The sequence below is a fragment of the Peribacillus sp. FSL K6-1552 genome (assembly GCF_038005205.1).
In the GTDB taxonomy this organism is placed as follows: domain Bacteria; phylum Bacillota; class Bacilli; order Bacillales; family DSM-1321; genus Peribacillus; species Peribacillus butanolivorans.
In genome coordinates this window covers 1,095,757-1,557,129 of sequence record NZ_JBBOST010000001.1, presented here as the reverse complement: position 1 = coordinate 1,557,129, position 461,373 = coordinate 1,095,757, and the positions used below count along the sequence as shown (strand labels likewise).

443 protein-coding genes, 1 tRNA gene, 10 pseudogenes and 8 riboswitches (1 of these 462 only partly in view) are annotated in these 461,373 nt (G+C 38.2%); of the genes and pseudogenes, 157 read left to right on the top strand and 297 right to left on the bottom strand.

The features are described from left to right. Positions 1 to 54: 54 nt before the first annotated feature. Both NST21_RS07505 and NST21_RS07500 read right to left on the bottom strand, forming a co-directional pair. Positions 55 to 1,308 carry an ATP-binding protein gene (locus NST21_RS07505; protein ID WP_340888550.1) on the bottom strand — a complete coding sequence of 418 codons (1,254 nt, stop codon included), beginning with the start codon at positions 1,306 to 1,308 and terminating at the stop codon, positions 55 to 57. 271 nt (positions 1,309 to 1,579) lie between these two features. Continuing rightward, positions 1,580 to 2,932 carry a TrkH family potassium uptake protein gene (locus NST21_RS07500; RefSeq protein ID WP_340888549.1) on the bottom strand — a complete coding sequence of 451 codons (1,353 nt, stop codon included), beginning with the start codon at positions 2,930 to 2,932 and terminating at the stop codon, positions 1,580 to 1,582. 233 nt (positions 2,933 to 3,165) lie between these two features. Here NST21_RS07500 and NST21_RS07495 point away from each other — a divergent pair, with 233 nt between their 5' ends. Beyond that, positions 3,166 to 3,357, top strand: coding sequence for an alpha/beta-type small acid-soluble spore protein (locus tag NST21_RS07495; protein ID WP_034314196.1), 192 nt, complete (start codon positions 3,166 to 3,168; stop codon positions 3,355 to 3,357). A gap of 42 nt (positions 3,358 to 3,399) precedes the next feature. Here NST21_RS07495 and NST21_RS07490 read toward each other — a convergent pair whose 3' ends face one another. From NST21_RS07490 to NST21_RS07470, 5 genes are all read right to left on the bottom strand, one after another. After that, a complete protein-coding gene (locus NST21_RS07490; RefSeq protein ID WP_340888548.1) occupies positions 3,400 to 4,830 on the bottom strand; it encodes an anti-sigma factor domain-containing protein in 1,431 nt (476 codons plus the stop codon). Next, complete coding sequence (sigI, locus tag NST21_RS07485) at positions 4,827 to 5,570, bottom strand: RNA polymerase sigma factor SigI (RefSeq protein WP_340888546.1); 744 nt, start codon at positions 5,568 to 5,570, stop codon at positions 4,827 to 4,829. The genes NST21_RS07490 and sigI overlap by 4 nt, the downstream gene beginning before the upstream one ends. A gap of 362 nt (positions 5,571 to 5,932) precedes the next feature. After that, positions 5,933 to 6,703 carry a TerC family protein gene (locus NST21_RS07480; protein WP_340888543.1) on the bottom strand — a complete coding sequence of 257 codons (771 nt, stop codon included), beginning with the start codon at positions 6,701 to 6,703 and terminating at the stop codon, positions 5,933 to 5,935. Positions 6,704 to 6,978: 275 nt separating this feature from the next. Then, a complete protein-coding gene (locus NST21_RS07475; protein ID WP_340888541.1) occupies positions 6,979 to 8,538 on the bottom strand; it encodes an aldehyde dehydrogenase family protein in 1,560 nt (519 codons plus the stop codon). 16 nt (positions 8,539 to 8,554) lie between these two features. Beyond that, positions 8,555 to 9,655 carry an SDR family oxidoreductase gene (locus NST21_RS07470; RefSeq protein ID WP_340888539.1) on the bottom strand — a complete coding sequence of 367 codons (1,101 nt, stop codon included), beginning with the start codon at positions 9,653 to 9,655 and terminating at the stop codon, positions 8,555 to 8,557. Positions 9,656 to 9,973: 318 nt separating this feature from the next. Here NST21_RS07470 and NST21_RS07465 point away from each other — a divergent pair, with 318 nt between their 5' ends. Next, positions 9,974 to 11,167: an FtsW/RodA/SpoVE family cell cycle protein gene (locus NST21_RS07465; protein WP_340888538.1), complete on the top strand. Its 1,194-nt coding sequence runs from the start codon at positions 9,974 to 9,976 to the stop codon at positions 11,165 to 11,167. A 164-nt stretch (positions 11,168 to 11,331) separates the two neighbouring features. Here NST21_RS07465 and nhaC read toward each other — a convergent pair whose 3' ends face one another. Beyond that, a complete protein-coding gene (gene nhaC, locus NST21_RS07460) occupies positions 11,332 to 12,732 on the bottom strand; it encodes a Na+/H+ antiporter NhaC (protein WP_340888535.1) in 1,401 nt (466 codons plus the stop codon). 380 nt (positions 12,733 to 13,112) lie between these two features. Then, a complete protein-coding gene (locus NST21_RS07455) occupies positions 13,113 to 14,687 on the bottom strand; it encodes a peptide chain release factor 3 (protein ID WP_053345100.1) in 1,575 nt (524 codons plus the stop codon). Between the two features lie 968 nt (positions 14,688 to 15,655). On the opposite strand from NST21_RS07455, the gene NST21_RS07450 reads away from it, so the two are divergent. Further along, positions 15,656 to 15,859, top strand: a complete 204-nt coding sequence (locus NST21_RS07450; RefSeq protein ID WP_056530714.1) for a cold-shock protein — start codon at positions 15,656 to 15,658, stop codon at positions 15,857 to 15,859. Between the two features lie 57 nt (positions 15,860 to 15,916). Here the strand turns inward: NST21_RS07450 and NST21_RS07445 are convergent, their stop codons facing one another. Genes NST21_RS07445 through NST21_RS07430 form a run of 4 tightly spaced genes read right to left on the bottom strand, consistent with a single transcriptional unit; the run spans position 15,917 to position 19,691 of the window. Then, positions 15,917 to 16,453: an RNA polymerase sigma factor gene (locus NST21_RS07445; protein WP_340888534.1), complete on the bottom strand. Its 537-nt coding sequence runs from the start codon at positions 16,451 to 16,453 to the stop codon at positions 15,917 to 15,919. Between the two features lie 19 nt (positions 16,454 to 16,472). Further along, positions 16,473 to 18,437, bottom strand: coding sequence for a DUF6449 domain-containing protein (locus NST21_RS07440; RefSeq protein WP_340888533.1), 1,965 nt, complete (start codon positions 18,435 to 18,437; stop codon positions 16,473 to 16,475). Then, positions 18,412 to 19,311: an ABC transporter ATP-binding protein gene (locus tag NST21_RS07435; RefSeq protein ID WP_053345096.1), complete on the bottom strand. Its 900-nt coding sequence runs from the start codon at positions 19,309 to 19,311 to the stop codon at positions 18,412 to 18,414. The genes NST21_RS07440 and NST21_RS07435 overlap by 26 nt, the downstream gene beginning before the upstream one ends. Then, positions 19,308 to 19,691, bottom strand: coding sequence for a GntR family transcriptional regulator (locus NST21_RS07430; RefSeq protein ID WP_053345095.1), 384 nt, complete (start codon positions 19,689 to 19,691; stop codon positions 19,308 to 19,310). The genes NST21_RS07435 and NST21_RS07430 overlap by 4 nt, the downstream gene beginning before the upstream one ends. A gap of 198 nt (positions 19,692 to 19,889) precedes the next feature. On the opposite strand from NST21_RS07430, the gene NST21_RS07425 reads away from it, so the two are divergent. After that, positions 19,890 to 20,306: an organic hydroperoxide resistance protein gene (locus NST21_RS07425; RefSeq protein WP_340888532.1), complete on the top strand. Its 417-nt coding sequence runs from the start codon at positions 19,890 to 19,892 to the stop codon at positions 20,304 to 20,306. A gap of 54 nt (positions 20,307 to 20,360) precedes the next feature. Here NST21_RS07425 and NST21_RS07420 read toward each other — a convergent pair whose 3' ends face one another. Further along, entirely contained in the window at positions 20,361 to 21,677 is a 1,317-nt protein-coding gene (locus NST21_RS07420) for an MFS transporter (RefSeq protein ID WP_340888530.1), read from the bottom strand. Between the two features lie 243 nt (positions 21,678 to 21,920). Here NST21_RS07420 and NST21_RS07415 point away from each other — a divergent pair, with 243 nt between their 5' ends. Then, entirely contained in the window at positions 21,921 to 22,739 is an 819-nt protein-coding gene (locus NST21_RS07415) for a glycerophosphodiester phosphodiesterase (RefSeq protein ID WP_053345093.1), read from the top strand. A gap of 55 nt (positions 22,740 to 22,794) precedes the next feature. Here the strand turns inward: NST21_RS07415 and NST21_RS07410 are convergent, their stop codons facing one another. After that, positions 22,795 to 23,436 carry a transporter gene (locus NST21_RS07410; RefSeq protein ID WP_340888529.1) on the bottom strand — a complete coding sequence of 214 codons (642 nt, stop codon included), beginning with the start codon at positions 23,434 to 23,436 and terminating at the stop codon, positions 22,795 to 22,797. Between the two features lie 314 nt (positions 23,437 to 23,750). On the opposite strand from NST21_RS07410, the gene NST21_RS07405 reads away from it, so the two are divergent. From NST21_RS07405 to NST21_RS07395, 3 genes are all read left to right on the top strand, one after another. Beyond that, a complete protein-coding gene (locus NST21_RS07405) occupies positions 23,751 to 24,038 on the top strand; it encodes a hypothetical protein (protein ID WP_056530725.1) in 288 nt (95 codons plus the stop codon). A gap of 28 nt (positions 24,039 to 24,066) precedes the next feature. Next, positions 24,067 to 24,852, top strand: a complete 786-nt coding sequence (gene yidC, locus NST21_RS07400) for a membrane protein insertase YidC (protein WP_056530728.1) — start codon at positions 24,067 to 24,069, stop codon at positions 24,850 to 24,852. Positions 24,853 to 25,316: 464 nt separating this feature from the next. Beyond that, a complete protein-coding gene (locus NST21_RS07395; protein WP_340888527.1) occupies positions 25,317 to 29,645 on the top strand; it encodes a S8 family serine peptidase in 4,329 nt (1,442 codons plus the stop codon). A gap of 216 nt (positions 29,646 to 29,861) precedes the next feature. Here the strand turns inward: NST21_RS07395 and cphA are convergent, their stop codons facing one another. Both cphA and NST21_RS07385 read right to left on the bottom strand, forming a co-directional pair. Continuing rightward, positions 29,862 to 32,483: a cyanophycin synthetase gene (gene cphA, locus NST21_RS07390; RefSeq protein WP_340888525.1), complete on the bottom strand. Its 2,622-nt coding sequence runs from the start codon at positions 32,481 to 32,483 to the stop codon at positions 29,862 to 29,864. Further along, complete coding sequence (locus tag NST21_RS07385; RefSeq protein WP_340888524.1) at positions 32,480 to 33,292, bottom strand: cyanophycinase; 813 nt, start codon at positions 33,290 to 33,292, stop codon at positions 32,480 to 32,482. The genes cphA and NST21_RS07385 overlap by 4 nt, the downstream gene beginning before the upstream one ends. A 183-nt stretch (positions 33,293 to 33,475) precedes the next feature. On the opposite strand from NST21_RS07385, the gene NST21_RS07380 reads away from it, so the two are divergent. Further along, positions 33,476 to 33,898, top strand: coding sequence for a pyridoxamine 5'-phosphate oxidase family protein (locus NST21_RS07380; protein ID WP_056530738.1), 423 nt, complete (start codon positions 33,476 to 33,478; stop codon positions 33,896 to 33,898). 207 nt (positions 33,899 to 34,105) lie between these two features. On the opposite strand, the gene NST21_RS07375 is transcribed toward NST21_RS07380, so the two are convergent. The 8 genes from NST21_RS07375 to NST21_RS07340 all read right to left on the bottom strand — a co-directional run bounded on the left by NST21_RS07375 (position 34,106) and on the right by NST21_RS07340 (position 41,326). Next, the gene (locus NST21_RS07375) at positions 34,106 to 35,152 is read right to left on the bottom strand and encodes a M42 family metallopeptidase (protein WP_340888523.1); all 1,047 of its coding nucleotides are present in this window, start codon (positions 35,150 to 35,152) and stop codon (positions 34,106 to 34,108) included. A gap of 91 nt (positions 35,153 to 35,243) precedes the next feature. Beyond that, a complete protein-coding gene (locus NST21_RS07370) occupies positions 35,244 to 35,381 on the bottom strand; it encodes a hypothetical protein (RefSeq protein WP_340888521.1) in 138 nt (45 codons plus the stop codon). 26 nt (positions 35,382 to 35,407) lie between these two features. Further along, positions 35,408 to 35,560 (bottom strand): hypothetical protein, encoded by a 153-nt coding sequence (locus NST21_RS07365; protein ID WP_340888519.1) that lies wholly within the window; start codon positions 35,558 to 35,560, stop codon positions 35,408 to 35,410. 146 nt (positions 35,561 to 35,706) lie between these two features. Next, positions 35,707 to 37,476 carry an oligopeptide ABC transporter substrate-binding protein gene (gene opp4A, locus NST21_RS07360; RefSeq protein ID WP_340888518.1) on the bottom strand — a complete coding sequence of 590 codons (1,770 nt, stop codon included), beginning with the start codon at positions 37,474 to 37,476 and terminating at the stop codon, positions 35,707 to 35,709. Positions 37,477 to 37,494: 18 nt separating this feature from the next. Continuing rightward, the gene (locus NST21_RS07355; RefSeq protein ID WP_053348000.1) at positions 37,495 to 38,394 is read right to left on the bottom strand and encodes an ABC transporter permease; all 900 of its coding nucleotides are present in this window, start codon (positions 38,392 to 38,394) and stop codon (positions 37,495 to 37,497) included. Between the two features lie 21 nt (positions 38,395 to 38,415). Further along, the gene (gene opp4B / locus NST21_RS07350; protein ID WP_056530747.1) at positions 38,416 to 39,381 is read right to left on the bottom strand and encodes an oligopeptide ABC transporter permease; all 966 of its coding nucleotides are present in this window, start codon (positions 39,379 to 39,381) and stop codon (positions 38,416 to 38,418) included. Between the two features lie 15 nt (positions 39,382 to 39,396). Continuing rightward, complete coding sequence (locus NST21_RS07345; protein WP_056530750.1) at positions 39,397 to 40,323, bottom strand: ABC transporter ATP-binding protein; 927 nt, start codon at positions 40,321 to 40,323, stop codon at positions 39,397 to 39,399. After that, positions 40,301 to 41,326, bottom strand: coding sequence for an ABC transporter ATP-binding protein (locus NST21_RS07340; protein ID WP_056530752.1), 1,026 nt, complete (start codon positions 41,324 to 41,326; stop codon positions 40,301 to 40,303). Before NST21_RS07340 ends, NST21_RS07345 begins: the two co-directional genes overlap by 23 nt. Positions 41,327 to 41,831: 505 nt before the next feature. Here NST21_RS07340 and NST21_RS07335 point away from each other — a divergent pair. Beyond that, entirely contained in the window at positions 41,832 to 42,467 is a 636-nt protein-coding gene (locus NST21_RS07335) for a Bax inhibitor-1/YccA family protein (RefSeq protein WP_053345082.1), read from the top strand. A 28-nt stretch (positions 42,468 to 42,495) separates the two neighbouring features. Here the strand turns inward: NST21_RS07335 and NST21_RS07330 are convergent, their stop codons facing one another. The 3 genes from NST21_RS07330 to NST21_RS07320 form a co-directional block, all read right to left on the bottom strand. Continuing rightward, positions 42,496 to 43,038, bottom strand: coding sequence for an acyl-CoA thioesterase (locus NST21_RS07330; protein ID WP_053345081.1), 543 nt, complete (start codon positions 43,036 to 43,038; stop codon positions 42,496 to 42,498). A gap of 127 nt (positions 43,039 to 43,165) precedes the next feature. After that, positions 43,166 to 43,714: a M15 family metallopeptidase gene (locus NST21_RS07325; RefSeq protein ID WP_377372246.1), complete on the bottom strand. Its 549-nt coding sequence runs from the start codon at positions 43,712 to 43,714 to the stop codon at positions 43,166 to 43,168. 74 nt (positions 43,715 to 43,788) lie between these two features. Then, positions 43,789 to 44,271, bottom strand: coding sequence for a DinB family protein (locus tag NST21_RS07320; protein ID WP_057216601.1), 483 nt, complete (start codon positions 44,269 to 44,271; stop codon positions 43,789 to 43,791). 213 nt (positions 44,272 to 44,484) lie between these two features. Here NST21_RS07320 and NST21_RS07315 point away from each other — a divergent pair, with 213 nt between their 5' ends. Further along, on the top strand, positions 44,485 to 46,299 hold the full coding sequence (locus tag NST21_RS07315) for an ABC transporter ATP-binding protein (RefSeq protein ID WP_340888513.1): 1,815 nt from the start codon (positions 44,485 to 44,487) through the stop codon (positions 46,297 to 46,299). 93 nt (positions 46,300 to 46,392) lie between these two features. Here NST21_RS07315 and NST21_RS07310 read toward each other — a convergent pair whose 3' ends face one another. Further along, complete coding sequence (locus NST21_RS07310; RefSeq protein ID WP_340888512.1) at positions 46,393 to 47,094, bottom strand: DUF459 domain-containing protein; 702 nt, start codon at positions 47,092 to 47,094, stop codon at positions 46,393 to 46,395. A gap of 234 nt (positions 47,095 to 47,328) precedes the next feature. Here NST21_RS07310 and NST21_RS07305 point away from each other — a divergent pair, with 234 nt between their 5' ends. Further along, positions 47,329 to 47,835: a GNAT family N-acetyltransferase gene (locus tag NST21_RS07305; protein WP_176527623.1), complete on the top strand. Its 507-nt coding sequence runs from the start codon at positions 47,329 to 47,331 to the stop codon at positions 47,833 to 47,835. A gap of 89 nt (positions 47,836 to 47,924) precedes the next feature. Here the strand turns inward: NST21_RS07305 and NST21_RS07300 are convergent, their stop codons facing one another. Both NST21_RS07300 and NST21_RS07295 read right to left on the bottom strand, forming a co-directional pair. Next, on the bottom strand, positions 47,925 to 48,116 hold the full coding sequence (locus NST21_RS07300) for an aspartyl-phosphate phosphatase Spo0E family protein (protein ID WP_056530770.1): 192 nt from the start codon (positions 48,114 to 48,116) through the stop codon (positions 47,925 to 47,927). Positions 48,117 to 48,390: 274 nt separating this feature from the next. Next, entirely contained in the window at positions 48,391 to 48,579 is a 189-nt protein-coding gene (locus tag NST21_RS07295; RefSeq protein WP_053345075.1) for a Fur-regulated basic protein FbpA, read from the bottom strand. 173 nt (positions 48,580 to 48,752) lie between these two features. Then, a riboswitch (SAM riboswitch) is annotated at positions 48,753 to 48,857 on the bottom strand. Positions 48,858 to 49,015: 158 nt separating this feature from the next. Continuing rightward, positions 49,016 to 49,119: riboswitch (TPP riboswitch) on the top strand. Between the two features lie 77 nt (positions 49,120 to 49,196). Then, positions 49,197 to 49,286, top strand: a riboswitch (TPP riboswitch). Between the two features lie 118 nt (positions 49,287 to 49,404). Between NST21_RS07295 and tenA the strand changes: the two genes are divergently transcribed. From tenA to thiE, 5 genes are read left to right on the top strand one after another with little or no spacing between them, the layout of a single operon-like run. Beyond that, positions 49,405 to 50,094, top strand: coding sequence for a thiaminase II (gene tenA / locus NST21_RS07290; protein WP_201181714.1), 690 nt, complete (start codon positions 49,405 to 49,407; stop codon positions 50,092 to 50,094). Between the two features lie 15 nt (positions 50,095 to 50,109). Further along, positions 50,110 to 50,631, top strand: coding sequence for an energy coupling factor transporter S component ThiW (gene thiW / locus NST21_RS07285; RefSeq protein ID WP_053347998.1), 522 nt, complete (start codon positions 50,110 to 50,112; stop codon positions 50,629 to 50,631). After that, positions 50,600 to 51,406 carry a bifunctional hydroxymethylpyrimidine kinase/phosphomethylpyrimidine kinase gene (thiD, locus tag NST21_RS07280; protein WP_340888509.1) on the top strand — a complete coding sequence of 269 codons (807 nt, stop codon included), beginning with the start codon at positions 50,600 to 50,602 and terminating at the stop codon, positions 51,404 to 51,406. Before thiW ends, thiD begins: the two co-directional genes overlap by 32 nt. Beyond that, positions 51,403 to 52,218, top strand: a complete 816-nt coding sequence (gene thiM / locus NST21_RS07275) for a hydroxyethylthiazole kinase (protein ID WP_252431571.1) — start codon at positions 51,403 to 51,405, stop codon at positions 52,216 to 52,218. Before thiD ends, thiM begins: the two co-directional genes overlap by 4 nt. Continuing rightward, positions 52,199 to 52,831 carry a thiamine phosphate synthase gene (gene thiE, locus NST21_RS07270; protein ID WP_057216612.1) on the top strand — a complete coding sequence of 211 codons (633 nt, stop codon included), beginning with the start codon at positions 52,199 to 52,201 and terminating at the stop codon, positions 52,829 to 52,831. Before thiM ends, thiE begins: the two co-directional genes overlap by 20 nt. 40 nt (positions 52,832 to 52,871) lie before the next feature. On the opposite strand, the gene NST21_RS07265 is transcribed toward thiE, so the two are convergent. Continuing rightward, the gene (locus NST21_RS07265; protein ID WP_340888505.1) at positions 52,872 to 54,077 is read right to left on the bottom strand and encodes an MFS transporter; all 1,206 of its coding nucleotides are present in this window, start codon (positions 54,075 to 54,077) and stop codon (positions 52,872 to 52,874) included. 298 nt (positions 54,078 to 54,375) lie between these two features. On the opposite strand from NST21_RS07265, the gene NST21_RS07260 reads away from it, so the two are divergent. Next, positions 54,376 to 55,863, top strand: a complete 1,488-nt coding sequence (locus tag NST21_RS07260) for an aldehyde dehydrogenase family protein (RefSeq protein WP_057216618.1) — start codon at positions 54,376 to 54,378, stop codon at positions 55,861 to 55,863. A gap of 157 nt (positions 55,864 to 56,020) precedes the next feature. Here the strand turns inward: NST21_RS07260 and NST21_RS28735 are convergent. Then, positions 56,021 to 56,126, bottom strand: a pseudogene (locus NST21_RS28735) (pyridine nucleotide-disulfide oxidoreductase); the annotation flags it as partial. A gap of 183 nt (positions 56,127 to 56,309) precedes the next feature. On the opposite strand from NST21_RS28735, the gene NST21_RS07255 reads away from it, so the two are divergent. Continuing rightward, a complete protein-coding gene (locus NST21_RS07255; protein ID WP_340888504.1) occupies positions 56,310 to 57,542 on the top strand; it encodes an aminopeptidase in 1,233 nt (410 codons plus the stop codon). A 296-nt stretch (positions 57,543 to 57,838) separates the two neighbouring features. On the opposite strand, the gene NST21_RS07250 is transcribed toward NST21_RS07255, so the two are convergent. Next, entirely contained in the window at positions 57,839 to 58,090 is a 252-nt protein-coding gene (locus tag NST21_RS07250; protein ID WP_328114073.1) for a hypothetical protein, read from the bottom strand. A gap of 587 nt (positions 58,091 to 58,677) precedes the next feature. On the opposite strand from NST21_RS07250, the gene NST21_RS07245 reads away from it, so the two are divergent. Next, positions 58,678 to 58,845 carry a hypothetical protein gene (locus NST21_RS07245; RefSeq protein WP_162878786.1) on the top strand — a complete coding sequence of 56 codons (168 nt, stop codon included), beginning with the start codon at positions 58,678 to 58,680 and terminating at the stop codon, positions 58,843 to 58,845. Between the two features lie 135 nt (positions 58,846 to 58,980). Here the strand turns inward: NST21_RS07245 and cspC are convergent, their stop codons facing one another. Then, complete coding sequence (gene cspC / locus NST21_RS07240) at positions 58,981 to 59,181, bottom strand: cold shock protein CspC (protein WP_010331195.1); 201 nt, start codon at positions 59,179 to 59,181, stop codon at positions 58,981 to 58,983. Positions 59,182 to 59,644: 463 nt separating this feature from the next. On the opposite strand from cspC, the gene NST21_RS07235 reads away from it, so the two are divergent. After that, entirely contained in the window at positions 59,645 to 59,809 is a 165-nt protein-coding gene (locus NST21_RS07235) for a hypothetical protein (protein ID WP_340888503.1), read from the top strand. Between the two features lie 60 nt (positions 59,810 to 59,869). On the opposite strand, the gene NST21_RS07230 is transcribed toward NST21_RS07235, so the two are convergent. The 3 genes from NST21_RS07230 to NST21_RS07220 all read right to left on the bottom strand — a co-directional run bounded on the left by NST21_RS07230 (position 59,870) and on the right by NST21_RS07220 (position 61,812). After that, positions 59,870 to 60,448, bottom strand: coding sequence for a YdcF family protein (locus NST21_RS07230; RefSeq protein ID WP_242485310.1), 579 nt, complete (start codon positions 60,446 to 60,448; stop codon positions 59,870 to 59,872). A gap of 210 nt (positions 60,449 to 60,658) precedes the next feature. Further along, positions 60,659 to 61,444 carry a serine hydrolase gene (locus NST21_RS07225; RefSeq protein WP_056530792.1) on the bottom strand — a complete coding sequence of 262 codons (786 nt, stop codon included), beginning with the start codon at positions 61,442 to 61,444 and terminating at the stop codon, positions 60,659 to 60,661. 200 nt (positions 61,445 to 61,644) lie between these two features. Then, on the bottom strand, positions 61,645 to 61,812 hold the full coding sequence (locus NST21_RS07220) for a YezD family protein (protein WP_082612767.1): 168 nt from the start codon (positions 61,810 to 61,812) through the stop codon (positions 61,645 to 61,647). A 556-nt stretch (positions 61,813 to 62,368) separates the two neighbouring features. Here NST21_RS07220 and NST21_RS07215 point away from each other — a divergent pair. Then, a complete protein-coding gene (locus NST21_RS07215) occupies positions 62,369 to 63,757 on the top strand; it encodes an amino acid permease (RefSeq protein ID WP_340888501.1) in 1,389 nt (462 codons plus the stop codon). Positions 63,758 to 63,798: 41 nt separating this feature from the next. Here the strand turns inward: NST21_RS07215 and NST21_RS07210 are convergent, their stop codons facing one another. From NST21_RS07210 to NST21_RS07180, 7 genes are all read right to left on the bottom strand, one after another. After that, on the bottom strand, positions 63,799 to 64,770 hold the full coding sequence (locus NST21_RS07210) for an aldose 1-epimerase (protein ID WP_340888499.1): 972 nt from the start codon (positions 64,768 to 64,770) through the stop codon (positions 63,799 to 63,801). Between the two features lie 162 nt (positions 64,771 to 64,932). Beyond that, a complete protein-coding gene (locus NST21_RS07205) occupies positions 64,933 to 65,232 on the bottom strand; it encodes a YxcD family protein (RefSeq protein WP_340888496.1) in 300 nt (99 codons plus the stop codon). Next, positions 65,220 to 65,666 (bottom strand): hypothetical protein, encoded by a 447-nt coding sequence (locus NST21_RS07200; RefSeq protein WP_201183396.1) that lies wholly within the window; start codon positions 65,664 to 65,666, stop codon positions 65,220 to 65,222. Before NST21_RS07200 ends, NST21_RS07205 begins: the two co-directional genes overlap by 13 nt. A gap of 216 nt (positions 65,667 to 65,882) precedes the next feature. After that, positions 65,883 to 67,235, bottom strand: a complete 1,353-nt coding sequence (locus NST21_RS07195) for a C40 family peptidase (protein WP_340888494.1) — start codon at positions 67,233 to 67,235, stop codon at positions 65,883 to 65,885. 580 nt (positions 67,236 to 67,815) lie between these two features. Then, the gene (locus NST21_RS07190; protein ID WP_340888492.1) at positions 67,816 to 70,983 is read right to left on the bottom strand and encodes a bifunctional cytochrome P450/NADPH--P450 reductase; all 3,168 of its coding nucleotides are present in this window, start codon (positions 70,981 to 70,983) and stop codon (positions 67,816 to 67,818) included. Positions 70,984 to 71,061: 78 nt separating this feature from the next. Further along, positions 71,062 to 71,637, bottom strand: a complete 576-nt coding sequence (locus NST21_RS07185) for a TetR/AcrR family transcriptional regulator (RefSeq protein ID WP_057216637.1) — start codon at positions 71,635 to 71,637, stop codon at positions 71,062 to 71,064. Positions 71,638 to 72,125: 488 nt separating this feature from the next. Beyond that, positions 72,126 to 72,779, bottom strand: coding sequence for an HAD family hydrolase (locus NST21_RS07180; RefSeq protein WP_340888489.1), 654 nt, complete (start codon positions 72,777 to 72,779; stop codon positions 72,126 to 72,128). 678 nt (positions 72,780 to 73,457) lie between these two features. Between NST21_RS07180 and NST21_RS07175 the strand changes: the two genes are divergently transcribed. After that, positions 73,458 to 74,522 carry a M14 family zinc carboxypeptidase gene (locus NST21_RS07175; RefSeq protein ID WP_340888487.1) on the top strand — a complete coding sequence of 355 codons (1,065 nt, stop codon included), beginning with the start codon at positions 73,458 to 73,460 and terminating at the stop codon, positions 74,520 to 74,522. Between the two features lie 637 nt (positions 74,523 to 75,159). Here the strand turns inward: NST21_RS07175 and NST21_RS07170 are convergent. The 15 genes from NST21_RS07170 to NST21_RS07100 form a co-directional block, all read right to left on the bottom strand. Further along, on the bottom strand, positions 75,160 to 75,600 hold the full coding sequence (locus NST21_RS07170; RefSeq protein ID WP_340888484.1) for a hypothetical protein: 441 nt from the start codon (positions 75,598 to 75,600) through the stop codon (positions 75,160 to 75,162). 212 nt (positions 75,601 to 75,812) lie between these two features. After that, positions 75,813 to 77,171 (bottom strand): magnesium transporter, encoded by a 1,359-nt coding sequence (gene mgtE, locus NST21_RS07165; RefSeq protein WP_056530868.1) that lies wholly within the window; start codon positions 77,169 to 77,171, stop codon positions 75,813 to 75,815. Between the two features lie 285 nt (positions 77,172 to 77,456). After that, positions 77,457 to 77,622: riboswitch (M-box (ykoK) riboswitch) on the bottom strand. Positions 77,623 to 77,693: 71 nt separating this feature from the next. Further along, complete coding sequence (locus tag NST21_RS07160) at positions 77,694 to 78,758, bottom strand: sulfate/molybdate ABC transporter ATP-binding protein (protein WP_340888482.1); 1,065 nt, start codon at positions 78,756 to 78,758, stop codon at positions 77,694 to 77,696. A gap of 11 nt (positions 78,759 to 78,769) precedes the next feature. Further along, positions 78,770 to 79,636, bottom strand: coding sequence for a sulfate ABC transporter permease subunit CysW (cysW, locus tag NST21_RS07155; protein ID WP_377372447.1), 867 nt, complete (start codon positions 79,634 to 79,636; stop codon positions 78,770 to 78,772). A 29-nt stretch (positions 79,637 to 79,665) separates the two neighbouring features. Beyond that, complete coding sequence (gene cysT, locus NST21_RS07150) at positions 79,666 to 80,502, bottom strand: sulfate ABC transporter permease subunit CysT (RefSeq protein WP_053345054.1); 837 nt, start codon at positions 80,500 to 80,502, stop codon at positions 79,666 to 79,668. A 71-nt stretch (positions 80,503 to 80,573) separates the two neighbouring features. Then, complete coding sequence (locus tag NST21_RS07145; protein WP_082527752.1) at positions 80,574 to 81,605, bottom strand: sulfate ABC transporter substrate-binding protein; 1,032 nt, start codon at positions 81,603 to 81,605, stop codon at positions 80,574 to 80,576. Positions 81,606 to 81,908: 303 nt separating this feature from the next. Continuing rightward, positions 81,909 to 82,562: a nicotinate (nicotinamide) nucleotide adenylyltransferase gene (gene nadD, locus NST21_RS07140; protein ID WP_340888480.1), complete on the bottom strand. Its 654-nt coding sequence runs from the start codon at positions 82,560 to 82,562 to the stop codon at positions 81,909 to 81,911. A 17-nt stretch (positions 82,563 to 82,579) separates the two neighbouring features. Next, positions 82,580 to 83,206, bottom strand: coding sequence for an arylformamidase (gene kynB / locus NST21_RS07135; protein ID WP_340888478.1), 627 nt, complete (start codon positions 83,204 to 83,206; stop codon positions 82,580 to 82,582). A gap of 22 nt (positions 83,207 to 83,228) precedes the next feature. Beyond that, positions 83,229 to 84,074, bottom strand: a complete 846-nt coding sequence (gene kynA, locus NST21_RS07130) for a tryptophan 2,3-dioxygenase (RefSeq protein ID WP_340888476.1) — start codon at positions 84,072 to 84,074, stop codon at positions 83,229 to 83,231. Positions 84,075 to 84,087: 13 nt separating this feature from the next. Continuing rightward, positions 84,088 to 85,437: an amino acid permease gene (locus tag NST21_RS07125; RefSeq protein ID WP_056530831.1), complete on the bottom strand. Its 1,350-nt coding sequence runs from the start codon at positions 85,435 to 85,437 to the stop codon at positions 84,088 to 84,090. Positions 85,438 to 85,451: 14 nt separating this feature from the next. Further along, on the bottom strand, positions 85,452 to 86,738 hold the full coding sequence (gene kynU, locus NST21_RS07120; protein WP_340888474.1) for a kynureninase: 1,287 nt from the start codon (positions 86,736 to 86,738) through the stop codon (positions 85,452 to 85,454). Between the two features lie 32 nt (positions 86,739 to 86,770). After that, on the bottom strand, positions 86,771 to 88,285 hold the full coding sequence (locus NST21_RS07115; RefSeq protein ID WP_340888472.1) for a carboxylesterase/lipase family protein: 1,515 nt from the start codon (positions 88,283 to 88,285) through the stop codon (positions 86,771 to 86,773). A 514-nt stretch (positions 88,286 to 88,799) separates the two neighbouring features. Continuing rightward, positions 88,800 to 89,921: an NADH-dependent flavin oxidoreductase gene (locus NST21_RS07110; protein WP_340888470.1), complete on the bottom strand. Its 1,122-nt coding sequence runs from the start codon at positions 89,919 to 89,921 to the stop codon at positions 88,800 to 88,802. A 19-nt stretch (positions 89,922 to 89,940) separates the two neighbouring features. Next, positions 89,941 to 90,249 carry a heme biosynthesis protein HemY gene (locus tag NST21_RS07105; protein ID WP_053345048.1) on the bottom strand — a complete coding sequence of 103 codons (309 nt, stop codon included), beginning with the start codon at positions 90,247 to 90,249 and terminating at the stop codon, positions 89,941 to 89,943. 113 nt (positions 90,250 to 90,362) lie between these two features. After that, the gene (locus NST21_RS07100) at positions 90,363 to 91,346 is read right to left on the bottom strand and encodes a Gfo/Idh/MocA family protein (protein ID WP_340888469.1); all 984 of its coding nucleotides are present in this window, start codon (positions 91,344 to 91,346) and stop codon (positions 90,363 to 90,365) included. A 205-nt stretch (positions 91,347 to 91,551) separates the two neighbouring features. Here NST21_RS07100 and NST21_RS07095 point away from each other — a divergent pair, with 205 nt between their 5' ends. Then, positions 91,552 to 92,337, top strand: coding sequence for an SDR family oxidoreductase (locus tag NST21_RS07095; protein WP_340892471.1), 786 nt, complete (start codon positions 91,552 to 91,554; stop codon positions 92,335 to 92,337). 93 nt (positions 92,338 to 92,430) lie between these two features. Here the strand turns inward: NST21_RS07095 and NST21_RS07090 are convergent, their stop codons facing one another. Together NST21_RS07090 and tnpB are read right to left on the bottom strand one after the other, a co-directional pair. Then, positions 92,431 to 93,663 carry a multidrug effflux MFS transporter gene (locus NST21_RS07090; RefSeq protein WP_340888467.1) on the bottom strand — a complete coding sequence of 411 codons (1,233 nt, stop codon included), beginning with the start codon at positions 93,661 to 93,663 and terminating at the stop codon, positions 92,431 to 92,433. Between the two features lie 233 nt (positions 93,664 to 93,896). Further along, positions 93,897 to 95,102 carry an IS200/IS605 family element RNA-guided endonuclease TnpB gene (gene tnpB, locus NST21_RS07085; RefSeq protein ID WP_340888466.1) on the bottom strand — a complete coding sequence of 402 codons (1,206 nt, stop codon included), beginning with the start codon at positions 95,100 to 95,102 and terminating at the stop codon, positions 93,897 to 93,899. A gap of 162 nt (positions 95,103 to 95,264) precedes the next feature. Between tnpB and NST21_RS07080 the strand changes: the two genes are divergently transcribed. Continuing rightward, entirely contained in the window at positions 95,265 to 95,450 is a 186-nt protein-coding gene (locus NST21_RS07080; RefSeq protein ID WP_340888465.1) for a hypothetical protein, read from the top strand. Between the two features lie 79 nt (positions 95,451 to 95,529). On the opposite strand, the gene NST21_RS07075 is transcribed toward NST21_RS07080, so the two are convergent. Continuing rightward, complete coding sequence (locus NST21_RS07075; RefSeq protein ID WP_340888464.1) at positions 95,530 to 96,495, bottom strand: 2-hydroxyacid dehydrogenase; 966 nt, start codon at positions 96,493 to 96,495, stop codon at positions 95,530 to 95,532. Positions 96,496 to 96,843: 348 nt separating this feature from the next. On the opposite strand from NST21_RS07075, the gene NST21_RS07070 reads away from it, so the two are divergent. Further along, complete coding sequence (locus NST21_RS07070) at positions 96,844 to 97,809, top strand: MBL fold metallo-hydrolase (protein WP_053345042.1); 966 nt, start codon at positions 96,844 to 96,846, stop codon at positions 97,807 to 97,809. A 57-nt stretch (positions 97,810 to 97,866) separates the two neighbouring features. Here NST21_RS07070 and NST21_RS07065 read toward each other — a convergent pair whose 3' ends face one another. Together NST21_RS07065 and NST21_RS07060 are read right to left on the bottom strand one after the other, a co-directional pair. After that, on the bottom strand, positions 97,867 to 98,820 hold the full coding sequence (locus tag NST21_RS07065) for a TRM11 family SAM-dependent methyltransferase (RefSeq protein ID WP_340888463.1): 954 nt from the start codon (positions 98,818 to 98,820) through the stop codon (positions 97,867 to 97,869). A 232-nt stretch (positions 98,821 to 99,052) separates the two neighbouring features. Beyond that, the gene (locus NST21_RS07060) at positions 99,053 to 100,144 is read right to left on the bottom strand and encodes a CotH kinase family protein (protein WP_056528284.1); all 1,092 of its coding nucleotides are present in this window, start codon (positions 100,142 to 100,144) and stop codon (positions 99,053 to 99,055) included. Positions 100,145 to 100,273: 129 nt separating this feature from the next. Between NST21_RS07060 and NST21_RS28730 the strand changes: the two are divergent. Beyond that, a pseudogene (locus tag NST21_RS28730) lies at positions 100,274 to 100,372 on the top strand (CotG/ExsB N-terminal domain-containing protein); the annotation flags it as partial. Between the two features lie 63 nt (positions 100,373 to 100,435). Here NST21_RS28730 and NST21_RS07055 read toward each other — a convergent pair. The 9 genes from NST21_RS07055 to rhaB all read right to left on the bottom strand — a co-directional run bounded on the left by NST21_RS07055 (position 100,436) and on the right by rhaB (position 108,756). Next, positions 100,436 to 100,597 (bottom strand): hypothetical protein, encoded by a 162-nt coding sequence (locus tag NST21_RS07055; RefSeq protein WP_162878784.1) that lies wholly within the window; start codon positions 100,595 to 100,597, stop codon positions 100,436 to 100,438. 42 nt (positions 100,598 to 100,639) lie between these two features. Then, complete coding sequence (locus NST21_RS07050) at positions 100,640 to 100,837, bottom strand: hypothetical protein (protein ID WP_340888462.1); 198 nt, start codon at positions 100,835 to 100,837, stop codon at positions 100,640 to 100,642. 390 nt (positions 100,838 to 101,227) lie between these two features. Further along, entirely contained in the window at positions 101,228 to 101,539 is a 312-nt protein-coding gene (locus NST21_RS07045) for a DUF3870 domain-containing protein (protein WP_340888461.1), read from the bottom strand. Positions 101,540 to 101,562: 23 nt separating this feature from the next. Beyond that, entirely contained in the window at positions 101,563 to 102,768 is a 1,206-nt protein-coding gene (locus NST21_RS07040) for an acyl-CoA dehydrogenase family protein (RefSeq protein WP_340892470.1), read from the bottom strand. Between the two features lie 14 nt (positions 102,769 to 102,782). After that, entirely contained in the window at positions 102,783 to 103,970 is a 1,188-nt protein-coding gene (locus tag NST21_RS07035) for a CaiB/BaiF CoA transferase family protein (protein WP_056528278.1), read from the bottom strand. Positions 103,971 to 104,337: 367 nt separating this feature from the next. Then, the gene (locus NST21_RS07030; RefSeq protein ID WP_445670484.1) at positions 104,338 to 105,618 is read right to left on the bottom strand and encodes an MFS transporter; all 1,281 of its coding nucleotides are present in this window, start codon (positions 105,616 to 105,618) and stop codon (positions 104,338 to 104,340) included. Positions 105,619 to 105,700: 82 nt separating this feature from the next. Further along, on the bottom strand, positions 105,701 to 106,015 hold the full coding sequence (gene rhaM, locus NST21_RS07025) for an L-rhamnose mutarotase (protein ID WP_340888459.1): 315 nt from the start codon (positions 106,013 to 106,015) through the stop codon (positions 105,701 to 105,703). 40 nt (positions 106,016 to 106,055) lie between these two features. After that, a complete protein-coding gene (rhaA, locus tag NST21_RS07020; protein ID WP_340888458.1) occupies positions 106,056 to 107,315 on the bottom strand; it encodes an L-rhamnose isomerase in 1,260 nt (419 codons plus the stop codon). Then, complete coding sequence (rhaB, locus tag NST21_RS07015) at positions 107,299 to 108,756, bottom strand: rhamnulokinase (RefSeq protein WP_340888456.1); 1,458 nt, start codon at positions 108,754 to 108,756, stop codon at positions 107,299 to 107,301. Before rhaB ends, rhaA begins: the two co-directional genes overlap by 17 nt. Before the next feature lie 465 nt (positions 108,757 to 109,221). On the opposite strand from rhaB, the gene NST21_RS07010 reads away from it, so the two are divergent. Next, complete coding sequence (locus tag NST21_RS07010) at positions 109,222 to 111,291, top strand: bifunctional aldolase/short-chain dehydrogenase (RefSeq protein WP_340888455.1); 2,070 nt, start codon at positions 109,222 to 109,224, stop codon at positions 111,289 to 111,291. A 219-nt stretch (positions 111,292 to 111,510) separates the two neighbouring features. On the opposite strand, the gene NST21_RS07005 is transcribed toward NST21_RS07010, so the two are convergent. Further along, a complete protein-coding gene (locus tag NST21_RS07005) occupies positions 111,511 to 112,278 on the bottom strand; it encodes a DeoR/GlpR family DNA-binding transcription regulator (RefSeq protein ID WP_340888454.1) in 768 nt (255 codons plus the stop codon). A 390-nt stretch (positions 112,279 to 112,668) separates the two neighbouring features. Here NST21_RS07005 and NST21_RS07000 point away from each other — a divergent pair, with 390 nt between their 5' ends. Then, positions 112,669 to 113,610 (top strand): DHH family phosphoesterase, encoded by a 942-nt coding sequence (locus NST21_RS07000; RefSeq protein ID WP_340888453.1) that lies wholly within the window; start codon positions 112,669 to 112,671, stop codon positions 113,608 to 113,610. Positions 113,611 to 113,985: 375 nt separating this feature from the next. On the opposite strand, the gene NST21_RS06995 is transcribed toward NST21_RS07000, so the two are convergent. From NST21_RS06995 to NST21_RS06970, 6 genes are all read right to left on the bottom strand, one after another. Beyond that, positions 113,986 to 114,999: an aliphatic sulfonate ABC transporter substrate-binding protein gene (locus NST21_RS06995; protein ID WP_340888452.1), complete on the bottom strand. Its 1,014-nt coding sequence runs from the start codon at positions 114,997 to 114,999 to the stop codon at positions 113,986 to 113,988. Between the two features lie 35 nt (positions 115,000 to 115,034). Further along, positions 115,035 to 115,793: an ABC transporter permease gene (locus NST21_RS06990; RefSeq protein ID WP_053345034.1), complete on the bottom strand. Its 759-nt coding sequence runs from the start codon at positions 115,791 to 115,793 to the stop codon at positions 115,035 to 115,037. Further along, positions 115,726 to 116,568, bottom strand: a complete 843-nt coding sequence (locus NST21_RS06985; RefSeq protein WP_053345033.1) for an ABC transporter ATP-binding protein — start codon at positions 116,566 to 116,568, stop codon at positions 115,726 to 115,728. Before NST21_RS06985 ends, NST21_RS06990 begins: the two co-directional genes overlap by 68 nt. Positions 116,569 to 116,961: 393 nt before the next feature. Continuing rightward, complete coding sequence (locus NST21_RS06980; RefSeq protein ID WP_340888451.1) at positions 116,962 to 119,064, bottom strand: YhgE/Pip domain-containing protein; 2,103 nt, start codon at positions 119,062 to 119,064, stop codon at positions 116,962 to 116,964. A gap of 423 nt (positions 119,065 to 119,487) precedes the next feature. Continuing rightward, positions 119,488 to 120,012: a type 1 glutamine amidotransferase domain-containing protein gene (locus NST21_RS06975; protein WP_201221643.1), complete on the bottom strand. Its 525-nt coding sequence runs from the start codon at positions 120,010 to 120,012 to the stop codon at positions 119,488 to 119,490. A 422-nt stretch (positions 120,013 to 120,434) separates the two neighbouring features. Then, positions 120,435 to 120,506: transfer RNA gene (locus NST21_RS06970), tRNA-Val, on the bottom strand. A gap of 207 nt (positions 120,507 to 120,713) precedes the next feature. Here NST21_RS06970 and NST21_RS06965 point away from each other — a divergent pair. After that, entirely contained in the window at positions 120,714 to 120,935 is a 222-nt protein-coding gene (locus NST21_RS06965; RefSeq protein ID WP_053345030.1) for a hypothetical protein, read from the top strand. 26 nt (positions 120,936 to 120,961) lie between these two features. Here the strand turns inward: NST21_RS06965 and NST21_RS06960 are convergent, their stop codons facing one another. After that, entirely contained in the window at positions 120,962 to 121,519 is a 558-nt protein-coding gene (locus NST21_RS06960) for a phosphatidylglycerophosphatase A family protein (protein WP_201181790.1), read from the bottom strand. Between the two features lie 188 nt (positions 121,520 to 121,707). Here NST21_RS06960 and NST21_RS06955 point away from each other — a divergent pair, with 188 nt between their 5' ends. The 5 genes from NST21_RS06955 to NST21_RS06935 all read left to right on the top strand — a co-directional run bounded on the left by NST21_RS06955 (position 121,708) and on the right by NST21_RS06935 (position 124,614). Beyond that, a complete protein-coding gene (locus NST21_RS06955) occupies positions 121,708 to 122,430 on the top strand; it encodes an alpha/beta hydrolase (protein ID WP_057217814.1) in 723 nt (240 codons plus the stop codon). 91 nt (positions 122,431 to 122,521) lie between these two features. Next, positions 122,522 to 123,037 carry a YjcG family protein gene (locus NST21_RS06950; protein WP_056528262.1) on the top strand — a complete coding sequence of 172 codons (516 nt, stop codon included), beginning with the start codon at positions 122,522 to 122,524 and terminating at the stop codon, positions 123,035 to 123,037. 4 nt (positions 123,038 to 123,041) lie between these two features. Further along, positions 123,042 to 123,467: a GNAT family N-acetyltransferase gene (locus NST21_RS06945; protein ID WP_340888448.1), complete on the top strand. Its 426-nt coding sequence runs from the start codon at positions 123,042 to 123,044 to the stop codon at positions 123,465 to 123,467. 161 nt (positions 123,468 to 123,628) lie between these two features. Further along, complete coding sequence (locus tag NST21_RS06940) at positions 123,629 to 123,892, top strand: hypothetical protein (protein WP_056528256.1); 264 nt, start codon at positions 123,629 to 123,631, stop codon at positions 123,890 to 123,892. 236 nt (positions 123,893 to 124,128) lie between these two features. Then, positions 124,129 to 124,614: a spore coat protein gene (locus NST21_RS06935; protein WP_056528253.1), complete on the top strand. Its 486-nt coding sequence runs from the start codon at positions 124,129 to 124,131 to the stop codon at positions 124,612 to 124,614. Positions 124,615 to 124,778: 164 nt separating this feature from the next. On the opposite strand, the gene NST21_RS06930 is transcribed toward NST21_RS06935, so the two are convergent. Beyond that, positions 124,779 to 124,964 carry a hypothetical protein gene (locus NST21_RS06930; protein ID WP_340888447.1) on the bottom strand — a complete coding sequence of 62 codons (186 nt, stop codon included), beginning with the start codon at positions 124,962 to 124,964 and terminating at the stop codon, positions 124,779 to 124,781. Positions 124,965 to 125,115: 151 nt separating this feature from the next. Between NST21_RS06930 and NST21_RS06925 the strand changes: the two genes are divergently transcribed. Further along, positions 125,116 to 127,389 (top strand): ATP-dependent helicase, encoded by a 2,274-nt coding sequence (locus NST21_RS06925; RefSeq protein ID WP_340888446.1) that lies wholly within the window; start codon positions 125,116 to 125,118, stop codon positions 127,387 to 127,389. A 67-nt stretch (positions 127,390 to 127,456) separates the two neighbouring features. On the opposite strand, the gene NST21_RS06920 is transcribed toward NST21_RS06925, so the two are convergent. The 9 genes from NST21_RS06920 to NST21_RS06880 all read right to left on the bottom strand — a co-directional run bounded on the left by NST21_RS06920 (position 127,457) and on the right by NST21_RS06880 (position 132,056). Continuing rightward, positions 127,457 to 127,711: a stage VI sporulation protein F gene (locus NST21_RS06920; protein WP_053345022.1), complete on the bottom strand. Its 255-nt coding sequence runs from the start codon at positions 127,709 to 127,711 to the stop codon at positions 127,457 to 127,459. 118 nt (positions 127,712 to 127,829) lie between these two features. After that, a complete protein-coding gene (locus NST21_RS06915; RefSeq protein WP_201221655.1) occupies positions 127,830 to 127,982 on the bottom strand; it encodes a YjcZ family sporulation protein in 153 nt (50 codons plus the stop codon). Between the two features lie 104 nt (positions 127,983 to 128,086). Continuing rightward, on the bottom strand, positions 128,087 to 128,443 hold the full coding sequence (spoVAE, locus tag NST21_RS06910; protein WP_053345021.1) for a stage V sporulation protein AE: 357 nt from the start codon (positions 128,441 to 128,443) through the stop codon (positions 128,087 to 128,089). A gap of 16 nt (positions 128,444 to 128,459) precedes the next feature. Beyond that, complete coding sequence (gene spoVAD / locus NST21_RS06905; protein ID WP_340888444.1) at positions 128,460 to 129,485, bottom strand: stage V sporulation protein AD; 1,026 nt, start codon at positions 129,483 to 129,485, stop codon at positions 128,460 to 128,462. Between the two features lie 3 nt (positions 129,486 to 129,488). Next, positions 129,489 to 129,959 (bottom strand): stage V sporulation protein AC, encoded by a 471-nt coding sequence (spoVAC, locus tag NST21_RS06900; RefSeq protein WP_340888442.1) that lies wholly within the window; start codon positions 129,957 to 129,959, stop codon positions 129,489 to 129,491. A gap of 18 nt (positions 129,960 to 129,977) precedes the next feature. After that, positions 129,978 to 130,475 carry a YhcN/YlaJ family sporulation lipoprotein gene (locus tag NST21_RS06895; RefSeq protein ID WP_340888441.1) on the bottom strand — a complete coding sequence of 166 codons (498 nt, stop codon included), beginning with the start codon at positions 130,473 to 130,475 and terminating at the stop codon, positions 129,978 to 129,980. Between the two features lie 293 nt (positions 130,476 to 130,768). After that, positions 130,769 to 131,134: a DUF1360 domain-containing protein gene (locus NST21_RS06890; protein WP_053345017.1), complete on the bottom strand. Its 366-nt coding sequence runs from the start codon at positions 131,132 to 131,134 to the stop codon at positions 130,769 to 130,771. Positions 131,135 to 131,148: 14 nt separating this feature from the next. Then, positions 131,149 to 131,730, bottom strand: coding sequence for a hypothetical protein (locus tag NST21_RS06885; RefSeq protein WP_340888440.1), 582 nt, complete (start codon positions 131,728 to 131,730; stop codon positions 131,149 to 131,151). Between the two features lie 11 nt (positions 131,731 to 131,741). Then, positions 131,742 to 132,056 carry a hypothetical protein gene (locus NST21_RS06880; RefSeq protein WP_053345015.1) on the bottom strand — a complete coding sequence of 105 codons (315 nt, stop codon included), beginning with the start codon at positions 132,054 to 132,056 and terminating at the stop codon, positions 131,742 to 131,744. A gap of 231 nt (positions 132,057 to 132,287) precedes the next feature. Between NST21_RS06880 and NST21_RS06875 the strand changes: the two genes are divergently transcribed. Genes NST21_RS06875 through NST21_RS06865 form a run of 3 tightly spaced genes read left to right on the top strand, consistent with a single transcriptional unit; the run spans position 132,288 to position 136,079 of the window. Next, positions 132,288 to 133,421, top strand: a complete 1,134-nt coding sequence (locus tag NST21_RS06875; protein ID WP_340888439.1) for a GerAB/ArcD/ProY family transporter — start codon at positions 132,288 to 132,290, stop codon at positions 133,419 to 133,421. Further along, entirely contained in the window at positions 133,381 to 134,904 is a 1,524-nt protein-coding gene (locus tag NST21_RS06870; protein WP_340888437.1) for a spore germination protein, read from the top strand. The genes NST21_RS06875 and NST21_RS06870 overlap by 41 nt, the downstream gene beginning before the upstream one ends. Then, positions 134,901 to 136,079 carry a Ger(x)C family spore germination protein gene (locus tag NST21_RS06865; protein WP_057217798.1) on the top strand — a complete coding sequence of 393 codons (1,179 nt, stop codon included), beginning with the start codon at positions 134,901 to 134,903 and terminating at the stop codon, positions 136,077 to 136,079. The genes NST21_RS06870 and NST21_RS06865 overlap by 4 nt, the downstream gene beginning before the upstream one ends. Positions 136,080 to 136,107: 28 nt before the next feature. On the opposite strand, the gene fabI is transcribed toward NST21_RS06865, so the two are convergent. Together fabI and mgtE (NST21_RS06855) are read right to left on the bottom strand one after the other, a co-directional pair. Next, on the bottom strand, positions 136,108 to 136,881 hold the full coding sequence (fabI, locus tag NST21_RS06860) for an enoyl-ACP reductase FabI (RefSeq protein ID WP_056528230.1): 774 nt from the start codon (positions 136,879 to 136,881) through the stop codon (positions 136,108 to 136,110). Between the two features lie 148 nt (positions 136,882 to 137,029). Then, positions 137,030 to 138,403: a magnesium transporter gene (gene mgtE / locus NST21_RS06855; RefSeq protein WP_340888435.1), complete on the bottom strand. Its 1,374-nt coding sequence runs from the start codon at positions 138,401 to 138,403 to the stop codon at positions 137,030 to 137,032. Positions 138,404 to 138,517: 114 nt separating this feature from the next. Here mgtE (NST21_RS06855) and prpE point away from each other — a divergent pair, with 114 nt between their 5' ends. After that, positions 138,518 to 139,261, top strand: coding sequence for a bis(5'-nucleosyl)-tetraphosphatase PrpE (prpE, locus tag NST21_RS06850; protein WP_340888433.1), 744 nt, complete (start codon positions 138,518 to 138,520; stop codon positions 139,259 to 139,261). 108 nt (positions 139,262 to 139,369) lie between these two features. Here the strand turns inward: prpE and NST21_RS06845 are convergent, their stop codons facing one another. The 3 genes from NST21_RS06845 to NST21_RS06835 are packed head-to-tail and all read right to left on the bottom strand — an operon-like array spanning position 139,370 to position 141,753. Beyond that, positions 139,370 to 140,269 (bottom strand): RluA family pseudouridine synthase, encoded by a 900-nt coding sequence (locus NST21_RS06845; RefSeq protein WP_053345009.1) that lies wholly within the window; start codon positions 140,267 to 140,269, stop codon positions 139,370 to 139,372. A 17-nt stretch (positions 140,270 to 140,286) separates the two neighbouring features. Then, entirely contained in the window at positions 140,287 to 141,081 is a 795-nt protein-coding gene (locus tag NST21_RS06840) for an NAD kinase (protein ID WP_053345008.1), read from the bottom strand. Between the two features lie 51 nt (positions 141,082 to 141,132). Beyond that, a complete protein-coding gene (locus NST21_RS06835; protein WP_340888431.1) occupies positions 141,133 to 141,753 on the bottom strand; it encodes a GTP pyrophosphokinase in 621 nt (206 codons plus the stop codon). A 325-nt stretch (positions 141,754 to 142,078) separates the two neighbouring features. On the opposite strand from NST21_RS06835, the gene NST21_RS06830 reads away from it, so the two are divergent. The 4 genes from NST21_RS06830 to NST21_RS06815 all read left to right on the top strand — a co-directional run bounded on the left by NST21_RS06830 (position 142,079) and on the right by NST21_RS06815 (position 144,876). After that, positions 142,079 to 142,657 (top strand): CYTH domain-containing protein, encoded by a 579-nt coding sequence (locus NST21_RS06830; protein WP_340888429.1) that lies wholly within the window; start codon positions 142,079 to 142,081, stop codon positions 142,655 to 142,657. Between the two features lie 24 nt (positions 142,658 to 142,681). Next, the gene (locus NST21_RS06825) at positions 142,682 to 143,341 is read left to right on the top strand and encodes a lytic transglycosylase domain-containing protein (RefSeq protein WP_445670483.1); all 660 of its coding nucleotides are present in this window, start codon (positions 142,682 to 142,684) and stop codon (positions 143,339 to 143,341) included. A gap of 234 nt (positions 143,342 to 143,575) precedes the next feature. Continuing rightward, complete coding sequence (locus NST21_RS06820) at positions 143,576 to 143,980, top strand: globin domain-containing protein (protein ID WP_053345004.1); 405 nt, start codon at positions 143,576 to 143,578, stop codon at positions 143,978 to 143,980. Then, a complete protein-coding gene (locus NST21_RS06815) occupies positions 143,977 to 144,876 on the top strand; it encodes a ClpXP adapter SpxH family protein (RefSeq protein ID WP_082527662.1) in 900 nt (299 codons plus the stop codon). The genes NST21_RS06820 and NST21_RS06815 overlap by 4 nt, the downstream gene beginning before the upstream one ends. A gap of 1,017 nt (positions 144,877 to 145,893) precedes the next feature. Here NST21_RS06815 and pepF read toward each other — a convergent pair. The 6 genes from pepF to NST21_RS06785 all read right to left on the bottom strand — a co-directional run bounded on the left by pepF (position 145,894) and on the right by NST21_RS06785 (position 153,765). Beyond that, the gene (gene pepF, locus NST21_RS06810) at positions 145,894 to 147,711 is read right to left on the bottom strand and encodes an oligoendopeptidase F (protein ID WP_056528213.1); all 1,818 of its coding nucleotides are present in this window, start codon (positions 147,709 to 147,711) and stop codon (positions 145,894 to 145,896) included. Between the two features lie 192 nt (positions 147,712 to 147,903). Continuing rightward, positions 147,904 to 149,112, bottom strand: a complete 1,209-nt coding sequence (locus NST21_RS06805) for a competence protein CoiA (RefSeq protein WP_340888426.1) — start codon at positions 149,110 to 149,112, stop codon at positions 147,904 to 147,906. Positions 149,113 to 149,214: 102 nt separating this feature from the next. Beyond that, the gene (cls, locus tag NST21_RS06800; RefSeq protein ID WP_340888425.1) at positions 149,215 to 150,726 is read right to left on the bottom strand and encodes a cardiolipin synthase; all 1,512 of its coding nucleotides are present in this window, start codon (positions 150,724 to 150,726) and stop codon (positions 149,215 to 149,217) included. Positions 150,727 to 150,848: 122 nt separating this feature from the next. Continuing rightward, entirely contained in the window at positions 150,849 to 151,517 is a 669-nt protein-coding gene (gene mecA / locus NST21_RS06795) for an adaptor protein MecA (RefSeq protein ID WP_053345000.1), read from the bottom strand. Positions 151,518 to 151,997: 480 nt separating this feature from the next. Next, entirely contained in the window at positions 151,998 to 152,393 is a 396-nt protein-coding gene (spxA, locus tag NST21_RS06790) for a transcriptional regulator SpxA (RefSeq protein WP_034314502.1), read from the bottom strand. A gap of 784 nt (positions 152,394 to 153,177) precedes the next feature. Continuing rightward, positions 153,178 to 153,765: a GNAT family N-acetyltransferase gene (locus tag NST21_RS06785; protein ID WP_340888424.1), complete on the bottom strand. Its 588-nt coding sequence runs from the start codon at positions 153,763 to 153,765 to the stop codon at positions 153,178 to 153,180. 96 nt (positions 153,766 to 153,861) lie between these two features. Here NST21_RS06785 and NST21_RS06780 point away from each other — a divergent pair, with 96 nt between their 5' ends. Further along, positions 153,862 to 154,050: a hypothetical protein gene (locus tag NST21_RS06780; RefSeq protein ID WP_053344998.1), complete on the top strand. Its 189-nt coding sequence runs from the start codon at positions 153,862 to 153,864 to the stop codon at positions 154,048 to 154,050. Between the two features lie 52 nt (positions 154,051 to 154,102). Here the strand turns inward: NST21_RS06780 and NST21_RS06775 are convergent, their stop codons facing one another. Then, the gene (locus NST21_RS06775) at positions 154,103 to 155,242 is read right to left on the bottom strand and encodes a putative glycoside hydrolase (protein ID WP_340892468.1); all 1,140 of its coding nucleotides are present in this window, start codon (positions 155,240 to 155,242) and stop codon (positions 154,103 to 154,105) included. Between the two features lie 645 nt (positions 155,243 to 155,887). Here NST21_RS06775 and trpS point away from each other — a divergent pair. After that, positions 155,888 to 156,874: a tryptophan--tRNA ligase gene (trpS, locus tag NST21_RS06770; RefSeq protein ID WP_340888422.1), complete on the top strand. Its 987-nt coding sequence runs from the start codon at positions 155,888 to 155,890 to the stop codon at positions 156,872 to 156,874. A gap of 56 nt (positions 156,875 to 156,930) precedes the next feature. Here the strand turns inward: trpS and NST21_RS06765 are convergent, their stop codons facing one another. From NST21_RS06765 to NST21_RS06750, 4 genes are all read right to left on the bottom strand, one after another. Further along, positions 156,931 to 157,686, bottom strand: a complete 756-nt coding sequence (locus NST21_RS06765) for a YjbA family protein (protein WP_340892467.1) — start codon at positions 157,684 to 157,686, stop codon at positions 156,931 to 156,933. Between the two features lie 108 nt (positions 157,687 to 157,794). After that, a complete protein-coding gene (locus NST21_RS06760) occupies positions 157,795 to 158,565 on the bottom strand; it encodes a DUF2268 domain-containing protein (RefSeq protein WP_340888420.1) in 771 nt (256 codons plus the stop codon). A 183-nt stretch (positions 158,566 to 158,748) separates the two neighbouring features. Then, positions 158,749 to 159,987: a beta-ketoacyl-ACP synthase II gene (gene fabF, locus NST21_RS06755; RefSeq protein WP_252433810.1), complete on the bottom strand. Its 1,239-nt coding sequence runs from the start codon at positions 159,985 to 159,987 to the stop codon at positions 158,749 to 158,751. A gap of 54 nt (positions 159,988 to 160,041) precedes the next feature. Further along, positions 160,042 to 160,977: a beta-ketoacyl-ACP synthase III gene (locus NST21_RS06750; RefSeq protein ID WP_098174868.1), complete on the bottom strand. Its 936-nt coding sequence runs from the start codon at positions 160,975 to 160,977 to the stop codon at positions 160,042 to 160,044. A 196-nt stretch (positions 160,978 to 161,173) separates the two neighbouring features. On the opposite strand from NST21_RS06750, the gene NST21_RS06745 reads away from it, so the two are divergent. Continuing rightward, positions 161,174 to 161,395, top strand: coding sequence for a hypothetical protein (locus NST21_RS06745; RefSeq protein ID WP_053344992.1), 222 nt, complete (start codon positions 161,174 to 161,176; stop codon positions 161,393 to 161,395). 47 nt (positions 161,396 to 161,442) lie between these two features. Here NST21_RS06745 and NST21_RS06740 read toward each other — a convergent pair whose 3' ends face one another. The 3 genes from NST21_RS06740 to NST21_RS06730 form a co-directional block, all read right to left on the bottom strand. Next, the gene (locus tag NST21_RS06740; protein WP_053344991.1) at positions 161,443 to 161,625 is read right to left on the bottom strand and encodes a ComZ family protein; all 183 of its coding nucleotides are present in this window, start codon (positions 161,623 to 161,625) and stop codon (positions 161,443 to 161,445) included. A gap of 344 nt (positions 161,626 to 161,969) precedes the next feature. Beyond that, positions 161,970 to 162,800: a hypothetical protein gene (locus tag NST21_RS06735; protein WP_340888413.1), complete on the bottom strand. Its 831-nt coding sequence runs from the start codon at positions 162,798 to 162,800 to the stop codon at positions 161,970 to 161,972. A 102-nt stretch (positions 162,801 to 162,902) separates the two neighbouring features. Continuing rightward, entirely contained in the window at positions 162,903 to 163,631 is a 729-nt protein-coding gene (locus NST21_RS06730; protein WP_340888411.1) for a hydrolase, read from the bottom strand. 316 nt (positions 163,632 to 163,947) lie between these two features. Between NST21_RS06730 and NST21_RS06725 the strand changes: the two genes are divergently transcribed. Then, positions 163,948 to 164,139 carry a YjzD family protein gene (locus tag NST21_RS06725; protein ID WP_053344988.1) on the top strand — a complete coding sequence of 64 codons (192 nt, stop codon included), beginning with the start codon at positions 163,948 to 163,950 and terminating at the stop codon, positions 164,137 to 164,139. Between the two features lie 81 nt (positions 164,140 to 164,220). Here NST21_RS06725 and clpB read toward each other — a convergent pair whose 3' ends face one another. The 5 genes from clpB to NST21_RS06700 all read right to left on the bottom strand — a co-directional run bounded on the left by clpB (position 164,221) and on the right by NST21_RS06700 (position 170,968). Continuing rightward, positions 164,221 to 166,809, bottom strand: coding sequence for an ATP-dependent chaperone ClpB (clpB, locus tag NST21_RS06720; RefSeq protein WP_340888409.1), 2,589 nt, complete (start codon positions 166,807 to 166,809; stop codon positions 164,221 to 164,223). Positions 166,810 to 167,052: 243 nt separating this feature from the next. Beyond that, positions 167,053 to 168,252 (bottom strand): FAD-dependent monooxygenase, encoded by a 1,200-nt coding sequence (locus tag NST21_RS06715; RefSeq protein WP_340888407.1) that lies wholly within the window; start codon positions 168,250 to 168,252, stop codon positions 167,053 to 167,055. A 130-nt stretch (positions 168,253 to 168,382) separates the two neighbouring features. Continuing rightward, positions 168,383 to 169,495, bottom strand: coding sequence for a cupin domain-containing protein (locus tag NST21_RS06710; RefSeq protein ID WP_340888406.1), 1,113 nt, complete (start codon positions 169,493 to 169,495; stop codon positions 168,383 to 168,385). A gap of 31 nt (positions 169,496 to 169,526) precedes the next feature. Next, the gene (locus NST21_RS06705; RefSeq protein WP_340888403.1) at positions 169,527 to 170,018 is read right to left on the bottom strand and encodes a DinB family protein; all 492 of its coding nucleotides are present in this window, start codon (positions 170,016 to 170,018) and stop codon (positions 169,527 to 169,529) included. A 2-nt stretch (positions 170,019 to 170,020) separates the two neighbouring features. Next, complete coding sequence (locus NST21_RS06700; RefSeq protein WP_056528173.1) at positions 170,021 to 170,968, bottom strand: fumarylacetoacetate hydrolase family protein; 948 nt, start codon at positions 170,966 to 170,968, stop codon at positions 170,021 to 170,023. Positions 170,969 to 171,423: 455 nt separating this feature from the next. On the opposite strand from NST21_RS06700, the gene NST21_RS06695 reads away from it, so the two are divergent. Then, positions 171,424 to 172,182, top strand: a complete 759-nt coding sequence (locus tag NST21_RS06695; protein ID WP_340888400.1) for an IclR family transcriptional regulator — start codon at positions 171,424 to 171,426, stop codon at positions 172,180 to 172,182. Between the two features lie 69 nt (positions 172,183 to 172,251). On the opposite strand, the gene NST21_RS06690 is transcribed toward NST21_RS06695, so the two are convergent. The 8 genes from NST21_RS06690 to argC all read right to left on the bottom strand — a co-directional run bounded on the left by NST21_RS06690 (position 172,252) and on the right by argC (position 182,038). Next, positions 172,252 to 172,431, bottom strand: a complete 180-nt coding sequence (locus NST21_RS06690) for a YjzC family protein (RefSeq protein ID WP_053344981.1) — start codon at positions 172,429 to 172,431, stop codon at positions 172,252 to 172,254. Positions 172,432 to 172,583: 152 nt separating this feature from the next. Beyond that, positions 172,584 to 173,543 carry an ornithine carbamoyltransferase gene (gene argF / locus NST21_RS06685; protein WP_056528167.1) on the bottom strand — a complete coding sequence of 320 codons (960 nt, stop codon included), beginning with the start codon at positions 173,541 to 173,543 and terminating at the stop codon, positions 172,584 to 172,586. After that, positions 173,540 to 176,659 carry a carbamoyl phosphate synthase large subunit gene (locus NST21_RS06680; RefSeq protein WP_340888399.1) on the bottom strand — a complete coding sequence of 1,040 codons (3,120 nt, stop codon included), beginning with the start codon at positions 176,657 to 176,659 and terminating at the stop codon, positions 173,540 to 173,542. Before NST21_RS06680 ends, argF begins: the two co-directional genes overlap by 4 nt. Next, positions 176,652 to 177,734 carry a carbamoyl phosphate synthase small subunit gene (locus tag NST21_RS06675; RefSeq protein ID WP_056528161.1) on the bottom strand — a complete coding sequence of 361 codons (1,083 nt, stop codon included), beginning with the start codon at positions 177,732 to 177,734 and terminating at the stop codon, positions 176,652 to 176,654. Before NST21_RS06675 ends, NST21_RS06680 begins: the two co-directional genes overlap by 8 nt. Positions 177,735 to 177,815: 81 nt before the next feature. Continuing rightward, complete coding sequence (locus tag NST21_RS06670) at positions 177,816 to 178,967, bottom strand: acetylornithine transaminase (protein ID WP_340888398.1); 1,152 nt, start codon at positions 178,965 to 178,967, stop codon at positions 177,816 to 177,818. Beyond that, positions 178,967 to 179,737, bottom strand: coding sequence for an acetylglutamate kinase (gene argB / locus NST21_RS06665; protein ID WP_201221671.1), 771 nt, complete (start codon positions 179,735 to 179,737; stop codon positions 178,967 to 178,969). Before argB ends, NST21_RS06670 begins: the two co-directional genes overlap by 1 nt. Before the next feature lie 15 nt (positions 179,738 to 179,752). Next, positions 179,753 to 180,985 (bottom strand): bifunctional ornithine acetyltransferase/N-acetylglutamate synthase, encoded by a 1,233-nt coding sequence (gene argJ, locus NST21_RS06660; protein WP_340888397.1) that lies wholly within the window; start codon positions 180,983 to 180,985, stop codon positions 179,753 to 179,755. A gap of 18 nt (positions 180,986 to 181,003) precedes the next feature. Beyond that, positions 181,004 to 182,038, bottom strand: coding sequence for an N-acetyl-gamma-glutamyl-phosphate reductase (gene argC, locus NST21_RS06655; protein WP_340888395.1), 1,035 nt, complete (start codon positions 182,036 to 182,038; stop codon positions 181,004 to 181,006). A gap of 236 nt (positions 182,039 to 182,274) precedes the next feature. Here argC and NST21_RS06650 point away from each other — a divergent pair, with 236 nt between their 5' ends. Continuing rightward, on the top strand, positions 182,275 to 182,964 hold the full coding sequence (locus tag NST21_RS06650) for a Crp/Fnr family transcriptional regulator (protein ID WP_377372185.1): 690 nt from the start codon (positions 182,275 to 182,277) through the stop codon (positions 182,962 to 182,964). 374 nt (positions 182,965 to 183,338) lie between these two features. On the opposite strand, the gene moaA is transcribed toward NST21_RS06650, so the two are convergent. The 3 genes from moaA to NST21_RS06635 form a co-directional block, all read right to left on the bottom strand. Next, positions 183,339 to 184,352 carry a GTP 3',8-cyclase MoaA gene (gene moaA / locus NST21_RS06645; RefSeq protein WP_340888394.1) on the bottom strand — a complete coding sequence of 338 codons (1,014 nt, stop codon included), beginning with the start codon at positions 184,350 to 184,352 and terminating at the stop codon, positions 183,339 to 183,341. Positions 184,353 to 184,460: 108 nt separating this feature from the next. Next, complete coding sequence (locus NST21_RS06640; protein WP_053344973.1) at positions 184,461 to 184,769, bottom strand: metal-sulfur cluster assembly factor; 309 nt, start codon at positions 184,767 to 184,769, stop codon at positions 184,461 to 184,463. A 133-nt stretch (positions 184,770 to 184,902) separates the two neighbouring features. Continuing rightward, positions 184,903 to 185,691, bottom strand: coding sequence for a prolyl oligopeptidase family serine peptidase (locus NST21_RS06635; protein WP_340888393.1), 789 nt, complete (start codon positions 185,689 to 185,691; stop codon positions 184,903 to 184,905). Between the two features lie 217 nt (positions 185,692 to 185,908). On the opposite strand from NST21_RS06635, the gene NST21_RS06630 reads away from it, so the two are divergent. From NST21_RS06630 to NST21_RS06620, 3 genes are all read left to right on the top strand, one after another. Next, positions 185,909 to 186,760, top strand: a complete 852-nt coding sequence (locus NST21_RS06630; RefSeq protein ID WP_340888392.1) for a Cof-type HAD-IIB family hydrolase — start codon at positions 185,909 to 185,911, stop codon at positions 186,758 to 186,760. Between the two features lie 103 nt (positions 186,761 to 186,863). Beyond that, positions 186,864 to 187,007, top strand: coding sequence for a hypothetical protein (locus NST21_RS06625; RefSeq protein WP_340888391.1), 144 nt, complete (start codon positions 186,864 to 186,866; stop codon positions 187,005 to 187,007). Further along, the gene (locus NST21_RS06620; protein ID WP_340888389.1) at positions 187,007 to 187,267 is read left to right on the top strand and encodes a DUF3813 domain-containing protein; all 261 of its coding nucleotides are present in this window, start codon (positions 187,007 to 187,009) and stop codon (positions 187,265 to 187,267) included. The genes NST21_RS06625 and NST21_RS06620 overlap by 1 nt, the downstream gene beginning before the upstream one ends. Before the next feature lie 40 nt (positions 187,268 to 187,307). Here NST21_RS06620 and NST21_RS06615 read toward each other — a convergent pair whose 3' ends face one another. Together NST21_RS06615 and NST21_RS06610 are read right to left on the bottom strand one after the other, a co-directional pair. Then, entirely contained in the window at positions 187,308 to 187,559 is a 252-nt protein-coding gene (locus tag NST21_RS06615) for a general stress protein (RefSeq protein ID WP_340888388.1), read from the bottom strand. A 139-nt stretch (positions 187,560 to 187,698) separates the two neighbouring features. Further along, a complete protein-coding gene (locus tag NST21_RS06610; RefSeq protein ID WP_340888387.1) occupies positions 187,699 to 188,541 on the bottom strand; it encodes a YitT family protein in 843 nt (280 codons plus the stop codon). Between the two features lie 153 nt (positions 188,542 to 188,694). Between NST21_RS06610 and NST21_RS06605 the strand changes: the two genes are divergently transcribed. The 5 genes from NST21_RS06605 (at position 188,695) to NST21_RS06585 (ending at position 192,492) form a co-directional block, all read left to right on the top strand. Further along, positions 188,695 to 189,561 carry a DegV family protein gene (locus NST21_RS06605; RefSeq protein ID WP_340888386.1) on the top strand — a complete coding sequence of 289 codons (867 nt, stop codon included), beginning with the start codon at positions 188,695 to 188,697 and terminating at the stop codon, positions 189,559 to 189,561. A gap of 68 nt (positions 189,562 to 189,629) precedes the next feature. Next, positions 189,630 to 189,761: a DUF3941 domain-containing protein gene (locus NST21_RS06600; protein WP_340888384.1), complete on the top strand. Its 132-nt coding sequence runs from the start codon at positions 189,630 to 189,632 to the stop codon at positions 189,759 to 189,761. A 124-nt stretch (positions 189,762 to 189,885) separates the two neighbouring features. Beyond that, the gene (locus NST21_RS06595) at positions 189,886 to 190,377 is read left to right on the top strand and encodes a YajQ family cyclic di-GMP-binding protein (RefSeq protein ID WP_053344966.1); all 492 of its coding nucleotides are present in this window, start codon (positions 189,886 to 189,888) and stop codon (positions 190,375 to 190,377) included. A 331-nt stretch (positions 190,378 to 190,708) separates the two neighbouring features. Next, positions 190,709 to 191,584, top strand: a complete 876-nt coding sequence (locus tag NST21_RS06590) for an SDR family oxidoreductase (protein ID WP_340888382.1) — start codon at positions 190,709 to 190,711, stop codon at positions 191,582 to 191,584. A gap of 119 nt (positions 191,585 to 191,703) precedes the next feature. Then, positions 191,704 to 192,492, top strand: a complete 789-nt coding sequence (locus tag NST21_RS06585; RefSeq protein WP_340888380.1) for an MBL fold metallo-hydrolase — start codon at positions 191,704 to 191,706, stop codon at positions 192,490 to 192,492. 36 nt (positions 192,493 to 192,528) lie between these two features. Here the strand turns inward: NST21_RS06585 and NST21_RS06580 are convergent, their stop codons facing one another. The 4 genes from NST21_RS06580 to NST21_RS06565 form a co-directional block, all read right to left on the bottom strand. After that, complete coding sequence (locus NST21_RS06580; protein ID WP_340888379.1) at positions 192,529 to 193,572, bottom strand: LacI family DNA-binding transcriptional regulator; 1,044 nt, start codon at positions 193,570 to 193,572, stop codon at positions 192,529 to 192,531. Between the two features lie 341 nt (positions 193,573 to 193,913). Beyond that, positions 193,914 to 195,563 carry a glycoside hydrolase family 13 protein gene (locus NST21_RS06575; RefSeq protein ID WP_056528133.1) on the bottom strand — a complete coding sequence of 550 codons (1,650 nt, stop codon included), beginning with the start codon at positions 195,561 to 195,563 and terminating at the stop codon, positions 193,914 to 193,916. A 79-nt stretch (positions 195,564 to 195,642) separates the two neighbouring features. After that, a complete protein-coding gene (locus NST21_RS06570; protein WP_340888377.1) occupies positions 195,643 to 197,178 on the bottom strand; it encodes an alpha-amylase family glycosyl hydrolase in 1,536 nt (511 codons plus the stop codon). Positions 197,179 to 197,327: 149 nt separating this feature from the next. Continuing rightward, positions 197,328 to 198,572: an extracellular solute-binding protein gene (locus NST21_RS06565; RefSeq protein ID WP_340888375.1), complete on the bottom strand. Its 1,245-nt coding sequence runs from the start codon at positions 198,570 to 198,572 to the stop codon at positions 197,328 to 197,330. Between the two features lie 396 nt (positions 198,573 to 198,968). On the opposite strand from NST21_RS06565, the gene NST21_RS06560 reads away from it, so the two are divergent. After that, positions 198,969 to 200,720: a glycoside hydrolase family 13 protein gene (locus NST21_RS06560; protein ID WP_340888372.1), complete on the top strand. Its 1,752-nt coding sequence runs from the start codon at positions 198,969 to 198,971 to the stop codon at positions 200,718 to 200,720. 44 nt (positions 200,721 to 200,764) lie between these two features. Here the strand turns inward: NST21_RS06560 and asnB are convergent, their stop codons facing one another. Next, positions 200,765 to 202,612, bottom strand: coding sequence for an asparagine synthase (glutamine-hydrolyzing) (asnB, locus tag NST21_RS06555; protein WP_340888371.1), 1,848 nt, complete (start codon positions 202,610 to 202,612; stop codon positions 200,765 to 200,767). A 296-nt stretch (positions 202,613 to 202,908) separates the two neighbouring features. Here asnB and NST21_RS06550 point away from each other — a divergent pair, with 296 nt between their 5' ends. Beyond that, on the top strand, positions 202,909 to 203,475 hold the full coding sequence (locus tag NST21_RS06550; RefSeq protein ID WP_056528121.1) for a DUF2777 domain-containing protein: 567 nt from the start codon (positions 202,909 to 202,911) through the stop codon (positions 203,473 to 203,475). A 74-nt stretch (positions 203,476 to 203,549) separates the two neighbouring features. Here the strand turns inward: NST21_RS06550 and NST21_RS06545 are convergent, their stop codons facing one another. The 4 genes from NST21_RS06545 to NST21_RS06530 all read right to left on the bottom strand — a co-directional run bounded on the left by NST21_RS06545 (position 203,550) and on the right by NST21_RS06530 (position 208,770). Further along, entirely contained in the window at positions 203,550 to 203,894 is a 345-nt protein-coding gene (locus NST21_RS06545) for a YisL family protein (RefSeq protein WP_340888369.1), read from the bottom strand. 106 nt (positions 203,895 to 204,000) lie between these two features. Then, on the bottom strand, positions 204,001 to 205,227 hold the full coding sequence (locus tag NST21_RS06540; RefSeq protein WP_340888368.1) for a DUF418 domain-containing protein: 1,227 nt from the start codon (positions 205,225 to 205,227) through the stop codon (positions 204,001 to 204,003). A 72-nt stretch (positions 205,228 to 205,299) separates the two neighbouring features. Next, a complete protein-coding gene (locus tag NST21_RS06535) occupies positions 205,300 to 206,574 on the bottom strand; it encodes an MFS transporter (RefSeq protein WP_340888366.1) in 1,275 nt (424 codons plus the stop codon). A gap of 603 nt (positions 206,575 to 207,177) precedes the next feature. Further along, positions 207,178 to 208,770 (bottom strand): long-chain-fatty-acid--CoA ligase, encoded by a 1,593-nt coding sequence (locus tag NST21_RS06530; RefSeq protein ID WP_340888363.1) that lies wholly within the window; start codon positions 208,768 to 208,770, stop codon positions 207,178 to 207,180. 226 nt (positions 208,771 to 208,996) lie between these two features. Here NST21_RS06530 and NST21_RS06525 point away from each other — a divergent pair, with 226 nt between their 5' ends. From NST21_RS06525 to NST21_RS06500, 6 genes are all read left to right on the top strand, one after another. Continuing rightward, complete coding sequence (locus NST21_RS06525; RefSeq protein WP_053344954.1) at positions 208,997 to 209,218, top strand: spore germination protein; 222 nt, start codon at positions 208,997 to 208,999, stop codon at positions 209,216 to 209,218. Positions 209,219 to 209,245: 27 nt separating this feature from the next. After that, positions 209,246 to 209,443, top strand: a complete 198-nt coding sequence (locus tag NST21_RS06520; protein WP_056528113.1) for a spore germination protein GerPB — start codon at positions 209,246 to 209,248, stop codon at positions 209,441 to 209,443. An 83-nt stretch (positions 209,444 to 209,526) separates the two neighbouring features. Further along, positions 209,527 to 210,138, top strand: a complete 612-nt coding sequence (gene gerPC, locus NST21_RS06515) for a spore germination protein GerPC (protein ID WP_056528110.1) — start codon at positions 209,527 to 209,529, stop codon at positions 210,136 to 210,138. Continuing rightward, positions 210,128 to 210,307 carry a hypothetical protein gene (locus tag NST21_RS06510; RefSeq protein ID WP_056528107.1) on the top strand — a complete coding sequence of 60 codons (180 nt, stop codon included), beginning with the start codon at positions 210,128 to 210,130 and terminating at the stop codon, positions 210,305 to 210,307. Before gerPC ends, NST21_RS06510 begins: the two co-directional genes overlap by 11 nt. A gap of 5 nt (positions 210,308 to 210,312) precedes the next feature. Further along, complete coding sequence (locus NST21_RS06505) at positions 210,313 to 210,720, top strand: spore germination protein GerPE (RefSeq protein ID WP_056528105.1); 408 nt, start codon at positions 210,313 to 210,315, stop codon at positions 210,718 to 210,720. Positions 210,721 to 210,741: 21 nt separating this feature from the next. After that, positions 210,742 to 210,960, top strand: coding sequence for a spore germination protein (locus NST21_RS06500; RefSeq protein WP_053344949.1), 219 nt, complete (start codon positions 210,742 to 210,744; stop codon positions 210,958 to 210,960). Between the two features lie 44 nt (positions 210,961 to 211,004). On the opposite strand, the gene trpB is transcribed toward NST21_RS06500, so the two are convergent. The 5 genes from trpB to NST21_RS06475 all read right to left on the bottom strand — a co-directional run bounded on the left by trpB (position 211,005) and on the right by NST21_RS06475 (position 221,045). Continuing rightward, positions 211,005 to 212,165: a tryptophan synthase subunit beta gene (trpB, locus tag NST21_RS06495; protein WP_340888360.1), complete on the bottom strand. Its 1,161-nt coding sequence runs from the start codon at positions 212,163 to 212,165 to the stop codon at positions 211,005 to 211,007. A 256-nt stretch (positions 212,166 to 212,421) separates the two neighbouring features. Then, the gene (gene addA / locus NST21_RS06490; protein ID WP_340888357.1) at positions 212,422 to 216,150 is read right to left on the bottom strand and encodes a helicase-exonuclease AddAB subunit AddA; all 3,729 of its coding nucleotides are present in this window, start codon (positions 216,148 to 216,150) and stop codon (positions 212,422 to 212,424) included. Then, positions 216,147 to 219,638, bottom strand: coding sequence for a helicase-exonuclease AddAB subunit AddB (gene addB, locus NST21_RS06485; protein ID WP_340888356.1), 3,492 nt, complete (start codon positions 219,636 to 219,638; stop codon positions 216,147 to 216,149). The genes addA and addB overlap by 4 nt, the downstream gene beginning before the upstream one ends. A 190-nt stretch (positions 219,639 to 219,828) precedes the next feature. Then, positions 219,829 to 220,392, bottom strand: a complete 564-nt coding sequence (gene lepB / locus NST21_RS06480; protein WP_340888353.1) for a signal peptidase I — start codon at positions 220,390 to 220,392, stop codon at positions 219,829 to 219,831. A gap of 38 nt (positions 220,393 to 220,430) precedes the next feature. Next, positions 220,431 to 221,045 carry a TVP38/TMEM64 family protein gene (locus NST21_RS06475; RefSeq protein WP_328114160.1) on the bottom strand — a complete coding sequence of 205 codons (615 nt, stop codon included), beginning with the start codon at positions 221,043 to 221,045 and terminating at the stop codon, positions 220,431 to 220,433. A 292-nt stretch (positions 221,046 to 221,337) separates the two neighbouring features. Between NST21_RS06475 and NST21_RS06470 the strand changes: the two genes are divergently transcribed. Continuing rightward, positions 221,338 to 221,712 carry a hypothetical protein gene (locus NST21_RS06470; RefSeq protein WP_340888350.1) on the top strand — a complete coding sequence of 125 codons (375 nt, stop codon included), beginning with the start codon at positions 221,338 to 221,340 and terminating at the stop codon, positions 221,710 to 221,712. Positions 221,713 to 222,587: 875 nt separating this feature from the next. On the opposite strand, the gene NST21_RS28725 is transcribed toward NST21_RS06470, so the two are convergent. From NST21_RS28725 to NST21_RS06450, 5 genes are all read right to left on the bottom strand, one after another. Beyond that, positions 222,588 to 222,692, bottom strand: coding sequence for a hypothetical protein (locus tag NST21_RS28725; protein ID WP_445670482.1), 105 nt, complete (start codon positions 222,690 to 222,692; stop codon positions 222,588 to 222,590). A gap of 349 nt (positions 222,693 to 223,041) precedes the next feature. Beyond that, a complete protein-coding gene (locus NST21_RS06465; protein WP_056528086.1) occupies positions 223,042 to 223,359 on the bottom strand; it encodes a DMT family transporter in 318 nt (105 codons plus the stop codon). Next, a complete protein-coding gene (locus tag NST21_RS06460) occupies positions 223,359 to 223,694 on the bottom strand; it encodes a DMT family transporter (protein ID WP_056528084.1) in 336 nt (111 codons plus the stop codon). Before NST21_RS06460 ends, NST21_RS06465 begins: the two co-directional genes overlap by 1 nt. A gap of 79 nt (positions 223,695 to 223,773) precedes the next feature. Beyond that, complete coding sequence (locus NST21_RS06455; RefSeq protein ID WP_056528081.1) at positions 223,774 to 224,358, bottom strand: TetR family transcriptional regulator; 585 nt, start codon at positions 224,356 to 224,358, stop codon at positions 223,774 to 223,776. Between the two features lie 393 nt (positions 224,359 to 224,751). Beyond that, positions 224,752 to 225,315 (bottom strand): competence protein ComK, encoded by a 564-nt coding sequence (locus tag NST21_RS06450; RefSeq protein WP_340888347.1) that lies wholly within the window; start codon positions 225,313 to 225,315, stop codon positions 224,752 to 224,754. Positions 225,316 to 225,677: 362 nt separating this feature from the next. Here NST21_RS06450 and NST21_RS06445 point away from each other — a divergent pair, with 362 nt between their 5' ends. Continuing rightward, positions 225,678 to 225,914, top strand: a complete 237-nt coding sequence (locus NST21_RS06445; RefSeq protein WP_056528078.1) for an IDEAL domain-containing protein — start codon at positions 225,678 to 225,680, stop codon at positions 225,912 to 225,914. A 72-nt stretch (positions 225,915 to 225,986) separates the two neighbouring features. Here the strand turns inward: NST21_RS06445 and NST21_RS06440 are convergent, their stop codons facing one another. Together NST21_RS06440 and NST21_RS06435 are read right to left on the bottom strand one after the other, a co-directional pair. After that, the gene (locus NST21_RS06440) at positions 225,987 to 226,796 is read right to left on the bottom strand and encodes a YitT family protein (protein WP_053344938.1); all 810 of its coding nucleotides are present in this window, start codon (positions 226,794 to 226,796) and stop codon (positions 225,987 to 225,989) included. Positions 226,797 to 226,950: 154 nt separating this feature from the next. Beyond that, complete coding sequence (locus tag NST21_RS06435) at positions 226,951 to 228,216, bottom strand: M48 family metallopeptidase (RefSeq protein ID WP_056528075.1); 1,266 nt, start codon at positions 228,214 to 228,216, stop codon at positions 226,951 to 226,953. Positions 228,217 to 228,421: 205 nt separating this feature from the next. Between NST21_RS06435 and NST21_RS06430 the strand changes: the two genes are divergently transcribed. Further along, complete coding sequence (locus NST21_RS06430; protein ID WP_340888344.1) at positions 228,422 to 229,009, top strand: SCO family protein; 588 nt, start codon at positions 228,422 to 228,424, stop codon at positions 229,007 to 229,009. 93 nt (positions 229,010 to 229,102) lie between these two features. Here the strand turns inward: NST21_RS06430 and NST21_RS06425 are convergent, their stop codons facing one another. The 4 genes from NST21_RS06425 to NST21_RS06410 form a co-directional block, all read right to left on the bottom strand. Then, the gene (locus NST21_RS06425; protein WP_053344935.1) at positions 229,103 to 229,630 is read right to left on the bottom strand and encodes an HD domain-containing protein; all 528 of its coding nucleotides are present in this window, start codon (positions 229,628 to 229,630) and stop codon (positions 229,103 to 229,105) included. Positions 229,631 to 229,806: 176 nt separating this feature from the next. Beyond that, on the bottom strand, positions 229,807 to 231,351 hold the full coding sequence (locus NST21_RS06420; protein WP_340888341.1) for a fatty acid--CoA ligase family protein: 1,545 nt from the start codon (positions 231,349 to 231,351) through the stop codon (positions 229,807 to 229,809). 179 nt (positions 231,352 to 231,530) lie between these two features. Next, on the bottom strand, positions 231,531 to 232,520 hold the full coding sequence (locus NST21_RS06415; protein ID WP_340888340.1) for a lipoate--protein ligase: 990 nt from the start codon (positions 232,518 to 232,520) through the stop codon (positions 231,531 to 231,533). A 45-nt stretch (positions 232,521 to 232,565) separates the two neighbouring features. Beyond that, positions 232,566 to 233,300: an MBL fold metallo-hydrolase gene (locus NST21_RS06410; RefSeq protein WP_056528064.1), complete on the bottom strand. Its 735-nt coding sequence runs from the start codon at positions 233,298 to 233,300 to the stop codon at positions 232,566 to 232,568. A 173-nt stretch (positions 233,301 to 233,473) separates the two neighbouring features. Here NST21_RS06410 and yhfH point away from each other — a divergent pair, with 173 nt between their 5' ends. Then, the gene (gene yhfH, locus NST21_RS06405) at positions 233,474 to 233,602 is read left to right on the top strand and encodes a protein YhfH (protein WP_082527657.1); all 129 of its coding nucleotides are present in this window, start codon (positions 233,474 to 233,476) and stop codon (positions 233,600 to 233,602) included. A gap of 181 nt (positions 233,603 to 233,783) precedes the next feature. Here yhfH and NST21_RS06400 read toward each other — a convergent pair whose 3' ends face one another. The 3 genes from NST21_RS06400 to hemE form a co-directional block, all read right to left on the bottom strand. Next, a complete protein-coding gene (locus NST21_RS06400; protein WP_056528061.1) occupies positions 233,784 to 234,359 on the bottom strand; it encodes a TetR/AcrR family transcriptional regulator in 576 nt (191 codons plus the stop codon). A 375-nt stretch (positions 234,360 to 234,734) separates the two neighbouring features. Continuing rightward, positions 234,735 to 235,670: a ferrochelatase gene (gene hemH, locus NST21_RS06395; protein WP_340888335.1), complete on the bottom strand. Its 936-nt coding sequence runs from the start codon at positions 235,668 to 235,670 to the stop codon at positions 234,735 to 234,737. Positions 235,671 to 235,749: 79 nt separating this feature from the next. Next, positions 235,750 to 236,793: a uroporphyrinogen decarboxylase gene (hemE, locus tag NST21_RS06390; protein WP_053344929.1), complete on the bottom strand. Its 1,044-nt coding sequence runs from the start codon at positions 236,791 to 236,793 to the stop codon at positions 235,750 to 235,752. Between the two features lie 294 nt (positions 236,794 to 237,087). Between hemE and NST21_RS06385 the strand changes: the two genes are divergently transcribed. Beyond that, on the top strand, positions 237,088 to 237,603 hold the full coding sequence (locus NST21_RS06385) for an antibiotic biosynthesis monooxygenase family protein (RefSeq protein ID WP_056528055.1): 516 nt from the start codon (positions 237,088 to 237,090) through the stop codon (positions 237,601 to 237,603). Between the two features lie 234 nt (positions 237,604 to 237,837). On the opposite strand, the gene NST21_RS06380 is transcribed toward NST21_RS06385, so the two are convergent. Next, positions 237,838 to 238,461, bottom strand: a complete 624-nt coding sequence (locus tag NST21_RS06380; protein ID WP_340888332.1) for a phosphatase PAP2 family protein — start codon at positions 238,459 to 238,461, stop codon at positions 237,838 to 237,840. A 93-nt stretch (positions 238,462 to 238,554) separates the two neighbouring features. Here NST21_RS06380 and NST21_RS06375 point away from each other — a divergent pair, with 93 nt between their 5' ends. Further along, positions 238,555 to 239,736, top strand: a complete 1,182-nt coding sequence (locus tag NST21_RS06375) for a M20 family metallopeptidase (protein ID WP_340888330.1) — start codon at positions 238,555 to 238,557, stop codon at positions 239,734 to 239,736. 22 nt (positions 239,737 to 239,758) lie between these two features. Here the strand turns inward: NST21_RS06375 and NST21_RS06370 are convergent, their stop codons facing one another. The 3 genes from NST21_RS06370 to NST21_RS06360 all read right to left on the bottom strand — a co-directional run bounded on the left by NST21_RS06370 (position 239,759) and on the right by NST21_RS06360 (position 242,692). After that, entirely contained in the window at positions 239,759 to 240,463 is a 705-nt protein-coding gene (locus NST21_RS06370) for an EcsC family protein (RefSeq protein WP_056528712.1), read from the bottom strand. Between the two features lie 284 nt (positions 240,464 to 240,747). Then, positions 240,748 to 241,956: an ABC transporter permease gene (locus NST21_RS06365; RefSeq protein ID WP_252432068.1), complete on the bottom strand. Its 1,209-nt coding sequence runs from the start codon at positions 241,954 to 241,956 to the stop codon at positions 240,748 to 240,750. Next, complete coding sequence (locus NST21_RS06360; RefSeq protein WP_053344923.1) at positions 241,949 to 242,692, bottom strand: ABC transporter ATP-binding protein; 744 nt, start codon at positions 242,690 to 242,692, stop codon at positions 241,949 to 241,951. Before NST21_RS06360 ends, NST21_RS06365 begins: the two co-directional genes overlap by 8 nt. Positions 242,693 to 243,349: 657 nt before the next feature. Here NST21_RS06360 and NST21_RS06355 point away from each other — a divergent pair. The 5 genes from NST21_RS06355 (at position 243,350) to NST21_RS06335 (ending at position 247,570) form a co-directional block, all read left to right on the top strand. Further along, positions 243,350 to 243,772, top strand: coding sequence for an HIT family protein (locus NST21_RS06355; RefSeq protein WP_053344922.1), 423 nt, complete (start codon positions 243,350 to 243,352; stop codon positions 243,770 to 243,772). Positions 243,773 to 244,067: 295 nt separating this feature from the next. After that, positions 244,068 to 245,171 carry a 3-phosphoserine/phosphohydroxythreonine transaminase gene (gene serC / locus NST21_RS06350; RefSeq protein ID WP_340888329.1) on the top strand — a complete coding sequence of 368 codons (1,104 nt, stop codon included), beginning with the start codon at positions 244,068 to 244,070 and terminating at the stop codon, positions 245,169 to 245,171. A 130-nt stretch (positions 245,172 to 245,301) separates the two neighbouring features. Then, a complete protein-coding gene (locus NST21_RS06345; RefSeq protein ID WP_340452800.1) occupies positions 245,302 to 245,820 on the top strand; it encodes a tryptophan transporter in 519 nt (172 codons plus the stop codon). A 619-nt stretch (positions 245,821 to 246,439) separates the two neighbouring features. Then, positions 246,440 to 246,802 carry a YtxH domain-containing protein gene (locus NST21_RS06340; RefSeq protein ID WP_056528037.1) on the top strand — a complete coding sequence of 121 codons (363 nt, stop codon included), beginning with the start codon at positions 246,440 to 246,442 and terminating at the stop codon, positions 246,800 to 246,802. Positions 246,803 to 246,991: 189 nt separating this feature from the next. Beyond that, positions 246,992 to 247,570 carry an HTH-type transcriptional regulator Hpr gene (locus NST21_RS06335; protein ID WP_053344917.1) on the top strand — a complete coding sequence of 193 codons (579 nt, stop codon included), beginning with the start codon at positions 246,992 to 246,994 and terminating at the stop codon, positions 247,568 to 247,570. 7 nt (positions 247,571 to 247,577) lie between these two features. On the opposite strand, the gene NST21_RS06330 is transcribed toward NST21_RS06335, so the two are convergent. After that, on the bottom strand, positions 247,578 to 247,904 hold the full coding sequence (locus NST21_RS06330) for a DUF1878 family protein (protein ID WP_252432067.1): 327 nt from the start codon (positions 247,902 to 247,904) through the stop codon (positions 247,578 to 247,580). Positions 247,905 to 248,090: 186 nt separating this feature from the next. Between NST21_RS06330 and NST21_RS28720 the strand changes: the two genes are divergently transcribed. After that, positions 248,091 to 248,675: a DUF3267 domain-containing protein gene (locus tag NST21_RS28720; RefSeq protein WP_082527656.1), complete on the top strand. Its 585-nt coding sequence runs from the start codon at positions 248,091 to 248,093 to the stop codon at positions 248,673 to 248,675. A gap of 111 nt (positions 248,676 to 248,786) precedes the next feature. Further along, the gene (locus tag NST21_RS06325; RefSeq protein WP_034314696.1) at positions 248,787 to 248,969 is read left to right on the top strand and encodes a hypothetical protein; all 183 of its coding nucleotides are present in this window, start codon (positions 248,787 to 248,789) and stop codon (positions 248,967 to 248,969) included. Positions 248,970 to 249,081: 112 nt separating this feature from the next. On the opposite strand, the gene NST21_RS06320 is transcribed toward NST21_RS06325, so the two are convergent. Together NST21_RS06320 and NST21_RS06315 are read right to left on the bottom strand one after the other, a co-directional pair. Further along, positions 249,082 to 249,165, bottom strand: a complete 84-nt coding sequence (locus NST21_RS06320) for a YjcZ family sporulation protein (RefSeq protein WP_034314699.1) — start codon at positions 249,163 to 249,165, stop codon at positions 249,082 to 249,084. Positions 249,166 to 249,351: 186 nt separating this feature from the next. Then, positions 249,352 to 249,435 (bottom strand): YjcZ family sporulation protein, encoded by an 84-nt coding sequence (locus NST21_RS06315; RefSeq protein WP_082527655.1) that lies wholly within the window; start codon positions 249,433 to 249,435, stop codon positions 249,352 to 249,354. 200 nt (positions 249,436 to 249,635) lie between these two features. Between NST21_RS06315 and NST21_RS06310 the strand changes: the two genes are divergently transcribed. After that, positions 249,636 to 250,502 (top strand): peptidylprolyl isomerase, encoded by an 867-nt coding sequence (locus NST21_RS06310; protein ID WP_201221719.1) that lies wholly within the window; start codon positions 249,636 to 249,638, stop codon positions 250,500 to 250,502. Between the two features lie 52 nt (positions 250,503 to 250,554). Here NST21_RS06310 and NST21_RS06305 read toward each other — a convergent pair whose 3' ends face one another. The 8 genes from NST21_RS06305 to cysK form a co-directional block, all read right to left on the bottom strand. Then, positions 250,555 to 250,737 (bottom strand): sporulation YhaL family protein, encoded by a 183-nt coding sequence (locus NST21_RS06305; protein ID WP_053344914.1) that lies wholly within the window; start codon positions 250,735 to 250,737, stop codon positions 250,555 to 250,557. A gap of 101 nt (positions 250,738 to 250,838) precedes the next feature. After that, complete coding sequence (yhaM, locus tag NST21_RS06300) at positions 250,839 to 251,777, bottom strand: 3'-5' exoribonuclease YhaM (RefSeq protein ID WP_053344913.1); 939 nt, start codon at positions 251,775 to 251,777, stop codon at positions 250,839 to 250,841. 177 nt (positions 251,778 to 251,954) lie between these two features. Beyond that, positions 251,955 to 252,653, bottom strand: coding sequence for a (2Fe-2S)-binding protein (locus NST21_RS06295; protein WP_340888324.1), 699 nt, complete (start codon positions 252,651 to 252,653; stop codon positions 251,955 to 251,957). Continuing rightward, positions 252,646 to 253,470 carry an ABC transporter ATP-binding protein gene (locus tag NST21_RS06290; protein ID WP_056528024.1) on the bottom strand — a complete coding sequence of 275 codons (825 nt, stop codon included), beginning with the start codon at positions 253,468 to 253,470 and terminating at the stop codon, positions 252,646 to 252,648. The genes NST21_RS06295 and NST21_RS06290 overlap by 8 nt, the downstream gene beginning before the upstream one ends. Positions 253,471 to 253,781: 311 nt before the next feature. Then, the gene (locus NST21_RS06285) at positions 253,782 to 254,189 is read right to left on the bottom strand and encodes a hypothetical protein (RefSeq protein WP_340888322.1); all 408 of its coding nucleotides are present in this window, start codon (positions 254,187 to 254,189) and stop codon (positions 253,782 to 253,784) included. 41 nt (positions 254,190 to 254,230) lie between these two features. Then, positions 254,231 to 257,257, bottom strand: coding sequence for an ATP-binding protein (locus tag NST21_RS06280; protein WP_340888321.1), 3,027 nt, complete (start codon positions 257,255 to 257,257; stop codon positions 254,231 to 254,233). 16 nt (positions 257,258 to 257,273) lie between these two features. After that, a complete protein-coding gene (locus NST21_RS06275) occupies positions 257,274 to 258,491 on the bottom strand; it encodes a metallophosphoesterase family protein (protein ID WP_340888319.1) in 1,218 nt (405 codons plus the stop codon). Between the two features lie 186 nt (positions 258,492 to 258,677). After that, on the bottom strand, positions 258,678 to 259,601 hold the full coding sequence (gene cysK, locus NST21_RS06270; RefSeq protein WP_340888318.1) for a cysteine synthase A: 924 nt from the start codon (positions 259,599 to 259,601) through the stop codon (positions 258,678 to 258,680). Between the two features lie 448 nt (positions 259,602 to 260,049). Between cysK and NST21_RS06265 the strand changes: the two genes are divergently transcribed. Continuing rightward, the gene (locus tag NST21_RS06265) at positions 260,050 to 260,238 is read left to right on the top strand and encodes a YhzD family protein (protein ID WP_056528009.1); all 189 of its coding nucleotides are present in this window, start codon (positions 260,050 to 260,052) and stop codon (positions 260,236 to 260,238) included. Positions 260,239 to 260,343: 105 nt separating this feature from the next. Here NST21_RS06265 and NST21_RS06260 read toward each other — a convergent pair whose 3' ends face one another. The 10 genes from NST21_RS06260 to NST21_RS06215 all read right to left on the bottom strand — a co-directional run bounded on the left by NST21_RS06260 (position 260,344) and on the right by NST21_RS06215 (position 272,290). Further along, positions 260,344 to 261,141, bottom strand: a complete 798-nt coding sequence (locus tag NST21_RS06260) for an enoyl-CoA hydratase (protein WP_201181981.1) — start codon at positions 261,139 to 261,141, stop codon at positions 260,344 to 260,346. A 92-nt stretch (positions 261,142 to 261,233) separates the two neighbouring features. Further along, complete coding sequence (locus NST21_RS06255; RefSeq protein WP_340888315.1) at positions 261,234 to 262,850, bottom strand: long-chain fatty acid--CoA ligase; 1,617 nt, start codon at positions 262,848 to 262,850, stop codon at positions 261,234 to 261,236. A gap of 454 nt (positions 262,851 to 263,304) precedes the next feature. Beyond that, entirely contained in the window at positions 263,305 to 264,144 is an 840-nt protein-coding gene (locus NST21_RS06250) for a sugar phosphate isomerase/epimerase family protein (protein WP_340888313.1), read from the bottom strand. 261 nt (positions 264,145 to 264,405) lie between these two features. Continuing rightward, on the bottom strand, positions 264,406 to 265,428 hold the full coding sequence (iolG, locus tag NST21_RS06245) for an inositol 2-dehydrogenase (protein WP_057219540.1): 1,023 nt from the start codon (positions 265,426 to 265,428) through the stop codon (positions 264,406 to 264,408). 74 nt (positions 265,429 to 265,502) lie between these two features. Then, positions 265,503 to 266,522: a LacI family DNA-binding transcriptional regulator gene (locus NST21_RS06240; RefSeq protein WP_056527995.1), complete on the bottom strand. Its 1,020-nt coding sequence runs from the start codon at positions 266,520 to 266,522 to the stop codon at positions 265,503 to 265,505. A gap of 76 nt (positions 266,523 to 266,598) precedes the next feature. Then, entirely contained in the window at positions 266,599 to 267,558 is a 960-nt protein-coding gene (locus NST21_RS06235; protein ID WP_340888312.1) for a sugar ABC transporter substrate-binding protein, read from the bottom strand. A gap of 50 nt (positions 267,559 to 267,608) precedes the next feature. Then, positions 267,609 to 268,607 (bottom strand): ABC transporter permease, encoded by a 999-nt coding sequence (locus NST21_RS06230; RefSeq protein ID WP_056527988.1) that lies wholly within the window; start codon positions 268,605 to 268,607, stop codon positions 267,609 to 267,611. A 4-nt stretch (positions 268,608 to 268,611) separates the two neighbouring features. Next, a complete protein-coding gene (locus NST21_RS06225; RefSeq protein WP_056527985.1) occupies positions 268,612 to 270,120 on the bottom strand; it encodes a sugar ABC transporter ATP-binding protein in 1,509 nt (502 codons plus the stop codon). Positions 270,121 to 270,280: 160 nt separating this feature from the next. Then, a complete protein-coding gene (gene iolG / locus NST21_RS06220) occupies positions 270,281 to 271,282 on the bottom strand; it encodes an inositol 2-dehydrogenase (protein ID WP_340888310.1) in 1,002 nt (333 codons plus the stop codon). A 15-nt stretch (positions 271,283 to 271,297) separates the two neighbouring features. Beyond that, the gene (locus NST21_RS06215) at positions 271,298 to 272,290 is read right to left on the bottom strand and encodes a Gfo/Idh/MocA family protein (RefSeq protein ID WP_340888309.1); all 993 of its coding nucleotides are present in this window, start codon (positions 272,288 to 272,290) and stop codon (positions 271,298 to 271,300) included. A gap of 388 nt (positions 272,291 to 272,678) precedes the next feature. Between NST21_RS06215 and NST21_RS06210 the strand changes: the two genes are divergently transcribed. Further along, positions 272,679 to 273,557: a dimethylarginine dimethylaminohydrolase family protein gene (locus tag NST21_RS06210; protein WP_340888307.1), complete on the top strand. Its 879-nt coding sequence runs from the start codon at positions 272,679 to 272,681 to the stop codon at positions 273,555 to 273,557. Positions 273,558 to 273,619: 62 nt separating this feature from the next. Here NST21_RS06210 and NST21_RS06205 read toward each other — a convergent pair whose 3' ends face one another. From NST21_RS06205 to NST21_RS06195, 3 genes and pseudogenes are all read right to left on the bottom strand, one after another. Further along, positions 273,620 to 274,123, bottom strand: a complete 504-nt coding sequence (locus NST21_RS06205) for a DUF1648 domain-containing protein (RefSeq protein WP_340888305.1) — start codon at positions 274,121 to 274,123, stop codon at positions 273,620 to 273,622. A 49-nt stretch (positions 274,124 to 274,172) separates the two neighbouring features. Beyond that, positions 274,173 to 274,568 carry a hypothetical protein gene (locus NST21_RS06200; RefSeq protein WP_056527973.1) on the bottom strand — a complete coding sequence of 132 codons (396 nt, stop codon included), beginning with the start codon at positions 274,566 to 274,568 and terminating at the stop codon, positions 274,173 to 274,175. 196 nt (positions 274,569 to 274,764) lie between these two features. Then, positions 274,765 to 275,253, bottom strand: a pseudogene (locus NST21_RS06195) (urease accessory protein UreH); the annotation flags it as partial. A gap of 245 nt (positions 275,254 to 275,498) precedes the next feature. Here NST21_RS06195 and NST21_RS06190 point away from each other — a divergent pair. The 4 genes and pseudogenes from NST21_RS06190 to vanY form a co-directional block, all read left to right on the top strand. Beyond that, positions 275,499 to 275,755, top strand: a pseudogene (locus tag NST21_RS06190) (MerR family transcriptional regulator); the annotation flags it as partial. Positions 275,756 to 275,768: 13 nt separating this feature from the next. After that, entirely contained in the window at positions 275,769 to 276,464 is a 696-nt protein-coding gene (gene vanR / locus NST21_RS06185) for a vancomycin resistance response regulator transcription factor, VanR-F/VanR-M family (protein ID WP_340888304.1), read from the top strand. Beyond that, a complete protein-coding gene (locus NST21_RS06180) occupies positions 276,457 to 277,569 on the top strand; it encodes a sensor histidine kinase (RefSeq protein ID WP_340888303.1) in 1,113 nt (370 codons plus the stop codon). Before vanR ends, NST21_RS06180 begins: the two co-directional genes overlap by 8 nt. A 103-nt stretch (positions 277,570 to 277,672) precedes the next feature. Continuing rightward, positions 277,673 to 278,551, top strand: a complete 879-nt coding sequence (gene vanY, locus NST21_RS06175) for a VanY-A/VanY-F/VanY-M family D-Ala-D-Ala carboxypeptidase (protein WP_340888301.1) — start codon at positions 277,673 to 277,675, stop codon at positions 278,549 to 278,551. Between the two features lie 429 nt (positions 278,552 to 278,980). On the opposite strand, the gene NST21_RS06170 is transcribed toward vanY, so the two are convergent. Genes NST21_RS06170 through NST21_RS06155 form a run of 4 tightly spaced genes read right to left on the bottom strand, consistent with a single transcriptional unit; the run spans position 278,981 to position 281,641 of the window. Beyond that, the gene (locus NST21_RS06170) at positions 278,981 to 279,286 is read right to left on the bottom strand and encodes a hypothetical protein (RefSeq protein WP_340888300.1); all 306 of its coding nucleotides are present in this window, start codon (positions 279,284 to 279,286) and stop codon (positions 278,981 to 278,983) included. A 9-nt stretch (positions 279,287 to 279,295) separates the two neighbouring features. Continuing rightward, positions 279,296 to 281,005: an urease subunit alpha gene (gene ureC, locus NST21_RS06165; RefSeq protein ID WP_340888299.1), complete on the bottom strand. Its 1,710-nt coding sequence runs from the start codon at positions 281,003 to 281,005 to the stop codon at positions 279,296 to 279,298. Then, complete coding sequence (locus NST21_RS06160; protein ID WP_057219534.1) at positions 281,002 to 281,325, bottom strand: urease subunit beta; 324 nt, start codon at positions 281,323 to 281,325, stop codon at positions 281,002 to 281,004. The genes ureC and NST21_RS06160 overlap by 4 nt, the downstream gene beginning before the upstream one ends. 13 nt (positions 281,326 to 281,338) lie before the next feature. Then, a complete protein-coding gene (locus NST21_RS06155; RefSeq protein WP_201182009.1) occupies positions 281,339 to 281,641 on the bottom strand; it encodes an urease subunit gamma in 303 nt (100 codons plus the stop codon). 294 nt (positions 281,642 to 281,935) lie between these two features. On the opposite strand from NST21_RS06155, the gene NST21_RS06150 reads away from it, so the two are divergent. Both NST21_RS06150 and NST21_RS06145 read left to right on the top strand, forming a co-directional pair. Next, positions 281,936 to 282,385, top strand: a complete 450-nt coding sequence (locus NST21_RS06150) for a DinB family protein (protein WP_340888296.1) — start codon at positions 281,936 to 281,938, stop codon at positions 282,383 to 282,385. Between the two features lie 171 nt (positions 282,386 to 282,556). Beyond that, the gene (locus tag NST21_RS06145) at positions 282,557 to 283,018 is read left to right on the top strand and encodes a DinB family protein (RefSeq protein ID WP_340888294.1); all 462 of its coding nucleotides are present in this window, start codon (positions 282,557 to 282,559) and stop codon (positions 283,016 to 283,018) included. An 80-nt stretch (positions 283,019 to 283,098) separates the two neighbouring features. On the opposite strand, the gene NST21_RS06140 is transcribed toward NST21_RS06145, so the two are convergent. The 4 genes from NST21_RS06140 to NST21_RS06125 form a co-directional block, all read right to left on the bottom strand. Continuing rightward, complete coding sequence (locus NST21_RS06140) at positions 283,099 to 283,347, bottom strand: transcriptional regulator SplA domain-containing protein (RefSeq protein WP_053344899.1); 249 nt, start codon at positions 283,345 to 283,347, stop codon at positions 283,099 to 283,101. Positions 283,348 to 283,474: 127 nt separating this feature from the next. Beyond that, complete coding sequence (locus tag NST21_RS06135; protein ID WP_053347983.1) at positions 283,475 to 284,341, bottom strand: Cof-type HAD-IIB family hydrolase; 867 nt, start codon at positions 284,339 to 284,341, stop codon at positions 283,475 to 283,477. A 158-nt stretch (positions 284,342 to 284,499) separates the two neighbouring features. Beyond that, positions 284,500 to 284,853 carry a YlbF family regulator gene (locus NST21_RS06130; RefSeq protein ID WP_340888291.1) on the bottom strand — a complete coding sequence of 118 codons (354 nt, stop codon included), beginning with the start codon at positions 284,851 to 284,853 and terminating at the stop codon, positions 284,500 to 284,502. 73 nt (positions 284,854 to 284,926) lie between these two features. After that, positions 284,927 to 286,066, bottom strand: a complete 1,140-nt coding sequence (locus NST21_RS06125; protein WP_340888289.1) for a DUF445 domain-containing protein — start codon at positions 286,064 to 286,066, stop codon at positions 284,927 to 284,929. Between the two features lie 137 nt (positions 286,067 to 286,203). Between NST21_RS06125 and NST21_RS06120 the strand changes: the two genes are divergently transcribed. The 6 genes from NST21_RS06120 (at position 286,204) to NST21_RS06095 (ending at position 291,767) form a co-directional block, all read left to right on the top strand. Continuing rightward, on the top strand, positions 286,204 to 287,565 hold the full coding sequence (locus NST21_RS06120) for a YheC/YheD family endospore coat-associated protein (RefSeq protein ID WP_340888288.1): 1,362 nt from the start codon (positions 286,204 to 286,206) through the stop codon (positions 287,563 to 287,565). Between the two features lie 16 nt (positions 287,566 to 287,581). Beyond that, the gene (locus NST21_RS06115; RefSeq protein ID WP_340888287.1) at positions 287,582 to 288,652 is read left to right on the top strand and encodes a YheC/YheD family endospore coat-associated protein; all 1,071 of its coding nucleotides are present in this window, start codon (positions 287,582 to 287,584) and stop codon (positions 288,650 to 288,652) included. A gap of 3 nt (positions 288,653 to 288,655) precedes the next feature. Beyond that, positions 288,656 to 290,023 carry a YheC/YheD family endospore coat-associated protein gene (locus tag NST21_RS06110; protein WP_056527940.1) on the top strand — a complete coding sequence of 456 codons (1,368 nt, stop codon included), beginning with the start codon at positions 288,656 to 288,658 and terminating at the stop codon, positions 290,021 to 290,023. Next, positions 290,020 to 291,216, top strand: coding sequence for a YheC/YheD family endospore coat-associated protein (locus tag NST21_RS06105; protein WP_340888284.1), 1,197 nt, complete (start codon positions 290,020 to 290,022; stop codon positions 291,214 to 291,216). The genes NST21_RS06110 and NST21_RS06105 overlap by 4 nt, the downstream gene beginning before the upstream one ends. A 61-nt stretch (positions 291,217 to 291,277) precedes the next feature. Further along, positions 291,278 to 291,481 carry a YheE family protein gene (locus NST21_RS06100; protein WP_340888283.1) on the top strand — a complete coding sequence of 68 codons (204 nt, stop codon included), beginning with the start codon at positions 291,278 to 291,280 and terminating at the stop codon, positions 291,479 to 291,481. A gap of 97 nt (positions 291,482 to 291,578) precedes the next feature. Beyond that, the gene (locus tag NST21_RS06095) at positions 291,579 to 291,767 is read left to right on the top strand and encodes a hypothetical protein (RefSeq protein WP_340888281.1); all 189 of its coding nucleotides are present in this window, start codon (positions 291,579 to 291,581) and stop codon (positions 291,765 to 291,767) included. A gap of 294 nt (positions 291,768 to 292,061) precedes the next feature. On the opposite strand, the gene NST21_RS06090 is transcribed toward NST21_RS06095, so the two are convergent. The 8 genes from NST21_RS06090 to NST21_RS06055 all read right to left on the bottom strand — a co-directional run bounded on the left by NST21_RS06090 (position 292,062) and on the right by NST21_RS06055 (position 300,792). Continuing rightward, the gene (locus NST21_RS06090) at positions 292,062 to 293,546 is read right to left on the bottom strand and encodes a hypothetical protein (RefSeq protein WP_340888280.1); all 1,485 of its coding nucleotides are present in this window, start codon (positions 293,544 to 293,546) and stop codon (positions 292,062 to 292,064) included. Between the two features lie 90 nt (positions 293,547 to 293,636). Continuing rightward, a complete protein-coding gene (locus tag NST21_RS06085) occupies positions 293,637 to 294,557 on the bottom strand; it encodes an FTR1 family iron permease (protein WP_340888279.1) in 921 nt (306 codons plus the stop codon). Positions 294,558 to 294,612: 55 nt separating this feature from the next. After that, positions 294,613 to 295,368: a hypothetical protein gene (locus NST21_RS06080; protein ID WP_340888276.1), complete on the bottom strand. Its 756-nt coding sequence runs from the start codon at positions 295,366 to 295,368 to the stop codon at positions 294,613 to 294,615. Between the two features lie 46 nt (positions 295,369 to 295,414). Then, complete coding sequence (locus NST21_RS06075) at positions 295,415 to 296,215, bottom strand: glycosyltransferase family 2 protein (protein WP_340888275.1); 801 nt, start codon at positions 296,213 to 296,215, stop codon at positions 295,415 to 295,417. A 2-nt stretch (positions 296,216 to 296,217) separates the two neighbouring features. Next, positions 296,218 to 297,678: an alkaline phosphatase family protein gene (locus NST21_RS06070; protein ID WP_340888273.1), complete on the bottom strand. Its 1,461-nt coding sequence runs from the start codon at positions 297,676 to 297,678 to the stop codon at positions 296,218 to 296,220. Next, positions 297,675 to 298,604, bottom strand: a complete 930-nt coding sequence (locus NST21_RS06065) for a lysylphosphatidylglycerol synthase transmembrane domain-containing protein (RefSeq protein WP_340888271.1) — start codon at positions 298,602 to 298,604, stop codon at positions 297,675 to 297,677. The genes NST21_RS06070 and NST21_RS06065 overlap by 4 nt, the downstream gene beginning before the upstream one ends. Next, on the bottom strand, positions 298,588 to 299,535 hold the full coding sequence (locus NST21_RS06060; RefSeq protein ID WP_340888270.1) for an NAD-dependent epimerase/dehydratase family protein: 948 nt from the start codon (positions 299,533 to 299,535) through the stop codon (positions 298,588 to 298,590). Before NST21_RS06060 ends, NST21_RS06065 begins: the two co-directional genes overlap by 17 nt. A 105-nt stretch (positions 299,536 to 299,640) precedes the next feature. Further along, the gene (locus NST21_RS06055) at positions 299,641 to 300,792 is read right to left on the bottom strand and encodes a hypothetical protein (RefSeq protein WP_340892466.1); all 1,152 of its coding nucleotides are present in this window, start codon (positions 300,790 to 300,792) and stop codon (positions 299,641 to 299,643) included. 269 nt (positions 300,793 to 301,061) lie between these two features. On the opposite strand from NST21_RS06055, the gene NST21_RS06050 reads away from it, so the two are divergent. Both NST21_RS06050 and NST21_RS06045 read left to right on the top strand, forming a co-directional pair. Then, entirely contained in the window at positions 301,062 to 301,307 is a 246-nt protein-coding gene (locus tag NST21_RS06050; protein ID WP_340888269.1) for a hypothetical protein, read from the top strand. Further along, complete coding sequence (locus NST21_RS06045; RefSeq protein ID WP_340888268.1) at positions 301,291 to 302,208, top strand: UDP-glucose dehydrogenase family protein; 918 nt, start codon at positions 301,291 to 301,293, stop codon at positions 302,206 to 302,208. The genes NST21_RS06050 and NST21_RS06045 overlap by 17 nt, the downstream gene beginning before the upstream one ends. 518 nt (positions 302,209 to 302,726) lie before the next feature. On the opposite strand, the gene NST21_RS06040 is transcribed toward NST21_RS06045, so the two are convergent. Then, the gene (locus tag NST21_RS06040; protein WP_340888266.1) at positions 302,727 to 303,551 is read right to left on the bottom strand and encodes an MBL fold metallo-hydrolase; all 825 of its coding nucleotides are present in this window, start codon (positions 303,549 to 303,551) and stop codon (positions 302,727 to 302,729) included. Between the two features lie 673 nt (positions 303,552 to 304,224). Continuing rightward, a riboswitch (SAM riboswitch) is annotated at positions 304,225 to 304,331 on the top strand. A gap of 65 nt (positions 304,332 to 304,396) precedes the next feature. On the opposite strand from NST21_RS06040, the gene NST21_RS06035 reads away from it, so the two are divergent. From NST21_RS06035 to NST21_RS06025, 3 genes are read left to right on the top strand one after another with little or no spacing between them, the layout of a single operon-like run. Continuing rightward, positions 304,397 to 305,413 (top strand): methionine ABC transporter ATP-binding protein, encoded by a 1,017-nt coding sequence (locus NST21_RS06035; RefSeq protein WP_340888265.1) that lies wholly within the window; start codon positions 304,397 to 304,399, stop codon positions 305,411 to 305,413. Continuing rightward, on the top strand, positions 305,400 to 306,068 hold the full coding sequence (locus NST21_RS06030) for a methionine ABC transporter permease (RefSeq protein ID WP_053344881.1): 669 nt from the start codon (positions 305,400 to 305,402) through the stop codon (positions 306,066 to 306,068). Before NST21_RS06035 ends, NST21_RS06030 begins: the two co-directional genes overlap by 14 nt. Before the next feature lie 53 nt (positions 306,069 to 306,121). Beyond that, positions 306,122 to 306,943 (top strand): MetQ/NlpA family ABC transporter substrate-binding protein, encoded by an 822-nt coding sequence (locus NST21_RS06025; protein WP_340888264.1) that lies wholly within the window; start codon positions 306,122 to 306,124, stop codon positions 306,941 to 306,943. A 246-nt stretch (positions 306,944 to 307,189) separates the two neighbouring features. Here the strand turns inward: NST21_RS06025 and NST21_RS06020 are convergent, their stop codons facing one another. Next, positions 307,190 to 307,435: a DUF1450 domain-containing protein gene (locus NST21_RS06020; protein WP_057219520.1), complete on the bottom strand. Its 246-nt coding sequence runs from the start codon at positions 307,433 to 307,435 to the stop codon at positions 307,190 to 307,192. Between the two features lie 240 nt (positions 307,436 to 307,675). On the opposite strand from NST21_RS06020, the gene hppD reads away from it, so the two are divergent. Genes hppD through NST21_RS06000 form a run of 4 tightly spaced genes read left to right on the top strand, consistent with a single transcriptional unit; the run spans position 307,676 to position 312,291 of the window. Further along, positions 307,676 to 308,797 carry a 4-hydroxyphenylpyruvate dioxygenase gene (gene hppD / locus NST21_RS06015; protein ID WP_056527897.1) on the top strand — a complete coding sequence of 374 codons (1,122 nt, stop codon included), beginning with the start codon at positions 307,676 to 307,678 and terminating at the stop codon, positions 308,795 to 308,797. A gap of 59 nt (positions 308,798 to 308,856) precedes the next feature. Further along, entirely contained in the window at positions 308,857 to 309,801 is a 945-nt protein-coding gene (locus tag NST21_RS06010) for a hypothetical protein (RefSeq protein WP_340888263.1), read from the top strand. Further along, entirely contained in the window at positions 309,798 to 311,090 is a 1,293-nt protein-coding gene (fahA, locus tag NST21_RS06005) for a fumarylacetoacetase (protein WP_340888261.1), read from the top strand. Before NST21_RS06010 ends, fahA begins: the two co-directional genes overlap by 4 nt. 43 nt (positions 311,091 to 311,133) lie before the next feature. Then, complete coding sequence (locus NST21_RS06000; protein ID WP_053344876.1) at positions 311,134 to 312,291, top strand: homogentisate 1,2-dioxygenase; 1,158 nt, start codon at positions 311,134 to 311,136, stop codon at positions 312,289 to 312,291. A 203-nt stretch (positions 312,292 to 312,494) separates the two neighbouring features. Here NST21_RS06000 and NST21_RS05995 read toward each other — a convergent pair whose 3' ends face one another. Then, positions 312,495 to 312,758: a penicillin acylase family protein gene (locus NST21_RS05995; protein WP_082612991.1), complete on the bottom strand. Its 264-nt coding sequence runs from the start codon at positions 312,756 to 312,758 to the stop codon at positions 312,495 to 312,497. A 179-nt stretch (positions 312,759 to 312,937) separates the two neighbouring features. On the opposite strand from NST21_RS05995, the gene NST21_RS05990 reads away from it, so the two are divergent. After that, positions 312,938 to 313,825: a PucR family transcriptional regulator gene (locus NST21_RS05990; RefSeq protein ID WP_340888260.1), complete on the top strand. Its 888-nt coding sequence runs from the start codon at positions 312,938 to 312,940 to the stop codon at positions 313,823 to 313,825. Between the two features lie 131 nt (positions 313,826 to 313,956). Continuing rightward, positions 313,957 to 315,102: an ABC transporter ATP-binding protein gene (locus tag NST21_RS05985; protein ID WP_190270173.1), complete on the top strand. Its 1,146-nt coding sequence runs from the start codon at positions 313,957 to 313,959 to the stop codon at positions 315,100 to 315,102. A gap of 91 nt (positions 315,103 to 315,193) precedes the next feature. Here the strand turns inward: NST21_RS05985 and NST21_RS05980 are convergent, their stop codons facing one another. Together NST21_RS05980 and fumC are read right to left on the bottom strand one after the other, a co-directional pair. Continuing rightward, the gene (locus NST21_RS05980) at positions 315,194 to 315,436 is read right to left on the bottom strand and encodes a hypothetical protein (protein ID WP_053344871.1); all 243 of its coding nucleotides are present in this window, start codon (positions 315,434 to 315,436) and stop codon (positions 315,194 to 315,196) included. Positions 315,437 to 315,545: 109 nt separating this feature from the next. Continuing rightward, complete coding sequence (gene fumC / locus NST21_RS05975; protein ID WP_053344870.1) at positions 315,546 to 316,928, bottom strand: class II fumarate hydratase; 1,383 nt, start codon at positions 316,926 to 316,928, stop codon at positions 315,546 to 315,548. A gap of 365 nt (positions 316,929 to 317,293) precedes the next feature. Continuing rightward, positions 317,294 to 317,407, top strand: a riboswitch (SAM riboswitch). Between the two features lie 84 nt (positions 317,408 to 317,491). On the opposite strand from fumC, the gene NST21_RS05970 reads away from it, so the two are divergent. After that, positions 317,492 to 318,604 carry a methionine biosynthesis PLP-dependent protein gene (locus tag NST21_RS05970; RefSeq protein WP_053344869.1) on the top strand — a complete coding sequence of 371 codons (1,113 nt, stop codon included), beginning with the start codon at positions 317,492 to 317,494 and terminating at the stop codon, positions 318,602 to 318,604. Beyond that, positions 318,601 to 319,782 carry a cystathionine beta-lyase gene (gene metC, locus NST21_RS05965; protein WP_340888257.1) on the top strand — a complete coding sequence of 394 codons (1,182 nt, stop codon included), beginning with the start codon at positions 318,601 to 318,603 and terminating at the stop codon, positions 319,780 to 319,782. Before NST21_RS05970 ends, metC begins: the two co-directional genes overlap by 4 nt. A gap of 171 nt (positions 319,783 to 319,953) precedes the next feature. Here metC and NST21_RS05960 read toward each other — a convergent pair whose 3' ends face one another. The 3 genes from NST21_RS05960 to NST21_RS05950 form a co-directional block, all read right to left on the bottom strand. Further along, complete coding sequence (locus NST21_RS05960) at positions 319,954 to 320,202, bottom strand: type B 50S ribosomal protein L31 (RefSeq protein WP_053344867.1); 249 nt, start codon at positions 320,200 to 320,202, stop codon at positions 319,954 to 319,956. Positions 320,203 to 320,347: 145 nt separating this feature from the next. Next, complete coding sequence (locus NST21_RS05955) at positions 320,348 to 322,366, bottom strand: ABC transporter ATP-binding protein (RefSeq protein ID WP_340888255.1); 2,019 nt, start codon at positions 322,364 to 322,366, stop codon at positions 320,348 to 320,350. Further along, positions 322,363 to 324,114 (bottom strand): ABC transporter ATP-binding protein, encoded by a 1,752-nt coding sequence (locus NST21_RS05950; RefSeq protein WP_340888252.1) that lies wholly within the window; start codon positions 324,112 to 324,114, stop codon positions 322,363 to 322,365. The genes NST21_RS05955 and NST21_RS05950 overlap by 4 nt, the downstream gene beginning before the upstream one ends. 791 nt (positions 324,115 to 324,905) lie before the next feature. Here NST21_RS05950 and NST21_RS05945 point away from each other — a divergent pair. From NST21_RS05945 to NST21_RS05935, 3 genes are all read left to right on the top strand, one after another. Then, complete coding sequence (locus tag NST21_RS05945; RefSeq protein ID WP_340888251.1) at positions 324,906 to 326,024, top strand: DUF2515 family protein; 1,119 nt, start codon at positions 324,906 to 324,908, stop codon at positions 326,022 to 326,024. 75 nt (positions 326,025 to 326,099) lie between these two features. Further along, complete coding sequence (locus tag NST21_RS05940) at positions 326,100 to 326,453, top strand: hypothetical protein (protein WP_340888250.1); 354 nt, start codon at positions 326,100 to 326,102, stop codon at positions 326,451 to 326,453. Positions 326,454 to 327,086: 633 nt separating this feature from the next. Then, the gene (locus NST21_RS05935; RefSeq protein ID WP_340888249.1) at positions 327,087 to 329,201 is read left to right on the top strand and encodes a peptidoglycan D,D-transpeptidase FtsI family protein; all 2,115 of its coding nucleotides are present in this window, start codon (positions 327,087 to 327,089) and stop codon (positions 329,199 to 329,201) included. Positions 329,202 to 329,287: 86 nt separating this feature from the next. Here the strand turns inward: NST21_RS05935 and NST21_RS05930 are convergent, their stop codons facing one another. Further along, positions 329,288 to 329,755: a CBS domain-containing protein gene (locus NST21_RS05930; protein WP_340888247.1), complete on the bottom strand. Its 468-nt coding sequence runs from the start codon at positions 329,753 to 329,755 to the stop codon at positions 329,288 to 329,290. 68 nt (positions 329,756 to 329,823) lie between these two features. Continuing rightward, positions 329,824 to 331,314 (bottom strand): glycerol kinase GlpK, encoded by a 1,491-nt coding sequence (gene glpK, locus NST21_RS05925; RefSeq protein ID WP_340888245.1) that lies wholly within the window; start codon positions 331,312 to 331,314, stop codon positions 329,824 to 329,826. Between the two features lie 188 nt (positions 331,315 to 331,502). Here glpK and NST21_RS05920 point away from each other — a divergent pair, with 188 nt between their 5' ends. After that, positions 331,503 to 332,294: a TIGR00266 family protein gene (locus tag NST21_RS05920; RefSeq protein WP_053344859.1), complete on the top strand. Its 792-nt coding sequence runs from the start codon at positions 331,503 to 331,505 to the stop codon at positions 332,292 to 332,294. Between the two features lie 293 nt (positions 332,295 to 332,587). Here NST21_RS05920 and NST21_RS05915 read toward each other — a convergent pair whose 3' ends face one another. Further along, positions 332,588 to 333,337: a glucose 1-dehydrogenase gene (locus NST21_RS05915; RefSeq protein ID WP_053344857.1), complete on the bottom strand. Its 750-nt coding sequence runs from the start codon at positions 333,335 to 333,337 to the stop codon at positions 332,588 to 332,590. Between the two features lie 257 nt (positions 333,338 to 333,594). Between NST21_RS05915 and NST21_RS05910 the strand changes: the two genes are divergently transcribed. Both NST21_RS05910 and NST21_RS05905 read left to right on the top strand, forming a co-directional pair. Next, positions 333,595 to 333,897 (top strand): phasin family protein, encoded by a 303-nt coding sequence (locus NST21_RS05910; protein ID WP_053344856.1) that lies wholly within the window; start codon positions 333,595 to 333,597, stop codon positions 333,895 to 333,897. 15 nt (positions 333,898 to 333,912) lie between these two features. After that, the gene (locus NST21_RS05905; RefSeq protein WP_053344855.1) at positions 333,913 to 335,583 is read left to right on the top strand and encodes an ABC1 kinase family protein; all 1,671 of its coding nucleotides are present in this window, start codon (positions 333,913 to 333,915) and stop codon (positions 335,581 to 335,583) included. A 58-nt stretch (positions 335,584 to 335,641) separates the two neighbouring features. Here the strand turns inward: NST21_RS05905 and NST21_RS05900 are convergent, their stop codons facing one another. From NST21_RS05900 to NST21_RS05890, 3 genes and pseudogenes are all read right to left on the bottom strand, one after another. Continuing rightward, on the bottom strand, positions 335,642 to 336,574 hold the full coding sequence (locus tag NST21_RS05900; protein ID WP_340888240.1) for a catalase family peroxidase: 933 nt from the start codon (positions 336,572 to 336,574) through the stop codon (positions 335,642 to 335,644). Between the two features lie 311 nt (positions 336,575 to 336,885). Beyond that, positions 336,886 to 337,038, bottom strand: a pseudogene (locus tag NST21_RS05895) (DUF4279 domain-containing protein); the annotation flags it as partial. A 168-nt stretch (positions 337,039 to 337,206) separates the two neighbouring features. Continuing rightward, positions 337,207 to 337,569 carry a hypothetical protein gene (locus NST21_RS05890; RefSeq protein WP_340888237.1) on the bottom strand — a complete coding sequence of 121 codons (363 nt, stop codon included), beginning with the start codon at positions 337,567 to 337,569 and terminating at the stop codon, positions 337,207 to 337,209. Between the two features lie 966 nt (positions 337,570 to 338,535). On the opposite strand from NST21_RS05890, the pseudogene NST21_RS28715 reads away from it, so the two are divergent. Next, positions 338,536 to 338,616 (top strand): annotated as a pseudogene (locus NST21_RS28715) (YjcZ family sporulation protein); the annotation flags it as partial. Positions 338,617 to 338,826: 210 nt separating this feature from the next. On the opposite strand, the gene NST21_RS05880 reads toward NST21_RS28715, so the two are convergent. The 7 genes from NST21_RS05880 to NST21_RS05850 all read right to left on the bottom strand — a co-directional run bounded on the left by NST21_RS05880 (position 338,827) and on the right by NST21_RS05850 (position 344,791). Continuing rightward, positions 338,827 to 339,444, bottom strand: coding sequence for a DUF3885 domain-containing protein (locus tag NST21_RS05880; RefSeq protein WP_340892463.1), 618 nt, complete (start codon positions 339,442 to 339,444; stop codon positions 338,827 to 338,829). Between the two features lie 191 nt (positions 339,445 to 339,635). Next, a complete protein-coding gene (locus tag NST21_RS05875; protein WP_340888233.1) occupies positions 339,636 to 340,328 on the bottom strand; it encodes an aspartate/glutamate racemase family protein in 693 nt (230 codons plus the stop codon). A gap of 172 nt (positions 340,329 to 340,500) precedes the next feature. Next, complete coding sequence (locus NST21_RS05870) at positions 340,501 to 341,055, bottom strand: GNAT family N-acetyltransferase (protein ID WP_340888232.1); 555 nt, start codon at positions 341,053 to 341,055, stop codon at positions 340,501 to 340,503. A 991-nt stretch (positions 341,056 to 342,046) separates the two neighbouring features. Then, positions 342,047 to 342,592, bottom strand: a complete 546-nt coding sequence (locus tag NST21_RS05865; protein ID WP_340888231.1) for a GNAT family N-acetyltransferase — start codon at positions 342,590 to 342,592, stop codon at positions 342,047 to 342,049. Positions 342,593 to 342,775: 183 nt separating this feature from the next. Further along, entirely contained in the window at positions 342,776 to 343,081 is a 306-nt protein-coding gene (locus NST21_RS05860) for an NIPSNAP family protein (protein WP_057277240.1), read from the bottom strand. A gap of 138 nt (positions 343,082 to 343,219) precedes the next feature. Further along, on the bottom strand, positions 343,220 to 343,777 hold the full coding sequence (locus tag NST21_RS05855) for a cysteine hydrolase family protein (protein WP_201182092.1): 558 nt from the start codon (positions 343,775 to 343,777) through the stop codon (positions 343,220 to 343,222). Between the two features lie 222 nt (positions 343,778 to 343,999). Beyond that, positions 344,000 to 344,791, bottom strand: a complete 792-nt coding sequence (locus NST21_RS05850) for a phosphotransferase (RefSeq protein ID WP_340888230.1) — start codon at positions 344,789 to 344,791, stop codon at positions 344,000 to 344,002. Between the two features lie 416 nt (positions 344,792 to 345,207). Here NST21_RS05850 and NST21_RS05845 point away from each other — a divergent pair, with 416 nt between their 5' ends. Further along, positions 345,208 to 345,627 (top strand): hypothetical protein, encoded by a 420-nt coding sequence (locus NST21_RS05845; RefSeq protein WP_340888228.1) that lies wholly within the window; start codon positions 345,208 to 345,210, stop codon positions 345,625 to 345,627. Between the two features lie 20 nt (positions 345,628 to 345,647). Next, positions 345,648 to 345,839, top strand: a complete 192-nt coding sequence (locus NST21_RS28710) for an ATP-dependent DNA ligase (RefSeq protein ID WP_445670480.1) — start codon at positions 345,648 to 345,650, stop codon at positions 345,837 to 345,839. 250 nt (positions 345,840 to 346,089) lie between these two features. Here the strand turns inward: NST21_RS28710 and NST21_RS05840 are convergent. Next, positions 346,090 to 346,545 (bottom strand): annotated as a pseudogene (locus tag NST21_RS05840) (SRPBCC family protein). Between the two features lie 353 nt (positions 346,546 to 346,898). On the opposite strand from NST21_RS05840, the gene NST21_RS05835 reads away from it, so the two are divergent. Beyond that, positions 346,899 to 347,429: a GNAT family N-acetyltransferase gene (locus NST21_RS05835; RefSeq protein WP_340888226.1), complete on the top strand. Its 531-nt coding sequence runs from the start codon at positions 346,899 to 346,901 to the stop codon at positions 347,427 to 347,429. A gap of 172 nt (positions 347,430 to 347,601) precedes the next feature. Here the strand turns inward: NST21_RS05835 and NST21_RS05830 are convergent, their stop codons facing one another. Continuing rightward, positions 347,602 to 348,051: a GNAT family N-acetyltransferase gene (locus tag NST21_RS05830; protein WP_340888223.1), complete on the bottom strand. Its 450-nt coding sequence runs from the start codon at positions 348,049 to 348,051 to the stop codon at positions 347,602 to 347,604. A gap of 378 nt (positions 348,052 to 348,429) precedes the next feature. On the opposite strand from NST21_RS05830, the gene NST21_RS05825 reads away from it, so the two are divergent. Next, positions 348,430 to 349,377 (top strand): IS110 family transposase, encoded by a 948-nt coding sequence (locus NST21_RS05825; RefSeq protein WP_340888221.1) that lies wholly within the window; start codon positions 348,430 to 348,432, stop codon positions 349,375 to 349,377. 5 nt (positions 349,378 to 349,382) lie between these two features. Continuing rightward, entirely contained in the window at positions 349,383 to 349,661 is a 279-nt protein-coding gene (locus NST21_RS05820) for a hypothetical protein (RefSeq protein ID WP_340888220.1), read from the top strand. 213 nt (positions 349,662 to 349,874) lie between these two features. Here NST21_RS05820 and NST21_RS05815 read toward each other — a convergent pair whose 3' ends face one another. Next, on the bottom strand, positions 349,875 to 350,726 hold the full coding sequence (locus tag NST21_RS05815) for a leucine-rich repeat domain-containing protein (RefSeq protein WP_340888219.1): 852 nt from the start codon (positions 350,724 to 350,726) through the stop codon (positions 349,875 to 349,877). Positions 350,727 to 351,033: 307 nt separating this feature from the next. Here NST21_RS05815 and NST21_RS05810 point away from each other — a divergent pair, with 307 nt between their 5' ends. Further along, on the top strand, positions 351,034 to 351,489 hold the full coding sequence (locus NST21_RS05810) for a YfmQ family protein (protein ID WP_340888218.1): 456 nt from the start codon (positions 351,034 to 351,036) through the stop codon (positions 351,487 to 351,489). A 945-nt stretch (positions 351,490 to 352,434) separates the two neighbouring features. Here the strand turns inward: NST21_RS05810 and NST21_RS05805 are convergent. Continuing rightward, a pseudogene (locus tag NST21_RS05805) lies at positions 352,435 to 353,439 on the bottom strand (helix-turn-helix domain-containing protein); the annotation flags it as partial. Here NST21_RS05805 and NST21_RS05800 point away from each other — a divergent pair. Together NST21_RS05800 and NST21_RS05795 are read left to right on the top strand one after the other, a co-directional pair. Continuing rightward, positions 353,433 to 354,125, top strand: a pseudogene (locus tag NST21_RS05800) (class I SAM-dependent methyltransferase); the annotation flags it as partial. The pseudogenes NST21_RS05805 and NST21_RS05800 overlap by 7 nt on opposite strands. A 270-nt stretch (positions 354,126 to 354,395) precedes the next feature. Next, the gene (locus tag NST21_RS05795; RefSeq protein ID WP_162878778.1) at positions 354,396 to 354,554 is read left to right on the top strand and encodes a hypothetical protein; all 159 of its coding nucleotides are present in this window, start codon (positions 354,396 to 354,398) and stop codon (positions 354,552 to 354,554) included. 333 nt (positions 354,555 to 354,887) lie between these two features. Here NST21_RS05795 and NST21_RS05790 read toward each other — a convergent pair whose 3' ends face one another. The 3 genes from NST21_RS05790 to NST21_RS05780 form a co-directional block, all read right to left on the bottom strand. Further along, entirely contained in the window at positions 354,888 to 355,649 is a 762-nt protein-coding gene (locus NST21_RS05790; RefSeq protein ID WP_340888216.1) for a carbon-nitrogen hydrolase family protein, read from the bottom strand. A 176-nt stretch (positions 355,650 to 355,825) separates the two neighbouring features. Further along, a complete protein-coding gene (gene ltrA / locus NST21_RS05785) occupies positions 355,826 to 357,088 on the bottom strand; it encodes a group II intron reverse transcriptase/maturase (protein WP_053344638.1) in 1,263 nt (420 codons plus the stop codon). A gap of 787 nt (positions 357,089 to 357,875) precedes the next feature. Continuing rightward, on the bottom strand, positions 357,876 to 358,301 hold the full coding sequence (locus NST21_RS05780; protein WP_340888214.1) for an Lrp/AsnC family transcriptional regulator: 426 nt from the start codon (positions 358,299 to 358,301) through the stop codon (positions 357,876 to 357,878). 118 nt (positions 358,302 to 358,419) lie between these two features. On the opposite strand from NST21_RS05780, the gene NST21_RS05775 reads away from it, so the two are divergent. Further along, on the top strand, positions 358,420 to 358,818 hold the full coding sequence (locus NST21_RS05775; protein WP_340888213.1) for a carboxymuconolactone decarboxylase family protein: 399 nt from the start codon (positions 358,420 to 358,422) through the stop codon (positions 358,816 to 358,818). 186 nt (positions 358,819 to 359,004) lie between these two features. Here NST21_RS05775 and NST21_RS05770 read toward each other — a convergent pair whose 3' ends face one another. Then, entirely contained in the window at positions 359,005 to 359,472 is a 468-nt protein-coding gene (locus tag NST21_RS05770) for an Lrp/AsnC family transcriptional regulator (RefSeq protein ID WP_053344840.1), read from the bottom strand. Positions 359,473 to 359,644: 172 nt separating this feature from the next. Here NST21_RS05770 and hisC point away from each other — a divergent pair, with 172 nt between their 5' ends. Then, positions 359,645 to 360,757 carry a histidinol-phosphate transaminase gene (gene hisC, locus NST21_RS05765; RefSeq protein ID WP_340888211.1) on the top strand — a complete coding sequence of 371 codons (1,113 nt, stop codon included), beginning with the start codon at positions 359,645 to 359,647 and terminating at the stop codon, positions 360,755 to 360,757. 100 nt (positions 360,758 to 360,857) lie between these two features. Here the strand turns inward: hisC and NST21_RS05760 are convergent, their stop codons facing one another. The 7 genes from NST21_RS05760 to iadA all read right to left on the bottom strand — a co-directional run bounded on the left by NST21_RS05760 (position 360,858) and on the right by iadA (position 371,381). Then, on the bottom strand, positions 360,858 to 362,231 hold the full coding sequence (locus tag NST21_RS05760; protein ID WP_056520447.1) for an amino acid permease: 1,374 nt from the start codon (positions 362,229 to 362,231) through the stop codon (positions 360,858 to 360,860). 398 nt (positions 362,232 to 362,629) lie between these two features. Next, entirely contained in the window at positions 362,630 to 364,054 is a 1,425-nt protein-coding gene (gene lpdA / locus NST21_RS05755; protein WP_340888209.1) for a dihydrolipoyl dehydrogenase, read from the bottom strand. After that, the gene (locus NST21_RS05750) at positions 364,055 to 365,332 is read right to left on the bottom strand and encodes a dihydrolipoamide acetyltransferase family protein (RefSeq protein WP_056520444.1); all 1,278 of its coding nucleotides are present in this window, start codon (positions 365,330 to 365,332) and stop codon (positions 364,055 to 364,057) included. It lies immediately after the preceding gene. A 30-nt stretch (positions 365,333 to 365,362) separates the two neighbouring features. Further along, positions 365,363 to 366,346, bottom strand: a complete 984-nt coding sequence (locus NST21_RS05745; RefSeq protein WP_056520441.1) for an alpha-ketoacid dehydrogenase subunit beta — start codon at positions 366,344 to 366,346, stop codon at positions 365,363 to 365,365. Next, positions 366,346 to 367,458, bottom strand: a complete 1,113-nt coding sequence (pdhA, locus tag NST21_RS05740; protein WP_340888206.1) for a pyruvate dehydrogenase (acetyl-transferring) E1 component subunit alpha — start codon at positions 367,456 to 367,458, stop codon at positions 366,346 to 366,348. Before pdhA ends, NST21_RS05745 begins: the two co-directional genes overlap by 1 nt. A gap of 443 nt (positions 367,459 to 367,901) precedes the next feature. Next, complete coding sequence (gene ltrA / locus NST21_RS05735) at positions 367,902 to 369,164, bottom strand: group II intron reverse transcriptase/maturase (RefSeq protein WP_053344638.1); 1,263 nt, start codon at positions 369,162 to 369,164, stop codon at positions 367,902 to 367,904. A 1,041-nt stretch (positions 369,165 to 370,205) separates the two neighbouring features. Next, positions 370,206 to 371,381, bottom strand: coding sequence for a beta-aspartyl-peptidase (iadA, locus tag NST21_RS05730; protein WP_340888205.1), 1,176 nt, complete (start codon positions 371,379 to 371,381; stop codon positions 370,206 to 370,208). Positions 371,382 to 371,573: 192 nt separating this feature from the next. Here iadA and NST21_RS05725 point away from each other — a divergent pair, with 192 nt between their 5' ends. Continuing rightward, entirely contained in the window at positions 371,574 to 371,882 is a 309-nt protein-coding gene (locus tag NST21_RS05725) for a hypothetical protein (RefSeq protein WP_056520436.1), read from the top strand. Positions 371,883 to 372,078: 196 nt separating this feature from the next. On the opposite strand, the gene NST21_RS05720 is transcribed toward NST21_RS05725, so the two are convergent. After that, positions 372,079 to 374,055: a transglycosylase domain-containing protein gene (locus NST21_RS05720; RefSeq protein WP_340888201.1), complete on the bottom strand. Its 1,977-nt coding sequence runs from the start codon at positions 374,053 to 374,055 to the stop codon at positions 372,079 to 372,081. A gap of 352 nt (positions 374,056 to 374,407) precedes the next feature. On the opposite strand from NST21_RS05720, the gene NST21_RS05715 reads away from it, so the two are divergent. The 4 genes from NST21_RS05715 to NST21_RS05700 all read left to right on the top strand — a co-directional run bounded on the left by NST21_RS05715 (position 374,408) and on the right by NST21_RS05700 (position 379,281). Then, on the top strand, positions 374,408 to 374,932 hold the full coding sequence (locus NST21_RS05715) for a universal stress protein (protein ID WP_340888200.1): 525 nt from the start codon (positions 374,408 to 374,410) through the stop codon (positions 374,930 to 374,932). Between the two features lie 499 nt (positions 374,933 to 375,431). Next, the gene (locus tag NST21_RS05710) at positions 375,432 to 376,310 is read left to right on the top strand and encodes a cation diffusion facilitator family transporter (RefSeq protein WP_340888197.1); all 879 of its coding nucleotides are present in this window, start codon (positions 375,432 to 375,434) and stop codon (positions 376,308 to 376,310) included. A 245-nt stretch (positions 376,311 to 376,555) separates the two neighbouring features. Further along, positions 376,556 to 377,665 (top strand): histidine kinase N-terminal domain-containing protein, encoded by a 1,110-nt coding sequence (locus NST21_RS05705; protein WP_340888195.1) that lies wholly within the window; start codon positions 376,556 to 376,558, stop codon positions 377,663 to 377,665. A gap of 284 nt (positions 377,666 to 377,949) precedes the next feature. After that, positions 377,950 to 379,281: a hemolysin family protein gene (locus tag NST21_RS05700; RefSeq protein WP_340888193.1), complete on the top strand. Its 1,332-nt coding sequence runs from the start codon at positions 377,950 to 377,952 to the stop codon at positions 379,279 to 379,281. A 55-nt stretch (positions 379,282 to 379,336) separates the two neighbouring features. Here NST21_RS05700 and NST21_RS05695 read toward each other — a convergent pair whose 3' ends face one another. From NST21_RS05695 to NST21_RS05680, 4 genes are all read right to left on the bottom strand, one after another. Continuing rightward, positions 379,337 to 379,966 (bottom strand): DedA family protein, encoded by a 630-nt coding sequence (locus NST21_RS05695; RefSeq protein ID WP_340892462.1) that lies wholly within the window; start codon positions 379,964 to 379,966, stop codon positions 379,337 to 379,339. Positions 379,967 to 380,138: 172 nt separating this feature from the next. Further along, on the bottom strand, positions 380,139 to 380,303 hold the full coding sequence (locus NST21_RS05690; RefSeq protein ID WP_157443799.1) for an Lmo0850 family protein: 165 nt from the start codon (positions 380,301 to 380,303) through the stop codon (positions 380,139 to 380,141). A 114-nt stretch (positions 380,304 to 380,417) separates the two neighbouring features. Then, a complete protein-coding gene (locus NST21_RS05685; RefSeq protein ID WP_340888191.1) occupies positions 380,418 to 381,131 on the bottom strand; it encodes a FixH family protein in 714 nt (237 codons plus the stop codon). A 92-nt stretch (positions 381,132 to 381,223) separates the two neighbouring features. Beyond that, positions 381,224 to 381,796: a YitT family protein gene (locus NST21_RS05680; RefSeq protein ID WP_340888190.1), complete on the bottom strand. Its 573-nt coding sequence runs from the start codon at positions 381,794 to 381,796 to the stop codon at positions 381,224 to 381,226. 619 nt (positions 381,797 to 382,415) lie between these two features. On the opposite strand from NST21_RS05680, the gene NST21_RS05675 reads away from it, so the two are divergent. Next, a complete protein-coding gene (locus tag NST21_RS05675) occupies positions 382,416 to 383,768 on the top strand; it encodes a hemolysin family protein (RefSeq protein WP_340888188.1) in 1,353 nt (450 codons plus the stop codon). A 363-nt stretch (positions 383,769 to 384,131) separates the two neighbouring features. On the opposite strand, the gene ytvI is transcribed toward NST21_RS05675, so the two are convergent. Beyond that, positions 384,132 to 385,175 (bottom strand): sporulation integral membrane protein YtvI, encoded by a 1,044-nt coding sequence (ytvI, locus tag NST21_RS05670; RefSeq protein ID WP_223305357.1) that lies wholly within the window; start codon positions 385,173 to 385,175, stop codon positions 384,132 to 384,134. A 129-nt stretch (positions 385,176 to 385,304) separates the two neighbouring features. On the opposite strand from ytvI, the gene NST21_RS05665 reads away from it, so the two are divergent. Then, entirely contained in the window at positions 385,305 to 385,508 is a 204-nt protein-coding gene (locus NST21_RS05665; protein WP_053344821.1) for a hypothetical protein, read from the top strand. A gap of 454 nt (positions 385,509 to 385,962) precedes the next feature. Further along, positions 385,963 to 386,382, top strand: a complete 420-nt coding sequence (locus NST21_RS05660; RefSeq protein ID WP_056520421.1) for a MarR family winged helix-turn-helix transcriptional regulator — start codon at positions 385,963 to 385,965, stop codon at positions 386,380 to 386,382. A gap of 74 nt (positions 386,383 to 386,456) precedes the next feature. Here the strand turns inward: NST21_RS05660 and pdxR are convergent, their stop codons facing one another. Beyond that, positions 386,457 to 387,848, bottom strand: a complete 1,392-nt coding sequence (gene pdxR / locus NST21_RS05655) for a MocR-like pyridoxine biosynthesis transcription factor PdxR (protein ID WP_340888185.1) — start codon at positions 387,846 to 387,848, stop codon at positions 386,457 to 386,459. Positions 387,849 to 387,953: 105 nt separating this feature from the next. Here pdxR and NST21_RS05650 point away from each other — a divergent pair, with 105 nt between their 5' ends. Then, a complete protein-coding gene (locus NST21_RS05650) occupies positions 387,954 to 388,532 on the top strand; it encodes a GNAT family N-acetyltransferase (RefSeq protein ID WP_201221828.1) in 579 nt (192 codons plus the stop codon). Positions 388,533 to 388,583: 51 nt separating this feature from the next. Here NST21_RS05650 and NST21_RS05645 read toward each other — a convergent pair whose 3' ends face one another. The 3 genes from NST21_RS05645 to NST21_RS05635 all read right to left on the bottom strand — a co-directional run bounded on the left by NST21_RS05645 (position 388,584) and on the right by NST21_RS05635 (position 390,377). Further along, entirely contained in the window at positions 388,584 to 388,736 is a 153-nt protein-coding gene (locus tag NST21_RS05645; protein ID WP_162258201.1) for a hypothetical protein, read from the bottom strand. Positions 388,737 to 388,899: 163 nt separating this feature from the next. Next, positions 388,900 to 389,352: a GNAT family N-acetyltransferase gene (locus tag NST21_RS05640; protein WP_053344817.1), complete on the bottom strand. Its 453-nt coding sequence runs from the start codon at positions 389,350 to 389,352 to the stop codon at positions 388,900 to 388,902. Beyond that, a complete protein-coding gene (locus NST21_RS05635; RefSeq protein ID WP_340888182.1) occupies positions 389,352 to 390,377 on the bottom strand; it encodes a nitronate monooxygenase in 1,026 nt (341 codons plus the stop codon). Before NST21_RS05635 ends, NST21_RS05640 begins: the two co-directional genes overlap by 1 nt. A gap of 141 nt (positions 390,378 to 390,518) precedes the next feature. Between NST21_RS05635 and trhO the strand changes: the two genes are divergently transcribed. Further along, positions 390,519 to 391,484 (top strand): oxygen-dependent tRNA uridine(34) hydroxylase TrhO, encoded by a 966-nt coding sequence (gene trhO, locus NST21_RS05630; protein ID WP_340888181.1) that lies wholly within the window; start codon positions 390,519 to 390,521, stop codon positions 391,482 to 391,484. A gap of 1,078 nt (positions 391,485 to 392,562) precedes the next feature. Here the strand turns inward: trhO and NST21_RS05625 are convergent. After that, entirely contained in the window at positions 392,563 to 393,195 is a 633-nt protein-coding gene (locus NST21_RS05625) for a superoxide dismutase family protein (RefSeq protein WP_340888180.1), read from the bottom strand. Between the two features lie 169 nt (positions 393,196 to 393,364). Continuing rightward, the gene (locus tag NST21_RS05620) at positions 393,365 to 394,669 is read right to left on the bottom strand and encodes a CitMHS family transporter (RefSeq protein WP_053344807.1); all 1,305 of its coding nucleotides are present in this window, start codon (positions 394,667 to 394,669) and stop codon (positions 393,365 to 393,367) included. 269 nt (positions 394,670 to 394,938) lie between these two features. On the opposite strand from NST21_RS05620, the gene NST21_RS05615 reads away from it, so the two are divergent. The 3 genes from NST21_RS05615 (at position 394,939) to NST21_RS05605 (ending at position 397,660) form a co-directional block, all read left to right on the top strand. After that, positions 394,939 to 396,150: an MFS transporter gene (locus NST21_RS05615; RefSeq protein WP_340888179.1), complete on the top strand. Its 1,212-nt coding sequence runs from the start codon at positions 394,939 to 394,941 to the stop codon at positions 396,148 to 396,150. A gap of 269 nt (positions 396,151 to 396,419) precedes the next feature. Further along, the gene (locus NST21_RS05610) at positions 396,420 to 396,965 is read left to right on the top strand and encodes a dihydrofolate reductase family protein (RefSeq protein WP_053344805.1); all 546 of its coding nucleotides are present in this window, start codon (positions 396,420 to 396,422) and stop codon (positions 396,963 to 396,965) included. A 197-nt stretch (positions 396,966 to 397,162) separates the two neighbouring features. Beyond that, positions 397,163 to 397,660, top strand: a complete 498-nt coding sequence (locus NST21_RS05605; RefSeq protein ID WP_340888177.1) for a DinB family protein — start codon at positions 397,163 to 397,165, stop codon at positions 397,658 to 397,660. Positions 397,661 to 398,054: 394 nt separating this feature from the next. Here the strand turns inward: NST21_RS05605 and NST21_RS05600 are convergent, their stop codons facing one another. The 9 genes from NST21_RS05600 to NST21_RS05560 form a co-directional block, all read right to left on the bottom strand. Continuing rightward, positions 398,055 to 398,918: a tetratricopeptide repeat protein gene (locus NST21_RS05600; protein ID WP_340888175.1), complete on the bottom strand. Its 864-nt coding sequence runs from the start codon at positions 398,916 to 398,918 to the stop codon at positions 398,055 to 398,057. A gap of 408 nt (positions 398,919 to 399,326) precedes the next feature. Next, positions 399,327 to 400,631, bottom strand: coding sequence for an MFS transporter (locus tag NST21_RS05595; RefSeq protein ID WP_340888173.1), 1,305 nt, complete (start codon positions 400,629 to 400,631; stop codon positions 399,327 to 399,329). A gap of 19 nt (positions 400,632 to 400,650) precedes the next feature. Next, positions 400,651 to 401,088 (bottom strand): acyl-CoA thioesterase, encoded by a 438-nt coding sequence (locus NST21_RS05590; protein ID WP_340888172.1) that lies wholly within the window; start codon positions 401,086 to 401,088, stop codon positions 400,651 to 400,653. A 19-nt stretch (positions 401,089 to 401,107) separates the two neighbouring features. After that, positions 401,108 to 402,697, bottom strand: coding sequence for a class I adenylate-forming enzyme family protein (locus tag NST21_RS05585; protein ID WP_340888170.1), 1,590 nt, complete (start codon positions 402,695 to 402,697; stop codon positions 401,108 to 401,110). A 34-nt stretch (positions 402,698 to 402,731) separates the two neighbouring features. Beyond that, entirely contained in the window at positions 402,732 to 403,913 is a 1,182-nt protein-coding gene (locus NST21_RS05580; protein WP_340888168.1) for an acetyl-CoA C-acetyltransferase, read from the bottom strand. 47 nt (positions 403,914 to 403,960) lie between these two features. Further along, on the bottom strand, positions 403,961 to 404,734 hold the full coding sequence (locus tag NST21_RS05575) for an enoyl-CoA hydratase/isomerase family protein (protein WP_379159096.1): 774 nt from the start codon (positions 404,732 to 404,734) through the stop codon (positions 403,961 to 403,963). 13 nt (positions 404,735 to 404,747) lie between these two features. Further along, complete coding sequence (locus NST21_RS05570) at positions 404,748 to 405,608, bottom strand: 3-hydroxyacyl-CoA dehydrogenase family protein (protein ID WP_340888167.1); 861 nt, start codon at positions 405,606 to 405,608, stop codon at positions 404,748 to 404,750. Positions 405,609 to 405,629: 21 nt separating this feature from the next. Continuing rightward, complete coding sequence (locus NST21_RS05565) at positions 405,630 to 406,766, bottom strand: acyl-CoA dehydrogenase family protein (RefSeq protein WP_340888166.1); 1,137 nt, start codon at positions 406,764 to 406,766, stop codon at positions 405,630 to 405,632. Between the two features lie 493 nt (positions 406,767 to 407,259). Then, positions 407,260 to 407,350: riboswitch (cyclic di-GMP riboswitch) on the top strand. A 605-nt stretch (positions 407,351 to 407,955) separates the two neighbouring features. Beyond that, positions 407,956 to 410,169 (bottom strand): helix-turn-helix domain-containing protein, encoded by a 2,214-nt coding sequence (locus NST21_RS05560; RefSeq protein WP_340888164.1) that lies wholly within the window; start codon positions 410,167 to 410,169, stop codon positions 407,956 to 407,958. Between the two features lie 388 nt (positions 410,170 to 410,557). Here NST21_RS05560 and NST21_RS05555 point away from each other — a divergent pair, with 388 nt between their 5' ends. Beyond that, a complete protein-coding gene (locus tag NST21_RS05555) occupies positions 410,558 to 412,015 on the top strand; it encodes a SulP family inorganic anion transporter (protein ID WP_340888163.1) in 1,458 nt (485 codons plus the stop codon). A gap of 82 nt (positions 412,016 to 412,097) precedes the next feature. After that, positions 412,098 to 412,244 (top strand): hypothetical protein, encoded by a 147-nt coding sequence (locus NST21_RS05550; protein ID WP_157444088.1) that lies wholly within the window; start codon positions 412,098 to 412,100, stop codon positions 412,242 to 412,244. Between the two features lie 130 nt (positions 412,245 to 412,374). On the opposite strand, the gene NST21_RS05545 is transcribed toward NST21_RS05550, so the two are convergent. Beyond that, positions 412,375 to 413,304, bottom strand: a complete 930-nt coding sequence (locus tag NST21_RS05545) for a manganese-dependent inorganic pyrophosphatase (protein ID WP_201182190.1) — start codon at positions 413,302 to 413,304, stop codon at positions 412,375 to 412,377. A 293-nt stretch (positions 413,305 to 413,597) separates the two neighbouring features. Next, a riboswitch (cobalamin riboswitch) is annotated at positions 413,598 to 413,778 on the top strand. A 137-nt stretch (positions 413,779 to 413,915) separates the two neighbouring features. On the opposite strand from NST21_RS05545, the gene NST21_RS05540 reads away from it, so the two are divergent. The 4 genes from NST21_RS05540 to NST21_RS05525 all read left to right on the top strand — a co-directional run bounded on the left by NST21_RS05540 (position 413,916) and on the right by NST21_RS05525 (position 418,022). Next, positions 413,916 to 416,213: a ribonucleoside-diphosphate reductase subunit alpha gene (locus tag NST21_RS05540; RefSeq protein ID WP_340888161.1), complete on the top strand. Its 2,298-nt coding sequence runs from the start codon at positions 413,916 to 413,918 to the stop codon at positions 416,211 to 416,213. A 39-nt stretch (positions 416,214 to 416,252) separates the two neighbouring features. Beyond that, positions 416,253 to 417,305 (top strand): ribonucleotide-diphosphate reductase subunit beta, encoded by a 1,053-nt coding sequence (locus NST21_RS05535; protein WP_340888160.1) that lies wholly within the window; start codon positions 416,253 to 416,255, stop codon positions 417,303 to 417,305. Beyond that, positions 417,295 to 417,714, top strand: a complete 420-nt coding sequence (locus tag NST21_RS05530; RefSeq protein WP_201221862.1) for a flavodoxin domain-containing protein — start codon at positions 417,295 to 417,297, stop codon at positions 417,712 to 417,714. Before NST21_RS05535 ends, NST21_RS05530 begins: the two co-directional genes overlap by 11 nt. A 140-nt stretch (positions 417,715 to 417,854) precedes the next feature. After that, positions 417,855 to 418,022 (top strand): hypothetical protein, encoded by a 168-nt coding sequence (locus NST21_RS05525; protein WP_340888159.1) that lies wholly within the window; start codon positions 417,855 to 417,857, stop codon positions 418,020 to 418,022. A 68-nt stretch (positions 418,023 to 418,090) separates the two neighbouring features. Here NST21_RS05525 and NST21_RS05520 read toward each other — a convergent pair whose 3' ends face one another. Then, positions 418,091 to 418,288 (bottom strand): cold-shock protein, encoded by a 198-nt coding sequence (locus tag NST21_RS05520; RefSeq protein ID WP_028393295.1) that lies wholly within the window; start codon positions 418,286 to 418,288, stop codon positions 418,091 to 418,093. A gap of 198 nt (positions 418,289 to 418,486) precedes the next feature. Beyond that, complete coding sequence (locus tag NST21_RS05515) at positions 418,487 to 418,984, bottom strand: hypothetical protein (RefSeq protein ID WP_340888158.1); 498 nt, start codon at positions 418,982 to 418,984, stop codon at positions 418,487 to 418,489. A 114-nt stretch (positions 418,985 to 419,098) separates the two neighbouring features. Between NST21_RS05515 and NST21_RS05510 the strand changes: the two genes are divergently transcribed. Then, positions 419,099 to 419,584 (top strand): GNAT family N-acetyltransferase, encoded by a 486-nt coding sequence (locus NST21_RS05510; RefSeq protein WP_340888157.1) that lies wholly within the window; start codon positions 419,099 to 419,101, stop codon positions 419,582 to 419,584. Here the strand turns inward: NST21_RS05510 and modB are convergent. Together modB and NST21_RS05500 are read right to left on the bottom strand one after the other, a co-directional pair. Further along, positions 419,546 to 420,199 carry a molybdate ABC transporter permease subunit gene (gene modB / locus NST21_RS05505; RefSeq protein WP_053344788.1) on the bottom strand — a complete coding sequence of 218 codons (654 nt, stop codon included), beginning with the start codon at positions 420,197 to 420,199 and terminating at the stop codon, positions 419,546 to 419,548. The two genes, NST21_RS05510 and modB, sit on opposite strands and share 39 nt — an antisense overlap. Further along, entirely contained in the window at positions 420,196 to 420,570 is a 375-nt protein-coding gene (locus NST21_RS05500) for a hypothetical protein (RefSeq protein WP_340888156.1), read from the bottom strand. Before NST21_RS05500 ends, modB begins: the two co-directional genes overlap by 4 nt. A 150-nt stretch (positions 420,571 to 420,720) precedes the next feature. On the opposite strand from NST21_RS05500, the gene spx (NST21_RS05495) reads away from it, so the two are divergent. Next, positions 420,721 to 421,140 (top strand): transcriptional regulator Spx, encoded by a 420-nt coding sequence (gene spx / locus NST21_RS05495; RefSeq protein WP_053344786.1) that lies wholly within the window; start codon positions 420,721 to 420,723, stop codon positions 421,138 to 421,140. Positions 421,141 to 421,176: 36 nt separating this feature from the next. Here the strand turns inward: spx (NST21_RS05495) and NST21_RS05490 are convergent, their stop codons facing one another. Further along, positions 421,177 to 421,410: an ATP-binding protein gene (locus NST21_RS05490; RefSeq protein WP_340888154.1), complete on the bottom strand. Its 234-nt coding sequence runs from the start codon at positions 421,408 to 421,410 to the stop codon at positions 421,177 to 421,179. A 94-nt stretch (positions 421,411 to 421,504) separates the two neighbouring features. On the opposite strand from NST21_RS05490, the gene spx (NST21_RS05485) reads away from it, so the two are divergent. Further along, complete coding sequence (spx, locus tag NST21_RS05485) at positions 421,505 to 421,924, top strand: transcriptional regulator Spx (protein ID WP_053344784.1); 420 nt, start codon at positions 421,505 to 421,507, stop codon at positions 421,922 to 421,924. Between the two features lie 37 nt (positions 421,925 to 421,961). On the opposite strand, the gene NST21_RS05480 is transcribed toward spx (NST21_RS05485), so the two are convergent. The 5 genes from NST21_RS05480 to NST21_RS05460 form a co-directional block, all read right to left on the bottom strand. After that, on the bottom strand, positions 421,962 to 423,389 hold the full coding sequence (locus tag NST21_RS05480) for a HAMP domain-containing sensor histidine kinase (RefSeq protein WP_340892461.1): 1,428 nt from the start codon (positions 423,387 to 423,389) through the stop codon (positions 421,962 to 421,964). After that, entirely contained in the window at positions 423,379 to 424,068 is a 690-nt protein-coding gene (locus tag NST21_RS05475; RefSeq protein ID WP_340888152.1) for a response regulator transcription factor, read from the bottom strand. The genes NST21_RS05480 and NST21_RS05475 overlap by 11 nt, the downstream gene beginning before the upstream one ends. Positions 424,069 to 424,365: 297 nt before the next feature. Beyond that, positions 424,366 to 425,289, bottom strand: coding sequence for a cation diffusion facilitator family transporter (locus NST21_RS05470; protein ID WP_340888151.1), 924 nt, complete (start codon positions 425,287 to 425,289; stop codon positions 424,366 to 424,368). Between the two features lie 217 nt (positions 425,290 to 425,506). Continuing rightward, a complete protein-coding gene (locus tag NST21_RS05465) occupies positions 425,507 to 425,641 on the bottom strand; it encodes a hypothetical protein (RefSeq protein WP_340888150.1) in 135 nt (44 codons plus the stop codon). Between the two features lie 100 nt (positions 425,642 to 425,741). Then, on the bottom strand, positions 425,742 to 426,485 hold the full coding sequence (locus tag NST21_RS05460) for a metallophosphoesterase family protein (protein WP_056531147.1): 744 nt from the start codon (positions 426,483 to 426,485) through the stop codon (positions 425,742 to 425,744). Between the two features lie 217 nt (positions 426,486 to 426,702). Here NST21_RS05460 and NST21_RS05455 point away from each other — a divergent pair, with 217 nt between their 5' ends. Next, positions 426,703 to 426,828: a YjcZ family sporulation protein gene (locus tag NST21_RS05455; RefSeq protein ID WP_082527772.1), complete on the top strand. Its 126-nt coding sequence runs from the start codon at positions 426,703 to 426,705 to the stop codon at positions 426,826 to 426,828. 252 nt (positions 426,829 to 427,080) lie between these two features. On the opposite strand, the gene NST21_RS05450 is transcribed toward NST21_RS05455, so the two are convergent. After that, positions 427,081 to 428,049, bottom strand: coding sequence for an NAD(P)H-dependent flavin oxidoreductase (locus NST21_RS05450; RefSeq protein ID WP_340888146.1), 969 nt, complete (start codon positions 428,047 to 428,049; stop codon positions 427,081 to 427,083). A 79-nt stretch (positions 428,050 to 428,128) separates the two neighbouring features. Here NST21_RS05450 and NST21_RS05445 point away from each other — a divergent pair, with 79 nt between their 5' ends. Next, positions 428,129 to 428,641, top strand: a complete 513-nt coding sequence (locus tag NST21_RS05445; protein WP_053344780.1) for a gamma carbonic anhydrase family protein — start codon at positions 428,129 to 428,131, stop codon at positions 428,639 to 428,641. A 105-nt stretch (positions 428,642 to 428,746) separates the two neighbouring features. On the opposite strand, the gene paaX is transcribed toward NST21_RS05445, so the two are convergent. The 15 genes from paaX to paaK form a co-directional block, all read right to left on the bottom strand. Further along, the gene (paaX, locus tag NST21_RS05440) at positions 428,747 to 429,646 is read right to left on the bottom strand and encodes a phenylacetic acid degradation operon negative regulatory protein PaaX (protein ID WP_056531144.1); all 900 of its coding nucleotides are present in this window, start codon (positions 429,644 to 429,646) and stop codon (positions 428,747 to 428,749) included. 70 nt (positions 429,647 to 429,716) lie between these two features. After that, a complete protein-coding gene (locus NST21_RS05435) occupies positions 429,717 to 430,493 on the bottom strand; it encodes an enoyl-CoA hydratase-related protein (protein WP_340888144.1) in 777 nt (258 codons plus the stop codon). Positions 430,494 to 430,557: 64 nt separating this feature from the next. Continuing rightward, positions 430,558 to 431,766, bottom strand: a complete 1,209-nt coding sequence (locus NST21_RS05430) for an acetyl-CoA C-acyltransferase (protein WP_057219465.1) — start codon at positions 431,764 to 431,766, stop codon at positions 430,558 to 430,560. Further along, a complete protein-coding gene (locus NST21_RS05425) occupies positions 431,763 to 432,635 on the bottom strand; it encodes a 3-hydroxyacyl-CoA dehydrogenase (RefSeq protein ID WP_340888143.1) in 873 nt (290 codons plus the stop codon). The genes NST21_RS05430 and NST21_RS05425 overlap by 4 nt, the downstream gene beginning before the upstream one ends. Before the next feature lie 115 nt (positions 432,636 to 432,750). Further along, a complete protein-coding gene (locus NST21_RS05420; protein WP_057219464.1) occupies positions 432,751 to 434,271 on the bottom strand; it encodes an aldehyde dehydrogenase family protein in 1,521 nt (506 codons plus the stop codon). A 21-nt stretch (positions 434,272 to 434,292) separates the two neighbouring features. Continuing rightward, positions 434,293 to 435,066, bottom strand: coding sequence for an enoyl-CoA hydratase-related protein (locus NST21_RS05415; protein WP_056531129.1), 774 nt, complete (start codon positions 435,064 to 435,066; stop codon positions 434,293 to 434,295). A 10-nt stretch (positions 435,067 to 435,076) separates the two neighbouring features. Then, the gene (locus tag NST21_RS05410; protein WP_098176530.1) at positions 435,077 to 435,853 is read right to left on the bottom strand and encodes an enoyl-CoA hydratase/isomerase family protein; all 777 of its coding nucleotides are present in this window, start codon (positions 435,851 to 435,853) and stop codon (positions 435,077 to 435,079) included. After that, positions 435,850 to 436,155: an EthD family reductase gene (locus NST21_RS05405; RefSeq protein WP_053344772.1), complete on the bottom strand. Its 306-nt coding sequence runs from the start codon at positions 436,153 to 436,155 to the stop codon at positions 435,850 to 435,852. Before NST21_RS05405 ends, NST21_RS05410 begins: the two co-directional genes overlap by 4 nt. A 16-nt stretch (positions 436,156 to 436,171) precedes the next feature. Continuing rightward, positions 436,172 to 436,669, bottom strand: a complete 498-nt coding sequence (paaD, locus tag NST21_RS05400) for a 1,2-phenylacetyl-CoA epoxidase subunit PaaD (RefSeq protein ID WP_053344771.1) — start codon at positions 436,667 to 436,669, stop codon at positions 436,172 to 436,174. 26 nt (positions 436,670 to 436,695) lie between these two features. After that, entirely contained in the window at positions 436,696 to 437,499 is an 804-nt protein-coding gene (gene paaC / locus NST21_RS05395) for a 1,2-phenylacetyl-CoA epoxidase subunit PaaC (protein WP_340888137.1), read from the bottom strand. Further along, positions 437,489 to 437,848 (bottom strand): 1,2-phenylacetyl-CoA epoxidase subunit PaaB, encoded by a 360-nt coding sequence (gene paaB / locus NST21_RS05390; RefSeq protein WP_053344769.1) that lies wholly within the window; start codon positions 437,846 to 437,848, stop codon positions 437,489 to 437,491. The genes paaC and paaB overlap by 11 nt, the downstream gene beginning before the upstream one ends. A gap of 18 nt (positions 437,849 to 437,866) precedes the next feature. Beyond that, the gene (paaA, locus tag NST21_RS05385) at positions 437,867 to 438,823 is read right to left on the bottom strand and encodes a 1,2-phenylacetyl-CoA epoxidase subunit PaaA (protein WP_053344768.1); all 957 of its coding nucleotides are present in this window, start codon (positions 438,821 to 438,823) and stop codon (positions 437,867 to 437,869) included. A 139-nt stretch (positions 438,824 to 438,962) separates the two neighbouring features. Continuing rightward, positions 438,963 to 439,202 (bottom strand): ferredoxin, encoded by a 240-nt coding sequence (locus tag NST21_RS05380; RefSeq protein WP_053344767.1) that lies wholly within the window; start codon positions 439,200 to 439,202, stop codon positions 438,963 to 438,965. 19 nt (positions 439,203 to 439,221) lie between these two features. Further along, entirely contained in the window at positions 439,222 to 440,238 is a 1,017-nt protein-coding gene (locus NST21_RS05375) for an NAD(P)/FAD-dependent oxidoreductase (protein WP_340888136.1), read from the bottom strand. Positions 440,239 to 440,261: 23 nt separating this feature from the next. Further along, entirely contained in the window at positions 440,262 to 441,590 is a 1,329-nt protein-coding gene (gene paaK / locus NST21_RS05370; protein WP_340888134.1) for a phenylacetate--CoA ligase PaaK, read from the bottom strand. Positions 441,591 to 441,871: 281 nt separating this feature from the next. Here paaK and NST21_RS05365 point away from each other — a divergent pair, with 281 nt between their 5' ends. The 3 genes from NST21_RS05365 to NST21_RS05355 are packed head-to-tail and all read left to right on the top strand — an operon-like array spanning position 441,872 to position 444,238. After that, complete coding sequence (locus tag NST21_RS05365) at positions 441,872 to 442,225, top strand: DUF485 domain-containing protein (protein WP_056531113.1); 354 nt, start codon at positions 441,872 to 441,874, stop codon at positions 442,223 to 442,225. Continuing rightward, positions 442,222 to 443,772, top strand: a complete 1,551-nt coding sequence (locus NST21_RS05360) for a solute symporter family protein (RefSeq protein WP_340888132.1) — start codon at positions 442,222 to 442,224, stop codon at positions 443,770 to 443,772. The genes NST21_RS05365 and NST21_RS05360 overlap by 4 nt, the downstream gene beginning before the upstream one ends. A 16-nt stretch (positions 443,773 to 443,788) precedes the next feature. Then, positions 443,789 to 444,238, top strand: a complete 450-nt coding sequence (locus tag NST21_RS05355) for a PaaI family thioesterase (protein ID WP_098176536.1) — start codon at positions 443,789 to 443,791, stop codon at positions 444,236 to 444,238. 168 nt (positions 444,239 to 444,406) lie between these two features. Here the strand turns inward: NST21_RS05355 and NST21_RS05350 are convergent. From NST21_RS05350 to NST21_RS05340, 3 genes and pseudogenes are all read right to left on the bottom strand, one after another. Then, positions 444,407 to 445,781 (bottom strand): annotated as a pseudogene (locus tag NST21_RS05350) (allantoinase). A gap of 27 nt (positions 445,782 to 445,808) precedes the next feature. Continuing rightward, on the bottom strand, positions 445,809 to 447,071 hold the full coding sequence (locus NST21_RS05345; RefSeq protein ID WP_340888131.1) for a pyridoxal-phosphate-dependent aminotransferase family protein: 1,263 nt from the start codon (positions 447,069 to 447,071) through the stop codon (positions 445,809 to 445,811). A 15-nt stretch (positions 447,072 to 447,086) separates the two neighbouring features. Then, the gene (locus NST21_RS05340; RefSeq protein ID WP_340888130.1) at positions 447,087 to 447,473 is read right to left on the bottom strand and encodes a M20/M25/M40 family metallo-hydrolase; all 387 of its coding nucleotides are present in this window, start codon (positions 447,471 to 447,473) and stop codon (positions 447,087 to 447,089) included. A gap of 411 nt (positions 447,474 to 447,884) precedes the next feature. Here NST21_RS05340 and NST21_RS05335 point away from each other — a divergent pair, with 411 nt between their 5' ends. Together NST21_RS05335 and NST21_RS05330 are read left to right on the top strand one after the other, a co-directional pair. After that, a complete protein-coding gene (locus NST21_RS05335; protein ID WP_057219454.1) occupies positions 447,885 to 448,472 on the top strand; it encodes a chromate transporter in 588 nt (195 codons plus the stop codon). Then, a complete protein-coding gene (locus tag NST21_RS05330; RefSeq protein ID WP_053344758.1) occupies positions 448,472 to 449,026 on the top strand; it encodes a chromate transporter in 555 nt (184 codons plus the stop codon). The genes NST21_RS05335 and NST21_RS05330 overlap by 1 nt, the downstream gene beginning before the upstream one ends. 36 nt (positions 449,027 to 449,062) lie before the next feature. Here the strand turns inward: NST21_RS05330 and NST21_RS05325 are convergent, their stop codons facing one another. Both NST21_RS05325 and NST21_RS05320 read right to left on the bottom strand, forming a co-directional pair. Beyond that, positions 449,063 to 449,539 carry an Lrp/AsnC family transcriptional regulator gene (locus tag NST21_RS05325; RefSeq protein WP_053344757.1) on the bottom strand — a complete coding sequence of 159 codons (477 nt, stop codon included), beginning with the start codon at positions 449,537 to 449,539 and terminating at the stop codon, positions 449,063 to 449,065. 142 nt (positions 449,540 to 449,681) lie between these two features. After that, positions 449,682 to 449,765: an ArsB/NhaD family transporter gene (locus NST21_RS05320; RefSeq protein WP_340892460.1), complete on the bottom strand. Its 84-nt coding sequence runs from the start codon at positions 449,763 to 449,765 to the stop codon at positions 449,682 to 449,684. A 681-nt stretch (positions 449,766 to 450,446) separates the two neighbouring features. On the opposite strand from NST21_RS05320, the gene NST21_RS05315 reads away from it, so the two are divergent. From NST21_RS05315 to NST21_RS05305, 3 genes are read left to right on the top strand one after another with little or no spacing between them, the layout of a single operon-like run. Then, positions 450,447 to 451,838, top strand: coding sequence for a HAMP domain-containing sensor histidine kinase (locus NST21_RS05315; protein WP_340888129.1), 1,392 nt, complete (start codon positions 450,447 to 450,449; stop codon positions 451,836 to 451,838). After that, complete coding sequence (locus NST21_RS05310; RefSeq protein ID WP_340888127.1) at positions 451,816 to 452,493, top strand: response regulator transcription factor; 678 nt, start codon at positions 451,816 to 451,818, stop codon at positions 452,491 to 452,493. The genes NST21_RS05315 and NST21_RS05310 overlap by 23 nt, the downstream gene beginning before the upstream one ends. Before the next feature lie 5 nt (positions 452,494 to 452,498). Next, positions 452,499 to 453,050, top strand: coding sequence for a TVP38/TMEM64 family protein (locus tag NST21_RS05305; protein ID WP_340892459.1), 552 nt, complete (start codon positions 452,499 to 452,501; stop codon positions 453,048 to 453,050). 366 nt (positions 453,051 to 453,416) lie between these two features. Here the strand turns inward: NST21_RS05305 and NST21_RS05300 are convergent, their stop codons facing one another. The 3 genes from NST21_RS05300 to NST21_RS05290 all read right to left on the bottom strand — a co-directional run bounded on the left by NST21_RS05300 (position 453,417) and on the right by NST21_RS05290 (position 457,654). After that, entirely contained in the window at positions 453,417 to 454,622 is a 1,206-nt protein-coding gene (locus NST21_RS05300) for a metallophosphoesterase family protein (RefSeq protein WP_053344754.1), read from the bottom strand. 709 nt (positions 454,623 to 455,331) lie between these two features. Then, positions 455,332 to 456,342 carry an HD domain-containing phosphohydrolase gene (locus tag NST21_RS05295; protein ID WP_340888125.1) on the bottom strand — a complete coding sequence of 337 codons (1,011 nt, stop codon included), beginning with the start codon at positions 456,340 to 456,342 and terminating at the stop codon, positions 455,332 to 455,334. A gap of 19 nt (positions 456,343 to 456,361) precedes the next feature. Next, positions 456,362 to 457,654 carry a globin-coupled sensor protein gene (locus NST21_RS05290; protein WP_340888123.1) on the bottom strand — a complete coding sequence of 431 codons (1,293 nt, stop codon included), beginning with the start codon at positions 457,652 to 457,654 and terminating at the stop codon, positions 456,362 to 456,364. 532 nt (positions 457,655 to 458,186) lie between these two features. Between NST21_RS05290 and NST21_RS05285 the strand changes: the two genes are divergently transcribed. Then, positions 458,187 to 458,942, top strand: a complete 756-nt coding sequence (locus NST21_RS05285; protein WP_340888121.1) for a SurA N-terminal domain-containing protein — start codon at positions 458,187 to 458,189, stop codon at positions 458,940 to 458,942. A gap of 56 nt (positions 458,943 to 458,998) precedes the next feature. Here NST21_RS05285 and NST21_RS05280 read toward each other — a convergent pair. The 4 genes from NST21_RS05280 to NST21_RS05270 all read right to left on the bottom strand — a co-directional run. Further along, positions 458,999 to 460,347, bottom strand: a protein-coding gene (locus NST21_RS05280; protein WP_340888119.1) for an IS3 family transposase whose coding sequence is annotated in 2 segments (ribosomal slippage) — positions 458,999 to 459,903 and positions 459,903 to 460,347 — 1,350 coding nt in all. Because the reading frame shifts where the segments join, the coding sequence is not laid out codon by codon here. A 157-nt stretch (positions 460,348 to 460,504) separates the two neighbouring features. Next, positions 460,505 to 460,552 carry a hypothetical protein gene (locus tag NST21_RS28705; RefSeq protein ID WP_445670588.1) on the bottom strand — a complete coding sequence of 16 codons (48 nt, stop codon included), beginning with the start codon at positions 460,550 to 460,552 and terminating at the stop codon, positions 460,505 to 460,507. 118 nt (positions 460,553 to 460,670) lie between these two features. After that, a complete protein-coding gene (arsC, locus tag NST21_RS05275; protein WP_201182277.1) occupies positions 460,671 to 461,090 on the bottom strand; it encodes an arsenate reductase (thioredoxin) in 420 nt (139 codons plus the stop codon). Positions 461,091 to 461,123: 33 nt separating this feature from the next. Further along, positions 461,124 to 461,373 carry the 3' end of an arsenic transporter gene (locus NST21_RS05270; RefSeq protein WP_340888118.1) on the bottom strand. It continues 1,049 nt past the right edge of the window, so only the last 250 of its 1,299 coding nucleotides appear in the window; the start codon falls outside the window, past its right edge; it ends in the stop codon at positions 461,124 to 461,126.

Sequence of the window (461,373 nt, the reverse complement as noted above, 5' to 3'; positions counted from 1 at the left end):
CTTTCTTTTTACAGTATACAACTATTTTTCCTTTTTTTTCAATAATTAAATAAATTAATTTCCTGCTAATCCACTTCCTTGCTTCAGAACATCCATATCTCTTGGTTCAACCATCGGGAAGACACAAACGATTTTCGTACCTTTTTTTAGTTCGCTAGTAATGAATACTTTACCACCATGTTTCTCAATGATTTTAAAACATACTGAAAGTCCTAATCCTGTTCCCGTTGATTTCGTAGTGAAGAAGGGTTCACCAACTTTTTGAAGAGAGTTTTCTGGAATCCCCTCCCCCTCATCCAAAATGCTTATATAAACTTCATTGTCTTTTTCATATATATTCACAAAAATATTTCCGCCATCTGTCATCGATTCAATGGAGTTTTTTATAAGGTTTATAAGTACTTGTTTGATTTGATTTTCATCACAATAAATATAAATCGACTGTTCATGATAATTTTTATGAATTTGAATATTATTAAGTACGGCATTGGTTTCCAACAAAGTAATCACATGATTGCAGGTTTTTTTTAAATCTTTCTTAAGAAACTCCTCTTCACTTGGCTTTGAAAGCAGCAATAGTTCATTTAGGACTTGCTCGATTCGATTAATTTCCGAAAAAATAATGTCATAGTATTCCTGTTTATCGGCACCCCCGTCTCTGATCAGTTTTACAAAACCTAAAATCGCTGTCATGGGATTTCTAACTTCATGAGCAATCCCTGCAGCAAGTTGGGCAGCCGTAGATAATTTACTGGAAGTAATCGCTAAATTTTCATTCAGACTTACAAGCTTTTCCTCTGCATGCTTCCGTTCATTAATTTCTGATAATATTCCTGCCGTTCCGATGAATTTCCCTGCCTCGTCATGAATTAATTTGACAAATGCTTCGACCCAGGTCGTCTCCTTTTTCGAATTATTCAATTTAATATCCACACGAAAATATTTTTTTCCTTGATGAAAGGATTCTGCAAACGTTTTCAATACTTCTTGATACGAAGTATTATCCATACTTTTAGAAAAGTGAAGCCCGAGAGTTTCGTTAACAGTAGCACCACTCATCAATTTCCAGGCAGGATTTAAATATAGCCATTTTCCTTTCTCATCTGTTTGGAATATAACTTCATTGAAGCTATTGACCAATTCTTTCGAGTACTTAGAGAAAATTCGATAACGCCCTTCACTATCCTTCAATAACTCAATCATTTTTCGGTTTTTATCATAGGTAGCGCCTAATAACCAAGCTATAGATACAATTGCGACTATATATATTCCTGCAAAGGTGGAAACTTTATGTACTTCAATATACATCCATCCTATAAATGGCAATATTAATATAAAAAATAGTACAGGAACAAAAATCCTTCCAACGTATTTCTTTATTTCCTCCACCTCCTTACCAAAATAATAAAAAAAATATTCGATTAAATTCCAGCAAGTTAGGATTTGAATTTAGCATACACCTTACATTAAAATGGTAATTAATTATCTTATAGGTACATTTCAACATAATTACTTCGATTCCTGCAAACAACTCAAAAAACCTTTCCACAATGGAAAGGTCTCTGATATAGCTAAAACATTATCCAATAATGACGCGTTCTTTTGGATAATGGTAATTCTCCGTAACTTCTTTATGACCAATGATATAGAGAAGGGACGTAATTCCGACCCGGCCAATAAACATGATAATCATAATTACAATTTTACCGATATTACTGAGTTCGGGAGTGATACCCATTGAAAGACCCACAGAACCGAAAGCCGAACATACTTCAAAAATGATTTGCATCAAAGTAAAATTCTCAGTGATTGCTAAAATGAATACTGCCATAATGCATAATAGGGACCCCATGATCATAACTGCTGTCGCCTTACGAATATCATCAGGATGAATCTCGCGTTTGAATACTTTAATAGATCGCCTTCCCCTCATAAAATTCCATAAAAAGAGAATCATTATAGCCAGGGTGGTTGTCCGGATACCTCCTCCCACTGAACTAGGAGATGCCCCAATAAACATCAAGATGCTCATCAATAAAAGGGTGGGTTCCGAGAAATCGCTCACATTCATCGTTGTTAGGCCACCGCTTCTCGTATTCGATGACATAAATAGAGAGTAGAAAAATGATTCATGCCAGCTCTTATCTTTAAAAAAACCGTTCATCTCCAGCAGGAAGATAAGGATAGTTCCCCCAATTATAAGGTACAAGAAAGTGACTGATGTCAGTTTTGTAAACAAAGAAAAATGAAACTTATAAGTTCGTGCACTATTGGATAAAAATTCTTTCAACTCAATTAAAACCGGAAATCCAATAGCTCCAAGGGTAAGAAGGATAATCGTGATAAACTGTACAAAATAATCGCCTTTAAATGGAATCATTGAAGTACCGGTAATATCAAAACCAGCATTCGTGGTGGCACTTACGGCTAAAAATAAGCCATTTAAAAAGGCTTCTTTCCAGTTTGGATAATAATTCAGAAAATAAATGCCTAAAACAAGAGCTCCAATCATTTCAATTACGACAAATATCTGAATGATTTGAATCAATAATTTAACAAGCCCCGAAAGATTCGATTGGTTTTGATCGGTCATGATCAATTGTCTTTCCTTCAAGCCGATTTTCTTACCCAAAATCAACCAGAAAAAGGTTCCAAGTGTCATTATGCCAATACCGCCAAATTGGAGAACAAACATTAGAATGAAATAGCCTACCTCATTAAACACCTCGGGCAGACTAACAACTGTTAGGCCTGTCACACTAACTGCACTTACGGCTGTGAATAAAGCATCCATGAAACCCCATTCTACACCTGGCCTTATAGCAATGGGCAGACTCAACAGTACGGTAGAGATACTGACAGCTAAAAAGTAATAACCGACGATAAGCTGTGCTGGTGTTAACTTTGCTAATAGTTTTTTGATAGCAAACATACAGAGTTTTCCTTTCTTACTCCTTTATAATTATGTGAATCACATAACCATTAAAAATCTAGTGTACCCTTTTTTCATTCTTTTTTCCATTACCTTTTGAAACTGTCTTACTTGCAACAATAAGGCAGGTTTACCAATAAGTTTGATGCTGCTTACATAAGTAAAACTCCTTTTTCTACTTATACTATTATTACAGCGGCAAAAGCCGTTGAAAACGTAAAGGGGAGATTCAAATGGCTAACAGCAGTAACAACCTTCTTGTTCCTGGAATCGAACAAGCACTTGAACAAATTAAATATGAAATAGCATCAGAATTTGGTGTACAATTAGGTTCCGATACATCCGCACGTGCCAATGGTTCAGTTGGTGGAGAAATTACAAAACGTCTTGTTCAGCAAGCTCAATCTCAACTTAAAGGTCAATAAATCCTATTACAATTGAATATCAATGGCTAAGAGTCCAGCTTTTTAAGCTGGACTCTTTTTAATATTCCGTTCATTACCGTTTTCTTTATTATTCATTTCCCTCTTATTCCGTTCTGTCTTATTTCCCTTTTTAGTTTCTTGCTTTATACGATGGTCTTTACTTTTTTCACTTTCTTTTGCCTTTTCTTTGACTGATGGGTGTCTTCGCTTATCAATTCTCTTTTCAGTCTTTTCATTTGATTTCACCCACTTCCTCTCTTTCGATTGCTTGTCTTTTGAATGGTTGCTATGGTCTCTATTTGATTTTTCGTTCGGTTTTTTGTTTTTTTCTTGAAAGGTATTTTTCTCTTTGTTTTTTTCTTGAAAGGTATTTTTCTCTTTGTTTTTTTCTTGAAAGGTATTTTTCTCTTTGTTTTTTTCTTGAAAGGTATTTTTCTCTTTGTTTTTTTCTTGGTAGGTATTTTTCTCTTTGTTTTTTCCGTTATATGGTCTATATTGTCCATTTTTTTCTTTTTTATCTGATGTTTCCTTCTTTTGCTTATATTGTTTTTGCATTTCCCTTTTTTCGGTTAGTTCGTCTTTGATTACTGTTTTTTCCTTTTTCTTACTTGGATTGTTTGCTTTTTCCTTTTTCTCATTTGGAATGTTCACTTTTTCCTTTTTCTCATTTGGGTTGTTCACTTTTTCATTTTCTTGATTCGATTTGTTTTTATTGCTCTGCGATTCTCTCTTCTCTTCCAAGGTTTCAGTATTACCCTCGACATTTTTATCCGTTGCGGGTTCCCTTGTGTTCACTTTAACTTTCTCTTTATCCTCATTCAATTTCTTTTCAATATATTTTCCGGTAGATATGCCTTGTTTCCTAGCCTGCTTCCGATCAGTTTTCGTTGCTTTAATAACTTTCATCTTTGTTTGTGAAACATTTTCCTCTGAAATTTTTTTAATCTCTTCTTTTAAATTCTTATCCAGTTTTTTATCTTTATCCAATAACGTTGTAGAAACAACTATTTGTTTATTTCCTTTCAAATAACCGAGTTGCTTTGTTGTTTCAACAATTCGGTTTGTGACCGTCTTAATTTCTTTACCTTTCCAGTTCTTCAGCTGATCAATAACAAGCTTACCATCTTCGTTTAAGCCGGTAAGTTTGAGAACTTCTAAATGATCATTCAGCTCAAGTTCAATGCTGGGATTCACATCAATTGTCATATATGCAGAGACATGCTCAGAAGAATAAGATGGCAGAATAGCAAAGAGAATCAGAAGGGCAGATGCTATACTAAGCACCGCCTTTTTTTTGAAAGATAAATGAAAGCTAGAAAAAGATAAAGTTACTTTTGATTTAACAGGTGAAAAAGTGATTTCTTCGCCCACTTCATACGTTCTTTCCTGCCTTTTGGTTTTTAGAAACTCGCCTTCGGGGGTTAATAGGGTTACAAAACGCTTATTTATTGAAAGAATAACTCCTTTTTTCATCCATTAATAACCCCTTTTATATAATCATTCAAATACAAAAAATCCCCGTTTATTATTATTGCAACAGCAATGATATACTTTCGATTCCGTTCGATTGTTTTTCTGCTTACATCTACCTTTCCCTCAAGCTGTTTTACTGGCAGCCGCTTTTTTGTAAACAGGATTTCTTTCAAGTCGTCATCGTCCATTAACAATTTAGCAATCATTACCGCTCCCTTCCTTGCATCTTCATGTTTTGGAGAGTTTTCAACGAGATCATCAAACGACAGACCAAAATCCTGTAGATGGCTTATATAAAGTTGAATTTCTTCTTTTCTTTTTTCTGATTCCTTTTGTTTTTCGTATTCCTGTATGGAATTTTCATTATCCAGATATATTTGGCTTTGATCATTTTCATCGTTTTGAGAAAAATCCAGAATAATTTCTTTGCTTCTTGACTGGCTTCTTAAGTAATCAATAACCCTTCGCTTAACAAGGGTTTCGGCAAATGCCAACAAAGAACGGCCTTTTTCCGGGGAATATTTATCTATCGCCTCATTAAAAGCAATCAATCCAATACTGAATTCATCATCTGATTCGTATATGTAGCGTCTGCATACTGACGAGACGGCTTTAGCTATAAAAGGCTTGAATGATTCTATAATATCGTTACGAAGGTTTATATCACCTTGTTGAATTTTCAAAACGGTTTCTTCTAAAGAACGCTTTTTTTTGATTGCTGTAAACAACAAACCAAGCATTTGCTCACCTCGCTCCTGTTGAACGGTAAAAACGATCAACATATTTATCTTAAGCGGAGGGAGTCTAAAAGACAGTACCAAAAGAACTATTTTTCAATGATATCGAAATCACAAAATATATCCACATGAAAAAATACTTAGTTTTTTATCGTTTATTACAGTGTAATTACAGAAAAATAACTTTTTTCTGATTATCTCACAAATCAATGGGGCAATTGTCATTTTTTTTACCCAAATTTAATATTCACTTCTTTTAACATATCGTTCGTAAAAGCGTCTGAATTTTTGTGGGTCACTCCCAAAAACCATATAATGGATTTAAAAATAAAAAAACCAGGCGCGACTTGCACGCCTGATTTTTTTTATGCTTCTTGTATTTGTTTTTCTTTTTCTTTTTTGCTTGAAATGATCCATGCACTTATGACAATACCGATTAATACAACCCAGAAAATCGATTTCCAAAGGGTTGATTCCGGGAAATGGTGATCGATGACAGCTAACGAAGGGTGTGCAAGTGTGTATACGGCTAACTTTACCCCAACCCAACCTACAATTAAAAATGCTCCAGTTTCAAGTGAAGGACGCTGATGAAGCAATTTCACAAATCCATTAGCTGCAAATCGCATAATAATCAACCCGATCATTCCACCTAGGAACATAACAGCGAATTGCCCCCCGTCAATTCCGCCAACTTTCATCCAACCTGTTGCAGGAAGTGTAACGGCCAGTGCAACAGCAGCCAACATGGAATCAATCGCAAAAGCAATATCAGCAGCCTCTACCTTTACCACTGTCATCCAGAAGCCAGATTGTTTCTTAGGTTTAGTGACTTCCTTCTCACCTTTCCTAGCGTATTTTTTGTAAATATGCTGAAAAGCAATGAAAAGTAAGTAAATGGCACCGATTGCTTGAACTTGCCACACGTCGACAAGAAAGGAAATAAGGAATAAACTTGCAAAGCGGAAAACAAAAGCTCCCATCAGACCGTAAAACAAGGCTTTTCGTTGTTGTTCTTTTGGTAAATGTTTAACCATGACAGCCATAACGACTGCATTATCTGCAGCGAGTATTCCTTCTAATCCAACCAAGATAAGAAGGACCCAGCCATATTCCAATAATATTGATGCTTCCATGCATTCAACCTCCAATAGTTTGTATTTCCCTCGCTATCGGCATTGGCAAAATAAAAAGACCTCTGCCGTATAGGCAAAGGTCTTGCTGAACATGAAATCATGTCAACAAAGCCGATGAATGTCTCCACTCACGTAATGACGACTTTGTTTTAGGGCGAACCCTAACGCTACTCCCCTTTGTAAAAGGAAAATCAGTTATTAAGTATATTAATAGTATACGTGCTAATGGTGAAAATTACAATCTTTTTTTCTTTAACATAATAATTCTAGAGTTTCTATTTTCGTTTTTCCTTTGATATCTTAATTAATTGTAAATATTCTTTGCCAAATTTAATCCAGTTGGTTTTTTCAGAAAAGTAGTGTTGGAACAGTGATAAAAACTTCGTATACTTCCTTTCATATGGATACCATTGTATTTCCGAATTCTTTTTTCCATTATCGATCATGATAGCTTTTTCATGACAGAAAATCCGCATTCCTTGTTCGCCATGATATCGGCCAATACCACTTTGCTTTGTACCACCAAAGGGTAAGTGATGATTAGCAACAGTAATCAGCACATCATTGATCGTTACAGCTCCTGTCACTAACTGGGATGCTATCCGATTTGCTTTTACCGTATCCATCGTCCAAACGCTCGAATTAAGTCCGTACTCAGTATCATTTGCAAGCCGGACCACTTCTTCCTCCGTATCGAATGGTACAACTGGCAGAACTGGACCGAACGTTTCTTCTTTCATAATTTTCATTGAATGATTGACATTGGACAAAATCGTCGGCGGAATAAAATAGGTCTGACCCGTTTTCCAATCATTCGGTGAGGTTCCAGATTCAAGTATGGCACCCTTATTAAGCGCATCCTCTAGGTGTCCAGCAACAATATCAATCTGAGCCGGGAAGGTCATTGAACCGATATCATCCGTTAATCGTGTCCCCTGTTTTAAAGAATTCGCCTTTTCTTTAAGCAAAGACAGAAATTCCTTATAAACGGGACGTTCCACATATATTCGTTCAACACTCATACACACCTGCCCGCTATTTGTAAAAGCCCCCCAAAGCGCTCCATTAACAGCCCGTTCCAAGTTCGCATCACGTAGTACAATCATCGGATCCTTTCCACCAAGCTCCAAAGTACTAGGAATCAGCTGTTTTGCTGCAACTTCACCGATCATTTTTCCTGTCCTGACAGATCCAGTGAAAAAAATATAATCCGGTTTCTGCTCAGTTAAAGACGCACCTAATTCTTTCCCTCCATGAGCAAACTGAACGGTCCCCTCTGGAAAACCTGCTTCATGAAATAGATTATCTATGCACATTCCCACTAAAGGTGTCACCTCTGAAGGTTTGGCAATAACGGTATTCCCACCGGCAAGAGCATTCAGGATCGGTACCATTGCTAGTTGAAGAGGATAATTCCAAGGTGAAATGACAAGAACAGTTCCACGGGGCATATAATCAATATAAGATTTTTTCCCAATTAGCATTAATGGTGTGGAAACCTTCTGTCTAGAAAGAGCTTTCACTGCATGTTTTTCAATATGCTTAATTGCATCAATAGTTGGCATGATATCCGCGACAAGCGCTTCAATTTTAACTTTGCCTGTATCCTTTGAAATAACCTCAGCTATTTCATCCATTTTTTTAACCATCAGTAAACGAAGGCATTTTAAATATTGCAGACGCTCTTTGATAGGAAGTTTTGACCAGGTCTGAAACGCTTGTCTTGATTTCATATATAAATGAGGTATAGACTCCAGTGGCGTTTCATCAAGTTCGGCAATCTTCTCACCTGTTGCCGGAGAGAACACTTCCCACTTGGTATGTAATTCTTCCATAACTTCTCCCCTTGTTTTACCTTATTTTAATCTGATACTCTTTATCATTTTTATTCCTTAAATAAAAATCAACCATAGCCGGAACACCTTTCCTAAAATTAGGGCAATCGATTCCAGAACCAGCTAAGTCTTTTTGGGCTTCCGTGCTATCAAACCGCCCCTTCCAAGTAAAATAATCCAAGGCTTCTTTTTCAACTCCTAAATACGCCCGTACCTGACGAATTGATAAAAACGCCTGACTCAATACCATTGGTACATAACCTTTTGGTTTTTTCTTATATAATTCTCTAACAAATAGTTCATAAACTTCAGTAACCGTACATGGATTAGGATCGGTTAAATGATACGTTTTTCCAGCACTTTCTTTATATAATGCCAGATATGCAGTTGCCTGTATAATATAATCAATTGGAACCAGGTTCACGACTGTTTCCTTCTCTGAAGATATATATGGAAACAAAGGGAGAAAGCTTAACCTATCAAGGAAATTAAGGATAAAATAGGGTCCATCAAATTTAATAGTTTGCCCTGTTTGAGAATGCCCCTTTACGATACCAGGTCGAATGATTGTAATAGGAACCTCTTTTTTAAGCTCCTCGACCAGTAATTCGGCGTCAAATTTAGTCCGTTCATAATGGTTCTTAAAGCTTTTTGGAAAGACCAATTCATGCTCGTACAGATTTCCTTCCCGGTTACCCGCAACATAAGCGGTGCTAAAATAGGTATATCGCTTAAGTTTAGTTAACCCTTTAACCCATTCATTTACATGTTTCGTACCCACGACATTAACTAGCTGAGCAATTTTTTCAGGGACGGCTAAATCGTATATCGCTGCAAGATGAAAAACATGGGTAATTTCTTGTTGAAGATTATGAATTAAATCAAATGGAATATCTAGATTTTTTTTCGTTATATCGCCTATCACCATTTCAAATACTACTTTTGCTCCATCTAGTTCATTTTCTATAGATTTGATTTCTGCTTCTGCTTTTACCTTTTGTTCAGGCAAAACAAGCAGGTAGATTTTATTTAAAGCTTCATCACGCCTTAATAGCTCCATGATCAGCTGATTACTGATGAAACCCGGAAATCCTGTGAATAAATAAACATGCTCCATAGATTATTCCCCCTCAGTTTACCTACCTTGATTGTAAGTTACTTTACATATTATTACTATTCAAATGGAATATAATAGAAAAAATTACTTCCATTTTGAAGGAGTATTTGCATTTTCTATCGAAGGTACCTAGTAGGATTCTTCTTTAAAGAGTAATCTAGTAGATTGTCTATAAATTTATCAGATTAGGGGTTTAATAATAAGATTTAGAGGGTAAATTCATATATTGAATAAAAATTATTATCTATCTAGTCGATTTTCCGTTACTATATAAGAAGGCGATTTTTTCGCGCATACATATTTGAGGTGAGCGCACAAGTGAAAAGAATAATTAAAGCATACGACTTCCCTATTTTTATCGCTGTCGTATTACTCTGTCTATTTGGTTTAGTCATGATTTATAGTGCGAGCATGATTACTGCAGTTGCTCGATACCACCAGTCCATGGATTTCTTCTTTGAGAAACAAAAAATGGCCTTTATCATCTCATTCTTAGCAATGATTGTGACGATGATTCTTCCTTATAAGATGTACAAAAACAAAAACTTTTTAATGTTAATGATGTTTGGAATGGCCGGTATCCTTTCGCTGCTCTTCATCTTCGGTCATACTGCAGGAAATGCCACAAGCTGGTTTAAATTGGGTTCAAAATCTATTCAGCCCGCAGAATTTTCAAAGCTAGTCATGATTATTTACCTGGCAGCCATTTACGGAAAAAGACAGGATCGAATCAATAGTATTGATAAAGCTGTTATTCCTCCGATTTTCTTTCTCGTATTTATTTGTTTTTTAATCGGGATACAACCGGACTATGGAACGGCAGCCGTCATTTTCCTAATTTCAAGTACCATGATCATTTCCTCTGGCATGTCTTTTAAAAGTATCTTCAAACTCTCTTTAATAACACTAGTGTTCGTAGCTATTTTTGCTTTAGGAGTTCTTGTGACAGGTAATTTCTCATCCGTTTTATCTGAAAATAAAGTGTCTCGTTTTACCGGCTTTGCAGACCCTTTTGGTACAGCAGGAGGAGACGGATATCAGCTCGTGAATTCATTGTTTGCAATAGGTTCAGGCGGCGTTACAGGTGTCGGACTCGGGGACAGTGTACAAAAATACGGGTACCTGCCTGAATCACATACAGATTTTATCATGGCCATAATTGCGGAAGAGCTCGGAATATTCGGAGTAGCTTTCGTTCTTTTGACACTCGGTTTTATCGTCTTGAGAGGTTTTGTGCTCTCTGCCAAATGCAAAGATCCATTCGGAAGCCTGCTATTAATCGGCATATCATCCATGATTGGCATTCAAGTAGGCATCAACGTTGGCGGAGTGACTGGGCTCATTCCAATTACCGGGATTACCCTTCCATTTATCAGCTATGGAGGTTCTTCCTTACTACTGCTTATGATTTCAATGGGAATCTTCCAAAATGTCGTAATGCGAATGAATATACTTGAACAGAAAGAAAAGATTACTACCATCCCAAAAGAAGAGATAGCCTCTTCAAAATAAAACTCTAGTTTTTTATCCCCTGGCATTCTGTTTATCAGTATGTTGGGGGTTTTTAATTTACAGCAATTTAAGTAAATATAGAATACTGCTATGTCTGTGATTAATATAACCTGGAATCAAATTCAACTAAAAAAACAGGCGGTCGAAATCGACCGCCTGTTCTTTTACTTATAGTGTATCCCGATTTTCGTAAAGCCAGCAATTAAACTAAGTAAAGGACAAAGCAGACAGAAGAATGCAAATGGAGCATAATCCAAGGTTGAAACACCCAATACCTGTGTCAAGAATACACCGCAGACACCCCAAGGAACCAGAGGATTCACAACTGTTCCCGCATCTTCAAGTACCCTCCCAAGCGTTTTTGGATGCAAGCCTAAATCTTCATATTTCTGCTGAAAGGCTTTCCCAGGCAGTATAACTGACAAATATTGTTCCCCCACTAGGAAATTCACACTGATTCCTGCAAATACGGTAGCTGAAATCACTTTCGCTACACTCGTCAATGAATCCTGGACCGCATTTAAAATAGAAGGGATGACTCCTAATTCAAACAATAGTCCGCCCATCGCTAATGCCAACAACACCATCGAAACGGAGAACATCATACTTTCAATGCCGCCCCGCGATAGGATTGAGTCAAGTTGATCCATTCCACTCTTAAGTACAAAGCCGCCGTATAAAATATCTGCTAGTTTCGCAACCGTCAAATTTGGCGTTTGTAAGAATGCTATGACAGCCGCCGAAATAATTCCTGCTGACAATGTCGGAATCGCCGACACCTTTTTCAAAGCCATGACTAGAACGATGACAAACGGCATCAAACTCCATATGCTAATGTTCGTTTCCATTTCCAAGGCTTTGGTCATTGCTTCAATCTCCTCAACACGAGCCAGTTTGACATTCGGTGAAAGGAAATAAAAGATAATAAGTGATATTAAAAAACCTGGAATCGTTGTCCAAAGCATATTATTAATATGTTCAAATAATGGTACTCCAACCGTTCCCGAAGCAAGGTTGGTAGAGTCGGATAATGGAGACATTTTATCCCCAAGAAATGCACCGGAAATGATTGCACCGGCTGTAATCGCCAACGATAAATCCATCGCAGCCGCCATACCGATGAAAGCAACGCCGATTGTGGCTGATGTTGTAAGTGAACTCCCGATACAGAGCCCAATTAGCGAACACACCAGAAATGTGACCGCATAGAAATATTCACCAGAAATCCAGTCAAACCCATAGTACATGATGGTAGGGATCGTCCCGCTTGCCATCCAGATCGAAATTAGCATTCCAATGAAAAAGAATATATAGATAGCTCCCATACCAGAAACTGCACCTTTGACGATAGCCGCCTCCATAATCGAAAATGGCAACTTCTTGATCTTTCCATAAACAAATAGAAATAGGATAGCAGCTATTATTGGAATATGGGGGGCAAGTCCATAATGTATGATACCAGTTGCAATGATTAAGAAAAGAATTGCCAAAACCCCAATTGCTTCAGGTAAGGAGAGTTTTAGCTTTGCATCTTCAAGACGCATGATGTATTTCCCCGCTTTCATGTTGTATATTCTCTGAGGTAAGGATGGACCTTTTAATTCCTCACAATTGCTGAAACGCTTTTAAGTACTAAAGCACTAGATAAATATAAATGAGTTTCTTAAGATTGTCAAAGGAATAATAATCTTTTTTAGTAGATTTTGATTCTTAATAAATTCGACATTTCCTTTTTCCACAAAACGAAACCCATACTTCGATTAGTACAGGTTCATAAATGTCCTAAGATAACAAGGGAAATTACCCCACATTCCCAACGAATGATTACAACGACTGACAGAATCAGCTTCCAAGTTCACCTCCATCAACCATTTCCATTCATTTAGATGTGTTAAAAATGCTCCAGATAATAAAAAAAGCCCGCGTATAAACACGGGCTTCTCCATTATTTCAAATCCATTGGATTATATAATTCCACGTCAGGATTTTTATCCTGGAACCAACGAAGTGCAAACTCATTTTCAAACAGGAATGCGTATTTTTCAAAACGGTCTTTAACAAGTATGCTTCTTGAGCTGTGAAGGTTTTCATCAAGCTTTTCGTCTTCGGCCCAGCGAGTGATTTTACTACCCATACGCTCCATCATGACCTCAACATTGTACTCATTTCTCATCCGATGCTCAAATACTTCAAATTGAAGCTGACCAACCGCACCAAGCAGATATTCTTCCATCCGAACTGTTTTGAAGAGCTGAATGGCCCCTTCTTGTACTAGTTGGTTAATTCCTTTATGGAAATGCTTCTGTTTCATAACGTTTTTAGCTGTTACCCGCATGAATAGTTCTGGGGTAAACTGAGGTAACCGTTCAAACTGAAACATATCTTTACTTGTCGTTATAGTATCACCAATTTGGTAGTTCCCAGTATCATACAAACCAATAATATCTCCGCTTACTGCTTCATTTACCGTGTTCCGATCATCAGCCATGAATTGAGTTGAAGAAGAAAGATTAATTGGTTTACCTGTTCTGCTCAAGTTTACACTCATTCCACGCTCAAATTTACCAGAACAGATACGAAGAAAAGCAATCCGATCACGGTGTTTTGGGTTCATATTCGCTTGAATCTTGAAAATGAAACCAGAAAAATCATTGCTGACAGGACTCATTTCACCTGAAGTTGTCATACGGGCTTGAGGAGCAGGTGCAAACTGCAGATAAGCATCCAAAAACGTCTGAACCCCAAATGTTGTTAAAGCACTTCCGAAAAATACAGGGCTAAGTTTACCATTCGCAATGTTTTCTTCAGAGAATTGGTTCCCCGCTTCCGTCAACAGCATAATTTCTTCTAAAGTTTGCTCATACAACTGTGAATCTTTAAGTTCATGATCCACCTCGAGTTCACCCTCGTCATTCAATGGAAGGAAGCGCTCATCGCCTTCTGTTTTGAACTGTTCGATCCGATTATTAAACCTGTCGTAAATGCCGACAAAATCTTTTCCCATCCCAATTGGCCAGTTCATTGGGTATGTTTCAATGCCCAGTACTTCTTCAAGTTCAGCAAGCAATTCGAGCGGCATTTTCCCTTGGCGGTCCATTTTGTTGATAAATGTGAAAATCGGAATTCCTCTCATCCGGCACACTTTGAATAATTTAACCGTCTGATCCTCGATCCCTTTTGCCGAATCGATAATCATCACGGCGCTGTCAACAGCCATCAATGTACGATATGTGTCTTCACTGAAATCTTGGTGACCTGGTGTATCGAGGATATTCACACGGAAATCATCATAATCAAACTGCATGACTGAAGATGTAACGGAAATTCCCCGTTGCTTTTCAATCTCCATCCAATCACTCGTTGCATATTTCCCTGTTTTTCTAGCTTTAACTGTCCCGGCATCACGAATGGCGCCACCAAACAGCAATAATTTTTCTGTCAAAGTTGTTTTCCCGGCATCCGGGTGGGAGATAATTGCGAAGGTCCGTCGGGATTGAACCTCGTCTTTTAATGTAGTCATAAAATGTTCCTTTCATTATTGGAGTCATCACTAAATATATTTATAGGAAGGCTAATTAGATTTTTCACATTGGAATGTCAACCTTTCTTTGTATGTAAACCAACATACACAATATATGTATGAAAAAATATATCATAAGGCTTAAGCCTTGGCTACTCAGCATTCATTTCAATCAACCTTACTATTTTAACACGATATGAAGGAAAGATGTAGAGGTGAATGAATCACCTTAAGCGGATTTGATGTTATAGCAAAACAAAAGACGCTATATCAGCGCCTCTTATCCAAGTTCATATGGTTATCGTTCATTTACTCATAGTTTAACCAACTTATCTTACTGTCTTCATTGCTTTTTGATTACGTTTGTTTTTCCAACGTTTCTTTACTTGTCTGAATACTATAGGAGCAGCAAAAACGACAGCTCTTTTTAGTAATTTCTTCATTATTGATCATTCCTTTCTTTCTTATCCTATACCCGAATATCTTTATAAAAAACTTTGATTCCAAGAGTTATTTTTCTATTTTCAGCTTAAGTAAATCAATACTAGCTTTTGCTTACACCATTTTGACGTGAATTTTTTCACGCCAGGACTAAGGAAAGCTTAGATTCATATCATTTTCAAGCACCCCATAGTTCAATATAATCCTCCTCATCATTAGGATTGGACCTCTCCCTCATAAAACAACCATAATATTAATTTCCCCAAATGAATATGTATAAATTACATCCTCTTGTTTTATCCTTTATAAAGGTGGGTATATACTAAAAAACTGGAAATTGTTCCAGAAGGTTCCGATATAGAACACCTCAGCCAAATACTTCCGGTAAAGATTCACATATTATCAAGCATCTTCGTATGATATTTCAACTTAAATGAGGGTATTTGATAATGTGTGAAATTGATTTTTTCCTGTAAGGAAAAACAGTCACCATTAATATTTTTAAAATTATTAGGAGGATTCATCGAATGACAGTAACAGGTAAAGTAAAATGGTTTAACAGTGACAAAGGGTTTGGATTTATCGAAGTACCAAACGAAGATGATGTATTCGTACATTTTTCCGCTATTCAGGGCGATGGTTTCAAGACTCTTGATGAAGGTCAAGAAGTACAATTTGAAATTGAAGAAGGAAATCGCGGACCTCAAGCTAAGAACGTCATTAAACTATAAAGAATAGAAACCATATGCAAAAGGATGCCGCCCAACCTGGACGGCATCCTTTCCTTTTTAAGCAACTGCCTGCATTTGTAATGCGTACTTCAACTGTTTTCTAGCCCGAAATAGATTAACTTTGACAGTTGCTTGATTTATCTCAAGTATAGCGGCAATTTCACGTTCTTTTAATCCTTCATTTACCTTCAACAGCAATATCTCCCTTTGTTTTTGAGTCAATTTACATAAGAGATTGGAGACATCTTCTTTTAATGTCCAAATATCAATACCGTTCTCCTCTACCACTTGTCTGCATGCCTGGCTCTCTACCCAATCCACCATCTCCTGCTGAATTAATTGGCATCCCCTTTTTTGCTTACGGGAAAAATCAATTGCTGTTCTCGTAGCGATGCATGCTAGCCATGCTCCTATCTTCTCCCTATTGTTGATCGTATGAAGTTTATTATAGGCTTTTATATAGGTTTCTTGGGTAATATCCTCTGCCAGAAAAGGACATTTAATAATCGCTAAGGCTATATAATAAATCCGCTTATAAAAGGATTGATAAACAAAAGTGAAATCTTCCGTTTGGCAATAACGCTTTTCTTTCACACTCGTTCCTCCTCGCCTCTCATTCGTTAAAGTGCTCCAAAATAAAGCCGGGAACATGATCACCAGAAAAGCTCTTGATATCAATATTTCTGCTATCTTTATAATAAAAGGCAGCTAAATAATCTCCCCCCCAATCGATTTGAGCGTTATCAATTGCCGACTCGATTTCCGAGGTCTGATCAAACTTTAAGCGATTTGACTGCTTTTCAATTCGCTGTACAAGTTCACTTTCAGAAATCGAATTAAAAATTTGTGGATCAGTCTTTGCTACAAGAATATAAGAGATTTCATCAGCCGTTAACCTGGCCTCTTTTGCTTGCCCAGTTTGTTCCATCCAATTCGAAAACTGAGTATAAGAAGAATCCCAATTCAAATAAATAATATTGTTATTCTTCAAAAGAATGTCAATCGACGCATAATCTCCAATAGAATTTGTCATTTGAGCCAGCGACTGATTTTTCAGGTCTTCCGATAATGCCTGTACCGCTTCTTTAAGCTCCTGACTGTCCGTAATGTTTACAGATTTGTCCAATTCTCCGCTCGCAGTTATATTGATTTTAGAAACATCCTCAGTTGACACATTTAATAACTCATTAACGGTTTTTTTATATTCACTAGACTCATAAATTTTCGCCAGTAGTGGCAGGTATGAATCGTAGTTTTGCAAATGATACTCTCTTGCTATTCGTTTTCCATTCTTAAGTTCATACATAAGAAATACAGAGTGATTTATATTTAAATCACCAATGGAAGCCTTTTTACCTTTTTCGATAATTTGCTGATGCAATAACCTCAGCGCTTCTATATTTTCTTTTTCTTTCAAATAAGTGAACTTACCATTTGAAGAGTCATCTTCATAATAGAGTAGGGGATTGTTTCCAATATAAATTTGGTTAATCATCTTTATATCAGGAACCTTTGACTCATAATGAACAGGATCTAATTTTAGGATGACAGCAAGCAAAATAATAACCACCGCAAATGATACAAATCCTTTCAAATTGACACGGATTCGCCATGTCTTTTGCAGGACGATTTCACCTAGATAATATCCAATCAATGATCCGACAATATAGCCGAAAAATATCCATCCTAGTTTCCCTGTAGTTTCGCTAAAATAAAATCCTGTAAACAACATTATGCTTATCGTCAATCCGAACTTAAATAGCGGTTTTATCATAGGAAAAACAAATGCCTGTGAGACATGCTCCAACTTTCTCCGCTCATAGAGAAACAGCGAAATCAGTAGAAAAAGCAAGATTAATAGTCCATAGATTAATATATTAACCGAGAAAAATTCCATTTTTTCCATCTCGGTTGCAGCTAATAATGGAGAAATGCTATTGATATTGGCACTTAAATAATAATCTGCAGAAAATCCCGCTAGCAAAAACTTCACATTAGCAACAAACAAAACAAATAAGCCAACCGGCAAAGCAAGCAAGATATAAGTTAGTAGGCCTTGCAAGGCAGATAATCCCGTAACCATTCCTACTAAAACAGCCACAGAAAAGATCATTGCTTCCATGAAAAATGTAATTCCCATCCAGGACCAAATATCTGCAAGGGTATACAGCCTCTCTACATCTATTGCCGAGTGGAACAATATCAATATTAAGCCTGTAAGTAAAATAGGCAGTATAATAAAGCCAATTCCCGTTCCAATCATATGAAAATAAATGCTGCGTCTAGTAATCGGTAAACTATGTATAAAGTCCGAAGCTTGTTTTATCTGCAAAAACCGAAATAGGAAGATGGCAAGCAACACTGGGATAACTATGACTAAGACGAATTGTATCATCTGCTGACTGGAAAAAAGATTTTCGAATTTTACAAATTCACTATTTTCATTTAAAACAATCGTCAAAATTTCCAAAGGCAACGCAAAGATGAGGCCGATAAAATAAAGGAAACCTATCCAGCCGGAACATCTGAAAATATAGATAATCAGTTCTCTATTAAACAAGGTTATTCTGGATGACATAACCTATATCCCCCATTTCATAAATGAATATTTCCTCTAAAGTAAGGGGTAGCATATCGAATATTTCTGGTTGAAACTGATTAAAGTGGGATTCAATCTCGGATTTCTTACCCTTAACAATGCAAACAATCACGCTGCCTCGCCTCTCCTTATTAAGAACTTGAACTCCGCGATAAATCCCGTAAGGAATCTTATTTTTGAAGGCAATCTGTACTTTATGTACATCCGCTTTTAAATCGTCCAAATCTTTTTGGATAATAAGTTCCCCTTTGTGTAATATTCCCACATGATCGGCTAAATCTTCAATTTCCCGGAGGTTGTGGGACGAAATCAAAATTGTCATTTTCCGTTCAGATACATCCTGAATCAACAACTGTTTCACGTTTTTGCGCATAACCGGATCCAGCCCATCAAAGGGTTCATCAAGAATGAGAACTTCCGGCATGGTTGAGAGAGCCAACCAAAAAGCAACCTGTCTCTGCATCCCCTTTGACAATTTATGTATTTTATTTTGAAAGGGAATGGGAAACACTTCCTGTAATTGATAGAAACGTTCTTGATTCCAGTCACTATAAATATGACTATAAAAGCCTGCCATTTGCATAATAGTATAGTTAGCCAAGAAATAAGGTGTGTCAGGAAGGAAGAAACAACGATTTTTCACTTCTCGGTTTTCAAAGACATGGGATTGATCAATAAGTACCTCGCCGCAATCCTGAATTAAATTGCCCGAAAGCATTTTTAAAAGGGTCGTTTTTCCGGCACCATTAGATCCTAACAACCCAAAAATTGAGCCTTCATGAATAACCAAGGTTACATCCTTGATTGCTTCTTTGCCTTCATATAATTTACTCACCTGTTTTATTTCAATCATGACTCTCCCCCCTTGGCTAAAGCACTAATTTCTTTAACTAACTTGTAGATTTCATTTTTATCAATTCCAATATACAGTGCTTCAGCAAGAACCTTTGTAAGTTCGGATTTTATCTTCTCTTCTTTTAAGGAATTCTTCAAAGTTTTAGGAGGTGCCACAAAGTTTCCTTTACCCGGCAATGTATAAATATATCCGTCCAATTCAAGCTGTTTGTAAGCTTTTTGAATCGTATTAGGATTGATGGTCAATTTCTGTGCCAATATTCTAACAGAAGGAAGTTGATTATGTTCCTGCAAAACTTCATTAATCATAAGTTCCTTTATCTTATCCATCAATTGCTCATAAATAGGTTTTCTACTTTGCACATCCAACTCGAACATCATCAACCCCCCCTCTCTGCACTTAGTGTATTACTCTTCCTAATACAGTTCATTATAAAACATTTTCTTCCAATTTAAAACCATTTTTTTGAAGTATTACATAGTTCATATTCTTATCCTACCTCTCATTCTTTTGTTTAATAAGCCTTGTATTAGGGAACTAAAGAATTTAAGAATATAAAAAAGGAGTTGTTTTCATTGAAACCATTATATTCAGCAGTCGTTACTGTACACGGTGGTCGTGAAGGACATGTGAAATCAGAGGATGGTATTCTTGATTTTGATGTAAGATCACCGAAGGAATTAGGTGGATCCGGTGAGAAAGCAACCAACCCGGAACAGTTATTCGCCGCCGGATATGCTGCCTGTTTTGACAGTGCATTGAATCTTGTCCTGCAGAAAGCAAAAAAGAAAGTTGATACTTCTGTGACCGCAAATGTCACAATTGGGAAAGATGAAGAAGACGGTGGTTTCAAATTGGCTGTAAGGCTGGATATCTCCATCCCTGATCTTAGTCGGGAAGAAGCAGAAGACTTTGCAAAAAAAGCTCACATGACCTGTCCCTATTCAAAATCAATTCGTGGGAATCTCGACGTGACATTGAATTTGGTATAAAAATTCATTTTTTTTAAAAAGAATGGGCCCAGCCTTTGCTGAGCTCATTCTTTTTTATTTAACTCCTTCTAAATTCTTCATTTTCAATAGGAAGCATAGCCCGATTACTGTCATGATAATCAGTGAGCCTAATGCCATCCGGCTAGCCAATGTGCCGAGGTCATGGAAAATTAACGTAATTGTTCCATACATAAGGGGACCTATTATTGAAGAAACTTTTCCTGAGAATGCAAAGAGTCCAAAAAACTGCCCCCTTTTCTCCACTGGTGTCAATTCAATAATGAATGTCCGGGATGTTACCCACATCGACCCGAGTGCAATGCCAAACATGCTCCCGGCAATCCAGAACCAAAGAGGAGTTTGGGCAAAGACCGCCACAAATAAGGCGACTAGGAGCAGAATACCCACATATGTAACTGCAAGCCGTGGGCCCTTTGCCTGAGTTATATACCCAAATAGAAACGAACCAATAATACTGGATACCGTTGAGACCAGATAAAGTAAAATGAATCCACCTGAAGAAAATCCAACAACGGTCTTCGCGTAAACGGCCATCATGCCAATTGTTGTCGCAATTGCATCATTTAAGAAAAAATACGCAATCATAAATGTAAATACTAATTGATAAGATCTCATCTCTTTAAATGTTGCTATAATTTCCTTATAACCTGAAAAAAAAGGTTGTTTTACCTTTTGCTGTTTTGGCGTTTCTTTTAGAAAAAAGAATAATGGAAGGGAAAAAATCAGAAATAAGATAGAGGTGGGGATAAAGGCTTCATGTGAACTCCCTTTACTAATAAATGGATAGATGGACAGACCGACAAGCGTTCCAATGTAGCCTACAGCGACACCAAACCCTGATATTAGCGGCAATTGCTGCTTAGTGCCTAGATCGCTCATCATCGTATCATAGAAAACAAGACTTGAATGATAGAAAAACTTTGCTACCACAAATAAAATAATGACAATCACTAAGGAAATTGGGATACCAAGAAGATTTCCTTTCAACGATAGACCACCAAAAATCCCCATTAAAAAAGTCGCTGCAACTGAAACCAATGTGAAAATTATGATATATTTCTTCATCTTTCCTGTTCGGTCAATCATTACACCAAATAGTGGAGAAAACAGAACAAGAAATAAACTGGCAATCGCATTCGCATAGGAAATGAAGGTACTAGCAATCTGATCAAGAACAGCATTTTCTCCGATTTGTTCCTGAAGAAAGAAGGGAAAGAAAATTGTATTAATATTAGAAGAAAAAATCGTGTTGGCAAAATCGTAAAAGGCCCAAGAGAGAATTGGAAGAGAAAAAAATAAACTTAGATTCCCCTTCCATTTTTTAGAATTCGGTTTCAATTGCAGTTGCATCTGCCTTCCCCCTTATCATAGACTTAATTTATAAGTATTCCATACATACCTATAAAATCCTTTTAAGATAAAAAAACAATAATTAGCTGCATAATGAAAGCTAAATCCAATTCATGATTTCTTACCACTTAAAATACATGATTAAAAGAGGTTATCAGTATACAGAGGTCTTTTATTTTATTTATCATAGGGGTAAAGGATTGCAAAAAGTTTTGATTACTGTTGGCAAAGGGAGTGTGCAAGGTGATAGCATTTTTTCTTATCTTGGTAACTATACTGGTCCTGTTGGTGCTCTACTTTAAAAAAACGAAAAGTAACTTCCCAGACAACTTCACTATGCAGCATTCCCCCCTCAAGATTGGACATCGCGGGGCATCTGGATATTGCCCTGAGAATACGATGGCATCCTATTATAAAGCGATTGAATTGGGCGCTGATTTCCTAGAAGTCGATATTCATCTTAGTAAAGATGGTATCCTAGTGGTTCATCATGATTCTACACTCGATCGAACGACAAACGGAAAAGGAAACCTTCGAGATTACACAGTAGCTGAATTAAAGGAATTGGATGCTGGAAGCTGGTTTCATGCTCGTTTTAAGGACGAAAGAGTTCCTTTACTTAGCGAGATATTTGAAAATTTCCGGTCTGAGGTTGGAATATTAATAGAAATAAAGCATCCATCTCTTTACCCTGGAATTGAAAAGAAACTTGCAGAAGAATTAAGCAAAAGAGAGGATTATACATCAGATAAAAAAAGAATTCTGGTTCATTCGTTTGATATGGAATCCATGAAAAGGTTTCATCAATTAATGCCAGACATTCCAGTCGGGGTATTGATAAAGCGGCGTATTTCTGATCAAAAATTGAAAGAGATAGCAGAGTTTGCTTCGTTTTTAAATCCAAAACAAACCATTTTGAGTACCAAGCTGCAAATGCGAATCCAAGAGCAAGGGATGAAAGTATTTACATGGACCGTCAACAATAAAAAACAAATTCATATGTTAAAGAAGATGAAATTGGATGGAATCATATCCGATTTCCCAGATTATTTTATAGATTAAACCTCATAGGTATTAGTTTACAAAAAAACCAATCCACTTTTGTGGATTGGTTTTTTTAATAACATTGAAAAGAGCGTATTTCACTCGCGTCCGTTCCATAATAGGCCCAACGTTGCTGACTTGGTCTCCATCGATATCCAGCCACAGAATTATAGCCAACATAGGTAGGGTAAAACCAAAATGAGCGGCCATTTATTAACCATACATACGTATTTTGGTATAAGCATCCTTTCATTGAACCAGCGTCAATGGCCTTAATCATTCCACCAGGAAACTGCGGAATAAATAGCGGCGGCGCTTTGTGAGGAGGTCCTCCTCCTTGTGGTGGTCGCGGCGGTTGACCTCCTCCCCCTTGTGGTGGCCGCGGCGGCGGTTGACCTCCTCCCCCTTGTGGTGGTCGCGGCGGCGGTTGACCTCCTCCCCCTTGTGGTGGCCGCGGCGGCGGTTGACCTCCTCCCCCTTGTGGTGGCCGCGGCGGCGGTTGACCTCCTCCCCCTTGTGGTGGCCGCGGCGGCGGTTGACCTCCTCCTTGCGGTGGTCCTGGTGGCAGCTGTCTTTCTCCTAAAACCTGATTTCCCAAATGATATGGGTCCGACAAGAAACCATTGTCAATATATGGGGTATATTCATTTGGATAAAGGTTATTTTCAATACCGTTATAGTCGTTTTGTTGATTAGATGGTTCGTATGATTTCATACCTTTTCACCTCATATTTGAACTTCATTTATCCATATGTAGACGAATGACCATGTGTGCTTTATTTACCTCTCTTAATGCAGCTTTCTAATGATGTATTAATGACCAGAATTATATATCAGAAAAAATTACCTGTTTATTTTTTGAAAAAATCCCTATATTTTTAGCTTTATTGGCCTAGAATTTGTTATAGTGTTACTAGTGATTTATATTTTGAAAAATTATATAGTCACTATTAGGCTCTAAAGCGTTTCTCTTGTTAGCCGAGAACCAATCTTACAATTTTTTTATCTTAGAAAAAACGAGGGATTCCTATGTGGGAATTATTGTTAGAATTTGATTATCAAACCGTTCGCCATGCGGTATGGGCAGGATACTTGTTTACCTTTGTCTTTCCACTGGCAGCGTTTTACTTCTTAAATAAAAAGCAGTCACTCTTAAACGATAAATATCAAGCTTCTGTTCATTCAGGTCATGGTGTATCCCCTGTTTATACAGGTAGCATTTATGACTGGCGTGGAGCACAGCGCTTTTTCACTTATATTCGTCAAAAGGACTCGCCTGATGATTCAGATGAGCCAAGCCTCCTTTCCATTGTTTAATTAAAAACAATTCGAGGAGGAAATTATTTTGAAAAAGAAAAATATTTTACTTATTTCAGCTCTATTTTTATCAACCATCCTGTTGACAGGATGTTCGGCAGCTACAAGCGGCCCATTTCATACTGCATTGGTTAACCCAATGACAAAGATGCTTGAATTCAATGCTAATTTATTTAACGGGAACTATGGTCTAAGCATCATTATGATGACATTTTTCATACGTCTCGTTTTGCTTCCATTGACTGCCAAGCAATATAAAACACAGCTCAGTATGAAAACCAAAATGAATGGGCTAAAACCAGAAATGACAGCAATACAACAGAAAATTAAAGAAACAAAGGATCCAGCAAAACAAAAGGCTCTGCAGCAGGAAATGATGCAGCTTTATCAAAAACATGGTGTCAATCCTTTAAATATGGGCTGTCTTCCACTTTTGATTCAAATGCCAATCTTAATGGGCTTTTATTATGCGATTCAAGGTTCTCATGAAATTGCGACACATAGCTTCCTGTGGTTCAGCCTTGGCCAACCGAATATCGCCATGGCAATCATCGCCGGCGTCATCTATTATTTCCAATCGGTCATTTCAATGAGACAAATGCCAGAGGAACAGCAGAAACAAATGAAAATGATGAGCCTGCTCTCACCAGCAATGATTTTATTCATTTCTTTCTCTGCGCCTGCTGCATTACCTCTTTATTGGTCAATAGGTGGATTATTTATGATTGTTCAGTCTATTGTACTTCAGCGTGTATATAAGAAAGATCAACCCGCTGTCACTGTCGTAAAAGAAACGATTATGAAAAAAAGCTAATCCAAATTGGATTAGCTTTTTTTTCGTTTATTTAACCATAATAAATACAAAAATTGTAGGTTCATTCTCTCTTGCAAAAAAAATATAAGACATGATAAACATGTCAATAAATTTCTGCAGCATGTATTTTTAATTCTTTATTACCATTTTTAATAATCTAATTCAAAGAAAGTTCTTTTGACACTCGTATAAAAGCATATTTTTTCTATAATTTACCATTATATTTATTACGAAGAAAGGTATAATTCCTTATTTTTCCAAAATATACATTCCTACAATATGTTCATTTTCGATAATTCGAGTTTCACATCCTAAAATATGACAATTTTCCCGTTTACCTGTTCGTTATCATTAAAGGAGCATCAGTGTTCTACATACTGGCCATCTAGAAAGAATGGAGGTGCATTGTACCTGTAGACTGGTCGAAGTTTTTGTTCTTTGAAAATAGAATAGGGGGAAAACAATTGCAAAAAAAACGAAGAACGAAATGGTTAGCGTTAATATTCGCTATCATGCTTATTGGATCGCTGGTAATTCCAACAAACTCTATCGCAGCAACTTCAAACAAAATCCATACCTCCGCTAAAGATGAATTAACGGGGAAGAATCAAAAGAAAGTCGCCTCAAAAGTACTTACTCAGTTTAAAAAAAATGATCAGGTAACGTTTCTCGTTAAATTCAAAGAGCAAGTAGACACCAAAGACGTATCCTCAAAGGCTGCCAAAACAGCAAAATCACAAAAGTTATCTGCGAATAATTCAAAGTTACTTAAACGATCAAGTGTAGTATCTGAGCTTCGTGCTACAGCTCTTCAAACACAAGCGAATATTAAAAACTACTTAGATAAGCAAGAAAAAGCTGGTAAGGCGAAAGATTTTCAATCCTTTTATATTGTTAATGCGATTGCTGTGACAGCTACAAAGGATGTTATGGAGCAAATCGCTGCTTTTCCTGAAGTAGAAAAAATTATGCCAAATGAGACTAGGCAGCTAATTCAACCGGCAAGTAAGACTGCAGCTGCAAAGACCCTTAAAGGCTCAGAAGCGAGCCAAACAAAAGCCGATACCTCTTCAATTGAGTGGAATATTGAAAAAATCGGTGCTCCTGCTGTATGGAATATGGGCATTGATGGAGCAGGAACGGTTATTGCTTCTATCGATACAGGTGTCCAATGGAACCACCCGGCCTTGAAAACAAAGTACCGCGGGTATAACCCTGCCAATCCAGATGTTCCAAATAATGAATATAACTGGTTTGATGCTGTAAGCGGACAAGCTTCACCATATGATGATTTAGATCATGGAACTCACACAATTGGTACGATGGTGGGCTCTGAACCAAATGGTGCAAATCAAATCGGAGTTGCTCCAGGTGCCACATTCATTTCAGTTAAAGCTTTTTCTAACGATGGCGGTTCAGACATTGATTTATTAGAAGCAGGAGAATGGGTTATCGCTCCAAAAGATGCTGCTGGTAATCCTCATCCTGAGAAAGCACCAGATGTTGTCAATAACTCTTGGGGCGGCGGAGCTGGACTCGACGAGTGGTATCGCCCAATGGTACAAGCATGGAAAGCTGCCGAGATATTTCCTGAATTCTCTGCTGGAAATACTACATTGTCTAATCCCGGCGGTGCTGGTTCAGTAGCAAATCCAGCAAACTATCCAGAGGCCTTTGCCACTGGCGCAACAGATCTTAACAACCAAGTTGGCAGTTTCTCTTTACGTGGTCCATCTCCATATGGAGAAATTAAACCTGACATCTCCGCACCAGGCGTTAACATTCGTTCTGCCGTTCCTGGCGGTGCATATGAAGGCGGCTGGAATGGCACTTCAATGGCCGGTCCTCACATTTCAGCGGTTGCCGCTCTATTACGACAAGCAAATGCCAGCTTAACTGTTGACCAGCTTGAGGAAATCTTACTTACAACTGCCACTCCTTTGACAGACAATAATTATCCGACAAGTCCCAACCATGCTTACGGCTATGGCCTTGTTAATGCATTTGATGCAGTTTCCTCTGTTGTAAGCGGACTTGGGAAAATTGAGGGTAAAGTTACCAAAGCTGGAGATGACTCAGAAGCAGCTGTCATTTCCCATAAGGCACCAAAAAATTCGTATAAAAAAATGGATATAACACTTCAAGCTGAAGTGTCAGATAATGTAAGTGTCACTACCGTTAAACTTAGCTACCAAAAAGCCGACGGAACTTGGGTTGAAGTCAAGGCTGAGAGAACGAGCGGTGACTATAAATCAGGAACGTATGAAGCCACGATTCCAGGGTCAGAGCTGACTGAAGATTCAGTCGCTTACAAATGGACCGCAACTGACTTCGGAGGCTCAGTAACAGCTACTGACTCTTATACCGTTGAGCTATTGCCAGGAATCAGTGTGGGTTATACAGAGGACTTTGAACAAGATCCTATTGGATGGACCTCTTCCGGCACAAACAATAACTGGGAATGGGGTATTCCGACAAGTGGACCTGGCTCTGCAGCATCAGGTCAAAAGGTTTATGCTACAAACCTGGCTGGAAACTATGCTAATAGTGCCAATATGAGCCTATCCATGCCTCCAGTCGATGTTCCTGAAGGCACAAGTTATTTACAATTTAAACATTGGTTCGAACTTGAAAAAAATTATGATTTCGGACATGTATTTATCTCTACAAACGGAACAAACTGGGTACAAGCGGCTCGTTTTAATGATAAGTCAAATAGTTGGATCGATGGTGAAGTTAACTTAAGCCAATATGCTGGAGAAAGAATCTATATTGCCTTTAATGTCACATCTGATGGATCAGTCCAAAAACCTGGCTGGTATATTGATGATGTTAAATTGGCTGATACTTCCCTGCAGCCTGCTGCAAAAGCTAAAACAGGACTAGGCGTTATCAAGTCTGACTCTTCTGTTTCAGCTAAGCCCAAAGTTGACCCTGATAAAATTAAGCCAATTGCAGATAAAGTGAAAAAAGCACCTGAAAAAGACCAGCCTGCCCCAGTACTTCTTCCATTACAGGCACAGGTCAGTGTTTTAGAAACTGGAAGATCTGTTTATACAAACCCACAAGATGGATCTTACCAACTTACACATGCATCAGGTTCATACACATTGCAAGCAGAAACATACGGTTATCGATCACAAACAGAAACAGTCAACGTCGAACAAGATGCAACATCAACTGCTAACTTTACGCTTCAAGAAATTCCAAAAGGAACAATCAACGGTACAATCACCAACAAAATTACTGGCGAACCAGTCTCTGGTGCTACAGTATACTTTCTTGAGGATGCCGCTATTCAGCCAGTGACTACAAATTCGGACGGTGAATACACTCTATCCGCTTATGAAGGAAAATATACTTTGAAAGTCATGGCTCCTTCTTATTACGGCAGTGAAGCATCCGTAACGATTTCGGACGGTAACAGCTCCAGGAAAGATATTGAACTGAAACCGTTCATCGGGTACCCAGATGAGATTAAGTATGACGACGGAACAGCAGAAAACGCCCGCGCCTTTAATACGGCAGGCAATAGCTGGGCTGTGAAAATGTCGTTAGCTTCGGAAAATAAAACGGCAAATGTAACCGGCGCCCTTTTACGTTTCTGGGATACCACATGGCCTGCTCCAGGCGGGACTGAATTCCAAGTTTCAGTGTATGATGCATCGGGAACAGATGGGTCGCCAGGCAAAAAAATCGCAGGTCCTTTTAATGAGACTGCGTTGCGCGACGGTCAATGGACACATGTTGATTTGAGCGAACATGGAATCATGGTTGAAGGTGATTTCTTTATTGTTTATACCCAAACAAAGGCCAATCCGAATTCACCAGGATTAGCTACTGATGAAGATGGACCAAATGCAGGACGAAGCTGGCAGGGAGTCAGCGATTCATGGTCGCAATCCCCAACTGAGGAAGGAAATTATATGATTCGTGCAACTGTCGACTACGAAGTAAAGGAACCTGTAATTACCTCTCCAAAAGACGGTGCTTATTCAAATCAAAAAGAAGTAACGGTTGAAGGTACATCTGCACCTACAACAAAAGTAGATATTTTTAACAAAGGGGAGAAAGTAGCAAGTACGGATTCTACTGATAAAGGAACCTTCGCTGTTCCGGTCACATTAAGCAACGGTGAAAATACTTTGACAGCAAAAGCTCGGACAAGCCAAGGTTCAACTGAGGCCTCTTTGCCTGTAAAAGTTATATTGGATACCGCTAATCCGGAACTAGCAATTACTTCACCTACAGATGGCAGCAAAGTAAATCGTGAAACAGTTACTGTTAAGGGAACAGTTTCGGATGATAATCTTAATTCGGTTAAAGTAAACGGACAGAAGGCCGATGTGAAAGATAACACCTTCTCCTATCGCCTTCTACTGGATAAAGGAATCAATAAAATTAAGGTAGTTGCTCAAGATAAGGCAGGCAATAAAATCACTAAATCTGTCTCCATCGATGTAAAATATACCGCTCCAGAAATTTCCGATTTAGTGCCAAATGAGGATAAAATCTTAAAAAGCGGTGAATCGGTCAAAATCGAATTCGACAGTGAACCTGGCTTGGCAGCAAATTTCTCCATTTTGATGCCTCTGACAAATGCAGGAGGCATTGCGAATGCAACTGAATTACCAATGAAAGAAACATCTTCAGGACATTATGTCGGCTACTATACCGCCACAACGAATGTAAAGGCACCTGGTGCTGTTGTGGAAGTAAAAGCAGCAGATAGCTATGGTAATATTACAACACAAAGAGCGGCAGGTAAGCTTTGGATTAACGCTAAAAAGTAAAATGCAAAAGCCATGCTTTCTATGCCTAACGGCCGGAAGCATGGCTTTTTTAATACAAATGGGGCCTATATTAGTGCAATTTTCTTTGACACTATAAAATGCCTCACATCCTCCCTGCTTTGAAAAGAACATTTATCTAATTCCATAGATAGTAAAAAGGGAAGTTTATATAATTAAAAAGTAAATTCCCCTCAAGATTGAGCGGAATTTACTTTTTTATTTCTTCGGCAATAGATTTTTTGAAACTGTTTCGAAAAACTGATCTACATAGTCGAAATCCGTGTAAAAGAATAATAAAAGATCACCCGGTTGTGATACTTCCCACGCTTTTACGAATGCGTCTAATTCATTAGGTACGATATATGTCTTGTCTTTATGTAATCCTTCTTCTATCGCAGCTTCCCGAAGCAGCTTGGCTACCTCCAACGGTACTCTTCCCCGTAAATCATCGTCTTCTTTAATGATGAACAGATCTGAATGTTTTGCTACGACCTCTGACAATCTGATGAGTTCTTCGTCAATACGGTCTCCTGGTCCTGCCAAAACAGTGATAATGCGATTTCTGTTATAGGCACTAACCGTATCGAAAATGGCCTGCAACCCTGCTACGTTATGGGCGTAATCGATAATAACGGTTCGTTCTTTTAGTTTTTTTAAATTGAAACGTCCTTTAGACAATTTTTTATCAGGCATAAACGCAATAGCCTTCTTTCGTAATTCTTCCATTGAAATACCTTGCGTATGTGCCGCGGCTAACGCTTGAAGTAAATTAGCGATATTATGTCGCGCCATGCCAGAAATCGTTATTGGGATTTGAGTGCAATCCATAAATTGATGTATCACACCATCTGATGAATAACTGATTATACCTTGTTCATCAACAAACCAAACCTTACGTCCTTCATTTATCGCGGCTTTCACCAATGGCTGAGTGGCATATGTAGAGGTGTATATAACCTCTCCATCAGTATACTCTGCCATAGCAGCTACATTCGGATCATCGGCATTCAAAACACAATAACCCGTTTTTTGAACGACCTCAGCTACTAGCCTCTTTAATTTAACGAGATCGTCTAGTGTTTCAATTCCGTCACTGCCAAGGTGATCTTCACTCACATTTGTAATAATACCAACATCACATTGACGAAAAGCTAGACCTTCACGAAGAATTCCTCCTCGTGCTGTTTCTAAAACAGCTACATCGACTTCAGGATGGGCCAATATGGTTCTTGCACTAATAGGGCCACTGCAGTCACCTTGTACCAATACCTCTTCGCCGATATACACTCCATCTGAATTCGTCATTCCAACCTTTGTCTTCACATCTGAAAGAAAATAATGAACCAATCGGGTTGTTGTTGTCTTTCCATTTGTCCCAGTTACTGCAATAATCGGGATTGCGGCCTCTTCTCGAGTTGGGAATAAATAATCTACGATGGCTTTGCCAACATCCCTTTTTTTTCCTTCACTTGGATAATGATGCATTCGAATCCCTGGTGCAGCATTCACTTCAATTATTGCCGTTTTTAAATGATTGAAAGGATTTGATATATCCTGACAGATTAAATCTATTCCCGCAATATCCAATCCGATAGCCTTGGCAGCAGCTATCGCCATATTCCTAATAGTTGGATGAACCTGGTCCGTTACATCAATAGCCTTTCCACCAGTTGAAAGGTTCGCATTACCGACAACTTGGACCAACTCACCTTGTTTCGGAATAGTATCAAGGTTCCGGTTCGATTTCTCCAAGTAACATGTTACCGTATGTGTAAGTGGAATTTTTGACATCGGCTTTTCATGTCCGTCTCCCCGCAACGAATTGAGGTTTTCCTTTTCTATCAATCTGCGTAACGTCTCTTTTCCATTCCCAATAACATAGGGAGGAAGCCGCAAACTTGTAGCTGTTAGCTCTCCGTTGACTATCAGTAACCGATAATCATGTCCTTCAAAATGACGTTCCACAATGTATTTTTCCACATGAGAATCCAAACAATGGATGACATTAAACAACTCATCCTTATTTTTAATATGGGTTATGACACCCTGGCCCTGTCTGCCGTTATACGGTTTTATAACAAGCGGGAAACCAAGCCTGTCGGCTGAGTCAAATATATCTTCAATTGAGTAGGCGATTTCTCCTTCTGGTACTGGGAGACTGCAACCTTTTAAAATAGCCTTGGTCAATGATTTATCACAGGAATTCTCAACGGCGATATTTGAAGTTTGGCTTGAAATTGTCGCCTGGACATACTTCTGCCTTGAACCAGTTCCTAAGCGCAATAAACTCTCTTCGCCTATTCGTTCGACAGGGATTTTTTTTGAGTGAGCCGCCTGATAAATGGCTTCGGTACTAGGACCAAGTTTATTTTTATAATATAACTGTTCAATTTGGTTCACATATAATTGTACATTGATATGTTTTTCATCATTCAGGATAGCTTCTACGATTTCTTTTGCAGCTAAAAATGCTTGAAGACCTGACTTAGGCTCCTGATAGTCATAGGTAACATAATAAAGCCCTTGTTTTTTCATCATAATCGTTTTTCCACGAATGGCATTGATTCCAGCCATATTTTGGAGTTCAATCGTCATATGCTCCAAAATATGGCCCATCCAAGTACCCCGTTTCAGCCTCTCAGCGAATCCGCCTTGATATCCTTGTGAACAAGTATGGCTGCCAAGGTTAGGGAGAGTCTTTAACAACTTTTCATTAAACCCAGGAATAGCATCAGATGGCTTTTTTTCCAGTTCCTCTATATCTAATTCTATACAGATCGTTGGTGTATAAGAAAAATAATTTGGCCCTTTTAAAAAACGGACTCGATTGATTATCATGATTGGATCCCCTTTTTCATCAACAATTTTCTTGTATGCAAGTCAAAACGATAGCCTCTTGTAAGTGTATGAAGCTGAAACCCTGAGAGGGTCAACTCTTCACTGCCATTTTCAGAAGACGTGATATTGATATAATCACTTTTGCTTCCATCAAGCACTAAAACCTGATGTTGACCAAATACTTCAAATTGTCCATCTTTCACTAATATTGCTGTATTTTCATCAATACCTATACCAATAATTTCTTTATTTTCTGCTATCGCACTTAAAAGTCGATCAAAGCGACCACGCTGCGAAAAATGTTGATCAATAAGCAGGCCGTCTAGAAAGCCGAACCCTTTTCCAATCTCCACTTTTAATTTATCATCATTCAGCATCGTGTCAGCTGCGACAATCATTTGCTTACCCATAATTGAAGCACCCGCACTTGTCCCAGCTAGAACCATTCCATTATGCCAGGCCTTTGAAAGAGTATTGTGAAATTTTGACTGCCCAATAAGCTCGGATAATCGGCTTTGGTTTCCTCCGGTTATAAAGATAGCTGAAAAAGAGGCCAGTTGTTCACAAATGGCCTGTTCCTCTGCATCCTTTCTTGAATTCAACTTGATAACTTCAACCTTGCTCACGCCTAAATCTCTAAAAATCCTGATATACTCTTTACTCACTTCTTCAGGAATTTCACTCGCTGTAGGCAGGATGCCAATTCCACCTTCAGAGCGTATTGCAAGCTCGACAAATTTATTTAATACTTCACCTTCAAGGCACTTATCCTCAGCCCCACCGATGATAAGTAATTCACCACAATTCATTGCTCATACTCACCTTTACATATGGATTAAAATCATGAAGTTTTTCTAAACAGAACACATAATGAATAGTATGGCCTTTTGTCATAGTCTTCATTCATAAATTTAGCAAACTGTAGAATTTTGTTTAACTTAATGACATTAGAGGAAAAGTAATAGAGAAAATAATAAAAGGAGTGTGTAAAAATGAGCCAAAACCAATTAAAAGAACAAGTATTGAATATCATCGGCGATCATAAAATAGGTGTTCTATCATCAGTAGAAGATAACAAACCACATTCACGTTATATGACATTTTTCAACGACGAATTAACTTTTTATACACCAACAAGTGCATCCACAGAAAAAATAGATGAAATTGAAAAGAATCCTAATGTTCATATCCTAATCGGCTATGAAGATAAAGGATTCGGCGATTCTTACGTGGAAATCTCAGGGACCTCGAAAATAAACGACTCACAGGAACTAAAGAAAAAATTATGGGATACGTCATTTAAAAATTGGTTTGACGGACCAGAAGATCCAAACTATCTATTCCTTCAAATTAAGCCTGAAAGCATCCGTTTGATGAATAACAATGGTGAACCTCCACAAGAATTACAATTATAAAAATTGTCGGGACGTAAGGTAATTATAATTTACGACTAAATCTCATGTACTTACGAGTAAATGATCAAAACTCACGAGTAAATTGGCAAAACTCACGAGTAAATGATTTAAAATCACGAGTAAAATTTGGATTATCGCTAAAATAAAAGGATGCTTCTGCCTAAAAAGCCCACACTCGATATGTAATGAGTGTGGGCTTTTTTTCAATCATACTAGTTCTGATTGTATATAATGCAAGATTAGATTTGCAGTATGCTTTAATGAAGAGATATGTGTTCTTTCAAAGGCGTGAGATGCGTCAATCCCCGGACCGATCAAGCCATGAACCAAATCGTATCCTGCTCGGATTGCTGCGGAAGCATCCGATCCATAATACGGATAAATATCGACGCGATAGTCAATAGCGTTTGCTTTGGCAAGGGCGGCAAGGTGCTGACGCAATTTATAGTGATAAGGACCGGAAGAGTCTTTGGCGCAAATGGAAACGCTGTATTCATCCGTCGTTTGGCCATCACCGATCGCTCCCATATCAACGGCTAGATATTCAACTGTTTTCTCTGGGATATTAGAATTCCCGCCATAGCCTATTTCTTCATTGTTAGAAATCAAGAAATGAGTGGTATATGCCAATTTAATCTTCCCTGCAGAAATCAGGTCAATGATATGAAGAAGAATGCCAACGCTTGCCTTATCATCCAAGTGCCTTGATTTCAAAAAGCCAGTCTCTGTGAATTCTACCCTTGGTTCAAATGATACAAAGTCTCCCACAGAGATGCCAATTGCCTCTGTTTCCGCTTTTGATTTCACAACTGCGTCAATACGGACTTCAATGGTCTCCTCATTACGTTTGGCATCACCGGCATTTTTATACACATGCACAGACGTTTGATTGATTAGAATCGTCCCTGTGACAAAAGCTCCGTCAGCCGTATGAATTTTGCAGTATTCCCCTTCCACTGAATTCCAGCGGAAACCACCGATCATCGACAATTTCAGACGGCCATTCGGCTTAATTTCCTTGACCATAGCTCCCAGTGTGTCGACATGTGCTGTCAGCAAACGATGTCTGGTATCATCTTCACCTTTTAAAGTAGCTAGCAATGCTCCTTTATTCGTGATTTGATAGGGTACCTGCTTGCTCTCCATGAATTTAGCAGCATACTTAATTGCTTGATCGGTATAACCAGATGGGCTTGGTATTGATACTAACTCTTTTATGTAAGTAACGATCTCCTTTTCTTTGATAACACTCATGCATATCTCTCCTTTCCTCTTTGTTTATTATATCTTTTTGTGCCAACTTTTAACATACAAAGGACCGCCCAGAGACGGTCCTTTGATTGATTTAACTCAATTGGGCCAGAATAGGCAAGATTGCCATAACCAATGTAGTAATACCATATATCGCAAAATTTTCCATGTTCATTTTCCTTTTCCACTTATCACGCCATACTTTATATCTGCTCATATCTTCGTTACTCATAAAGAAACCTCCTCCATGATGAAAGTTCAACTAACTTCAACTGTCTTTGCTTGTTGGACATTTCCTTCATATATTCCAAGAAGGCAATTCTCTTTTCTTTCGTCTGGATAAGCTACAATGTCTGTAATGATTTCCTCTTCAAGCGGTTTCAATAAGCGACCAACCGATTCAGTAAACAATATTTCAACTCTCTCTTTGTTTCATTAGGATTTCTCACTTCCATCAATATCACCCTTCCAATTACTTACTATTATGTATATAACCTTAATCCACATCCTGAAACGCAAAAAATCGGCCGCCTTTAAAGGGCAGCCGATTGAATTCATTATTTTGCTTCTTCAGTGACACCAACATTGAACCATTTATATTGGCGCTCCGCAAGGTAATCATAACCAGAGACGCGCTTATTTACTCCAGTCGTAGTATAACGGAATAATGTTGGAATAATTGGAACTTCTTCATGAATCAGTTCTTGCCACTCATTGTAGGTATCAATACGATATTGATCATCAAACGCTTCCTCTGAGATTCCTTTCGCAAGAAGCTCATCATTTTTGTCGTTCACCCAGCGAGTATAGTTAAATGCTGCGGATTTTGACCAAAGACCAGATGGATCTGGATCGGAAGCAACACCCCATGCCGCTTGATAGATATCAACTTCTTCATTATCTTTTTTCAACAGATCATAGAATGAATTGAACTCATGCAGACGTCCATCTAGCATTTGAACGTCTAGTCCTACTTCCTGCCATTGTTGAATGTAATAATTAGTAAGCGGTTCAGCAATATCTCCGCCGCTCATGGAAGCGAAGTTGATTTTGAACTCTTTTCCATCTGGGTCTTCACGAAGTCCATCTTTATTTGTATCAACATATCCGGCTTCGTCCAAAAGTTTTTTTGCTTTTTCAGGATCATATTCATATGGTTTAACATCTTTATTATTATACTTGAAGTTTGGTGTGATTACTGAGTTGGCAGGGAAACGAAGCCCTTTATACATCTTTTCGCCGACTTCTTCATTATTGATGGCATAAGCCATTGCCTGGCGAAGACGTTTGTCTTCAAATTTTGGGTTGTCCATAACATTTTCTGCTTTTTTCTCGTCATAATGACCGAACTTGAAACCAATATAAGTATAAGCTAAATCGACTTTTCCTAATATTTCAACGTTGTCCAATGCTTTTGCCTGGTCAAATTGATCAGCAGAAATACTAGCTACATCGATATCCCCATTTTCCAGTGACTTAACAGCAACGGACGGATTCACAACTTTTAAAGTAACGCTGTCCAACTTAGGCGCTCCACGGTGGTACCCTTCAAACGCTTCGAATTCAACTGCTTCACCTTGAACAATTTTCTTCACTTTAAATGGTCCATAACCAATCGGATTTTTCCGGATTTTATCAGAAGATTCCAACTTCGCAATTGGAACATCACTTAAGTATTCTTTATGAAGCGGATATGTCCATAATCCAGTTGTTACCGATGGATTTGCTTTCTTAAAAGTAAAGGTGATTTTCTTACCATCTACTTTAATACCCGAAATACTATCTGCTTTTCCTGCATGATACTCTTCCATACCTTCAATTAAAGCCATTTGTTCATCATAGCGTACACCTTTGTAATCCTTGCTTCCCAAGACAAGGTATGCATACTCTAAATCAGCCCCAGTCACAGGCTTCCCATCTTGCCAATTAACATTGTCCTTAATTGTAAGTGTTACCGTTTTATTATCGTCTGAAATTTCATAAGAAGCAGCACCGTCATTTGTGAAAACATAGTTTTCGTCTGTATCCAGTAAATCTTCATCAAAGAATGTGATAACTTGGTTATCCGGATCTCCTTGATAGAAAACTTTGTTTAATATCCCTTCAAACGGGGTATCTGATACCAATCCGTAAGTCAGATGGCCGCCTTCAATCGGCTCTCCCTGATTTGTTGTTTTTGTCGGGAATAATGATGTATCAACTTGTTCGACAGCTTTCCCCTTTTTTTCTTTTGTTGACGATTTTTCCGTATCATTTGAACATGCGGCAAGCAGTAGAGACGATATAGCTAATGCACTTAATACCTTGCTATAACTTTTGATCTTCATGACATACACTCCCCTTTTTTATCCTCTTCTTTGTCTTGCATCTGCGGCGCGTTTTAACGCTTGACCAACAAAATTTATACTCAGCATCAACACTAAAATCATGAGCGATGCGGGTACCCATATCCACCATTTGTTTTCCAAAACATCTGGATTTCGAGCATAACTTATGAGCGTACCTAGACTTGGTGTGCTCTCTGGAAGACCGAATCCTAAGAAAGTCAAACTGGATTCTAGGCCAATATTACCTGCAAGATTCAAAATAAAATTAACAATAATCAGTGAACTGACATTAGGCAGAAGCTGAAAAAGGATGATTTTCCAATGTGGTGTACCAAGTGTTTGTGAGGCGTGAATATAGTCCAACTCACGCTCTGACAAAGCCTTTGAACGGATCAGCCGTGCCTTTCCTGTCCATAAAAACATCGTCATGATTAATATGAAAACATACACATTGAATACTGGTACAATCGTGACTACAACAACGATGAACATCAATTGAGGTAGGGCAATCACAAAATCGATAACACGCATAATCACATTGTCGGTGGCCCCGCCAAAATATCCAGCAAGAAGCCCTAAAGATAAACCAATGATAGCCGTGAATAAGGTAATGAACAAACTGATGGTAAATGAATTTCTCGTACCAATGATCAACTGACCAAATACATCTCGTCCACCATAATCGGTTCCGAGCCAGTAGTCTGAAGATGGTTCCATATAAATGGAGAGGAAATCGACCTTAGCAATTTCCTTGGCATCCATAAAGAACGACGCGCCGTAAACGAAAACCAATATAGCTACTAATATAATCAATGAGCCCATAGCAAGTTTATCCTTTTTAATTTCCTGCCATATGATTTTCATACCTGATGGGCTCACATCTTTCGTTTGAATGATTTTTCCGGATTCTACTTTCATTTCCATACGCTCACCCCGCTCCTATTCTATCCGTATGCGCGGATCGACCGCACTAAGTATGATGTCCGAAAGAAGAGTGCCAAGCAGAGTGGCAAATCCCGTCATCATGACGATGGCCGTCACTACACTGAAATCCCGTAAACTGACGGAACTAAGGAAAAGCTGTCCAAGTCCCGGATAACTAAAAATAGTCTCTATTATGACAGCGCCGCCGATCAACCCAGTAATTTCATAGCCTAAGAATGCTGCAATTGGTAAAAAGGAATTTCTTAGGATATGCCGTGAATATACGTTGGATTCAGGTACACCTTTTGAACGCGCAGTCCTTACGAAATCCTTTATTTTATTATCAATTATTTCATTTCGTAAATATTGAATTGTACTTGTTGTAGCTATTAAGGCCGTACTTAAAGCCGGTAAAATCAGGTGATTGATCTTACTTACAACATATGCGAATGTACCTTCATCCACTTTGGAATCGACACTGCCTCCAGACGGGAACCAATCCAGGGCAAATCCGAAAACAAATAACATAATTAACGCAAAGATAAATATCGGTGTGCCAAATCCTATATAACTATAACCCGTAACGGTCTTATCCACCCAGGTATCATTATATCTGCCGCTAAGTATACCTAATGGAATGGCAAGCATATATGTAAAGATAAGTGTTACCAACGCAAGGAAAACCGTGTTCCAAAGCCTGTCTTCTATAACATCCATAACCGGCGTTTTATGTGTATAGGAAATACCAAAGTCCCCTTGTACAGCATTAGATGCCCACCTTATATATTGTTGATACCAAGGATCATTCAAGCCCAATTCTTCTCTGATTCTTTCAAGCTCAGCAGGATTAGCCCTAGGATTGATTTCTTGACCAGACAAGGCATCTCCCGGCATTGCTTTTGCCATCATGAAAACGATAATGCTCAATAAAAAGAGCTGTGGGATCATAACTAAAAAACGCCTGAGGATAAACTTCCACATATCCTTTCCACCTCCTTATTGTAATGCGACTCTATGTGTTGATGAGATTGGCTTCAAGTCGTAAGCACGTCCATTTTCATCGAAAAATTTTGAATAAGACGACTCATACTCTGCTGATAATTTTTTTCTAAGCTGTACTTTTTCCTCACGAACTTCCGGCTCTAAATCCGGAATGGCAGCAATCAGACGCTTTGTGTAAATATGTTGGGGATTTTCATAGATTTCATCGCTATTGCCTTCCTCTACTAATCTACCGCGATACATAACGCCCATCCGATCACACATATGCCGGATTACACCGAGGTCATGACCGACAAATAAATAAGTTAAATTGAACTCCTGTTGGAGATCCTGAAGAAAATTCAACACCTGCGCCTGAACCGATACATCGAGGGCTGATACCGGTTCATCAGCAATAATCAGTTTGGGTTTTAATGTCAATGATCTAGCAATTCCAATCCGCTGGCGCTGCCCCCCTGAAAATTCATGAGGATACTTGTGAATCGATTCCGGACTGAGTCCGACTTTGTCCAAGAAGTCCTGAACGATTTTCTTTTCCTCTGCAGGTGATAACCGTTCAAAGTTCCTCAGCGGTTCGGCAATAATGTCCAGCACCCTCTTCTTGGGATTTAATGATGAATATGGGTCTTGGAAAATCATTTGGATATCTTTTCTGAATGGTTTAATCTCTTTTCTACTTAAAGCTGCTAAATCCCTGCCTTCAAACAGGATTTGTCCGGATGTCACATTATTCAGCTTGACAACTGCCTTACCTGTCGTTGACTTGCCGCTTCCTGATTCTCCTACCAAACCATATGTTTCCCCTTGCTGCAGCTCAAAGGACACACCATCAACGGCTTTTACATGATCAACTACTCTTCGGAAAAAACCGCCTCTTATTGGAAAATGCACTTTTAAATTATCTACTTTGAGTAATGTCATGAGTCGATGCATCTCCTTCAGCTTGAAAATAAAATTCTTTATAGCAGGTGCACCGTACAAAGTGATCCTGACCTACCTCGTGAAGATGAGGTGACTCTTCATGAGCTTGTTTAGGAATCCATGGAATACGATCTTGGAACCGACATCCCTTCCTGTCCATTTTTGCTATCGATGGAACAATTCCCTCAATAACGTGCAAACGGTTTTTTTCATTGGTAGCCGAAGGGATTGAATTTAATAGCGACCTAGTATATGGATGAAGTGGATTGTTAAATATCTCTTTAACACTTCCCGTCTCTACTACTTGCCCAGCATACATGACAACAATCCGATCAGCTACCTCTGCTACAACGCTCAGATCATGGGTAATTAATATAATCCCCATTTTGGTTTTACTTTGAATATCTTTCAACAAATCAAGTATTTGCGCTTGAATGGTAACATCTAATGCTGTCGTTGGTTCATCAGCAATAACTAGTGCAGGATTGCAAGCAATGGCAATCGATATCATTGCTCTTTGACGCATTCCGCCTGATAGTTCATGCGGATATTGCTTGTACGTCCGTTCAGGATAAGGGATACCCACTTGTGTTAAGAGTTCGATTGTCCTGTTCTTTTTTTCATCCCTAGAAAGTTCAGTATGATAGTCAAGATTTTCCTCAATCTGTTTTCCGATTGTCATCAGCGGGTTCAATGCTGTCAAAGGTTCCTGAAATATCATCCCTAATTCCTTTCCGCGGACTTTATTCATTTGTGTATCATTCAGTGTAAGTAAATTTTGACCTTTATAATGTATTGTACCTTCTGACTTCGTTCTCTGTTTATTATGTAATTGCATGATAGAAAGGGCCAGTGCGCTCTTTCCACATCCTGATTCTCCAACCACCGCTACAATTTCATTTTCATTTACAGTAAACGAAACATCATCCACCGCTGCATGATATTTGCTCTGAATTCGAAATGAGGTAGTAAGGTTTTCAATTTGCAATATAGCTTTCTTCATCCCTGCTCCCCCTAAACTATTTTTTCGGGAAAATAATAAATCTTCTGATAATTATTTAAAATTTTAATCAATTTTTAACATTTATTCAATAGTTTTGTAGAAAATAATCACATTTTTTTCATATTTTATAACTTTAGGAATATTTTTCTGCAATATAAAATAATTTCCTTCATAACTTTTACACAGTAAAGTTATGAAGTCCTATTAATAGCATAGAATAAAACATTTTAATTTTCTTATTTTGAAATAATGATTAAATATTCCACTAAAAATATTAAATCACTTAATTTCACCTAGGGAAAAAGTACTTATTTTGTTCTAGTTTGAAAATTTTAATATTTCAGAAAAATTAGCTTAATTGTAAGAATATCATAAAATTGGTAATACTCTTATGTATATTTCATATCTCTTTAAAAAACACCTTAAATATTATTTTTAAATGCACTGAAACCTTTTTAAAACTCTTACGTAGAAACCGGTAGACAATAAATAATGAGGTGATTGAATGTATTCACAAACTGTAAACACATATATGCCATCTGTTATGCGTACCTTTGCTCTTTCTCTCGCAATCTCTGTATTAGGGATGGCTGTTGGAACTCTAGTTCCACCATCCTTATTTCTTCCCTTAGCGATTCTGGAAATTGCTATGCTAATTGGCGCTTTTATCATGCGGAAGAAAAAATCTATTGGCTACACATTCCTGTATAGTTTTACGTTAATTTCTGGGATTACCACCTATCCGATTATTGCACACTATCTTGCCACTGCAGGGGCGAATGTTGTGATGTTAGCCGGGGTGACGACAACAGTTGTATTTGGGGGACTAGCTATATATGCTACCACAACCAAGAGGGACCTTTCTTTCTTAAGAGGAATGTTGTTTGCCGCCTTGCTAGCTTTAGTAGCCATTAGTATTTTTAACCTTTTCTCACCTTTAAGTTCTACAGCAATGCTAATCTTTTCATTTATTGGGATTCTTGTATTCAGTGGATATATTTTATATGATTTTAATCGAATGAAGCATTACGGGGTTACAGCAGAGGAAGTACCACTTATGGCCTTAAATCTGTATCTTGATTTCATTAACCTTTTTATTAACATCCTACGTTTCTTTGGTATTTTATCTAGCGAAGATTAAAAAAACGGGCATTATCTGCCCGGTTTTTTTATTTATATAGTCCAGGCTCTGATTTTTCAGTCCACGGCTGTTTTACACCAAAGGTACTGGCAATGAACTGAGTATCTTCTCTTCTTTTTTTCCTTACTTGGGCCCGCTGTTTCGCTGATTCGTTTAAATTCATCTCCATTTCAGTCTCTGGAACCAAACGCGGAACCGGTATTGGCTTACCATCTTCATTGATGGCAACAAAGGTCAAAAAGGAAATAACACATAAGTTCCGGTCTCCCGTAACTAAATCTTCCGCAATAACTTTTACGATGATTTCCATAGATGTTCTGCCCGTATAAGTCACGAAACTTTCTAGACATACTGCATTTCCTTCATGAATAGGGTGCAGGAAATCGACAGAATCAGTTGATGCCGTAACGACGTGACTTCTCGCATGACGCATCGCAGAAATAGCCGCAACATCATCAATGTAAGCCATCAATTTGCCTCCAAACATCGTACCAATATTATTTGTATCCGGCGGGAGAACAAGGCTCGTTTTTATGACCAAAGAGTCCCGGCAATGTTTTACTTCTTCCATGGTGACTGCACTCCTTTATGTCTAATTTCTCACTAGTTAACTTTATCGAATTCTTCACTGTAAAGCAACACACATGCTTATTTTCCTGCTTTTAGTTGGAATTATTCGACAAAAAATAATTCTACGTTTAATCACTTTTACTGTTCTGTAGGCTCTTTACCTGTTGTAACTCTCGTAAGCTCAAGCCAAAGGTCATTTGTAGATGAGGATAGTCTTTAAAACCTGACCAATCTCCTCCCCATTCAAATCCTAAATCTTTCGCGATAGAGACGACTTCCATCCAATCCGATTTCCCATTATCGTTGCCGTCATATTCCATATTCCAAATAGCCTCCCCTTGTTTGTTAAGGAGCGCAAAATCTATCGCCAATCCAAAATTATGAAGCGACTCCCCTCCTTTTGCATTAGTTACAATGCTTCCAGACTTTAAACGTCCTTTTTCATAGAGGTCATTTTGCTCTTCTAAAGTACGGAATCCAGCCGTTATGATTACCGCGATACCTTTTTCATTAGCCTGTTGAATGAGCTTTTCTTTTTTTTCAGCGACTATCGGATGCAACTCGTCAGTCAGTTTAATTTTATCTAGATCGGGGGGGAGCAAATGCTTAAGCATGAACCCTAACAGTAACCCGAAAAAGCCTATTATCAGACATGCCTTTACCCAGTTAACCTTCACTGAACAATCCTTCCTTTACGAATAACTGTCTGAATGAGAAAAACTCAACCAAAAGCGGATGAGTTTTTCTTCTATTATAACTTTGACTTCAATTCTTCTATTTGCAGTAAATGTCGTTTTTCATGCAAACCCACAAACGGAATCCATTGCTTCAAGCTTAATTCTTTAAACAATGGATGAGGGAATGACTTTTGTTCAAGATCCTTTTCATTTGCGCTGTCAACAACTTGTATAAATGCCTGGCGGGATTCGGACAATTTATTCTTAACCTCGTCCAAAGTTTGAAATGCTTCTGATGGAATGACAAATGGCGGGGCCGAGACCTTCACTTCACGATTTAGAGTATACTCTATCGGTTTATCTTCTGCAGGGATACTCTCATCGCTTTTCAACTTGTCGGCAATTCTCTTTGTTATCATTCGCTCCATTAAATATAGATGATTCAATACCTGGATAATGCTCCAGCGGCCTTCTTCTGGATGGGCATTCAGCTGTTCATCCGATAAATTGTTAACCGCTTCTAAAAGTTCTTTCCTAATTTTTTTGTTATCTTCCATTTTAGCATCTCCTCCCGAAAGCTTAGTTAAACTCCATCAATTATTCCATGTTCTGTATAAAGGTGTAAAATAAAAACACTTTTAGATAGGAAGAAAACCGATTTAAAGTTGTCTATTTTTAGAAAAGCTCTATGATAGTCATAAAGGTACTATTCACCTAATACAAATGACTTTCAAAATTCATCAAAGATAGTCAAAATAGGAGTGATCGTTATGAGCGGAGGACATATCCCATTCAGCCACAAAGGACGTAGCGTCATTAATGCAAAGCCTTCCAAAGGAAGCATTTGGACGATGCTCAGGCAAATGTTTAATCGTGTCCCATCTAAATGGAAATTTTCTTCCTTGATTTTATGTATAATGTTGTTCATTTCTTTGCTTGAGTTCTCCATCCCACAGTTGACTCAGTATACGATTGATAAAATCATTCCCGAAAAAAAATATGACTCCTTGATTTGGGTAGGCACAGGAATTCTTGGAGCTGCTATTTTATTAGCTTTACTAAACTACTTTAACAGCTATATCGTTTCCAAAGTCGGTCAAAAAGCGATTATGGATTTACGGAATAGCATGTATGAACATATTCAAAGGCTGGATATGAAATTCTTTGATAAAAACCGAACGGGTGACTTAATGTCACGGCTAACTAATGATGTCAATTTACTACAACAACTCATCTCTTCAAGCATGCTCCAAGTCGTAACAGACACGGTAACTTTTGTTGCAGTCGCAGTCTATATGCTTTTCATTAATTGGAAACTGACCATTGTCCTTCTTTTTACATTCCCGTTCATGTTCTATATCACAAGGGTATTTGGAAAACGTATTCGAATGTCGTTTAGGTCTGTTCAAAGTTCTGCAGGAGATGTTAGCAACCAGTTACAGGATTCTATCTCAGGAATGCGACTCATTCAATCTTTTACCAATGAAGAATTTGAATCGAAACGTTTCGCAGAACGTAATCATGAAAACATGATAGCTAACATTAAATCGGTTCGCTTGCGCTCCATGTTTGGTCCGGTTATCGATTTATTGAACAATATTGGTCTTGTTGCTGTTATTGTGTTTGGGGCTTGGCAAGTGATGGAAGGTGCATTTACAGTGGGATTAATAGTAGCTTTCCTCGCCTATTTGAGATTACTGCAGAGTCCTGTTCGCAATTTCAGCCGAGTAATCAGCATTGTCCAGCAGTCAGCTGCAGCTTTTGAGCGTATTACAGAAATTATGGAAACACAACCTGAAATCAGAGACAAAGGAAATGCAATTGAGCTTCCTTCAATAAAAAAACAAATTGAATTTCAATCAGTTGATTTTGCTTATGATGAAAGTGTTCCGGTTCTTAGCAATCTAAACCTAACGATGAAAGCTGGTCAAATAACAGCTCTCGTCGGCTCTTCTGGTGCAGGGAAATCGACAATTACAAACCTATTAATCCGATTTTATGATCCACAACAAGGAACAATCAAAATGGACGGTCTTGATATCCGTGATGTGTCGCTGAAATCTATACGTAGCCAAATGGGGATTGTTTCTCAGGATATCATTTTATTCAATGGTTCAATCCGTGATAACATCGTTTATGGAAAACTTGATGCAACAGATGATGAAATCACTGAATCGGCTAAAGCAGCCAATGCTCATGACTTTATCAGGGCCTTTCCGAATGGTTATGATTCTCAAATTGGAGAGCGAGGCGTCAAACTTTCAGGAGGACAAAAGCAGCGAATCGCCATTGCTAGGGCACTTTTGAAGAATCCACAAATCATCATTCTCGATGAAGCGACAGCAGCATTAGATACGGAATCCGAGCATTTAATCCAGGAAGCATTGTCACGTTTATTAGTAAATCGGACTTCAATTGTCATTGCGCATAGATTATCAACCGTTCAAAATGCTGACCAAATAATCGTTCTTGAAAAAGGCAGTGTCCATGAAAAAGGAACGCATGAACAGTTATTGACAAGTAACGGCAGATATAGGCAGCTTCATGACTTGCAATTCCCTCAATTGAAGGCGGCTATTACATAACAACTGCACAACCGCCTTCAATGAAACAGGGTCCGATTTATATATAATAAACCATGTGTACAGAAGTATTGCTTCTGTGCACTTTTATTGAATTTATTTGAAATCATAGCTCTCTAAAATCCGATTGGTAATGAGCTGATACCCTTTTTCATTTGGATGAATTTTATCACTGAAATACTCTTTTTTCTTTTTATTTTCAAATAAATCATTTGTAGGGATAAATATCATTCTTTTATCCTCGTTTACTACCTCGTTTACTGATTGGTTATAATCATGAACGTGCTTTTCAAGTCGTTGATCATCTTTTTTTGGATTATACAGCCCAACTACAAGTATATCCGCTTTTTTGTTTTTCTTTAATAGTGTAGAAAGAATCTTATTTAGATGGTCGATATACTCTCGTTTACCATCATTTATTTTTTGATCACTTATTTTTTTCAAGTTACCTCCATTACTGTTAATCAAGTCGTTTGTTCCAATATAAACAATAAACGTGTCGGCTTTGTCTAATTTCGTGTTAATTTGATTATCTTCAAGCTGATCAATGACACCATCTGTTTCCTGGCCTTTAATACCGTAATTCCAAAAACGGACTTTTTTTTCAGAATCAGGGTTATTCAATTCATCCTCCAGACCTTCTACATAACCTTCCCCATCCTTATCACCTTTTCCATAGGTTAACGAATCTCCAAAAGCCATCACATCTTGCTCATCTTCCGACTCTGAAGCCTGAAACTTATATGCAGCAAAACAAATAACTAGTACAATTACAAATAAACCTACTATTTTTTTCATTTGTTTCTCCTTATGTAATGTATTTACTATGAAGTATTTTATCTTGTAATTACCCCAAAAATGAACATACTTAACATGCAAAAAAATGAATTGTCAGATAAACTGTAAAAAGTGTATGATACAATAAATGCATTCAATGGAACGGGTTTTCGTCAACCTCCTTTTATTCATAAATAGGGTGGGAATCCCCTGTTTCTGGAGATTGTATACATAATAAGGATAGGAGTTAAAATGATGGATCAGTATATAGAGTTTAGGGATGCAGAACTAACAGATTTACCAAGAGTAGTCGAAATATATAATTCGACTATTGCTTCAAGGATGGTTACTGCAGATACAGAACCTGTTTCAGTGCAATCGAGGCTTAAATGGTTTGAGGAACATCATTCAGAAAAACGACCGCTTTATATTATTACATTCGAAGGAAAAACTGCTGGATGGATGAGTTTTCAATCTTTCTATGGTAGGCCAGCCTATGATTCCACTGCCGAGATCAGCATATATATTGATGATTATTTCCGGGGAAAAGGAATTGGACAAATTTCGATTCAAAAGGCAATTGAAGTGAGTCCAAAATTAGGAGTTAAGACACTACTTGGTTTTATATTTGCTCACAATACACCGAGCATAAGACTGTTTTCTAAATTCGGTTTTGAAGAATGGGCGCATTTACCTCAAGTTGCCGAGCTAGATGGTATTGAACGAGATTTAGTAATCCTTGGTAAGCGTGTTAATATTTGAATTTCATTACTTAAAAGCTATTGCCTTCATTCAGCAGTAGCCTTTTTTAGTTTAAATGAAGGAATCTATTTTAAAGTCACTGACGAAATTTAAAAGTCACTATAAAATTTCTTAAGCAAAAAATATTCTGATTTTCTTTTATTTGTTATAGCATTTAACAGCGAATCCAATTCTTGACTTGCTTGAACAGTTAGAAGGCTTGTAAAACCATAATCAGCTGCCAATTTAATCATTTCCCGTCTCTTTTCTTCTATTCTTTCTACGGTTATCTGTGGGGGCATCTATAGTCACTTCCTATTTATTCAATTTTCTTACACCTTTTATGATAAGGAAATAAGTAGTTAAAATCAACCATATATGGAAATTAAAATGTGTTATTCCACAAAATAAATGTGACAAAAAGCCTATTCTACTCCCTGTTTGTGTCTTTTTTGTGACATTTTATATTCTAGACAAATATAAAAAAGCATTCACTCATGTACACTGCGAATGCTTTAATAATATTCATCAGATTAAATAATATTTTAAGATAGTAAAGTATTTTAAGAACTCTTACTATGTCATCCACTCTGAAGGAGACTCGATATTAGGTCTATTTATAACAATCTTATATTCATCTTCAAGCACTTTTAAAGGAACATCATAAAGATGTCTTTCATCAGAGGTTTTATAAACTCCATTCGCTAATAACTCTTCAATCAGCAATGCCTTCCTCTGTTCAATTCTCTTAAATAATTCTGCCATGTAAATGGCTCCTTTCCTTGTCTTCATCAGCCCGCTTTCATATGAGCTAAATTGTAGTAACAGGTTTCATTTTCACCAAATTATATCTTTTCTATTATGTTACTAAACGTTATTTCACAAAAATAAAAGCCTCTTCTAATTCAAGAAGAGGCTTACAGTTGTCCGTTCGGCTCTTCTTATCTTCCAAGCGTATGCTTGTTGGATGTAGCACAGTTCCCAAAATGGGTCTGCTGCCGAGGTTTCTTTGGGCCAAGTCCCTCCACCTCTCTGGATAAGAATTCAATATATAAATGATGTAGACATGATTTTATCCCAATATTCTTCAAAAGTCAATCACATGGTTCTCCCTTTTTTTGATAGGTATTCTCTATAGACCCCATTCAAATTGGGTTGCAATTTCCTGGCTTTCTGATATGATGTCAGTAATTACATACATTCACACCACTAGGGGAGTCTTTTTAAGACTGAGATGGAATTTGTTCCGGACCCTTTGAACCTGAACCGGATCATACCGGCGGAGGGAAGTGGATGATATCGTCTTAAACACAGGACTTTATCCATCTGCCCCGCTCCGTTTTTCAGGAGCGGTTTTTTTTTTAGATGGAAAAAGTGAATAATTAGACTGCTAGGGGAGCACTTTTGCTGAGAATCAAACCCTTTGCACCTGATCTGGTCATACCAGCGGAGGGAAGCAGGCTGTAAGAAGGAATTTGCTTCTTCCTCGGTAACAGCCGCTTTCTTTCAGAGAGCGGTTTTTTTGTTGATCAGATAGTGTATGCACACTTTACAATTTTAGTAAATTTTAAATTTCAAGGAGGATGTACCATGGAGAATACAAAATTAGAAACCTTCAGTGATAGACTTCATGAACGGGCAAAAGGAATCTGGAAAAGGAACCATACACATCCCTTTGTTCAGGCGATTGGAGATGGGACGCTTTCAGAAAAGAAATTTGCCTATTACCTAAAGCAGGACTATATCTATCTTATGGATTATTCCAAACTCTTTGCGTTAGGAGTCATCAAAGCTCATAATCTCGAAACCATGGCTAAGTTTGCAAGTATTTTGAATGAAACCCTTCAAGTAGAAATGGATATCCATCGACATTATGCTTTGGAATTCGGAATCAGCTCAATCGAATTGGAAAATACAGAACCTACTCCAACCACTCTAGCTTATACGGGTTACATGCTAAATGCAGCCCAAAATGGGACTTTGGCCGACCTGATCGCCTGCCTCCTTCCATGCGCTTGGGATTATTATGAGATCGGTTTGCTATTAAAAGAACAAAATGGTGAAGCATTAGAAAACAATCGCTATGCTGATTGGATTAAATCATATTCGTCTCCTGAATTCGGTGAAGCACACAAATGGCTGATTGCTTTGTTGGAAGAGTTAACAGAAGGCATGCCTGAAAAGGAACTTCTTAGATTAGAGAAGCATTTTTTGGTGACTTCCCGTTATGAATATTTATTCTGGGATATGGTTCAAAATGAGCAGGATTGGCCACTGTAGGATGTTGGCATGATGATGAATCCAATCAAGAAAATGACGTTGACTGCCATGATCACGGCCATTACTACCATAACTAGTTCATTCATTTTCATCCCGGCCGGATTTGCAAAAATCTTTCCGATTCAGCATCTGGCAAATGTCATGACAGCCGTTTTATTGGGACCTGCTTATGCGGTAACACAAGCTTTTTTAGTTTCTATCATTAGAAACATGTCTGGTACAGGTTCAATTTTCGCCTTTCCGGGCAGCATGATCGGTGCACTATTGGCTGCCGTCCTTTATCGAAAAACACAAAGCTTGAAATTCGCTTGTTTAGGGGAAGTGATAGGGACCGGCATTCTTGGATCCCTAGCTTGTTATCCACTTGCTGTCCTCCTATTGGGAGAAAAAGCAGCTATTTTTGGTTTTTTACCAGCTTTTATGCTTAGTTCATTCGCAGGTGCCATTTTAGCTTTCATATTACTGAAAATACTTTTAAAAAATAATTATATGAAGGGGTTTTTTTATGAAAACAGCGTTAACCATCGCAGGCTCTGACTCAGGGGGCGGTGCTGGAATACAAGCCGATTTAAAAACATTTTCTGCACATGGGGTTTTTGGAATGTCTGTCATTACAGCTGTAACGGCACAAAATACAATGGAGGTACGTTCAGTACAAGCTATAGATACAGGTATCATCACGGATCAAATTGCAGCTATTTTTGAAGATATACACGTCGATGCAGTAAAAATAGGTATGCTTGGATCAAAAGAAATAGTTGAAACAGTCGCCGCGTCTCTAAATACCTTCTTACCCGCAATCGTTATCCTTGATCCTGTCATGATTTCCAAAAGCGGCCATCATTTGCTCGATGAAGAAGCTGTCTCTGCTTTAAAAACAGAATTGCTGCCGCTTGCAACACTTGTAACTCCGAATGTACCCGAAGCCGAAGTCCTTACTGGCTTGTCGATTCGAACGAAGCAAGATTTTTACGAGGCTTGTATATCAATTAAAGAGCTTGGCGCAAAAGCGGTTTTACTTAAAGGAGGCCATTCAGCAGGGAATCCAAATGATCTTTTTTATGACGGAACTGACTTTTTCTGGATTAAAGGAGAACGCATTCATACAAAAAACACCCATGGGACAGGCTGTACTCTGTCATCCGCCATTACATCCAATCTGGCAAACGGACTTCCTTTAAGACAGTCCATTGAACAAGCCAAGACATATATTTCTGAAGCCATACGAAATAGCTTTTCACTCGGTAAGGGGCACGGACCCGTCCATCATTTTTATTCATTTTCAAAAGAAGAAAGGAGTGATTTAATATGAATGTTTCCGTTTCAGACTTATTCTTTCAGGTAAGAGAAAGTAAACCGCTCGTTCACCAAATCACTAACTTTGTTACGGTCAATGACTGTGCCAATGCCACTCTTGCCATCGGTGGTTCACCTGTTATGACATCTAGCCCAAGAGAAGTCGAGGATATGGTCAAATTGGCTGATGCTCTGGTCCTGAACTTCGGTACGATTGATGATAAAGCCTTGGAAGCAATGGAGATTGCCGGTAAGACGGCAAATTCCCTGAATATCCCAGTTATTTTGGACCCAGTGGGAGTTGGTGCCACTTCCTATCGTACAGAACAAGTGGCAGAGCTCCTGAAGAAAGTTACCTTCCAAATCATCCGCGGAAATGCGAGTGAAATCCATCGGTTAATGGGTGGGGATATCGTTACACGTGGAGTGGATTCAGGTGAACTTGCGATTAGCAATGCAGAACTGGCAGCACGTGCGGCTAATAAATTGAATAGTGTCGTCGTAGTGAGTGGCGCCAAAGATGCTGTTAGCGATGGTAAAAATACGTCCATTATCGATAATGGGAATCCTCTATTAACGAGTGTTACAGGTACTGGCTGCATGGCTACTGCTCTTATCGGAACTTTTTCCGGAGTCACAGACAATTTCTATGCTGCGGCAGTTGCCGGGATCTCAACGATGAGCATTTCCGGGGAACTTGCTGCTGCAAAACTTCAGAAAGATGAAGGAACTGGAACGTTTCGTGTGCGATTAATCGATGCGATATCAAGAATAGATAAGGAAATTTGGATAAATGAGGTGAAATTATATGAAGAAGTCTCAAATTGATTTAAGCCTATATTTAGTGACAGAAGAGTCCATAGCAATAGAAGATTTGACCAAAATCATAGCAGAGGCGGTTTCTGGAGGAGTCTCGATCGTACAACTTAGAGAGAAAAACAATTCCTCCCTCTCCTTTTATAAAAAAGCTTCTGCATTAAAACAGTTACTACACGAACTTTCTATTCCGCTGATCATTAATGACCGGGTTGATATAGCACTTGCTGTTGGAGCAGACGGAGTTCATATCGGACAGGATGACCTTCCACTTCCAGTCATCAAACAACTAGTGCCTGACAATATGATTATCGGTGTATCAGTCTCAACTCTAGAAGAAGCTATCGAAGCCGAACAAAATGGAGCGGACTATATCGGTATTGGTTCTATTTTCCCTACGAAAACAAAGCAAGACGCAACCTTAATGGCAAACGGAGAACTTGAGAAAATTTGCCGCAGTATATCGATTCCTGCAGTAGCTATCGGAGGTATTACCGCCGAAAACATCTCATCTCTTTCAGAAAGTGGAGTATCTGGTACAGCGGTAGTTTCCGCAATCATGAATGCAAATAGTCCACAGAGTGCCGCTGAATTCCTTTTAAGCATAATAAAAGACTTTAAGTAATAAAAAAGAGGGGGACTAAATTTAGTCCCTCTCTTTTATGTTATGTCAAAACAGTATTCTTTGTCTCTTTTCCAAAAGCTACGACAACTGCCCCCACTAAAATAGCAATTGTAAATATAGTGAAAATTGTTGAAATTGGTGTACCTGCAGCAACTAAATAACCGACAAGCAATGGTCCCAAAACACCGCCAATTCGACCAATTCCAGCAGCTAAACCAGTACCTGTACCTCGAACTGCCGTTGGATACTGTTCTGGAGTATACGCATAGAGCGCACCCCATGCACCTAAATTGAAGAATGATAGGAACATCCCGGATACGATTAAGAGTGCTAACTCTTCTGCTGAACCAAAGAAAAATGCACTGACAGCCGTTCCAATTAAGTATGTGATCAAAACGAATTTACGTCCTATCTTCTCAATCAACCATGCAGCTGAAAAGTATCCTGGAAGCTGAGCTAGCGTCATAATCAAGACATATTCAAAGCTTTGAATCATACTGAAGCCTTTTAAGACCATGACACTTGGCAGCCATAAAAACATTCCATAATAAGAGAAGACCACGCAAAACCATAGAATCCACAACACGAGGGTCTGACGTGAATATTCCTTTTTCCAAACGCTTTTCATATTATTGAGTACGGATGGCCTCTGCTTCTTTTCCAGTTCCGTATACTTAGGTGAATCTGGTAGTTTCAAACGCAGATAAAGCGCGTATAAAGCTGGAACAGCACTTAATAATAATGCAACGCGCCAGCCATAAACCGGAATGATGAAAAAAGAAATAAGTGCTGCCAATATCCATCCAACAGCCCAAAAACTTTCAAGAAGCACGACAACTTGTCCCCTTTTACTCGCTTCAACACTTTCAGAGACAAGTGTCGAGGCAACCGGAAGTTCTCCTCCGAGCCCCATTCCAATCAAAAATCGCAAAATCAAGAACAAACTAAGTGTACTGACTGCTGCAGACAAACCGCTAGCAATAGAAAATAATAATAATGTAATAATAAAGACGTTCTTTCGTCCAACCCTATCTGCCATTGCTCCAAAAAAAACAGCCCCCACAGCCATACCAATAGAGTTAATACTGCCAATCCACCCAACCTGTTCACTGGTTAAGTTCCATTCCTGTTTCAACGCAACAATAATGAAAGAAAGCATACCCACATCAAGTGCATCAAACATCCATCCGAGACCCGCTACACCAAGTAATTTACGTTGCGATATAATTCTCGCATTATTTCCCATATGAATCCTCCTGAAAAACTTTAGAACTTCTATTTATTTTATCCCTTCTTAATTTTAACTATTAAATATCATTTTCGCCATAGTATTTACAGATGTCATGACAAAAAACACATATTTCTTTGTGAAATTAAGAAGAAACACTTTTAACTAGTTGTTTATTGAGATAATTATTATGTCGAATAATAATGATTGAATATTCTATTTTTTTCATTTATGATAAAAATTGGCATAAATCAAAGCGTTATCAATAAGTCAGCATGTTTTGCCCAATTAAACCATTATATTCAGGAGGGTAATTATGACAAATCTAACGTTAGAGGTAAGTGGAAAGTTGCAAAAATTTTTAACAGGACCTAAAAAGCTTTTTATTAATGGTCAATTTGTAGAAAGTGTTTCAAAGAAAACCTTCTCCACTCCAAATCCTGCCACAGGACAAAAACTTGCCGATGTATTTGAAGCAGATAAAGAAGATATTGACTTAGCCGTTAAAGCAGCACGCAAAGCATTCGATGAAGGTCCTTGGTCAAAGATGAGCGCAGCTGCCCGCAGTAGGCTAATGTATAAACTAGCAGATTTAATGGAAGAAAATAAAACAGAGCTTGCGCAGTTAGAAACCTTGGATAATGGGAAACCCATCAGTGAAACAACCAATGCTGATATTCCATTAGCCATTGAACATATGAGATATTTTGCCGGCTGGTCGACTAAGATTGTTGGACAGACTATTCCGGTAAGCGGAAATTACTTTAACTACACAAAACACGAAGCTGTAGGTGTGGTAGGTCAAATCATCCCTTGGAACTTCCCACTCCTAATGGCGATGTGGAAACTCGGTGCAGCACTTGCTACAGGTTGTACAGTTATTCTAAAACCTGCTGAGCAAACTCCATTATCGGCCCTTTATTTGGCTGAACTAATCGCTGAGGCTGGTTTCCCGGATGGCGTCGTCAATATCGTTCCTGGTTTTGGTGAAACAGCTGGACAAGCTCTTGTCGATCATCCACAGGTCAATAAAATTGCATTTACCGGTTCTACTGAAGTTGGAAAACTAATCATGCGCTCTGCCTCCTATTCATTGAAACGTGTTACGTTGGAGCTTGGAGGAAAATCACCAAACATTATCCTTCCAGATGCAGATTTCTCGAAAGCTATTCCTGGTGCTTTGAATGGTGTTATGTTTAACCAAGGCCAGGTATGTTGTGCCGGATCTCGGGTTTATATTCAAAAGAAACACTATGATAATGTTGTTGCCGATATGGCTAGCCATGCTAAAAATATTAAACAAGGGGTAGGCTTAGATCCGAATACACAAATTGGACCGCTTGTTTCTCAGGAACAGCAAAACCGCGTTCTTGGCTATATTGAAAAAGGGAAAAATGAAGGTGCAGAAGTCCTTGTCGGTGGAAGTAAACCGGGTGAAGAAGGCTATTTTGTTTCTCCTACTATATTCGCTGGTGTAGAAGAGGAAATGACAATTGCCAAAGAAGAGATTTTCGGTCCGGTTATTGCAGCAATGCCTTATGAGGATTTAGACGATGTTATTAACCGTGCCAATGCCAGTGAATATGGATTAGCTGCCGGTTTATGGACAAGTGATTTAGCCAATGCCCATTATGTGGCAGGAAAACTTCGTGCAGGTACCGTTTGGGTGAACTGCTATAACGCATTTGATGCAGCTTCCCCATTCGGTGGTTACAAACAATCCGGAATCGGACGTGAAATGGGATCCTATGCACTTGATAACTATACTGAAGTAAAAAGCGTTTGGGTCAATCTAAGTAAGTAATTTTTTATGTGATTTTAAAGAGAGGGTCTCAAAGGGGACCCTCTTTCTTATAGTTCACACATTTTTATTTTTATTTGGATAATCACTTTAGAGTCTTTACCTATTTACAATAATAGTTATAAAAAGGAGGCATTTTTTCCTATGTATGAAATTGCTATTAATTTTTCAGTATATCATGGTCCACATAACGTTCTCCTATGATTTCACTGAGGAGATTAATGGCCAACTTTAGCTCCATCACCAGCTGTAATTAATATTCTTATGAAGCTGAGTCCAACCCACTGGGGTTTGAATTCAGCTTCTTCCTAATTAAGATATACTCCTCCTTTATTGAGTTACAATATATTCCGCACTGTTTTTTCTATACAATGGAGTAAAAAGTTTCTTTTTTAATAAACAATCAGTACAATTATAAATGTAGAAAATGGAAAAGGAGTTTATAAATGATGAGTGAATTTCAAACAAATTTAGAAAAATATGCAGAACTTGCTGTTAAAGTTGGCGTCAATATTCAACAAGGACAAACTCTTGTGGTGAACACTACTTTAGAGGGCGCTGATCTTGTCCGCATTATTGTAAAAAAAGCTTATGAAAGCGGCGCGCGTAATGTCATTGTTAATTGGAATGACGATATCGTCGGACGCACCAAATACGAGTTGGCACCGGATGAGGTGTTCAACGAGTATCCAGAGTGGCGTGCAAAAGAGACGATTGAACTTGCAGAAAACGGTGCTGCTTATCTATCCGTCATCTCCTCGAGCCCAGACTTATTAAAAAGTGTAAAACCTGAAAGGATTGCAAACTTCCAAAAGGCATCTGGTACTGCACTGAAAAAGTGGCGTCAATATATGCAATCCGATAAAGTAAGCTGGTCGATAGTCGCGGTGCCTTCAAAGGCTTGGGCTGATAAGGTGTTCCCTGAAGAAGCAGAAGAAAAACGCATTGATAAACTGTGGGAAGCCATTTTCAAAGCTGTTCGTGTTGATGTGAAGGACCCTGTAGAGGCATGGAAAAAGCACGACGATACGCTTCATGAAAAAGTTAATTATTTAAATGAAAAACATTACCAAAAATTGCATTACACGGCTCCTGGAACAGATTTAACAATTGAGTTACCTGACAATCATCTTTGGGTCGGAGCAGGAAGCATTAACGAAAAGGGGCATGAGTTCATGGCTAACATGCCAACTGAAGAAGTGTTCACGGTTCCATTAAAAACGGGTGTAAACGGTACGGTTTCGAGTACCAAACCGCTTAGTTACGGAGGAAACATCATTGATAACTTCTCTGTGACCTTTAAGGATGGCCGCATCATTGAAGTAAAAGCTGAAGAAGGCGAAGAAATTCTAAAGCAATTAGTTGAAACCGATGAAGGCTCCCACTATCTAGGAGAGGTAGCACTTGTTCCTTTCAACTCTCCAATTTCTCAATCAAATGTGTTATTTTTCAATACTTTATTTGATGAAAATGCGTCTAACCATTTAGCGATTGGAAGCTCTTATGCTTTCTGTATTGAAGGCGGAAAAACCATGAGTTCAGAAGAGCTTGCAGAAAATGGACTTAACGAAAGCCTTGCCCATGTAGATTTCATGATTGGTTCTGATAAAATGAACATTGAAGGAATCAAACAGGACGGCACAAGCGAACCTGTCTTCCGTAATGGGGATTGGGCGTTTTAAGAAGAGCATTGATATAGAAGGGTTTTGAACGTCAAAAACCTTGAGTGGTCACATTTCTTTACGAAACAAATTATCAAGTTCATCAGCCACGTGTTTCTGCATACTAGGAAGCACGTGGCTATACTTGTCTAACGTAATTTGAATAGTCACTAAGATAATGTTCCGCGTCCTTCTTAGAATTCCTGTATTAGTAAAATGGATAAACCCCACCAATCTTAATGACTGGTGGGGTTTATGTATATATAAAAAGACAAAGTATTTTTAATCCAAAAATACTTTGTCCCCAAATTAATATCCTAGCGAATACGGATGAACACGGCAACTCCGGTTAGCCCAGAGTCAAGGTTCAATACTTGTACAAATCCATTTCCAAGTAAACAAAGTACAGCAGCAATGTAAGAATCACCAGGATTTAAAGTGTTAGCGCAAGGAGCAGCACTTCCAATCACTGTAGCTTGTACAATTGTTTGCTGAGCTAAAGGTATTAACGTAGCTCTTTCCCAAAGAATCGTAACTACATCCACAGAACGAGGACAAGAAATAAACATATAATTCACCTCTTTTCGTTGTTAATATATTTAATGCAATTTCAGACAGCTTGGTTCATTCTTTTGTCATGCTATAAAAAAAAAGGCAGATTTATTATCTAATTATTCAAGAAAAATTCCAGCAACTTATTCAAAAGGAAACGAGCGAAAAATTGGAAATCCAAGATCGCCTTGAAACTGCCAAGTTGTTGAAACGAAAGCTCAAATTATCACGCATACCGCTGAAACTGAATTACGAATGAAGTTTGGGAGTACGACCTTTGTCACAATTTGCCGATTTCGGGGATAGCATTCATTTAAGAAGAACGGGAAGTTTAAGTATTGAGGTTTTTTGTAAGTGAACGATAGAATGGTTGACCATAAAGATTATCTCTCCTTTTCTGGTCACATTTGGTTACAATTATCTTTTTTCAAATCTATAAGCTCCGTTCTAACAGTAATCCCACGCTTTTAAGCATGTTTATTAGCTTTAACCAGAATTTCATTTTTTTGTCAATACACATGAATCACATAATATCCCATGGAATATCTTAGACACATTTTTTATTGTGAAATATGTTATACTATTAGTAAAGAGGGTGCATATATTGAAAAGCAATAAGTATAATAGCGGTGAAACAGTAACTATTCAAGATACTGATGAATTAGTAACAATTAATAAATGGGCATATGTAAAAAACATGAAAAGATATTCTTATACTGTCAAAGAACATCCAACTACTTTTTTCTTTGAAGAAGAATTAAAAAAGGCGTAAGATTTTGATTTTACAATACGCACACAAAGAAAAACCCTACCATATTAGTGGGGTTTTTCTTTGTCTTTTTCCCACAATAAAGAACAGACTCCCATCGAGGAGTCTGTTCATATAGGTTACAATTTAATTTTAAAATTAAGCTTTTTGAACGTTAGCTGCTTGAGCTCCACGAGCACCTTGCTCAACGTCGAAAGTTACTTTTTGACCTTCGTCTAAAGATTTGAAGCCTTCGCTTTGGATAGCTGAGAAATGTACGAATACGTCGTCTCCATTTTCACGCTCGATAAATCCAAAACCTTTTTCTGCATTAAACCATTTAACTGTACCTTGTTCCATTTTTGTTGCCTCCTAGTGCTTAACACACAATGTATTACTATTTTTGATCGTTTGGTTAAGACAATAACTAGTATGCTCTCCCACAATCAAAAACAATTCTTTATTAGAGTAACATGAAATGATAAAGATAGCAAATTATCTGGTGATATTTTAAATTCGCAAGAGTTATTTCAATTTCATTCTATTTCTGCTTGTGACATATTTCCCTATACTTTCCTTTCACATTCTAGGAGCTCATTCATATTTCATTATGAAATTTTCAAGTAAAGCCCTATTATCGCATTTTTTCATTCCCTTCCAATTATATGGTTCAGATAAGGATGAACGGGCCATATCAGTGTATAGGAAACAGTACTATTTACATTCAATAAGAGCAAATAACTAGGAGGTCCATCAATGAAATATGCGGTTTTGACAGTAGGTACTCGTAACATATAGTGGTTATAAAGGACTTGGATTTTATTTGAAGGAAATCGATGACCAAATTGGTTTTGTTGATAATATAAATATAGAAGAAGTTGATGCTGATGAAAGAGTCAAGATTTCATATACTAGGCATTCCCTGTACAAGACACTTGAGCAAAACTATCAAGAGAAAGAATTTTGGGAAGTGCCTGATGTTGAATAACCTACAATTAAGAAGCCCCCCACCGTACAGGGGAGGGATTTCGATTTGAATTTATAATAGTTAAATTCCAAAAAGCTCTGTCAAATAGTATTTGGTAATAGCCAGATATTCACGAATATAAGATTTGACCAGGACAACTTTTGGTGTCTTTGCTGGTATCCCGGTCATGTCCAAGCCTACGCTTTTGGCCATTTCCACCGCACGATAGATGTGGAAATCATTAGTAACAATCAATCCTGTAGCTGTTGGATTCGGAATAAGATCTTTTGAGTAAGCAATATTTTCAATGGTTGTTGTTGATTTGTCTTCCATAATGATCCTTGCCTCTTCAATTCCCTGATTGATTAACTCTTGCTGCATTGCCTGAGCTTCTGAAATATCTTCGCCAGGACCTTTGCCGCCCGATACAATGGCTATCGTATTTTTATTTGCTTTTAAATAATCAGCAGCCTTATCAATCCGGTATTGTAAAGATAATGATGGAACTGTTCCTTTAACCCTGGCCCCAAGTACAATAAGGTAACTGGCATCTTCAGGAATTGGCTGATGACTGCTCTCTTGAATTTTCATATGTAAAACCCCAAAATACACTAGTAAAGCAACAACACCAATTACAACAAATTTTACCGCCTTTTTCAAAACTACTTCCCCGTTTCATTTTCTATCCATTATATAACATGTTTTACCATAACTCACCACATAACTCTAACCAAATGCTATAGACGCACAATAGCGGGAAATCAACGTGACTTCCCGCGTTATTGCACTTAGAATGCCTTAAGGACTAAGCTTACTCAGTCCGATTCTTTCGCAAAGACCACAAACATTCTAATACTAATAAAGGTTATTCTATTCAGCCATTATGTCATCATAAATCAATTTACCAATTTTACTGATGACTTGACGGCTTTCATCCTCTGATTTCATATCTTCGGTAAGGACGACAGCATAAACGGTTTGAAATTCTGAACGAATGATCGCACAATCATGGGCAACGCCCCGAATTGCCCCCGTTTTACTTGCGACCTTTACCCCTTTCCCCATTAGTGATGGGAGTTTATCTCTTAATTGCTGATTGTCAAAAGCTCGTAAGATTTTTTCCTGGCTTTCTTTCGTTAAAAAGTCGCCTGTATGTATGGCTTTTAGGCAGGTAATCGTATCTTCAGCCGAGATTGTATTATCCCGCCCTTCCTTTAATGCTTTGAAATCCTGCATTCTGCGCCCGAGGATAGTATTTTTCAGACCAAGTTCTTTGATGCATTGATTAATTTCATCATGACCTAGCAAAGTCATCATCATATTCGTGGATGTATTATCAGATACAGTTATCATCAAAGTCAATAAATCCTCAACGGTTAAAAATACTTTATTCGATAAGACGTGCAGGACGCCCGATCCTCCAGTCACTTCATTAGGCGGAATGGTCACCGGCTGATTTAAGTAGATTTTCTTTTCTTCACTTTGACGATAACCTTCGATTATCATTGGTATTTTGATCAAACTCGCTGATTGGAAGGATTCATCATCGTGATAGCTGATAGTATCTCCATCGGCATTTTCAATTTTATAAGCAATTCTTCCATCAAATGTTTCAACTAATGCTAAGATTTCGTGCTCTATAGTTTGTAAAGTCATCGATTCTCTTTCCCCCTTAAGATTTCAACTAATTAACTATTAAAAACTCTCCTTACTTATTCTATCATGCAAAAAGCAGTACAATCTTCTACAAATTCTATATTGATTAAATTTTCATTATAGAACAAATAAAAGGTTTTCACTTCCAAAAAACAAAAGGAGCCTTCGTATTGAAAGCTCCGTTGTGGTCTGGAATTAATTCATCTGGCTTTTGCAGGTCGTCCCTTTGCTAAGGGGAATCGTTTCTTTTCAGTGGTATCCACCTGTGTGATTTCCCCATCATGAACAGTTATAATAACCGATCCATATTGTAGATCTTCCAAGCTGGAAATGATATGTCTGATTTTTAACTCCTCTTTTTTTTCCATATTATCCTCCTCTTAATAATGGTAATTAAGCACCATTCATACCTAATAATAAAAAGAGATTGTACGAAAAATTCACACGTACTCTTCCCACCTCTAAAACTTGCTTTAGGAAATTAGTTCACCTTCTGTTTTCTCTTCCTTTTATCTCTCTGGATAAGCAATAATCAGTTCATATTGAACTCCATATTCTCCTCCCTTCAAATATTAAGAAAATAAAAGGCACCCAACATCTAACAGGATAGATGGAAGGGTGCCTTTAGTTGACTAATCGGCAATTTTTATGAGTCCAATAGTTTACTTAAAAAATCAATCATACAAAACTTAACAATTCCCATTTGTACCGTTAAATTACATTATTCTTACCAACTAACTTGGTATTACCACTATAATCCAATAACCACTCTTTGTCAATTACCATTTAAATTTTCTGATTAATCTGCGTATTACATTTTACCTAATTAGCACTTTACCAAACTAAACGATTCGAGATATACTATTTTAGTATAAGTTGTCGGTATATAAATTCAAACTGTATTTAAGAAAGGTTCGATTATAAATGGAAAATAAAAAATGGGGTTTATTGATTTTGACCACATTCGTAATTGGAAATATGGTCGGCGGTGGAATCTTCATGCTCCCTGCTCAATTGGCACAGGTTTCAAGTCCATTAGGTGCTACTTTGGCATGGATGGTTACTGGACTAGGAGTATTTTTAATAGCACTCGTATTTGGTAACTTAGCTGTACGGAAACCGGAGCTGAAAGCCGGTCCCCAAAGTTATGCTCAGTCATTATTTAGGTCTCCTACAAAAGGAAGGCTATCAGGATACAGTATGGCCTGGGGTTATTGGGCTGCAAACTGGGCTGCAACAGCCTCTGTCATCATTTCATTTGCTGGTTACTTATCGACGTTTTTCCCTGTCATGCATAGTACGAAAGTGATTTATACAACAGGTTCTTTCAATCTCGAACTCGGTAAAGCACTAACATTTGCAGTATGTACCATTGCTCTTTGGGGGATTCAGGCAATTTTAGTAAGAAGTTTTAACAGTGCAGGAAAACTAAACCTTTTTGCAACAGTTACAAAAGTGCTTGGATTCTTGTTTTTCATTATTGTTACGATTTTCATCTTTGATTCTTCTAATCTTGGAAACGGTGCAGAATTTTACGATACAGCTGGGACATCCATCTCCTTAGGTGCTCAAGTTAATGCTGCAGCGATATCAACATTATGGGCCTTCATCGGTATTGAAGCAGCTGTGATGCTCTCAAATCGCGCTAAGTCACAAAATGATGTAAAAAAAGCAACGATTCTTGGTTTGCTTATCGCTGTTGTCATTTATATTGGTATTACCTTATTGACAATGGGCGCTATTTCACAAGACGATTTAAAAGTTTCACAAAAGCCACTTGTTGATGCTTTACAAGCTGTGGTTGGTTCAAACGGTACGTATCTTATGGCCGCTCTTGCTGTCATTTCCTTGTTAGGCTCAACAATCGGCTGGATTGTCGTTGCATCTGAAGTTCCTTACCAGGCAGCGAAATTAGATTTATTCCCGACTTATTTTGCGAAAGCGAATAAAAACGGAACACCGGTTCGTTCCATGACAATTACAAATATCATGACACAAATATTCTTATTCTCCACTATCTCTGGAACGATTTTAGAAGCTTATAAATTCTCTATGATTGTCGCTACACTTGCATACCTGATTCCTTATCTCGTATCAACCTTATATCAATTGAAATTAGTCGTAACTGGGGAAACATACGATTTCATGAAAGGTTCAAGAAGTCGCGATGGTATTATCACTATCCTGGCATTAGTTTACTCCGTCTGGGTCATTAAAACAGGTACTGCTGACATGGATACGTTCAAACTAGGCATTGCCTTATATGTACTTGGAATCGTGCTATACCCACTCTGGATGAGAAAGAAAGCATAAACCTAAAACGCCTTGGCATTCAAATATGCCAAGGCGTTTCTTTATATCTGCTTCAAACTTAGTTTCGTCCTCAGCCGAACCCTTTCTCCTGGTCCTAATTCCCTCAATCCTGTTAATTCTGCTGACAAATCTAGATTAGGAGCATTCGTTACCCATGTATATGGTTCAGGACATACGAACCCCTTCTGATTGAATAATACCCAAAACTTAAAATGGTCATCACCATGATAGCAGACTTGTAGACCTGCTTCTTGATCGGTGAGTACGCACTCGTTTTCCAGATCCTCATCATAGCCAAATATATCATCAAACTGTCGCCCCTCAATGCTGAACCCATTTTGAATTTCCATCGTATTTGGCGTTGCTTGAATTTTTCCAGTTGGTAATGACCTGTCATTCAACTCCCATTGTTTATTTACAGGCAGTGAAATCCTGCAATCCATCAACTTACTGCTTGGTACAAATGGAAAATTGAATATCGTATGATAACCCACTCCCCACGGAAAGGGCTCCTGGCCATTGTTGATGATTTCTAGTTGTACATCCAATGCATTATCGTTTAAAGAAAAAGTCATATTTATTGTAAAATCATGTGGAAAATATCTTTTTAGAAAAGGAAAATCACTACTTAAAAACTCGGTTGTTATTACGATTTTTTCTCCGTTTACTTCTCTTTTAATAACTTGCCATGGCTTATCATACAATAAACCATGAATATGATTTGATTTTTCTATTTCATTAATCGGAAATTTATACGTGATCTGCTTATATGTAAATTGGCCACCCTCAATCCGATTAGGAGGAAACAAGATTGGCATGCCATATAATATTGGAACTTCTCTATAGTCTTCTAACGTTTTCGGTGTTCGCAGCAACTCAATATCATTCTGTTTGAACTTAAACGAGAGAAGATTACTTCCTAAGACTGGTACAAGTATTGCTTCTAATGTTTCATTGCCAAACTTTATTGCCTTTTCATTTAAAAAAATGATATCTTCTATATAACCTGTCACTTACTCTCCTCCTTTACCATGAGTATATATTCATCCTACTTGCCTCAACCACTTTTTGCAACAAATGGAAATTAAACACAGTGAAAATAACATAACAAAAAAACTATCAATATAGTATTTAAACAACAAAAAGGATGCTCCCTTTAGGAACATCCTTTTTGTTTATCTATTACTTTCACTTACTAAGGCAACTATACCCTCTTCATCATCCAAAACAAGTTCAATACCTGAATATGGATCTATGTTCAAATATTCATCCAACCATAGGCGAAGAGCCTCAATCAAATTGATGGTAATTAACACTTGTTTCCGGCCGTCAACATACGTTTCAGCGGAAAAACCGTAATCATCATCAAACATCAACTCTACTTCTACCTCATTAGGTTGTACCTGCTTTTTACGAGCAATGTAAACACAAACTGCATTAATGACATCTTGTTCAGAAATTCTTAGCCTCTCCATGGGTTTGGATCCTCTTTTTTCTTCTTATCTTTGAAATATGTGAAAATTTTACGGATTACAACCACTAATGCAACAACCGCTAACACGTTAATTAACAGCCCAAGTATAGAACCTAGCGCTCCCATATTGGCGAATAGACTACCAAATAGAAGACCTGCTAGTCCTCCTAGCATTATCCCTTTCATTAAGCCGCCTTTAGAAAACGAGCTTCCGCTTTTTGTATCTGTTTTTGCTTTGTTCGTTGTCGCATCAGATTTTTTCGTTTCTTTATTTTGGAAGTTCGATTTATTACTATTAGTGTTGCTGTTAAAACTTCTTTTTCCAGACTTATAGCCCCTTGCATCTACTGATTCCGAGTGATCTTTGAATACGTAGGTGCCAACTGGCGAGAATGCTAATGTAATCGTGAGTAGAGCTGCCATAAATTTTTTCATCATGATTTTTTTCCTCCGTTTTTAATAGTATGGAATGTTGTTTCATTAAATATCTTCTCAGATTTACTGAAAGTCCACATCACCTATCTTTATTTTATCTTATAGTATTTACGTTGATAATCAAAATAAGTTTCACTTTTTTCTATATTTCTTCAAAAAAAAAAATTCCCAAAAAAAATAAGCAGGGTGTGCTCTCCCCTGCTTATTGATGAACTATTAATTTACACGAACTACACGGCCATTGAATTTTTCTGCCCAATATCCGCTTCCCATATTAGCTATAGCAACACCTGTTGAACTTTGAGAACCGATAAACTTGTTGCCACCAACATAAATACCAACATGTCCATCCGTTTTATAGGTATTGAAAAATACTAAATCTCCGGGTTGCATTTGGCTTTTAGATACTTGACGTCCTGCACTTGTCAATGCTCCCGTACTGGCTGGAAGATTCACACCAGCTTGTTTATATGCCCATGCAACAAATGCTGAACAATCGAATCGCCCGTTAGCAATGTCGGATGCTGTTCTTCCGCCACCAAATACATACGTTGAGTTACCGATATATTTATAGCCTGCTGTAATTGCAGAACCTGTATTTGCACTGCTTGGCTTGCTTGATGTTTCAGGTTTACTAGCTGTAGGTTTTTCAGTAGAACTGTTTTTAGATGAATTTGAAGATGATTCACCTTTAGACGAACTTGATGCCGACGCTTCGCCTTTTGACGAACTTGATGATTCTTTACTAGAAGAATTTGAAGAATTCACTTCTTCCGCAGCACGGTTAAGATCAGCTTTTTCAGATGATTTACGTTCTTCTTCTTTTTTGATATTTTCACGAATTGATGCTATTTGTGCTTCTAAACCTGCATCTTTATTCTCTAAAGACTGTTTAAGGGCTTCTGTTTCTGATTCTTTCTTTTCAATCTTTGCCTTCATATTAACAGTCTCTGCTTTTTGATCTTCAATTTGAGATTGCATGCCTTTAAGTTCTACTTCCATATCCTTTAGGCTTTGCAATTTTTTCTCTACAGTCGCTTGTTTTTTTTCTAAGTCAGCTTTATCCGCTTCCTGCTGACTAAGAATCTCTCGGTCAGCTTCCACAATAGTCGCAACCGCTCCAACACGATTAACAAATTCACCAAAGTTTTTAGAACCTAAAACAACTTCTAGGTAATCAACGTCTCCACCGCTCTCTTGGAATGAAAGGGCGCGCTCTTTCAAGACTTCCTCGCGTTTTGCGATTCTTTCTTCCAAAGCTTTAATTTCTTTCTTTAATGAAGCTATATCTTTTTCCGTGTCTGTAATTTCTTGTTTAGTATCTTTAATTTTTTTGTCATTTTCTTTCATTGCTGTTTCAATCTGAGCAATTTGGGAATTCATTTTCGATTGTTCTTTTTTCAATTCCTGAATAACTTGTTCTGCCTCTGAAATATCAGATTGTATTCCTGTGCGTTCTGATTGAATATCCGATATAGATTCAGCTTTTACTGACGGTATGGCAAAAGCGCTTCCTAATCCGAGCATAATAGTCGTGTTTAATATAATTAGTTTTTTCTTCAAACTCATTTCCCCTGCTTTCCTCCCTGTGCATTTCAATTGACCTACTTCTTTCCTCTATGAAAATAGTAGCCAAAATAAATTACTAGGAACTCTTCTCTATTTTTTTACTCATTATGTAATCTTCTAAGGTTGTAACAATATAATAATAAATTCTGAAACTCTACTAAGTATTTCACCTAATTCGTAGTATAACATCAGATTTTGTCAAATAAGTAATAATAATATTACAATTACATTTCATTTTTAACATCAAACGTAAAATTTCGACTTTTTCACGATATAAACCGACCATATATTTACAAGTTCCTTCCTATCACTTTCTATCTAGCGTTTAGCACCAAAGAACTATATTCTGATAGTAAGATAAAAAGCTGCTATTTCCAAAATAAGTTCAGTCTTGTTATGGAAAATATCCGCTTAACTTTAATAGAAAGCAATAAAGCAAGGAACCTTCAACATTTGACTTATATTAATTTATAGCTTTGTTATATCAAGCTATTGATTTTCACAATTTATTAGAAAGCCTGCAGCAGAGCGAATATTAAAAAAGGCAGCGAATCCCCCCGGGATCGCTGCTCTCCTCCATTTATGCTCCTGCCCAAACATCCTTTGCATATCGACCATTCGCCTCTAATGATTGCAGCCATTCTGTGGCTTCTTCTTTAGATGATTGATACAAATGCATATAGCTTTCGATTAACGTTTGTTCAACATCCGGTGCCATTTTGCTTCCGTCTCCGCAGATGTATAAGTGTCCGCCTTCTTTTAATAAAGAAAGAATGTCTTGAGCGTTTTCTGCTAACCGATGCTGGACATACATTTTTTCTTGACCAGGACATCTTGAGAAAGCGGTGTGCAGTGTTATAAGACAATCTTGTTCAGCTTGCACGAGTTCTTCTTGATATAGGAAATCGTGTTCGGGATTGCGGCATCCAAAGTAAAGATGGGCAGCCCCTAGTTTTTCACCTTTTTCTGTTAGGGCGCGGCGAGCCTGAATAAATCCTCTGAACGGTGCAATTCCTGTTCCAGGGCCAATCATAATGATAGGTTTCCCTGTTTGCTCCGGAAGCTGGAAGTTGGATTGCGGTGTATTGATAAAGCAGGCTACCTTGTCTCCTTCCGAACGTTCTGCTAAATAATTTGATGCAATTCCTTTGAATTCTCCGTTGCCACTCCAGGCATCTCCACGGACGACACTGACAGTGATGCTTGCTTTTCCTTCCTTGTGAAGTGGAGAACTTGAAATAGAGTAGTATCTTGCCTTTAAAGGAGGCAGTAAAGCTAGAAATCCTTCAAATGGTATTTCACATGCAAGGTACTTTTCTGTCAGGTCAAGCATAGTAATGCGTTTGTTCAGAATTTCTTGTTTATAGGTACTGTCCTCTAGAAGCTTTTCAAGCTCTTTTACATGGGGAGGACATACCGTGTGAGTAGCAAGCGTCCTAATTTGAGAACGGGTAGCAGGTTCTTGTAACTCCACATAGTTAGATAGTAACTCCTGTAATTTTACAGGTTTCTCTGTAGGAAGATGGGCAGCTTTTCCCGAATCTCCAGTCAGTTTGACATAGTCTTGGCCGTTAAAATTGAATCGACTGAGCACTCGCTCAACGAGTTCCGATGGATTTTGAGGAAGAACCCCGACATGGTCGCCTTCTTGATAATGAATACCCTCTGGAAGAGTTAACTCTATATGCCGTGTACTTCTTCCGCTATCCTCATGTTGTAATTCGACACTCCTGTTCACAACAGCTGTAAAAGCATGATGAGTGCGGGCGAGCGGTGTGTCGCTCACATCACTTACAAAATTCATCATAATCGAGCTGTTTTTTCTATCATTTATATTTAGTTCAATGTTCAAGGTTTGGGCAAGCTTCGGCCAAAGGGCTTCTGTCCATTTCTCGTAATCCCCTTCAAAATCATCGCTTGCATCTCCATAACCTGTTTCTGACAGACGATTAGCTCCTTTTTGTTCCAGTTGTTCATCAATGAAGGTTGGAATACGTTGGTACGTATTGGCCCAATTGCGGTCTCCGCATCCAAAGATAGCATAGTGAACACCGTCCAATGTTCCATCCTGACTTTCCTTCAGCCATGAAACAAAGTCATTTGCATTGTCTGGTGGATTTCCATTATAAGATGCTGAGACAATGAGAACAGCTCCTTCTTGAGGGAGATGATTGGTGTAATCATTTAAAGGAGCAACCTCGGTATAGAAACCTTGTTGACTCCCTATTTCAGCGAGATCACGAGCAATTCCTTCTGCGGTTCCCATGTTTGATCCAAACAGAACGAGTAATGGCGTGCCATGTGCAGATTCAATAGAAGCTTCCGTTGCTTCTAAATCCGCAAACACTGGTTCTGGAGAAGCAACGATAAATGACATCGCCGGCTTCCTAGGTGAAACGCGCATGGTTAATCCATCTGGTTTAAGAGTCAAAGTTTCTTTAACATCCAATTGATAATCTTTATGATCTATCAGGTCAAAGTGTTGTAAAACCATTCCAAGAACCAGAGTTGCTTCATGAAGAGCAAACTGCTGTCCGATACAGGCACGCTGTCCGTTTCCAAACGGTTTATAAGCATGGTATGGAATTGAGACCGGATCCTCAAAACGTTCTGGAATAAAGGATTCTACGTCATCTCCCCAAACGGATGGATCACGGTGAAGCTCTGGAATAAGAAGAGTGAACACCTCATCTTTCTTCACATTGTATTTTCCGATTAATGTGGTGTCTTCTTTCGCATAAACAGAAAACGCCGGAGCAGTTGGCCACAGACGAAGCGCTTCATTTAACACCATACGAACATATTTCAATTTCTTCACTTGTTTATAATCAGGAACCTCGTCACCCAGTACTTCATCGACTTCCTGCTGTGCTTTTTTTAACTTTTCCGGGTTATTCATAAGAAAATAGATGGCGAAAGAAAGGAGACCGCTCGTCGTTTCATGTCCAGCGATTAAAAAGGTAATGATTTGATAACGAATATTTTCATCATCCAGTGCTGCACCAGTTTCAGGATCAACCCCTTTTAACATATGGGAAAGAAGGTCATCTTCTCCCTGATCACCATTTAGTTTTCGTACTGCAATCAATTCATCTACAAGAGTGAACATGTATTGAATGTCTTCTCTGAATTGTTTTTTAGACTTAATCATCAGTTTATCTTGAACACCGAGTCGCTGCGTTTGACTCATCGCTTCATCTAATGCACGCACCATACTGTCGACAAAGGGATGGGAGGTCTCTCGATAAAAACTGTTAAAGCGGTAATTAAATCCGCAGAGTCCAATTGTATCTAAGGTCAAGCGTGTCATATCTTCAGGAACATCAATCTCATCAGCGGGATTTAAGCGAGCCCATTTTTGGATGAGTTGGGTAGCAAGATCCACCATTTTTGCATGATAGCCCTTCATTGCCTGCTGGCTAAAGCTAGGCAGCAGAATGTTATGAGCCTTTTTCCAATTTGTCTCCGATGTTTCACTTGTGAAAAGGCCATCACCACCAAATGCTCTCACTTTTTGCAGGGCAGGACCAACTTTTTTATCAAATCTTGTTTCATCACAAATTTCTTTAGCAAGGGCAGCACTGGATACAAAGGTACTAATGCGACCCGGAAATTGAAACTGAAAAACCGGTCCAAGTTCCCTTGCCAGCTTCATGTATGACTGAAGTGGCTTATCCTTATCAATAACAGGCAGGCTTCCGAGGGGTCCATAAGTTTTTGGCTGTGGAAATTGAGTTGTATTTGTCATTTTTTAGCACCTCTTTAAATAAATTAGCTAACGGAATGAACGTTCATTCCGCTAAGTGGATGAAAAATCAAATTTTTCTCAAACGTGTAATCGTACAGCATCCCAAATGCTTTCTTCTACATCTGCTAAAAGTTTTGCTTCAGGTTCTAACTCCCCAATACGGACAAGTCGTTGAAGCTCAAGAAATGCTCCGTAAATAATGGCAATCAAAGCTGCAGAAGGAAGCTCCTTAATTTCTTTTTTTGCTTTTCCTGAATCAAAGAAACTTTTTAATATATTCAGTAGCCCTTGAAAGCTAGAATGACTTTCTTCATTTAAAAAATGGGCACTACTATGTGTTTTAATAAAATAAAGCGCTTGACTGTGCTCGGTTGTAAAGTGAATCATTGATATAAAAATATGGTGGAACTGATTTCGAATCGATTCATCATAAGGAAATCCATTCTCAAGTGTTTCAGTAAAAATATTCAAGTACTCTTGAAAAATCTTGTTTCCGAGCACTTCCTTATTCTCAAAGTAACGATAGATGGTACCAGCTCCAACTCCTGCCGATGTAGCAATCATTGGAATCGTCGTCGCATCATATCCCCGCTCAGCAAATAGTACCAAAGCGCTGGATACTATGCTGTCTCGTTTATTTACTGCAGTTTGCATAATAATTCAGCCTTTCATTAATTAAATGCGGAATGAATGTTCATTCCTGTTAATTATATACCCCATAAAATTCCATCTCAACCACTCATTGGACCTATAATTTGTGAAGGTTTTGTTAACCGATGGGGGACAAAAGGCTGAGTAGTCGTCATTTGAGAGAAGGAGTTAAATAGATAATATCGTTAAAGATGGCATTTTTCTTTGTCTGCAAGGGGTTAGAGTGGGTATTTTAATAATTTTGAGGTTTAAGATAGTGTAAATAAGTTTTTTAAGTATCGTTAGGAGACCTGGAAAAGAGCGCTATCCTTTTTCAGTAATAACGCCCGATTGAGGAATATTGAAAAATGCGAAAGATCTGTAAAAATGGCTTCTCAGTTATTTTACTAAAGCCACTCGTTTAATAGTGTTCCATTCTAATTGTACTGATTTATTATGAAAACCTCACCATAATCATATTAACAATAGGGCGAAGTAATTTTCCGAACACCTTATTGCTCAATAAGTTTTATAACATCTGTCAAGCTCTTTTCTACCATAGATTGAAGACGTAAAGAATGATTTTCAAAAGCTAAAGCTTCTGTAACGGGATTTGGTACGATTACACACTTTAATCCAGCATTTAGAGCCGATTGAAGTCCATTTAACGAATCTTCAAATGCTACGGCTTCTGTGGAATGAATGTTTAAAACTTCGATTGCCTTTAAATACAAATCAGGCGCTGGTTTTACTTTATCAACATCATCCCCTGTGATAATAACTTCAAAATAGTTTAACAGTCCGAGTTCACCCAAATAATGAGTGACCCACTCTTTTGTGGAACTTGAAGCAAGTGCAATTTTATATCCGAAATTTTCTGCTTCTTCTAAATAATCCTTTACACCTTCACGTGCCTGGGATGTTTTCATCTTTACTTTATGTAAGCTTTTTGCTCTGGCTTCAATTTCTTCAATATTACAACTTTCCCCCAGTTTTTCTTGGAAGAACTTATAAAGTTCAGTATTATCTGTTCCGATACATTTAACAAAATGTTCGAGAGGCAAATCAGATTTATAAAAAACCATAGTTTCTTTATAAGCCTCATACCAAGCCGTCTCCGTGTCTAAAATTAAACCATCAAAGTCGAAAATAACAGCTTTAATCATAATAATTTTCTCCTTTTTACTTATTAGAAGGTAACACTTTTTCCTGAAATACACATTGATTGAATAGCACAAGTTTCATAGTGATTACTATCCTTAAATAAACGTACATTAATGAATGCCCTTGTTCAACTAAATTGTTCCATTTTTGAATAACTTAGAACTTCGATTCACCGTCTAATAATTTCTTCTCTTATTCAAAAATATGGCCCATTTGTTGAATAAAGATCAAACAGCAATCTCCAACAAATCTTGCTCTGTTAGTTCATTAGGTCATCATATGGCAGGCAGCCTTGGATCTCAACTAACGCGCTCGTTAGTTGAGTAAGCTATACATATTATTAATATCCCAATTATTATTAAGCCCAAAATCAATACTTCTATTGATACGAGAATTACATCGCCTAAGTGGCCAAGAATGGGTATAAAAATCAGGTATTCGTTCAAAATGCATAAGCTACAACATATGGAAATGATATACATTAAAACGGGGCAAACCTATGAAACTCTGAAGTTTACATAGACCAGTATCAAAAGTTGCCCACTAGAGTAATGATCCGACTAATGAAAAATTCCCGTAAACATAGTTATTTTTCACCATTAACACCAAGCGTTATAAATACTAGAATGTTAATATATAGTATTTTTGGTAATTACCAAACATTAATGGGAGGTATTTTGATGAATTTAAAGAAGAAAGTTCTATCAGTTTCATTATCTAGTTTATTAACTTTAAGCGCAGTAACAGCTGTTGCGCTACCAGTCGGTGCGGTTGGAAATGGTCCCAGTGCTGGAAATGGTCAAGTAACAACTTCAATTCTACATACTTATGACAGCTTGGTAAGTTACCTTAAAACCCAGGATGCTAAACAAGAAGCATTGAAACTTGAAGTAATCGGGGAAACGGTAAAAGGACGAGATATTTACCTAGCAAAGTACATATCTAATCCTAAAAACCCTACTATCCTATTTTTAACCCAACAGCATGGAAACGAACAGCTAACAACTGAAGGTACACTCGAATTTATTAAACATCTAGGCACGAATAAGACTAAAGGTTTGCTAGAAAATGTAAATATTCTAATCATTCCTATGTTAAATGCAGATGGGGCTATGGGTGATGTTAATTTCTCCCTTGATGACTATTTAGCAAAGGGTGATCGACATCTAACTCGTGCAAACGCAAACGGTGTCGACTTAAACCGTGAGCATGATAAAAAAACTAGTGAAATGCAAGTGGAAGTAAAGGCATTACATGAAAATGTTTTTGCAAAATACGATATTGATTACATGATTGATTTACATCATCAAGGGACGCTAAGCGAAACAGAAGGTGAACTTGTTTCAGGTTCGATGCTATATCCAACAAATGCTAACGTAAAACCTGAAGTGTTAGAAGCTTCTAAAAAACTAGGTGCTGTTGTATATAACGCAATTGAACCTACTGGTTGGGGGCATATTGGTAAATATAATGGAGGATCAGGAGAAAATATAGGTCGAAACGGTGCAGCTGTTCGTTATGATATTGCAACGCTTCTCTTTGAAATGCGAGGTATGTCTGACCACAATATCGAGTCAGTTGCACTTGGACAAAAAAGCAACGGGTATCTAATAAAGCAAACAGTTACCACTTTGGATGCTGCTGTTAGAGCTCTTGCCGATAATTCAATTGAAACTGTTGATGAAAGCTTTTGGGACACTCTTCCAACACAAACAAATCGTTCTGGGGAAGAAGCAGACGAATAAAATTATCGACACATCCTATTTTTTCTAATGGGATGTGTTTTTTGGTTTTATCGGCCTTTTGTCTGTCTCCAAAGAATCGTATGACTCAGAGCATGGACATTGCCAACGTTTGAACAAAGAGTTTTTCTAATAATGGTGAAGTTCTCATTTTTTAAACATGTCCACCTTTTCTTCTCACTTTTTGCAGTAAATTTAATTTTATCTATAAAAATTAGTATTCTTAATAACGATCCTATTAAGTCTTTTTAACCAGACATATACCCCCTTCCCGTACCTTATACTCGTCAAATAAGGTCGAAAATATACTCAATCCACTATAACTTTCATTAAACTCGTTTTATAACTTCTCCCCATTGAATAGCCTTTGCTTCCTTGATCAAATGCTCATTTTTTGACGAGTTCTACTATTTTGTTCACTTTTTCTATAAAAGCTTATAGTTCATTAATATCTGTAATGACCTTTGAAGTTGACTCGGAAGATACCCCGTTCTCATCAAACACCCTGCACTAATAAAGTTGTATATTCACCTTTATTATTTTTCTATATTGCCCCGATAGTTAGAAAAAGCTGCCTTAAAGACAGCTCCGAATCTTCCGCTAAAACTCACGTTACTCTAACAAGAAATTATATAGTTCATCATTCTGTTTTTTCCAAAACCAGATATTCTTTAGTTTTACATGTTGATATATCGTTTTCATTAGCGAACTTAATTAAATCTATTAAGACTTTATCTGGGGCAAAACCAAAAATTCGAATGTTTAGCCCCTTGTTCACTTGTATAATAACACCTTTGGTTGCCCAACCGACACGTTTAAATTTCATCTGGACAATTTGTTTAGGATAAACTACTTTTTTATAAATAGGCATTGTCAAAAATAATATTTGATACGATAAACGATTCTTGTCTATTCTAAATTTAAATTGAATAAAGATTGCTACAAGAATAAAAATAAATAATAGAAATTGAAAGTAAAATATTAATCCTATAGAGAAATTATACGTAATAATTGGCGGCAGAACTATTGTTGCCAGTAACAATCCCAAATGCACTCTTTGAGTTCTTGCAATATAGGTCATTCTAAATTCCCTTCTTCCATTTTTATTTTACCGCAATAATCCAATTTCTTCTTAAAGTTTTCTACCCCAATTGTTGCATAAAAAAAGATTGCCTCAGCAACCTCTCTAATTGAAGTAAAACAACCGTTAACTTAACAAGCCTTGATAAATGAGTTTAGTTAAGATTTATTTTTAAAGAATACCACGAAGAACAGAATTTAATCGTGGTTTTACTACATCAATTTTGAAATAAACATTGTTGCAATGCCAAAGTAGATAAGTAACGATAGTATATCATTTAGTGTTGTAATTAATGGACCAGAGGCCACTGCTGGATCGATGTTGAATTTATATAATATTAGAGGAATAATGGTCCCAGCTAAAGTACCAATAATTAGGGTCATAACTAATGAACTTCCAACCACTAACCCTAGAACAGGATTTCCTTGCCAAACAAAAGCTATAATGGAAATTAATATTCCACAGGTAATGCCTATTATCAATCCAACTTTAAGTTCTCGGATAATAAGTCTAAAAACAACTCCTTTATCCGTATCAGTAGTAATTAGACCTCTTACAACAACCGCTAATGATTGAGTACCTGTATTTCCAGTCATCCCTGCTATCATCGGCATAAAGAAGGCAAGTGCAACAACTTTAGACAATGTTTCTTCAAAACCACTAATAATAGTTCCTGACACTAATCCGATAAATAAAAGTAAAATAAGCCAGGGAAGTCGGCGATACGCAGCCACGTGTGCCTTCGTGTCAAAATCAATAGCTTTACCAGATGCCGAAAGTTTTTCAATATCTTCGTTTGCTTCCTTAATGACAACGTCAATAATATCATCAACGGTTACAATTCCTAATAACTCATTATTATTATCTACAACAGGAATTGATAAAAAATCATAACGCTCAATAACATGTGCTACCTCTTCTTGGTCTTCATAAGCGAATACGGAGATAACTCTGCTGTACATAATATCTTGAATTTTTTCATTCTCATCATTTATTATTAAATCTCGATATGAGACTACACCTACTAATTTTTTATCGTTATCAATTACATACAGATAGTTAATTGTTCCCGAGAACTCCGCAAATATTTTAAGCTTTTCAACTGATTCACGAACCGTATAGTGTTGAGGGATCCACACAAAACGGTTTGTCATTATTCGTCCTGCCGTTTCAGGGGGATAATTCATGATATTTTGAACGATTTTAGATTCTTCTTGTTTCATACCTGAAAGAAGTTCTTCAATTTTATCCGGAGAGAGGTTCTCTAACAATGAAGCTAAATCATCATTATCCATTAGATCCATTACTTGACCTGATTTTTCAATTCCTAATTTAGTAAGAATTTTTAATTGATGTACTTTTTCAAGTTCCTGTATTAGTTCCGCGATTTGTTCTGGAGTAAGAAACAATAAGAAACGTGTATGATGTTTTTCTGGAAGCCCCTCAAAAATCCGAGCAATATCATAAGGTTGGAGTTCTTCTAATATTGCTTGAAATTCTTTCTTTTTTCCTTCTTTTAATGCTTTTATGATTTGAAGAGTTATTTGGTCTTCAGTCATGTCTTTTATCATCTTCGCCACTCCTTTTTTGAGGAGCAAAAAATATTTCCCCTTAACGATATATTAAAAGTAAGAAAAATATTTTATAATTCCCCTTCCTTAATCTTTGTATTTATTTGATATTTATTATGCTTCGAGTATAAGGTCGTGAATAGTTATCCACTATCCTCACCTCCCAGAAAAAAATAAAAACACCTCCATTACAAATGGAGGTGTTCACACGGTACATTTACGTACATTTCTGAATGACAAATACACATACGTACATTGTCTGAATGACAAATACATAGCAGAAATCCTGTTCCTCCATTCGTAGAGCTTTAGCACTGTGTGGCATAGGACAACGCCAGCTACATTAAAAACCACCTTATGTCGATGGTTTCTGTTGACCCATTGGCGTCTTTCGACATTTTTGGGCAGTAGCATATCTCCTACACAGGAGCCTCACCTAACGAGGATATTTAGTTTACCAATCCACTCTAAAAGAGTTTCTTTTAGAAGTCAATGTTTTTTGGTTAACTTATCGACTTCCTGTTAGATTCCAGCCATATAGTCAACAAAGACCTTCAATTCTTTGGGACGGACAAACACTATTTCTCCTTTTTTTAATTCAAGATTATTATATTGTTCTTTAGTAAGTTCGATTTCAAGCGGTTCATTTATATCCTGACGAATCACTTCAATACGGACAATAGGTCCAATTGTATGAATATGGTCAATAACAGATGAAATCGAATCCGTTTCTAATGATTCTCTTTCTATGATAAAGTTATGAGCTCTTACATAACCAGTACTCTCTCCATCCTCACTGTCTGGAACATGTATTTCCACATTTCCTGTTGCCAATTTCCCTTGATGAACCTTGCCCTTGAAAAGATTGACACTGCCGAGAAAATCGTAAACAAATGGATTTTTGGGTTGATCATATACTTCTTCCGGAGTTCCAATCTGTTCAATTTTCCCTTCATTCATGATTACAACTCGATCAGCAACATCCATCGCTTCTTCCTGATCATGTGTCACAAAGACACTCGTAACATTGAATTCATCATGAAGTCTTCTTAGCCAACGCCTAAGTTCCTTACGCACTTTAGCATCCAGTGCCCCGAATGGTTCATCAAGCAAAAGAATATTCGGCTCTACAGCAAGAGCCCTTGCCAATGCCACACGCTGACGCTGGCCGCCTGATAATTGAGAAGGATAACGGTCCTTATATCCTTCCAACTTAACTAGCTGAAGCAATTCTGTAACTTTTTGTTCAATCGCTGTTTTACTAGGTCTTATTTTTCTTGGACGAACCTTTAAACCGTAGGCAACATTATCAAAAATGGTCATGTTGCGAAAAAGAGCATAATGCTGAAAGACAAAACCCACATTCCGATCTTTCACATGCTTATTGGTGTAATTCTCTTCATTAAATAAGATATTTCCGTTCTCTGCCTGTTCAAGTCCAGCAATGATACGTAGCAACGATGTTTTTCCCGAACCAGAGGGGCCAAGTAGCGCAACAAGCTCCCCGCTTTTTATTTCCAGATTGATATTTTGGAGGGCTTGATAAGACCCATAATATTTTGTAACATTTTCGATGACGATACTCATTACTTTCCCTCCTAACTTACTTTTGATGATTTAAAGTCTGTTTTCCATTCTATGAAACTTTTAATAACCAACGTTATGATTGCAAAAATGGACATCAGTGATGCCACGGCAAAGGCCGCTGAAAATTGATATTCATTGTATAAGATTTCAATATGAAGTGGCATCGTGTTCGTCATCCCGCGTATATGGCCTGATACGACCGATACTGCCCCAAATTCTCCAATTGTCCTCGCATTACATAAAATGACTCCATATAAAAGGCCCCATTTAATATTAGGAAGCGTTACATACCAAAACGTCTTGAATCCTCCTGCTCCTAGTGTGAGCGATGCCTCTTCTTCAGACGTTCCCTGGCTTTGCATTAGCGGAATTAATTCACGTGCAATGAATGGGAAGGTAATGAAAATAGAGGCGATGACAATCCCTGGTATCGAAAAGATCACTTTAATATCATAGTTTTGCAACAATGGACCAAGGGCCCCATGTAAGCCAAATAAAAGTACAAAAATCAATCCAGCAATGACTGGTGAAACCGAAAAGGGTAGATCAATCAAAGTTATTAAAAAGTTTTTTCCTTTAAATTCATATTTTGTAATCGTCCATGCCGCCACTACCCCAAATATAGCATTAAGGGGTAACGTGATTAGGACAACGATTAATGTTAATTTAATGGCAGACATAGAATCTGGATGGGCTATGGCCGCAAAATAAGCATCAGCCCCCTTTTCAAAGGCTTTTACAAAGATTGCGATTAATGGAACAACTAAAAATAAAGTAAGAAATAGTAACACAATGGAAATAAGAATCCACTGTATAGATTTAGGCTCTTTCGTTGCGTTTCTCGTTAAAATGACTGGTTTGTTCGTCTCTGCAGCCACTGAATTGTGATTTGCCAACATGTCCCCTCCTATTTCCCGGTATATCTTTTGCTAGTCCACCATTGTAAGATATTGATGGTGAACAAAATTAGAAATGTAATAATAAGCATGACGGTGGCCACAGCGGTTGCACCCTGATAATCATACTGTTCGAGTTTTGTCATGATGATAAGCGGTGAAATCTCTGTTTTAAAAGGCATATTTCCTGCAATGAACACAACGGATCCATACTCTCCAAGCGCCCTCGCAAAAGAAAGTGCAAAACCCGTCAAAATCGCTGGTATCAATTCAGGAAAGATAATTTTAATAAACGTCTGCATTCGATTCGCCCCTAGCGAAGCAGATGCTTCTTCCATTCCTTTTTCTATATTTTCAAGCACCGGTTGGACCATGCGGACAACGAATGGCAGACCGATAAATATCAGGGCAATGATAATCCCGATGGGAGTGAAGGCAATTTTAAAGCTGAAAAATTGGCCAATCCATCCATTCGGTGAGTACAAAGTGGTCAATGTAATCCCCGCCACAGCAGTCGGCAGGGCAAATGGCAAATCAACTAGACCATCGATGATTCGTTTGCCAGGAAATTCATAACGAGTCAGCACCCAGGCAATTAAAACGCCAAAAACTGCGTTCACAAAGGCCGCAGTTAAAGCTGTCAGAAAGCTTAGTTTATAGGAAGCAACGACCCTCGGTTCGGTAATAGTCGCCCAAAAATCCTGAAACCCCATTGTAAATGTGTTTAAAAAAACCATGGATAATGGAATCAAAACGATGATGGATAGATACAGCAATGTAAACCCCATCGTTAGTCCAAAACCAGGTATGGTTCTTTTTTTCTTTTGTTTAACTTCCGCTATATTCATCGATTCGCCCCAGCTCTTTCTGATTGATTAGTGAAGGAGAAAATGTGAATTTACATCTTCTCCTCCAACGCTTATTGTGGTTGATAAATTTCGTCAAATGTACCACCATCATTGAAATGTGTTTCCTGGGCTTTTTTCCACCCGCCGAACTTTTCATCAACAGTCACCATATCAATATTTGCAAACTGGTCCTTGTATTTAGCAAGAACCTTCTCATCCCTCGGACGATAGAAGTTCTTTGCTGCAATTTCTTGACCGGCATCTGTATAAAGGTATTCCAGATAGGCCTCAGCGACTTCCTTCGTTCCTTTTTTCTCAACCACTTTATCAACAATAGCTACTGGAGGTTCAGCTAAAATACTAATCGACGGATTCACGATTTCATATTTATCATCACCGAATTCTTCTAGTGTTAAATAAGCTTCATTCTCCCAAGCAATTAGTACGTCACCAATTTCCCTTTCCACAAACGTGGTCGTTGCACCTCGTGCTCCTGAATCCAAAACTTCAACATTTTGATAAAGCTTTTTCATAAAATCCTTCACTTTGGTTTCATCATTATTAAAACTCTTTTCTGCATAAGCCCATGCAGCCAGGTAATTCCACCTTGCTCCACCACTTGTCTTTGGATTTGGCGTAATTACGGAAACATCCTTTTTGATTAAATCATTCCAATCTTTTATACCTTTCGGATTATCTTTTTTTACTAAAAACACGATAGTTGATGTGTACGGTGTCGAGTTTTCAGGTAAACGTTTTTGCCAATCTTCTGCTAATAAGTTACTAGCTTCATAAATGGCATCAATATCATAAGCCAATGCAAGTGTCACGACATCCGCTTCCAACCCATCAATAACCGCTCTACCTTGTTTACCAGAACCGCCATGAGATTGCTGAATCGTTACATCCTGACCTGACTCTTCTTTCCAATGTTTCACAAACGCATCATTAAATTCTTGATACAGTTCACGCGTCGGATCATATGACACATTCAAAAGCTCCACAGACTTAGAGTTCCCTTCTCCTTCTGTTTTTTCTGAATTACATCCTGCTAGTACTCCAAAGGCTAAAATCAAACTTGAAAATACCATCAACTTTTTCATAAACTTCCCCCGTTTTTCACTTTTTCCAACAAAAAAGACATACTATTTCCTTCAATTAATATATAAGGAGATAGTATGCCTTCAGTTTTCTGATCAGCAAATATTCTGTTTTTATGTATCACTACCATAAAACAAAGTATACCAAGTTGTCAACTATGTTTTTTCTTTTTATCTTTTCCGCGACGATTATTGAGATTAAAATAATATAGTCTGTATTAATGGAATTATATAACCAATGCAAAAGGACTCAATCTCATGAGATTGAGCTCTTTTGCATTCTTTGTTCTCGCTTATACTAAAAACTCAAGATTTTGATTCTTTCTGATACAACTTATTGTCCACAATATACTGATAACATTGACCAGGTAGTAAATATCTCGGTTCTCCACCCATCGCGAACTCATCTCTTATATATGTCGAACTGATTTCCATGGAGAGACCTTTATCGATAAGGTGAAATTTATTGCCATCATCATAATTTCTCAGCAACGGACTTTTGGAAATGATTTTTAGCATATCTATTCCATCCCGGGCCATGACGATAAATTTATGATTGGCAATCAACTTTTCCCTGAATTTCCAGCGTAAGTGTACCGGTAATTCCTGATTGTCAATATCTTCAAGAAGATCGGCACCCATAATGAAATAAACATCATCCTTCGGGTACTGTTGTTTAAAGTATTCCATCGTATACCAAGTATACTGTTTACTCGTCCCAGCCCGTTCATTAATTTCATAATCACTAACTTCGAACACCGGGTTGTCCTCGATAGCTAGCCCAAGCATATCCCAGCGATGTTCATTACTCGTTTTCATCTGTTTATCAATCCGATTATCGGCGCAAGGTAAAAAAATAACTTTGTCCAACTTAGCACGATGTGCAATGGTAGATGCTGTCCATAAATGGACATTCGTAACTGGATCGAAGGAAGATCCGTAAACTCCAATTTTGCCCATCTCTTATTCCCCCTCGTTTAACCCTTCCTTTTCAGCACAGCCCTGACCGGACTGCCGTCTCCATCTTCTAACGCAAGCGGCAGTGCTGCCAAATCATACATTCCCGGCTCCACGCTTTCTAGGACTAGACCTTCCAAGATATGAATACCACAACCTGACAGAGCATGGTGGGCAGGCAATTCTTTGCTATCGAGATAGTCAACGGAAGGCAAATCAAGTCCAAGCAACTTCACTCCTTTATCAGCAAGATAAGGTGCTAATTCAGGATCAATTGTAGGAATCCATTCAGGGAAACGGCTGAGGTCCTTCCACTGTCCTGTTGCCAGTAATAACCGTTCGATGCCTGTAAAGTCGATACCTGTAAAAGCCTCAACTCCAATACTTTTAGCAGCATCTATCTTTACTAAAAGTGCTGGGCCAATATATAAATCCAAATCGAGCTCAATGATTTTTTTTCCGTTTTCATCAAAATGGAAAGGAGCATCAATATGTGTTCCTAAATGTGTACTCATCCGAATTTCCCCAACATTGACTGATGATCCCTTTGCTATTGAAGAATTCAGACGATATGAATACGGTGTATCTCCTGGCCAATATGGCGTATTTTCGTTCAGTCGCTGAGAAATATCTCTCCATAGATTCATCTATTTTCCCCTCCAGTCTTGCTTACAGCTTAGTTCGCAGTGTCCAGAGTTCAGGGAAAAATGGCTGGTCGACCACTTTCTTTAGGTAGCTCACTCCCGACGAACCACCTGTGCCCATTCTTTGGCCGATGATTCTTTCTACCGTACTCATATGATGGAATCTCCAAAATTGTTGCTGACTACCAATATCAAGAAGCTTTTCGGCCAGCTCATATAAGTCCCAATATTTATGAACATCGCGGTAGACCGTCAGCCAGGCACTCTCCACACTGGCATTTATTCGATATGTTTCAGACCAATCCCTTTTCAAAACGGATTCATCAACCGGAAGACCTCTTGCAGCCAAGGCCCCAATCGCAGCATCATAAATACTAGGTTTATTTAAATTAACCATCATCGTTTCATAAAGTTCAGGCTGATGTCGAAAAACGGTCAATATTTGCGTATTCTTTTGGCCCATTGCAAATTCAATCAACCGGTTTTGAAATGATTGAAAGCCAGAAGAGTTTCCGAGTTTCTCACGGAATTCCATATAATCCGATGGCGTCAAGGTCGAGAGAACATTCCACGATTGAATAAGTTGTTGTTGTATCCTTGAAACTCTAGATAGCATCTTAAAGGAAGGCTCCAAACGTCCTGCCTTGATATTGTCTGTTGCTGCTGTTAATTCATGAAGAATCAGTTTCATCCATAATTCACTTGTTTGATGAATGATAATAAACAACATCTCATCATGATGACCGGAAAGCAGGTGCTGACTCGATAGAATTTGATTTAAATGTAGATAGTCCCCATAGGACATATCCTTTTCAAAATCAGTAACCATTCCTTCTTCTAAACGATTCTTATCAGTCGGTCCCTTATCCATACTCTCTCTCCCTTTACGTTCTTTTTATTTTCATCATTAACAAATAAGCGATGCAAAGAAAGATCAGCCAAGGAACACCGAACTGGAGAACGATTTTAAATGGACCAGTGAACCAAGTCGATACCGTCAAAGCAAACAGCAGAAATGCACCTAGTATCGTTAAATATGGAAAGCCATACATTTTCACCGGCAACTTCCGCCCTCCAGATTTTTCCCAATTTCTTCTGAAATACAAATGTGAGATAAACACCATAAACCAGGTGAAAATAGCTCCGAACATCGAAATCCCCATCATGAACGCATATGAAGTATCCGGAAGCAGAACTTTTACACCAGCAGCCAGAAAAATGCCCAGTGTAGAGATGAGTAGGGCACGTAATGGAACACCTTTTCGGCTCACCTTTTGAAATAATGCAGGAGCCTGCTTTTGCTCGGATAATGAAAATATCATTCTTGTGGAAGCATATAACTGGCTATTCATCGCAGATAGAGCTGCTGTTAGCACAATAAAATTCATTATTCCTGATGCTCCTGGAATATTCAAAATTTCCATTACCTTTACAAATGGGCTTTTATCGATTCCAGCAGATTGCCATGGTACAATCATCAACATAAGACCGATTGTCAGTACATAAAAAGTAGCAAGTCTGAAAACAGTTGCCTTTAAAGCTTTGGGCACGGCAATATCGGGGTCTTTTGCTTCTCCCGCTGTCACTGCAATTAATTCCGTCCCTAAAAAGCTGAAGAGAGAAATAAATATTGCAACCCAAAGCCCCCAAAACCCGAATGGCATAAACCCTCCGTCATTGACATAATTCTCTACCCCAATACCACTTGAGGGTTCGGCGCCAATCACCACGTATGCTCCAAGTAAAATAAAAATAACAATAGCGCTAATTTTAATCATTGAAAATACATATTCAAAATTTCCGAATGTATTGACACTCGTTGCATTTACATAGATAAGCAGTGCAGCAAAAAGAAAAATCCACACACTTCCAGCTACATCAGGGAACCAATATTTCATGTACACGGCGATTGCACTCACTTCGACTCCAATAGCAAGGACATTCGCTATCCAATATGAATATCGCACAACAAAGCCTGCAAATGGACTGATATATTTTTCAGCAATCGTTCCAAATGATCCTGATGTTGGATAGGCTACAGTCATTTCTGCCAAACAGCCCATCAACAGGAGGACAATGAATGCACCTGCTGCATAGCTGATTAATACACTTGGGCCTGCGGTCGAAATCGCAAGGCCGCTGCCCAAAAATAAACCGGTACCAATTGCACAACCCATGGCAATCATTGTGATTTGATTTGACGATAACTTACGATGCAACTTATTTTTCTCCATACGGTTCTCCCATCCTAGGCAATGATTCCCCGTTTATTTTCATAGTTTTCATATAACCTTCCGTCCATGATTTTTTTAAGGACCTGTACCGTTTCAAAGACTTCCTGAAAAGAGGTATAAAGAGCAACAGGTGCTAGTCGGATCATATTAGGTTCACGATAATCGGGTATGATAGCCTCTTTTTTCAATGCTTTACATATTCTTGCCGCTTCCTTATGTTCAAGGATGATATGACCGCCCCTTTTTGATTCATCCCTTGGACTACCAATTTTAAATCCGTAATCAGTAAGTTCCGAGTCGATTAAATCCATTAGATATTTCGTCAGCCTCAAAGATTTTGACCGAACCTGCTCTATTCCCACTTCTGCAAACATTTCAAGTGAGCCTAAAAGAGGGGCCATGCTTAATATATGGGGAGTTCCAATCTGAAAAGCACCGGCAGAATTTGCCTGAGTAAAGGAATGTTCCATATCGAACTGCTTATCCTTCCTCGATCCAAACCAACCTGCCAATCCCGGCTTCCTGTCAAAATGCTTACGGTTCACATACAACCCAGCTACACAACCTGGCCCACCATTCAAATGCTTATAATTACACCAAAATGCAAAATCCACTTCCCATTTGTCAAACCAATGCGGAACAGCACCTATAGAATGACAGCCATCGAACCCAATCATGATCCCACGTGCATGGGCTTCCTTGGTTAACCTTTCAATATCAAGGATCTGACCGCTCCGATACAAGACCGTCGGCAGTACAATCAAGGCTATTTCCTCGTTCATCGCTGCAATGATGTCATCTTCCTTAAGGAATTTCCCATCACGGCTTTTCACCTGAACTAAATGTGCCGCAGGATCAAGTCCATGTAATAGGAGCTGGCTTTGAAGCGCATAAATATCACTGGGAAACGTTAGCTCATCCGCCATGATTTTGTTCCTACCAGCTTTCGGTTCAAAAAAAGTTGCCGCAAGCTGATGTAAATTAGCTGTCGTTGACCCGCTCATTATCACTTCATCCCCTGCAGCCCCTACCAATTGGGCACTCAACTCTCCCAATCTCTCAGAAAAGTAAAACCAAGGTTCAGTGCCCTCCGTCCACCCATTTATCCCAAACCTTTTCCAGTCTTCCAATGACCTCATTAAGCTTTTTTCCGCCCGCTTCGATAAAAGTCCCAATGAGTTCCCATCCAAATAAATCATTCCGGGATTCAAATAGAATTCCTCTCTGTATGAAACTAAGGCATCTTGCTGATCCAAAGTTCTCGAATACTCTTTCGTAGACATAAAATTTTTTATATCCATTTTGTCCGCCCTTTCTTCCTATCCACTATATTTCACTTGTAAATCCCTACTCCCTCCCAGGCCAACCTTATCATTCTGTTAGGATCTTTTTCAATATAATCCTTTTTATCAAAAATCATAGTGTAGTGGTTGTTTTCATCATATTTGGGCCAGATTTCCCCTTCTTCGGGATTTGGGTTTCCATATTTCGCAAAGTTAACCCAATGACCTTGAATCCTTTGGGAAACCTTAAGCGCTGCTGTCTTGGATCCATAAGAAGTAATCCGTTTGCCCAATGCCGAGTCGAATGTCTGGAAGGCAAATAGAATTTCCATTCCATGGGTCGCCCCTAATTTGCTTAAACGCAGTGCCGGCGTTTTATAATCAAAACGATACATCCACGTTTTTTCAAAACGACTGTACGCCTCCGCATACCAAACGGAAGGAATATGGAAAGTCGCATCACGGCCAATGCCAAGCGCCGCTTCCTTTTTAGGGAAGTTCATATAAGCATTCGTAATTCGCTCTTTCGCCTCTGGATCAGTATTTTCGAACATTTTATGAATCATCTCTTCATTAGTTGGGATTAAAGGGGGATCCATTTGTTCAAATAATGTCGCTTCGTCTCTATTTGTTCCTATAAGCAAGGGTATCCCCTTGGCTTTTCCGGACCGAATCGAATCTAGTGGATAATCAGGCAGGAAGTCACCATCAACGACAGGTCCAAAAGATAGGGAACCAGGCATAGCTTGTGAGTTTTCCTGTAAGAGTTGGTAAGAGGCGGCGACAATTTCTTGAACTGGAAGTGTTTTTAATCGATGGATTTCATTCTTGCCAATTCCCAAGATATCCAGGAATTTTTCACTGAATTGTCGTGCATATGCTTTTCCGTAAACAGATGTTGGAGCAGAACTTTCTGCAATAGCCTGTTTAAAAAGACCTCTCGCTGAAGGTACAGTAAGTAAGGTCGTTACGGCATTTCCTCCAGCTGATTCGCCAAATATCGTAACATTCTCAGGGTCGCCGCCAAAGGCTTCAATATTCTCTTTCACCCATTTCAAAGATGCCACTTGATCACGTAAGCCTAAGTTGGTTTCAAATGTTTCTCCATCATCTGTTAACTCAGTAAAATCCAAATATCCAAGTGCACCTAACCTATAGTTGATGCTTACCACGACTACGTCTCCATTCTTAGCCAACAAATGTCCATTGTACATATCAATAGATCCAGCTCCCGTTATATATGCCCCACCAGGAATCCATACCATGACCGGGCGCTTCTTATCATCAGCTCTTGGTGACCAAATATTCAGAAACAAGCAATCCTCATCCATTTTTTCATTGCCAGCCATTCCTGTTCTTACAGCCCGATCCATCGGCTGTGGCGGAACGGCACCAAAATCCACTGCATCCAAGACACCGCTCCATTTTTCAACTGGCTCCGGCGAGCGGAAACGCAAAGCATCAATTGGCGCTTTCGCATACCTGACTCCACGCCAAACGCATACATCGTTTTCCATAGTACCTTGAAGATGTCCTTTTGCCGTCGTTACGATTGATCCAATCATACACTCTCACCTCTTCTTATAGTTATAGTTACTTAAGTTCTTCTTTTTCCATTCCCTTATATCCTTCATCTTTATCGAAAAAAGATTTATAAGGCTATTTCAACCAAAAATAATTCAAATAAATGTTCTACTCATAGTCAACTTCATATTCCGGTGTTCCAATCATCCTTAAGGATTAGAAACGCAATTGTGTGGACATTCCCATTAGTGGGTATACGACCACGAATATTACTCCAGCCAAAATTATTAGTGGACAACCACTGTTCATGGATAAGACTTTTAACCAAATATTATAAACAAGTTAAATCAGTTATCCACTTATATAACGATAGATGAAAATGGACAAATCTATTCAAAATGGTGATGCCCCTGATGTGAAATTTATTAAATCAAAACAAAAAAAGACCAATTCAGGTCTTTTTTGTTGACATGCATAAGTTGCCCATACAAAAACCCGCCCTCGATAAAGAGAGGACGGATTTAAGGTATTATATATTTCTAATGCTTTTTACACTTACTCTACTACCGGAAGCCAACCTTTTATATTAATCAACTTCTCCCAAAGTGGATCTGGAATGACAAGTTCATCCTGATCTTTCTTGGAAAGAGTCGTACGTATTTCAATTTCTTTTCCTGCCCTGATTTTTTCAATCCAATGCGGTTCCATAAGCAGTTCTCGACCGAGGGCGATAAATGGCACGCCTGTTTCCATAGCTTCTGCTACTTCCTCCGGTGTGTGCAGGGAGCCTACACCGACTATCGGGATACGATTACCAACCTTTTCATGAATTTTAACGATTCGGGATTTTGTCCTATCACTCTCACGGAATGAACCATTCCAGAAATGACCTACCGATATATGTAGATAATCTAAGTTTTGATTAGCTAGTCTATCGACGAACTGGAGCGTGTCATCCAAAGTGATTCCAGGATTGCTGCCCTCTTCAGGAGAAATGCGGTAGCCGATAATAAATGGCTTTTTCGCATGCTCAGCCACTGTTTTTTCCACTTCGTTTACAAGGGTAAGCGGCAAAATCAATCGTTTCCCTAGAGTTCCTCCCCATTTATCTGTACGACGGTTCGAGTGTGGCGAAAAGAATTGTTGAAGCAAATACGTATTGGCCCCATGAATTTCTACGCCATCAAATCCTGCTTCGATGGCTCTTCTAGTTGCTTCTCCAAATGCCATAATAACGTCCTGAATTTCGTTTTCCGACATTTCCCGTGGTACCGGTGCATCTTGTTTGGAAGCAATCGCACTCGCGGAAACAGGTTGGTTATCAGGTACTAATTCGGGTGGACTTTGCCGTCCACCATGATATATTTGTAAAATTGCTTTTGACCCTTTAGCTTGAATCGTCTCAGCCAATTTTCTCAAAGAAGGGATAAATAAATCGTCATCTACACTAAATTGACCTGGAAACCCTTTTCCGCCAGCTATTACATAAGCACAAGCCGTTATCACCGCACCAACACCTGCCGAGCGTTCCGCATAATAAGCCAGTTCATCTTCGGTTATAAAGCCATGATCATCCGAAGAATAAGTTGTCATCGGAGCCATCATGATACGGTTTTTCACTTCTACCCCTGAAGAAAATTTATATGGTTGAAAGATCTTTTCGTATTTTTGATTCATGACATTCTCCCCTTTTTTCTTAATGGTGGTGATGCCCGTGAGGTTCTTTCGAAGGATTAGTAATTTCAAAACCTTCTTCCGGAACGTAAAAATATTTAATCCATACCCCATCCAGAAATTCCTCACGTGAATCAAGCAAAATATCTATATCTTTATCTGTTTTGACAATTTCGTCATGTTCTGTCGGAGTATCAAGTTTCATCTCATAGTGAGCATGATCACCATGCATATGCGTGATATATACTCGAATCATTTTGCCTTCGGCTTCTTCACTGCTCAACATATTTTGTAAAACTTTTGCTGCATTACGGTTAATTTTGCATTTCATATCCATTCCTCCAACATAAATATTATCTATGTACTAAAATTCTACCCAATTAAAGGATATCTGTAACATCCATTTATACTCTTCTTCCAAGACCGTGTCTATTTAAATGCTTATCAACGGTCAGCAGGAAAAACGATGCCAATTTGCTTTCTTGCTTCATCCATGATTTCTATAGTCAATAGTGAATTCGCGAATGAATTTTTATCCGATTCTATTTTACCCTGATGAATCAATTCAACAAACTCTTTAACTTCATAATACATGGAAGGCATGTCCTGCTTAACCGAAATACTTTCCCTAGAACCATCCCGATAATGGATATCCACTGCTTCGGGTCCAGAAATCTTATTAATGAGAATGCTGCCATGTTCGCCTTGTATTTCGGATGGCTGGTTGGATTCCGTAATTTTCGAATACATTACGACCGCTTCCATTTCGTCATAGGAAAGTAATATGGTTCCCTGTCCATCTGCCCCTGATTCAAGCAATGTTCCTGTTGCCTGAATCTTATTTGGTTTACCGAACAGTACAACAAGTGGGTATATGACGTAAATCCCTAAATCCATTAATGCGCCGCTTGAAAATTCCGGATTGAACGCATTCAAAACTGTGCCTTTTTTATACGCGTCATAGCGTGATGAATATTGACAATAGCTTCCTGAAAATCGCCGTATGGCACCTATTTTACTAATATTTTTCTCGATACTTTCAAAGTTAGGCATTACTGTTGATTTCATTGCTTCCATTAATAGCACTTCATTTTTTTGGGCAGCGTCAATCATCTTCTTAACTTCCGCTGCATTCGAAGCTAATGGTTTTTCACATAACACATGCTTTTTATTATCTAAAAATAACACTGCCTGCCTGCTGTGATGAGAGTTAGGACTTGCAATATATACAGCATCAATCTCATCGCTTTCGGCCATTTCCTCTAAATTTGTAAATATTGTATGAACTCCATATTTTCCGGCAAATCCCTTAGCCTTCTCTTCTGTACGTGAATAAACAGCGGTTAAAGAAAACTCCTCCACAAGCTTTGCTGCCTCTAAAAATCGCTCAGTGATCCAGTTTGTTCCTATTACTCCTAAACGTATCAACATCATATCCCCTTTCAAGCTAACTTATTATGTCCTCAATATACAGACAATTCACTAAAAAAAAAAGTAAAATGACGTCCAACGACTGTTTAAATTGGATTTTTCAGGTAATTTTCCTTTATAATCTTTCTATATTACTACTGCCATGATGTTTCTACATACTACCTATTCGGGAAAGCAAACTAAAAAGGAGCGTGTGAAGTTTATGACAGATTTAATGAAAAATAAAGTCGCAATAATTACGGGTGGCGGATCAGGAATTGGCCGTGGCGCTGCACTAAAGCTAGCTGAAAACGGTGCAAATATTGTCTTTTTTGATCGGACAGTTGAAAATGCCGAAAAGGTGAAGGATGAAGTAGAATCCCTTGGTAGAGAGGCTTTAATCGTCAAAACCGATGTTTCTAAAGCCGATCAAGTTGAAAAGGCATACCAGGTAGCCTTCGACCATTTCGGGAAAATTGATTTCGTATTCGCCAACGCAGGCATCAACGGTGTGATAGCCCCAATCGAAGACATAAAGCCAGAAGACTGGGATCAAACACATACCATCAACCTAAAGGGCACCTTCCTCACTGTCAAATACGCCATTCCATTTATGAAGGAAACAGGTGGCAGCATCGTCATCAACAGCTCCATCAATGGAAACCGATTTTTCAAGAATTTTGGTTTTTCCGCCTACAGTTCATCAAAAGCTGGTCAAGTCGCTTTCGGTAAAATGGCGGCACTCGAATTGGCAAAATATAAAATCCGAGTCAACATCATTTGTCCCGGCTCCATCGATACCAACATTCACGACAACACTTTCCCTGAAGATGAAAACTTAAAAAAAATCAGAATCCCAATTGAATACCCGCAAGGTTCACAGCCCCTTGCAAATAAAGCCGGCACTACCGAGCAAGCAGGGGACCTTGTCTTGTTCCTAGCTTCAGATATGTCCTCCCATGTAACAGGGACGGAAGTTTATATTGACGGAGCAGAATCACTGTTATAAGTATAGAAAAAAGCAGTCCTGATTTTTATCAGGAGTACTTTCTCAACATGGTAAAAAGCTGAAACCCTATAAAAGGGCTTCAGCTTTTTACTTTTATGCTAATCGCTTTAATCCACGGCGGGCAAGAACTAGATAAGCCAACATGGCGATGACATGACAACTTACCATCACAATACCCATCGGAAGGGGTGAATCACCTGAACCTAGACCCACTAGGGGAGCCATTAGTGACCCTAATATAAAAGGGAGCAATCCAATTAAGGCCGAGGCACTGCCTGCTGTTTTTTTCTGATTATGCATCGATAAAGAAAAACTTGTTGTACCAACAATTCCAACGCTAGAAACGGAGAAGAATAAAGCTATCAAGATTCCTGCTAACCCAATTTCGAGAAGGATAGATGAAAGAAGAAGGATCCCTCCAAATAATGCAAGACATAATCCTAATTGAAGGAGTTTTTCCTCTTTTACCTTACCTGCCAGCCTTCCGGTCACTTGAGAAGCAATAATGATCCCAATTCCGTTTGTTGCAAAAATCAGACTGAATGTTTGGGGAGAAACACCAAAGATATTTTGGAGAACAAAAGGCGAACCGGAAATATAAGCAAACATAGCGGCACTTACGAATCCTTGTGAAAAAGCATAGCCCATAAACACACGGTCTTTTAATAAATTTCCAAAAGTTCGGAGTGTATCGGTTACCCCTCCCGCACTTCTATGATTAGGAGATAATGTTTCCTTTACACCAAAAAATGCGGCAGCAACCATTAGCACACTTAATGCACAAATGACTATGAAAACTCCCCGCCAAGATGTGAACTGTAACAGCTGACCTCCAAAAACTGGAGCCAAAATCGGCGCAGCTCCATTTACCAGCATTAACATGGAGAAGAATTTGGTCAAATCCGTTCCTGAAAAAAGGTCACGAACAATGGCCCTGGAAATGACAATTCCTCCTGCTCCTGCGATACCTTGGATAAAACGTAATAATAAAAGCAATTCAATGGTTGGAGCAAAAGCACATAACAGAGATGAAACGCAATAAATGGATAGTGAAATGATTAACGGTACCCGTCTTCCTTTTGCATCACTTAGTGGTCCTAGATAAATCTGCCCTAACGCCAATCCTAATAAACAGGCAGTCAAACTCAGCTGGGCTAAAGACGTACTGCTTTTTAGATCTTCAGCAAGCGTAGGCAGACCTGGTAAATACATATCAAGTGACAATGGTCCAATCGCTGCAAAGGAGCCAAGCATAAGAGCCATCAACAGCCTTTTGGATTTAGTCATTTCGTTGCCTGATGAAATTGTTTCCTTCAATTCAATCATTACTACCCCTATCCCTTTTAACAAGTTGTTTTTTCAAAAAAATACGTGATCTTCTTTATTTTACAAAATATCCAGTTAATTTACGATAAGTATGCTTTCCTTAAGTTAAAGATAATCCGAGTAATTCTATTTAGGACTCTTTTAAAATGTTGAACTACCCACCACTTATCGACCTTACGGTCTGATTGAAGTGGGGGATTCCTAAGAACATTAGCCTATCGGCCAATTTTTAATTAGGCTACTCCCGTAGTTCCTACGGTTAGAAGCCTTATGGCTTCATTCATTAGATTGAGTCCTGCGTTAATATCTCGATCGTGGTGAGTAGAACAAAAAGGACAATCCCATTCACGAAGATTCAGATGTTTAACGTCTTTATTTTGGTAACCGCAGCTAGAACACAATTGGCTAGAAGCAAACGTTTTAGATACGGTCACGATTTGTTTACCATACCATTTTGCTTTGTATTCCAACATTTTTTTGAATTGGTACCAAGATACTTCACAAATAGCTTTAGCTAGTTTGTGATTTTTCATCATATTCGACATTTGCAAGTCTTCCATTCCAATAACATCGTGGTTTTTGATGATTTCGGTGGAAACTTTATGTAAGTAATCCATTCGGGCATTTGAAATTTTTTCGTGTAGGATAGCCACTTTTCGTTTTTGTTTTTGATAGTTTTTAGCTTCAGCCAATGGTTTATTTTGATTCAAGGCTATTTCTTGTCGCCTTGAAAGAATCCGTTGTGCTTTGGCCAATTTCTTTTCGACCGTCCGGAAGAATTTTGGATTTTGATAGACCGTACCATCTGAAAGAATAGCAAAGTTCTTCAAACCAACATCTACACCGCACGAACGATTATTTTTAGGAAGTACTTGTACATTGGTTTCCGCTAAAACGGAAATGAAATATTTACCCGAAGGGTTCCGCCTGATTGTGGCATTGATGATTCGCCCTTCGACTTCGCGGCTTTTAGCAAAACGAACTAGACCGAGTTTTGGCAATTTGATTTTGTTTCCAATCATTCCGATATTTCCATTCGTATGTTTAGTCGTGTAGGACTGGATAGGATTCTTTTTCGATTTGAAGCGTGGTGACTTGTTTTGCTTTTTATAATATCGACTATAGGAATCTGCTAAATTTTCCACCGATTTCTGTAAGGCAATACTGTCTACTTCTTTCAGGAAAGAATACTCTTTCTTTAAAGCTGGAAGTTCTTTGATTGTTGCGTATTTATTCAGAAAAGAACCTTTCCATTCATTAGAGGGTAATTGGCCGTTCTGCTTCATTTCTTCACAAATATACCAGTAGGCATCTTTCTCCTTTTGTTTGCCTAAAAAGAAGTTAAAGACAAAACGGGAGCAGCCGATCGTTTTATTGATTAGAACTAGTTGTTCTTTAGTTGGATAGATTCGAAATTTATAAGCTTTGTTTACGACCATTGGTTTCACCCCCTTATAGTTATTATTAACTATCGAACATATGTTTGTGAAAAAATAACTTTGGCTTATGCCAACCGCCATTCATTTCCCCCTTACGCTCTCGCCCTTCACACGCTTGAAGAGGGAGTCTTCTGGCTGGAAATGATAAAGTGGGGATTCAAATTGTTTTGCACGATATTAACCTGTACACAGCAGTCTATCAATATTAAGGTGTATGACGAGAAGTCATCTAAAGTTTATGAGAAAGAAGGAGAACTAGCCTTATCCACCACAAATAATGAATTAAAAATCACACGTGATTTTAGTAGAGAGATAGAAATTGACGGTTTAGAAACAGGAGGACTTTAATAAAAAAGGCATTATGGTTGATATTTCACTCTCAAAAAAGGACCCCATTTTTTTGGAGTCCTTTTTTCACATGTCATTTTCATAATACTACTAAATTACAAGGAGTATCACCTGCTAAGCCATCCATCAAGTTTTGTGCAGCAAGGCTTGCCATTTTCAATCTTGTCGCAATGCTGGCACTCCCGATATGCGGTAACGTAACCACATTTGGTAATGTTAGCAGCGGATGATCCAATGAAACTGGTTCTTCTTCAAATACATCTAATCCTGCCGCCCAAATTACTCGGTTTTTCAACGCCTGATATAATGCCTTTTCATCAACAATCCCACCTCTTGCCGTATTTATGAGTACAGCCGTCTCTTTCATTAAATCCAGCTGTTCTGCGCCAATCATATAAGTGGTTTCCGGAGTAAGCGGCAACATGACACAGACAAAATCCGAAACTTGGAGCAATTTTTCAAGGGGCTGATATTCAATTCCTAATTCTTTTTCCTGTTCATATTTACGGCTTCGATTAAAATAAACTAGATCCATATCAAAGCCCTTAGCTCTTTTAGCCAGTGCCTCACCAATCCTCCCTAACCCGATGATTCCCATCGTTGCACCGTGTACATCCTGCCCGGTCAGCTGCATAGGTGACCACGTTTCCCATTGTCCACTCTTTAAATAATCTTCTGCTTCTATCAGCCTTCTTGCCGTTGCAAGCAGCAAGCCAAAGGTTAAATCGGCTGTTGTTTCCGTTAAAACCCCCGGCGTGTTCGTGACCATGATGCCTCTTTTTATTGCACTATGTATATCAATATTGTTATAACCAACCGCCATATTGGCAATGATTTTTAGATTAACCGCCTTTTCAATCAGCGCCTCATCTATTTGTTCCGTCAACAAACAAAGCAGCCCATCAATTTCTTCTATTTCTTTTTCAAGCACATCTCTAGGAACCGGTATATCCTCTTGTTCCCACATCGTGACATGATAATTCCCTCTCAGCCTATTAACTATTTGTTCTGGCAATTTCCTTGTAATATAGATCTTAGGTTTCAAACTAGTCCCTCCTATACACTTTCTATTTTCTATAGAACGCTATCTCTCAACATACATTACATCTTCAGTTTTAGTTATAAAAAATACATGAATATGAAACCTCAACAGCCAAAATTAATTATAAGAATATTGGCTCAATTATCGGGATGCTTATTCAATTTTAAAATAAACAAGATAAATAAACCATCCATTACCAGTTATTTTCTCTATTAAAATCTTTTTCATTTGGAAGCTTCCGCTTGACAGTTTCATTTCATTCATCTCATCATAGATTAATAACCCTTTATAGCTCAATATTAGTAATATCACTATTTAGTTAATCTCAATTTGGGAGGATAGGCGACGTTCATGAAAACTAATACATTACTTGAAATTTATCCAATTATAGCTCCAAGTGCTTTATCATTGAAAAGCATAAACTTTTACTTAGTAAAACAGGATGAATCTTTAACATTAGTAGATGCTGGTATGAATGACGATGTTTGCTGGAATGCATTACAGAATACATTAAAGGAAAATGGTTTTACCATTAAGGATATTACAGAAATTTTGTTAACCCATCACCATGGAGACCATGTAGGTTTGGTTAACCGGATTACTGCACTCCACCCGATTCCTGTTTATGCCCATTCTAAATCCGTTCCTCGTTTAAAACGGGATCCTGACTTCTTAAGTATGAGAATTGAATTTTATAAACAGCTTTACCTTCAAATGGGCTGTGGTGAACTAGGTGATAAACAAGTCGCCTATTTATTCAATGCCGTTGATAATAATAAAGATCAAAGACTGAATTGTGACATCATTGAAATCACGGAAAAAAAATGGCTGAACTTTGAAGTAATCGAATTTCCCGGACATGCCCCAGATCAAATAGCCTTCCTTGACCAAAAAGAGAAACGGCTGCTTGCTGGTGATTTATTGATTGAACATATTTCAAGTAACGCCTTGGTTGAACCTGATGAAAACGGCAATAGAATGCTGACGCTTGTGGATCATATCGATTCATTAAAGCGGTGTTTATCATTACAGATTAATCTCATTTTACCAGGACATGGTAATATCATAGAACACCCCGGTTCTTTAATTGAAAAAAGACTCAACAGTATTGAGTCAAAATCACAAAAAATCTTGGCTTTAATAGAATCCGGAATTTCGACAGGTAATGAACTGGCGAAAACGTTTTACAAAGAAAAATATGTAAAAGAGTTCCCGCTTGTCATGTCAGAAATTATTGGTCATTTAGATTACTTAGAATATCAGGAAAAGATCAACAAGGAAATTATCAAAAATGTGGTTCATTATTACGTTAAGTAAAAATCAAAAAGGCTGAAATCCACAAAGATTTCAGCCTTTTTATCTTCCCAATTAAGCTTATACACATAAAACAATCTGTCTTGAAAAAATGCCTTTCTTGGCCACACATCGATCTGCAATTTCAAACCCGACTTCTTCAATCATGTGATCCATCGTATCAATGGTTACGACAACCACCTTGTCAGCAAAGCGTCTGGCATGTTTAAGGATTGAGAGTTGATCTTCCGGAGTCGCATGTGTATATAGATTGTAAGGCATATCAATAATCGCTACATCATAGTTTTTCGTAACATCTGAGATTGGCCCGGTTGTTACATCACCTTCGAGTCCGAAATAAGCAATATTCTCTCTCGATCCATCTGTCACAAGAGGATTGATATCGCGACCATCAATATCTATCCCCATTGATAGGGCTTCCACTAACACTGTCCCAATGCCGCAGCAAGGATCAATGGCTTTCACTCCATCTGGATGTGGAACCGCAATGTTAGCAATGGCTCTGGCTACTCTTGTGCTAAGTGCTGTTGAATACTCACGAGGCTTTTTCATATGATGTAACCAAACAGCTTCCGGTTTAACATATTTCCCGAAATACCAACGACCACCAAGTGGCACAATACCAAAGACCTGATCAGGGTTACGTACATCGGCATTTCCCTGAATGTGCCAGCCAATTTCCCGTTCAATTTCACGTTGTCCATCATAATCTATTTTTGCTTCTTTATCCAAATCATTAATTTTAACAAATAACACTTTAAATGTTGAATGTGGTAAGTGAATATTTTTTACCTGCTCAACAATTTCGGATATGCTTTCCCCTTCGTACATCACCTCGACCCGTCCTTTTATAAACGGACTTCTGCTCGGTTCAATTTCAATATTACTTTTCAAAATATTAACTGATGTTTCTAAACCGAAGAACGAGCGCATCTCCATATTACATAAAGAGCGTTCATCTGGGCTGCACGTAAAGGTATATATATATGCCGGCAAACGGCTATGATTATTCAATGTATTCCCATCCTTCATAATACTTTAGATTATATCTTTCTATCAAACATAGCTTTAAAAGATTAGAAATGCAAATAGAATCATGACGAAAAACAGCAGGAACGCTGTTCTTTCAGCGTACCTGCTGTTTTTAATAAAATTTAACCATTTACCTTCCTCCATCTAAAGCTAGAAAATATACGCAATATCTTACAACTTCGATTGGAAAAACAAGTGAATGTTAAACAAGTAATTAATCTAATGTATGCAATTGACTATTTATATAATTTGCCCGTGACTCTATGAAATTGAGGATGAAATCAGGTTCTTTATCGAAAATTTCAATATTATCCCTAATATATGGATCTTTCGGAACATACGGTCTGATTTGGTTATACATATCCTGAATAATAGGTTCCATATATCTTACGTTAAACTGATTGTTCATAATCTCTTTTAAAAGACGTTGATATATTCGACGAAATGTATCTATATCCAGAATTCTTGCAGTCAATGTATTAAAGCCTTTAATACCAACATAGTCCTCCTCCATCACCTTTCCATTTACATCTCTCCCCCATGTCGCATCATAATCCCACGGGATGATTTCAAATAGTCCAGTGTCTCCATTTCGGTACAAAGCATAATTGTGAACAAATCCATCAAAGTTTTGTGTGAAAATGACACCAGCCAGCCAGCGCAGATACTTTTCCACATCTACATATTTTACAATTTCCTTTTCAAAATCCACTCTTGGAATTGTATTAATATTGATAATTAATTCTTGTAAATATAATTCATCCTGAGCTGTCCCACATTTTTTTTGATAGCCCAATTCTAAAGATTGTTTAATTCCTTTGTCTAAATCACTCATTAACGAGAAATTAGCATCTCCATCAACTGCATAAAAAATAGATCCTTTAGGCAAGTTTCCATTCTTCAAATAATGTTCATCTACTGATTCTAATTCTAGGTATATCCCCTCGTCCTTCCCATTCAAATTCAGGAAAACAAATTGCGATCTTGGTGATAAAGTTCCTATATCTGCAAAAAAATCTAATGATAATTTATTTCTTAGTAATGATTTATCCTTATATTCAGCGTTTAAATGCACTTCTTTGGCATTTCGATAAGTATTTGGCTTGTAAAAGATTACATTATAGGACTTCTTCCGAAAATCTCGGATATGGGAGCCACGGTAAACGATATCAATATCGAGTTTTTTTCTGTTTATTGTTAACTTTGCACATACCGGATCATTGCACCAAATGTCTCTACGAAGTTCCATTAAATTTACAGGTGGAATAAAAAGCTGATATATAGGTATTTCCTTGTCAGCATTCATATAACCCTTCCCTTTCATTTTCATTTTAATTTATGAAAAAAAGCGAAGGATGCCACAAAAATAACTAATTTTTTTTAAAAGGTTTTGCGATAATCAATAGCACATTACGTACAAGCAACATAGTTTATTATGGAAAAGGAGGATAAATATATGTCAAATATTTTTCGTGATATACAAAATGCGGTGGATAGGGCTAATTCTTTTGGGTTAAGCGACTTCATGTATCAGGACCCTCGTTCAAGAGCCCGTTCTACGAGGAAAAAGAATAGAAAAAGGCGGAGTACTCGTCGTTCACCACGGCGCACCAGCAGAAATCGGGCCACATGTAGCATTCAACGGCGCACCAGCAGAAATCGGGCCACGTGTAGCATTCAACGACGTACCAGCAGGAACCGCTCTACTTGTAGCACTCAACGACGCACCAGCAGGAACCGTTCTACTTGCAGGTCTCATCGTCGCTCATGCTGGAGAAGGAGATGTACTTGCAATACTCAACTACGCTCTTGCTGGAGAAGGAGATCTACCTGCAGGACTGAACGACGTACTAGCAGAAATCGGTGTACCAGCAGAAATCGACGTACTAGCAGAAATCAGTGTACCAGCAGAAATCGGCGTACTAGCAGAAATCGGCGTACCAGCAGAAATCGGCGTACCAGCAGAAATCGGCGTTCTTCCAACAATCGGCGATGCCATAGAAGGCCTTCCATTTGCTTCCGAAATAATTGTAGATGGAACTTTTAAATGCATGAATATTTTGAGGAGAAATCTTTAGAAGAGGCAACTTCAGAACGTTGAAAATATTTTTAAAGAGGTGATACTTTTTTATCACCTCTATTGTTGATGGATTATGAAAAAAAATTACTAGCTTTTTTTAAACTACTAAAGAATCTTTCAAATCTCATGAACGATCACCCAATGTAGAAATCAGAATTACTACCATACGCATTAACGGCAATTCAACACATGCCCAATTAGGGGGCATGGACCACCTTCATTATTTTTGTACAATGAAAGTGCGTACCTTACAATGCAGTCAAAAAAGGATCCTACCGGCTTTAAGACCGGCACGATCCATTTTAATTCTTATTTAACGGAGACCAATTCGAACTGTGCAAATACATCCTTCAGCCCTGCTTGAATCGCTTGACCTGCCTTACCACGATAATACATTTGCACACGATCAATCAATTCTTCGATACCATCTTTAAGACAATAACCGCGAAGTAGTTGACGAATGTATTCCCTGCCATGTTCTGTAGCAAGGGTACAAGATGCATCAACAATAACACCATATTTAAAGTCCAATTCTACAGTGATTGTGATGGAATCATATACATTCCTCGCTGCCATACCTTGTGGAAGTTTTGCATGTCCTGCAATAAAATATGTGTTCATCATCTGATCTCCTCTGTCTGTAATTAATGTACGGAAACTTGCTCGAAGGGCCATGCAGGCAATTGCTTACGTAGTTCTTTATCTTGTCTGTAGCCTAGAGCGTATTCCCCCTGCATTACAGTATGAATTTCACGCGTTCCTTCGTAAATGACCGGAGCTTTTGAATTTCGTAGGAAACGTTCCACCGGATATTCATCCGAGTAGCCATAGGCACCATGGATTTGAACCGCATCATTCGCTGCTTCGTTCGCTGCATTACATGAAACCCACTTAGCAAGTGATGTTTCCTTGGTATTACGTTGGCCTTGGTTTTTTAATGTTCCAGCTTTAAAGACCAGCAATCTGGAAATCTCTAGATTCGCGCTCATCTTAGCAATCATCTGTTGAACAAGCTGATGCCTACCAATCTCTTTTCCAAATGTACTGCGCTCATGGCAATACTTTAAGCTTGCTTCTAGACTTGCCTCGATTAACCCTACAGCACCTGCAGCTACTGTAAAACGACCGCTGTCCAATGCTGACATGGAAATTTTAAAGCCCTCTCCCTCTTTACCAAGTCTATTCGCAATTGGAACCTTTACATCCGTTAAAAAGACTTCGCCTGTATTTCCTGCGCGAATTCCTAATTTTCCTTTAATGGCTTTGGATTCCACTCCCTCAAAAGTACGTTCTACAATAAAAGCAGTAATCCCTTTGGAGCCGAGATCATGATCCGTCTTAGCAAAAATGAGGAAATGATCCGCATAATCGCAGAGAGAAATCCAAGTTTTTGATCCATTCAAAATGTAATAATCCCCATCACGTTTAGCCGTTGATTTCATTGCTGCTACGTCAGACCCTGCATTCGGTTCAGTCAGTCCGAAAGCGCCAATCTTAGTTCCTTTTGCTTGCGGTACTAAATATTTTTGTTTTTGTTCTTCAGTTCCCCATTGCAATAAAGTCATGCTATTCAACCCTGTATGTACTGAAACTGCAGTGCGGTAAGCCGTATCACCACGCTCTAACTCTTCACAAACGATAGCGAGGGTATTATAATCCATTCCGACTCCACCATACTCTTCAGGGATACAAACACCCATCAGCTGCAATTCTGCCAGTCTCTTTAGAATATGAGGTTGAAACTGTCCTTGTCGATCCCACTCTTGAATGTATGGGATAATTTCCTTATCCACAAATTTCCTTACCACTTTTTTCACACTTTGCTGCTCTTCTGTTAATTCGAAATTCATCATCTTAATTCCTCCTAAATAATTTTATTTTGTTTAAATTTGATTATTTCGTCTGGTTTATACCCAATTCCAGCCAAAATCGAATCAGTATGCTCTCCATACAGCGGTGGATGCTTTCTCATCGTGACAGGTGTTTTCGAAAGTTTTAAGGGGGATCCTGTTACTCTCAGATTTTCAACAGTAGGATGCTCCATATTCACCAACATGTCTCTCGCTTTTATTTGGGGATCCTCTAACATCTCTGCGATAGTATTAATTGGGCCATTTGGAATCCCCGCGTCATCAAGCAGCATTTTCCACTCTTTTTTTGTCTTTCTTTTTAACAAATCTTCAACTATCGGTATTAATTCTTCCTTGTTAAGCAAACGATTTTCATTACGCTTAAACTGTTCCTGCTCAGCTAAATCCGGTCTTTCTAAAACATATGTGAATCGCCTGAACTGCTCATCATTTCCTACAGCCACGACTAACTCTCCATCGCTTGCATGAAAAGTTTGATAAGGCACAATATTCGGATGTTGATTTCCCATTCGCTCAGGAGTTATTCCATTGAATAAATAATTACTGGCAACATTTACTAACGAAGAAACCTGACAATCCATTAACGAAATATCAATTTCCTGTCCTTCCCCCGTTTTTTCCCTATGATATAAAGCTGATAAAATGCCTATACATGTATATAAACCAGTCAATATGTCAGCAATAGCAACGCCGACTTTCATGGGACTCCCATCCGTTTCTCCCGTGATGCTCATCAAACCACTCATCGCTTGAATGATATAATCATAGCCAGGTAAATCTTTATAAGGGCCGGTTAAACCAAATCCTGTGATCGAGGCCATAATCAATTGGGGGTTGAATTCCTTTAATTCCTCATAACCTATCCCCATTTTTTCCAAGGTACCTGTCTTAAAGTTTTGAACCACTATATCCCCCGAAGACACCAGCTTACGGAAAATCTCTTTCCCTTTTTCAGACTTTAAATTCAAAGTCATACTTTGCTTATTTCGATTGGCGCATAAATAGTAAGCGCTTTCTCCTTGGGCAAACGGTGGACCCCAGCCTCTCGTTTCGTCACCTGATTCATGATGCTCAATTTTAATTACATCCGCTCCCAAATCTCCAAGAATCATTGAACAAAACGGCCCCGCCAAAACACGGGATACATCGATAATCCGGACTCCATCCAAAGCTCCATTCATTTTATCACCCCTTTCTAACTGTCGGGATACACAAAAAGAGCCAGCAAAACCAACAATGTTATTACATTGAACGTTTCACTGACTCTTATCCATGGCTTGTCTTCCGGCAAAGGAAGATCGAGTGAACAAAGTCAATTTTATAAATTCTAAGTTTAAACCAAGCCGGCTTTGCAGCAAGGTAACTTGCCGTCATCGGTTTGGTAAATTAAGTATAAAACTATTAATTGAATTTTGCAATAATTTTGTTTATTTGTCTAGCAATCATAATTAACTTCTCATAGTTTAGCAGCTCCCGAAGTCATGGAAAATATTAATGTTTTTCCTTAAATATCAAGAGTAGACGCTTTACCACCCTCTTACATTATGATTATGCTCCATAACGTTCTTTTTGGATTTCTTCAAGAGACTTCCCTCGAGTTTCCGGTGACATAGTAAGACCAATGACTAAATGGATGATAAGGAACGCAATCATAATTAATCCCGCAATCTTGAATCCTAATGTCGTGATTAATAAGGCAATAACTAGAGAGAACAGTCCTACACCAATACGTGCAACGGAAAACATGAGACCTTGAGCCTTTGCACGATACTTTGTGTGGAACAGCTCACTTGACCATAAGGCATAAAATGATTGTGCACCAAAGCCTGCTGCAGTTCCCCATAGCAAGACAAACAACAACAGTTCTGTCCATCCCATTCCTCCAAAGGTTAATATGAGCCAGGCTACGATTCCCATTACAGCACCAATTCCAAAGAGAGCCTTCCTGTTTACTTTATCTCCCAATTTAATAAATACAAAATAAGTAGAGACAACAGTCAATAACCATAGTGTTCCTTGTAATAAGTTAGCTTGTGTAGAAGTTAGACCACCTACTGTTTCATATATATAAGGCATAAAGTACCCCATTACTCCAGCTACCAAATTCCAGAACCCATATATCCCGATTAAAAGGAATAAGGCTTTGCGGTTTTCTTTCACACTAAGTAATTCTTTAAGAGAAACGTCTGTAAGCTTGCCTTTCTTTTTAAGTTTGTTCTGTTTTTCTTTTTCTTCTTCCCAGATAGTCGATTCATTAATTTGTTGTTGCAATATCCATGTGACTAAAGCAATTACAAATAATTGAGCGAAAATTAATCGACTGCCTAATAACCCTAGTGGTGCCAAAGCAACAGATAGGAATAACGTGATAGCAGGCCCAATAGACCAAGCTAATTGGCCCCAGCCTACCCTTGCCGCCCTTTCTCCCTCTGGAGCTTCCTCAGCTATGTATGTCCAAGCTGCCGGAATCGCGGCACCGACAGCAATACCCGTCACTACATATCCTATAAGTAACATCGGGAAGTTAAACGAGAAAACAATCAGTAATACACCTAGCATATAGGCAATCAAATCATATTTATAGATGAATTTCCGTCCATATTTATCAACTAGGAAACCACCTAACAAGGCACCAACCGCAGCACCAAAACCATTCGCACTAAGTGCGCCCAAAAGTCCAAGTTTAAAATCATCGAGATCTAAATACTCCATCCAGAGTGTAAGCCCACCAGCACCCGCTACAATAGAACCGGCCTCTAAATAGTTAGACATCGCAACGGTAATGGTAGATTTTAAGCTTCCTTTTTTGCCTTTTTCGATATTAGCCATTGCATCCCCTACCCCTTTCATGTTAAACAAACCTTATGATTCCATATACAGAAACAGTTTGGACATGGAGATCAAGCTACCCTTACTTCAAGTGAAAAACTTCATTTAACTCTATGGATACTGGACTATTATTTGGATTAGTCTCCATTAAAAGTTCCATATAATCCCACCACTTTTTATTAATCGCCGTTTCAGGCATCTTACTCCATTTTTCTTCATCTTCTATTTCTAAATAAGCAAATAACTTCCCCGTTTCCTTTTCAAGAAAGATAGAATAATTGTGAGCTCCATGTGCCTTTAGCTCCGCTTCCATTTCAGGCCATAGTTTGTCATGGCGTTTTTTATATTCTTCATATTGATCTTTATAAACCGTCATGATGCTAGCTTTTCTAATCATGTAGATCCTCCCCGATATTTTTTATAAAGTGAAGTAAGAGCTATACTCTTTCTACTAAAACCTTTTTCTCATATTCTTTTACGTCTGCCAGCCATTCTTCACGTACAGGAACATTTTGAGTTGCACAATAGTAATCCCAAATCGCCCCGAATGGATACATTTTGAACTCTTCCATTAATGCTAGACGTGTTGTAAAATCACCTTCTAATTCTGCTACTTTTAATTTTTCAGTAGGAATTAGGTATGCACGCAGTAATGCTTTAATCATGTTACGTGTACCGATGACCCACGCTGCAACACGGTTAATACTTGCATCAAAGAAATCCAGACCAATATGCGTTTTTTCAGTCAAGTTATGAGTGACTAATTCACGAGCTATTTCAAGCAGCTCATCATCCAGTGTCACAACATGGTCACTGTCCCATCTAACTGGACGGCTAACATGTAAAAGCATTCCTTCACTGAATAACGAAAGCGAAGATAACTTATTTGAAACCGTTTCTGTCGGATGGAAGTGTCCTGAGTCCAAGCAAATCAATTTATTTCGTGTTAAGCCATATCCCATATAAAATTCGTGAGATCCTACAACATAGCTTTCAGATCCAATACCAAACAATTTACTCTCTACGGCATCCAAATTGTATTGAGGATCAATTTCTTCCTTAAAAATTTCATCCAATGATTCTTCTAATCGTTTTCTAGGTGTTAAGCGGTCAACTGGAATATCTTTAAATCCATCTGGAATCCAATAATTTGTTACACATGGCTGTCCGGTTTCCTTTCCGAAGTATTCACCAACTTTTCTAGAGCGCTTACAATGTTCAATCCAGAAATCGCGTATTTCCTTGTCTGGATGGCTTAATGTAAAACCATCATCTGATTTTGGATGTGAAAAGCAGGTCGGGTTGAAATCCAGTCCTAATCCTTTTACTTTTGCCCATTCGACCCATTTTGTGTAATGACGTGGCTCAATTTCATCCAAATCGACTTTTTCTTCTGTGTCTGCATAGATGGCATGTAAATTCAGCTTATGTTTTCCAGGAATCAGCGAATAGGCTTTTTCTAAATCCAGTCTAAGCTCTTCCGGGGTTCTTGCTGCACCCGGATAGTTACCTGTTACGGAAATCCCTCCAGTCAGAACTTGGTCTTTATTCATAAAACCGTTTACATCATCACCTTGCCAGCAATGCATGGAGATTTTTATTTTCTTTAACTGTTCTAATACTTCATCTGTGTCGATTCCATGACTTGCATATAATTCCTTTGCTGCCTCGTAATCTCTTTTAATTTGTTTGTGCATAAGTAATTACCTCCTTAAATTTGTTAATAATTGTGATTGGGTCAGCTTCGCTCGGGACATATTTTTTAACTTCAAAAGAGTCTATTAATAATTGTCGACCCTCTTTTAAATTATTAATTTCTTTGTTCGCAATCATTTGGATCAGCAAATTCCCTATTGCAGTTGCTTCTATCGGGCCTGCAAACACCACTCTTCCACTAATGTCCGCTGTTAACTGATTTAGCAAATCATTATAGGCCCCACCACCGACTACATGTAAGCGGTTGATAGGTTCTCCTGTTATTTCTTCTAAATCTTCTAATGCAATGGCATAAATGATGGCTAAATTGTTAAATACACAACTGGCCAATTCTCCAGCTGTAACAGGAACATGCTGATTCGTTTCCCGACAATATTCTTGAATTTCTTCAATCATATTTGACGGATTCAGAAAACGATCATCGTTAAAATTAATAAACTGCTTGAATTTTTCTTCTTTTAAAGCTTCTTCTACAAATTTTGCAAAATTGTAATCCTGCGGAAGATGCCTCCTTACTTCCTGAATGACCCATAATCCCATTATGTTTTTCAATAATCTTGTTGTTTGGAAAGCTCCCCATTCATTCGTGTAATTATTGTTAAATGCTTTTTCATTTGTAAACGGAACAGAACTCTCGACTCCTAACAATGACCACGTACCACTGCTTAAAAATGCCCAACCTTTATCATGGCCCGGTGTCCCTACTACTGCAGATGCTGTATCATGGGTTGCCACCGTGACGATTTGACAACCTGGTAGATTATAAAATGGGAAATTCCCCTTATTCAATTCACCCAAAACAGTACCAGGTTCTACTAATTCGGGGAATTTTTCCTTTGTAAGAGAAACAAGATCAAGAAGCTGTACATCCAAGTCCCTTGTTTCTAGGTTCAACATTTGAGTCGTCGAAAGATTAGTTACATCACTCACAGCATTGCCAGTTAAGCAGTAACCTAAATAATCAGGTATCATCAATATCTTGTTTGTTCTATGTAACATGTCTTTATTTTCTTCATAAAATTGATAAAGGGTATTAAATGCTAAAAACTGAATACCGGTTTTTTTATAAATAATTTCTTTAGAAATTGATCTAGTGACCTTCTCCAAGGTATTTTCAGTCCGACTATCACGATAAGATATTGGCTTTTGCAAATATTCACCTTTATCATCTACTAACACATAATCAACTGCCCAAGTGTCTATTCCTACCGTGCACGTCTCATAACCTAGCAGCTTCACTTTCTCTAATCCTTTTAATACTTCATTTAATAGATGGTCAATATCCCAAACCAATCTATTTTCGTTTTCTGTGAATCCGTTTGCAAAACGGTGTATCTCTTTTATTTCTAATTTTTCATTCTGTAAGATTCCAACGACAAGCCTCCCGCTCGAAGCTCCGATATCTACCGCTACATATACCAAAATCTCACTCCCTTCATTATTTCGACTTTTCTAATTCTTCAACTAAAACAAATAATACAACAAAAACAAATATGAATCAACGTAGTTTTTTTTGTTTTCATACGATTTACTATTAAAAACAAAGAAACATGCCATCTAAATAAGAAGAAAATATACATAAATAAAAATAGTCCATTATTTATTTTTGTTTATTCTTTTTAAATAGAGTTGCCGACCACTACTAAATCCCCCCTGTTATTACATTTATATTGTACTTTAAATCAATAAACCAGCTATTACTATTACAAGTACTACATAGTTTGGATTATTTATTTGATAGCTCTTTCATTAGATATATTGAACTTAATTGAAATAAATACAAATATAATAAAAAACCTATTCAAAAATAAACAAAGATATATTATAATTAAAACAGAATCAAACAAACATAAATAAAGAAGATGAATATAAATGGAGGTAATTTAATTGGTTAATAATTTATGGAACTCTAATACGGCTGAACAAGCTGCAAATGGAGTAGAAGAACTAGTGTATCGTTCAAACTTAATCGGATCAGATCGTACTGTGTGTAACTGGGGTGGCGGAAATACATCCACAAAGACAACGGTACAGGATTTCCGCGGTCGAGACGTTGAGGTCATGTGGGTTAAAGGAAGTGGATCAGATTTAGCAACAATGAAAGAAAAAAATTTCACAGGGCTGCGTCTAGAAGATATTACACCATTGATTGAACGCGACGTGATGCCAGATGAAGAAATGGTTGACTATTTATCCCATTGCATGATTGACAGTAAACATCCAAGAGCATCTATTGAAACACTTCTTCATGCATTTTTGCCTTTCAAGCATGTGGACCATACACACCCAGATGCTATCATCAGTATTTGCTGTGCAGATAATGGTAAAGAAATCGCCAATGAAATTTATGGAGATCGCTTCGTTTGGGTTCCCTATGTACGTCCCGGATTTACCTTATCTAAAATGATTGCTGAAGGAGTAAGAAATAATCCTAATGCTCAGCTTGTGTTAATGGAGAAACATGGTTTGGTTACATGGGGCGAAACATCCGAGGCAAGTTACAATCAAACCATTTCAATCATTAATGAAGCAGAACATTACATTCAATCTAAAATAACGGAAGCTTCTGTATTTGGTGGCCAAAAATATCAATCTCTTTCCGAAGATGAAGCAAAGGAAATCTTATCATCTATCATGCCTGTTATCCGCGGAGCTGTCAGCGACGAGAAAAAAATGCTTTTAACTTATGACCGTAGTGATGATGTTCTTCAATTCGTGAATAGTCATGATGCCGCAAGCGTTTCACAAATCGGTGCGGCCTGTCCTGATCATCTTGTACATACGAAACGAGTTCCATTATTTATTGATTGGAATCCTGAAACAAAAGACATTAAAAACTTGATAGAAACAATTAAAGATGGCATTGAAAAGTTTAAGGAAGAATATAAAGCTTATTTTGATAGAAACAAAAATGAAGGCGATAATATGGTCGAACCTGCACCGCGTGTCATTTTAATCCCTGGGGTGGGCATGGTCAACACCGGCAAAGACGTTGCTAATTCCCATGTGAGCGGTGCATTATATCACCGTGCCATTTCTGTTATGAAAGGAACAACAACACTTGGAAATTTCGTTTCATTAAGTGAAAATGAATCTTACAATGTCGAATACTGGCCTCTGGAATTATACAAACTCTCTTTAGCTCCTGCTGAAGCTGAATTCTCACGTAAAGTCGCATTCGTCACTGGTGGAGCTGGAGGTATTGGAAGTGAAACATGCCGTCAATTCGTATCACAGGGTGCACATGTTGTAGTGGCTGACCTAAATTTGGAAGGTGCACAGAAAATTGCTGCTGAAATTAATACGAACTATGGTCCTAATCGTGCTGTTGCATTAAAAATGGATGTAACAAAAGAAGAAGAAGTTCATGCAGCTTTTGCTCAAACTGCCCTAAGCTTTGGTGGCGTCGATGTAATTGTGAATAACGCAGGGCTTGCCACTTCAAGCCCTATTGATGAAACATCTCTAAACGAATGGAACTTGAATATAAATGTATTAGGCACAGGATATTTCCTAGTTGCCCGTGAAGCATTTAAGCAAATGAAACAACAAGGTATTGGTGGTAACATGGTCTTTGTTGGATCTAAAAACTCAGTTTACGCAGGGAAAAATACGGCTGCCTACAGTTCGGTAAAAGCATTAGAAACTCACCTAGCTCGATGCATTGCTGCTGAAGGTGGAGAGTTTGGTATTCGAGTAAACTCTGTCCTCCCTGACGCTGTCCTTCAAGGCTCTGCTATTTGGGGTTCAAAATGGCGAGAAGATCGGGCATCTGCTTATGGTATTGATCCTGATCAATTAGAAGACCATTATCGTAAACGCACAACTTTACTCGTGAATATTTATCCTAAAGATATCGCAGAGTCCATCACTTTCTTCGCATCATCAAAAGCAGAGAAAACAACAGGCTGTATGATAACGGTTGATGGTGGTGTACCAGCCGCTTTCACACGATAATAAGATTCATAGTTATTTAATATATCAAATTCTATAATCCAGGAAAAAACCAGTCCTTCTCATTCAATTGTGCAAGACTGGTTTTTTTAGTTACGGTCAACACATTCAATAAAAAACAAAAATAAACCACTTTTGTATATGTGGTTTTCTTAATAAAAAACCTTAAGAACTCATTGTCTAGTGAGGACTTAAGGCTAGTTTATTACATGATTTTTATACTTACGGCTTATTAACCACATTAAGATTGATATTTTTCTCGTTTAACTCATTAATATAGTCCCCAGAAAGCTTTGAATCTGTAATGATTTCATCAATTTGATTAATTTTAGCAATTTGCACAAATGTTCGAACGCCAAACTTGCTAGAATCAGCCAATAATATCGTTTTGTCCGCAATTTGTAACATCTTCTTCTTAAGTAAAGCTTGCCATTCATTCGAATCGCTTAAGCCCTCATCTAAATGCACACCTTTACATGAAATAAATGCTTTGTTCACAAAATATTTATCCAATGAACGTTCTGCTAGCGGACCAGCATAGGAGAGTGATTTTGGTAGCAGCATTCCACCGGTGGATATAACTTTCACATGTTCTTTTTTACTCAATTCAATCGCTACTTTTATTGAATTGGTAATTACGGTCAGTGGCATATCTTCAAGCTCTTTAGCCATAAACCAGGCTGTCGTGCTTGCATCCAAGACAATTTGATCTCCTGGATTAATTAACTTCACGCCTTCTAATGCAATGACTTTTTTCTCTGTAGAGTTAAGAATTTCCCGCTCCGTATAGGGAGTTTCCGTATTATTCTTCTCAATACTAACCGCCCCTCCATGACTACGGCGCAATAGTTCTTCCTTTTCCAATCTTTCAAGATCTCGACGAATCGTTTCTTCGGTAACATTAAATACATCACTTAATTCTGATACCCTTATACTCAGTCTTTCATTGACCAATTCCACAATCTTCCTCTGTCTTTCCACTACAAGCACTTAAATTATACCTCCTATAGTTAATAAACACTTAAGTCCGTTTATTTCTAACTTATTCTCTTTCTTCCATCATATCATGTGATGGGTATCTTTTGAATCCTCCCGTTATAAATCAAATACAAAAACAAACAAAGAAAATGAGAAATCTCTATGTATACGGATTTTTCAAAGGAATTTTTTTAGAGTCACATTCATAAGGGCTCTAAAATCTCTCTATACTCATTTTTATGGTGTTTGGAATTGCCTTAATAGTTGTGACATGTGATGATTAGAGTACCTATTTCTATATGTAAATAAAATTCATTAGTTCATGCTTTCTTTTTTATATTAAATTTTTTTAATCTAATATTGATCTACGAGGTAATTATAGATTCAAAGGGAGATGGCAAAATGGAAAATATTAAAAACGAAATAGTCGAAGCCATCAAGAAATATTCTACTATTATCATTCACCGTCATATTAATCCGGACCCGGATGCATTGGGATCACAAGTCGGTCTACAACAACTAATTAAACATTCCTACCCTTCCAAGGAGGTTTATGTGGTAGGAGAAGAAGTAGATAGCCTGTTGTTTATTAGTAAAATGGAAGTTATCCCTGATAAAATTTACAAGGGTGCATTAGTGATCGTTTGTGATACTTCTAACACTTCACGCATTAGTGATTCCCGATATACGCATGGGGACATGTTGATTAAAATTGACCACCACCCCGAATATGAACAATTCGGTGACCTTTCTTGGGTTGACCCTTCTTATAGCTCTGCAAGTGAAATGCTTGTTGACTTATTTTTGAATTTTCCAGAGGATTTTAAAATAAACAAAGAAGCAGCTAAAGCATTTTATGCAGGGATAATTAGTGATACAGGGCGTTTCTTAAATGGAAATACTTCTCCTAGGACCTTAAAAACGGTTTCGCTCTTACGAACTTATAATTTTCAGCCAGAAAGAATCCATAACCTCCTTAATACAAAGACTAAAAATTCTTCAAGGCTTCAAAAAGATATTCTTATAAGCTTCAAAGTAACCGATAAAGGGGTAGCTTACTTTATTATGACAAAGGAACTGTTAAATAAGTATGGTGTAGACCGAGTTGAAGCTTCAAACTTAGTTAACACCCTTTCTTCTATTAAAGGAAACAAAATCTGGGCGTTCTTTATCGAATATCCGACGGAAATCCGTGTCAGAATTCGTTCAAGAAATATCCCTATCTCTTCAATTGCCCGGAAATTCAATGGAGGAGGGCATTCATTTGCTGCCGGTGCAACCATCCATTCGTGGGAAGAAGTAGATCATGTTATTGAGGCCTTAAATCAAGTTTGCCCAAAGTAAGCTAGAGAAGAATTGCCTGCTCCTAGGTAAAGTAAAAAGCCTCAAACTATATCAGTCTAAGGCATGAAGCTCTCTCTACCATTTATTTTTTAACTGCCTTCAGCTCCAGTTCATCCATTAAGAATGTTAAAATTTTCAGATTTATCATAAGAAGTTATTGGGAAATTCACAGCAATGGTTGTTTGACTACTCTCTTGACTCATTTCAAACCTCTCCGCTTGATATTCGAATTCATCTATTACTTTCATTTGATTTGCAAAAAGATTTTCACATTACTATATAACCGTATTTAACATTCAATTTTTCTCAAATCTATTAAGGCGCACAAAAAAACGCCCAAGGCCAAAAATCGGCTGAGGCGTTTTTTTACATTTATTACTTGGATACTTCTTTAAGAATAGATAAGTCAACCATACCCTTAATATCACTGCTAGGAACATATCCCGCTTCTTTGCTTATATCAGCCATTTCCTGAATAACTTGTTCATTAACTTCCGTTGTTACTTCTAAGCGTGAAAACGCTGAGGTAACTTCTTCTTTGCTTAATTCTTTTCCAGTTAGTTTCTTTAAATGCTTAATAACTAATTCTTGGCTTTCTTCAGGATTATTTTGGATAAAATCCACTGCTTTTTTGTGAGCTTTCAAATAAGATGCAGCGAGCCCCTTTTTATCCAAGAACTTCTGACTTGCAGCCACTACCGTGTTTGGTGAATCTTTTCCCCATGCAAACTGATCCCAGTCAAGCACTAACTTTCCCTTTGCCTGGTTTTCCAATACATATCCCCATGGTTCCTGGGTAGCTGCAGCATCGACTGATTTTTGGACAAAAAGTGCTGTTGTGTCAGCGGGTGCTGCCGCATATAACTCAACTGTTCCTCCGTTAGTAGTCGGTTTTAAGTCAACGTCTTGAAGCGCTTTTCTAAGCATGACATCCTGTGTGCTCCCTATAACAGGAATCGCTACTTTTTTACCGTCTAAATCTTTTAAATCCGTTACCTTGCTGCCCTCACTAGCCACAAGAACGGCACCGCCATTAACAGCTCCAGAAATCAGGTGGTATTCCGGGTTTTTAACGTAAAAGTTAAGTAATGGACCAGGCCCAACTGTTCCGACATCAATAGCGTTTGTAGCCATTGCTTCCATAAATAGCCCACCATTAGCCACTGTTTTGGTTTCAATCTTAACATCTTCACCGAACTCTTCTTCAAAAAAGCCTTTTTCAAGTGCAATGATCGTTGCACTGTGAGTTAAGTTAGGAAAATATCCAATTTTCACAGTTTGTTTCCCAGTGCCTTTTCCCTCTTCTTTACTTGTGGATTGTGTGCATCCGCTTACTATTCCGATTAACAATACAGACATAATAAGGGCAAAAAATGATTTTCTCAGCATATTTCCCTCTCCTTTTAAACTATAATCTTATTAAACTACCGTTGATTTACTCCCCATTTCAGTTGAACATTTCGTTCTAGACGTGAGAAGACAACATTATCCACGATTGTCCCGATAATTGCGATAATGATCATTACGGAGATGACCAAATCCATTTGTCCGAGCGATCTACCCATTTCTAGCAATTGTCCAAGACCGCCGCCTCCGCCAAGTAATTCACCTGCCATCAATGCACGCCAAGAAAATGCCCATGCAATTCGCAGCCCGGATATTATTTGTGGAACAGATGCTGGTAAAATCACGGTACGTAGAAAATGAAACCCGGTCGATCCATATGTTTTGGCAACCCGTTGATACAGCTGGGGCACATTCCGGAATCCACTGGTTGCATTAACTGTCATCGTCCAAGTTGCGCCGATAGTGACGATAAAGAGAATCGAAAAATCATTCAATCCAAACCAAATTATTGCTAAAGGGAACCAAACGATACTCGGTATGGACTGTAAAGCCGTCACGACGAATCCAAGCGTATCTTCAACCAGTTTAAAGCGCCAAATGAAATATCCTAATATTAGACCTATTATAATGGCAATCGTGAAGCCGATCAGGATACGGCCAAGGCTTTTTCCGATAGCATCGGTTATTTGTCCGCTTACTAGTCCATTAAACAGAGTTTCCAACACTTGAGTCAGGCTCGGAAACATGAAATCTGGAAGACTGGAAAGTCTAGATGTGACTTCCCATATCCCCGCTATCATCGCGATGAATATGATTCGTCTTAAAGCTGTAATCATTCCCCATTTCCTCCTTCAACACTTTTTCAATTTCCTCCTGCAAGATCGATAGAACCCTTTGTTCAGTGTTCAAAGTTACACTATCTGGCATAACTCCATCTTTCATGGATGGGACGGAAATCGTCTCTTTAATTTTCCCGGGACGGGTTGCAAAGACGATAATTTTTTCAGAAAGCTGAACAGCCTCACGAATATTATGGGTAACAAAAAAGATTGTCACTTTTGTTTTTCTCCAGATTTCGAGCAGCTCTTTATGCAAGACCATCCTCGTTTGCTCATCAAGCGCAGAAAATGGCTCATCCATCAACAGAATATCCGGTTCCATAACCAGCGCTCTTGCAATGGCTACCCTCTGTTTCATGCCCCCTGAGAGCTGATGTGGATAGGAATCCACATAACGGCTGAGGTGAACCATTTTTAAAATGTCTAATGCCTTCGATTTCGCCTCTTCTTTGGGCATTTTCTTTAACTTCAATCCGTATGTAACATTTTCAAGTACCGTTAACCAAGGAAATAACCCTGCCTCTTGAAACACTACGACTCGTTCCGGTCCTGGCTTCATCACCTTTTTTCCAGCTACACGGATCTCCCCTTTATCAGCCTTATCCAGACCAGCAATTAGATACAGGAGTGTCGATTTACCGCAGCCTGATGGCCCAACAATCGAAACGAAGCTTCCTTTCTCCACCTCTATGTTAATCTCATCGAGCACCTTTATGCTTTCTTTCTTTTCATTCAAAAAACTTTTTTCAATTCCATCTATTGTTAAATACATAAAGCCACCCCACTTTTAAATCGCATTGATTTACTAAACATTATTTCTTAATAATGATTAATCCAATGGTTTTTGTCAACTATAAAAATGCAAAAATTCTAATTTATCGGTATTTTTCAATCAACTCTTTTTATTGTATAAATAAAACAATACTACTTAATTTCGTAAGAAACATTATTCTAGTTCCAACCCATAAATAGACAAATAGCCTGAGACCCTTAATAAAACAAGGATCCAGACTATTCTGCAATGATTATTTTTGTAAACGCGCAAACCTTTCACATTTAAGAAAAGTAGTTGGACCAAGTTCTAGTGCAAATATACTTGACAGACTCCAAAGACTACCCTACCTATTTGACGAACTGGAGACATACATATATTATCGTTTCTATTTTAAAAAATTCTGCTTCCATATAATTTATCCTTCATTTTTTGCGTTCTAGCATGCAATGGTTTCTTCAGAACGATACCTAAGATGAGAGTGATTATTAAAAAGAGAAATAAGACAAAAATATCCTTGCCAGCGACACTCCAGGTTATTCCCCCAACCGATTCACGAAGTAAACCAACTGCATAGGTGAATGGCAAGAAGGGATTGATATGCTGAAAAAATGGTGGGGTCACTTGAATAGGGAAGGTCCCGCCTGAACTTGATATTTGGAGGACCATTAAGACAACACTTATTCCCTTTCCCACATTTCCAAGAACTGAAACAAAGGTGTAGACAATGAGTGTAAATACTGTACTAATCAAGACAGAAAACACGATGTACTCAAATTTATCAGCTACATATACACCAATTAGGATAATATTGCCTATAGAAACACTGAGTGCCTGCATTAACCCAATGATGAAGAATATTAGGTACCTCCCAATATATATTTGATACGGGCTGTAAACTTTATGAGAAACATCCACGCTTAGCATGGAAATTAATATTGTGCCACCCACCCAAAGTGAAAGTGCGGTGAAGAATGGGGACATGGCTGATCCATAGTTTGGAATCGGAAATAAACTGTGTTTATTGAGTAGCACTGGTTCTGAAAAGAAGTCGCTTTCTTGCTCGATGTCATTTTTTAAGAAAGCAATCACTTCTTCCATGTTATAAGACTTATCGATTTCTCTCATTTTAGCCGCTAAAGCCTTTATTTTCGTTTCGATTTCTGGAAACTTATTCTGTAACTTATCGATTTCTCCTGTGCGAGTTTCCAACGTTCGATTGGTCTCATTTAACAGTGTCCTTACTTCGGGAAGAACCTGGCTACCCTCTTCCATTGTGAGCTGAACTTTTTTCAATATGGAATCCGTTTCATTCCAAATTTCATTGAATTTTGGTCCTGTTTCCTTTGAATAGTTATCCTGGAAGCTTGCCAAGACTTTATCATTGTTCTCACCAAGTTCTATAAGTGAGCCAAAGGAACGGTTATTCAGCGCTTGAAGTTGATTAGAAGCATTGTCCCGCAGATTATCCATTAGCTTTATTTCTGGTTGAAGCCAGTTATTCTCACTAAATTGATTGACTCTCACCAATAAATTATACATACTGTCCAACAGGTACAACTCTTTTTTTATCCTCGATATCCCTTGTTCAACTATCTGATCCACCTCATTGCTAGGCAACTCCTGATTCGTTAACCGGTTTGCCAGCACTAAAATAGATTCATTATCGCTTCTTACATTTGCAAGATCATTTTCTAATAGTGGATTGATCCCCTCGAATGCCTGTCTTGTTGAATCTACATAACTAGAAACGTCTGACACTAATTTGTCTTTTTGTGACGTTATTCCTTCAATTGAATCCAGACCATCATTAACCATCTTAATGATGTCTTCAGCCCTTTTTACATGTGTTTGAACCGTTTTGATATTTTGCTCAAGCTCAGGCAGTTTCTCCTCTAATAAATACACCATATTCTTCATTTTTTGAATGGTCGGTAACTCATTTTGCAACGTGATTCCCAGTTCATTAAAGATTGAAAGGATACTCCCGCTAGCTGTTTTAATAAAGCTTTTGCTCACATTGTCCACAATACTATTAGCCCCTGCTGCAGTCATTTTAGGAGCAATGGAATTGATTTTTTCATTAACATAGTAATCAATCTCCGCTTTAATGGGGTCATCTGTCATGATGGTCGCAATATGTTCTGAAAAATCAGCTGGAATGATGATAGATGCGTAATAATCTCCCTTTTTCACCTTTGCAATGGCATCTTTTTCTGTTGTGAATCTCCAGCCTAAATCCGAATTCCCTTTTAGCCCCTCTATAACTTCATTGCCTAAGTTCACGGCTTTACCATTTAACTCTGTACCTTTATCATTATTGGAAACACCGACAAGGATTCCTTCCGTATTGGCATAAGGGTCCCAAGAAGCAACAATGTTAAACCAAGCATAAATAGACGGGATAAACATTAGAAAAATAACAACGATACAGACAAACAAATTCCTATAAATACTTTTTAAATCGTCAATGAAAATTTCTCGAATATTTTTCAAACCTTACCCCCGCGCAAATAGTATTTTGTTACTATTATTCGAAAAATAGTCTCGATCAATACTAAGTAAACATATCCATAGTCTTTCCCCATATTGAAAAGAAGCGGGTGTCGATAACGACACCCGCTTCTTAGAGTTTTGACTTATTTCTTTTAATAAAGAATTGCTAGTTGGTACGAATACTTTTTATCCTCTTCTGATTTTTACCTTACCTTCAAACATCTCAATAACACTTCCCAACCAGTGCTCGAGGCCCTTGTTTACTGTATCCTGAATTTTACTGTATAAGAGGTTACAATTTTGAGACAATAATTACTAACATTCCGGGTTCGTTCTTTATTATATTTTCTTTAATCAGAAATTCATTGATAAAAAAGTGATTTCTCCAGGAGGAAAAACCACTTTTTTTGTCATATTATATTTTTAACGTTTTTCAATTACTTTTATCAATTCTCTTAAATAATCTGGAAGATCTGGAGGACGTCTGCTGGATACAAGATGTCCGTCTACTACAACAGCCTTATCTATCCATGTTGCCCCCGCATTCTCCATATCATCTCTAATACCAGGTGTACTCGTAACATTCTTCCCCTGCAAAATTTTAGCAGAGATTAAGACCCATCCTGCATGACAGATTTGTCCGATTGGCTTTTTACTTTCTTCCATGTTCTGGATAAGTGTAATCACTTCAGGAAAACGACGAATTTTATCAGGGGCCCAACCTCCTGGGACAAGGATGGCATCATATTCATCCGCTTTAATACTACTATATGCAAAATCTGATACAGCAGGCACACCATATTTCCCAATATACGTTTCATTTGCCTTTTCTCCAGCAAGGTGAACAATCGCTCCCTCTTCTTTTAAACGCAAGATTGGATACCAGAGCTCTAAATCTTCAAAATCATGGTGCACAAGACTGATAATTTTCTTTCCTACTAATCGCATGTAAATCTCTCCTTCTTTATTAAAATACATGGGTCCCCTTCACTTTACTATCCTTCCACATATATTGCCCTTTCCTGCTACCAGCTAATCTTTTAATATAACAATGAAAGTATCTATTTTTGCTACTCTGTTCCCACAGCTATTTTACCATTTAATTACCTTTTTAATATTTTCCTTGCAATTGAATTTTTAGTCTTTCATGATTTTTTCTGCGAAACTAGCATTTCTCCCTACAGAAATTTACATTTTCATCTATGAAATATCTATTATCGACACTGTTCCATTCTATTCTATGGACATAGAAAACCCCCGAACAAGATATTCGAGGGTAAGGTTTATACGTAACGATCTTCTTTGTATAGAGAAAATGATAAAATAAAAAACGGCAAAAACATTGCTTAACAATGCTTCCGCCGTTCGGATGACCTGTGAGGGATTCGAACCCACGACCCCTTCCCTGTCAAGGAAGTGCTCTCCCACTGAGCTAACAAGTCGTATGTATTATTTAGCTTGTTCTATTACTTAAGTACATAATTTATTATAAGTTTTTTTAATAAAAAGTCAACGAATTATTTTTAAAAAATTTTATGTTTATCTTTTAAGGAATTTCCCTGTCAAAGATACGAACTAGTGTTCTTTTTTTATTTGCATAAAAAACATACGTTCGTATATAATGAAAGTATGCTAAGGAGTGATAAAAAATGAAATATATTCTTCGTAAACATTTGGAGGGGAATATTCCCTTAGAGATTATTTATCTCTCCGAACAAGGGAAGATTACCCAGCGGAAAATTCAGGTGCTTGAAATAAATCCAGGACATATTCGTGCCTATTGTTTTCTAAGGCAGACAAAACGAACATTTAAAATGAACAATATTCTTTCTGCCCGCCTTATTAAACCTAGGTATGATAGATCCGGATGAAAAATATGGTATTATTTAGTAAAAATTTAACCGATTAATTCTTCCTCTTCCTGAATGTCCTTTTCTTTCTCAGTTAATGATTCTTCTTCATCTCTTAGACGATGTGCTAATCTTGAAGCGGCACTCGCAGCAATACTTGCAACGATATCATCCAGGAATGTATGAACGACTCCTTCTTGCTTCTTATCCAGTTCGTGAATGACACCTATTTTATTTTTATCTAAATGTCCAAAGGTTGTTACAGCAATGCTTCCGTAGCCTAGAACTGCACCAAAGGCAATGGTTTCATCCACTCCGAACAAGCCTTCATCCGATTCAACAATTGATTGCAGTGGTTCTGATAACTTCTTTTGCTCAGCAAGTTTATCAAGCTCCACACCGACTAAAATAGCATGTTGAATTTCCCTTTTTAAAAGAACGCGCTCTACGCTGCGAATGCATTCCTCCAATTTCAAATCAGCTTTGTAAGGGAACTGCAATTCATATACAATTTCTGCAATGGCTTCCACACTGACACCACGTTCTATTAATGTTTGCTTAGCCGCTCTTGTTACTTCCCTGCTGTGTACGTGTACATCTGTCATTTCTCTGCCACCTCTTTTTTTGTAATATTTTTCTATATCCTTTCATTATAGCATTTTATATTTTAAATTTTTAGAAAATAAAATGAAATTTTTCTATTTGAAATTCTTGTCACGAGAAAAAGATGGGAAGCTGTGATAAAATAGCCAAGTAAGTAGTTTTTCATTATTAATTATAGAGGTGCGGAAGAATGAGTTTACGTAAAGGCACGATAAAAGAGTACATATTTAAAAGTGAAGCTTTAGCAGAAGAATTGGAGCTACTTGTTTACTTGCCTGCTAATTTTTCTCCACTATATAAATATTCGCTTGTCATTGCTCAGGATGGCCGTGATTACTTTCAGATGGGACGGATTGGTCGCGTAGCCGATGAACTATTAGGGAACGATGAAATTGAGAATATCATCGTCGTCGGTATTCCTTATAAAGATCGATTTGACCGCAGACGTAAATATCATCCAGATGGGGAACAGCACGTTGAATACATACGTTTTCTCGCCCATGAACTTGTTCCGTTTTTAGATGATGAATTTCCAACCTATCAAATGGGGCATGGTCGTGCTTTAATCGGTGACTCTCTTGGTGGCACTGTTTCTTTATTAGCTGCTCTTCAATATCCTCATACATTTGGGAAGTGCATCATGCAGTCTCCGCTTGCAAATGAAGCAGTATTGGATGCTGTCCGTAATTTTGAGAATCCGCATCTCCTAGAACTTTATCATGTAATTGGGACCGAGGAAACCGATGTTCCCACGACAGATGGAAATCGGGCAAACTTTATAGAACCTAACCGGGAACTGCATAAATTATTAAACCAAAAAGGATTTCCTTGCTTCTATGAAGAATTTGAAGGTAATCATACCTGGAAGTATTGGCAGGCAGATTTAAAAAGAGCACTATTGGAAATGTTCTAACAAAACTAGAAACCCTTCTTTTAAGAAAGGTTTCTATAAAACATATCCAAATACAATATTACAACTAAAAAAATTTCAGGAGGTTTCAATTATGAAATATGGTGTTGCAATTTTCCCTTCAAAAAAACTTCAAGATTTAGCTAACTCCTATCGAAAACGTTATGATACGAAGTACGCTTTCATTCCACCACATATTACGCTTAAACAAACGTTTGAAGCTACGGATATGGAAATTTCTACAGTTGCAGAACGATTAAAAGACATTGCAAAAAAATCCCAGCCTTTTAAGTTAAATGTAACGAAAGCGAAGTCTTTCCAACCCGTGAGCAATACAATTTATTTTAAAGTCGAATTATCTGAGGAACTTCAAGAGCTGCATGTAGCACTTCACGATGAGAAATTTTGCAAAAGTGAAAGTGAACATGCCTTTGTTCCGCATATTACGATTGCTCAGGATTTATCCGATAATGAGCACTCTGATGTTTTAGGACAACTTAGTATGCTAGATGTTAGCCATGAAGAAGAAGTAAAGCGAATCCACTTATTGTACCAGCTTGAAGATGGGGCATGGACTGTATATGAAACATTTAGATTAGGGGCTGAATAATTTCGTGTTTGTAAAAATTGCCGAGAACACCCAAGAGCGTGAGTATGCTTATATGATTAGAAAAAAAGTATTCGTCGATGAACAAAATGTCCCAATTGAAGAAGAGGTTGATCAATACGAAGAAGACTCCACTCACTTCGTTTTATATAATGAACAAGAACAGCCGGTTGGGGCCGGGCGATTCAGGGTCATTGACGGCGTTGGTAAGGTCCAGCGCATATGTGTACTTTCAACAACGCGAAAAAATGGGGCTGGTGCTATGATTATGAGTGCTATTGAGGAATTTGCCGAACAAAATAAAATTCCTCAATTAAAGCTTGATGCTCAGCTACACGCGATTCCTTTTTATTCGAAACTAGGTTATCAGATTGTTTCCGACGAATTTATGGACGCTGGCATACCCCATAAAACGATGAAGAAAAACATTTAATAATACAGAACGCTGTCCATCCATTTTTCTGGATGGGCAGCGTTTTTTTTGTTTTCATGAGTCTTATTTTTAAATCTTTTAAAAAAACCATTTCCGTTCAATGGCAATCTTCGCAAATATACATAGTCTATATATAGAAAGCAAGAAGGAGGGAAAATTTTATGAGTAACAATGAATTCAACCTGGAGGAGTCTCAAAAAAGACTAATGGAACTGCTGGTTTCACGGACTTTGAGAAAAAATGGTTTCAAAAAAGAGAAAGTTGATTTGTCTGAAAAAGAGAGAAACAACTTAAAAGAAACCATCCGCTATTTACAGGAACAATCACAAATTCTCATAAACCAAGAAAAGAAAATCACGGAAAATGATGTTAACCCAGTAACAAATTCTTATCAAACCAAATATAGGGATTCGAAAGATAAATAACTTCACCATTATTTATCTAAAGAAACCTTACTTGCTGGAGAATTAAGTAAAACTAGACCTAGCAGCACTTACATTTCATTCCTAAAGTTCCAGCTTCGTTATAATTTTATCCTCGCCTCACTAATACTTTGCTTAAGTATTAAAAAATAGACGAATAAATTGATTTATTCGTCCAACCAGAATGACCATCCAAGCATATTTTAATAGGGAATAAAACCTAAGGAGGAAAAAACGACATGAACCAAAATGTATATCGTAGTAATTGTAATACAAACGAAGGCTCTGATAGATCATGGTCGGCTCTAGATTCTGCTTCTAATCATCCCCTATCAGGATTCTGTAACGACGACACCCAGATTGAACAAGAGGCAAGACAGGACAATTCTCAAGTTCAACTTTCTGAAGAACTAATTTACATTAAAGATTCTTGTAATGTAAATGTTACTTCTACAGATGTTAAAGCGGCACTTTCATTACAAGCGGCTCTACAAGCAGCAATTGCGGTCATCGTAAGTATTTCTATTGCAGATGCTGATAATGCTGAGCGAATTACCCAAGAGTTAATTCAATCTTCTAATGTTAGACAAATTACACGCCAAAAAACGATTGTTGAAAACAGCCGTGATATCGATATTACAACAACTGATGCACAAATCGCTCTTAACATCCAACTTTTACTGCAATTGTTGTTAGCTTTAATTGTAGAAATAGACATTCTTTAAGAAAGAACACAAAAAGGACACTTTACGTGTCCTCTTTTGTTTTTTATTCAAGATTTACACCACTTCGTTAAAATACCCCCCTTTCCTATTATTTCAGCCGTTAGTTCTTCTTTCATCCTCAACCCCATTTGAATCTTTTAAGTTCCTGTTCCATTTGTCATTTCCTAGTTCTGGTAATAAATTTGGTAATTTTTTTTAAAACGTCCCGTTTCGTCTTCCATAACTTGATTATAACGGATAGGTTGAATGGGTGCTGTTCCTATCACATTTCTTACATTCTCTGCAGCCTTGACTATCCGGTTGGCGTATTGAATGTAATCTAATTGTGTTACAGGTGCTATGTATCCCATCGTTATCCCTCCCCATTATAAATAGAAATAATGTTATTTAATTTACCAACTGGGATGATATTGAAACATCATTTTCACATTCTTATTTTACTAATCTTCTGGTATGATGAATATTGCCGATATTTTTAATAGATTAGAGGTATCCATTTATATGAATCAAGCAAAATCTGGCAATGAAATCGTACATTTACATACTGTTTCAGCTGGTGAGCTGCAGACACTTTTTGAAAAAGGAAAACGTGACCAGCTTTCTTGTATCATTTGTCATAAACCATTAAAATTATTTATCGGGATCCATATGACACCCTATTTTTATCATAGTGACCCTTCACGGTCAGACTGTGAAGTGCCAAATTTGGAACCAATAAATGAGGATAAACCATTAGAATATATGGAACAGAATGGGTTTAAGATTCCTAAATCACGGACCATTACTGAAACGAAAATAATTACTGAACCTTACCTAAAAAGCCGAACGATTACAGGTAACCCGCCATTTACAGATAAACCTTCTATCCTAGAACAACTAGAAGACCCTTACTTTCAAGAATTATCCGCACGAGGAGTAGTACTCGATTCGGAGCAATTAAAAGCAGTAATGACGATTGATGGACCACTTCTTGTCCTATCGGGAGCCGGCAGCGGAAAAACTCGGGTATTAACTGTTCGGACTGCTTATATGCTAACGGTAAAAAAGATCAATCCAAAAAGTATCATGCTTGTAACCTTTACGGCGAAATCCGCCAAGGAAATGCAACAGCGCCTGCTAAGCTACCCTTATATGACTCCTTCCCTTGTTTCTCAAATCGTTAGTGGTACCTTCCATAGTATCTTTTATAAAATACTGATTTTCCATGAGCCAACCAAATGGCAACGGGATTTACTATTAAAGTGGGATTGGGAGAAAGAAAAAATATTGAAACAGGCTGGTCGGGAATTGGAACTCGATGATAAGGAATTTGCATATGATCAAGCTCTTCAGCAAATTGGTCTTTGGAAAAACTCATTGGTTTTTCCAGACGATATCAAACCGAATGACGAATGGGAGAAATCCTGTCTATTTTTATATAAGAATTATGAAGAATATAAAGAGCAAACAGGAAAATACGATTTTGATGATATGCTTGTCGGCTGTTATATATTTTTTAAAAATCACCCAGAATTTTTAAAAAAGTATCAGCAAAGGTTTCACTATTTTTTAGTTGATGAGTTTCAGGATATAAATAAAGTTCAATATGAACTGATAAAACTTCTTTCGGCTGAATCAAAAAATGTTTGTGCCGTCGGAGATGACGATCAAGCCATCTATTCATTCCGTGGGAGTGATCCGAAGTATATTCTAAATTTTAATTACGATTTCCCCGGTTCTCAAGTTGTAAAACTAACCGAAAATTACCGGTCTTCACATGAAATTGTCGCTACAGCCAACCGGATGATTAAGCGAAATCAGCACAGAATGGAAAAAAAGATGAGTGCACAGCATAATCATGGCAATCCTCCTGTGTTATTTTATCCTCATGATGAGGAATTAGAGGCTACGATGATTGTATCCGATATCCAGGAAAAAATCGCCAAAGGAGCAAACCCTGGTGACTTTGCGGTTTTGTACAGAACACATACAATGTCGCGGGCCATTTTTGAAAGACTAGCAGCTTCCAATCTGCCCTTTGTAATTGAAAAAGATGCGGATTCGTTTTATCAGCGCCGAGTGATTCGAGGTATGCTTGCCTTCATGCGTTTGAGTCTATTTCCTCAGGATAGCAAGGCAGCATCGGATGTCCTTTCTTCATTATTTTTAAAGCAAAGTATACTACAGGAATTAAAGGCACAGACGATACTTCAGGATTGTGATTTTATTGATGCATTTGCTTTTGTTAAAACGGGACATGCTTTTCAGGAACGGAAATTAAAGACGATTCCGACACAAATCCGTTCTATAAAAAGTATGTCACCGCTCGTAGCTTTAGAAATCATAGAGAAAGATTTAGGGTATCAAGAATATGTAAAAAAACGCGGAAATGAAGCCAATCTCGAAAAAGGTTCTGATGATATCCGCGACCTAAAAGTGGCTGCAAACCGTTTTCCAACCGTCGCCTCCTTCCTAGACCATGTCGACCATATGACAGCCATGGTCCAGGAGGTTAAACAGCTGTCAAAACATTTTAAAGATGCCATACAGCTAACAACCATACACCGTTCCAAAGGGCTTGAATATCAATCTGTTTACGTTCTTGCTGCTGTCGATGGCAGCATTCCGCATGACTTTGCGCTTGAATCATACCGGAAAGGGGAACTTGCACCTCTTGAAGAGGAAAGACGCTTGCTCTACGTAGCAGCAACCCGGGCGAAAAAGGATCTTTACCTTTCCGTCCTGCAAACTAGACGCGGACGAACCGCCCACCCTTCACGATTCTTAAAGTTTTGACCCAAGGTTAACCTGTAACTAGATATTAAAACAGGGGGCTGCATCTACCGCAGGCCCCTGTTTTTGATTATTTTTTATTTATCATATTAGAAATCGTCCCGAAATCCAGTTTATTCCCTTCAGCTACGATGGAGTGAACAATTTTATCCTCCATTTCCTTAGTAACAGGTTTATTAGCTATTTTCGAAACACGTTTAATAACGCTCCTTACAGTAGATTCATCTTTAAAATTGGCACCTTGTAGAGAGTTTGCCAACTCTAATACATCTTTCATATTTACGCCCGTTTTACCTTCTATGTTTTTAAAAAAGTTATTATCCATGCCTAAGCCCCTCCTTTTCTGTACCTATCCTATGGGAGTATCAGAAAAATGGTGCAAGGATTATGTAAATATAAATAAAAAGAAATGGAATAGGCTTCTTCTGCCTATTCCATTTCTTTTAGCAGAAAGAAGCCCCTACAATTATTAATAGGATAAACAAAACAACAATTACAACGAACGTAGATCCACCGCTGAAACCGCCGCCATATCCATAACCGCCACCGCCACAACATCCGCCGTAGCCGCCGCCGTAGCCACCGAAACCAAACATGCTCATTCACCTCGCTCTCGCTTAGCTTACTGATAACATATGTAGGTCAGGACAAATATGTATAGGCCATGTCCTAGTCCAGGCTGCCTATTTCTACTGAAACTTTATCCTTTAGGTCTAAAGACTAATGCACCGATAAATCCAAAGATGATGGCTGCCGAGATACCGGAACTCGTGATTTCAAACATACCGGTAAGTACGCCAACGAGCCCATGTTTATCCGCTTCTAGCATGGCACCGCCTACAAGCGAATTCCCAAACGATACGATTGGTATGGTAGCTCCTGCCCCGGCAAAATCAACAAGCGGTTCATATAATTCAAACCCTCCAAGTACAGCTCCTATTACAACGAAGAGGCTTAACGTATGTGCTGGTGTCAGCTTAGCCACATCGAAAAGAAGCTGGCCGACTACACAAATCAAGCCCCCGATGACAAAGGCCCAAAAAAACATTGCTAACATCCAAATCTCTCCTTTTTCACGAATTCATCCCATACTCAATGGCCACCGCATGGGCAATACATGGAATTGAATTTTTTTGCTGAACAGATAGCGGTGATAATAATGCTCCTGTTGCAACAAGCAGGATTTTTTTATATTTACCTTGAATCATTTCATTAAGTATATGGCCATATAAAACAACTGCTGAACATCCCGCGCCACTACCGCCTGCCATAACAGGCTGGTCCTTTTTAAATATCATCAAACCGCAATCTTTGAATTTTTCCTGATTGATCTTGCAGCCTTTCTGCTTTAATAGATCCATCGCCGTTTCCCTGCCTATTTGTCCTAAATCACCTGTAATGATCAAATCATAATCATCTGGGGTCAGACCCGTATCGTTAAAATGTGCTAAAATCGTATCGACAGCCGCTGGGGCCATTGCTCCTCCCATATTGAAAGGATCTTTCAATCCCATGTCAATGACCTTACCGATAGTGGCTGAAATAATATGGGGAAATACCCCCTGCTTGCTACCATTTGGAGCAACCAGCGCTACCCCTGCCCCTGTTATCGTCCACTGAGCTGTGGGTGGTTTTTGCCCGCCATACTCAGTCGGATAGCGGAATTGCTTTTCAACAGCTGCATTATGGCTTGAAGCCCCCGTTAACACATAGTTCGCTCCTCCATAATTGGTTATGAAGGCTGATAGTGCAAGCCCCTCCATTGAAGTAGAGCAGGCACCAAACAGACCGAAGTATGGAATGCCATTTGTTCTAGCCGCAAAACTTGTGGGTGTAATCTGATTGATTAAATCACCCGCCAAGAAAAATTGTACCTTTTCCTTGTCTATCTTACCTTTCTCCAATGCAAGCTCCACCGCTTTCTCCATCAAATGACGATGAGCCTTCTCATACGAATCCTGCTCCATCCATAAATCACTGTACAGAATATCGAAATCTCCGGCGATTTCTCCATTTGCCTCAAAAGGCCCACCGGTTACCCCTGTTTCCAAAATGACCGGTTTATTGGCGAACGTCCATGTTTGTTTTCCCTTTAACACCGCTTAGCCCCCAATCATTTGATAAATCGTTTTAATCAACGCCACGACAAAGGCTGAAAATACACCAAATAGAATCACCGATCCGGCCAATTTAAACATATTGGAACCAACACCAAGAACAAATCCTTCCGTCCTGTGTTCGATTGCTGCTGAAATAACTGCGTTACCGAATCCCGTTACTGGGACAGCACTCCCTGCTCCCCCAAACTGTCCGATGCGGTCGTAAAATCCGAAGCCAGTCATTAAAAGTGCGAGAAACACCATGGTCGCAGTCGTTGGGCTTCCGGCTGTCTGTTCCGTAAAGTTGAAAAAATAAATATAAAAGTATGAAATAGCTTGTCCTACTAAACAGAAAATACCGCCTACTAAAAAGGCTTTTATACAATTCTTCAGGATCGGCCTTTTTATTTCATGCTTCTCTTGAAGCTTTTTATACGCATCCTGCTGGGGAGTCGTGTTCTCCTTGCTGCTCATATTGAGAAACCTCTCTTTCTATATTAATTCTTTTTGAAGTTCTTCAATTTCCTTGAACTTCTTTATTGCCTTTTTCTCAGGAACCTCTTTTTCCTTAAGAAACTCATTCAATCTTAATGATTCCAGAAAGATTTTATAATCGCTAGAAACGATAAAATCATACTTTGGAAACTTTTCTTCCAACTTTCCAGTCACGTTCTTTTCAATTTTTTTCATATGAAAACGTTTCAAGTGCTTAACTTTATAAGCGACGATAATCTTTTTTCCATTTTTCACCACGATTACATCATAGATTGTGTCTTCGTTGGCTACTGTCTCCTTGACCTTTGAAATGAGTCCTTTTTCATCCTTTTCATCCATTCCATTAATGATATCCATCGGTTCAGGATTCGTGCGCTTAATTAACGCTAAGTTTTCTGTTTTTCCGTCTCCTTTACTGCTACAGGCTGTTAGCAAACACACAACTACTGCAAAAACCAGCCAGATAACATATAAATAACTTCCTCGTCTGAACATAGAATCACATCCTAATTTATTGTTCTATTTTTATTTTCTTGTTTAACTGTTTTTTTATGAATGGTAGGATTAGGAAATAAAAAAACCTTCCCAATTCGGAAAGGTTTTTTTTTTCATTCAATAGCCCTTATTTTTATTATTATTATTGCAGCCACAGTCTTTTTTTATTTTGACCGGTTGTTCCTTTTTCACCGGTTTTGCATACGTCCATGGACTTTGTTTGTTATTCAATTGTGACTCCCCCTTTTCCCTCTATACCATACTATATGATTGAAGAGACAAGTTGTTTCCAATCAAATGTCCAAAATTCTGCTGATTATAACCTCTAAGATTGACCCTACTGCGGCAACTGCGAGGATTAAAATCAGCACTTCCCCAATAAATAACTGTTGTAGATAAAGCAAAACCAGAAATAGACTGACCCAGATACCCACACACCAAAAACAGCTTAGCAATTGTCCAAACCAGCCAAGCAAGCCCTTTTCCTTAGGAATTAAATAAATCTCCACATCACCCTTTTCATTCTTTTCTTCTATCTCTTTAAAAAAAGGACGGCGCAAAGGTTCCATAATTTTATCGAAAACAATTAAGCGTGTCAGCCTAAATGAAGCTAAACCTAATAGAAGTATTAAGGTGAACTCATGCTGTGAGAGAAACATTCAATTCTGCTCCTTCACTTGGATTCTTTAATAATTTTGGCATCAATAATATTCGGGAGACCGACGAAGCGAATATGATTTCCTCTTTTAATTTTCACTGATTCCCCCCTCATTCCCAATACCTGAAACTTAAGCGTTTCTCCGTTAATAACCGCCTCACATAGCGGCTTTGGATAACCTTGATGTTTGGATAGACGGGTTATGATTTCACTTGAGGATTCCTTTTTCTCCACCTTTTTCTCCACCTTTTTCTTTTTCTTCTTTACAACCTTTGCCGTTTCCTTTTCTTCTTGTACAGGAAGTTCAGTTTGCTCAACTGATGGCTGCTCTGGAACATATTGATGAGTAATTTTTTTAATAGCCGTAATTTCTGATTCAATTTCTTTCATAGCATCAAATACTCCAAATTCCCGCTTGATTTTTTCTATTTTCTCTTCTCCCTGCTCCGTTTCCACAGATTCATGCTCTGCCGTTTCTTGATGTGTACCTTTTTTCGTTCGGTAATCACTTTGCATATTCCCTCGTTGATCCGATATCTTAGCCTGATTGACATATAAAAGGGGTTTGGAGTCCTTATCGCTTTTATTCTCTGACATGCAAATCCTCCTTAATATTTCAGAATATCCACAGACTGCAGCTGCTCTATATGGTATTGAACAACCTTTTTACCAAATTTATGCCTAATAAAAAGACTGGATTCTTTTTTATGTTCCAACTTACCAAACATTGTACGACCATTGATGATGAACTTACAAACTGGCTTAGGTGCAAAGGCTGGAAGTCGGGACAATAACTCCACCATTTCTTCTGTACTAAACGAAGTGGTGAAGTTTTCTCTATTCAAATTTATTTGGCTCTTCGGAGTATTGTGTACTGTTTGCTTACCAACAGTACAAGGCAGACGATCCTTTTTCACGTCCATGATGTCCTCCTCCTTTTCTCATCGACCCAATATAAGGTAGAAAACAGGATTCTGCTGATTTTCCCCAAACAATGAATATCTGCTCTATGTATCAACTATATGAAATTCACCCTTTTTTATGCTGGTGTTGTGCCCTTCTCCTAAAAAAGGGACACTCATTAAAACTTGGATAAGCTGGGGGTTAATGGAGTAACCTAAAAAAATATTGGTTATTAAAGGAGCATATTATAGATGGTTAAAAATGGTAAAATTTCAATCGTACAACTATCTTTAATCGTAATGACTGCGATCGGACTGAAGAACCATGTAACGATTCTTCCTCATTTGTTACCTGCTGCCAAAAGGGATGCCTGGATTTCTGTTCTACTTTCTTTTGGCATTATATTGATTTGGTGTCTGCTCTTATTCTATATCCATAAAGCCACAGGTCATACAAATATATTTGGATGGGTGGAAAAAAATATTGGGAAGGTACCAGGCAGAATTTTATCCATTACTATGAGTCTCTTTTTCGCTTCATTAGCTGCGGTTTCATTGAAAGAGATGGTTGTATGGACAAAAGTATCCTATTTGCCTGTAACTCCACCGATTTTTGAAATAATCCTATTTACAGGTTTATGCTTTTTCCTTGCCTCTACAAACATACAAACGATTGCTATTGTCAATACGTTCGTATTATCGGCCGTAATCTTGTTTGGCTTTTTTGTGGCAATCACAAATATTCAATTTAAAAATTATTCACTTTTGCAACCAATTCTTGAACATGGTTGGTCACCTGTTTTTGCAGGTATTATTTATCCTTTGTCTGGCCTAATTGAATTGATTGTGTTTCTCTGTTTGCAGCAAAAAGTTCATGGGAAAATAAAATTTAAAGTATTTGTTATTAATACCATTATCCTTACCTGGCTTATCCTTGGACCCCTTATTGGCTCCATTACTGAATTCGGTCCAATCGAAGCTTCAAGACAAAAGTACCCTGCATTTGAGCAATGGGGATTAGTCACCTTGGGAAGATTCATTGAGCACCTTGACTTCTTGTCGATTTACCAATGGTTAACTGGAGCCTTCATAAGGGTATCCTTTTTCCTGTTTTTATCACTTGAAGTGCTATCTTTAAAAAATAAGCGAAACAAAACGAAATTGCTCATTGTCTACTCAATAATCCTTATCGTTTCCAATTCATTCAGCATCAGTGATGTCATTTTATATGACATTATTAAAACATTTATTATGCCGATTACATTCTGGTTCTTTTTAGCGGTTTCCATACTTTTAAGTATTTTTGTTTTCTTCAGTAATCGTAGAAAAAGGAGGTCCTCATCCGATGTTCAAAAAAATGAAAAAGCAACCATCCAAACCGAATAGTAAAATTGAAACACCAGAAAGGCTCGTAATAAAAGACGAATACGATTTAAAAGAAATTTTTCATAGTTCAGGAGATGTATTTTTCCAAAGCAGTTTATATCGTGATGAGTCTCCGATAAAAGTCACATTAATTGGATGTGAAGGGCTTGTCGATACTGAATTGTTAAATAACCTTGTATTTGAAAGGCTAACTTTATTTTTCCGCAAACATCCAAAAGGAAAATTAACTATTAATGACATAAAGGACTCTCTTTATCTTCCTCAACTTGCTGATATAAACACCAAGGAAGAGTTGTTCGCAGATATCTATTCTGGGAAATTATTGATTTACTTTGAAGGATACGACTATTTGGTTTCTGTAAACATTGCAAATCGACCCCAGCGTAGCCCTGAGGAAACAACTACTGAAGTAACGATAAAGGGGCCGAGAGATAATTTCATTGAAGATTTATCTATTAATGTCGCTTTAATACGAAAGCGAATGCGAACAAATTCCTTAAGTGTAAAATACTTCGAAGTGGGCAGGCGAACATTGACTAAAGTTGCCCTGTTATATATGGATGATATCTCTGACCCTGAAATGGTTCAAACTGTCGCTAAAAGGATTGAAGCAATTGATATAGATGGGATATATGGAGGCAATCAATTTATGGAGTTAATTGATGAACAGACCTCTTTTCTCTTTCCAAGGCACGACTATTCCGGTAAGCCTGATTTTGCAGTGCAATGCCTTTTAAAAGGCAGACTATTAATTCTAATTGATGGCGTTGCCTACACAATGATCACACCCATCAACCTATTTATTGTGTTAAAAACATCGGAAGACCATGAATACACGTCTATCTACGCTTCCTTTGAAAGAGCACTTCGATTATTTGGCATTTTTGTCGCTGCACTTTTGCCAGGATTTTGGGTTGCTTTAACTACCTTTCATCAAGACCAACTTCCAATGATTCTGCTTGCCACTGTAGTCGAATCAAGAAGGGGATTGCCACTCCCCACCTCATTGGAAGCAATTACCATGGTCATCGTGTTTGAAGTATTCAAAGAAGCAGGCATGCGATTACCTACGTCAGTCGGACCAACATTAAGTGTATTGGGTGCTTTAATCATTGGAGATGCAGCAATTCGTTCCGGTTTGACAAGTCCTGCCATGCTCGTAGTCATTGCTGGTTCGGCGGTCGCTACTTACACATTAGTCAATCAATCCATCAATGGCGTCATTAGCTTAATAAGGCTCCTAGCTATTATTTCTGCTTCTTTTTTAGGGCTTTTTGCATTTATGTTGTTAGCTCTATTTTTATGTGCGTATGTAAGTAATATCCGAATATTAGGTGTTCCTTATATGGAAGTGACTGCCAACTTAAGCTTATCCAATATTGTAAAATCTCTTTTTCAGATACCTCCCTCTTTGGATAAAAAACGCCCTTCTATCTTTTCTTCAAAAGATCCTACGAGGAAAGGCGATGATGAACAACAATGAAAAACACACTCATTTTACTGTTGTGTGTTTCAATTCTTTCAGGCTGCTGGGATTCAAATGAACCTGAACGTCTCGTATATGCAAACGGCTTAGGAATCGATTATAAAGACGGAAAGGTCATTGTTTACCTTCAAATTATTAACGTGAAAGGGTTAGCAAAATCGGAATCAGGTGGAGACCCCAGCACACTTAGCCAAGCAGATGTTGGGCGCGCTTCCGGAAACACATTGGACGAAGCCATATTTAATTTGTATAATACGTCCGATCGACGTATTTATTGGGGTCATATCTCTTTTGTGATTTTTTCAGAAGAAGCTCTTAAAGCAGGCGGCCTCAGGTATACTGCTGATTTTTTGGACCGCTACCGCGAAACACGCTACCGGATTTTCTTTTTTATGACTAAAGATCCAATTAAAGATGCGATGCTCATTTCTCCTATCGAAAATATTTCCGTGGCTTTTTCAAAATTAAGCGATCCAGATGGTAACTATAATCAAAGTTCTTTTATCCCACCTATTAATTTAAGAGAGATCATTATTGAACTTGATGAACCTGCTCATCAAGTGGCGATTCCATTACTTAAAATCACAGAACAATGGACTGGTCAGAAAAAAAAGAAGCGGGATTTATTAATGGAGAGAGTAGCTATCATTTCAGAAAATAAAATAAAAACAATTCTACCTAAGAAGGTGATGAATGGCGGAAGATGGTTCAATAAAGATTTCGTTCGGGACAGCGTTACCATTTTCCCTGAAACAAAAAATGACGCATTTGTTGTTATTTACGATAAAAAGACTAAAATAATACCTGTTGTAGAGAAAAATGGAACAGTTCGTTTTGATGTAAAAATGAAACTTAAGGCTAGTGTTGAAATGATGATAAAGGATATAACACGTAAGCAATATGAAAAAGAAATAAAGCGCTCTATCAAAAAGGAAATAAATAAAACGTATCAATATACACAAAAAAGGGATATCGACCTCCTCAGGCTTTCTGAAACACTCTACCGCAAGGATAATAAAGCTTGGAAGAAAGTTGAAATAAAAGGGAGAATTCCATTAGAAGAAGACACACTCAGGTCTATCCAGATTGATGTAGAAATTCAAGATACCGGAAAACAAAGATTAACACCAATCTTTGATGGACAGAAGGATAAAGGAATTGAAAATCAATAAAAAGGGGACCTTTATCGGTCCCCTTTTATCATCCGATTATATGGTAACCGGAATCCACATGAATATTTTCACCAGTAATTCCGCGGGACATGTCACTGAGTAAAAACACAGCCGTATCTCCCACTTCTTCAGGTGTCGTCGTACGACGGAGCGGTGCTTCTTCTTCAATCTTCTTCAAGATTGTATTAAAATCACGTACTCCCTTTGCAGATAATGTACGTATTGGACCAGCAGAAATTGCATTTACACGAATGTTATCCTTACCAAGGTCACTCGACAAGTAACGTACATTGGCTTCAAGTGACGCCTTAGCCACTCCCATTACATTATAGTTTGGCATAACTCGTTCACCGCCAAGGTACGTCATTGTGACAATACTGCCGCCTTCTGTCATAATTTCTTTCGCTGCTTTAGCTACAGCTGTTAAGGAGAACGAACTAATATTATGAGCAAGCAAGAAACCTTCACGGCTCGTGTTAACAAAATCACCGTCCAGCTCTTCCTTATTTGCAAATGCGATACTGTGTGCTACGCCATGAATGATACCTGCTTCTTCCTTGATCGTCGCAAAACATTTTTCAATGCTTTCATCCTTTGTTACATCACATTGCAATATGATTGCAGGCTCACCTTCCAAAGTGGAAGATAGCTCCCTGACGCTCTTTTCTGTACGTTCTTTCCCATAAGTAAATATCAACTTGGCACCTGCTTTGTGTAAGGAACGGGCCACTCCCCAAGCAATACTTCTTTTATTGGCAACACCCATTATGACAAACGTTTTTCCCTCTAATGAAAAAGTCATCGTATGTGACCTCCTATTTTGATACAAGTTATTAGTACCTGCTACTAATGACAGTATAACAAATTTATGGTGAGAAAAACACCGTTTTCTAATCTACTGCTTGCATTAAACATTAGAAATCCTGTTAGCGAGTGGTTAACCTTTTCGCTTACAGTAAATACCCCATGAATAATGTTGCCAATCCGAAGTAAATCAGTATACTAATAAGGTCGTTGATGGTTGTAATAAAAGGACCGGAAGCTACTGCTGGGTCAATCTTCATTTTATGCATGAGGAGCGGGACAAGTGAACCTGCAAGTGTGGCAACGATTAGAGTAATGAAAATCGAAATACCGACTAATAATCCAAGCATAAAATCATCTTGCCAAAAAAAGACGATAAAAATGATGGCAATTCCGCATGTTAGACCAATAATAAGGCCCGTTCCAGCCTCTCGAAGGACCAGTTTCCACTTGCTTTCCTGTTCTAATTCCCCTGTTGCAATTCCTCTAACCGCTACTGCCAGTGCTTGTGTTCCTGTATTTCCAGCCATGCCACCAATCAATGGAATAAAAACAGCAAGAATGGCTTTTTGGCTTAGTGTCTCTTCAAATCGACCAATCAGACTCGCAGTCAACAAACCTAAAAACAAGAGAATGACCAACCATGGCAGCCGTTTTTTTGCAGCTGAAAATGGACTCTTATCGACGTGGTCAAGATCTGATATACCCGCTAATTTAGAATAATCATCGGATGCTTCTTCGTCCATGACATCGATGATATCATCAACTGTAATGATCCCTAACAAATGGTTTTGAAAATCTACGACCGGTAAAGCGAGGAAATTATAATCCCTTATTTTACGGGCCACCTCTTCTTGGTCCTCCGATACAGGAACGGATACTACCCGGTCATCCATTAAATCACTAATTAAAGCCTCTTCATCAGCGATAATCAAGGTCCGAAGCGATAACACACCAAGCAGTTTCTTATCTTGGTCTGTAACAAATACATAATAAATCGTTTCCGCTTGCGGTGCTTCCCGTTTCAAAATCTGCATCGCTGAGCGAGCCGTTTCGTTCGCCTCAATAGCAATGAACTCTGTCGTCATTATGCTTCCTGCTGTAGATTCCTCATAGTTTAGAAGCTCCTGGATTTCACTAGCTGCTTCATCATCCATGATCGTCAAGTAGCTAACGGCCTGCTCATCATTGATCTCATTCAACACGTCTGCAGCATCATCCGCATACATATGGGATAGCATATCAGCTACGTAAGAAGGATTCATTTCAGCAAGGAGGCTTTCGTAATCATCTTCATCTATTTCAATGTTTTCAAATAGACCAGCCATTTCTTCCGGAGATAAATATTTGTACACAACTGACCTAAATTCATCCGACAAGCTTGTATAAAATTGAGCCTGATCGTATGGATGCATTTCTAGGAACTCCGTGCGGAACTGATCTAGGTTTTCTGTTTTAAGTGCGTCAAGCAATAGTTCATTATTCATTTGATTTCTTTCCAGTTCCCTCAACTCTTCCATAACTAAACACCTCCAATAAACTTATTTTTTAATTTCCTCGTTTATATTTTATTTTTTTAAATAATACTATACTAATACCATAAACATATACAAAACAAACAAAGGGTGTGACAAATGAACATCGATATCATTGGGGACATCCATGGATGTTTCACCGAATTTAGGCAGCTGACAGAAAAAATGGGATATACCTGGGAAAGCGGCATACCTGTCCATCCCTCGGGAAGAATTCTTGGCTTTGTAGGGGATTTAACCGATCGCGGCCCAAATTCTCTCCGTGTAATTGAAGTGGTCTATGAATTAGTCATTAACCAAAATATTGCGCTATATGCTCCAGGTAATCATTGCAATAAACTGTATCGTTATTTTTCAGGCAATAAAGTGCAAGTATCTCATGGTTTAGAGACTACAGTAGCTGAATATCAATCCTTAAACGTTCGGGAGCAGAAGAAAATCCGAAAAAAATTCATCGATTTGTATGAACGATCCCCACTCTATCAACTCATCGATGAGGGCCGTTTAATTATTGCGCATGCTGGTATTCGCGCCGATTATATCGGTCAATATGGAAGTAAAGTAAAAACTTTTGTCCTTTACGGAGATATCAATGGCACCAAGCATCCAGACGGCTCGCCGGTCAGAAAGGACTGGGCCCAGTACTACAAAGAGAAAGCCTGGATTGTGTATGGGCATACACCGGTTCCGGAGGCAAGACGAGTCAATCATACATACAACATTGATACCGGCTGTGTCTTCGGTGGAAAACTAACTGCTGTCCGTTATCCTGAAATGGATCTTCAAGATGTGCCTTCAACAATGCCTTATATAGCAGAGAAGTTCAGGACTTCTTTTGATTAACCAAAAAAAACTCGCCATTTTGGTGAGTTCTTTTGTGACGACAGATTTAAATTATATTCTTATTTTTGACGTTTTACCTTCATTACAAATGCACTGACCTCTCAACCATTAATTCCCATCAAGCAAATGTATCATATCCTGCGGTAATTTTTCTTGAAACAACATCACCTTCTTGGTAAAAGGATGAAGAAATTTTAATTCGAAACAATGCAGGGCCTGACGGGCGATCATTTCCCTATGTCCTCCATATAAATCATCCCCAGCAAGCGGGTGTCCAATATGAGCCATATGGACCCTGATTTGGTGTGTCCTCCCAGTTAGGAGTTCCAAATTAAGAAATGTATAGGTTTCTGTTTGGGCTAATACCTCAAAAAGAGTACAGGCATAGCGACCATCCTCCCGAACTTCCCTTTCAATAATACTCGTCGATTTCCGTCCGATTGGCGCCTCTATCATTCCTTTCGGTCCGTTAACAAGTCCTTCAGCAATTGCTTGGTATCGCCGTTTAACTTGTCCAGATTTTTGTTGCTCACTTAAAAGATGATGGATATGTCGATGTTTGGCAATTAAAACCAAACCCGATGTATCACGGTCAAGTCTTGTAACAATATGAATCGTTGCATGGATTCCCATCTTCTTATAATACCCTGCCAACCCATTCGCAAGACTGCCATTGGGATGCTCACGAGATGGAATGGTGTTCATAGAAGGAGGCTTGACAACTACCAATACAAATTCATCTTCGTACCTGACAAGAAGTGGGATGGGTTCCGGCAGAAGGCCCTCACTTGCCTGTTCCGGAGGAAATATGACTGTGACGCTGTCACCAGTTTTAATCCGCTCCCTCACTGTCACTTCTAAGCCGTTCACCTTGATTAAACCACCTTTAAACTTAATATCCGTTAATGCTCGTTTTGAGATATCGTATTTGCTGAGAAATTCCCGCAGTAAAGAGCCAGAATCCTCTTCAGAAACCGACCAAGTTAAAGAAAAGTTTTGATTTGACATGTAGTGATCTGAGCTCCTTAGTTAGCAATAAATGAATCATGAACTCTTTTCCAGAATGGAAATGGGCGGAATCTAGCGAAACGAATCTTTTCATCAGCAACACGGCATTGAATCGATTTTACATCTTCCTGAAGCAGGGTTAAATGATCAATCGTGATTTGAAAATTGACGGCATTGACGGGCCGGAACATACATGTATGATGAGCCGGCAGCAGAAGTGGTGATCCGACCGTCCTAAACACCCGGTTATTAATGGATGCCAATTCGGTAATCTGGATTGCATCAATCGAAGGATGGACAATCGCTCCCCCAAGCGCTTTATTATAAGCTGTGCTTCCTGACGGTGTCGCAATACATAAACCATCACCACGGAACGTCTCAAAGTGCTGGCCACGTATTTCCACATCCATGACAAGGGTTCCTTCAACACTTTTGACTGTAGATTCATTTAATGCCAAAAATCTTGCTTCACGTCCTCCGTGCTGATATCGGACAATAGTTTCAAGTAGCGGATATTCAACAATTTGAAATGGTGTTTTTGCTAATGCTATCACCAATTTTTCAATTTCATCCGGGGTCCAATCTGCATAAAACCCAAGATGACCTGTATGTACTCCAACGAAGGCTGTCTTATCTAAGCGGTTCTTATAACGATGAAAAGCATATAACAATGTACCATCACCACCGACCGAAATTACAATATCCGGCTGATCTTCGTCATATTCCAAATGAAAGTCCTGAAGATACGTTCTCATCCTTTGCATTAAAGTATTAGATTTCGCATCTCCTTTTGACGTAATCGCAAATTTCATATAATCCCACCTTACTATTTTAGATTTCTTCTTATTTCACTATTATCGTTTTTAAGAATCTTTTTTTCTTGAAAAGAGACGCTGTGCTTCCTGAATTTCCGTACGTATTTGCGACATTTCTGCATCCAGCAGAAATGCTGCTTCTGCTGCTCGTTTCAACCGTATTTGAATATCTTCCGGAAAAATACCTTTATATTTATAATTTAACGAGTGTTCAATCGTCGCCCAAAAATTCATCGCTAAGGTCCTAATCTGAATTTCAGCAAGAATATTTTTCTCGCCATGAATTGTCTGAACCGGATAGCGTATGACAACATGATAAGAACGGTAGCCGCTTGCTTTTTTATGAGAAATATAATTCCTCTCTTCGACTATTTCGAAGTCATTGCGACCGCGTAAAAGCTCTACAACCTGTTCGATATCATCCACGAACTGACACATCATCCGAAGGCCTGCGATATCTTGTATGTCAGTGCCTAATTTATCAATCGGAATATCCTTCTGACTCGCCTTATCCAAAATGCTGACAATCGGCTTTACTCTGCCTGTTACAAATTCGATAGGCGAGTGAATATTCTCTCTTTCAAACTGTTTCCTTAATCCCTTTAACTTAACCTTTAATTCTTCAACAGCCTGTTTATAAGGCGCCAAGAAATCGTCCCAACTCTCCATTGCCACACCACCTATATCTATCGAAAAAGCGCCTGTTCAACTCTGGTATGGGCAGGACGCTTCGATTCTTCTCTCTAATCCGGCAGCTCTAAGCTAACTGCCTTTACACATGGATCTTTTAAAATCGTCCAGAAATAATTATATGTATAATTTCCCTATATACTGTAATCCACTTCATCATGCTTAACGTTTATATTTTATCATATCCGGCAATTGATTCCTAAATATTCAAGTACAATAACTAAAAATTATTGTAGTCAATTTGACAGCAGGATTGGTTCTTATATGATTAATCTAAGATAACAGGCAGAAAGGAAGGAAACACATGAACCAGCATATTGAAATTGAATTTAAAAACCTTTTAAATGAAAAGGAGTTTAGTCAACTAATTGATTATTTTCAAATCAACACCTCGAACTTTAAATCTCAGCAAAATCATTATTTTGATACATTGAAATTCAATTTAAAAAATCAAAACTCTGCACTTCGAATCAGGGAAAAAAATGAACGATACGAGCTAACTTTAAAACAACCGGCAACAGAAGGACTATTAGAAACGAATCAAGATATAACTAAGGAAACCGCTTATTTATTTCTAAACCATAATACTTTTCCTGAAGGGCCAATCAAGCATCTAATTCTCAAAAGCGGGCTCAATCCTAATGAGTTTACTTGCTTTGGGACCCTACAAACAGACCGTTTTGAATTTCCATACCAAGGAGGGATTCTTGTTTTAGACCACAGTTCGTATGTAAATCAGGAAGACTTTGAGCTTGAATACGAAGTAACAGATGCTGAAACTGGAAAAAAAATTTTCCTTACTCTCCTAGAAACCCTTCAAATTCCGGTAAGAAAAACCGAAAATAAAGTTAAGAGGTTTTATATGGCCAAATTCCATGACTAATCCTGACCAAACCCAAATTCGGAGGTGGAGCGTTTGAAAATCCAAGATTTCAAGACATTTATTGAACTGCTGTCCATCCAGAAATTCACAACTGGCGACATCACAAATACTAATTCATCTCAATCCATTTTCCAGGACATGCTGTCGGAACTGGTTTCGAGTGATACTTTAAAAGGTACATCGCAGTCATTGGGATCCTTGCTGTCAAATGTGGAAACTGAAGCAAAATCCATTCTTCAATCCACCCACCTGACATCTATAAATCCGTTAAAAACCGCCAATACTAGCCATAAAACTAGCGAAACTGTTACAAATTATGAAGACATCATCAGGCAGGCGGCCACTTTATATAATCTCCCAGAAAAACTAATTAAATCAGTTATTAAACAAGAATCGAACTTTAATCCTAAATCTACTAGCTATGCAGGTGCTGCAGGCCTTATGCAGTTAATGCCCGCAACTGCCCGTAGCCTAGGTGTGGATGATATCACAGATCCAGAACAAAACATTATGGGTGGGAGTAAATATTTGAGCCAAATGCTAACTCGTTATAACGGAGATATCCAAGTTGCCCTTGCTGCTTATAATGCCGGACCAGGTAATGTCGATAAATATAACGGCATTCCACCTTTTGAAGAAACACAAAACTATGTTCAAAAAGTTTTCACCACATTTTCCAGCTAAAAAAAGCTGGCCCTTAATTTTAATTGGGTCAGCTTTTTTTGTGGAAAGATATAGCTATATTTACACCTCACACAGATTTAAAAAACCGCCAAAAAAGCGGTTTTTTTTATTTATTTTCCCTTGTCATAATACAGATGTAAAACTTTCTTCAAGCTATATAATTGTTTTATGAGTACGTCATTGTTAAAATATGAATAAATATCAACCATCTTTCTTTTAAAAGGAGTAATCAGCATGATGCAAGGGAACCCTACACCATATGAATTAATTGGAGAAGGGCAATTACACAAGTTAATTGATGTGTTTTACTCCAACGTTAGTCAACACCCGGATTTGCAGCCGATTTTCCCTGACGACTTAACAGAAACGGTCCGTAAACAAAAACAATTTATGACTCAATATTTAGGTGGACCCTCTTTATATACTGAAGAACACGGTCATCCTATGTTGCGGGCTCGACATATACCTTTTGAAATAACACCAGAACGTGCGAAAGCATGGCTTTCCTGCATGTATCAAGCTATGGACGAAGTAGGCCTTGAGGGTGAAATACGGGAGTTTTTCTATCACCGCCTCTATTTGACGGCACAACATATGATCAATACATCCGGTATGGACGGGAAAGGAGAAGACAGTTGAGCGCACATAAACCAGTTTTCAATATTTCCGATTGGATAAAGACACAGCATTGTTATGATATAGGAAAAAAGCCAATTGAAATTTATGTTTTTGTTGATCCACTTTGTCCCGAGTGCTGGGGCTTAGAACCAATTATAAGAAAATTACAGATAGAATATGGCCAATTATTCAGCTTACGCCATGTTTTAAGCGGTAAAATCGATTCTCTTAATATGGGGAAAAATAAAAATTACGAAAACCTTGCTCAAGTTTGGGAAAAGACTGCCAGCCGCTCGGGAATGTCCTGTGACGGAAGCCTTTGGTTAGAAAACCCAATCTCTTCTCCATATTCAGCTTCCATTGCCATTAAAGCAGCCGAATTACAGGGCAGAAAACTAGCGATTCGCTTTTTAAGACAGCTTCAAGAGCATGTATTCATTGGAAAAAGGGATATTTCTAATATAGAAGTCCTGACCGATTGCGCCAAAACCGTAGGATTAGATGTTGAGGAATTTCTACATGATATCAATTCTTCCAGTGCAGCAAAGGGCTTTCAATGTGACTTAAAAATCACAAGCGAAATGGAAGTAACAGAAATACCATCGCTTGTCTTTTTTAATCAAAATATTGAAGAAGAAGGAATAAAAGTTTCGGGTGTCTATTCTTACGAGGTGTATGTTCAAATTTTGGAAGACATGCTGAATGGTCTTCCTGCCCCTGCTGAACCGCCATCGCTCGAAGAATTTTTAAGTTGTTTTAAACTAGTTGCTACTAAAGAAATCGAAACGGTTTACAATATGAACAAAAATAACGTCGAGTTAGAAATGAAGAAACTTGTTTTAAAACAAGTTGCTGAAAAAATCCCAGCTAAATACGGAACATTTTGGAGATATACAGAGAAGCAGTCATTAGAATGACTGCTTCTTTTTTAATTATAAAAAGGGAAAAACCATGCGAATTAATCGTTTGCATGGTTTTTTTATAAGAAATAAGGGGATGGGAGAAACTTTTCACGATCAAACAAAGGGGTATAAGTTTGTTTGTGATTCACTTCACAATAAATAATATAACAGATAACCCACCTATATTTCAACTACATTGTGTAACATTTCACAATTTGTACATAAAATATTTTTTCTATATTTGCAGTTCCTTATTAATATAATCAATAAACCCTTGATTTGGAGCCTTTTTCAAAATAAGTGTTGAAGATTTATTTATAATTAAAGATGGTGTGAATATATTGTGAAAAAGTTCACAATATATTCACACTACCCTTCTTCTTATTTTTTATTTATTTGTATATTTTTTTATTAATAAAACATAATATTTTTTGCAAACGTATTCACAGAGCTCAAAATCAATTTACAGAAGTGAATTCCCTTAAATACCTGCATTTTTCACTATATTTATCACTGAAAGTATGGACTGTATATTTTCTAATAAAAAAACCCCGGCAAATCGCGAAATTTGCCGGAGTTTTCATCTATTTATACGAACAAAGGGGATGGGAGAAATTTCACGACGATCAAACAAAGGGGTATATGTTTGGATGTGATAACTTCTATATCTGTACTATATCAGATAATACTTATCTAACGCAAGCACTTTGTGCGTCATTTCACATTATTGTCATATTCTTAGAATACTGCCTATTCTAAAACATAAAATCTTATAGGACGCATCAGATTTTCTACTTCTATCAGGTTGGAGGTGGCCAAATTGAAAGGCACTATTTTACTAATTCTCTTAATAGGGTCGCTGTTCGTCCAGCTACTCGGTATCATGAATCTCATTCCTCTGTATTTCACCTCCCCTATTTTATTTTTTGTTTTTTTCATTATTCTTCACAGTTTAAATCAAAGAAATCGTTTTAGAGGATTATAACGTAAGCTAAAAAGGACCCGCATCTATGCGGGTCCTTTTTCCGATTCTTATTTAGCCAAAAGTTCTTCCAACTCATTTAATTTTTCTTCAAATACATTCATGGCTTCTTGCACTGGCTCTGCTTTTGTCATATCGACGCCAGCCTTTTTGAGAACTTCAATTGGATAATCGGAGCTTCCTGATTTTAAGAACTCCAAATACCTTTTGACAGCTGGTTCTCCTTCTTCTAGAATTTGCTTGCTTAAGGCTGTAGCTGCACTGATACCAGTCGCATATTGATAAACGTAGTAATTATAGTAGAAATGTGGAATTCGAGCCCATTCCAGACCGATTTCCTCATCAATGGCTACATTCTCTCCAAAGTATTTCTTGTTTAGTTCATAATATTCCTTCGTCAGCATATCTGCTGTTAATGCCTCTCCATTTTGAGCTTTCAAATGAATTGTATGTTCAAACTCAGCAAACATCGTTTGGCGGAACAGCGTACCACGGAAGCCTTCTAAATAATGATTTAATAAATAGATGCGTTTCTTTTCATCCTCGATTGTATTTAATAAATAATCATTCAATAGATTTTCGTTACATGTCGATGCAACTTCTGCTACAAAAATAGAGTAATTTCCGTATGGGTATGGCTGATATTTACGTGTATAAAAGCTATGGACCGAATGCCCAAACTCATGAACGAGAGTGAATAAGTTATTCACGTTATTCTGCCAGTTCATTAAAATATAAGGATTCGTCCCGTATGTACCAGAGGAATAGGCACCGCTTCGTTTCCCTTTGTTCTCATGCACATCAACCCAACGATTTTCAAATCCTTCTTTTAAAACATTTAAATAGTCTTCCCCAAGTGGAGCAAGGCCTTTAAGGACATAATCTTTCGCTTCCTCATATGTCACTTCCATTTTCACTTCTTTTACAAGCGGAGTGAATAAATCATACATATGAAGTTCATCTAATTCTAATACTTTTTTACGTAATTCAAGATAACGGTGCAGTAACGGCAAATTGTCATTGACTGTTTTAACGAGATTATCGTATACGGTCTCCGGAATGTTATTGTTACTTAAAGCCGCATGGCGTGCCGAATCATATTTTCGAACTGTCGCATTGAAATTATGATTCTTCACTTCACCTGACAGGGTTGAAGCAAATGTATTGCGAAACTCTCCATACTTACTATATACCCCTTTAAATGCATCCTCACGTACACGACGATCTTCACTTTCAAGGAAACGAATGTACCTTCCGTGAGTTATTTCCACTTCATTCCCCTCTTCATCCTTGATGGTCGGGAATTTCAAATCTGCATTGTTAAGCATGCCGAAAGTATTACCTGATGCATCGAGTACTTCTGATGCTTGTGCCAATAAAGCTTCTTGCTCAGCAGACAAGATATGAGGCCTCTGAAGACTAATTTCCTCCAATGAATGTTTATATAAATTCAATTCTTCTTTTTCTTCTAAAAATCCAGCCACTTTGCTTTCGTCAATACTCAATAGTTCAGGAACCATATAAGAAAATGCCGCTGCTGCCTGGGCGTATAAAGCTTTTGCACGGTCTTCCATTCCTTGATAAAAAGGATTGGTTGTATCTTGATCATTGCGCATATGTGAATAAGAATAAACTTTCCCTAGCTTCTCAAATACTTCATCTTGGAATTGCAGGGCTCTAAATAACTTTTCAGCGCTTTCACCTAATGTTCCTTTGTGCGCATCCGCTTTCTTAAGGTCTTCTTTTACAGCTTTAAAGGCAGCTTCCCAGTCTTCTTCAGTCGCGAAGATATCTTCCAACCTCCAAGTATCTTCAGCTGCAATTTCACTTCTTGAGGGCAATGTATTTACTTTTGTTTCTTGTGTCATAATAATTTCCTCTCCATTCTATAGAAAACTTTCCAGTTAGCTAACCCTTTCCTTAAACCGGATTGAACGTTGTATTTACTGTATACAACAATCACGCTTTCTTAAAGTATAAAAATCCTTCTTCTTACTATTTCTCCATTAACAAAAATAATCCTGCCCTTTCATCTGAATTCAAGGTAAATCGCCCTGGTATCACTCATTATTATGGATATTCCCCTTTTCTATCATCAACTTATGCTCATTATAAAAAATTCTTTCCATCACTTGACTTTCATCACTAGTCGAAGGAAGGGAGAAATGATTCACAACTTTAAAAACCCCTTCTTCCAACTCTGATATTAAACCCATTTGCTCTAAAAGCTGAATATATTGCCTAACAGGATACTCTATGTCTATTTCCTTAAGCAAGGGCAATGATCTGAACTTTATTCCCCCGTTTTTTGCCCGCTTCTTAAAAAAATAGATAACATCATTCATAATAATCTTTTCCCCAGGCCTTTTCTTTTGAAACACATCCATGTAAAGCCAAGCTTGCCATTCAATCGGCGGTGTTTCGATCAAAAGCATTCCTCTAACCGGCACCCCTATTTCAATAGGAATCGTCGCAGGCGAAATATGATGTGAATAGAGTCCCTGGAAAAATGAATCACTTCTCCGTACAGTTTTCACACGGTGAAGGCACCAGTTTTTTCGTTTACTTCTCCAAGCAGGTAGAAAAGGAAAGCTGAAGCAGTTTCGAGGCGATATCTGACTAGGTGGGAGTATCACTAATGAAGCAGTAGTTAATTCGGCAAACACGTTTCTAGGGGAAAAAGGGGTGAGGTTTTTTAAAGCTGATAATTGGTTAGTTTCTGGACAATACATCCAAAGAAACGGGTGATGGTAGCTGCCAGTAACAAACAACCAATGAAAGCCTGATAAACTGAATTCATGCAGATTCCTTCTTTTCAAGTGTTTAGCTGCTAGGATCCAAATTGGTTTGATACCGACACTTTGATAGGCGTTTGTTCGTTCTATGAATTCAGTCTCGGAAATAAGGGAACATTGGAATTCTACTGCATAGCGTATACCTCCTATCGTTAATAAGATATCTGCCCTTTTCCTTATTTCAGGAAGGTAGGCTTCTAAATCAGCTTGATAGTGGTGTGATAAAAACCAATGAAACAATTTTCTTTTCCCCATTAAATGATAAGCGGATTCCGGTTCCGACGAAGCGCGGCACGAAGAATTATTTTTGTGGGCAAAATGGGGGATTTTAATCATTCCAGCCTTGATTGTCATTTCTGCTTTGCAGCACGGACAGTAATAATCTGTTGACATTCTCAATTCAGCAAGCAAGTTTGCTGTCATTTTTTCAGGAAGGGTAATCCAAGTCCCATCCTTTTTTATCGCAGTTAGCATACATCACCTCTTTATTTTATATCCATTCGCTATTATCACATAGGATTCCTTTTAAATTTAAGCAAAAAAAAATGCCTGATCGGCATTAAAAGGTGCAAGCACTTAAAGAAGTGGTGAAAGTAATCTGCAAGTGGACTCCAGTATTTTTAACCACATATTCCGTTTGGTGAATTCATCTATATTCACTTCTTGTGAAACCTTTATATCTTCCAAAAAGTCATTCACCAGGTGTTGTGTACTTTCCGTCCGGTAGAGAAAGGCATTGACCTCAAAATTCAAGTGAAAACTCCTCATATCCATATTGGTTGTCCCAATTGAAGCCAGTTGATGATCAACGATGACAATTTTACTATGCATGAACCCTTCATTATATTGAAAAATCCGGACTCCAGCCGCAAGCATTTCTGGAAAGTACGTTCTGGAAGCATGGAATACAATACGCTTATCAGGGTTCTTCGGAACGAGCAGCCTGACATCCAAACCACTCAAAGCGGCAACCTTTAATGCCTGAAAAATATCGTCATCAGGAACGAAGTAAGGAGATGCAATCCATACAGACTCTTCTGCAGATGTAATCATCTTAAAAAAAATGCTCTTAATGATTGTCCACTCACTATCCGGACCACCTGCAATCATTTGTACACCACCATGTTCATGATGAAGCGGCAGGCTCGTTTGGAGATATTCATCTGATAAAAAGCTATGGTCGGTACTGTAATACCAGTCCTGTAAAAAAATGAGCTGTAACGTCCTTACTGCTTCTCCCTTCACCATAAGGTGCGTATCACGCCAAAATCCAAAATTCGGATTACGTCCCAAATATTCATCACCTATATTGAGTCCCCCCATAAAACCGACAGACCCATCTATCACAATTATTTTTCGATGGTTACGAAAGTTGAATTTATTATTTAATAGAGGGAGACGCAGCGGGCCAAAAGCAACAATTTCGACCCCTACATTCCTCAGCTCATAAATATAGGATCTGGCTAACTTCCAAGAGCCAACCGCATCATATATAAAACGAACCTTTACCCCTTCTCTTACTTTTTGTATCAATACATCCTTTAGAACACCACCAATATGGTCATCCCTAACAATATAATATTCTAAATGGATATGATGTTTGGCTTTTTTTAATTCCTGGATGATATTAGAAAATGTTTCCTCCCCATTTGTTAAAATTCGAGTTTCAGTTGTAAATGAGATGGGACTATTCCCAAGCCTTTGTGCAAGAGAAAATAACTTCTGGGGGTGCTCCCCCATCTCCTTAAATTTCCGATAATTAAGTTCTGCTTCGCTGTCTATTTTTACAAAACTTTGCTTATCTAAAAAATATTTCTTACGAAATATCCGTTCTTTCCGGAAATTACGTCCAAACAAAAAGTAAAACATGAAACCGATAATTGGGAAAGCACCAAATACAACAAGCCACGTTATGGTATGGCTGGGATCCCGATTTTCAAGGAAGATGATAAATCCAATAATCACCAAGAAAAGAGTCAATATCAGACTGAAATAACCGAAGAGCCCTCCATTGACCTCCTTTAATAGAAAATACCAAGTGCTACCCAACAAGAGAATAAGCAGACTTATGCCGACTTTATTCTTCACCTAGACTACCTCCAATTAACAAACACAGGCACACTCTAATAAGACCTTCCTGTCTAAGGTAAAAACATTCATTCTAGGGCGAAAAAACCGATTTCTACTGAAATCGGCTCCACAGTTATTAGTTATACGAAATATTTATCAACCGTTGCGAATACATCATTTTCTATCACTATTTTACCGTACTCGTCTAGCATGTGTACGGTTATCGGTGACTCCTGACTGTATTCCAATAAAAGACTTAAAATATTATCAATTTCTTCCTCGTCAATTTCGGCCTCGGAAAATTCGATATAGAGGTAATATTTATTTTGATAAACATAAAGTTTCGTTGTCCAGCTATCCAAGCCATGACGCTTGCTTAAAGAAATGACATCTTCAAAATCCTCGAATATTGTGATGAACTCAATCATTCCATCTTCAAAAGTAATACCGCTTTCTTCATCCTTATCATGAAAATGTTGGTCAAGAAGTGTATCCATCTTCTCTGATACATTCAAATCCTTTAATTTATCTTCTGAAAGAGGCAGCTCGAGTTTCTGACCATCTTTGGCAAGTTGGGCTTTTGTGACCAAAACTTCCAAGCCTTTTTCAAGAGCTTGAACTTGAATCCATAAAGGTCCTTCAATCATGAATTCCTCTTCTTGATGCACTTCATCCATCATTTCCCAAAAAAGCTCCTCACTTCTTTCACGACTGTACCAAATCTCTTCGCGATCAAAGCCTCTTTCCTCAATATCTATATAGGAAATATAAAATTTAACTGTATCGTCATTAATGCGTTCGATTTCCATGATTCCCCTCTCCCTTCCTTTCTCATTTTGAAGGGATAATAACCCCCAAGCGAAAATTGCTCTTAAAAGCTCTTTACCCGTAAGTGAATACTGTAAATCATGTTAGTCATTAAAACAGACTATTTTACATCATTTTATGACAAAACCTTTAAGAAGGGAAATAAAAAACATTACTTTTCTAAAAAACAATTGTTTGCCTAATATTCCATTCATTCTATAAAAAAATTCATCCGCATGCAACTATATCGGAGCTTCCTTTAATTTTAGTTTATGCTAAAGTTTATGCTCTATTATATACACAACATCGTGAGTTACATTCACCTTTTATCTTTAAAGGTGACCAACTGTAGCCAAATCGAATGCGAATATCAAAAAGGTGCATTTTCCTAAAATCCAGATTAAAAGGTGAATTTTAGTGGGAATTCAGTTATGTATAAAGAAAAAGCTCTGCACAATTCTCGGCAGAGCTTGAAAACCTTATTAATTGACCATACGTTGTGCTTCTCGTAACTGGAACGTACGAACTTTACGTGGTAAAAAGCGTCTAATCTCATCTTCGTTATATCCAACTTGAAGCCTTTTCTCATCAAGGATAATTGGACGTCTTAACAGTCCTGGATTTTCCTTAATCAATTTATATAATTCTTGAAGAGGCAAGCTCTCCAAATTTACGTTTAATTTTTGGAAAGTTTTTGATCTTGTTGAGATGATTTCATCCGTACCATCTTCAGTCATACGCAGAATCTCTTTAATCTCATCAATCGTAAGCGGTTCTGAAAAAATGTTTCTCTCTTTATATCCAATTTCGTGTTCCTCTAACCATGCTTTTGCTTTTCTGCATGAAGTACAACTAGGCGATGTATATAATGTTACCATGTTTACTCACACTCCCTAAATATAGAATCGGTGATCTATGAGGGGAAATCTACTATTAGTATTCATAAGTACCACTCTAATTTGAAATAATTTTAAATAAGTATTTCATAATGTTAATTATACACTAATTTATTTAAAATGAATACCCTTTTTCAAAATTGAAAAAATCCTTTAAAACTTCTTGTTTAGCCTGTACTATAGCTAATTCATTTTTTTATGTAATACATTTTAATCCACTTTTTCTAATTGAAAATACCTAGCTATCATTCTCATTTAACTCTCATCTTAACCCTCATATTTTTATAATTAGTTCGTTACTTTTATTTACCCCCATTCCTTGTCAATAAACAAGTTCATTTTAATATATTTTCTTTAATGAAGAACAAATTCCTCCTTTCTTTTAAAAAACCATTCTTTTAGCACATATAACCATAAACATAAAAAAAAGGTAAATCGAAAGAATCAGAATGGGGTGAGATTTGTAAATATTCAAGAAGTTAATTCTTATTCGGTAGCCTAGCAAAAAATACATAAGAAAAGAGCCGGTAATATACCGGCTCTCAGTTTGTAGACAAAAGGAGTTCTATCTAAATGTTAAAACAAAGTTGATTGGAACGGAAGGTACGAGACTCCTGCGGGAAAAGCACGTCCAAGGGAGACCCCGCAGGCGCAATGGCGCCGAGGAGGCTCCCGGACCGCCCGCGGAAAGCGAGTGCCTGGAGTGGAAATCAACGGTCAAATTTTAAAAACAAAAAAAGACTGTAGAGCCGGTAATATACCGGCTCTAGTTATTCATGCTTATCTCTTCAAATATATCCGTTTCATGCCCCATACTTATACTCAGTACATCCTCTACATTTTGATAAGACTTTCCATAAAGGTGATTGTCCTTGTAGGTATGAATTTCAGAGTAAATCTCTTTCATGAAATTAAATACGTCTTCGTCTTCTATAGATGAGTCAGATGGCCAATATAAGATTTCCATCGGTGTATCCTCCTTGGTAGCAAGCGATTTCCTGCTATATGATATAGAAGAAGCATGCTTGAACCCTTCCCTTTTATAAAACCGTAGTCGTTTTAATGTATCATCATCATGTTCTTGCACAGGCTCGACTTCAAGTAATATTGTTTTTTGCCTTTTTTGCAACTTTTGAATCAGTTTTCTTCCTAACCCCTGCCCCCTTGATTTCTTGGAAACAAATAGGTAATCAATGAAAATAAACTCATCCCCTTCCACATATAATAAAACATGGTCAGGTCCTTCATCTTTTTTGTAAATTTCCTGCTTATCCGTTAAAAGAATTTCTATATGCTCTTTTGACTTCATTTCTTCAATTGGAAAATACTGATTTAACTTTTCATACCAATTCATAATTTAATCTCCTCTTTTACTACTTTTTACTTTCCACAATTTTTCTTATCCACTACAATAGAACATAAATAACTTGAAAATATTAGGAGGGTTAGGATGATTAGTTATTTTACAGACCTGATTTTGGTCGCGGTTTGCGTAATTGGCATTACAGCCGTGAATGGCGTAGTGACGAATGGGATCGGCGAAAAATGGTTTGGCGGTAAACGTCACTCTCATATTTTCGATCAATCAAAGCGAATTCAGTCAGGATGGAATCAAGTTGGTGGAAATAAAAAACGGTAATTCCTACAGAAATTGGATGACCGAAAGCCATTCCCTAACGGTCATCCATTTTTCATGGCGTATAATCTACCCCTTTGGTATACCGATTCGCTGCATTCCATAATAAATATTCATCAATTCCATTATCATTTAAAGCTTTAATTTGGGCTTCCACTTCTTCCTTACCATACTTTTGATAATTCCCCGCCCCTAAATAAGAAGCTGTAAAATCTTGAAGCCAAGGTCTAGAAGTTGGTGGTGCTTCCAGTTCTTTCAGCTTCCTATTCTCCAATTTTGCATATTCCTTAACGAGGTCATAAGGCTCCAAGTCAGGTTTCTCGATACCGAAATAAGATGTCCAATGACTTGGATATATCATCGAGGAAATAACATCAACATTTTTAGATATTTTTGTGAAATTTTGGCCAATTCCTGGAGCTTCCGGTAACGTAGCGGCATAGCCAAAAATATCCACTGATACATCCACTCCGTATGGTTCTAGTTGTTTCTTCGCATAACTGACGAAATCCGTTACTGCCTGTACCCTTTTTGCAGTATGACTTATTTTTGCTTCATCATAGTCACCCATATTATATTTCAATTCGTCTTCTTTTTTTTCAAACCCTTCCGGAAAACGGACATAGTCGAACTGAATTTCTTTGAATCCCATCTTTGCCGCTTCAATAGCTATTCCAACATTATAATCCCATACCTCTTTCATGAATGGGTTAACGAAAGATTCTCCACGACCATTTTCCCATACCTTTTTTTCATCTAAAAATGACCATTCCGGCTTCTCTTTTGCGAGAAGGGTATCTTTGAACACAACTACCCTGGCAATCGGATAAATCTGTTTATCCTCCATTTTCCTCAGCATTTCCTTAGGATTTTTTATATGGTCTTTACCAATCCCAGCATAAGGAGAATCAGGATCTTCTGACTTATACGTAACGTTTCCCCAGTCATCCTTAATATCAATGACCATCGCATTCAAATCGGTTTCATCTACATATTTAATAAGTTCGTTGAATTTGTTGCCGCCCGCCGCAGGTCCAGTCACATAAATTCCGCGCACAGCATCCGGATAGTCAAACTTCAAACCCGAATCAAATACAAAACGCGGGGCCCTCTCAGGCAGTTCTTTACTTTCAAGTGCTACATATCTAGTCTCGTTCATACTTTCTGCATGAACAGGCAGTTGAATCAGGAACATACACATCCCTGTCATCAACCATTTAGTCATTGGTTTCATTTCTCCACCTCATTCGCCATCAGTCTTCAATTTTATTTTACAAATACAACAGACCCCTTTCTTTAATACCACAACGATTGAACTTTACTCCTATATCTAGTTAATTAATAAAAAAACTTTGGGTTTTAGTCTCAAAAAAGGCAATAAAATCTATGTGTACCTTTGAATTACGTTGTCATACACGATAATTTTGTTCGAAACGTATTACCTTGTATCCTTCCCCAAAATCGTCTACACATTGAAAAATAAAAAACAATCTCACATTCTTGAAATCGTCTTATATAATTCAGAATGGTTATAGAAGGAAATAAAATTTCCTTTCATGGGCTCGATAATAGTCTTTATGCTGTTTCGATTATACATTTAATATGAATAAATGCTAAAATACATTTATAGTGGACAATTCGTATTTCTGGAATGACGTCGATACAAGAAGTGATCACTTCAAAACGGCCCCTCCACGAGATATAAATGAGCGCTTTCCTATCTTAAATAAGGCGCCAGTTACTTTCAAAAAAAGTGGCTTCATTTTCTATTTATCCTTTACAATAATGAAGAGCGAATATCCATTTACTTAATAAACGTATTTAGAGGAGTGACTAGCAGTTGAAAAGGATTTTCTCCGGCATTCAGCCATCCGGTTCCGTTACTTTAGGGAATTATATCGGAGCAATGAAACAATTTGTTAACTTACAAAATGAATATGATTGTTTCTTTTGTATCGTTGACCAGCATGCAATTACAGTTCCACAAGATCGTCTTAAATTAAGAAAAAACATTAAAACATTAGCCGCTTTATATTTGGCTATTGGCCTCGATCCGGAAAAGAATACAATCTTTATTCAATCAGAGGTACCTGCGCATGCTCAAGCAGGCTGGATATTACAAAGTATCTCTTATATTGGCGAACTTGAGCGTATGACTCAATTTAAAGACAAATCAGCAGGTAAAGAAGGGGTTTCTTCAGCACTGCTGACCTATCCTCCGCTGATGGCTGCCGATATTCTTCTTTATAGTACAGATGTTGTTCCTGTCGGCGAAGATCAAAGACAGCATCTTGAATTAACACGTGATTTAGCTGAACGATTCAATAATAAGTACAACGAGATTTTCAAGATTCCGGAAATCAGCCTTCCGACGGCAGGGGCGCGTATAATGTCGCTTCAAGAACCATCTAAGAAAATGAGTAAATCAGATTCTAACAAAAAGGCTACGATTGCCCTATTGGATGATCCAAAGCAAATCGAAAAAAACATCAAGAGCGCGGTTACCGATTCCGAGGGTGTTGTCCGTTATGATAAGGAAAACAAAGCTGGGGTTTCCAACTTAATGTCGATTTACTCCATCTTTAGCGGGAAAACCTACCCCGAAATTGAAGAATTATACGTAGGAAAGGGTTACGGAGACTTTAAGAGTGATTTAGCTGAAGTGGTACTTGGAGAAATCTTACCAATCCAAGAGCGCTATTACAAATTAATTGATTCTCCTGAATTGGATGAAATTCTTGACCGTGGTGCAGAAAAAGCGAACATTGAAGCGAATAAAATGATCAGAAAAATGTATAACGGTATGGGGCTTGGCAGAAAAAGATAAAAGAAAAAGACGATCCTAATCGGATCGTCTTTTCTTTTTAAGAATGTTAAATGCTCCTATAATATCGATGGACTATCTCCTGTCTCTACTTGCCAAAGCTTTTCAAAAAATGGCTGCCCCTTTACTAAGTTTTCGCATAGTTGTAGGTGTTTCTCTGACCAGCCTTCCTTCATTTCCTCATATAACTCAATCCAAGCTATTTGAAAATCCATTTCTTGAATGCTCTCATATTTTTCTGGAGCCCATTCTGTATACCAATAACGGATTTCAGCAGTGTTTTTCGCCGTAAATAATTGATCCATGGCCATGAATAGAAGCTGCTTTAGCTGTCTTTCTTTTCTTGTCAATCCATTCATAAATAAGGGTGACGGCGATAAAATATGATATTCTTTCTCAGATGTAGGTTTTTCAGTGAAAGTGTAATCCATCTCATCATGGTTTTCTATCATGTCATAAACAATTTGTTCCTGCCGAGGAATTATTCTGCTTTTCCGAATCGGAATATGATAACCTATTGTATCTACAGCTAGAATTCCATTTCCATCGGTAACGATAAAACAATAGTCAAGCTGAATTCGTTCATGGTTTTTCCTTGCATACGCTTTTTGATAGACATCGCTAAGCAATGGCTTAGGTAATTCTGATAAGTCATTTTCTATGTAGTGGAAGAGTGTTGCTGAGACTTTCAACAGAGGAACTTGATCTAATAGCTCGATACCATCATCCTTCCTCCATTCATGAAAATGACAAATATTATAGCCGTTTTCTTCTCCTTCAAACCAATTAACCCATACATCATGAAGATATAACATCATTCATCCCTCACTTAAACAAATTTCTGTTTGTCAATCAGTATAGGCAGGAACCAGACATTTTATTCCTATTCTAGAAAACAGATTAAGAAAAATAGAACGTATAAATTAGTTCTTTTCTGTTAAGAATTCTTCAGATTGGATAATGAATGATTTTTTTACAGAGAGTTTTTCAGCATTTTTCGCCAGATAGTATCCTGTACAGTATCCTAGCATATACGGATACCCTTTCTTCCCCAGCAGAAGAACATCATGAAGCGGGTCTGTACGCATTATGGTATGCTTTGCTTTTAAGTGCTTACTCCAAAATCCCCGGAGTTTGTCTTCCTGATATAACTTTGTCCATTTCGCTAAATATTTCGTTCCTAAATATTTACAAACAGTTCTTTCAGCGAGCCCTTCCATAATCATCGTATCGAGAAGTGTATAATCTTTCTGTTCTTTTTTCAATTGGTGTAATCGGCAAACATGATGATATTCATGAATCAAAAGGGCCTCCATTTCCTTTTCCGCTATACCATTGTCATAAAAAAGAAACAATTTATCTTTAAAAGCCAATCCTGATTTCGTTTCAATAGATTGCTTCCACATCCCTGAAGACATAAGAGGAAAAATATAAATGGGAACGTCTGGCCCTTCCCATAACTTCTTATAAGAAGTAAAAAGGCTTTGTGTCTTTTCCCAAACATTATTTTCTGTTAAGTTTCCCCATGTATTTTTCGTTTTTTGATTTGGAGAATACATGCCGTGCTTTTGTAAGTGGCGATAAATCATATCTCCATTAATATTGTTGTTGAATTTATCTTTCAGTCTGTCCATCATCTGAACCGGGCGGTCGAAATCCTTCTTCAACCATTCATTTGTTGAAATAACACCCATCCCATACACCCCCGCCTCTTTTAACTATCGTATGATTTTATAATCGCGGGTGACACATATTATTTCCCTACACATGTTTAAGAATGAAACAAAGCTTTCTATCAAAGAAGGTAACCAGTTCGGTCCATGGACCATCACAACAAAAAAAAGAGCAAATCTCTAAAGATTTGCTCTTAACATTAATTATTGATATTTTTTGAAAAGAATAGTTGCGTTATGGCCGCCAAACCCAAGTGAATTGCTGATGGCCGCATTAATTTCACTTTTCCTTGCTTGATTTGGCACATAGTCCAAATCACACTCAGAATCCGGTGTTTCAATATTAATAGTCGGTGGCAAAATGCTGTCTCTGATTGCCTGAATGGTGAAAATTGCTTCGACTCCACCTGCTGCCCCTAACATATGTCCAGTCATTGACTTTGTAGAGCTTAATGCAAGTTTATATGCATGGTCACCAAAGACTTCCTTGACTGCCATCGTTTCATATTTATCATTGTAAGGCGTACTTGTTCCATGGGCGTTTACATATTGGATGTCTTCAGGTTTCAAACCTGCATCATCAATCGCAATCTTCATCGCTCTTGCTCCGCCTTCTCCACCAGGCGCTGGAGCCGTAATGTGGAAAGCATCTCCAGTCGATCCATATCCAGCTATTTCAGCATAAATCTTGGCTCCACGGTTTAATGCATGTTCTAAATCTTCAAGAATAATAACCCCAGCTCCTTCTCCGATTACAAACCCATCACGGTTTGCATCAAAAGGACGGCTTGCCGTTTTTGGATCAGGATTTGTCGATAAAGCCGTGTTCGCACAGAAGCCTGCAACCGACATTTTCGTGATCGGCGCTTCGGCACCACCTGTGATCATTACATCGGCATCGCCACGTTGAATTGCTTTAAACGCGTCACCAATTGAATTTGTTCCAGTTGCGCAAGCTGTTACCGTACAAGAATTGATTCCCTTAGCACCTAGTAAGATAGAAACCTGGCCAGCAGCCATATCCGGAATCATCATTGGCACGAAAAATGGACTTACCCGCTTATAGCCTCTGTTTAAAAAGTTTTCATGTTGTGTTTCAAGCGTCTCTAGTCCACCAATACCTGAACCGATCCAAACACCAACACGTGTGGCATTTTCATCTGTTATTTCTAGCTTACTATCATTTAATGCCATAACTGATGCAGCAATGGCATAATGCGTAAAACGGTCCATCTTACGCGCTTCTTTACGATTGATATATGTCTCAATATCGAAGTCTTTTATTTCAGCAGCCACTTTTACAGGAAATTCCTCAGCATTCAAGCGTGTTAGTGGCCCTATCCCTGAGTTCCCCTCAATTATATTCTTCCATCCAGTTTCTGCATCATTACCAACTGGAGAGATTGCTCCAATACCTGTTACAACAACACGGCGATTAGTCATTAGAAATGGCTCCTTCCTTATTTAAAGCTCGTACGATTATTTTGTTTTCTATTTTTATTTCCCCCACCTAAGAGCAATTGCTCCCCAAGTGAGTCCTCCACCAAAACCGACCATAATGATTAGGTCATTTTCCTTAATCCTGCCCGCTTCCATTTCTTCCACAAGAGCAATCGGAATCGATGCTGAAGAGGTATTTCCATATTTATGAACCGTTTTTGTCATTTTTTCAACTGGCAGACCCAAACGTTCCCTCGAAGCTTCCATAATTCGAATGTTGGCTTGATGAGGGACAAGTAAATCCACATCTTCTTTTGTCAATCCCGCTTTATCAAGTACACTCAGGCTAGATTCTCCCATCTGACGGACAGCAAACTTAAACACTTCACGTCCGTTCATGGAAATAAAATCTCCTTCCTGTAATAAATGCTTACCACCAGTTCCATCTGCACCTAATTCGAAGGAAAGAATCCCTTTCCCATCTGCAACAGGCCCAAGGACAGCAGCACCGGCTCCGTCCCCAAATAGGACAGCAGTATTGCGGTCTTCCCAATTGGTTATTTTTGAAAGCTTTTCAACACCAACAATTAGCACATGCTTATAAGCACCTGTCTGAATAAATTGCTGTGCTGAAATCATCGCATACATAAAGCCAGCGCATGCAGCACTAACATCCATAGCAGCCGCCTTATTTGCTCCTAATTTCTCCTGAATCATACAAGCAATAGAAGGAAACGACTGATCAGGTGTCACGGTAGCTACAAGAATTAAATCTATCTCGTCCGCTGAGATGTCTGCATTTATCAATGCAGCTTTTGCCGCTCCATAAGCCATATCAGAAGTATTTGTATTATCATCGGCTATTCTTCTTTGCTCGATACCTGTTCTAGTCCGAATCCACTCGTCAGAAGTGTCCATGATTTTCTCTAAATCCGCATTTGTAACGATTTTTTCGGGTAAGTAGCGTCCAAGCCCTAATATTCCAGCGTTCATTTTGCCATCCCCTTATTTATTTTAATAAATAATTATCATCATCTATTATTACCTGGTACTAATTTTATATAAAAAAACTCTTCCTTGCAAGAGCTAACAGTTTGAAAGTATAAAAGAATCTGTTTCTTGAATCGGACAAGGGCCTACGCCAAGGTGTTATATAGACATACATTATAGAAAAAAGGAGGAATTTATTATGGACATTTTCACTCGCAACAATCGAAGTACACAAGATGATCATTTTTCGGATTTGATGTTTGGTAGAAAAGCGGAGCCTGAACTCCAAAAGGAGGAATCAAAAGTTGACTACATGCAATTGATGGTGAGCGTAGAAACATTAATGGGATTATATGACCAATACAAACCAACCATTCAGAAAATGAACCCATTGATTACCAAGTTCTTAAACAAAGATTAACTGAAAAAAATGATGGCTGTCCGCATGACTGGACAGCCTAATCTTAATTAACGCTGAGCATCTTGTTTACCAAGCTCATAAGCTTCTTGCATCACTTTTTTAAACAGGTCCATGAACGGCTCTGCCATATCCATTGAAAAAGGAATTCCGTTTGCCTCCAGCTTTGCTTTAGCCTCTGGGAAGTATTTCATAGCGATTCCCATAAATTCAAGTGTTTTATCTGAACTCATTTTTAGTTGCCTCCTTATCTACTTGATAATTTACCAGATAATCATTTTTTCACTTAAAGAATATCTCATTATTATCATAATTCCCCGTAGCCCTTTCGTAAAGGCACAGACATTAAAAAATGAATTTCCTGATAGTTTATTCCATTCATTAAAGTACGACGCATAAAAGATACAGGCCAAATTAACAGGTTATGGCCTTTTCCTAGAATTAATGTCTATCGATACTGTACCTGCCTTGTCATATACATTTACCCAAAATAGGATTTGATATTCATGTTTTTAGTTTCTTGAATTACTCGCACCCCTTTTAACAAGTGCTTCTAGAGTTTAACCAAAGGCTCTCTTTAATCACGCATTCTCCACTTTTTAAGTAAGTTTAATCGTTTATTATGTTTCCTTTGTAAGGAAACACCTTCTTCTGGACCCGTTTTACTTTGCACCTCATAGACGGTCCCTTTTATTATCTTAGTTGCTGGTTTAATAAATAAGTAATCAATACTTTCTCCAAAAATAAACTTGGCACATTTATTCCAGTGATCATCTATACTGCTGCACAGCTGGATGTTTCTATATGATAAGGTAGCAACTCTTTCTAAAGCGTTCACAAAATCAGTAATAAAGAGCGCATCCTCGGTATATTCACGAGCAAGCGTAGCTTTGATAGCTGATTGTTCAAGTTGGTTGATTCCGGCTTCAAAGCACATGCTTTCGGGTTGCCAGGGGCCATAAATCGTCGGTAAAAATATGATTTTAACAGAAGCAATTCCTTCGATTGAGGTTATTATTGACTGAAAATCCTCCACATCGTCTTCAACAGGCATGAGAATCACAATATTTGGCGTTTTATCTAAGCCATTTTTTTTGCATTTCTCAAGAAAGAAAACGATATCGTCTATAAGACAATTGACTCTACCTATTATACCTTTTCTAATATCGTAACAAGATATAAAAACAGTGTCCTGCTGGGAAATATCTAATAATCTAAGTTTATTTATCGGAAAATATATATAATTAGCACTTCGACCAATTTCAAGTTCCTTTTCTTCTATAATATACTGACTTTCTTGGGAATCTGTCCAATCAATTCCGATTACCTCTTCGCCCTGATTCAATAAATATTGGGTCACATAGAAACCTACAAATTGATAAGCGCCAATGACAATGAATGTTTGCATAAATACAGCCTCCTCGTATGCCATCAAGCTCGCTTCATCCGGCACGTCAAGTTTTTTTAGATGCTGTATCGTATGCAAACTATTGTGAAAATATATCCACTCTTATAAAGACTCTTCATTCTCATTAAAAAACTTCTGAATTTGATAAGGTATTTTATAGCGTTTTTCAGGTAATAAATAAGTTAGCTGCAAGTCAGACTTTCTAGCCAGTTGGATTTGCCGATAAAAGGAGGCTTGTTCTTTACGCAAGCTTCCAAAAACCTGAATTACTTTTACAGGGATGTTCTCCTCAATTAACGGATCTTCAGAATCCAGAATATGTTGTTCACATTCGGCTGGGTTCATCTCATAAGCAGCCGAAACCTCAGTCAACCACTTTTTATAAAAAAACTTATTTTCCTTTTCTTTTTCCAGTTGTGCTTTCAATGAAAAAACCGGATCAATAAGAACGACAGAACGTATTTTACTTCCTAGTTCATTCATTAGCCTTAATGCGAGAAGTGCGCCTGTCCCCTCTGCCAACACATGAAACCTTTGATTGACTATTTCCTTTTTCATGAAGAGAATATATAGTTTAAGGGAAAGATCAAGAGCTTTTGGACTACCCCAGCTGGCTCCGTGGAAATTGGATGAAAATAGTGTGTATCCGCATTCTTTTAAATACTCCAATATTCGTAACCTGCCAGGATGCTGGAGCCAAAAGCTGCTGTCTTTTTCGACAAAATGACTACGGTCTCCGATTACCATTACGGAAAAACCACTGGGCTGCTCCGGATAATAGACGATACTCCATTGGTCATCAATTTGAAAAGTTCGCTGTTCCAGTTCCATCTTATAAACTCCTTTAAGGAATATTCCTACAAATACTACTACTACTTAATTTATGTCGAAATATTGAAAAGGTCAGGGGAGACGCCTATTTTCTTTTCATAAATTAATCAAGCTGGAATAATTTTGTGAAGATCTCGAAATATTATCGTTTTTCTCCTTAGTAAAGACAACTTTTCATTCCCAACCCATCTGTCAGAAAAGATTACCTTTGTTATACTGTATTTAATTATTTAATGGTTATTATGAAAAAGCCGTTTTAACTGTATATTAATTATGGTAAGATAAAAATGAATGTAGTGGAATGAGGTGAAATTCGATGCGTTATGCTTGGACAATTTTTTGGACATTCTTATTAGTGCATATGACTGTATATGTTGTTTCTTCCATGATCGGAGTTTCATACGATGCTGCACAGGGAACAATTTTAGGAATCGCTGCGGCTATTCTAATATGTATTATCCCTGCTGTTATGCCTGCTGGGCCAACAAAAGACTCTCATCAACATTAAGAAGCAAAAGAGGACATCCTTTGGGGATGTCCTTTTTGTTATACCGTTCTTTGCTTTTGATTAAACTACATTTCATAAACTTTAGATTAGTACTAATTCGTTATGAACATAATCAATCGTTATTCCTTCTTCGTTTTCAACTGTCCCCGTTATAATTCGGCGAGCGATTTTTGTTTCCAAATGCTTTTGAATAAATCGCTTAAGCGGTCTTGCCCCATATACCGGATCATACCCTTGTTCGGCAATGAATTCCTTAGCCGCTTCGGTGACGTGGAGGTTTATATTTTGTTCAGTTAACCGCACTTGTAATTGCTGAACCATTTTCTCTACAATTCCAACGATTTCATGTTGAGTAAGCGGTTTGAATAACACAATGTCATCTACTCGATTCAAAAATTCAGGGCGGAAATGTCCTCTTAATTCTTTGAACACTTGATCCTTTATTTCTTCTTCAATGGCTCCATCGCTACGGTTGGACTGCAACAAGAAATGGGAGCCAATATTGGATGTCATGATAATAACCGTATTTTTACAGTTAATGGTTCTACCTTGGGAGTCTGTTATACGTCCGTCATCCAACATTTGCAGCAAAATATTGAAGACCTCCGGATGTGCCTTTTCAATTTCGTCCAGTAGCACGACGGAGTATGGGTTTCTTCTAATAGCTTCGGTTAGTTGTCCGCCCTCCTCAAAACCAACATATCCAGGAGGCGCACCGACTAGTCGGGAAACGGAATGTTTCTCCATGTATTCCGACATATCGATTCGAATCATATGTTCATCACTATCGAATAACGTTTCTGCCAACGCTTTGACCAGTTCAGTTTTACCCACTCCGGTCGGTCCCAAGAAAATAAACGAACCAATCGGTCTGTTTGGATCCTTAATTCCTGCCCTAGCCCGTAAAACAGCATCAGATACAAGTTCCACCGCTTCTCCTTGGCCTATTACGCGTTCGTGAAGAATTTCCGAAAGGCGAAGCAGCTTCTCTCTTTCACTTTCCACCAGCTTGCTTACCGGAATACCCGTCCACCTCGCAACAATCGATGCGATTTCCTCTTCCGTCACTTCTTGGCGAAGCAATCGTGATTCCTGCTTTTCCTTTTCCAATTCATCTTCCATAGCATCCAATTCTTTTTGAAGCTGTGGAATCCTTCCGTGCCGTAGTTCAGCAGCCCTGTTGAGGTCATAGTCATTCTCTGCCTGTTCCAGTTCATGACGAAGCTTCTCGAGCTCTTCACGTTGGTCCTGTACTTTTTGAAGCGCAGATTTCTCCATTTGCCACTTTGCTTTCATGCTATTCGCTTGATCCTTAAGTTCTGAAAGTTCTTTTTGGAGTACTCCTAGCCTTGCTTTACTTTGAGGATCCTCTTCATTCTTCAAGGCCGCTTCTTCAATTTCAAGCTGCATAACCTTTCTTGTGATTTCATCTAGCTCTGAAGGCATTGAATCAATTTCCATTCTGATCATCGCACAAGCTTCATCCACTAGGTCAATCGCTTTATCTGGTAAAAATCGCTCCGTTATATAACGGTTGGAAAGGACAGAGGCAGCAACAATCGCCCGATCATGTATCCTGACGCCATGGTGAATTTCAAACCGTTCCTTTAATCCGCGCAATATTGAAATAGTATCTTCCACATCTGGCTCGGGAACGAGAACTTGCTGGAAACGGCGTTCTAGAGCGGGATCCTTTTCAATATACTGGCGATATTCATCCAGGGTTGTTGCACCGATACAGTGCAGCTCACCACGCGCAAGCATCGGCTTTAACATATTCCCTGCATCAAGTGCGCCATCCGTTCTGCCTGCTCCTACAATTGTATGCAATTCGTCAATGAATAAAAGAATTTTACCCTCACTCTTTTTAATTTCATTCAGTACAGCTTTTAAACGTTCCTCAAATTCACCACGGAATTTGGCCCCGGCAACTAGAGCACTCATATCAAGTGAAAAAACTGTTTTGTCTTTTAGTCCTTCTGGGACATCCTTCCTGACAATCCTTTGCGCCAATCCTTCGACAATCGCTGTTTTACCTACCCCAGGTTCCCCAATCAATACTGGATTATTTTTCGTCTTTCGTGATAGAATCCGGATGACATTGCGAATTTCCGTATCACGCCCGATGACAGGATCAACCTTCCCCGATTTAACTTCAGCAACGAGATCTCTGCCGTATTTTCTTAGGACTTCATATGTGCTTTCTGGATTTTGACTAGTCACTCGTTGATTCCCCCTTATATCGTGTATAACTTGTTTTGCTTTATCGTAATCTATTCCATAAGTTGAAAACAGCCTGTTTATATTCGGTTTTTTTTCCTTTAACAACGCCAGCAGGATGTGTTCGACGGATAAATATTCGTCCTCCCACACTTGCATTTCTTTTTCTGCAACCGTCAATAACTGTTGTAGGGAAGCTGACATATATACCTGAGCAACACTGCCGCTCACTTCCGGCAATTTATTAAGTTCCTTATTTAGCTCTATTTCAAAACGACTGACCGTTTTATCCGAATCAGATAAAATTCTAATTAATAAACTTTCGTCCTGTTCCATTAAGGTTTTTAATAAATGAAGCTCCGTCAGTTCCGGATTTCCCCTATCCTTAGCTAGTTCCTGCCCGCCAATAAACGCCTGTTGGGTTCTCTCTGTCATTTTATTAATATCCATCTTAAAACCTCCCATTCATCAATTCCATGAACGAACTCTTACAACGTTTGACCATTCTTGACCTTTATGGTTTCATTATACTTTTTATTTTTCCCTTGTAAAGAAATGTTATAAAAAATACAAAGGTTATTAAGGGATAAACAGTAAAAGCCTCTCTTCATAAGGAAGAAAGGCAAAAATCTAATATTGATTTAAAAAATATGCTAACCAAAACTTTGGGATGAATGAAGCAAATGCAGGTTATTATGCTTTTACAAACGCTTTGTTGTAACCGTGGAAATCATCAACAAATTTAAAATCCTTATCCGTGCGATTTAATAGAATCGTATCACGAAGCAGTATCCCCGCATCGGTAGTATTGTGGATAATTTCTCCCCACATTCTTGCACTTGTTTGAACATTCGCTGTACGTGGAATGCGTTCTTCTTGATATTCCAAAAATGCCTGCTCCACATTATCCCCATTCTTATGAAGCATATCAGTCAAATAAGCCGCATCTTCTAAAGCTTGGCAAGCTCCTTGTGCCAAGTATTGAAGCATTGGATGTGCGGCATCTCCCGTAAGTGTGATCCTGCCTTTTGTCCAGTTATTAATTGGCAAACGGTCGTACATCGGCCAGCGACGTTGACGTTGAATGAATGAAATCGCATTTTGAACAAGCTCACAAGTTCCTGCAAAGACACGGTCCATTTCTTCCGGGGTACCCCATTGATCTGTTTTTTCATTTTCTTCGGTGTATTGAGAACTTTTGAAAACAACTACCTGATTGTAAAGCTCGCCTCTTCTAACCGGATATTGAACAAGATGCAGATTCGGTCCAATCCACATATATACATCATCTAAATCTCCGTGACTCGTTACCTCTTCCATTGGAAGCGCACCTCTGTATGCAACATATTGAGAACATACTGGTTGATCCTCCACAAATAATTTACGGGCATTAGACCATAAACCATCCGCACCAATAACGGCCGTTCCTATATGTTGATCTCCATTTGCAGAAGTAACTGTAACTTGACCTTCATTTTCTACCGTTTCGATAATTGTTTGGTTCGTTACAAGTTCGATATAAGGGCTACTTTCACACGCTTCAGCTAGCACTCTATGCAAATCAGAGCGATGTAACACAACATACGGTGCTCCATATCTTTCTTTATATACTTCACCTAAATCTAAAGCAGAAAGCTCTTTGCCAGAAAACGCATCCATCAGAACTAATCTTTTTGGAAAAACTGCAATTTCATTAATTTTATCCATTACACCTAAACGTTGTAAAACATTGGTTGCATTCGCAGCAAGCTGAATTCCAGCTCCAATTTCACCAAATTCAGGAGCTTGCTCCAAGACTTTTACATACTGTTTTGTTTCTGCAATTCCTAGAGCCGTTGCCAACCCGCCTATTCCTCCACCGATGACAATGAATGGTTTTTTTTCTGTGTTCATTATTCAATTCCCCCTAAAAATAAGTTGTCATAAGCCCAGTTGTAGACCATTAACATAGTAAGCGTTTTCATTCAACCTGCATTCTCATAATATTAATGACAATCAGGCTGGAAGCTCCAACCTGATTTTTTTATACTAATACAGCCTTAAATTCACTTTCAACTTTTTGGAAACCATTGTTTATATCAAGTACCTGCTGTTGTTCTAAATCAAATCGCTCCATAATTGGAAGATCGTTTACCGAGAATAAGTAAGAATCCACTTCTGCAACGTGCTCATGCCAAGCCCAGTTTGGAACTACAAAGTAGTCACCCTTAGACCAATCAAACCGTACTCCGTTAATAACCGTATAGCCGGAACCCTCGTGCACCTGATAGATTGTTGAATGAGTATGGCGATGTGCTTTAGAATGGAAACCTTTTGGAAGTTTCTGCATCCAAGCTCCCATCGTTGGATTAGCCGTTTGTCCATTAGATGGGTTGATATATTCAACTGCAAAGCCTTCATATGGATCTGGTTCAAAGTTCATTAACCCTTCAATCGCTGCTTTCGTGCCTTTCCACTTGTAGTTTGCAAGCGGAGCTACTTGTGAATAACGATCGGAAACCGGACGAACCATTCCTCCTTGATAACGAAGCTCCGAAAAATTATCCGGACGTTTCGGCGTTTCAATACGGTCTGGATACGGTTCAAAGAAAGTACCGCCAATAGAATAGATAGTAGGGATATCAAGAGCGTCCATCCAAATCATCGGTTTATCTCCAACATGACCATGTCCATGCCAAAGATTTTTAGGTGTGATCAAGAAATCTCCTTCTTCCATGAAGATTCTTTCTCCTTGAACAATTGTGTAGGCACCTTCACCATTCGTAATAAACCGAAGAGCACTTTGAGAGTGACGATGAGAAGGAGCTACTTCACCTGGCAACAATAGTTGAACCGCTGCATAAAGCGTTTGGGTTGTTGAAGCCCAGCCCCAAGGCTGGCGGTAAGTTAGGCCAGGGTTTTGAAAATAAATGGCTCTGCGCTCACCGCCTCGATCAGGTGTGAAGATTTCAGCTGCTTCCATCAACTTTTTTGTCAGAAGCTCTTCTTTCCACAAATAAGCATGGGCATGTGGTTTAGGTTCATGATCCATTAGAGCGGGAATAGCTTCCCATAGGGGTCCAAGATTGTACTGCTGAATATCCCTTGTAAAATCTTTTACAATTGAACTGTTCATGTAATCTGATTTTTCAGCCACATTACTCCCTACTTTCTTTTTTCATTTTTTATCACTTAATTTTAGAAAGATTTCGCTTAATTTGGTCATAGTGCCCTGAAACATGGTCATCGATGAAATGATCTACGATATAAGAAACAGGTTTGTTACCGAATTTGGCAAAGTTCCGGTGCGGTGATTCTTTAGATAGTGTTTCTTCATCTAATTTCCCGAGGCCGCTCTCAACTTTATATTTCAGTTCATCCACTTGTTTTAAAATTTCATCAACTGATAGTTTTTCCGTATCAGTAACCGCTGCTAGTCGAGCTGGATCTTGCAATCCACGTCCCCATTTTGAGCCCGGAGTGGCTACTACCGTTTCCACTTCACCTAGCCAGTAAGGAATGGCTTCCGCTATATGAGAAAGGATCTGCATGATTGACCACTCTTCCTCTGTCGGGTTGCAACGGATTGTTTTCTCTGAAAGGTTAGCTGTTGTCTCAAGAATGTGATCGATTGATTGTTGAAACGATTGAATCGATGTACCGATTGACTGATAAGCCATTCTTATTTTCCCTCCCCAGCACGTTTCACACGGTTTTCGAGATAACCGATTTTGTCGATTTCGATTTTGACAACGTCACCATCTTTTAAGAAGACTTGTGGATCGCGGGCTACTCCTACTCCACCCGGCGTTCCAGTAAGGACGATGTCACCTGGTTCAAGAGTCATTAAGTTCGATAAAAATTCAACTAAATATTTCACATCGAATACGAAGTTAGATGTATTCGTTTTTTGGCGTTCTTCACCATTTACAGTTAAGCGGACATTTAATCCAGAAGGATCAGATAACTCATCTGATGTAACTAGCCAAGGTCCCATTGGTGCACTGCCTTCGACTGTTTTCCCTTGAAGCCATTCAAGCGTACGGCGTTGAATATCACGATACGTGACGTCATTCGCAATTGTATAACCTGCTACATAATCAAGTGCATCATCTTGAGAAACATTGCGTGCCCGTTGGCCCACTACAAAAGCAAATTCTGCTTCATAATCTAATTGTTCTGAAATGGGGAAAAACGGAATATCATCTTGAGGTCCAATTACTGCATTAGCGAATTTGGCAAACACGACCGGGAATGGAGGCAGTTCGCGACCCATTTCTGCAATGTGTTCACGGTAGTTATGTCCTACACAAATAATTTTCCCTGGCTTTTGGACAGGTGCCTCAAGCTTTACGTTTTCAACAGCATGTACCAGAGTACGTTTGAATGAATCGCGATTATTCAATGCATAATCCGCAGCTTTTCTTGCGATGGAAAGGCTTTCATTCCCACCCTGTAGAAATGCTTCCATAGTTGAAGGTACATAAGCTTCAGCGATTTGTTCACTGCGAAGTTTCCCTTCACTTTCAAGAAGTGCTTGATAAGCATAGTTTAGGTCTACTATCTCTTTATTTGGATAAATTGCGCCAATACGTGTAAATCCTTCACGGCTAAAAGTTACTAATTTCATTTTTCATTCTCCTTTATTTATCATTATTTTTTAAAAGCTGTCTTTTAGTTTTATTGATGCACCTATCTTTGTCTGAAACAAGGCATTGTTTATAAAAAGAGTGTCCTTTCACAAACTAGAGGACAAATGGTAACTATACCTCGCATCAATTTTTCGTTTTCCACTTATAGATAACTTAGTTCACTATTTATATACATGATAACTTAATTTTCGGAAAATTGTCAAGAAATTATTGCAAAAATTTTTATGAAAATGATATTATCAACATCATTATGAAGCTTTCAGTAGCAAATTTAACAAATACATATATGACTAGACTTATCGAAAACTAGAAGTATATTAAACAGATGTGTTTATGCGGACGTTATGGAGCATACTTTTTATTTATTTTCATTTAAACTTTACATACTCTGATATACTAGACCTAAATTAAAACAGATTAGGGAGATTGTCATATGGAAATCGTAAAATCTGGTTCAACGATTCAATCCTTGCAAATCGGGATGAGCATTATTGATTTACTCGCTTCACAAAGAAACCCTTTAAGATTCTCTGATATTCAAGAATCTACAGAAATAACTAAAAGTAACCTTTATAAGTATTTAAATACTCTGACCCAACTCGAGTTACTATATCGCGATAAGACAACTGGTATGTATTCCCTCGGGAGCAAACTGATTCAATATGGTATGGCAGCCATAGGGAATGAGGACGTCACAAGCCGAATTACCCCTTATTTACAGGAAATCAGCCATCATACCTCCTGCACGGTGTTATTTTCCGTTTGGACATACGATGGACCAATCACAGCAAAAATATGGAATTCCAACCAAAACTTAAATATTGGGGCCCAGCTAGGCACGCGCCTTCCCCCATCTTCTTCTTCCGGCAAAGTATTCACTGTATTCCAGGATTCTTCCATAACGGCAGACTGGATAGAAAAAGATAATAATGTTTCCGCGGCCTTCCTTAAAGGAACTAAGGAATATCAAGCGATACAGAAATACAAAATTGCTTTTGCAAAAGAGCCTTTAGTACCTTCTGTTTCTTCCATGTCCATTCCGATTTTTAATTATAATGCAGAATTATTGGGAGCGATTACTGCTGTTGGCTTCACTGAAAGTATACCGGACCATTATGAAGATCCCTTAAGCCAATATTTAAGAAAGAGTTTTTTAGAAATCTCGAATATTTTCGGTTATTCTGAAGAATAGGATAGGTTATTTCCCATAAAAAAAGCAGGAAAAGGAAGTGAATTGTCCCTTTTCCTGCTTTTTATTTTATTATGGCTTTCGCTGATAGGTCCATATCCTGTTATGATTTGAAGTTTCAGGAAAAGTATCTCCTGCTTCTAGCTTTACCTTTTTCGGATTTAATACCGTGCTACCCGTTTCACCGATTTCTACGTAAGCCCCATTATTAGGTGCCTTCTGACCTGGTTTAAATTGACGATTTTGCCCCATAGATTTCACCCCTTTACATGCTTTCCATTTTATTATTACCGGGTTCACTTCTTTCATGTCTGAAAAATTCAGGGCAAAAAGGAAATTAGTCCATGGGAAATAAATCGTATTGGTAAAAAAATAGCGTCTGCTCATAGAGTAGACGCTTTTTTTTAAGACATTAAATCCACAAGAACCGCCTTTTGAGCATGAAGACGATTTCCAGCTTGGTGGAAAACGACGGAATTCGGTCCATCGATGACTTCAGCGGTTACCTCTTCTTCTCTGTGTGCAGGCAAGCAATGCATAAATATATAATTATCCTTTGCATGCTTTACAAGTTCACTATTGATTTGATAATCCTTAAACGCCTCTAAACGGATACTATTTTCGATTTCCTGCCCCATAGAGGTCCATACATCAGAATAGACGATATCTGCATCCTTAATAGCTTCAACTGCTGAATTCGTCACAACAATTTCACATCCATTTTCCTTTGCCACTTTTTGAGCATAGGCGACAACATTTTCATCAGGTTTATAGTTATCTGGGCATCCAATAGAAAAATCCATACCCATTTTTGCGCAGCCAACCATCAATGATTGTGCCACATTGTTACCATCACCGATGTAGCTCATTTTCAAGCCTTTTAATTGTCCTTTTAACTCTATAATTGTCAAGAAATCCGCCATCACCTGGCAAGGATGGGCAAGATCTGTTAGCCCATTGATGACTGGAATAGAAGCATTTTCAGACAATTCCATAATTTTTTCATGCTCGAAGGTACGAATCATGATGCCATCAATATATTCGGAAAGGACTTTGGCCGTATCGGAAATAGATTCTCCACGTCCGATTTGCAAATCATTACCGCTTAAGAACAAAGCGTGTCCGCCAAGCTGCATCATGCCCACTTCAAAAGACACGCGGGTACGGGTGGAGGATTTTTCAAAAATCATCCCCAGCGTTTTCCCTTTTAAAGGCGTATATTCCTCGCCCGCTTGTAATTTGGCTTTAATGGTCTGCGCTAGCTTTAACAGATCTGCAATGGCCGTGGGTGTAGACTCCTTCATGGTCAAAAAATCTTTCCCGTTTAAAATCTTCGCTTGTGTCGGTGCCGTTAGTGAACTCATACGTGTGACACTCCTTTCGAATATGTTACAAGCCATTCCTGCAGCGCGGTAACGCCTGGATCAGCATTTTCTAACGATTGAAGATAGGCTTTAAAAGTCTCTTCTTCTGTAAATGCTAGAAGTCGATATTTTGCAGCCAATAATCTTAGCTGCTTATCTTCTTCTGTAGTTCCATAAGCTAAAACAACAGCTGCATTTCCTTCATTAAGCCATTTGTCAAAATCGGAATCCATCAATGTCAACCCAGCTTCATTGATTAGTACAAGCAATTCTTCACTTAATTGGACTGATTCGGATTGATACACACCTGAAGTATGTTTAGCCTTTTGAGCATGAAATACTTTTGTTAATGCTTCTGTCATCGTTTTTCCGATAGCGATGCCTTCACCAGTTGATTTCATTTCCGGCCCTACTTTTGAATCAAGTCCGCTTAGTGCAAACGTTGAGAATACTGGATATTTGACGACTGAATACGGAATTTCTTCCATTAACCCTGTTTTTTCGAACACATTCGACAACGAGTATTTCCCAAGCAATATTTTTGTCGCAATCTGTACTAAAGAAACATTAGTGATTTTACTGATGATTGGAATCGTCCGGCTAGCACGCGGGTTTACTTCCAAAACATATACGTCATTGCCTTCAATCACAAATTGGATGTTCATAAGACCTTTATAACCAAGCTCTACTACTAACTTTTGTGCAAAAATAGTCATTTTATTTTTGATATCCTCTGATAAGGATTGAGCTGGTAGTAATGCCATGCTATCTCCCGAATGGACGCCTGCTTTTTCTACATGTTCAGCAATAATTGGAATATAAATCTCTTTGCCATCCGCAATCAAATCGATTTCCGCTTCTTTACCTGGAATATAAGAATCGATTAACACAGGGAATACAAGTGCCGTTCCATTTTCAATTCTATTCAGTAAGCTTTTCTTCGACCGGATAATTTCCATCCCCTGACCACCAATTACATAGGATGGGCGTAATAGAACTGGGAAGCCAATCGCCTCAGCACACTCAATTAATTGCTCTGCACTATTAGCCATCGAACCCGGCACATGTGGAATCTCCAGTTTTTGCAGAAGCTGATAAAAGCGATCGCGATCTTCTAGTTGGTCAAGCGTATCAAATGAGGTACCCAGCAAATTAATTCCATAATCTTCCAGTCCTTTTGCCAGATTTATGGCTGTCTGACCGCCAAATTGGACAATTACATCCTCAATATCTTCCGCTTCTATAACATTCAGTACATATTCCAAGGTTAATGGCTCGAAATAAAGACGATCTGCTGTTGCGAAATCCGTACTTACCGTTTCTGGGTTATTATTAATCATGATCGTTTCAACATTTTCATCCTGAAGTGCATAAACACCATGAACGGAACAGTAATCGAATTCAATTCCCTGTCCGATTCGGATTGGGCCACTGCCAATCATCAATACTTTCTTTTTATCTGTTTTTTTCTGTTCGTTCTCTCCAAAATATGTTGAATAATGATAATTCGTATGTGATTCAAATTCAGCTGCACATGTATCAACCGTTTTGTAAACGGCGGTAATGCCTAGTGATTTACGGTGTGCTCTCACTTCGATTTCACTTACTTTCCATACGGAGGCAAGATAACGGTCAGAGAAGCCCTTTTCCTTGTACAGCTGCAGTTCTTCTTTGGTGACCAAATCGAGTGTCTTAGCAGTGATTTCATTTTCTTTCTCGATCAGCGAAGCAAAAGATTGAAGGAAGAAATAATCAATGATGGTTGCTTTATGGATTTCTTCAACCGTCACACCTTTACGAAGCATTTCAAAAATGACAAAAATGCGTTCGTCAGATTTTTCAGCGAGCTTTTCCCAAAGTTCTGGAACAGTTTTATCTTTTAATGATAAAAGTTGCAGTCCATTCGTTTTTAATTCTAATGAATCGATAGCTTTTTGGACTCCACCTTCAAAGCTACGGTGTAATGCCATAACTTCGCCTGTCGCCTTCATCTGAGTTCCTAATTTGCGGTGGGCAGTCGTGAATTTATCGAATGGCCACCGTGGGAATTTTACTGCTACATAATCAAGAGCAGGTTCGAAGCTTGAATAAGTACTCTTCGTTACAGGATTGATAAGTTCAGATAAATGATAGCCGATAGCAAGTTTTGCAGCGATTCGTGCAATCGGATAACCGGTTGCTTTGGATGCTAGTGCCGATGAACGACTAACACGTGGATTTACTTCTATTAAATAGTACTGTTTGCTATTCGGATCAAGTGCAAATTGTATGTTACAGCCGCCAATGATACCTAAAGCAGAGATAATTTTTATAGAGGCCGCACGTAACATTTGAAACTCATCATCAGATAAGGTCTGAGATGGAGCTACTACAATGGAATCACCTGTATGAATACCGACAGGATCGATATTTTCCATATTACAGATGGTAATGCATGTATTGTTTCCATCGCGCATAACCTCATATTCGACTTCTTTATATCCTGCTATGCTTCTTTCAATCAAGCACTGTGTAATCGGGCTTTCTTGAAGTCCGCCACGTACAAGTTCCTTGAATGCCTCCATGGTCTCAGCAATCCCTCCGCCAGTACCTCCAAGTGTATAGGCAGGACGAACGATTATGGGGAAACCAATTTTGTCGGCGAAAGCTTGTGCCTCTTCTAAAGTATGGACAATTGTACTGTCAGGAACAGGTTCATCAATTTCAAACATTAGTTCACGAAACAGTTCACGATCTTCTCCTTTTTTGATGGAGTCTATTGGTGTTCCTAATAGTTTGACATTATATTTTTCAAGCACTCCTGCATCATCCAATTGATAAGCAAGATTCAATCCTGTTTGCCCCCCTAATGTAGCAAGCAGGCCATCCGGCTTTTCTTTAGCAATGATTTTTTCCAGTACATCTACTGTTAAAGGTTCGAAATAGACAGCATCCGCGTTCATATCATCCGTCATAATTGTTGCCGGATTGTTATTAACTAGGATGACTTTATATCCTTCCTCTTTTAAAGCGAGGCAGGCCTGTGTACCTGCATAATCGAATTCAGCAGCCTGCCCTATTACAATCGGCCCTGAACCAATTACTAAAATAGTCTGTATCGTGTTGTCCTTAGGCATATGCTTTTTCTCTCCCGCTATATTCATTTATCATTTGTAAAAAGTCATTAAACAATAGTGAGCTTTCTATCGGTCCTGGATTCGCTTCAGGGTGGTATTGAGTCGTAAATATCGGCAAATCTTTATGCATAAGTCCCTCAACGGTACTATCATTCACATTCCGGAAGCGAACTTGAAGTGATGTTCCTTGTAAGCTTGGCTCATCCACTTCATAGCTATGATTTTGAGAACTCATATACACCTTTTTCGTTTTCAAATCGACCACGGGCTGATTCGCACCGCGATGTCCAAACAGCATTTTTTTTGTATTTCCCCCAAAAGCAAGGGCCGTTAATTGATGACCTAGGCAGATGCCCATTGTAGGAAAATTCGTAATGATTTTCTTAATATTTTCCAATAGATATTCAAGCTGTTTTGGATCCCCAGGCCCATTTGAAAGCAAAATACCATCCGGATTCAAGTCCTTGATATGTTCGAATTTAGTATCAAAGGGAACGACTGAAACTCGGCACCCCTGTTCAAGCAATGAATTTAATATGGATTTTTTATAACCAAAATCCATCATTACAACGTGTTTAGAACCTTTCCCGAAGCTTTCAATCTCTTTAGTAGAAACTGCGGCTACGTGCGCTTCTAGATCATTCAAACTGGATTCGAATGTGAATGCAGTTTCTGCTGTGATGGCAGCCTGCATGGAGCCTTCTTGTCGTATATTTTTAACTACTGCTCGCGTATCCACATGACTCAAAAGAGGGATGTTCCATTTGTCTAAATATTCACCAATGGAATATTTAGCTTGATAATGAGAATGGCTCATATTTCCTTCATATACAATAACACCGGCAACATGCGGCTTCTTACTTTCGAAATCATATTCATTAATTCCATAATTTCCGATTAAAGGATATGTGAAAATGACAATTTGGTCCTTATATGAAGGATCTGTCAATACTTCTTGATATCCGGTCATTCCTGTAAAAAAGACAATCTCTCCAGTGATTGCTTTTTTAATTGATTTAGTCAACAGTTCCCCTTCAAAGACGGAACCATTCTCTAAATGTAGATAGTTTTTCATGTTCTTCACCTCTGTAGATGACGTATATTTATATATAGAATAGCATAATTATTCATTTTATTCTATAAAAATTCATTAAATTTAGATTGTTTGTTTTATTGCTAATACTTTTTTTATTTTCTTAATTGCAGTATCAATCTCTGATTTAGTCGCTGTCAGAGGTGGAAGTAAACGAAGAACATTAGGTCCTGCACTTAATACGAGTAGGCCATCTTCTTGAAGCTCCATTAAAAACGACTGAACATCTTGTTTGCATTCGATCCCGACCATCATCCCAAGTCCACGAATTTCTTTGACTTCTTCTGAATCCTTTAATGCCTTTGACAATTCACATTCAAGGTATTCAGCTTTTTCCACGACTTCTTTTAAGAATCCCAATTGGAAAATTTCTTTTAAAACAGCTTCTGCTGCTGCAACACTTACCGGATTACCGCCAAAAGTGGATCCATGGCTTCCAGCACTAAAGAATTCTGACAACGTTTCTTTGCCAATCATCGCCCCGATAGGTAGACCATTTCCTAACCCCTTGGCCGAAGTAATGATATCTGGTTGGATATTAAAATGCTGAAATGCAAATGGTTTGCCTGTACGGCCAATTCCCGTTTGTATTTCATCGATAATAAGAAGTGATCCGTATTTTTTACATTGAGCTTGAATTGCGTCCAAATACGATTGCTGAACAACATGAATGCCGCCCTCTCCTTGAACTACTTCGATCATTACCGCTGCCGTATCCTCATCTACTGCAGTTTCTAAAGCATCGTTGTCATTGAATGGCACATATTCAAACGAAGCTAGCATCGGCCCGAAACCAATCTTGATTTTTTCCTGCCCCGTTGCTGCCATCGTTGCAAATGTACGGCCGTGGAATGACTGCAGACATGTGACAATTTTACTTTTCCCTGTAGCTTTACGAGCAAGTTTGATAGCTGCCTCATTTGCTTCAGCGCCGCTGTTGGCAAAGAAAACTTGACCTAATCCTGAGGCATCTGCTAGCATTTTTGCTGTCCGTTCCTGTAAAGAACTTTGAAACATATTCGATACATGCCAGTATTTATTAAGTTGCTCCGTAACAGCCTTTTTCACCTTTTCATGACTATGGCCAAGGTTTAAAACTCCGATTCCCGATGTAAAATCAAGATACTCCTTACCTGTTGTACTGATAAGTTTCATTCCATTCGCTGTTTCCGGTTCAATGTTCCACCTTGCATATGTAGGAAATAAAGAACTCATTAAAATACCCCTTCTTCCTGTAGAAATTTCGTTCCGATAAATTGCCCGTTTTCATAGAAGTGATCCTTGCCGCTTACAATCATCACTTTCTCAACTCCTTTATTCAACACCGACAATGCTGTGTTAACTTTCGGAATCATACCGCCATAGATACTGCCATCTGTAATTAAAGCCTGTGTCTCCGTTTCAGTCAGTTTTTCGATAATCTGCTGATTCTTTAAGACCCCTTTAACGTCTGTGACAAATAAGCACATTTCAGCCGAGAGTGCCTTCGCTACAGAACCTGCAGCCATATCCGCATTCACATTTAACTTATTTCCATCTTCTGTAGTCGAAATCGGTGTCAATACCGGGCAATAGCCTTTTTCAAATAGAAGTCCAAGTAATTCCGTATCGACTTGATGAATCTCACCAACAGCCCCTAGCTTCTTTTCATCAATATACTCACCAGTCAGGATTCCGCCGTCCGAACCATTTAGACCGACTGCCTTAATACCATGTGCCTCCAATTTATGGACGAGACATCGATTAGATTTGCCTGCCAACATCAGTTCTACAACTTCCAATACTTCAGTGGTCGTTTTTCTTAAACCATTTTCAAAGACCGGTTCAATTTCATATTTTTCAAGCATCGAATTGATATCAGGGCCGCCTCCATGAACAAAGACAATCTGGTAACCGCGGCTTTGTAACTCTTTAACACTTGTAAAAAACGACTCTGATAACTCGTTAATAATACTACCGCCGCACTTTATGACTAAAATGTTCACTCTTTTCAACACCCCTTATGATCGATAACTTCCGTTTATTTTTACATAATCATAGGTTAAATCACAGCCCCATGCCGTTCCTGATTCATTACCATCTTTCAAGTAAACATTAATGATAATACTTTCATTTTCCAAATATGCCTTTGCATCTTCCTCAGAAAACTTTATAGGCTCGCCATCTTTCAGTACAATGATTTCACCAAATGAAATCGTTGTTTGTTCCGGTTGGAACCCTACTCCGCTTCGACCCATTGCAGCAATAATACGTCCCCAGTTTGCATCCGCTCCAAAAGCTGCCGTTTTCACTAAATTTGAACCAACAATCGTTTTCGCCATCATTTGTGAATCTTGTTTGGAATTCATGCCATGGACATTCACTTCAATTAATTTTGTCGCGCCTTCTCCGTCTTTCGCAATTTGTTTAGCTAAATTTTCAGAAGTCTGTTTTAATAATTCCAAAAATACAGACCATTCTGGGTGTGTGTTTGTCAAAGGTTCATTTCTTGCTGCTCCATTTGCTAGGACCAGCACCATGTCATTCGTCGAACAATCACCGTCAACAGTTATTTGATTAAATGTATCATTCGTTATAGAAGATAATGCTTCCTGTAAATCATTCGGTTCAATGACAGCATCCGTTGTAATGAAACCGAGCATTGTAGCCATGTTCGGATGAATCATCCCTGACCCTTTCGCCGCTCCGCCCATTTTCACGCGTTTACCATCAATGACTGTTTCATAACCGCAACTTTTAGTTACTATATCCGTTGTTAAAATAGCAGTACCAAAGTCTTCAGCAGCTTCAGCTGTATCTGTTGGCTCCAATAAATCTATGCCGTTTTTAATTTTATCCATTTCCATAAATTCGCCAATAACTCCAGTTGAAGCAACTGCAAATGAATGATCTTCCAAGCCGAACTTTTGGGCAGCAAGCTTTCTCATTTCAATAGCATCCTTTAACCCTTGCTCTCCAGTACAAGCATTCGCACATGCACTATTAACTACTATGCCATGAAGCTTTCCAGTAACTGCTATGCTATCCTTCGTTACATTGATTGGAGCCGCTTGAACTACATTTTGTGTATAAACCGCAGCGGATGATGCTGCAGTTTCTGTATAAATAATTCCAATGTCTTTTTTTGAGTAGCGCAGCCCTGCATGAGCGCCTGAGGCTTTGAACCCTTTAGGCATTAAGATGTTTCCTTCTTTAATTTGTTTGATTTCTTCAACTGGCTGTAGTGTATTCATTATTTACCTCCAATAATTTTACGGATATAGTGGGCTACTCCATAGTCCTGCTGTTTCCTCTAGCCCCATTAATATATTTGCATTTTGAATGGCCTGCCCTGCAGCACCCTTTACTAAATTATCAATAACTGAAACAATCGTTACCTTACCTGTTCTTTCATCATATCCGACGCCTATATCACAAAAGTTGGAACCATACACTTGTTTCGTAGACGGGAAGCGATCAAGCGGCTGTACCCGGACAAATGGATGATCCTCATAGACAGTTTCATACAAATCTCTTAGTTCAGCTGTTGAAGTCTGCCGGTTTACCTTAATATACATCGTAGCCATGATACCCCTAGTCATAGGAACAAGATGGGTATTAAATGTTATAGGTTGTAAATCTGATGACCACCTTCCAAGCTGTTGTTCGATTTCCGGTATGTGTTGATGCTGATTCACTTTATATATTTTAAAGTTTTCATTCATTTCACTGTAATGTGTAACGGATGAAAGTGATTTCCCTGCCCCGGACACTCCGGATTTAGCATCAATAATGATATCTGTGGCTGTAGCCCATCCTTCAGTGAATAAAGGAGCAAGACCAAGTAATGAAGCAGTTGGGTAACATCCTGGATTCGCAATAATAGTTGATTGTCTAATTTCTTCAGCATTCCATTCAGCCAATCCGTATACAGCTTTTTCAATAATATGCTGAGGCGCGGCTGTTTTTTTATACCAGTGTTCATAATCACCTGGAGTTTGAAGCCTAAGATCCCCTGACAAATCGATTACTTTAATATCAAGGTCGGAAAATTCCGAAATTAATTGTGAGGAAACACCCGAAGGAGTAGCAAGAAAAACAATATCAGATTTTTTTGCAATTGCTTCCGGGTCAATTTCTTCTAATTTATCTTTCATATGCATTAAATGTGCATTTTCTTCATATAAACTTCGACCAAATTGGGATGACGTATGCAGTGATTTTATTTTCAAATGAGGATGATTATTCAGGAATCTTATCAATTCCACTCCTCCATACCCTGTTGCGCCTACTATTGATACGTTCACAAAAACCATCTCCTAGATTTTAAGTCCCTGCAATTCTTTGATTCTATTATTATAAGACTGAATAAAAATAAAATCAAATGTATTTTTATAAAATTCTAAACTTAAATTTTAAAAACAAGTTCCACTGCAAAAACTTCTAGTTTTATCCAAAGTTGTTGACTACTAGTGCTTTTTCCGTTTAAATCAAATAAGGTAGTAACTGAGTTATAACGGTATCTGAAAGGCGGTTGTAATAAATGAACGAATTTACGTTATCTAATCCAATGCATGCATTTTTTGATAATAGACATCATGTTAAACGTATAGAAAAAGGGTGCTTCCTTTTTCAGGAGAACACCCTTGCTAGTGATTTGTATTACATTTTAAAAGGCAAAGTTGAAGTGAGTAAGGTTGTTCCAGACGGTCGAGAATTGACAATGCGTATTTGTTCAGAGAATGACCTAGTTGGAGAAACTGTCCTTTTTTCTCAGAACCCTAAATATATGATGAATGCAAAAATGTTAGAAGATGGTGTTGTAGCGGTTATTTCTAAAGAATTATTAGAAGAGAAAATCGCTTCGGATAGTCATCTTGCAGTTGAAATGATGACATGGTTATCTGCTCAAAATCGTAAAAATCAGGCTAAATTCCGCGATATGCTCCTGCACGGTAAGAAAGGCGCATTTTACTCCACTCTCATTCGCTTATCAAATAGCTATGGTACTGAAGTTGAAGACGGTATAGTCATCACTCTTCCCTTTACAAACCAAGAGCTTGCTAATTTTTGCGGCACATCCCGTGAAGTAGTCAATCGAATGCTCTCTCAATTAAGAAAAAACAATGTAGTTTCTATTAAAAAAGGACGCATTAAGATACTTAACCTTGAGTATTTAAAGCAGGAAATTGACTGTGAAAATTGCCCAATAGAAATCTGTACTATCGAATAACCCCCCCCGCCCTCCATAATTAGCAGAGAATACTTCATGTACTGACCAGTACCTTAAATATATATGTAAAGGATTAGATTCATTTTAAAGTCCTTGCTCATCTCTTTCTTTACTGGGTCATTTGATTTATTTTTACTTTAATAAAAATGGATAGTTATTATGATATAGCATTATGAAAATGTATAAATTTAGTATAAAAATACATTTAAGCTAAATTACTCCAAATCAGGACAGACATTCATGGCCTTTCCAACTATACATAAGAAAATACGGGATGGCATAGTTGCCATCCCGTATTTTCTTATCTAGAACTCTTCAATCACAATAATTTCACATAGTTAAATAAATCATTGTTCTTCTGAGCTCATTGAAAGTTAGCCGCCAATAAATGACATTTCTATTTTTTCCTGTTTCTTTCTCGTTCCGGCAGCCCGCTCATCTGAATAGCGGTCGTCTCTATGGTTCCAAAGTGAAATGATAAAGTCAGTCAATTCTTCATCTGACATCTCTGAACGAAGCAATGACTTCACGTCATGTCCTTTTCCATTAAATAGGCATGTATATAAACTGCCATTAGCAGAAAGACGAGCACGGGTGCAGCTTGAACAAAAAGACTCAGAGACGGATGTTATGAAACCTACTTCGGTAGTCGTCCCCTTATAGCGGAAGCGCTTCGCGACTTCTCCAAAATAATCTTCTTCCACCGGTTCCAGCTCGAATTCAGCCTGCAGCATCTCCAGCAATTCTTTTTTCGTTATGACGTTTTTCAACTGCCAGCCATTTGTATGCCCAACATCCATGAATTCTATATAACGTAATTGAATACCCTCTTCTTTGCAAAAACGGGCCATCGGCAGGATTTGAGATTCATTGGTTTCTTTTTTAACAACCATATTTACCTTAACACCAAGCCCTGCTTCTTTTGCAGCAGCTATTCCCTCCATAACCGCCTTTGTCCCGATATTTCTTCCGTTCATCTGCTTAAAAAGCTCATCATCGAGGCTGTCTAAGCTGATATTTACCCGCTGTAATCCAGCTGCCTTTAAATCTGTCGCGTGTTTTTTCAAAAACACACCATTCGTAGTCAATCCAATATCTTCTATTCCTTCAATTGAAACAAGTTCGGAAATGAGCGTAGAAAGATTTTTTCGCAGCAATGGTTCCCCGCCTGTCAATCTTAGTTTTTTAACCCCTAGGCTTGCAAATATTTTAGAAATCCTTACGATTTCTTCATAAGATAAAAGCTCACTTTTAGGAAGGAACTGAAAATCTTCATGGAAAATTTCAGCCGGCATACAATACTGACAGCGGAAGTTGCAACGATCAATGACAGAAATTCTTAAATCCCTTAATGGCCTGTCTAATGAATCCTTTATATGACGGTTCAATTTTCCACCCCTAACCGGACGTATTAGAAAAAGCCAGACCAATAAAAAGTATCTCCATAACAATGGTTCACTGTTTTTTGACTGGCTTTATATTCTATTACCTGTTAATTATTTAATTCCTAACGCGATTTTGGCATATCTGGACATGCGATCCCTAGACCATGGCGGACTCCACACAATCTTCACGTCTGTTTCTTTAACTTCTGGAATATCTTCCAGCACTAGTTTCACTTGATCGACAATCGTTCCAGCTAGCGGACAACCCATGGCAGTCAATGTCATCGTTACTGTCGTTAGTCCTGCATCATCCATATCCACATCATACACCAAGCCTAAATTCACGATATCTATTCCAAGCTCCGGGTCAATGACCTGCTCTAAAGCTCCAAAAATTATGTCTTTTGTATCTTGATCCACTTCAATCACTCCTTTTATGAATAATACTCCCCGATTTGTAATAATCGGTTTATAGTCGGTTGCGGCAATAAATGTCCGATTCAGACTTTACACAATGTCCTTAATAGAATCATACCAGATTTAGCATGTGTGCTTAAGCTTTTTGCACAGCTGGTCGTAAATGTTTCTCGAACCATTCCGCAGTCCGAAGCACACCTTCTCTACTTACCTTATGCCCAGCCTTCTGATCGAGGATAAAATCAATTTTTTCATGTGCTTCATTATAACCCGCTTTTACTCCTTCATAAAAGCGATATGCATGTTGATATGGTACAACAGGATCTTTAGCACCATGCCAAAACAGAAGCGGTCTGTTTGAAAGCTTGTCTTGATTGAGGCTTAAGTCAAATGGTTTGAGCTGTTCAATCACTTTATTTACTTCCTCATCCGTGATTGGGAAATTCACTTTCCTTTTCTTAATCTCCTCTATTTGAAGCTCCGCATACGCTACATAGGATGGATTCCCCATTAAGCTAACTCCAACTGTAATCCAATCATAGGCCGCCAGAGCTCCGTTGGTCACAATACCTCCCATTGAGGTGCCCGCTACACCAATTCTTTTAGAGTCAATTAATTTTCTGGCTAATAAATCATCCTTAATCAAAGCTAAATCCTTGATGGTCTGTAATACCATTTCCCAAAAACGGGGCATCAATTGCGAATCACTATATCCAACTTCCCTCTCCCCATGATAAATTACATCAGGAAGAAGCACACGAAAACCCTTTTCAGCCATTAAATAAGCATAATGAAGATTGTGTTCTTTTGCACTTTGAAAACCATGTATAAAAATAATAAGCGGCAATTCTTGATTGAAGGCCGACTGCTCACTTAAGTGTAAAACAGGAATATGTCTAATCTTTTCTTTTTCAATTATTATCAAGATAATCCCTCCGAATATTTATATACTGTCGGTTTTTTCATTAAAGAAGCTTCAGAAGCTTTCTCAACAAATCTTTCGATGTCCCTTTGCTGATTCCTAGTCATGTACTATGCTTTAAATATTATAATCCTTCATATAGTAATATCATACAGGAATGCATAAAGAATGAAAAAGATTTACAATTACTTTAAAATAGTCTTAACAATATTTGCATATAATGAAATCAAAAAGAACAGAAGGTGTGTACATGAATGAGAAACATTTAATCGTATTGGATCTTGATGGTACTTTACTTACTGATAATAAAACAATTTCTCCTAGGACTAAACAAACACTACTAAAACTAAAAGAAAATGGGCACGAGGTTATGATCGCTACCGGGCGTCCTTTTCGCTCAAGTGAACTTTATTACCGGGAATTGGGATTGACTACACCAATCGTTAATTTCAATGGTGCTTTCGTGCATCACCCATTACAGACAAGCTGGGGGGTATACCATTCACCACTGGATATAAGTGTTGCGAAAGATATTGTAGAAGCTTGTGATCAATTTAAATATCACAACATAATTGCTGAAGTTCGTGATGATGTATATGTCCATTATCATGATGAAAAGTTGATGGACATGTTCAATGTAGGAAATCCGATAATGAAGACGGGTGACTTACGTAATTTCCTTGAGGATTCACCCACATCGATGCTCATTCATACAGATAGTCAGCATGTCGGCCAGATCCGCCAGCATTTATCTGATGTTCATGCCGAATTAGTTGATCATCGCCGCTGGGCAGAACCATTTCATATCATCGAAATTATTAAGAGCGGATTAAGTAAAGCGGTTGGTCTGCAACGTGTTTCCAACTATCTAGACATCCCAAAAGATAGAATTATCGCTTTCGGTGATGAAGATAATGACTTGGAAATGCTTGATTACGCTGGAACTGGTGTCGCAATGGGAAATGCTATTTCCCCTGTAAAAACGGTCGCAAATACGATGACTTTGACGAATGAAGAAGATGGCATAGCAGTATTTCTTGAGGAAAAATTCAACTTAAAATCCAAATCCTAATCCTCCATTTTTTACCTTTATAAAATCTCTTTTTGTAGCCAAACTAATATGGACAACAGCTTCCTGTTATGTTGTCAAACGCTCAGAATCGGAGGAGATAAGCATGGGTAAAAGCAGACGATTTGTACAGCAAGGCAAACAAAGTGTTGCCAAGCATGCCGAAAGAATCCCTTATCACACTACGTTTGAAGAAGCTGAAAAAGACAGATTGAGAATTATGTCAGAACAAAGCTATGGTGGCTTCTAATGGGAAACAAATTATTCCAGAAAGCTAGAGAATTTGTTGAAGAAGCTCTCCACTCTGAGCATGATGGTGACCAGCAAAAAACTGAGGAAATCGGTAAAAATGCTCTTTCATCGGCTTTTGCGAATACGAATGATGGTGACCAGCAAAAAACTGAGGAAATCGCTAAAAATGCTCTTTCATCGGCTTTTGCCAATACGAATGATGCTGAAAAAGAACAATTACGCGAACTTCAAGAGGAACTGGAAAACCACCCAAAATAAGTAAAAGCCTCCAGGTATCTGGAGGCTTTTACTTATTTTATTAGTAGCTGTTTCGTGCTTTTCCACCTTTTTCACCGATTTCTTTATAAAAATCTTTTCCATGAGAATCGGAAGTGGCCTCTCCTCCCTTTTGTCCAATCTCTTGATAAAATTCTTTATCATGGTTGTCCGATGTAGCTTCACCGCCTTTTTGTCCAATCTCCTGGTAAAAATCTCTATCGTGATTTTTCGAGGTGGCTTCGCCGCCTTTACGTCCTGCTTCTTCTCTACTCATTTTTTCGTTGTTAGCCATTATTATCACTCCTCATTAAGATTTAATATTGGCGCTACATTATTAAAATTAGCCGATTTGTACTGGCAATAAACATAAAACACCGCCATAACTCCATTTGTCATAGAAGTGTAATGGCCTTAACTTTTTGTTAATATTCTTATTCCCTTCGGAAAGTACCAACAATTCCAGAAGTTTCTATGATATTGGTAAAAGCATGTGGATCAACTTCTTTAATGATCCGTTCCAGATCATACAGTTCATACCTTGTAATGACTATCAACAGCATTTCCTTACTTTCGTTTGTAAATGCTCCTTTTGCCGGTACCCTTGTAATTCCGCGAACTAACTTAGCATGAATTGCCTGTTTAAGTTCTTCGCTTTTCTTTGTAATAATCATAGCTGTAAGCTTTTCATGACGTGTATGTATCGCGTCCACCACACGGGTTGATGTGTAAAGCGTAACAAGTGTATATAATGCTTTTTCCGGTCCATATACAGCGCCTGCCGTTACAATAATCACGCCATTTAACAGAAATAAATAAGTACCCACAGGCTTATCTTTCTTCCGTGACAGAAGCATCGCGATAATATCCATCCCGCCTGTTGATGCCCCGAATTTCAAGGTAATCCCAACTCCTACTGCAGCTATAACTCCGCCAAACACCGCGTTCAATAATATGTCCGGTGACCAGCGGGTAATTGGAATGATTTCCATGAAAAGAGACATTAAGATAACACTGAGAAAGCTATAAAAGGTAAAGGACTTTCCAACTTTTCTCCAAGCAATGATGGTTACTGGGATATTTAATAAAAGCAACAGAATCCCGGTCGATATATTAAAAGGTGCAAAAGACCCTATCATCCTTGATAGGAGCTGTGCCACCCCAGTAAAGCCGCTCGCATATACGTTAGCCGGGATTAAAAAAAAGTTCATCGCGATGGCATTCAAAAATGCACCAACTATTACTATGAGAATTTTCTTTATTTCACTTCTATACATCCTAAAAACCTCCATTTCACCCTAATCCTATTATCTTTTTACCCTTAATTATTTATTCTATTTATGAAGAGATTGAAATTTTGCCGTTACGTGCTACACTAAAAAAGAGTAAAACTCATTTACTAAAAATTGTAAAAAGAAAGCAGGTGTATTATGGCTATCACAATTCTTGCAGATAGTGCATGTGATTTGCCATTGTCTTTCTATAAGGAAAACAATGTATCATTAATCCCTTTACAAGTTCATCTTGATGGGGAGAATTATGAAGACCTACTTACCATTAATTCTCATGAAGTCTATCAAGCGATGATTGACGGAAAAGCTCCAAAAACATCGCAAGCTTCTCCGGAATACTTTATAGAACTTTTCACACAGTTTGCTAAGGAGAAAAGACAAGGTATCTATATTGCATTTTCCTCTGAGTTATCAGGAACTTATCAAACAGCTGTAATGATTCATAATCAGGTAAAAGATGAACACCCTGACCTGGACATTGAAATCGTCAATACGAAATGTGCGTCAATGGGAGTCGGGTTAATCGTAAAAAAGGCAGCCGAACTAGCAGCAAGCGGCGCCTCTAAAGAAGAGATTTTAGCTGACATCGAATTCCGCACTCATCATATGGAGCATCTATTCACAGTAGATAATCTTGAATACTTAGCTCGTGGCGGACGTATATCCAAAACATCTGCCCTTGTTGGCGGATTATTAAACATTAAACCGTTATTGCATGTTGAAGAAGGAAAGCTGGTTCCACTCGAAAAGATACGCGGTAAAAAGAAATTGATTAAACGAGTTATCGAATTAATGCATGAACGAGGCAAAAATTTGACAACCCAAACGATCGCTATCAGTCATGGTGACGATGCAGAAACCGCATTGGAGTGGAAGGACGCCATACAACATGAATTTGGGACAACTGAGTTCATGATTCATTCAATTGGTTCCGTAATTGGTGCACATGCCGGTCCTGGAACAATTGCTCTCTTCTTCTTAAACGATACCCCTGCGAAATCATAAACATACATACTCTCTTTCATAATTGTGAACAATATATATTGATCATGATTATGAAAGGGAGTTTTATTATGTCAAAAACAACTGATAACAATAAAAAACCAAAAGATAACCAAGCTATAAATACTGAAAGAAATATCTCTTATCAGGAAAACCTCGAAGCAGGTAAGTACTCTTATTCGAAGAAAACAGACCATAAATGAGGCGGGGGGCTGTCCCCTGCTTTTTTATATGTAGTTGTCGATATATACATATACAGCCTATATGGTTGTCTTCCTATCCTACTTTCTCTATAATAAAGGAAATAAACCCTGCTGGAGGTAAGTGATGGCAAAGGAAAATTCATTTGATATTGTATCCAAAGTAGACTTTTCAGAAGTAACAAATGCAGTTACTATGGCAATGAAAGAAATTCAGACCCGGTATGATTTTAAAGGAAGCTTAAGTAGCATTACCATTGATAAAGAAGACTTAGTTTTAGTATCTGACGATGAGTATAAACTCGATCAATTAAAAGATGTTCTAATTAGTAAGCTCATTAAACGTGACGTACCAATTAAGAACCTGGATTACGGAAAATTAGAAGGCGCTTCTGGTGGTACTGTTCGCCAACGGGCTAAACTCATTCAAGGCATCGATAAGGAACAAGCGAAAAAAATCAATACCATCATTAAAAACAGCGGACTTAAAGTGAAAAGTCAAATACAAGATGACCAAATCCGTGTAACTGGAAAAAACAGGGATGATCTGCAAGGTATTATCTCTGCTATCCGAGGCGCTGACCTATCCATTGACGTACAATTTTTAAATTACCGCTAATATTAGAGGCTCACCCACTATGGGTGGGTCTCTTTTTATGTTCTAGGACGCTCTTCAGTCCTTTTTCCGAATGAATCGCCTTAATGGAATATGGAAATGCTATTCATGTTCCCTTATATCCGAAGAATCTCATATGCTTTTCACTTAGACATTATGCCCTTCTTCTAGGCTTTCTACAGGTCTTATATAAAAAATGATTTAATCTATTGTTTTAAGTTAAAGTAATAGGGGTTTTACGCCAGATTTATTTTATTGGTTATTTTTACCATGTTTTCATATTCCAAAAGCAAGGAATAGAAATAGTGTAGATAATTAAACAGGAGGGGTTTTAATGACTAGTCAAAACCAAAACCAAAATAAACAAGGATTTCCACCGCAACATCAACAGCATCAGCCTGGTGTGGAAACAAAAATGAATCCGAACCCCAAGTCGGTTAAATCAGAATATAAAGGAAGCGGCAAATTAAAAGGGAAAACCGCAATCATAACTGGCGGAGATAGCGGAATAGGTAAATCCGTCGCTATCTATTACGCAAAAGAAGGAGCTAATGTTACAATTGCATACTTAGATGAACATCAGGATGCTAAAACAACAAAAGAATTGGTCGAAAAAGAGGGACAGAAATGTTTACTCATTTCCGGAGATATTGGAGATGAAGCCTTTTGTCAGGATGTCGTCAAAAAAACTGTCGATGAGTTCGGCGGTTTGGATATTCTAGTCAACAACGCAGGTGAACAACACGTTCAGACAAGCATCCTTGATATTTCAGCTGAACAATTAGAAAAAACGTTCCGAACTAATATCTTCTCGATGTTCCACTTAACAAAAGCTGCGTTGAAACATCTCAAAAAAGGAAGCAGCATCATTAATACCACCTCTATCACAGCCTATCAAGGTAATCCAAAATTAATCGATTACTCATCAACTAAAGGCGCAATTTTAGCATTCACAAGAGCACTTTCGAATTCTATTTCAAAAGATGGAATCAGAGTTAATGGTGTTGCTCCAGGTCCAATCTGGACACCACTTATTCCTGCCTCATTCGGGGAAGAAGATGTTGCCAAATTCGGTCAAAATACACCTATGGGCCGCGCTGGCCAGCCAGAAGAATTAGCACCTGCCTATGTATATCTGGCAAGCGATGATTCATCCTATGTCAGCGGACAAGTTATCCATGTTAACGGTGGTTCCGTTGTAAACGGATAATGAAATAAACTTCAAAAGCAGTGGTTTTCGCAAATGAAATCCACTGTTTTTTTCATTATTTACGAAGGATTTTTGACTGAACATATAGAAATCTAAGTCTAAGTGAGGAGTGATTTTCTTTGACGTACATTGTGGATCCATGGTTTACCGTTCAAGAATTAGACTCGAAAACGTTTGCGATCAGTGAATATGGTCATTGGGAGAAGGTACATTCCTTTTTACTGCTGGGAGAGAACCAAGCTGCGTTAATTGATACAGGGTTAGGCATAGATACGATTAAACGGATAACAGACCAGTTAACAGATCTTCCTATTATCGTCCTGACGACACATGTGCATGCAGATCATATTGGGAGTCACGGTGATTTTGATACTATTTATGTTCATAATGATGATGCCGACTGGCTGATTAACGGAATTAAAGGATTGTCTTTGAAACAAATAAGAAAAGATATGTCTCGCAATATCACCATACCCGTCCCAGAATTATTTGATCCTTTTACATACAAGCCATACCAAGGGAATCCTGATAAGCTCCTTTCAGATGGGGATACTATTGATATAGGAAACAGGATCTTAGGTATTTTTCACACACCGGGGCATTCCCCGGGACACATCTCAATTTTAGATTATAAAACAGGATATTTATTTACCGGTGATTTACTTTATGCCGAGACTCCAATTCACGCCTTTTATCCCTCAACAGACCCAGTAGACCTTGTTAATTCATTGAAAAAAATTGCTAAGATCAAAGGAGTTTCCAAAATCTATGGGGGACATAACCAACTCGGTCTCGAACCAAAGATTTTTGATGAAGTCCTGGAAGCCGTTCAGTACCTTAAAGAGAACAAACTAGCCAAACACGGAACCGGTGTCCATACATTCAAAAGCTTCAGTGTACAATTTTAATAAAAGAGCATTGCTTTTACACAATGCTCTTTTTGTTTAATAAGTCATAGCCATCGCTTCTTGCTTTATTGGTCTGCAAGAATGTCTTTCCACAAAATGATGGGGAATAATGGACCCTACCGGAGTATCACCATTCTGTAATTTTTGAATGATGCTTTTAGCGGCCTGATATCCTAAATCGAAAATGTTAATATCTACAGAAGTTAGTGCAGGTAGTGATAGCTCAGAGAAAAGAACATTATTAAAGCTGACAATTGACATTTCCTCAGGAGTCCGTACTCCCATCGCTCGAAGAGAATGTACGACTCCTAGTGCCATAAGATCATCACTGACGACAAGTGCGGATGGTGGCTTGTCAATCGATAGTAATCTTTTCGCTGCTGCTAGTCCACCTTCATGTAAAAAGTCCTCATGTATAGTATATTCCCTTCTTGGAACGATACCAGCCCTTTTCAATGCACGTTCATATCCTAACAATCGATCGAGGGTCATCACAAAAGTTACATCTCCTCCAATGAATCCAATCCTTTCATGGCCTAATTGAATGAGATAGTCAGTTGCCTGTTCGGCAGCCAAGACATTATCGTTATCAACATACGTTATCTCCTCAATAAAATCATAGGGTTTCCCAATGACAACAAACGGAAAAGCCCTTGCTTGTAAATAGGTTAGAATGTGATCATTCATCCTTGAATACATAAGGATAATTCCATCCACCATTCCCCCTTGAACCATATTCACGACTCCTTCGTAGACTTCCTCCTCTGTTTTCCCCGTGCTTAGTAACAGAGAGTAATGCTCTTCCTGAGCCCCTTCACTAAGACCCTGGAGGATAGCAGGAAAAAATGGATTTTGATAAAAAACGTTTGACGAACTTGGTAACACCAATCCAATGATCCTAGTTGATTGATTAGCAAGACTACGAGCAATGAAGTTTGGATGATATCCTAACTTTTCCATTGCCTTACGAACTCGTACCTTTGTTTTTTCACTTATCCGAGGATTATTAGCAATCACTCGAGAAACTGTTGAAGGAGCAACATTCGCCAGTTGTGCCACATCTTTTATCGTGACGGCCATGCGTTTCCCCTCTCCCCTCTTTAGCCTTTATTGACTTCATTCAAAAAAAAGGTGAAAACCAATAAACACTTTTCTAATTTATTTTATAATTATACATTTGTATGTATCTATAATACACTCACTCCAATAGTTATATCCATACTTTTTTAACTGTTTTCAACAATTTTCAGAAAATACTTACTTTTTTATTTTTTACTTCTCTTTTAAAAATCAAAAAGAAGCTGATTTAAGATCAGCTTCTAAAAAACAGCATGTGTCTTTGGGTGAGGACAGAAGTCAGACGACTAACAATACTGGATTTAAAGCTTATTTCCATTTAAAATCCAGAAAGGTATTACAGGTTAATAACGATAAATCCTTGTTTCATATGGTCGCAAATTAACCATTGTTTCTTCCGGACAATTATCATAATTCGCTAGCAAAAGTTCCATTTTCCCCCAATGAGACAGGTCAATTTGATGATGATTTGTGCTAAAGTTGCATACAACCTTGGCTGAATCACCATTCATATTCCTTGTATAAATATAAAGTTCAGGATGGTCTTCCCATAATAATTCATATTCTCCGTAAACAAAAACCTGGTGTTTTTTTCGAAGTTCGATCATCTTTTTGTAAAAATGATAAATAGAAGATGGATTATTCTTCTGCTGTTCTACGTTAATGGCGCGATAATTGGAGTTGACCTTCATCCACGGTGTGCCATCCGTAAACCCACCATTTTTCTTATCGTTCCATTGCATTGGTGTTCGAGAATTATCACGGCCGCTATGCCATATGATGTGCATGATTTCATCATGTGAACGACCTTTGGAGGTCTCAATCCGGTAAAAATTTTTCATTCCGACATCATCATAATCATCTATCGAATCAAATTGGACATTCGTCATACCTATTTCCTGACCTTGATAAATAAACGGAGTCCCCTGCATGAAAAAGTATAGGGCCCCAATCATTTTCGCACTTTCCAACCAATATTGATGATCATTTCCCCATGTCGATACACTTCTAGGTTGGTCATGATTTTCAAAAAATAAAGCATTCCATCCTTTGTTTTGCAGCCCTTTCTGCCATTTAGTCATGGTACGTTTTAGACCATTAACGTCAACATTCTGATTCTGTCCACGATTCCAAAGTCCAAGGTGCTCGAATTGAAAAATCATATTGAACTTTCCATTCACTTCTCCGACCCAATCTTCCGCCTGCTCAATCCTGACACCATTGGCCTCACCGACCGTCATGATATCATACTTAGAAAAAGTCTCATCTTTTAATTCCTGTAGATAATCCAGAATCCCTTCCTGATTGGTATGCATTTCAAAGGCAGGTACATACTGATGCCAATACGGATTAGGCATATCCGGTAGGCCTTCACGTTTATGAATATGTGTGATTGCATCTATTCGAAAGCCATCAATGCCTTTATCGAGCCACCAATTAACCATTTTATACAGAGCCTGCCTTACATCTTTGTTTTTCCAGTTTAAGTCTGGCTGCTTTTCTGCAAATAGGTGTAAATAGAATTGATTGGTCAATTCATCGAATTTCCAAGCACTTCCGGAAAAAATACTTTCCCAATTATTCGGTTCCCGGCCATCTTGGCCATCTCTCCAAACATACCAATCTCGTTTCGGATTATCTCGGGAGGAACGCGACTCAACGAACCATGGATGTTCGTCACTTGTATGGTTCAAAACAAGATCAAGTATCACTCTCATGCCACGTTGGTGAACCTCTTTCAACAGAAGTTCAATGTCTTCAATCGAACCAAACTCTTCAGAAACTGCCTGATAATCACTAATATCATAGCCGTTATCTGCATTGGGTGACTTATAAAATGGACAAATCCAAATAACATCGATTCCAAGTTCCTGCAGATAATCCAGCTTTGAAATTAACCCCCTTAAATCTCCCACTCCATCACCATTACTATCCATAAAGCTACGGGGATAGACTTGATAACAAACCGCTTCTTTCCACCAGGTCTTATTCATATTGTAACCTCCCGATTCTGTTTTCCACAAAGCCAAGGGGACAATGTTTTGCAGCTACCAAAAATCGAGAGGTATATGATTATTTTGGCTGGTTTCGTTTTGAACGTTTAATAACCAAAGCAATAAATATACCAAATATAACAAGAACCAATCCTATAACAAACAGGTAAGGAATATTTATAATCGACTTAGGTGATAGAGTGTAGACTTCTGTCGTCTCCCTGTCGATTACGATTGAGTAGCTGTTGTCCTTACTACGGACCAGATCCCCATTCAGCATACCTCTCAACTCTTTATTCTTTTCAAGTTCCTTATCAGTGAGGATTATCGATTGAGTTTCAGTCGTATTATTCATGGCGACAACTATTGTTTCATCACCATAGACGCGCTTGAATACCGATGTTCCTCCCTTTTCATATAAAAGCTCCATATCCCCTTTTGTCAAAGCAGGATACATGTCTCTAAGTTCAGAAAGCTTCGTTATATAATCCACTAATTCCTGTTCCGTCTTGAAATCCATTAATTTATGATTATCAGGGGCCTTATCGCCGTTTAGGGCAATTTCCGATCCATAAAATACGATTGGTACTCCTGGCATCGTATAAAGATATGATAACGCCATTTTCCACCGTGTACCGGGGTTTTCATTATGATCTGCTGCAGCCTTCGTAAAACGAGGCATGTTCTGAGTATCCATAAACAATGCCTGCGAACCTTTGCTCTCGCTTACATCTTCACTTTTCACAAATGCATCAAACACCGGGTTCAAATCTTTATCGGGCGCAGCAAATGTCTCCTTTAACATAACATTTTGCGGATAAGCCATAAAAGCATCGATACCCGTTTTCTTATAGCTTGAAATCAAGGCGGCATCACCTTGAACATCGCCAATTGTATAGAAATTTGATTTTTCAGACTTGACTGTTTCGACAAAATCCTTCCAGAAATCCTTTGCTACGTATTGGACTTTATTCAGACGGTACCCATCAATATCCGTTTCCGTAATCCACCATTTGGCAGCATCAAGCAAATAATCTCGCGTTTCCTTGTTATCCTGATTCAAATCCGGAAGGCCATCGATCCAGGCTGTTTCCAAATCTTCCTGATTACTGTCATTAGAAATCTCTTTTTCTTCATGGAACCAGTCTTGTTTATTAGGATCAGTTAACCAAGAATGATTAGGTCCCACATTATTGGCCTGAAAGTCAATAATTACTTTCATATCACGGTTATGAGCCTCATTCACAAGTTTTTTGAATTCTTTAATCGTACCGTAGTGCTCATCTGTTTTATAAAAATCGTTAACCCAATCCCCATGATAGCCATTTTCTTCATTAGCGAAAATCGGCGATAAGATGATAGCGGTATATCCCATATCTTTTAAATAATTTAGTTTCTTTGTAATACCTTCAAAATCTCCACCATTAAAAGCAGAAGGATTATTTACATCCGCATCTCCATTATTTTGTGTATTACCATCGAAAAATCGGTCGATCATTAATGAATATACGATTTCGTCCTTCCATGTTCGTTGTTCTTTTTCAGCTGCTCCTACTGGAATGGCGTAAAAAAGAAGCAACGGAATTAAAGCGAGTGATAACACTCTTTTTCTCATATCCGCTCTCCTCCTAGCTATCTCTTTACGCCTTTAAGATTAGCCTTTTGCCCCCATAACGTCAAATCCAAATTATAAAAATCTTTACACTAAAGGGACAAAATGGAGATACAAATGAACGTTGTCGAATTGGAAAAAGTAATTCGCAATTAATATTCTTTTTTTATCCTCTTTACTGCTTCATCTAAAGTCCTTTTCGGCTTTGATTTTCCAGAAGCTATCTCTTTCATGGCAGATTTCATCGGCTTCCATACTTCATTCATTTCCGGTATATTCGGCACAGGTTCAGCATATTGTAATTGTATGCTTAAGGCTTGTGCTCTTTCATTTTCATTGATTGCTTCATTGTTCATGATAGATTTTAAAGGAGGTATTTCTCCTGTTTTATCATAGCGGAGCATTTCATATTTTTCTTTTGTCAAAAATTCTACTAACTTTGTAGACCAGTAAGGATATTTTGTGAAGGCTGTTACATGCCAGCCTTTGATATCCATGAACGTTTTCATCGGCTGGCCATTTGGCAATACAGGCAATGGCGCCACCCCTGTATTCTTCCTATCAGATAGTGTACTACCTTTACTCATGAAAGAAGCCAATTTCCCTTCTATAAACAACTTCTCTATCGCTGCTTCGTCCCCTTTTGGCATCACATCTGCTTTATACCATTTTTGAATATACTTAGCACCCTTTACAGCACTTTTATTATTTAATCCGATGTTCGTAGGATCTAGATTCCCATCTTTTTCTTTAAATACATAACCGCCCATCCCGGCCATTATTCCATACGCATCATATAAGTCACTCCATTCAGCATAGAAACCATATACTTTTCCTTTTCTCAATTCCTTCGCCTTTTTATATAAATCATCCATCGTTTCAGGAACATTAGCCATTAATTTTTTGTTGTAAATTAAAACAGAGGTTACAGCGGACTTTGGAAGTCCAAAAACCTTTCCTTGATACATTTCGGCCCGGATTGAGGATTCAATAAAGGTATTTAGTACGTCTTCATTCACCTTCACTTCCTGAATCAGACCTTCTTTCACAATCTGCCCGACCTTTTCATGCGAAAAAGTCACTACATCTGGAGCTTTCCCGATTGGCCCATTGCGACGAAGTTGGTCATACATCTCATTAGCCATTTCTATCTCTTCATACTCAACCTTGATTCCGTATCTCTTTTCAAATGCTTCAATCGCCGGCTTTAGACCATTTGCTTTACCTTTTTCCTCCCAAACAATCAATTTTTCTGGTTTCGCTTCATTCGTGTCTTCTTTTTCGATTTTTTTATTTTCTTTTACTATTTTACTTTCCAATTCTGAACTGGATTCACAAGCACTTCCAATAACAATCAAGAACATGGACATGAATAAATGAAAAATCAACTTCTTCACTTTCATTCTCCTTTTTAAAATGTTTATTCTATCATGTCCAAAAGCACCAGATTGTTTACACTTCAGTTTGCCAGCCCATCTAAACTAATAAAGTTTTTTAATAATGAAAGCGGCACCAAATCCTTCTGTTATCATTATATGAAAGGCTTCGATTTTTACAACATTTTCCTTTATCTATTTATTTTCTTGTAGTGATGAGTACTTTTTGTTATTTTTTAATTAATAGGTGCTTTTTTCTATTAATTGGGTATATAACCATATTGGAAAAATAGCATTTAATACTACTTAAAAATGGCTAATTTTAACTACATATAGAAAACCTCATAACAGCCAAAAATTCCCTGTTTTCAATATTAATTTCCTCAAATACTCTTTTAAGAATTGGAGTGGTTTTCTATGGAACGTTCATCCATCCATCATAGAGCTAATGACAATTACGCTTATACCACCAACGCTGAAACTCTTCATATCCGACTTCGTACAAAAAAACAGGATATCTCATACGCCGGACTTATTTTTGGAGACCCATATATTTCGGATAAAGGACAATGGCAGCATGAAGAAAAACCAATGAGCCTCTCCGGCAGCGATAACCAATATGATTATTGGCATATTTATGTGAAGCCTCCCTATCGAAGGATTCGGTATGGATTTAAGGTTCACTCCGGAAATGAAGAGGTCATTTACACGGAAAAGGGTTTTTTTAATGAACCTCCGAATGACCCCGGAAGCTATTTCGCCATCCCCTATCTTCATCAAAATGAAGTATTTGGGGCACCAGAATGGGTCAAAGATACTGTTTGGTATCAAATATTCCCCGAGCGCTTTGCGAACGGAAACCCTAACAACGATCCTGAAGGTGCAAAACCTTGGGGCAGTGAAGACCCGACCGTTGATAATTTTTTTGGTGGAGACTTCGAAGGAATCATTGAACACCTTGATTATTTAGAGGAGCTTGGCATTAACGGAATCTATTTTACACCGATCTTCCTAGCATACTCTAACCATAAATACGATACGATTGATTATCGGGAAATTGATCCGCAATTCGGAACAAAGGAGACTTTGAAAACACTAATCGAGGAATGCCATAAACGGAATATCCGTGTCATGCTGGATGCCGTTTTTAACCATAGTGGATACTACTTTCCTCCTTTCCAGGATCTCCTTGAAAAAGGCGAGAACTCAGAATATAAGGATTGGTTTCATACTCACGGCTTTCCTCTAAAAGGAGGGGAAAGACCTAATTATGAAACATTCGGTTTTTTTGAATCGATGCCAAAATTGAATACAGCCAATCCGGATGTAAAAAAATATCTGCTCGAAGTCTCAACTTATTGGATTGAGGAATTCGATATAGACGGCTGGAGACTCGATGTAGCCAATGAAGTAGATCAACCATTCTGGCGTGAATTCCGAAAAACGGTGAAAGATATCAAACCTGATCTTTATATTCTCGGTGAAATTTGGCACGACTCCATGCCGTGGCTACGCGGCGATCAGTTTGATGCCGTCATGAATTACCCTTTTACTAACCATGTTTTCCGCCTGGTCGCTTCACAAACCATCCATGCGCGCCAGTTTATTGAGGAAATGACAGCTGTCTATCAAAGTTATCCCACCAATGTTTTTGACGTGATGTTCAATCTTCTCGGTAGCCATGATACACCTAGGATTTTCACGGATTGTGGGGAAGACGTAGCTCGAGCTAAGCTCATCCACGCTATCTTGCTGACATTCAATGGCAGTCCCTGTATATATTATGGAGATGAAATTGGCTTAACGGGAGGCCAAGATCCAGGTTGCCGCAAATGTATGGTTTGGGAAGAAGAAAAACAGAATAGCGAGCTTCTTAATGAAATTAAAGCTTTAATTCTGTTAAGAAAAGAGGAACGATTGCTTGCAAATGATGGAAAGTTTAAATTCCTTGATACAACCGGAAACGAAAATATAGTTGCCTACCAAAAGTACAACGATGCTCGTTCTGTCGTGATACTAATTAATCCGACAGATGTCCAGCAATCATTTACGCTTCCTTTTGATTTAGAAGGCCGTTCACTTACAGATTTAAGGACAAAAGAAACAACGAAGGATAGTCAATTTGAAATAGATGGCTATCAATATAAAATTCTCGCATTTAATCATTGAGGAAAAGAGAAACGGGGCAAAGAATATCATCCTGCCCCGTTTTTTCATTCAATAATCTGAATATCATATTCCTTGAACCACACATGAGTTTGCGCCAAATGGGCCAGTAACTGAGGGCCAGACATCAATTGCCCGAACCACGGTACCTTAAAGGCAGCACCTTTAGAATCTACAATATCGGTTAGCTTCTGTTTATCGAAAAACTCATGCAGGACCGAACTTTTGTCCGTTAGTAAGTCTTTCAGCCACCCTTGAACACGGTCCGTATATATCGGGTTATGGGTTTTAGGGTATGGACTTTTTTTACGGTACAAAACCTCATCCGGTAACAATCCTTCCAATGCTTTTCGCAGTATCCCCTTTTCACGGTTTCCAGCCATTTTCATTTCCCAAGGAATGTTCCATGCATATTCCACAAGGCGATGATCGGCAAACGGCACGCGAACCTCCAGGCTGGCTCCCATACTCATTCGATCCTTCCGATCAAGAAGTGTCGTCATAAACCATAATAAATTCACGTAGAAAAGCTCCCTGCGCTTTGCCGCTTCACCACTTTCTCCTTCCAATCTAGGTGTTTCAGCAACAGTTGTTAAATAGGCTTCTTGCGCATATTCTTCCAACTTTAATTTCTCACGCCATCCCGCTTTCAATAAAGATACCCGCTCTCCGGTCGATCTCATCCATGGAAACCCAGCACGATTCAAATCGTCTTCACGATGAAACCACGGATAACCGCCGAAGATTTCATCCGCGCACTCTCCAGATAGACCCACGACAAAATCCTGCTTAATTTCCTTACAAAACCAAAGCAAAGAAGAATCGACATCCGCCATGCCGGGGAGGTCACGGACATGAACCGCTTCGGTTAGATAATCTGTTAGCTGTTCTTGAGTAATTATCGATGAATGGTGCACCGTATTAAAGGTATCCGACATCATTTTAATCCAGTGCCCATCAGAGTTAGGCTGGAAATCATTAGCTTTAAAATATCGTTCATTATCTTCATAATCAATAGAATACGTATGAAGCGGGCCTTTACCTTCTTTTTGATAGGCATTTGCAGCAATAGCCGTAATAGCGCTTGAGTCCAGTCCTCCTGACAAGAAGGTACATAGTGGAACATCAGATACGAGTTGTCGCGTCACTGCATCTTTAACAAGGAAGCGGACCTTCTCGGCCGTCTCATCGAGGGTATCTCGATGTTCTTCACTTTTCACATTCCAATACCTCCAAATCCGGAGCCCTTTCCTTGATAAGGTAAGCGCATGGGCAGGTCTTAACTCCTGGATATTATGAAATACACCTGATCCTGGCTTTCGGGAAGGACCAACGCCAAACACTTCAGATAAGCCTTCGCGGTCGATCTCCGTTTTGACGTCAGGATGGGCAAGGATTGCTTTTAATTCCGAACCAAAAATGAGCCCACCGTCTCTTTCCGCATAAAAGAATGGCTTTACTCCCATCCGATCTCTTCCAATGAATAATTTCTGTTCTTTTTCATCCCAAATCGCAAACGCAAAAATCCCATTAAACAAGTCGACACATTTTTCTTTCCATTCTATATAAGAAGTTAGTAAAACTTCTGTATCAGAATGACCTTTAAAGGAATATCCTTTTAATAATAGCTGTTTTCGAATGTCTTCGGTGTTATATAGCTCTCCATTATAACAAAGCGTATATCTGCCGTATTCGTGTTCTTTCGTCATCGGCTGTTTTCCGCCTTCTGCATCGACAACCGTCAACCTTTTATGACCAAAAGCAACATGGGCTTCGCTCCAAACATTTTCCTCATCCGGGCCCCGCTTTGCCAACGTTTTTGTCATATTTTCAAGTGTTTTTGTTTCTGTCCGTAAATCCTTTTGAAAATGCACCCAGCCTGTAATCCCACACATCACACTTCATCCTTTCTATCCGGTCTATCAAAAAAATATCCGTCCCTATATTTCTGAATTTGAGCGCCAATTGCAAAGAAATCTTAAGTATTTATTAGCATGATTCCGTGGGACTCCCCTACCCTCAACGTTCATGTAGATAATGAATTGTTGAGCAAAGCATCCACTGTTTAAACATAGCCTATGCAAAGACGGAAAGTTGGTTATTTGTCCATAATATTTTAAAATATACAGTTATATTTTCATTGGATTTTGACTAAAAAGTAGGTGAGGATTCCACTATTGGAGGTATATGTATGAGTCAGCAACAACGAACTAAGTTAATGAACAGACAAACGAGAGCTTTTACCGAAGGAACAGTGGAAAATATCAATCAACAATGGATTTTTTTTGATGATGAAACTGATGAGGCTTGTTCCATTGAAGACCACATTGACAGTATCATCGAAGTGTACAGGGGGGGCCGTTGGCAGCAAGGAGTGGTAGAAGAAGAGGGGAAAATCCTCCTTCATCGAGAAATAACCTTCTTAAGAGAAAATGAACCCATCCGGATTCGCAAAAAACTGCTTTACTCTTTTGAAAGATTATTGGAAGAATTGAACGACGACTCTTTTTTTCAATTTGTAACGACCTTAAATTCACTTGATTTTTCTATTTATGATTGTATATATAGCTATAATCAGCTCACTTTTTTAAGGGCACTCTCTAACCAGTCCGGGGTAAACTTCTTCACCTTTGATAATGAAGCCCAAATTTGCCTCGTTCAGCACCATTTTTCATATGGTAAAAAGGATCACGATCGCTTTGAGTTCACCCTGAACACAGGAAAACGGATCATCATAGAAAAAGTGAATTCACAATAAAAAAATATAACTACAATTCCGTATAAAAAAAACGGGCGAATGAGATATCCTCATTCACCCGTTTTCATTATGTCTTAAAAAAATTTCATTCCTTGTGGAAGGGAGAATCCTAAATAAAGGACGAAAATAAATGCAACGATGAACAATATCCACATTGCACTCGTGCCTTTTCCTTTTTTCGTACGGACCAACACCATTTCCATCGCGGCAATAACGATGATTCCGACAATCATTTTCACTGCGTAAACACCAAAATCTGTAATCAGCATTCCGCCAGTAAGGAAAATCAATAGATAGAATAAACGTGTTATCATATGTAGCATTTTTGCTTTCGGATTTCCACTTTTAAGCATCGAATATGTGACAAAGAAAAGAATGATTCCGATAACCCAAGCTGTAATGTGTATATGAGTAGTCATTTTTTTGCCCCCTCGTTCAGTTTCTATTTCATCATATCATAGGCTTTTACAAAAAAACAAAACTAAGGTTTCGCCTAAATAGTTAAAACCAACAATTTAATGAACATCATTTACATTTCTTCTCCACTAGTCCTCTCCGACTCATAATTGGTTTTTTACCATATGTAACAAAACGCCATACATATTCAACCGGTCCGTATCTATACATTTTCATCCACAATAGGCTGAGTAGAATTTGAACGGAAAACACACCAAGAAGTAAGATAAACCCTGTTGTGTAAGAGACTGTGCCATATAAGCCTAGGCCATATGAGTAAAAAATGGACGTACAAACAATCGATTGAAATAAGTAATTACTCATCGACATCCTACCGACATACGAAAGCGCTTGGAACAGGCGAGAAGCTCTGGTTTTTTCAGCCAGCAGAGTAATCCCAGTGATATAAAACATCGTCAGCAGCGGTCCACCAAAATAATCCTGCACAAATATCGTGCCAAAATGGTATACCGTCACATACGGCAGAACCTTAATCGACAATCCTAATATCAAGCTTACGATCGATATCGCCTTCAATTGTCGTTTATACCGAACTGGATTATGTAGCCAGCCTTGCTTTGCTACGCCAGCACCAATTAAAAAGAACGGAAAAATAGATAAAAAGAGGATAATAGCATTAAATGGGTTATTCACCATATACCAATCTAGTGCCCTTTGACTTATTATTTCCGTAAATGTACCAGATTGATAAATTTGAAGAGACTGTTTCATCATCGTCAAATCAGTCGTAATCTCCATCTCTTCCCTATCAAAAACTCCTATAATAAGAAAAAGCGAGCCCAATATCGCAAAAGGGATGACATAAAAAAACGAGCCCAGCAAAATCAAATTCTTTCCTCGCACCTTATAAAAAAGTAAAAATGCAAATCCAAATATCGCATAATTAATAAGTATGTCCCCATGCCAGATGGCAAAGGCATGAATGCACCCAAGCATTAGTAGAAAAAAGAGTCTTTTCATATATAGGAAAGGAAATGAGACACCCTTTTCCTCACACCGTACCGCTAGTATGATTGCCCCGAAACCGAATAGAAACGCAAATAGCGGATAGAAACTGGCTTGCGCAACAATATCACTGAATCTGTACAAAATCCGGTCCCAACCTTCAGTCCATCGTTCAACACCATCTATATACAAGAGCGGAGAATGAAAAGAAGGCATATTCACTAAAAAGATCCCCAAAATGGCTAATCCTCGTAAAATATCAATGCTGACAATCCGTTTACTTTCCTGCAATGGAACCATCGTGTCCTTCACAGTTTCACCCTCTTTCATTCAGATTTAGCTCCAGTCCTTGTTGCAACAAGGTACAAGTACAGAATTAGAAATGGAGCGTACACGAATATTTTATAGCCTCATTGCATCATCTTTAACCAATAAATCCGATTTTTGTTTTTTTATTAGTATGACAAACAAGCTACCCAATACGCAAAAGATTCCTGCAAGAAAGAATGCCCATGTATAGGAGCTGAATATTTTAAAGATAAGTCCCCCGCCATACGCCGCCGCTGCTGCACCTGCCTGATGGGACGCGAATATCCAACCGTATACAATTCCACTTTTCTCTATCCCAAAGACTTGTCTTGAGATGCTAATGGTTGGAGGTACAGTCGCTATCCAATCCAATCCGTAAAACACAGAGAAGATAATCAGTAGGATGATTGAGCCTTCTTGTAGCGCAAAAGGTAGTAATACGAGAGAAGCCCCCCTTAGACCGTAATACCAAAACAACAACCAACGGTTATCGAAACGATCTGATAACCAGCCAGATACAGTCGTACCAATTAGATCAAAGATTCCCATAAAAGAAAGCAGAGACGCAGCCGTAACAACAGGTAATCCAAAACTAATACAGTAAGAAATGAAATGAGTCCCTATCAATCCGCTCGTTGAAAGTCCACATATAAAAAAGCTTCCTGCTAATAACCAGAATTCCTTTACTCTCACTGCTTCAATTAAAGACTGGAAAGCCATAACAATGGGATTCTTCTTTTGAACTAAATTAGCCTCTTGGCTTTCCTCTTCTAGTCCATATGGAAGAATTCCAACTTCCTTCGGGTTGTTTTTCATAAATAATAGGATGATTGCTAGCATGATTAAGCTAAGGACCATAATTAAGCCAATCGCCCATCTCCAAGAATAATTCTCTATAATAATGGCCAAAACAGGCAGTAAAACCAGCTGACCTGTAGCCGTACTTGCTGTTAATATCCCTACTGCTAGACCCCTTCGCTTCTCGAACCAACGATTCGCCACATATGGACTTAATACCGTTAAAAATAGTCCGGACCCTAATCCAATAATAATCCCCCAAATTAGAATTAGTTGCCACTCATGCTCCATGAAAAATGTGAGAATAACCCCCGCCAATAAAGTTGACATGGCAAACACCATCATTTTCTTTAATCCAAGCACTTCAATTAAAGCGGCCATAAATGGACCTGATAATCCATATAGAAAAAGACTTATCGCAAAGGCTAAAGAAATGATGGAACGATCCCATCCGAACTCATTTTCAAATGGTACGATGAATACCCCTGATGATGACCTAACGATTCCCGCTACGATAATGGAGAAGAATGTAATGATTAAAATAATCCAGCTATAATGAAAACGATTCATGCCCACACCCACATTCTCAATAATTTAAAATATTTATAATATTAACACTATATAGTTCAACAGGAGCTTTTTTATTGAACAAATTCAAGGATAATATCTGATAAAATAAAGAATATTAGAAAAATGAGTTTAGAGGAATGGTTTACAACTATACTTTGGAAAATTGCCAATAGGTTAAAATTACCTTTACTTTGGAAAATTGCCAATAGGTTAAAATTACCTTTACTTTGGAAAATTGCCAATAGGTTAAAATTACCTTTACTTTACTAATTGAATAGGAGCTTTATGATACAAAGATTGTTTTTACATGCAGGGAAATGTTGGGCCGCTAAAGTGGTCATAGGTGCCATTCCTACTGTACATTATAAAAGGGATTTTGATATCCGAAAGAGAGTATGTATATTTTTTTGTGAGGCACTTTCTCTAACGATTTAGAATAGGAAACAAATAATCAAGCTGGAAACACAATTAAAATAAGTGCAGATCCTCCCAGTTTTATTTCATTTTCCAATTTCCACATCTCTGGATCTATAATACAATTTAGCAGTGTTAGTCGTCGAACATGAAAAAACGCTGCCCATCACTGAGCAGCGTTTACGAGCATTAATTAACGAATCTACCTGATTTTCCTTTAGCTTCCCAATAATCATTACGAAGATGGATTTTTTGTATTTTTCCGGATGCCGTTTTTGGCAGTTCCTTAACGAAAGTTACACTGGTGACTGACTTGAAGTGAGCTAATTTTTCTCGTGTATAGGTCATGATATCCTCTTCGGTTAATTCCACGCCCGATTTTAGCACAATAAAGGCATGTGGCGTCTCTCCCCATTTTTCATGAGGAACGGCTATGACTGCCGCCTCAAGAATATACGGGTGTTCATATAGTATTCCTTCGACTTCAATGGAAGAGATGTTTTCTCCTCCGCTTATAATTATATCCTTCTTACGGTCGACAATATCGACATTCCCATCCTTATCAATTGTCGCCATATCTCCAGTATGCAACCAACCATTTTTCAGTGCCTGCATGGTCGCTTCTTCATTTTTCCAATAACCTAACATTACCCCGTGACTGCGGATAATGAGCTCCCCGATATCCACGCCATCATGGGCTACTTCCTCACCGCTGTCATGAATAACCTTTACTTCACTGCCTATGATAGGATAACCGGCTTTCGCTTTCATTTTGTATTTTTCTTTTTCAGAAAGGTCGTCGAATTCAGAACGAATCAATGAAATCAAACTAATCGGGGTTGATTCAGTCATTCCGTATATTTGGATAAATTCCCACCCTAGCTCTTTTTCTACCCTTGTGACAAATGCAGGCGGCGGAGCGGAACCCGCAACAACTATACGGATATCCTGCTCTATTGTGGGCACATTCTGTTCATAATATTGAAACAATGAATTAAGAACAGTTGGTGCCATATGCATAATGGAAACCTTATGCTTTTCAAGCGCATTAAATATCAATTCAGGGGTAGTTTTTCTTAAACAAACTTGAGTGGCACCATTGGCCGTATAATAAAATGGAGCACCCCAGCCATTCACGTGGAACATTGGCAGAACGTGCAAATATGTATCGCGATCATTAACTCTGATATGATGCATCGCACCTAGTGCATGCAAATAGTTATTGCGGTGAGTCAGCATGACCCCTTTAGGGTTACCGGTCGTTCCGCTTGTATAAAGGAGACTCGAAACATCATTTTCATCAACTTGCTCCCGATCGAAGCTCTCTTTATCAAAATGCTCCAACCATTTGTTGTAATCGGTTTCATTTATTTCTTCCTCTTTATAGTGCACAATGATATGTTCCACTGATTCAAGTTGGTCCTTAACAGATGAAATAAGATGGTACAAATCCTGGTCTACGAAAAGCACCTTGGACTCACTATGATTCAAAATGAAAACATAATCAGCAGGAGTTAACCGGATATTCAAAGGAACAATTACGGCTCCAAGTTGAAATATCCCATAAAAGCCTTCAAGCATTTCAATCGAATTCGGTGCCAAATAAGCCACTTTATCTCCCTTTTTAATTCCAATATCCCTTAACCCATTAGAAAGCTGGTTGACACGGCCATTTAACTCCAAGTACGTTAAGAGCTTATCATCTCCAATAATAGCTTTCTTATCGCCATATAGTAAGGCTGCTCGATCCAAAAAATGCGATAATACCAAAGGTACGTTCATCTCATCACCTCTTATTTTATTTAAAAATTGCGAATTTATCATTATATTACCATATCTGTATCTTATTATCCAATGACATTTATCACTGTTCTATAACAATATGAAATAGACAGATGAATCACATCAAAAAGGAAACAACATACAATACATTGAAACTTCCAACAATAAGGTAGGCTTACTGCCTATGCACTCGGGAAAAAACAGAATAAAAAAAGGGTGATTTTTCATGCCGGCTATCGTAGGAGTTGTTCAAGTTATTAACGTCGGTAGCAGTGGAGTTGTCCATATTGGCGACGTCTTTAAGATAAGTCCATATACCACTGCAAAAACATTTGCAGGTGCTGGCTCTTTTAATACAGGGGAATCCATTTCACTATATAATGCCTACAGTACCACAAATACGTATGATTCTGATGGTGTTGACCAGCCATTGGTATTAAATCTCTAGCCGTATTATTTTAGAAAGGAGGTCACCATGATCTTCAATATCCACCAAACAATTCAAATCAATATGATAAAAATTGAAAGCATAGCTAATTCATCCGTTTTTCAAATAGGCAGCGCCGGAGTGATTAAACCATATTCCACTTTAGCCAATACCGGCGGATACACTGAAGCCGCTCCTCAGATTGGGGCTGATGTAGTTCCAGCGACCAGTTTCGTCCCATTATAGGCATTCACTCACCTACATCTATCAAATTTCATATACTGTCATATATAAAATTTGTCATCAGAATAAAGGTGAGGTGTTGAATCGTGAATCATGATTTATATTCATATTCCATACAAATGCAGCGTTTTCTTGAAGCCCAGGATAAGCGGATTATGAAACTTGAACACGAACTCAAACGCCTGACAGATGAACTTGGCGAGTTGAAAAAAAAACCGCCAATCCACGTTGATAAAATTGAATATAAATTTGATCAATTAAAGGTCGAATCTTTAGATGGAACGCTGAATATCGGTTTAAACCCTAATGATTTAAATAAAATTGATGAATTTGCTGTAAATAACCAAGCGGTCCCACCTGCACCTTATCTATTTCCTGGCCGGGAGATTGTCGCACAGGAAATCTACAACGAGATTCTTTCAGACTTAGAAAATATGATCAGTGATACGGAAGGACAATTGAAAATATCACTTGAACCTGCCTATCACGACTTCATGAGACAGGATGTGGAGCGCCAGCTACATCAACGCATCAACATGTATTTTGATAATCTTACGTTTCCAGAACGCGCACCGCAGCAGCGGGATAACGTTAAAGAAAAGATCAGAGAAAAAGTAAAGTCTGATATTCAGGCAGCTTTGATTCAATTCATTACCAACTCACAAGCCGAGACAGGAGGAAATCCAAATGGAGTTTAATGTAACCAATCACCAACTTTGTGTTGGCGATATTCACATTACCGGGGTAGCAAGCTCTGCTTTATTTCTCATTGGGGACGTCCAAACCATCCAACTATCTTCCGCATTCGATACACCCCCGGAATCTTTTATCGTCGGACCATTCGTTCCGCTTGCTCCAAAAGGATAAAAGACATGTTTTCAAGAATATCAAAAGTAAAGTCCATTTCTTCCAAGGCGTTAATATTCAGTTCCACCATGCAAATCGGAGACTGTTCTTATATTGACGGAAATTCACAAGCATTGGCAATTCAGAAGAAAAGCGATAATTTCCAGCCACAAGAATTTCAATTCAGCGATTTCAGCATCTTTAAGATGCCCCTCTATATTCCAAGGATTGATGAACCCTTTCTTCCACAATTTTCAAACCCTAATCCCTTTATCCGTGTTGGCAATGTCCACATTATTGGGATATCAACTTCATCCGTTGTCGGTGTGGGGAATGTCGGCCATATACGCATGGAATCCAGAGTGCATCACACTCGACAGATTCCTAAAAAAAATGAAGAGACACAAAACGAGGATGGATCGAATGAAACTTAAAATGAAAAAGGAGGAATTCATATGCCAGCCATTGTCGGCCCAGTTCAAGTATTTAATGTAGCGGATGGAAATCTATTATTCGGTGATGCAGCCGTCATTTCGCCGAAATCTTCCAACAAAACTGTCACCGGCTCCGGCTCAGCGAACACAGCTGCAATCGTCTTTACGGCCAGTGGGCTGAACGGAAACAATATCCTTGATGTCAATGGAGTCGATCAACCCATTACAGGGAATAATTAGCCAAACAAAAGCCTCCTATTTCCAGGAGGCTTTTAAAATTTCACCTATTTTAGCATTTTAAATACTTGCTCTACATCTTTATCACCACGTCCTGATAAATTAACAATTAATATGTCATCCTTTGTTAACTCTTTTGCCAATTTCAACGCGTGCGCTACAGCATGAGAGCTTTCGAGAGCCGGAATAATCCCTTCTGTTTTGGACAAAATTTGAAAGGCCTCAAGAGCTTCTTCACCTTTTATTGTTACATACTCCGCTCGACCACTATCTTTCAAGAAGCTATGTTCCGGACCCACACTTGGATAATCCAAACCTGCAGCAATCGAAAAAGTTGGCTGCGGGTCTCCCTTTTCATCCAATAACGTCAAACTTTTAAATCCATGCAATACTGCCGGTACACCTTGTGAAATACTCGGGGCTTCAGCCGGTTCGACACCAACTAAACGGACATTTTCTTCATCGATATAGTGAGTAAAGGCACCGATGGCATTACTTCCACCACCCGCACAGGCAATAATCGCAGTAGGCAGCTTGCCTTCTTTTTCAAGAATCTGGCGTTTTGATTCTTCACTTATGATTGCCTGAAAATGCTTAACGATAGATGGATAAGGGTGTGGCCCTACAGCTGAACCAAGTAAATAAAAAGTATTTTTGTAGTTTTGGACCAAGTCATTTAACGCCTCATCAACAGCATCCTTTAATCGTCCCTGTCCTTTTTCGACTGCAACAACCTTGGCACCCAACAATTCCATCCGAAAGACATTCAGCGCTTGTCTCTCTGTATCTAGCTTGCCCATATAGATAACACACTCTAAACCAAACATCGCACAAGCTGTCGCAGTCGCTACACCGTGCTGCCCTGCTCCTGTTTCTGCAATGATGCGTTTAGCACCCATCCGTTTAGCCAGCAGGATTTGGCCAATCGCATTATTGATTTTGTGAGCACCCGTATGATTTAGGTCTTCACGCTTTAAATAAATTTTGGCTCCACCAATCTTTTTCGTTAAATTTTGTGCATAGGTTAAAGGATTTTCACGTCCTACATATTCTTTTAGATAGTATTGAAACTCCTCTTTAAATTCCGGATCATCCTTATATTTCAAGAATTCTGCTTCTAAAATATCCATTACTTGCTGAAGTTCTTCCGGTACAAAGCTTCCCCCGAACTCACCAAAGTATCCTCTGCTCTCCATCTTACTCGTCATACTCAGCTCGTCTCCTTTAAAAAGGTATTTTATACATTAGTATATAGCAACCTCGCAACATTTTTCAAACAATTCTGTTTATTATTTAAGTAAAAAGAGTGCCTTAGTATTATCACCTACTGTCTACCTATGTGGGGATTTTTATATGGCATTTTCAAAAAAAACGGTCTTTCCCCGATTGAATACCGAGAAAAGACCGTAGCTTAATCTATTCTTTTTTTCAATGTCTATTTGCCAGGGTTTTACGCACTTCTCTTTATACTTCCAATAAATGCGCTCCATCGAAGAAAAATAAATAACGGCTCGTTACTTTTTTATTTAATATTCCTTCGACAGCCCTTGTGTAAAGCTGTAGCTGCATCCGGTATCGATCGGCAAGAATCTCTTTTGCCCCTTCTTCATACCCACTAGCAAAACGACCGGTTATTGTATCCGTTTTATAATCAAGCAACACAAGCCCTTGTTCATCCTCAAAAATACAATCAATAACACCCTGAATCAGAATTTCCTCTTCTCCAGTTGCCCAATCACTGTAAGCCTCTTTAGCCGGCAATGACATTGTAAATGGCACTTCACGGCGAATACTTTGAGCCTTCTGCATTCTTTGACCGATATCACTGTCAAAGAAATCAACAATCGTATCCGGATTCACAGCTTCTTTCTGTTCGTCGGTCAACAACTCGCGTTGAATCAGTTCAACCATCAATTGCTGAATCGATTGAATGGTAATCTCGTTTGATAAATCGATATGCTGCATGACTAAATGGGTAATCGTTCCTCTTTCAGCAGGAGTTAGTGACTTTTCTTGCATAAAAGTCGGACGCTTCGTGATTGGCCGCTTAAATTTTCTCAACAACTCTGTGGAACTTTGCTCATCCTTCAGTTCATATTGACGTTTTAGTTCAGAAACGGACTGCTTGGAACGATGCACGGAAGCCTCATGTTCTGGGTACTCCCATTTAAGCTGTTCCTTGATATCCTGAGAAAACTCGGAAACCATTTCGACCTTCTCTGACTTCTGAACATGCTCTAGTAATTGCTCTTGTGCGAGTGCCTCTTCATCATCCAGAACTGCCAGCTCTTCACTAGGAATGACAGAGATGGACCAATTTGATGGATGTGACTCCATTTCCCAGCCAAGACCAGCTGCCCCCTGAAAGTCTCGATGACGGACAAGGGATGGACCGATCCAATCAAGATAGCTTTTTGCACCAGCTCGTACATAGTCCTTTAATAACCAATCACCGTGTGTCGCATTACTTGCCCAATTATGCTGCATTTTTTCTGCATCACTGATACTGGCAATTAAATACAGCTTTTCCTTAGCCCTTGTAAGCGCAACATAGAGGACACGCATCTCCTCTGCAATTAATTCAAGCTGCTTCTTCTTCTTAAAAGCCAACTGTGGAAGGGATGGATACGTTATCCGCAATTCAGAATTCACATACTTAGCCGCAAAACCATAATCCTTATCCAGTAAATAAGGCTTTCGTAAATCCATCATATTGAATTGTTTAGAAAGTCCGGCAATAAACACAATCGGAAACTCCAGACCCTTTGAGGAGTGAATCGTCATCAGGCGGACTACATCTTCCTGTTCACCTAAAGCCCGAGCTGCCCCTAAATCATCTCCACGTTCCTGCATTCTATCAATGAAACGCAGAAAACGAAACAGACCACGGAATGAACTCGCTTCATATTGCCTTGCCCTGTCGTACAATGCCCTTAAATTGGCCTGACGCTGTTTGCCACCCGGCATTCCTCCTGCAAAATCATAGAACTGAGTTTCACGATACAGCAACCAGATTAAGTCGGACAACGCCTCCTGCCTGGCAAGCTTTCGCCACTTTACTAGCTTTTTATAAAATGATGAAGCTTTTTCATAAAGCCCAGGATGCTCATCTGAGTCACTCCTTCTGTAAAAATCAGCTAATGCTTCATAATAGCTACCTGTATGGAATAAACGGACCTGCGACATTTCTTCTTCATCCATCCCGACGATAGGTGAACGCAAAACGGAAGCCAAAGGAATATCCTGCTGGGGATTATCAATCACTTTTAATAAGGAAATCATGATTGCTACTTCTGTCGCCTCAAAATATCCTGATGACAAGTTAGCATAAACAGGAATCCCCTGCTTCTTAAATTCTTCCATAATTTGCGGTGCCCATGGCATAGAACGAAGGAGAATGACCATATCACGATAAGTCGCAGAACGGTATTGTTGGGTTTTCATATCATATATCTGATGCTTTTCGTTTATAGTCTTTTTAATGAGCTTGGCCATCAATCTTGCTTCGAGTTGCGCCTTTTCAAGTTCCTCGGCCTCGAATCCAATTTCCGACTCTTCTGTTTCTGAATGGGATTCTGCTCCATCAATTAAATGGAGTTCAATAGGGTTTGGTTTGTCTTCGGGATACGGCGCTCCTTTTTTCAACTGGGCGTCCTCATCATAATTAATCTCACCGACTGTAATCCCCATCAGCTGTTGAAATAAGAAGTTCGTTCCATCGAGAACTTCCTTACGGCTCCGGAAATTCCGATTTAAATCGATCCTCAGACCGGATTCGTTCCCATCATGGGTAAAGCGTGTGTACTTTCCAAGGAAAAGATTCGGTTCCGCAAGCCTGAAACGGTATATCGACTGTTTGACATCGCCCACCATAAACAGATTCCCACTATATTCCCCATCTGCCGTCACCAGTTTTAAAATTGATTCCTGAACTAGATTCGTATCCTGATATTCATCGACAAGTACCTCTTTAAACTGTTTCCGATATTCAATAGCAGCTGCTGATGGCTTTCGTTCACCATCTACGGTTTCCTCTGTCAAGATTTGAAGACAGTAATGCTCCAAATCAGCGAAATCGACCAAGTTTTTTTCCGCTTTTGCGGCGAAGAATCTTTCGTCAAACTGTTTAACGAGCATAACCAAGGTATCGACATATCCCTTCAGTTCTCTTATATCACGTAGATAACTTTCGGGCTTACGAGAAAAAAGCTCTTCCTGCAACGATTTTATAATTTTCTTTGCCTTATCACGATATTTGGTAGCCTCATCCGCAATATCTTTGACAAAGTCTGCTCCCGTGCAGCGTTTTGCCGTACCAAACTTCACGTTTTGGATTTCTTCATAAAGTGCGTTCCAAGAGTGATCTTTAACTCCCGATAATTTGGCAACAAGAGCAAGGTCAGCTAAATAGTTCTCTGCCCTTGGTGCTGGCCCCCCTGGTACCTTTGTCAGTTCGAGGGAGCGCTCCAATAAATCCTTGGCTGTATCCAACTGCAAACCAATATCGAATTTTAAGGACTCGATAAATGTAAGATCGTCTATTCCTGCATCATCAGCCAGATCATACATGGCAGCGGCACTATTTAGCCATTGATTTGGATCTGGATTCGATCGCGAAAAATCATAGAGAGACCGGACTATATTCTGAAGTGCATCGTCGTTTCGATCACTTGTAAAAGCATCAACCAAATTAAAGAACTCTTCATTATCACTCTGACCATACTGCTCTTCGAAAAGCACTTCCATTACTTCATCACGTAGTAGCTGTGCCTCTGTAGAGTCCGCAATTCGAAAGCCTGGGTCGATTTCCGTCAGATAATAATACTTCCTAATCACCTCTAAACAAAAGGAGTGAAGCGTGGAGATCGAAGCTCGATTAATCAAGCTCAACTGCTTACGCAGATGCTGTGAATGCGGATTTTCATTAATCGCTTTTTCTAATGCCTCGCTGACCCTGTGACGCATCTCGGCAGCCGAAGCATTCGTGAATGTCACAACAAGGAGTTCATCAACATCAATCGGATCATCTTCTGAAACAACCTTTTGAATAATTCGATTGACTAGCACCGCAGTTTTCCCTGAACCTGCCGCCGCTGCAACCAGAATGTCCTGATTTTTTGCCCAAATCGCTTTCCATTGATCTTCCGTCCAAGTAACGTCACCCGGAAGCGCAGGAATTATTGTTTTGCTCATCTTTCACCCTCCCCTCTTAATAAATCCAGAACATCATTTTGTTTCTTCTGAGCTAAATTCCTAAATTGATTCTCCTCCAAAGACTGATCGAATTGACATACTGATTTAAACGAACAGAAGGTACATGGGGTTTTTTCCTTTAATTTATATGGTGTGATATCTACGTCACCATCGACCATTCGATCACCCGCCTCCTGATAGACCCGGCGTACGTGATGATTCAAAAGTGAAAACTCTTCCCTACTCGCAACTTTGGAAGCTGCTAAAAGCGATCCATCCTTTTTAAATCCAGCTGGAATGATGTCAGATTTACTGGAAGTCTCTATATCAAGCGATGTATCCATCATCTGAATAACATTTGTATGATCTAATACAAGTCCATTCATTTTAAAGCTCTTATAGATTTCTTCCTCAATTTTATCCAAACTGAGCATACCCTTTGATTTAACAACCGGATTATGAACATGAAAATACAAAACACCGGCTGGAATCGCTTCTTTGCCGATAAGTGAATGGGAGTGGGTAACGACGATATCGAGATATGTCAGCATTTGCAGAGCAAGTCCATAGTACACTTCACTCATGTTTAGCTCCTTTTCACTCGATTTATAATCGAGCACACGCAAATAGACACCCTCACCTTCTTCCGCTTTATCAACACGATCAATCCGCCCAATTAATTCCATTTCCGTGCCGTTTTTCAGTGTGAACGAAAGTGGCGGCAGCTCTCCATTTTTCCCGAAGCCAAGTTCCAATCCTATTGGAGCAAATCCGCTCACCTTGGCATGTTCACTTAAGACGATTGATGCCCGCCCAATTACATGTTCCAATTTCCTTCGTAAATAATGATGCCGGTTCGTACTTAACAAAATCTGATTTTGAAGCTTTGGAGCAAGCCTTTCCACTGCGTTTCTGGCCAATTCCAAGCATTGCTCTTTTGTCAATGAAGACCAAGGAATATCATTTTCCTTTAAATAATCCGAAATCATTTTTAGCGCTCCATGGAACATTTCACCAATATCCGGTGCATCCAGACGGAAAATCTGCCTTTCCCTTAATTTCAAACCATGAGCAGCGTAATGGGAAAACGGGCAGCTATTAAACATTTCCATCCGCGATACACTTGTAAGAATGCTTTCACCATATAATTGCTTACTTGTTTCTTCAGATAATTTCTTCGTTTTATTTTGGTAAAAAAGACTCGATAATACCTTAGCTGCTGCGGGACCAACCATTTCATCTTCAATAATGGTATTGTATACATCCCACCAGAGTGAATGGATGGGGTAGTTTCGTTTTTTCAACTGCAATTGGGCAGCCAGATAAGACAGGGCCACATCATAATTCGCGGCATACTTCACCTGCTCCTCAGCAGACAGGTCCGATGGGTCGTTCATATAAAAAGAATCGGTAACGTGCGGCAGGACGTCCCTTACCCTCTTTAAATAAGAAGAGGGTAAGAGAGCTTTTCCTTCCTCATCGGCAAGCGGATACGATAAATAGAGCGCTTCAGCCGGTGTAGTAAATGCTTTATACGCTGTAAACTCCTCATCCAAGAGGCGAACCTTCGAACTTGGGGCAACGTCAAGTCCACTTGCCAAAAGCGTTTCGCGATCACTATCGGAAAATACTCCATCAGATACAGCTTTTCCTGGCAAGACCCCTTCATTTAGACCAATGACAAAAGCTGTCTTAACATCATCAAGACGAGATAGATCGAGATTAGCGACAAGCACTTGGTCAATTGCCGGCGGTACTAAAGAAAATTCAAGGGACTCCAGACCTGCTTCAATGATTACCGCAAACTGTTTCATAGAAAGCTCTTCTTCGCTTAACAGCTCGACGAATTGATCTAGCAGGTCGACGACTGCATTCCACGATTGTTCATGCTCTCTAGCTGAAACCAAATCTCCTGCTTCTTCGGCCTCCAGCTTTAGCTTTTCCAATTTTTCCGGTACATGTAATTCTTCAAGATATAGATAAAGGGCTTCGCATATTTCTCTACCATTTTGAGACTTTTTCACTCGTTTTGAGAGCTTCAAAATGGGCTCAGTAAATAATTGCTTCAGCTCATTCAGTTCCTGCTCAAGCTTCATTTCCTTATCCGTTTGGGCTCGGTCTTCGAGCTCTAGTCCACGGAAGCGGCGGTAGGTCCATCGATCTTTAGAAGTCCACTTACCTCCTTTAATCCCACGAGCAAGCACATAATTTTCAAGCTTATCTACCTGCTCACGCATTCGGTCGTGGCTTTTTTGAAGCGGGAATAGTAGCTCCGTTTTGATTGCCCGAAATACAGGTTCATAACGCCAATAGCCATTTATGATCTCCAATGTCGATCGAATCAGTTCAATCAGGGGATGATTGAGCATAGTTCGTTTAGAATCCACGAACAGTGGAATTTGATAATCCCGAAAAACTGTTTGTAAAATATCTTCGTATGCTTCTCCATTGCGAACTAAAATCGCAATATCCCGAAAGCGGTGCTGTTTTTGTCTGACAAGTGTTAAGATGTTCCGGGCGACCCCTTCAATTTCAGCCCTGCGGTTAACTGCCTGAGCAATCGTTACTTCAGAGGGGTTCTCAAAAGTTCGCGCAGGACGTTGGGCAAAATAGGTTTCCAGATGATTCAGCCCCGGACTCCCACCAAACCTTGCTGTACCGTTTAGAATGCGATCTTCTGCTATTGGAATTCCAGCCCTTAATCCCGCTTGATAAAGCTGATGATACAGATTCCCTGTTTGCCTGAAAAGCTGCAGATCATCAGGCGCATATTGTCTGTAGGGCTTATCTAATGTCAACGCAATTGTTACACTCTTGCACAGCTTCATCATTTCTTCTACAATCAATAATTCCTGTGGTGTCAAGCTGTAAAAACCATCGATGTAAATATCCGAGTCTCTTATATAGGAAGACTCTGACATTTTTTCTATAAGTAAAGTAAAATAGTCTTCAGAATCTAAATATTTTCCAATCATTTCATCCTCAAAAGCCTGATAAACCAGTTCAAGGTCATGTAGTTTATCCTGAATTCCATTGCCTCCCGGTGATGTTTCGGTCAAATAGTTTTGAATGTCATCCGGTTGGATGCAATATTGCTTGAATTCAGCCAGCATTTGTTCCATTTGAGCAATGAATCCCTGCTTATCAGCAGATCGGCGAAACATTTTCAAATCTTCTTTTTTATCATCCAAAATCTTTCGTATCAACATATTAACGCCAACACTGTCCAAATGAAGACGGCTCATTCCGCCAGTTTCCTGCAGAACGCGCCAAGCTAGCCTACTAAAACTGAATACCTGTGTCCGTATCATTCCAGCGAGGCCTGGCGTTTTAACTAATTTATATTCCGATAGAAACGTCATCTGATCAGGAACGAGGTAAATTATTGGATTGCCTTCGGGGTCCTTATCCAATCTGGAGCGAATTTCGTCCAAAACATTCGAAGTTTTCCCTGCACCCGATCTTCCTAGTAAAAAACGTAGTGACATCTTTTTCCCCCTTATACAACATAATATCTAGACCTATCATACCAGAAATACTGCCGTCTTTTTGACATGGTTTCTGTTTCCAGTTTCGATTTGTTTCCTATTATTTTACCGTTTCCTTAATAATAATACCAATCGTACGTTCGTGTTTTAATCAAAAGAAAAAGCCCTCAATAATTTCGGGCTTCCGCAATCATTCACCTTTAAACTGCAAATTAAATTCTTTGATTGGCCAATATCGCACATCAACTTTACCAACTACATTTTCAACTGGTATGTAACCAAAGTGGCGGCTGTCCGCACTTTCAAGACGATTATCCCCCATAACAAACAGCTTACCATCTGGGACAGTGGTCGTATCAGTGATTTCTTTTAATGTAAAATCACCCGTAAAGTTCTGCCCCGGGAACCCCTCCTTAAACTTCTCAAGATAAGGCTCATTCACTTTCTCACCATTTACATAAAGCCAATCATCCTTGTAACGAATGCGGTCACCTGCAATCCCTATAACTCGTTTAACATAATCTTCGTGTGAATTCGCATGAAAAACAATTATGTCAAATCGGTTGATATCCCTGATTTGATAATTAATTTTATTCACTACAAGTTTGTTACCTTCTTCAAGTGTCGGCTGCATCGACTCCCCTTCAACATCATAGCTTGAAAAGAAAAATGTACGGATTAAGATGTAAATAACAAAAGCAATCATGGCTGCTTTTACCCAGTCGGATAAAGAATTTTTGTTTGTTTTTTCCATCTATTTCAACCCCTACTGCTGCATTTATATTCTAATACTTATTTCCCTTCTTCTCTCTTCATGCTTTTATTTAGCCGGACTTCCAATCTTTTCCCTACATACCATAGGATAAAAATGACAATGCCTATGATAATTGTACGCACAGGCTTATGAATAATGGATGCAAGATCATAACCTACAAAGCTAATCGTAAAGATCATCACTGCTTTCCCACCTATAACAGCTAGTCCATATTGCAACGGGCTGACCTTTGAAAGTCCCGCCACGATGTTCACAATAGCCGATGGTGTAAAAGGGAAGCAGAGCAGTATAAACAGAAACCCGAATCCATGATTTTCCACCCAAACCATTAGCCTTTGCACCTGTTTATGTTTCTGCAAAAAGCGAAAAAACCTCATTTGACCATATCTTCTAATAACTATAAAGATCAGAAAAGCTCCCGCTACCGCCCCAATCCAAGAAAATAAAAACCCCCACCAGAGACCAAAAGCCGTTGCATTAGCGAGTACAAACACAAATAAGGGTAAAAAGGGCAAAAAAGCTTCCAGCATCGGTAGCAAAATTCCCGGGATTGGACCGAATGAGCGATATTGCTGAATAAGTGCCGATATATTATCAAGTGTAAACCACTCACGTATAGTATCCAAGTCCATAATTATCTCCCTCGACATGCCGACTATTAAAGCAGCATAAACTTATTAAAAAGCTGTTCTATTTTAGATATATCACTTTCCTCTGAAATTGCAAGAATTATTATCCATATATAATCATACTTTCCCTATCTCAGGAAAACATAATCTTATTAACAAAAATTTCATCATCCCAACAAACCGCTTGCATATCAACTGATAATCCATTAAGATGGATTAAAGAACATATGTTCTTATTTATATGAAGCATACATATTAATATGAAAACCTGCTTTTTTAGAAAGGAGCGGTCATGATGACCCGCATTCCAGAGGATGACCGAAATATGATTGAAAAAGCCATCTACCTTCCTATGGTGATTACAGTCTTAAACCGGGATCTCAAGGTCATCGAAATAAGTCCGTTTAAATTAAAAAGGCCCTATTCAGAACTAGTGGAACATGTTTTAAAAGCCGTTCAGGAAGAGCTTGCCGAGGTGCGGCGCTATTTGCGCAAGGAGAATATTAAGGTAAGTGAAATGAAACGCGATGAATCCTTTACGATGTATTGTTTTTTATATAAAGGATACGAGGAACATCATAATTATTTCAATCCCCGCCTTCGCAACAAAACCGAAGACTTATTGTGTAATTACTTTTTCGAAAGAAGTCATCGATCCAAGGAAGTTTAGGGAATGTATTTGTTTAAAACCGCCTATTGAAAGTTTATAATAATTTAAATGATGGGCTACTTTTTTCACATTATTTAAAAGGATCTCCTCCCTTTATCTGAAAAGGTTTTATTATTCATTTCAGAAACTTCATGCACTTACTAGGGGTTGTTTATTCCTATATATGAATGTGAATATTTACATTCAAAGAAATTCGTAGAGAGAGATATAAGGGGTTAATGGAACGCTGTTGGCTATATTTTCCTTGGATAAATAGTGTTATAGGCTCAAACTCTTCAGAAGAAGTATCTGTATATCACTCACTCCAATTGCTTCATAACTTTTAGTCAATATAAACACCTTAATTATGGTTAAAAAGGTTCTCCATGATAATAACAATATTGTTAAAGAAAATGACTCCAGAAGATTTAAAGGATTAACACCTTTATTCCATAACTTTGTAAATCCATTTGGTGCGTTATAAAGAAGCATTTCTGACTGGTTTTTTTCAAAAAGGGCATGTTTTAATCGTATGGTGGGTCTCTTAAAAAAAAGATTGGTCATCTTCTGTCTACGATGTCTCACAAGTCCCCTATTGTTAACAACTAACAACATAAGTATAAGAGATATTAAAATGGCAGATAAACGAAGTATATACGTATTGTTTGGAAAGGGATGTCCCTCTCTTTATGCCCCTTACCAAATATTCATTATGGGGGCTTATAAATATCCCCCATTTAAAATGAATATCAGATTCAAACAGCATCTTGGTGTATGAAAGGACTCGTCATGCAATCGTGAATTTCGCAAGGTAGTTTTACAACGCCACCATTTCGAACAAATCCTCTTAAAAAATAAAAGAGTACTAAATTATAAGTATAACAAAATCATTTTCTTTAATATATGAAACAATTGACATCCATTATACTGATGCCTATACCACTAATAAGTATAATTCGTTTAATATTTTTTAATTCTTTGTAAAAAAGCATTCCACTCAAAACGCTTATGCCATCTGAACCAATACCAGTCCAGATGGCATAAGCCTATCCTACAGGAAGAGTTTGTATGGCCACAGATAATAAATAAAAGCTAATTCCGGCGAAAAAAGTCAAGAAATCGTTGGTTAAATTTTGTAAAACCATCTGTAAGTTTCAATAAAATCAAACCTCCAATTTATGCTAATATTGCCATTATTAACATGACCCATGCCATTTTTATCATTTCTTCTTTACTTATAAAATGCCAATCTCTAACATTCCTCTAATAAAAAATAGAACCTAGCTATATTATCACCTCTTGTTTGTCATTCTATTCCAATGACGTTTTTCACTTTATTTTCAATTGTTATTACGATGATGTCATCTTTAAACCAATGACCCCTATTAAAATAAGACCAAGTGATATAAATTGAGAAAAAACAAATCGTTCTTTAAACCATAATATACCGACTAAAGTGATTCCTACACTACCAATACCAGTCCATACTCCATAAGCAACTCCAGCAGAAAGTACTTGCATAGCTTTAGAAAGGCAGTAAAATGAGAGTAAAAAGCCGATCGTCATCACGTATATAGGCCATTTTTTTCTTGTACCATCCATGTATTTCATTGCAATCGTAGCAATGACTTCCTCAAGACCAGCTATTAATAATAATCCCCAAGCCATTAATGCTCACCTCTTGTTTTCTCATTATCTTTTTTAGTGAATGTCTTCATTCCGATAATTCCTGATAAAAGAATCATCAGAAAGAAAATTTGTCCAAAAGAGTAAGATTCACCTAAAAATACCCCCGCGATATATGTGCCTACAGTTCCAATTCCTACGAATACAGTATAAGCCGCGGCTACAGGAATCGTTTTATAAGAACGAATGAGTAAAATGAAACTTACTGCAATTAAAAGAAAGGTGATTACCCAATCTAAAAAGGAATCTGCATACTTAAGTCCTGATGCCCAAACTACTTCTAAAATACCAGCAACAAGCACTAATAACCAACTCATATTAATCACCTCTCTTACTGAATGAATGTCAGTCATTTTTAATGAAATAAAAAGTATTGGAAAAGATCCAATAACTTATTTATGTTCTAAATAACGCTCTTTTTAAAAAGTTAAATATCTCACCCTTAAATACTTCGAGGGTATCATCTTGCTCATGACTTATAAAAAATCGTTCCGCTGAATTTTCAATAAGGTTTATAATCATTCTAGCCGTCCATTTAACATTAATGTCACTGATTATCTGGTTATTTTTAATGGCATTATCTATTATATCCTCAAGCCAAGAATAATAAGGCTGATATATCGATTCCCATTTCTCCATTGAATAATCTATAGCAAGCCCGGAATAACAAAGGACAATAACATCTTTATGTGCATCTGTTACGTTAAAGGTTTCATCAATCACAACTTCCAAGACGTCCCAAAAGTTTTTTTCCGTTTGAATCTTTTCCTTAATTCCTTCTAAAGTAATGGTAAGAAGGTTATCTGCAATAGCTGGTATTAAAGCCTTTTTTGAAGAGAAATATAAATAAAAAGTTCCTTGTGCCACTCCAGCCTTTTTTACGATATCTGAAATGGAAGTCTTATCAAGGCCTTTTTCAGGGATGACATCAATGGCGGCCTTTAAAATTTTTTCATATTTTCCATCAGGACTGCTTGCCATATTATGAACCTCCTTCGTGAATGAATGACTGTCATTCATTATATATTAATACTAATGAAATGTCAAAAAGGTTATGATGTTTTCCACAATCGAATGCATATAAAAGGATGCTCAATTCCTGATTCAGCGAAAAGGTTGATGGATTTTTCATATCATTGTAAAATATATCTTTCCATTGATTTCATTATAGGAGATATACTTATTATGGCACATCTATCTAAATGACGCCTGTCTTACAGTTTTGTAAGGCAGGTTTTTAATTTAGGGCAGTTTATATACCTGCTTAAATTAGAATAGGCGAACCTCCACTTAGGAAGTTCGCTTTTTGAGGTTTTAATAACATGATTGATACAAATCAACACTTCTTGCAAATGCTTTGCTTAACATAATTAGCTAGCGTGGATTATACTTTGACATCATCTCTGAAGCTTTTCCCCCATTTGCATCGGTGAACAAATAGAAAGACTTTCTCTTTGTTTCCTCAATCCTTTGGATTAGTTTAGTTTTTAAAAAAGATGTCCGATGCAGCTGGTTTTCAAAAGAACTGCATGATACTTCTATATCGATGGTTTGTTTATTTCGGAATGTAACCTTTGTATGTTTTGAATCTAAGCGATCATAGGATACCACATGCTCATGAGATAACCAGATGCATTGAGGACGTAAGGGAGATGTAGTCGGAAAGAAGAAAATTGAACTAGTTGGATCAATCGCAATCGGCGCTTTATGAGTGATATTTATAAGCTGTTTCGTTCCATCCTTTCGGCCCTCATAACTCGATCCAAAGTACTCACAGCTTTTCTTGACAATTTCCAAAGGTTTGAATGGGGAAATGAACTCGTCCTCCAATTCAACGATTTGGGCGTATATTTTACTTCCATAATTGATTGGCATAACCATTAAAGTATAGGGATTGATTTCATATTCTTCGATAATTCCCTGACAACTTTCCTTCAACTTACAACCACCTCTTCCTCACTGCTATTAAAAGTGTAACTTTCAGCATTTGTTTATTATTTTCCCTCTACTGAGAAAACAGCTAAGATTTCGATCAAGCCTTTTACCCTGCCCCCTCCCTAATACCCCATATGGCTATAGAATATAGGACAGTTAGTTAATATGTGTTAAATTCCTCACTATAATAGCACAATTAGAATAGGTTATAAGTAAGTTCACAAAAAATTAAAAATTCTTTTCAAACGTGGTCATTTCGTCATCTAAACGACACATTCCCTTTTAACATCCAAATATTTTAAATTTTCTGTTGATTTTATCCACATAAATCCATATACTAATAAAAAGGGTCAGGGGTGGTTACTTTGAAAAATGAAAAATCTTATTCAGAGTCAGTGAAGTCCTTATCAATGAGCGAAATGAAAAACGATGCTGTAGTTCAGGAAATGTTAATTGATATGATTATTCTAGAATCCGTCCTTAATACCAAAAAGAATATCCTTGCGAAACAAATTGATGAAGCGTTAGATACGAAAGACAAACCTTTATTCCTAAAACTAAGTTCTGAAATGAACATTTTGCTAAAACAATTTGGAAATTAAAAATGTTTGATTAAAAATAGCTAAATAATCAAAAAGCCTCCCCAAATGTCGGGAGGCTTTTCTATTTCCTTATCATTCTTTATGAAACATCCCCATGACCTCGGCTGTTTCAGTTATATTTACAAAAGCATTCGGATCCACTTCTTTTATCATAGCTTTTACATCGGTTAATTGATAACGAGTAATGACGGTCATCATTACTTTACTCTTTTCTCCGGAGTATGCACCTTCACCATCCATGACAGTAATTCCCCGATATAAGTTGGTAAGAAGCTTCTCTTTCAATTCGTCACTCTGCTTCGTAACAATCATTAATGTTAATTTAATGTGATTAGAATGAATTGTATCGATCACTTTTCCTGCTGCATATATTGAAATCAATGTATATAATGCGGCATCCCAACCAAAGATGAACCCTGAGATAACAACCACAACTGCATTCATCACCGATAGTAATGAACCAAGTGGAAAGTCGCTTTTCTTAGCCAAAAGCATTGCAATGATATCAAATCCGCCGGAAGATCCTGAAGCACGGAAGATGATACCGATACCAACCCCCGAAATGATTCCTCCAAATAAAGAAGACAGAATTGGTTCAGTGGACACTCCATGAATCGGAATGATATACAAACTGACAGATATTACGACAACTGATAATATCGTATATGTGATAAAACGTCTTCCTAATTTTATATATCCCAGAATCAACAGTGGCAGATTTAACAGGAAATTCAATATCCCTGTGTTAACTGGGGTAATGATTCCTAACATAATCGCAAGCCCACTAAGTCCGCTGCTCAAAATTAAATGAGGAATCAAAAATAGATTGTAGGCTAATGCAACAAGCACTGAGCCTATAATGATGAAAAGTACATTATACATAACTGATCTCCTTATAAACCAACTGGGAATTTAATTTATTATAGTAGAGAACCTAAGATTTATAAATTAAAAGTTTTTTCTGAAAACAAATTACAAACTTCAACTTTCCCCGAAATAAGGCCAGTAAAAAAGCCAGCTGATTTTCAGCTGGCTTTCAATAATCCTTTGTATCATCATTTTCAACAGTAGAAATCCGCTCAAGCATCGTTGGATGGGAATAACGCAGCCATTTAACTAGTAATGGGGGATTCACCTGACTCAACCCCGCCCTCGTGAGTTCCTGGAACGTTGTGATTGCCGATTCTTTATCACCAGTCATTTCAATAGCATAACGGTCAGCCCTTGTTTCTTGATATCTGGAAACATAATTGGACAGCGGACTGGAGGCAAACAGTAATACAGCCGTAATTAAGAGAAATAATGGAAGTGAAGAGATGCTATCAACCGAATGTATTTTTAACATGTGGCCCCAACGTCTAATAAAGTAATTCATGATTTTCGATGTCAGCCATAAACCAACTAAAGTCATTCCTAAATAACCTGCTATACCAATATATATATGCTTTTCAACATAATGAGCCATTTCATGTGCCATGATAAAAAGTATTTCATCTTCCTCTAGTTTGTTCAAGATCGTATCCCAAAGAACAATTCTTGAGTTCGAACCTATACCAGTTACATATGCATTCAGGGCATTTGTCTTTTCTGCCATATTTACTTCATATACATGTTCCGCCGGAATTTCGGCCTGTGCGGCAAGTGCCAATATTTCCGTTTCTAATTCTTTATTTTTCAGTGGATAAAATTCATTATACAGCGGATCAATCAATACAGGCTGTAAAAACATCAGGAACAATGAAAATGGAATCGACAACAACCAAGCGTAGAGCCACCACTTCTTCACACTTTTCTTCATTAACCAATATAAAACTGAAACGATGATGAACATCATCCCAAAGTTCACCCAGAAATCGATGACTTCATCCTTCATCCACGAAGAGAAACTCTGGGTACTGATATGGTAACTTTTACTCATCCTGTAACCAATGAAACTGATTGGAAACAGCGCTAGATAAGAAACCAACGAAAGCCAAAATAAATAAATACCTGTTTGGATCACTTTCCATTTAGAGGTCCCCAAAGCCGATTTTTCAAATGCTTTTGAAAACCCAAATAATAAAACAAAAAAATACAATAGCCATTCATATGGAGTCGAAACGAAAAAAAGAAAATTCCGCAACCCTGAATACTCTTCGCTAAGCTTTAGTTCCCTTGCATTCAGAAATGTTGCAGGATCTGCTGCAGTACCACGTAATGCTTGGGGAATAGAGGTATCTGCCCCATAGAAAATATACCAATACATCACTGCTACAAAAAGTATATATAAAAGAACCGCTCTTCCTGCCCATTTCCTAACCATTACGACCCTCCTTTAAATCTAACCTACCTCTTATAGTTTAATCCAAAATGGACATGTTAGAACCGTATTTCCGTCTCCATATCATATAATGACAATAAATGTTCAAATAATCTTCATCATTTCGCCCGTTTTCATTCCATTGTTTAGAATTCAGTCCTGTATAGTGAAGATAGATAATTATAAAGACTTGGGGTGACAAACAAAGATGAAAAAAATTTATATTATTTTTACAATTTTATTAGTGATGGGCATTGGATCAGGTATCTTTTATTTTACAGAATACCGTCAGTCAAAAATGTATTTTCCAGATGATATAGTGATGAGAACACAAGAGGGTGAAACATTCAGCTTCTCTGAATTAGAACCTAAAGTCCGGCTATTGGAGTTTATGTATATTGATTGTCCAGATTTATGTCCAAATACCACATTTCAAATGCAAAATATTCGAGATCAATTAGTTAAGAAAAATATTTTTGGAAGTAAAGTGGAGTTTTTAACTATCACTTTTAATCCGGAAAAGGATTCAGCTGAAAAAATAGATGCGTATGCAAATACATTTGAAGTAAATAAAACGGATGGCTGGGAGATATTACAAGGTTCACCTGAAGATACCAAAAAGCTAACTGACCAATTTGATTTTCTTTTTCGAGATTCAGGAACCGGCGAATTTGTCCATACTACCGCAACCTATTTGCTCGATGTTGAAAATCGTGTCGTCAAAGTTTTTGGAATGGGTGAATTTGATTTCGATAAAGAGGCAGTGTATAAAGCTATTTTGAAAGAAGTCGATTAATTGCGAAAAAAGCACCCTCTTGAGTAGTAACTCTTTCATACTCCATATAGAACTCCTGTTTTTAATCACAAAAAAAGCTATCACCGTATAATTTCAGGATGATAGCCTTTTTCTTTGTTCCTCATCAATGAGTTTGTCTAGTTGGATTATGCTTTCCTTTGCACGCTGGAAATCAATTTTTCGATAATGGTGTTTTCCACCTTCTTCTTCATCTTTTTCGTCGGCCCATTTGACGACCTGCTGAAGCGGTGTTCGAATAATATCATTTGAAGGTAAAAATGAATCGGTGTGAAATAAAATGGCGAGGGAAATAGTCTTGGCTTTAACCGGATTTTCTCCAAGCCGGATTAACAGTTTATGAGCTCTTTCTGCACCTTTAATAGGATGGATATCATTTTGTTTGTACAAGTCATAATCCCATTTTCCATTGCGGTACCAGGTGAAATGACCCATATCATGCAAAAGACCAGCTTTGGCAGCAATATCAGGATCTACGTTATATTCGTTTGCTAGGTGAAACGCATGATAGGCAACGGCAATCGCGTGTGCAAGGCCTGATCTGTTCAAGTATTTTTGAGCAATAGGATGTGTAAAAATATCTAAAAGCTCTACATCTCTCATCTTACCCCTCCTTACATGTAGTGAAATTTTTAATGACAATCATAACTCTTTTTGAAACAAGAATCAAGACTTTAAGCTCCCCACTATATACTTTATGCATGGCGATACACTTTGCTTGTACAAAAAGGAGACTATTGCATGTGATAGGCAATAATCTCCTTAGATACAAATCATATTTAGTTTTGAGTTACATGAGTTTTCAAGGAACGACGTAAAATTTTTCCTGTCGTATTTTTTGGAAGTTCATCTAAGAACTCAATTTTTGATGGGACCTTATATTTAGCTAAATGTTCTAAACAATAAGCAAGTAATTCTTCCTCGGTCAATGCATTATTTTTTTTCACCACGAAGCATTGAACGACTTCACCTTGATTAGGATCCGGCACGCCTATCGCTGCGGCTTCAACCACTTCAGGATGGGCGTATAAAACCTCTTCGACTTCACGCGGATAGACATTATAACCACCAACAATGATTAATTCCTTTTTACGATCTACAATAAAAAAGTAGCCTTCTTCATCCATCCGGGCTAGGTCACCAGTATATAGCCAGCCGTTTTTTAAAACAGCAGCCGACTCTTCCGGCATTTTGTAATACCCTTTCATTACATTCGGACCTCTGACAATCAATTCGCCCACTCCATTGACAGGCACTTCCTCATCAAGCTCATTTACGACTTTGTTTTCAACATGAAGGATTGATGTTCCGATTGATCCGGCCTTCCTTGGACGATCCAAAGGATTAAAGCATGTGACAGGTGATGCTTCAGACAAGCCGTAACCTTCTGAAACAATAATATTAAATTTCTGTTCAAAGGATTCCAGCAGCGAAACCGGCATGGCAGACCCACCTGAAATACATATTCGTAACGAATTCAAATCTTCTTCTTTACCATCTGGATATTGGAAAAGGAAATTATACATTGTTGGTACGCCAGCAAAAACAGTCGCATTAAATTTTTTGATTAGCCTGAATATTTCCTTTGGACTGAATTGCGGGACAATTAAAAGTGTACCTCCGCTCAACAATGGAGCATTCACAACGACTGTTAAACTGAAAACATGAAACATTGGCAGTGTCGTAACAACACGGTCATTTTCCGTGATTTTTAAATATTCGCCGACATCATGTGCATTGGAGTAAATATTTGTATGTGAGAGCATGGCACCTTTTGGCTTTCCAGTGGTCCCAGAAGTATATAGAATGATTGCCGTATCTTCAGGATCCAGTCTCGGTCCTAAAAAGTGGACATCCCCCTTTTTCAGCATCTCTGTAAACGATTTCATTTTAGGGTAAATATTCAGTTTACTTATATCCCCATTAGCCGGTTGCGTTTCACAAATTACATACTGTTCAACACTTGAAAGAATGGGGTTCATATTCTCTAATAAGGGTAAAAGCTTATCTAAAGCTACAACGACCTTTACATCGCCATTATTCAGGATGTACCCAATTTCATCAGGTGTGTAAATTGGATTTATTGGTATTACGGTCGCCCCTGCTCGTAAAGCCCCATACAACGAAATAATAAAATGTGGAGAATTGCCTAAAACCAACGCAACATTATCACCAGTTGAAACACCAAGCTTATGTAGTTCGTCTGCAAACTTTGTTACGGCTTCATCCAATTCTCCATATGAAGTGGATTGATCCATAAAATAATAAGCTGGCTTATCAGCCTTTCTTAAAGCCGTTTGATGAAGCTGTTCAGATAAATTCATCGTTCTCCCTCCCTTGTAAAAAGCATGAATGAATAATCATTCATTTTTAACTCAAACTAAATACAGTTTTATTATATTAAAAGTAAATGATTACAGCAACATTTTTATCCAAATTCAAGCAATTAATGTCATTATTAGACACAAAAGCCGTCCTTATAGGCTCGGACGGCTTTTCAAAATTAATATATTAAAGCTAATATCTCATCTTTTGTTACATTGCCAAAATAATGTCGAACATCTATTTCATCTAATACCGAGCTGATAGATTCTTTTTCATAACGAGTTCCAGTAAGCTTTTGTTCTATGTCAATAACTTCGCCAACTCCAAAGAAGTCACCGTAAATTTTACAGTTCTCAATGATTCCCCTATTCACTTCAAGACGGATATCAACCGAACCAACCGGGAACCTATGTGAGTTTTGCAAGTTGAATTTAGGTGATTTTCCGTAGTTCCACTCCCAGCTTTGATATCTTTCCTCTGAGATTTTATGAATCTTATCCCAATCTTCTTCTGTTAAAACATACTCCGTAACTTCTCCACTATCTTTAAAAATATTTTTCAGAAGGAAAGAACGAAATTCCTCAACAGTCATCGGTTTTTTTAGAAAATCAGCGATATTACCGACACGGCTTCTAATCGATTTAATCCCTTTTGACTCAATTTTATCTTTTTTCACTTTTAAAGCGGAAACAATATGGTCCATTTCTGATTGAAACAACAATGTCCCATGACTGAACATCCTGCCCTTCGTTGAAAACATCGCGTTGCCAGAGATTTTCTTTCCTTCAGCAAGAATATCATTTCGTCCACTTAATTCAGCATGAATTCCTAGTTTTTCAAGAGTTTCTACCACAGGTTGAGTGAATTTCTTGAAGTTATGGAAGCTATCCCCATCATCTTTCGTGATGAAACTGAAATTGAGATTTCCTAAATCATGATAAACCGCTCCACCCCCGGAAAGACGTCTGACAACAGTAATACCGTTATCTTCAACATAATCGGCATTAATTTCTTCAATCGTATTTTGATTTCTCCCTATGATGATTGAAGGACGATTAATATAGAATAAAAGATAGGTTTCATCTATATTTAAGTGTTTGAGTGCATACTCTTCAATAGCCAGATTAATCTGTGGATCTGTGATTCCTTTGTTATCAATAAAAAGCACCTTTGTTCCCCCTTGTCGACTTCATTCATACCCCTGATGATTCATTTATAGTTGAAATTCGAGATTGCTTTTCGCTACTGCAATTTCCCGTTTGAATGCCTCTGATGCTTCTTTTTTCAGTTGATTCAGATCACCATAATGTGGAAGATGAGTTAAGAGTAAAAGCTGGACGTCTGCCTTATCAGCAAGTATGCCCGCTTCCCTAGCTGTCATATGACCGGCCTTTGAGCCGTCCATATTGCTGTAAAAGTTGCTTTCACATAATAAAACATTTGCATCCTTGGCGAAATCAGCCAACTCATCCATATAAGAGCTGTCCCCTGTGTATACAATCGAATGATTTTCAGCCTCTATTCTCATTGCAAAGCATGGAACTGGATGTTTTGTTTTCATAAAAGTAAATTTGCATGGACCGATGGTTAAAGGCTCATCAGCAGAGTAGGCAATCCCCTTTGTTATATCTTTATAGGTTAACTTTTCAAATTCGGCTGCATCTAAATCATGACCATAAATAGGAATAGTCCTTTTTTCGCTGCCAAGTATTTGCTGAATTAGCGCAGCGTGTTGCAGGACACCTACATCCGCTACGTGATCCGGATGATAGTGGGATAATACTACCGCACTGAGTTCCTCCGGCTTCATATGATTTTGTAGCTGTGATAGAACACCGCTACCGCAATCAAGCAGAATGCGAAAATCTTCATATTCAAGCAAATAGCCAGAACTTGCCTCATTTTTAGCTGGATATCCGCCCCAACAACCAATTACGGTGATTTTCATGCTTAGGCACTCCTTTTTTCTCTCAATGACTTCCCCATTAATATAAACTATTCTTCCCCTATTTTCATCTTTTTTACCTATGTTATAAAACATACATTGACACAGTGATTCTGTTATAATACAATGAATACTATAGAAAAGAAATTAATAAAAAAATTCAGGAGATGATGTTCATGATTCAAAGTAGCGTTGAGTTCTTTAAAAACCTGCCTCCTAAACAATGCACGGAATGTGGAAAAAAGATTGAAGAACAGCACGAATGTTATGGAAACCACTGTGATCATTGCCTTTCTGTAAAGTAATAGTTTACGTGTTTCACCATCCGCTTCCCAATTAGCAGGATGATCCCATATAAAGTTCCAGTTTCGCAGCTGGACCTATCCCCAAATATAAAAAGACGATCCAATTAATTGGATCGTCTTTTTATATTTCCTTCAATTTGAATGTGCTGTTTCAGGTCATATAAGCAAAAAAATAGAATTATCAAGTAACAGATAATCCTTTAAATAAATATATTTTGAATAGCTCAGCAATTTCTTCTTTTCCTAATGGTTCATGATTCCTCTCCCAATCGAAAATAAGGGCAAGGTACATTTTTAACATGAGGAAAGCTGTTATTTCTGGATCACAAGGCTGAATATAGCCTTTATCAATCGCTGATTTAAGTTTTTCTTTAATATAGGAAACAATAGCTTCTTCCATTTCATTAACCATTTCCTGAACAGCCGGTGTGCCAATTTCCCGTTCTTCCTGAAGAAGTTTTAAAGATAATTGATGTTCCTGTCTAAACTCCAAAATACGATAAACAGCTCGATGAAGATTTTCAAAAAAGGAGAATTGATCATCCAGGGATTGTTCAGCCTCATATTTCATTTCCTCTATCATCCGCTGAACAATTTCTTTAAAAAGCTCTTCTTTATTTTTATAAAAGGTATAAATGGTTCCTTTTCCGACATTGGCAATTTTAGCCACTTGATCCATTGTAGTTGCCTTGTATCCAAAAAGGGAAAAAGACTTGGTCGCGGCTTCTAAAATTAATTTTTTACGATCAACAGACATTTTCCACCTCAATTCCGACCAAACGAACAGAATAGTCAATAAGTTCAATAATATCTTACCAAAATCTTTCTGTTTTTTCAATTAATTTTTTACAAACTTACAGAACATACACAGTATTCATCTTAAACGTATATAGAAACAGTGGCTATCCTCGTTACTGGACAGCCACCTTATTAGAAATGAAGATTTTATTTTGTTTGATGAACTCAACGACTTTATCGACTACGGCCTCAGATTGATCAATGCAGTCCGGCAAACTGAACCCGTCATATGTACTACCTGCAAGGAATACTCAGCTGCAAGACCAGTTTCCTCCTCCGATTATAGCAATCGTTTTCATTGTATGATTCACCATTCATCGCCCTCTTTTGAAAATTATTTCTCCTGTAATTTGTTTATAATAATTGTAGACAAGGCGTCGATAAATGCAGGTTTTACATTTGGCATATCAGGTCGGTAGTAACCGGCTCCAATTTCTTCTGTAACAACTTTACATTCATAATCATTATCATAAAGAACTTCAAGATGCTCGGATACAAAACCAACAGGAATATAAATGAAGGCCTTATATCCTTTTTCTTTATAGAGATCTCTAGTCAAATCCTGCACATCCGGTCCTAACCACGGTTCAGGCGTTTGTCCGGCACTTTGCCAGCCTACTGCATAATTGGAAACCCCTGCGCCCTCAGCGATTAGATTCGCCGTTTCCTCAAGTTGCTTTGGATATGGATCTCCTAATTGTAAAATCTTTTCCGGAAGGCTATGTGCAGAAACAACCAAAGCATAATTATCGCGTTCTTCCGAAGTCATTTTTCCAATTGTCTCTTTTAGTTGGTCCACCCAATATTGAATGAATTTTGGCTCATCATACCAGCTTTCAACAGAAGTAATGGTCAGACCACCCAATTTAGCTGCTTCATCCTGCGCACGTCCATTGTATGACTTCACACTGAAAGTTGAAAAATGCGGTGCCAATACGATACTGACCGCTTCCGAGATACCATCATCATGCATTTGTTTAACAGCGTCTTCAACAAATGGTTCGATATGTTTAAGCCCTAAGTATGCCTTAAATTCAATTTCTTCTTGAATTGAATTTAATTGTTTTTCAAGCGCTTCTGCTTGTCCTGCTGTGATTTTTGCAAGGGGAGACAATCCACCAATCGCTTCATATCTGCCTTTAAGATCGGCAATCAATTCTTCACTAGGTCTTCTTCCATGACGAATATGTGTATAATATCTTTCAATATCCTCTTCTGTGTATGGAGTACCATAAGCCATGACTAAAAGGCCCATTTTTTTTCTTGACATGAATTTACACCTCTTTTAAAAATTCCGTTCTTTTATTGTGCATCCACATAAGGTTTTTTAGCAAACAGTTCGCTCAGGTTTACTTCTTATTTGATGAGTAATCATGAATGAAAGCGGTCAATTTCTTCAAAGTTTCCGGATTCACGGAAGGGAACACCCCATGTCCAAGATTGAAGATGTAGCCATCCTGCTGCATACCTTGGTCAAGGATTTGTTTCGTCCGCTCTTCTATAACATCCCAAGATGATAAAAGGAGGGCCGGATCAAGGTTACCTTGAACTGTTTTCTGTATACCCATCTTTCTTGCTTCCGAGATAGGAAGTCTCCAATCCAATCCCACCACATCAATCGGCAGATCATTCCACTCCAATGCCAAGTGACTTGCACCAACACCAAACATAATTAAAGGTACATTTTCTTCACGTAAGGATGCAAAAATGCGATTCATGATCGGCTTGATGAACACCCGATAATCTTCAACATTTAACGCCCCAACCCATGAATCAAAGATTTGAATGGCTTTAACACCCGCTTTAATTTGTGCCTTTACATAGATGATAATCATATCTGCTAACTTGTCCATCAAAGCAAACCAAGCTACCGGCTCAGAATACATAAAAGCTTTCGTCTTATTGTAGTTTTTGGAAGGACCGCCCTCTATCATATAAGAAGCAATCGTAAATGGAGCACCTGAAAAACCAATCAAAGGTACAGTCAATTGCTCTGTAGTTAATAATTTGATGGTGTCCAACACGTATGGGATGTCTTCCTCAGGATTTAATTCTCCTAATTTTTCAACATCTTTCACCGATTGAATAGGATTAGATATGACTGGACCGATTCCTGACTTAATTTCTACATCCACTCCAATGGCTGGTAGCGGTGTCATAATATCTTTATATAAAATCGCCGCATCTACATCATATTGCTCCACAGGCAATCTTGTCACATAGGCGCATAATTCCGGCTGGTGAGTAATTTCAAAAAGGGAGTACTTTTCTTTCAATTTACGGTATTCTGGCTGTGAACGGCCGGCTTGACGCATATACCAAACAGGCACATGATCCGTTTTCTCACCTCTCGCAGCTTTTAAAAATGTATCATTCGTAATTTCCTTAGACATTAATATCCACCTTTCAAGCAGTCACGTTCTATTTTTTTATTCATACTTACATAGAATATCAGATGGAAGTTGAATTTCAAATTGAATCTCCTTAAACTATAGCTTTTTCTATAATAGAAGTATAGCCAAGCTAATTATTTGTCAGAAAATCGACGTTTTTAGGATTTTCTCAGACTAATTTCCAAAGCTATTTGAATTGGACATGAAGATTTATATTTGATTAGAAATGGTAAAAACACTATTGATTGGGTAAAATGGGTATACACCTACTATTAGTGTTTGGAGGGGATCTATATGAATGTATTCATTACATCAGGCACATACGATTTTTTAAAAATCAAAAAAGATAAGCACCCGAATGAAAAAATATTACTTATGCAAAATTCTGAAACTGCAGTACTTTTGCATGAAACACCAGGGAAAACAATCTTTAGCTCACCACGTAAATTTGAAGTAGTGGATGGAAAGGGTGACCTTCAAAATCATGGATATGTGGTTATGAACAATATCCCTGTCAGTGAAGAAGGACGTCCGGTATTTGAACACCGTTTTAAAAACAGAGCAGGTTTCATTGAAAAAGAACCTGGATTTGTCGCCCTTCGTGTCCTGCGACCAACCAATTCAGAAACTTATGTCATCTTAACTATATGGGAAAAGCAAGCGGACTTTTTGAATTGGAAAAAATCTAGTTCTTTTCAAAAAGCGCATAATGGCGATTCTAAGCCTCCTGTAACGAATTCCAGCCAGAAGATGTTCTCGGGGGAAGCGTATGTGACGCAATATACTTTGATGAAGGATTCTGAAGAATAAGATATTCTTGTCGCAACCCCGCATCAATAACAAAAGGCCCATCCTTAAGAGGATGGGCCTTTTTATCTTTCCAATCCGAATTGTTTGATTTGGATTAGCTGCTTGAGGTCTTCCAAAATGATACTGACATACGGCTTTGAGTGTATTAATTCCTATGAAATACGACAAATTTCTTCTTTATTTCCGGGGAAATGATTTTGTTAGTTACAAATATCGCACCTGTAAATCAATGCTTCATATTACTCTCCGTTCCAGCCACTGATACAAACACAGACACGTTAAACTATATCCAACACCAAGCACAAAACCAGCCAAGACATCCGTGGGAAAATGTACTTTCAGGGCAATCCTGCTGATTCCTATGACGAGTACTAGAAGAGTGAAACTAATTCCTACTCCCCATTTCAACGATTTCGATTTGACTTCTTTTATTATAAAGTAAGCAATCATACTGAAAAAAATAAGGCCCACCATGGAGTGGCCACTTGGAAAACTGAAGCCAGCTGCATTGACCAAATGATTTTCCGGTCTTTCTCTTTGAATAAGGTTTTTTATCCCTCTCTTCAACAAGTCCCCTCCAGCAACTCCAATCGAGAAAACGGCTATAGCCAAATAATCCTTCTTTTTCATCCATAAATAAAGGATAAAAAGTAAACTTCCAAAGCCAATAAATATCGAACTGCCGAAATATGTAATCGATTTAAAAAATGTAAACAAATATGTATTCTCCACCACGGTTAAATGGTCCAAAATAAATTCATCAAACGCTAGAACCTTCCCATTTTGAACTTCATTCATCAAAATAATGAATATGATCATGCAAAGCAAAATTACGGTAATCCTTGCATATTTAATCATGATATAACTCTCCTCGGAGTTGTATTATAATACTTTTGATTATTCAGATTATGATATACTATTTACAATTAACAATCATTTAGGAGGTGCATAATGATACACCAATTACACGCTCTTTTAGAAGGGTCTTATGAAGAAATGGTTTCCATTAGGCGATATCTTCATCAACATCCAGAGCTTTCTTTTCAAGAAACCAAAACTGCAGCCTTTATCTCTGATTATTATCAAAATCTAGGTATCGACTGTCAATCAAATGTGGGAGGTAATGGCGTAGTTGCAAAGATTACCGGCAGTAAACCTGGTAAAACAGTGGCATTGCGCGCTGATTTCGATGCCTTACCTATTCATGATGAAAAAGATGTATCCTATAGGTCTACTGTTCCAGGGGTCATGCATGCATGCGGTCACGATGGCCATACGGCGACTCTTCTAGTCCTTGCAAAAAAACTTCATGAACTGAAAGATGAGCTCGAAGGTCAGTATATTTTTATTCATCAGCATGCGGAAGAATATGCTCCAGGGGGAGCTAAACCAATGATTGATGCTGGCTGCCTTGATGGCGTGGATGTAATTTTCGGCACCCATTTATGGGCTACGGCTCCTACAGGAACGGTTCAATACACTTTAGGCCCAATAATGGCTGCTGCTGATCGATTTGAAATCCTGATTCAGGGGCAAGGAGGACACGGAGCCCAACCACACAAAACCCGTGATGCGATTGTTGTAGGTTCACAGCTAGTGGTCGCATTACAACAAATCGTAAGTCGGCGTCTTAACCCATTAGATTCTGCAGTTATCACCATTGGTTCCTTCGTGGCCGATAATGCCTTTAACGTCATTGCAGATAAAGCTAAAATTGTGGGGACCGTCCGCACTTTCAAGGAAGACCTCCGCTCATTTATAAGCGAAGAAATAGAGCGGGTTGTCAAAGGAACTTGTCTAGCTGCCGATTGCACCTATGACTATCAATATTTTCAAGGTTATCCAGCTGTTATCCCCCATAATGAGGAAACAAAATTTCTTATCGATTGCACCAAATCGGTCAAAGAAGTTCTAGTTACAGAGGAAATTGACCCAGATATGACAGGAGAAGATTTTTCTTATTATTTACAAAAAGTGAAAGGTACATTCTTCTTTACAGGGGCCAAACCCAAAAATGATGTCCATACCTATCCTCATCACCATCCTTTGTTTGATATCGATGAAAAGGCGATGCTCATTGCCGCCAAGACATTAGGCACTGCAGCGGTTACATATCATAATAAATATAGATAAGGGACGGGTTATCCCCGTCCCTTTATTTAGTTAGAAGTCTAACTCGGTAACAATTAACTGCTGTCTCGCCAAGGTGTTCAAGCAAATGATGATTAGCATACGCACCAACAGCAGCCCCAAATCCTGGTACCAGCTGAAACATTTTAATTACATCTATGTGATCGCGATATTCCTGTTGAAATTCCTGCCAGTTGATTTCGTGCACATTCTCTGAATCCCATTCTTCTATAAACCGTAATGTTTCCATCTTTTTTTCCTCGCTTGAAAAAGCCAGCTGAAAAATATGAAGAATAAAAAGGCGTTCCTCATACTTGTTTGGGTCAAAACCATACAAACGTGATATTTCAAATAATAACTTCATCTTAATGCTTAAAAGGAGAGGAAAATCAGCCAACCCTATTAAAAGACCGGCTGCTCCTGTTCCTACACCTTCAATAACAGCTGTTTTTCGATAGGCCGCTATAGTTTCCGCAACCCATTCTTCCTTTTGTTGTAAAGATAGCAGCATCACATTTTTTTCTTTTGACATATATTTTGACCCTGATAATACGGCATCTACCATACTTTTAATGCTATCAGCAATTACTTTATGCACTCGGTTTGGAATATAACTGTTCACTTTTATTTGAGCCTTTTTGGACATGCGCTCAAGCATGCCCGATTTCTTAGCAATTTTCTTTTTCCATGAAACAAGTTCAGAAAGTGCCGTTTGTTCGTATGCATTCATTTCCCCACCCCCACTATTCATGTATATACTCCTGATATGGCTTTTAGTTTCAATTTTCTTTCTTAAAGGCTCAGATAAACAAACATGTTGATTTATTGAAAAATTAAAAGGGCTGTTACCGGTCCTTTTGGAAATACCTTAAGGAACTAAAGCACCCGTTCAGAGTAATTTTATGTTGTACTTCAACATTTCTGCCACGATTGTGAAAGAAAAACTTACTATCGTTTAACAGAGCCTTTTTAAAAGATGAAGCTGATTTTTCTTTTGAAAAATCAGCTTCATCTTTAAAAGTTTTTAATTTTCTTTATTGCATAATTTTTAAAGCCCAACAGGAAAACAAGCCCCATCGCCAAAGCAGCTAAAGCAGACATCCATTCCCCTTTTATAAGCAGGACTATACTGAAGACAAGGTCCTCAAATAATAGGAAATAAGAAATAAGCTTTATTACTGCGACTTCTCTCATTTTTGCTGGCAAAGGATACAGTGACACCCATACTTTCCATTCATGTGCCTTCCAAACCGGCAGAAGTTGGAGAGCTGTCATAAATAGGAAAATAAAGGTGACAATCAAATGTGCCCATATGTTTGTAAAAACAGCTAAAACAACTGAGCCAATTACCGTTAATCGCAGGCAAAGACCAACATAATCATTGGAACGCAGTAATGTTCGGGCATAAAGATAATTATACGTTGATTTCTTACCATACGGTATGAAGTCTAACAGCCAGTCCATCCATTTCCTTCTTGCAACCTTCCCTCTCAAATGAGGAACATCAGTAAACATATTCGCGATCTTGTAAAAGGAAGTCATTCTTTTGTTTTCAAGATCAACAAGCCGCTCCCACTTCAATACAAAGCCCTTAGTTGCACTACGGTAATACCTATATAGTCCTACCAATAATATGATGGTTATAAGTACAAATAGAATATTGGCTTTTGAGCAAACAAAATAGAGCAGCACTCCATTAAGTAAAAAACGGATGTAGGAGTCCCAATGGCTCACTGATGCATCCTGATATTTCAACACTTGCCAACGCATAATTAAATTTAAATATTTAATTATCAACAAAACAACAAGAATGACCCCAAAGTCTGCACCGCTTGCACCCGTAACCTTCGCATACATCGGTATAAATGCAGTTAAGACAATCAGCAGGATAAAGCCTTGCATAACCCAACTTAATAAAAGAGAATTTTTGAAATAGCTCTTCAATTTAGTTTCAAGCGGAAGCAAAAACACTGTATCTGGTTCTTTTAAAAATGTATTTATTGGGCTTCTGGTTACAATGATTGCTAAAACAAAGGCCATAATCAATTCAGCGGGGAAGTTACTGTCTAATGTTCTAACCCAGTCACTGTAATAATAAGCCAAACCACCAAATGCCAATACCATTACGAAGACAAGATGGCCGTTAAAAATATAGCGCAAATATTTTTGCATTTCCTTGATGTAGCCTAAATATCTTTCCGTCCAGAGATTTTGACTATTCATGACCAATTTCTTCTTTCGTTAATTGGATATACAAATCGTCAAGTGTTGCCCCTGGCATGGAGAATTGTTCGCGAAGTTGCTCTAGATTACCTTTTGCCCTAATTTCTCCATTGTGCAGAATGATGAAAGAATCACAATACCTCTCGGCCGTTGCCAGAATATGAGTGGACATTAAGATCCCGGCTCCACTCTCTTTCATTTTCCTCATTAAATCAAGCAACGATTGAATGCCTAGCGGATCAAGACCTACAAAAGGTTCGTCAACAATATATAAAGATGGCTGTATTAAAAAGGCACACATGATCATGACCTTTTGTTTCATCCCTTTTGAAAAGTGGGCCGGAAACCATTTCAGTCTCTTTTCCATATGGAATTCCTTTAAAAGGACATTCATCCTTTCTTTATATGTCGCTTCTTCCAAATCATGCGCCATGGCCGTCAACTTTAAATGCTCCTCAAGTGTCAGCTCATCATACAAGATAGGAGTTTCTGGTACGTAAGAGAATTGTTTTCGATATGTATCCGGATCCTGCGCAAGTGTTTTTCCATGAATCGAGACACTTCCGCCTTTCGGTTCCATGAGTCCGATAATATGTTTAATTGTTGTACTTTTCCCAGCCCCGTTAAGCCCGATTAATCCAACTAGCTCATTGGGTTGAATGTCAAAACTTATTCCTTTTAAAACGGGCGTTTTCGTGTATCCCCCGACTAGTTGCTTAATTTCCAATAAGGACATATAAACGATCCTTTCTATATAGAGGTTCTTATTTCCATTTTATCAAATTCTTCTGCTTTTATATAGTCGAGTGTCCCTAGAAATAAATTTCCACAAATAACCAATTATATTTTTTCTACTTAATGGCCATCATAATTAAGGAAGAAGGGGTTAGTCATTACGTGTGATTCACATCATATTGTAAATGAGGTGTCAGTTAAAGACGTATTACACTGAAATGCCCAAACGTTTTATTACAAATGATTCACATCATATTGTAAATGAGGTGTCAGTTAAAGACGTATAAACTGAATTAAACCAGAAGCTTCATAAAAAATCGTATCGAGCAAGGAGATGGTTCGCTTGCACGTAAAAGCAGAAAAATCATTCAATAATTATCATTTATGCTTTGAAAGTTGATGAAACTTTAAAGATATAGGAGATGGTTGCTTTGAATGGAAAATCTCTAATCAGATAACCGTATTTTACTTTACTGTAGATGAGGTGTTTGTCGCAGAGTATTTATGCTAATGCGAATTGAAGCAAAACCCCCTTTTTCAAACAGACAGGGTGCAACTTTCCGTTGCATCCTGTTTTTATGGTTTTTTCTTTTCTCAGGGAATCAAGCTATGGTACGATTAACCAAATACATTATTTTTTTTTAAAGGGGCGTTTTTAATGAGTGATTGCATTTTCTGCAAAATAATCGATGGTGAAATTCCAAGTACGAAAGTTTTTGAAAATGAACATGTGCTAGCTTTTCTTGATATCAGTCAAGTAACAAAAGGTCATACTTTGGTGATTCCTAAAGTACATAAGGAAAACCTTTACGAGTTAACACCGGAAATCGCTAAAAATCTATTTGAAGTCGTGCCGGAAATTGCCCGTGCCATGAAACAAGAATTCCAACCTGTCGGCCTGAATCTTTTAAATAATAACGGGGAAGCAGCCGGACAGTCCGTCTTCCATTTTCATATGCACTTAATTCCACGACATGGAGAAAATGACGGCTTTGGGGCAGTTTGGAAAACACATACACGTGACTATACACCCGATGACCTGAAACAAATAGCCGACTCTATTGCACAGCATATTAAGTGAAACTCGCGCTACCAGTAAAGGGTTATTGTCTATCTCCCAACAAATGTTTAGAAGATTACAACTTACGTTCAATACTACCTCTAATTAGTTCAGTTATACCGTGACAAATTAAATACCCTAAATAGGTCCTCACTCACAGTGAAGGACCTATTTATTTCCTCCTCTTCTATTCCTTCCTAAATCTAAATGATTATCCATCTAAAATTCTAAATTTTCCTCCTATTGAATTTAGTTTTCTGGTAGGATATAAATAGACTAAAATACTTTAACACATCGCTGTATAGGAGGAAGAAAATTGAAACGTGCACGCAATTTTAACGCTGGGCCAGCCGCCCTTCCCTTAGAAGTTTTACAAAGAGCTCAAAACGAATGGTTGAATATTGAGGATTCTGGTATGTCTGTCATGGAATTAAGCCATCGAAGTGCTGAATTTGAAAAAATTCATAACCATGCCATTCAATCCTTAAAAGATCTTTTGGAAATTCCTGAAAATTATGAGGTTCTTCTTCTGCAAGGGGGAGCCAGTCTTCAATTCTCTATGATTCCTATGAACATTTTGAATGAGGGACAACGCGCAGATTTTGTACTAACAGGTTCTTGGTCGGAAAAAGCTTTAAAGGAAGCCAAAAAAGTTGGTAATACAGCAGTCGTTGCTTCATCTAAGGATGAAAAATATACGTTCATTCCTAAACTTGAGGATATCAAATTGAATGAAGATGCGGCATATCTTCATATTACAAGTAATAATACAATTTACGGAACACAATGGAAACATTTCCCAGAAACAAGTAACATTCCACTAGTAGCTGATATGTCAAGTGATATCCTTAGCAAAAAAATTGATGTTAGTAAATTCGGAATCATTTATGCTGGTGCACAAAAAAATCTAGGACCTTCTGGAATTACCGTCGTTATCATCCGTAAAGATTTAATAACTGATAATGAAAAAATCCCATCCATGCTGAATTATTCTATTCATTCAAAAAATAACTCATTATATAACACACCGCCGACATTAGCGATTTACTTATTGTCACTTGTGTTGGATTGGGCCAAAGAACAGGGCGGTGTAGAGAAGATTGCCGAAGTAAATGGAGAAAAGGCAAAAGTCATTTACGATGCTATCGACAACAGCAATGGTTTTTACAAAGGCCATGCCCTTCCAGACAGCCGTTCACATATGAATGTAACGTTCACACTTCCGACTGAAGAAGCTGAAAAACAATTCCTGAAAGAAGTGAAGCAAGCAGGATTTGTGGGACTAAACGGTCACCGATCTATTGGAGGCTGCAGAGCATCCATTTATAATGCGGTACCGCTTTCCCATTGCCAAGATCTTGCAGACTTCATGAAAAAGTTTCAAGAATCCTATAAAGCAACAGAAGCACAAGCCCTCTAGTTTCTATGCAAATTTAAGACTTCTAAAAAAATAGGTCTTATGATATACTATTTTAAACTTCTTGCAACAAGCAGTAGTGCATTGTTGAAGAAAAGATTTTAGTTGAGATGAGAATAGGAGAGATGAGTAAATGAAAACGAAAACTCTTGTGTCAATGTCCCTTTTAATCGGGATTGGGGCTGCTTTGCATTTTATTGTTCCAGGATTCTTCCTAGGAATGAAACCGGACATGATGCTGTTGATGATGTTTTTGGCGATTGCACTGTTTCCCGAGAAAAAGAATGTATTCATTGTAGCCTTGGCTGCTGGAGCTATCTCTGCCATGACAACAACATTCCCCGGAGGACAAATTCCAAATATCATAGACAAGTTGGTAACAGCTTTTCTGTTTTATCTTTTATTCATCAGTCTTAAGAAGTTTTCAACATCCGTTGTCACCGTAAGTATATTGACTGCCGTAGGAACAATTATTTCCGGCGCTGCCTTCCTTGGTTCGGCTTATTATATCGTCTCCCTACCAGGGCCTTTCGTTGCACTATTCGGAGCTGTTGTCCTTCCTGCCGTACTGCTAAATACAGTTGCGATGGTTATCATTTATCCAATTGTGAACGGCATTGTAAAAAAATCAAATATACCCGCTCATGCTTAAACAGCAGGAATATCATACTTAAAAAAGCACCGGAATGACCGGTGCTTTTTTTCTCCTTATGAATCTGGGATTTAGTCAGCATCTAGACTTATCTCTGACATTAAAACAAATCCTCTGAGGCTTAATGAATCAATACCCACATAAACCAAATAAAAAGCAGAAAGACCCCAGGTAGGCCCAAAGCGAACGCTCTAGTTTGATGCACCCTCTTAGGAGGATAGATACCAGGATTTTTTGCTTTCCTTAGAAAATACCCCATTCCGCACAGGCATATTAGGCCTAATAAAAATATAAATTTCATTATTACCCACCAATGCCATCAATGATCCGACAGCTAGTTTTTTACTATCTATATGCCGTTCTTTCCTTTATATGAAGCATTTATAGATTAATCTTCAAGTTATTTTTAAATATTATATATTTAATAACTAAGTTTAAAAAAATATTTTTGTGATATAAAGATAAAATGGTAGAGACTCTTCCCTAAGGATGAAAATTATGGTATTTTGTTATCAATAGTATTTATATCCCTATATAACTTAATTTCCAATTGATGTTTTTCCAGCAGGGATTTAGACCATGTAAAGCGAAATCAATATTATAAAATGAGGTGATCCTAATGAAAGCAAAATCATTACTAATTGGCTTTTTAACTGGAACAGTTGTAGCGGGAGCAGCAACCTTACTTTCTGCACCAAGTTCTGGTAAAGACTTACGGACTCGCATCAAAACAAACACGGAAGAAATTAAGGCAACCATTGATGAGTTAAAGGTAAAATTGTTAAATATTAAAGATGACACAATGGAAGCTACACAAATCAGCAAAGAAACGGTGAAAACCTTCATTTCAGATGTTCAGGTGGTCATTGAGAACTGGAAGCAGGAAATTGAACCAAATAAAACGGAATTATTGAAGAATGTTCAAGAAATTGAAGATTCTCTGAAAGAATTAGAAACAGTAATACCTTCTCCTAAAAACTAAAAGTTAACACCATCATACAAGGCTGATTCTCCATTTTTCCCAATATTTTACATAGTTTATTAGAGAAAAATGGAGAATCTATTAAAAAACCTTAAATTTTCTAAAAATTTTGCAAATATTATCTTTATTAATTTTTATTTTATTGTCATAATAAATATACAGAATCTGATAAGTAGGTGAGCCCATAAAATGCAGAATAAAAATTATTCTATGAAAGAAGCAATGATTTTTAGTCAACGAATTGCACAATTAAGCAAAGCATTATGGAAATCGATTGAAAAAGATTGGCAGCAATGGATTAAGCCCTATGATTTAAACATCAATGAGCACCATATTCTTTGGATTGCTTATCATCTTAATGGCTCTTCCATTTCAGACGTTGCAAAATTTGGGGTCATGCATGTTTCAACAGCATTTAACTTTTCAAAAAAATTAGAGGAACGTGGATTTTTAACATTCTCCAAGAAAGAGAATGACAAAAGAAATACGTATATTGAGATAACTCCAGAAGGTGAAAGAGTTCTACTTGAGTTAATGGAGTCATATGACCCAAGTAAAAACTCAGCTTTCTCAGGTGCACTTCCACTTCGTGAACTTTATGGTAAGTTTCCGGATATGATCGAAATGATGGCTGTCATTCGTAACATATACGGGGAAGATTTCATGCAAATCTTTGAACGGTCATTCGATAACATTGATCAGGAGTTTACTGACGTTGAAGGCAAAATCACAAAAAAAAAGATAGAGAAAGAAACTGAGCCAGTTTAATTTAATCTCACACTCTATTCATTTCCTTCATGAATGATACATATAAACCTTGTGAGAGGCATGCGTTAATACATTCTTTTATGGTTATTTTAGGATTCAACCTTTTTTCAAATTGAATAAAAAGCGGTCGAAAGTTCATGTACCCTTCCGCTTTTTCTATTTCAAAGCGTTTGCTCAATATATCACATGTCTCCAACAACTCTTCCGCTTCCTTCTTCGTGAAATTTTTTTCCACAAAAAGAAAGTCTAACTTTGCCTCCGGATTACGTATAAGGTTTAATAATAGTTGCTGATGAAAACGGAGTATTTCTATTTCTTCATTTATATTTCCCATACATTATTAATCCCCAATCAATCATTATTTAGCATAAAGACTCCAAACCATTATTCCGCCCAAAATCCACCTTATTCTTCATTTGGAACTCGATTTTATCTTATTGTAGCCTTCTTCATTCTGCACTGTTTTTTATATTCAAACTAAATCCAAAAATTCTATTGCTTTTTCAACTCATTCATCGTAATGTATGTAAGTAAATTCAACGGTCTATGGAGGGCTGATTTCAAAATGAATTCGTGGAAAACAATAGACGTAACAAAACAATATGGGAGTTGCCGTTTAATTATTTTTTCAGTTTTTACTATATTGATGTCTTTTGTTATGATCTATACATTATTAAGTGTCTTTTCAACTCATGTCGTTTTGTATGACGATCAAACAATGGTATTTTTTAGCCTATTGCTCTTATTATATCCTGTTCACAAACTATTACACTATTTACCTCTACGATTACTATGTAAAAAAGTGAAAACATCCTGGTCTTTGAAGTGGAGACTCGTGCTCACATGCAAAATAAATGTGCATTACCCCATTCGAAAGCACCTATATCTCTTGACGCTAGTGCTACCCTTTTTAATTATGTCTGTCATATTAATTGGGTGTGCCCTTAGTTATCCACATTACATCCATTATTTCACTATTTTATTTTCCCTGCACACCGGATTATGTGTATCGGATTTCATTTATATAAAAAATCTAGTTGGTTCGCCAGGGCATTCCTTTATTGAAGAACATGGAGAAGGATACGACATCCTCATCCAAAAGTAATTGATTGTCTTTTTATTCATAAAGATGACTGACAGATTTTTAGGTATCTTTTTTCATTATAATTTGGTATCGTATTTATACATGATGTTTTGTAAGGAGGGATTTTAGGTTTTGATCTCGTTCTGGTTTATTATTTTTGCTATACTGATTCTTTATAATATTAATAGAATGACAAATTCTTTATGTATTCAAAAGGAAATTGCTGAAGACCGGCAGCCTAAAGTATTCAGGACCATTAATGTATTAATTACTATTATGTTATTATCCTCCTATATTGAAATTTTGTATACGTAGAGATGAGCAACAAATGTTGATTATCATTTGTTACATACATTGATGATACCCGGGGCATTATCCACATAAAGAAAAGGGCGAAGCGAGCAGCTTCGCCTTTTTGTTTATGAGTTTATAACCAAGAAGCTCCAATTATGACTAACAGGATGAAAAGAACGACAATTAGAGCAAAGCCTCCACCTATTCCTCCAGACATTGATCTTCCTCCTTTCCATTCTTAAGTAATAGCAATTTCATGCACACTCTTATATCCGCTAAAAGGAATCATTCCTTTCATTAGCTTGTTAAGCATTTTATTCATTTCTTGTTGAGCGGCTACCCTATCCTATTCAACTCCATTGCAAAAGGAGTGGGCACTTTCCATTATTAATTTTGAGTATAACTAGCAAAAGGCTGCCCCTACAATTATTAATAAAATGAATAACACTACTAACAAAGCGAAACCTCCGCTAAATCCATTACCCATTTTCCTACCTCCTTTGTTGTCCTCGATTTATCATATGTTAAGGTTTATTATCCGGTTAGGCATATACCCAATTTTCGTAAAATTCTTATTCATACATCAATATATTATTTTTTGTAAAGTAACCAGAATATGTTATAGTTAATTTTGTGGAAATACTAAGAAGAGCAAACAAGAAACTTAAAACTAGGAGTTGTTTTTTAATGAAGAAATGGGCATTATCGATTGCTGTTACAGCAGGATTGATCGGACTTACAGCATGCAACAGCGACAAGGAAGCAGTCGTAGAAACTAAAGCAGGAGATATATCTAAAGAAGAGTTTTACAATGTCATGAAGGACCGTTATGGTGATACAGTTCTTCAAGAACTTGTTTATGAAAAAGTTCTTTCTGAAAAATATACGGTAACGGATAAAGAAGTTAAAGCTAAAACGGACGAGCTTAAAGAGCAAATGGGTGAGAATTTCGAAACAGCTCTAGCCTCTTCCGGATATAAGAGCGAAGATGATCTTAAACGTGCACTAAAAATCGGCATGCTTCAAGAAAAAGCAGCCATCGCGGATATTACCGTGAAAGAAGCTGAAGTAAAAAAAGCTTATGAAGACTATAAACCACAAATCAAAGCTAGGCATATCCTTGTAAAAGACAAAAAAACAGCAGACGAAGTTAAAGCAAAATTGGATAAAGGCGAAGACTTTGCTAAACTTGCTAAAGAGTATTCTACTGACACAGGCACAAAAGATAAAGGTGGAGAGCTAGGCTGGTTCGGTAAGGGTGAAATGGTTCCTGCATTTGAAGAAGCAGCCTACAAAATGAAGAAAGACGAAATCAGCGCACCGATTAAATCTGATTACGGCTACCACATTATCCAACTGCTTGATACAAAAGAAAAAAAACCATACAAAGATATGAAAAAAGATCTTGAATATGATTTGAAGGTCGCTCAAATTGACCAAACTAAAGTTCAAGATATTCTGGATGCAGAAGTTAAAAAAGCAGACGTGAAGATTAATGATAAAGATTTAAAAGATGCTATTACATCTGGTGGCACAACTAAAGAAGAAAAGTAATTTGAATAGAAAAAGCGACAGGACTTTGTCCTGTCGCTTTTTTTATTTCAGGCTAGGCTCCCTGGTTTATATCCTTTTTGCGCCTCTCTCTTTCCTCTTCCATCCTTTCAATATACTTCTGACCTTCCTTCTCAATCCAAGCATCATCTATAAGGCGTTCTTGCCTAGCTGTCCATATTGACATGACTGCACTAACGATGATTCCAATAAACACAAACCAGATCCATATTGGCATGTCCTTTTCCCTCCCAAATAAGTCTCCTAGTCATTTATTAGAGAATATGCACAAACAAAAAAAATATGCTTCTTTCTCGATTGAGAAAGAAACATATTTCATTAAAATGTTGGTTTATAGAATGAACGATTATCGAGTGCGAAGACTCTTTCCGTAAATTCTCCCGGTTTCACTTTTTCCAATGCCCGGTCCATCATATTTATTTTGGCATCCATGTTATCAATATAATGAAGTACTTCTGCTTCCCTTACCATTGGTGGTTTAGGACTGCCCCATTCAGCTTTACCATGGTGACTTAATATTAAATGCTTGAGGATCATGATTTCTTCTGCATCAATCCCTAATTCCTCTGCAGCTTTACCGACTTCATTTACCATGATGGTGATATGGCCGAGAAGGTTACCTTCAACCGTATATACAGTCGACACAGGTCCAGATAGTTCATGTACCTTTCCAAGGTCATGTAGAATGACCCCTGCATAAAGAAGATCCTTATTGAGCGAAGGATATAGGTTTGAAATGGCTTTAGCTAACCCCAGCATCGACACAACGTGATATGCGAGTCCCGACATATACTCATGGTGGTTCTTAGTAGCAGCAGGAAACGTCAAGAATTCATTCTGATATTTTTTGATAAGGTGTCTAGTTACCCTTTGGATATTTGGGTTCCTCATTTCGAAAATGAATTGAGTAATCGTTTCCATCATTTCATCCTGACTTAAAGGTGCCGTTTGAATCAAATCCGCTTTTGTGATGCCATCAGCATCCGCAGTAAGTCTAATATTACGGATCTTCAATTGGCTTCGTCCTCGATAATTCTGGACTTCCCCCTGCACTTTCACCGTAGCTTCTGCACTGTATGTTTTCTCATCAGTCTCGGAGACATCCCATAACTTAGCTTCAATCTCCCCAGTTTTATCAGACAAAATCAGTGTTAAAAACGGCTTTCCATTACTCGCAACCGCCTTTGTACTCGTTTTAATATACATATATATATCTACTACTTCACCAATTCCATAGTGAATAATCCCATTTCCCATGCGACTGCCTCCGTTCAATTAAATATCAACATTATAACATATCAACCCGATTAGTGCGTTTAGTTTCTATAATAAGTAATAGACAACCCGAAAGAAAAAGACTGGACAGATGAAACTTTTCATCCCATAAGAAAACCAGGCTCGAAGTCAAAGCCTGGTTTTCTTATGATTATCTATTCAACAGTTCTTATTCGGACAGTATGAGCATTTTTCCTGACCGTCAATCTGGTAATATAAACAGCATGTCACTCGTTTATAAGGATTCATGGACTCAGGAATGGTTTTTTCTCCAATGAATCGTTTAAATGGTGAATGCCTTTCTATATTCATCCAAATCTCATCTTCAAGCAGCCTTTCAATGTCCGTTTCAACTCGTGTTTTTATATCTGGCTGTTTCAGTAACTCGGCATACATCCATACCGTATAGCCCCAAATGTTCTCCCAGAGTACAAGTTTCGATATTTTAGTAGCTTTAGAAAGTGGAAGAATAACTTCCGCACCAAACCTGCTTAATATGGATTTGAGTGCTAAAGGGCTATCCTTCTCCGAAACATCTCTCCAACTGTTATTTTTCAGCCAAAAGTTTGGCAGCCAATTCTTATCTTCGGGATTATCCAAGACACCCATGTCCTGAAGTGTACCATTCCAAGTGAGCCGATGCTTGCTGATCATGTACAATTGTGCCGTAACAAAAAAGGCATAACGTCTGAACCACATTGAGGCTGCAACTCCTGTCGTTTCCGCTCCAGTCCGGGCCTGTGCATACTGAAGCAGCCCATCAATATGATCAAACGACTTGGAAACTTGAGCTTCATCTTTGAGGGAAATCCGATACGTTTGCAGCTCTTTTTCTATAGAAGAAGAAAGTTTATGCATTGGCCAGCGCTTTTACCTGACTTTGGGCATAACGCCCCTTTCCAAACGGGATACACATTGGGCTGCCAAAAATCGGATCAAACGAAATTTTACACTTCATTCCGAATACTTGATGAACCATTTCAGGAGTGATAATATCCTCTGGCCGGCCCTGATCATATATCGCTCCATCTTTAAGAGCCACCAGATTATCCGCATAGCGGCAAGCCAGATTCAAATCATGAAGCACCATCACAATTGTTCGATTCTCAGATTCATTCAAATCGAATAATAAGTCCAAAATGTCGATTTGATGTGCCATATCAAGATATGTAGTCGGTTCATCCAATAAAATGATGTCCGTATCCTGCGCTAGGGTCATCGCTATCCAGGCCCTTTGCTTCTGACCTCCTGATAATTCATCGACCGCCCGATCCTTCAATTCTGTTAGGTTCGTTGCTTCAATTGCCTTTTGAACTTTTTCCTCATCCAAAGAGCTCCACTGCTTCAACCAGCTTTGATATGGATATCTTCCTTGTTTAACAAGTTGATAGACCGTAAGTCCTTCAGGGGCAATAGGCGATTGTGGAAGAATCGCCATCTTCCTTGCTACATCCTTCGATGACATGGAAGAAATAGCTTTTCCCTCAAGTAAAACTGAACCGGATTGAGGCTTTAACAAGCGGGCAACCGAACGAAGAAGCGTTGATTTCCCACATCCATTTGCACCAATGAATACGGTGATCTCCCCATGAGGTATTTCTATATTCATTTCATTTATAATTAATTTTTCACCATAACCGAGCGATAAAGACTGTGTGTTAATAGCTGGTCGCATTAAAATACTCCCCTTATTAGTCTAATAATAACAGTTTAATGAAAATGATTATCAATGTCAATTTTAAAAAAGATAAAAACAAAAAAACATAGTTTCTGTTCTTCTTTATGAATACAAAAATAATTATCCTTTAATAAAGTTATCCTTCGATTAAATATATGAAGAATCCTTAGTTAACATTAATATCATCCAATCAAAATTGAACTACCCACCACTTGAAATAAATGCGGGCTTTTCAGTAAGGATAGATGACCCTTCTAGGTAAAATCAAGAAAAAACAAAAAACCTCTCCTATATTGGGAGAGGTTTTTTTAACCAACAAGCAGGCGATTTGTGCAATAAACCAATGATTCATTTCTAATTAGGAAGAACAAATCCTGATCGATAAAAGGAATTAGTTCCTCGGCAATATTCCATGCATTGACTTCTATTTGATAAAGGATATCTGGATTTTTCGTACAGGATAACTCCTCACTCAGCATAGCAAGATTCGGATCTAACGCGTGACCCAGCTCATGGGTGAAGATAATCCAGGTATACTCCTCAAGTCTTTCAAGCGAGCCTAGGACACGTTCGCACTGAATTTCGATATCTCTATTATATAAAGTGATTGTATGTTCTTCGGCAGAATACTTCCCCCCAACACACCGTTTATCAGGAAACTCCTTTTCGATGATTAACTGCAGAGAAGAATCATGATGGTTAACAAACTCATTCATATTCAATGCCTTCACTCTCTTTATTAGTAATTTAAATTTCATTATATTTCAGAAATAATTATATCATTCTCATTTTGATGCAAAACTTGCTTAGATAGCCGAATTACTTGATTTTCGGTGAAATGTTCCAATACATGTTGGTGACATGTAAAAAAGAAAATTTGCCGCTTTTCCGACACCTTTTTCAATAATTCAAGCATCCGTTTTGTCCTTACCCCGTCAAAATTAACAAAACTATCATCAATGATGAGTGGAAATGAATCATCCTCAAAAGTATGATCAGCAAGCGCGAGCCTTAAGGAAACATAAATTTGCTCTGCTGTTCCACGGCTGACCTCCTCAGCACTGAAACTCAAGCCATCACTGCGCTCTACCCAAAGTCCATCACCTGACTGATCAAGGTTTATCTTCCTATAGCGCCCATTTGTTAAAAAGGCAAAATGTTGTTCTGCTTCAGCGATGACCTTCGGGAGACGTTCCCGTTTATATCGGTCTAATGTTTTATTTAATAAGCTTTTGGCTATGGCAAATTTTGCCCATTCCTTCGCTTCCTCGTTAAAAGCCGCTTTTTCTTCATAAAAATGATGAAGTAAATCGTCATAAATACCTGAAGCCTCAAGCTGTTTGATTCTTTGCTTCGTATCGGAGCGCTTCTCCAATAAAAGTGATTTTTCCTTTACTAAATCCTTACGCTTTTGTTCCAATTTTTCAAGAGTATATGTGCTGATTCCCTGTTTATAGAGAGTTTGAATCAGTTCAGACTGCATTCGGGATTGCCCTATTTGAATGTTTAGCAAATCATATTGTTTTTGCAACATGACTTTCTCCTCAAACAAGACCGCGTTTTGACGAAACTCTTCCTCACCCTTAACATGCGCTATGGCAAAAAGCTGTTCCTTTTCCACATCAAGATAGTCTTTTTCTATCGACAGCCGCTCTATTTCATTCGTTAAACTGCTCAGTTCCTGCATCCATTGTGTAAGTTGAACGTTTTTTTCCATCGTATTGTTTATTTCTCGTTTCAAAAGGCTGATTGCGTCCCTCCAAGTGGAGGGCTCCAGATCAATCCCTAGAGCAAATTGAAATAAAGCCTCCGATTTACCTTCAAACTCTGAATGTAAAAATTGATATTGTCTGATTTTTTCATGTTTCCTTTCAACGGCTTCCTTCCACTTCTCAAGCAATTCAAATACGGATTCAAGATTGATTTCCACACCGGAATAAGGCATCCCCCAGCCATTAATGATGGTGCTCACCTCTTTATTTAGTCGGTCCCTGCTTGCTTCCCAGGCGGCGTATTCCTGGATAGTCGTTTCGAAGGCTTCCTCTCGCTCTTCATATTTAAACCGTTCATTTTCGAGCTGCCTTTGAAGACGGTAATCTTGTTCCAGCAGTTGCCCCATCGACTCTCCTTCAATCTCTCTGTTAGTTTTTTCCTCACTCTCAAATACAGCCCTTTTCCTTTTTGCTTCATCAAGTTGACGGGTAAACCCGGACAATATATCATCTCCCTTGAATAAAGACCTAGAAACTGCAAACAAAACGGCCGCTGTCAGAAGTATACTTCCTACTAATATCTGGTCACTGAAAAAGCTTCCTATTGCACCCAAACAAAAAAGTCCTATTAAACTGCCATTTATGAGCAGCGAACGTTTGCGATTATTCTCCTCCTTCTTCTTCTGTAATTTCAATTGTTTTTCAAGCTCCAAAATTTGCTCATCAAGAAACAGGATTTTAGCTTCTTCCGAACCGGTACTATTCTGCTTGTTATATAAAGACTCCAGCTTGTTTCTTTTTTCTTCTGTCAATAGCTGTTGCTTTATCTCCTTTAAGCGTGCTTCCGTCGTTTCTAGATTCCCTTTTTGCAATCCATATTTTTCATCGAGCTGTTTTTTATCATTTTGCAGACGATGCTTCTCCCTCTCTGCTTTTTTTACCTTTTCCTTATTGAATGTACTGATATCGAGTTTCCTGATTTCTTCATCAGAAACATCCCAGAATAATTCCTGCTTTACCTTTTCAATATTCTTTTCTTCCATCAGCCTTTCATGTTCCGCTTTGCGCATGTCCAACTCAAGCTTATCTAGCAATGACCCTTGGTCGATTGCATGTTCAATTCGTTCTTTATGATCCTTGATAAACGGGTTGATCTCGATTTGTACTAGATTTTGTTCAAGTTGCTCTACCTTCTCAGTCAAGGCGGCTAGTTGGGCATTAATTGGCATTCCAACTGCTTGTAACTGTTCAAACCTTTTTAAACCATCAACAGGAAAACTGACATCCTTAATCTTACTGTGTCTTGATTCAATTTCTTCCCGTTCCTCAAGCAACGGTTTAATTCGTAAAAAAGTACTCGAGTTAACATGGCTTACCTCTATCTCTTGGATCTGGTCCGTGATTTCAGAAAGTTCACCTGTAAGTTTTGTTTCTTCCAGCAGTAAAGCCGTATATGACTTTTGTTCATCTTCTGCCGCTTTCACCTTTTTTTGCACTTCTCTGAGTTCTTTTAATCTGACATTTAGTAGAGGTTTATGACCTGATGGCTTGAACCTGAGATCCAACTCTTTTTGCAGCTTCGTTTCTGCCTCGAGAAGTTTATCGTTCCCAATCAGCCCGGCTGAAAGCAAATATTTACTCATGGTTCCTTCACTGAGTGTATGTAATCCCTGCAGACCCTGAAGGTCGAAAGAAAAAATGGCTTGGTAATAGTTTTTATCAACTCCATGGAGAATATCATTCAGTTCTTGCTCGCCTCCAACGCTCCCGTTTTCGAACGTCACTTTCACATCACCGGTGGCTTTTCCCTTCACCCGTTCAATAAAGATTTCCCCGTCCTTTTTTGTGATGAGAGTGAGTCTCCCGCCATATTTGGCATGCATTTTAGGCTCGTAACGCGGTTCATTTTGAACTTTTGTTGGAAACCCAAAAAGAATACTATGAATGAAAGACATGATTGTGGATTTGCCCGATTCATTTTCTCCAAAGAAGATTTGCAGCTGTTTCATTTCTGGAAAACGTTGATTTTCCAGTTTGCCATAACCATAAACATGGAGGTCTTTAATTATCAAACCATTTTCCTCCTTTTTATAAAGATCCTTTTGATTCAAAAACCTGCAAAAGCCATCTTTCTGCTTCATCCATAAGCTCCTGCTGCTCTTCTACCTCTAAGGAATCAAGGAATCTTCTTGCTCCTGGCTGCTTATAAAGCGGTGCCAGGGCAGTCTCAATATCCTCAAATTCAGAAGCAAGCATTGATATTTCAGCCACAAACGGCGTTATTTTTTCTCTCGAACTTACCACGGATATAGGCTGAATGATTTTGATTCTATACAGCCAAACAAACGACTCACCTTGCTCCTCATCCTGTAAAATCCTGGTCAATTCTTCAAGAATTTCACCATAATAGTTTACTGAACCTACAATGTCCAACTTTATCTCTAAAAGATAGCATCTACCATCAAAGCGCTTTTTCTCAAGAACATCCTTGCATATCTTATACAGAGCATCAAAATTTGAATCTGCAGAAATTTTTATTGTTTCACTTTCCCATATCACCCCGGAGGTTTCGATAAAGGAATGTCGCTTAGTGTCACCGTCCAGTTCGACTAGTAGGCAGCCTTTTACGCCAGACTCCTTACGATTTCTACCTTGAATATTCCCTGGGTAAATTACAAGCGGGTTTTCTGATACCACCTGATGCTTATGAATATGGCCCAATGCCCAGTAATCAAAATCTTTGGCACAAAGTTCCTTTAGCGAAAAAGGGGCATATGGGCTATGCTCAGAATTTCCTTCTAAATTGCCATGAAGTAGACCGATATGGTAATCTGCCCCTTCAGCTTTTATGTATGTTTCGATCATTCGCTCTGTTACATGACGCCGTGGATAACTAAATCCATAAAGGTGGACAGACGTTCCATCGCTTTTTTGAAACAATTTCACTTCGGTTTGCCCCGAAAAAACGTGAACATTTCCCGGAAGCTCAACCGTGACCCATGATCCGCTGAGATGATCATGATTTCCATGAATGATAAAGGCTGGAATCTGGTGTTGCTGAAGTTTTTCCATTTCGCTTCGAAAGCGGACCTGTGTCCGAAGACTTCGATTTTCCCCATCAAATAAATCACCCGATAACACAATAAAGTCAACCTGATGGAAAATTGCCTCATTAATCATTTTTTGAAAGGCCTTAAAAGGACTTTCTCTTATTTCCATTAATAAAGATGGCGGCATATCCTTCAATCCGGAAAAAGGACTATCCAAATGTAGATCGGCCGCATGAATGAACTTCACACTGCTCACTGAAATCACCTCGGTTCCTAACATCAATTTACTTTTATTTTAACATAAATAGAACATACTTTCTCATCTGAATTACAGTACTGCCGTTATAGTAATGGATCGGGATAACCAGTATCGGCAAATTTAGGAGAAAAAAGACCGAATGGCAGACACTTTGTTTCGTGCACAGCATTCGGTCTCTACTATTTATTTAAAAATATCCATACTTAAGTAACGTTCACCATTATCCGGTGCAATGCAAAGGACACGTTTTCCAGTTCCAAGACGACGAGCTTCCTGAAGGGCAGCCCAGACAGAGGCACCGCTTGAAGGCCCGATTAATATACCTTCCTTCGCAGCCATATCCTTCATCGTCGAAATCGCATCTTCATCTGCCGCTTGCACAATTTCATCAAACACTTCGGTATTTAAAATGCTTGGTACAAAACCAGGGCTTGTACCTACCAGCTTATGGGGACCTGGCTTCCCTCCTGAAAGAACAGGAGAACCTTTAGGCTCGACAACGATGACTCTTAAATCAGGAAGTTGTTCTTTTAACGCTTCACCCGTTCCTGTAATCGTTCCACCTGTTCCGGCAGTTGCGACAAACACGTCCAACTTGCGGTCCATCTGCTCTAAGATCTCGACCGCTGTCGTTACTCGGTGGATATCAGGATTGGCTTTGTTTTCAAACTGCTGAGGAATAAAGCTATTCGGAATCTCTGCAGCAAGTTCTTCGGCTTTACGAATTGCTCCTGGCATCCTTTCTGACGCAGGAGTGAGGACAACCTCCGCTCCGTATGCTTTTAATATGTTAATTCTTTCTTTTGACATATTATCCGGCATGATCATAATAGCCCGATAGCCTTTTGCTGCAGCATTCATTGCAAGTCCGATACCTGTATTTCCAGAGGTGGGTTCAATGATTGTTGCTCCAGGTTGAATAATTCCATCCAGTTCAGCCTGCCTAATTAAGTTAAAGGCAGCCCGATCTTTTACGCTGCGACTCGGATTAAAATATTCAAGTTTCACATATACTTCCGCGTCACCCTCCGCTGTTAAATGATTAATTCTAACAACTGGTGTATCTCCTATCAATTCCGTAATATTATTTACGATTTTTACTGTCATTCAAAAAAGTCTCCTTTCGGCTTATGCACTTTCTACTACATTATTATATCATTTATGATTTTTTGTTTTAAGGAAAGAATTCCGCTTAAATAAATAGGTTTAATTTTCATTCTGTCCAAATCAGTGTCAAAATAAAAAGCATACTCATAGAGCCCAGTAGGCTATAGAGTATGCTTCCTCATTATTTACCAGCTTCTATTTCTTTTAAAGGCTTTTTTTGATATGGCTTTGCAAGGTCAGGCGTCGCTTCTGATAAAATGAAGTCGGATTTTTCAAAAGCGGCCTGAATGAAAACGGAATCTATTGATATTCTATAAATTAATAATGTTTACTAAATATATTTTCCTTACATATAATAGTCAAAATTGACAGATAATGATAAAATTTTCAATAACCGTTTAAATATTACGAAAAAAACAGTCTATTATTTGAAAAGGGAGTTTTGAAAATGAGCAGAATATACAAATTAACCGTATTTGAACCGTCAGGGGAAAAACTCTTGGATGAATCATTTACGGCTGAGAATGATGAACATGCAAAAGAATTAGGTCAAAATCTATTAAATGAAAAAAACTATCAAGATCAAACACATCGCTGTACATCACCCGCAGGCGCGTTATTACTTTTTCATCGTTGATTGGAAAAATGGAAGCGTGATCATTTAGATGTCGACTAAGTTTTATACATCTTCTTTCTGATTATATAAAAAGGCAGTCACAATATCGTGACTGCCTTTTCCGTTTCATTTTCCGATAAAATTTGGTCTTCTTTTTTCAACGAAAGCTTTTATTCCTTCTTGGTGATCCGCTGTTTGGCGCATTTTAAATTGGGCAGCTTTTTCAATTTCAAGCATCTTTATTAATAATGGACGATTTTTTTCACTAAGAATCTTTTTCGTCTTGATCATCGCTTGAACAGGACTTTTCAGCCATCCTTGTACTTTTCTCTCTACCGCCTGCTCCAAAGTTCCATCTGCTATTTCGTGAATGAGGCCTTTTTCTTTAGCCTCCAGCGCTGTTAGCACTCTACCTTCCCAGATTAATTCTTTCGCTCCCACTTCACCAAGACGTCGCTCAAGGAAGAAATGTCCACCCCCATCAGGAATTAATCCAATGCCGATAAAGTTCATGGCAACCTTACTTTCTGAGTCAGCAATAAGATGGTCAGTTGCAAGCGCAATACTCAAACCAAGACCTGCTGCTGCACCGTGAATGGCACTGATTGTCAATTTAGGCATGAAATATAAGGTTGTTACTAATTCACTAATTCCATCCATCAGGTCATTAAAACCATCTTCTTTATCAGGTGCGAGCATCATTTTAATATCTCCGCCTGCTGAAAAAGCTTTCCCATTGCCTTTTAAAATGACGACGTCCACGTCCTCATTCTCACTTACTTCTTTAAGAGCAAAAATAAAATCATTTAGCATTTGCGGATTTAATGCATTCATAGCCTCTGGACGATTCATAGCAACAGTTGCTGTTCGTTCCGAATATGTGACTAAAACCGTACCTGAATTTAATGATGTTTCATTACTCAATCTATTTCCTCCTCTTTCATTCTATAAATTTATTATATATGCTCACTCTACTATCGTAATAGAAAAAAGTTATATTTATTCAATTTCACCTTTTATTTCTTAATATATTTATCCTGAAGCTGATCACGCAACGCCCTTTTCAAGAACTTCCCTACACCCGTTTTTGGAATATCATCCAAAAAGACTACTTCATCCGGTAACCACCACTTAGCAAACTGCGGTTTTAAAAATTCTATTATGTCTTCTTGTGATACCTGCTCTTTATATGCATCCTTCAAGACAACACAAGCAATTGGGCGTTCCTGCCATTTTTCATGAGGCACTGCAATGACTGCCGCCTCAAAGATACCCTCATGAGCCATTAATGTATTCTCTATATCTACAGAGGAAATCCACTCTCCACCGCTTTTGATTAAGTCCTTCGTCCGATCGACAATTTTCACAAAGCCTTCCTCATCTATCGTGACAACATCTCCGGTATAAAGCCAGCCATCTTTAAACGTCCCCTCTGATCGCTCATCTTTAAAATACTCATCCGCTATCCATGGGCCCCTTATAAGTAATTCTCCCATTTCTTTTCCATCCGCTTTCACTTCACCATCCTGCCCGACAACTTTAATTTCGATCATCGGCGAGACAAGCCCCTGCTTGGCCTTCAACTCATAAAGTTCATCCTCAGGTAAGTCTTCCTGATAGCTTTTTGGTTTGGAAACAAATACGAGCGGGCTTGTTTCCGTCATACCATAAGCATGCAGGAATGGAATACTGTACTTTTGCTCAAAAGTTTTAATCATGCTTTTTGGAGCCGCCGACCCTCCGCATAAAACAGCGCGAATACTGCTCGTATCATGGCTACCTTCTTCAAGCTCCTTCAACAACCCAAGCCAAATCGTCGGAACTCCTGCAGCGATTGTGACCTTTTCCGTTTCTATAAGCTCTGCCAAAATTTTCGGGGTAAAGTTTGGTCCCGGTAAAACCATCTTTGTGCCAAACCAAACACTCGCAAATGGCATGCCCCATGCATTAACGTGAAACATTGGTACGACTGGCAAAGCCACATCCCGTTCGCTTATTGCTGTAGAATCAGCAAGGCCCAGCGCAATCGCATGCAACAAAATTCCGCGATGTGAATAAACCACACCCTTTGGATTTCCTGTCGTGGCGGATGTATAACACATGCCGGCAGGTGCATTTTCATTTAAATCCTGAATGAATGGTTGCTTAGGATTCCCTTCAGCCAATAACTTTTCATAATGGTAAACAGGTGATAGTGTCGTTTCAGGCAGTTCATCATTATCAGTCATAATGATGTAGCCTTCTACCGTTGTTAACTCATCTTTAATCGTTTCCAACATTGGGATGACATCAGGATCTATTAGCAATAATCGATCTTCCGCACTATTGACGATAAAAGAAACATGCTGAGGAGACAGACGCATATTAATTGTATGTAGGACAGCCCCATGACAAGGAATCGCAAAATATGCTTCCAAGTGCCGATGATGATTCCATGCAAGTGTTCCGATCCGGTCACCTGTCTTGATACCGAATTTTTCAAGGTTACTCGCTAGCCTTCTTGTACGCTCAGCAATTTTTGCATATGTAAAAGTGTGAATTCCACCGTCCGTACGCGAAACTACCTCTTTTTTTGGAAAATATTTTTCAGCTCTCTCAATGATTTGCGTCATAATCAATGGAGTATCCATCATAACAATCTCCCCCTTCTCTAGAAAACGCTTTCACATTATATATTCGACCAGAAAAAAAATAATCCTTTTTCCCTAGGTACGGTTTTACATTTTATTTTAAGACTCTGATTTACATTATTGGTTAAACAAAAAAAGGACCTTAAACTTGATCCTTTGTCTGTCTTATTAAGTTCTTACAACCCATAACTCTAGAGGGACCTAAAAAAGAAAATCGCCGTCAAAGATTTGGAATTTCCTAATATCCATCGTCTTAAAAATGGATATTCAGTACTATGAGATGGCCTTAGAAAAAGAATACCCTCAGAAAGAGAATCTCAGATAATCCCTAAAAAGAAAAACTACAATATTTATTTATTTAAGGTTAAAAAGTCAATTAACTATTCTTTCCCTTTAATGACTTCTACCTTAAAGCTTTAATACCGCTTGGTTACCGCCAGGTACATGAATTAAGATGCTATATAGAAGCCTTGGTCAGCTCCTTTAAATAAATCAAGGATTCTTCTGCATAGGTATAAATTAGGTTCATTGCTGGATATCCTTTACCTGCTTGGAAAGGATCAACCCCTGGAGCCATACATTCCACAACAATATGACCATTAAAACCAGATTTATTTATACCGGATGCAAATTGTCCAAAATCAATATGTCCCCTGCCAAGAGCTCGCCTGTTGCTATCCGCAACATGGATAATTTCTAGATGTTCTTTTGTTTTCAGAAATGGTGTTTCCATATCTTCTTCTTCAATATTCATATGGTATGTATCCAATAGCATTTTCACTTTTGGATTACTTACCTCTTGAACAAATCGCAATGCGTCATCTCCGCTGTTTACTAGACAGCTTTCATACCTATTTAATGGTTCAATCACAAGTGTAATATCTAATTCACCTGCTTTTTCAACTAATTTTTGGACGGAATCAATGGCCCATTTCCAATCCTCCCCATTTAATCCCATCGGCGAAGTCTTTCCGACAGCAGAAGGACATACAACGAGGTATTTTCCTTCTACCTCCTTTACAGCCTCTATCTGCCTTCTAAAATACTCTATAGCTTTTTGACGATTTTCCGAGTGAGCATTGGCAAGGTCTTGTTCTTCATTTGGCCAGCCTGAATCTCCTGTCAAACCTCCAATTTCCAAAGACAATTCTTTGGAAAGATGTAAAAGGTCTTTCCACTTATAGTCATTCACAGCTGCTCGAACTTCTATTGCATCATATCCTGTTTGTGACACAAATTGCATAACCTTTTCTATAGGTATATCGCCGAAAATCCAGCTACATATTGAAAGTTTCATTACATTACTCCCTTATTGTTAGTAAGATCACTTCCAAAAAAGTTTTTCGTAAAACTTTCTCTCTGACACTAACTGGCTTTCCAATTGCTGCACCTCGGACTGTTAATACTATTAACCTCGGGTGTTACCTATCAGTCAAAAAGCCTGCGCACTTTTAGTAACGCAGAAGTATTTTCTTAAATTCCCCGGCAAAATTTTCGCATCCGGCTCTAGAAGCCATTTCTATTTCAGCTGGTTCATATTATTCTTTCTTCCTTTTAATTAATATGTAGCGGTTTGGTCAGTCTGCTTCAACTGAACCGGAATTCCCGTTTCTAGTGATTGTTTTGCAGCTTTAGCAATACGCTCAGCTTGTATGCCATCAAAGCCACTACAACTCACTTCAAGGTTTTCAAGACATGCCGATGCAAACTCAGTTACTTCATCTATATATGCTTGAGTGTAGCGTTCAAGGAAAAAGTAAAGCGGCTTTTCTTTCTTTACATGATCATTTGTTGAAACCTCAACAGTTGTTGCCCTGTTGTTATCCACTTGTGCAGTACCCTTATCCCCAAAAATCTCAAGACGTTGATCATATCCATAGACGGCACGGCGGCTATTATCGATAACCCCTAGTGCACCATTTGCAAATTTCAAAGTTATGATGGCTGTGTCGATATCGCCTGCTTCCTCAATAGCGGGGTCCACTAACACAGTTCCATTTGCAAACACCTCCACAACTTCACTGCCCATAACGTAGCGAGCCATGTCGAAGTCATGAATCGTCATATCCATGAACAATCCGCCTGAAGATTTAATATAATCAGCACTTGGCGGTTGAGGATCACGTGAAGTGATTCGCAAAATATGAGGTATCCCGATTTCACCTTCTTGAACGAGGTTTCGAATCTTACGAAAATTCGGATCAAAGCGACGGTTAAAACCAACTTGAAGCTTTACACCTGCACTTTTCACCGCAGTAAGTGCTTCTTCTGTTTCTTCCACTGAGAAGCTAATTGGCTTTTCACAGAAAATATGTTTTCCAGCTTCAGCCGCTTCTTTAATAATATTTGCATGTGTATTTGTTGGTGAGCATATAAACACTGCTTGGATTTCAGGATCACTAAGCAATTCAAGGTAATCCGTTGTCAATACTTCAATTCGTTTCTCTATCGCCCACTCTTCAAGATGTTCAATTGCAACATCCGAAACACTTTTAATTCGGATTTGCTGAATCACCTTCAAATTATCTACATGTAATCTTCCAATACGACCTGCTCCAATAATTCCAACAGTCAGTGTCATTGACCTAATCCCCCTAATTAAGCGCTTAACCTAATAAATAAAATACCGGGTTGTAACCGGTTGGCTCATTAAGCTTAACTTTTTATTTCTTTTAAGTCTCTTACTGAATTACGTTCTATAAGTACTGGTGCAAGCATGATCCTATGCCCAGATTTATTCGGCTTTTCAATTGACAGCAACAGTTGATTAATGGCATAACTTGCCAATTCATCTATAGGTTGAGCGATTGTCGTTAAGCCTGGGTATGCTATTTCTGCATGTATGGTGTTATCAAAACCAATCACCGATATTTCATTAGGAATAGCTACATTTTCCTTTCGTGCTTCATTCATAAAAATGGCAGCAATTAAATCTGTTGACGCAAATACCGCAGTGGGCCTATTCTCTAATTTTAAAATTTCCTTGGCAGCTATTCTGGCGTCTTCAATTTTTGATTTAGAATGAATCACTTGTTCTTCATTCAACTTAATCCCCTCATCAATCAGTGATTGTTTAAAGCCCTCTAATCGAAGGTTTCCACTTGCCCGGTTTAATTCGGCAATCACTGCAATATGCCTATGTCCTTTATCCAACAAATAACGCCCTGCAAGATATCCACCCCGTATATCATCTGTCGTAACAACATTAGTTGTAACAAAAGAGGGGTGATCGACTGAGAACATCAAGAGTGGGAAATTCCTGCTTTGAAGCTTCTTAAAAACCTCCCGATCATTCGGTTCAGTTGCGATGATAATTCCATCCACCTGTTTTTTTATAAGGAGCTCTAAATAGTCGTGTTCCCTTTCCCGTTGATAATCTGTGCTGCATAAAATAATGGCATAGCCAATTTCACGAGCATTATTTTCCAGGGCCCTCGCAACCTCAGCAAAAAAAGGGTTTGAAATATCAGGGACAAGCACTCCGATTGTGAATGTCTTCTTCCCTGTCAGCGCAGCTGCAACAGTGCTTGGCTGATATTCAAGTTCTTGCATGATTTCCGTTACTCTATTTCTCGTTTTATCGCTAATTCGTCCTGTTTTATTTATCACCTTTGATACCGTGGCAATTGAGACGCCTGCCTTTTCTGCTACATCATAAATTGTAGGCTGCTTCATATGTTTTCAAAACTCCTCCAAAATATCCTTTACTTTATTTTAGCATGAAGGAATTTTGCGGGTACTATAGTTTTCCTTATTTTGAAATACTTTTTAAGAATTCTAATTTTTCTTCTGCATTTTTTACTGTTATGATGTCAATCCCGCTATCTAATCGCTCATCAATCTTGTCCCCATTTATAGCTTTCAAGGCATTTTCAACACCTTGATACCCCATGTTATATGGGCTCTGGGCTATGGTGCCAGCCAGCTTGCCTTCCAAAATGGATTCAACTGCTTCTTCCGTTCCATCAGTACCAATAACTTTAATATCCAGTGCTTTTGCTTCTACAGCACGCAATACACCTAATGCCATATCATCATTTGCTGCGAAAACACCTTTAACATCTCCATTTTTCTGCAAAATATTTTCCATTACTGACATCGCTTTTGTTTTATCACTATCTCCAGGTTGTTCTGCAACAACTTCCAGACCCGCTTCTTCAAGCGCTTCTTTCGCCCCTTTAATCCTCGCATCAGTAGCCGGATTGCCGAGTGCTCCTGAAATTAAAACCACTTTATCTCCTTTCTGAAGCATAGAAGCCAACAATTTCCCACCTTCCAAACCTGCAGTCCGGTTTTCTGTTCCGATAAAGGTTGTTTTTCCTTCAAAATCAGCATCTGAATCTATAAGTAATACAGGTACATTCTGAGCTGCGGTTTCTAACACCGGTACAACCGTTTCAGGTTGTGAAGGAGCGACTACAATTGCGCCAGGTGACTGATTTATTTGATCTTCAAGCATATTAACTTGCTGGATCACTTCCGACTCTGCAGATGGACCCACCACTGTTACAGTTACCCCAAGGTCCTTACCAGCAGCTTTTGCTCCCGCCTCTACATATTTCCAGTAAGGACTTGATAAAGTTTTTAAAACGACTGCTACACTTTCACCTTCACCGCCGCTCGCTTTTTTATCTGCGTCGCCGCAACCAGTCACTAATGCCATACACGTTACCATTAATGTCGCTCCAAACCATTTTAGTTTCCTATTCATTCTTCTACCTCCAAATTATAGTGATATACTTGAAATGAATTTATAATTGATCATCTTTTTTTACTTTTGCGTTGACGGAGTACGTCAACAAAAACGGCTGCGATAATTACAAAACCGATTACTGCCATTTGGAAATCAGCAGGAACGTTCAGAAGGTTTAAACCATTTCTGAGCACAGCAATGATCATTGCCCCAATTAATGTACCCCAGACAGTACCGACGCCTCCCATGAAGCTAGCGCCACCAATAATGACTGCCGCTATTGCATCAAGTTCATATGATTGACCTGCAAGAGGGAACGCGGAATTTACTCGTCCAACCATTACAAGTCCTGCAAGACCTGCCATTAAACCACTAATTGTGTATACTATGATCAATACACGATCAACATTGATACCCGAGAGACGAGCGGCTTCTTTGTTACCACCGATTGCGTATATATATCGCCCTGTCTGTGTCCTTGTCAAGAAAATATGAAAGATGATATATACAGCGATTACTAGAAGGAAGCTAACAGGTATGGGACCTACAAATTCCCGTCCTAAAAATTGGATTAAATATGGAAAACCAGCAATTGGAGCCGCTGCCGTAATGATTAGTGCAATTCCACGTGCAATATTCATCGTACCAAGTGTAGAAATAAACGGGTGGGGCAAACGTAATTTCGTTAATAGCAAACCATTAATTAAACCGAATCCAGCGCCTACGAACAGACAGGCAAGAAGACCCAAGATTGGACTTAATCCCATCGTGACGGAAACAATTCCCATAACCATGATAGAGACTGCAAGAATGGAACCAACAGATAAATCAATACCGGCTGTTAAAATCGGAAGAAGCATGCCTATTGCAAGTATGGCGTTAATAGAAGACTGACGAGCAATATTCATGATATTGTTCAATGTCATAAACTTGTCCGATAGAAATGTCAGGACTGTCGTTAAAAGGATAAGACCGATTAATGGCCCAAATTTACTTACGTAAGTCTTAATGGTTCTACTTTGTTTTGGTGAATCATTCTCTGGTTTTTGTATGACTGCTTCATTCATAATTTCATCCTCCTGTTGCCGCCTTCATTATTCGTTCTTGAGAGGCTTCTCCAATTTCTAGGTCAGCGGTTATTTTCCCTTCACTCATCACTAAGACCCGATCACATATACCAAGAATTTCAGGAAGATCAGAAGATATCATCAGCACAATGGCACCGCTTTCAACTAACTGATTCATTAAGCGATATACTTCAACTTTTGCACCAACATCAATCCCTCTTGTAGGTTCATCAAAGATATAAACCTTTGCTTTTGTGCATAACCATTTGGCAATAACGACTTTTTGCTGATTTCCCCCACTTAGATTTCTAGCATGAAGATCTATGTTATTTGGGCGAACTTTCAATTCCTTTATATAATTTATTGCTTCTTCACGTAGACCTTTTAAATCAACGAGTCTTAATTTATTCGTAAATTTATTCATATTAGCCATGGCAATATTAAAATCTAGCGGCTGATCCAGTAAGAGACCTTCACTTTTCCTATCCTCCGTTATAAAAGCAATGCCCGCATCAATTGCATCCCTAGGTGATTTGATTCGAACTTCCTTTCCATTTATGAAGACCTTTCCATTCCCCCGGTCATCTGCACTGAAAATAGCTCTTGCTAATTCTGTACGTCCAGCCCCAACTAGTCCGGAGATGCCGACTATCTCACCGTGTCGGATCGAAAAGCTTACTGGTTCTTTTGACCCGGCCACTTCCATGTTTTCAACCTTGAACCCTTCACCGCCAAGCGTAAATGATTGCTTAGGATATTTCTCATCCAGCGCCCGTCCAACCATCAACTCAATCCAATAATCAGTTTCTGTTGTCTTGACCGGTAGCGTTTCTATTTTAAATCCGTCGCGAAGGATGGTAAGCCTATCGCCCATTTCTCTGATTTCATCTAACCGATGGGAAATGAATACAATCGCAATGCCCTTTTGCGTAAGTTGTTCTACACATCGATATAGCTGCTCCACTTCTGTTCCACTAAGACTGGAAGTCGGCTCATCCATAATGATTAATTTAACATCTAGAGTAAGCGCTTTCGCAATCTCCACAAGTTGTTGCTGCCCGATTCCCAGCTCCCCCAATTGCTTATCTGCAAGTTCAGGGCTCTGGCCAAGCATCTCCAAACAGCGTTTTGCTTCCTTACGCATTTCATTTTGATTAAGTAATGAAAATTTTCCGCCACGTTTCAATTCCCTTCCAAGGAATATATTTTCATATACCTTTAATTCAGGAATGACATTCAATTCTTGATAGATCGTAGCAATTCCTAGATTCATAGCATCAAGGGGTGTATCAAGTTGGACAGAATTACCTTCCCAAAAAATTTCTCCGGAATCCTTTTCATATGCTCCTGTTAAAATTTTAATAAGTGTGGACTTACCTGCACCATTTTCCCCTAGTAATACATGAACTTCACCTGCCATTACATCTAAATCAATTCCTTTTAAAACATGGTTTTGACCAAAACTTTTTTTAATCCCTTTCATTTCGAGGAGATACCCTGAATGATTAACCATGTGCAAACCTCTTTTCGTCATTTACCTTTTCTTTTTAAAGAAAGCGCTTTCCTAACTAAAGTATAATTTTATTATATTTATTTTTCAATACATTTTTTGAATATTTAGTATTTTCAGATTAAAACTCATGAACAAAATGAATTCTTTATCCCTCTATATACTAAAGTTCAACTTTTTTTCCATTTTGATAAGATTCCCGGGCAGCAAAAGCGATTTCGAGTGCCTTTACGCCATCGTCTACTGTGACACTTGGTGTTCTTTTTTCAGCCACAACCTGGAAAAAGCTTGAAAGCTCCAAATTGTAGGCATCCGTAAAACGAGTTGGAAAATCCGGTAATATATCATGCAGGTTACCCGCTTTCGTTAAAATCTGAATATCATGATTTCGAAGATTCCCTATAAAGATCGAGCCTTCTGTCCCAATGACCTCTGCACGAATATCGTAGCCATAATGGGCATTACGACTTGCCTCTGCATCTCCTGCAGCCCCAGATGAAAACTCTAAATACGTAAGAGATTGATCAACATCTCCGTATTTTTCCATGAACGGGTATTTCAAGATTCGTCCATGAGCATGAACTGAAGTCACTTCGGAATTCATCAAATAACGAGCAATATCAAAATCATGGATGGAAACATCGACAAACATACCACCGCTATTCTGGATAAACGCTTCATGGGGTGCATGAGGATCACGGGAAATACCACGGAAGTATATCGGATCGCCAATATCGCCAGCATTAATTCGCTTTTTCGCTTCAACGTAAGCCGGATCGAATCTACGCATAAAACCAACCTGGCATATGGTATTGTTATTTTCTATTATTCTCTTAATATCATTTGCTTCACTTATATCTATCGTAAGTGGTTTTTCAACAAAAATAGCTTTACCTGATTCAGACGCTTTTTTCAATAAATCAAAATGTGTGCTTGTTGGAGAGGCAATAATCATTACTTCGATTGTATCGTCTTGAAGAATATCATCCGGATTGGTAGTGAAAAATGGCACTTCTAACTCTGTTGCAACACGCTTGGCTGTCTCCATGTTCACATCACATATTGCCGTAAGTTCTGCATTTTTAATTCTTGTAGCAGCATTTACTGCATGCCAATATCCAAGTCTTCCAAGTCCAAGTACAGCTGCTCGAATTTTTTTTGTCATATTATTTTCTCCTTTTTAGTTAACATCCGTCAGCACAGACTTACTGTGCAATGATTGGTAACTTATTTCAAGATAACGGGCCATCTTAAGCGAATGATCCACGTTGTAGTCAGGATTTCCCCCTTCTTGAATACAATCATGAAAATGTTCAATCTGGTTTAAATATTGATCGTCTTTAAATTTCTCAAAAAGAATCACGTTGCCAATGTCATCTTTAACAGTTATTTTGCCGTGTTTATCATCCGATACGTCAGGACGAAAAGCGCAATCAACTGTAATGGACCCCCTTGGACCAAAGATTTCATAACGATTAATAAACGAGAGTTCCAATGAAGCTGTTACTTCAGCAGTTCGTTTCTGATCATCAATCAATACGCAAGTCGATGTTATATCCACTCCGTTGTCTTGATCCATTTTACCGCTCATTGAGATTTGGACAGGTTTAAAGCCAACAATTTGTGTCACCGCATGCAAGCCGTAACATCCGACATCTCGCATAGCACCTCCTCCTAGTTCAGGTTTCAAACGAATATCACCTGAGTCTTCAAGCATCCAGGAAAAATGAGCTTTAACATGGAGATAATCCCCGATAATACCGGATTCCAGTAATTCCCTCACTCGTTTGTGCTGACAATGAAATTGGTACATGAAAGCTTCCATAAAAACTACATTATTTTCTTGGGCTGCTGTTTTCACATCGTACATATCGGCTTCTGTTAACGCTGCTGGTTTTTCAAGAAGAACATGTTTTCCCTTTTGCATTGCCCTCACCGCCCATTTTGTATGAAGAGAGTTTGGCAAAGGGATATAGATTGCGTCAATCGATGAATCTTCAATTAGTTGTTCATACTTTCCATAAATGTGGGGGGAATTGAATCGCTTGGCCTTTTCTAAGCTTTTCGATGCTACAGCTACTAATGCTGCACGGTCTGAACGGCGTAATGCCGGTAAAAATTCATCATATGCTATATTGGCAGCACTAATAATTCCCCAACGGATATTTCCCATTACTCACACTCCTTCTATTAATTTTAATGTTTGGTTTGCAACAAACAGTAAAAATATTTAATATTAAGAAATTTTAGGGAAAGCGCTTTCCTTTTTGCTATTGTAACTCACTATTTTTTATTATTCAATTACATTTACAAAAATGTAAAATTTTATTTTCCGGAATTATTAATTTTTAAACTGCATACAAACGGACTTTAAAAATAGATTGTAAATCTTTATGTAAATTTTTTTTAGATTTGTCTGTATGAAGAAAGCTTCCACAAAAGTTGAAATCAACAATGATTAATACAAAAGACCATATTAAAAAATGACATTTTTTTTATGTTTCTTTCCAGAAAAAAGAGGTAATAGTAAAGATACAATGATATTTAGAGGGAGCTCATCTATGGTAAACAAGATAAACGAAGAACTAGAGGCTTACTGCGCGAGCGAATATTCAAAGCTTTTACGGGTAATTGTATGTGAACCAAAATATATGGAGATTCGTGAGATTATCAACGAAACACAAAAAGAGTTTAAAGATGAGAACATTGATCGTGTACTTGCTATGGAGCAGCATACCAATTTTGTAAAGTCGCTTGAACATGAAGGAATTGAAGTCATAAATCTACCACCCCAATCTGCATATCCAGAACAAGTCTTTACGAGAGATATCGGATTCACTCTTGGCAATACCGTGTACGTCGCAGAGATGGCTACAGATATCCGGCAAGGTGAAGAACTTATTTTGAAAACCTGGCTCGAAAAAAATGATGTCCCATTCTCCAACTTATGTAGGAATAGAATAGAGGGCGGGGATGTCATAATTGATGGAAAGACCATTTATATCGGGGTCAGTGATAGAACAGATAAAAAATCAATCAAGAATCTTCAAACCTTATTATCAGAATACGATATCATCCCAATTCCTTTCATTGAAAAATTCCTTCACTTGGACTGTGTATTCAATGTTATCTCACCAACGGAGGCCCTTATCTTCCCAGAAGCCCTTACAAAAAAAGAGTTAGCCTTATTAGAATCACGTTATGACATAATTGAAGTGACTAAAGAGGAGCAATTCACATTAGGAACAAACGTGCTCTCTATTGGAAAAAGAAAAGTGTTTAGTCTTCCATGCAATAAAAAAGTAAATCACAAGCTTCGTGAACGCGGATATAGCGTCATTGAAGTCGATATAAGCGAGATCATCAAGTCCGGAGGCTCTTTCCGTTGCTGCACCATGCCTCTGTTGCGAACAACGAATAAGAAAACTGAACTTGCTTAGAGAAAGAAAACTGCTCATAATCAAGATAGATTTAAACCGAACTTGCTATAATGAAGTTCGGTTTATTTTACTTTCAGAAATGAGCGCACCCTAAAGAAAGCGATCGAGCCCAAAAGGACAACTAGGAAAATAGGCAATTCTAAAATACCAAGCCCAACTTCCCTACCTACAGAAACTTGAACAGATTTCCAGCTGGTATAAAGTAAAAAAACAATAATTTCCGCCTTCAAAATCACACTCATCAACCGAGCATTTTTGTATAGACTCTCCGCATTTTGTTCCGTTACTTTTACCGGGAAATTAAAGATATACGGCACTCTCTCTAAAGTCGTCAATATTGACCATAAGGAAATACTTACGATCGGAAGAAACCAAATTACAGCTCTCCCTCCCCAACCATCTGCTTCTCCTTTAGCATTAAAATGAATCGGAACCTGATCAGGTAAAGTACTCCACTCATTAATCAAATAAATCAGGTTGAGCACTATTATAATAAGTGAAAAGATATCAATTAGTTTTTCATAAACCGTTTTTGGTAACTTTAATACTGGTTGATTATTTTTCATAATTGCCCCCCCTAATCTTACCAAAAAAGATCTTATTCCAAGTGTTCTTTTATTGTATCAAGTTTAATACAATTTCAGAATCCGCTTTATTTAATTGTACATACTTGCTATGTTTACCTTTCGTCAATTTCAATATATTTTCACCAGAAATAACCCAAACATAGTAAACGACTATTTTATCCTCATTCTTTTCATCATTAAAATAAAAGATATAATCCGCTTTAGGACGATCTTTCTCCATTTTGGAATTTTCCCAGTTAATATTTTTTAATATTTCTTTTGTTTTTATAGTCTTTTCAATTTCTATACTTTCTTTATAAGCTTCAAATTTGTAGATTTTACCCTCACGCTTTTGAATCGAAATATGTTCTTGTTTATTTGAACATCCTACAGTTAACGCTAAAGATACTATGAAAAGTGCAAGTAAAAATAGTCTCCATTTCATTAATTGTCATCCCCCTTACATGAATAGACTAATATCCAATATTTTCATTATACTAGTCTACCAGAAGAGTAATAGGAATGTGTATTTAAATGGCGACAAAAGAGTGCAGAACCATCTTTTCTTAAAGCAAAGAACTCCCAAGCTTTTACCTTGAGAGTTTCTGACTCTAATATCCCATGTAAATAATAGACGTTGTTCACCCAAACCAAACCGTAAATAACTCATCATTTACGCCCAGGTTGTACATATAATAGATCCCGAATACCGTGCTGACCACGCCTGTCAACCGAATGAGTGAGTGGTTCACTTTTATAGAAGAAGTACTTGTGACAAAGGGGATGCTTAAAATCGTTGTAAATAGAAGCATGCCCACACATGTACCAACTCCAAATATAATAATGTAAATGGCACCCTGCCATAATGAATCTATCGTACTCATCGTAAGAAGAACCATGGCTGCACTTCCGGCAAGTTCGTGGACAATCCCAACAAACATCGATTTCAAATAGGTAGCTCTACCTGAATGATCATGTTGATGCATTTTCTCCCAAGAAAAAATCGTCGTTATTCCTAAATATACCAACATGATTCCCACAAGAAATTCTAATGACATTGCCCATGCTTCCGAGATTTCTTTCAAAAGGATCAGGATGACACCAAACACCAATAGCGTAAGTGTATGACCGTGGAAGTCTTTGTTATTAATACATCATTAATTTAAACTAATTACTTAATTTTCCTAGCTGGTGGCATAAATTATCTTGAAAATGGTACGATAAAAACGTTGATATCTAAATAGGAAATGACTTAATGATGGGAAAAAGCGAAGATATTTTGAATTGGATAATTATATTTCAAAAAAAAACCTTAAAAACCCTTGACCTCAACTTAGGTTTAGGTTGTATCCTTGGTAAAAAGATAAAAAATCATATGAACTATAAAATTGGACAAGTCGCAAAAATGAATCATCTAACAATGTTTCTCAATTACGTTACTATGATAATCGAGGACTGTTACCCTTGCTCAAAAGAACTGAGAAGGGAGATCGAGTTTTTGACGATGAAGCACTGAAATATTTAGAAATGATCTTATGCTTAAAGAATACTGGGATGCCAATTAAAAAAGTTAAACAATTTATTGATTGGTCAATGAGTGGTGATGATACCATCCCCCAGAAATTAGAAATTAGGAGTGGAGTAGATGAAACGTATTTCGATTTTAATAGCTGATGATGAGGAGGAGATTGCTGATCTGATTGCCATCCATTTAGAAAAAGAAGGATACCATGTCATTAAAGTATCTGATGGACTAGAAGCCATTCATGCTATCCAGACTCAATCGATTGATTTGCTAATTTTAGATATTATGATGCCAAAAATGGATGGATACGAAGTAACCCGTCACATTCGAGGACAACATAATTTACCTATCATTTTCTTGAGTGCCAAAACTTCTGATTTCGATAAGGTACATGGACTAGTGATTGGAGCAGATGACTATATGACTAAACCATTCACCCCCATTGAATTGGTTGCTCGTGTAAATGCTCAGTTGCGGCGCTATATGAAATTGAATCAACCCAAAACAGATAATAAATTGATCTTGGAAATTGGTGGATTAGTTATTTCTCCTGATCAACGTACAGTTATTCTATATGATGAGAACATTGAGCTGACGCCTAAAGAGTTTGAGATTTTGTATTTACTAGCCAGTCATCCAAAGAAAGTTTATAGTGTGGAAAATATTTTTCAGCAGGTGTGGGGCGAAGCCTATTTTGAAGGTGGTAATACCGTTATGGTCCATATTCGTACTTTACGGAAAAAACTTAAAGAAGATAAACGGAAAAATAAATGGATTAAAACTGTGTGGGGTGTCGGGTATACGTTCAATGGTTAAAATCGTTCGAAGTTTTCGCTCAAAAATGATAGTGTTATTCGGATTAAGTATGTTTTTTTCTGGCATCATAACTTATCTAATCTTTAAAGGACTTCAATTTTATTATCACACGATGGTTCGTTATGAGGATCCATTGGCTCGTTTTCGCTTATTTATAAACAATATTGGAGACATTAATTTCTTTTTACTACTATTTATCCCACTTTCAATCTTTTTTTTCTTTGTCCTTACTAAGCCCTACTCTACCTATTTCAATGAGATTTCAGAAGGAATTCATTATCTCGCTCGTGGTGACTTTAAACATCGAGTTCAAATCATATCAAATGATGAATTTAGAAATATTGCGCAAGATATTAATCTGGCAAGTGAAAAATTGGAACAAGCCATAGAAAGAGGAGATTTTTCGGAAAGCAGTAAAGATCAGTTAGTAGTAAATTTAGCTCATGATTTGCGTACTCCGCTCACCTCTGTTTTAGGTTACATTGATTTAATCCTTAAGGATGAGAATCTGACTAAAGAACAAGTCAGACATTTTTTAACAATTGCCTTTACTAAATCTCAGCGTTTAGAAAAACTTATTGATGAATTATTCGAAATAACTAGAATGAACTATGGCATGCTGCCAGTTGAAAAAAAGCAAATTAATTTAAGTGACCTACTGATTCAATTAAAGGAAGAATTGTATCCTATCTTCGAGAAAAATGATTTGATAGCTCGAATGAATAGTACTCCCTATTTACCTATTATTGGTGACGGAGAGTTGTTAGCACGTGTGTTTGAAAATCTTCTGACCAATGCCAATCGTTATGGATACGATGGCCAGTTTGTAGACATTAACGGCTTTATTGATTCAGGAGAAGTGGTTGTTCAGATTGTGAATTATGGAGATAGTATTCCACCGAATGAACTACCGCATCTTTTTGATATGTTTTATACCGGTGACAAAGCACGAACTCAACAAGAAGATAGCACAGGTCTTGGCTTGTTCATTGCGAAGAATATTGTGGAGCAACATAATGGAACGATTACTGCAGAAAGTAGTTTAATACGTACGATATTTGAGGTTCGTTTACCACAGGACAGTGTACCAAATAATCAAATTTAATACCCAAGTAAATGATTTAAGAAAAATTTAATATTTACCCTACTCTTTTTTTAAATAGTTTCTCCTATTCTATAAGCAAGTAAGATCAAGGAGGAAACTGAAAATGAAGAAGTGGGGATTTTTATTGTTTTTAATATTGTGTTTGGGATTTGCTATCGCTAATATAACACCGTTGTTTCAAGATAAAGTAGAGTTTCAAAAAATTGTTCAAAATCATCAAGATAATATAAATTATCTAGGAAGTTCTGAACGTATCCAAAACAAGGAGATTGCAAAAGATCAGATCTATCAAGGAAATCTACTCTTGGTCAACAAGGATTATCCTGTTCACCAAGAGAGTATAAAATCAGATGTCGTAAATTTATTTACGCATAAAGAATTGATAAAGGGATACGAGTTACTTGATAGTGATATTAGATTGTCAGAGGATGTCGCACGTAAATTTTCAGAGATGACAACTGCTGCTGAAAAAGAAGGAGTTCGTCATTTTTCAATTAGTAGTGGCTTTCGAGAATTTGATGAGCAAAGTGTACTTTACCAAGAAATGGGCTCTGACTATTCCTTGCCAGCAGGCTATAGCGAACACAATTTGGGTTTATCGCTTGATGTAGGATCTACTCAAATGAAGATGAGTGAAGCACCAGAAGGAAAGTGGATAGAAGAAAATGCTTGGAAATACGGCTTTATTTTACGCTATCCAAAGGATAAAACTGATGTCACAGGAATTCAATATGAACCGTGGCATATCCGCTATGTTGGCTTGCCTCACAGCGCGATTATGAAGGATAAGAATTTAGCTTTGGAAGAATATTTGGATTATCTAAAAGAAGAAAAGAACATTTCTGCTAGTGTTAATGAGAAAAAATATACTGTTTCTTATTACTCCATTTCTCATAGCAGTCCAATTAAAGTACCAGAGAATCTCTATTATGAGATTTCAGGCAACAATATGGATGGAGTAATTGTGACCGTGTACGAATGATAAATGGATAAAAAAGAACTAAAAAAATTCTGATGACCTAATACTATCATTTCAATAAATCATTATTTCTTGATTTAGAAAGATATGATTATTTGGTTGCTCATTTCTCCAATCCTATTGCCGACACATATTTAAACTTCAAGAAAGTAATTTTTGAACAAAGTGATTATTATCCTATGTTGTCTATAAAATTCTCTATGTTATTCCATTAAAGGGCGCAATTGTTGAACACATAGGTAGAAAATGATCAAACTTTTTTATAAAAATCAAACTTAAATTTGCTGGAGAAGAATCCATTTTGATCAATCTTTTTTCAAAATGGATTCTTTTTATTATCGTAAAATACGGGTTTACGAGGTATCTTTGATCAAACTTTATTTCAAAGCTTCAGTGATAGCTCAAAAACTGACAAGGGCTTCTATACAAGCATTACTGAACCTCTCTTAAATAAACATGTCCTTTTCCACCCATCTGGCCAATTGATGTAGGCACTATCGCCAAAATATCATCATCAATCGTCTGAATCACAATCATATTCTTTTCATCCATATAAAGGATGTCTCCATCCATTAATTCTTTGTTTTCCTTAAGACGAATCCCAATTTCGTTCCCTTGATCCGTTTTCACTCGTAGAATTTGTTTTCTTAATGCATCACTTTCTAGGTAAACCCTTTCCATATGTTTCGTGTTTTTTTCAATAAACTCTATATTTCCTAATACCTTTTCCAGAATCATGGTATCATCTCAGAATAAAAAGTATCGTTGTGCCATCGGCAGGACTTCTGCCGGCTCACACGTAATTAAATCACCGTCCACCGTCACTTCATACGTTTGCGGATCAACCTCTATGACGGGGGTTTCCCCATTTAACTTCATTTCTTTTTTTGTAAGATTACGAATATTCGAGACAGTCTTCATTATTTTTTTCAGACCCAGGTCTTTGTGAATTCCTGCTTCATAGGACGCCTTTGATAGGAACGTAATGGACGTACTTGCTACAGCCTGGCCAAAACTCGCAAACATCGGACGGTATAACACAGGTTGAGGCGTTGGAATCGAGGCATTCGGGTCACCCATAATACTGTGGGCAATCATGCCGCCTTTTAATATCATATCTGGTTTCACTCCAAAAAAGGCTGGATCCCAGAGCACCAAGTCGGCGAATTTCCCTTCTTCTACCGAACCGACGACATCAGAGATTCCATGGGTAATGGCAGGGTTTATCGTATACTTGGCGACATAACGCTTCACACGGAAATTGTCTCCCTCCCCTGCTTCCTCTATCATTTTACCCCTTTGCTTTTTCATCTTATCGGCTGTCTGCCATGTCCGTAATACGACCTCGCCTACACGTCCCATTGCTTGAGAATCCGAGCTAATCATACTAAAAACGCCCAGGTCATGCAGAATGTCTTCAGCGGCTATCGTCTCTTTCCTTATTCGGGAATCAGCAAAAGCGATATCTTCCGGTACGGATGGATCCAAATGATGGCAGACCATAAGCATGTCCAAATGCTCTTCTAGAGTATTGATTGTGTAAGGCCGGGTAGGATTAGTCGAGGATGGAAGAATATTGGAGTAGCTTGCCGCCTTGATGATATCAGGAGCATGCCCGCCACCTGCACCTTCAGTATGATATGTATGGATCACACGGCCCCCGATCGCTTTAATCGTATCCTCAACAAAACCTCCTTCATTAAGCGTGTCAGAATGAATCGCTACCTGAACATCGTATTCATCCGCCACCGTTAAACTTGTATCGATTGCAGCGGCCGTCGTTCCCCAATCTTCATGCAATTTCAGCCCAATCGCACCAGCTTCTATTTGTTCAGCTAGAGGTTCTTTGGCCGAGGAATTACCTTTCCCTAAAAACCCAAGATTCATAGGGAAATGATCTGCAGCCTCAAGCATTTTATGTATATTCCAGGCTCCTGGCGTACATGTCGTGGCGTTCGATCCCGTTGCCGGTCCGGTCCCGCCGCCAATCATCGTGGTAATTCCGCTTGATAGTGCAGTCTCAATTTGCTGCGGCGCAATGAAGTGGATGTGAGCATCAATGCCTCCGGCTGTTATTATCTTTCCTTCAGCTGCAATTATTTCAGTTGCAGCCCCAATCACCATAGTCACTCCATCCATCAATAGCGGGTTGCCAGCCTTGCCTATAGCTGCAATATTTCCATCCTTCACGCCGATATCTGCTTTATAAATTCCGGTATAATCGACGATGATTGCATTGGTGAAAACGAGATCCATGACCTCGTCTCTTGAAGCAGTAGGATGTTGACCCATACCATCACGAATCACCTTACCTCCGCCGAATTTCACTTCATCTCCGTATTTTGTAAAATCCTTTTCTATTTCTATGAAAAGCTCTGTATCTGCCAATCTAATTAAATCGCCAGTTGTCGGACCAAACATGTCTGCATATTGCTTACGTGACATTTCATGACTCATATTTCCCAATTCCCATCGAGCGGACCATTAGTTTGATTGCTTAATCCATAAACTTCCCTCTTGCCGCTAAATGGCACCAGTTCTATTTCTTTGGCATCTCCCGGCTCAAAACGGACCGCTGTGCCGGCAGGAATGTTTAGCCTTTTCCCAAAAGCATCTTCCCTAGAAAATTCCAACCCAAGATTCACTTCGTAAAAGTGAAAATGTGAGCCAATTTGAATCGGCCGGTCTCCCCTATTGGTCACGGAGATGACTGTCAAAGGCTTCCCTACATTACATACAATCGGTCCTTTTTTCAAAATATATTCTCCAGGTATCATGGCTTAAAACTCCTTACTGAATCGGATTATGAACCGTCACAAGCTTTGTACCATCAGGAAAAGTCGCTTCCACTTGAATATCGTGAATAATCTCCGGGATTCCTTCCATCACATCTTCACTTGAAAGAATTGTCTTTCCAAACTGCATCAGTTCTGCGACAGACTTACCATCGCGTGCCCCTTCCACAATTTCATATGTGATCAAGGCAATCGATTCCGGATAGTTCAATTTCAAGCCGCGATTTTTTCGTCTTCTTGCCAAATCTGCTGCCACTACGACCATTAATTTTTCTTGCTCCCTAGCTGTTAAGCGCATGCCCTCTCTCCTTCTGCCAATCAAAACCATAAAACACCTTATAATAAGAGTCTATTAAAGATACAACACACAATTTTAGTCATTACCTAACGTAATTACGTTATATAACATAACATATATCTAATTATATTAAATTTTCTGATAATTTCAAGTGTAAAAATGAAATTATCAGAAAATTAATATACACCTCTCGTTTTGAAAGTGCTTACCTAAAATTTGATAATACCCAAACAACCTTGATATAATTTCATGAGGAACTATTTTGCTAAAAAAGCAGTGAGAGGGGAACAAAAAATGAGTTATGTGAAAAATCAACTTAAAGTTATGCGCGAAAATTTACTAAAAGAAATCGAGGGATTAAGTCCAGAGCTTATGGATGTCCAGCCGAAAGGGTTCAATAATACAATCCATTGGCATCTTGGACATGTCCTATCCGCAGCGGAAAAATTTTTATTGGACTCCCCAAATAACAGCAACTTGCCTGCTAATTACGGACAACTATTTGGATACGGTTCAAAACCAGCTGACTGGACAGCCGATATCCCTTCTGTTGAAGTTTTAAAGCAGCAGTTACAAGAACAACTTGGCCGGCTTCTTGAAATTCCGGAAGAAAGCTTGAACGAAAAAGTAGCACAACCTTTCAGAGAAATGGAAACAGTAGGAGAGTTTATTAACTTCGTAGTCCTACACGAGGCAAGTCACATTGGACAAATTCATGCGATGAAACTTCTCATCCAATCCTAACTAATAAACCACAAGCTGCCATTCCGATTTTTAGATAAAAAACCGGAGTGGCAGAAATTCCTTGTTAAATAAATCTCGATTTACTTAACAAGGAACAACCTTGATATAATTCGAAGGACGTTTTTATATAATTACATATCATTCACAGGAGCTAAAAAAGGGGGAACTAACATGAATCCATTACAGAAACGATTCTCACTAATTAGAGGGAAATTTTTCGAACGAGCTATTGATTGTGTTACTCCTGAACTGGCAAGCATTCAGCCAATAGGATTCAACAACACCATTCACTGGCATCTTGGCCATACGTTGTTCGTAACAGAAAAATTCTTGCTTGATCATCCGCGAGCAGGGAACTTGCCAGACAATTATGTTAATTTCTTTGCACAAGGTACAAGTCCGGCTGACTGGACAGACGCTGTTCCATCATTTGGTGTTTTAATTCAGCAATTTAAAGAACAGCTTGATCGCCTTCTGGCCATTCCTGAAGAACGCTTGAATGAAAAACTGGAGAAACCATTCAAAGGTTTTACAACTTATAGCGAAATGGTCAATCTTGCACTTTTCCACGAAACGTACCATATGGGCCAAATTCACGCGATGTTACGAGTGATTAATGCAGCCCAAAAATAATAGCCCCCGCTTTTCAAAGCGTGAGGCTTTTTTCATTAATACTCATTAAAATATGATAATCAAAGACCCCCACTTCAACTTTACATCATCTGGTTGTCCATATAATCGTTATAGGCTTTTTCAGCAGCGGCTTCTGAAGAAAATAAAGCATCATCATCTTCAATTGTATGAAATGTATCGTTCAGAAACAAAGCAACTGCATTAGGATCTTTTGGATGAGGGACAATTTCTGCTGCCCTAACATTCGAAACAGTAGGAACATGGGGATTATTATAAATTACAAATACCTCGTCACCTACTTGTACTTCTTTCGCATTGATAATACCCATTGAATTCTTCCTTTCCTTTACAGATTTTCTTTAGTTTATGGAAAGATGCTTAGAATTATTATATAAAATCACATTGCCAGCGACATAACTAAATAGGACTCCTTCGTGATCGAAGGAGTCTCCTTATTCATTTAAGCATATTCATCTTCTGCAAAAACTCAATCGGATGTTGTTTACGGAAAAATTCTCTTAACATATAGGCAACTCCGTGTTCATCATTAGACCGGGTCACCCATTTCGCGACTTTCTTAACTTCCTGATCTGCGTTGCCCATGGCAACACCCAGACCAGATCCAGCTATCATCTCCATATCATCTAACCCGTCTCCAATCGAGACAATTTCACTTCTTTTTACCTTTAAATGATCTGCTAAATATAATACACCGCTCCACTTTGATACACCCTTTGGAACAACCGTCAGCTTGTATCCTGGATGTAAGATAACATCAACCTCCGGGAACATATCCTTTATCAGTTTTAGCATATCTGTTTGGTCACTTTGCTCCGAAAAAATGATATCTATTTTTGTCGGAGCCATTGGCTTGTCAATTAGCTCTTCACTGATATCATCCACATAATTTTGAGCATATATATTTTGATCATTCAAATACATAACTGTTTTACCGAGCAAATTCTCTGGAAGGTTGACTCGATTGCCAAGCGAGTATTTTTCATGAATGAGTAGAATTTGGCAGGTAGTTTTTTCAAGCATTTGAACGAGTTCCACAGTCAATTCTTCTGAAATTCTTTTCACCAATATAGGCTTCTCAATTGATGCTCCAACAAAAGCTCCCTGCTGAGCAACGATCATCGGATTTATTTTTAGGGCTTTGGCCGCTTTTTTTGCAGAGTGATAGTTTCTTGACGTCACAAGCGCAACATGGACACCTTTTTGGTGCACATAATCAATTGCTTCTTTAGTTGATTTATTTAAACGGCCATTCGACTGGAGCAATGTTCCGTCAATATTAATCGCAAGTAGACGATATACCATGTTGATCTCCCCCATCTGTAGTATCCTCTTTCAAATTTATGACTAAAATTTGAAGAGTAGAACAAATAGAAGTTCAGAGCACCTTACACTCGATTTGGCACTAACTTTTCAGACAAAAAAACTCCCTACCATAAAGGCAGGGAGTTTTCAACAGCTTACTACTGTTGTTCAGGCAGACCATATAAATCTTCAAGCGGCTTCATGATAATTTTATTAAGGTCAGCAATGACCATGCTCATCCTTTGTTCTGCTTCCATCAATTGTGAGATGGTTGGGTTTTGTTGAACAAGCTGTACTGTTTTTTGTGCTTGCTCTACCTCTTCCGGAGCAATCTCCTGCCCCATCATTTGCTTTTGTTGCAAAGACATCTGCAGATTTCGAAAGTTTTCAAACATTCCTTTTGTTGCTTCATCCGAATTGACAATTTCATATAAGCGTTGCAAGTCGGCATATTCATTACTTGCTCGAATTGCTTTTTCCATTTCATACGCTGCATCATATACGTTACTCATGGTTTTCCCCTCCCAGTTATCATTGTATTCCTACACCTTTTCAACTATAACAAATCCCTTTGCTAATTACACGTCATCCTAATAAAACAGTTGCAAAACCTTGGAATAATCCGATGATTCCTCCAAGCAATGCTCCAAGGTATGTGATCATTGACAATTCCTTCTTAGTGATGGAAACGACCATTTCCTCAAGTCGCGAAACCGAAAATGAGGCCACCTGTTCTTCCACAATATCATCCAAATGAAGCTTTTGGAACAGCGACTGAAAGTGATTAATTAAATAGTCGGCACCTTTTTCCACAAGAATTGGGACCCCTTTTTCCACAATCGTACCAGAGAAATTGGCAGTCAACTCACGAACTGGTTTTTCCATGATAGTAGCGACTGGTATCATTTCTGTCGTTTTTTCGGTAATAAACTGTCTTATCGTTTCTTTCCCTATCAAGCCTTCTACTTTCATAACTTCCCATTTCTCGAGGTTTTCCCACTCTTTTACCATCATCACCGACAATATATCAATAGTCCGTGATTGTTCAAAAAATTTAATGATTTCCGGCTGAATTTTATCAATTAACTTTTCATTTCCGATAAACATCTGAATTAAATTGATCAATTTACCCCGTTCCTTGAAAAAATCATCCAACATGTCTTCAAGGCGACCCTTACCTTCTGCACTGTTAAAATATTCTTTTCCTTTTGTTACGATGAATCGAGAAATATCCGGGATCGACTTCACTGCTTTTTGCTGAATGTGCAATGGGACGATGTCCTGTAAGCTCTTGCCGCTATTTTCGCCCAACCATGTTTCGTATTTACCAAGAACTAAAGTCTGCAATTGCTGTTCTAACGAGAAGGAAGAATTCTTCATTCCCAATTGATCAAGCAATTGAGCTGTACTTTTTTCCGTGGACAATGCTTTCTTTACTTCTGCCTGAATGAAAATTTTCATATTCTGTATAGAGGCATCATTGATAACCTTACTTTGAATGCTTTCAGGTGTGATTAAATGTTCAACGACCAATTTACCTAACTGACTGGCTAACTCATCTTGCCGCTTAGGAATTAAACCTGGTGTCAACGGCAGCTGTTTCCCGAAAATATAGATTGGTTTATAAGGTCTAAACAGCATCCGGATAGCCAATAAATTAGTGAACCCTCCAATTACAGCACCTACAACAACCATAAACAGTATTTTTACCCAAAACTCATCCATGAGGATTTCTCCTTTTGTTGCTTGAAATAAAGGCTTAATGACACGTTCTAATTGGAAAAACATAGAATGTGTTATCCACTTTTGCCCATCATTTAATTATAAAAGGATATCAAACTTAGTGCAAACGGGGAATTATAATGAATCTTAAATTTCAAAAAATTTTCATTACTGTAAATCCTGCAATCACTAGAAAGAAGGCACTACTGTTCATCGAAGAAAAATTATTCGAGGCGTGGGATCTTCAATATGGGGAACCCCTTACACTTATGGCGGGATGCCGTTCCGTTCCTGTACTCGTCCAACCATTCCCTTCATCCCAGCCAACAATAAAGCTTTCATTTGATACAAACCAAATTTTATCCCTGCCTGCTTTTTCAGACCCAATTTCCGTTACCTTCCATGCGGAGGATAGATCAATAAATATAGGGCCCTTCTTTGCCGCACTCATCAACCAACTTCCCTTGAAAGATGGGACATTTGGGGAAATGGAAAAATTTTATCAGGAGATGAAATCCTACTGTCATCAACAAGGCTTCTCCTTCTTTTTAGTAGGAATACAGTCTTTAAAAGAAGGCGTAGTGGAAGGATATTGGCCAGGGCAAAATGGGTGGCAAACCCTTACTCTACCTATCCCTAATGTGTTTTATAATCGGATTCATTCGCGCAGAATGGAAGAATCGCCAACCTTCGATCTGTTTACAAATGAACTAAAATCATATTCAATCCCGATGTTTAATGGAAGGTTTCTTTCTAAGTTCGATGTACATGAGCTTCTTCTCTTAGAATATGAACTGCTTTCAAATCTGCCTGATACCATACTTTTTAACGAGAAGGAAGAATTCTTTACATTTTTAGAGAACCATTCTGTTATCTATTTAAAGCCTTCTTCCGGCAGTCAAGGAAGGAATATTTGCAGGTTAACACAAGTAGATGGAGAATGGAAAATCGAGCAAACCGGACATATACAAAATGTGCATATTGCGGATACGAATGAAAAGTTGTATAACGCCTTGAAAAAATTCTGCAGAAAACAAGCCTACATCCTTCAAAAGGGGATTTCCTTGTTTGAAATCGATCAGAGAAAAGTTGATTTTCGAATCCTTCTTCATCAAAACGAGCAGTTTCAATGGAAAGTTACCTCCATGGTTGCCCGGATAGGAGATCCAGGTAATATCGTTTCCAATCTTGCACAGGGCGGTATGATGAAAAACGGCTCAGACTTTTTAAAGGAAGTATTTGACCCTCAGGAAGCCGGACGTTTGCACCAAAGGCTTATAAGACTTGCTAAAAAAACTGCCCATACTTTGGCAGAAAATCATGATGATTTATTCGGGGAGCTCGGAATCGATTTAGCACTTGATGTTGACACACACCCTTGGATTATTGAAGTGAACTCGAAACCTTCGAAAAAATTTCAGGGCAACTATGAAACCTTTCGTCCATCAGTAAAGTCCATTGTAGAATTTATGCTTACTCTTGACCGAGAAAACCATCCATAAAAGGAGTTGCTGGCACGTGTTAATAGGATTAATGGCAACGTCAGATACACATGAAAATCATTATTTTACTGAAATAGCAAAAGCAGCTAAATCATTTAATATGAATGTATGTAAATTCACACCCGAGAATATTGATATCGATGTGAAGAAAGTTCGAGGAGAACGTTTTGATGCCGAAAAGGAAACATGGCGCTCTGAATCATTTGAGCTCCCTGATTTTGTATATGACCGCTGTTTCCACGGCTTATCCCGTGTGTCGACGGAAATACGCGATAAAATCAATTGGTTAAAAGTTAACTCAAGTTTCCTTGGCCTTGGCCTTCCAGGAAAGTGGGAAGTTTATCAAATTTTAAAAAAACATCCCCTGCTAGAGGCATTTTTTCCAGAAACCGTTCAAGTTACCACACCTGAAGAAATCAGCGGGCATTTGGAACGTCTGGATAAAATTATTATCAAACCAGAGTTTGGAGCAGGTGGTACGGGAATCTATCTTCTCACAAAGACCGAAGGCGGCACATTGGTGTCCATGACAAAAAAGGGCACCAAATACGACCGTCAATTTGACTCTAAATCTCAACTGAACAAATGGCTGCAGCATTTATTAAATCGATATAGTTACCTTTGTCAGCCTTATTTAGAACTTTGCAACCAGAAAAAAGAACCGTTCGATTTACGAATTTTACTTCAAAAAAACGAAAAAAATCAGTGGTTGGAACGCGGCCGGGGCATACGCCTGGGACAACAAGATGGAATCACCTCCAATTTAGCCACTGGTGGGGAAGCTATTTCACTCGAGGCTTTCATCAAAAAAAATCCTGAATCCATTCCAATTGCTGCCGAACAAAAAATCCAGCATATCCTCCGTACCTTACCTGCCGAAACCGAAGCCGTTTTCGAAAGGCTATTTGAGCTAGGAATCGACCTAGGCATTGATAAAAAAGGGCAAATATGGATAATGGATATTAACTCAAAACCAGGTAGGAAAATCCTCCAAACACTTCAACCTGAATCGATGAAGGATATCCATCGCGCACCGTTCCAATATAGCCAATTTTTAGCCGATCATCTTCAGAAAGCAGGTGAATAGAGAGTGAGAAAGACTTATCCTGCCGAGATTGCCGATACTCCCGGCAACGTTCTCTTCTATCCATCAGAGCTTGGAGATTTGGCAGAGATTGAATTAATATATTTTGGCCAGCATTCATGTCCTGCCATTGTCAAACAAAATCCTGCAATCAAGCAAACAATCGTCCTGTCAGAAAGTCTCGCGGAATCTTTAATATTTACTCAAGTCGATATGCCTCTTCATCTATTTATATACGGTAAGAGCATTCATATTGGGCCAGTCGTCGGGATATTTTCATCAGGTTTTACCGGCATTTCAAACAAACCGCTCGGGGAACGTTCAGATTTTTTTTCAAAACTCCTTTCTCTGAGCCAAACAACAGGCTGTATCCCTTTTGTTTTCGGTGAAAATGTAATCAATTGGGAAAAAGAAACAATCAAGGGCTATGTCTATGAGAACGATGACTGGAATATTAACGAATTTCCTTTTCCAAATGTCATCTATGACCGGCTCCCTAACCGTTTGACGGAAAACCGGGATGGCCCTAAGGAAGTGAAACAGAAATTCCAAAAAGAGTATACAATTCCTTGGTACAATCCAGGTTTTTTTAATAAATGGGATATAAATGAACGGTTATGTGCGGATGAGCGGGCACTTCCTTTTTTACCGGAAACGTATCCTTTTCAATCTCTGTCCGTCGTAGAAACCCTGCTTTCTCATTACCGCCAAGTTTATATAAAGCCTATTCATGGCAGCCTTGGGCTTGGAATTCACCAAATTCTTTATGATAAACATGAAAATGTCTACTATTGTCGTTATAAAAATGAAGCTCAGGAAAATAAATTGCAAAAGTTTTCTACTTTAGAATCTATTGTTAAACACATCTTTCATAATCGACCGCTTGAAAATCTCATTGTGCAGCAGGGCATACCATTAATTCGTTCTTCTAAACGACCTGTAGATTTCCGAGTGCATACGAACAAGGACAGCAAGGGAATTTGGCAGGTAACTGCTATCGCCGCAAAAATAGCCGGCGCTGGAAGCGTTACTACCCACATTAAAAGCGGAGGCGTCATCAAGACGATTGCCGAGCTATATGGTGATGATGATGAGGCGAAAGAAGTCGAACGAAAGCTATCGGAAGCCGCCCTAATATTAAGTGAAAGTATTGAAGAGCACTTAGATGGCATCATTGCAGAAATCGGTTTTGATTTTGGATTAGATAAAAAAGGGCAAGTTTGGATGTTTGAAGCCAATTCTAAACCAGGACGTTCAATCTTTTCCCATCCAAAACTAAAAGAGTTCGAGCTGCTAACAAGAAAGCTCAGCCTTGATTATGCTATTTATCTTACGGAACAAACCATTACAAATGCTGTCGGTGTGCAGAGATGAATATTTTTTACGATATTCCAACTGAAAGCTGGTACCACGACCAAGAAAGCATGCAACTATTCGCCGGCGCGGAAAAAGAGGAAATACACTATAAACAGAATCAAAATAATCAAACACTTATTCCTATTTCTATTTTTCCAGGTAGCCGGATGCTCGTCGTCGGAATTTTAACTTCTTTAAATCCCAAAAAGGAATCAGGAATAGGGGGAAACTTGACCCTTTTTCAGGATTTATCACTATATTTGTTGGAACATGGGATTTTAGTGTTTGTATTTACGGTTGAGACCTTTCATTCCATCCCAGTAAAAGGCTTCCTTTTTTCCTCCATTTCAAACAAATGGATCGAGGTTAAGATGCCGCTTCCCGATATAGTTTATAACCGAATTCCCTCAAGGGGCTTCGAGGCATCAGAGGATTTTCAACAGCTTATCAACTACTTTCAAGATCATGGTATGAACCTTTTCAATCCTTGTTTTTTAGATAAATATATGATGTATGAAGCATTGATGGAAGATGGCTCTCTCACCAACCATCTTCCATCAACAATTATCCTCAGTGATTGCAATGGACTGAGGGCCTTTTTAAAATCCCACAGACATATTTACCTAAAACCATCTAAAGGAAGCCAAGGGAAAGGTATTTACACACTAATCGAGAATCCTGATGAAACTCTTCAGTTTAATAGCCTAAAACATAGTGAATCCTTCCCAAATTTCTCCTCATTTTGGGAGCATAAAAAAATGCTACTGATGAGAAGAGCCTATCTCGCCCAACGAGCGGTTATACCAAAGAAACTGAATGGACATCGTTATGATTACCGAGTTCTCGTTCATTATGAAAATGGGTTCTATAAAATTACTGGTAAGGCTGTACGGATGTCACAAACCCAGGAAATCACAACCCATACTCCAAGAGGCGGGAAACTTTTCCCTTACAAAAACTTGCAATCGAGGAATTTAAACCGGAAGTTGGCGTACATTGCTCAAAAATGCGGTCTGATTCTATCGAAGAAATTCGGCTTTCTCGGGGAATTCTCCATTGATATTGGCGAAGATTCAACAGGATCACTCTTCATTTACGAAGTAAACTCTAAACCCATGCAATTTGATGAAGAAGAAATTGAAGCAAGCCGACTCTTGCATTTGAAAAACCTGTTTATTGAATTAACATTATTAAATCGAACAAGAAAATAACCTCCATCTGCCGTTTTCCATTATAATGAAATGAGAGACAGCTTATATGGAGGTTATACATATGATTACTCATTTTCAATGGACACCATTACATAAAAATTTACCAGGATGGAAAATTTCCTTTTACTTTAACAAGCAGGTCGTCCAAGCCTTATACCATAAAGACGGGTCCATCGAATGGACTGCCAATCCCCCTTCAGAAACAGACGAAGCTAAGCTCAAAAGCATCATACATGACTTAATGGTCTATCATGTATATGAATAAGTTAGTGCTAAACTCCTCATTTCATTCATGAGGACTTACTCAGAATAAAAAGCCCTCTTTTGCCTACACTATAAAAAAAGGTTAGGAGGGATTTCTTTTGGATAAAGAAGAATTCACATTTTTGAAGGATACCGATTATGAAGGCAAGAACTCTGCTTTCTTAGACATCGACCGTTACATCAATGAAGGACTGGCCGGCGGGAATGTTTATGCAGCTGCTGACCTTCAGAACATTGAAGAAGCCCATGATTTTTATGATGAAACCGAGCCAAACAAGAATAAATAATTAGTGTCCGGAGCCTCCTTTAGGTGGCTCCTTTTTATAAAACTGTCAACTCTTCCTTCACTCCGAACATTCCCGTAACTATTTCACATTTTCACACGTTTTTTCAAAATTAAGGAAATGCCCTTCTTTTCATCTGAGCTTTTTGCCTGAATGTAATAAGGACTCACCCTATCACGGTAGTACGGTTCAATCCTACACTCTTAACAATTCTCAGTCTTATTCAAATCTTCCTTTTCGTGATTTTTATCAAGTCATCTTTTTCCTCTAAGGGTAGAGACAACATGCTGGAATATCTTATTCATTTTTCCATTCATACAGCACAATATCGTTATATACCGGATCATAAATAGAATTAGAATGAAACTCTTTTATTTTTTTAATCTTACCATTAAGGTTTATACCTTGTGCTTTAAACCCTTCTACTGCCTTATTCGTTATTAAAATCTTTCTGTGCTGGTAATAGGATTTATCATGTAGAAAAACTTGATAAGTTTGTACCTTTTTATAGGGAGTTTTAATATTTATGTACTGAAAAACCCTCGTCTCTTCCCAGGCATAAACAACGGCTGATTGATCGAGAGACTGTAAATAGTTAGCTAGTTGAATTGTGGCTGGAGATTCGATTGCTTGTTGTTTAATCAACATAGAAGAATGATACGTTTGTGAAATTAATAGTAGACAACAAAGAATAAATATTACAGAGTTCCTTATCTTTTTTAATAAATTGGTCAATAGAACGAAAATAAAAAGTATGACCAAAGGAAGAATATGTCTAGGTTTATCAATATTTTGTGCAACAATAGCCCAGGTCAAATAACAAATGCCCATGATACATGCTAATTGCTGAGAGAAATCTTTTTTTAGATTACTCCCTTTCAATTGATATATAAACAAACTAACAAGTATACCGTACAGAACGGCTAATAAAATCGTTTGAGAGGAAATACCCGTCCATATTACATTATCAAGTACTAATGTTTTTACCCTTTCTAGAAAGGATAAATCACTGGAAATAGCCGTGTTACCCCAATCGTTAAAATGACCACTGGTAAAAGCCAAAGAAAGTTTAACAAAACCTTTCACACTTCCTTCAGAAAAAACAAGAGAAGCTACCCAAATAAACTGGCACATTATCGCCAATAAAGAATAAACAACTATTTGTTTATTCGTGTAATATTTTTTCTTCCATTTCTTATAAAATAGGAAAAGCAAACCGATTGCAAATGGCAGATAGGATAATCGAATTCCTAACAATATACTAAGAAACAATGGAGGCAAACTATTTACACCTATGCCCTGATCTTTCATCGCCCAATGAATACTCCAAAAATACCACCATAAGGCAGCTAGGGCGGCGCCTTCTGATATTGGTTGATTTACTATCACCATAACATAGGTCGAGGAGTATACTATTGAAATAATCCCTAAACTATATGATCTTGAAACATAATGCCTTGCCAATTTATACATTGGAAACAAAGCACTGAAGTAAAACAAAATATTAAAAATAGTCAGTGAAGACACCTTATTATCGACAAATTGATGAATAAAATACCCGCCTAAAATAAAATAAGGGTACCCTGGGAAATGCGGTTGCATAGCCATCAAATCAAATCGATCTAATGCAAGCGCATAATCCACCTGATCCCATGTAGAAGCAAAGGAATTAACATGAGTTAATTGAGTCCAAAATAGAAACATTATCGAAAATATGCTAATAAGAGCAATACCTATATTGAATATTTTAGTTGGTGTAACCAGTTGATCTTTCCTTTCCATACTCAATCACCATTTTCTAATTAATTAGCCTTCACATGGAAAAAGCACAAGGAAAAAACCTTGTACTTTTTTATCAGAGAGAAAAATAATTTATTTTGCCTGTGCTTTCAATTCTTTTTCCTGTTCGATCTTGTTGGTACTCTCATTGTTCCCATTTGACTTAAATGAAGTTAATAGATAGATACCAACAAAGTAACCAATATAGGCAATAACCTCTTCTAAAGATGGCATAGAAGAATATCCGAATAATGCTTTAAGGAAAATTCCAATATCTCCTGACAAAATGGGAGCCATCCCGTGATCACGCAAATAGTGATCATAATCAATTGGATGTTCTGGAAGAAACCAAGTTAAATCATATAAATGCGGTATAACACTTCCAATAATATTTAAATCTTGCATTATCGAAATCGCTTGAACTAAAAGACCTGCCGCAATCAATATGATAAAAATACCAGTTACTTTAAAGAACGTTTTAAGGGAAACCTTCATAGTTCCTTTAAAGAAGACATATGAAACAATGGCAGCAATAATTACTCCAGTAATGGCACCCCAGCCTTTCATGGCAGCGCCAATATTTCCACCCGTAATTGCCGCAAAGAAGAACACTGTCTCAACCCCCTCACGAAGGACAACCAGAAATGAGTGAATCACCATACCGACTACATTACCCGTTGTAATAAAGCGTTCCATCTTTCCTTCCATATTACCTTTCATATCTCTGCTATGCTTAGACATCCAAAAAACCATTTGCGTTAACAATATAGCAGAAACCAGCATAATCCCTATCTTCAAATACATCTCGCTGCCCATTGAAGCAAAGCCTGTAAGTACAATCTGGAATAGCATCGCTACACCTACACTAGCAAGTACAGCAAGACCTGCCCCTAACCATACATACTTTGTAAAATGGTTTTGGCCCATTCTTTTTAGATACGTTGTTATGATGCCAACAATGAGCAATGCTTCCAAGACTTCACGGAAGGTAATTAATAAAGCTTGTATCTCCACAGATTCTTCTCCTCTCCCCATATAAGAAAATCTAAAGCGTCCTTATAAACCTTGATTATTTGATTTTCTTTTTGCGAATCGTATAGATTACAACACCAACAATGATTACAACGATTATCATTAGCGGAAGCCAATTTCGTAAATTGGAGATATCTGTCCAATCCTTTTTTTGAGTACTAGTATTAGTGGAATCCCCTGCAAAATGTCCAACTTTCAAACTCTTTAAGTTAAACTCTTTTTTTAGTAAAGAAAATATTTTATCTTTACTCGCATCAAAGGCCTTCTTATCAGCCTCTTTTTGGCCAACGCCAAAAAGTCCTGGATTTCCTAATGAATTTAGAGCTATATCAAATTCTGATCTAATCTCTTTATCCATTTCAGGATTTCTTGCTTCAACTTTTGGTGATAAGGCTTCATATGTAGCAAATCCCTTTGCTAATAAACGCTTGCTTGTTTCGTACTCCGAGAAGTTTTCATCGATATTTTCCAAACGTCTTGCGATATTTAATACAAGGAGTTTATCCATATTATTAATTACTTGTTCTTTATCTTTATTTTCAAGATTTTGAAGAATAACTTTTGTCGGCTCTGATCCCATATGCATGTCGACTTCTTCTTTGACTGTATTAAAATGATTTTCCGCTGTGACATAGTCTGGAGGATTTTTGTCTAGTTCAATAAGCATTTTTTTATATACTTCTGCCAATGCCTCTTCATTTGGGTCTCCATATGTATAGGCTTTGGCGGAAATTGGAAATGATTGAGTAAGAACAAATATTAACATAAAACAATAAATTAATAGCTTTTTCATCTATAATCCTCCTACATGATAATGATATTTATTATCATTTAATTTGTCAATTTCTATTTGCAATGAATACATTTCCCCATTTATCTTCCTCTAATTTATACGTATTCATATTCTTCAACTGATGAGCATTTACATCTATCTTTACTTTTTGAACCGGTCTTTTTACTTCTTTCCAAATGGCCGGAATCACGGATGATAGGTAGCCTCTGAAAGTAATGAATGATTCTCCCGTCGAACGAACTTGATATTGAATCGGGACTTCCTTCACTCGAAAACCCTTTCTGACGAGATTTAAGGTTAAAACCTGTGCGTAATTATAATTATGGACGATTTCTGCATGTTTAAGTGCTTGTTTTGTAAAAGCCCTCATCCCTGACTGACCATCATAAATCCACCTTCTGAGTAACAAACTCTGAACGAAAGTAAAAAAATAATTCCCGAGACGGCGATGAAGTTTCATCCCATTTATAGTTCCCAAAAAACGGGAACCCATTGTATAATCAGCTTCTCCTTTAAAAATGGGTTCCAATAAATCTGGTATTTGGCTAGATGGGTATTCTCCATCTGCATCAATCATGACCGCGATATCCGCACCTAATTCGTAACTTTCCTTTAACCCTGCTCGAACCGCTGCTCCTAGACCTCGATTTTTCTCGAAACTGACAATATAGTCGGCTCCAGCTTTTCTTGCCACATGGACTGTATGATCCCTTGACCCATCATCGATAACTAAAACTTTAACCTCGACCTGTTGATGAAAGTGTCTGGGGATGCTTTCGATGACTTCCCCAATGGACTCTTCCTCATTATAGGCTGGCAAAAAGACAATCACTTGCTGTTTTCTCATGTTTATTCCTCTTTCTTCTTGCTAATTGCATCTAACAATACTTTACCCCGGCTATGACTAGGGAAAGGCGCTCCCAACAAGTACGATATAGTTGGTGCCATGGACACGAGGCTCTGTTTTTCTTGGACTTTTTTCCCCTTTTCAATATGAGGACCATGAACAATAAATGGCACAAATCTTTCACCTTCATCTAAATGCCCATGTCCTCCAATCCCATCTGCTTGGCCATGATCAGCACAAATGAATAAAGTCGTATTGTCCATCTTGCCTTCCTTTTTCAGCCAAGAAACGAAATCTTCAATTAACACATCAGCTTCATGGATTTTTTGCAAATATTCATCATAAAAAACTCCCTGGCTGTGACCGGTTTGATCTGTCCCAATCATTTGAACAACGAACAAATCGGGGTCCTGCTCTTTCATGATTTTCTTTGCCCTTTCCATAATATTAGGGTCAGCTTTATCTTTATGCATAACCGCGGTAACGGTTTCTACATCATCCCCCATCGAATCCACCAAATGGGCGATTCCAAGAAGTCTGCCCTTTTTGCCTACTTTTCTTAACGAATCAAAAATACTTTCAACATTAATTCCTAATTTCCATACCATATTGGACTTAATTCCATGCTCAAATGGATAGGTGCCTGTGAACATCGAGCTAAAGCAAACGACTGTTCTTGCAGGATAGAGGGTTTCCATATTCATATATTCTGTGCCGTTTTCTTTTAAAAGGTCTAAAAAAGGAGTATTTGCTTCATAAAAACGTTCCTTTCTCATTCCATCCACTACAATAACAATGACCTTATCAGAAATGGCTTCTCCTGGCTGCGGGCCCTGATCTTTTGAGTATGTTTCATATGCTTTTGGTTTCCAATCAAATAAATAACGATGAAGAATGTAGGCAAACACGAGTATAAAAGCATAAAAAATCAAAAGTGATAGATTATTGATGACCCCATCAGCCCGATTTGTTTCAAAAACCATTTCCCAAATAGATAGGATTAAAAAAAACTTTGGCAATTGCTCCTGGGCGTTTCCACTAGTAGAATCACTATTTTTTAATACAAGTTTCCAAAAACGAGTGAAATTCAACCAAGAAGTCCCAATTCTCAAGTGATAATATAAAGTCCCCCAAAAAAATACCGTAAAAAAGAAGTAAAGGGCCATTGAAAATAAAAGAAGCCCTATATCAATATCTTTCCAAATGATTATAAAAATAACAAAAGGAATCCACAAATAATTCCTTAAAAAGAGTGGAAAATCAAAAACAAAATAGATGATTAATAAAGGAATTACATAAATGAAGGCAAACATTAGGTCTTGGACCGCTTGTAGCGAGCCCAAAATCGCAGCATGGAATAAAACCATGGTTCCTAAGACAAAAATCGGTGTAAATGGCTTTCCTTCATTTAATAAGTTCCAACAGCGTGCAGCGATTTTTTCAAATTTTGATGCACTTTTCACTTTCTCCTCACTCCTTTTATCCAAACCCACCCTTTCACTGTTTTAAAAGAGACAGGATAAATTAATATAACAACTGCTCCAGCCATATAAGAAAATAAGAATTTCATAAAATGGGTTATGACCGCAATCGTATACCCTTCTATCAGAGGAAATCCAAATAAACCAAGAGCAAATACAAGAAAACTTTCATAATTACCGATACCACCAGGTGTAATTTGGAATATCTGTCCAGCAATGGTGATACTATTTGAAAACACAGTTTCAAAAAATGACAGGTCTCCTTTTAGCGCGAGGACCGTACCATAAAGAATTCCGCCTTCTAAGACCCAACTAAAAAAGGTAACTAGTATGATAGCCAGGCCATTTCTCCCTGAAAAAGCATTTTTAAGCAAAGAAATATGTCTTTTTAAAAAGGCAGGAAAATATTTATGTAAAACAGATAAAGTAATCATACAAAAGATACTACCGGCTATGATGCTCCATACAGGAAATTTAAAGCTTACATCCAGACCTAACAGGCCTGTCAAGGTAATCCCTATTAAGCAGAGCATATCCAGAACCCTTAATACAACGACTGAATGTAAAGCTTCCTCATAGTTTACCTTGTCATCCCTTACACTTAAGATTTTGGCCCTCACTAGATCACCTACTTTTATAGGCAGTAGGTGATTCACCAATAAGCTATATAAAATCCCCAAAAGACATGTTGAAAAACGAGCCTTTCCTTTTAAATAAAGCTGCCAAGCCCATCCTTTTAAACAAAAGGAAAGGAAATAAACGATCCACATTGTTACAAGCAAAAAAGGATGCTCAAATAATTCACTTACACCTTTCCATACCTGTTTCCCATCAAAATAATGAATGGTTAAGAAAACAAAAACAATAAGTATCAAAAAAGCTGGACCAAGCTTAAAGAATCGTCTCATTTTCCTTGGCCCACTTTACCGTTTCTGATAGTCCTTTTATAAAGTCTACTTTTGGTTCAAACCCTAACAATCGTTTGGCTTTTCCGATATCTGCCCACGTATTTACAACATCTCCCACGCGAGAAGCTTCTTTGTTTATTTTCATGTCAGGGAAGTGCCGTTTCAATTCAGCTAATAGAGTATCCATCAATATTGGTCTTCCTGATCCAATATTGATGACCTCACTTTTCATTAGTTGATTGATTGACAAATAAATGCCATTCACGATGTCATCTATGTATGTAAAATCACGTGCTCTTCCATCACCAAAGAGGGTGATTTCCTCCCCGTTCATTAACTTTTTAATAAAGCTACCAATTGCCATGTCAGGACGTCCCCAAGGACCATAAACGGTAAAAAACCTCATTATATTCACCTGAAAACCATATAGATATTCATAAACATGACAATAGGATTCAGCCGAATATTTGGAGGCAGCATACGGGGAAATAACCTTCCCGTTCGCCATTTCCTCCCTAAAGGGTCCTGATTGATTTCCATAAACTGAGGATGAAGAAGCAAATACAATTTTGGAAACACCTGCCTTACCTGAAGCTTCAAGCACATTAATCGTTGCTTTAATATCATAATCGACATATTTAAGAGGTTTTTCAATTGAATAAGCAACACCAGGTAAAGCTGCTAAATGAACAACTACATGTGGAGAAATCTGTTTAAATATGGACACCATCTCATCTCTATCCAAAAGGTCCTTTTGGATAAAGTGAAAGGACCCGAAACTCGCTACATGATCCAATTGTTTCTCTTTTCTTTGTGGTGAATAATACGGATGAAGACAATCTATGACATATACATCGTGGTTTTCCTGAATAAGCCTTTTGACAAGATGACTTCCTATAAAACCGGCACCACCCGTTACAATAATCTTCATGTGAACACCCCATTGTTGTGAATCTCTATCACAACCAGTATAACTCTATTAACACAGAAAAAACCTTGTAATTTTCACAAGGTCTCCTCCCGCGCAAAATAATAATTATTTTGCCTTTTCAATGACTGATTGTAAAGTGGCTTGAAGTTCTTTCAGCAATGGCTCGCCAGCTTTTTTATCCTTCGCTTTAGCTGCTTCCAAATATTGTTGTGCATTATCCGTAAGCTTACTATATTCTGCTTCACCTATTAACCCTTTAATATCTTCACCAATAATGTCGATAAATAGGGCACCTTCTAATGCTGTTATTGGAGATTTATCTTCTCCCCAAAATTCTTCACTTTCCTTATATTCATCAAGGGCAATTTTAGAGAATCCTCGAACAAACGCCTTATTAACCTCAGCAGGATCCAATTTCGTACTATCCGTTTGCAAATCAAATTGCTGTTGAATGAAGGCTGCTTCTTCTGCAGCATGCCCATTTAAATAACCGAATAAAGATTGATAGAATGCCCAACCTTCTGCTTGCTCCACTTTTGCTTCTTCCTTATCCTTCTTTGCTGCCTCTGCCACTTTTGTTGCATAGCCATTTGGAACGGCACCAGTTGCTAGATAAAACGTTTTCATAATTGTCTTATCTACAACTTGCTTACCAAGTGAGAATCCTACTTGATCATCCGCTTCTACAGCTTTCTCCATCTCAGCAAATCCACCAGCAATCACGTCTACCATATTTGTTCCATATGCAGTATCACGTTTTTCTACTGTAGATTGAAGAATTGCGTAATATCCCTTCGCTTCTTCAATTTCCTTTGTTACATCTTCTTTATTACCCCATTTTTCATCTACTTCAGTAAAATCATGTTTCATCGTTGTATAAAAGACTTTTTGCATTAGTTTATCAAATATTTGCTTAACAACGACCTTGTCCATAGTACCTTCTTTACCAGCTTGTAATGCGGTTGTAATGTGCTGATCCAATTTATCTTCGAATTCTGCATCTCTGTCTTGCACTAAGCTTTGCAGATTGTTTTTATAAAGGTCCGTCACTTTAACATAGTCTACTTCTTTTCCTTCTTTAGCCTTCTCCAACTCAGTAATAGCCTCTTGGAAAACCTGTGCGTAATTCACTTCTTTTATTTCTGATTCTTTCTTTGTCTCTTCTTTATTAACTGTTTGTTCTTGCTTTTTCTCTTCGGCACCCTCACTTGCCTGTTTCTCGCTAGTATTGCATGCTGTCAAAACCGTACCTGCCATTAAAAAACTAGCAAAGATAGCTGATAATTCTTTTTTTCTCACAATAGTATCCCCCGTCTATTTACATCATAATTGATAATGAATATCATTTCTAATTAAGATTATAATAGCGAATGATAATCAACGTCAATGTATTTTTTAAAATTAATACGTTCCTTTTTACATTTAAGGAAATATTGGTTATAATTTAAGATTTACCTTAAAAAATGTTTATTATAAAATGTACTATAGTAATATATAAGGAAAACACGACAATGAGAGGAATAAATATGAAGAACATAACAATCGTTGGAACAGGTCATGTAGGACTAGTTACCGGCGTGACTTTAGCAGAAATAGGTCATCAAGTTGTGTGTTATGACATTAATGAAAATGATATTGCACTAATGAAAGCTGGAATATCTCCCTTTTATGAGCCAGAGTTAGCGGATTTATTGAAAAAAAATCTTAATAAAGGTCAATTGTTTTTTACAAGCGATCCCAAACTAGCATTAGTAGATGCAGAAATTAGTTAATATAAATATTGTTTCTAATCCCGAGTTTTTAAGAGAGGGCTCCGCAATCTATGATACTTTTTCTGCAGATCGGATTGTTATCGGGTCCGATTGTGAAAAAGCAGCATCTATCATAGAAGAAATAAATAAACCTTTCGGGGAAACTATTTTTATTACGGATCTATTAAGTGCTGAAATGATTAAATATAGCTCAAATGCTTTTTTGGCAACAAAGATCAGTTTTATTAATGAAATGGCAAACCTTTGTGAAAAGGTGGGTGCCAACATAGAAGAAGTAGCACATGGAATGGGTCTAGATTTTCGAATAGGAACCCAATTCTTAAAAGCAGGAATTGGATTCGGGGGCTCTTGCTTCCCTAAAGACACTCGTGGTCTAATTCAACAGGCTACTGAAGCTGGGCAATCACTTGAAATTCTGGAAGCAGTAATAAAGGTAAATAAACAACAAAAGTATTTGTTAATGAATAAAGCAAAGCAACGTTTTGGTAAATTAAAAGACAAAAAGATTGCAATATTAGGATTGGCATTTAAACCGAATACAAACGACGTACGTGAATCAATTGCCATTGATATAGCTTCAGAGCTAACTATGCAGGGAGCATTGGTAACGGCTTATGATCCATTAGCACTTGAAGAAGCAAAGCAAATTTTGGGAGAAAAGATTCAATATGCTTTATCCATAGAGGAAGCTATAACAAATACAGACATGGTTTTTATAGCTACTGATTGGGATGAATTCAAAGATTTCCCCCTAGAAAAATATGAAATGTTAATGAATCATCCAATTATTTTTGACGGAAAAAATAGTTATTCCTTAGATGAGATTTCTGAATATAATATTGAATATTATTCAGTAGGCAGACCATTTCATAATAAAAGTAATTTTTATTACCTGAAATAAATCAAAAAAGAACTAACCCTAAGACAGAATAATTAATTTGAAAAAGCACCTGCGTTCTTAGGCAGATGCTTTTTTGACGAGTCTCTTCTATAGTTTTTTTATATTATATGAAACAAAAAGACACATGTCCTTAATTAAGGATTATGCCTACCTTTTGACTTAACCTAGATCGACTACACATTCTTGAATATATATTAACTCTCAAAGATGCACGTCTCTAGCACTATAAGGAGCCCTCACTCGTTAGTTTCACTAAAGCTATCCTTTAGCATTTTTTGTTCATATCATTAAGCCCTGTAGACCGCCCGACAAAGAGAAAATAATAATGTGGTCTCCAATAGCGTTTAATAATGGTTTTTTAAGCATAAGTCCAAATAGTCCCCCTATTTTTTCTTCATTATTTCACGTAATTCCTTATTACTTTTGGCCTGAACTATACAGAAAAAAGCGTCCCTTCATTTTTTGAAGAAACTTCCGAGGTCTTTAATTTTCAATAACATCTAATTGATGACATTTTTTTATGTTACTCCATTCTCCTCTGTAATCAACACATTTCCGTTTAATATCGATGTGATAATATGCTCCGAATCCCATTCGTGGCCAGATATCTCGATAAGCGGATATTGATTCGGCAAAACAATTTGCTGGATTTCATGAACTGCCAAGCCTTGATTATGCAATCGTAAAATTTCACCACTCAGGTTTTCCAGATAGTCCAGCTTACTTTGAAACATTTCCTTCCCATTAGGGACATGACCGGCATGACAACAAAAAACCTCTCCAAAATCATATTGAAGTAATCTATTTATGGAATCGATGATAACAGGGACCGATTCTTCCCGTAAAACAAGCTTCGTTTTCGGGGTAACGAATAGGTCACCTGAAAACAGCATGCCATTACTGTGATTCAAATACACCATATGGTCCTTAGCATGACCTGGGGTAAAGATTGGCTCCCACGTTTGGGTACGGGAATGAACAGTCCTCCCCAACGGCTCAGCTTTGAAGCCGTCTCTCCTTCCCCAAAAAGCTTTGCGATAATCAGGATATTCAGCATCCTTCGCACAAACATCAATCGACATCGGATGAATATACATGGGAACTTTTTTATGTTCCTGTATCCAGGCCGCACCGCCAGTATGGTCCTCATGATAATGCGTTAGCGCCACTAAATCGAAGTCGGCTGATTCATAGAAAGGGATAAGTTCTTCCAATAAAATTTGGGCTCCCGTATCAATCAATAGGCCGTCTGTTAAAAAAGCATATACACTCATCCCCGACTTTATTCCTTCAGGGGTCCCTTGTACACAAACCACATCATTTATCGTCTTAATCTCCAGCATGGCTTCCCTCCTCATCAATTGTATAAAAATAGTTTAATATCCTATTTACCCCTTGTTCATTACAATAAATGTAATATCCCTCCATACTTTTGACAAGCAAATAGTATTTTCCTAGCAAAGACCCGTTGTATATTTTCCGGTAGAATCAAGGCACTGTTTGAAACCATTGTCATTGATTTAAGGTATTCTATTATGCAACTAAGAAAAGAAACAGCAAAAATCTGGCTTTGGTTAAAAGGAAGTTGTTAAGAAAGGGTACTCCGTATTTAAGTTTGGGCGATAAAAAAATTCACGGCTAATCATTAACGCTGAGTAACTGTCAATATTACCTTGGTTGATAAAAAAGCTAAAGCATTCATGATACAGACTTTGAAACAATACTTTCCTGACAAAAACTTCATGTAATTATTAAAAAAAATCGACAAGCTGCTAAAAAGAACGAAGCTTATCTTACAAAAATCATGAAAAAGTATGGCTTTACGACCATTAACGATCAATGGTGACAATACCCCGATTCCAAAAGGTATGATTATCCAATTCTAGATTTACCATTAAAAAAATTAATTAAATCACCAGAAAGTTATTCTAAAATTACAGAAACGATTGACAATGTGTGAATTTACAAATAATATAGATTATATTAGAAAACTTGTAATATTCCAAAATAATAATTTACTTATCAAGAGTGACTGAGGGAACAGGCCCTGTGATGTCCGGCAACCGCCCCAATCGGGAACGGTGCTACTTCCTGCAGAATGATTACATTCTGAAAGATAAGACGAAATAATTTCGCTGCCTCTTTCTGAATGATAGAGGCAGTTTTTTATGTTTAAGGGGGAAGGCTCATGATTGAAATCCGATCAGTCCGAAAGGAATACATATCGAAAAATACCCGAGTTGTCGGAGTGGATAACGTATCTTTGACAATTCAGACTGGTGAAGTTTATGGGATTGTTGGCTACAGCGGAGCCGGAAAAAGCTCATTAATACGCTGCTTAAATTTGCTTGAACGTCCGACAAAAGGAAATATCATTATTGACGGGATTGACTTAACGTCTTTATCAGGCAAAGAGCTTCGAAAACAACGACAAAAAATCGGTATGATATTTCAGCACTTTTCCTTAGTCAGTTCCAAAACCGTTTTTGAAAATGTTGCTTTCGCCTTGAAAGCCGCACACAAATCAAAGGGCGCCATCAAAAGTCGCGTTCTAGAACTGCTGGACATAGTTGGGCTTAGTGATAAAAAGGATGTCTATCCGGCCCAGCTCAGCGGAGGTCAAAAGCAACGGGTCGGCATAGCGCGAGCCTTAGCCAATGACCCTACTGTACTATTATGTGATGAAGCGACTTCTGCCCTTGATCCAACAACAACAAAAGCGATTTTACAGTTATTAAAAAAGATTAGTCGGGAACTTGGTATCACTATAGTATTGATTACCCATGAAATGGAAGTAGTCAAAGAACTATGCCATCGAGTCGCTGTCATGCAGGATGGCAGGATTATCGAAGAAGGATCTGTTTATGAGATATTTTCACAACCAAAGCAGCAGTTGACGAAGCAATTCATCAGCAGTGTATTGGATTTTGAGCTTCCCTCACACTTAATTGAGGAAAGCAAAGGAACGATTATTCAAATTCAATTTGAAGGGCCCACCGCCGGTGAATCGATTCTTTCCGATGCTCTACAAAAGTATTCAGTAAAGGGAAATATCTTGCACGGCAAAATTGAATATATTCAGGATGTTCCATTAGGAATCTTAATCATTGAATTAATTGGTGAGGCTGCTGAAGTTCAATCGGCACTGGAATATATAACAAATCGGACCAGTTCTGTGGAGGTGTTGAAACATGTCACTGTTTGATTCCGTCGTCAATATTTTACCTGACCTTAATAAAGCCTTTCTCGAAACAATCTATATGGTTGGAATCTCCCTTGCGGTAGCCCTTCTAATTGGTTTACCTCTTGGAGTATTGCTGTTTACAACGACCAAGAATTTAATCTTTGAAAATAACGTCGTGAATCGATCTCTCGGTTTCGCTGTCAATATTGTCCGTTCAATCCCTTTTATCATTCTCTTAGTCGCCCTCCTTCCTTTAACGGATTTGCTTACTGGATCAACGATAGGGCCAAGAGCGGCTTCTGTTTCCCTATCTGTATCCGCGATACCTTTTTTTGCCAGAATCGTTGAATCGGCATTACGCGAAATAGATAAAGGTGTGATTGAAGCTGCAATTGCTGTAGGTGCCACTCCATGGATGATCATTAAGGATGTACTTCTTCCTGAGGCAAAACCGGGAATCATTCAAGGGTTGACGTTAACGACCATTTCACTTATCGGTTACTCAGCGATGGCTGGGACAATCGGTGGGGGCGGAATTGGTGACCTGGCCATTCGGTACGGCTATTACCGTTATGACAACACAGTTATGATCACGACAATCGTCGTGTTAATCTGCCTTGTACAAATCATTCAAATGGTTGGTGACAAGGCCTCATACTTAGTAAACAAACGATAGAATCAGTCATTTTAACAATGATTTAATACAACATATTACAGGAGGAATTTCCAATGAAAAAAATAGCTTCTTTATTATCTGTTTGCGCACTAGCCCTTGGCTTGGCAGCTTGCGGAAGCGATGATGCTTCCCCAAAAACTGAAGACAAAAAAGAATTGAAAATCGGAGCAACTACCGGCCCTTACGCGGATATGGTAAAAGAGGCCATCAAGCCAGGCCTAGAAGATCTTGGCTACAAAATAGAAATCGTTGAATTCACTGACTATATCCAGCCAAATAAATCGCTTGGCAACAATTCAATCGACGCCAACCTTTTCCAGCACAAAGTGTATATGGATAACTTCGCTAAAGAAAATGATTTAGAGCTTTCTGACCTTGTTATTGTACCGACAGCACCAATGGGTATATACTCGAACAAATATAAATCGTTGAAAGACATTAAAGATGGTACATCACTAGCCCTACCGAACGATCCAGTTAACCTTGCACGTGCACTTAAAGTCCTAGTAGATGAAGATTTAATTGAAGTCAAGCCAGATGTCGATCCCTTAAAAATATCTGAAAAAGATGTAACAAAGAACCCAAAAAACATTCAATTCAAACCATTAGAATCGGCTCAATTGCCGCGTGCAACAGACAGCGTTGACCTATCAGCGGTCCCAGGTAACTTCGCTCTTGCAGCAAAAATGGAACTCCAAGATGCCCTTGTTTTAGAAAACATGCCGGATATGTATCGTAATGTTGTTGCTGTGAATACAAAAGATGTAGATGCACAATTTGCTAAGGATATTCAATCAGTAGTTGAATCAGACAAGTTTGAAGAAGTAATCGATAGCAAGTTTGCAGGCTTCGGAAAACCAGATTGGATGAAATAAGACACCAAACCATAAAATTCAAGGCCTGCTCCCTTTTTGGGAACAGGCCTTGAATTTTTTCCGTCATACTATGCGAAGATATCAATCAATGCAATTAATAAGCATTTGTAGTAGGGTTTTACATATATTTTATCATAGATGGATGCTCTCTGAAGGTTCGCATGTTTCTCGGGGAAAACACAATATAATGATATAGTTGTCAATAAAAGCAATAATCAATTATTACTAATTTCATTTTCTCGTTTTTCACACAGTGTCTCCTTGTTTAAGCCTAGCTACATATTGTTCAATTTTTTCGAGAAGTTCAACTGGATCGTTTGCGACAATGTTTACACCATTCACAACTGCAAACGGCTGCATTAAACATTGTCCGCAATACAACAAGCATCTATCCTCAATAACCTCTAGACCGCTACACTCCATTAATTTATCTTTCATAGTTTCCAACTCATCTTCAAAGTTACTAGGGCAGAACTTTACACTAATTTTCATATCTAATTCCCCTTTTATTTAGTTGCTAACATTTTAAGTAGATATACAAAAAATGTGCAAGAGTACACCTAAACGCAAATATGTTTTATCGCGTTAAAATGTTGCTACCATGATGGTCAACCGCGGTAAAACACATATTTGCGTGGTGAATTTTTATGTATTATGATGTGAACTATCACAGGCGGAAAATTAAGAAAATTCAGCTTTTTCATGTAAAAAAATGATAAGGGAGCGGTAAATATGACTAAAAAAACAGTTGGATCTTCTAAAGCAAAGAAAGAGGAATTGTTTCCGGTTAAGAGTGTCCATTACGTAGAAATCTATACTGGGAACGCAAAGCAGGCTGCTTATTATTATGCAAACGCTTTCGGATTCAAGCTTATAGCATATAAAGGACTAGAAACAGGCTCCCGTGACCGTGTATCTTACGTTATGGCACAGGGCACCATCCGATTGATTTTAACAGGTACTCTATCAGACAGCACAGATGTGGCTGAGTTTATTAAAACTCATGGCGAAGGAGTAAAAGATATCTCCCTTCTCGTAAAAGACCTAGAAAAAACATATGCGGGTGCTATTGAACGCGGTGGCATCGCTCTTCGAGAACCATGGGTGGAAGAAGATGAAAATGGCAAAGTAAGAAAAGCAATCTTAGGCACATATGGGGATACGATTCACACGCTTGTTGAGCCAATCGATTATAAAGGTGGATTTCTGCCAGGTTTTAAAGCTCGTGAGGACAACTTTGGAGCTCAACCTTCAGGCTTAATCGGTGTTGACCACCTTGTTGGTAATGTGGAAGTAATGGACGAATGGACAAATTATTATGAAAAAGTATTCGGTTTTACTGTCCTGAAACATTTTGATGATGAAAACATTTCGACCGAGTACTCAGCCCTAATGTCAAAAGTTATGATGAATGGAACAGGACGCATTAAGTTCCCGATCAATGAACCGGCTGTAGGAAAACGCAAATCTCAAATTCAAGAATTCCTAGATTACTATAATGGTCAAGGTGTTCAGCATCTTGCCCTTTTAACAAACGATATCATCACTACAGTGGCCACACTAAAAGAAAATGGTGTTGAGTTTTTAAAGACTCCTGACACTTATTACGCAGACCTCGCCAATCGTGTAGGAGATATTGATGAAGATGTGAAACGACTTCAAGAACTTAATATCCTTGTCGACCGTGATGATGAAGGGTACTTGCTCCAAATTTTCACAAAACCATTAGTTGACCGCCCAACTATGTTTATCGAAGTCATTCAGCGTAAAGGTGCACTTGGTTTTGGCGATGGAAACTTTAAAGCATTGTTTGAATCGATTGAACGCGAACAGGAACTTCGTGGAAATATTTAATATAAACCGGCCATCTGGCGTAATACCCAGTATGGCCTCCTATTATAGGAGGTGTGAAGTTGTTGTTAACAAAAGTAAATGGAATGTGGAAAGAGGAAGCGCTCAGTCATTTTATGACCGAACTTATTGATTATGCAGGCCTGTTTCCACCAAGTGCACTTCCGCTTCCAGAAGCAATTTCAAATTTTCATGCATATATCCATGATTCAGACAGCTGGATGCTTGGTCCATTTGTTATTCCCGCTTCACGACTGAGTGAACTCGAACCATATAAAGATCAATTTAATGATCAATATCCACTTCGATTATCTGTTATTTTAACGAAACCCCTAGAAATTGAAACGGCTATGGGAGATATTCACCTTTTTTTAGAAACATATAAAACAGCTGGTACCATTGAGGTGATCGAAGTTCCGCTTCCAGAAAAAGTTGATTCTTCTTTCTTAGAGAAACTCGAAAAACAAACAGCCAGTTATCCGATTTATTGTGAAATAACAGGAACGATTGATCAACTTCCATACACATTGGATACTATTCGCTTGATCAATCAAAAATCTTTGAAAAGTATTGGTATTAAAATGCGCATGGGCGGCATTACATCGGATTTATTTCCTTCTGCCGAACAAGTAGCGATTGTTATTCATGAATCCCGAAAAAGAAATCTAACTTTAAAATTCACAGCGGGTCTGCATCATCCAATCCGCCAGTATCGAAATGAAGTGGAAACAAAAATGCATGGCTTTGTTAACGTATTTACAGCAGCCCTTCTTTCCTACTGCCATTCAATAGACAGCAAAATCATTGAAACCATATTGTTGGATGAGGATCCAACACACTTTTCGTTTACACCAGACACGCTTTCTTGGCGCAGTTTATCTGTCAGTTCTTCTCAAATCAACAAAGCACGCACAGTCTTCGCTGCTTCTTACGGAAGCTGTAGCTTTGATGAGCCGCGTAAAGAACTTGGTGAACTGACTATTTTTAATGGGGAGGCACCACGATGAAATATTCTTTTATCGAAACAACACCGGAATCACATTTTCCGATTCAAAATTTGCCATATGGTATCTTTCAATTCAAAGACAAAGGTCCGCGTGCCGGTACAGCCATTGGTGAATATGTTCTTGATTTATCTGTAATTGACGATGCCGGGCTGTTAAAAGGGACCGGTGCAGAAGAAAAGAATGTCTTTTCCGCTTCTTCACTCAATCTATTTATGGAACTCGGCCGTCCCGCCTGGACTTCTGTACGTAAGAAATTACAATACCTTTTGGATGCGAACACGCCTGATTTACGTGATGATGAAGAACTTCGTTTAAAAGCGTTCCACCCATTGAAAGATGTAGAGATGCTACTTCCTGCAAAGATAGGAGACTATACAGACTTCTATGCCTCAAGAGAGCACGCGACCAATGTGGGGACTATGTTCAGAGGAAAAGAAAATGCACTCATGCCAAACTGGACACACTTGCCGATCGGATATCATGGACGGTCCAGTTCTATCGTTCCAAGTGGCACAAAGGTGCGGCGCCCTTCGGGACAGCGCAAACCAAAAGATGCAGATCCAGTATTTGGTCCATCTATTCAGCTTGATTTCGAACTTGAAATGGGTTGGTTTATTGGACCTGGCAACCGCCCTGGAGAACCAATTCCAGTTAATCAGGCTGAAGATCATGTTTTCGGGCTAGTTCTCGTGAATGACTGGAGTGCACGTGATATTCAAGCATGGGAGTACCAGCCTCTTGGGCCATTTAATTCTAAGAATTTCGCTACATCAATCTCTCCTTGGGTTGTGCCGCTAGAAGCATTAGATCCTTTTCGCACACCTGGGCCGCAGCAGGAACCGGAGCCGTTTCCATACTTACAGCAAACAAAAGATGGCTCATTCAATATTAACCTTGAAGTTCATTTGACACCAGAAAACACAGAACAATCAACCAAAATTACGAATACAAATTTTAGCTATCTGTATTGGTCGATTGCTCAACAGGTGGCTCACCATACCATTACTGGATGTAATCTACGCCCTGGTGACATGCATGCATCTGGTACTATCAGCGGTCCTAACCGTGAAGAACGTGGCAGCCTGCTTGAACTTTCATGGCGTGGCACAGAGCCGCTTAAACTTAACAGCGGCGGTAAACGAAGCTGGATTGAAGATGGAGACAAGTTGACTATCAGTGGCTGGTGCCAAGGAGATGGATATCGAATTGGTTTTGGTGAAGTAAGCGGTCAAGTTTTACCGGCCCTTTCAGAGGCAAAGATTTTAGGTACGCAAAACGTGAAGAAGTAGCACCTATATATAAGATGACAGCTACGGAAAAGGAGTTTAGTCAATGACACATTATGTTAAAATGGGCCGCATTCCACATAAACGTCATACTCAGTTTCGTAAGGACGATGGAAGCCTATATTATGAGCAATTGATGGGCACGAAAGGTTTCTCTAGTATTCAGTCACTCATTTATCATATCAATCAGCCAACACAAGTTAAGAAAGCAGCAAAAATTCGTGATGTTCATTATGAACTTGAAGAAAAAGATGCGTTAATACATCGTCATTTCCGGACCTGGAATACAAATGTAGGCGGTGATTTTCTAGAAGCCCGCAAAATTTTCCTCGCTAACGATGATGTAGCTCTCGGCGTTGCACGCCCTAATAAGCAGATGGATTATTTTTATCGGAACGGTGAAGGTGATGAATTGTTGTTTGTTCATGAAGGCACGGGCAAGATTGAAAGTATTTTCGGCGATTTAAGTTTCGGACCTGGTGACTATCTTGTCATTCCAATAGGCACAACATATCGTGTAGTTTTAGAGTCAAAGGAAGCTAGATTTTTCATTGTTGAATCAAATTCCTCTATTGTTCCTCCAAAGCGCTATCGTAATGAATTTGGCCAACTCCTTGAGCATTCACCTTATTGCGAGCGCGATTTCCGGACACCAGAAAAACTGGAGCCGAAAGATGAAAAAGGAGAATTTGAAATACGAGTGAGAGCACAGGGTATGATTACATCCTATACTTATGATTTTCATCCGCTTGATGCGGTAGGATGGGATGGTTACCTCTTTCCTTATGCGTTCAGCATTCATGATTTTGAACCGATAACAGGGCGCGTTCATCAGCCACCGCCAGTACATCAGACGTTCGAAGCGCATAATTATGTTGTCTGTTCATTTGTGCCGCGTATGTATGATTACCATCCAGAAGCCATTCCTGCTCCTTATGTCCACAGCAATGTGGACAGTGATGAGGTTCTATACTATGTTCATGGTAACTTCATGAGCCGTCGAGGTATTGAAAAAGGCTCACTTACCCTTCATCCAAGCGGTTTGCCACATGGGCCGCATCCAGGCAAAATTGAGGCAAGTATCGGTAAAAAAGAAACACAGGAACTAGCCGTCATGGTCGATACATTCCGTCCCTTGTATATCGTAAAGGACGCACACGATATAGAAGATGAAGAATATATGAGCAGCTGGCTGGCAAAATAATTGCTGATAATATCTTAATACCTTACTGAATCTATCATGCAAATGATTGAGCATCTCCCCAAATAGGCGATTCTCCCATTATTCTTAATATATTGCCGGAGTAAGATTTCCCCTTGCCCCGGCGTTTTGTTTGTAACCTACTTTTGAAAGTGTCAACTTTCCCTCTCGCTTCCATCCCATTGATATATTGTTGGACTCGATTATCATCTCCCCCTTACCGTTGGGCTCTCGCCCTTCACACTCTTGAAGAGGGAGTCTTCTGGAGGGAAATGATAAAAACTATATTCACCATTTGTCCACTCTTTAGCAGGTTTATTGTTCCAATTGACTACATAGCCATTCTTCGGATTTATTACATGAGGGTTCTCTTTAAATGGAATGAAACCTTTCCACTCATATTCTCCTGTTCCTGGTGTAGGGATTCTTTCATCAATTTTGCTGACTGCGGGACTGCCCCTTGTGTTTATTGATGTAACTTGTAACTTTAAGGTATAGAATCATTACTTCGAAAAAAACTATTAAAATAGCTTGAATATCAATGTCCTTGTCCTATTGTTTTTCTAATAACTTGTAATACCATTGTTTCTTTTCCACTTTATTCTTTTTCGCTATAATGAGATAGATAGTGAGAAAGAAGGTGAACACGATGCTTGAAAATCTTAAACAAAAATTCCCAAACGCTCTTTCCAATATACAAGATACGAAGAACATTACTTCTTATATTTGGTTTGAAGACTCTATTGGGAGCACAATTGGTATTCCCCGTTCAGAAATTTCGGCCGAGGAAATCCGTTTGTTGGAACTACTCTTTACTCCTTTATTTTTCCAAAATAAAATTAACACGTTTCCTCACACACCATGGAATACTTTTTTATTCGAACCGAATGCATCCTTGCCTTTAACAAGCTGGGAGAATGTCCGGTTTATCCACTTTAATCTGACTCATGCTGATTTTTCGCACTCCCATTTCGAGGATGCCTTCCTCGCATTTGTCCCATCTGATTCAGTCTTGATCTGGGAAAATGAAAAGGCGGGTATTTTAATTGAAACAGACACAGATGAGTCGTTATCAAAAAATGAACTGCTTGCTATTTCAACCACGCTTGAGAGTGATTTTTATGTTAAGACTCGAATGTTTACCGGTCGTTTTCACTCTGTAAACCAAGAACTTCCTTTTCACAGAAATCAGGAGAATAAGTGTTTTGACCTGGCACAATTGCATTTGCCAGATTTAAAAGTGACTGATTTGGCCGACATCATTCCTCACTCACTGATAAGTGACCAATCTGCAACGAGTAAAACTTGGTATATCAATGAAATACTCGGTAAAACCATGAATGATACTGAACTAATGAAGACGATTAAAACGTATATTGAGTGCAATTCCAATGCAACCTATGCCGCAAAGCAACTTTATATACATCGAAACAGCCTACAATACCGAATAGATAAATTCACTGAAAAAACTGGACTCGATATTAGAAACTTTCCGCATGCCTTGGCTGCTTACTTAATTCTTTTGCTGAATGATTAACTATTATTTGCAAAGTTAACAAAGGAATTATTATCCTTTTTTGTGCAGTGTGCCTATACTTTTTTCCAATTTGATAGATTAGACTATAGTTATTGGTACAAGTAATTAGGAGTTTAAAAGGGGGAATTTTCATGGCAGAGTTAGTATTAGATCATATATTTAAGGTTTATGATAAAAAAGAAACAGCTGTTAAAGATTTTAACCTTCGTGTGGCCGATAAAGAATTCATTGTTTTCGTGGGACCGTCCGGTTGCGGAAAATCAACGACTTTACGGATGATTGCCGGACTTGAAGACATTTCCCAAGGAGATCTATATATAGACGGCAAGCGGGTCAATGATGTCCCACCGAAAGATCGTGATATTGCGATGGTTTTCCAGAACTACGCCTTATATCCTCATATGTCCGTCTATGACAATATGGCATTTGGATTAAAGCTCCGTAAAACGCCAAAAATGGAAATCAAGCAGCGGGTCAATGACGCAGCAAAAATCCTCGGTCTCGAAGACCTTTTAAATAGGAAGCCGAAAGCACTTTCAGGTGGACAACGCCAGCGTGTGGCACTCGGTCGTGCAATTGTACGAGACGCAAAAGTTTTTTTAATGGATGAGCCATTATCAAATCTTGACGCCAAACTCAGGGTTCAAATGCGTGCTGAAATCGCAAAACTACATAAACGACTGGACACTACAACAATTTATGTCACTCATGATCAAACAGAAGCAATGACCATGGCCACACGACTTGTTGTTATGAAGGACGGTATCATCCAGCAGGTCGGCGCACCAAAAGACGTGTACGAGAAACCAGTGAATGTCTTCGTGGGTGGCTTTATCGGATCACCAGCTATGAACTTCTTTACCGGAACATTAAAAGAAGGCATCATTAAAATTGGGGAGCAAACGCTTGAAGTACCCGAATTGAAAATGAATACGTTGCGTGATCAAGGCTATATCGGAAAAGAAATTATCCTTGGCATCCGTCCAGAGGATTTCCATAATGAAGGAGCTTACATCAAGGAGTCTCCAAACACTACATTCACGGCTCAAATCGATGTAGCTGAACTCATGGGCGCCGAAATTATGCTCTACTCGACATTCGCTGGCCAAGACTTCGTCGCGCGCATCGATGCAAAAAACATCATCCAAGCAGGCGATAATATTGAACTTGCTCTCGACATGAATAAAGCCCACTTTTTTGATAAAGGGTCCGAGCAGCGCATTTTTGCTGAAGGAGAATCACAAATGGAGTATGGCTTGAAGTTACTTTCTAATTAAATTTCATATCAAAACAAAGACCCGTTCATATGAATGGGTCTTTGTGCGTATATTTCAGCTAAGGTCTTGAACTCTACTATATCTATAAAATCTATTCCTGCACAAGCACCACTTCATCATGTCCACATTTAGAGCAGTTCATGATGTGTGGACATTGACCTTTTTGGAGCGATTGTGGGTATCCATCGTTTTGCTTAAGCGTATCTATATCCATGTATGCACTGTATGAATCAGCATAATCCATGAATTTCCCTTTATCATCAAGATCACTGCCACATTCCGGGCAATTCACATGAATTTTTCTGAGGCCGTTGCAAAGCGGGCATAAAGCCATTGTATTCCCTCCTGTTCTTGAAACTTATATACTCAGTATTTGTTTATTCTATTATTTTAACACCTTAAAACACCCTCCCTAAAAACAGCGGGAGGGTGATCATAGGCAATTATTTATTAACCATGTTAGCAGGATCTACCCATGCTTTAAATTCATCATCAGTCAAGAATTCCAATTTCAACGCTGCTTCTTTTAATGTAGAGTTGTCTTTGAATGCAGTTTTGGCAATTTTAGCTGCTTTTTCATAACCGATATGTGGGTTCAATGCTGTTACTAGCATAAGAGAACGGTCAACATTTTCTTTGATTTTATCTTCATTCGCTGTGATGCCTACTGCACAATTATTGTTGAAGGAGTGAATGCCTTCTGTCAATAATTTAACAGTTTGTAGGAAGTTATAAATGATAACTGGTTTGAATACGTTCAATTCGAAGTTACCTTGGCTTGCTGCAAATCCGATTGTTGCATCGTTACCAACAATTTGTGTAGCAATCATTGTTAGCGCTTCACTTTGTGTAGGATTTACTTTACCTGGCATGATAGAGCTGCCTGGCTCGTTTTCAGGAATAGCGATTTCACCGATTCCGCTTCTTGGGCCGCTTGCCAGCCATCTAACATCGTTCGCAATTTTCATTAAGTCCGCTGCTAATGCTTTTAATGCGCCATGAGCGTAAACAATTTCGTTATGACTTGTTAATGCATGGAACTTATTATCCGATGTTACGAAAGAATGTCCTGTATCCGCCGCGATTTGTTTTGCAGAAAGTCCTGGAAATTCTTTTTTCGTATTGATCCCAGTACCTACAGCTGTACCGCCTAGTGCTAGATTCAATAGTTTTTGACTGCTTTCTTCAATCATCACTAAGTCTTTATCAAGCATCGCTTTCCAACCAGAGATTTCTTGGCCTAAAGTTAGTGGTGTTGCATCTTGAAGATGTGTACGTCCAATTTTCACAAGATCCCAGAATTCTTTTTCTTTTGCTGCAAAAGTATCACGAAGTACTTTAATCGCCGGTACTAATTTTTCAGCAACTTCCATATAGGCTGCAATATGCATAGCCGTTGGGAATGTGTCATTAGAGCTTTGCGCCTTGTTGACATCATCATTTGGGTGAAGGGTTTCGGACTCACCGTTTTCTTTTAACCATTCATTCCCTTTGTTAGCGACCACTTCATTCACATTCATATTACTTTGCGTGCCACTGCCTGTTTGCCAGACCACAAGGGGGAAATGTTCATCAAGTGTACCTTCTAGAATTTCGCCACAAATTTTAACGATGGCATTCTTTTTCACTTCTGAAAGATCACCAAGGTCATAGTTCACTTTAGCTGCCGCTTGCTTTACGTATGCAAACGCACGGACTAATTCAATCGGCATTTTTTCATTACCAATTTTGAAGTTGTTACGGCTTCTCTCGGTTTGTGCTCCCCAATACTTATCAGCAGGAACTTTCACTTCACCCATCGTATCTCGTTCGATTCTGTATTCCATGTGTTCTCCTCCTATGTTTGCACTATCCACCGAAAACCTTATGTATATGAAATGAATAATGACATATTATTAATTCTTCTCTCTATACATTGTACAAACTTTATTATTTTAAAGCAAAGAAACAGAACAAAACCTTCCCTATATTTCAGAAAATCCATTTAATTAAACAAAGTCTTTTAAAGAATCTCAACACCTTATACCATCGCGTTTTCCACAATATTTAGGGGTTTTTCATTGGACCAATCATGTTTTGAAAACGCTAGTCCTAATTAACCAATAAAGAATTATCGAGCAATATTTTCCCAGAATGTTCTTGACAGCACTTTATATATATAGTAAATTCAAAAGAAATTGAATAATCTAAACTCTTATCGAGAGAGGTATAGGGAATGGCCCGATGACACCTCAGCAACCTTCATTTGTTTCAAACCAATGAAAAGGTGCTAATTCCACAAGTTTGTGAACTTGGAAGATAAGAAGAATGACTCGTCCATACTTAACCAAGTCTTCTTCTTAAAGAAGACTTTTTTTATTTTATAAAACACAAAGGAGCAGTGAAAACTATGTATAAAACAGAAACATATCTTGCTCAACTAGGTAATCGCAGTGAAACCGCGACAGGAACAGTCAATCCGCCGGTTTACTTTTCGACAGCTTTCCGCCACGAAGGAATTGGCCAATCAACTGGATTCGATTATACAAGGACAGGTAATCCAACACGTCAACTTTTGGAACAATCCATCGCCAACCTTGAAAGAGGTGACCAAGGGTATGCCTGCAGTTCAGGAATGGCGGCCATCTCTACCATACTAGCCTTATTTAAATCAGGTGATGCATGGATAGTCAGCGAAGATCTATATGGTGGTACATATCGTTTGCTAGAACAAGGTTTTAAAAAATGGGGCTTACAGTGTGACTATGTAAACACTTGTTGTTTAGAGGATATCGAAAAAGCTATTACTCCTCAAACAAAAGCCATCTTTATCGAAACTCCCACTAACCCTCTTATGCAGCAAACAGATATTAGCGCTGTTGCCGCACTTGCCAAACAATTTAATTTACTTTTGATTGTTGACAACACTTTTTATACGCCGCTTCTGCAGCAGCCTATCCTGCTTGGAGCCGATATTGTAATCCATAGCGCAACGAAGTATCTCGGTGGTCATAATGATGTTCTGGCTGGACTAATCGTGGCTAAAGGTGCAGAATTATGTGATTCGATTGCCTTCCATCATAATGGAACAGGAGCGGTGTTGAGCCCATTTGATTCATGGCTGTTAATGCGCGGAATGAAAACCCTGGCACTGCGGATGGAACGTCATGAAAAGAACGCCAAAATCCTTGTAGATTATTTATCAGAACATGAATGTGTAACGGACGTCCTGTATCCCGGCAGAGGTGGTATGATTTCTTTCCGGATAATTGACGAAGCAGCGGTCAATCCATTTTTACAATCACTTTCATTAATTTCATTTGCAGAAAGTCTTGGAGGCGTTGAAAGCTTCATCACCTATCCGGCTACACAAACACATGCCGATATCCCTCTTGAAGTTAGAACTGCTAATGGGGTTTGTAATCGACTTCTACGCTTCTCGGTTGGCATCGAAGACAGCGACGATTTAATTCAAGACCTGCAACAAGCATTTGCACATGTAAAAAGGGAGGCACTACGATGACAAATCATGATTTCAGTTTTGAAACCAAATTACTTCATAACCAGCATAAATTCGATCCGACAACAGGCGGTGTGAGCGTCCCTATTCAGCACGCTTCCACTTTCCATCAAACTGATATCGATACATTCGGCAAGTACGATTACAGCAGGAGCGGAAATCCAACACGGGAAGCACTTGAAGATATCATTGCCGAGCTTGAAGATGGTACTCGCGGCTTTGCCTTTTCATCAGGTATGGCGGCCATTTCAACAGCATTCCTTCTGCTTTCTGCTGGCGACCATATCGTCATCTCAGAAGATGTGTATGGCGGTACGTTCCGGATGGTTACAAGCGTGTTGACCCGCTTCAACATCGAGCATACTTTCGTTGATATGACGGACCTCGAAAGCGTTAAATCGGCCGTTCAACCTAATACGAGAGCGATATACATTGAAACACCTTCAAATCCATTGCTTAAGGTGACTGATATTAAAGCCGTTTGTGATATCGCAAAAAAAGTCGGCGCATTGAGTTTTGTCGACAATACATTCTTGACACCAGCTCTGCAAAAACCGCTGAACTTAGGGGCGGATGTTGTCCTTCATAGTGCGACGAAGTTTTTATCCGGACACAGTGATGTCGTAGCTGGGCTTGCTGTCGTAAAAGATCCTGAATTGGCTGAAAGACTCGGTTCCCTTCAAAACTCCTTTGGTGCGGTACTTGGTGTCCAGGATGCCTGGCTTGTTATGAGAGGTCTGAAAACCTTGTCTGTACGAATGGAACACTCCCAAAAAGGAGCAGAAAAAATTGCAGACTACTTAAAACAGCAGCCATTAGTGAAAAAGGTGTATTACCCTGGTCTTACTGATCATCCACAGCATGCAATCCAGGAAGGACAGGCCCTTGGTGCAGGTGCAGTTTTATCATTTGAACTAGAAAGCGAAGAAATTTTCCGCTCATTTGTGAACACTGTCGAACTTCCTGTTTTTGCGGTTAGTCTTGGAGCAGTGGAATCGATATTATCCTACCCGGCAAAAATGTCCCATGCTGCCATGCCTGCTGATGAAAGGGAAAAACGAGGCATCACCAACAGCCTGCTTCGTCTCTCTGTCGGCCTTGAGAATCCAGATGATTTAATTAAAGACTTTGACGCTGCTCTTGTAAAAAGTGCAAAAGCGCATGCTATTCCAGTTAAATAAAATAAATAGAAAAAAAGGGTGCCTGGAGCAACCCTTTTTTCTATTATTAAGATTTTAAATGAGGCATTCACTACGTTATTACTAAAAAATTTATAAACCTTAATTTACCCACGAGTTCTTCCATCTCCCAAAATAAAAATAAAGGCCATCGATTTCTCGATAGCCTTAACATCATTTCTTCATATTATATTTTTCTAGGAAGCGATCCACACGTCCGCCTTTTTCAGCAAATTTCTGCTTGCCGGTATAAAAAGGATGCGTATCTGAACTAATCTCTACTTTTAATAAAGGATAAGTTTGACCGTCTTCCCACTTAATTGTTTCATTAGATTTTTTCGTGGAGCCTGTAATAAATTTATAACCACTGTTAGTATCCATAAATACTACTTGCTGATAATCAGGATGAATTCCTTGTTTCATTATTATCACCTCTTCGTAAGTATATTTATATATTAAACGGAATGATTACTATTATCAAGAAATATGATTGAGGATGCCGTTACACCGGCACCCTCATTTTCTGAAAAATTATTCTTAATTTCTCCCTTCATTATTCCACTAGGTATTATCCAGCCATTCCCTTATGCGCCCCAGCCTGCAGTTCATACATTTGATAGTACTTTCCTTTCAACTCCATTAATTCTTCATGTGTCCCCTGCTCAGAAATCTGCCCTTTATCCAGTACAAGAATTTGATCGGCATTTTTAATCGTGGAAAGCCTATGTGCAATGATAAAGGTCGTTCTTCCTTTCTTCAGTACTTCCATTCCTTCCTGGATAATGGCCTCTGTTTCTGTATCGATGCTTGCTGTGGCTTCATCCAAAATCAAAATCGCCGGATTAAATGCGAGCGCGCGTGCAAAAGAGATTAGCTGCCGCTGTCCTGAAGACAATGTCCCGCCTTTTTCAATAACCGGCTCATCTAGCCCTAGAGGCAGATGCTTCAGCACTTTGTCCCCGCCTACATCTTTTAATGACTTTTCAACCATTTCCCTTGTGATATCTTTATGATTAAGGCTGATATTGGAAGCTATGGTTCCAGTAAATAAATATGGATCCTGAAGGACAATTCCCATATGCTCTCTAAGAGTTTGATGAGGAATATCTAAAATATCCCTTCCATCAATCTTGATTTGTCCTTCACTACTATCATAGAAACGGAACAACAAATTCATTATTGAACTTTTTCCCGAACCAGTATGACCAACTAAAGCTACTGTCTCACCTTGTTGCGCAGAAAATGAAATGTCTTTTAACACATATTCATTTTCTTTATAGCCGAATGAGACATTTTCGAATTGCACGTTTCCTTTATATCGTGAAATGTTTTCATCACTGACTTCTAATCCCTGCTCATCCAATAAACTGAATGCCCTCTCCCCTGCAACAAGAGCTTGTTCTAGGTTAGCAAACTGATTGACAATCCCGTGAAGCGGATGAAGCAGACGACTGATCAAATCAACAATTGCATACATCAACCCTAAAGAAATAGCTGAACTTGCTGTAAGCGACATCCCTCCGAAATACCAGACAAATGCTATTAGCGCCATAACCTTAATGACACCAATCAAGTTTCCTCCCGTTAATGAATTTAAATTGAGCATTTTATTTTGATACGAGTAATGCTCCCGGTTCAATTTTTCGAAAGAATGTTTTGTCTCCTTTTCACGCCCGAATGCCTGAATGACGTTCATTCCTTGAATGGATTCATTGATCATCCCGTTAATATCACTGACTCGTTCCCGAATGATGTGATTATATTTCGAGGCGAATTTGCGATATACCTTCGTCCAGATAACGATAATGGGGATAAGTATAAGGCCCATGAGCCCTGCACGCGCATCCAAAATATACAAAGCAATGAGAACACCGATAATATTAATCGTGCTTGAAAAGAAGTTGGCGAGCACCGTCACATATAACTCTCGAATCGCCTCAGTGTCATTAGTAACCCTAGCAACAACTTTCCCAGCGGGCATATTATCGAAATAACGAATGGGCAATCGGGAAATGTGTGTAAAAATATCATTTCGCATCTTCTGAATAATTCGATTCGCAGCTTTCTGTAAATAAAAACTCTGCCCATATTGAAAAACAGAAGAAATGATAACAAGACCAAAGTAAAAAGCTACAAGCTTCATAATTCGCGGAATTTCTGGTTGGTAAAACTCCATTAATTCCTGACTTGTTAATTTCTCTACTGATATCATTTGCTCTTTTCCGTTTTTCTCAATTATTAATGTTTGGTTTTCTAAGGTTCTATCGCCATCGATGGCAACAGCTTCATTGACGAAGACGAATTGATTGCCAACCTGCAATACATGGACTTCTTTTCCTTTCTTCTCATCTTCAGTAAAATAATCTGCCCGTTTATACCAATTATCACCGTACTCGACAGCATCTTTCCCTTTTTCCGTTTCATACCAAGAAGATTCGATACCAAGTATGTGAGAATCAATGATTTTTTTAGCGATGAATGGACCCGTTAAGTCAGCGGCAACGGAAAGCGCTAGCATGATTAGGGCACCAATAATCAATTTTTTATAAAGAGCAGCATATTGATAGAGTTTCTTTACGACCTTCATGCTCTCACCTCCGTTTCTGCGTCAACTTGCTGTCGCTCATATTGCTCCCTATACCAGCCATTTTGCTTCAGTAAATCTTCGTGAGTTCCTTCTTGGATAATCTCCCCGCTGTCCAACACGATAATTCGATCCGCATGCTGAACGGCTGATAAGCGATGTGTTGTGATGATGGTCGTTTTCCCCGACCGTTCATTTTGGATATTTTCAATGATTGTCGTTTCTGTCTTTGCATCGACGGCTGATAAGGAATCATCCAATATAAGGATTTCCGGATTTTTAATCAGGGCCCTTGCAATCGAAATCCGTTGCTTCTGCCCACCTGAAAGAGCGACCCCCTTTTCACCGACAAGTGTCTCAAGACGCTTAGGCAGCATCGTTAAATCCTTCTCAAAATCCGCAAGCCGGATAGCTTCAGCCAGTTCATCTTCCGTTGCATCCAATTTACCGAATAAGATATTGTCTCTCACAGACTTTGAGAATAAAAAATGATCCTGCGGAACGTACCCGATCCATTTACGAATATCTTCAAGCCCCAGTTTCTCTAACGGCATACCTGAAAAAGCAATCTCCCCGTTTCCTAATGGATATTCCCGTAGTAACTGCTTCACGAATGTCGTTTTTCCACTTCCTGTTTTTCCTACGATTCCCAAGGTCTGCCCACGCTCAAGTTGAACGGAAATATTGGAGAGATTAACAACTGTTGAAGATGGATACGTAAAAGAAACTTCATCAAATTTAATATCTTCCGGATTAGAAATCCTCTCCGGCTTCAATGAATTTTTCACATCCGCTTCATAAGAAAGAGTATCTTGAACACGGTCAAGCGAAGCATTCCCCCTTTGCATGACGTTGATTAGTTCACCCACCGCAATCATCGGCCAGATTAACATTCCAAGATACACATTGAATGAAACAAGACCTCCTAGTGTAATGGTTTGTTGAAAAACAAGATAGGCACCGTAACTCAAACTGATTAAATAACTGATACCGATGATAATGCTAATCGTCGGGTCAAAGAGTGCATCAATTTTCGCTACCTCGAGGTTTTTACGATATACATCCTCAGTCATTTCATCAAATCGCTTTTCGTCCTCCCGTTCCTGAACATAGGCCCGGATGACCCGTACACCAGAAATGGATTCCAGCACTTTGTCATTTAAGTTACCAAAGGCTGCCTGTGCATCCGTAAAACGTTTATATATTTTTTTCACGTAAATTTGCATCATTAGGGCCATGATTGGAAGTGGCAACACCGCCGCAATCGTCAATTGCCAGCTGATAGTTGCACCCATCATAATCACAACCGTGATAGTAAATAGAACTGAGTCAACGAGCGTTAATATCCCAAACCCAGCAGTGAGCGAGATTGCCTTTAAATCATTGGTGGCCCTTGCCATTAAATCTCCTGTCCGGTTTTTTTCATAAAAAGCCGGTGTCATTTTCAACAAGTGCCCCATAAACCCGGATCTAAGTTTTCGTTCGACCAAGTTTCCGCCGCCGAATAAAAGATAACTCCATAAGTACCCAAATAGATAGCTGACACACAAGACAATGAGCAAATAGATAACGTATTTCATGATTCCTTCTTGCGTCATGTTGCCGTTGTTCATGTCATCAATGGCATTCCCGACAAGCTTTGGTGGAATAACCTCCATAATATTCACTAGGCATAAAAATAAAATGGCCCAGGTATAACGCTGCCATTGCTCTTTAAAGTACCAGGACAGCTTTTTAAATATCGCAAACATGAATTCCCCTCCCTTATGTTCTCACCATTAATTTGCTAGCCGCTTTCTGGATCTCCTGGTTGGAGTAGAACCACCATTGTTATTTGTCTCATTAATAATTCCTCCTATCTTTTATATTGAAAGGATGCTATTGCATCGGATTCCCTAAATAACAAAAAGCCCCCGTTAATTAAGCGGAAGCTTTTTTAGATGCGTAAGAAACACATATAAAAGGCGCAGGCCGCGAAACTTCCACAACCTGCGCTTAAAAATAATCAATGAGCACGTTCGATCCTTTGTCTATAAAGACAAAGTCTCAAGGCAGGCGGATGTATGAAAATATACGATTATCACATCAATGTGCTTATCTAATTTAGTCATGACGTTCGCCTCCATTTATTATAAATTATTGGATATTTTTACCTTGTGTTTAAAGATTACTATGGGTGTATATTTTTGTCAATTGTGACTTTTCTAGATTATTAATGAATAATCCTTTATTCTTATAAGAACGACTCAAAAGGAGGTTCAGCATATGCATTGGAGAAAATATATACTCCTAGCGGTACCCTTTTTATTTTTATCCATATTCATCTTATTTGCCGTTCCGGTCCAGTATAGACCGCTATCATTCATTCCCGTGTTACTTTTCTGGATAGTTTATTATATTTTATTGAACCGGGAAAAGAAGAAGAAAAGTAATCGATGACGATAAAATTTCTTCATCAGTCACCAATTTGAGGGCGATGCAAAGGCAAAGCCCTTTCTTGGTGCGCTGCATATAATAAGTAAAAAACATTCGTGGTGATTGTATGTTCTCGCAATATGTGCAGAAGTTGTTAGGCAAACCACCTGTCAAAACTAAACCGATTATTGATGCAGAAAGGTTTGGCACTCTAAAATCCCAATTACAAAAAGAGCTTTTTCACCCTTTAGATGAATCAAAAGCATTTTTGCCTGAGGAAACGGCTCTAGTAAAGAGCGTACGTACAGAGACAGCTACCATGAACCGGAATAATGTAACAAGGACTCAAGCCTATCTTTCCTATTACAGGCGGAATCCCGAGGTTCATTGGTCTTTTTTAGCTCATATGGTTTCCAGAAACGGTGGATACCATATGACTGATTTAAAGAGTTCATCCATGACCCATCTCTTCAGCAAAGAGGATCGGCAAAAATTTTTCTTATTCCTCGAACGCGCAAATTCAGCAGTCTTTACAGATTCCTTTCCACAGCTCCTTTTATATGAACATTCCAAACGAAGAAAGTTTCCATTAAGAAAGTTTCTACAAATCTTTCATATTTCAAGATTCATGGCACCGATATGGGAATCGTTTTTAAATGAACCTCATTCACCTCTATTAACATCCGCTCTTATCATCAATGAACAAAGAATGCTTCAGGAAAGGGTAATTAACCGTACCCGACATGGTGAAATCCTAAGAAGGCTCGATTTTCAGCTGCAGGAACTTTTAGGGTTTACGACGGTTATCTTTCCTTATGCAAAAAAGCAAGGCAGGCTCTATTCCTTAACTGGACTAACCGTTGAGCGCTTTGCTGATCCGAAGCAGCGTATTGAAACTGGAAAAATCTTATATCAACTTCTCTTTCAGAATCCAACTGTTTTTCAAGGTGTGGGGCAATTTGCAAAAGCAGTTCACCATACCGGTTCTCGGGAGGATTATTGGAAGTCCATTTTCACCTCTGAAACACCTTCTGCAATAGAATGTAAAGTTTACAGTCCCACTCTACTTGATGCCTGGAACGACCACACCTTCTTTCCTTTACCTTCAATCGATTGGTTTACAATGGAAAGCTTCATCGAAGATTTACAAACCTTCCCAATTATAAAAAAGGTAGACTTGACCAACAAGGTGCTCGAAAATATCCAGCAACTCAAAAACATCAATAAATTGAAGTCAATTATCTAGTTTCACGTCTCTTACTTTGAATACCCCATCCTCCATTTGGCAAGAATGGTTAGCAAAAAGAATGGGTGAAGCGAAATGAGAGGCATTGTACTAATGAATCCAAACTACATGATCGGTGATTTACATACGAATGAAAGTTTTGCAATCCAAAAGATTGTGACTGACAAATATATAGAAGAAAAAAATATTTCCCCGGTCATACTAAATCCTTATCAGCTCTATCCTTATTACACCATCCCACATGTACTTCTCTCTAATTTACAAAATAAAAAGGCAGATACGATTGATTGCCTCGTGCTACATTCTATTGAAACGATGGAACGGTTTATCTATATCTACCCTGAAAAGTGGCTCGATCTTTGCGGATATTTCAAAGAGATAATCTGTGTAGTAGACCAAACTCCTGTAAGGATAAATGAAGTAAATTAGGTATCGCCATATTTAAAAGTCACAAAAATCAACATACTTAAGGCGGTGTGAATCAGCAACAAATAAAATGATTCTCTATCACGAGTTCCATATTCTATGAATTCGCTTGATTCCAAAGAAAGAACATCACGATGGTGGTAAGCGCTGAAAGGGCGGTCAACATCCTGGTTTGTTCATAGTTTATTTACAGCAGCAATCTACCAGGTTTAAATACCCAGATAAACAAACCGGTTCCAGAGACAGTATATATTTTCTCCTCTTCTTTATCTTTTTTTCTCCGCCTCCCATTTGAACTTCCGTATTACATGAAAAACCATACTTTTTCTATAGAGCATACGTCTTTTTCCAATCTTTCTCTTACCGCATAAATGGTTTAAATCTGCATCCTGCAGATTTTTTAGGCTGTTCGCCTGACAGCCTTTCTACTTCCCTTTATACCCATTATTAATAGATCATTTAATATATTTAAACGTTTCTCATTGTTAGAATACAAGCAATTCTTAATATCTTTAACAATATTTTGGTAATATAGATAATTTTACGGATAAAGCATAGAAAAATTAGTTAATTTTATATATCATTAGAGATAGGAATTTTCTTTTATTTTACTTTTACTAGAAAGGAATGATGAAAATGGCTAAAGAAAAAAAGAAAAAAACCCCAATTCCTTTCCGCCTGAACTTTATGTTCTTTTTAATATTCATTTTATTTTCAAGCCTAATAATAAGACTTGGGATCGTCCAAATTGTGTATGGAGATGATTATCTCCGCGAAGTTGATCGCACGGAAAATGATGTGGCTAATACCCCCGTTCCCCGTGGTAAGATGTATGACCGCAACTTAAATCCGGTTGTTGATAATGAACCTCTTAATGCCATTACATACACGAAATACCCGAATACAAAAACAGCTGATATGGTGGAGACAGCTGAGATTCTTGCTACCCTGATAAAACAAGATACAAAAAAAATTACAGAGCGTGATCGGAAGGATTTTTGGCTAATAAAAAATCCAGAAAAAGCAAAAGCATTGATTACAAAAGCGGAAATGAAGAAAGTAGAGGAAAAGAAATTAGAAGAAAAAGATTTATATAAACTTCAATTATCCCGGATTACCGAGAAGAATATTAATGATTTTACCAAAGACGAATTGGAAGTGTTAGCGATTTTCCGAGAGTTTAATAGCGGATACGCACTTACCCCATCCATTGTTAAGAATAAAGGGGTTTCCACAAATGAATTTGCCCGGGTAAGTGAACATTTGGATGAATTACCCGGCGTGGATGTGACAACCGATTGGGAAAGAACCTACAAGTATGACGAAACTTTACGTTCGGTACTAGGCAAAGTTTCTTCTTCTGAAGAAGGTCTTCCAAGTGAAAATATTGACTATTATCTAGCCCGTGACTATACCAGGAATGACCGTGTTGGAAAAAGTTATATCGAAAAACAATATGAAGATGTCCTGCGCGGCCAAAAGACGCGGGTTGAAAATGTCCTGAGCAAAGGGGAAGTCATCAAAACGGATACTATCACTGAAGGGCAAAGCGGAAAAGACTTAGTACTGACAATTGATATGGAGCTGCAGCAAACGGTTGAAGATATCATTGAAAGAGAATTACGCCGAACGAAAGCTAGAGGAAATACCTACCTATTAGACCGTGCCTTCGTTGTTTTAATGGACCCGAACACAGGCGAAGTACTTACGATGGCCGGTAAACAATACGGACGTAATAGTGAAACCGGTTTAATTGAAATGAACGATTTTGCCCTTGGAAACATTACGACCTCCTATACGATGGGATCATCTGTTAAAGGGGCTACGGTCTACACAGGTTTTCAAACGGGAGCCATCTCACCAGGGTCAGCGGTTTATGACCAAACACTTTATTTAGGAGGGAACATTAAGAAAAAATCTTATAGCCCTTTAGGGTATGTAACGGATGTCACCGCGTTAAAAAAATCGTCGAATGTCTTTATGTTCATGACAGCAATCAAAATTGGCGGCGGGCATTATGTTCCAAATCAGCCGCTAGGAATTAATCGAGAAGCCTATGCGATCATGCGGAATCATTTTGCACAATTTGGTTTAGGTGTACGTACCGGTATCGATTTACCTAATGAATCTGTCGGTTTTAAAGGAGTCAATACTTCACAGGACGGATTGCTGCTGGATTTGTCGATTGGGCAGTATGATACATATACTCCTATGCAATTGGCACAGTACGCATCGACGATTGCAAACGGTGGAAAAAGGCTGGAGCCTCATATGGTCAAAGAAATCAGGAACCCTTCTTACGAACACAAAGAATTGGGTAGCGTTTTTAAATCAATGAGCCCCAAAGTGTTAAACGATTTAGGTGGTAATGACATTTGGATTCAACGAGTCCAGGAAGGGTTTAGACAGGTTGCACAGGAACCAGGTGGAACAGCATATAAATATTTCGGAGGGAAATCCTACCGTGCGGCTGCCAAAACGGGTACTGCTGAAGCCTTTTATGATGGACCGCGAAGAAATCAATATAGTGAACCAGTCGATACTATCAATCTAACACTTGCAGGGTATGCACCTCACAATAATCCAGAAGTGGCATTCTCTGTCGTCGTGCCCTGGGTATATCAAGGCAAACCTTCTGACGATATTAACAAACGAATCGGCCGGGACGTAATGGACGCCTATTTTAAGTTAAAGGAAAAAAGATTAAAAGGTGAATCTGATAAAGACAAGGAAATTGAGAATACTCCGTGATATTTTCCTTATTTATTAATTAGAGATACAGTACACAAAGAGGCCTGCTCCATTTAGAGCAGGCCTCTACTTTATACATCAATCTATTATTCTAAATTTTGAACGAATTCTTTATAAAGAGCCCGCAGCGCATCTCCTCTGCTGATAATGCCGACAACCTTATTATTTTCGTCTACAACGGGTATTTTCTTGAAATGATGCTTAGAAAGGACCTTTATTAATTCATCTAACGGATCTTTTGGGGATAGCTTTGTGATTTTCTTATTTTTAATGATCTGCGAGACTTTGTCATTCATCTTAGATGTGACCTTTTCATCCAGTTTTTCACCTGGAAGAATCGTAATATACGTAAAATATCCCATTATCGCATCTTCTGCAGGTGCCAAATAACGTAAGATATCCCCATCCGTTACCATCCCTAAAAGCTTATCCTGTTTATCAACAACCGGGACCCCGCCAACTTTATTTTCTATAAAAATTCGCAAAATTTCCTTTAATGTAAAATCCGGACGGGCCACATATACTTCTCTGATCATGAAATCTTGAACTATCACAAAACCACCCCTTTTTATAAGTTTGACGTTCTATATCTTATCTCTATCTATTAATACCCTTATTTATTCTATTTAAAAACCCTTGCGGCCTGAACTGCCTTTTTCCAGCCATTATATAAATCCTTTCGTACCGCTTCTTCCATGTCAGGCTCAAATGTTTTATCGACTGCCCATTGCTTAGAAATCTCCTCTTGACTGCCCCAATAACCGACCGCGAGTCCAGCTAAGTACGCTGCCCCTAAAGCTGTTGTCTCACTAATGACCGGTCTTTCGACAGGTACATTTAAGAGTCCGCTTTGAAATCCCATCAAGAAGTCGTTTTTGACAACACCGCCATCAACCCTCAATGCCTTTAAGTTAATCCCTGAATCGACCTCCATGGCGCTAAGGACATCTTTTGTCTGGTAGGCTAATGCTTCCAATGTTGCCCGGACGAAATGCTCCTTCGAAGTCCCCCTTGTTAACCCGAAAACCGCTCCTCGGACATCACTATCCCAATAAGGAGTACCAAGTCCAACAAACGCAGGGACTACATAGACCCCATCCGCTGAGGTAACCCGCTTTGCATACATTTCACTATCTTTCGATTCTTGCAAGATCTTTAATCCGTCCCTAAGCCACTGTATTGCTGAACCTGCGACAAAAATACTGCCTTCTAATGCATACTCGACTTTCCCGTTAAGGCCCCATGCAATCGTAGTCAACAGACCATGTTCAGATTTCACTGCCTGTTCTCCTGTATTCATCAGCATAAAGCACCCGGTGCCATATGTATTCTTAGCCATTCCTTTTTCAAAGCATTCTTGGCCGAACAATGCGGCCTGCTGATCTCCTGCTGCGCCAGCAATCGGAATTTCATGTCCAAAGAAATGATGTGTGACAGTTTTCGCATAGACCTCTGAAGATGGCCGAACTTCCGGCAGCATTGAATGAGGCACCTGTAAAATTTCAAGAATCTCTTCGTCCCACTTCAAATCATGAATGTTATACATCATCGTTCTCGAAGCATTCGAATAATCGGTTACATGGGCTTTGCCACCTGAAAGCTTCCATATCAGCCACGTATCAATCGTACCAAACAATAAGTCCCCGGCTTCTGCCTTTTCCCGAGCACCGTCTACATGATCGAGAATCCATTTCACCTTTGTCCCGGAAAAATAAGCATCAATCAACAAACCCGTTTTCTGTAAAAATAAATCACTGTGACCATCCTTCTTCAATTGCTCGCAGATTTCGTTGGTCTGTCGGGATTGCCAAACGATTGCATGATAAACAGGCTGTCCTGTTTCCTTATCCCAAACCACCGTCGTTTCCCGTTGATTCGTTATACCGATTCCCGCAATCTGTTCCGGCTTTACATTCATTTCCGATAGACAGGAAGCGATGACTGATAAAATAGAACCCCAAATTTCATTGGCATTATGCTCTACCCATCCAGGATTCGGGAAATATTGGGTGAATTCCTTTTGGGCAATATGCAAAACTTCACCTTTTTTATTAAATAAAATGGCACGAGAGCTTGTTGTTCCTTGGTCCAATGATAATATATATGTCTCCATCGTTGTCTCCTCCTACACAAAAAGATCTATTTCATCTTCAGTGTCATGCTGTTTTAATATTTTCATTTTACTCGATATATCCCTGAAAATAAAAGATATAGAAAAGTCCCAGCTATAGATTGAAAAATATTGGCAGATTTATAGAATATCTTTTACAATAAAAATAGTTAAGATTGGAGGAATGGTAAATGAACAATCATGAAATAGATTTCAAATTACATGGTGATGATATGCAGTTTGTAGAAGTGGAATTAGATCCTCAAGAAACAGTAATCGCCGAAGCAGGAAGTTTGATGATGATGGAAGATCAAATCAAGATGGAAACTATCTTTGGTGATGGGTCATCAAGCAGTGATAGCGGAATGATGGGGAAGCTTTTTGGTGCTGGTAAAAGACTTCTTACCGGAGAAAGTCTTTTCATGACCGCTTTTACAAACGAAGGGTATGATAAAAAACGTGTTTCCTTTGCTTCACCGTATCCAGGTAAAATCATTCCCATGGATTTGAGTGAGCTCGGCGGGAAAATCATTTGTCAAAAGGATGCTTTCTTAGCAGCAGCCAAAGGTGTATCTGTCGGAATTGAGTTTCAAAGAAAAATAGGAACAGGCTTTTTTGGCGGTGAAGGCTTCATCATGCAAAAACTTGAAGGCGACGGAATGACCTTCGTTCATGCTGGTGGCACGATCCATAAAAAAGAATTGGCTGCAGGTGAGGTTTTACGTGTTGATACAGGCTGTTTAGTGGCTATGACTAGCGGCGTGGATTATAATATCGAGTTCGTAAAAGGCGTAAAAACGGCTTTATTTGGAGGCGAAGGTTTATTTTTCGCAACTCTAAAAGGACCAGGGACCGTCTGGGTACAATCATTGCCGTTCAGCCGTCTTGCCAGCCGTGTATTTGCTGCTATGCCGCAAAATGGCGGCTCTTCTGACGAAGGCAGTATAGCGAAAGGTTTATTCAATCTATTCAACGATAAATAAGAACTGGACCTATGGCTGCCACTCTGACAGTCATAGGTCAGTCCTTGAAAAGGATGGATAGCTAGATGTAACTTGTTAAGTGGGCCTACATGAGACGCTATAATATCAAAGCGATTTTCGATTAATTTCCGAACTCTCCTGTTATTTTCCGAAAAATAAGAGATTACTATTTTTTTATACCATTCAATGGACAGCCGCAGATTACCTCGTTGGCACTAAATAGCTTGAAGAAATGGAACAGCTTCTCAACCGGGAGCTCGGAACTGAACTGCAATATCTCGAAGAAAATAGGGTTATTCTTCGTATATCATTTTTCTTGTCATCCCGCCATCGACAATAAGGTTAACCCCGGTAACGAAATCATTTTCTGATGCTGTCAAATAGAGACAGGCCCTTCCTATATCTTCTGGTTTGCCAACACGATTGGAAAAATGCTGCTTATGATCCTTATCACTTAGCGCTTCATAATCCCCCGTTTCAATCCACCCCGGTGAAATTGAATTAACCGTAATATTCTCTTTGCTGAACGAAGCAGCGAGTGCATGAGTCAGAGCAACGATTCCACCTTTTGTTGCGGCATAGGATTCCGAATCCGGCTCTGACATAATTGCTCTTGTTGATGCCAAATTGATGATTGCCCCTCCCATTTCATTATCTCGCATGTATGTTGCTGCCGCCCGGGAACAAAGAAAAACACTTCGCAAATTCGTATTCATCATATCGTCCCATTCCTCAATCGTCAGATCATATAGAGATTTGAATAAAGCTTTCCCTGCATTATTAATTAATATATCAACTGTCTCGTATGTTTTTCGAGTAACGTCCATCAATTGAAGGATGTCAGCCTCTTTCCGAACATCCGTTTTTACGAATAACGCTTCATACCCTTTCTTTTTGAGTTCCTCTACAAACCGTACACCCTCCTGCTCGTCCAAATCTGCCAGAACGACCGAAGCACCATTTTCTGCGTATTCTTTCGCGACGCCTCTCCCTATTCCATTAGAAGCACCTGTTATAATCACTGTTTTTTTGGTAAAACTCATTATTTTTCCCTCTCTTTCGCTACAAACTTTTTTCCTATCATAATATCCAAATAGCTTCTCTTCAAACACATCGCTAAAATATATGTCATATCTTTTACTTTATTATCAAAAATCAACAATCAATAAAACCCATTATATTTTAGTAGTAGTCCTTAATGATGTATGATAATAGAAACATCATGGTTTAACTAGGGTGAAGAGCACCCACTATTATCTTTCTTACAGTGTAAAAAATCTTATATTGGAGGAATGTAAAAATGGACTTATTAAAAAATGTGTTTTCCTTAGGCTTAGGTGCTGCCGCTGCTACAAAAGAACAAATTGAAAAAGCAGTTGACTCTCTTGTGAAAAAAGGGGATATCAGTAAAGAAGACTCTAAAGATCTTCTTAAACAATGGGTTGAAAAAGGTGAACAAGCCCAAAAACAACTGGATGAGTCCGTCAAAGCTAAGGTCAATCAAGCACTTAATGGTTTGAATCTGGCAACCAAAGAAGAAGTTCGGGAATTAGAACGTCGGATAGTAATTTTAGAGCAAAAAAACCAAAACATACAACCGTGATCTGGAGGAACTTGAATGTTTGGCAAGCGACTGAAACACGCACAACGTTACCAGGAGATCATTAATGCCTTTTTGAAAAATGGCTTTGGTTATTTCATATACCGTTTGGGATTATCTGAAAGCAAATCCGCTTCGAAACTTCAACCCGATGAAAACCTGAACCTTCGTTCAATTGGGGAGCGGTTGCATACGATTTTACAAAGCTTGGGTCCAACATTCATAAAGCTTGGTCAGATTGCAAGTACAAGGCGTGATTTCGTTCCGGAAGAAATTGTCCGTGAACTTGAAAAATTGCAGGACCAAGTCACACCTTTTCCATTTGATAAGGTAAGAAAGATTGTTGAAGATGAATTGGGTGATTCTTTAGAGAACCTTTTTCTCGAATTTCATGAACTCCCTCTTGCAACCGCTTCGATTGGGCAGGTTCATGTTGCACGGCTTCCATCACAGGAAGTGGTAGCAATCAAAGTTCAGCGGCCTGATATTCTGCCGACAGTGGAAACGGATTTGGAAATTCTCGATGATTTAGCAAGACTGATGGAAGCACGCATTTCTTGGGGCAGACGATACCAAATCAGAAAAATGATTGATGAATTCGCTAAATCACTGCGGGCAGAACTCGATTATAACTCCGAGGGGCGAAACGGGGAAAAAATAGCCAAACAATTCATGAATAATCAAGGGATTAAGATACCAAGGATTCATTGGGAATTTTCAACAAAAAGAGTCTTAACCATGGACTTTATTCAAGGCATTAAGATCAATCATTATAAGCAGCTTGATGATGAAGGCTATGATCGTCGAAAAATAGCGGAAAGATTAGCGAATTCCATGCTTCAACAAATTTTAATTGATGGTTTTTATCACGGCGATCCGCATCCCGGCAATATCGTCATATTGCCGGGGAATATCGTCGCACTCATGGATTTCGGTATGGTAGGGCGTTTGGAGGATGAGATGAAATTTCAGTTTGCATCACTTGTCATCAATCTAAAACGGGGAAGTACCAATGGACTGATTAAGACACTCTCCGATATGGGCCTTCTTACAGACGAAACCGATATGATTGCGTTAAGATATGATATTGATGAATTGCGAATTAAATATTATGACATCCCATTGAGTCAGATTAGCTTAGGCGGAGCGGTCAATGACCTGTTTACAGTTGCTAATCAGCACCATGTCCAAATCCCTCCCGAATTCACGATGCTAGGTAAGGCTCTGCTTACCATGGAAGCCATTATCGAGGAATTAGATCCTCATTTCAGTATTATGAAGGCTGCTGAACCTTTTGGAGAGAGGTTGTTAAAAGAACGCTATAATCCAAAGAACATCGCCAAGAACACTTGGAATCAATTTGTCGAGACTGCAGAAGCTATGGCCGAACTTCCGAAGGATATTAGAGAAGTAACCGGTATTATTAAAAAAGGAAAATTGCGATTAGATATCAATATCCCCGAGCTTCAGGTGTTTTTACATAAACTTGATCAAATCTCGAACCGGTTGTCTTTCAGTATTATCTTGCTCGCCTTTAGCATAATCATGGTCGGCCTCATTATCGGCTCAGCAATAGGAGGGGAAACTCTTCTTCTTTGGAAAATACCAGTTATTGAAATCGGATTTGTCGTTGCAACCCTGATGTTCTTACTAATGCTTTATACCATTTTTAGATCAGGGAAAATGTAGACTCACGAAAAAAGAGAAAATCCCATTAGTAAGGATTTTCTCTTTTTCATGAATTCATTCATTGGTTATGTGTGCGACGATCATATGAAACGGCATATACTCTATGGCGAAAATGTAAGATCGGATCTTCCGAGCACTCAATTCCAGCGGTGATATTAGTTGGATCAAACAGTAAATTATCTGCAAGAGAATCCAATTTTTTTGTAATGGATAAATGCCCGACCGTGATTACCTGTTTATCTTCCGACCAAACCACGGTTGGATCATCAGTTGGATCATTTTCTCCTCCTAATTGGATGTTCAATTTAAAGCCTATTGGACCTTGTTGGAGCCTCTCTTCCATATCTTCATTCAAATAATCTGACGAAAGCATGGCTACCTCCTCTTTTGCCAGCATACTCAGACCGGCATCTGGTTCCCACTGATACTTGATGGCCTGACGTATTCCATCCGCGTTAATGAAATAGAATGCATGAATTGAATAGTACTGACACGTTGAAAAACTGGCAGATGAACGCATTTCTTTTAGCATTTGAAGACTCGCTTTGCATTCTGGGTATTTTATAAATATTGTTGCAAGCTCTTTTAGGTTTGGAAAACCATCTTTTGCAGATTTGAAAAAGTCGACAATATCAACAAACGCTTCCGGTGTTTTCGCAAAAAATAACGGAATGGTCACAGTGATAAGATCTGTCACCTCTCCGTCCGGCAATTGAAACTTGACAGCCATTCCCTTTACAGGTGAAAGAGCATCAGGATGACTAGGGATTGGGGAGCTGTTTGAAAAACGAATAGTTACCGGCACTGCTTCATTCTGAAGGTGCGCTGCCACCGTTATTGGAGCCGCTTTTCCGTTAGGGGTAAAAACCCCCTCATAGCCATTCCCCTTTGCATGCGCGCGCCGATATCCAGGAAATGTTCCTGCTACATTTTCAATAACATCTACTGCCCTACTGCCTAGCTCGGATTTTAGTTTTTTATTTTCCTCCATAACGACACCCCATCTTTTGTAATACAAATAATTGTTCATTTGTATTACCTCTATCCATTATTCTATTTGCTTATACTATTTAAACTGGCTATAGCACAATCCGCTTAAATCCTTCTTTCACTACACAGCTATTTAATGAACAATAAAACGCCTGGAATAAAATCCAAGCGTAAAATATTATATATTCAATTTACAGTTATAGAAGTTTCTCAATATCATTGATAATATCCCTCACCTTTAAATTGCCATTGCCCTAAAGAAACTTCCTAACCATTAATACGCTCTTGCTGAAAATCATAAATGCTCACTTTTTAACTAAATATATATAAATCTAAATGGATTTCTGCTTGAATTAAACTAGCAAAATCTATAATGTTTTGCTGTAAATACATTGCGGTTTTTTCGTTATTTTCCACTCGAATTACAATCATAAAAAGAAACGCTAAACCATATTTCTCTTTGAGTTGGTCTTCTTCTTGAACCAACGCCACTCGTTAGCTTAATAAGCTAGATAAAAAAATTAAAACATAAACGCTACCCAAAAGTTTTCTTTTGGACAGCATCATCTAGATATAATTCGTTAATTTAATGTTAACTGACTTTCTCAATACCCATGCCGGGAAACCAAATCCTCAAAATCCCATGCCAGGGCCGAATCCCATGCCGGGGCCGAATCCCATTCCAGGGCCGAATCCCATTCCAGGGCCGAGTCCCATTCCAGGGCCGAGTCCCATTCCAGGGCCGAATCCCATTCCAGGGCCGAATCCCATTCCAGGGCCGAATCCCATTCCAGGGCCGAATCCCATTCCAGGGCCGAATCCCATGCCAGGGCCGAATCCCATTCCAGGGCCGAATCCCATTCCCATTCCCATTCCCATGCCGGGGCCAAATCCCATGCCCATTCCCATGCCGGGGCCAAATCCTCCAAATATAATTCTTTCATCATTTTCTATTTGTTGAGGTTGATTCCATTGGTATTGTAATTCTGTGTACAACATAATTCCTCCTCTATTTTATAAACACAATAATAAATAATATGTTAGGCTTCGTGTGAATTCTTGGGTATTTAACTAGATCCAGAAATAAACTCCGCAACGGCAATAAAACCACGCTGAAACAGTTTTGATAATGCCGGATCAACTTCTCTCCTGCCATGTTAGTGGAACAAGGGCGTTTTTGAGGATATTATCGAAAGTATGATTTTAGATATTATGGTACATTTAAACCCTTGATTTCATTGAATTTTTTCATTTTTTATTATTATTCTTAAAGTCGTCTCCTACATTGTACGTGGATTGAGTGCAATGGTATGTGATGGTCAATAACTTTGTGGAGATAGGTGCACTGATTGGAGTATGTGGCCATATCATATCTTAACCTTGTCCATACCTCCTATGATAAGTAGTCTTGCTGTATGCCGTATGCCGTTACGCGTAGTGCAGTTGTACAGGTCCTAGGGTGGGCCATATGAAGGTGCGAGTATTAGGAGGTACGGAAAAGGGTATTTTATTTACGTCCTATAAATGGTACTTCTATCTTGTCCTATAGCCCATAAAGAAAAGAACTAAAAAAGACCCTATAAAAGGGTATTCTTCTTGTTTTCCCGTCTAACTAATAGGTATATCATTACTCCGTAAAAAGTTAGGATACCAATTACCTTTATTGACGTTACCACCATAGCACAAGCAATAGCTAAGCACATTTGCAATAAAACCACTTCGATAAAAAAAAACCTAAGTTTTGTCTTTCAAGAAAAAGTGACTCACAGTTTATATGCCGTGCAGCTTACATTCAATAAGAGGTACCCCCAACATTTTATCCAATAAACTTGTGTCATTTTCCTGATTAGAGCATAAGGTGATATAACCCATTTAATTAATTTCCTCCTTAAAAACAAATAAGGAGATGTCTGTATGTCAGGTTGTGAATCAAGGTGTGAATCAAGGTGTGACGACGGTTTTGGATTTGGTGGAGGTTTCGCCTTTATAGTCGTTTTGTTTATACTCTTAATCATTGTTGGAGCTAGCTTTGTTGGTGGATACGGCGGCGGTGGCTATGGTTACGGAGGCGGTTACGGGGGCGGTTACGGGGGCGGTTACGGAGGTTGCTGCTAAAATAGTATGAAAAAAGCCGACCTTTATTGGTCGGTTTCTTCAATTAATCTGCCCCGATAGTTGCATAAAGAAAAGCTGCCTTAAAGACAGCTCTTATCTTCAGCTAACGCACCTGTTAGTTGAACAAGGAGACATCCTTTATTTGAATAACTCGTCTATTTCATTTCTGTCGTAATCTAATATCCAATCGTTGTATTTGTCATAAACATCTCTTATTGTTTCAGACGTGGTTGCCAATAAATCACAACCCCTGTCATCATAAACGTGAAATATAGTTTTCCTGTTGATGTTTATAAAATAGACGCTATTATAAATACTTGGTCTTATACCCATATCCTGATTGCAGATTGCTTTTAACATTGGAATGTATTTGAAGTCAGAAGTTTTACATTTTAAAATAAATCTATGTGTTTTATATGTTCCTTCTTCATCATCGTCAGGAAAAATATAAGGAATTGTTTTTTGGTTTAACCCATATAGGACCGATTTCTCTTTAATATAACGCGAAAAAGTTTTTGATTTATGTTTAAAACCATCTGCATAATCGTTTACGTCAACTACGATATAAATATCATCGTTATGAGAATGTAAGGACTTAAATAAAGTGATAGCCCTTTTATATACTCGTTGTAGATATGGGCTATTTTCATAAGCATAATCACTATCATAGTCCACACCTAACTCAAAACGGATACCGATTTTCCAACTATAAAACAAGGGTGGTCTAAGTTCTAAGTTTGGGAAATTCTCATTCATAAAGTCGTTTAAAAGCATTTTTGCACCTCGTTAATTTTCTTCATTACACCATCCCTTAATGAACTATCCTGCCCCGTTAGTTCCATAAGAAAAGGAGCTGCTTATCAGCTCCTGGTATTGAAGTAAAGCACCTGTTAGATGAATAAGGAAAAAGAGATTTACCTAGAATTGAAGTACAGTGTCTAATCAAATTATTTTTCTAATGCCATATTAACAGATTCAATAGCATGTATTTCTGTTGTATCAAATAATGGCACTTCTGAATCCTCAGGTTTTACTAATAATCCAATTTCTGTGCAACCTAATATTATTCCTTCAGCTCCATCATCAACTAAACTCTTGATAACCTTTTTGTAATAATCCCTTGATGATTGTTGAATTTTCCCTAAACATAACTCTTCATAAATTACTTTATTTATAACTTTTCTATCCTCATCATTTGGTATCAAAACCTTAATACCATTAAACTCTATTCGTTTTTTATAAAAGTCTTGCTCCATCGTATATTTAGTACCAAGTAAACCAACCGTACTTATTTCAGACTTTTGAATTTGATTTGCTGTTGAATCAGCAATGTGTAAAATAGGTATGCTAACTTTTTCTTCAATATATCTAATCACTTTATGCATCGTATTTGTACAAATTACAATAATTTCTGCACCAGCCTTTTCCAAAGACTGAGCAACATCCCCTAATAGTTTACCAGAACTTTCCCAATCGCCTTCAGCTTGATAGCGTTCGATCTCTTCAAAATCTACGCTATATAAAATGCACTTGGCTGAATGCAATCCTCCCAATTTGGTTTTAACTTCTTCGTTAATAATACGATAATATTCTAACGATGACTCCCAACTCATTCCACCAATAAGACCAATAGTTTTCATAAATATCCCCCTTTCCATTTGAAATATACTAAAAATTTTATATAAATTTAATAGACATAGTACAATATCTTTCTTATTAATTAAACCTGCCCCTTTAGTTCCGTAAGAAAAAGGTTGCAGCAGCAACCCCCTTATTGAAGTAAAGCACCTGTTAGCTATATAACATCTGTGATTAATTCGTAAAATAAGCCATTAAGATTAAGTCATAGTATGTTTCATTATCAATCTTTATAGCTTTCAATTTACGACCTTCCTCAACAAACCCAAAATTTTCGTATAAACAAATTGCATTCGTATTATCAGCAAATACTTCAAGGCAAACTTTTTCAATTAAAGGGTTGTCTATTGCCCAATCCAACAATTCAGTTAGTAATGCTTTACCAACTCCTTGATTTCTATATTCGTTGGCAACACTCATACCAAAGGCACCTTGATGTAGAATTCGCTTTTTATGACCATTATGAAAATCTAAAAAACCTATTATTTCTTCTTGATATTCAGCTATAATTGCTAACTTCCCATTGTCATCAACTATATGTTTTAAAAATTGTTTTTCTTGATCATAAGATACTTTGAATTCAGTCTCGGTAGTCAGTAAATAAGGTGCTTCACTAATAATAGCATTATTAAATCTTAGCACCTTCTCCGCGTCTTCGGGTAAAGCTGTTCTCAATAAAAATGATTCACCGTTCTTTGTTATGAAATGCTTTGGCTGAAACTGTCCCATAGAAACCACCTTCATATTTATTTCTTATATAATTTCTACAATTTACAAGTAATACCTCTTAAACTAAACTGCCCCGTTAGTTCCATAAGAAAAAGAGCTGCCAAAGCAACTCTCTTAATGAAGTAAAGCACCTGTTAGTTTAAGTGAGAAACATCACAAACAGAGTATTATTTCATTTTAACAATATTTTTATTTTATTAGGCTATGTTGAAGATTAAAGTTGATTGAAAAAACGCAAAAGATTTGGTTATTTATGTTAAAATAAAATGATATTGTTATAATTTCTATTTAAATTTAAAGAGTAGAAGGGAGTTAAATTAATATAGATATATCTTTCACTTCATTTTTTGTTATTATTATAATAATTTCAATTGTAATAAATATTTATTTATACATTCAGCTTAAAAGATATCAGTTAAATGACAGGTCTCATAAAGCTAAGTGGCAAGAGGTTATGGGACTTCATAATCCAGTAAACCTAATAATATGGTTCTTTTTAACTGTGGCTTTATTTTTGGGAGTGATAGTATTAATAGTCGAAGTATTTAACCTATAAAATTATCCGTTAGTTATATTCCCTATCGGGTGTAGGTTTAGGTGGAAAGTAATAAAAAAATGAACTTGGAGCTTCTTCTCTAAGTTCGTTTTTATGTGATTACAATAATGAATATATATGGTAATAGCTTATCGTATTATAATGGAAAGACATCAAGAGGAACTGTATTAAGTTTACTATGGTCTACAGGTTATAAGGTCTCAATAATTTAAAAAGGGGAAATAATTGTGAGTAGTTATTACTTATTTTCATTAATTATAATAGCTATTGCTATACTAAGATCCAGAAAAGAAAATACAAGGAAGATTACTCGTTTACAATTTGTTTTTTTTATAGCATTACCTATATTAAGCATAAATTTACTCATTATGGCTTTTGTTGGATAATGTTCTTCCACTAACCTGCCCCGTTACTTCAATAAGGAACTATTATTTTTCATTCCCATTCCTCAGCCAGTTTTGCGTAAATAATATGGTCTACATAATGATCATATAGCCACTCTGCTTGTCTTAATCTTCCTTCTTCTATAAAACCCTGCCGTTCAGCAAGTGCTCGACTTCTTTTGTTCTCAACAGCTATGCTAACCTCAATTCGATTTAGCCCAAGTTCTCTAAATCCGTAATCAATAAAAGCCTTAAACGCTTTTGTCATTATGCCCTTCCCCTGAAAACTTTCTCCAAGCCAGTAGCCGATGCTCCCAATCTTACTTGCCTTGTTTATTTCATTAAATCCGATAGTTCCTGCTATTTCACCTCTATAAATGATAGCAACTGACTTTGGATACCCTCCAGTTTCTACTAAGCTCTGTAGTCGAGATTTTATGGTCTCAACAGTATCCTCTACTTTTTCTACGTAATCAAGCCATCCAAGCCATTCTTTGAGATAAGGTTTTGAACTAATGATCAAATTGAAAAATTCTTCAGCGTCACCCACATTGAATAACCTCAAAGATACTTCTTCATCAATTTTATGTATTAACAAAAAATTCTCCCCCTGACTTATTGCCCATATCAATTCTACACAATAATTCCATTTTCCTTCTTAAACTATCCTGCCCCGTTAGTTCCGTAAGAAAAAGGTTGCCGCAGCAACCTCCCTTATTGAAGTAAAGCACCTGTTAGCTTAACAAGGTATGTATAGATTATTTTTCAACTTTAATGTTGTTCATTCGAATATAGGACGCATAAAGCTTCTCTCATAACTTAAAATACATTTAGTCTCTTCTGCAAATTTATATGCTTCTTGACATTCTGCATCCAATGCCATTTTTACTCGGTACTCTTCATATGCTGCTAAACTTGGGAAAGTGAATAATGCATAAGCAATATTATTAGCACCCTCATGTGGAAGGAAATAACCCTGATGTGTACCGCCTAATTTATTTACTAATCGAATCCACATCTTACCGTATTCCTCGAACTCATTTAATTTATATGGGTCAATAACATATTTCAAATAGCATGTAACCATTTTAACCCCCCTGAAAAAATCAATTTTTTCCACCATAACATATAATTCGACTAACCTGCCCCTATAGTTGCATAGGAAAAGGAGCTGCTGATCAGCTCCTGATAATGAAGTAAAGCACCCTTTAGTTGCAGATGATTATTATCGGTAATTATTGTGAACAGGTTTAAACAATTCTTCATTAGTATTTCTAACAAGTGAAAAATTGTCTACATTATAGTGACCGTGAAGGGTTTCATTGTGATGAAGGATTATTTGTTTTGCAGATAAGTTTTTGGAATCAGAAGTAGAATGTCCATCACCAACTAATGTTACATCAAAATGATTGATTGTTGCTGTTCTAACAGCTGTATCAATACAATGTTCCGTCTTACATCCCATTATTACAATATGGTCTACATTGTTTTTACTTAAATGTTCGTGTAATGGAGTGCCATAAAACGAATTTGTGGCAGCTTTATCAAATATGATAGCAGTTGATGGTACTCTAATATCCCTGTGTATCTGGAATCCAGGTCCTTCTCCATTTGAAACATCTAAATCTCTTATAAAAACAACTGAGATACTTTCATTTATCGCTTTTTCAATTACAGTATTAATGTTATTAACGATTTTTTCTTTCTCAAAGACTCCTTGTTCTTCTTTATTACCTTCTATTAATTCCTGTTGAGCATCGATTATCAGTAATGTTTGTTTCAATATTTTCCCCCCTAAAGTTATTAGCAGTTAGTTTTTTCCTGTTTTTTATTAAATATCAGATAGTATTTAAGCACTTCTTACTAAGCTCTTTATATTTTCGTCAAAAGATTTACTAATACCTTCTTGAACTATCCTGCCCTGTTAGTTGCATAAAGAAAAAGCTGCCTTAAGACAGCTCCGATCTTCAGCTAACGCACCCGTTAGTTCAACAAAAACCTGCCCTTAAATCCACTCTTTTCCATGCTCTCGAATGAATTTAATATCGTTTTGATAATGTTCAAGATGCCCTTCATCTATCATCTTTTGAAAAGCAATGTCACCTTCACTGGCTTTTCTTGTAATTGTTTTACATAACCCTTCTAATCGTAGCAATACCATTTCCAAATAACCTTCTTCTATTCCCTCACCGTAAGATTCAAAAAACAATCTAACTCTTTGTTTTATACGGTTAGCATGCTGTAATAAATTATAATAAACTTTCTCACCTGTTTCAGAAAGATAAAATCTACTTAAGGGGACGCAATTATAAAGAGTATAAGCTATGTCCCAAAGTCTTGGACCAGGTCCAGCAACATCAAAATCAATAATACCTTTTGGTCTTTTATGATTAAAAATAATGTTGTATATTGCAAAATCATTATGGCATAGTACCTCAAATTGTTGGGGGGTGTTATCTATCGATTGCCAGCTATCATCAAATGAAAAATCACTGACAGAATCATGATAAAGACGGAGCATTTTCGCTATTTCTATTAAGACATCCTCAGACCACATGTATTCTTTTAAAGGATAATTACCAGCTTCTCCTTCAATATATGATAATATCTCTCTTCCTTTTTCATCAATACCTAACAACTTTGGTGCATAACTGAAACCTTTGTTCTCCAAATGCTTTAATAGCTTATGAATTTTGGGACTATCTGGTTTTAATTCTCGTCGCACAGTATCTCCCGAACGATAAACATTAGAAACATTCCCTCCTGTTAGCATTTCTTCGTTTTCATGGTTTGACATCTATATATTCCTCCCTGATACAGGATCAATTACTTGTGTTATATTTCCAGCAAAGAAACAAATAACCAAGATAATTAAAGCAAACGAAATAACCCCTAAATATTTTTTTCTGATTCCCCACCCTTCTCCTCTAATCTATTTTACCGAATTGTAGTAAATATGTATTTTTTTATTTTTGGATTATCTTCCCCCTTTAGTTGCATAAAAAAAGAGCTGTTCTAAAGAACTAACGCACCCTTTAGCTTAATAAAGTTATTTTAATTCATGGCTGTGTTCGTAAAGATTGTTGTTTTTGCTTAAATTACATTACATCAAAAGCAGAATGATTTGTATAATAAACCCTCTGTTATTTCCGGTTAATGGTAAAATATATATGCAACTAAAACTAATAAAAAATATTGGAAGGATAGCATCGAGTGGGTAATATGATAAGAAATAAATATTTGAAAGTTGTAATACCGTTAGCTCTCATTGTAATCTGTGTTTATTGGTATTACTCAAGTATAGTAATTTCAAGAACTTCAGAAAATGGAATGTGGAAGGTAAGTTACTCGAAAAATATAGATCCCAGTGAACCATCTGGATGGGAAGGTCATTTAAATCAAAGAAATAACGAAAATGTAAATGTAAAAGCTATTGTAGTTGAAGAAAATGGTAAAATTAATACAAATATAAATAGTTTCGATGAAGGAGAGGCAGAAGATGGAGAAATTACTGTTCTGCATCCTTTTTCAGGTGATTTTTATTTAGGACCTAAGCCATCAAAAGGCACAGTTGTGTCCGTAGTTTGGAAACGCAATGATGAAACTTATACCGATATTATTAAAATTAGGTAGATATTAATAAGACAGCAGAAATGATGCAGAGATTTTCTTCTAAGAAATCAGAACATGCTATACGATATTGCGTTTTTGAGGTAATTTATCATAATGGTCAAAAGGTAACTCATTTACCTCTAGACGAGAGAAAAGTGTTGCTTGAAGAAATAGTGGAAGATTTCAATTTAATTTGTAAGGTTCAATGGATGTATGGTAATGGGCCGGCTTAATTTGAGCTAGTAAAACAGCAAGGGCTAGAAGGAATTGTCCAAAAGAAAGCAAATTCAATATCAGATTGGTAAACGATCACATGTTATATTTAGGTTTAGGTAAGTTTAACCTTTGATATTAAAAGGACCACACATTTTTGATATGTCTAACATGTGTGGTCCTTTTACCTATTCGTTAGTTGATCAGCAAGAAAAAAGAGCTGCTGTCGCATCTCCATCTTCAACTAAAGCACTTTTTAGTTAAACAAGGTTAGAGCATATTCTCGGCAATCTTTTTCAGTGCCTTTGCACGAGAAACAATAAATGCTCTCATATACTTCTCCAAAAACAACTTATCAGCTAAAACCCCAATTGGACCGAACGGTGACTTATATTGAAATTTATCTATCATTATAGTTCCACTTGGTTCTTCGATAAACTGATGTGTATGAACAAAAGAATGGAAGGCTCCCTACACCATAATATCTACAAACCTATTTGGTTTTTCCATTAATGTCACTTGGGCCTTCAGCCTTTGTTTAATACCAAAGTGGATGGCTTCCCAAGTTACAGTATCTCCCTCCTCTAATAGCCCTTCTGTCACACCATCAACAGCAATTTCCTTTGTTTCCGATGTCGTTTTGGTATGAATATCCACGCTCCTCGCAAGGTCAAAACATAATTCAACTGGTGCTTTAATAAATTGTTGATACTCAATAACAGGCATTTCATATTCCCCTTTTATAAGCACTTTCTAACAGCATCATTATAGTTCGTTGAAGCCAATATTACCTAGCCCTTATTCAACTAACCTGCCCCTTTTAGTTGCATAACAAAAAGGTTGCTTCAGCAACCTCCCTTATTGAACTAAAGCACCCGTTAGTGCGATAAGAAAAGTTACATTCTATTGCACATTATCTACGTACTTCGATACGAAAAAATCAAATCTCTAACTTTAAACCGACTTGTAATTTTTTTATTATTGTATACAATAATACTATCTTAAAGTGTGAAGGGACTGAACTATGCACAGATATCAATATCTAAACCCCAAATTAAAATAAAATGGAGGCAAAAATATTGATTACAGAACTACGAACAGAAAGATTAATATTAAAAAAAATGAAAGTATCAGACTCCTCTAGCCTATTTAAGATCTGGTCTGATCCTGAAGTTACAAAGTTTATGAATATCAATAGTTTCACTGATGAAAGTCAAGCAATACAAATGATTGAAATGCTTGATAAGTTATATCAAGAAAACAAAGCTATTCGCTATTCAATTTTTCATTTAGAATCAAATCAAATTATTGGTTCTTGTGGTTACAATACCTTAGACTTTGAAAATTCAAAAGCAGAAATCGGTTATGAAATTAGTAAAGAATATTGGGGTAACGGATTTGCTTCGGAAGCCATTCTTAAACTATTGGATTATGCATATAATACTTTAAATTTTAATAGGATTGAAGCGAAAGTCGAACCTGAAAATAGAAATTCAATAAAGCTTCTAGAAAAGTTAAATTTTAAATTTGAAGGCACACTAAGGAAGTCCGAAAAATCAAAAGACACATTTATTGATTTAAATATGTATTCAAAATTAAAAACTGATTAACATAAATTGTGAAAAGCCTATATTCTATACGAATATAGGCTTTTTCGGCACTTTATTGATCGTTTTTATTCAACATAACAAATATACTACTGTTTAATAATAAGAAAAGGAGCTGTTCATCAGCTCTTGGGTTAAGTAAAAACACGTTAACTTAATAATGCTACAATCCCTTTCATTCTACTACTTTTCCATCTAATTCGGATTTCAGCACATTTAATCCATTTTTATGATAAAACGATACTGCTTGAAGATTATTTGGTGAAACACGAAGATGATACTCAGTTACTCCCTTGTTTTGAAAAAACTTTAAAGCATACTCATGTGAATTCCTACCTAAACTAGCCCCACGTTTTTCAGGAATTAGGTAATATAGATTTACATAACCAATCTCCTTCCCTTCGTACTGCCGTATTGTAAGCTCCAGTTGACCAATTGGTATGCCGTTTTCTACTACTATTACAAGACCTTCGGGATATTTTGCAATTTGATTTTCGAGCCAGGTAAGGTAATCCTCCTCGGTTCCGAAGTCTTTATCTGTTCCAAAACTAACAATAAAGGAATCTCTGCGAAAAGGAATGACATATTTACGATGCTTTTCTACTTCAATCGGTAAAAATTCCATGTAAAACTCTCCTTATCATTTAGATACTTAAATACATTATTATATATCGAAACAGTTAATACCTTCTTCAGCTAACCTGCCCCTTTAGCTCCATAAGAAACTTCTATGGCGGCGATTCTCGCCGCCACCATCTACCACGAAAACCTGCTCTTTACCCAAGATAAAGTCTAACCCATTAAACCCTTGACAATAATGGATGATAACAATACAACCAGGCTGAATCTTTTTTGGTGGATCTTAAGGAAGATACCCTGTATAAGAAACTGGTTGTGACAGTATTGAAGAACCATTTAGTGTACTACAAGTACGTATACAAAAATTTTTGTAACAAATCTCCTGTCATATGTATTGTTAATCTTTTATTGAGGTGATTCTCCTATGGAAGCAATGATTGAACGGTGTGCTGGCCTAGATGTACACCAAGAAACAGTAGTAGCCTGTGTATTATTTGGTCCATTAGATAAAAAGCCAAATACCTCTATTGAAACTTTTTCAACTACAACAACAGGACTCTTGGCTTTAAGTGATTGGTTAACTACCCTTCAGGTATCCGATGTTGTAATGGAAAGTACTGGAGTCTACTGGAAACCAATATGGAATATACTCGAAGATTCTTTTCACCTTGTTCTTGCCAATGCCAGACATGTCAAAAATGTTCCAGGGCGTAAAACTGATGTGAAAGATGCCGAATGGCTTGCCAAGCTTCTAAGATGCGGACTTATTGAAAGCAATTTTGTTCCACCGGAGGATATTCGTGATTTACGAGATCTTACTCGTTATCGAAAAAAATTGATTCATCATCGCACCTCAGAGCAGAATCGCATTCATAAAATTCTTCAAGATGCTAATATCAAGCTAACATCCGTTCTATCAGACATTTTTGGTGTATCGGGACGCCGTATCCTTGAAGCGATTCTAAACGGTGAAAAAATAGAGACCGATGGTCTTCGAAAAATGGTGGATAGGCGAACAAAAGCTAGTATTACGGACATTTCCAGTGCAATTAATGGTCGTATTCGCCGTCATCATCGTGATATGTTGCGTTACCATTGGGGACATATGGGTTATTTAGAAGAAGCCATAGAAGAATTGGAAAAACAAATCGATCAACTCCTGTCCCCATATCGTAAGGAAGTAGAATTATTGGATGGTATACCTGGTGTGAACAAAGCAGCCGCAGCAACTTTTATCGCAGAGATGGGCGTTAATATGACCGTATTTAAGTCGGCTAAACATCTTGCCTCATGGGCTGGCGTGAGTCCCGGAAATTATGAAAGTGCTGGTAAAAAAAAACAAGTAAAACCACAGAAGGAAACAAAGCATTAAAAACGATGGCCGTAGAGTGTGTACTGGCAACCTCAAGGCAAAATAATCGAATTGCTTCACATCGAAAAAGGATTACCAAACGACAGGGGAAAATGAAGGGACGAATTGCTTCTGCTCATTTACTATTGACGATTGCTTACAACATCTTAAAAACCGGAGAACCCTATCATGAACTAGGCTCAAATTACCTTGAAGAAAAACAAATGAACAAAGAATTAAAAATGATCGAATACCTAAAAAAGAAAGGCTATACAATCGATCCATCAGAACAAAAAACTGCATAACCAGTTAAAATAACGACATAGTACATTTACGTCCTTCAAAAAAATTAGAATATGGTGGGCTTATTTAAGTATGGCCTTTCACTAAAGTGTTTTCATACAAAAAGAGCTGCCAAAGCAACTCCCTTATTGAAGTAAAGCACCCGTTAGTAACAACCACAATCCGACTCCTCATAATTTATTATCAATGAGTTGAATATGTTATTGAAAGCTAGTTTATAAATAAACTATACAACCTTTTTCTTCTACTTTTTCTAACCATTTCGGTATTTTCAAGTTAGGATTCCATCTTAAATCTAAACGTTCTAATCCCTCAATTTCCATTAAAGAATCCGGCAATTCAATCAATTGATTACCCCTTAAATCTAATTCTAATAAATTTACTAGCTTTCCGATTCCATAGGGTAACGTTGTCAATTGATTATTTCTCAAATTCAATCGTCTTAACTTTTCACATTGATTGAGTGAATTCGGGACTTGTTTTAATTGATTTTCTTCCAAATCCAAAACCCGTAATAACGTCAAATTTTCAAATATTTCTGGGAGAGTGGTGAGTTGATTATTTTTAAAATGCAGCTCTCTAATATTGTTTAACATGCTAAAGCTCTTAGGTATCTTATTAAGTTTGTTATTCATTAAGCGTAACTCTATCAGGTTGGTTAATTCACCAATTTCTCTTGGTAATTCACTCAATTTATTATCGCTTAGATTTAAATATTTTAATTTTTTAAGGCTTTTAATTTCGGGGGGGACTGTTTGGAGTTTATTATTGTGAAGATATAAATATTCCTCCAAATTCACAAGGTATTCTATATCTGATGGAATTATTTCAATCTGATTATGTCCTAAGTCCATCATTCTAAGTTCTTTCAAATTTTTTATATTAGCAGAGATTTTTTCAAGCTCATTAGCCGAAATATTTAACACTTTTAAATTGTTCATTATATATATTTCTTCTGGAATCCCTCTAAAATTATTATCGAAAAGGTTGATTTCCGTAATTTCATTCAGAGATAAGTTTATGTTCGGCAAAGAATTTAATTTAGCATGGGGAAAGCTAATTTCCAATTAATCTCCTCCTATTAATTATTCATCAAGAAATTTACCATACGAATAAATGTATTCTATTTTTCATTTTCTGTATAGCAAAAGTTATTCTTCTTTATCTTGTCCTTCTTGAGCTAACCTGCCCCGTTAGTGCCATAAGAAAAAAGGCTGCGGAAGCAACCACTGTCCGTTAGTTTATACCGCACACCCCAAAAGGAAAACGTTACGAGAATGGACATATTTTCGAAGAAAAAATGTCCATTCTTTTGGTAATATAGAGGCAGCTGTTTATAATGAGGCATTTATAACATACGGAGATGATGAAAAAATGACAGGACCCGTTTTGATTTTGACCATTATTTTAACGATATTTAAACTAGTTGTTACCTGCCTTCCAACCGATGTCGTCAATTGGCTTTTGAATAAATTTAAGATGCATCCAACACTTAGTGACGGGAATACCGTGATCACGATGGACGGAAAACGATTGGAAGGGGAAGAGAAGAACCAAGTGATTCATGATGTTAACCACGCGATGGTTTTGAAAAAAAATCATATATTTCCTGGAAACGATTCCTTGTTTTTACAGCCAAAGAGCGGTGTGAAGCCATTGGTCATCGATACGAAAAATGGCAAAAAGGATATTCGGTTATTGGTGTTCTTGTACGGCGACCATGTGGATGTCGTAAAACAGGACAAGAAGAAGCTTGTGGCATATAGCATGCGTTCCGAAAGCCTCCAAGACCGTTCGATGATGAAGGGTATGGATGTAAAAGAAGCATAAAAGGAAGAAAAATGAAAAACCACACCATGATGTGTGGTTTTTTGATAGGGAATTATTTATTTTCTGACACGACTTCTTCTTCTCTTATGAGGATGCCTTCATTTTTTGCTCGCTCATATAGATTGCGGTCTTGATAATCAGTGACCATTTTCTAGTACGACGCACACTTTAGCTGAACAAGGGAATTTTTTTTACTTGATTTGAATGTATGATAATGTAAAGAATCGCACGTTCAAAAGGCAGCCAAATGGCTGCCTTCTTATGACGCTAACGCACCCGTTAGTTTAAGTAGAATACTTCACAAAATCAGTGCTGAAAATTTAGGTTAAAATCAATATATATGTTAAGGGTATTAAGATTAAATGAGCAAAAAATATCAACCAAGTATGCTTAGTATTCTTATTTAATTTCATGGAACGCTTAAATAAGTAATTTAAAATAGTAGAACCAACGACTGTAACGAATAAGGAGAAAATATAAAATATTATATCTAATGTACTTTCAGAAACAGTAGGACTATCTGCTACAAAAGTAAGCATAAAAAGTAAAGGGAAGCTGCACAGGTAAACGAGTAAATAGGAAAAGAAATAAAGCAAATATTTAATTGAAGTTTTTTTAGTCATATATCTCCTTAGATAAAAAATGTTGAAGTTAATATATCAATATTCTATATAAAATTAATGAACTCCTTATTAAACTAATCTGCCCCGTTAGTGCCATAAGAAAGGCTGCCTCAGCAACCTTCCTTATTGAAGTAAAGCACCCGTTAGTTCAACAAGAATGATTAATTTAACAAAGGTTAAAATCAACAACATTTTGGAATTCGTTTATGTGACAAGTTGTTCAGAATAGTCCCAGATGACGGAAAAAAGGTTTAGTTTTTTACACTTTATTGGTAACCCCTTCAATGTTTGTCTTTAAAAATTCTTGTTCCCACTTCCAATTTTAAGTTTTATTAATAAGCTCTATATATTGTAAATCTCCATAGCCTACTGTTGGAAACAGAGCAAATAACCTATTAATTAATTCTGATGTTGGTAAATCTTTATTTTTGGAAATATACTTTACTACTGCATTATCTTCTTTTAGCATATCTAAATATATGTCTATTGCCTGATACATGACTGGAAGTAGTTCATTTGATGGTTTATTATGATTGACCAATACTTCCTTGTATATAGAATAATAATGACCTAATTTAAGTTCAGTTTGATTAACTTTAAATTCATCCTCTTTGAAGCAATTTAAGAACACTTTGCCTTCATATCCGGACTGTTCAAGATAGGAAAGTATTGTAAGTAGGTTCATTTGACAAAACATGTCTTCACCAAACCATAAAACGATACATTTATACTCTTTATTAAAAAGATTGTCTAATGGAACAATGACCTTTTTGATATAATTCTCTACTGACTCAAGATGTCCAGAAGCTCGTATGTTTATAAATTCTTTATCAAAAACTTGTTTAGTAGTCGCGTTTACACACATCGCTTCATTAAATGGAGCGTAATCAGAATCTCCCATTAGTCTGTTATCTTTAAACTCCTCATACATAACTTGACCATTCAATATGTTGAGTACGTCTTTGTCAAACAACTCACTCTTCTCATTTTGTAACTGTTCAACCTCAATTTTTCTAGAAACATTCATTCTACACCATTCCCCGTCTTTATTAATAGTGAGTTTAACAAATGACTGGACAGGCAACTTGTTAAGTTGATATTCTCTAGGATTGATACCAAAAACAGTTTTAAAAGCTCTGCTATATGCTTCTTGCGAAGAATAATCGTAATCAAAGGAAACGTCAATTATCTTCCTGTTCTTTGCTAAATCTTCCGTGGATAAATACAATCTTCTAAGAAGAATATAGCGCCTAATACTTATACCTGTTACTTGGTGAAACTTAAACGAACAATAATAAGGGGAATATCCCATATAATTAGATAGTTCAAGTTCAACTTTCTCCAACTCCTTTAGCACGTGCTGCCTATTGCGAAAATGTATTATTTCATGAAATGTTACTAGGCGTTAAACAGTATGTCATTCTAGGAGCTGGATTAGATACTTTTTGTTTCCGACACCCAGAATTAAACGACAGCATAGAAATATTTGAAGTTGATTATCCAGCCACACAAGACTTTAAAAAGATAAGGTTAGCAAATGCTAATTATCAAATTCCGGATAATCTTCATTTTGTTTCAATGGATTTCACCAAAGAATTTACTGTTCAAAATCTTGTTGAAGAAGGTTTTATGCCTAACAAAAAAACTTTGTTTAGCCTTTTAGGTGTTTCTTATTATTTAACAAAAGAGGAAAATGCCAACTTGATTAATAAATTTTTCACCAAAGTTCCATCAGGAAGTTCTATCGTTTTTGATTATGCAGACTACAAACTTTTTGAAGAAAAAGGAATGTCTAATCGAGTTCAAAATATGGTTCAAATGGCTTCAGCTAGTGGTGAGCCAATGAAATCATGTTTTACTTATGATGAAATGGAGAAAATGTTAGAAAACTCAGGTTTACTCATTTATGAACATTTATCACCTGTTACTATTAATAATGAATTCTTTCGTAGTCGTACAGACTATTTGTCTGCATTCGAAACGATTCATTACATCCATGCTGTAAAAAAATAAGATTTCGGTTAATAACAGACTTACCTCCCAATCTCCCTTGATTGGGAGGTTGTACTCATTTTTATCTAAAATTTATATATTCTAATTTTTCTTACTGCAAGTTATTCAACAATCTGGCCCCATTGTTGAACAAAGATCAAACAGCACTCTTGAACTCCCTCAGTTTTTCTCACAAATACTTTAAGGGAAATTCGCTCAAATCCTCGGGATATAACGAGTGTTTTTTTGTAAATAATAAGATTGTTAAACAAAAAATTGAGGAGGACTTGTATGCAACAGGATCAACAAGCTAAAGAGAATTTGGGTTCTATTATGAAACCAGAATTTGCCGGAACTGATGCACAAAAAGTAAAACAAGAAATTCAAAAAGATGTAAGCGAAGGACAAGGTGCAATGACTTCCCGAGAGGCAGGAGCAATGCGCGATTAAAAAACCACTTTGAGTGGTTTTTTATTTTTCTGCTTCAAAATTAAACACTTTGCATCTCTCATTTCGATTTGATGGAGATGCTGCAAACTTAATGATTAAGCACGGTTGGTTTGAAAGACCACCTCAAGCCATTGACCGTGAATACCTAGCTAAAGTAATAAACAAATAAATATAGCAGAAGGTAAGCTACAATTAATTGGGTAACCCTTATTTTTATTGAGCTAACCTGCCCGTTGCATAAAGAAAAAACTGCCTTAAAGACAGCTCTGATCTTCAGCTAACGCACCCTTTAGTTCACCAAGAGTTTAGTGTATGTAGTAAATTAAGTTCTCATTATATGTAATCGATGTCGAAATGTGAGGATATTAATTCCATACTTTGTAAATCCCATTCAAAAGTAAGTATAGCTGATTGTTTTGATTTATGTGTTAAGAGGCGTACACCATTTTTTATGATCATGCTTTCTGCATCCCAAAAACGGACAGTTTCGTCTTCGCCAGTACGATTACAGACAATTACGGGTAGCCCTGTTTCTAATGACCTTTGTTCCCATTCTCCCTCTGGACCATGTAATCCAGGACCCCAGGAAGACGGTGCAATTAATATTTCTGCTCCTTTTTCAAATAAGTTGTAAGCAATATCTTTGGTATATGCGTCTGCACAAATCATAATACCAACCTCAACATTGTCTGTTTTTATTGGCTCTATTACATCCCCTGAAGTTGACCAATCATCAATAATACTATTGATTTTTCTCTGTTTACCTAATAAGTGACCTTTTTTATCTATGACAAACACAGCATTATACAACTCTCCGTTACTGCCTTTTTCAGGGCAACCCAAAAATACAGTGCTTTTCAAATTCTTTAGTTTACGGCTCAAATTACTCATCCAAGCATCAGGTTGCCTGTTAATCCATCCAGTCCCAATCTTATGATTGAATTGAAGTCCGCTGACACATAGTTCGGGTGTTATAATCCATTTGGCATTATTATTTGATGCTATATGAATGGCTTGTTCAATAAGTTTTTGGTTATACTCCACATCACCAGCAATAGGCAATAGGTGTAATAAAGCTATTTTTATTTTTCCCATAATGATCTCCCAAACATTAACTTATATTAATGGCTCTTGTAATAATTGTAGCATAGACATTGATTTGCTTGTTCAACTAACCTGCCCCGATAGTTGCATAAATCGAGTAGGAGGAGGCGCCTAGCCTCCGACCTCTCACACCACCGTACATACCGTTCGGTATACGGCGGTTCAGTTTAAGTCTGACGTAGTTTTGTATATCGTTCATATAGATTTACTAACCCATGATGGAGCCAATAAACATTATTAAGGGTTTTGTCTAGAATAGGACTATGCGCTATGCGCCAATAACCCTTTCTGCTATTTCCCCATTCATATGCTTTTCCAAATGGGACGCCTAATCCTTTGAGTTTCTTCACCCTCGTTCTTGGCAATTTCCATTGCTTCCATAGGCACATCCTGAGTCTTCTTCGAATCCATGAATCTAAATTCTTCAATACGTTCGGAGTATCAATGAGGGCGAAATACCCCATCCAACCTCTAAGGTATTGCTTTAACTTATTTATTCGGAGTTTCATGGGTATCGGTAATTTTCTCGAGGTCATTTCCCTGATTCGTTTCTTTACTCTCTTCACCGTTTGTTTAGCCAGTAGAACCTTCGGGTTCTTCTTTGACTTCGTGAAACTAAAACCGAGAAACGTTCTGTTCCAAGGGCGATCATACTTCGACTTCTCGTAGTTGACCTTTAGCTTCAGTTTATTTTCAATGAAGCTTGAGATATTTCCCATTGCACGTTTGGCGGCTTTTCGTGTCTTCACAAAGATAGTACTGTCATCCGCATACCTTACGAATCGAAGATTGCGTTTCTCTAGTTCTTTATCTAAATCGTCTAACATGATATTAGATAATAAAGGACTTAACGGACCTCCTTGCGGAGTTCCCTCCTCACTTTTATGAAAAAGTCCGCCTATCATAATGCCTGCTTGAAGGAATTTACGAATCAGTTTGAGAACTCGTTTATCTTCAATTTTCCGCTCTAACATTCCCATGAGCTTGTCATGATTCACTTTATCGAAGAACTTCTCCAAGTCCATATCCACTACCCATGTATAACCTTCGGTTATATAGGACTTTGCCTTTCGAACCGCCTGGTGCCCTTGTTTGTTAGGGCGAAATCCATAGCTATTCTCCGAAAAGGTTGAGTCATATATCTTAGTCAATATTTGGGCAATGGCTTGTTGAATGAAACGGTCTAGAACGGTTGGAATACCCAATAGCCGAACTCCGCCGTTTGGTTTCGGGATTTCGATACGACGGACGGGCTGCGGTTGATAGGTACCCTGTAAAAGGGCAGTTTTCATGTTGTACCATTCGGTTGCGAGGTGCGGTCTCAGGTTTTGAACCGGCATTCCATCTACACCATGGCTTCCCTTATTTCTTTCTACACGCTTCAATGCCTGTATTAAGTTTTCCCTCTCTAGTATCTGTTCCATTAACATCGTTGATATCCTTTCCCTGCGTGGACGAGATGGTCTATTTGTGCCTTTATCTGCTCCGCCCTTTTGAAGTTCCCCGTGTATTCACCACTTCTTCCTTCAAATAAGTTCCGTTAGGAATTGTTTGCTTCTTCGCAGATAACGAACGCCTAGTATTCATCCTCCTTAATCTGTTCGGTCCTTCCTTATCTTCTCGAGTAGACAAGTACTATGACCTCTGCTGACTTCTGATGATTCAGCTGTCCATCACTGGACAGGTTACCAAGTGTACTTGGCTGTCATCAGACCTCCCCGGGTAAGAGTGCAATCTTTCCCTCCATCTATCTGCTTCATTTACTCTGTACCACCTTCGGCAGTAAGGACTTTGTTTTGTTTCGCAAACTCATCCAATGATACCTAGCCTTATATGAAGTTCGTGTTCCTCAGACCGGAGGTTTGCCGCTTGCTTCCTTCAGATTCCACGTCACCATGGACACCCTTGCATTAAGCTAACCATTACTACTGCCTTCATGGTTCGGGACTCACACCCTATAGATTGCACCCATGCCGGGCGCACGAAAAAGCTGCCTTAAAGACAGCTCCGATCTACAGCTAATTCACCCGTTAGCTTTAACTATCAGCGCTTTTTCTTTTTAAGAAAAACCGTATAATGCTTCAAATTAATTGGCTTGATTATTGTTATATGTCTCTCACTTAAACTGTGGTACGGACTCACTCCACTCCCTTAGCCATAACATTTATACTTATGTCGTTTAAGTGAATGAATTCGTTAACGATAAAAATATTCTTATTACTGATTCCGCTCTACCTCGGAAAGAATCACATGGGTCACTGTTGTAGCATAAGGGATTATCTGATTGATGAACTCTTCCACTTTTAGGAGACTTTCACTATGTATTTTCAACATATAACAAGCCTGTCCGGCAATTCGAAAACAAAAATCAACATTCGGAAGCTTGGCAATATAGCTCTTGAATCGGTCATACTCCCCATTTTTCACTGTTGCTTCTACGATACATTCAATCGGAAAACCAATCTTTTTATGATCAATCTCGGCAACATACCCTTTTATAATTCCGAAAGACTCCATCTGCCGAACCCGTTCTGAAACAGTGGGGGCAGATAAATTCACTTTCTTTGCCAGTTCCCTCATAGAAACCCGACTATTTATCGTTAATTCATCAAGAATGCTACGGTCTTTTTTATCAATTTTCATATAATTAGTATTCCCTTTCTTTTTCTTTCATCTATATATTATTACTCTTAAATACTTTACAAATGCAATTAATTTACCTGGATTTTTATTATAAGATTATCTCAAAGGGGAGATGTTCATGACAAGAATTAAAAATACAGCTATTGGGTCCAGTCCGTTTCAACGACTATTTCATTCGGAGGATATTTTACTTAAATGGTCGGACCTTTCAGAGTGTATATCTACAGACGGGAAACTTTCAAAGGAATTAAAGGAAAATGTCAGAAGGGTTCTTGCATATGGTAACGGATGTGCATACTGTCAAGCAAAAGGTCGTCCATTGAAACCAGACGATATTAAAGCAAGCTATGCAGTAGCTTTTGCGGAGGTATTTCTCCTAAAACGCGAAAAAACGGAGCAAACATTCATTGATGTGTTAAAGGAAGCATTTAGCGATGAAGAGATATCGGAACTATTAGCCTTCATTTGTTTTACAACTGCACAGCAATATTTCGGGGCTTTGATGGATTTAAAATAATGTTAAAAAGGAACAGGCATTTGCTTGTTCCTTTCTGAAAAAGATTCATACTAAGCAGTTGAACTCGTTTTTGTTCTCTACCATCAGTATGTTCAACTGTTCAACTGTTCAACTGGACCATTTAATATAGTAATGTTTGACTTGAAATAGTTTTAGTATCTAATAGCTTTGAAGATTAAATTCAATCTAGAATTTTGCACCTTGATCTTCTAACTGATTAATCTTTGGAAGAATGGAGCGAGAAGGTACTGGGGATGTTAAAACTATAGAAGTATTTAAATGTCCATAGGGTATTAATCGATCTATAAGAATTCTCATGCTGTCCATATCAGCTAAAGCGGCTTTTAAAAAATATCCTACTGTTCCTGTTACGCGATGACACTCAATAATGTCTAAATCATCTTTGACTAATTGCTCAAAATCAGGAACAGAAACTTTAAGTTCACTTACTTGAATAAACACAAGTACTCCTCTTCCTATTGCCGGTGGTGAAACTCTGGCACTAAACCCTTCTATAATCCCCTTTTCTTGTAAGCGATACATACGTTCAGAAATACTAGGTCGACTAAGAGCCAATTTCTTTGATAATTCACTAATCGTAATACGTCCATTTAATTGTAAAAGTTCTAGTAAACTGACATCTATTTCATCCATGAAGCAACCGCCTTTCATAATGAAGGAATATAAGCTTATATTTCTTTAAAATGGTGTATGGAAAGCAGAAAATACATTCTTTTTTGTATGTAAATTTAACAGTTATTATTCTATCATTAAAATCATTAATAGAAAAAGAAAATTCAGAATTTATCAAAGGGAGGAACTTGCATTGACTTTCACAAAAATTCTTGTTCGAAAAAACATTGAAAACCTAAGCGCATATGTTTCCGGTAAACCAATTGAAGAAGTACAACGCGAACTAGGACTTGAAAGTATCGTTAAATTGGCATCCAATGAGAATCCATATGGTTGCTCACCTCTAGCTAAAGAGTCCATGCTTATCGAAATGGAGCAAACCTCATTTTATCCTGAAGGAATGGCACCGTCATTAGCTGAAAAGTTAGCAAGGAAATTAAATATCAAACAAGATAATATTATCTTAGGTAATGGATCTGATGAAGTTATACGTTTGTTAACACGAACCTACATTCAACAAAATGATGAAGTCATTATGGCTGACGTTACATTTCCACGATATGAAACGAATGTATTGATTGACGGGGGCACACCTGTAAAGATACCTCTTATTAATGGCGTACATGACCTACAGGGTATGTATGAGGCCATTACTGAAAAAACAAGAATGATTTTTGTTTGTAATCCCAATAATCCAACAGGAACAATCGTTCAAAAAGAAAAGTTAAGATCTTTTATCGAGAAGGTGCCGAAACATATTTTACTAATCGTTGATGAAGCATACTATGAGTATGTTGAGGATGGAGAATATTTAGAAACCTTGCCATTTCTAAATACCCATTCAAATCTAGTCATCTTACGTACTTTTTCAAAGATATATGGATTGGCTGCATTAAGGATCGGATACGGTTTAATGGACGTTTCCATCATACAAGAGCTAATTAAAGTGAAAGAACCATTTAATACCAATCGCTTAGCACAGGCGGCAGCCTTCGCTTCTCTGGACGACCCTACATTTGTAGCACAATGTGCTCGTAAGAATGAGGAAGGAAGAAGATATTTAGAAATAGAACTAAGCGAGATGGGATTAACATTCTTTCCTTCTCATGCCAACTTTGTAATGGTCAAACTAAATCATCCTGGCAGGTACGTCTTTGAGGAGCTATTAAAACAAGGGGTCATCATCCGATCTGGTCATTTACTTGGCTATGAAAATACTATCCGCGTGACCATCGGTACTCCACTTGAAAATGAGAGATTCATAAAATCCTTACAAAATGTAATCAATAAAACGCTTAGTACATGACATATCGAAATATTGTTGCAAAATAATCAAGGATTGATAAAGCATAAAGGATACGACATAGACGCCCTTTGCCCATGTCGTATCTTTTACGTGGATTTATTTAACCATGTCTTTTTCTTATTAATGTTTCCTGTTCATCCACACTTTTAAATTTAACGATTGAAATCGCGAATAATCCTACCAATACAATAAGACAAGCAATGATACTGACCCGATTCTGTTCACTAAACACAAACATGACACAAATGATGCTTAATGTAATTACTGTAAACAATGTTACGTACGGGAAGCCCCACAATTTAAAGCTCGGAGCTTTAGGATATGAATTACGAAGTTTTAGCTGCGCTAAACAAATACTGATCCATACAAGTGATACCACAAAACCCGGAAACGCCATTAATAAGGTAAATGCTTTGTCCTGTGCAACGTAGGTAATCATGGAGCCCGCGATTAAAACAACGGCACTTAGTAGTAAACTATATAATGGAACACCATTTTTCGATACATAAGAGAAAGACTTTGGAGCTTCCCCCTCTGCAGCTAAAGAATGCAACATCCGTGTACAACCATATATTCCAGAGTTAGCTGCAGATAAGACAGCTGTAATTAAAATAAAGTTCATTATGTGGGCAGATCCCTGAAAGCCTGACATTGACAATACCTGTACAAACGGACTTGACTGGTCGCTAATTTCGTTCCAAGGAATTAAACCGCATATTACAAGTATCGGTAAGGTGAAAAATAATATAACTCTCCAAATATAGCTTTTAATAACCTTAGGTAAAATACGCTCTGCATCCTTTGCTTCTGTTACTGTTACTCCTATTAATTCTGAACCGCCGTAAGAAAACATAACAATTAGCAAAGCTGAAAATATTGACATCCAGCCATTAGGAAAAAAACCACCGTGCTCTGTAAAGTTTTGTAGATAATTAGTTCCGCCGCTTGGGATAATTCCAAATAAAATACTAGCTCCTAAGAGAATAAATACTATAATCATTGTAATTTTAATTCCAGCAAACCAAAATTCAAATTCTCCATAATTTTTAACATTCATCATGTTAATTCCAATGATTAGGGCAGCACAGCCTAAACTTAATATCCAAAGTGGAATAGATGGAAGCCAGTATTGCAAGAAACTTCCTGCCACTACTACTTCAATAACACATACGGACAGCCACATGAAACAATACATCCAGCCTATAATGAAGGAACTACGTTTACCAAACGCTTTCTGAACAAAACCCTTCATATTTGTATTTGGATAGACGATTGCCATTTCTGCTATAGCTCCCATGACCACAAGAAGTAATAATCCTGCAAAAATATAAGTAAGGATAACTCCTGGTCCTGCTAACGATATGGTTTCAGAACTTCCTTTAAAAATCCCAGTACCTATTGCTCCTCCCATTGCCATCATGCTAATATGTCGCGGCAACAACTTCTTTTGTAGAGACCCATTATTTGATTCCATTACTTATTCCTCCTTTATTCTATTAATTTTCTGAATAAAAAATTAATCACTCTGTTTCATCTATTGAATGGCGACTTGATAAGTTTAATACTTATCAACCGTTATGACAAAGGAGTGGAAACATGAAAAGACGGCAAGCTAAAGTTTACCGTAAATATTACAAGAAGGATAGCTTCAGGCTGATAATTTCCGCTTGGATAAATGCTGTATTTCAGTTTGATTATGGAAATAGGGTCATTGAACTAATAACCTAATACGGATCTAGATTTACTTTTAACGTTAAGATGGGCTCATTAAACCCACTCTATCTCTATCTTTTATCTATTAACTAGAACACTATTAATTAGGGATTACATTGTTATAAGTAACCCCTAATGAATTAATTTCCTCCATTTATCTTACTTATTTACAATGTGGATTGCATGCCCCAAAACTGCTTCCGCCGCTTCCATCCAACCTTCAGTCAAAGTTGGATGTGGATGCATGCTCAGAGCTATATCTTCTACACGAGCTGACAATTCAAGTGCCAGTACTCCTTCACCTATAAGGTTAGATGCATCAGCGCCAACCATATGCATTCCAAGTAAAATGTGGCTTTTAGCATCCACGATCACTTCTGCAAATCCCTCTGTTTCATTCGTTGCAAGCGCTCGTCCGTTGGCACTGAATGGAAATTTCCCAGTTTTTACGCTATATCCCTGTTGTTCCGCCTCTTCACGGCTGAAGCCCACCCCTGCAATTTGTGGATCTGAGAAGATTACATAGGGAACAAAAGATGAGTCAATGGCACTTGGCAAACCTCCTATTACTTCTGCTGCCACTATTCCCTGTTTAGACGCTCGGTGAGCAAGAGCTGGACCGGGTGTAATGTCACCAATAGCAAAGATATGTGGAACATTAGTACGACATTCCGTGTCTACTGCTATATAGTCTTTTTCGTCTACCGCAATGCCAGCCTGATTTAGACCAATATCTTGAGTGTTAGGAATCCTACCAATTGTTACTAGGGTCTTCTCGCTCACAATCACTTCTGTCCCATGCTTTTCCGAAAAAACATGAAGGTGAACTTGTCCATCTTCCACAATGGCTTTTTCTACCCTTGTAGATGTTTTAAGATTTATCCCAAGCTTCTTAGCATTACGGATTACTTCCTTGACCAAGTTGTCAGCAACCTGAGGGAGAATACGATTAGCCATCTCAATAATTGTTACTTGAGTACCTAACTTTGCAAAAGCCATACCCATTTCGATACCGATATAGCCTCCGCCGATAATCGACAAGCTAGGTGGAACTTCTTTTAGCTGTAAAGATGTTGTCGAATCCAAAATATATCTTCCATCTACATTAAGGAACGAAGGAATAAACGGTCTAGACCCCGTCGCAATAATTGCATGTTCAAACTTATAGGTTTCAAAATCACCATCGGTTTCTACTCCGATGCGGTCATCAGATAAAAAGGTTGCTTGACCTTTCACCACCGTTACTCCATTTTCTTTACATAAATGGGATATACCTTGGTTCAACTGAGAAATGATGCCCTTTTTCCAATCCTGCCATACATTTAAGTCAACTGCTGTTTTCTCTTGAGGTAGTTGAATTCCCATTTTTTCAAAATCGTTAAGCCTATGAAATTGATCAGCTGTATGTATTAGAGCCTTCGAAGGTATGCATCCCCGATTGAGGCAAACACCACCCAGCTTATCCTTTTCAATTAGAACAACCGATTTCCCTAACTGTCCGAGACGAATAGCTGCAGCATATCCTCCCGGACCTCCTCCTATAATGATAACATCTGTTTCTATAGCAACTTCCCCTACTACCATTTATCTCATCTCCACAACTAAAAGAATTGGGTTTTCCAGTAGTTCCTTAATCCGATTTGTAAAACGTACCGCTGTTACGCCATCAATTAAACGATGATCGAAAGATAACGACATATTCATCATCAAGCGGATAACACCTTCCAAATCGCGAACAACCATGCGAGGTTCCATTTTATGCAACGCTAAAATTGCCGCTTCGGGATAGTTAATGATTGGAGTCGCATGCAACCCACCGATTGGTCCAACATTGCTAATGGTAAATGTACTACCAGTAATCTGCTCTAGGCTCAACTTCCCTTCTCGAGCTTGGATTGCCATTTGTCTAATTTCATCAGCTAGCTGGAAAATTGTTTTCTGATCTGCATTTTTAATAACAGGAACAATGAGACCATCGTTCGTATTCGTGGCAATCCCAATATGATAATAATTTTTCAAGACCATTTCATTTGTCTTTTCATCAATTGAAGCATTTAATGTTTTAAACTCCTTTAGTGCGATAACAATGGCCTTAACGAAGAATGGTAAAAAAGTCAATTTAATATCCTTGTTGTCTGAATACGTCTTTAATTGATCTTTTAATTCCTTTAATCTATCCATTTCTAATTCATCTACATGGGTTACATGTGGAATAGTCGAAACTGACTTTACCATATGTTCAGCGATTTTTTTTCGAATACCCTTAAGCAGAATCCGCTCTTCTAACCCTTTTTCCATTACTTTTTCCTGAACAGTTTCAATAGGAGCTGCATCTTGAAGTATATTATTATCATTGTTATTGTCATTGACCTGTTTAAATTGATTATTTTCTATAAACTGTTGCAAGTCACTTTCTATTATTCGTCCAGCAGGCCCAGAACCTTTAACCTGCTGGATATCAACCTTCATTTCCCTAGCCATTTGACGAACATATGGAGTAGCCAACACACGAGCTGCCTCAAGATGTGGTTTACTTGTTATATCCTCTGAATTTACTTTTACATCAGCAGGTTGCATAACCGGGGGCTCTTTTTCAATAACAAATGTTTCCGGAACAGAAATATCGTTCTCTTCTTGAATAGTAAATATAGTGGTTCCTACTTCTACAATATCCCCTTCTGTAAAGAGTATTTTCTTGACCACGCCCGTTGCTGGGGCAGTCAATTCCGCATTGACCTTATCCGTTTGTACTTCTACTATCGGTTGGTCCTGCGTTACTGATTCTCCTTCTTTAATGAGCCACTTGATAATTTCTCCTTCATGCATCCCTTCACCTACATCAGGAAGTTTAAATTCTACCATGCTTGTTCCTCCTTCTCCCTTATTCATTAATTAAAATGAAATCGTTTCCATTATTCCTTGTTTTACACGTTCAACAGTAGGTAAATAATGATCTTCTACTGAAAACTGCGGAACCGGAACATCAAATCCTGTCACACGCTTAATAGGGGCTTTAAGGTAAATAAGGGCTTCATCATTAATAATAGAGATAATCTCCGCACCTAATCCGGATGACTTATGAGCTTCATGAACAACTAATCCACGACCTGTTTTTTTTATGGATTTTACAATCGTATCCCGATCTAACGGGTATAGTGTTCGAAGATCGACTACTTCACACTTCCAACCTTTTTCATTTTCGATCTTTTTAGCGGCATTCAATGCTTCTCTTAACATAGCTCCCCATGCAAAAATGGTTAAGTCGCTTCCCTCCTGAACCACTTTTGCTTGACCAATTGGTATTCGATACATCTCTTTAGGAACTTCTTCCTTAAAAGCTCGATACAATTTAGTCGGCTCCAAAAAGATTACCGGATCAGGATCTTCGATGGCAGAAATGAGTAGTCCTTTTGCGTCATAAGGATTACTAGGTGCAACCACCTTTAAACCCGGAGTGTGGGCAAAGAAGGTTTCGACACTTTCGGAGTGAAGCTCAGGACCTCTGATTCCAGCACCATATGGTGTACGGATAACAAGGGGCACCCCAAATTGTCCCCGAGTACGGTATCTCATACGGGCAGCATGGGAAACAATCTGCTCGAATCCTGGATAAATAAATGCAAGAAATTGAATTTCTACCACGGGAACCATTCCATTAAGAGCTAAACCAATTGCAGAGCCAATGATTCCAGCCTCAGCTAATGGTGTATCTACAACTCGATCCTTTCCGTACTTCTCAAATAGGCCTTCCGTTGAACGGAAAACTCCACCGTTTACTCCAATATCCTGACCTAAGATCATCACACGATCATCCTGACCAAGCTTTTGGTCCATTGCTTCTGTAATAGCCTGAATCATAGTTAAATGTTGGCTCATTACTTCTTCACATCCTTCTTTAAGATTTGTTTCAATTCTTGCTGCTGTTCATTTATGTGCCATGACTCTTCAGCATAAACATGGTTAAACATATCGAGCGGATCGGCTTTAGGGTACTCTTCTGCTTTTTGGAGGTGAGTGTCAATCTGTTCGCTAATTTGTTTTAACACCATTTCCTCCTGCTCCTCATTCCAGAATCCCTTTTTAATCAACAACTTTTTAAGACGTGTAATCGGATCGCGATTTTCCCTCCAGAATGTTGAAATATCTTCCTGATTACGATATATGTTTGGATTGTCTGCAGTAGTATGGGCACCATATCGAAAGGTAATAGCTTCAATCAAAGTAGGACCTTCACCTTTAAGCGCTCTTTCGACTGCTTCCTTTACAGTCAGCCAAACTGCAAAGATATCATTTCCATCTACACGAACACCATGGATATCATACGCATCAGCACGCTGAGATATAGTCTTAGAAGCAGATTGCTTTTCAAAAGGTACACTGATAGCGTAGCCATTATTTTGGCAGAAAAAGATTGTTGGGGTTTTATATACACCGGCAAAATTCAGTGCCTCATGAAAATCCCCTTCAGAAGTAGCACCATCACCAAAATAAGCAATGCTTACATTCTCTTCTCCTTTAAGCTTACTTGCCCAAGCCGTACCTACCGCATGAACCATTTGAGTGGCAATAGGAACACAAGGAGGCATAGTTCGTTTTCCTTCCGGACAGATTGAACCCTCTACGTGCCCCATCCAGTATAGAAAAACACGATACATCTCCTGTCCATGAATAATTGCCGCTGCATGATCACGGTAAGTGGGAAACATCCAATCCCCTGCCGATAATGCTAAAGCGCTGCCAATTTGGGATGCCTCCTGCCCCTCGAAGGGTGCATAAGTCCCCATTCTTCCTTGGCGCTGAAGATTAACTGATTTACGGTCAAACATTCTAAGCAATAGCATACTTTCATACATCTTAAGCATGAGTGATTTATCAATTTTTCCATCAATTGATTCAATTATCTCTCCATTTGGAGCTAATACCTGATACATTTCCGGTAAATTCTCTTTTGAATGCGCTTTCAAAATTGGGTTTTCCGTCTTTTCCATTTCATTTCTCCCCTTAAGATAGATTTGATTAGCAAACTTACCAAGGATTTGAACAGTCATGAAATAACAGCCCAAAAATTTTCTTTGGTCTTTTATGTTTTTAAATAAATGCTTTTTCATAAACTATATTTGCTTATATAAAAGGATAATACATCAAGGGTTTTAATAATATGTTAAATAGAATGAATTTTTTGTATATTACCTTTATTTAGAATGTGTTATCGTATACTTCACCTTCATTTTGAAAATTCGTAACATTAATGGAAAAATCCAAATCAAACTACTATAATTTCTTCAACTTGATGGAATTAATTTCGATTGTTTCGGGGGCGTGTACCCTATAAATTGCATCCATGCCGGGTGCACAAATCGAGTAGGAGGAGGCGCCTAGCCTCCGACCTCTCACACCACCGTACATACCGTTCGGTATACGGCGGTTCAGTTTAAGTCTGACGTAGTTTTGTATATCGTTCATATAGATTTACTAACCCATGATGGAGCCAATAAACATTATTAAGGGTTTTGTCTAGAATAGGACTATGCGCTATGCGCCAATAACCCTTTCTGCTATTTCCCCATTCATATGCTTTTCCAAATGGGACGCCTAATCCTTTGAGTTTCTTCACCCTCGTTCTTGGCAATTTCCATTGCTTCCATAGGCACATCCTGAGTCTTCTTCGAATCCATGAATCTAAATTCTTCAATACGTTCGGAGTATCAATGAGGGCGAAATACCCCATCCAACCTCTAAGGTATTGCTTTAACTTATTTATTCGGAGTTTCATGGGTATCGGTAATTTTCTCGAGGTCATTTCCCTGATTCGTTTCTTTACTCTCTTCACCGTTTGTTTAGCCAGTAGAACCTTCGGGTTCTTCTTTGACTTCGTGAAACTAAAACCGAGAAACGTTCTGTTCCAAGGGCGATCATACTTCGACTTCTCGTAGTTGACCTTTAGCTTCAGTTTATTTTCAATGAAGCTTGAGATATTTCCCATTGCACGTTTGGCGGCTTTTCGTGTCTTCACAAAGATAGTACTGTCATCCGCATACCTTACGAATCGAAGATTGCGTTTCTCTAGTTCTTTATCTAAATCGTCTAACATGATATTAGATAATAAAGGACTTAACGGACCTCCTTGCGGAGTTCCCTCCTCACTTTTATGAAAAAGTCCGCCTATCATAATGCCTGCTTGAAGGAATTTACGAATCAGTTTGAGAACTCGTTTATCTTCAATTTTCCTCTCTAACATTCCCATGAGCTTGTCATGATTCACTTTATCGAAGAACTTCTCCAAGTCCATATCCACTACCCATGTATAACCTTCGGTTATATAGGACTTTGCCTTTCGAACCGCCTGGTGCCCTTGTTTGTTAGGGCGAAATCCATAGCTATTCTCCGAAAAGGTTGAGTCATATATCTTAGTCAATATTTGGGCAATGGCTTGTTGAATGAAACGGTCTAGAACGGTTGGAATACCCAATAGCCGAACTCCGCCGTTTGGTTTCGGGATTTCGATACGACGGACGGGCTGCGGTTGATAGGTACCCTGTAAAAGGGCAGTTTTCATGTTGTACCATTCGGTTGCGAGGTGCGGTCTCAGGTTTTGAACCGGCATTCCATCTACACCATGGCTTCCCTTATTTCTTTCTACACGCTTCAATGCCTGTATTAAGTTTTCCCTCTCTAGTATCTGTTCCATTAACATCGTTGATATCCTTTCCCTGCGTGGACGAGATGGTCTATTTGTGCCTTTATCTGCTCCGCCCTTTTGAAGTTCCCCGTGTATTCACCACTTCTTCCTTCAAATAAGTTCCGTTAGGAATTGTTTGCTTCTTCGCAGATAACGAACGCCTAGTATTCATCCTCCTTAATCTGTTCGGTCCTTCCTTATCTTCTCGAGTAGACAAGTACTATGACCTCTGCTGACTTCTGATGATTCAGCTGTCCATCACTGGACAGGTTACCAAGTGTACTTGGCTGTCATCAGACCTCCCCGGGTAAGAGTGCAATCTTTCCCTCCATCTATCTGCTTCATTTACTCTGTACCACCTTCGGCAGTAAGGACTTTGTTTTGTTTCGCAAACTCATCCAATGATACCTAGCCTTATATGAAGTTCGTGTTCCTCAGACCGGAGGTTTGCCGCTTGCTTCCTTCAGATTCCACGTCACCGTGGACACCCTTGCATTAAGCTAACCACTACTACTGCCTTCATGGTTCGGGACTTTCACCCTATAGATTGCATCCATGCCGGGTGCACAAAAAAAAAGAATGGAACAAGTACAACTTGTTCCATTCTTTACTTAACCGCTTTCCTACCTTTTGCGAGCATCTAATTTGAGAATCCGGCCAATCAATACTGTAAGTTTTAGGGAAGGAGAATCTGAACTCGAAGAAACAAATGATTTCAATAATGAAGAAATTTACCGAGTTAGAATTGCGGGACTTTGGAGGTATTTTTTATATCTTTAGTTATATAAAACTATTTTCAACTTGATTGATCGAAGAGTTTGATAAATCAGTTCAGCAACACCGCCAAAGGCAACTTTAAGATAAGCAGGGATAACAAAGTAAGAACTAACATCATTTAGTGAAGTATCGAGTGGCCCAGTTTGCTAAAGACCGTGGATGAACCTATCAACCGTAAATCAAAGTTCATTAATGTTAAGGAGCCCTAGCTTAACATTTCTAACAGAACAGAAAGAAAGTTTTATTTCCTTTTCCGCTTCGAGGATACGGAAGTGATCCCTATTTTTCAAATGTACCTTTCACGACCGCCATGCCATCTTTTACCATAATTTGCCCCATCGCGATTACGGTATCAATTTCAAATGTTTCTTTTTTAACTATAATTAAGTCGGCGTCTCTAGCTACCTCGATCCGCCCTTTATTACCGAGCTTTAAAATATTTGCCGGATTTTCAGTCACAACACGGATTGCATCGGCTATTGTGACTCCGTCCTCGAGAATCGCATCGACTACTGCATCATATAAGGACATACACGTACCAATGTTCAAACCGCGCAGATTTCCGCTGCTATCAAAGTCAGGCAGGCTCGCTTGTCCATCTGAAGTGAGGGTGATTTGCCGAATATCAACGCCTTCATCGAGTGCTCGTTTTATTGCTGTACTTGCCTTTACTTCTCCTTCTTCTAGGAACTTCTTGATGGTACTTGTCGTAAAATCAATATAGCCGCCTTTTTTTGCAAATTCTATCCCCGCATTGAATAAATGCTGATTACGGTTAATATGCGTCGGGTAAAACTGTGTGATCGGTATTTCAGTTGTCTCCACGACTTCTTCGATTACCCGTACATGATTCTTGCTGTCACCTACATGAATGTTGACGATACCGCTTTTCCCGGACAAAAGTCCGCCATTACGGGCCTGTGATGCTAGTTTCGCCAATTCCGCTGCAGTCGGCTGCGAGGAACGATGATCGGCAATAGCGATTTCGCCTACCCCGATAATTTTATCCACTAAAATTAAATCATCTTCAATTTTCCCTGTAAGAGTCTTGACTGGTACTTGATACGAACCGGTCTGAACATAACAGCTAATTCCTTCTTCTTCAAGAGCTCTCGCTTTAGCAAGCAACCCTGGCATCGTTCTTGTCGTTCCATCAGTTCCGATGACTCCAATTAATGTCGTTATACCAGCTAATGTTGCATCGGTTAACTGAATTTCAGGAGTCCTTGTTTTAAAGCCACCTTCTCCTCCTCCACCGATGATATGGACATGTGCATCAATAAAACCTGGAACAATAATTTTACCAGCCGCATCAATCACTTCCATTTCAACAAAATCAACAGGTACATCAATCTGATCCTCCATGTAACCAATTTGCTTTCCAACCAATAGGATATCTTTTTGACCCATAAAATCCGGTCCATAAATCTCTCCATTTTTGATAAGTTTAAGCATTGTTCCTTCTCCCTTCATAAGTTGAAATTTTCTAATAGGTTTTAAATTCATTGACACGGGTAAATATACAGCATAACCCGCTAACAATTACATAAAAGGACAAAGATGTTGTTCTTTTTTAAAAAAATTGTAGCTAACTGACATTTTGATTATGCTTGCTAAAAGTATAAAAACACTAAAGGAGTAAACAACATGAATAAAGTAATTTCCTCGGACATTAAAACAAATAAACGATTATCCATGCGTCAAATTATGAACTTATATCAAGTTACAAAAGAATTTAAAGGTAATATTTATTTTATCTGCAACCATAAATTGGTCGAAGCCAAGAAACTCTCTACATTTGTCTCTTTTGTACTCATTCTTCAGGAGTGTGCAACTATGAAAGTCATACTTGAAGGCGAGAATGTACAAGCTATGCTCGAAAAAGTACAGACTATATGCAAAAAGAATGATTCAAATAAACTCGGTTTTCAATCGAACCAAACAGTTAACATTTAATAAATTCTAACTACGTATAGAAGAGGGTGTATATAATGAGAACCATTTTAATGGTGATCGGCGCAATTGTGGTTATAGGCTTTGTAGCTAATCTTATTTTTTAAAGAACGATGAAAGGCTGTCAAACATCTGACAGTCTTTTATTGTGACTGAATGAACGAGAAAAGAGCATGTAATCCATGCTCCCTTTGGACATTCACCATGGGACCTCCCAGTCTTTCCATTTATTCAATCCTTCCCGAATCTGATTACCTTTGTCAATCCAATATTGCTTTCTTTGCGCCTCTTCTTCTTTTGCCTGTTGTTCCGCTATAAGCGGCCCGATGTCTTGTGTATTAAAAGATTGTGACGCCTGATTTCGTAAAGCCTGCGACATTATTTTTTGAAAAATAAGTGCACTCCCCTCACTACTATGTGTCGTCAGATAATGTTTTTCATCAGTCGTATCATACCCGGCCCAGACAGCACCGACTAACGAAGGTGTATAACCGATAAACCATTGATCTTTAACCCCTGATATTCCTTCGATTGGAACTTGTGTGGACCCTGTTTTACCTGCAACTTCATAACCGGAAACAGCTGCATTTTTTGCTGTGCCATATTCTACTGTACCAAGCAGCATTGTATTCATTTTGTCGACAACGCCCTTAGAGGTTACATTAATGGCTTTTTCTTCCCAAGCCCCTACCTCTTTTCCCTCGATATTTTCTATTTTTAAAATGGCATGCGACTCCAATCGTTTTCCATCGTTGGCGAAAGTGGAAAAGGCTCCTGCCATTTGCAGCGGGGAGACCCCTTTGTCCATGCCCCCTAAAGCAATTGTTAGATTTCGGTCACCCTTTTCATATGGAATCCCAAACCGCTTAAGTGAATCCAATCCCTTATCGATACCAATCTCATTTAATAGCCATACAGTAGGTACGTTTAATGAATTCATCACCGCTTCGTACATCGGTACTTCTCCTTTATAAATGCCACTTAGATTTGTTGGCTCATATTCCCCAAAGCTCATTTTTTCATCCTTTAAAGGAGTGGTGATATCATAACCCTCCTCAACTGCTGGCGTGTAAACAACAAGCGGTTTAATGGCCGAGCCAGGAGATCTCGTCAATTGGGTTGCCCGGTTATATCCCATGAATTGATGTTTACCTCTGCCGCCGACTAAAGCCTTGATCCCTCCTGTTTTCGGATCAAGGAGGATTGCCCCGCTTTGAACCAATTGATCTGTACTAGTCCCAACTGGAAAATTGGCATCGTTGGCATAAACGGTTTCTGTAGCCTGCTGCATGGATTGATCTAGTGTTGTGTATATTTTGTAGCCCTTTGTAAGCAACTCCTCGAGCTCTATTCCATACCTACTGGATGCCTCCGACAGAACATGGTCGACAAAATAAGGATACTTTCCTTTTAATGGATCAGTCATTTGCTCACCCTGAAGAAGAGTCACTTCATCTTTTTTCGCCGCGGCCTCTTCATCATCCGTCAAATACCCATGTTCGGCCATTCTTGAAAGAACTAAATCACGTCGTTTCATTGCACCGTCTAAATTTTTGTATGGATCAAGTTTGGATGGAAGGTTAATGACACCCGCAAGCAATGCCCCCTCGGCAACGGTCAATTCAGAGACCTCCTTGGAAAAGTAAATATTCGCGGCCTTTTTGATTCCCCATGCCCCATGCCCGAAATAGACTTGATTCAAATACATTTCTAGAATTTCATCTTTTGTATACTCATCTTCGACTTCCTGAGCAAGAAAAAACTCTTCTACCTTCCGTTTCAGAGTTCGTTCCGATTCCAGCATCGTAATCTTCACAAGCTGCTGGGTAAGCGTACTCCCTCCTTCGACAATACTTCCGGCCTTCGCATTTTTAACTAAGGCACGCAAAATTCCTTGATAATCAATGCCATGATGTTCATAAAAACGATGATCCTCAATGGATACAACCGCTTGTTTCATATGATCTGGTATTTCCTCTATTGCAACACCTTCAGATTTATTGCCCGTAATAGTACTGGCAAGATTTCCGTCGAGATCATAGATCTCTGTCGGTTGCTGAAGATGATTTTGTAGAAGACTTATATCTGCACCCTGCTTGAAATAAAAAAGTAAACCGGCACCGAAAACTACCATTGCCAATATAATAATCAGACCTATTTTCACTAACCCTCTCATTTGAACCCCCATTTTCCCATCTAAGACATGCTTCATTAAAAATATTTTACCCTTTTTATAAAAGAAAACTCGTCGTTTGACTAAAAGGCAGAGACATAATGCTCTCTTCTCTTTTTTTCTTATAACGGGTTACTCCTGAAATTCACTTCCTTACTCCTTTTATTTATAAAGTGATAAAAAACAGACCACTCAACTGAAAGGGCCTGGAGATTCACCCTAGCCTGTTCGCGCATGCTTACTAACTCTTCTTTACATATGTTTGTGATCAATATACACAATCAATAGGCGTGAAGCCATTTAAAAGTGGGTATAACACTTTTAAATACATTAAAAATGGGGAGAGATGATATTAATGAAAGATTTGAAACATATTGTCGTCGCTTTTGATGGGAATGAAGACAGTAAACGGGCAGTAGAATATGGTGCAACATTGAAAAAGGCCTTTCCTGAAGCTAAGCTGACCGTTGTTCATGTCCTAAATGAAAAAGTTGAACAGCGTATCATAGGAAACGCATCCGCCCCGGGATTCGTGCCAGCTGCAGGATTTTATGTAGACCCTGTCCAAACACATCCCGTTGTGGAGGTTGAACAAACGGATCATCAAGAGACAAATGATACCCATTCCGTTGTCCAAAATAGTGTTCAAAACGCAGAAAGTAATACACTTAGATTGCTAAGTGAATGTCGAGTTGAGGGAAAATTTGAAATATTGGAAGGACATGCGCCTGATAGCGTATGTGACTATGCAGTAAGAACTGCGGCTGACCTCATCGTTGTCGGTAATAGCGCAAAAAGCGGGCTGGAAAAATTCTTTCTTGGCAGTACAAGTAGTTCCATCGCCAAAAACGCCCCCTGTTCGGTATTTATTGCAAAGTAAAAAGGAGCCGGCTCATTCTTGTGCCGGCTTTGTTTGGATATTCGATATAGAATCCGGCTTTTTTTCAACAATACCTTCGAAGCGGCCGAATAAAGCATCATCGCGACAACTGCCGATAAAATAAAACTAATTGCATATAAGTCCCAGTATAAATGGCACTGGCTGTCCTTTTGGCGCAGCGGAACCGAAAAACATCCAAACTCTACAGTTCACTTTCTGCCTTTTTGGCTCCCCTTCTTGAAGTATTTAATTTTTAATCCTCGGTTAAAATATACTACTAGTTTCTATTAATGAGCAGACAAGAAAATGCAAATACTATTATAAATTCCCATCCCTAATAATGGCTATATTCTTTCTTTAAACCAACTTCTTTACATATGTTCAATACATCTGCTATTAACCAAGTTAGATGGATTAATACGACAATTTTTCTATAGACTCACTAAGGTTTGTTTTGATATCTTTATTAAGGCTAATTTACACTGGGGAGAGAATAGACATGGATAAACATTCAATTTCAGCTGAAAAAGGCGCCTACATCAGTATTGCCGCTTACATATTCTTGTCTGCTCTTAAATTGTCATTTGGTTATTTTGGAGACTCTAAGGGACTATGGGCAGATGGTTTAAATAACACAACTGACATCATCGCTTCCATAGCCGTATTGATTGGTTTAAAAATATCTAAGCGACCACCTGATGATAATCATTCATATGGTCATTTGCGAGCGGAAACTGTAGCCTCGTTAGTGGCTGCCTTCATTATGATTACAGTTGGCCTGCAGGTTATTTTTAGTGCTGTAGAATCTTTCTTCTATCAAAATTCAACGACGGTTCCCAATATGCTGACTGCTTATGTTGCTTTATTCTCCGCAATTTTTATGTACGGGATTTATCGTTACAACTTAGCATTAAGCAAAAAAATTAACAGCGCCTCCATTTATGCAGTTGCACAGGATAATCGGTCTGATGCTCTGGTCAGTATTGGTGCTTCTATAGGAATTTTAGGTACTAAGATAGGGATTTTCTGGCTAGATGCAATAGCTGCATTAGTCGTTGGAATCATCATCTGTAAAACAGCTTGGGATATTTTCCGTGATGCTTCTATCTCTTTAACCGATGGTTTTGACGAGCAGCTACTACAACAAATCGGACAAACCATTTTATCAACAGAAGGTGTTAAAAACATGAGTGAAATTAAAGCTCGTATGCATGGTAGTGAAATTCTACTCGAAGCTACCGTTCATGTAAACCCACTTTTGACCGTCATCCAAAGCCACGATATTACGGTAAAAATCGAGGAAAACCTTTTAAAAGAATATAATATTCAACATGTGATTGTTCATATCGAACCATATACATTCCCCCAAAAAAGGTAACCGTCATTAATTTCACGGATGCCTTTTTTATCTTTAAAATCCACTACTCACAGTAATAAAACTGTGTCAAAAAAAGGGATTTCCCACTTATTTGCCGAATATTTATCCAATTGATGCATGTTTAAAGAACGGTAATCTGTTATCATAAAAGCACAATGTAATTATTTTGATATTTTGTAATTTTGTTCTAAATCATAAATCTTAAGCTCAAAGAAAATTCATTTTCCTACAGTATGGAGGGCAAAATGGTATCTAATCGAGAAATGACCATTCACTTTTTATCTTCTCAAAAAGGCAGTATCATTTCCAAATGGAATGATGAGCTGTTGAATTTACCGGATGGATATATAGGGTATTTTAAAGGAGAAGTAGAAAATATTTTTAACCTGCTAATTGATCAGATTGGAAAATCAGATACTGACATAGGAGATGTACTGAAGGTCGTAGGAGAAAAAATTGCATCTGATCGAGTTAAGAAGCAGCTAAATATGGAAATTTTCTGTGCCACTGCGGCTATCGGTAGATCCATCATCATTGATCACGTTCTAAATTCTGAGGTAACTAAAGAAGAAGTATCCGATCTAATTCATCAAATTAACGCTTACTTCGATAAACTCATTCAATATGCATTATCCTATTTTACCGAATTGAAAACGAAGGGGCTTGAAGCACGTTATCAGTTTATAAGCCCTAACCATAAGGACCGTTTGACACTCCTAGGCCAAATGACCTCAAGCTTTGTTCACGAATTCAGAAATCCACTCACTTCCATCATGGGATTTATTCAATTATTACAAGCAGAACAGCCTGAGATAAAATACCTAGATATTATTTCAAAAGAATTAGATCAGCTCAATTATCGGATTACTCAGTTTCTTAATATCTCTAAGAAAGAAACTTTTGAATCACAACCGGATCTATTTTCTATCGCCCAGCTAGTAAATGAAGTGATTGAATTTTTATATCCTAGCATTTTGGAAGTAAATGCTTCCATAACTTGTAATATCGCTGATGATGCAGTGATTTCTGGTTCTAAAGAGGAATTTCGTCAGGTTTTACTAAATATCATTTTAAATGCTCTTGATGTGGTTGCGGGAATGCCTTCACCATCCATATACATTTCCGGTTCAGAATCACCATCCGGTATTTTATCCTTAAATATTTCAAACAATGGCCCTAAGATACCTGAAGAGGTACTACCAAATATTTTCGAACCGTTTATTACAACTAAAAAAAGGGGTACAGGATTAGGACTATTCGTTTGTAAAGAGATTGTTTTAAAGCATCAAGGAACCTTAACATGCCATTCAACAGATTTCTTAACGACTTTCTCAATACAAATAAAAACAAAATAAAGTATAATATCCGTTATTTCCATGTATCCATTTGAGTAAAAATTTTGACTGATTCGAGTATAGTTACTTATACTAATAGTTAGGTTCCACTACTAATCGAGGTGAATGACCCTATAGATTGAAAATAAAAAACATCATAAATTTTCATACTAGACAAAACGATATTTATTTTTCATCTAACATTTGATAAGATAACAACATTTCATTCATTATTGGTTTTGGGAGGTGACTGGGAAAATTAAATCGTTCGACATAACAAACGATTCAATTAAGTCCCACACTATTTGGACATTTTAAGTTTTTTAATAGTAATTATCTTAATCGCTGTAACTGCTTTTTTTGTGGCTTCAGAATTTTCAATTATCAGGGTGCGAAGCTCAAGAATTGATCAATTGATAGAAGAAGGCAACAGAAAAGCCATTGCGGCCAAAAAGGTTACATCTGATCTTGATGAATACCTATCAGCCACACAGCTTGGAATTACCGTGACTGCTCTAGGGTTAGGGTGGCTTGGACAGGACACCATCCTTAAATTGATAGGACCTTTATTCGGGGCCTTGAATTTCCCAGGCGAAGTCACAAGCATTCTAGCTTTTGTCATTTCCTTTTCACTGATAACATTTTTGAATGTCGTTGTGGGTGAATTGGCTCCAAAGACCGTTGCCATCCAAAAGGCTGAGCAAGTGACTTTGGCTATCGCCAAACCATTGATTCTTTTCCATAAGATTGCCTTTCCTTTCATCTGGGTATTAAATCATTCTTCTCGTTTTGTTGTCGGATTGCTTGGCTTCAAGCCTGCTTCTGAAAGTGAAATTGCCCATACAGAGGAAGAATTGCGTTTCATCCTCTCTGATAGCTATAAAAGTGGAGAGATTAACCAATCAGAATTTAAATATGTAAGTAACATTTTTGATTTCGATGACCGTGTTGCCAAAGAAATCATGGTCCCAAGGACGGAGATTCTAACCATCTCAAAAGATGAAACGGTACAAGAATTCGTTGATGTGGCTAAACTAGAAAAATACACCAGGTACCCTGTTGTCGAAGGTGATAAAGACCATGTTATCGGCTTAGTCAACTTAAAGGAAGTTTTTTCAGATCTTATTAAGAATCGAGAAATCCATTCAAAAGCAATTGAAAATTATACTCGCCCAATTATTCGGGTCATGGAAAATATTCCGATTCATGATTTACTGCTGAAAATGCAAAAAGAACGCATTCATATGGCGATTTTGATGGATGAATACGGCGGTACTTCCGGTCTTGTCACGGTTGAAGATATCCTTGAGGAAATCGTTGGTGAAATTCGCGATGAATTCGACATTGATGAAGTCGCATCCATCCGAAAAATTAAGGATGGGCACTATATTTTAGACTCTAAACTTCTTGTAAAAGAAGTGAACGATTTACTCGGCATTCACTTAGAGGAAGATGATGTTGATACAATCGGTGGATGGGTTTTAACGGAGAATTATGATGTAAATGTTGGCGACATCATGGAAAATGACGGATTTTGCTTTAAAGTGATTGAAATGGAAGATCACGCCATTCGTTATATTGAAGTGACAAAAAAGGTCGAACAGCTACCTCTTGAAGAAGACCTTCCTCAAGGATAACGAATAAAAAACAGCCTCGTAAAAGTAAATTTTACGAGGCTGTTTTTTATAGTGATCACTTTTCAGAAAACCGGCCCATTTTCTTGACCGTTACGATTGGAGGTGTACTCTTTTTTTTCCAAATAATATAAAGAATGATGAGAACAAAGGAAAAACCAGCTACCGGAATTAAATAGGGAGAAGTAATCTCACTAATCTGCTGCCAATTCTCCCCAAGAATCCGTCCTAAGGTTAGAAATAAAATGGTCCAAGGTATGACAGCAGCAACCGTATAAAAGATGAACTTCCAAACAGACATTCTCGCAATTCCTGCAGGGATAGAAATAGCATGGCGGACGACCGGGATGAAACGAGCCGTAAAAACCACTCCAACCCCATAACGATGGAACCACTCTTCAGCCATTACAATATGTTTTTCTTTTATTAAAATATATTTCCCATACTTTAAAAGAAATGGCCGTCCTCCGAAATAACCCGCCCAATAGAGAAATAATTGCGCTATCGTCCCTCCTACTACACCTGCAAGGACAGCCCCCAAAAAGTTCATTTTACCCTGACCAACTAAATAACCTCCGTATCCGAGAACGAGCTCACTCGGGATGATTTCGACCATCAATCCTAATAAAACACCTATATACCCCATTCCTGCAAACCAATTTAATATCGTCATAATAAGCTGTGACATCATGCAATCGGACTCCCCTTAAGGCTAATTTCAAAATGTTTGTCCTTCTATCCTATTGCAGCACATAACGTTCTATTCGATTTTTTGCATGGAGTATTCTCTTCTTCATTAAGGAATTCATTCCCGAAAGCACAAAAAAAGACCAGCTGGAATTATCTCCGGTCTCATTGCATTAATATTCTTTTAGATCCCGTTTTTGTTGAAATTGAGAAAAAACAGCTGTGGTGAGTAAGGATGAGTCATTTTGATAAACATTAGTGAAAATCTCCTGACGAGATTTCGTTTTTTCAATATGAATCCCGAGATTTTTATACTTCTTGATTATTTCGTTAGTCATACTTACTCTCCCTTTCTGCTGTATCGTTATCCTTTAACTTCCCAATTAACGAATATATAAAACCTATTTAAAGAATTGAATTGAAAAACCATACAGTGTCACTGTTAACACTTGTCAATTAACTAGAATTGTTTGCAATCGATGTTCGTGTACTTCGTCCTTTTCAACATGTACCTGAACTTTATAGGTGCCGGGTTCAACAAAAGATACCTTATTTTGGTAATTTCCTTTTTCCTCTTCTTTAGCTTTGGTGAAATGGCTTTCTTCGCTACCTTCTTTCCACACCTCAAAATTCACATCTGCATTTGTCAAAGGCTTTCCATTCAATTCTACAGTTGCTTCAAAGTTCGAACTGCTTCCTGCCTTCACAGGGTTACTTTGAAAATCAATTGAAACATCCGTACTTGGATGAGCAGATGCGCCTTCACTTTCATGATCCGTAACGGCAACTTCTTTTTCCGGCATCACATGCAGCCCTTTGGCTGTTACATGGGCAACCACATAATATTTCCCTTGTTCATTAAACGTATGCATCACTTGATATGTACCACTTCCTGTATTCTTCGCCTCCAGCATTTCCCGTTTGTCCTGTCCCGACTTTCTTACTTCAAACAGAACCTCACCAGCTTCATTTACCAAATTGCTTCCTTGTTTTACTGTTGTTTCAAGGATTACTTCTTTGCCAGGAACCAATTTCCCTTTAATGACGATCGATGCTTCCATTGATTCTGGAATAACAGTATTCACTTCTTTATCCTCCGGCATTTCAGACTCTTGACAGCCGGCTAACATAAATAACAACGCAGTACACACATAGAGTTTTTTCATTATAACGTTCCTTTACTATTTATTAGACCCAAAATCTGTCCTTTTCATATTGCCCATCCTTCCCTAATTTCAGATTTTTATACAATTTTTCATCATGCAGTCCGCATTACGGTTACTGAAGTCAGCAGAGCTACAGCAATAATCGTTAAAAATGAATAAATAAAGATAGAAATGCCGACCACACTTAGTCCGAAAAGAAGAACACATCCATCAATAAAGAAAATTAACAATCCAACATTTAGCCCGCTCTTTCTAGAAAGGATTTGAGCCAACATATCCGTTCCACCTGTTGATGTTCCATACCGAAGCATGAGTCCAATCCCAAGCCCAATCAATCCTCCTCCAATTATTGCACTAACATAAGCAGGAAGATTCCATTCAATGACTGCCTCGGAAAAAATATCGATACATAAGGAGGAAAAAAGTAAGCCATGCAAGCTGTTAACAAATAGTTTTTTTTCAAAATACCATGCATATATATATAATGGAATACTACTCAAAATCACACCCAGCCCTGTTGGAAGCCCTATATAATAATGAAAAATCAGCCCAATTCCTATCATGCCACCATCTAATAAATGATAAGGTATCAGAAAAAAATTGATTCCCACCCCTACAAGCATGCTTCCAGCAATAATCGCTGCCATTTTTTCTATGATCTTCATGACCCCCACCTCCTTTTATAATGCATAAACCTGTCCAGTTTCTATAGAATATGTTTATACAATCTAAAAAATAATGAAACTAACCAATTTTTGTGAGAACAGCCCTTTTGTTTTCTGAATATTCTATCACAAATGCGGTAAAGCAGAGGAAATAGTCAAAAATCGCTAATTAGTAGATCAAAGTGATCCTTTACAAGGAATATACCGGATTTAAGGAGTCGTAAGCTGTTTGACTGAATGACTAACTCTTTCTATAATGAAAGTATTTAAATTTATTAAACTGAGGTGATTGGATGGGATATTAAAGAATGTTCGTTTTGACGGACGGACGCTGCTTTGCCTGACGAACAAGGGCATACTTTTGAAAAGCTTGTGCACTTTTTCAAGCAGAAATTCTTCTTTTTCCCGTCTGCGCATCGCTAATCACATACACTAGTATTCTCTTCATCATTTAAAAACGGGAATTCGAGCTGATACACATATAGCTTTTCTTAAAACTTACAGCTCGTTAAGTGACTCCCGACAGTATTTAGCAAGCAAAAAAAAATATACTTGTATATTTTAAAAATGTAGGAGGTGGACTCCTTATTCGTCTCAGAGGCGAGTTAAGGGAGACTATTTGGACATAATAAACTTGGTTTTTATTGCCATTTTAATTGCTTTAACAGCATTTTTTGTAGCTACGGAGTTTGCAATTGTTAAAGTGAGAAGCACGAGGATCGATCAATTAATTGAAGAGGGCAAGCCAAATGCTGTTTCTGCAAGGCAGGTCACATCCAACCTCGATGAATATTTATCAACATGCCAGCTCGGAATTACTATAACTGCTTTAGGGCTTGGGGTACTTGGAGAACCGACAGTTGAACACATTTTGCGGCCACTTTTAAATCAATTAAATCTTCCTGAATCCGCTTCACATGCACTCTCAGTTGCGATTGCCTTTTCTTTTATTACTTTCATACATGTAGTTATTGGAGAACTGGCACCGAAAACATTGGCGATTCAAAAAGCAGAGCAGGTAACTTTATTTGTTGCTAAACCTTTAATTGCATTCAATAAAGTCATGTATCCTTTCATCTGGGTACTAAATGGCTCTGCAAGGACGCTAACAAAAATGCTCGGATTAAAAGCAGTTTCTGAACATGATTTGGCTCATACAGAGGAAGAGCTTCGTATCATTGTTTCCGAAAGCTACAAAAGTGGCGAAATTAACCAATCAGAGTTTAAATATGTGAATAAAATTTTTGAATTCGATGATCGAATTGCAAAAGAAATCATGGTTCCACGTACAGAAATCGCTACGATATCTAAAGATGATACGATTCAACAATTTTTCACCATAATGACTGAAGAGAACTTTACTCGCTATCCTGTCATCGACGGCGATAAAGATCATGTTATTGGAATGGTGAATATCAAAGAACTATTCACTGAAATGATAGATAAAAGTAATCAGGCATCGTCAACGATAAATAGATATGTTCGCCCTATTATCCGTGTCATTGACAGTATTCCGATTCACGATTTACTTTTAAAGATGCAAAAAGAACGTATTCACATGGCTATCCTCATGGATGAATACGGCGGCACATCAGGTTTGGTAACCGTTGAAGATATTCTTGAGGAAATTGTTGGTGATATTCGAGATGAATTCGATTTGGATGAAGTACCGGATGTTCGCAAATTAAAAGAAGATCATTATATTATCGATGCAAAGGTATTAGTAAGTGAAGTGAATGATTTACTGGGACTGGATATCAACGATGAAGATATTGATACCATGGGCGGATGGATTCTTACTGAGAATTATGAAGCCAAACAAGGTGATATACTGACTTATGGTCCCTATCACTTTAAAATAAAAGAAATGGAAGACCACCATATCTGCTATATTGAAATATATAAACCAGCAAAAGTCGTGGGCGAAGTAAAAGAATTTCCGATAATATCGCAAACTGAAATTGTTTCATGATAAAATAACCCCCCGCTCTAAATGAGCGGGGGGTTATTTTAATCCCTCAACACTTTATCCTCTAGATTTAGGTACATCAAACAAATATCTCACATATTATATAAGAAAACCCCAGCTTATTATTTTGATTGACAACATTAAGTATAGTTCAACCTTTATTGTTTCATACTGTTAGAGAAGCTATATTTTAGAAGGAGTGAGGACTTATGAAACTCATAACCATTTGCCAGCACTGCAAAGGGAAAGGGAAAACCCGCTATCTACAATTTTTTTCACGGAACTGCAATCAATGCAACGGACAAGGAAAAGCGGTAAAAGATATGTCTAATTTAAGAAATCATGCAAAAAACCTCTAACAATCTTTCAAATTTTATAGTTAGGCTTGATAACACCTGATTTTTTTAAGGTGTTATAAACGATAAGGACTGCCGGCCCCAGGAAAAGCCCAATAAAACCAAGCATCTTAAACCCTAAATAAAGACTGATTAACGAGGCCAATGGAGTTAATCCCATATTCGCTGAATAGACCTTAGGTTCAATTGTTCTTCTTATGATAGTTATGACCAAGAATAAGATAATTAGGCCGATTCCAAGATGATGGTTTCCTTGTGCCCAAACAATAATGGCCCAAGGAACAAGTACAGATCCTGTCCCCAGTATAGGAAGAATGTCCACTACAACTATTAGTAGTGCCAATAACATCGTATATTTCACATTTAACAACCATAGTCCCGTATAAGCCATGATAAACGTGAATAAACTTAACAAGATTTGAGCCTTAATGAAGCCTATTGCTGCCATACTTAAATCTTGATAAACTAGTGATATTTTTTGATATGTGGACGTCTTTAAATAAAGGAAAGCCTTTTTTCTTAGCTTTGGTAATTCTAGGCTGATTAAAAACAAAGCGATTAAATAAATCAAAAAATCAATGAAAAATCCAGGAACAAGTGTAACAAATTGGACCATATCCTGAACAAAATCCTTTGTAAACCCTTCAAGCGCTTTGACCCCTTTTTCCATCGTATTTTCAATCGACTGAATGAGGTTTGGCGGCAATGTTTGAGAATATTGCTCCCATTGCCTAATAACAGGCAGAATAGCTGTCAGATACATCTCACGAATAAAACCAGGAAATTTCTCCGAATAGACAATGACTCTCTTGATTAAAACTGAAAGCAAAAAATATGTGATGCTCATGAGCCCGCCTACATACAAAATAAAAGAAATTAAAACGGCCCAAAGGCGATGTAGCATTAATGTTTTACTAATTAGGCGAACTAATCCATCCAAAAGAATAGCTGTTAGTAACGCCAAAATTAATGCCCATGAGTAGGGAATTAAAAATAGTATAACTAATAAGAGAACCCCCCTCCAAAACCAGCGAAAAAACAAAGCAACATTCACTAAATAAACCCTCCTAGCACTTTCTTGTTTCTCCTTATATTTATGAGACAATATCCCATATATTTCGCTTATACGTTTTATTTTCTCAATAAGGGGAAAAAGAGAAACAAAGAAATGGAGGGATTGACATTGGATAACAAAGATAAAGAAAAGTTTCTTGAAGAGCGTAACAATAAATCTAAGGCATTCAAAGAGAATCAAGAAAAGCAGCTAGAGCGTGACCAAGTTGTCATGCCCATTGAAGATTTACCAATTGATGAAATTAAATATGAACGAGAAGAAGAACGAAATAAAAAGGAAACTAAACAACGGTCCACCAGCGAAAGATTTTAAAGAAAAAACCAGCCAATCAAAGGCTGGTTTTTTCTTTAAGAAATCATGTTGTAATATGTTGTAAGTCACCCCAATTGGCAGCTACCTTTTCTGGCAGCAGGATGTAGATATCATGTTTTTTCATTTCGATTTACACAATTCTCATTTTTTATTACCCGAATTTTATTTTTGTCTTGATAATAAGTCTGTTGTCCATCAAAATTCAATCTATAAATAACGGTATACATTTACATGGAAAAATAAAAAAAACCATTCTTTATAAGGATTCGTCTGCCAGTTTTTATTTGCTTCTTGATTGATTTAAAATGATTTAGGGAGGCTTTTACTATTATACTTCTCTTCCCTCCCCTTGCTTCCAAAAAAAAACATTGACTGAAATGAATGATTCTTTACAATAGACTTTTAAGAATTAAAGAATATAATGGATTGGTCAACCATTATAAAGGAGAATCATATGACGAACCCTACTCAATTATTTCATCAATATTTACAAGTATCCAGATCATTAGTTAGTAAAATGAATGAACAAATTACAGCCCTTGAAATTTATCATAATCAGTGGACAATCTTGAATTATTTAAAGAACTGTGGATATTCCACCATCCCCGATATTTGCAATTACTTGGATGTAGATAGTGTTATCATCACACGTTCGGTCAACAGCATGGAACAGAATAATATGATTAAGCAGGTCCCTGGAAAAGATGAACAGGAAAAGCGAATCGAACTGACTCCCAAGGGCAAAGAAGTACATACAAAATGCCTTAAGATTGCAGAAAAGATTGAAGGAAAAGCCCTGGATGGCATTACTGAAGAAGAGCAGGACTTATTTTTCCAGACGGTCCTTAAAATCCTCAATAATATAAGGAACTGAATTGGTGCCTTATATTATTGTGGAAGAAGTGATAGTCATGGCCTTTTCCATTGACCTCTTTTGAGTAAAACGAGCTAAAGCCATGCCTTTTTTAAAAGTCGGATTCCTTCTTCGATTTCCCTTTCGGTTAAACCACCATATCCAATTAAAATAGTCGGCTCTTTTACCTTCTTTGAATGATAAATCGAAGTTGGATGGACTTTCACCCCGACACTAGCAGCCATTTGAATGAGCTCTGACTCAGTGCTGCTGTTTTTTACTTTTAACAGAACGTGTAATCCTGACTTTTCACCGATTACAGTTACACGATCATTAAAATTCTCTTCAATTGCATTCAGTAACACCTTATTCTTTTTACGATAAATCGTACGCATTTTATTCAGATGGCGTTCCCAATGTCCATTTTTCATAAAAAGACAGAGCGTTTCTTGAATCATTCTAGAAACGGTCTGTTTGTAACCTTTTAACTTTTCATGATAAAGAATAGCTAACTCCTTTGGTAACACCATATAGCCCACTCTTATCGTTGGAATCAACGATTTTGAAAACGTACCTAGGTAGATAACCCTTCCATTTGTGTCCAATCCTTGTAAGGAAGGAATTGGTTTGCCCGCATGACGGAATTCCCCGTCATAATCATCTTCAATAATATAGCCGTTGTTTTTCTCCGCCCAATTCAATAATTCCACCCTTCTAGTTATCGGCATGATCATGCCGTAAGGGAATTGATGGGAAGGAGTGACATAGGCAACATTCGCAGCACACTCTTTCAAAGTGTCAACACTCATTCCACTTTCATCTAATGGAATGAATGTCATATGGGCTCCCTCCAACCTCAATACCTCCCTAACCCGATGAAAGCAAGGGTCTTCCACCCCAAAGATCCGCTCATTTCCAAGAAGTAACCGTAGTAGATGGATTAAATACTGTGTACCTGCACCGATTATGATTTGATCAGGAACACAGCGAACTCCTCTTGATTGAAAAAGATAGGCAGCAATCTCAGTTCGGAGACCAACTTCCCCTTGAGCATCACCACTGATAAACAATTCTCTTTCCTGATGATACAACGTATTAATTAAACATTTTTTCCACACGGAATGCGGGAAAGAGTCTATATCCACTCGTCCATGGTTGAAATCTATCTTGCTCGTTTCACGTTGAGGGAGTATCATTCCCTGTGAAACAGGCAACTGTTCCATTATAGGTAGTATCCGTTCTAAATCAGCTACGTAATAGCCTTTCCTTAAACGACTTTCCACATATCCTTCTGCTATCAACTGCTGATAAGCTGCATCCACTGTATTCAAGCCTATTCCTAAATGAACGGCAAGCTTTCGTTTAGAAGGTAATTTAATTCCAGCATTTATTTGTCCATTCTGAATTTCCACCTTAATATATTCATACAACTGAAGATATAACGGCTCTTTTTTTGTTTTCTTTAGAGTTAGAGTGATTTCAAACATCTGGACCTCCCTTAAAACTGGTTCTATAAATTATATCAGTTTTGGTTCTTATTACAGGACCAGAATATTTTTATAATTGAGATATCAACCAACAGGAGGAAAAATATGGATTACATTGAACTAATCGGGAAACATGTGACCCTCACCCCAATGATGGAAAATCATATCGAACCGCTTTATGCTGCTTCCCTGCCATCTGAAATTTGGGAATGGAGCGCCACAAAGATTTTGTCATATGAAGAGGCTGTGTCCTATGTAAAGGAAGGGATTCGAACAAGGGAAAAAGGACTGCATTATCCATTTGTCGTTATCGATCACGCTAATGATTCGATTATCGGCAGCACTAGCCTAAGAAATATTCAATTTGACAATCAGACGCTAGAAATCGGTTCAACTTGGTATCACCCCACCAAATGGCGGACAGCCGTTAACACAGAATGTAAGTACCTCCTTTTACAGCATGCCTTTGAAAAGTTGCGAATGAATCGAGTTGAATTTAGGACTGACGAATTGAACATAAATTCACGAGCGGCCATAATTAGGCTTGGCGCAGTTGAAGAAGGCTTATTACGTATGGAGAAAAAACTGAAAGATGGACGGGTGAGAAATACCATGATTTACAGCATTCTCAAGCACGAATGGCCTATTGTGAAGCAAAAGTTGGAAGCATTTTTGGAAAGATGAGAATAGATAAAAAGAGTGCCTTTTGTTATGGACACTCTTTTTATCCTGCTACTATTTTTCAGATGACTCTTTATGATTTCCCTCGATTTTCGTTAACGAATCCTTTTGCTTTTTCGTTGATCGAATGAATATGAACACGACAATTGCAAATAAAAGCGGCATTAGTAAAGCAAAAAGAAGATAAATCATATCTCCAAAGAACACGTTCCTTCCCCCTAAGCAAGTGCAGTCTTTCACCCGATGAAATGGAGGCCAGCCAATCATTCCGACTAGTTTTCCACCATCTGAATCCCTGCGTCAGCCCGCACTGTTGTCTGTAAAGTTTTTCAGTCCAATTTGATGATCGTTAAAAAGTCTCCGGGTTCCTTCAAATACTTTGTGATAAACGAATCATATCCAGACATTGAATTCCATTTTCATAAATAGCCTCTGGATAGTTCATAATAAAAAAATCACGATCGACCCCAGTGATTCTAAAACCACATTTTTGATAAAGGGCAAGCTGCCCTATCCCTGAATTCCCAGTACCAATCTCAATAGTTTTGTAACCTTGTGACTTAGCATAGTGAACAGCATGCATGACTAGTTGTTTTCCAATCCCTCTTCCGTGAAGTTGTTCTACCACTGCGATGTTGACTATCTCTATTAGTTCAGGTCTTATTTCTAACAAAACATACACTCCGATTATCTGCTCATCTATTTCAGCTACAAAGCACATCCCTTTTTCCAAGTATGCATCGACCAAATCCCTTGAAGGGTCGGCTAATAGCAACAAGTGCATGGGAGGTAACTCATCTGGATATAATTTTCTTATCTCCATTAGTGCTCTCCTTTTAGTTCCTCAACAAGCAGTGATATCAATTCAGATGCTGGAAGTTCCCTACTCAGTTTATATCCCTGTCCTGCCCATAAAGCCATCAATTCAGGATTGTTTTTTTGTCCTGCTGCTTTTCGCATTTGCTTGGTCATATGATGAACATAAGGATAGGCCGCCGGTGCATCATTATCATACTCAGTTAAAAAATGATTCACCAAACCGCGTGCCCGGCGTCCACTGAAGGCTCGAGTAACCGCCGTTTGAGTAAAACGTGCATCATTAAGAGCTGCCTTATGAACGGGACTTGCACCACTCTCGGGACAGCGAAGAAAAGCAGTACCCAACTGTGCCGATGTTGCCCCTGCTGCAAGGACGGCAGCGATATCCATTCCGTGCATCAGCCCGCCTGCCGCAATAATCGGTAACTCCAGTTCATTTTTAATCATTCGTATTAACACTAAAAGACCATAATCTTCTTCTATCCGGTTTTCAAAACTGGCTCGATGCCCCCCTGCTTCAATACCTTGTACACATAGAACATCGGCACCTGCCCCAGCCGCCGTTTTTGCTTCATGAAGGTTGGTTACTGTTACGACAATAATGGAGCCTACGCTTTGGAGCTCCCTAATTACATCTGTCTTAGGGCATCCAAACGTAAAACTAACAACAGCAGCACGCAACTCTTTTAATACGGCTAATTTATTTACCCAATCATCATCATCGCTGATTCCTTCCCCAATCAAAACCCCTACACTCTCCGCCTCTTTTTCTATTTTTTCACGATAGGCAGATAGTATCTCTTCGTCAACAACCTCTTGATTTGGCACAAAGACATTCACCCCAAATGGGTGATCCGTCAATTGGCGGGTCTCCTCTATTTCTTTTTTCATGGCTTCCGCCGTCTTATAGCCAGCCGCGAGAAAGCCTAATCCCCCTGCATTAGATACCGCAGCCGCAAGCTTTGGAGTGGAAGCGCCTCCTGCCATCGGTGCTTGAATGATAGGATATCCCACTAAATCTTTGAACATTCGATACAACTCCTTTTCATTTTTCTTCATGCTCTTATCATTTTTACGTTTTCTTGGTATAATGATTGTCTGTAAGAGAAAAGTGTCTTAATGATCACCCTTTATATCTTGCAAATATAAAACATAGGTGGTAAATCAAAAATGGAAACAAAGCCCTATAGAGTTTTACTGTACTATTTATATGTACCAATCGAGAACCACGAGGAATTCGCAGCCGAGCATCTTGCGGCCTGTAAAGAGCTTGAATTAAAAGGCCGAATCCTAGTGGCATCAGAAGGAATCAACGGAACTGTCTCAGGTACGATTGAACAAACAAACCAATATATGGACATGATGAGAAGCGATTCCCGCTTTGCTGATATCGTGTTTAAAATAGATGAAGCAGATGGCCATGCCTTCAAAAAAATGCATGTTCGTGCTAAAAACGAACTTGTCACGCTTCGATTGGAAGATGACATCAATCCTAATCAGACAACAGGCAACTACTTGAGCCCGAAGGAATTTTTCGAGCAAATGCAAGATGAAAATACAGTCGTCCTTGATGCCAGAAATGACTACGAATATGAAATAGGTCATTTCAGAGGCGCAGTCAAGCCAGATATCACAAATTTCCGTGACCTTCCAGATTGGGTACGAGAAAACAAGCAGATGTTTGAAGGTAAAAAAATCCTTACGTATTGCACAGGTGGAATCCGCTGCGAGAAATTCTCCGGTTGGCTTGTCAAAGAAGGCTTTGAGGATGTTAGTCAGCTTCACGGCGGCATCGCAACCTACGGGAAGGACCCGGAAGTTCAAGGCGACCTTTGGGATGGTCAAATGTATGTATTCGATGAAAGAATTGCTGTTCCGATCAATCAAAAAGAACATGTCATTGTCGGTCGCGATATTTTCTCTGGCGAACCATGTGAACGCTATGTCAATTGCGCTAACCCTGAGTGCAACAAAAAAATCCTTTGCAGTGAAGAAAACGAACACAAACATATGCGCAGCTGTACTCACGAATGCCGGGTGCATCCGCGTAACCGCTATGTAGTTGAGCACAACTTATCTAAAGAAGAAGTAGCAGAAAGACTACAGCAAATTGAAGAAGCAGTTACGGCTGAATAATCAAGCAGACCCGAATCAGTGGATGATTGTCCCTATTCGGGTTTTTTTATCCTCCTATTTAATCGTCATAAATTTTTTTCAAGATGTAAATCTACATCTTGAAATTCCCCCTACTGCTTTGGCATTCAATAAACTTCTAAACTATCCGAAAATGCAATCTCTACTTGTACTTCTATATCTAATCTTACTTCTATATCTAAATAGAAAAAACCTTTTTAAAAATCAAAAATAATAATTTAGATCAAGAAGAGCAAAAAAGACTTTTTTGTTATAGTACAATTTTCTTTTTTTCATAAACTTTTAATATTGTTTAGGACTTTTCAATATCAAGGACTATAGAAAGAATTATCATAATTTCATAACTAATTAATGTTAACGCTGTAAATATAGTGAAAACTAAATGGAGGAACTTTTCATGGTAGCAAGTCAATAGCAACCCGGATAACATACTAACTTGTCTGATACTCAACTTCAAAAACTCAACCAAATGCTCGTATTTGTTTCTCAATATAATGAGTTTTATAGAGAAAAGCTAGATAATATATCTTTTCGAGCTATTTTACATTTCGAATATTCTTAAAATTCACTTCATATTGAATCACCTTGCAATAGAATTTGATAGAATTCATTCCCTTGATGACTCATATTTAGATTTAATGGATGATTCTTGTTTCAGGAAGACTTGTAGAATCCAGTGGGGAAACGTAAACTACGTGTGTGTTATATTTTTAATAAAAGGATTAATATGGAGGATAACCCGATGTACCAATTTCAACATGAATTTCAACGAAAAGAAAGGATATTTAAGGCCTACATCTTTTTATTTATCATAACAGCGTTAGTCAATGTCTTTCTATTTTTGGTGGATAATAATTCAAGTTACCCGATTCTTCGTGGAAGTATCAGTCTATACTTTTCTGTACCACTCTATACTTTGGCTTGCGAAGGAACCTTTGGGCCGTGCTTATCATTAAATCTTTTGTCTGGGTGCATCTATTCTTACTAATTATCATCTCTCTTAGTTTTATCTTCATGTAAAAAAGCGATTCCTCCTTAGAAGAATCGCTCATACTCTTACTTATTTTTCCTCTTCACTTACAACAATTCCACAAGCTTGTCTGTCACCTGCATCACCTGTTTTCAAGGTATCTTCATCTGGTCCCTTTTCTCCATTAGCTCCATAACGGTCAGGGATATTAGCAAAATTGTCCGGGTTTGCATGAACGATGACAGCCAACTCTTCTTTCTTGAGTTGGTCTACCGTTATGCTATCTAATGTTGCCGTATATTTTGCAGTCCCATCTGCTTTTACATAAAGAGGGGGCATATCCCCTGCATGACTGGAGTGTGTTTCTTCAGTTGGATTGAAGTGGCCTCCTGCTGTAGTAAAAGGACCTTCCTTTGCATCCGCGTCACATGCTGCGTTTTCGTGAACATGGAATCCATGATAGCCTGGCTCTAAGCCTTCCAAAGCAGTCTCAATCACTACTGAATTCTCATCAGCGGAAAAGTTGACAGTACCTAATGTTTTCCCCTCTACATCTTTGACTTCTGCCTTCACCTGCGGATCTACCTCCGTTGGCGAATCTTGACTCACTGTTTTTGCATCTTCAGCATTTTTGTCGGCACCATTTGAATTATCCTCTGAATTACATCCATACAGTAAAAAGGCAGCACACATAGGCAGCATCAGTTTTTGTTTATAATTCATCCTACATTCCCTCTCTCTTTTATGTATATTCTTCTTACATACTTTCCACTATTATGGAAGAATAAACAGAGATTAGGATAAATAGGTAAATAGATTACACTAGTGAGAGTAAACACCTTACTAATTTCACAGTCAAAGATTTTTTATTGTAGCTTAATAGACTCACATTTTACAATGAGATAACGCCGAAAGTAATGGCCGCTATCGTCATGACGATTGTTGTCCCAAACGCCCATTTAAATAGGAATTTTTGATGGTCTCCAAAATCCACACCGACAAGGCCAATCAAAATGAATGTCGCAGGTACCAATGGGGATAAGGGAAATCCTGTTGTTGAATGACCTAACAAAGCTGCCCTTCCTATTTCTACAGGAGTAATTCCAAAGTTCGATGCTGTTTCACTTATAATAGGAAGAATTCCAAAGTAGTAGGCATCAGGTGAAAAAATGAAGCCCATCGGAATGCTCGTAAGTGCTACCACTAAAGGTAAATGTGCACCAAGCCAATCTGGAATAACCGTTACGATAGAAGCTGCCATCGAATCCATCATTTTTGTTTCCGTGAATACACCCGTAAAAATTCCGGCCGCGAAAATTAATGTACAAATCATGACAAAACTATTGGCATGACTTAGAATTCTTTCCTGCTGTTCTTGTGGATTTGGAAAGTTAACAAATAAAGCTATCGCAAAAGCAGCAGCAAATAAGATTTGGATTGGCAGCACTTCCATCACCAACAACACCATAAGTAAAATTGTTAAGAACCAATTAAACCAAAATAACTTGGATGTTCCATTAGAAGCTTCAACAGCCGCAGCTTGCTCGCTCATTCCAGGAGGCATAGCAGTCTCCATCGGACTAACACCTAATCTCTCTCTCTCCCTTTTGCCAAGTATATAAGCCGCAAACAGTGTCCATAACAGACCGCAAATCATAACAGGTATAAGCGGGATGAATAAATCTGATACTTCCACTTGAAGACTGGCGGCCGCTCTTACTAACGGACCTCCCCAAGGAATAATATTCATGACACCTGCAGCTAAACCTACGACACTGGCCAATACAAGCCTGTTCATCCCTAACTTCATATAAAGCGGTAGCATTGCTGAAACGGTGATCATAAATGTGGAAGAACCGTCTCCATCTAAACCTACTAACATCGTTATAATGGCAGTAGCCATGACAATTTTTAGCGGGTCGCCTTTTACAAAACTCAGTATTTTTGCGATCATAGGTTCAAATAAACCAACATCAATCATCAAACCAAAATATAAAATAGCAAAAACAATCATGACTGCTGTTGGTGTTACCTTTAAAATACCTGCCACCATCATTTCTCCCATTTCGGAAGCAAACCCACCAATCAAGCCAAAAGCTATAGCAGTGAAGATGAAAGCGACAACTACGGATAGACGCTTTGTGATGACTAAGACAAGAAACGTTAAAATCATGCAAAACCCTAGAATAGATAACATGTGAAAATCTCCTTTAATTTGAAAAGTAAACGTACTTCTTTTTAATGCAATCTACAGACCCCTTTAATTTTTCTTATTTTTCTGAAAAATCAATATTTTCTCATTATATCATTGGTGCATTCATTAAAAAACAAGTTTTTTAAACTCGTACAACCATGTATCCCAAAAACTCATCCAAAATCAAATTCGTTTAATAAATTAGTATAATTCTGTATACTATTATTTAGGAACCCGAAGTTTATTTCGGAGGAAAGAAGTGTTGCTTGTAAATGAATCATCATAAATTAGCTAAACGGAATTTATTCATTATGTGGTTCGCCAACTTCTTCATTGGTGGAAGCATGACAATGGTTCTTCCATTCATATCTTTATACATTGGTACATTCGGCAATTATTCTACTCAATATATCCAGCATTGGTCCGGATGGACATTTGGAATTACTTTTGTGACTGCCTTTTTATTTTCACCTATTTGGGGGCGGATTGGAGACAGGTACGGGAGAAAGAAAATCTTGATTGCCTGTGCTTTTGGAATGGGGTTGTCTATTTTCTTAATGGGCTTTGTTCAAAATGTATGGCAGTTATTCCTCTTAAGAATGTTCATGGGAATATTCACTGGCTTCATTTCTATGTCGCAGGCCTTCATTTCTACCCAGACACCGAAGGAAATAGCCGGACGCGTTTTAGGAACATTGCAAACAGGGAATATAACTGGCTCACTCTTCGGGCCATTGATTGGCGGCATACTTGCTGACACTCTCGGCTATTCAACAGCCTTTAAATTCACCTCTATTACGATTTTCATATCTGGACTTCTCGTTTTTGCGACCAGAGAATACCAAGTGGAACGACAAAAAGGAACAAAGACGAGCTATACAAGCAGGGAGGTTCTCTCGCATATCTTACGGAATCCCATCCTAGTGAATGTCATGCTCATTTCGACACTTGTTCAAGTTGCCCACTTCAGCATCCAGCCTATTCTTTCTTTATACGTTGGCGAGTTGCACGGAACTTCCAATCTTGGATTTTATTCAGGTATCGCCTTTTCTGCAGCAGGCCTTGGGAATTTATTGATGGCACGGCACTGGGGCAAGATAGGTGATCGGCATGGACATGTGAAGATTCTTGTGCTGCTCCTTTTTCTGACTGCACTTGTCTACTTGCCTGGTGCCTTTATTAATCATTTTTGGCAGCTTGTTTTTGTACGTTTCATACTAGGCATGGCCATAGGTGGCATCATCCCTGTAAGAATTGCCTACATTCGCCAAGAAGCGCCCGTTGCAATGCAGGGGGAAGTACTTGGTTACAATACGAGTCTACGCTTTTTAGGCAATATCATCGGACCTGCTATGGGCGGAATGGTCGCTGGCTTCTATGGATTCTCAGCTGTTTTCATCACGACCAGCACCTTGCTTCTCATCGCCGGACTTGTCCTTTATGCCGCGATGCACCGCAATCCAGAGTTAGCCAGATCACATTAATCACATTTCCGCAAAACAGCCTGCTTCCAATTTGGAGCAGGCTGTTTTATTCTACTAGCAGAAAACACCTTTTAAATGTTAGATAAATGATTAAAACGTGTCTTCATATAATATGAATAATTCAATTGAATATTTTAGAGCATATTTTGATAATGAAGGATTTTTTCTTATTAAACTAACGGTACCAGATTAGCATAATAACAATTAAAGGAAATTAAACTATTTTATAGAATTAATAAGGAAGTTTGTTTTCATGGAGGGATGCCTGAATGGCAAAATTGATTTATCATGTTGCAACTACACTTGACAACTTTATTGCAGATTTAAATGGGGTAGCTGACGATTCAATCTTTTTATCCGAAGGAGAGCACGTTACAGATTTCATATCCGATATACAGCAATATGATGCGGTCTTAATGGGTGGAAAAACGTACGAATACGGCTTTCAATTTGGTCTTAAGCCAGGCGAACCTAGTGCTTATAAGGGATTGAAGCATTATATTTTCTCAAACACCATACAGTTTGAATCTAACGATGAAGTGGAACTAATAAAAGGCAACGCAGTAGATTATATACACAATCTCAAAATTACAGAGTCCGGTAAATTGTGGCTATGCGGAGGTGGCCAACTAGGTGGTACGTTAATCAAGCATAAACTCATTGATCAATTAGTGTTAAAGGTCAATCCAGTAATGATTGGTGAAGGTATTCCTCTATTCGGCAGTGTTAAACCTCGTTTGACCTTGGAATTAGTTGATATGAAACAATATACGAACGGAGTAGTAAAACCAACTTATAATATTATTTATTCTTAGAAAATGTTGAATTTCTGAGAAATTTAGCTAACGGGTGCTTTACCTCAATAATTGGGGTTGCTTCGGCAGCTCTTTTTCTTATGGAACTATCCAGGTAAGCTTGTTGAAGTAACGGACCAGTATAACGAAATAAAGGAATTGTAGGGCTATTTATTAAAATAATTAATAATAACCATTTACTTCAAGGGGGCTTTAGAATGAATCTAAAAGCTGTATTATTAGAACAAATGGGTGCTTGTTATGAACAAAAGAACTGGTTTGTACCTTTTAACATCGCAATAGATGGACTCTCAGCAGAACAAGCTTCTTGGAAAACAGGAGACAGCAATTCCATCTGGCAGATAGTTAACCATTTAATTTTTTGGAATGAACGGTATCTGAACCGATTCAAAGGTCTTCCACTTTCCCAAGAAGAAGTCAACAATAACGCTACGTTTGATAGTACGAATCCGAATGAAACAAAAGAAGAATGGCAATCCGTAGTATTGCAGTTACTTAGAGTAATGTCTGATTGGGCTGATGCTATTAAAGACTGCAATGAAGAAAAATTTTATAGTGCTGCATATAAGGAATCTGATGCACCTTGGTCGTCAGTTATTGCTAATATAAATATTCATAATGCATATCATATCGGACAAATCGTGGAAATAAGAAAAGCACAAGGTGTATGGGATTCTAAAAATGGAGTTAATTAAATCCTTTCTTACTTAACTTATGGGTATGTTAGTTCTATAAGAAGTATTGAAAATGATCAAAGCTTTAACCGATTGTTCTTCTCAATACCTAAAAGTAAACAGAATTCATCATTTGCAATGCGGTTATAACTGCATCAAATATTTGGTACGTTCATAGAAAAAAGCACTGGATTTTTGAAGAATCCAGTGCTTTTCTTTATTCAATCAGAATACTATTGCCAATCTCTATAGAAGATAAATTACTTTATCTACACAATTTCAAATGCGTCTGGTACGGTTATTGGATTAACAAACTAGGATATACTTCTCTATTAATTTTCAAGAAAAATATAACACCCTATATAAATATCGTTCCAAATTGTGTAGTAGTTTTAACGTATTTAACATTTCTCCTCTAGACTGATCGTCCTGCTAATTCCTTAATGCGTACGATGCGCTCCGAATCTTTTGTTGCAAGAAAGTTATCGAGTATTAAGCGGTCATAGCAAAAAGAAAAGTATTGTCGTGCTTCCTCGCTTCTGTTAAGCAAAAGAAGACACTCCGCGACCTCCTCATAAACATATCCATCGGGTTCGCTGGTTTGTTCCGTTTCAGCAAGTAATTCCATCTGAATTGCAAAAGACTCGTCAACTTGTCCCATTAACCGCAGTACCTTTGCTACGCTCCATTTTGCAATAAACACCGAATTTGGGGTGCCTTGCACCTTGCGGAATTCCAACGCTCGCTTGAACAGTTCAAGTGCTTCCTCAAGTTTTCCATTCTCAACTTGTGCCCAACCGATGTTATTATATAACGAACCTAACCAACGGCTGGCTTTAGGACTCTTTTCGGCATAGTCTAGCGCCTTCAGATTCCATTCCATACGTTTCTCCGGAGTCGATTCAGCAATTCCCAACATATGCGCTGCATCAACAGCGTAATAATCCTCACTGGTTTGGATTCCTAATTCCCATGCATTGAGGAATAGCGGAATAGCGTCCATTGATCGAGATGAGGAATTAAAAACTCTGCCTCGTTCCAGAAAATATCTAATTCGTGCCACAACTAAATCCTCTTTCAATAATCTCTCTGCACGATCCAGCGTCTCATGCGCTATTCTGCATTTTGCCTGCAATCCCTGAGAACGTGCAATTTGAGTCAAAAGTTCAGCTAAGTATCCAATGTTTCCCGAGTCCTCTGCTTGCATTAGCAAACTGATAAATTTCTGCTCGGTTTCTTCAGGTCGATTGTAATCCCACAGCGCATCGAAGTCTAACATAATTCACTCTCCAAATAGTATAATTTATTTCTGATTAGGATAACGCGAGTTGGTTATTATTACCACAATTACCATACCATCCGTTTTTGCTTTTGAAAACAAATTTATATTACATTTGATGCAATTTTTTATCATAATTATCATACTGTAAATCTGCTACATTATTTATGAATGCTTGATCATGGGATACAAATACAATCTTTCCTTCGAGGTTTTATTTAACACTTAAGAGCCTTAAAATTGAAAGTTTTTAAATATCCTTTTAGAAGAAAATCGAATTTTAATCAAACGTTTTTATAAAAGTGAAAGTCCTATTTAAACAAAAAGAATCCATTTTGATCAAACTTTTTTCAAAATGGATTCTTTATATTTTCTGTAAAAATTTACACAATGTTCATACCAAACCCCTTATATAGCCGTATTGGTAGATACCTCAGAAACCGGACTCTTTTTTGGACGTATTCCGATACAGGCCGTGACTCCAAAAACGAATAAGAGCCCCGCACAGGTGAAAAAGGAATATTGAAAACCAGTCGTCGCTGACACAGAATTTTCCACAAAAAGTCCTGTAATATAAGGACCCACAATCCCACCTAATGAGGCAATCGCCATAAACCATCCTTGAATTTTACCCTGATGCCTTTTGGAGATAAGGTTTACTAACAAAGTCGGTCCAAGAATAAGAGTTATACAACCAAAGGTTAATCCTAAAGAAAGTAACCCAACTGCCAGGATATCAGAAGAAACCATGGTCCCCAAGATATAGCATACAGATCCTAATATCATGACAGGACCGAGTACAAAAACTCTGGAACGGATGATACTATTGGTCTTACTGTATAACCGATCAGACAAGAAAGAGAAGAATAATTGTGAAAGAGTAATTAAGATCCATGGAACTGTAACGGCAAAGCTTAATTGGGCCTCACTGATTTGCCGGACATTAGCCAAATAATTAGGCAACCAATTAAGGCCAAATGTATAAGACCAGTATGTTGCAAATCCACAAAGTGCAATTAAAAGGAAGTTTTTCGAAAATAGGGACGTGGTGAATTTTGTTTCCTTTTCTCTTTCCTCCATGTCCATTTCTATCGTTGTGGATATAGAGGAAGCCTTTTCTTCTGGTTGTTCTTTGCTGAATTTCAGCCAAATGAGAACCCAAATTACACCTACAACAGCTGTTGCTATAAAACCGCTTCGCCATCCAAAACTCTGCATAATATACATCAAGATAGGAGCAGAAATGGCTACACCTAAAGGTCCTCCTATCGAAACAAGCGTCAATCCAAAACTAAGCTTTTGTTTAGGTAGCCATTTAGAAGCAGAAGTCATGGCCAACGAATAGGCAGGCCCTTCTCCAGCACCTAAAATAAGTCTTGTTGCCAATAATAATGGAAAACTATAAACAAAAAAAGTAGAAAACTGAACCACAGCCCATATGATGGCAATGATGGTAATGACCCGTTTGGCCCCAATTTTATCGGATAAAGCACCCATTAAAATAGCTGATAAAGAATATAACCAAAAGAACACACTGCCTACTAATCCCCATTGCGTGGGTGTGATGTTTAGCTCATCCATAATTTGGACGGAAGCAAATCCAATGATGGCTTTGTCCACGTTACTAATGACAGTCAAGAAAAACAAAAGGATAATCATAATCCAACCTTGCTTTGAAATGGCACCTTGCTTTTGAATAGAATTCATACCCATTATCGACCTCTTCCAACTTTTATCTACTTAACACTTCTTTCTTATTTACTACATCATCACACGTCATTAGTTCCCTTATTTCCTCTGGAATCGGCTGAGCCGCTATCCCATTTTCTCCTTTTAAAACCCATCCACGAAGTTCATACCCATAACTGACCCTCTCGCCATTCAAAAATATTTCATGTATGAATTGAATGGTTTTTGTACTCATTTTCCCAACTGTGGTCTTAATGACTATCCATTGATCCTCATGAAGCGGCTTTTCGAACGTACAGCGCACATCAATCAAAGGCAAAATAATATTCTTTTCTTTTAATTGCGATAAGGGCAAATTCATGGACCGAAAAAAGTGATGTGTTGCATTATCAAACCACTTCAAATAATTAGGAAAATAAACAATACCCGCTCCATCTGTCTCCCCGAATTCAATCATAAACTTGTGCTCATTCTCCCTCATTTTTCCTCCCCCTTCCTTATTACCGCAATTCTTCTTTGAGCTCTGATTCTATTCGCTTTGTTAGTTCTCGTTTCAATATTTTCCCTGATGATGTCATAGGGAGTTCATCCATAAAGACAAACTTGTTTGGAACTTTATATGTCACGAGTCTTTGTTCGGCAAATTTTTTAAGTTCCTGCTCGGAAGCTTGCTTACCTGGCCTCAAACGGATTACAGCACAAGTGATTTCTCCGAGTACCGTATCCGGTAAGGCAATGATAGCTGCTTCCATTACGCTCGGGTGTTGAAAATAGACATCCTCTACCTCACGAGGATAGATATTGTACCCCCCGCGGATGATCAATTCCTTTTTACGGCCGACAATCCGGATATATCCTGCTTCATCCATCGTGGCCAGATCTCCAGAATAAAACCACCCGTGTTCATCCGTAGCCTTTTTTGTTTCTTCTTCCATCTGGAAATACCCCTTCATCAGGCCTGTACTTTTGCAGGCAAGTTCTCCGACTACACCTGGCGGAACTGCTTCCCGGTTATCATCCACAATTTTCACTTCTGCGCCCGGCATCGCTCTGCCTACCGTTTCAGCCCTTAGATGGTCATCATCCTCGAAATTCGTCATCGATAAACTTGCAGATGTTTCCGTCATACCATAGGCCACTAGGATATTGCATTTCATCTCATTCTTAATCCGACGAAGAATTTCAATCGGACAAGGTGCTGCAGCCATTTCCCCGGTTCGTAAGCTCGAAAGATCATATGTAGAAAAGTTAGGGTGATTCAATTCTAGGATAAACATGGTCGGCACTCCCGGATGAATGGTCACCTTTTCATGTTGAATTAATTCCAATGCCTTTTCCGCTTTGAATTTTTCCATTAAAACGAGTCTTCCCTGACAAGAAATGGAACGCAACATGAACATCAAGCCCATGATATGAAATAAAGGAACAGGGATTAAAAATACATCGTCAGGACTACAATCCATTTTATAAGCTGCTGTTCTTGATATACTCACCACGTTCTCGTTGGCGAGCATGACTCCCTTTGGATTGCCTGTCGTCCCAGAAGTATAGAGGATCACACAGATATCATCATTTTCCACTTTAGGTGTCTTTAATATTTTGTGATTTCTTCCTAATTGAATTAAACGATCATAATTGTTAATGGAATCATGTTGAAAACGGACGGAGATGAGATGTATTAATGTGGAAATGCTTTTTTGGGCTTCCATCAATTGTGGGAATTGATCGACTTTACCAAAAGTGTTTGAGAAAAAAACAGCTTTAGCACCCGAATTTTCTAAAATATAAATGATTTCATTTTTGCGGAAATCTATATTTAAAGGAATAAGTATCGCACCTACTTTAGATAGTGCCATGAAAATAACCATAAATTCATTCCAATTTGGTAAACAGACCGCGACCCGATCGCCTTTTTCAATACCTAGCTGAACTAATCCAGAGGCTAATAAATCAGCCTCTACATCAATTTCACCATAGGTAAGACGATTTTTCCCATCAAATATTGCTTCTTTTTCCGGTGTGGTTAAAACCGCATGTTTAAAGACCTGTGATACTGTATAAGAATTCGTCCCAGTATGATTGGCTATCAAATACCTTACCTCCTTTACTAACTAAAACGATTCATTAAATTGCTTCCCAAATTGCAGCAATCCCTTGACCTCCACCGATACAAAGCGAAGATACACCATACTTTTTTCCGCGTCTTTGCAATTCATAAATTAGGGAAAGTGAAATACGTGCACCACTTGCGCCTAACGGATGGCCTAAAGCCACTGCGCCTCCATTGACATTTCCAATTTCAGGATCAAAATCAAGCAGTTTTTGGCACCCAAGATATTGAGCAGCAAATGCTTCATTTATTTCAACAAGATCGAGATCCTTAATATCCATCCCTGCCCTTGAAAGCGCTTGCTGAATAGCCGTAACTGGACCTAATCCCATTAATTTTGGATCAACGCCGGAGATTCCATAGGAAACGAGACGGGCTAACGGTTTAATGTTATTTTTTTCAGCATAATCTGAAGATGTTAGAATGACCGCTGCCGCTCCATCATTGATACCACTTGCATTAGCTGCTGTAACGACCCCATTATCTTTAAACCGTGCTTTTAACTTGGAGATTTTCTCATACGTTGAAGCACGAGGATGTTCGTCCCGATCAATATTCACTTCGCCTTTTCTTGTTTTAATAGATACTGGGGTAATTTCTTTGCCAAAGTAACCTTTTTCGATGGCGGCTAGTGCCCGCTCATTACTTCTTACTGCGAACTCATCGCAGCTTTCTCGGGTGATACCATACTCTGCGGCAATATTTTCTGCCGTGATGGACATCGTGCAATCTCCATATGGATCATATAGGGATTCCCATAGAAAATCGGCCATTGGTGCTTGCCCAAGAGGAATTCCAAAGCGTGCTCCACGAATAACATGAGGGATTTGGCTCATATTTTCCGCTCCACCAGCAAGGGCTACTTGTGATTCACCAAGTCTGATGGATTGCGCTGCCGATACAATGGCCTGCAATCCAGAACCGCATAAACGATTGACGGTAAGCCCTGGTGCTGACTGCGGGATACCAGATTTCAATCCAATATGCCTACCTAGGAACACAGCGTCGCCGCTTGATTGAATAACATTCCCCATCACTACTTGATCTACTTCTTCTGGTTTTATCCCTGAACGAGTCATTGCTTCCTTAGAAGCTATTACACCGAGGTCAATAGCTGAAACATCTTTGAAAGATCCCCCGAATTCAGTAAATGCCGTTCTTGCTCCCTCTATTAAAACAATATCGTTTCCCGCCATGTTTTGTATCCTCCCTTTTATAAGGGGACGCTAGCGCCCCCATTTTGTTATTTAAAAATAGCTTTTCTTTTTTCTACGAAGGCCTGCATGCCTTCCTTACGGTCAGAAGAGGCAAACGTGTTACCAAAACAAGCCATTTCAATATCCAGTGCTGTATCTAAGTCTGTATTGGCGCCGGCATTAACTGCCTTTTTCATCATCTTCATTGCCATCGAAGATTTACCTGCCAATTTTACTGCCCATTCTTTCGCTTCAGTCAACAGTTGATCTGCAGGAACGACTTTATTAACAACACCAAGTTCATAGGCTCTTTCACCTGAGAACATTTCGCCAAAATACAGAATTTCCTTAGCCGCTTTTTGGCCAACTAAACGCTGAAAACGCTGAGTTCCTCCGCCTCCTGGAATAATCCCCAGATTAATTTCCGGAAATCCGAATTTCGTGCGTTCAGAACAAATAATCAAATCACAAGCAAGGGCAAGCTCCGCACCGCCGCCTAAAGCAAGACCATTTACAGCTGCAATTATAGGTTTTGACAGCCGTTCCATTTTTTCAAAAGCTCCTCGGGAAATTTCATTATTCTGCAGAATCTCCATTTCCGTCAGGTTCATCATCTCTTTTATGTCTGCGCCGGCTGCAAATGATCGATCGCCACTGCCCGTAATGATCACTGCTCTTACCCTGCTGTCACGGTCCAATTGATCCATCAGCATGGAAAGTTCTTTAAAAGACTGCCAGTTTAATGGATTGTGAGGGGGTCTATTCAAATAAACAGTTGCTACCCCTTGCTCAATTTCATATTTCAACACTTCTAATTCCACTTTTATTGCCCCCTCATTTTTTGTCGTGGTCATAAAATCCTGCACCTGCCTTTTTACCTGTACGTCCTGCATTTACGATTTGGCGGATAAGTTGAGGAGCTGCAAAACGACCGTCTTTAAATTCATCATAAAAATAATCCATGACGTGCAAACCAATATCGACACCTGCAAAGTCCTGCAATTCAAAAGGACCCATTGGATAATTCAATCCCAATTTAACGGCTTTATCAATATCTTCATAAGAAGCTACCCCTTCTTCAGCCAATCTGATGGCTTCAATGAATTGCGGAATCATGATTCTGTTCACGATAAATCCAGGCGAGTCTTTTTTGACTTCGATTGGTTCTTTGCCAAATGCCCTTGAAAGCTCCATTAATTTTGATACGGTATCATCGCTTGTATTATAACCACGGACCACTTCCACTAATTTCATGATTTGCGCCGGGTTAAAGAAATGCATACCCGCTACCTTCTCAGGCCGCTTGGTCGCTCCTGCAATGACTGTGATCGACATCGATGAAGTATTGGTAGCAATTATCGCTTCTTCGCCAAGAACGTTATCTAACTGGGAAAATATCGCTTTCTTCGCTTCCAAGTTCTCGATGATTGCTTCGATAACAAAGTTGGCTTCCTTTAAATCTTCCAAATTAGTCGTTGTTGTGATTTTTCCCAGCACCTCAGGCTTTTGCTCTTCCTTCATCTTGCCTCTTGCTACGCTTTTATCCATGTACGTTTCCATTCTATTAATCGCATTATCTAAAAATCGATCTTCTACATCACATAAAATTACTTTGAAACCGGATAACGCTGCTTGATGAGCGATTCCTCCCCCCATCGTTCCTGATCCTACGACCCCGATAATTGTCTCTGCCATTTTCATTTCCTCCTTTTTTAGTTAGCTCAATATCTCTTTTGCAATGACGACACGTTGTATTTGATTTGTACCTTCGTAAATTTGCATGATTTTGGCATCACGGAAATACTTCTCAACTGGATATTCCCGAATGAATCCGTAACCTCCGTGAATTTGCACCGCATCTTCGGCTACTTTCATTGCGGTATCAGCAGCGAAACATTTAGCGAAAGAAGCATGCTTCGCTGAAGGCGTACCCTGTTCCAAGAGAAAGACAGACTTATGAACCAATAACCTTGATGCTTCAATGGTCATCGCCATATCAGCCAGCATGAATTGGATGGATTGGAAATTAGCGATTGGCTTTTTAAATTGTTTTCTTTCCTTCGCATAATTTAAAGCGCCTTCATATGCTCCCTGTGCAATTCCTACCGCCTGGGCTCCAACCATCGGCCTCGCAAAAGAAAGGGCTTTCATAAAAATCTTAAAACCTTTTCCTTCTTCTCCAATTCGATTTTCAAGGGGTACAAAAACATCATCGAAGATAACCGAAGCTGTGTTAGAAGCTCTAAGCCCCATTTTCTTTTCCTTTTCACCAACCGTAATACCTTCAGAATCTCTTTCGACAACTAAAGCCGTAAAAGAATTTTCCCCGTTTTCAAGCGTCTGTTTGGCGAGTACTACATAGAAATGAGCATAACTTGCGTTGGTGATAAAACACTTTTCCCCATTTAATATGTAACCGCCATCTTTTCTTACAATAGTTGATGACATGCCAGATACATCACTGCCCGCGCCCGGTTCTGTTAAGGCAAAAGAAGCATATTGCCCTTCTTCGGTTAAACGTTTCAAATATTTTTGCTTAAGTGATTCATCCCCACCAACTAAAATTGGATAAGATGAAAGCGAATTAGCTTCCAATGAAGTTGCTATGCCAGCACAGCCTCTCGCTATTTCTTCCACGATTAAGGCATGTGATAATTTATCAATTCCAGGACCTCCGTATTCCTCAGGAATAGATAGATTGAATAGTCCACATTCCCTCAACTTGTCCATGATTTCTACCGGAAAAGCCTCTCTTTCGTCGTACTCTCTTGCTAGTGGAATGATTTCAGCATTCACTACATCCCTTGCCATCGAAACAATCGCTTGCTGATCATCTGTTAAGTTGAAATCCATAGGTGCCCTCCTAATTGACTGAATTTTTATTTTATTATCTAATAATTGTCATTATATCTCCATATATTAACCAGTTATAGGTACATAGCGTACTAAACGGATCCCTTTAATTCGTACGTTTTGTACCAATCGAGATCCAGAGTGTAAACCAACTGTGTATCATACCCTCAGTTTGAATAACCCTCATTTTATATTTGAGAAGCCGCTTTCCCATTTATCCAATGATCATAATTCAGCCTGACTAATACGTTGTACTAGGAAATATATAAATATACTCTCTTACTAACTCTTATTTGGAGAACCATTACCTGATAAAATTAATATATATATATCTTTTCCTAATTGGCAGTTACATCTTAGAATAAAAACCCTTCGAGAAGAACCATACCGAAGGAAAGTTCGCTTATCACTTGTTCTTTCCCTCATTAGTTCTTCCCATTTAATAGATAAGTATTTTTTCTCCACTTCCAAAACAGGTTAATTTTTATGTTAAGATTATTTTAGGCAAATTTTATGAAAGTAAAAGACGCAAAGCCACGGGCCTAAACCAACAATTTAGTTGTCATGGCAGCCGGGTTGCCAAGATATATCTTGATTAGATTAATTAATTATTTATTTCTTGCCCCCTTTTTAATTTGCCTAAAATTAGATAAAAGAGGGTTTTATATGTTTTTTCCTACTATTTATTCAGCTAATACAGATGAGAGACACATAGTTAAAGACAAATATACTTGTGCATGCGGCGCAAGATATAATGTATTCACTATGTTAACCAGAAGGGATCTTAGAAAGATTAGCTTCAAGCATTATAAAGAAGTAACATGTCCCGAATGTAAATCAAGCATTATTTATAAAGAATAGTTTCTGGTCTTTCTTTTGAGTAGACTTGCTTGCTCTTTCTTGGATCATTGACCTAAATTCTATTCACCCTATCATTTCGATACAGAAGCGCTCACACGTAGCTTTTTCCTCTGCACTGGCTTTCTTTCCTTCTTTCTTCTAAAGCTTGCTTGAGTCCCACCATATATCATGTAAGATGAAGAGAGAAAGCTTGTGCAAGTAAACAAAAGGCTTCTTAAATCTTATAAACTCTTCTATTACTAATGGAATCGCAGATAAAATTTTTCAAAAAAAAAGCCCCCTTCAAGGCCTTTTATCATTGATTATGAGGAGGACACATTTTGTTAGTCTATAACTGGCTGGATTGATATAAATCATGAAGTTTATAAGCAATCATCAGATTTAATCGCGTTTCTGCGTCTTCTAGATCCATGTCTAGAATGTCACGAATTCTTTCCAACCTGTAGCGCAGAGTACTGCGGTGTATGAAAAGTACATCCATGGTATTTTTCAGATTTCCGTTATTAAATAAATAGGCTCTTAGCGTATTCATAAGATCTGCTCCACTTCCCTTTGCATATTCCATCAACGGAGCTAAATACTTTTTCAGAAATAAATCAGCAAGTGCAGGGTCTTTCAGGTTATTTAAAAGAGAATACGAACCCAATTCATCAAATATAGCTAGACCATTTTTCGGGAAGCCATTTCGACTAACATTATAAGCATGCATGGCCTGTTTGTAGGCATAATAATAATCCTCCAGCTTATCCGTCGCCCCTCCCACTCCCATATAAATCGTCAAGGAAAGCTTTTTGAAAATCGGTTGCTCTCTAAGATATTGATATAACTCTCCCCAATAAGAGGAAGCCAGGTCTTTTTCTCTTTCTACTGGAATCATGAGAATCATCATATCATCTCTTTTAGTCACGATGATTTCTTTGTATTTAAGATACAGCTGTTCTTTCATATGATCCCATTCCGAGGCTTTTTCTGCTTCTCTCTCGATCAGGTTCGAATGGGCAAGTAAAGATTCCTCTTCCAGTTTTAATGCAGCAATCCGGTGTGGCCGATATAAATCTATGTTCATTAGCGTCGCGTATTCCACTATTTTAGCCTTATCCTCTATCTTCTCTTCAAACAGTTTAGTTATATAACTGTCCTTCACCTGCTCTTTAGTTTCTATGATCAGTTTTTGTTTGATGAACTGAATGGCATATACATTTAGCGCATGTCCAATTGTTAAATTCGTAACCTCATCCACAGCATTCTTATTTGTGATGATCGCTAAATAGCCTAATAATTCCCCACTTCCTATTACAGGCCAAAAACCAATCGCAGTAGAATCCTTTTTAAAATCTCCGAGCCATATTCCCCGTTTTTCCTTACTGATTTTCGCTTTCTCTTTCTCAATAAGACTATATATATCGGGAAGTGAATATTCATCCTCGTTTTCTAGATGAATAGAGATGTACCTGAAGAATCTATCAAAAAGAATGATTGAACAGGACAACAACCCGCTGAGGGTATCCGTGATGACATCAAAATCTTCCCCGTACAATGTCTCTTTGACCAGTTCCTGCTGATATCCCATAATCTTTTGTAACCGCTGCTTTAAATGAATTTCATTTAAATATAATCTAGCGTTTTCAAATAATGCGGCCACATGGTTTGATAAAAATTTTAGAAGCTCAAGGTCCCCCACTGTGAATGCGCCCATTGCCTTATTGGCTAAATGAATCATTCCCACAGTCTTAAGATTAACCACCAACGGAACCGACAACTGAAAGCCACCCGATTTTTCAAAAAATGGAAAGTATGTACTTAATTCATTCTCTCCTATAACCCTAATATTTTCTTCCAGTTTAGGAGAGCCTATCAAAGGGCTTTGCAAATAAAAACAGTTTTCCGATTCATCGAACAAATAGATGGAGGCGTCCTCCGCCATCGTACCTTGGCATGATAGCTCTAGCACCTTTTGCACTAACTCTTCCATCGATGAACCCGGGGTCACATTTTCATTGACCCATCTTATGCTGCTTAACTTTCGTTTCTCAAATTCCTTCTCCTTTGCAAGCTGCATAGCAACTGCGACATCTTTTCCAAATTCAACAAAAATTTGCTCAACTTCAGAAATTAAAGGAACGAAATTATGAAAACCAATAATACAGAACCCATAGCTGATTCCATCATCTTTTAAAGGTACGGTAAACCAGGTTGAAATTCTTTCATTTTTCATTAACTTATAAAATTTGCAATTGAGGCTGCTTTCTTCTTTTCTAATATCCCATCCTTCTTCGAGAATCTCCGGAGAGCATTCACTTAGGTGAATTGGAAAGGAATCTGCAAAATGCGGCGAACCTCCTTTCCAGACTTTTGGATATAAGATATCATCTTCTCTTAAAACGATTGCCACGAAATCCCATGAAAACTCCAGTTGAAATGATTCTACCGTAAAATCTAATGTTTCTTGAATTGTATCGAATTTCACTAAATTTCTTGCAGTCAATCTTAAATGCGTTTCAATTTTTTCTACTAATTTCGTTCTCTTCTCACTTTTATTCATAGGAGCATCCCCTGTTCTTATCCATTGTTGAAGAATAACCCACAGTAAATACAGAAAAATCAGTATATTAATAGTAACATATCGCAAAAGGTAAACAGAAGTCTTTGGAAATTCAAACATTTAAACCCAATGATTCATACCTCACCAAAGTCGAAAAAATGCCCTAGATCCCCCCCTATACCCCTTATCGATACATTTCACTTAAAGTATTTCTTCCCCTTCTGTGAGACATCCAGACTTTTTGTCTCAAAAGTAAAAAGCTAATCAATGAATAGCCCATATTTAGTTGTTTCTATTATCCATAGATAGAATGAATAAGCCATGCTATAATTTATTGCGTTAAAAAAGCAAATTAAAACACATATATAATGAAAAAAGGAGTGTTTCTTTGAATACATCTATATTAAAACAGGAGTGGTTCGGCAACGTTCGCGGAGATGTTCTTTCCGGTATTGTCGTGGCACTGGCACTGATTCCTGAGGCGATTGCCTTTTCCATTATTGCCGGGGTCGACCCAATGGTAGGGTTATATGCCTCTTTCTGTATCGCCATCGTCATCTCTTTTGTCGGCGGAAGACCAGGTATGATTTCAGCCGCTACTGGGGCAATGGCGCTAGTCATGGTTGATCTTGTAAAAGATCATGGCTTGAACTATTTACTTGCAGCAACAATTTTAACTGGTATACTGCAAGTTTTACTAGGGGTCTTCAAAATTGGAAAGTTAATGAAGTTTATCCCGAAGCCTGTTATGACTGGTTTTGTGAATTCTCTAGCCATTTTGATTTTCACGGCCCAACTTACTCATTTCGTGGGTGAAACGTGGATTATGTATGTCATGACGGCAGTTTCACTTGCAATCATCTATCTTTTTCCACGCATCACCAAAATCATTCCTTCACCACTGGTCGCTATCATATTCATGACTATTGTAGCAGTTACAACAGGGGCCACTGTGCGTACTGTTGGGGATATGGGGCAATTGACCGAGGCTCTTCCAATGTTCATGCTTCCAGATATTCCTTTTACATTTGAAACATTGGCTATCATTTTTCCTTATTCCATAGCACTTGCATTTGTCGGGTTGCTTGAATCATTATTGACGGCTCAAATTGTCGATGAGATGACCGATACAGATAGCAACAAAAATAGGGAAGCCAAAGGCCAGGGCATTGCGAATATTATCGCCGGGTGTTTCGGCGGTATGGCAGGATGCGCAATGATTGGTCAATCTGGAATTAACATTAAGTCTGGCGGCAGAGGTCGGCTTTCAACATTTGTTGCCGGGGCTTTTTTGATGGTTTTAATCGTGATACTGAATGACGTCCTTATTAAAATTCCAATGGCAGCCCTTGTTGCAGTCATGATTATGGTTTCAATAGGAACATTCGACTGGTCTTCCTTGAAGAGGATCGGACTAGCTCCTAAGACGGATGCAGCTGTAATGATTGTAACTGTCATCATTGTTCTTTATACGCATGATTTATCAAAAGGCGTATTTGCCGGCGTTCTCTTGAGCATGATTTTCTTCTCGGCTAAAATTTCTAAAGTGTCGGTTGAAAAAACAGAGGACATTCAGGCTAAGAAAATTATTTATCGTATAACCGGACAATTATTTTTCGCCTCGGTTCAGGACTTTGTTTCCAAGTTCGATGTAAATGAAAAGGCTGATTCCATCACCATTGATTTTTCCCATTCAAAAATATGGGATGCTTCTGCAGTCGGCGCAGTTGATAAGGTTGTCCTTAAATATCGGCTACATGGTAAATCTGTTCAGGTGCTTGGTCTCGATCATGAAAGTTCCCAATTGCTTGAAAAGCTCGCCACTTATGATAGTAAAATATCTTAAGTTTAAATTTTGCTGAATAGAAACTTTTTAAACCGACAAAATAGATAACATGAAATATATCTAGATGGAAGGAGCAAAAAGTATGATATCCGAGCAGGATTATACGGCAGCAAACCTGTCACAAGATTTACTGAATGAACTAAAAAGCTTTGAAAGCAAGCTAGGCCAGGACGCAAATAAAGAACTAATTGTTATCGCCTATGAAAAAGAGAAGGAAGCTTTGAATTAAAAAAAAGACTCAAACGTCATTTAAATGGCTTGTTTGAGTCCTTTTTTATAGACATGATTGAAATTTGTTGACCCTCACAATATTACATAAAAAGGGTGCTCGAAGTTTTCAGAGCACCCTTTTCACCTCTTTATTTACTGAATATGTCCGTTAAAACCGGCACGATTTGTTTTTTACGTGATACAACGCCCTCTAAGACGGCAATGTTGTTGCTCAATGTAACGTTATAAGCTTTTTCAACTGCTTCCGTTGATTTCCCAAGAGCCAAGGCAACAGAATCATTTGTTAATATATCCGTTACAACGAATAAGAATAAATCTAATTCTTTCGTAGCAATAACAGCTTCAATAGCTGCTTCTAATTCAGCTTGTTTTGCAAGAACTTCGTTCGGATCCACAGCATTGACTTGAGCAATCTCCACTTTCGCAGTTCCCATAGAGAATTCTTTTGCATCAAGAGTAATTAGCTGGGCAATTGTTTTGTCGCTCAGGTCAGCGCCTGCTTTTAACATTTCTAAGCCATATGTTTCAGCATTTACTCCGGCAATCTCCGCTAATTCCATTGCTGCTGCAACATCTTGCTCTGTGCAGGTTGGAGATTTGAACAATAAAGAATCGGAAATGATGGCAGATAGCATTAGACCTGCGATTGCTTTAGGCACTTCAATACCGTTTTCTTTATAGATTTTATTTAAAATAGTTGCCGTGCAGCCAACTGGTTCTGCGCGGTAATATAAAGGATCGCTTGTTTCAAAGTTAGCGATACGGTGGTGGTCGATAACTTCTAAAACACGGACTTGGTCAATGTCTTCAGCACTTTGCTGGCGTTCGTTGTGATCGACTAAAATTACACCATCCGCTTCCCCTGCCACTTTTTCTACAAGACGAGGAGCTTCGAATTTGAATTGGTCTAATGCATATTGAGTTTCACCATTCACTTCACCAAGACGAACAGGTTCAGCATTGATACCTAGTTGTTTTTTCAGATCCGCATAAGCGATAGCTGAACAAATTGTGTCTGTATCTGGGTTTTTATGTCCAAAAACTAATACTTTTTCCAAGATTATTTCTCCTTTTTAATAAAAATTTTTCCGGGAACCCCATCATTACAATAAGGGAGAGCCACCTTTACTATACACTTTATTTTAACATAAAATCACTTACATTCAGCGTTTGAATTTCCCATTTTTCTATTAATTCTTTCACTCTTTTCCCCTCTCTCCTCACTTTGTCAATAGATAAGGATTGGTTTTTATCAAATATATTAGTTGAATTATCGTCTCATATGGATTACGATAATATAAGCAGAAATACTAGATATTGATATTAAAAACCACACACATAACTATATATAGAATTATTTGTAATCCAAGGTGCCAGTGATGGCTGAAAAGGGAATCCGGTGTAAACCCGGAACTGTCCCCGCAACTGTAAATGTGACGAAATGAGAAAACCACTGTATAGCTCTTTATACGGGAAGAACTCAAAGTAGGATGATCATGAGTCAGGAGACCTGCCTGGATTTTTCACGTTTCTTATTCTTCGGGGATTGAGATGATGAAACGATAGTATAATGGCTATTTTTTCATGGCTCTTTTATTCTATCGTTTGATCCGCTCAATTTATTGGGCGGATTTTTTTATTTAACGGAAGTTTACAAGGAGGATTATTCATGACTCAAACATATAACTCTACTATAGTGAAAAATGACACAGAAACAAGTTCTATCCAGCTCGAGATGTTATCCAAGGAATTCGAAGGCCGGCTAGATATGGAAAAGTTCAAAAAGCGTTTTACAAAATGGCTAGATCGTAAAAGTGACTCAACAGAAGAACAAACTTCAAAAAAACTGATCCAGCTTGCTCTCGAAAGTGTAGACATAGATGCTCCAGATTGGACGTTTGTTGCTGCGGCAGAACTTTTGAATACGATGTACAGGGATGCACAAGCGAATCGCGGTTATGAGAACGTGAGCTACGGACCGTTCTATGAATTAATCGCAGGACTCTCTCAACAGCAAGAGGGGGAACGCTACCCGATTTATAAACCCGAACTACTCGACTCTTACTCCAAAGAAGAAATTGAAGAATTAGGCTTAGTGATCGATCCGGAAAAAGATAAACTATTTTCTTATATCGGCATCTACTTATTAAACGACCGCTACCTAGCCCGTCCGAAAAAAGACAAGGTCTACGAACTGCCTCAGGAGCGCTTCATGATCATCGCTATGGAAATTATGAGAATGGAAAAAACAGAACACCGCCTGCAACTTGTCAAAGAGGCATACTGGGCGATGTCCAATCTGTATATGACCGTCGCGACACCTACCCTATCAAACGCAGGAAAAACTCACGGTCAGTTAAGTTCATGCTTTATTGACGCGATTGAAGATTCTATTGATGGCATTTATCTATCCAACTACGATGCCGCTAAAGTATCTAAATTCGGCGGTGGTGTAGGACTTTATGTCGGTAAAATCCGCTCACTTGGTTCTGATATCCGTGGTTTTTCTGGAAACAGTTCAGGCACAACCCCTTGGATCCGTTTGTTTAACCAGACTGCTGTCAGCGTCGATCAATTGGGCCAGCGTAAAGGAGCAATCGCGATTTATTTGGATGCCTGGCATAAAGATATCATGAGTTTCCTTGACTTAAAGACACAAAACGGTGATGACCGGTTGAAAGCTCATGATATTTTTACAGGTGTATGTATTCCTGATCTGTTCATGGAAGCCGTACGCGATCGGAAAGAATGGTATCTTTTCGACCCACATACCGTAAAGCAAACCCTTGGATTCTCACTCGAAGATTTTTATGACGAGAAAAAAGGCGAAGGAAGCTTCAGAAATCATTACGCTCAAGCTGTGGAGGCTGCGGAAAATGGCACACTTCCTAGCTATAGCTTTGAAAAAATCAACGCGATGGACATTATGAAAAGCATTATGATTTCTCAGCTAGAAGAAGGCGTACCCTATATGTTCTACCGTGATGAAGTGAACCGTAAGAATCCTAATAAACATAAAGGAATGATTTATTGTTCCAACCTTTGCACAGAGATTGCTCAAAACTTAAGCCCTTCAACGATCACGGATGAATACGAAACTGAAGATGGCGATGTAGTTGTAGTTCGTAAAAGCGGCGATTTCGTTGTATGTAACCTTTCTTCCATTAACCTGCCTCGCGCGGTAAGTAGCGATGTATTAGAAAGATTGATTCCGATTCAGATCCGCATGCTCGATAACGTCATTGATGTGAACAATCTTCCGGTCAAGCAAGCATCCATCTCAAACAAGCGTTACAGGGCAATTGGCTTAGGAACATTTGGATGGCATCATTTACTTGCCACCCAGAATATATATTGGGAATCAGATGAGGCCGTTCAATATGCTGATACTTTATACGAAAAAATTGCTTACTTAACAATCAAAGCGTCCAATGAATTGGCTAAGGAAAAAGGAACGTATCCATATTTTGAAGGATCTGATTGGCAAACAGGCCAATATTTCGAACTTCGTGACTATACTGATGAAAAATGGATGGATTTAAAAGAAAATGTGCAGCTACACGGTACCCGTAATGGATATTTAATGGCCATTGCACCTAATTCATCAACGGCTAAAATCGGTAACTCCACTGATGGAATCGATCCCTTATATGAAATTGAATTTTATGAAGAAAAGAAAAACTTCAAATTCAAAGTGACAGCACCCGGATTGACGCCTAATACGTATGAATATTATAAAAAAACACGATTTAACTTGGACCAACTGGAAAGCATCAGACAAAATGCAGCCCGTCAGCGTCATATTGACCAAGCTATCAGCTTTAACCTGTATGTCCACAACACAATCAAGGCTAAAGTTCTATTGGATATCCATTTAACAGCATGGGAAAGCGGATTAAAATCAACATATTATGTTCGTTCCACTTCATCTGAATATGATAATGCCTGCGAAAGTTGCTCAAGTTAACGATCAAATCAGTAATCTATTTTTAAAGGAGTTTTACGAATGACCAATCATATCAAAAAAATCCGGATGCTCGAACCTACGCATCCAACTAAAGCAACGGGCGTATTCAAAGGGGAAGCTTCAGGCTTTCTTCTTTGGAACGATATTCAGTATGAAAAATTCTATGATACGTATACACAACTCATCAATAACTTTTGGAAGCCTTCGAGCGTGAACATGATTCAGGATAAAAAGCAGTGGGGCGAATTAGATGAAGATATCCAGGATGCTTTCCTTGATATCCTTACGATGATTGCAGGAATGGACAGCCTTCAAACGCCGACTTTAGTGGAAATCCTTCGTTACATCAAAGACCCGGCAGCAAAAGCGATCCTGGCCAACATGGCCCAGCAGGAATCTATTCATAATGAATCTTATTCCTATATCCTTGCTTCCTTGATTCCGGTAGGCAAGCAAAAACAACTTTTCGACCGCATTAAAGAACACCCGGAAGTGATAAAGCGGAATCAACCGATTGTGGATGCCTATCAAACGTTTGTGGACGATCCTAGTCCTCAACACTTATTTGAAGCACTCATCCATTCCACGAACCTCGAAGGTATTTATTTCTACCTGGCATTCGCCTTCTATTACAACTTAGGGCGTCAAAACCTAATGACTGGTTCGGCTACAATGATTTCCTATATACATCGCGATGAAATGGTTCACTTCGATTTCATTGGAATGCTCGTACAAATCTTGATGTATGAATACCCGGAGTTAAATAATGAAGAAAACACGAAGTTCATCTATACAACGATTGAAAGAGCAGTTGAACTTGAAAAAGAATGGTCTGAGTATATGCTTGAGGATATCCAAACCAAAGCAGATATAGACTTGGAAGAATTCAACGAGTACATCGAATACATCGCCAACAAACGACTGCGTATGCTAGGACTTGAAAACTTGTATCAAGAGTATAGTGAGAACCCGATGCCATGGATTAAAACATTCGACGACGAATCTATTGGCCTCACCAAAACTGATTTCTTTGAACAAAAATCAAGAACATACAGTCAAGTAAATGCTAGCAATGGGTTCGATGAGCTATAAAATTGCAATTGTTTATCATTCGGCCGGCGGCAATACAAAAGCACTAGCTGAAGCCCTTGCTTCCCTATTGCCAGAAGCAGAACTTTTTCGAACTAGCGAATTTGATACTGGTATATTGCCAGAATACGATGCATTGATCATCGGTACCTATACATGGGGTAATGGAGAGCTTCCTGCCAAAACAGCTGCCTTTTATGCGGAACTAGAGCAATTACCGATTTCTCATCTAAAGACAGGCGTCTTCGGGACAGGAGAAACCAATTACAATCATTTTTGCGGAGCGGTCGATCATTTTCGGGACATGCTATTTGCAAAGAGCCAGTTATTGGTGACTTTAAAAATCGAACAAATGTATCAAGAATCAGACTTGCCAAGACTTCAAAAGTTCGCCTCTTTATTTAGGAACTGAATGAAAGGGATATGCGATTATGCATATCCCTTTCATTCGTTAATTAGTAAAAAACAGAATCCTGATTATGAAAATCATTTAATCCCTGCATCATACTAAGGATAATAATGGTATATAATGAAGAAAAAAGGAGAAACCCTATGGCTGATACTATCGCTCAGTTACTCCCCATACTTTTTATGCTATTGTTTGCAGTAATCTTAATATTTTTAGTAATTAACCTGTCCCAGCATTTTAATCGTTCTAAACGGATCGAAGAAAAATTGGATAAATTACTTAAGGAAATAGCCAACAATAAAGGGGATTAAAAATTTTTTCTTTTCAGAGGAAAAATAAAAAGACTCCAGAATCGGAGTCTTTTTTTATAAGCGTTCAATTATTTTTGAACGTTAGCTGCTTGTGGTCCACGAGCGCCTTGCTCGATTTCGAAAGAAACTTCTTGGCCTTCTTCAAGAGTTTTGAAGCCTTCGCCTTGGATAGCTGAGAAATGTACGAATACATCGTCTTGGCCTTCAACTTCGATGAAACCGAAACCTTTTTCTGCGTTAAACCATTTTACTTTACCTTGTACCATGATAGTTCCTCCTGTGTTTGGAAAAATCCATTTTATTACTATTTTTGGTTCTGGATAATGTTTCAAGAGGAATCCTATAACGGTAAATCCATCTATCAAACTTATTCCGAACAAAAATAATTACTTATATTATATCATGGAAAATCAAAAAAAAACATGATTATCGCTGTAATTCCAACGACAAATTATCCTAAAATTCTACATTTTTCTCTTCTTGCTTTGGCGGAAACCTTCGTCCAGTAAATAGCGCTCTGCCTCAATCGGGCTCTCGAAACACTCCTCCAAATTCGATCCAGAGTATACGTTCCAGAGTTGATCTTCTCTAACAAGCGAAAGCTCCTGCTTTTCAAGTCCAATCCATGTTCCTTCCAACCTAGCGAACTCGTTTTCTTCTTCTTCTTCTTCGATTTCAACCGGAGGTTCGGATAGATAAGCTATGCTTTTTTGAATCAAATCTTTTAATTCCTCTTCAGTATAGTCACGTATATTGATAAATCCTTTACGGTCAGTTTCTTTCTTTCTCATATGCCCTGCGTATACGAATCCATTTCCATTTGGATGCAGGTGCTGAACGACGATCTTTTTCTCTTGGACACTTTCTAGATAGTGGAAATTCACACGGCCCAGTGAAACATCTTTCCTCTGTAATTCAGGAAAAGTTTCAATAATGCTCAATTTTTCTTCAAATGTTAACAAATTTCTTCCTCATTTCATTAGTTCATATTGTTTGTCGATTATAACATAGACTGATTAGAAACAATAATCTTCCTCGTCATCATCTATTATAATGTAACTAAAGGATGTGATTATTTGATAAAAAAAATTCAAGTCCTAGACTCTAATTATGGACAACAGCTTTTTATGCTTCAGAAAAAAGCCTATCAGATAGAAGCAAATATTATTGAATTTACCGATATTCCCCCATTATTAGAAACATATGACCAATTTTTAAATTGTAATGAAACGTTTATCGGCTTTTTCAAGGCCGATACATTAGCTGGAGCAATATCCTATACAAAAGAAATTATGCATATGGAGATTTGCCGAATTGTCGTCCATCCAGATTATTTTCGACAAGGAATAGCAGAAACACTGCTGAATCATCTTCAATTTACTTGTAAATGGGAAAAACTATCCGTTTCGACCGGTAAAATGAACCTGCCTGCAAGAAAACTGTACGAAAAAAACGGCTTCACGCATACAAAAGATGTAGAAGCCGCACCTCATTTTTTTATTAGTCTATATGAAAAAAATCATTCATTTAATGTACGTCACGACAAAGAGCATGATGAATGAAATAGCAATGATTACACCGACCCATAGCCAGGCTAATGTCATATTCCCGGAGTCCATGGCGATATAAATAGCGGTAGGAATTGTCTGTGTCTGTCCGGGAATATTTCCGGCAAACATAAGCGTCGCCCCGAATTCCCCCAAAGCCCGTGCAGAACTCAATATGGCACCTGTGACGATTGATTTAACCGCCAATGGAAGGGATACTAGCAGAAACAACCTCCACTCGCCTGCCCCATCAACTCTTGCTGCATTCTCGATTTCTTCATCTATACCTTCAAAACCTGTTTTAGCGGATTGGTACATAAGTGGAAAAGCGACAACGGTAGATGCAATAACCGCTGCCCACCATGTGAACATTAAGGGCTGATTAAAAACCCTTTCAATGAATTCACCCAGCCTTCCGTTTTTCCCAAAAATCACAATCAATAAAAAACCGACGACAGAAGGAGGCAAAACAAGTGGTAATAAAAATGCGGTTTCCAATAGGATTTTTCCTCTGAATTGCTTTTTAGCCATTATTCGTGCAAGGAAAATTCCTAGAATAAAAACCAGGATACCTGCGAGTCCCGCTACCTGGATCGATAGTCTGACTGGTGACCAAAAATCTGCTGTCATGATACTATCCACACATCCTTAGAAAAAAAGAGCGTATCTTGGACTTTGTTCGTTACTTGCATTGAATCGAACGTTTCCATCACATATTGCCCGGCTTTAACAATTTTTGGTGTGCTGCTCGCAGCTGTCTTCGCTGCTTTCGATTTATTATCTTCATCCTTATGTAATGCCATTATGGTTTTATTGCCTATAAAATCAATACATTCGTATATGATCCAATCATTCACTATGCAATTAAATGGAGATTCATCCGTTGAAATAAACAAATTAACCGGTGTAACATTGAAAATTTGCTGCTGTTGCCGCACTAAAGAATCAAGATTATATGGCAGCGTACTATCATTGTTTACTTTATTAAAGGCAGATTGCATTTCATTTTCTCCCTTTCTTTTCAAAATAACTTTTAAGTTTATTTTTCTTGACATATTGCTGACACAAAGAAACGTTAAAGTAAGAGTATCACAAAAACAAAAATAATTTCATTCCATAAACTTTTAACACTTTGAAGGAGTCGATTTTAAATGGTAACAATTTATACTACTCCAAGCAGTTTAGCCTGTCGTAAAGCAAAAGCTTGGCTTAAGAAAAACGAAATTTCCTACAATGAACGTAATTTATATTCACAACCTCTTTCTATAGAAGAAATTAAAGAGATTTTACGTAAAACAGAAGGCGGTACAGATGAAATCATCTCAACCCGTTCTAAAAAATTCAATAGCTTAAATATCGATATAAATAATACACCACTTAATGATCTTTGTAAGCTTATTCAAGATAACCCGGATTTACTTCGCCGACCAATCATTTTCGACCATAAGAACTTGCATGCCGGTTATAACGAAGAAGAAATGGGACGCTTCCTTCCTAGAAATGTACGTCATGTTCAATTATGGCGCGCAATCAGCCAACTGGATTATCAGCCATCCCCCATCGGTGCATAATTAGAGGGTTGTCCATTAAAGCGGACAACCCTTTTTTTATATCTGATTTGCTTTCTCTACAATAATTGTAAACGTCGTCACTTGTTCATTACTTTCTTTCGGCACAAGATCTCCCTTTTGCGCTTTGGCAAACATCTTGCTGAATGGCAGTCCTAAACCTAAACCACGTATCTTCAGCTTTTTGTCTTCACCTCGATAAAACGGTTCGAACAAATACTGTTGTTCATGTACAGGAATTAAAATAACTATTAAGTTTATTTTTCTTGACATATTGCTGACACAAAGAAACGTTAAAGTAAGAGTATAACAAATACAAAAATAATTCATTCCATAAACTTTATTACTTTGAAGGAGTCGATTTTAAATGGTAACAATTTATACTACTCCAAGCAGTTTAGCCTGTCGTAAAGCAAAAGCTTGGCTTAAGAAAAACGAAATTTCCTACAATGAACGTAATTTATATTCACAACCACTTTCTATAGAAGAAATTAAAGAGGTTTTACGTAAAACAGAAGGCGGTACAGATGAAATCATCTCAACCCGTTCTAAAAAATTCAGTAGCTTAAATATCGATATAAATAATACACCATTAAATGATCTTTGTAAGCTTATTCAAGATAACCCGGATTTACTTCGCCGACCAATTATTTTTGACCATAAGAATTTACATGCCGGTTATAACGAAGAAGAAATGGGACGCTTCCTTCCTAGAAATGTACGTCATGTTCAATTATGGCGTGCAATCAGCCAACTGGATTATCAACCATCCCACATCGGTGCATAATTAGAGGGTTGTCCATTAAAGCGGACAACCCTTTTTTTCATATCTGATTTGCTTTCTCTACAATAATTGTAAACGTCGTCCCTTGTTCATTACTTTCTTTCAGCACAAGATCTCCCTTTTGCGCTTTGGCAAGCATCTTGCTGAATGGCAGTCCTAAACCTAAACCACGTATCTTCAGCTTTTTGTCTTCACCTCGATAAAACGGTTCGAACACATACTGTTGTTCATGTACAGGAATTCCTCGGCCACTGTCCTGCACATCAATACATATCCTATTGTCTTCCTTCTCATAAAGATTAATCTCTAGTTTCCCTATGCCATCAAGTGAATGCCTGGCATTATTTAAAAGGTTAATGACAATTTGCTGCATCCGCAAAGAATCAATTTGGCCAAAAATAGGTTCTTCAGGAACCTTTATATCCAGATTAAACTCTTGATCATCCTGGGTGACTTGCCAACGATAGGCGATTTCCTGGATGAATGTATTGATATTTTCTTTTTGTACTCGAATTTTAAAGGCACCTGCTGAAATAGCATTATAATTGAGCAAATCCTCTATCATTCCTTGCAAGCGATGTGTTTCCTTTAAGGAAATATCCAAGAATTCCTTACTTTGCTCTCCGGTAACAACATCATCCTTAACTGCTTGAATTAGTCCGCTAATGGAGGTAACCGGTGTTTTCAAATCATGGGTGACACCTGCAAGCAATTCCGCCCTTAATTTTTCCATGGCCTTTAAACGATTGGTCATTTCCTTAAATGACTCTATTAGTTCATAAATTTCTTCTTCCCTTATGTCCTCTTCCTCTTTGAAATGGATGTCATAGTTGCCCTCACGAACCTGAACGGCAGCGTTAGCGACGTCTTGAATTGGCCTCGAAATCTGTCTCGAAAGTAGATAAATGACTCCTGTGCCCAGCACGAGGAGGCCTCCAATCATGATTGCCAACAAGCCATGGTCCTGGTTGAGTTCTTTTAATGCCCCTTCTTCCTGGGCAATGACTACCCATCCCTTAGTCTCTTCATTAAACGTAATGGGAGATTTGACGACATATACTTTGTTGTCCGAAATTTTGACCTTCTGAATTAACTCAGGATTTTTCATAATAACGCTAGGAAGCTTATTTTTATCTGCATCTATATATAATTGAGGCATCGTATAAATAATGCTGCCATCGGGATCGACGATATAGATAATCGGCTGCTGGTTCAAGTGAAGGATTTTTTCCCTTTCCTCAACGATTTCCGAAAGGATAGGCCCAACGACAATCTGACCATTTGCCTTTATCGCACGGTCAGATGTTTCATCAGCTAAGTACTTAAGGAGGCTTAACCTATATTCTAATGCGGTTTTTTCCATCCACCACAATGAAAAAATAGATAATAATACCAATCCCGAAATCAAGGTCAATACGTATCTCTTCGTCCAATAGCGCTGCAAAGTGGTTCTTTTTCTAGTTTTCATAGACACTAAGTTGATACCCCAATCCACGCAATGTTTTAATTTCCCCTTCACAAGAAGGCCATGAATCGATTGCCTTTCTTATTCGTTTGATCGCCAGGTCCACGGCGCGGTCACTTCCATCATAATCCATGCCCCATACTTGATCGAGTAGCTGCTCTCTCGTAAAAATCTGATTCGGATGCTTAGCGAAAAAAATGAGCAGCGACAAATCACGAGGCGTCAAGTTTATCTCTTCCCCTTTTATTTTCACCATATAGGATTGATCATCTATGGATAAACTACCAAACTGATGTATATGATTTTCTTCACCAACAATCGTCGAGGATCTTCTTAAAACGGCATGTACCCTGGCCACGACTTCATCGGCAACAAAAGGTTTAGAGATATAATCATCTGCGCCTGACTTAAATCCAGATAATCGGTAATCAACATCGTTCAGCGCAGTCAACATAATAACCGGGCACATATCGTTCTCCCGAATTTCCTTCAAGATGTCCCAACCTTCCTTACCCGGTAGCATTACATCAAGTAGCACAAGGTCTGGGTTCGTTTCTTCAAAAATAGGAACAGCCTTTAGCCCATCATATACTTGGACTACATCAAAACCCTCACGCTCTAAATATGCTTTCAATACCATAGAAATGGCAATTTCATCTTCAACGACAAGAATTTTCTTCATTAAGGGATTCCTCCTTCCTGAATTATAGTGGAATCATTTTGCATTCGCCAACCATCCAAGTCAGCAAGGCATTTTTTCTCCATCATACCCTTTTAATGTGTCAGGATTATGTTCGCAGTAAAATTCGCGGATGCTTTTTCTACATAGTATTTCTATTACCTCTGCTCCTCTTCCTTTTTTTTAAACGTTCTCTCTAGTCTAACACTGAGAATTAAAATTGTTGCTTGTACTTTCTGAGGAATTCCCTTTTACTAACACCTTAAAGAGGTTGGCTCTGACACTTGAGCCAACCTCTTTTCAATTACATGTCTCATGGGGATTTGGACAGCCCACTTCCTGTTTTTCCACTTGAATTGTACTGTGTTCAATACCAAATTGATCATGTAGAAGCCTTTGCCCTTCTGCTAAAACTGTATCGTGATTGCCGTTTTCATCAATAACAACATGACAGCTCATCGTCAAAAAACCAGATGTAATCGTCCAGATATGGAGATCATGGACATCGGACACATTCGGCAATTCTTTCAATGAATTTTTCACTTCTTCCATATCTACTTGATCGGGTGTCCCCTCCATCAAGATATGGAAAGAATCCCTCACTACTCTAAAGCCGCTGATAATAATTAAAATCGCTACAACAACACTTGCAATCGGGTCTGCGATTCCCCAATCGAAGAAATAAATCAAGAGTGCTGCCGCAATTGCACCCACTGAACCAAGCATATCGCCAATTACATGTAAAAAGGCACTCCGTACATTCAAGTTATCGTCTTTATCTCCGCTCATTAAAATCCATGCTGCAATGATATTCACCAGTAAGCCAATGATTGAAATCATTAACATTCCTAGACTTTGCACCTCAGGAGGATTCACAAACCTTCTAATCGCCTCGATGAAAATAAATACTGATATAACAATCAAGGTCAAACCATTCAAACATGCAGCAATGATTTCAAATCGCTTATATCCATAAGATTTAGTCTGTGTTGCTTTTTTTTCACCCAATCTTATTGCTGTATAGCTTAGGCCTAGTGCAGCCGCATCACTTAGCATATGACCTGCATCTGACAATAAAGCCAGACTATTTGTCATAAATCCTCCAATTACTTCGACGACCATAAATGTGGAAATCAGTAAAAAAGATGCCAACAAAGCTTTTTTATTTTCAGAATGATGATGGTGATGTCCATGATCATGAGAGTGACCATGCTGATGTCCCATGCTATCCCTCCTCTCGGATTTAAAGCTTATATATAGTATGGGATAAATTCAGAATGGTTTCAAATGATTCACTTTCGCATTTTCTGCTGTACAATTATGGAGATAGTGCATGAAAAAAATCCGAGAGATTATTTGATTTCGAAATGCGGTTGGCCTTCGCCATTTTAAATCTAAAATAAACGCTGCAGACTAAATTCCTGCAGCGTGTTCCGCCCCGTTATCCTTCCTCTTGCATTGTATCATCTACAATGGCGAGAAGGTCCTTATTAAACAATTCATTATTACAGACAAGACTGTGTTGTTCTATCTCTTCTTGTCCCCGAAGATTTATATCTTGTTCTTTTTCTTTCATAGCCTTACCTCCAAAAGAATCATGTTTTGCCTATTATCGTATCCCCATGCATGTACCTTTATGCTGAATATCCTCCCATTTTTTATAATTTATTTACGTACTAAACTCTCTGATTCCCATGGAAAGCACGTATAATGAATTCATGTTCAGGAACTTGTAAGTTCTTATACGATAATAAAAACAATGAGTTATCATATGTGACTTTTTCGAGATTCACCTGAATACCGCTGTCTTCAATCGAAACAATGGCATAAGGTGCAACTGGTTCACTATTACATCCGAGTGAACCTGGGTTTAAGTATATAGTTTGGTCATTTCTAAAATGATGTATGGGATGATGATGTCCAAATCCAATCAAATGGTGAAACTGATTCTTAAATAGTCTTTCTAAGTTATTTAGATTCGGTTCAACGATTTTACTAAATGGATTTTGACTTATGTGTTCATCTAGTTTCTTCGGTTCCATATGATAATGAGTGAAGAAAAAGGAGTAATTGTTAATCATATGTTGTATGGTGCGAGGCAATTTTTCCAGTTTGGATATAAAAGTTTGATTCATTCTTTCCGCTATCCATTCATGATGCTCTTTGACATGAATGTGACCATCTGGATGCGGTTCCCCTTTAATGATGGCCAGAACTGCTTCATCATGATTTCCGGTTATCATTGATAAATCATTTCTTGAAAATAAAAGATCCAGGACTTCATTTGTATCAGGACCTATCCCAACCATATCTCCTAAACAATAGATATGATCAATCTCATCCCTTTCATCAATAACCCTAAGAACGGCTTTTAACGCTGAAGCATTACCATGTACATCCGTTATAATGGCAACTTTCATGACTAAGTTCAGCTCCCTTCTCTTAAAATCTATATGGTATATTATAACATTTTAAACACCATCAAAAAAATATTCGGGCTTATTCCTTTCATACGCCAACGCCTATTTTCAATGAATAAGCAAACACTTCGGCCTAGAATACATAGTATGAAGTATTCCCAGTAAAGATGTTTTACTAGGTATGTAATTCATAATATGTATGAGGAGGAACAATTAAATGGGTGGACACAGAAATGAATGTTGTGACGGTGGTGGCGGTTTCGATAACGGATTTGCATTACTGATTGTGTTATTTATCCTGTTAATCATCATTGGCTGCAGTTGGGGATTCGGTGGATTCTGATAATAAATAATAATAAAAAGGCGCCTGCTAACGGCGCCTTCTTTATTATTGATTCACTTTTTGTTTCCATGTCTTCATAATGAACCAGTTGACAATCAGTGCAATTCCGCCTCGATTTTCTAAGATAAGGTGATTGATTTTCCCCTGTGATATCAATACCTCGTTTATAGGAATCTTCTCCCCTTTACTTCTAGTTACTCGAGACATCAACCACTAGCAATGATGGTATCCATCCGCTAGATTTCTATGGCTTTACATTTGAGTAAAGGTCATGGAAAGACTATTCAACTTGTCCTCCATTTGTTTTTTCGCATCATTCATCATCCCATCAAGTAATTCCTTAACCGTGGGAATATCGTCAATCAATCCTGCCACCTGTCCGCTGTTCATAAAACCATTTTTAACATCTCCGTGTATTGCACCATTAATATGATGTTCCTCTGATGTCATTTGACGATAATCCACAGGTGACAGACCTTTTTTCTCCAAATCTAAAACTTTCACTGTGTATGGGTCCTTCAATACTCTTCTAACCTGACCAACGGATCGTCCCAATATGCACGTATCATTATCAATTGCTTTGAGTAGTTTCTGTTTATATGATGGATGAAACGGTGCTTCCTTTGTAGCAATCAACCTGGTTCCTAACTGGACGCCTGAAGCTCCAAGCATTAATGCAGCAGCTAACCCCTGTCCATTGCCAATTCCTCCTGCAGCAAAAACCGGTACCGTAACATTCTTGCTAATTTGCGGGATAAGTGTAAATGTTGTTAATTCTAGATTAGAGTTAATTCCAGCAGCTTCAAACCCCTCTGCAACTAATACATCTGCCCCTGCGTCTTGCGCTTTTTGAGCATGTTTGACCGACGCAACAATAGCTATCACTTTTATATTCTTTTTATGTAAAAGTGGTATGAAAGGAGCAGGATTTCCTGCTGATAAAGATACTATAGGTATATCATGCTTAAAAACAAGATTGATTAACTCATCTGTATATGGACTAACATTTATCGGGATGTTCAACGCAAAAGTGTTATTAGTTTTTTCTTTTGTTTCAAGAATAATAGTTTCTACCTGTTCAGGGTTCATTGTACCGCACCCTATTGTGCCTAGACCCCCAGCATTAGACACAGCAGCCGCAAGACTTGCGTTGCTAATATTCCCCATACCGCCTTGTATTATTGGATATTTTATAGAAAAAAACTCACAAATATGTTTCACTTTTAACCCTCCCTATCTATTTAATGTTATACTATATTTAATAGAAAAACAATTCTGACTTTTCACAAGGAGCGATAATATGATTATTCCATACAACAATAAAAAGCCTTCTTTTGACGAAACTGTTTTTGTAGCGCCTGGTGCTCATTTAATTGGTGATATTACGATTGGGAAAGAATCTACTATTTGGTTTAACTCTGTACTACGTGGCGATGAAGATTCAATTACCATAGGAGAAAAGTGCAGTATTCAAGATAACTCCACCATTCATTTATTTGAAGGTTGTCCTGTTGTTATTGAAGACGAAGTAACAGTCGGTCATAACGTTATTTTACATGGCTGTAAAGTGGGTAGACGTTCTATTATCGGTATGGGATCTACAATTTTGGATAATGTCGAAATTGGCGAAGAATGTATTATTGGGGCAAATACATTGATTGCCGCTGGTAAAAGTATACCTCCACGTTCGCTTGTTATCGGTTCTCCAGGGAAAGTGGTTCGCAAATTGAATGATAAAGATCTTCAATTAATTCAACTTTCCATTGATACATATGTACAAAAAGGAAAGGATTTTAAAGAAGTTCTTGATTAATTGTATGCGGTGCGCATTCTCTGAGATTTCTCCATTTACTTTAAAGACTATATTACAAAAAAGAGCTGCAGTAAGTTGTCATTAGTGACTTTCTGCAGCTCTTTTTTACTTAATAATAAGAGGATGATCCTTTGCATCATAGGTTTCATCTTTCCTACATAAATCATTGTTTTCCTGAAATACGCTTTCAAAGAAACGGCTTGCTGGTTCAGCCAAGACTTGATAGTACTGACTAAATAATAATGCTGCATGATTACCGTTCCACTTTGAAGGCAAAAGTTCTTTAGGAAGACCTGGATCGATAAATAAAAACTTACGATACTCATGAACTAAATTTGTTCTTTCTACAAAGCAATCCGCATCTGACATTTCTCCTCTGCTAATAATGCTTTGATGAACGATGAATTGTTTACTGTATTTCTCAATGAAATCTTCATATTTACTCTCAATCTCAGCTAATGGCCAGCTTTTCTCGACAAGCGATTGATTTTCCTGTGGACCCTTATATTCTGAAATGAAAAAATCCACATATTCACTGATGTCATATTTCTCAATTAAAAGATTTATTTCTTTCTCTAAATTATTAGGTGAAATCCAGCAACCGTTAGAAAAACTGCCAAATCCGCTCCATAATAATTCCTTACGAAGATCATCGCGTAATTGCCGTTTATCTTCAGGTATCGTATACATTAAAATACGCCATTTACCGTCCCACTCATTTGGTTTCATCTTATAAATACGATTTGCCGCTTCTTCCATTCGCTTCACGCCGCGATCAGTCAAAAAGTAATAGCTTTTATTTCCTTGCTTTTCGGACTGAATCCAACCTTGCTTTACCATTCGCGAAACGGCTACACGTACACCCTGCTCATTATGACCGAATTCCTTTAATAAACGAATTAAACTACCTATCCAGATTTTACTTCCATAATTACGGATATAGTCTCCATATATCGTAAAAATCATGGATTGTGTATTTGTACCTATATTTCTCACCTCATCCATTAAGCATTGTTACCGATTTCACACGGAACACATAATTATTATTATATCTTTTTAAAATGAAACCGCAATATCATCTACCTGTAAATTGCGTTTTTCTCCGTTCGCTAAATGCTTGGAGAGCTTCCAATCTGTCTTCAGTTGGAATCGTTAATTCATATGCTTTTCCCTCGATGGCCATCCCTGTTTGTAAGTCTGTATTCATTCCTTGAGTGATAGCATACTTTGCTTGTTTGACTGCGACCGGCCCGTTCTTCATAATATCTGCTGCAAATTCTTCACAAACAGATATCAGGAGGTTACGCGGCACCACTTTCAAAAGAATCCCTAATTCATAAGCCTCTTCTGCTGTCAATTTTTTAGCAGTGAAAATTAATTCTTTCGCTTTCATTTCACCAATTAATCTCGGCAAACGCTGTGTACCACCTGCTCCAGGGATAATTGCCCAACTTGTTTCAGTAAGACCCAACGATACACCTTCGGCTGCAATGGCAAAGTCACACGACAGCAACCATTCAAACCCTCCCCCCAATGCATATCCATTTACGGCAGCTATAGTTGGCTGAGGTAGACCTGCGATACTATTAAATACATCGCGAATTGCTTTAACGTTTCTTCGTACTTCCGCTTCATTTAAAGTCTTTCTTTCTTTTAAATCCGCGCCTGCACTGAATGCTTTTTCTCCTGCACCAGTGAAAATAACGACGCGGATATCCCCGTCTGTATAGACCTTATTTATGACTTCCTGCAACTCAATAAGGGTCACATAGTCAAAACAATTCAATACGTCTGGACGATTCACTGTAATATAGCCGATATGATTTTCCACTTTATAAATAACATTAGACATACGTTCTCTCCCCCTTTATTTTTAAAATTAGCCCTTATGTAGACTAGCTAATAAGGGCATTCTATTAATCATTCTCAATATTTTCTATAATAGCGGATATCCCCTGGCCTACACCGACACACATCGTGGCAAGCCCGAATCGGACCTTTCGCTTTTTCATCTCGTGTACCAGTGTTGTTAATATACGTGCGCCGCTCGCTCCAAGTGGATGACCAAACGCTATCGCTCCTCCGTTTACATTCACTTTTTCCTGATCCAATTTTAATTGGCGAATACATTCAACAGATTGAGAAGCGAAGGCTTCGTTTAATTCAACTAGCCCGATGTCTTCAATAGATAAATTTGCTCTATCTAACGCTTTTTTTGTTGCATAGATAGGACCGAGGCCCATAACCGACGGCTCTAAGCCCGCTACTGCACCTACAACATATTTCGCCAGAGGTTTTAACCCAAGTTCCCTAGCTTTTTCTGCACTCATTAATAGTAACGCTGACGCTCCATCATTTACACCTGAAGCATTACCAGCCGTTACAGTACCATCTTTAAAAATTGGTTTGAGTTTTTCTAGCTTTTCAATTGTCGTGTCTGGACGCGGATGTTCATCTTTATCGATGATGACCTCATTCCCTTTCCGATCCGTATATCGAACAGGTACAATTTCATTAACAAAACGCTCATTTTCCACTGCCTTTTTCGCTCTTTGCTGACTTTGAAACGCGAATTGATCTTGATCCTTCCTTGAAACCTTAAAGCGTTGGGCTACATTTTCTGCTGTTTGCGGCATGGAATCTGCGCCATACATTTCTTCAAGCTTTTTATTCGTAAAACGCCAGCCGATCGTTGTATCTTGAAGCTCCATCGACCCACGCGGGAAATCACTCTCAGGTTTGGCCATGACATACGGCGCCCTAGTCATGCTCTCAGTCCCACCTGCGACGTAAATATCCCCTTCCCCGACAGCTATCGAGCGTGCAGCATACATAACGGCATCAAGTCCGGAGCCACACAAACGATTAATGGTTGTTCCTGCTACGTTCACTGGAAGACCTGCTAAAAGTGCAGACATTCTCGCCACATCACGGTTGTCCTCTCCTGCCTGATTTGCATTTCCGAAAATGACATCTTCAATTTGTTCCGGCGGCAGACCAGGATTCCGCTCTGTTAGCGCCTTTATTACAATTGCACCAAGATCATCCGGACGTACGCTTTTTAAGGCCCCTTTATATCTCCCAATAGGCGTTCTCACAGCATCTATAATCACAACTTCTCTCATTTTCCCACCGACTCTTCATTTTTAGTATAGTCGTATACACCTTTACCAGTCTTGCGACCGAGCCGGCCTGCTTTTACATACTGTTCAAGAAGCGGTGCCGGACGATATTTCTCACCAAGTTTACTATGTAAATATCTTAAATTATTTAAACGGGCATCCAGTCCCACTAAATCCCCAAGTTCAAATGGTCCCATTGGATAATTCAGTCCAAGTTTTATTGCCTTATCGATCTCTTCAGGTGTACCTAATCCTTCTTGAAGCATATAGAACGCTTCATTTCCAACCAGGCAGCTAATTCTGCTTGTTACAAAACCAGGGAATTCGTTAATGACTACTGTCTCTTTCCCCATTTTCTCAGCAACCTCTTTTATTACCGCTGCCGTTTCATCACTGGTTTCAAGGCCACGAACAATTTCTACTAATGGCATTTTTTGTACAGGATTGAAAAAATGCATCGCTATCGTTTTTTCAGGACGCTTTCCATAAGAACCAATTTCAGTCGGGCTCATAGTGGAAGTATTAGTAGCAAAATAGCAGTTTTCTTGTGCATGTTCTTCGATTGTTTCAAAAACGGATTTCTTAATTTCTGTCTTTTCTGGAACTGCCTCTATAATTAGATCAGCTTTTGCAGCCGCATCTTCTAAATTGGAAGAATATAAAAATCTGTTTTTTGCTGCAGCCGCTTCTTCTTGGGTAATTTTCTTGTAGCGCACACCTTTTTCGAAGATCGTTTCAATCTCTTTCTTTGCACTTTCCAACGCATCTGGATTCACATCTACCAATATTACGTCAAAGCCTCCCGTTGCCCCTACATAGGCTATACCTCTGCCCATAACTCCAGAACCTACAACCACTATATTTCTAATCATTCGATCATTCTCCTTTAAAATAGATAAAGCTGGCTGCAATGAATCAGATCAGCATTCAACTATACCTGAATTACTTTTCTGACAGATTATTCAGCCAGCTTCCTATTCAATGTTTTTATTTAATACCAAAAGGATTTAATGGACGGCTTCCATGATAGGAAATGATACTTTTTGTTTCTGTATAAAGATCCAATGTCTCAATACAAAGTTCTCGGCCGAATCCTGATTGTTTATAGCCGCCGAAAGGTGTTCCTGGAAAAGCTGAGAATGGACAGTTGACCATGACAATCCCTGCTTCGATTTGATTTGCCACACGAGTTGCGCGGCCGCCATCCTTTGTCCAAAGGGCAGAACCCAAACCAAATTCCGTATCATTCGCTAGTCTAATGGCTTCTTTTTCATCTTTGAACTTCATGATAACGACAACTGGACCAAATATTTCTTCTTTAACGACATCCATGTCATGATTAACATTCGCAATGACTGTCGGCTCATACCAATAACCACTTTCAAAGCCTTCAATAACAGCTTGTTTTCCACCCGCTAGGATTTCTGCTCCATCAGCAATAGCAGATTGAACATATTTTTCGATAACATCCAATTGTCCTTGATCAATGACTGCACCTACATGCGTTTCTTTATCTAATGGATTGCCTAATTTCAGTTTTTTCGTTTTTTCTACGAATCTAGTGACAAACTCATCGTAAATATCTTCATGTACGTATAAACGTGATCTCGCCTCACAAGATTGACCTGTATTGTAGAAAATACCATATAGGGATCCATCGATAGCTGCTTCAATGTCAGCGTCTTCAAAGACAATATTAGGAGATTTTCCGCCAAGCTCCAATGTTACCCTTTTTAATGTCTGCGAGGCTTTGCCCATAAGGTCTCTTCCGATTGGCGTAGATCCTGTGAAAGCTACTTTATTCACTTTCGGATGTTCAACAAGATAATTCCCTACATCAGATCCAGGACCAGGAATGATATTGACTACCCCAGAAGGAACGCCTGCTTCCATACAAATTTCACCTAATACAATGGCAGTAAGTGGAGTTAAAGATGCTGGCTTAACAATGACAGAACAGCCCACTGCAATGGCCGGTGCAATTTTCCAAGCTGCCATCATCATTGGATAGTTCCAAGGAATGATTTGCGCACATACTCCCACAGGTTCTTTTTCCGTATAGTTATGGAATTGACCTGGAACATTATTGACTGATCCACGATGTCCAACTATAGCTCCCGCATAAAACTCGAAGTCTTCTATCGCCTGCATAACTTGACCTTGCGCTGCAGAAATGGATTTCCCACTGTTCAAAACCTCTAATTCTACTAATTCATTGAAGCGTGAACGCATAATAGCCGCAATTTTGTTTAATACACGAGACCGCTTATTGATCGGTGTTTTTTTCCATTTGCCATTATCAAATGCTTCACGTGCAGCTTGTACTGCTTTTTCTGCATCTTCCTTAGTAGCCTTTGCAACCTTGGCAATGATTTCACCAGTCGCAGGATTAATGGCATCAATAGTAGCTCCGTTAGAACTTTCCACTCTTTCGCCGTTAATAATTAGGTGGTAATAATCACGCTTCGTTTCTGCTTTTTCAAATACTGTTTCTTGAACTTTAACCATGTAATCCCACTCCCTTTTTTATTATTTCCCAATAAATTGAGCTTTTCTTTTCTCTGCAAAGGCTGTTACACCTTCAGAATAATCTATCGTTAAGCCAGCAATTCGCTGACCTTCTGCTTCTTCTTTTAAATACTCTTCTAATGAAAGGTGATAAGATGCCTCTAAGTATCTTTTGATTAATCCAATTGCTTTCGTAGGTTTGCTTGCGATGTTTTCTGCAAAGGCTTTCACTTGCTCGTTCCATTCTTCCACACTGATTACTTTTGTAGCTAGACCCATGTTTTTCGCCTCAGCTGCAGGTACCTTTTCTCCAAATACGGATAATTCCAATGCTTTTGCATGACCAACAATTCGCGAAAGGTAATATAGATTTCCTGAATCAGGAATCAAACCAATGTTGACAAAAGCATTTAAAAAACTGGCTTTCTCGGAAACAAGACGGAAATCACATGCCAGTGCCAGACTGAAGCCAGCCCCTGCAGCCACTCCATTTACAGCTGCAATAATTGGTTTTTCACAGCTTGCTAGTTGCTGCATCATCGGGCTGTAATCTTCCCGGAGCATTTGCCCTAAATTTACACCTTCATCTACTTCAGATAAATCTTGCCCTGAACAAAAGGCTCTGCCTTCCCCAGTAATGATAATGGCACGTACTTCATCAGAGCTCGCCGATGTTTTGATCGCTTTTTGTATCTCCCTATTCATTTGGGACGTAAAGGCATTTAGTTTATCAGGACGGTTTAAAGTAAGCCATGCCACTCCGTTTTCAACCCTATATGTGATTGTTTCGTACATAGAGCACTCCTTATTCGCCTGTAAAATTAGGCTTTCTTTTTTCAACAAATGCTTTCATTCCTTCTTTTTGGTCCTCTGATGCAAAAAGAATATAGAAGTTCTTCCGTTCATATTGCATTCCCTCATATAAGGAATAATCAACGGCTTTATTTACGGATTCTTTAATCATCCTAACTGCTAGCGGGGGTTGTTTGGCTATCTTCCTTGCAAAATCAACCGTTTCCTCCATTAACAATTCTGGTGCAACAATTTTATTAATAAAGCCGTATTGTAATGCTGTTTTTGCATTGATCCTTTCGGCAGTCAATATCCATTCAAGTGCCTTCGTTTTGCCTACCAATTTCGTTAGTCTTTGTGTTCCGCCTGCACCAGGCATGACTCCCAGAGTAACTTCAGGAAAGGAAAACTGTGTGTCACTAGCGGCGATCAAAAAGTCACAGGATAAAGCAAGTTCAAAACCGCCGCCGAATACAAAACTTTTTACCGCACCAATCACGGGCTTTTTAACTAGACCCATTCGGTCCCAATCAGCAAACTGGTTAGTTAACTCCATACTGATTGGATTGTCATTCACCATCTCATCAATGTCTGCTCCAGCAGAGAATGCTTTTCCATTACCCGTCAGCAGAATCACCTTCACTTGGGAATCGCGGTCAAATGCTTCCATTGAAGAAACAATTTCGCTGACCATTTGTCGATTCAATGCATTCAATTGCTTTGGGCGATTTAAAAAGATATAGCCAATTCCGTCCTCAATTGACGTTTCAATAAATTGAAGCGCATTCATTTTACTTCTTCACCAATCATCATCGTTACAAGTTTCCCTGCAAAGCCCATTAAGTCTTTTCCTGATGCTTTTCCTTCAGGAGAACGCATGCCTTGTTGAAGTGCTTCATGGTCTTCATAATACATTTCACATAGAATGTGATATTCAGAGTCTTTGCCCATTGGGGTTCCGACTATTTTAGTGACTTCCATTTTTTGAAGACCAGGGATTTTTTCCGTGATTGGACCGTGTACATTGAAATAGTGCTCATCAAACGCTTCCTTATTTTCAGGCTGCTTGTATAGGGCTATTAACTTTACCATTTGAATACCTCCATATTTAGATAGTTTTTATCATAGGTTTCATCGCTTCGAACGGATTTTTACATGCTTTGCAATATAAGATACTACGGCAAGCTGTTGGGCCGAATATGTTTTCCATCGTGACATAGGTAGATTCACAATACGGGCAATCTATATGCCATGATCCATCTTTTTTCATTTGTCGAGGAGGAGGGGAGATCCCAAAAACCTTTAATCCCGCTTTCCCCTTTTCCGTAATCCGGTCAGATGTCCAGGAAGGGGAACGTAGAAATTCCACACTTACATTTCTAACGGCAGTCAGCTGTTTAATGGCTGTCTCCACATTTTTCTGAATGATGGACAGTGCGGGACATCCTAGAAAAGTTGGAAGCATTTTCACTGAAACGTCCGGCCCCGAAACCGTCACATTCTCAACCATCCCTAAATCCAGAATACTGACTGTATCGATTTCGGGATCTTTAACGTCTTCCAGGAGTTTATATATTTCTTCTGTGTTTAACATTACGGTCGACATAGTACCCCTCCCCTTTTTCTAATATTTCACCAAGTTGCTGTTTTATCGCTTGCGTATACTTCGCTTAACGTTTCTAGCGCTTTTTCTAAATCTTCTGTATGCTGACCAGTGCGTCCATCGCCTTTGACCATTCCGACTTTAATAGAGCACGCCACCCCTACACTTTCAAAAACAGGTGTGACTTCCTGAATCCACTTATTCAATAAAACCGCTTCATCTTCTATCAAACCCTGCTTCACCATTTCAACTCGATAATGACCAAGTGAAAATACTCCTTGAAAATCCTGTAACGTTTTCTCAATAGCTGCTTTCATTCGTGAAACTGCTTCTTCGTGACCTGAACCCAGCAATTGGATGAACCATGTTTTCCAGTGCATCAAATGATAGTAAAGTTCCATCTGTACCTTTTGGGCTACTTCAGCCAGCGGCTCATATGAACTTGAATGAAGGGATTGAATCTTAATCGCTTTAGCTTGGGTATATAAATAATTTCGTACTACCGCAAAAGCCCAATCATAATCCGGGTCTTCCATATAGTTTCCAGGACCATTGACCACTTCCAAAATTATCGCATTACGACGTTCTTTCGCGGGACGATCGTGGGCTAGCTGATCTGCATTCCCTTCACCAAGTTCTTCCAATAATTTAAAGAATATGGCTGCATGCCCCATCGTATCTTGGGCTATCGAGGAAGATGCTACATCTTCCTCGATATGTGGAGCGAGTCCTAGCCACTCTGATCCACGATATGAATGGATAAAGTCATCGTCCGCCAATTGAAGCAACAATTCCTTAATTGCGGTGTTTTCCAATGATGAATTATTCTCCATTTTTCACGCCTCCTGCCCAAGACATTATCTCTTTTTCATCGAGCATTTCCTGCTCGTACTTCCGCCATTTTTTCTTTAGATACCCATAACCTTTTGTTGTCCTGTAATCTTTATTATCTATACGTTGAAGTGTTTTCTTTTCTTCAACCGTCATTTTCCGTATATTCTGTCTTTTCACAACCCAGATATCATCAACCGCTTCACGTCTCATGAAATTTTCTTGTGCCATCATGATCGCGATATCCTCATTAGGGGCCAGCAGGCTAAAATGATATTGGACTGGTGAAGTCTGAGTTTTACGGCTAAATACTTCAAATTCTTCAAAGTACGTTTCTTGTCTAGTTTCCATATCGTTCTTCCCCCTCCCTTAGATGACCTTTGGGGCTAACGCTTCGCGCACCCATTTATTATTTTCATAAGAAATCCTTCTAAGATTTAAGCGCTGCTGTGAACGGGGACCTTCATTCCTTGCTATTATCTTCAATTTCCCCCAATCGGGTTGTTGATAAATCCACGTTTCAGTATCTTTATCAAATCGAAGTGTTTCATCAGGAATGGTATAGCCAAGTGAAAGGATCCGCTTCACATATTTAGAAAAAAAGGCTTGGCGAAGTTCTTCATTCGTGCTTGTTCTGATTCTGTATTTAATCGTTACATCTTGTTTGGAAGAGCCAACTTCATTCTTACTAGGAGGTCCAAAGAAGAGTAACAGTGATTCCCACCAATAATCGATGGAGTCTTGAACCATTTTTCTTTGTTCTTCCGTTCCTTCTGCCAAAGCCATGATTATCGCTTCACCATGCTGGGCATGAAAAACTTCTTCCGCACAAATCCTGTGTAAAGCACGAGCATAAGGACCGTATGAAGCACCAAGCATGTTCGTTTGGGAAATAATGGCTGCTCCATCCACCAACCAGCCGATCAACCCTGCATCTCCCCAAGATTTAGATTCCATATGGAAGACATTATGAAACTTTAAATCTCCTGTAAACAAATCTTGCATCAAGTCATCCCTTTTTTTGTTGTACGGCTTTAACAAATCCTCGGCGACGCGAAGCAATAATTGTCCATGTCCCATTTCATCCTGCACTTTTGCCATGATTCCAAGTTTTCTATTCAAGGTAGGGGCTTTAGGTACCCATTCTTTTTCTGGAAGTGCCCCCATGATTTCACTGATTCCATGCATTGAAATTAATTTAATGAGTGTGCCCCTGTAATCTTCCGGCATCCAATCATCCGCTTCTATCTTTTCTCCTGCTTTGATTCTGGCAATAAATTGATCTAACTTTTCATGTTCTGCCATATCATTTAAAAGAACGTTCATCTAAACACCTCTTATCTAATATATATAACGTTAATATAACGTTAATATAACGTTATTATATTTTATTGTTATATTAAAAGCAAGGCTAATGCGTCATTTTTTCTAAATAATAAGAAAATTGTGGAATTGAACCATTATTTTATTCAACCAAAACCTTACATGGCGACGACTCCACTTTGATAGAATCTGTTGGGCAGCCTTCCATTGCATCATCCAGATCATCATATAAATCTTCCGCAACTTCTGCAGTTCCTTCATTTTCATCCAGAAGAACAAATGCAATTCCTTCATCATTGTAATCAAAAATTTCTGGTGCTGCTGCACCACATGCACCGCATGCAATGCATGTATCTTGATCCACAATTGTATATTTAGCCATGATGCCTTCCCCCTTATTCTTATTTCGTAATTGGTTCTTTCTTCTCTTCCATTAAACTTGTACTATGAAGTGGCTGAACTTTTGAAGTTGGATCAATGTATACTTTCGCATTGCTGATTGCAGTAGGAGCTTCACCAAAACCACTAGCTATTAGCTTTACTTTTCCATCGTATGTACAAATATCACCCGCGGCATAAATGCCCGGGATATTCGTTTCCATTCTTGAATTAACGACAATCGCATTTTTTTCAATTTCAAGTCCCCAGTCTTTTATCGGTCCCAGGGATGAGATAAATCCATAGTTAACCACGACTGCATCTACCTTTTGTATAGATTCTTGACCATTATTCACATTCTCGAGTACCACATATTCAATCTCTTCAGAACCACGCAATTCAACAGGGACATAAGGAGTCATAACATTAACGGTAGAGTTCGTTAAATTTTCAACGCTATGCTCATGTGCACGGAATTTTTCACGTCGGTGCGCAATGGTTACGTTATTAGCGATAGGCTCCAGCATTAAGGCCCAATCAACTGCTGAATCACCACCACCAAACACAACAACATCCTTTTCCGTAAACGAATTTAGGTTATCCACAAAATAATGAAGGTTTTTCCCCTCAAATTTTTCTTCTGTACTAATTTTTAGTTTCCTCGGCTGAAATGCACCATTACCCGCTGTAATAATGATTGTTCTTGAAAAATGAACTTCTTTATTTGTTGTTAACTTAAAAATACCATCTTCCTGCTTTTCAATTGTTTCAACCGCCTGCTCTAAGCAGACCTCTTGTTTAAACGCTTTCATTTGTTCTTTTAAATTATTAACTAGTTCCTGTGCCCGCACTTTTGGAAATCCTGCAACATCATAAATAAACTTTTCTGGATATAATGCAGATAACTGACCTCCTAGCTGTGGCAAACTTTCTATGATCTTGACAGACATTTGTCTCATGCCACCATAAAATGCTGTAAAAAGCCCGACTGGTCCGCCGCCAATAATCGTGACATCGACTACATTACTTTGCTGGTTCATCTGATTTCTTCCTTTCCATCAAGTTATGCATTAATCACAGCATCTTTCCGCTTGTCAACAACACGAATGGCTTTTCCCTCTGAACGCGGAATGCTTTTTGGGATGTTAACAACAATATCCATTGTTACAAGACATGTGGATTTCATATGGTGCTGAATCGCCTTCTTTAATTTTTGTACATTTTCATGTGTTAAGTCTCCATCTATACCTTTATAGAAACCGCTTTCAATTTCAATATGCAGTTCAACACTATCCATGTTACCTTTCTTAATAAGATGAATCTGATAATGAGGAACAATCCCCTCCATTTGGAACAGCACACGCTCAATTTCAGATGGGAATACATTCACGCCTCTTACTATGATCATATCGTCCGTCCTGCCTTTAACACGGGACATTCTTGTTGTCGTACGTCCGCATCTACACTGCTCATGAGTAATGGAAGCAATATCACCTGTACGATATCGAATAATTGGTAGCGCTTCCTTTGTTAAACTAGTAAAAACAAGTTCTCCATCTTCTCCGTCCTCTACGGGTTCAAGCGTATCTGGGTTGATTACTTCAACAAGAAAATGATCTTCTGCGATATGAAGTCCATCCTGTGCTTCATGACATTCAATAGCAACACCCGGCCCCATGATCTCACTTAAACCGTAAATATCGACCGCTTTCAAGTTCAGTTTCTTTTCAAGAGTAGCTCTCATTTCCTCTGACCATGGCTCAGCTCCGAAAATTCCATACTCAAGCCCATTATCAGCTGGGTCAATCCCCATCTCTTCCATCTTTTCAGCAATATTCAAAATATAAGAGGGAGTACCACAAATGCCTCGCGGTTTAAAATCATTAATAATGGTAATTTGACGATCTGTGTTTCCACCTGAAATAGGAACCGTTGCAACGCCTAACTGCTCTGCACCATAGTGAAGACCCAGTCCGCCTGTAAACAGACCATATCCGTATGCATTATGAAAAATATCCGATTTCCGCCCTCCCGCAGCGACAATTCCTCGCGCGACGGTAGTTGCCCAGTTCTCCAAATCATTTTTCGTATATCCGACAATTGTCGGCTTCCCGCTTGTTCCGGATGATCCATGTATACGAGTTACATCTTCCATCGGAACCGCGAATAAACCGAACGGATATTGATCGCGCAGAACCTGTTTTTTTGTAAATGGAAGCTTTGTAATATCGCTTAACTGTTGAATATCTTCTGGATTAAGACCCAGTTCTTCAAATTTCTCTCTGTAATAAGGTACATTCTCATATACATGGCTTACCGTTTTTTTAAGGCGTGTCACTTGTAATCTTTCCATTTCAGCACGCGTAGCTGTTTCAACTTCTGGATTGTACATTATTTCAGTCCCCCTTATTTGCTCGTTCTTCATCCGACCCCTTTTTCATAACGATATAAAAACGGAATATTAATTATTGTTATGTTTCATTTTTAAGATTAATACGCCATTTATACGTTGTCAATAATGTTTTCTTTGAAATTATCAAAATTAGCAAAATTAACAAAAAATTTAATTTTAAATTTACATAACTTTCTGACTATGATACTTTTACATTGATATATATCAAATTTAGATACACTCGTTTTAAAATCGTATTATAATTTCAAGGGGGGATTATTATGGAATCGCCAGTAAAAACAGATCATTTAATCAAAGGCAATGACAGAGAGATTCAGTATCGTAAATTAATTGAAACAGAAGATTTCAAAGATTTACTTCAAAAGAAAAAAGCATTCATTGTACCAGTCACTCTATTCTTTCTTACATTTTATTTTGTCCTGCCTGTTTTAGCTGCTTATACAGATGTATTAAAGGGCGAAGCTTTTCTAAATATTACATGGGCATGGGTGTACGCACTTCTCCAATTTGCTGTCGTATGGATCGGAGGAATTGTCTATATTAAGAAATCAGCGAAGTACGACAAGATGGCTAAGAATATTTTAACTAAATATCGGGAGGAGCTTGGCGAATGAGCACTTTATCTCTTACGCTTTTTTTAGGCATCATTTTGTTAACGCTTACAATAACATATTATTCATCTAAAAAGACGAAAAACGCAAGTGATTTTTATACAGCAGGTGGCGGATTGACTGCCTGGCAAAATGGATTAGCCGTGGCCGGTGACTTTATGTCAGCTGCTTCTTTCCTAGGAATTACAGGAGCGATTGCACTAATCGGTTTCGATGGCTTTTATATGAGTATCGGGAACCTTGTTGCATTCCTCGTCTTATTGTATCTTGTTTCAGAGCCACTGCGTAACTTGGGAAAATATACGCTGGCAGACATGATTTCAGCGCGTTTCAAATCAAAAAAAGTACGTGGGATAGCTGCCGCGAACACACTTGTCATTTCAATCTTTTACATGATTGCACAACTAGTTGGTGCTGGTGGATTAATTAAACTGTTGCTCGGCATCGATTACGGGCTATCCGTTCTTCTCGTCGGTGTATTGATGACAATTTACGTAATTTTCGGCGGGATGAGAGCGACAAGCTGGGTGCAAATCACCAAAGCTGTTCTTTTACTGTGCGGTTCCGCTGTGTTGACCTTTATTGTTTTTTCCCGCTTTAATTTTAACATCTCTGAAATGTTCCACCATGTTCAAACAGCAACACCTCTTGGAAGTAATTTTTTAAATCCAGGCAATAAATACACTGATGGACTTGACATGATTTCATTTAATATGTCACTTGTCCTGGGCGCAGCTGGCCTTCCCCATCTGCTCGTCCGCTTCTTTACAGTAAAGGACGCGGCTACTGCAAGAAAATCGGTAGTATATTCCACATGGTTTATAGGCATATTTTTTATCATGACTATTTTCCTAGGATTCGGAGCTGCTTCTTTCGTAGGATTTGACCGCATCGTTGAAGCAAACTCTGCTGGAAACATGGCAGCGCCACTCCTCGCATTAACCGTGGGCGGTGAATTTTTGTTCGCTTTCGTTTCAGCTGTCGCATTTGCCACTATTTTAGCGGTTGTATCCGGTCTTGTTTTAACGTCTGCGTCCGCTTTCGCACATGACATTTATGGAGAAATTATTAAAGACGGAAAAATAACTGAAAAGCAGCAAATTCTTGTAGCCCGTGTTGCATCAGTTAGTGTAGCTGTTATATCAATTGTGCTTGCCTTGTTTGCACAATCGTTGAACGTCGCTTTCCTTTCTGTACTTGCATTAGGAATCGCTGCAAGTGCCAACTTGCCGATTATCCTTTGTACAATTTATTGGAAACGATTTAATGCAACTGGAGCGATCACCGGCATGTTATTCGGGTTACTCAGTTCTCTTATATTAGTTATGCTCAGTCCGAATGTATGGAATCCGGAACCTGGAATGGGTATTTTCACAGGTAATCCTCTCTTCACAATGAGCAACCCGACCATTTTCACCGTGCCACTTGGTTTTATTGGTGCATATTTAGGGACAGTGTTGTCTAAAGCAAAAGAAGAGGAAAATAAATATCCGGAAGTACTTTTCAAATCTAACACTGGATTTGGGATAAGCTCAGCGAAAGACCATTGAAGAAAGGAGGATTTCCATGACCATTCAATTAGATGATCAGGATATTCATAAATTACATTATGATCAAATTAAACAAGTGCTAAAAGACGAACCATTTGCATCTTTTCTCGGTATGAAACTGACAAAACTTGGGCCTGGCACAGCGGAAGCTGAATTAATCCCTGACGACCGCATGCTCAATTCACATGGAACGGTTCACGGAGCAATTATCTTTTCACTTGCGGATTACGTATTCGCAGCTGCGAGCAATTCATACGGCAAAATAGCAGTGGGCGTCACAACCAATGTTAACTTTATATCAGCTGGCAAACGTGGTGAGACTTTAACTGCAAATGCAAAAGAAATAAAGAAAAATCACAAACTCGCATGGTACAAAATCGAAGTCCTAAATGAAAAGGAACTAATCGCAACCATGGAAGCGATGGTATATCGGAAGAATCATTATTTTGTTCAACAAGATGAATAAAGCATTATTAAAACCGGACAAGTCAGTCGACCTGTCCGGTTGGCTATTTCTCCTTGATAGATAGGCCTTTAACAAGACCTATATAGGAGGGTAATAGATAACTGGATTCAAAAAATAATACTTAAAATGACTATCGCTACAGTTGTACGGATTTCAAAAGTTTTCCGACTAGTTATTAACTACAATTCCTGAGTCCATCACTTTTAACCACTTCCCCCGCTCTTTCTTACTTATTTCACCAGTCTCATAAACCCGTTTTCCCTTATTAAAGGTGGCGGTTATTTTACAAGGAAAGACATGACCCATATAGACACTTTGCTTATTCTTCGCGAAAAAATTCGTTTCCAAAACTTTGTGTGTCTCATTCAGGGATACAATCGCAATGTCCGCATCCATCCCAGCCTTTATTTTTCCTTTTCTTGAAGAAAGACCAAATCGTTTAGCTGAAGCTGCCGCCGTCCACTCAGTAACTTTCTGCAAAGGGATATCATATGTAACGGCCATTTCAATCATCGACATCAATGAAAATTGCCCCCGCTTATTCCACCCCACGCTTCAAAAAGATTATGTGTTGTAGGGTCCTTCAGTTCATAGGGAGATGGAGAGTGATCGGAAGAAATCATGTCAAACTTACCTTCAATATAAAAGGTTAATCAACCTTTCCTGTTCAGCTTTTTCACGCAGTGGTGGAGCACACTTTGCAACCGCGCCTTTTTCGATTAGATCATTCTGATTGAATAATAAATAATGAGGACAGGTTTCAACCGTTACATCCAGACCCCGTTGTTTGGCTGATTCTATTTTTTCGATGGCCAATCCACTGCTAATATGGACAAAATGCAGCGGACAGCCTGTCAACCCTGCGTATGTAATAGCCCGTTCCACCGCCTCAGATTCTGCATGCACAGGTCTTGTAGCCGCATAATCATCTGAACTGAATAGACCGAGCTCCTCTTTTTCCTGCTTCAGCCACTGTGTAATCGGTTCACTTTCCGCATGAAGTGCCAAAACCTTACCCAACTTTGCGATTTTCTTCATTCCGTGCAGAAGAGTAAAATCATCTGCACGTTCAAACTCATCATTTCCTGTCGTCGAGAGAAAGGCTTTAAAACCGATGACTCCGGATTTAGCTAACTCCTCTAAATCTTCTATATTTCCCGGGACCAGTCCACCCCATAAACCGAAATCTATAACTGATTTTTCTTCACCAACATTGACCTTCTCAAGGAGCGCCTTTTGATCAACAGTTGAAGGAATTCCATTCAAAGGCATATCAAAATACGTGGTACAACCGCCAGCAGCCATCATTTGCGACCCTGTTTCAAACCCTTCCCAATGAGCTCGACCGGGTTCACTAAAATGGACATGCACATCAATCATGCCTGGAAAAATGTACTGACCTTTTGCCCTCTTCATTAGCTTTACTATCTAGCTGATTCCCGACCTTAACAATCACTCCATTTTGAACCGCAATATCAGCTTTCTGCACTTCATCAGGTAAAACTACGTAACCATTGCCGATAATAAGGTCGTATGTTGACATGAACATCACTCCTTCATAATAAAAAAATCAAATAGAACCCCTACCTACACCCACTTTCTCTGTCTTCCCTACATATACATCAAGTGCAGCCTGTAAAGCTTCTCCTCGATTCACTTCGAAACCTTGGCGTAAAAGAACGGCTTCTAAGGAAGCTAGCACAAAGAGAATGTTTTCTTTCCGACAGCTGAATCCCATGGTGCCGATTCTCCAGATCTTTCCGTGAAGCGGACCAAACGAGGAGGCGATCTCGATACTGAATTCATTCAACAGCATACCTCGTACCGCTTCCCCGTCGATACCTTCTGGAATTCCGATACAAGTTACACACGGAAGTTTGTTTTCCTGATCCCCAAATAACGTTAATCCCATTGCCTTGACTCCTGCAATGAGGGCAGATTCATGGATTTTATGACGAGCGAAGCGTTTTTCCAATCCTTCTTCAAGTACAAGGCGCAACCCTTCACGTAACGCATAAATCATTGAAGTTGCCTCTGTATGGTGATTCAAGCGGCGCGGGCCCCAATAATCCTGCAGCATACTTAAATCGAAATAATTGCTGGTGATGGGGCGGTGGCTCAAGACCTTTTGGCGGTCCTCTTCTGTCGCAATCCCACGTTCCACTTTTTTACGAGACTGAATGATTTTTTCAATTCTCTCATTATACGTAATCGGCGCCATCCCTGAAGGAACAGACAAGCATTTTTGCGTCCCGCCTATTAATCCATCAATACACCATTCATCTACCTTTACGTCTGTTCCGCCGATGGAAGCAACCGCATCGACCACAAGCAAGACATCCAATTCACGGCAGGCCACCCCAATTTCCTTCAACGGCTGCATACACCCCGTAGAAGTTTCTCCATGAACAATCGCAGTTATTTTTGGGGACACTTTCTTGATTTCCTTAATGACCACTTGCGGATCAAACACTTCTCCCCATGAACATTCAATCGTATGAACTTCCGCTCCATATCGTTCACAAATTTCAACTAACAAATGACCAAATCTTCCAAAAATAGGAACCAGAACTTTATCTCTCGGTTCAATGATGCTGCAAAGGATCGCTTCATTGCCGGATCTTGATGTACCATCAATTGGAAAAGCCCACTTATTTTTCGTTTGAAAAACCAACCGAAGCATTTCCATCACTTCATTCATGATTGTAGTAAATGCGGGGTCAAATTGCCCTAATATAGGTGTGCTCATCGCTCTTAGCACACGCGGATCCACCTCGACTGGACCTGGAGTCATGATTGTCCTCATCGGTGTATGTAATTCTGAAAATGCCATTTTCCTCAGCTCCCTTTAATAGGCTAATCTATATAGTATTTCGCTTAAAACATCGATTCCCCTTTCCAAATCTGGAACACTAGTAAACCCCTTAGGTGAGTGGCTGATTCCCCCCTGACTCGGAACAAACAGCAAGCAAGTTGGGCACATTGTTCCAAATACCTGTGCATCATGCCCCGCTCCACTAACAATATTTTGATAAGAAATATTTTTTTCATCTGCAATTTCTCGCACAAGGTGATTCATTTCCACATCCATCTCAACAGGTTTAACATCCATCCATTGTGAAATCTCCAGTTTTATTTTCGCTTCTTCCGCAAAGGAATCAAAATTCGAAAAGATCTCCTTACAAAACGAATCAAGAATCGTTTCCTGATGATGCCTGATATCCAGACTGAACACCACTTCACCAGCAATCACATTCGGGACATTAGGTTTAACCTCTACTGGTTGTCATTTGCAGAAGCGAATAAACAAGATGTTAAACTGGGGTTTGCAAAAGATCTTGCTACTTGTACTCCCCAAGAAATTTATCGTGAGTGGTTTTCTATAAATGGAGGGGGGAAATTTGGACATAGTCGACTGGGATACTTTATCGATTGGGTCATAAATTCCGTAATTTAAATTCGCCTTTTCCAGACAAAAAGATAATATTATTTCATTTATATTTTCTATTATCTTGTTAAATACAAAAAAATCATTCATTTCGTAATTATTATTAAAATTATATGTACATTTCGAAACTAGTTTTGTTATTATAAATACATAATCATGGAAATGAATTCTAAATTTTAAAACAAAGGAGGAATCTTTGTGAAAAATCCATATACGGAATTAACTGTTGGGATGATGCGAACGGGGATTTTAGGATTCGGCGGGGGACCATCTGTAATTCCTCTCATCCGTCACGAAGCTGTTTCCCGTTATCAATGGCTTGACGATGATGAATTTGGGGAAACATTGGCAATAGCCAATACACTCCCAGGACCGATTGCCACAAAGATGGCAGCGTATCTTGGCTATAAAATAAAAGGATGGCCGGGTGCCTTTGTAAGTGTTGCAGCTCATATTTTACCTTCAGGCTTGGCAATGGTATTCTTGATTGCCTTCATTAATGTTCTAAGTAATTCAGCAATAATTAGTAATATGATTGCTGCCGTTATGCCAGTTGTAGCCGTCATGCTCGGTCAAATGGCTTATGAGTTTGGCGAAAAGGCAGTAAAAGGATTAGGAAAGGTGCTCGGTATCGTCTTTTTTGCTATTTCTTTTTTACTTCTCCAAGTCCTATCCCTGCATCCTGGTATAGTAATTATGATATTCCTTTCATATGGAGCGTTTCATTTTAAATTAAAAAATAGATTGAAAAATAAGAAGATTGATAAGAAGGAGGAATCCGCGTAATGGGTCTGATTATCATCCCTATTGGTGTAGCTGTTTTTTTAGCTTTTTTCATAGCCAATATGCTCGGCTATGGCGGGGGACCAGCTTCGATTCCGCTTATGTACGATCAAATCGTCACCCGTTATGGCTGGCTTAATAATACCGAGTTCTCCCAAATGCTCGCGCTAGGCAATTCCCTTCCAGGACCGATTGCCACCAAAATTGCCGCATATGTCGGATATGATGTGTATGGCTGGCCAGGATTTTTCGCTGCATTAGCTGGTACCATCATCCCTTCCGCAGTAGCCTTAATTTATTTATTGAAAATCCTGCAAAAATACAAGCAATCTCCCATCGTAAAAGGCATGTCCTTACTTGTGCAGCCTGTGATTGCCATCATGATGCTATTGCTTACCTGGAATATGGCCGCTGATGCTGTCGGGTCCATCGGTTACATCCATTCCTTTATCATCGCAGGATTGGCCTTCTTAGCTTTAGGCAAGTTCAAAATTCACCCAGCTTTCGTGATCATTCTTGCCTTTGCATACGGCGGTTTTATCATCCCTCTCACATAAATAATAAAATCCACCAAATGGTGGATTTTTTTAATATTAAAGTTTCATTCCCATCCGGCTCTTATAACGTTTAATGAGAATTTGGCAATCAACGCTCACAACCCCCTTGACCGCATACAACTTTTCATTAAGAAAGCGTTCCATCTCTTGATTATCAGTAAAGATCCCATGCATATGAAGCTTGCTTGGACCAGTCATATGATACAAACTCGTCACTGCTGGTTCATTCTCTAGTTGATTGGCCACCGATTCCAAATATTTAGGCTCGACCTCAACATTAAAAAACGCAGAAACCTGAATACCGACCTTTGCTGGATTAATGACCGCAGTAAACCTTTCAATCACACCGTTTTCAACAAGATGATTAATTCTCATTTGAACCGCTACTCTAGAAAGCTCCACTTTCTTTGCTAAGTCTGTATATGAAATTCGTGCATCTTCATGTAAAATCGAAATGATTTTTTTATCGATCTCATCAACTTTTAAGCTGGGAATCTTAAAGTCCTCTGCCATCCTTTGTAACTCCTTTTCGATTCATTTATTCTATTATCGCAGAGAAAACCACCGGATCACAACAAAACTTGCCTTTTCCTCATCAATTTAAACCACCGATTTCCGATTCATAAAAAAAACTGCCGATTCCTCGGCAGTTTTCTTAATGAATGATTAATAGCCAAATATATAATCCCATTAGGGTAATAAATAATGTTGGCACAGTTAGAATAATTCCAACTTTAATGATGTCAGCAACACAAGCAACTCCTTCAAACTATTTCTTAAGAATAATGGTTTTCATACAATCAATATACAGCAAAAAGGCTCCCAATTTTGGAGAACCCTTTTCAATAAGTATGTAATTAACATCAATGTGTGAACAAATGTGGATTTTTACAGACTGTCCCCCGCCTTATTCGAAAATTAAAGGTGGGGGTTTTACAACCTGTTCAACGTGGAATAAAAACTTATGAATACCCAATGCTTAATCCTTCGTTTGAAAAGTTTTCGCGATATTTTTGTATTCCTCTTCATTGAGAATACCCATTTTTTTAAATAAAGCGGAATAAACCATTATTTTTCTTTGCGTACGGTTTGTACAACACATATGAATCAGCTCCTTTTTTTACATTCTATTCAATCACAATAAAATGTTTCCTTTACGCAAAACATTTTGTATAGACTAAAATATTATTTCCCGATTTTCTCGGAGTTTTATTTTCCAACCCTATCTTGTATGGAAATCTTATGGTCCCCCTTGCAACTATTTACACTTCAGATTATCGTTATTTAAGTAACTATGTCTCAGCGAATGTTAATTTCTACTTTATTTAACTTTGTAATGGGATAAAGTATATAAAAATCTGCATACTTTCTTCATACTTTTTCGATACACTGTTCTCAATAAATAAGAAGGTGAATACACGTGAAAATCTCATTTAAATTAGGTTTATGGATGTTTGTATGCATTTTCTTAATTGAAACTGTTTCCATGATTTATTTACACAATAAAGTAGTTCATTCTCGTATCAATCAAGAATTAGAATCACTAAAGTCACGTGGCAATAGTCATCGTGACGTGTTAGAAATCTCTTATGACAATTCAACTCTTCATCACATCGGCCTGATGGAATCACATACCGATACAGATGTTGTGATTACGAATACAAAAGGCGATATCCTATTATCGTCTGAAAAGGTCAATAGCGGAATGAAGAAAATCTTAAAAAAGGACCTATCCCAAGTACCAAGAAAAGGTCTAATCATCCAATCAAGTTGGAAGGAAGAAAGATATATAGCCACCGTTACACCATTTAACAGCGATAAAGTAAATGAAGGCTATGTCTATATGTTCAAAAATACCGGAGATGTTGAAGATTTAATCTCTCAATTGAACAAACATTTTCTCTTTGCTACTTTATTGCTCCTTTTCTTTATGCTTATAACCATTTATTTTCTATCAAAAGCCTTGACTAGACCTCTTATTACGATGAAAGAAGCAACGACCAAATTAAGCAAAGGGAATTTTTCTGTATCTGTACCTGTACGTTCAAAAGATGAATTAGGGGAACTTGCACAGTCCATTCAAAGCTTGGCTAATGAGTTAAACTATTTAAAAAAGGAACGTAATGAATTTTTGGCAAGTATCTCTCATGAACTCCGCACACCACTAACGTATATTAAGGGCTATGCTGATATTGCACGGCGAAAAGATTTAGATATACCAGAAAGAACACAATACTTAGAGATCATCCATGAAGAATCAAAACGACTAAACAGTTTATTAGATGAACTATTCAATATAGCAAGAATGGATGTTAATACATTTACGATTTCAAAAGAAACCGTCCCTCTCTCTTCATTCCTGCAATCCGTTTATGAAAAAGTGTTACCTGCTTTTACGAATAAAAATATACAATTAAATCTGGAGTGTAAGGATAATTTATTTATGGATATTGACCCTTCCCGTTTTGAACAAGTTCTTCTTAACCTACTGGACAATGCGCTAAAGTACTCGAATGAATATACGGTCACTACTATCAAAGCCACTGAATCAATTGGCAATATTTCCATCTCTATAATAGATCAAGGAGTAGGAATTCCGAGAGCAGACATCCCCCATGTTTTTGATCGTTTATACCGTGTTGAGAAATCACGCGCGAGAGCTACTGGCGGATTTGGTTTGGGGCTCTCTATTGTTAAGCAATTAGTGGAAGTTCAAGGAGGAACCATTTCAGTTAAAAGTAGTATAGAGCAAGGTACGTGCTTCACTATCATATTTAAGGAGAAAAAAAATGAAGACAGTAGTTCTAGTTGATGATGAAAAGAGAATGCTTGATCTTATAGAATTATATCTTTCACCTCACGGCTATACATGCATGAAGAAGAACTCTGGACATGAAGCGCTTTTGTTCTTAAGGGAAAATCGGGCTGACTTGGTCATTCTAGATGTGATGATGCCTGAAATGGATGGATGGGAAACGTGTGAAAAAATCCGAGCGTTTTCTGATGTTCCCATTATCATGCTCACCGCTCGTGATGCGGCAGAAGAAATGGTAAAAGGATTAAAAAAGGGAGCCGACGATTATGTAACTAAACCTTTTAATGAAGAAGTTTTACTTGCTAGAATCGAAGCTGTGACGCGACGGGTACGCAATCATCCAGCGGGATATGTAAAATTTAACGGAATAACTTTAAATGAATCTGCTTATGAAGCGCATTATCAATTTAAGGCCATCCCGTTAACACCAAAAGAGTTCTCTATGTTAGGGTTACTTCTAAAATACCCTAACAAAGTGTACTCTAGAGATCATCTGCTATCGACCATATGGGGATTCAAAACAGATACAGAAGATCGGACCATCGATTCTCATATCCGAAATATTCGAGAGAAATTGCGCCATGTCGATTTTCCAGTAGACCAACATTTGAAAACAGTTTGGGGTATCGGTTATAAATGGAGTTCTGTTTGATTGATATGGAGATCATTTCTGCAGCATTATTATCAAGTGGCCCATTTTCTATTGCCGTAAGTGTATTATTAAACATTTTAATTAGTGTACTTGGGTTTATTCCAAGTGTGTTTATCACTGCCGCCAATATCACTGTGTTTGGTTTTGAAAAGGGATTAATTCTATCTTACATTGGAGAAATTGCAGGAGCAGTAATTAGCTTTTGGTTATATCGAAAAGGCCTTCAATCTTTCAAACCGAAATTCTTGAAGAACCGATGGTTAAAACAACTACAAAACTCACAAGGATGGCGTGCATTTTGGATGATCCTAATGCTTAGACTCCTTCCTTTTATACCTTCCGGCGTAATTAATCTTACAGCAGCAATAAGTAAGACGAGTGTCATAATCTTCTTCATCGCTACATCTATTGGAAAACTGCCCGCCCTCCTTATCGAGGCCTATTCAGTGACACAAGTGTTGCAGGCATCGGAGGATATAAGGAATATTTTAATATTATTGATTTTGATCATCGTAGTCTTGTCTTACTTTAAAAGAGGTAAGAATAAAGAAATGTAATGAAGGGGACCATGTAAACGGAAAAAACCTGATATTCCCATTATAAGTCAAGGTTATGATGAAATGTTTTGATAACAAAGAAGTAATAAATAATGTCACATTTTAAAAGGTAAAATGAAGGATAGATAAAACAGAACTTAATCAGCTTTATCTATCCTTTTTTGTAGTATTACAAGATTATGATTTGACAAAGATAAATTAATAATTTCGTTATTCTAGATAAGCGCCCGATTGTCTAGTAATTTTCAGCTTGATAAATATAAATTATAGAATTACTCCTTTATTGAACAATCAATTGGAAGAAGTTGTTTAATGGGACAATTCTGTCCAAAATCAAGTAAATGCACTTAACTCTTTAAAACCGCTTTACCCTTTAATTTTCTTGTTGTTTTCTAGAGGCACAGGATCAATACTCTGATCATTAGCTGTCAAGTCAATGCCATAGTCCTTCGCGAATACCATATGCGTTTCTACTAGAACCTCAGCTGTATTTTCATCTAGATTAAATACTCTGGCGCCCCGTAGTCTGTTCCTTTCAGCTCCCGGCAGACCATAAGCACCGAACCCGGTACTGCCCGCATACCCAAGCAGGATTCCGTAATAATTACCTACGTAAGTGTTTATATGATCATGACCGCAAAAAACGCCCTTGACATCGCCTCTCTCCAGCATCGCTGAGAACAGTCCCCCGTTGATTGGTCCCATACACTCTTCTTCATTTCTTTCTCCTACTATATTATGCTTTTTAACGGCAATCTCATGATTAGAGTCTGTTCTTTGGTCTACGCTCGCATACCACATAAACCTGTGTTCCCAAAGAGGAATATGGATGAAAGCGAGTGAAGGAATTTTTTTTCGCCATTTTCTCTCTAACTTCTTAGACGTCTCATAATACCAATTCACTTGATTAAAACGAAGCCAGTCCCACGTAGGATATCCTTGGAAATCTTGACCCGCTATGGTTTTTGGTGCATATCTTCCACTGTCAAGTAGCCAAAGGTTGAAAGCTGCCTTTTTTCCTTTTGAATCCTTTATAAGTAAATTCATATTACCTGTCCCAGTAATACCTTCGACAGTAGGCTTGTTCATATTGTATTTATAAGAAAGATAGATTTTGAGCATGTCTTCCTCATCAAGACCGCCCTTCGGGGTAGAATCTTCATCATGATTTCCAAAGGTAATAGCCCACTTGATTCCTCTTTGTTCCATAGGTTGTGCAACATTGTTAATGGCTTGCTTCATCTCCATAGGTGTATCGCATCCACCCGTAATATTGTCTCCATTAAGCACAACAAAATCAGGTTTTTCTGTATCAAGCACTTTCTCCATAAGCTGTAATGTTCTACGATCAATACGTTCATCATCTTGTGTATCATTAAATTGAACGATTTTTAATTTTCCATTACGATTAAATTGTAGAGAAATGTCATCTTTTTCTTCAGCGAGTGCTGTGGTGCTAAATAAATCACCTGAAAGTCCAGAGAACCCAAGTGTTAAGGCAAGTGTACTCATTCCTCCTACCTTAATAAAATTCCGTCTATCCAACCCTTCATGTGGTTCTTGATTCTTCATAATAAATCTCCCATTCTCTTCTAGTAACTGTTTTATAGGGATAAAGCTATCGACTTCAATGGTGAGCATATAGGGATTACAATAAATACGTGAAGAAAAACTATGTAGTTCCAATTCAAAATACCATTACTATAAACAAAGTCTCCCTGTTTTTCATCGCAAAAAAACTGGATTGGATATTTATAGTATTACAAGCTTACATTTTATTGAAGATCACCCTATAAAGTTCAGTTCTTACTTCATAATAAGGTGAAACTATTAGTAGAGTATTAACCTTATATAAAAGGTAAGTAAAGAAAACAATAGAAGAAGGAATGTGTGAGATATCAAAAAATCGTTTCTAGATTTCTACTGATTCATCGGGGAATTACAGTAATAGATGGTGGAATTGAAGTTATGGTTTCTAACCATTTTCACAAATTTTTCGTCTTTTTTATTAAAGTTTGGACCAACACCAGTGACATATTCCTCAATAGATTTCAATTCTTCATCTGAAATAGTTGCTGGATTTTTATAAGAAAGAAGTTGATCTAGAGGTAACTTTGGTATCAAGCATAACTAGTATTTCTATTTCTTAAGTATAGAATCGCTACTCTTTTATAGTGCCACTACAAATAAAAACAAAAAAACTGCCGATTTCTCAGCAGCCCCCTTCCGATTAATACCTTTTCTGTTACATACAATCCCGGGTATTTCTATATGTATCTTGTTATACAATCAGATCATTGCTCTTAAAATAGTCTAAGAAAGTCTCCGCTATGGATGGATCGAAATGCTTTCCCTTTTGTTCGTGTATGTAAGATAACGCTCGCTCCACTGGCCATGAATCTTTATAAGGTCTTCTGCTGATCAATGCATCGAACACATCCACAATGGCTACGATTCTAGCTTCTAATGGAATATCTTCCCCTTTCAAACGATAGGGATATCCCGTTCCATCCCATTTTTCATGATGGTAGGTGATGATGTTTTCAGCCACTTCCAGACTGCTGATCATCTCATGATTTATTTCCCTTGAAATCTTATTCAAAATATCAGCTCCCATTAATGGGTGCATCTCAATGATTTTCCGTTCGTATGGAGATAAGGGACCTGGTTTATATAAAATCCCTTCAGGAATCTCCGCTTTCCCGATGTCATGTAAAATACTTGCATGAGCAATATGGTTAATATAGCTTTTAGATAGTTCTAAATGGTTTCGTCGATTATGTGCCAAAACCAGATTCTCGGTTAAGATTTGTACTCTCAATAAATGCTCTTCGATGCCAGGATCTCGGATTTCGCATGAAATAGCAAGGACCTTTAACAATTCTCTCTGGTTCTCGACTCTTTTGTTTTCCGAAAGATAAATCCCTTCTTTCAATTGCTCCAATTCGCGAAAAACCCCAACAAAATACAGATGATTCTCTATATGAATCGGAGTGATTGTAATCGAGGAATGCCAAATATCTCCTGATTTCTTTCGATTGGTGAAGACCCCTGACCAAGGATTCCCCTTCCTTAATTCTCTTTTAAGGGACGTGTAGGTACACGGAGGTGTTAACCCTGACTTTAAGAATCCAGCCTTGAATCCAATGATGTTGTCTCTTGAATACCCTGTGGTTTGCTCATAATACGCATTAATATCAACGATGCGATGATGGTGATCCGTAATGATGACGGCATCCGCCAGCTTTAAATACCCCACCAATTCAAGTGGCACACTTGATTTAACTTTCAATGTCTATACCTCCATCAAATTACTTCATTTCTTGTGTAATCATGGTAAGGCTATCGGCAGATAAAGTTACTTCTTCAAATGCTTGACTTAATTCATTCACCACATTTACAAAGGAAACTAATTCATTTTCAATCTTGTCATTTTGGAATTTCGTTTCACCCATCGTTCTTAGTATTTGTTCAAAATGATTTTCCGTTTCTTTCATGCTTTCATTACCGTCTTTTACAGCCTCCCTAATGTTTTCGAGAGAGTGTGTTAATTTTCCAGCTTGAGCGTTCGTCTCTATGATTAAAGTGGATACGTTTGTTACTGACTTTTTAGTTTCTTCGGAAAGCTTACGAACTTCTCCAGCTACAACAGCAAAACCTTTTCCAGCGTCACCCGCTCGTGCTGCTTCAATTGCCGCATTTAGAGCTAATAAATTTGTTTGTTCGGCAATGCTTGTTACTATATTCACAATGACCTGCATCCTATTCGAAATTTCGAGCAAGACCTCTACATCACCTGATATATCATTGACCGATTGATGGATATTCACCATCGTGTCATTTTGTTTGCTTAGCTGATTTTTCCCTTTTCCAGCTCGTTTTTCTGCTAGCACTGATAAGGCAGTCCCTTTGTTTGCAAGTGTAACAATTTCATGGGACTGAACCCTTAATTGTTGGAAGGATGCATTAGTCTCTTCGGAGATCGCCGCGAGGTTTTCTGAAGAATTTGCCACACGTTCCTTCATCCATTTTTTTTGTTCTTCGTCTTGTTCTCTCAATCTTTCCGTTTCAGAATCATACGCTTCCAGCACTAATTGTTGTTCCAGATTTAATAGTTTAGTTACAGCTTTTACAGCTAGAAAAGCTTCCACTCGATCTTCTATGTGTTCTTCAATGATAGTGGTAAGAGAAAGGAGAAGATCCTGAAAGGCACACATATACCATTTTGTTTTAAGTCCGATTTTGACATGAATCTGGGCAATCCGTATCCTTTTTTCGAAATAGGTCTGATCAATAACACCATCAAACATCTCGGAAATATGTTTTTTAAGGGTTTTTCTTAATCGATCAATCGAGCTCTTATCATGGATGATGGTTAATAAGGAAGGTTCATTTTCTAAATTTTTATAAAATCCACTTACGATATCATCAATTTTCTCAATGACAATGGGTTGTAAACGGTTCATGATTCGAAGATCCTCTTTAGTTAGTCCAATCATTTGCACTTGATTTTCAATCTCCGTCCCCCTAGGTATATCCAATTTAGCATTCCCTGCTATGTTAACTATGCTTTCTTTTTGTGAATTGAATCTCTTAAAAAACAATGAATTTCCTCCTGAACTACATACTAATTACCAGGTATATAATACCATATAAAACTTAGATACAGTAGTTACTTATATCCATATATATGACAATTCAAGGAATTTTCACAAAGTTTTCTTTTCTATCAAATAATAATTCTGAAATAGCTAATTAAAACGTTTCATTATTAAGTAGGATATGAAACTTTTTATCAACTACTTAAATACAACCCCAGGCGTTTCTATATGTATCTTGTTATACAATCATATTTGCTCTTAAAATAGTCTATGAAAGTCTCCGCTATAGATGGATCGAAATACTTTCCCTTTTGTTCGTGTATGTCGGCCTTACTATCTCTTTTCAGCTTATTGAATCTATGAAGGGTAAATGGATTCAGTTTCCTAGAAAGTTGCACCTTTTAAATGAGGTAATGCCCAAACTATCTTCCTGTTTTCTGGAAAAAAAGAATGATTATATTGTGTTTTAAAGGGAAATTCATTTATAATGCGCATTAGATGATTTTTTAGTTTCGAATACGAGAGGAGAACGGATATGAAGAAACTATTGTACCCTATCGTTATTGGATTATTGGCAGTTGTTTTAACAGCTTGTGGTTCGAACGATGAAGCTGGTAAAAAAAATGACGAGAAAGAGACGGCTAAAACAACTGAGGATCAGCAAAAACAGATGGAAGAATTGCAGAAGAAACTAGACAAGCAAAAGGTAGATGAAAAGAAAACGGTGGCCATCGTCAACGACGAGAAAATTTCAGGTGCGGAATATAATAGCATGCTGTCTACGACACAAATACAGATGCAACAATTGGGACAAGATCCAACCTCGAAGAAAGTAGCCGAACAAATTAAAGAGCAAACGATCAATTCTTTAGTGGGGCAAAGACTGCTGCTTCAAGCTGCTGATAAAAAGGGCTACACAGCCTCCAAGGATGAAATCGAAAAGCAACTTGCAGAAATGAAAGGCCGATACGAGAATGATGAGAAATTTAATGAAGCGATGAAAAAAGCAGGGTTGAATTTGGAAAAGTTGAAAACTCAGATCGCTAAAGATATTCCGTATACGAAGTACGTTGATAAAGAGATTAAAGTAGAAGAAGCAACTGATGAAGAAATTGAAAAATATTACGACCAGGTTAAGGAGCAAGCGAAGGCAAGTGGGCAAGAGGCACAGAAACTTGAAGAAATGAAGCCGCAAATCAAGAAGCTACTAGAGCAACAAAAGAAACAAGAAAAGCTTGTGAAACATGTGGAAGAGCTTCAAAAAGATGCAAAAGTGAATATTAAAATTTAATTAAGGAGAGAGCTGCCGAATTGAAGTGAACCCAAAAAGTTAGACACTTTATTTAATTAGGCAGCCTTGAGGGCATGAACCCGGTAATCTACCGGGCTCATGCCTTTTAATTTTACCTTGATTCGTTGATGATTGTAGTAATGGATATATTCTTCTAATTCTTGTTTGAAATGCTCCATGCTTTCAAATTCTTGAAGATAAAGTAACTCTGATTTTAATAGGCCAAAGAAGTTTTCTATGACCGCATTATCGAGACAATTTCCTTTACGGGACATGCTTTGTGTAATGTTATGTCTTTTCAAATCATGCGAATATTGTTTCATCTGGTAATGCCAGCCCTGATCTGAATGAAGAATGGGTGAATCTTTCGATTCCAAGCGGTCAAAGGCTTTCTCCAGCATTTTGGAAACGAGGGGATAAACAGGCCGAGATTCGATATTATAGGCGATGATTTCTCCATTAAACAGATCAAGAATGGCCGATAAGTATAGTTTCTCCCCAGCTAGATGGAATTCTGTGACGTCTGTCACCCATTTTTCATTTGAGTTTGTTGCCTTGAAATCACGTGCTAGAATGTTGGGTGCAATCTTGCCGATTTTCCCTTTGTACGAACGGTATTTCTTCATGCGAACTAAAGACTTCAATCCTAGTTCATTCATCAATCGGAGAACTGTTTTATGATTGATGCGAGCACCTCTGTTACGTAATTCTAGGGTGATACGACGATACCCATAACGCCCTTTATGCGTATGGAAAATCTCCTCGATAAGGGATTTCATTTCTGTGTATTTATCCTCACGCCCGAAGGCGTTTACCCAATAATAGTATGTACTCCGTGCCATGTTAGAAATGGATAGAAGCAGATTTAAATCAAATTGTTCCCTTAGTTCATGGACTACTTTCGCTTTGTCTTTCTTTGTAGGGCTTCCTTTTCTTGAACTAAGGCATTCAACTTTTTTAGATAGGCATTCTCTGCACGTAAGTATTCTAATTCGGCAAGAAGTGCTTCTTGAGAGCCTTTAGCTGGTGATGTTTTCTTGGTTTCTTTTTTCATGGATAGACGCCCCTTTTTCTTTGGTTTAAGGGCGTCTATACCTCCTTCCTTCAACTGATTTGACCATTTCAAAAGTGTAGAATCGGAAGGAAGATTATAGTGTACAGCGGTCTCGCTGATCGATGCCCCATAATCGTTCATATATTTAAGTACCTCTAGTTTAAAGGGCAGAGTGTAATTTGTATAGGATGAAGCAATTCCTTCCATCCCATGTTCTAGATAGCGAGCGACCCATCTCTTCAAAGGGGATAAACCTACATTTCTTTCTTGTGCAATGGATTTATAGGATTTTTTCCCCTCCAAGTACTCTAAAACTGCATGTAATTTTTCGTCTATCGTATATTTAGTCAAAAAAACTGCACCTCCAATTGTTAGATGTTGTCTAACAATTGGGGTGCAGTTCAAATTGGCAGCTCTTTGTATTGAAACTTAATGCTTATGGCTTATGTAGAGTCGAGTATTTCGGTATATGTATTTTCTCTGTTGAAGGCACTTATAGCCACCCTTGTTAATTCGGATCAATACTTGTCCCGCAAACACCGGTTGAACAACACATTGACGGATCAAAGTTTCCAACTTTCATCACTAGCTCATCTCCCCTCAATATATAATCATTTACTTATGCTATGGATAAAACGAAAGCCGAGAGATCACTCGCGGCTTTTCAATGTTATTTATACGCCTGTTTTAGAGAAACGTTCAATTCTTGCTCCGATTTCATCACGAACACGTTGGAAAGTAGCCCATTTTTCTTCATCTGTTCCTTCCGCTTTTGCTGGGTCATCAAAGCCCCAGTGTTCACGTTTAACATGCGGTGGCGTCATTGGACATTTGTCTGCTGCATCACCACATAAAGTCACAACAAAATCTGCATTATTTAAAATGTCAGTGTCAATGATATCTGATGATTGATTCGAAATATCCACTCCGACTTCATTCATTGCCTTTACGGCGTTTGGATTTAACCCATGGGCTTCAATTCCTGCACTAAGCACTTCCCATTCGTTTCCTAAATATTTCTTGCCCCATGCCTCTGCCATTTGGCTTCTGCAAGAGTTACCTGTACATAAAAAGTAAAGGGTTTTTTTAGCCATATTGTATCTCTCCTTTTAATGTAAAGTAAGTGTTTAATGAATAATGAGCAACCATATATATAAGCCAACTAATGTGATGAACAATGTTGGGATGGTTAAGATGATTCCCGTTTTAAAGTAGGTTCCCCATGAGATTTTCACGCCTTTTAATGAAAGGACATGTAGCCACAATAATGTAGCCAAAGAACCAATCGGTGTAATTTTCGGTCCTAAGTCCGAACCTATGACATTTGCATAAATAAGGGCTTCCCTAATCACGACTGTTGTATTGGTGTCGGAAATG

Coding starts and splice junctions, on each gene's coding strand:
- NST21_RS07505 (WP_340888550.1), bottom strand. CDS start 1,308: ATGTATATTGAAGTACATAAAGTTTCCACCTTTGCAGGAATATATATA.
- NST21_RS07500 (WP_340888549.1), bottom strand. CDS start 2,932: ATGTTTGCTATCAAAAAACTATTAGCAAAGTTAACACCAGCACAGCTT.
- NST21_RS07495 (WP_034314196.1), top strand. CDS start 3,166: ATGGCTAACAGCAGTAACAACCTTCTTGTTCCTGGAATCGAACAAGCA.
- NST21_RS07490 (WP_340888548.1), bottom strand. CDS start 4,830: ATGAAAAAAGGAGTTATTCTTTCAATAAATAAGCGTTTTGTAACCCTA.
- sigI (WP_340888546.1), bottom strand. CDS start 5,570: ATGCTTGGTTTGTTGTTTACAGCAATCAAAAAAAAGCGTTCTTTAGAA.
- NST21_RS07480 (WP_340888543.1), bottom strand. CDS start 6,703: ATGGAAGCATCAATATTATTGGAATATGGCTGGGTCCTTCTTATCTTG.
- NST21_RS07475 (WP_340888541.1), bottom strand. CDS start 8,538: ATGGAAGAATTACATACCAAGTGGGAAGTGTTCTCTCCGGCAACAGGT.
- NST21_RS07470 (WP_340888539.1), bottom strand. CDS start 9,655: ATGGAGCATGTTTATTTATTCACAGGATTTCCGGGTTTCATCAGTAAT.
- nhaC (WP_340888535.1), bottom strand. CDS start 12,732: ATGAAAGCGGGGAAATACATCATGCGTCTTGAAGATGCAAAGCTAAAA.
- NST21_RS07455 (WP_053345100.1), bottom strand. CDS start 14,687: ATGACTACATTAAAAGACGAGGTTCAATCCCGACGGACCTTCGCAATT.
- NST21_RS07450 (WP_056530714.1), top strand. CDS start 15,656: ATGACAGTAACAGGTAAAGTAAAATGGTTTAACAGTGACAAAGGGTTT.
- NST21_RS07440 (WP_340888533.1), bottom strand. CDS start 18,437: ATGTCATCCAGAATAACCTTGTTTAATAGAGAACTGATTATCTATATT.
- NST21_RS07435 (WP_053345096.1), bottom strand. CDS start 19,311: ATGATTGAAATAAAACAGGTGAGTAAATTATATGAAGGCAAAGAAGCA.
- NST21_RS07430 (WP_053345095.1), bottom strand. CDS start 19,691: ATGTTCGAGTTGGATGTGCAAAGTAGAAAACCTATTTATGAGCAATTG.
- NST21_RS07420 (WP_340888530.1), bottom strand. CDS start 21,677: ATGCAACTGCAATTGAAACCGAATTCTAAAAAATGGAAGGGGAATCTA.
- NST21_RS07410 (WP_340888529.1), bottom strand. CDS start 23,436: ATGAAATCATACGAACCATCTAATCAACAAAACGACTATAACGGTATT.
- NST21_RS07405 (WP_056530725.1), top strand. CDS start 23,751: ATGTGGGAATTATTGTTAGAATTTGATTATCAAACCGTTCGCCATGCG.
- cphA (WP_340888525.1), bottom strand. CDS start 32,483: ATGATAATCAATCGAGTCCGTTTTTTAAAAGGGCCAAATTATTTTTCT.
- NST21_RS07385 (WP_340888524.1), bottom strand. CDS start 33,292: ATGAATTGTGGTGAATTACTTATCATCGGTGGGGCTGAGGATAAGTGC.
- NST21_RS07380 (WP_056530738.1), top strand. CDS start 33,476: ATGAGCCAAAACCAATTAAAAGAACAAGTATTGAATATCATCGGCGAT.
- NST21_RS07375 (WP_340888523.1), bottom strand. CDS start 35,152: ATGAGTGTTATCAAAGAAAAGGAGATCGTTACTTACATAAAAGAGTTA.
- NST21_RS07370 (WP_340888521.1), bottom strand. CDS start 35,381: ATGAGTAACGAAGATATGAGCAGATATAAAGTATGGCGTGATAAGTGG.
- opp4A (WP_340888518.1), bottom strand. CDS start 37,476: ATGAAGATCAAAAGTTATAGCAAGGTATTAAGTGCATTAGCTATATCG.
- NST21_RS07355 (WP_053348000.1), bottom strand. CDS start 38,394: ATGAAAGTAGAATCCGGAAAAATCATTCAAACGAAAGATGTGAGCCCA.
- opp4B (WP_056530747.1), bottom strand. CDS start 39,381: ATGTGGAAGTTTATCCTCAGGCGTTTTTTAGTTATGATCCCACAGCTC.
- NST21_RS07345 (WP_056530750.1), bottom strand. CDS start 40,323: ATGACATTACTCAAAGTAGATAATTTAAAAGTGCATTTTCCAATAAGA.
- NST21_RS07340 (WP_056530752.1), bottom strand. CDS start 41,326: ATGAAGAAAGCTATATTGCAAATTGAAAACCTTACTACCTCATTTCGA.
- NST21_RS07335 (WP_053345082.1), top strand. CDS start 41,832: ATGTATTCACAAACTGTAAACACATATATGCCATCTGTTATGCGTACC.
- NST21_RS07330 (WP_053345081.1), bottom strand. CDS start 43,038: ATGGAAGAAGTAAAACATTGCCGGGACTCTTTGGTCATAAAAACGAGC.
- NST21_RS07320 (WP_057216601.1), bottom strand. CDS start 44,271: ATGGAAGATAACAAAAAAATTAGGAAAGAACTTTTAGAAGCGGTTAAC.
- NST21_RS07315 (WP_340888513.1), top strand. CDS start 44,485: ATGAGCGGAGGACATATCCCATTCAGCCACAAAGGACGTAGCGTCATT.
- NST21_RS07310 (WP_340888512.1), bottom strand. CDS start 47,094: ATGAAAAAAATAGTAGGTTTATTTGTAATTGTACTAGTTATTTGTTTT.
- NST21_RS07305 (WP_176527623.1), top strand. CDS start 47,329: ATGGATCAGTATATAGAGTTTAGGGATGCAGAACTAACAGATTTACCA.
- NST21_RS07300 (WP_056530770.1), bottom strand. CDS start 48,116: ATGCCCCCACAGATAACCGTAGAAAGAATAGAAGAAAAGAGACGGGAA.
- NST21_RS07295 (WP_053345075.1), bottom strand. CDS start 48,579: ATGGCAGAATTATTTAAGAGAATTGAACAGAGGAAGGCATTGCTGATT.
- tenA (WP_201181714.1), top strand. CDS start 49,405: ATGGAGAATACAAAATTAGAAACCTTCAGTGATAGACTTCATGAACGG.
- thiW (WP_053347998.1), top strand. CDS start 50,110: ATGAATCCAATCAAGAAAATGACGTTGACTGCCATGATCACGGCCATT.
- thiD (WP_340888509.1), top strand. CDS start 50,600: ATGAAAACAGCGTTAACCATCGCAGGCTCTGACTCAGGGGGCGGTGCT.
- thiM (WP_252431571.1), top strand. CDS start 51,403: ATGAATGTTTCCGTTTCAGACTTATTCTTTCAGGTAAGAGAAAGTAAA.
- thiE (WP_057216612.1), top strand. CDS start 52,199: ATGAAGAAGTCTCAAATTGATTTAAGCCTATATTTAGTGACAGAAGAG.
- NST21_RS07265 (WP_340888505.1), bottom strand. CDS start 54,077: ATGGGAAATAATGCGAGAATTATATCGCAACGTAAATTACTTGGTGTA.
- NST21_RS07260 (WP_057216618.1), top strand. CDS start 54,376: ATGACAAATCTAACGTTAGAGGTAAGTGGAAAGTTGCAAAAATTTTTA.
- NST21_RS07255 (WP_340888504.1), top strand. CDS start 56,310: ATGAGTGAATTTCAAACAAATTTAGAAAAATATGCAGAACTTGCTGTT.
- NST21_RS07250 (WP_328114073.1), bottom strand. CDS start 58,090: ATGTTTATTTCTTGTCCTCGTTCTGTGGATGTAGTTACGATTCTTTGG.
- cspC (WP_010331195.1), bottom strand. CDS start 59,181: ATGGAACAAGGTACAGTTAAATGGTTTAATGCAGAAAAAGGTTTTGGA.
- NST21_RS07225 (WP_056530792.1), bottom strand. CDS start 61,444: ATGACTTTACAAACTATAGAGCACGAAATCTTAGCATTAGTTGAAACA.
- NST21_RS07220 (WP_082612767.1), bottom strand. CDS start 61,812: ATGGAAAAAAAAGAGGAGTTAAAAATCAGACATATCATTTCCAGCTTG.
- NST21_RS07215 (WP_340888501.1), top strand. CDS start 62,369: ATGGAAAATAAAAAATGGGGTTTATTGATTTTGACCACATTCGTAATT.
- NST21_RS07205 (WP_340888496.1), bottom strand. CDS start 65,232: ATGGAGAGGCTAAGAATTTCTGAACAAGATGTCATTAATGCAGTTTGT.
- NST21_RS07200 (WP_201183396.1), bottom strand. CDS start 65,666: ATGAAAAAATTTATGGCAGCTCTACTCACGATTACATTAGCATTCTCG.
- NST21_RS07195 (WP_340888494.1), bottom strand. CDS start 67,235: ATGAGTTTGAAGAAAAAACTAATTATATTAAACACGACTATTATGCTC.
- NST21_RS07190 (WP_340888492.1), bottom strand. CDS start 70,983: ATGACAAATACAACTCAATTTCCACAGCCAAAAACTTATGGACCCCTC.
- NST21_RS07185 (WP_057216637.1), bottom strand. CDS start 71,637: ATGCAAACTGCAGTAAATAAACGAGACAGCATAGTATCCAGCGCTTTG.
- NST21_RS07180 (WP_340888489.1), bottom strand. CDS start 72,779: ATGATTAAAGCTGTTATTTTCGACTTTGATGGTTTAATTTTAGACACG.
- NST21_RS07175 (WP_340888487.1), top strand. CDS start 73,458: ATGAATTTAAAGAAGAAAGTTCTATCAGTTTCATTATCTAGTTTATTA.
- NST21_RS07170 (WP_340888484.1), bottom strand. CDS start 75,600: ATGACCTATATTGCAAGAACTCAAAGAGTGCATTTGGGATTGTTACTG.
- mgtE (WP_056530868.1), bottom strand. CDS start 77,171: ATGATAAAAGACATGACTGAAGACCAAATAACTCTTCAAATCATAAAA.
- NST21_RS07160 (WP_340888482.1), bottom strand. CDS start 78,758: ATGAGTATCGTCATCGAAAATGTTACAAAATATTATGGGTCTTATCAA.
- cysT (WP_053345054.1), bottom strand. CDS start 80,502: ATGAATATAGCGGAAGTTAAACAAAAGAAAAAAAGAACCATACCTGGT.
- NST21_RS07145 (WP_082527752.1), bottom strand. CDS start 81,605: ATGAAAAAGTTGATGGTATTTTCAAGTTTGATTTTAGCCTTTGGAGTA.
- nadD (WP_340888480.1), bottom strand. CDS start 82,562: ATGGGCAAAATTGGAGTTTACGGATCTTCCTTCGATCCAGTTACGAAT.
- kynB (WP_340888478.1), bottom strand. CDS start 83,206: ATGAATCTATGGAGAGATATTTCTCAGCGACTGAACGAAAATACGCCA.
- kynA (WP_340888476.1), bottom strand. CDS start 84,074: ATGGATAAGGGACCGACTGATAAGAATCGTTTAGAAGAAGGAATGGTT.
- NST21_RS07125 (WP_056530831.1), bottom strand. CDS start 85,437: ATGGAGAAAAATAAGTTGCATCGTAAGTTATCGTCAAATCAAATCACA.
- kynU (WP_340888474.1), bottom strand. CDS start 86,738: ATGGATATAAAAAATTTTATGTCTACGAAAGAGTATTCGAGAACTTTG.
- NST21_RS07115 (WP_340888472.1), bottom strand. CDS start 88,285: ATGATTGGATCAATCGTAACGACGGCAAAAGGACATCTTCAAGGTACT.
- NST21_RS07110 (WP_340888470.1), bottom strand. CDS start 89,921: ATGAATCAAAAATACGAAAAGATCTTTCAACCATATAAATTTTCTTCA.
- NST21_RS07105 (WP_053345048.1), bottom strand. CDS start 90,249: ATGAAATGCAAAATTAACCGTAATGCAGCAAAAGTTTTACAAAATATG.
- NST21_RS07095 (WP_340892471.1), top strand. CDS start 91,552: ATGACAGATTTAATGAAAAATAAAGTCGCAATAATTACGGGTGGCGGA.
- NST21_RS07090 (WP_340888467.1), bottom strand. CDS start 93,663: ATGATTGAATTGAAGGAAACAATTTCATCAGGCAACGAAATGACTAAA.
- tnpB (WP_340888466.1), bottom strand. CDS start 95,102: ATGGTCGTAAACAAAGCTTATAAATTTCGAATCTATCCAACTAAAGAA.
- NST21_RS07070 (WP_053345042.1), top strand. CDS start 96,844: ATGAAAACTAATACATTACTTGAAATTTATCCAATTATAGCTCCAAGT.
- NST21_RS07060 (WP_056528284.1), bottom strand. CDS start 100,144: ATGAATGCTGACAAGGAAATACCTATATATCAGCTTTTTATTCCACCT.
- NST21_RS07055 (WP_162878784.1), bottom strand. CDS start 100,597: ATGAGACCTGCAAGTAGAACGGTTCCTGCTGGTGCGTCGTTGAGTGCT.
- NST21_RS07050 (WP_340888462.1), bottom strand. CDS start 100,837: ATGGCATCGCCGATTGTTGGAAGAACGCCGATTTCTGCTGGTACGCCG.
- NST21_RS07045 (WP_340888461.1), bottom strand. CDS start 101,539: ATGAACACATATTTTATTGCAGGACATGCAAAACTTCCACAAGGTATG.
- NST21_RS07040 (WP_340892470.1), bottom strand. CDS start 102,768: ATGAATTTCGAATTAACAGAAGAGCAGCAAAGTGTGAAAAAAGTGGTA.
- NST21_RS07035 (WP_056528278.1), bottom strand. CDS start 103,970: ATGAATGGAGCTTTGGATGGAGTCCGGATTATCGATGTATCCCGTGTT.
- NST21_RS07030 (WP_445670484.1), bottom strand. CDS start 105,618: ATGGCTAATATCGAAAAAGGCAAAAAAGGAAGCTTAAAATCTACCATT.
- rhaM (WP_340888459.1), bottom strand. CDS start 106,015: ATGATTAGAAAAGCTAGCATCATGACGGTTTATAAAGATCAATATGAA.
- rhaA (WP_340888458.1), bottom strand. CDS start 107,315: ATGCACAAACAAATTAAAAGAGATTACGAGGCAGCAAAGGAATTATAT.
- NST21_RS07000 (WP_340888453.1), top strand. CDS start 112,669: ATGGAAAATATTAAAAACGAAATAGTCGAAGCCATCAAGAAATATTCT.
- NST21_RS06995 (WP_340888452.1), bottom strand. CDS start 114,999: ATGCTGAGAAAATCATTTTTTGCCCTTATTATGTCTGTATTGTTAATC.
- NST21_RS06990 (WP_053345034.1), bottom strand. CDS start 115,793: ATGATTACAGCTTTAAGACGAATCATATTCATCGCGATGATAGCGGGG.
- NST21_RS06985 (WP_053345033.1), bottom strand. CDS start 116,568: ATGTATTTAACAATAGATGGAATTGAAAAAAGTTTTTTGAATGAAAAG.
- NST21_RS06975 (WP_201221643.1), bottom strand. CDS start 120,012: ATGCGATTAGTAGGAAAGAAAATTATCAGTCTTGTGCACCATGATTTT.
- NST21_RS06965 (WP_053345030.1), top strand. CDS start 120,714: ATGAAATATATTCTTCGTAAACATTTGGAGGGGAATATTCCCTTAGAG.
- NST21_RS06960 (WP_201181790.1), bottom strand. CDS start 121,519: ATGACAGATGTACACGTACACAGCAGGGAAGTAACAAGAGCGGCTAAG.
- NST21_RS06955 (WP_057217814.1), top strand. CDS start 121,708: ATGAGTTTACGTAAAGGCACGATAAAAGAGTACATATTTAAAAGTGAA.
- NST21_RS06950 (WP_056528262.1), top strand. CDS start 122,522: ATGAAATATGGTGTTGCAATTTTCCCTTCAAAAAAACTTCAAGATTTA.
- NST21_RS06940 (WP_056528256.1), top strand. CDS start 123,629: ATGAGTAACAATGAATTCAACCTGGAGGAGTCTCAAAAAAGACTAATG.
- NST21_RS06935 (WP_056528253.1), top strand. CDS start 124,129: ATGAACCAAAATGTATATCGTAGTAATTGTAATACAAACGAAGGCTCT.
- NST21_RS06930 (WP_340888447.1), bottom strand. CDS start 124,964: ATGGGATACATAGCACCTGTAACACAATTAGATTACATTCAATACGCC.
- NST21_RS06925 (WP_340888446.1), top strand. CDS start 125,116: ATGAATCAAGCAAAATCTGGCAATGAAATCGTACATTTACATACTGTT.
- NST21_RS06920 (WP_053345022.1), bottom strand. CDS start 127,711: ATGGATAATAACTTTTTTAAAAACATAGAAGGTAAAACGGGCGTAAAT.
- NST21_RS06915 (WP_201221655.1), bottom strand. CDS start 127,982: ATGTTTGGTTTCGGTGGCTACGGCGGCGGCTACGGCGGATGTTGTGGC.
- spoVAE (WP_053345021.1), bottom strand. CDS start 128,443: ATGTTAGCAATGTTTTTTTGGGCCTTTGTCATCGGGGGCTTGATTTGT.
- spoVAC (WP_340888442.1), bottom strand. CDS start 129,959: ATGAGCAGCAAGGAGAACACGACTCCCCAGCAGGATGCGTATAAAAAG.
- NST21_RS06895 (WP_340888441.1), bottom strand. CDS start 130,475: ATGTTCAGACGAGGAAGTTATTTATATGTTATCTGGCTGGTTTTTGCA.
- NST21_RS06890 (WP_053345017.1), bottom strand. CDS start 131,134: ATGTTTCTCTCACAGCATGAGTTCACCTTAATACTTCTATTAGGTTTA.
- NST21_RS06885 (WP_340888440.1), bottom strand. CDS start 131,730: ATGTCAGAGAATAAAAGCGATAAGGACTCCAAACCCCTTTTATATGTC.
- NST21_RS06880 (WP_053345015.1), bottom strand. CDS start 132,056: ATGGACGTGAAAAAGGATCGTCTGCCTTGTACTGTTGGTAAGCAAACA.
- NST21_RS06875 (WP_340888439.1), top strand. CDS start 132,288: ATGGTTAAAAATGGTAAAATTTCAATCGTACAACTATCTTTAATCGTA.
- NST21_RS06870 (WP_340888437.1), top strand. CDS start 133,381: ATGTTCAAAAAAATGAAAAAGCAACCATCCAAACCGAATAGTAAAATT.
- NST21_RS06865 (WP_057217798.1), top strand. CDS start 134,901: ATGAAAAACACACTCATTTTACTGTTGTGTGTTTCAATTCTTTCAGGC.
- fabI (WP_056528230.1), bottom strand. CDS start 136,881: ATGACTTTTTCATTAGAGGGAAAAACGTTTGTCATAATGGGTGTTGCC.
- mgtE (WP_340888435.1), bottom strand. CDS start 138,403: ATGGAAGAGTTGAGGGAACTGGAAAGAAATCAAATGAATAATGAACTA.
- prpE (WP_340888433.1), top strand. CDS start 138,518: ATGAACATCGATATCATTGGGGACATCCATGGATGTTTCACCGAATTT.
- NST21_RS06845 (WP_053345009.1), bottom strand. CDS start 140,269: ATGTCAAATCAAAACTTTTCTTTAACTTGGTCGGTTTCTGAAGAGGAT.
- NST21_RS06840 (WP_053345008.1), bottom strand. CDS start 141,081: ATGAAATTTGCGATTACGTCAAAAGGAGATGCGAAATCTAATACTTTA.
- NST21_RS06835 (WP_340888431.1), bottom strand. CDS start 141,753: ATGGAGAGTTGGGACGATTTCTTGGCGCCTTATAAACAGGCTGTTGAA.
- NST21_RS06830 (WP_340888429.1), top strand. CDS start 142,079: ATGAACCAGCATATTGAAATTGAATTTAAAAACCTTTTAAATGAAAAG.
- NST21_RS06820 (WP_053345004.1), top strand. CDS start 143,576: ATGATGCAAGGGAACCCTACACCATATGAATTAATTGGAGAAGGGCAA.
- pepF (WP_056528213.1), bottom strand. CDS start 147,711: ATGACACAAGAAACAAAAGTAAATACATTGCCCTCAAGAAGTGAAATT.
- NST21_RS06805 (WP_340888426.1), bottom strand. CDS start 149,112: ATGCTAACTGCGATAAAAAAGGATGGGACTTGGATTACCCTTCCTGAA.
- mecA (WP_053345000.1), bottom strand. CDS start 151,517: ATGGAAATCGAACGCATTAATGACGATACAGTTAAATTTTATATTTCC.
- spxA (WP_034314502.1), bottom strand. CDS start 152,393: ATGGTAACATTATATACATCGCCTAGTTGTACTTCATGCAGAAAAGCA.
- NST21_RS06785 (WP_340888424.1), bottom strand. CDS start 153,765: ATGAATTGGTATGAAAAGTTAAATCAGTATTTTCCAATTGAAGAAATG.
- NST21_RS06780 (WP_053344998.1), top strand. CDS start 153,862: ATGATTAGTTATTTTACAGACCTGATTTTGGTCGCGGTTTGCGTAATT.
- NST21_RS06775 (WP_340892468.1), bottom strand. CDS start 155,242: ATGTTCCTGATTCAACTGCCTGTTCATGCAGAAAGTATGAACGAGACT.
- NST21_RS06765 (WP_340892467.1), bottom strand. CDS start 157,686: ATGTTATATCTTCATGATGTATGGGTTAATTGGTTTGAAGGAGAAGAA.
- NST21_RS06760 (WP_340888420.1), bottom strand. CDS start 158,565: ATGGGTGTTATTTCAACAAATGAATGGTTGAAGAAGGATTTCGACCGC.
- fabF (WP_252433810.1), bottom strand. CDS start 159,987: ATGACTAATCGCCGTGTTGTTGTAACAGGTATTGGAGCAATCTCTCCA.
- NST21_RS06750 (WP_098174868.1), bottom strand. CDS start 160,977: ATGAACGCTGGAATATTAGGGCTTGGACGCTACTTACCCGAAAAAATC.
- NST21_RS06745 (WP_053344992.1), top strand. CDS start 161,174: ATGGACATTTTCACTCGCAACAATCGAAGTACACAAGATGATCATTTT.
- NST21_RS06740 (WP_053344991.1), bottom strand. CDS start 161,625: ATGAGTTCAGATAAAACACTTGAATTTATGGGAATCGCTATGAAATAC.
- NST21_RS06735 (WP_340888413.1), bottom strand. CDS start 162,800: ATGCAAACATTCATTGTCATTGGCGCTTATCAATTTGTAGGTTTCTAT.
- NST21_RS06730 (WP_340888411.1), bottom strand. CDS start 163,631: ATGGAACTGGAACAGCGAACTTTTCAAATTGATGACCAATGGAGTATC.
- NST21_RS06725 (WP_053344988.1), top strand. CDS start 163,948: ATGCGTTATGCTTGGACAATTTTTTGGACATTCTTATTAGTGCATATG.
- clpB (WP_340888409.1), bottom strand. CDS start 166,809: ATGGATATTAATAAAATGACAGAGAGAACCCAACAGGCGTTTATTGGC.
- NST21_RS06715 (WP_340888407.1), bottom strand. CDS start 168,252: ATGAACACAGAAAAAAAACCATTCATTGTCATCGGTGGAGGAATAGGC.
- NST21_RS06705 (WP_340888403.1), bottom strand. CDS start 170,018: ATGGCTTATCAGTCAATCGGTACATCGATTCAATCGTTTCAACAATCA.
- NST21_RS06700 (WP_056528173.1), bottom strand. CDS start 170,968: ATGAAATTAGTAACTTTTAGCCGTGAAGGATTTACACGTATTGGCGCA.
- NST21_RS06695 (WP_340888400.1), top strand. CDS start 171,424: ATGGAAATCGTAAAATCTGGTTCAACGATTCAATCCTTGCAAATCGGG.
- NST21_RS06690 (WP_053344981.1), bottom strand. CDS start 172,431: ATGGGGCAAAATCGTCAATTTAAACCAGGTCAGAAGGCACCTAATAAT.
- argF (WP_056528167.1), bottom strand. CDS start 173,543: ATGAGTTCACTAACGGCACCGACACAAGCGAAGATTTTAAACGGGAAA.
- NST21_RS06680 (WP_340888399.1), bottom strand. CDS start 176,659: ATGCCTAAGGACAACACGATACAGACTATTTTAGTAATTGGTTCAGGG.
- NST21_RS06675 (WP_056528161.1), bottom strand. CDS start 177,734: ATGAAAAACTATCTACATTTAGAGAATGGTTCCGTCTTTGAAGGGGAA.
- NST21_RS06670 (WP_340888398.1), bottom strand. CDS start 178,967: ATGAGTTCTTTATTTCCTACATATGCAAGGTGGAACATTGAACCGGAA.
- argJ (WP_340888397.1), bottom strand. CDS start 180,985: ATGAATACACTACAGCCAGTTGAAGAAATCAAACAAATTAAAGAAGGA.
- NST21_RS06650 (WP_377372185.1), top strand. CDS start 182,275: ATGAACGAATTTACGTTATCTAATCCAATGCATGCATTTTTTGATAAT.
- NST21_RS06630 (WP_340888392.1), top strand. CDS start 185,909: ATGAAATCAAAAAGAACAGAAGGTGTGTACATGAATGAGAAACATTTA.
- NST21_RS06625 (WP_340888391.1), top strand. CDS start 186,864: ATGGGTAAAAGCAGACGATTTGTACAGCAAGGCAAACAAAGTGTTGCC.
- NST21_RS06620 (WP_340888389.1), top strand. CDS start 187,007: ATGGGAAACAAATTATTCCAGAAAGCTAGAGAATTTGTTGAAGAAGCT.
- NST21_RS06615 (WP_340888388.1), bottom strand. CDS start 187,559: ATGGCTAACAACGAAAAAATGAGTAGAGAAGAAGCAGGACGTAAAGGC.
- NST21_RS06610 (WP_340888387.1), bottom strand. CDS start 188,541: ATGTATAGAAGTGAAATAAAGAAAATTCTCATAGTAATAGTTGGTGCA.
- NST21_RS06605 (WP_340888386.1), top strand. CDS start 188,695: ATGGCTATCACAATTCTTGCAGATAGTGCATGTGATTTGCCATTGTCT.
- NST21_RS06600 (WP_340888384.1), top strand. CDS start 189,630: ATGTCAAAAACAACTGATAACAATAAAAAACCAAAAGATAACCAAGCT.
- NST21_RS06595 (WP_053344966.1), top strand. CDS start 189,886: ATGGCAAAGGAAAATTCATTTGATATTGTATCCAAAGTAGACTTTTCA.
- NST21_RS06590 (WP_340888382.1), top strand. CDS start 190,709: ATGACTAGTCAAAACCAAAACCAAAATAAACAAGGATTTCCACCGCAA.
- NST21_RS06580 (WP_340888379.1), bottom strand. CDS start 193,572: ATGGCCGTCACGATAAAAGATGTGGCACAACTGGCGAATGTTGCTCCT.
- NST21_RS06575 (WP_056528133.1), bottom strand. CDS start 195,563: ATGAATAAGACCTGGTGGAAAGAAGCGGTTTGTTATCAAGTCTATCCC.
- NST21_RS06570 (WP_340888377.1), bottom strand. CDS start 197,178: ATGAGAAAAAGAGTGTTATCACTCGCTTTAATTCCGTTGCTTCTTTTT.
- NST21_RS06560 (WP_340888372.1), top strand. CDS start 198,969: ATGGAACGTTCATCCATCCATCATAGAGCTAATGACAATTACGCTTAT.
- asnB (WP_340888371.1), bottom strand. CDS start 202,612: ATGTGTGGGATTACAGGCTGGGTGCATTTTCAAAAGGATTTACGGACA.
- NST21_RS06550 (WP_056528121.1), top strand. CDS start 202,909: ATGAGTCAGCAACAACGAACTAAGTTAATGAACAGACAAACGAGAGCT.
- NST21_RS06545 (WP_340888369.1), bottom strand. CDS start 203,894: ATGACTACTCATATACACATTACAGCTTGGGTTATCGGAATCATTCTT.
- NST21_RS06540 (WP_340888368.1), bottom strand. CDS start 205,227: ATGAAAGAGGGTGAAACTGTGAAGGACACGATGGTTCCATTGCAGGAA.
- NST21_RS06535 (WP_340888366.1), bottom strand. CDS start 206,574: ATGAATCGTTTTCATTATAGCTGGATTATTTTAATCATTACATTCTTC.
- NST21_RS06530 (WP_340888363.1), bottom strand. CDS start 208,770: ATGAACGTACCTTTGGTATTATCGCATTTTTTGGATCGAGCAGCCTTA.
- NST21_RS06525 (WP_053344954.1), top strand. CDS start 208,997: ATGCCGGCTATCGTAGGAGTTGTTCAAGTTATTAACGTCGGTAGCAGT.
- NST21_RS06520 (WP_056528113.1), top strand. CDS start 209,246: ATGATCTTCAATATCCACCAAACAATTCAAATCAATATGATAAAAATT.
- NST21_RS06510 (WP_056528107.1), top strand. CDS start 210,128: ATGGAGTTTAATGTAACCAATCACCAACTTTGTGTTGGCGATATTCAC.
- NST21_RS06505 (WP_056528105.1), top strand. CDS start 210,313: ATGTTTTCAAGAATATCAAAAGTAAAGTCCATTTCTTCCAAGGCGTTA.
- NST21_RS06500 (WP_053344949.1), top strand. CDS start 210,742: ATGCCAGCCATTGTCGGCCCAGTTCAAGTATTTAATGTAGCGGATGGA.
- trpB (WP_340888360.1), bottom strand. CDS start 212,165: ATGACGAGTAAGATGGAGAGCAGAGGATACTTTGGTGAGTTCGGGGGA.
- addA (WP_340888357.1), bottom strand. CDS start 216,150: ATGAGCAAAACAATAATTCCTGCGCTTCCGGGTGACGTTACTTGGACG.
- addB (WP_340888356.1), bottom strand. CDS start 219,638: ATGTCACTACGTTTTTTACTAGGAAGATCGGGTGCAGGGAAAACTTCG.
- lepB (WP_340888353.1), bottom strand. CDS start 220,392: ATGGAAAAAACAAACAAAAATTCTTTATCCGACTGGGTAAAAGCAGCC.
- NST21_RS06475 (WP_328114160.1), bottom strand. CDS start 221,045: ATGGACTTGGATACTATACGTGAGTGGTTTACACTTGATAATATATCG.
- NST21_RS06470 (WP_340888350.1), top strand. CDS start 221,338: ATGACCCGCATTCCAGAGGATGACCGAAATATGATTGAAAAAGCCATC.
- NST21_RS06465 (WP_056528086.1), bottom strand. CDS start 223,359: ATGGCTTGGGGATTATTATTAATAGCTGGTCTTGAGGAAGTCATTGCT.
- NST21_RS06460 (WP_056528084.1), bottom strand. CDS start 223,694: ATGAGTTGGTTATTAGTGCTTGTTGCTGGTATTTTAGAAGTAGTTTGG.
- NST21_RS06455 (WP_056528081.1), bottom strand. CDS start 224,358: ATGGCAAGCAGTCCTGATGGAAAATATGAAAAAATTTTAAAGGCCGCC.
- NST21_RS06440 (WP_053344938.1), bottom strand. CDS start 226,796: ATGTATAATGTACTTTTCATCATTATAGGCTCAGTGCTTGTTGCATTA.
- NST21_RS06435 (WP_056528075.1), bottom strand. CDS start 228,216: ATGGTTAGGAAATGGGCAGGAAGAGCGGTTCTTTTATATATACTTTTT.
- NST21_RS06430 (WP_340888344.1), top strand. CDS start 228,422: ATGAAAAAAATTTATATTATTTTTACAATTTTATTAGTGATGGGCATT.
- NST21_RS06425 (WP_053344935.1), bottom strand. CDS start 229,630: ATGAGAGATGTAGAGCTTTTAGATATTTTTACACATCCTATTGCTCAA.
- NST21_RS06420 (WP_340888341.1), bottom strand. CDS start 231,351: ATGAATTTATCTGAACAGCTTCATCAAACGGCTTTAAGAAAGGCTGAT.
- NST21_RS06410 (WP_056528064.1), bottom strand. CDS start 233,300: ATGAAAATCACCGTAATTGGTTGTTGGGGCGGATATCCAGCTAAAAAT.
- yhfH (WP_082527657.1), top strand. CDS start 233,474: ATGATTCAAAGTAGCGTTGAGTTCTTTAAAAACCTGCCTCCTAAACAA.
- NST21_RS06400 (WP_056528061.1), bottom strand. CDS start 234,359: ATGTCTGTTGATCGTAAAAAATTAATTTTAGAAGCCGCGACCAAGTCT.
- hemH (WP_340888335.1), bottom strand. CDS start 235,670: ATGTCAAGAAAAAAAATGGGCCTTTTAGTCATGGCTTATGGTACTCCA.
- hemE (WP_053344929.1), bottom strand. CDS start 236,793: ATGTCTAAGGAAATTACGAATGATACATTTTTAAAAGCTGCGAGAGGT.
- NST21_RS06385 (WP_056528055.1), top strand. CDS start 237,088: ATGAATGTATTCATTACATCAGGCACATACGATTTTTTAAAAATCAAA.
- NST21_RS06380 (WP_340888332.1), bottom strand. CDS start 238,461: ATGATTAAATATGCAAGGATTACCGTAATTTTGCTTTGCATGATCATA.
- NST21_RS06375 (WP_340888330.1), top strand. CDS start 238,555: ATGATACACCAATTACACGCTCTTTTAGAAGGGTCTTATGAAGAAATG.
- NST21_RS06370 (WP_056528712.1), bottom strand. CDS start 240,463: ATGAATGCATACGAACAAACGGCACTTTCTGAACTTGTTTCATGGAAA.
- NST21_RS06365 (WP_252432068.1), bottom strand. CDS start 241,956: ATGAATAGTCAAAATCTCTGGACGGAAAGATATTTAGGCTACATCAAG.
- NST21_RS06360 (WP_053344923.1), bottom strand. CDS start 242,692: ATGTCCTTATTGGAAATTAAGCAACTAGTCGGGGGATACACGAAAACG.
- NST21_RS06355 (WP_053344922.1), top strand. CDS start 243,350: ATGAGTGATTGCATTTTCTGCAAAATAATCGATGGTGAAATTCCAAGT.
- NST21_RS06345 (WP_340452800.1), top strand. CDS start 245,302: ATGAAAACGAAAACTCTTGTGTCAATGTCCCTTTTAATCGGGATTGGG.
- NST21_RS06340 (WP_056528037.1), top strand. CDS start 246,440: ATGAAAGCAAAATCATTACTAATTGGCTTTTTAACTGGAACAGTTGTA.
- NST21_RS06335 (WP_053344917.1), top strand. CDS start 246,992: ATGCAGAATAAAAATTATTCTATGAAAGAAGCAATGATTTTTAGTCAA.
- NST21_RS06330 (WP_252432067.1), bottom strand. CDS start 247,904: ATGGGAAATATAAATGAAGAAATAGAAATACTCCGTTTTCATCAGCAA.
- NST21_RS28720 (WP_082527656.1), top strand. CDS start 248,091: ATGTATGTAAGTAAATTCAACGGTCTATGGAGGGCTGATTTCAAAATG.
- NST21_RS06320 (WP_034314699.1), bottom strand. CDS start 249,165: ATGTCTGGAGGAATAGGTGGAGGCTTTGCTCTAATTGTCGTTCTTTTC.
- NST21_RS06315 (WP_082527655.1), bottom strand. CDS start 249,435: ATGGGTAATGGATTTAGCGGAGGTTTCGCTTTGTTAGTAGTGTTATTC.
- NST21_RS06310 (WP_201221719.1), top strand. CDS start 249,636: ATGAAGAAATGGGCATTATCGATTGCTGTTACAGCAGGATTGATCGGA.
- NST21_RS06305 (WP_053344914.1), bottom strand. CDS start 250,737: ATGCCAATATGGATCTGGTTTGTGTTTATTGGAATCATCGTTAGTGCA.
- yhaM (WP_053344913.1), bottom strand. CDS start 251,777: ATGGGAAATGGGATTATTCACTATGGAATTGGTGAAGTAGTAGATATA.
- NST21_RS06295 (WP_340888324.1), bottom strand. CDS start 252,653: ATGCATAAACTTTCTTCTTCTATAGAAAAAGAGCTGCAAACGTATCGG.
- NST21_RS06290 (WP_056528024.1), bottom strand. CDS start 253,470: ATGCGACCAGCTATTAACACACAGTCTTTATCGCTCGGTTATGGTGAA.
- NST21_RS06285 (WP_340888322.1), bottom strand. CDS start 254,189: ATGAATGAGTTTGTTAACCATCATGATTCTTCTCTGCAGTTAATCATC.
- cysK (WP_340888318.1), bottom strand. CDS start 259,601: ATGACAGTAAAAATCGTAAATAATATTACGGAATTGATAGGAGATACA.
- NST21_RS06265 (WP_056528009.1), top strand. CDS start 260,050: ATGAGCAGAATATACAAATTAACCGTATTTGAACCGTCAGGGGAAAAA.
- NST21_RS06255 (WP_340888315.1), bottom strand. CDS start 262,850: ATGATGGATACTCCATTGATTATGACGCAAATCATTGAGAGAGCTGAA.
- NST21_RS06250 (WP_340888313.1), bottom strand. CDS start 264,144: ATGAAACTTTCAATATGTAGCTGGATTTTCGGCGATATACCTATAGAA.
- iolG (WP_057219540.1), bottom strand. CDS start 265,428: ATGACACTGACTGTTGGAATTATTGGAGCAGGTCGTATTGGAAGATTA.
- NST21_RS06240 (WP_056527995.1), bottom strand. CDS start 266,522: ATGAAGCAGCCTACAATTTATGATGTAGCAGAAAAGGCAGGCGTCTCA.
- NST21_RS06235 (WP_340888312.1), bottom strand. CDS start 267,558: ATGAATAGGAAACTAAAATGGTTTGGAGCGACATTAATGGTAACGTGT.
- NST21_RS06230 (WP_056527988.1), bottom strand. CDS start 268,607: ATGAATGAAGCAGTCATACAAAAACCAGAGAATGATTCACCAAAACAA.
- NST21_RS06225 (WP_056527985.1), bottom strand. CDS start 270,120: ATGGTTAATCATTCAGGGTATCTCCTCGAAATGAAAGGGATTAAAAAA.
- iolG (WP_340888310.1), bottom strand. CDS start 271,282: ATGACAAAAAAAATTCGAGCAGCTGTACTTGGACTTGGAAGACTTGGA.
- NST21_RS06215 (WP_340888309.1), bottom strand. CDS start 272,290: ATGGGAAATATCCGTTGGGGAATTATTAGTGCTGCCAATATAGCATAT.
- NST21_RS06210 (WP_340888307.1), top strand. CDS start 272,679: ATGGTAAACAAGATAAACGAAGAACTAGAGGCTTACTGCGCGAGCGAA.
- NST21_RS06205 (WP_340888305.1), bottom strand. CDS start 274,123: ATGAAAAATAATCAACCAGTATTAAAGTTACCAAAAACGGTTTATGAA.
- NST21_RS06200 (WP_056527973.1), bottom strand. CDS start 274,568: ATGAAATGGAGACTATTTTTACTTGCACTTTTCATAGTATCTTTAGCG.
- vanR (WP_340888304.1), top strand. CDS start 275,769: ATGAAACGTATTTCGATTTTAATAGCTGATGATGAGGAGGAGATTGCT.
- NST21_RS06180 (WP_340888303.1), top strand. CDS start 276,457: ATGGTTAAAATCGTTCGAAGTTTTCGCTCAAAAATGATAGTGTTATTC.
- vanY (WP_340888301.1), top strand. CDS start 277,673: ATGAAGAAGTGGGGATTTTTATTGTTTTTAATATTGTGTTTGGGATTT.
- NST21_RS06170 (WP_340888300.1), bottom strand. CDS start 279,286: ATGATTCTGGAAAAGGTATTAGGAAATATAGAGTTTATTGAAAAAAAC.
- ureC (WP_340888299.1), bottom strand. CDS start 281,005: ATGAGTCATGAAATGTCACGTAAGCAATATGCAGACATGTTTGGTCCG.
- NST21_RS06160 (WP_057219534.1), bottom strand. CDS start 281,325: ATGATACCTGGAGAATATATTTTGAAAAAAGGACCGATTGTATGTAAT.
- NST21_RS06155 (WP_201182009.1), bottom strand. CDS start 281,641: ATGCGCTTAACAGCTAGGGAGCAAGAAAAATTAATGGTCGTAGTGGCA.
- NST21_RS06150 (WP_340888296.1), top strand. CDS start 281,936: ATGAGTTATGTGAAAAATCAACTTAAAGTTATGCGCGAAAATTTACTA.
- NST21_RS06145 (WP_340888294.1), top strand. CDS start 282,557: ATGAATCCATTACAGAAACGATTCTCACTAATTAGAGGGAAATTTTTC.
- NST21_RS06140 (WP_053344899.1), bottom strand. CDS start 283,347: ATGGGTATTATCAATGCGAAAGAAGTACAAGTAGGTGACGAGGTATTT.
- NST21_RS06135 (WP_053347983.1), bottom strand. CDS start 284,341: ATGGTATATCGTCTACTTGCGATTAATATTGACGGAACATTGCTCCAG.
- NST21_RS06130 (WP_340888291.1), bottom strand. CDS start 284,853: ATGAGTAACGTATATGATGCAGCGTATGAAATGGAAAAAGCAATTCGA.
- NST21_RS06125 (WP_340888289.1), bottom strand. CDS start 286,066: ATGGATGAGTTTTGGGTAAAAATACTGTTTATGGTTGTTGTAGGTGCT.
- NST21_RS06120 (WP_340888288.1), top strand. CDS start 286,204: ATGAATCTTAAATTTCAAAAAATTTTCATTACTGTAAATCCTGCAATC.
- NST21_RS06105 (WP_340888284.1), top strand. CDS start 290,020: ATGAATATTTTTTACGATATTCCAACTGAAAGCTGGTACCACGACCAA.
- NST21_RS06100 (WP_340888283.1), top strand. CDS start 291,278: ATGATTACTCATTTTCAATGGACACCATTACATAAAAATTTACCAGGA.
- NST21_RS06090 (WP_340888280.1), bottom strand. CDS start 293,546: ATGGAAAGGAAAGATCAACTGGTTACACCAACTAAAATATTCAATATA.
- NST21_RS06080 (WP_340888276.1), bottom strand. CDS start 295,368: ATGAAAAAGCTATTAATTTATTGTTTTATGTTAATATTTGTTCTTACT.
- NST21_RS06075 (WP_340888275.1), bottom strand. CDS start 296,215: ATGAGAAAACAGCAAGTGATTGTCTTTTTGCCAGCCTATAATGAGGAA.
- NST21_RS06065 (WP_340888271.1), bottom strand. CDS start 298,604: ATGAGACGATTCTTTAAGCTTGGTCCAGCTTTTTTGATACTTATTGTT.
- NST21_RS06060 (WP_340888270.1), bottom strand. CDS start 299,535: ATGAAGATTATTGTAACGGGTGGTGCCGGTTTTATAGGAAGTCATCTT.
- NST21_RS06055 (WP_340892466.1), bottom strand. CDS start 300,792: ATGGCAGGTACGGTTTTGACAGCATGCAATACTAGCGAGAAACAGGCA.
- NST21_RS06050 (WP_340888269.1), top strand. CDS start 301,062: ATGAAGAACATAACAATCGTTGGAACAGGTCATGTAGGACTAGTTACC.
- NST21_RS06045 (WP_340888268.1), top strand. CDS start 301,291: ATGCAGAAATTAGTTAATATAAATATTGTTTCTAATCCCGAGTTTTTA.
- NST21_RS06040 (WP_340888266.1), bottom strand. CDS start 303,551: ATGCTGGAGATTAAGACGATAAATGATGTGGTTTGTGTACAAGGGACC.
- NST21_RS06035 (WP_340888265.1), top strand. CDS start 304,397: ATGATTGAAATCCGATCAGTCCGAAAGGAATACATATCGAAAAATACC.
- NST21_RS06030 (WP_053344881.1), top strand. CDS start 305,400: ATGTCACTGTTTGATTCCGTCGTCAATATTTTACCTGACCTTAATAAA.
- NST21_RS06025 (WP_340888264.1), top strand. CDS start 306,122: ATGAAAAAAATAGCTTCTTTATTATCTGTTTGCGCACTAGCCCTTGGC.
- NST21_RS06020 (WP_057219520.1), bottom strand. CDS start 307,435: ATGAAAATTAGTGTAAAGTTCTGCCCTAGTAACTTTGAAGATGAGTTG.
- hppD (WP_056527897.1), top strand. CDS start 307,676: ATGACTAAAAAAACAGTTGGATCTTCTAAAGCAAAGAAAGAGGAATTG.
- fahA (WP_340888261.1), top strand. CDS start 309,798: ATGAAATATTCTTTTATCGAAACAACACCGGAATCACATTTTCCGATT.
- NST21_RS06000 (WP_053344876.1), top strand. CDS start 311,134: ATGACACATTATGTTAAAATGGGCCGCATTCCACATAAACGTCATACT.
- NST21_RS05990 (WP_340888260.1), top strand. CDS start 312,938: ATGCTTGAAAATCTTAAACAAAAATTCCCAAACGCTCTTTCCAATATA.
- NST21_RS05985 (WP_190270173.1), top strand. CDS start 313,957: ATGGCAGAGTTAGTATTAGATCATATATTTAAGGTTTATGATAAAAAA.
- NST21_RS05980 (WP_053344871.1), bottom strand. CDS start 315,436: ATGGCTTTATGCCCGCTTTGCAACGGCCTCAGAAAAATTCATGTGAAT.
- fumC (WP_053344870.1), bottom strand. CDS start 316,928: ATGGAATACAGAATCGAACGAGATACGATGGGTGAAGTGAAAGTTCCT.
- NST21_RS05970 (WP_053344869.1), top strand. CDS start 317,492: ATGTATAAAACAGAAACATATCTTGCTCAACTAGGTAATCGCAGTGAA.
- metC (WP_340888257.1), top strand. CDS start 318,601: ATGACAAATCATGATTTCAGTTTTGAAACCAAATTACTTCATAACCAG.
- NST21_RS05960 (WP_053344867.1), bottom strand. CDS start 320,202: ATGAAACAAGGAATTCATCCTGATTATCAGCAAGTAGTATTTATGGAT.
- NST21_RS05955 (WP_340888255.1), bottom strand. CDS start 322,366: ATGAAGGTCGTAAAGAAACTCTATCAATATGCTGCTCTTTATAAAAAA.
- NST21_RS05950 (WP_340888252.1), bottom strand. CDS start 324,114: ATGTTTGCGATATTTAAAAAGCTGTCCTGGTACTTTAAAGAGCAATGG.
- NST21_RS05945 (WP_340888251.1), top strand. CDS start 324,906: ATGTTCTCGCAATATGTGCAGAAGTTGTTAGGCAAACCACCTGTCAAA.
- NST21_RS05940 (WP_340888250.1), top strand. CDS start 326,100: ATGAGAGGCATTGTACTAATGAATCCAAACTACATGATCGGTGATTTA.
- NST21_RS05935 (WP_340888249.1), top strand. CDS start 327,087: ATGGCTAAAGAAAAAAAGAAAAAAACCCCAATTCCTTTCCGCCTGAAC.
- glpK (WP_340888245.1), bottom strand. CDS start 331,314: ATGGAGACATATATATTATCATTGGACCAAGGAACAACAAGCTCTCGT.
- NST21_RS05920 (WP_053344859.1), top strand. CDS start 331,503: ATGAACAATCATGAAATAGATTTCAAATTACATGGTGATGATATGCAG.
- NST21_RS05915 (WP_053344857.1), bottom strand. CDS start 333,337: ATGAGTTTTACCAAAAAAACAGTGATTATAACAGGTGCTTCTAATGGA.
- NST21_RS05910 (WP_053344856.1), top strand. CDS start 333,595: ATGGACTTATTAAAAAATGTGTTTTCCTTAGGCTTAGGTGCTGCCGCT.
- NST21_RS05905 (WP_053344855.1), top strand. CDS start 333,913: ATGTTTGGCAAGCGACTGAAACACGCACAACGTTACCAGGAGATCATT.
- NST21_RS05900 (WP_340888240.1), bottom strand. CDS start 336,574: ATGGAGGAAAATAAAAAACTAAAATCCGAGCTAGGCAGTAGGGCAGTA.
- NST21_RS05880 (WP_340892463.1), bottom strand. CDS start 339,444: ATGAATGAGAATTTCCCAAACTTAGAACTTAGACCACCCTTGTTTTAT.
- NST21_RS05875 (WP_340888233.1), bottom strand. CDS start 340,328: ATGAAAACTATTGGTCTTATTGGTGGAATGAGTTGGGAGTCATCGTTA.
- NST21_RS05870 (WP_340888232.1), bottom strand. CDS start 341,055: ATGGGACAGTTTCAGCCAAAGCATTTCATAACAAAGAACGGTGAATCA.
- NST21_RS05860 (WP_057277240.1), bottom strand. CDS start 343,081: ATGGTTACATGCTATTTGAAATATGTTATTGACCCATATAAATTAAAT.
- NST21_RS05850 (WP_340888230.1), bottom strand. CDS start 344,791: ATGTCAAACCATGAAAACGAAGAAATGCTAACAGGAGGGAATGTTTCT.
- NST21_RS28710 (WP_445670480.1), top strand. CDS start 345,648: ATGATGCAGAGATTTTCTTCTAAGAAATCAGAACATGCTATACGATAT.
- NST21_RS05830 (WP_340888223.1), bottom strand. CDS start 348,051: ATGGAATTTTTACCGATTGAAGTAGAAAAGCATCGTAAATATGTCATT.
- NST21_RS05825 (WP_340888221.1), top strand. CDS start 348,430: ATGGAAGCAATGATTGAACGGTGTGCTGGCCTAGATGTACACCAAGAA.
- NST21_RS05820 (WP_340888220.1), top strand. CDS start 349,383: ATGGCCGTAGAGTGTGTACTGGCAACCTCAAGGCAAAATAATCGAATT.
- NST21_RS05810 (WP_340888218.1), top strand. CDS start 351,034: ATGACAGGACCCGTTTTGATTTTGACCATTATTTTAACGATATTTAAA.
- NST21_RS05795 (WP_162878778.1), top strand. CDS start 354,396: ATGCAACAGGATCAACAAGCTAAAGAGAATTTGGGTTCTATTATGAAA.
- NST21_RS05790 (WP_340888216.1), bottom strand. CDS start 355,649: ATGGGAAAAATAAAAATAGCTTTATTACACCTATTGCCTATTGCTGGT.
- ltrA (WP_053344638.1), bottom strand. CDS start 357,088: ATGTTAATGGAACAGATACTAGAGAGGGAAAACTTAATACAGGCATTG.
- NST21_RS05780 (WP_340888214.1), bottom strand. CDS start 358,301: ATGAAAATTGATAAAAAAGACCGTAGCATTCTTGATGAATTAACGATA.
- NST21_RS05775 (WP_340888213.1), top strand. CDS start 358,420: ATGACAAGAATTAAAAATACAGCTATTGGGTCCAGTCCGTTTCAACGA.
- NST21_RS05770 (WP_053344840.1), bottom strand. CDS start 359,472: ATGGATGAAATAGATGTCAGTTTACTAGAACTTTTACAATTAAATGGA.
- NST21_RS05760 (WP_056520447.1), bottom strand. CDS start 362,231: ATGGAATCAAATAATGGGTCTCTACAAAAGAAGTTGTTGCCGCGACAT.
- lpdA (WP_340888209.1), bottom strand. CDS start 364,054: ATGGTAGTAGGGGAAGTTGCTATAGAAACAGATGTTATCATTATAGGA.
- NST21_RS05750 (WP_056520444.1), bottom strand. CDS start 365,332: ATGGTAGAATTTAAACTTCCTGATGTAGGTGAAGGGATGCATGAAGGA.
- NST21_RS05745 (WP_056520441.1), bottom strand. CDS start 366,346: ATGAGCCAACATTTAACTATGATTCAGGCTATTACAGAAGCAATGGAC.
- pdhA (WP_340888206.1), bottom strand. CDS start 367,458: ATGGAAAAGACGGAAAACCCAATTTTGAAAGCGCATTCAAAAGAGAAT.
- ltrA (WP_053344638.1), bottom strand. CDS start 369,164: ATGTTAATGGAACAGATACTAGAGAGGGAAAACTTAATACAGGCATTG.
- iadA (WP_340888205.1), bottom strand. CDS start 371,381: ATGCTTAAACTTATCAAAAATGGAGAGATTTATGGACCGGATTTTATG.
- NST21_RS05725 (WP_056520436.1), top strand. CDS start 371,574: ATGAATAAAGTAATTTCCTCGGACATTAAAACAAATAAACGATTATCC.
- NST21_RS05720 (WP_340888201.1), bottom strand. CDS start 374,055: ATGAGAGGGTTAGTGAAAATAGGTCTGATTATTATATTGGCAATGGTA.
- NST21_RS05715 (WP_340888200.1), top strand. CDS start 374,408: ATGAAAGATTTGAAACATATTGTCGTCGCTTTTGATGGGAATGAAGAC.
- NST21_RS05710 (WP_340888197.1), top strand. CDS start 375,432: ATGGATAAACATTCAATTTCAGCTGAAAAAGGCGCCTACATCAGTATT.
- NST21_RS05705 (WP_340888195.1), top strand. CDS start 376,556: ATGGTATCTAATCGAGAAATGACCATTCACTTTTTATCTTCTCAAAAA.
- NST21_RS05695 (WP_340892462.1), bottom strand. CDS start 379,966: ATGTCACAGCTTATTATGACGATATTAAATTGGTTTGCAGGAATGGGG.
- NST21_RS05690 (WP_157443799.1), bottom strand. CDS start 380,303: ATGACTAACGAAATAATCAAGAAGTATAAAAATCTCGGGATTCATATT.
- NST21_RS05685 (WP_340888191.1), bottom strand. CDS start 381,131: ATGAAAAAACTCTATGTGTGTACTGCGTTGTTATTTATGTTAGCCGGC.
- NST21_RS05680 (WP_340888190.1), bottom strand. CDS start 381,796: ATGAAGATCATAGAAAAAATGGCAGCGATTATTGCTGGAAGCATGCTT.
- NST21_RS05660 (WP_056520421.1), top strand. CDS start 385,963: ATGACGAACCCTACTCAATTATTTCATCAATATTTACAAGTATCCAGA.
- pdxR (WP_340888185.1), bottom strand. CDS start 387,848: ATGTTTGAAATCACTCTAACTCTAAAGAAAACAAAAAAAGAGCCGTTA.
- NST21_RS05650 (WP_201221828.1), top strand. CDS start 387,954: ATGGATTACATTGAACTAATCGGGAAACATGTGACCCTCACCCCAATG.
- NST21_RS05640 (WP_053344817.1), bottom strand. CDS start 389,352: ATGGAGATAAGAAAATTATATCCAGATGAGTTACCTCCCATGCACTTG.
- NST21_RS05635 (WP_340888182.1), bottom strand. CDS start 390,377: ATGTTCAAAGATTTAGTGGGATATCCTATCATTCAAGCACCGATGGCA.
- trhO (WP_340888181.1), top strand. CDS start 390,519: ATGGAAACAAAGCCCTATAGAGTTTTACTGTACTATTTATATGTACCA.
- NST21_RS05625 (WP_340888180.1), bottom strand. CDS start 393,195: ATGAATTATAAACAAAAACTGATGCTGCCTATGTGTGCTGCCTTTTTA.
- NST21_RS05620 (WP_053344807.1), bottom strand. CDS start 394,669: ATGTTATCTATTCTAGGGTTTTGCATGATTTTAACGTTTCTTGTCTTA.
- NST21_RS05615 (WP_340888179.1), top strand. CDS start 394,939: ATGAATCATCATAAATTAGCTAAACGGAATTTATTCATTATGTGGTTC.
- NST21_RS05610 (WP_053344805.1), top strand. CDS start 396,420: ATGGCAAAATTGATTTATCATGTTGCAACTACACTTGACAACTTTATT.
- NST21_RS05605 (WP_340888177.1), top strand. CDS start 397,163: ATGAATCTAAAAGCTGTATTATTAGAACAAATGGGTGCTTGTTATGAA.
- NST21_RS05600 (WP_340888175.1), bottom strand. CDS start 398,918: ATGTTAGACTTCGATGCGCTGTGGGATTACAATCGACCTGAAGAAACC.
- NST21_RS05595 (WP_340888173.1), bottom strand. CDS start 400,631: ATGGGTATGAATTCTATTCAAAAGCAAGGTGCCATTTCAAAGCAAGGT.
- NST21_RS05590 (WP_340888172.1), bottom strand. CDS start 401,088: ATGAGGGAGAATGAGCACAAGTTTATGATTGAATTCGGGGAGACAGAT.
- NST21_RS05580 (WP_340888168.1), bottom strand. CDS start 403,913: ATGGCGGGAAACGATATTGTTTTAATAGAGGGAGCAAGAACGGCATTT.
- NST21_RS05570 (WP_340888167.1), bottom strand. CDS start 405,608: ATGGCAGAGACAATTATCGGGGTCGTAGGATCAGGAACGATGGGGGGA.
- NST21_RS05565 (WP_340888166.1), bottom strand. CDS start 406,766: ATGGATTTCAACTTAACAGATGATCAGCAAGCGATTGTTTCGATGGCA.
- NST21_RS05560 (WP_340888164.1), bottom strand. CDS start 410,169: ATGAATAAAAGTGAGAAGAGAACGAAATTAGTAGAAAAAATTGAAACG.
- NST21_RS05550 (WP_157444088.1), top strand. CDS start 412,098: ATGATATCCGAGCAGGATTATACGGCAGCAAACCTGTCACAAGATTTA.
- NST21_RS05540 (WP_340888161.1), top strand. CDS start 413,916: ATGACTCAAACATATAACTCTACTATAGTGAAAAATGACACAGAAACA.
- NST21_RS05535 (WP_340888160.1), top strand. CDS start 416,253: ATGACCAATCATATCAAAAAAATCCGGATGCTCGAACCTACGCATCCA.
- NST21_RS05530 (WP_201221862.1), top strand. CDS start 417,295: ATGAGCTATAAAATTGCAATTGTTTATCATTCGGCCGGCGGCAATACA.
- NST21_RS05525 (WP_340888159.1), top strand. CDS start 417,855: ATGGCTGATACTATCGCTCAGTTACTCCCCATACTTTTTATGCTATTG.
- NST21_RS05520 (WP_028393295.1), bottom strand. CDS start 418,288: ATGGTACAAGGTAAAGTAAAATGGTTTAACGCAGAAAAAGGTTTCGGT.
- modB (WP_053344788.1), bottom strand. CDS start 420,199: ATGACAGCAGATTTTTGGTCACCAGTCAGACTATCGATCCAGGTAGCG.
- NST21_RS05500 (WP_340888156.1), bottom strand. CDS start 420,570: ATGCAATCTGCCTTTAATAAAGTAAACAATGATAGTACGCTGCCATAT.
- spx (WP_053344786.1), top strand. CDS start 420,721: ATGGTAACAATTTATACTACTCCAAGCAGTTTAGCCTGTCGTAAAGCA.
- NST21_RS05490 (WP_340888154.1), bottom strand. CDS start 421,410: ATGTCAAGAAAAATAAACTTAATAGTTATTTTAATTCCTGTACATGAA.
- spx (WP_053344784.1), top strand. CDS start 421,505: ATGGTAACAATTTATACTACTCCAAGCAGTTTAGCCTGTCGTAAAGCA.
- NST21_RS05480 (WP_340892461.1), bottom strand. CDS start 423,389: ATGAAAACTAGAAAAAGAACCACTTTGCAGCGCTATTGGACGAAGAGA.
- NST21_RS05475 (WP_340888152.1), bottom strand. CDS start 424,068: ATGAAGAAAATTCTTGTCGTTGAAGATGAAATTGCCATTTCTATGGTA.
- NST21_RS05470 (WP_340888151.1), bottom strand. CDS start 425,289: ATGGGACATCAGCATGGTCACTCTCATGATCATGGACATCACCATCAT.
- NST21_RS05465 (WP_340888150.1), bottom strand. CDS start 425,641: ATGAAAGAAAAAGAACAAGATATAAATCTTCGGGGACAAGAAGAGATA.
- NST21_RS05460 (WP_056531147.1), bottom strand. CDS start 426,485: ATGAAAGTTGCCATTATAACGGATGTACATGGTAATGCTTCAGCGTTA.
- NST21_RS05455 (WP_082527772.1), top strand. CDS start 426,703: ATGGGTGGACACAGAAATGAATGTTGTGACGGTGGTGGCGGTTTCGAT.
- NST21_RS05445 (WP_053344780.1), top strand. CDS start 428,129: ATGATTATTCCATACAACAATAAAAAGCCTTCTTTTGACGAAACTGTT.
- paaX (WP_056531144.1), bottom strand. CDS start 429,646: ATGGATGAGGTGAGAAATATAGGTACAAATACACAATCCATGATTTTT.
- NST21_RS05435 (WP_340888144.1), bottom strand. CDS start 430,493: ATGTCTAATGTTATTTATAAAGTGGAAAATCATATCGGCTATATTACA.
- NST21_RS05430 (WP_057219465.1), bottom strand. CDS start 431,766: ATGAGAGAAGTTGTGATTATAGATGCTGTGAGAACGCCTATTGGGAGA.
- NST21_RS05425 (WP_340888143.1), bottom strand. CDS start 432,635: ATGATTAGAAATATAGTGGTTGTAGGTTCTGGAGTTATGGGCAGAGGT.
- NST21_RS05420 (WP_057219464.1), bottom strand. CDS start 434,271: ATGGTTAAAGTTCAAGAAACAGTATTTGAAAAAGCAGAAACGAAGCGT.
- NST21_RS05415 (WP_056531129.1), bottom strand. CDS start 435,066: ATGTACGAAACAATCACATATAGGGTTGAAAACGGAGTGGCATGGCTT.
- NST21_RS05410 (WP_098176530.1), bottom strand. CDS start 435,853: ATGAATGCGCTTCAATTTATTGAAACGTCAATTGAGGACGGAATTGGC.
- NST21_RS05405 (WP_053344772.1), bottom strand. CDS start 436,155: ATGGTAAAGTTAATAGCCCTATACAAGCAGCCTGAAAATAAGGAAGCG.
- paaD (WP_053344771.1), bottom strand. CDS start 436,669: ATGTCGACCGTAATGTTAAACACAGAAGAAATATATAAACTCCTGGAA.
- paaC (WP_340888137.1), bottom strand. CDS start 437,499: ATGGAGAATAATTCATCATTGGAAAACACCGCAATTAAGGAATTGTTG.
- paaB (WP_053344769.1), bottom strand. CDS start 437,848: ATGGAAACTAGACAAGAAACGTACTTTGAAGAATTTGAAGTATTTAGC.
- paaA (WP_053344768.1), bottom strand. CDS start 438,823: ATGAACGTTCTTTTAAATGATATGGCAGAACATGAAAAGTTAGATCAA.
- NST21_RS05380 (WP_053344767.1), bottom strand. CDS start 439,202: ATGGCTAAATATACAATTGTGGATCAAGATACATGCATTGCATGCGGT.
- NST21_RS05375 (WP_340888136.1), bottom strand. CDS start 440,238: ATGAACCAGCAAAGTAATGTAGTCGATGTCACGATTATTGGCGGCGGA.
- paaK (WP_340888134.1), bottom strand. CDS start 441,590: ATGTACAATCCAGAAGTTGAAACAGCTACGCGTGCTGAAATGGAAAGA.
- NST21_RS05365 (WP_056531113.1), top strand. CDS start 441,872: ATGGAATCGCCAGTAAAAACAGATCATTTAATCAAAGGCAATGACAGA.
- NST21_RS05360 (WP_340888132.1), top strand. CDS start 442,222: ATGAGCACTTTATCTCTTACGCTTTTTTTAGGCATCATTTTGTTAACG.
- NST21_RS05355 (WP_098176536.1), top strand. CDS start 443,789: ATGACCATTCAATTAGATGATCAGGATATTCATAAATTACATTATGAT.
- NST21_RS05345 (WP_340888131.1), bottom strand. CDS start 447,071: ATGGCATTTTCAGAATTACATACACCGATGAGGACAATCATGACTCCA.
- NST21_RS05330 (WP_053344758.1), top strand. CDS start 448,472: ATGGGTCTGATTATCATCCCTATTGGTGTAGCTGTTTTTTTAGCTTTT.
- NST21_RS05325 (WP_053344757.1), bottom strand. CDS start 449,539: ATGGCAGAGGACTTTAAGATTCCCAGCTTAAAAGTTGATGAGATCGAT.
- NST21_RS05310 (WP_340888127.1), top strand. CDS start 451,816: ATGAAGACAGTAGTTCTAGTTGATGATGAAAAGAGAATGCTTGATCTT.
- NST21_RS05305 (WP_340892459.1), top strand. CDS start 452,499: ATGGAGATCATTTCTGCAGCATTATTATCAAGTGGCCCATTTTCTATT.
- NST21_RS05300 (WP_053344754.1), bottom strand. CDS start 454,622: ATGAAGAATCAAGAACCACATGAAGGGTTGGATAGACGGAATTTTATT.
- NST21_RS05285 (WP_340888121.1), top strand. CDS start 458,187: ATGAAGAAACTATTGTACCCTATCGTTATTGGATTATTGGCAGTTGTT.
- arsC (WP_201182277.1), bottom strand. CDS start 461,090: ATGGCTAAAAAAACCCTTTACTTTTTATGTACAGGTAACTCTTGCAGA.